Raw genomic sequence first — 385,600 nt, 5'->3', positions numbered from 1 at the left:
CAGGGCACGGGCGGGGTGTACGGGGTCGTGTTCCGGGGTCGCCGGTACGACACGGGCGACAAGCTGGACTACATCAAGGCCGTGATCCAGCTCGCCGTCGATCGTGACGACCTCGGCGCCGAGCTCCGGTCCTGGCTCGTCGACTACACCGCAGACCTCGACGCAGCCGGCTGAGCCGCCGCGAGGACCGTTGACGGGATGCCTCGGTCGAGGCATCCCGTCGTCGTCTCAGGCGTTCGCCGGCACCCGATCAGTCGTCGCCGCCGCCGGCCGCCATCGGGTCGGGGATCTCCTCGGGCCGGTACTTCGGCAGGCGCGACGCGGGCAGCGCGGCGGCCGCGCTGAGCCCGGCGAGCACGAGGAATCCGAGCCGCAGCGTGTTCAGCCGCTCCTCCTCGTTGATCTCGACGGCGGCGTCGACCTGCTCGGGCGTGGCGCTCGTCTCCTCGAACGCCGCGCGCAGCTCGTCGTTGCTGATGAAGTTCACCTGGGCGAGCCCGACCTCGGCCTTCAGCTCCTCGGGCAGCTCGGGGTGCTCGATCGCCGCCTGCGTGAAGTTGAGCGTCAGCATCGTGACGAGCAGCGCACCCATGAGCGCGGTGCCGACGGCGCTCGCGAGATTCTGCGTCGTGCCGCGGATGGAGCCCACGTCGCCCGCGAGCTCCTTCGGCGCCGCCGTCACGAGCACGTTGAACACGAGCGTGACGAGCGCGCCCTGGCCGATGCCGAACACGACGAGCCCCACGATCGTGGGCACCGTCTCCCAGTTGTTCGTGACGACGAACGCGAGCCAGACGAGCGCCGCGGTCGTGAGGCCGAAGGCGAACAGTGCGATCGCACGCGGGCTGTGGCGCCGGTAGAAGCGCACGATGAGCGTCGCCGTGACGAAGACCGTGAGGTTGAACGGCATCATCGCGAGCGACGTGTCGAACGGGGTGCGCCCCTGCACGACCTGGATGTACGTCGGCACGGTGAAGTTCACCGCGGCCTCCATCGCGACGATGATGAACATCGCGTAGACGGCGGCCCGCTCGGTCGGCTCCGAGAGCACGCCGAGGTCGACGAGCGGCACCCGGCCGAGTCGCATCCTGCGCTTGGTCCACATGAAGAACCCCTGGCCGAGGATGAGGCCGACGACGACGAAGACGGGTGCGGGGGAGAGCCCGAGCACCGAGAACGGCGCACCGGGCTCGGCGAGCAGGATGCCCCACGCGTTGAGGTTGTTGAAGCCGAGCGTGAGCAGCACGATCGCGGCGCCGATGAGCGCCGACGCGACGAGGTCGATGCGGATGCTCTTGTCGCCCCGGTCGCCGCGCAGCCGGAAGCTCAGCGCGAACACGGCGACCGCGAGTCCGAGGGTGATGAAGAACACCGGGCGCCACCCGACGAGGGTGCCGAGCGTGCCGCCGATGAGGAAGGCGCTGATGCCCGAGAACGCCCGCGCCGAGCCGAGCGACCCGACCGCGGTCGCCTGCTGGTCGCCCCGGTAGTTCTCGGCGATCAGCGCGACGAGCGCGGGCACGATGATCGCGGCGGATGCACCGGCGAGCACCTGTCCGGCGATCGCCCAGCCGATCGACGTCGAGAGGATCATCATGAGCGACGAGACAGCGAAGACGGCGACCACGACACGGAAGATGAGCACCCAGCCGATGCGCTGGCCGAGCTTCGCGCCCGTCATGACGAGCGCCGCGACGGCGAGGCCGTAGACCACGATCGTCGAGCTCGCGACCGTCGGCGGCACGCCGAAGTCCTCGACCATGCCGCCGAGCGAGATCGGCAGTGCGGCGACGTTGAACGACATGAGCACCTGGGCGAGGAAGAGCCCTACCATGGGGGCCCACGAGCGGCGCTCCTCGGTGGTGACGGCAGTGGCGACGTGATCGGTCATCGTCTCGCTCCTTCGTCCGCGATCGCACTCCGAGCCTCACTCTGCTCCTCCACGAGGTACGGAACGGTGTTCGACGCGCAGGCATCGCCGAATTCGGGCCTCCCGATGCACCACGACCGCCCGATCCCCGGGTCGGTCGGGGCGTCACGTGACGCCGCCGAGTTGCGCCCGCCCCGCGCCTTTGTCACGCTGAGAGACGTGCCGTCACACTCGCGCTCCGCGTTCGCGGGCCTCTCCGTGAAGCGCCTCGCCCTCCTCGCCGGCGGCGCGCTCGTGCTGCTCGCCGTGGCGGTGCTCGTCGCCCGCGGACTGCGCACCCTCCCGGGCGTGCAGGACTTTCTCGCGGAGTACCCGGGTCACAGCCCGCTGCCCGAGGGCGCGCCCGTCGGCATCCCGGCCTGGCTCGGCTGGCAGCACTTCTTCAACGCGTTCTTCCTCGTGATGCTCGTGCGCACCGGCCTCATCGTGCGCTCGAAGGCGCGCCCGCCCGCCTTCTGGACGCGTGACAACACCCGCTGGCCGCGCACGAAGGGCGCCCCGCGACGCCTCGGCATCTCGGTCTGGCTGCACCTCGTCGTCGACGCCTTCTGGGTGTTCAACGGCCTCGTCTACGTGGTGCTGCTCTTCGCGACCGGCCAATGGGTGCGCATCGTGCCGACGAGCTGGGAGGTCGTGCCGGGCTCGATCTCGGTCGTGCTGCAGTACCTCTCGCTCGACTGGCCCACCGAGAACTCATGGGTGGCGTACAACGACGCGCAGGTGCTCGCCTACTTCGCGGTCGTCTTCATCGCCTCGCCGCTCGCCATCCTCACCGGGCTGCGGCTCTCGCCCGGCTGGCCGCTCGAGGGTCGACTCGCGACGGCGGTGCCCGAGCGCTTCGCGCGGGCCCTGCACTACCCGGTGATGCTGTTCTTCCTGCTCTTCACGTTCGCGCACGTCGTGCTCGTGCTCGCGACGGGTGCACTGCGCAACCTCAACCACATGTACGCGGCCCGCGAGTCCGACGACTGGGTCGGGTTCGCGATCTTCGCCGTCTCGATCCTCGTCATGATCGGAGGGTGGGTGCTCGCGCGCCCGCTGCTGCTCGTGCCGGCGGCCGAGCGCTTCGGCCAGGTGCGCCGGATGCCCCAGGCGCCGCCCGCGCCGAAGCGCACCGCCGTCCGGGGCTGATCCGGCACCCGCTCAGCCGACGAGCCGGAGCCCGTCGGCGACCACCCGGCCGTCGTGGAGCACCGTGCGATCGGAACCGCGGTCCATGACGGCGCTCGTGGGCGTCTCGCCGTCGACCAGCACGAGATCGGCGCGATCGCCGACCGCGAGGCCCGGGCGGTCGGCGACCCCGGTGAGGCGGGGCGAGCCGTGGTCCATGATGCTCGCGCCGCCCATCGTCGCGATCGCGAGGCAGTGCTCGACGAGGTCATCGCGCCGGATTCCGCGCGTGAACGCGAGCTGCCAGGTGCGGTCGAGCAGGTCGCAGTTGCCGTACGGGCTCCAGTAGTCGCGCTGGCCGTCCTCGCCGAGGCCGACCCGCACGCCGGACTCGGCGAGGTCGACGAGCGAGAGCTGGCCAGAGGCCGCGGGCGCGACGGTGGCGAGGGCGATGTCGAGCTCGGCGAAGCCGTCGATGAGGCGTCGGCTCGTGGCATCCGACACCGAACCGAGGCTGTACGCGTGCGACATGGTGACCTTGCCCTGCATGCCGAGCGCGCGGGTGCGCTCCATCACGAGCTCGGTGCTGAACACCCCGAGCTCGCCCGGTTCGTGCAGGTGGATGTCGACTTCGACCTGGTACTTCTCGGCGAGGCCGAAGACGAGGTCGAGGTGGCGCGCCGGGTCGCGGTCGAGCTCGCACGGGTCGATGCCGCCGACGACGTCGGCCCCTGCCGCGAGGGCGGCCTCGAGCACCTCGACCGAGCCGGGTTCGCGGAGCAGGCCGGCCTGCGGGAAGGCGATGACCTGCACGTCGGCGAGGTCGGCGAAGCGCTCCTTCGCCGCCGTCACGGCCTCGAAGCGTTCGAGCCCGCAGTCGACGTCGACCTGCGCGTAGCTGCGGACGCGGGTGGTGCCGTGGGCGATCATGCGCTCGAGCGTGCCCGCGACGCGCTCGGGCAGCGGCACCTCGGCGTCGCGCCAGTTCGCGCGGTCGTTCATCACCATCGCCCAGACGCCGGGCGCGCCGGTGTGCGGTCGGAACGGCAGCCCGATGCGGGTCGAGTCGAGGTGCACGTGCACGTCGCTGAACGCGGGCAGCAGCAGGCGGCCGCGCCCGTCGAGGTGATCCGTACCCGGCGGGGTCGCGTCGGGGGCGGCATCGAGCTGCGCCTGCACCGCGGGGTCGTGGGGGAGGACCTCGGCGATGCGTCCGTCGAGGACGCGGACGTCGGCGGCGGCGCCGCCCCAGGGGCGGACGTTCCGGATGAGCATGCGACGACCTTTCGTGGGCGGTTCGGAGTGAGGGTGGCGGGAGGGGCGGTCTGCGTCGACGAAGGTCGACGCGGCCGGAGCCGGTTCAGGAGTGGTTCGGCCGTTCGAGGTGCTCGGGTTCGCGCGCCGGCGGAGGCGCCTGCGCGGCCGTCGGTCGGAGCGGCCGGCCGGCGAACACCCCGAAGACGAGCTGCGCGCCCGCGACGCCGAGGAGGGCCGCGAGCAGCGTCGACCAGCCGACGCCCGCGGTCGAGAACATGCCGAGCGCGAGCGGGCCGAGCGCGGCGACCGCGTAGCCGACCCCCTGCGCGACCGCCGAGAACGAGGCCGTGCGGGCGGCGCTCGGCGCCTTCTGCACGATGAGCCCGACGGCGAGGCCGAAGGCCGCGCTCTGGGCGATGCCGAGCACGGCGACGAAGACGACGGTCGATGACGCCGGAGCGAAGGCGAGTCCGGCGAGCCCCACCGCGGAGAGCATCGAGACGAGCGTGGTCATCGCCGACTGGCTGCGGAAGCGGGCGGCGATCGCGGGCGCGAGGAGCGCGGCGGGGATGCCGGCGACGCTGAGCCACGCGAGCAGCAGCCCGCCCGTCGCGGCGTCGGCCCCGCGGTCGATGACGATCGTCGGAAGCCAGGCGGTGAGTGCGAAGTAGATGAGCGCCTGGCATCCGAAGAAACCGGTGACCGACCACACCCTCGGCGCGCGCAGGATCGAGCCGTCGCCGGTGGCCGACCTCGGTTCGCGGTCGCTCGGCGCGACGGCGGCGAGGCGGGGCGCCGCGAGCAGGGCGAACGCCGCGACGAGGCAGATCGGGAGCGCCCAGATGACGAGGGCCATGGCGGTGTCGCCGCCGAGCGCGTCGAGGAGCGGCATCGCGAGCGCGGCGCCGAGCGCGGCGCTGACGCCGAACACGGAGGTGTACACCCCCGACCAGAGCCCCTGACGGTGCCCGAGGTGGGTGCGCACGAGCTGCGGGGTGAGGATGCCGAGCAGCGAGATGCTCGCTCCGACGACCACCGTTCCGGCGATGAGCGCAGTGGCCCCGAGCGGGCGCACCAGCATGGCGACGCCGAGCGCCGTGAGCAGGACGGCGGCGGCCCGATCGACCCCGAATCGTCGCGCGAAGACCGGCGCCAGGGGAGCCGCGAGCCCGAACAGCAGCACGGGAATGGCGCTCAGCGTCGCGAGCCCCGCCGCACTGAACTCGTACGCGGCATCGATCTCGGGCAGCAGCGCCGACACGCTCGTGATCGGCGAGCGCACCGAGAGGCCGATGCCGACCACGAGCACGCCGGCGAGGAGCGGGGCGCCGATGCCGACGCCCCGCTCAGTCATGCAGCGACTGCTCGGTCTGGTCGAGCACGCCGAGCGCGGCGGCGGTGGCCGCATCGACGTCGCGGGCGGCGATCGCGTGGAGGAGCGCCTCGTGCAGGTCGACGACGCTCGGGTCGGCGTTGTTCGAGAGGCACGAGTTGTGTGCGACCGACTGGCGGAGCGAGCCGTCGAAGCTCGCGTAGATGCCGACGAGGAGCCGGTTGTGGGAGGCCTCGGCGACGCCGACGTGGAAGGCGACGTCATGGTTCGCGAATGCCTCGACGTCGCTGCGGCTGATCGCCTGACGGCGCCGGGCGAGCTCGGATCTGAGGGAGGCGAGGTCGGCCTCGGTGCGGTGCAGCGCCGCCTCGCGGGCGGCGAGCACGTCGAGGGCGCGCCGCACGGTGAGGACCTCGCGCGAGTCGGCGCCGCCGAGGGTGCGCCGCAGCGCCACCTCGGTCGCATCGCTCGCGACGACGTACGTGCCGTCGCCCTGGCGGGTCTCGAGGAGGCCGAGCTGCACGACCGAGCGCACGGCCTCGCGCACGGAGGGTCGGCTGACGCCGAGGCGCTCGGTGAGTTCGGCCTCGGTCGGGATGCGCGTGCCGATCGGCCAGGCGCCGGAGGCGATCTCGGTGTTCAGGCGGTCGACCACGGTGTCGACGAGTGACTTGCGTCGGATGGGTTCCACGGGTCCATTCTCTTCCAGCTCGAAAGTATGGTTATCATAACATCTGACAAATACGCGGCAGTGCCCGCCACGCTCGAACGAAGGAGTTCGCCCCATGGCCGACGCGATCACGACGATCGATCCCGACCGCGCCGACCCCGCGGTCGATTCGACCTCGGACGGCCTCGTCGTCGTGCCGGCGCTCGTCGACGCGCACATCCACCCCGACAAGTCGAGCTGGGGCGGGCGGTGGATGTCGCGCCGCCCCGCGGCATCCCTGCCCGAGCTCATCGCCGGCGACCTCGCGACGCAGCTGGCCGAGACGCGCAGCGTCGAGGAGCGCGCGTTCGCCCTGCTCAGCGCGGCCCGCGCGAACGGCACGCTGGGCATTCGGGCGCACGTCGACGTCTCGAGCGAGCTCGGCCTCCGCAACGTCGAGGGCGTGCGCGCCGCGGCCGAGCGGCTCGCCCCCGAGCTCACCGTGCAGATCGTCGCCTTCCCGCAGTTCGGGCTGCTCACCAACCCGGGCACGCTCGACGTCATGGCCGCGGCCCTCGGCTCGGGCGCCGACCTCGTCGGCGGCATCGACCCCCTCGGCCTCGAGGGCGACGTCGATGCGCACCTCGACGCCGTGTTCGGACTCGCGCAGCGCGCCGGCCGCGACCTCGACATCCACCTGCACGACGGCGGCGAGCCCGGGCTCGCCCAGATCCGCGAGATCGCGGCGCGCACCGTCGCGGCCGGCATGCAGGGCCGCGTCACCGTGAGCCATGCCTTCGCGCTCGGGGACGCCTCGGCGCCGACGCTGCGCGACACGCTCGACCGCGTCGCCGAGGCCGGCCTCTGGATCACGACCTGCGCCCTCGGCGACGACCCCGTGCCCGACCTCGCGCTGCTCGAGGCGCACGGCGTGCAGCTCGCCGCCGGCTCCGACGGCGTCCGCGACTCGTGGAGCCCGTTCGGCACCGGCAGCATGGTCGACCGCGCGCACCTGCTCGCGTACCGCACCGGTGCGAGGACCGACGCCGAGCTCGAGCGCTGCTACCGCATCTCGTCCACCGAGGGAGCCCGCCTGATCGGCGCCGCCGACCTCGCCGACTGGTCGGGGCCCACCCACCCCGCCCGGCTCGAGTTCCGGGGCGAGTCGCTCGCCCAGATCGTGGTCGACCGGCCGGCGCCCGAGCGCGTCGTGCGCGACGACCGCACCCTGCACCGGCGCTGAACGCGCCCCCGCAACAGCTCCACCCCACCGCACCGCCCCACGAAGCACCACCCCGACACCACGACGAAGGAGTTCCCCGTGTCACGACGCCGCATCCTGACCGCGTCGGCCGCATTGGCCGTCATCGGTCTCACCCTCACCGGCTGCACCGCAGCCCAGAACGACGGCGAGGAGGGCGGGCTCTCGATCGACCTCGCCGATCTCGCGACGACCACCGAGCCGGGCACGCAGCCCGTCGACGAGGTCAAGTGGAACCTGCCGTACGAACCGATGTCGCTCGACCCGATCTTCGGCTTCAACTACGCCGAGAACACCGTCACCGCGAACCTCTGCGAGAGCCTCGTGCGGCTCACGCCCGAGCTGGCGACCGAGCCGGGCCTCGCCTCGGCGGTCGAGCAGCCCGACGACACGACGATCGTCTACACGATCCGCGACGGCGTCACCTTCTGGAACGGCAACCCGCTCACCGCCGAAGACGTCGCCTACTCGCTGCAGCGCCAGCTCGGCGAGACCGCGACGAGCTACTTCTCGAGCTACTTCCAGAACGTCGACTCCGTCGAGGTCACCGCACCCGACCAGGTCACCGTGAAGCTCACCCAGCCCGACGTCCTGTTCACGCAGGCGATGGGCACCGCCGCCGGCGCGATCGTCGAGAAGGCCGCCGCCGAGGCGGAAGGCGAGGCGTTCGGCACCCCGAGCGGCGGGCTCTCGTGCACCGGCCCGTTCTCGCTCGCGGCGTGGAACTCGGGCAAGAGCATCGAGCTCGCGGCGAACGAGGGCTACTGGGGCGAGGTGCCGCTCGCGGCGAAGCTCAGCTTCAGCTTCATCGCCGACGAGTCGACCGCGGTCAACGCGCTGCGCACCGGCGACGTCGACGGCCAGTACTTCTACCTGCCGCCCGCCGGGCTCACCCAGCTCGCGAACAGCGACGAGGTGACGACGAGCTACGGCAAGTCGCTCGTGTTCTGGACGATGGTCACGGCGAACTTCGACGGCGGCCTCGGCGACGAGCGCATCCGTCAGGCGCTCTCGCTCGCGATCGACCGTGCGGCGCTGACGAAGGTCGTCTTCCAGGGCGCCGGCATCCCCGCGACGACGCTGGCCGGCCCCGACTACTGGGGCTACGAGACCGAGGCCTTCGAGGAGGCCTCGAAGGAGTTCTCGGCCGACGCCGACCTCGACGAGGCCAAGCAGCTCGTCGCCGAGGCGGGGGCGCCCGACGCGCCCATCGTGCTCGCGGTGCAGGGCAGCTCGGCCGTGCACGAGCAGACCGCGAACGTGATCCAGGCCGCCGGCCAGGCGATCGGACTCGATATCGAGACGAAGGTCATCCCGGTCGAGCAGTTCGGCAACCTCTACTTCGACCCCGCCGCGCGCGAGGGCATCGACGGCTTCTTCACGACCAACTACGGCAGCTTCGCCGACGCGCTCGACGTGTACCAGTTCTTCGCGTCGACCGACAGCCACAACTACACCGGCTGGGACAGCGCCGACGAGCAGCTCTTCGCCGCCCGCGCTGAGACCGACCCGGCCGCCCGCGCCGAGCTCGTGATCGACGCGCAGCGCATCATCACCAGCGAGCTGCCGTGGATCCCGCTCGCGTACGAGCCCGTCACCCTCGTGCAGAACGACCGCATCTCGGGCGCCACCGCCTCGTTCGCCTACCTGTACGCGCCGTGGGCCGCGACGATCGGCGGGGTGGAGTAGTCCCGATGTCCCTCGCTCCATACCTGCTGCGGCGGCTCGGCGGGCTCCTGCTCGTGCTGCTCGTGACGTCGTTCATCGTGTTCGGGCTGCTCTACCTCGCCCCCGGAAGCCCGCTGGCGTTCATCCTCGGGCCCCGGGGCGGCACCCCCGAGCAGATCGCCGCCGTCACCGAGCAGTACCACCTCGACGACCCGTTCCTGCTGCGCTACGTCGCCTGGCTGGGCGACGTCCTGCGCGGCGACCTCGGCTACTCGATCGTGTACCGGCAGGATGTCTCGGCGCTGATCTCGGGCCGCGTGGGCACGACGCTCGCGCTGGTGTCGATGGCGGCGATCATCATCGCCGTCGTCGGCATCGCGGCGGGCACCTTCGCGGCGCTCCGCGGCGGGTGGAGCGACCAGCTCACGTCCACGCTTGCGGCCGTCGGCCTCTCGACGCCGTCGTTCGTCGTCGGCGTCGCGCTCATCAGCGTGTTCGCGGTGGGCCTCGGCTGGTTCCCGACCTTCGGGTCGGGAACCGGCGGGGTCGACACCCTGTACCACCTGGCGCTGCCCGCCGTGGCGCTCAGCGTCGCGAGCGCCGCGTACCTCGCCCGCATCACGCGCGCGGCGGTGCTCGAGGAGGGCGGGCGCGAGCACGTGCAGACCGCGACCGTCCGAGGACTCGCCGCCGGGCACATCGTGCGACACCACGTCCTGCGCAACTCGCTCATCCCGATCGTCACCGTGCTCGGCCTCACGATCGCGACGCTCATCGCGGGCGCCGTCGTCGTCGAGAACGTGTTCGCCCTCGACGGGCTCGGCTCGCTGCTCGTACGGGCGATCCTCCAGCGCGACTTCGCGGTCGTGCAGGCCGTGATCCTCGTGCTGGTCGTCGCGTTCGTCGTGGTGAACGCGATCGTCGACGTGCTCTACACCTTCATCGACCCGCGCATCACCCTCGGGAGCCGGCAATGACCACCCCATCCACCATGAGCCTCGCCGTCGCGAGCGTGCGCGAGCGACGTGCGACGGGAATCACCCGCCGCACCGCCGACCGACTCGGCGTCGTCGGCTGCATCGCCGCGTCGATCCTGCTCGTCATCGCGCTCGCGGCGATCTTCGCGCCCGTCGTGGCGCCGTACGACCCCGACTACCCCGACCTGCTCGCCTCGCTCAGCGGGCCCTCGCCGGCGCACCTCCTCGGCACCGACGCGCTCGGCCGCGACATCCTCTCGCGGCTCATCTGGGGCTCCAGGATCACGCTTGCCGGACCCGGTCTCGTGATCCTCATCGCGACCGTGGTCGGCACGCTCCTCGCCCTCCTCGCCGCCTGGCGCGGCGGACGCACCGACACCGCGGTCGCGTGGGTGCTCGACATCCTCTTCGCGGTGCCCGGCATCGTGTTCGCGCTCATCTCGGTCGCGATCTGGGGGCCGAGCCTCGCGACCGTCGTCGGCGGGCTCGCGATCGCGTACGTGCCCTACGTCGCCCGGGTCGTGCGGGGCGCCTCGCTTCGCGAGCGGCGGATGCCGTACGTCTCGGCCGCCTGGCTGCAGGGCCAGTCGGGCACGGGCATCACCTTCACCCAGATCCTGCCGAACGTGCAGCCGATCGTCGTCGCCCAGGCGGTGTCGTCGCTCGGCTTCGCGGTCATCGAACTCGCCGCGGTGTCGTTCCTCGGGCTCGGCGTGCAGCCGCCCACGGCCGACCTCGGCCTGATGGTCAAGAGCGGCTTCGACTCGGTGCTGCGCGGCCACCCCGGCGAGGCGATCGCCGCGGGAACCCTGATCGTGCTGATCGTCTGGTGCGTCACCGTCATCGGCGACCGGCTCACCTCGAGTGCAAGGAGCATGCGATGACCGACCCCCTGCTGCGGCTCGACGACGTCCGGGCGACCCTCCGCCTGCGCGGCGGCGAGCAGACCCTGCTCGACGGGGTGAGCCTCACGATCGGCGAGGGCGAGTCGCTCGGTCTCGTCGGCGAGTCGGGCTCGGGCAAGTCGCTGACGACCCGCGCGATCACGCGGATGCTCGACCCCGCCTTCCGGGTGACCGGCGAGATCGCGTTCGACGGGGCATCCGTGCTCTCGATGAACCCGGCCGCGCTGCGCCGCTACCGTTCGCGCGACGTGGGCATGATCTTCCAGGATCCGCGGGCGCACGTGAACCCGGTGCACCGGGTCGGCGACTTCCTCACCGAGTCGCTCGTGCGCGATCGCGGGGTCGACCGGCGCGACGCCGAGCGTCGCGCGGTCGTGCTCCTCGACGAGGTGGGCGTGCGCAACCCCGAGCAGCGGCTCAGGCAGTACCCGCACGAACTCTCGGGCGGCCTGCTGCAGCGCGTCATGATCGCGAGCGTGCTGCTCGCCGAGCCCCGGCTGATCCTCGCCGACGAGCCCACCACGGCGCTCGACGTGACGGCCCAGTCCGACGTCATGGCCATCCTCGAGGAGCAGCGCCGCGCGCGGGGGCTCGCGCTGCTCTTCATCACCCACGACCTCGAACTGGCCGCCGCGTGCTGCGACCGCCTCGCCGTCATGTACGCGGGGCAGATCGTCGAGCAGGGCGAGCACGTCTACGAGGCGCCCACCCATCCGTACACGATCGAACTGCTCGGTGCCCGCCCGAGCATCGACGAGCGCGTCGACCGCCTGCCGGTGCTGCGCTACGACCGAGCGACCCACGAACTGCTGAAGGCGGAGGCATCATGAACCGCACCCACCCCACCGACCCAACCGAGCCAGCCGGCGCCGCCGGCCCCGCCCCGATCGTCGTCGCCCGAGGACTGCGCAAGGTGTTCCCCGGGCCGGTGAAGGACGACCCCGTGATCGCCGTCGACGACGTCTCGTTCGAGCTGTACCCGAACGAGTGCCTCGCGATCGTGGGGGAGTCGGGCTCGGGCAAGACGACGGTGGCCCGCATGCTCGTCGGGCTCGAGACCGTGACCGAGGGCGAGCTGTCCGTGCGCGGCGAGTCGCGCGCGAAGGGCGTCAAGCACCTCGCCGACCGGCGGCGCTGGGCCCGAGAGGTGCAGTACGTCTTCCAGGACCCGTACTCCTCGCTCAACGGCCGTCAGCGCGTCGGCGAGATCGTCGCGACGAGCGTCGCGCTGCACGCGGGCAGGGGCGCGACCCGCACGCAGGCCCGCGCGCGAGCCGGCGAGATCCTCGACTCCGTCGGCCTCGGCGAGCGGTTCGCCGACAAGTTCCCGCACCAGCTCTCGGGCGGGCAGCGCCAGCGCGTCGCGATCGCCCGGGCGCTCGCGGCGGACCCGGCCGTGATCGTGCTCGACGAGGCCGTGGCGGCGCTCGACGTCTCGATCCAGGCGCAGATCCTCAACCTCCTCGCCGACATCCGCGCCGAACGCGAGGTGAGCTACCTGTTCATCTCGCACGACCTCGCCGTGGTCAACCAGATCTCGGACCGTATGATCGTGATGGAGCAGGGCCGCGTCGTCGACGGCGGGCGGACCGCCGAGCTCCTCGCCGACCCGGTGCACCCGTACACGCGCTCGCTGCGCGCCGCCGTGCCCCGCCCCGGGTGGAAGCCCGTGCGGCGCGAACGTCTCGCCGCGCAGGCCACCGCATGACGACGCTCATCACCGCCGACTTCGTGATCGCCCACGACGGGCGCGGCCACACCGAGCTCCGAGACGGCGCCGTGCTCGTCGACGGCGACCGCATCTCGTGGGTCGGCCGCGCCGACGCCGCCCCCGACGCGGACCTCGACGAACGCATCGCGCTCGGGCGGAGCATCCTCATGCCCGGACTCATCGACCTCGACGCGCTCGCCGACGTCGATCACCTCGCGCTCGACGCGTGGAGCGACGGGGCCGCTGCGCGGCGCCTCGACTGGTCGGCCGAGTACTTCGCGCGGCGGCACGAGGTGCTCACCGCCGAGGAGCGAAGCACCATGCGGCGCTTCGCCCTCACGCAGCTGGCGCTGCACGGCATCACGACCTTCATGCCGATCGCCTCCGAGGTGCATTCGGCGTGGGCCGAGACGCACGACGACCTCCTCGACGTCGCCCGCATCGCCGGCGAGCTCGGGCTGCGCACCTTCCTCGGGCCGTCCTACCGCTCGGGCGTGCACGTCACGGACGAGGACGGCGACGCGACGATCGCCTGGGACGACGAGGCGGGACGGCATGCCTTCGACGAGGCGGTGCGCTTCCTCGACACCGTCGAGGAACTCGGCGACCCGCTCGTCACCGGCGTCCTCGCGCCCTGCCGGATCGAGACCGTCCGCGCCGAACTGCTCGAGGCGACGGCGCGCGTCTCGGCCGAGCGCGGCGCGCTCGTGCGCGCCCACGCGCTGCAGGGACTCGACGAGCGCGAGCTGCTCGGAGCCGAGGACGGTACGACCCCGCTCGGCCTGCTCGAACGCGTCGGACTGCTGAACGAACGTCTCGTGCTCGCCCACGGCGTCTACCTCGACGTGCACCCCGAGGTGCACGGCGAGGACCGCGGCGACCTCGCGAAGCTCGCGGCGGCCGGCGTCTCGATCATCCACTGCCCGCTCACGAACCAGCGCTACGCCTTCCTCCTCGAGAAGCTCTCGCAGTACCTCGAGGCCGGCGTCAACGTCGCGCTCGGCACCGACTCGTTCCCGCCCGACCTGATCCGGGGCATCGACGCGGGCGTCCATCTCGCGAAGGCGCAGCACGCCGACCTCGGGCGCGGCCTCCTCGCCGAGTACCTCGACGCGGCGACGAGTGGGGGAGCGCGGGCATTGCACCGCCCCGACCTCGGCCGGATCGCGGTCGGGGCGACCGCCGACCTCAGCGCGTTCGCGCTCGACGACGTGCGCACCGGCGCCGTCGACGACCCGCTCCGCACGCTCATGCTCGCGGGGTCCGCGCGGGACGCCCGCTTCAGCATGGTGGCCGGCCGGGCGGTGCTCCGCGACGGAACGATCCCGGGCGTCGACCTCGATCGCCTCCGTGCCGACGGTCAGCGCATCTTCGACCGGCTGAAGGCCGCCTACCACGAGCGCGACCACCTGGCTGCGACCGGGGAGCCGCTGTTCCCGCCGGTGTTTCCGCCGTTCGCCGAGTCGCGCTGAGGATCGAACCGTGTCGATGCTGGACAACTCGGGCGGGCTGCGGTGTCATTGAGTGACAGCGCAGGACGGACCCTGCTCTTCCGGGGCTCTCGAACGCACTGCTGAGCGCGGTTGGGGGTGCGGTCGGATGGGCGAAGCGAATGCGACGCGGAACAAGCGGAATCGTGACTTCGCTGAGACGCGCACACTCGGCGGCGTCATCGGCGGATTCGTCGGGCTGATCGTCGCGAGCGCCGCGGCCGCCGCGCTCGTCGTCGTGTCGGTCACCCCTTCGATCGCGATGGTCGGGCTCGCCGCCTCCGGCACGATCAGCATGTTCGACAACCTCCCGGGCTACCTCGCGATCGGCGAGCTCTCGGAGAAGAGCAACATCTACGCCACGGGCGCCGGCGGCAAGCCCGTGCTGCTCGCGTCGTTCTACGACCAGAACCGCGTCGAGGTCGGGTGGGAGGCGATCGACCAGGACGTGAAGGACGCGACCGTCGCGAGCGAGGACCCCCGCTTCTACGACCATGGCGGCATCGACATGCAGGGCACGATCCGCGCGGCGGCCACGACGGCGAGCGGCCGCGACACGCAGGGCGGGTCCTCGATCGCCCAGCAGTACGTGAAGAACGTGCGGGTGCAGCAGTGCGAACTGGAGTCCGGGGCGGCGGAGGTCGATGCGGCCGCGGCTGAGGCTGAGGCCGCCGGCACCGAACTGAGCAGCGAGCAGCGCGACCAGGTCGTCGCCGACGTGAAGTCGGACTGCTACGACGCGGCCACCGAGACGACGATCGATCGCAAGGTGAAGGAGATGCGGCTCGCGATCGGCGTCGAGAAGCGCTACACGAAGGACGAGATCCTGCTCGGGTATCTCAACATCGCCGGCTTCGGGGGCACCGTGTACGGCATCGAGGCGGCGGCGAACTACTACTTCGGCGCCTCGTCGTCGAACCTCACCCTCGCCCAGGCGGCCTCGCTCGTCGCGATCGTGAACAACCCCGAGAAGTTCAGGATCGACAAGCCGGATCGCGAACGCAACGGTGCGGCCGACGGCTACGCCGAGAACCACGGGCGCCGCGACTACATCCTCGGCCGGATGCTCGCCTTCGGGAAGATCACGCAGGCGCGCTACGACGAGGCCGTCGCGACGCCCGTCGAGCCGAAGATCACCGAGCCGAGCACCGGGTGCCAGACCGCGGGGGCGAGCGCCTACTTCTGCGACTACGTGAAGAACATCCTCCAGACCGATCCGACGTTCGGCGAGGACGCCGAGACGCGCATGCTGAACTTCCGGCGGGGCGGCTACAACGTCTACACCACGCTCGATCTCGACCTGCAGGCCGCGGCGGTGAAGGCGCTCGCCGACAACGTGCCGCAGACCTTCCCCGGCTGGGACCTCGGCGGCGTCATCTCGAGCGTGCAGGTGGGCACCGGACGCGTGCTCGCGATGGCGCAGAACAAGGTGTACAGCCAGGACCCAGCGGTGCTCGCCTCGGGTTCCCAGTACGAGAGCATCAACTACAACACCGACTTCGCGTACGGCGGTTCGCGTGGGTTCCAGCCCGGATCGACGTACAAGGTGTTCACGCTGGCGCAATGGCTCAAGGAGGGGCACGGGCTGAGCGAACGCGTCGATTCGAAGCCGCGATCGAACTGGGGGGTCTTCCACGACAGCTGCCTCGGCGACATCGACGTCTCGGGGGAGGGATGGAACCCGAAGAACGATGCGGGCGAGTCGGGCGGCGCGTACACCGCGCTCCAGTCGACGACCCAGTCGATCAACACCGGGTTCCTCGGTATGGCCAAGGAGCTCGACCTCTGCGGCATCCGCCAGACGGCCGAGGCATTCGGGATGCACCGGGCCGACGGGAATCCGCTCGGGCAGAGCCCTGCGACGGTGATCGGGACGAACGAGATCGCTCCGCTCAGCCTTGCGATCGCGTTCGCGGGGATCGCCAACGACGGCGTCACCTGCACGCCGATCGCGATCGCCCGCATCGTCGGACGCGACGGCGCCGAGGTGCCCGTGCCCAAATCGACGTGTGCGGCGGCCGTCTCGCCCGATGTGGCCGCGGGCATGCACTACGGGATGAGCCGAGTCATGACCGACGGCACCGCCCGCGAGTCGAACAACAACACCGTGCCGCACGTGCCGCTCATCGGCAAGACGGGCACGACCGACGGGGCGAAGGACACCTGGATGGCGGGCGCGAGCAGCGAGGTCGCGACGGTCGCGGCGGTCGTGAGCGTGAACGGCGATGCCAACCAGCGCGGGATCTCATTCGCGAGCGGGGAGGCGGCGACGGCGCGGCACCGGATGTGGCCGATGGTGATGTCGGTCGCGGCGGCGAAGTACGGTGGCCACGCGTTCCGCGAGCTCGGGCCGGGGCCGGTGGTGGACCGACCGCCGTCGTTCGACGATGATGACGACGAGGAGTCGGACGAGACGTCGGAGCCCGCAGCGACGGGCGCCGGCGGCGGAGAGCCCGCAGACGTCGGTGGCGGGTCGGACGGCGACGTGAGCGGCCAGGGCGGCGGGGGAGACAGCACGAACGACGACCGCGCAGGGGGCGGCGGTGGCGGCCGCGGTGGCGGAGACGGCGGCGGGCACGGCGACCGCGGTGGAGGCGGCGGACGCGGCGGGTGATCCGAATGCGCCGTCGGCTGCGTCGGCTGCGTCGGCTGCGTCGGCTGCGTCGGCTGCGTCGGCTACGTCGGTGCGGGCTTCCGACGACGATGGGGCGGTCGAGCATCGCTCGACCGCCCCATCGGGGAGTGGGTGCCTAGGCCGCGGCGGCCTCGGCGCTCGTCTCCGCCTTCCGGAACCGCACGCGGTGCACGATCCAGGCCGCGATCGCCGCGGCGCCGAGGCCCAGCAGCACGAGCAGCCACGGGGCGAGCGACCCGGGGGCGACCTTCGCGGTGCCGTCGGCGAGCTCAGCGGTGCCGTCGGCGAGCTTGCCGTTGCCGGCGCTGAGCTCGCTCGCACCGGCCGCCACCTTGTCGGCACCGGAGGCGAGCTCAGTGCTGCCCGCCGCGAGCTCCTCGGTGCCACCGGCGAGGTCGCCGGCGCCGTTCGCGAGGGTCGCCGCGCCCGCGGCGAGGTTGCCGGCGCCGGCGCTCAGCGTGCTGGCGCCTGCCGAGAGCTCGCCTGCGCCGTTCGCGAGCGTCTGCGCGCCCTCGGTGAGGCGGCCGGTGCCCGCTGCGAGCTCGCCCGACTTGGTGACGAGGCGGCTGGTGCCCGCCGCGAGATTGTCAGCGCCCGCGGCGAGCAGGCCCGAGCTCGCGAGGAGCCGCTCGGTGCCGCTCAAGAGGCGACCGTTGCCGGCGGCGAGTTCGCCCGACTTGGCGAAGAGGGTGCCGGCGCCCGCGGCGATCGACGCGGCGCCGCTCGCGACGCTCCCGGTGCCGGCGGCGAGGGCGCCGCTCTTGTCCGCCAGGGTGCCGGTACCGGCTGCGATCAGCGCCGAGCCTTCGGCGAGCTCGCCGGCCTTGCCGGCGAGGTACGACGACGATCCGGCGAGGTTCGCCCCACCGGCGGCCAGGGTGCCGAGCGCGCTCGCGAGACCGGTGGAACCGGCGTGCACCGCGTCGGCGCCCCCCTTCGCGTTCGCGAGGCCGGCGCTGAGCGCGGCTGACCCGGAGGCGATCGAGCCCGTCGCCGCCTCGACCTGGGCTGCGCCGTCGCGCGCGGCCGCCGAGCCGTCGCGAAGCTGGGCGACGGTGCCCAGCAGGGCGGCATCGGCACCGGATGCCTCGAGCTGGTCGTAGAGGCCCGAGAGCCCCGCAGCCAGGTTCGCATTCGCCGTGGCGACCGACTTGGCGCCGGAATGCGCAGTGGCAGCGCCCGCGGCGAGGCCCTCGCCGCTCGTCTTCAGCGTGGCGACCCCGGTGCTCAGCGTTGCGGCACCGGCGAGGAGCTGGTCGGCACCCGTCTTCGCCTGCCCGATTCCGCCGGAGACCTGTGCGGCGCCCGCGGCGATCGATGCCGCGCCGTCGGCGAGCGCGGTGCTGCCGGCGGAGAGGGCGGTCGTCTTCTCGGCGAGCGTGCCGGCACCGGCCTTGAGCTGCGCGGCGCCGCCGGCAGCCTGCCCCGCGCCTGCGGCGAGCGCGTCGGCTCCCGTGCTCAGCACGCCCGCGCCGGCGCTCAGCAGTTTCGCGCCGCCGGCCGCAGCGGCCGACCCGTTCTTGAGCTCGCCGGCTCCGGCGACGAGGAGATCGGTGCCGTTCTCGAGGCGCACGGCGCCGGCGTCGAGCTCGCCCGCGCCGGTCACGAGACGTCCGGCGCCGGCGTCGAGCTCGGCGGCGCCGCCCGCCGTGCGCGCGGCGCCGTCGGAGACCTTGAGCGCACCGGCGGCGCTCTTCTCGGCGCCGGCCTTGAGACGCTCCGCCCCCGCGGAGGCCGAGGTGGCGCCCGCAGAGAGCTTCTCGGCGCCGGCTGCGGCCTTCGCGGCACCGTCTTCGAGGTCGCCGGCCCCGCCGGCGAGCGTCTCGGTGCCGTCGGCGAGCGTTACCGAGCCGTCGCCGGCCTGGCCGGCGCCATCGGCGAGCCGGTTCGCCCCGTCGTGGAGCTTGCTCGTCGTGAGCAGGAAGAACGCCGCGAGGGCGATGAGCGCGATCGCGAGGATCACGGCCGTGACCTTCATGCCGTTGCCGTGGCGATGCGCGGTCGGGTCGATTCTCGTCATTGAGACTCCTGGGGTCGCCCGGGCGCGACGGAACGTCGTACGACGCGCGCGGGTGCCCGGAAGTGGAGGGTGCAGGACGATGACGGTGCGGGTCATCGGTTGCGGGCGCTGTCTTGGTCGGGTCGCGCCCGCGGACTCAGGGGTGCCGACGCCGCGCCGGTGCGGTGCCGCCGTGGCGCCGCGATGGCGCGGTGCGCCTGAGGTGCCCTGAACGTAGCAGCGCGCGAGAATCCCTCAACGGATGCCGTGGAATCTCTGTGCCGATCGACAACGGTTCGCCGGTGGGAGTCGGGGCGTTTGTCGACGCCCTACAGTGCGTCGGGTGCCCGGGGTCCGGCTCAGAAGTCGAGGGTGTCGCCGGGCTCGAGGGCGAGGTACTCGCCGCCGTGCTGCTCGGTCGCCCAGGCCAGGCGCAGGTTCGAGAGCGCCTTGCCCGCGGTCGAGAGCAGCATCTCGTGCGTCGGGAACGCGCGCCGGGGAGCGACGGCCTCGACGAAGTCCATCGCCTCGCTGATCTTCATCCACGGGGCGCCCGCCGGTGCGGCGAGCACGTCGACGGCGACGCCCTCGGGCACCGTGAACGAGTCGCCTGCATAGTAGAAGCCGTCGTTGACGAGCACGCCGAGGTTGTCGATCACCGGGATGGACCGGTGGATGACGGCGTGCCGGCCGCCGAAGAACCGCAGGCGGAACGGCCCGACCTCCACCTCGTCCCCGGCGGCGACGACCTCGACGGGCAGGCCGGCGGCCGCGGCGGCGACCCCGGCGGGGCCGAAGATGCGCACCTCGGGGTTCTGCTCGACGATGCGCTCGAGCTGATCGGGCGTCCAGTGGTCGTCGTGCTCGTGGGTGATGACGACGGCGACGGTGCCGGCCGATTCGGTGATCGGCGTCGTGAACTTGCCGGGGTCGACGTAGAGCTTGTCGCCCGAGTGCTCGACGACGAGGGCGGCGTGTTCGAGTTTGGTGAGGCGCATGCTTCGAGCCAACACCGCGCCGATCCGGCGCGCAAGCCGCATCGTCACCCGATTCGCTGCCAGAATCGCCCCATGGATCGAGCTCCCGAGCGCCTGCTCGTCGCGGTGAACCCCGCGGCGTCGTTCGGTCGCAACCGTGCCGTGGGCCCGGCCGTCGCCGAGGCGCTCGCGCGCGAGGGCTACGAGGTGGCGATGCTCAGGGAGCCCAACTTCGAGCTGCTGCGCCGCGAGGCCGAACGGGCATTCGCCCGCGGCACCGACGGCGTCGTCGTGGTCGGCGGCGACGGCATGGCCTCGCTCGGCGTGAACCTGGTGGCCGGCACGGCGGTGCCGCTCGGCGTCGTCGCGGCGGGCACGGGCAACGACTTCGCGCGCGGCCTCGGCCTGCCGATCGACGATCCGGTGGCGGGAGCCGAGCGCCTCCTCGCGCAGCTGCGGGCGCCGGTGCGCACCATCGACGCGGGCGTCGTGCGGCAGGGGAGCGTCGACACCTGGTTCGCGGGGGTCGTGTCGGCGGGGTTCGATGCCGTCGTGAACGAACGGGCGAACCGGATGACCCGGCCTCGCGGCCCCAGCCGGTACACGCTCGCGATCGTCCGCGAGCTCGCGACGTTCCGGCCGCGCAGCTACGTGCTCACGATCGACGGCGTGCGCCGCGAGCAGCGGGCGATGCTCGTCTCGGTCGCGAACAACTCCTCGCTCGGCGGCGGGATGCGCATCGTGCCGCACGCCGATCTCACCGACGGGCTGCTCGACGTGTTCATCGTCCATCCGCTCTCGCGGGCGGCGTTCGTGGGGGTGTTCCCGAAGGTCTTCGCGGGCGAGCACGTCGATCATCCGGCCGTCGAGTTCCTCACCGCGCGCGAGGTGACCATCGAGGCCGACGACGTCGTGGCCTACGCCGACGGAGAGCGAATCGGTGCTCCGCCGGTCTCGATCAGGGTCGTCCCGGGGGCCCTCCGGGTGTTCGCCTGAGCCGCCGGAACCGGGGCCGTCGCTCGATTTGGAATGTGCCGGAACCGTGTGTCATACTTTTCGAGTTGTCAAAACAGAACGAGAGTTCTGAAACACGGCCCCATCGTTTAGCGGCCTAGGACACCGCCCTCTCACGGCGGCAGCGCGGGTTCAAATCCCGCTGGGGTCACGACTGTGTATCACGACGACAGACGTATGCCCTCGCTTCGGCGGGGGCATTCGTCGCGGAACGAACAGTTCCGCACAGCACGGCCCCATCGTTTAGCGGCCTAGGACACCGCCCTCTCACGGCGGCAGCGCGGGTTCAAATCCCGCTGGGGTCACGACCGTGCTTCGCAGCAGACGAATGCCCTCGCCCAGGCGGGGGCATTCGTCGTCTCCGGCGGGATGCCTCGTGCGTCGCCCGCCACGCGGCATCCGATCGCGCTCGAGCCCATCGCGGGTGCCGCGCGAGGCGGCACCCGCGATCGTTCAGTGCCGTGCGGTCGCGGACGCGAGTTCGTCGTCGCGCTCGTCGAGGCCGGGACGGGCGTCGGGATACGGCACCGGGATGCCGTCGTGCACCTCGTGCGGGGTGACCTTGTGGTACGACATGCGGTCGATCCAGGCGAGGGCGAGCGCCGACAGGATGAACACCGAGTGGATGATCACCTGCCACATGACCCCCTCCGAGCTGTAGTCCTGGCCGGTCTCCGTTCCCGTCGCGACGCCGTCGGTCATGTCGCCGACCTCGATGAAGGTCTTCAGCAGGTGGATCGACGAGATGCCGATGATCGCCATCGCGAGCTTGACCTTCAGCACGTTCGCGTTCACGTGGCTGAGCCACTCGGGCTGGTCGGGGTGGCCCTCGACGTTGATGCGGGAGACGAAGGTCTCGTAGCCGCCGATGATGACCATGATGAGCAGGTTCGCGATCATCACGACGTCGATGAGGCCGAGGACGGCGAGCATGATGTCGGCCTCCTCGATCTTCTCGGGGTGTGCGACGACGCCCTCGGCGAGATGCCAGAGCTCGATCATGAAGACGACGACGTAGATCGCCTGGGCGACGATGAGCCCGAGGTAGAGCGGGGCCTGCAGCCAACGGCTCGCGAAGATCGAGTAGCCGATGAGCGCGGAGCTCTTCGTCGGTCGGTAGGGGTGGGGCGGCGGCGTCTTCGTGGCGCTCAAATTCTCTCCTCGGATCGGGGGTACGAGTCTACGTGGCGACGATTTCGACTAGACTCGCCGGAGCGAAGGGGAGTATCCCGCGAGGCCGTGCCTCGGCCCACGATCGTCAATACGAGCGCCATCGCAGCCGCTCCGGTCGTGGAAGCTGTGCGAACAGCCTGGGAGAGACTTTCGGATTCCGTCGTCCCCGAACTCCGAAAGGTTCAACGTGCTCGAACTCCCCGTCTGGTTCGAAGTCGGATCGCTCATCGTCCTGACGCTCATCCTCATCGGCGACCTGCTGCTCGTGCTCAAGCGCCCGCACGTGCCCTCGATGAAGGAGTCGACGCTCTGGGTCGCCTTCTACGTGGCGCTGGCGCTCGTCTTCGCCGGCATGATGTTCTGGCTCGGCGACGCCGAGCACGGCGGGCAGTTCCTCGCGGGCTGGCTGACCGAGTACAGCCTCTCGATCGACAACCTCTTCGTCTTCGTCATCATCATGGCGAGGTTCTCCGTGCCGCGGAAGCTGCAGCAGGAGGTGCTCATGGTGGGCATCATCATCGCGCTCGTGCTGCGCGGCATCTTCATCCTGCTCGGCGCCTCGCTCATCGAGAACTTCAGCTGGATCTTCTACATCTTCGGCGCGTGGCTCGTGTGGACCGCGATCCAGCAGGTGCGCGGCGACCACGAGGACGAGGACAGCGAGACCTTCGTCGTGCGCCTCCTCCGCAAGCGCGTACGCATCACCGACGAGTACGACGGCGTGAAGCTCCGCACCACGATCGACGGCAAGCGCTTCTTCACCCCGATGCTCATCGTGTTCGTGGCGATCGGCACCACCGACCTGCTGTTCGCCCTCGACTCGATCCCCGCGATCTTCGGCATCACCCAGTCGGCGTTCATCGTGTTCACCGCGAACGTGTTCGCGCTGATGGGCCTGCGCCAGCTCTACTTCCTCCTCGGCGGCCTCCTCGAGCGCCTCGAGTACCTGAAGTACGGCATCGCCTTCATCCTCGCCTTCATCGGCGTGAAGCTCGTGCTGCACGCGATGCACGTGAACGAGCTGCCGTTCATCAACGGCGGCGAGCACATCGAATGGGCTCCCGAGATCTCGACGTGGATGTCCCTCGGCATCATCCTCGCGGCGATGGCGGTCGCGACCGTGGCGAGCCTCGTCAAGGCCGGCGTCGACGCGCGGCGCCGCGGGCACAAGCTCATGGACGAGGTGCCCCACTTCACCGAGGACTCCGAGCGCACCGGCCGCTGAGGCCGGCCGCGTTCTCCACAGGTGACGGCGCTCGGGCGCCGGAGTTGCTACCGTGGACGGGCGGCGCCCGGCGGCGTCGCTCGGGCTGCCGTCCCGACCACACCCCGCCCTATCGAGGAGTCCCGTGCCAGGTGATGTCGAGGGCGTGGTCGCCCTGACCCGCGGTTCGGCGCTCATCGCGCACTCCGCCCGCACCGACCTCGGCCGTGTGCGCAGCGTGAACGAGGACGCCGTGTTCGCCGAGTCGCCCGTCTATCTGGTGGCCGACGGCATGGGCGGGCACGCCAGGGGCGACGCCGCGAGCCAGGCCGTCGTCGAGACGTTCCGGCGCCACGTCGAGCCGGGCACGCCGCCCTCGCCCGAACAGGTGCTCGACGCGATCCACAGCTCGAACGAGGCCGTGCGCGCGCTGAGCGAGCACGGCGAGGAGGGCACGGCCGTCGCCGGCACCACGCTCGCGGGCGTCGCGCTCGTCGACGCCGGCGATGCCGGTGGCTACCACTGGATGGTGTTCAACATCGGCGACTCCCGCATCTACTCGTGGAACGGCCGCACCCTCGAGCAGCTGAGCGTCGATCACTCCGCCGTCCAGGAGTTGGTCGACGCGGGGCTGATCAGCGCCGAGGACGCCGAGCGCCACCCCGAACGCAACGTCATCACCAGGGCGCTCGGTGCCGACGAGGTCGTCGACCCCGATGTCTGGCTCATTCCGGCCGCGGGCCGCCAGGTGTTCCTCGTCTGCTCGGACGGGCTGACGAAGGAGCTCGACGACGAGCGGATCGCCGCGATCCTCGCCGGCGACGCGGCGCACCCCGCGGGCATGGCGGGCGAGCTCGTCGAGGAGGCGCTCGCGCACGGCGGACGCGACAACGTGAGCGTGGTGGTCGTCGAGTCGAAGATCGGCGGCGACGACGACGATCCCGACGCGACGCGCGACCGCGGCGACGAGGGGATCGAGGTCACGAGACCGAGGGACGAGGGGGCACGCGATGGCTGAGTATCGCGCAGCGGCGAACGGCGCCGTCGCGGCCGTGCGACCGGGAGCTCTGCTCCTGGTCTCCGGCGAATCGGCGGCGGCCGTGGCCGCGGAGCTGTGGGCGGTGCTCTCGCCGGAGGCGACGACCGCGGTGCTCGAGCGGCTCACGGCCGACGGGCTCGGACGCACCCCCGACTTCGCCCTCCTGACCTGGCAGTCGGCCGGCGAGCGCCTCGGCGGCGTCCGCATCATCGTGCGCGGTGCGTTCGAGGTCGTCGCGGGCGAGGTCGTCGTCTCGGGCACGGCGGTCTCGACGTGGGCCGAGCGGGTCGTCGACGACGCCGAGCGCGTCGAGATCACGCATGCGGATGCTGCGGGGGCCGCCTCGTGGCTGCCGTTCGTCGACGGCGTGGTCGCTGCGGCGGCCGTCGCGGTGCCGGGCGCGTCGGCGGCGGGCGGCGCCGAAGGGGCTCCGTCGGCACGAGCGGCTCGCATCGCCGAACCCGCGCCTCCGGCGCCTCCCGCGCCCCCGGCGACTCCGCAGGCGAGCGTCGTCGACGCCGAACCGCCCCGTGCCCCCGAGCACACGATCGCGCCGATCGAGGAGACGATCGTCGGCGTGACCGACTTCATCCGCCCGCCCGAGGCGACCGGGGTTCCGCCGATCGCGCCGCCGACGGCACCGAGCGCCCTGGCCGGCCCGGGCGTCGGCGCCGATCTCGACGCGACCGTCGCGAGGCCGGTCGGCGAGGGCGCGGCGGTCGGCTTCGCCGCCGGGGACCACGACGGCATGACCGTCGCGAGCGCCGACATCCGGCGCCTGCGGGCCGAGCGCGAGGCATCCCGCCCTGCGCCGACGGCCGCCGACCCGGCGCCGGCGGCAGCGCCAGGGGTCCGGGTCCGCATGCCCGACGGCAGCTTCGAGCCCCTCGGCCACGAGATCGTGCTCGGCCGCTCGCCGAGCGTCAGCAAGGTCTCGGGCGGGCGCCTGCCGAGACTCGTCACGATCGGCCACGGCGATCCCGACATCTCGCGCAGCCACGTGCGACTCGCGCTCGAGGGCGGCACGGTCGTCGTCACCGACCTGCACTCGCGCAACGGCACGCTCGTGGTGGCCCCCGGTCGTGCGCCCGTGAAGCTCCGCGCCGGGGAGCCGACGCCCGTGCTCATCGGCACCGTCGTCGACCTCGGCGGCGGCTGGACGATCCAGGTGGTCGGCGACTGATGCGACGCGCCACTTCGACACCGCCCGAGCTGCCGGGCTACACCTCGCTCGGCCTGCTCGGCTCGGGCGGCTTCGCCGACGTCTTCCTCTACGAGCAGCGGCTGCCCCGCCGCAAGGTCGCCGTCAAGGTGCTGCTCACCGAGGAGCTCGGCCGCGACACCCGCGCCCAGTTCGTCGCCGAGGCGAACCTCATGGCGCAGCTCTCCGCGCATCCGTTCATCGTCACGATCTTCCACGCCGACGTCTCGGCCGACGGCCGCCCGTACTTCGTCATGGAGTACTGCTCCGGCCCGAGCCTCGCCGAGCGCTACAAGCGCGAGCCGTTCTCCGTCGAGGACGCGCTGCGCACTGGCGTGCGGCTCGCCGGGGCGATCGCCACCGCGCACGCCGCCGGCATCCTGCACCGCGACATCAAGCCCGCGAACGTGCTCACGAACGACTACGGATGGCCCGCGCTCACCGACTTCGGCATCTCGTCGAACCTCGAGGGCGAACTGCCGGTGCACACCGTCACGGCGTCCGAACTGAGCGCGACCGGCTCGGCGTCGGGCACTGGGCAGTCGGCCGTCGGACTCAGCGTGCCGTGGTCGCCGCCCGAGATGTTCGACGACGACCCGAAGCCCGACCCGCGCAGCGACGTCTTCTCGCTCGCCGCGACGGTGCACACCCTGCTCGCCGGACGTACCCCGTTCGAGATCCCCGGGCGCTCCAACGGGTCGCTCGACCTCATGGGCCGGATCGAGCGCGGTGCGATCACGCCGATCGGCCGCGCCGAGGTGCCCGCGAGCCTCGCCGCCGTGCTCGCGAAGGGAATGGCGACCCGTCGCGACGACCGCTATCCGAGCGCGGTCGAGTTCGCGCGCGCCCTCCAGCGGGTCGAGCTCGAGCTCGGCTACGCCGCGACGAACATCGAGGTGCCGAACCTCGCCGCCGAGCGCGAGGCGGAGCCCGACGACGACGGCGTCGACGCGACCCGTGCACGCTCGGTCCAGACGGTCCGGGCGCAGGCACCGATGGCCGCGCCCGCACCGGCACGCGTGTCGCCGCCGCCCGTCGACGAGGACCGCACCCAGGTCCGCTCGCCGCAGCAGATCGCCGCACAGCCCCCTGCTCCGGCCCAGCCGGCGCCCCGGCCGGTCGACGACTCGACGGTGCTGCGGCCCCGCGGGCCGTCCGCGGCGGTCTCGGCGCCCGCTCCCGATCAGACCGTCGTGCGCCCGGCCGCGCCGAACGGGCCGGTGTCGTACGAGCCCGCCTCGGCGCCGACCGAGACGCGAGCGCCGCGCCGCTCCCGCGTCGGTGTCGTCGTCGCGGGCGTCGCAGCCGGCGTCGTCGCGGCGGTCGTCGCGATCGCGATCACGCTCTCGGGGGCGCCGACCCCCGAGCCCACCGCGGAACCGAACCCCGGCGGCACCGGCGAGGACGCGCTGCTCGGCGAGCAGGTGCCGGCGCCGACCGTCGAGCTCGCGAGCGTCGACGGGGCATCCGTCACCTTCGCGCTGGCGCACGACGACGCCGAGGAGGGGGACCGCTACCGCTGGGAGCGGGCCGACGGCTCGGGAGGCATCCAGGTCGCCGAGGGGCCGACCGTCACGGTCGAGAACGGCGCGGGCGGCATCGTGTGCATCGACGTCCAGGTCCAGCGCGGGAGCAAGACGTCCGAGCCGGTGCGGGGGTGCTCGGAATGAGGCCGCTGCGCGTCGAGTACTGCGGCGAGTGGTACACGGTCGAGGAGGGGGCGCCGTTCACGATCGGGCGCGACTCCGACCTCACCATCGACGAGAACCCGTACCTGCATCGCACCTTCCTCACCCTGTCGTCGGAGTTCGGCCTCTGGTGGCTGTCGAACGTGGGGCAGCTGCTGTCGGCGACCGTGTCCGACGCCACGGGCAGCGTCCAGGCCTGGGTGGCTCCCGGGGCGAAGCTGCCGCTCGTCTTCCAGACCGTGCACGTCATGTTCAGCGCCGGTGCGACGACGTACGACTTCACCGTGCACGCGGAGGAGGACTTCTACAACACCTCGCTCACGGCGACGCCCGCCGACGGGGGCACCACGGTGATGCCGGTCACGCTGACGACGAGCCAGCGGCTCCTCGTGGTCGCGCTCGCCGAGAACGTGCTCGCCCAGCCGGCCGCGGGCCGCGCCGCGGTCCCGAGCTCCGTCGAGGCGGCCGCACGACTCGGGTGGAGCATGACGACGTTCAACCGCAAGCTCGACAACGTCTGCGAGAAGCTCGACCGCATCGGCGTCGACGGCCTGCGCGGCGGGCGGGGCAAGCTCGCCACGAACCGCCGTGCCCGGCTCGTCGAGTACGCCGTCGCCACCCGCCTCGTGAGCGCCGACGACCTGCCGATGCTCGACCGCACCGACGAGGGCGACGAGTCGAAGGCCTGAGCCCCGCCCGCGGTTTCCCCTCTCCGCGACGACCGCGTGCGTCATGGGGACGACTCCCCATGTGGAGGCGTCGCACGACCGTGTTACCGTGTACCCCGTTGTGGGCCTTGCCGCCCTGATCGATGACGGTCTCTAATCGGGGAGCAGTGGTGGGAAGCTTCAGCACGTGGGTGCGCACGCGCAAAGCCACCGCGACGACATTGGCACTGAGCCTCATCGCCGGGGTGCCGCTGACCTTCGCGGTGCTGCACCAGGGTTTTCCGGTGACCGACCCCGACCTTCGTGCTCGCGACGTCTGGGTCACGAACGGGCAGGACCTGCTCGCGGGCCGGCTCAACCGCCCGATCGGTGAACTCGACGCGGCCGTGAGCACCGCCACCAACGAGTTCGACGTCTTCCAGAACGGTGACGACGCGTTCCTCTACGATCGCAGCCTCGGCACGATCGATCGCATCGACCCGTCGTTCACGACGCTCACCGAACGCATCGACGTGCCGCCCGGTTCGACGGTCGCCTATGGCGGCGAAGTGCTCGCGGTGCTCTCCCCGAAGGGAGAGCTCTGGACGGTGCCGGCAGGTTCGGCGCTGTCATTCGACCCCGCGGGCACCGACCCGCTGCTGAAGCTCGGCAAAGGTGCTCGCATCGCCGTCTCGAGCGAGGGCACCGTGTTCGCGACGAAGCCGTCGAAGCGCACCCTCTACACGGTCGCGATCGACGCGGAGCCCGAGAAGCGCGAGCTGCCGAAGCTCGACGGGCACCAGATCGCGGCGGTGGGCGAGCGCGCCGTCATCCTCGACGAGGAGCGCGACGAGCTCGTCGTCGACGGGCGGGCGATCGAGCTGCCCGAGCCGGGGCTGCGACTGCAGCAGTCCGGCGGCGAGCACGACTCGGCCTTCGTCGCCACCGCCGACGCGCTGCTCGAGGTGCCGCTCGGCGGCGGCGAGGTGCGCACCATCCCGAACGGCGGCGACGCCCCGGCCGCGAAGGCGAGCGAGGTCGCTGCGCCCGTCTGGCTCGAGGGCTGCGCGCACGGCGCCTGGGCGAGCGCGTCGCGGTACGTGCTCGCGTGCGACGGCGAGGAGCCGCGATCGCAGCAGATCGAGCAGCCGACGGCCGGCTCGCGACTCGAGTTCCGCGTCAACCGCGACGTGATCGTGCTCAACAACCTCTCCAACGGCAACGCCTGGCTCGTCGACTCCGACCTGCGGCTCGTCGACAACTGGGAGGAGGTGACGCCGCCCGAGGAGTCGGAGGACGAGGAGGGCGACGAGAAGAGCTCCCAGCAGAACTTCGAGGACACGCTCGCCGAACGCGGACCCGTCAACCGCCCGCCGCTCGCCCGCGACGACGAGTACGGGGTGCGCCCCGAGCGCACCACCATCCTCGAGGTGCTCGAGAACGACACCGACCCCGACGGCGACGTGCTGACGGTCGCCGAGCTCCCGAGCGCGAGCGGGGCGCCGGGCCGCCTCGAGCTCATCGACGGCGGGCGGGCGCTGCAGTTCACGCCCGACGCCGGCGCCGCCGGTACGACGTCGTTCCGTTACACGGTCGACGACGGGCGCGGGGGCCGCGCCGAAGCCCAGGTGAACGTCCGCATCCGACCCGCGAGCGAGAACGAGCCGCCCGTGTCGCTGCGCAACGCGGCCACGAGCGTCGAGCAGAGCCGGCAGATCTCCTACAACGTGCTCGGCGACTGGAACGATCCCGACGGCGACGACGTCTATCTGGTGAACGCGTCGCCGACGAGCGGCGACTCGGTGCGGTTCAGCCCCGACGGTCTCGTCACCTTCGCGCACCAGTCCGGCGAGATCGGCACCAAGGAGGTGCAGTACGTCGTCTCCGACGGGCAGACCGAGGCCGCAGGCACCCTCACGGTCGAGGTCAAGCCGAGCGGCACGCTGAACCCGGTCGGCACGCCCGACTTCGCCCAGGTCTTCGTGGGCGAGACGGTGGCGATCGAGCCGCTCGCGAACGACCTGTCGCCCTCCGGTGCGCCGCTCACGCTCGTGGGCGTCGACGAGGTGCCCGAGGGCCCGACCGTCACTCCGAACCTCGAGCGCGGAACGGTCGCCTTCTCGGCCGATGAAGCGGGCGAGTACGTCTTCCTCTACAACCTCGGCGCCGACACGGCGGTGAGCGTCGGCCTCATCCGGGTCCAGGTCACCGAGCCCCCCGCCGAGGCGCCGGCGCCGATCGCGGTGAAGGACACCGCCTACCTCCGCCCGGGCGAACCCGCCATCGTGCCGCTCCTCGTGAACGACGTCTCGCCGTCCGGCAAGGTGCTCGCGGTGCAGTCGGTCGACGACACCGGCACCGAGGGCCTCGTCTCGGTCGAGATCCTCACCAACACGGTCGCGCGCGTCACCGCATCGGAGGCGATCGATCGACAGCTGCAGTTCAGCTACACCGTCTCCGACGGGCTCAACACGGCGACAGCATCCGTCGCGGTCGTGCCGGTGCCGCCGCTCGTGAAGCACCAGCCGCCGGTCGCCGCCGACGACAACGTGAACGTGCGTGCCGGCGACATCGTCACCGTGCCGGTGACCGAGAACGACTACCACCCCGACGCCGCCGCGTTCCGCGTGCTCCCCGAACTGATCGACCCGGTCACCGAGGGCGGGCTCGCCTTCGTCAGCGACGACACGGTGCGCTTCCAGGCGCCGAAGACGCCCGGAACGTACAGCGTCGTCTACACGATCGGCGACGACTTCGAGCAGACGGCGCGGGCGACCGTGCGCTTCACGGTCATCGGGCCCGACGACGAGAACAACCGCGCCCCGTTGCCGACTCCGCTGACCTCGCGCACCTTCGAGGGGTCGCAGGTGAAGATCGACGTGCCGCTCGACGGGCTCGACCCCGACGGCGACTCGGTCGTGCTCACCGGCATCTCGGCGCCGCCCGCGCTGGGGCGCATCGTCGAGCGCACCAGCACCTCGATCACCTACGAGGCGCTCACCGGCTCGGCCGGCACCGATACGTTCACCTATGAGGTGCAGGACACGTCGGGTGCGAGCGCGAAGGGCACCGTGCGCGTCGGGGTCGTCCCGCGCCCGGCGGTGCAGCTGCCGCCGAAGGCGGTCGACGACACGATCGAGATGAAGCCGGGCCGCACCGTCGGCGTCGAGGTGCTCCTCAACGACTCCGACCCGTCCGGCTACCAGCTGCACGTCTCCAAGCTGCCCGACGTCGACGAGGGCATCGAGGCCGAGATCCGCGATCGACGCCGCGTGGTCGTCACCGCCCCCGAGACCGAGGGCGCGTACACCCTCCGCTACGAGGCCTCCAACGGTCGCGGCGGCGCCGACACGGCGTTCATCCAGGTCAAGGTGTCGAAGAACGCGAAGATCCAGCCGCCGACGGCGGAAGACCAGGTCATCGAGCCCGAAGAGGTCGTCGACGTCGACCGCGTCAACGTGCGCCCGCTGAACGATGCGACGAACCCCGGCGGCCTCGTCGAGGACCTGAAGGTCTCGCTCGAGGGCCCCAACGCCGATCGCGCCGAGGTGCTCCCCGACGGGAGCATCGACGTGAAGCCCCGGAGCGAGCGCTTCGCGGTGGCGTTCCGCCTGACGAACGAGCTCGACGAGCTCGACGCGAAGGCGTTCGTCATCGTGCCGCCCATCCCCGGCGGCGACGACGAGCCGACCGCCGAGACCCAGCGGCCGAAGACGCCCGAGGAGCTCGCCGCGGAGGAGAAGGCGAAGTTCCCGGCGCCGCACCTCGCCGACCTCGGCGAGATCGTGGTGCCGATGAACGGCAGCATCACCTGGGACGTGAACGACATCGTCGTGGTGCCGTCCGGCAAGCCGCCGCTGCTGCTCTCGGCATCGGCGACAAACGCGAAGGAGTCGCCCCTCGTCGACGGGCAGACCCTCCAGTACGTTCCCGAGCAGGACTACCGCGGTTCGGCGGCGGTCACCTTCCAGGTGACCGACGGCGAGAGCGCCGCCGACCCCATCGGCCGCGTCGCACTCCTCACGATTCCCATCACGGTCGGCGACCCGAACTTCAACGACACCCCGCCGACGTTCACGCCGCGCACCGAGACCCTCGAGGCCGGCGAGGCCCCGCTTCAGATCGACCTCCGGTCGTCGACGTACCAGCCGAACCCCGACAACATCGAGCGCGTCGAGTACACGAATCTCCAGGGCACGTCGAGCGACTTCACGGCGTCGATCGACGGCGGCAACCTCACCGTCTCGTCGCCGCGCGGCGTGCAGGCCGGCACTGCGACGAGGCTGAGCTTCGACCTGAAGTTCGAGTCGTTCACGGTGCCCGGCTACGTCGACGTCAAGGTCGTCTCGTCGACGCGGGCGGCACCGCAGGCGGTCGATGACGGCCCCTACGAGATGGTCCGCAGCGATGCGCGCACGATCGACGTGCTCGCCAACGACTTCAACCCGTTCAACGCCGAGGGCGAGCCGCTGCGCATCGTCGCCGCCGAGATCGACTCGCAGAACGTCGGCGCGAACGCCTCGGTGACGCACACGGCCTCCGATCTCACCGTGCGCACCGGCCCGTCGTTCACCGGACAGCTCAGCGTCATCTACCGCATCGGCGATGCGACGCTCGACCCGCTCCGCGAGGTGCAGGGCCGGGTCACGATCGAGGTTCGAGACAAGCCCGACGCGCCGACCTTCACGAACATCGCGAGCGGCGATCGCAACATCCGGCTGACGTGGCGCGCCAACGCGACGAACAACTCGCCCATCACCGGATACGTGGTCGAGGCGACCTCGGGCGGCGGGGGCCCGTGGAACTTCGGCCCCGAGGCGGCCGGTTCGGCCCAGACGATCGGCAGCCTGACGAACGGCAGGGCGTACACCTTCACGGTGCGCGCGGTGAACGAGAAAGGCACTTCTGCCGGGTCGAACTCGATGAGCGCGACGCCGTACGGCACACCGACCGCCCCGACGAACGTTCGCCACGGGTCCGTCGGCTACGCGAACGCGACGGTGGACGTCGCCTGGGACGCCCCGAACGACACCGGCGGCGGCGGTGTGCAGTACCGCACGAGAGTCAACAGCGGAGGATGGTCGGGCTGGCAGACGGGTCAGTCGCGCCAGTTCGGGGGACTCGGTGCGGGCACCTACACCGTGGAGGTCCAGGCGAGCAACAACGGCAGCGGTCAGACCGGCCCCGTGGGTTCGACCCGCTTCACCGTCGAGAATGCGCCGCCCCCGCAGCCGTCCGGCTCGATCGGCAAGGGCCCGAGCCGTTCCTGCGACAGCGGCGGCAGCGGGTGCGGCAACGTCCGGATCACGTGGAGCAACATGGACGCCGGAACGTACAACGTCTACACGACGATCAACGGCGGAACCGGCTTCTACCAGCAGCGGATGACGATCGCCGCGGACGGACGGGTCGAACTGCAGAACCACCTCGGCCGTCGTGCGGCGGGCGAGACGATCGCGGTGCGCTTCGAGAACGTCAGCGGCGGCACGTCGAGGACCCTCGGCGCGATCAGCGGTGCCCAATGGAACAGCCTCGGATTCAACTCGTGGTGACGCCACGAGCGAAACGACTCGCAATCAGCAGAAGAGAGCAGCAGACATGTCAGTGACCCAAGAACAGGCCCTGTGGTTCCAGGACGCCTTCTCGAAGCTCGTCGACAACGTCGACCGCGCGATCCTCGGCAAGCGCGACGTCATCGAGCTCGTCGTGACCGCGCTGCTCTCCGACGGCCACGTGCTGCTCGAGGACTTCCCGGGCACCGGCAAGACCGTGCTCGCGAAGGCGCTCGCGAACACCCTCGACGGCACGAACTCGCGCATCCAGTTCACGCCCGACCTGCTGCCGTCCGACGTCACCGGCGTGACGATCTACGACCAGGGCAAGGGGCAGTTCGAGTTCCACCGCGGCCCGATCTTCGCATCGATCGTCCTCGCCGACGAGATCAACCGCGCCTCGCCGAAGACCCAGTCCTCCCTGCTCGAGGTCATGGAGGAGGGGCGGGTCACGGTCGACGGCGTCGGCTACGAGGTCGGCAGCCCGTTCATGGTGATCGCGACGCAGAACCCCGTCGAGCAGGCGGGCACCTACTCGCTGCCCGAGGCGCAGCTCGACCGCTTCCTCATCAAGACCTCGCTCGGCTACCCCGACCACGACACGGCGGTGACCCTGCTGCTCGACTCGGCGAACCGTGCGCGGGCGTCGAAGGTGTCGCCGATCATCGCGCCGAGCTCGATCACGACGATGTCGCAGCTCGCGAGCGAGGTGTACGTCGACGCGGCGGTGCTGTCGTACCTCAACGAGCTCGTCTCGGCGACGCGCGAGCACAAGGACGCCGCGCTCGGCGTCAGCATGCGCGGTGCGCTCGCCCTGGCGCGTGCGGTGAAGACCTGGGCGATCGCGCACGGGCGCACGTTCGCGACGCCCGACGACGTGCGCGAGCTCGCGGTGCCGGTGCTGGCGCACCGCATCATCGTCGATCCCGAGTCGGAGTTCGCGGGGGTCACGGCCGAGGACATCGTGGGTCGGGTCCTCGTCGAGGTCGCGCCCCCGGCCTACCGGGCGGCATGACCGCCGAGTCCCGCGCGCCGCAGACTCCCTCGCAGGCGCGCATCGCGGTGCGCGCCGTCGCACGTTCGCTCGCGGCATCCGCCCGCTCGCTCGGCGCCGCCCTCGCGCGCGCCTGGCGCGCGGTCGCCGCGTTCTGCGAACCGGTCACCGGGCTCGTCTCCACGACCGGATGGCTCGTGCTCGCCGCCGCGGTCGTCTCGCTCGTCGTGGCGTGGGCGTTCGGCTGGATCGAGTTCGCCTTCCTCGGCTTCACCCTGCTCGCCGCGGTGCTCCTGTCGATCGCGTTCGTGTTCGGGCGCATGCACTTCGCCGTGGGCATCGAGCTGCAGCCGGCGCGCGTGGTCGCGGGGGAGCGGGCGCTCGGCCGCCTGCTCGTGCGCAACGCCGGCACCGCGCCGTCGGCGCCCGCTCGCATCGAGCTGCCGGTCGGCGCAGGCCTCGCCGAGTTCGTCGTGCCGCAGCTGGCGGCGGGCGACGAGCACGAGGAGCTCTTCGCCGTGCCGACGAACCGTCGCGCCGTGATCATCGCGGGGCCCGCCGTCTCCGTCCGCGGCGATCAGCTCGGCATCCTGCGTCGCTCCGTGCGGTGGACCGATCCCGTCGAGCTGTTCGTGCACCCCGTGACGGCGCGCCTGCGGCCGTCGGCGGCGGGGCTCGTGCGCGACCTCGAGGGCGAGATCACGAAGGTGATCACCGACAACGACATCTCCTTCCACGCGCTCCGCGCCTACGAGCCGGGCGACCCCCTGCGCAACGTGCACTGGCGGACCTCGGCGCGCACCGGCCAGCTCATGGTGCGGCAGTACGAGGAGACGCGGCGTTCGCAGCTCATCCTCGTGCAGTCGACCGAGCGCGCCCACTACGCCTCCGACGACGAGTTCGAGCTCGGGGTCTCGGTGCTCGCGTCGGTCGGAGTGCAGGTCATCCGCGACGCGACGCGGCTCGCGGTCGTCACCGAGGGCCTCGGGCTCCGCACGGCGACGCCGACCGTGCTCCTCGACGACTCCTCCCGCATCGAGCCCGTCGAGCGCGCGTACCCGACGATGCGCGACTTCGTGCGCGACTCGACCAAGCGCCTGCCCGCACCGAGCGTCGTCATCACGATCGGCGGCTCGCTCCTGCCGCTCGCCGAGTTCCGCTCGGTCGAGACCGTGTTCGGCAACGACACCCAGACCATCGCGATCCGCGTCGAGGAGGGGGCGTCGAGCTCGCTGACGAAGGTCGCCGGCACCACCGTCGCGACCGTCGGCGCGCTCGGCGACCTGCCCCGGATCATGAGGAGGCTGCGCCCGTGACCAGGCTCCCACGCACCGCGACGACCGACCTGCTCGTCCTCAGCCTCCTCTCGCTGCTCGGCATCCTCGGCTACGAGACCTCGTTCGGCGACCTGAACTTCCTCGTCGCCGCGATCGCCGGCCTCGTCGTCGGAACGCTCGCGGCACTCGCCGGCACGCTCCTGCGGCTCGGCGTCGTCACGACGGTGCTCATCGCGATCGTCGCGTACTTCCTGCTCGGCACGCCGTTCACGATGCCCGAGACCGGCATCGTCGGCGTGCTGCCCTCGCTCGGCTCGCTCGCCGGGCTCGCCTACGGCGCCGTCTTCGGCTGGGCTGACATCGTGACGATCGGCACCCCGGTCGAGGCGCCGTACTACATCGCCGCGCTGCCGTACTTCGCGGCATGGCTCGTCTCGCTCGTCGGCGGCCTGCTCGTGCTCCGCTGGCTGCCGAAGCGTCGCACCGCCCTGCGCGCGAGCGTGCTCGTCATCGGCCCGGCGCTGCTCTACCTGTCGGGCATCCTCCTCGGCACCGACGAGGCGTACTTCGCCGGCGTGCGCGGGGTCGCGTTCGCGGTGATCGCCCTCGTCTGGATCGCCTGGCGCCGCGGCACGACCGTCGAGGCCTCCGGAGACGGCGCGAAGCGCCTGCAGCGGCAGAAGGTCACCGGCACCGCGGTCGTCGTGGCCGGCGCCGTCGCGATCGGCGCGGTCGCGGGCCTCGTCGTCGCGCCCGTGAGCCCCGATCGCTTCGTGCTGCGCGACGAGATCGTGCCGCCCTTCGACCCGCTCGAGTTCCCGAGCCCGCTGTCGGGCTTCCGCAAGTACACGAAGGACCTCGCCGAGGAGACCCTCTTCACCGTGCGCGGGCTCGAACCGGGCGACACCCTGCGGCTCGCGACCATGGACGCGTACACCGGCCGGCTCTGGAACGTCGCCGGTCCCGAGGACGTCGGCGCCGACGGCGGCGGCTACGGCATCGTGGGCGAGTCGCTGCCCGAGCCCGAGCTCGCCGACCTCGGCTCGGCCCGCGAGATCGAGGTCGAGGTCGGCGCGTACGCCGACGTCTGGCTGCCGACGGTCGGCTACGGCCGCAGCCTGCAGCTGCTCGACGGCGACAGCGCCGCCCGCGCCGGCGACCTCCGCTACAACCCCGCCGCCGGAACCGCCGTGCTCACGAGCGGGGTCGGCGAGGGGGCGCACTACTCGCTGACGGCGAACGTGCAGCGCGAGCCCGACACCGAGGACCTCCTCGACGTGCCCGTCGCCGACCTCACCCTGCCGATCGTCGAGAACTCGCCCGACGTGACCGAGGCGAAGGCCGGTGAGTTCGCGGGCGAGGCGGTGAGCCCGATCGAGCAGCTCCGTGCGATCGAGCGCGCCCTGAAGACCGGCGGGTTCCTGAGCCACGGCCTCGCCTCGGATGCCGTGCCGTCGCGCGCCGGGCACGGCGCCGACCGCATCGACGAGCTGTTCACGCGGCAGCAGATGGTCGGCGACGCCGAGCAGTACGCAGCCGCGATGGCCCTCATGGCGCGCGATCTCGGCTACCCGTCGCGCGTCGTGATGGGGTTCGCGCCCGAGGTCTCGGACGGTCAGGACGAGGTCGAGGTCGTCGGCGACGACGTGACCGCCTGGGTCGAGGTCGCCTTCGACGGCGTCGGCTGGGTGAGCTTCCACCCGACGCCCGACCAGGTCGACGTGCCCCAGGAGGAGACGCCGAAGCCGAAGTCCGAGCCGCAGCCCCAGGTGCGTCAGCCTCCGCGGGCGGAGCACACCGACGACGAGTTGCTCGCGACCGTCGAGATCGACGAGACCGACGAGGACGACAAGGACCGACCGTTCCAGATCCCCGGCTGGGTGTGGGTGACGCTGGGGGCGATCGGCATCCCCGCCGCGATCGTGTTCCTGCCGATGCTCGCCGTCATGCTCGTGAAGGCCGCGCGTCGCCGGAGGCGACGGTCCGGCCCGAACGAGCGTCAGGCCGCCGCGGCCTGGGAGGAGCTGATGGACCGGTACGCCGAGCTCGGCTTCGAACCGCCGTCTCAGGGCACGCGGCTGCAGTCGGCCCGGGTGCTCGAGGGGCAGCTCGGCGAGCAGGGCCTCGCCGGCGTGCTCCACGGCAACGGGGCGGATGCCTCGGCGCCGGTGCCGCTCTCGACGCTCGCGACGACGATCGACCGCGACGTCTTCGACGGCGGTGCCGTCTCCGACGAGGTCGTGGCGCGCCGCTGGACGGAGGCGGAGGCCGCGACGGCCGCCGTGACGGCCGCGGTCGGGCGGGCTCGCCGACTCATCAGCCGGTATCGGATCCGGTCGCGTCGTTAGGCTGGAGTCGTGGCCGAGTCCGATTTCATCGTCCCGCCGCCGGGCCTCGTCCCGGCGGCGCCCGAGACACGGGCGCCCGAGACGGCCGCGCCAGACCGTACGGTGCGCGCAGCCCCCTCGCGCGCGCTGCCGTCGCGCGGGCTGCCGAGCTTCGCCCCCGGCCGCGTCGCCCCCGACGCGCCGCTGCCGGCCTCGCCTCGCCCCGAGCCGCCGGCGGCTCCGTCGCCCGCCGGGTCGGCGACCTGGCGACTCGTCGGGGCATCCGGACTCGAGATCGTGGTCGACGGCGTGCTCGTGCTCGGGCGCGATCCGGTCGCCGCGGCGGGCTCGAACGCGCGGGCGGTCGCGATCGACGACCCCACCCGCACGGTGTCGAAGACACATGCCGTCATCGAACCGGCCGACGGCGGCGTGCGCGTCACCGACCTGCGTTCGACCAACGGGAGCCGCGTCGAGCCGCCCGGCGAGCCGCTGCGCGAGCTCGCGGCCGGCGACGCGAGCCACGTGCCGGCGGGCTCGGCGCTCTACCTCGGCGAGCTCGGGCTGCGGGTGGATCGGGTCGTCCGCGCGACGGTGTAGCCTGATTCCATGCGCGCGCCACGACTTCTCCTTCGTCGCCGCGGCGGGGCTTCGTACTGAGGCCTTCCCCGCCGCGGAGTCCGTCGTCGGCCGATTTCTCCGGATCGAAGTCGATCCTCCCGGAACGAAGAGAGACGAACGCATGAGTACTGCGCAGACGAGCGCCGATCGCCCCCGCACCCTCGCCGAGAAGGTCTGGGAGGCCCATCTCGTGAAGCAGGGCGAGGACGGCACCCCCGACCTGATCTACATCGACCTGCACCTCGTGCACGAGGTCACGAGCCCGCAGGCCTTCGACGGCCTGCGCATGGCCGGGCGTCCGGTGCGCCGACCCGACCTCACGATCGCCACCGAGGACCACAACACGCCGACGCTCGAGATCGACAAGCCGATCGCCGACCTCACGAGCCGCACCCAGATCGAGACCCTGCGCAGGAACGCGGCCGAGTTCGGCATCCGCCTGCACTCGCTCGGCGACAAGGAGCAGGGCATCGTGCACGTCGTCGGGCCGCAGCTCGGCCTCACGCAGCCCGGCATCACCGTCGTCTGCGGCGACTCGCACACCTCGACCCACGGCGCCTTCGGCGCGATGGCGTTCGGCATCGGCACGAGCGAGGTCGAGCACGTGCTCGCGACGCAGACGCTGCCGCTGAAGCCGTTCAAGACCATGGCGATCAACGTCGAGGGCACGCTGCGCCCCGGTGTGACCGCGAAGGACATCATCCTCGCGGTGATCGCGAAGATCGGCACGGGCGGCGGCCAGGGCTACGTGCTCGAGTACCGCGGCTCGGCGATCCGCGCGCTGTCGATGGACGGCCGCATGACGATCTGCAACATGTCGATCGAGGCCGGCGCACGGGCGGGCATGGTCGCGCCCGACGAGACGACCTACGCGTACCTGAAGGGCCGCGCGCACGCGCCCGAGGGCGATGACTGGGACGCCGCCGTCGAGTACTGGAACACGCTCGCGACCGACGAGGGCGCGAGCTTCGACGCCGAGGTGTCGATCGACGCCGACACGCTCGAGCCGTTCGTGACCTGGGGCACGAACCCGGGCCAGGGCGTCTCGCTCTCGGAGTCCGTCCCCGACCCGGCGATGATCGACGACCAGCACGAGCGCGCCGCGGCGGAGCGGGCGCTCGAGTACATGGACCTCGCCGCGGGCACCCCCCTCAAGGACATCAAGGTCGACGCGGTCTTCATGGGCTCGTGCACGAACAGCCGCATCGAGGACCTGCGCGCGTTCGCCTCGATCATCAAGGGCAAGCAGAAGGCCGAGGGCGTCCGCGTCATGGTCGTGCCCGGCTCCGCGCGCGTGCGCCTCGAGGCCGAGGCCGAAGGGCTCGACAAGGTCATTACCGACTTCGGCGCCGAGTGGCGCTTCGCGGGCTGCTCGATGTGCCTCGGCATGAACCCCGACCAGCTCGCCCCGGGCGAGCGCTGCGCGTCGACCTCGAACCGCAACTTCGAGGGCCGGCAGGGCAAGGGCGGCCGCACGCACCTCGTCTCGCCGCTCGTGGCGGCCGCGACGGCCATCCGCGGCACGCTGTCGAGCCCCTGGGATCTGCAGAACGAAGGAGAGGCGCGCTGATGCAGAAGATCACGACCGTCACCGGCGTCGCCGTGCCGCTGCGCCGCTCGAACGTCGACACCGACCAGATCATCCCGGCCGTGTTCCTGAAGCGGGTCACGAAGACCGGTTTCGACGACGCGCTGTTCCACGGGTGGCGCCAGGACCCCGAGTTCGTGCTCAATCGTCCCGAATTCCAGGGCGCGAAGGTGCTCATCGCCGGCCCCGACTTCGGCACCGGCTCGAGTCGGGAGCACGCCGTCTGGGCGCTCCGCGACTACGGGTTCGACGTCGTCGTGAGCTCGCGGTTCGGCGACATCTTCCGCGGCAACGCGGGCAAGCAGGGCCTCGTCGCCGCGCAGGTCGCCTACGAGGACATCGAGCGCCTCTGGGCGGTCGTCGAGGCCGACCCGGGAATAGACGTGACCGTCGACCTCGTTGCACGAACGGTGAGCGCAGGCGCGCTCACAGTCTCCTTCGATATCGACGACTACACTCGGTGGAGGCTTCTGGAGGGTCTGGACGACATCGCCCTCACTCTCCGGGACGAAGCAGCCATCGCCGAGTTCGAGTCGCATCGAGCGGCATGGCGGCCGAAGACGCTCCCCATCCGGGAGCCGGCGGAATCAGGGAGTCTGTGAACACACTCGGGCAGGATGCCAAGAACCACGGGACGGCAGTCGGGTTGAACGTCGACAAGATCACGATCAACGGCGGCAAACCGCTCCGCGGCCGGATCGAACTGAAGGGGGCCAAGAACCTCGTCACCAAGGCGATGGTCGCGGCGCTCCTCGGCGACACTCCGAGCGTCCTGAAGGACGTGCCGAACATCAGCGATGTCCGCATCGTGCGCGGCCTCCTCGAGGTGCACGGCGTCACCGTGACCCAGGGCGATGCGGGCGAGCTCATCCTCGACCCCTCGGCCGTCGAGACGGCGCACATGGCCGACATCGACGCGCACGCGGGCTCCAGCCGCATCCCGATCCTCTTCTGCGGACCGCTGCTGCACCGACTCGGCGAGGCGTTCATCCCCGACCTCGGCGGGTGCCGCATCGGCGACCGGCCGATCGACTACCACCTCGAGGTGCTGCGCAACTTCGGCGCCATCGTCGAGAAGCTGCCGAGCGGCATCCGCATGTCGGCCCCGAGCGGCCTGCACGGCGCGAAGGTCGCCCTGCCCTACCCGAGCGTCGGCGCGACCGAGCAGGTGCTGCTCACCGCCGTGCTCGCCGACGGCATCACCGAGCTCTCGGGCGCGGCGATCGAGCCCGAGATCATGGATCTCATCAACATCCTGCAGAAGATGGGCGCCATCATCACGGTCGACACCGACCGGGTGATCCGCATCGAGGGCGTCGAGAAGCTCGACGGCTACACGCACCGCGCGCTCTTCGACCGCAACGAGGCCGCCAGCTGGGCGGCCGCGGCCCTCGCGACCGACGGCGACATCTTCGTCGGCGGTGCCCGCCAGGCCGAGATGCTCACCTTCCTCAACGTCTTCCGCAAGGTCGGCGGCGCGTTCGAGATCGCCGAGGACGGCATCCGCTTCTACCACCCCGGCGGCGAGCTGAAGCCGGTCATCATCGAGACCGACGTGCACCCCGGATTCATGACGGACTGGCAGCAGCCCCTCGTCGTCGCCCTGACGAAGGCGAAGGGCGTCTCGATCGTGCACGAGACGGTGTACGAGCAGCGGTTCGGCTTCGTCGACGCGCTCGTCGAGATGGGCGCATCGATCGAGGTGCACAAGGAGTGCCTCGGCGGGCGGCCCTGCCGCTTCGGCCAGCGCAACTTCCAGCACTCGGCCGTCATCTCGGGCCCGACGCGCCTCACGGGCGCGGACGTCGAGGTGCCCGACCTCCGGGGCGGGTTCAGTCACCTCATCGCCGCGCTCACCGCGGAGGGTCGCTCGACCGTCTCGAACGTCGGAATCATCGCGCGCGGGTACGAGGACTTCATCACGAAGCTCGAACTGCTCGGGGCGGATTTCGAACTCGAAGGATAATAGGGGAGTGCAACACGACGACTCGTCTGCGAAGGCCCCTGCGAAGCCGCGTTCGGAGACTCGACGCCCCTCGTTCTTCTGGGTTCTCGCCGCGCTCATCCTGCCCGTCCTGAACCTCGCCGTCCGATTCCGGTTCCACCACCGCGAGCGGATGCCCCAGTCGGGGGCGTTCGTGCTCGCGCCGAACCATTACAGCGAGATCGACCCGGTCGTGATGGGCGCTGCGAGCTGGAAGCTCGGGCGCGCCCCGCGCTTCCTCGCGAAGGCCTCCCTCTTCAAGAACCCCGTGCTCGGCTGGTTCCTGCGCACCTCGGGCCAGATCCCGGTCGAGCGCGCCGGCAGCAACGGCCACGCGGCCCTCCGCGCGGCAGAGGAGCTCGTCGAGAAGGGGCGCATGGTCGTCGTCTACCCCGAGGGCTCGCTCACCCGCGATCCCGACCTCTGGCCGATGCGCGGCAAGACGGGGGCGGTGCGCATCGCGCTGGAGCGCGACATCCCCATCGTGCCCGCGGCCCACTGGGGCACGCAGGCGCTGATGCCGCGCTACGGCAAGAAGCTCAGCCTCTTCCCGCGCAAGACGATCGACGTCATCGTCGGCGAGCCGCTCGACCTGAGCGCGTACCGCGGCAAGCCGATCGACCAGGCCTCCCTGCTCGCGGCGACCGCGCAGCTGATGGACGCGATCGCCGAGCTCCTCGCCGAGATCCGGCACGAGCCGGCCCCGGCCGAGCGCTGGGATCCCGTGGCCCACGGCCAGAAGGAGACCGGACGCCTTGAAGACTAAGCACAACCCGCGCAAGCCGGCGGGCAAGCGCGTCGCCGTCCTCGGCGCCGGCAGCTGGGGCACGACGTTCGCGAAGATCCTCGCCGACGGCGGCGCCGATGTCGTGCTCTGGGCCCGCCGCCCCGAGATGGCCCGAGAGATCCAGGAGGCCAAGCGCAACAGCGACTACCTCCCGGGCGTGAACCTGCCGCTCGGCCTGCGCGCCACCAACCGGCTCGACCTCGCGCTGGCGGGCGCCGAACAGGTGTACGTCTCGGTGCCGAGCCAGTCGCTGCGCGACAACCTCAAGCTCATCGCGCCGCACCTGCACGCCCAAGCCACGGTCATCTCGCTCATGAAGGGCGTCGAGAAGTCGACGGGCAAGCGCATGAGCGAGGTCATCGCCGAGGTGCTGCCGATCGACGAGTCGCAGATCGCGGTCATCTCGGGCCCGAACCTCGCCCTCGAGATCGCGAAGGAGCAGCCGACGGCCGCCGTCGTCTCCTCGACGAGCCTCGAGACGGCCCAGGCCGTCGCCTCGGTCGCCCGCAACCGCTACTTCCACTCCTTCGTGAACACCGACGTCATCGGCACGGAGTTCGGCGGCGTGCTGAAGAACCTCATCGCGGTGGCGATCGGCATCGTCGACGGCGCCGGCTACGGCGACAACACGAAGGCCTCGATCATCACGCGCGGACTCGTCGAGATGAGCGACTTCGCGGTGGCGTTCGGCGCGCATCCCGAGACCCTGTCGGGCCTCGCCGGCCTCGGCGACCTCATCGCGACCAGCCAGTCGCCGCTCTCGCGCAACAACACCGCCGGGCGCCTGCTCGGCCAGGGGTACCACCTCAACGACGTGGTGAACCAGATGCAGCAGACCACGGAGGGGCTCGCCTCGGTCGGGCCGATCCTCGAACTCGCGCGTGCGAAGGGCGTCGACATGCCCATCGTCGAACAGGTGCGTCAGGTGCTCGCGGGCACCCTCGACCCGAAGGACATCGCGCCTCACCTCACGACCGACGACGAGCCCCAGGGCGAAAGGACGAACGATGGACAAGCTCAGGGTGGTTCTGCTGTTCGGCGGGCGTTCAAGCGAGCACTCGATCAGCTGCGCAACGGCGGGCGGAGTGCTGGGGGCGATCGACCGTAGCCGCTTCGAGGTGATCCCCGTCGGGATCACCCGCGAGGGCGCGTACATCCTCGAGTCCGACGAGCCGACCCGCTTCGCGCTCGACCCGGCGCACCTGCCCGAGGTCGTCGACAACGGCACCCGGGTGCACTGGCCCGAGTCCACGGCGTCCCGCGAGCTGACGGTGACGGACGGCTCGGGCACGCGTTCGCTCGGCGAGGTCGACGTCGTGTTCCCGATCCTGCACGGGCGCTTCGGCGAGGACGGCACGATCCAGGGCCTGCTCGAGCTCGTCGGCCTGCCGTACGTCGGCAACGGTGTGCTCGCCTCGTCGCTCGGCATGGACAAGCACTTCACCAAGACGGTGCTCGAAGGCGCGGGCATCCCGGTCGCACCGTGGGTGACCGTGACCCGCGCCGCGCTCGCCGCCGATCCCGAGCTCTGGCAGCGGCGCACCCGCAGCCTCGGCCTTCCCGTCTTCGTGAAGCCGGCTCGCGCCGGCTCCTCGGTCGGCGTCACCAAGGTGAACGACTGGGACTCGCTCGACGCGGCGCTCGACGTCGCCTTCGCCGAGGACGGCAGCGTGCTCATCGAGTCGGGCGTCGTCGGCCGCGAGATCGAGTGCGCGGTGCTCGAGGGCCGCGACGGCACGGCCCCGCGGGTGAGCGTCGCCGGCGAGGTCGTCGTCACGGGTCGCGAGTTCTACGACTTCGAGGCCAAGTACCTGGGTGCCCCGGGCGTCGAACTCGTGTGCCCCGCCGACCTCGGCGACGGCGAGCTCTTCGAACTGCAGCGCATCGCACGCCGGGCGTTCGAGGCGATCGGCGGCCAGGGGCTCGCGCGTGTCGACGTGTTCCTCACCGACGAGGGCTTCGTCGTGAACGAGCTCAACACGATGCCGGGCTTCACCCCGATCTCGATGTTCCCGACGTGCTGGTTGAACTCGGGCCTCAGCTACCCCGAGCTCATCACCGAGCTCATCGAGGTCGGGTACGCCACCGGTCCGCGCTGAGGGCCGGCATGAAGTCCGCCGAGCTCGATCTCGCACCCCTGACCGAGCCTGCTGGCGCTGCGGCGGTGCAGCGCGCCCGCGAACTTGCGCGCGAGCAGGGGCTCGCGCGGTACGAGGCGCTCGGCGGGTGCGTCGTCATCGGGCTGGTCTTCGTGGTCTGCGGGCTCGTCGCGATGATCGTCGTCACGCTCTGGGGCCCGCTCGGGGCAGCGCTTCCTGCGTTCGTCGGAATCGTGGTCGCGGCGATCGTCGTCGTCGTGACCCGGAACCGAGCCGATGCGGGGAGGATCCGGCGATTCCGCATGCAGCGCTTCGCCGAGCGCAACGGGGCGCGGTACCTGCCGCGCGTCACCGACCCCGAGCGGCCCGGGCGCATCTTCGGCATCGGCTCGGTCGCCGTGTCGAACGACGTCGTCGCCTTCGACGGGGCGCGCGAGATCGAAGTCGGCAACCACGCCTATTCGACCGGCTACCGCGACAGTGTGCGGATGTCGTGGGGCTACGCCTCGGCGAGGCTGCAGCATGAGGCACCTCGATGCACGGTCGACCTGCGGCGACGCGGAGCGGCCTCCCGGCAGTCGCCTCCCGGGCCCGTCGACGTCGCGCTCGGCGATGTCGACCTCGCCGGGCTCGAGCACGGCGACGAGCTCGCGGCGCGGTTCGCGGTCTCGTCGCAGATCGGCCGGAGCGAGACCGTGCGGGCACTGCTCGGGCGCACCGTGTTCGGGCCCGAACTCGTCGAGCGGTACACCGCCCGCGGACTCGATCTCGAGATCGTCGATGATCGGCTCATCCTCACCTCGCCCGAGCAGCTCGCGGGTGACGATCCCGAGACGTGGCGGTGGCTGCTGCCGTTGCTCGTCGATCTCGCCGACGCGATCGACGCGGTCCGCCGGCCTGCGGACTGAGCCGGCTCGCGGCCCTCAGCCCTCGGTCGTGGTGCAACCGCCCGTGGACGGGATGACGGAGACGGCCGAGGAGAGCTCGGTGATCGCCGTGGTGCCCGAGACGACGTCGTTGTCGACGAGCACCTCGACGGCAGGGGAGCGGCCGTAGGTCGTGAATCGGAAGTTCGGGGCATCGGACTCGTCGATCACCCAGTCGACCCCGTTCACGCTCACGCAGCGGTCGGTCGTGGGGCCGGGGGCCGGCACGCCGCAGCGGAGCAGCACGGAGGCGGGGGAGCCCCACGCGCCGGTGCCTTGGGCATTGGTCTCGCGCTCGGCCTGCTCCTGGCCCGTGTCCTTCGCGATCGAGTCGGGCAGGCGCACGACGACCGCGGCGCAGTCGGGATCGCTCGCATCGGCGGCGGGGTCGATCGGCACGGCCTGGCTGCACCCGCTGAGGGCGAGGGCGGCGGCGCCGGCGACGAGCAGCGCGGCGAAGCGGAGTCGGCGGGGGCGCGGGGAGCGGAGTGTGCGGCCGGTCGGGTGTTCCATCCCTTTCAGGGTAGTGGCCGATCCCGAGTGCCCGCTGCGACGGCGGTCAGCAGTTGGGACGACAGGCCCGCTGCGAGAGGGCGTCGGTGAGCACGACGCTCAGGTCCTGCGGCTTGGCCGCGGAGTACGCCGCCCCGCCGGTGGCCTTCGCGATCGCTCGCATCGCCTTCACATCGGTGTCGGGTCCGATGCCGACCATGATGACCGGGACAGGCTTCGCCGGGTCGTCCATCTCGGTGAGCTGGGCGAGCAGCTGGTCGAGCGAGATCCCGTTCTCGTCCTCGTTGCGGCCGTCGGTGAGCAAGAGCACCGAGTTCACCTTGCCGGTGTCGTACGTCGACCGCACGTGCGCGACGGCGGCGAGGGTGGTGTCGTAGAGCCCCGTGGCGCCGCCGAGCCGCCCGGGCAGGGAGGCGATGGCGGTGCCCAGCCTCGCCTTCTGCGCCTCGTCGCCGAGTCGCTCGATGGGAGCGAGCGCCTCCCAGTCGCGGTCGCCCGCGCGCTCGGTCGAGAAGATCCAGAGTCCGAGATCGACGTCGCCCGAGAACTGGGCGAGCGTCGAGCTCGTCGCCTGGGTGAGCAGGTCGATCCGCCGGAGGCCGGTCACCGTCGGCTCCTCCATCGAGCCCGAGACGTCGATGACCGAGAGGATGCGCGAGCGCAGGCTCAGGACGCCCCAGGTGCGGAGGATCGCGACCTGGGCGCCCGCGGCGGCGGTGTCGACGGCGACGGCCTCGGCGAGGACGCCCTCCTGCTCGAGCTCGCCCGATCCGACGCCGTCGCGGAAGCCGTCGGCGGCGAAGGCGTCCTTCGCGCCCCAGAGCGCGAGCTTCAGCCCGTCGAGCTCTCGCGCCCGGAGTGCGAGGGCTCGTGACTCGGCGGTCTCGGGCGCGCCCTCGGCATCGGGGGCGGGGAGGTTCTTCGCGAGCTCGGTCTCGTCGAGGGAGCGGAGGAACGGGTAGTTGAGGGCGAGCGTGCCGTCGGAGGGGTAGAGGGCGACGAGCGGGGAGGATCCGGCTTCCCGGTTGTGCAGGGCGATCTGCTGCTCGCTGGCGATCGCGAAGGTTCCCGCAGCGCGGGAGCCGAGCTCGGCGAACGCGTCGGCGGCCGTCGGCAGCACGGTGTCGTTGAGCTGGATCATCGCGGACTGGAACTGCCGCGGCGCACCGATGTCGGCCCGCCGCTCCATCGCCTGCAGGGCGCTGAGGCTCGCCGAGGAGGCCTCGGGGTCGGCGAGCAACGCCGTGAATCCGCCCTTCATGAGCGCGTTCCAGCCGGGTGCGGCACCGCCGAGCTCGCTCGCCCGCTCGGCCGGGGCTGCGAAGACGACGGGACTCGAGGCGATCGATCGCTCGAGCGCGAAATTCGGAACCGGCCGGCCGAGCGACCTCGCGGTGCTCGACATGCGGACGAGCCAGACGGGGGAGTCGGGGATCCAGGCGTCGAGCTCGGCGGCGTTGCCCGACGCGAGCATCGCGGCGGTGTCGACGGACGCCTGCGAGACGACCTCGGTCCGCGAGCACGACTTCTCGCTCGCGTCGTAGTCGGCGGCGATCGCCTTCACCGTCGCGGCGATCGCCGGGTCGGCGACGACGCTGAGCTCGGCCGGGGACGTGCAGGGGATCTCGGGGTTCTGCCAGCGCTCCAGCTCGCTGCTCGCCCAGGCGACGCCGGCGACGCCCGCGACGCCGACGATCGCGACGGTCGCACAGACCGCCGCGATCGCGATGGTCGTCCGACGCCGTCGCCGACGATCCGCTGCTCGTTCGCTCCGTCGACTCACGCTCGCTCCATCGCAGGGCGGTGGCAGGGTCGTCCACCGCGGGTCGGGTTCTCCGCGAACCCAGCGTAGGCATCGACGCCGAATTCGTAAAGAACCATTACACACTATCGGCGCCCGGCGGGTCACCTACGCTGAAGGGATGTCCGACGACCGTCCCCGCACCGCTGCCGACCCCGTGACGACCGAGACGGTCGAGACGATCGGGGTGCTCGGCGAGCAGGCCGTGCTCGCCCGGGTCCTGCCGCGCCTGCACCCGGGCGATTCGGCGCTGCTCGGTGCCGGCGACGACGCCGCGGTGGTCGCGGCACCCGACGGCCGCTTCGTGGTGACCTGCGACATGATGGTCCACGGCCCCGACTTCCGCCTCGCCTGGTCGACGCCCTTCGAGCTCGGCTGGAAGGCGGCCGCGACGAACCTCACCGACGTCGCCGCGATGGGCGCTCGGCCGACGGCGCTCGTCGTCGCGATCGCTGCGCCGCCGACCCTCGGCGTCGGGGTGCTCGAGGGCATCGCCGACGGGCTGCGCGAAGGACTCGCCGCGCTGGCGCCGGGGGCCGGGGTCGTCGGCGGCGACCTCTCGGCGTCGTCCGTGCTGACGATCACCGTGACCGCCTTCGGCGACCTCGAGGGTCGGACGGCGGTCACCCGGTCGGGCGCGCAGGTCGGCGACGTCCTCGCGCACGCCGGCGCCCGCGGCGACGCGGCGCAGGGACTCCGCCTCCTCTTCGCGGAGGGGGTGGATGCCTCGGGCGAACCCGATCCCGAGCGCGCCGCCGCGCTGCGCGCGAGGCATCCGCGCCTCATCGCCGCCCAGCTCGCACCCGAACCCCCCGTCTCAGCCGGAGTCGCCGCGGCCGAGGCGGGCGCGACCGCCATGCTCGACGTCTCCGACGGGCTGGCGCGCGACGCGCGGCGGCTGGCCGAGGCGAGCGGGGTGGGCCTCGACTTCGACGGCGCCGCGCTCGGCGCCGAGGTGCGTCTCGCCCTCGCCGGCGCCGAGGACCACGGCCTGCTCGCGACGTTCCCCGCGGGAACGTCGCTTCCCGCCCCGTTCGAGGCGATCGGCCGCGTCATCGACGCCCCCGGCGAGCTGCGGGTCGACGGCCGGTCGATCACCGCCGACGGGTGGGACCCCTACTCGGGCTGGGACGGCCGCGCCGGCTGATCGGCCGCGGCCCACCAGAGCGTCGTCTCGCCGTAGTCGCGTCGCCGCTCGGGTGCGAGGCCCGCGGGCCACACGGGCTCGGGCGATCGACTGCTGCGCTCGACCATGACGACGGCATCGTCGGACAGGAGCGGGGCGAGCAGCTCGAGATCGTGCGCGAGCGCGGTCTCGGCGAGATCGTAGGGCGGGTCGATGAACACGAGGTCGAACGGCCCCGCCGCCCCCTCGAGGTAGGCGGCGACCGCGCGCGGCACGACGCGCACGCGCACCGGGTGCCGCCCGCCGTCGGCGCGGCTCACGGCGTCGGCGTTGCGCCGGCAGATCTCGGAGGCGGGCTTCGCGCGTTCGACGAGCACGACCTCGGCGGCGCCCCGGCTCGCGGCCTCGAGGCCGAGCGCGCCGGAGCCGGCGTAGAGGTCGAGCACGCGTGCGCCGTGGATGGCGTCCCGGGCCTCGAGCGCGGAGAAGATCGCTTCGCGCACGCGGTCGCTCGTGGGGCGGGTGCCGGAGCGCGGAACCTGGAGGCTGAGTGAGCCGGCGAATCCGGCGATGATGCGGGTCATGCTCCCGGCAGCATATCGACGCCCGCTCGGCGCTGCCATGATGGAGGGGTGCCTGCCCCAATTGATGAAGAGACCGGCTCGACCGACCGCGCGCCCGCCGAACCGTCGCGACACCGAGTGGGAGAGCAGCAGCTGCTCGATCGCCTCTGGGACTTCGCCGATCCCGAGGCCAGCGCCGAGCGGTTCAGCGGGCTCGCGAACGACGAGTCGGAGACCGCGCACACCCGTGCCGTCATGCAGACCCAGCTCGCCCGCGCCCTCGGCCTCCTCGGGCGGGGCGACGAGGCGCTCGCCGTGCTCGACCGGGTCGCGGCCCTGCCCGCCGCCGACGACGAGCCCGCCGCCTTCGCCGCCGAACTGCGCGCCCGAGTCGCGATCGAGCGCGGCCGGCTCGCCGCGACCGACGGCCGGCCCGCCGACGCGGTCCCCGAGCTGACGCGCGGCGTGCGCGAGGCCGCCATCGCCGGCTCGACCTTCCTCGTGCTCGACGCCCTGCACATGCTCGCGCTCAACGACGTCGGCCACGAGGAGGTATGGGCGACCGAGGGCTTCGACGTGCTCGACGGCACCCGCGATCCGCGGTTGCGCCGCTGGGGTGTCGCCCTCCACAACAACCTCGGCTGGACCCTGCACGACTCGGGCCGGCTCACCGGTGCGCTGATGCAGTTCGAGGAGGCGTCGCGGGCGGCCGAGGCGTACGGCACCGCCCAGCAGCGGCACGTGGCGAAGTGGTCGGTCGCGCGGTGCCTGCGCAGCCTCGGCCGCACCGACGAGGCCCTCGAGCTCCAGCGCGCCCTCGCGTTCGAGCGCCCCGACGACCCGTACGTGCAGGCCGAGCTCGCGGCGCTGACGGAGGCGCCGCCTACGATCGAGGCATGACCGCACGACCAGCGGACGCCCCGGAGGAGGCGACCCCCGGCAGCTACACGCTCGACTCCAAGCTGGCCGGAGCGCTCGGCGGGCGCACCGCCCAGGCGATCGAGCGGGCGTTCGGCTACGTCACGGTCGGCGAGCTCCTCGCGCACTACCCCCGGCGCTACGCGCTGCGGGGCGAGCTCACGGCGCTCGCGTCGCTTCCGCTCGACGAGAACGTCACCATCGTCGCCGAGGTGATCGAGGTGCGCGTCCGAGAGATGCGCCAGCGCCGGGGGTCGATCGTCGAGGCGAAGATCACCGACGGCACGGGCGTGCTGACCCTCACCTTCTTCAACCAGCGGTGGCGCGAGAACGACCTGCGTCCGGGCCGCCGGGGCATCTTCGCCGGCAAGGTCGGCGACTACCGGGGCAATCGCCAGCTCGCGCATCCCGACTACGAGCTCTTCGACGACGAGGTCCCCGCCGAGGTCGGCGACGCCGCCGCGAAGCGCTGGGCCGAGGCGCCGATCGCGATCTACCCCGCCACCTCGACGCTCGCGAGCTGGCAGCTGGCGAAGTCGATCGCGCTGCTGCTCGACGGTCTCGGCCGGGTCGACGATCCGCTGCCCGGCTCCGTGCGCGAGGGGCGAGGGCTCCTCCCGCACCGCCAGGCGCTCGAGCGCGTGCACCGCCCCGAGCGCGAGTCCGACTGGAAGGGGGCCCGGCGCACCCTCCGCTTCACCGAGGCGTTCGTGCTGCAGTCGGCGCTGCTCGAACGCCGTGCCGCCCTGCGGGCGCGCCACGCCCTCGCCCGCCGCCCGGCGCCTGGCGGGCTCCTCGAGCGATTCGACGCCGCACTGCCGTTCGCGCTCACCGGGGACCAGGAGCAGGTCGGCGCCGAGATCGCCCACGACCTCGGCGAGCCCGTGCCGATGAATCGCCTCGTCCAGGGCGAGGTCGGCTCCGGCAAGACGGTCGTCGCGCTGCGTGCGATGCTCGCGGTCGCCGACTCGGGCGGCCAGTCGGCGCTGCTCGCCCCGACCGAGGTGCTCGCGGCCCAGCACCTCCGCTCGATCGTGAAGATGCTCGGCCCCGAGCTCTCGGCCGAGCTGATCCCCACGCTCCTCACCGGCCAGCTGCCGGCCGCCGAACGCAAGAAGGCGCTGCTGCGCGCCGCGGCCGGGCAGTCGCGGCTCGTCGTCGGCACCCATGCGCTCCTCGGCGACACGGTCACCTTCGCCGACCTCGGCCTCGTCGTCGTCGACGAGCAGCACCGCTTCGGCGTCGAGCAGCGCGAGGCGCTGCGGCTGAAGGGCGCCGAGCCCCCGCATGTACTCGTGCTCACGGCCACCCCGATCCCGCGCACCGTCGCGATGACCGTGTTCGGCGACCTCGACGTCTCGACGATCGCCGAGCTCCCCGCCGGCCGCGCCGGCATCGAGTCGCAGGTGGTGCCGCTCGCGATCCGACCGGCCTGGCGGCCGCGCGTCTGGGAGCGCCTCGCCGAGGAGATCGCCCTCGGCCGTCAGGGCTTCGTCGTGTGCCCGGCGATCGAGACGCGGGTCGCCGAGGACGACGGCGCCGAGCCGGGGCCCGGCGAGACGGAGGGCGCCGGGCCCGTGGCATCCGTCGCCTCGGTGCTCGCCGAGCTCGGCGAGCACCCCCGCTTCGCCGAGCTCCGCGTCGCGCCGCTGCACGGGCGCATGAGCGCCGATGAGAAGGACCGCACGATGCGCGCCTTCGCCGCCGGCGAACTCGACGTGCTCGTCTCGACGACGGTCATCGAGGTGGGCGTCGACGTGCCGAACGCGAGCGTCATGGTCGTCGTCGACGCCGACCGCTTCGGCGTCTCCCAGTTGCACCAGCTCCGCGGGCGGGTCGGCCGGGGCGCCGTGCCCGGGCTGTGCCTCCTGGTCACGGGCGCACCGCCGAACTCGCTCGCCCTGCAGCGGGTCGAGGCCGTCGCCGCCACGCTCGACGGCTTCGAGCTGGCCCGCGTCGACCTCGAGCTCCGCCAGGAGGGCGACGTGCTGGGGGCGGTGCAGTCGGGCGGGCGATCCTCGTTGAAGCTGCTGCGCGTGGTGCGCGACGGCGAGGTGATCGCCGACGCGCGCGCCGAGGCCGAGGCGATCCTCGACGACGACCCGACGCTCGCCGGCCACCCCGCGCTCGCCGCCGCCGTCCGCCGTCGACTCGACGACGAGGCGAGCGGATACCTGAGCAAGGGCTGAGACTCTCCACCGGGCGCCGCCGAGGCCGCTGCTGGCGCTACGCTGGTGCGTATGCAGCGGATCGCCGTCGTCCCAGGATCGTTCGACCCCGTCACGCGCGGCCACCTCGACGTGATCTCGCGGGCCGCGGGGCTCTACGACGAGCTGCACGTCGTCGTCGTGCACAACCCCGACAAGTCGGCCCTGCTGCCCATCGCCCAGCGCGTCTCGCTCATCGAGCAGTCGATCGCCGACGCCGGCATCGAGGGTCGCATCGTCGTCGCCGCCTGGAGCATGGGGCTGCTCGTCGACTACTGCACCGACGTCGGGGCGAGCGTGCTCGTCAAGGGCGTCCGCTCGCAGCTCGACGTCGCGTACGAGACGCCGATGGCGATCGTGAACCGGCATCTCGCCGGCGTCGAGACGGTCTTCCTCCTTCCCGATCCGGCGAACGCCCACGTGTCGAGCTCCCTCGTCCGGCAGGTCGCCTCGCTCGGCGGCGACGTCGCGCCCTACGTGCCCGCCGTGGTCGCCGACTACCTCGCGGTGGCGATGACGCCATGAGCAGCGAGGTCGCGGTGACGGGCGGGTCGGGTACGGCGGCGCGCGCCGCGACCATGGGCATCGACGAGGTCGGGTCGCTCGCGGCGGCCATCGTCGCGAACGTCGAAACGGTGATCGCCGGCAAGCGAGACGCGGTCACCGCGGCGCTCACCGTGCTCCTCGCCGAGGGCCACCTCCTCATCGAGGACGTGCCGGGCGTCGGCAAGACGATGCTCGCGAAGGCGCTCGCGCGCTCGGTCGACGCGAGCGTCAGCCGAATCCAGTTCACCCCCGACCTGCTGCCGAGCGACGTGACCGGCGTGTCGGTCTTCGACCAGGCGAGCCGGCGCTTCGAGTTCAAGCGCGGCCCGGTCTTCGCGAACCTCGTCATCGGCGACGAGATCAACCGGGCGAGCCCGAAGACCCAGTCGGCCCTGCTCGAGTGCATGGAGGAGCGCCAGGTCACGGCCGACGGCACCACCTACCGCCTCGATCCGCCGTTCACGGTCGTCGCGACCCAGAACCCCGTCGAGATGGAGGGCACCTACCCGCTGCCCGAGGCCCAGCGCGACCGCTTCATGGCGCGCATCTCGATGGGCTACCCCGCGCCGGCCGACGAGCTCGCGATGCTCACGACGCGCGAGACCTCGAGCCCGTTCGACGCCCTCGACGCGGTCGTCTCGCTCGGCGAGCTCCGCGCGATGATCGCCGCCGTGCACCAGGTGTTCACCTCGCAGCCCGTGCAGGAGTACGCGGTCGAGCTCGCCCGCGCCACCCGCGAGGACCGCCAGCTCCGGCTCGGCGCGAGCCCGCGCGCGACGCTCCAGCTCGTGCGCGCTGCGAAGGCGCACGCGGCGATGCACGGCCGCGACTTCGTGCTGCCCGACGACATCGACGCGCTCGCCGTGTCGGTGCTCGCGCACCGGCTCGTGCCGACGAGCCGTGCGCTCGGGGCGCACGACCGCGACGCCGGGCCGCTCATCGACGCCATCGTCCGACGCATCGTGGGGGAGACGCCGGTTCCGGTCGGCAGCGCACGAAGGAACTGAGATGAGGCGCCCCCGTCCACTTCGCGTCGCGGCCTGGCCGCGACTCACCCGGCGCGGCGGCGCACTGCTGGTGGTCGGAGCGGTGCTCCTCGCCGTCTCGCTCTGGTTCGACCTCCGCGACATCATGCTGCTCGCCTTCGTCGGCATCGCGATGCCCGGGGTCGCCGCGCTCTTCGTCACGCTGCGGGTGCCCCGGCTCGGCGTGACCCGCAGGTTCTCGCCGCCGGTCGTCGCCGCGGGCACCTCGACGGCCGTCGCGATCGCGGTGCGCAACCGCTCGCGTCGCACGCTCGACGGTGCGCACTGGCGCGACCGGGTGCCGGAGGGGCTCGACGCGCCGGCCGAGGCGGTGCTGCCGGCCCTCGGCCCGTACGAGGGCGTGCTGCCCTCGGGCGACGACACCGTGCACCTCGAGTACCGCCTGCGGCTGCCCCGCCGCGGCGTCTACGGCATCGGCCCCATGCGGATCGGCGTCGCCGACCCGTTCGGGCTCGCCCGCATCGACCGCGACGCAGGACCCCGCCACGAAGTGGTGGTGACGCCCCGGGTGACCCCCCTCGAGCGGGCGCTCGGCTCCGCTGCGAGCGTCGACGGCGTGCTGCACGGGCTGCAACGGCGCTCGCACCCGAACTCCGACGAGCTCATCGCCCGCGAGTACCGCTACGGCGACCCGCTGCGCCGGGTGAACTGGCCGGCGACGGCCCGGCGCGGCGAGCTCATGGTGCGCGAGGAGGAGCAGCGCGGCGACCCCGAGGTGCGGATCCTGCTCGACACCACGCTCTCGGGGCAGTTCGCCGCAGGCGGTCAGCGGCCAGAGTGGGCCGACCGCGTCCACCTCGGATTCGAGCTGGGCGTCGAGGTGGCTGCGTCGATCGGCATGCACCTGCTCGAGCGCGGGTTCCGCGTCCGCTGCGACCCGCTCGGAGATCCGGGGCGCGGCGGCGTCGGCGAGGGCGTGCCGGGTGCCTACCGGATGCCCGGCGGCGATCACCTGCTGCTCGAGGACCTCGCCCGTCTCGACACCCCCGGGCGCGGCGAGCGGGCCGAGGGTTCGGCCGCGCGCGGCAGCCGGATCGCCGAGGGCATCGGTCGCGGCGAAGTGCGTGCACGCGAGGCGAGGATGCCGGGCTTCGCGGTGCTCGTCGACCCCGACGAGCAGGATGCCGCGACGCTCGTCTCGCTCCGGACCGGATTCGAGCCCGCCGTCGCCTTCGTCGGCGAGGGCGTCTCGACGCGTGTCGTCGACGCGCTGGAGCAGGCCGACTGGCGCGTCGTGCGCGTGCGACGTGCCGCCACGATCGGCGACGCCTGGGCGGGCGCCGCCCACCACGACCGGTCGAGCGGGGCCGGAGCTGCGACTTCCGCACGCGCGAACGCGGCGGGCGCCGCGGGCCGCGGCCCGACCCGTCCGGGGGCAGGGGAGCGCGATGCGTCCTGACGCCCTGCCGCTCACCCGCGGTCAGCGACTCGCCCTCACCGCGGCGAGCTTCCTGCTGCTCGCGGTCTCGACGATGGCGCTCGGGCCGCTCATCTCGGGCAGCGGGTGGTGGTGGCTCTGCGCCTTCGTCGCGGCGGGCACCATGTTCGGCGGCGCCGGTCTCCGTGCGGTCAGGGTTCCCGCCTCGCTGGTGCCCGTGCTCGAGATCGTGGTGCTCCTGCTGCTCCTCACGCTGCTGTTCGGCGGGTCGACGAGCTTCGCCCTCGTCGTGCCCACGCAAGACACCTTCGTCCACTTCGGCGAGCTCTTCGACGGTGCCCAGCGCACGATCCAGCAGCAGTCCGTGCCGGCGATCCCGGTGCCGGCGCTCAACTTCGTCCTCGCGCTCGGCGTCGGGGTGCTCGCGATCTGCATGGACGTGCTCGTCCAGACCGTCCGCATGCCCGCGCTCGCCGCGGCCCCGGCGCTCGTGCCGATCCTCATCCCCGGGTTCATCATCGAGGCGGGCGCCGAGGTGCCGACGCTCGTCTTCTCGGCGGCCTCGTACCTGCTGCTCCTGCGCATCGACGTGCGCGCGCGGCGGCGCGCACTGCTCGCCGCGGCGGAGCGGGACGACGAGACGGGCGGCACCACGGTCATCCCGCCCGCCCGGGTGCCGATCGTCTCGAGCCTCGGCGCGACGCTCGGCCTCACCGCGGTGGGCATCCTCACGGCCGCGGTGCTCACCGCGTCGACCCCGAGCATCTCCTCGAGCCTGCTGCTCGGCTCGGGCGCGCCGTCGACGAGCTTCGCCCGCGGCGTCAGCCCGTTCATCGACCTCGGACGGGATCTGCGCCGGCCCGAGCCTCGGCCGGCGTTCCACTACTTCGCGCGGGACAACGACCGCCCGTACTTCACGGTGCTGACGCTCGACCAGTTCGAGGGCCAGGCCTGGGGCGTCACCGAGCGGCCGGTCGACGCCGACAACACGGTCGACGCCATGCCCCTGCCCGACGGTCTCGACGACGACGTCGCCGCCACGGAGCATCCGATCGACGTCGTCGTCGACGAGGTGCGCACCACCTGGCTGCCGCTGCCGTATCCGACCAGGCAGGTCGAGGGGCTCAGCGGCTCGTGGTTCTGGGACGACGGCCCGCTGACGGTGCGCAGCGTCGACGCCGACACCGGCGGGCAGCGCTATCGAGCCACGTGGCTCGAGGTCGACCCGAGCCCGTCCCAGCTGCGGGCGGCGGGCGGGCAGGCCGGCGAGGAGTTCGACGAGTTCCTCGCACTGCCCGAGGATGCGCCGCCGATCATCGCCGAGACCGCGGCGACCGTCGCGCGCGGTTCGGCGTCGCAGTACGACGCCGCGGTCGCGATCCAGTCGTTCCTGCGCTCCTCCGCCTTCGAGTACTCGACGGAGGCGCCGGTCGAGGCGGGCTACGACGGCGGCGGCTTCGACGTGATCGCCCAGTTCCTCGAGGAGCGCTCAGGGTACTGCGTGCACTTCGCCTCGACCATGGCGGTGCTCGCCCGCGAGATCGGGATCCCGTCGCGCATCTCGGTGGGCTACACGCAGGGCACGGCGACGCAGGAGCGGGTCGGCGGCGTGCAGCGCGTCGAGGTCGATTCGCACGACCTGCACGCGTGGCCCGAGCTCTACTTCGAGGGCGTCGGCTGGGTGCCCTTCGAGCCCACGCCGGGCCGGGGCACGGTGCCCGACTACTCCCGGCCGGGGGCGGGCGACGCCGAGGCGGCACCGCCGCTCGCCACGGGCACCGCGAGCGCGCCGCTGAGCGGGAGGCCCGAGCTCGACCCCGATCGCAACCTCACGGGCAGCAGCGGCACGGCGTCCGCCGCCGACTCGTGGTGGTTCCGCGGCGGCGTCGCCCTGTTCCTCGTCGCGGGCCTCCTCCTGGCCCCGGCCGCCCTGCGCGCCGGGCAGCGCGCCTCCCGTCGTCGGCGGATCGCACGCGGCGACCGGCCGGCGGATGCCGCCTGGGACGAGTTCGTCGCGACGGCGCGGGATCTCGGGCTCCGGCTCGAGCCGACCTCGACCCCGCGCGCGATCGCCGGGCGGCTCGCCGAACGGGAGGGCTTCGCCGGAGAGACGGGCGACGAGGCTCGGGCGGCGCTCACGACGCTCCGCGACGCGGTCGAACGCGAACGCTACGGGCCGGCGGCGGTGCGATCCGGCGCCGGCGCGCCGGGCCCTGAGGGACGGGGCGGGGGTGCTGCCGAGGCATCCGACCCGCTGACGCGGGCGCTCGGGATCGCCTGCGCCGCGCTCGCGGAGGGGGAGTCGCTGCCCGTCAGATGGCGTGCGACGCTCGTGCCGCGCTCGCTGATCGACCGGGCACGGCCGACGTTCGGCGAACGCCCACCTGTCGACGCGTAGAATCGTCGATCGTGGCCATCAAGCATTCCGTGTTCGACCTCAGCGTGCGCGATCTCGTGAACCGTCCGGGCGAGATGCGCGAGGAGCGCGTCAGCGCGCCCGCGCCCGAGCAACTCGGCGAAGGTCTCGTCGCCGTGAAGGAGGGTTCGGCGATCGATCTCGACGTCCGGCTCGAATCCGTGCACGAGGGCATCCTCGTCACCGCCGAGGTCGATGCGACCGCCGACGGCGAGTGCGGGCGCTGCCTCATCGAACTCGCCGTGCCCGTCCAAGTCGAGTTCCAAGAACTCTTCGGGTATCATGGCGGGGAAGCCATCGAGTATGAGGTTCAAGACGACCACGTGGATCTTGAACCACTCATCCGAGATGCGGTAGTGCTGGCACTGCCGTTCCAGCCGGTGTGCCGACCGGATTGCCCAGGTCTCGACCCCGAGACCGGTGTCCGACTGGCCGATCATCCGGAACTCGTCACCCCTGAGCACAGCGATCCTCGCTGGGCCGCGCTCGCGGGGTTCCAGGCTTCCGAAGACAACGGTCCGGATTCCATGTCCGGCGCCGACCAGCAGAGAGAAGAGAGATAGTCATGGCTGTTCCCAAGCGGAAGAAGTCACGCGCCAACACCCACGCGCGCCGTTCGCAGTGGAAGGCCGAGGTCCCCACGCTCGTCAAGACCGTCGAGAACGGCAAGGTCACCTACAGCCTTCCCCACCGCGCGAAGGTCGTCGAGGACTCGGCGGGCACCCCGCTCTTCCTCGAGTACAAGGGCCGCAAGGTCGCCGACGTCTAGTCGGCCCGAGACGCACCGACGACCGGTCGTGACGCGAACGGAACGCATGGGAGGCGAGCGCACCGCGCTCGAAGATCGCACGCTCGACGAGCTGCAGCGGACGCTGCAGGTCGACATCGATCCCGACCTGCTTCTGCTCGCGCTCACGCACCGGTCGTTCGCGTACGAGAACGGCGGCATCCCGACGAACGAGCGCCTCGAGTTCCTCGGCGACTCCATCCTCGGGCAGGCCGTCACGGTCAGGCTCTTCAGGGATCACCCCGACCTCGATGAGGGCGAGCTCGCGAAGCGGCGCGCCAGCCTCGTGTCGAGTGTCGCCCTCGCCGAGGTCGGCCGCACCATCGGGGTCGGCTCCTACATCCGGCTGGGCCGCGGCGAGACGATGACCGGCGGCGCCGACAAGCCGTCGATCCTCGCCGACACCGTCGAGGCGATCATCGGCGCGGTCTACCTCGACGCCGGCGGCGACGCCGCGACCGAGCTGGTGCTGCGCCTGATCACCCCGCTCATGCAGGACCCCGAGCGCTTCGGCGCCGCGATGGACCCGAAGACGAGCCTGCAGGAGATCGCCGCCCGCCGCGGTGCGCCCGCACCGTCGTACTCGGTCGCCGAATCCGGCCCCGACCACAACAAGCACTTCGTCGCGACCGTCACGGTCGGCGAACTCGTGCAGGCGTCGGGCGAGGGCTCGAGCAAGAAGCAGGCCGAGATGGCCGCCGCACTCGAGGCCTGGACCCGCATCAACGGCGCAGCCTGAGTTGCCCGAACTCCCCGAGGTCGAGGTCGTCCGCTCCGGGCTCGCGCCCGCGGTGACGGGCGCCGTCGTCGTCGCCGTCGACATGCTCGATCAGCGATCGCTGAAGCGGCACGACGCGGTCATGGGCGACTTCGAGCGTCTCGTCACGGGCGCGCGCATCGATGCGGCGGTGCGGCGCGGCAAGTTCCTCTGGCTGCCCATCGGCGACGATCGGGCGATCGTCGGCCATCTCGGCATGAGCGGGCAGATGCTCCTTCGCACCCCCGATCACCCGGGCGACGACCGGCACGCGCGGGTGCGCCTGCACCTCGACCATCCCGCGCACGGCGAGCTCCGCGTCGACTTCGTCGATCAGCGCATCTTCGGCTCGCTCGCCGTCGACCGGATGGTGCCGACCGCCGACGGCGGCGTCGGCGGCTTCTCGGCCGCGACGACGGGGGAGTGGGCGCGCCTCATCCCGAGTCAGGTCGCGCACATCGCCCGCGACCCGCTCGACCCCGAATTCTCCGACGACGCGTTCGCACGTCAGCTCGCTCGTCGCGGCACGGGCATCAAGCGGGTGCTGCTCGACCAGGGCGTGGTGAGCGGCATCGGCAACATCTACGCCGACGAGTCGTTGTGGGCGGTGCGCCTGCACCCCGAGCAGTCCGCCGCGTCGCTCAGCGCACGGCGTGTGCGCGAGATGCTCGGCGCGGTGCGCGACGTGCTCGGCCGGGCGCTCACCGAGGGCGGCACGAGCTTCGACGCCCAGTACGTCAATGTGAACGGCGCCTCGGGCTACTTCGAGCACTCGCTGAACGCCTACGGACGGGCGGGCGAGCCCTGCCCGCGGTGCGGTACGGCGATGGTGCGCGAGCCCTTCATGAACCGCTCCTCGCATCGCTGCCCGAAGTGCCAGCGCCGGCGCTGAGCTCGGCTCATCGGGTGCGGTAGCGAGCCGAGATCAGTCCTGACGGGAACGAGCGCTGTGCGACGAGTTCGAGGTCGAGGCGCACGCCGTCGGGGAAGAACCGCTTGCCGCCGCCGACCACGCTCGTGGTGATGAAGAGGTGGTACTCGTCGACGAGGCCGGCCCTGATGGCCTGGGCCGCGAGGTTCGGACCGTCGACCGAGAGGTCGTGGTCGGACTCGGCCTTGAGCCGCCGGACCGCTTCGGGGTCGAAGCTGCGCTCGATGCGGGTCCTCCCGCTCGAGACCGACTCCAGCGTCGTCGAGTAGACGATCTTCTCCGCGGCTCGCCAGTCGTTCGCGTACTGGAGGATGTACGGCGGCACCTCGGGTTCGTCGCGCACGGTCTCCCAGAAGACCATGGTCTCGTACATCCGCCGGCCGTAGAGGAACGTGCCGACGTCGCGGAACGCGTCGCCGATGAAGGTGTGCACCTCCTCGTCCTCCGCACCCCTGCCGAGGTCGCCCTCTGCGGCTTCGGCGTACCCGTCGAGCGAGGTGATCATCGAGTAGATGAGCTTGGCCATGTTCAGCTCCTTCGCGAGAGGTGAGTCGGTGGGCTCACCTCTTTAGACGGTAGTCCTCCTTGAGTGGTGAGTCAATGGGCTCACCTCTATACTTGCGGCATGTCACGCGAGCTCTCGAGCTATCATCGCCAGGTCGCCGCGACCAACCGGGCGACGATCCTCGACGCCGCCAACGAGCTGTTCCTCGAGCACGGCTACGACCGCACGTCACTGGCGCGCGTCGCCGAGCGCGCAGGCGTGTCCAAGGCGACGCTGTTCAAGCAGTTCCCGACCAAGGCCGAGCTCTTCGAGGCGATGGTGCTCGCCGCGGCCGGCTCGCCCGAGGGCGCCTTCGAGGATCCGCCGCCCGGCGACTTCCGCGCGAGCCTGACCGGGCTGGGCCTCGCCTACGTCGAGCTCCTGAATCGGCCCGGGATGACGGAGCTGATCCGCGCGGTGATCGCCGAGTCGTCGCGGTTCCCCGAACTCCGGGAACGGGTCTTCGACTTCGGCACCCTGCCGCTGTTCGCGGCGGTGCGGCGCTGCTTCGTGACCGCGAACGCCGAGGGGACCGCGGTCGTCGACGACCCCGACACGGCGGCCGCGCAGTTCCTCGGCATGATCTCGACCGTCGTCTTCTGGCCACGACTGATCCACGGCGGCTGGTCGCAGAGCGACGCCGAGATGCGCCGCGTGGTGCACGAGGCGGCGCTGACCGTCGTGGCGCGGTACGGCGCGCGCGCAAGCGGCTGATCGACCGGATCAGCCGCGCTGGAACTCGGCGCCGAAGCCGTGGATCTCGAACCCGAGCGCGATGTTGATCGCGAGCATGTGCTCGTTCTCGTCGGCGTTCCAGGTGTAGACCGCGGTGCGTTCGGGCGCGAACTCGGCGAGGCGCACGAGATTGGCGAGCTTCACGCGCATGCCGAGCCCGTGTCCGCGGTGGGCCGCGACGACGAGCGTGTCGGACTGGTAGGCGAGCGGCTTGCCCGGCGGCAGTTCCAGCTCGGTGTAGCCCGCGATCGACCCGTCGGATGCGACCGCGGCCGAGACGAGCAGCGTGCGCCCGCCGCGGGTCGCATGCGATTCGTGCGCCCGCACCCGACCGGCGTCCCAGACCTCCTCGTCGATGTCGAGGCCGCCCGCGGGCACGTCGATCGCCATCCGTGCGCGCGCCGCCGCGTAGCTGTCGACGAGCGCGTCGGGCACATGATCGATCCATCCGGTGATGCGGTAGTCGGATGCCCGGGCCTCGAGCCGGGCGGACTCCGTGCGGAACTCCTCGGTGCGCCCCGAGGTCTCGAGCACGCTCGCCCGTTCCAGCTGGCCGAGCACGTAGCCGTGATGGAGCGCGAAGCGCACGCTCGGCAGCTCGGCGGGCAACGAGGCCTCGCCGTCGGGCGCGTGCAGCCGCGGGCCCGGGAAGTCGAGGGCGGCGAGCGGGAAGTCGATCCACCCCGTGTTCCGGTGCCGGCCGAGCGCGGTGATCACGCCCTCGGCGTGCTCGAGCAGCCGGCTGCCGATGCCCTGCCGACGGAAGTCTGGGGCGACCTCGACGATGACGATCCCGCTCTCGGCGCCGGCATCGCGCTCGCCCCACGAGATCGTGCGCCCGACGCAGACCTCGCCGTGCCAGGCGGCGAACGCCCGCTTGATCTCGTAGTCGTCGTCGCGGTACATCGACAGCATCTCCGCGGGCGTGTAGGCGAAGCGGTCGTCGCCCCAGCGCTCGACCTCGATGTCGATCGCGAAGGCGGCGTAGCGCTCGAACTCGACGGCCTCGGGCGTGCCGAGTCGCTCAGGGAGCGTGATCGGTCGGATCTCGACGGACATGCGCGGCTCCTCTCGGATGGTGCGTCGGACGACGTGCCGCCCGGTGGGCAGCCGCCCAGACTACCGAGCGCAGCGGCCCGCGACAACCGTGGAATCCCGTGGGCGCGGCGCGCGTGCGCGGCGGGGGCGGAATCCTCGGATACGGTAGTCCGCAGCGTTCTCGCGCACAGGGGAGGGTAGGACGTGTACCTCAAGAGCCTGACGCTCAAGGGCTTCAAGTCCTTCGCGCAGCCGACGACCTTCGCCTTCGAGCCCGGCGTGACCTGCATCGTCGGCCCGAACGGCTCGGGCAAGTCGAACGTCGTCGACGCGCTCGCCTGGGTGATGGGCGAGCAGGGCGCCAAGACCCTCCGCGGCGGCAAGATGGAGGACGTCATCTTCGCGGGCACCTCGACGAGGGGCCCGCTCGGCCGCGCCGAGGTGAGCCTCACGATCGACAACTCCGACGGCGCCCTGCCGATCGAGTACAGCGAGGTCACGATCTCGCGCACCCTGTTCCGCAACGGCACGAGCGAATACGCCATCAACGGCGACCAGTGCCGACTGCTCGACGTGCAGGAACTCCTCAGCGACTCGGGTCTCGGCCGCGAGATGCACGTCATCGTCGGCCAGGGCCAGCTCGACCAGGTGCTGCGTGCGACCCCCGAGGACCGGCGCGGATTCATCGAGGAGGCCGCCGGCATCCTCAAGCACCGTCGCCGCAAGGAGAAGACGCTCCGCAAGCTCGACGCGATGCAGACGAACCTCACCCGCCTCTCCGACCTCGCCGGCGAGATCCGGCGGCAGCTGAAGCCGCTCGGGCGGCAGGCCGAGGTCGCCCGCGAGGCCGCGACCATCGCCGCGGTCGTGCGCGACGCGAAGGCGCGACTGCTCGCCGACGAGGTCGTCGGCCTGCGCCGTGCGCTCGAGGAGCACGGCAGGAGCGAGCACGAGCGGCACGCCGAGCGGCTCGTGCTGCAGGAGCGACTCGAACAGCACCAGATGAAGGTGACGGCGCTCGAGGAGGCCCAGGGCGGCGACGACGTCGACCGAGCCCGATCCACGAGCTTCGCGCTCGAACAGGCCCAGTCGCGCCTGCGTTCGCTCGATTCGCTCGCCCGGCAGCGCATCGCGCTGCTCGAGGGCGCCTCCGACGAATCGGATGCCGCGCCGAGCGTGACCCGCGAGATGATCGACGGCGCCGTCGCCGAACTCGACGGGCTGCGTGACGGCATCGGCGCCGAGGCATCCGCCCTCGATCTCGCCCACGAGCAGACGATGCGCACCCGCGCCGAGCTCGACTCGGTCGACGAGGGCATCGCGCGGCAGTCGGCCCTCGTCTCCGCGTACGACCTCGAGCTCTCGAAGCTCGCGGGGCAGGCCGACTCGGCCGCCTCGAAGCTCGCGGCCGTGCGCGGCGAGGTGCTGCGCCACGCGAACGCGCTCGACGCCTCGGCGGCTCGTCGCGAAGCGGCCGCCGCCGCGCTCGCCGAGGCCGAGGCCGCCGCGGGCCAGGAGCAGACCGCCGAGACCGATCTCGACGAGGCGTACGAGCTCGCCCAGGGCGCCGTGTTCGAAGCCGAGGCCGAGATCGAGCGCATCCGCGAGGAGCTGCACGGCCGCGAACGCGAGCACGGCGCCCTCAGCGCCCGCACGCAGGCGCTCTCGCTCGCGCTCGACCAGAAGGACGGCTCAGCCGCCCTCGTCGCTGCCGGCGTCCCCGGCGTCCGGGGCCTCCTCGCCGAGTCGATGCAGGTCGAGCCCGGGTACGAGGCCGCGATCGCCGCGGCGCTCGGCTCGCTCGCCGACGCCGTGCTCGTCGACGATCGCGACGCCGCCTACCGCGCACTCGACCGCGCCGAGTCGGGCGAGCTCGGCCGCGTCGCGCTCGCCGTCGCCGAAGCCGGCGGTGAGCCGGGTGCCGCGCCGACGCTCGACGGGCTCACCGCCGCCGCATCGGTGGTCGCCGCGCCCGCCGGAGTGCGGGGGCTGCTCGCCGAGATCTTCATCGCCGACGACCGCGCCGCCGCGCGCGCCGCCGAACCGGCGCTCGCCGAGGCATCCCGACCCGCGACCGTGATCACCCGCGACGGCACCGTCATCGGCCGCTACGTGGTGCGCGGCGGCTCGGGCCGGAAGCAGAGCCGCATCGAGCTCATCGCCGAGCGTGACCGCGCCGCCGCCCGCCTCGAGGAGGTGCGCGGCGAGATCGAGCGCAGCCGCGCCGAGCTCGCCGAGCAGCGGCAGCTCGTCGAGTCGGCGAAGGAGCAGTCCAAGCGCGCGCTCGCCGCGCTCCGCGAGTTCGACGCGCAGCTCGCGCAGCGCACCGAACGGCTGAACCGCGCCCGGGTGCAGGCCGAAGCCGCCGAGGCCGAGTCGGAGCGCCTCCGGCAGACCTCCGCGCACGCCGAGGAGCGCGTCGCCGAGGCCGAGCAGGCGGCGGGCGAGGCGAAGGCCGCGCTCGAGTCGGCACGCGCCGTGCCGCGACCGGTGCTCGACGTCTCCGTGCGCGACGCGGCCCTCGCGACCGTCGAGTCGGCGAGGGAGGCCGAGGTCGAGGCGAAGCTCCGGCTCGAGACCGCGAAGGAGCGGGTGCGCGCCGAGGAGGCCCGCATCCGCACGATGGAGGCCCAGTACGACGCCGAGCGGCAGGCGGCGGTCGAGGCCGCCCGTCGCGCGGTGATCCGCCGGGCGCAGCTCGAGGCCGCACGCCGCGTGGCCGACGCATTGCCGCCCGCGCTCGAGTCCGTCGACGCCTCGGTCGCTGAGGCCCGAGTCGCCCTGGGCCGGGCCGAGGCCGAGCGCTCCAGCCGCAACGAGGAGCTGCAGGCGGTGCGACGAGAGGAGACCGCCGTGCGCGAGCGCCTGCACTCGGTCACCGAGGAGGTGCACGGGCTCGAACTGCGCATCTACGAGAAGAAGCTGCACGTCGGCGGGCTCGTCGAGCGCGCCGAGTCGGAGCTCGGACTCGACGAGGAGGTGCTGATCGCCGAGTACGGCCCCGACGAGCTCATCCCCGCCGACGGAGCCGAGGGCGCGGACGGCGAAGCGGCCGAACCGCGGCTGTTCCGCCGCGAGGAGCAGCAGCGGCGCCTCGCCGGCGCCGAGCGCAAGCTCGCCCAGCTCGGCCGGGTCAACCCGCTCGCGCTCGAGGAGTTCGCGGCGCTCGAACAGCGCCACCAGTTCCTCAGCGAGCAGCTCACCGACCTCGCGAACACGCGCAAGGACCTGCTCACGATCATCGAGGAGATCGACGGCCGCATGGAGTCGATCTTCCGCAGCGCCTTCGACGACACGAAGGCGGCCTTCGCCGAGGTGTTCCCCGTGCTCTTCCCGGGCGGCACCGGCAGCATCTCGCTGACGAACCCCGACGACATGCTGACCACCGGCATCGAGGTGAGCGTGAAGCCCGCCGGCAAGAAGATCGAGCGGCTCTCGCTGCTCTCGGGCGGCGAGCGATCGCTCGCGGCGGTGGCGCTGCTCATGGCGATCTTCAAGGCGCGCCCCAGCCCGTTCTACATCATGGACGAGGTCGAGGCCGCCCTCGACGACGCCAACCTCGGGCGCCTGCTCACGACCTTCGAGAGCCTGCGCGATGCGAGCCAGCTCATCGTCATCACCCACCAGAAGCGCACGATGGAGATCGCCGACGCCCTCTACGGCGTCTCGATGCGCCAGGACGGCGTCTCGGCGGTCGTCGGCCAGCGCGTTCGCGAGGAGCGCGAGGCGAAGGCGAGCTGACGAGCTCCGGCGGTTCGGCGCGGTGCGGTCCGGGGCGCCTCGACCCGCGTCAGGTGAGTCGACGGTCGTCGGGCTCGACGATCCGGAACCAGCGGTACCCGTACGCATCGACGTGCACCCCGATGCGCCCGCGCTCGTCGATCGGGAAGGTGTCGGCCGCGAACAGGTCGGAGAGCACCGTGTCGGGGGCGACCTTCCCGAGCTCCAGGGGCACGAGCGTCGGCGTCGGTGCGAAGTTGTGCACCGCCACGAACCGTCCGACGTCGGCGGTGATGCGGTGGGCGAGCACCGCGTCCTGCCCGGTGGCCAGCACGTCGAGCTCGCCCCAGCCGATCTCGGGAGAACTGCGATACCGCGTCGCGAACTGCCTGATGACCGAGAGCAGCGAGTCGGGGTCGTGCATCTGCGCCTCGACGTTCACGTGCTCGGGGGAGTACCCGTCGCTCGGCGGCGAGGCGACGAGCCGGGACGGGGCCGCCCGGGAGAATCCGCCGTTGCGCTCGTCGGTCCACTGCATCGGCGTGCGCACCGCCTGCCGGCCCTGCTGCGCGCCGTTCTCGCCCATGCCGATCTCCTCGCCGTAGAACAGCACGGGCGTGCCGGGCAGCGAGAAGAGCAGGCTGTAGACGAGGCGGATGCGACGCGGGTCGCCGTCGAGCATCGTCGGCAGCCTGCGCACGATCCCGCGGTCGTAGACCCGCATCCACTCCTCGGGGGCGAACGCGTCGAAGACCTCCTCGCGCTCGGCCTCGGAGAGCTTGTCGAGCGTGAGCTCGTCGTGGTTGCGCACGAAGTTCGCCCACTGCGCCTCGGGCTCGAGCGCGGGGCGCTTCGCGAGCGACTCGGCGAGCGGCCGGGCGTCCTCGCGCGCGAGCGACAGGTAGAGCGCCTGCATGCCGAGGAAGTCGAACTGCATCGTGAGTTCGGCCGCGTCGCCGGTGCGGCCGAAGAAGTCGAGCTGCTGGTCGTACGGCAGGTTCACCTCGCCGAGCAGCACCGCGTCGCTCGAGCGACGCTGCAGGAACCGGCGGAGGTCGCGGAGGAACTCGTGCGGATCGCCGATGTCGACACCCTCCGGCGGCTCGATCAGGAACGGCACCGCGTCGACGCGGAACCCCGAGATCCCGAGCTCCAGCCAGAAGCCGAGCGTGCGCGCGATCTCGTCGCGCACCGCCGGGTTCGCGATGTTGAGGTCGGGCTGGTGCCGGTAGAAGCTGTGCAGGTAGTACTGCTCCGTGCGCTCGTCGAACTCCCAGATCGAGTCCTCCTCGCCGGGGAACACCGCGTTCGCCGCTTTCGGCGGGTCGTCCCGCCACACGTACCAGTCGCGGAACGGCGAGGTGCGGCTGCGCCGCGCGGCAGTGAACCACGGATGCCGCTCCGAGGTGTGGTTCATGACGAAGTCGATGATCACGCGCATGCCCCGATCGCGCGCGGTGCGGGTGAACTCCGCGACGTCGCCCAGCGAGCCGAGGCGCCGATCGACCCCGAGGAAGTCGGTGATGTCGTACCCGTCGTCGCGATCGGGGGTCGGCTGGAAGGGCATCAGCCAGATGCAGGTGACGCCGAGCTCCGCGAGGTGGTCGAGGCGATGGGCGAGTCCCTCGAAGTCGCCCGAACCGTCGTCGTTCCAGTCCATGTAGGTCTCGACGTCGAGGCAGTAGACGACCGCCGTCTTCCACCAGAGATCGCTCCGGTCGGTGATCCTCATGCGGCGACCGCCTCGAGCCCCGGCACGACGCGCTCGCCGAAGGCCGCGATGAACGCGGCCTGCTCGGTGCCGACGTGGTGCAGGTAGATGCGGTCGACCCCGAGCTCCGCGATGCGCAGGAGGTGGTCGAGGTGGCGCGAGGGATCGGCCGATGCGATCAGCGTGGCGCCGACGTCGGCGGGGGTCGCCTCGGCGGTGCGCGCGTCGAAGTCCTCGGGCCGGTCGAGCTCCCAGGCGAGGTGCGCCGGCACGAGGCTCTGCCGCCACTGCTCGTGGGCGATCGCGAGGGCCTCGTCGTCGGTGCTCGCCCAGCTCAGGTGGACCTGCACGGCGACCGGCCCACGGCCGCCCGAGCCACGGTAGGCGTCGATGAACTCGCGCAGCGCCTCGCGGGGCTGGTCGACGGTGATCACGCCGTCGGCCCAGCCCGCCGCGGCACGCGCGGTGTCGGGGCTCACCGCGGCGGCGAAGAGGGGTGCGGGCTCAGCGGGCAGGCTCCACACGCGTGCGCGATCGACGCGCACCAGCCCGTCGGCGCTCACCTCCTCGCCCGCGAGCAGCCGCTGCATCACGCCGACCGTCTCGACGAGCCGGGCGTCCCGCTCGTCCTTGGCCGGCCACCGGTCGCCGGTCACGTGCTCGTTGATCGCTTCGCCGCTGCCGAGCGCCGCCCAGAACCGGCCGGGATACATCTCGGCGAGGGTCGCGATCTTCTGCGCGGCGACGGCCGGGTGGTAGCGCTGCCCGGGGGCCGTGACGACGCCGAGCGAGAATCGCGTCGCCTCGAGCGCGGCGGCGAGCCAGCTCCAGGCGTACCCGGAATGCCCCTGCCTGAGGCTCCAGGGCGCGAGATGGTCGCTGCACATCGCGGCCGTGAAGCCGGCCTGCTCAGCCTGCACGACGGCCTCCAGCAGTCGACTGGGCGGCAGCTGCTCGTGCGAGGCGTGGAAACCCACGGAGGTCATCCGCTCTCCTTCCGTCGTCCCGAGACTCCTCCGGCGGCGCGACGGCGGGCAACCCCTTGCACAGCCCGGGGCCTCCGTGCAACGGCCGTGGGGGCGGGGGTCAGCCGCCCAGGAGGCGGCGCTGCACCGGGTCCCGCCGGGAATGCGCGCGATGGATGCGGAACACGCCGCCGAACACCCCGCACCCGACGAGGATGAGCACCACACCGATCGACGCGGTCGCGGCCGTGAGCGAGACCCCGATCGGGTCGGCGACGGACACCGGCATGAACGCGACCGACGCCGCCATCACCCCGAACAGCAGGCTGAGGGCGGCCGCGACCAGGCGAGCGAGGATGAAGGGTTCGAGGATGAAGGTGCGTGCGAGCACCGCGTCGGCGATCGAACCGCGGCCCTCGGCGTCGGCGCTCAGCCGCCGGGCGAGCGCGATGGAGAGCCGTCGCCCGCTGCGGTGCAGGCCGAGCAGCAGCCAGACGGCACCGGCGCCGAGCGCGACGAGGGGGAGCGCCGGCGCGACGAACGGGTTCGCGAACCCGAAGGCGCCGACGAGTCCGCACACGAGGAAGATCGCGACGACGAGGACGGCCGTGGCGACGAGGCCGATGAGCAGCCGCGACGCGCGGCCGTAGTCGGCGCGCAGCGTCGCGATCTGCCGTTCGATCGAGTCCACTCCGTCGGCCGATTCCTGTTCGAGGAGGGGCTGGGAGGCGGCGAGCACGAATCGGAATGGCACGCGCCGAGTCTACGGATCGCCGTGGCCCCGCCGACGCACGCCGCCGGGCATCCGCCCCCGTAGGCTGGTCGTATGGCAGAACGCGCATCCTGGTCGCTCGGCGCCGCCCTTCGCGGGGTCTTCGGGGCGAAGACGATCGACGACGACACCTGGGACGACCTCGAGTCGGCGCTCATCCGGGCCGACTTCGGCCCCGCGGTCACCGAGGAGATCGTCGAGCAGATCCGCGCACAGGTCGAGCGGTACAAGACGACCGACCCGAAGGACGTCCAGCGGATGCTCCGCGAGGTCGTCGAGGAGCGCCTCGCCAAGTACGACCCGACCCTGAAGCTCACCGAGCGGCCCGCCGTCGTGCTCGTCGTCGGCGTCAACGGCGTCGGCAAGACGACGACCATCGGCAAGTTCGCGCGCTTCCTCCGCAGCTACGACCGCTCGGTCGTCGTCGGTGCGGCCGACACCTTCCGCGCGGCCGCCGTCGACCAGCTCGCGACCTGGGCCGAGCGCGCCGGCGTCGGCATCGTCCGCCCCGAGCGCGAGGGCCAGGACCCGGCGTCGGTCGCGTTCCAGACGGTCGACAAGGCCAAGCAGGACGGCACCGAGATCGTGATCATCGACACCGCCGGCCGCCTGCACACCAAGGGCGGCCTCATGGACGAGCTCGGCAAGATCCGCCGAGTGGTCGAGAAGCAGGCCCCGATCAGCGAGGTGCTGCTCGTGCTCGACGCCACAACGGGCCAGAACGGGCTCGCCCAGGCCGAGGCGTTCATCGAGCACGGGGGAGTGACGGGCCTCGTGCTGACGAAGCTCGACGGCAGCGCGAAGGGCGGCTTCGTGCTCGCCGTGCAGGAGAAGACGGGCCTGCCGATCAAGCTCATCGGGCAGGGCGAGGGCATCGGCGACCTCACGGGCTTCACGCCGCACGTCTTCGCCCAGAAACTCGTCGGATAGGAGCATCCCATGTCGATCGAACACGACTACTTCGGCCTCGTCGGCGACTACTGGTCCGAGACGTTCGAGTACGCCGACCAGCGCGTCGAGGTCGTGCTCGACGCCGACGCCGACCTCGTCTCGCTCCCGTCGCTCGACATCGCCTCGTCGCTCGTCGGCGAGCTCGAGCTCGTCGACGACGAACTGCGCCAGGCGTTCGTCAGCCAGCTCGACACCAAGAGCTCGCCGATCGTGCGCTACCTCGACGTCGTGCTCGACCCCGAGCTCGAGCAGGCCGACGACATCGACGCCGCGATCGGCCGCGACTCGGGCGACCGTCAGGTCGACGCCCTGCGCTCGCTGAGCCTCGTGCGCGTCGACCTCCGCCCCGACGCCGATGAACCGGGCGACGCCTTCGCCGAGTTCGAGTACGCGCTCGCCCCCGACGACACCGACGAGCGACTCGTGGCGTCGATCGACCTCGAGCGCGAGATCGTCGACGTCCGATTCGAAGGCTGACCCCGCTTCCGTTTCTCAGGAACGAGGTCGGCCGTCCGTCCGCTTCTCAGGAGCGGATGCCGCGACGCGCCGCGCCCGAGTCGTCGCACTCCTGAGAAACCATGAGTTCGGGGACCCCGGTCCTGAGAAAAGTCGTTCGCCGGGGCACGTAGAATCGGAGGCACCATGGCTACCTTCGGAAACCTGTCTGACCGCCTCGCGGAGACCTTCAAGAACCTCCGCACCAAGGGCAAGCTCTCCGCTTCCGACGTCGACGGCACGGTGCGCGAGATCCGTCGCGCCCTCCTCGACGCCGACGTCTCGCTCGACGTGGTCAAGCAGTTCACCGGGCACGTGCGCGAGCGCGCCCTCGGCGACGAGGTCAACAAGGCCCTGAACCCGGCCCAGCAGGTCGTGCAGATCGTCAACGAGGAGCTCGTCGCGATCCTCGGCGGCCAGCAGCGCCGCCTGCAGTTCGCGAAGAACCCGCCGACGGTCATCATGCTCGCGGGCCTCCAGGGCGCCGGCAAGACGACCCTCGCGGGCAAGCTCGCGAAGCACCTCGCGAAGGAGGGCCACACGCCGCTCCTCGTCGCGAGCGACCTCCAGCGCCCGAATGCGGTCAACCAGCTCCAGGTCGTCGGCTCGCAGGCCGGCGTGCCGGTCTTCGCGCCCGAGCCGGGCAACGGCGTCGGCGACCCCGTGAAGGTCGCGAAGGCGGGCGTCGAGCAGGCGCGCCGCGCGCAGCACGACGTCGTCATCATCGACACCGCCGGCCGCCTCGGCGTCGACGCCGAGATGATGAAGCAGGCCTCGAACATCCGCAAGGCGACGAACCCCGACGAGGTGCTCTTCGTCATCGACGCGATGATCGGCCAGGACGCGGTCACGACCGCGAAGGCCTTCCAGGAGGGCGTCGACTTCACGGGCGTCGTGCTCTCCAAGCTCGACGGCGACGCGCGCGGCGGCGCAGCGCTCTCGGTCGCCTCGGTCACGGGTCGCCCCATCATCTTCGCGTCGACCGGCGAGGGCCTCGACGACTTCGAGCCGTTCCACCCCGACCGCATGGCGAGCCGCATCCTCGACCTCGGCGACATCCTCACCCTCATCGAGCAGGCCCAGCAGGCCTTCGACGAAGAAGAGGCGCTGAAGGTCGCCGAGAAGCTCGCGACCGAGCAGTTCACGCTCGACGACTTCCTCGCTCAGATGCAGCAGTTGCGCGGCGCCGGCTCGATCAAGAAGATGCTCGGCATGCTGCCGGGCGCGGGCGGCATGAAGCAGCAGCTCGAGAACTTCGACGAGCGCGAGATCGTGCGCACCGAGGCGATCATCCAGTCGATGACCCCGGCCGAGCGCAAGAACACGAAGCTCCTGAACGGCTCGCGGCGCCTGCGCATCGCGAAGGGTTCGGGCATGACGGTCACCGACGTGAACCAGCTCGTGCAGCGCTTCGAGCAGGCCGCGAAGATGATGAAGACCGTCGCCCGCGGCGGCGTGCCGCAGATCCCCGGCATGGGCCCGATCCCGGGCGCCGGCGGCTACGGCGGCGGCAAGCGCCAGGCCGCGAAGGCCAAGAAGAAGTCGGGCGGTTCACGTTCGGGCAACCCTGCGAAGCGGGCGGCCGAGAACCAGGCCATCGCGTCGGGCGCCACGCCGGCCGGCCAGGGGCAGGCGCCGACCGGTTCGGGCTTCGGCCTCGGCGGCGCCAAGAAGGGCGCGCCGAGCGAGGCCGACCTCGCGGCGATGCAGAAGATGCTCGGCGGCCGCTGAGCCGCTGAGCCGCCGGGTCGCCGGCGCACGGCGTCGCGCGACGCGGCGGTGCGTTTCAGTGGGCGGATGCCTCGCGGTCGCCCTGCGGCGCGACCCCCTCGCGCAGCTCGCGGGCGAGGTGCGCGACGACGGCCCGCAGGTCGCCGCCCGCCGCTCGCGCGACGTCGAGCTGTCGCTGCGCGCTCGCGCCGGCGTCGAGGGTCGCGCGCACCCCCTGGAGCTCGGCCGCGCAGCCGAGCCGCTCGGCGATGGGTGCGAGGGTCGTGAGGAGCTCGCGCAGGTCGTCGGCGACGGGCTTCTCGGTACCCGAGACATCCGTGATGACCTCGGCGGCGAGCCCGTACCGGGCCGCGCGCCACTTGTTCTCGCGCACGTACCAGGGCTGCAGCACCGTGAGCGTCCCGCCGTCGTCGAGCCGCGTGGACATCCATTCGACGAGGCACTGCACGAGTGCGCCGATCGCCGCGATCTCGGCCGCGGTGGAGACGCCGTCGCAGACGCGCACCTCGACGGTGCCCCAGCGGGGCGAGGGGCGGATGTCCCAGCGGACCTCGCTGTGGTCCTCGATGACGCCGGTGCGCACGAGGTCGCCGACGTAGCGCTCGTAGGCTGCCCAGTCGGCGAGCGGGTAGGGGAGTCCGGCGGTGGGCAGCTGCTGGAACATGAGGGCGCGATTCGACGCGTAGCCCGTGTCGACGCCCGCCCAGAACGGACTCGAGGCGCTGAGCGCCTGCAGGTGCGGCAGGTAGGCGAGCAGCCCGTCGAGGATCGGCAGCGCCTTGTCGCGATCCTCGAGGCCGACGTGCACGTGCACGCCCCAGATCATCATGTTGCGACCCCACCAGCGGGTGCGCTCGATGAGCTTGTGGTACCTCGGCTTGTCGGTGAGGTGCTGGTCGTACCACTGGCTGAAGGGGTGCGAGCCGCTGCAGATGAGCTCGTAGTCGCCGAGCCCGTCGATGACCGCGCGCACCTCGGCGAGTTGCTGCTCGAGGTCGCGCACGGCGCCCGCGACGGTCGTGTGCACCCCGCTCACGAGTTCGACGGTGTTCGTCAGCAACTCGGAGGTGATCGACGGGTGCTTGCCGCCCGGGCTGTCCGCATCGAGCAGCTCGAGCACCCGATCGCCGATCGAGGCGAGTTCGCCGGTCGCACGATCGACGATCGCGATCTCCCATTCGAGGCCGACGGTGGATCGTCGGGACTGCGCGAACTCGATCGGCATGGCGGCCCTTCCTCAGGGTCGCGCGGGGGGCGGGGCCCGTGCGCCAATCATCCCACGGTGCACCCCGCCGATCGCCGGCGCGACGCGGGATGACGCCGGGACCGAGATCATCGGCTCGACTCCCGGACTGGAGTACGATGTGCCGCATGACATCTCGCCAGGTGGGTACCCCGTGAGCCCCGAGCCGATGCGGCTGCTCGAGGTGCAGAGCCTGCGCGAACAGGTCGAGCGTACGCTCTCGTCGCGGATCGTGGCGGGCGAGTTCGCCCCGGGCACCGTGCTCACGGTGCCGACGCTCGCCGCGGAGTTCGGCGTGAGTGCCACGCCGGTGCGCGAGGCGATGCTGAACCTCGCCCGGCGCGGGTTCCTCAGCCCGATCCGCAACCGCGGCTTCCGGGTGACCGAGATCTCGCTCGACGAGCTCAAGGAGCTCGGCGAGGTGCGCGTGCTCCTCGAGGCCCCGCCGATGCGGCAGCTCGCGGGGAACCTGCCCGACGCGACCGTCGCCCGGCTCGAGGAGCTCGCGGCCGAGATCGTCGCCGCCGGTCGGGAGGGCCGGTTCGAGGACTACCTCGAGGCCGACACCGCCTTCCACCTCACCCTGCTCGAGCTCACCGGCAACCGGCACCTCGTGCGGCTCGTGAGCGAGCTGCGGCAGCAGACGCGACTCGTCGGGCTCGTGAACCTGGCCGAGAGCGACGCGCTCGTGGCCTCCTCGCTCGAGCACACCGAGCTCGTTCGGCTCCTCGTGGCGGGCGACGGGATCGCCGCCGAAGACCTGATGCGCCGCCACGTCGGCCACGTCGCCGGGCTCTGGAGCGGCCAGGACGAGGGCTGACCGCGGCCGCGTCGTTCACCCGTTTCGGCATCGGCCGAATCGAGCGTGTGGAGACCGCATCGTGTGAGTAATATGTCACGTACCGCGCGGTGATCTCCGTCGCCGGGCAGGAAAGGGGCGACGATGCGGATCGCAGTGATCGGGGCGGGCGTCGTCGGCGCCGCGTGTGCCCTCGAACTCGCCGAGCGGGGCGCCGAGGTGGTGCTCGTCGACCGGGTGGGCATCGCCGGCGAGACGTCGAGCCGCTGCGAGGGAAACCTGCTCGTGAGCGACAAGGAGCCGGGACCCGAGGCCGACCTCGCCATCCACTCGAACGCGCGCTGGCGGGCGCTCGCGGAACGGCTCGACGCCGAGCGTGCGGGCGGCCAGCCCGAGACCGAGTTCGAGGCGAAGGGCGGCGTCGTCGTCGCGTTCTCGGGCGGAGAGGAGGCGCTGCGCCGCTTCGCCGCGGCGCAGCGAGGAATCGGCATCCGGGCGGAGGAGCTCGACGCCGAGGCGCTGCTCGCGGCCGAGCCGCACCTCTCGCCCGAGGTCGCCCTCGCGATCCACTACCCCGACGACGCCCAGCTGCAGCCGTCGAACACGACCCAGGCCCTCGCCGCCGCGGCCATCCGGCGGGGTGCCCGCCTCCTCGTCGCCGAGGTGACCGGCGCGCGCACCGCGGGCGGACGCATCGCGGCCGTCGAGACGACCTCGGGCCCGATCGAGGTCGACGCCGTCGTCAACTGCGCGGGCCCCTGGGCGGGCGAGCTCGGCCGCCGCCTCGGCGCGCCGATCGACATCCGGCCGCGCCGCGGCGTCATCCTCGTCACTGCTCCGATGCCCCAGCGGGTCTTTCACAAGGTCTACGACGCCGACTACGTCGGGGCGGTCGGTTCGGGGGATGCCGCGCTGCAGACCTCGACCGTCGTCGAGTCGACCCCCGGCGGCACCGTGCTCATCGGGTCGAGCCGGGAGCGCGTGGGCTTCGACGAGCGCCCCGGGGTCGACCCGGTGCGTGCGATCGCGGCCAAGGCGACCCGGCTCTTCCCCTTCCTCGAGGAGACCATCCTGCTCCGCAGCTACTTCGGGTTCCGCCCGTACGCCCCCGACCATCTGCCCGTGATCGGGGAGGACCCTCGCATCGGCGGGCTCTTCCACGCCACCGGGCACGAGGGAGCCGGCATCGGCCTCGCCCCGGCGACGGCCGAGCTCGTCGCCCACGCCGTGCTCGGCGCACCGACCTCGCTCGACCCGGTGCCGTTCCTGCCGGGGCGCCCGGGGATCGGAGCGGCCGCGTGAGCGGGGGGAGGAACGGACGCGACGCGATCCGGGCGGTCGGCGCGAGCGGTGTGCCGGGCGTGAACGGCACCGTCGAGATCCTCGTCGAGGGCGAGGCGGTCTCCGGGCGCGCGGGCCAGACGATCGCCGGCGTGCTGCTCGGCTCGGGCCGGGTCGCGTGGCGCGGCGCGCAGCAGGGCGAACGCGGTGTCTTCTGCGGCATCGGGGTCTGCCACGACTGCCTCGTCACCGTCAACGGCGTCGAAGGCGTGCGCGCGTGCCAGCGCGAGGCCGTCGCCGGCGACCGCATCGAACGGGAGGTGCGCGGATGACCCGCGTCGCGATCCTCGGGGCCGGGCCGGCCGGACTCGCCGCCGCCGAGGCGGCGCTCGCCGCCGGCGCGCACGTGACCGTGCTCGACGAGGGCGCGCGTCCGGGCGGGCAGTTCTGGCGCCATCGCCCGGGGCTGACCGATCCGCGCATGCAGCACGGGACGCGGCGCTTCGAGCAGTTGCAGGCCGCGCTCGCCGGCGCCGACGTGCACTCGGGTGCCGCGGTGTGGTCGGTCGAGCTGTGCGAGCCTGCCGATGGGGCGGGCCGTGCCGTGGTGCTCCGCGCCGCCGTCGGCCCCGTCGACGGCGCCGGCCGTGATGCCGTGGTCGTCGAGGCCGATGCGCTCGTCATCGCGACGGGAGCCCACGACCTCGCCCTGCCGATCCCGGGGTGGACGCTGCCCGGGGTGACCACCGCGGGCGCCGCCCAGGCCCTCGCGAAGCGCGACGGCGTCTCTGTCGGGCGGCGCACGCTCGTCGCCGGGGCGGGGCCGTTCCTGCTGCCCGTCGCCCAGTCGCTGGCGCTCGTCGGCTCGGAGGTCGTCGGCGTCCACGAGGCATCCCGTGTCGGAGCCCTCGCCAAGGGCTGGCTGCCCAAGCCGTGGCAGCTCCTCGGCAAGTCGGGCGAGCTCGCGGAGTACGCGGGCGCGCTCGTGCGCCACCGCATCCCGTACCGGATCGGCAGCGGAGTCGTCCGCGTGCTCGGCGACGAGCGGGTCGAGGGCGCGGTCGTCGCACGGCTCGACGCCGACTGGCGGCCGCTGCCCGGCACCGAGCGCGTCATCGAGTGCGACGCCGTCGCGCTCGGGCACGGGTTCACCCCGCGGCTCGAGGCGGCGATCATGCTCGGCTGCGAGGTGGCCGGCGATCGCCGCGGGCGCTTCGTCGTGGTCGACGACGCGCAGCGCACGACGCACCCGCAGGTGTTCGCCGCCGGCGAGGTGACGGGCATCGGCGGCGCCGAGGCCGCGCTCGCGGAGGGCGCGATCGCGGGATTCCGCGCGGCGGGCGTCAAGCAGGACGATCCCCGGCTGCGCGACGCGCTCCGCGTCCGCGACCGGATGCGCCGCTTCGCGCGGCGGCTCGAGACGGCGCACGGCATCCGCCCCGGCTGGACGGCGTGGCTCGACGACGACACGATCGTCTGCCGCTGCGAGGCGGTCGCGAAGCGGGCCATCGTCGAACGCGCCGAGGTACCCCTGCGGGCGATGCGCCTCGCCACTCGGGCCGGGCTCGGGCCCTGCCAGGCGCGGACCTGCGGACGCGCGGTCGAGGCGATCGTCGCCGAGGCGCGGGCGTCGGCGGCCGGCGCCGACGAGGCGGGGGAGGCCGTCGACGGTGCGAACGCCGGTGCGGAGCGCGGCAGCGCGACCGGCTTCGATCGCCGCCCGTTGCTCGCGCCCGTGAGGCTCGGCGAACTCGGCGGGTCGGATCGGCCGACGTGCGGGGAGAATTGACGGGAAACCGCACATCTCCTCGTAGTGCGTGATATATTACACATTACTTGAGGTCGAGGATGTCCCGTCGACGCCCCGAGACCCACCAGACCCGCATCGAGACCGACAGGATGGAAACCCCGATGACCGAGAAGAACATGGACCTGGGCGGTGTCGTCGTCGCCACCACCCTCGCCTTCCGTGAGGACGCGAGTGCGCCCGCCGGGCTCGCCGTCGACTACGACAAGTTCGGCGAGCACGTCGACTTCCTCATGGCGAACGGCTGCCGCGGCGTCGGCCCGAACGGCTCGCTCGGCGAGTACTCGTCGCTCACCGACGAAGAGCGTCGCAAGGTGATCCAGGTCGCTGTCGAGGCCGTCGACGGCCGCGGCATCGTGATCGCCGGCGTGCACGGCGTCGGCAGCCACCAGGCGCGCAAGTGGGCCGAGATCTCGCAGGAGGACGGCGCCGACGGCGTGCTCCTGCTGCCGCCGACGCTCTACCGCGCCAACGAGGCCGAGGTCATCGCGCACTACCAGGAGGTCGCGAAGGTCGGGCTGCCGATCATGGCCTACAACAACCCCTTCGACACCAAGGTCGACCTCGTGCCCTCGCTCGTCGCGAAGCTCGCCGAGATCCCCGAGGTCGTCGCGATCAAGGAGTTCTCGGGCGACGTGCGCCGGGTCTACGAGATCAAGGAGCAGTGCGACATCGACGTCATCGCCGGTGCCGACGACGTGCTCTTCGAGCTCATGGTGAACGGCGCCGTCGGCTGGTTCGCGGGCTACCCGAACGCCTTCCCGAAGGAGGCCGTCGAGCTCTACAACCTCTGCGCCGACGGCAAGTGGCACGAGGCGAAGGCGCTCTACGAGCAGCTCGTCGCGGTCTTCCGCTGGGACTCGCGCACCGAGTTCGTGCAGGCCATCAAGCTCTCGATGGACATCTGCGGCAACTCCTACGGCGGCCCGACCCGCCCGCCGCGCGGCCCGCTCTCGGCCGAGCAGCACGCCCAGGTCACCGCCGACACCGAGCGCGCCCTCGCCGCGCTCGCGGCACGCCAGGCGGTGCTCGCCTGATGCGCGCTGCGCCTGTCTCGGTGGTGGAGGCCTGATGCGCGCGCGCCGGGTGATCCAAGCCGTCGACTCCCATACCGAGGGCATGCCGACCCGTGTCGTCACGGGCGGTGTCGGCCGGATCCCCGGCGCGACCATGAACGACCGACGGCTCTACGCGATGGAGCACCTCGACGGGCTGCGGGGCTTCCTCATGAACGAGCCCCGCGGCCACGCGTCGATGTCGGGCGCGCTCCTGCAGCCGCCGGCGCGCGATGACGCCGACTGGGGCGTCGTCTTCATCGAGGCGAGCGGGTTCCTGCCCATGTGCGGGCACGGCACGATCGGCGTGGCGACGGTGCTCGTCGAGACCGGCATGGTCGAGGTGACCGAGCCCGTCACCGAGATCCGGCTCGACGTGCCGGCCGGCCTCGTCATCGCGCGCGTCGCGGTCGAGAACGGTCGTGCGAAGCACGTCACCATCGAGAACGTGCCGAGCTTCACCGAGCGGCTGGATGCCTCGATCGAGGTGCCCGGGTACGGCGAGGTGCCGTACTCGATCGCCTTCGGCGGCAACTTCTACGCGCTCGTCGAGCTGGACGCCGTCGGCCTGCCGTTCGACCGCGCCCGGCAGGACGACATCCTCCGCGCAGGGCTCGCGATCATGGACGCGATCAACACGCAGGCGCCGCCGCAGCATCCCGTGATCGCCGGGGCGAACCACGTGCACCACGTCGAGTTCATCGCGCCCGGTTCCGACGCCGTCCGCTCCCGGCACGCCATGGCCATCCACCCCGGGTGGTTCGACCGGTCGCCGTGCGGCACCGGCACGAGCGCACGCATGGCCGAGCTCTTCGCCCGGGGCGAGCTCGCACTCGACACCGACTTCGTCAACGAGTCGTTCATCGGCACCGAGTTCACGGGGCGACTCATCCGCGAGACCGAGGTCGGCGGCATCCCGGCGGTCGTCCCGACGATCACGGGCCGCGCCTGGGTGACGGGCCTCGGCCAGTACCTGCTCGACGACGACGACCCGTTCCCGGAGGGATTCGTCTTCTGAGCGTCCCGCCGACGACGCCACCCGATTCCGACCAGTTGGAGACCCACGCATGACCACCGAGATCGACCTCGACGCCGTCGCCGGTCGGGCGGCGAACGCCGCCCGGCCCTTCGCCGAGACCGAGCCCAAGGCCCGGGCGGCCGCACTCGTCGCCGTCGCCGACGCGCTCGACGCGGCATCCGCCGAGCTCATCGCCATCGCGATGCGCGAGACCGGCCTCACCGAGGCGCGCCTCACCGGCGAGGTGCGCCGCACCACGAACCAGCTGCGGCTGTTCGCGGAGGTGATCGTCGACGGCGGCTACCTCGACGCGCGGATCGACGACGCGGACCCCGAGTACGTGATCGGGCCGCGCCCCGACGTGCGGCGCGTGCTCGAGCCCGTCGGCCCCGTGCTGAACTTCGCCGCCTCGAACTTCCCGTTCGCCTTCTCGGTCGCGGGCGGCGACTCGGCGGCGGCGCTCGCGGCGGGCTGCCCGCTCATCGTGAAGGCCCACTCCGGGCATCCCGAGCTCTCGCGCCGTACGGGCGAGGTCGTCGCCGCCGCGCTCGCCGGGGCGGGCATGCCCGAGGGCGTCTTCCAGGTGGTCGCGGGCCAGCAGGCCGGGGTCGACCTCCTGCAGGACGATCGCATCCGCGCGGGCGCCTTCACCGGGTCGACGCACGTGGGCCGGCTGCTCGCCGACCTCGCCGCGTCGCGTCCGCGTCCGATCCCGTTCTTCGGCGAGCTCGGCAGTGTGAACCCCGTCTACGCGACCGCGGGGGCCGTCGCGGGCGACCCCGCGCTGCTGCAGGGCTTCCTCACCTCGGTGTCGGGGTCGGCGGGCCAACTCTGCACGAAGCCGGGCTTCCTCTTCGTGCCGCAGGGCGCCGAGCTCGGCACCGTCGGCGAGGCGGCGGCATCGCTGGCCGAGCACCGCTTGCTGAACCCGGGCATCGGCCGCGCCTTCGAGGGGCGCCGCACCGCCGTGCTCGGCGCCCCCGGGGTCACCGTGCTCGCCGAGGGCGCGGTGCGCGTCGACGACGCCGAGCAGCGCTTCGCCACCCCGACCGTCGTCGAGGTCGACCTCGCCACCCTGCGCGAGCACCGCGACGAACTGCTCGAGGAGTCGTTCGGGCCGCTCTCGATCGTCGTCCGCTACGACGACGCGGCCGAACTCCCCGCCGTGCAGCGCGAGCTGTTCCCCGGCAACCTCACCTCGACGCTGCACGCGAGCGATGCCGAGCTCGCGGACGGCGGCCTCGCCGACCTCGTCGACGCCCTCGCCGAGACGAGCGGCCGGGTGCTGTTCGGCGGCTGGCCGACGGGCGTCTCGGTCACGAGCGCGATGCAGCACGGCGGGCCCTACCCGGCGACGACGAGCGACGCGACGAGCGTCGGCACCGCGGCGATCACCCGGTTCCTCCGCGGCGTCGCGTACCAGAACGCACCGCAGGCGCTGCTCCCGGCGCCGCTCCGCGACGACAACCCCTGGGGCGTGCCGCAGCGGCGCAGCGCCGCGGGTCGTTCGAGCGGGTGGGGGAGCCTCACCGGCGAGCACTGAGCACCGACCGCGAAGGCGACGGCGGATGCCCCGGGGTCGACCCCGGGGCATCCGCCGTCGTGGTTCGCACCCGCGCCACGCTCCGTTTCAGGAAGAAGTTCGCCGCTCAGGACGGAATCTCATGGATCGTCCTGAGCGGCGGTCGTGTTCCTGAAGCCGTGCGGTGCACGACGCGCCGGGCGCGGGCGGTCAGCGCAGGCTGAAGCCCTCGGCGAGCGGGTCGGCGGGGTCGAGCTCGAACTCGCAGCGGCCGACCCGGTACGCCTGACCGGTGACCTCGGGGATGACCCCGTCGGCGGTGCGCTCGGCGACGCGCGCGAGGAACCGGGTGCCGATGATCGAGTCGTGCGTGAGCGTCTCGCCGTCGGCGAGCTCGCCCGTGTGGGCGAGCAACGCGACGCGCGAGGCGGTGCCCGAGCCGCACGGGCTGCGGTCGACCTCGCCGTCGGCGAAGACCGTGACGTTGCGCTGCCACGGGCCGTCGTCGGTGCGGCCGAGCTCGTCGACGAGGATCGTGCCGTAGACCCCCGAGAGCCGGTCGTCGTCGAGCTGCGCGGCGGGGTGGTCGTTCAGCGCCCACTTGATCTCGCGGCCGAGCCTGATGAGCTCGGTCGTGTGCGCGGGCGTCACCTCGAGGCCGAGCGACGCGGCGGGCATGGTGGCGTAGACGGCGCCGCCGAAGACGAGGTCGACGAGCACCTCGCCGCGGCTCGTCGCGAGGGGGATGCCGCGGGCGAGCACGCGGGAGGTCACGTTCCGGAAGACGACGCCCGTGGTGACGCCCCCCGAGCGCTGCACGCGCGCCTCGACGCGTCCGCTCGGCACGTCGATCACGACCACGGCCTCGCCGTCGTCGGGGGCGTCGACGCGCCCGGTGGCGACGGCCCAGGCCCCGAGCGCCATGGTGCCGTGCCCGCAGGCGGTCGAGAAGCCGTCCTTGTGCCAGAACAGCACGCCGAAGTCGGCGCCGTCGTCGTCGGGCGGCGTGATGAACCCGCCGTACATGTCGTCGTGGCCGCGTGGCTCGAGGCAGAGGAAGCGGCGCACGGCATCGGGTTCGCCGGTCATCGCGTGCACCCGCCGCTCGGCGACGGTCGCCCCATCGGTCGCGACGCCCTCGACGATCCGGAACGGTTCGCCGGCCGTGTGCCAGTCCTCGGTGCTCCAGTGCATCACGCGCCCTCCACCTCGATCGCGGCCGCGGCGACCGCGAGATCCTGCCATCCCATGCCGCAGGTCTTCACGACCCGCGGACGGTCACGCGCCACGGCGACGTCTCCGGTCGCGATCCGGGCCATCGCCACGACGTCGCCGGCGGAGAGGTGCCCCTCCTCGACGGCCATGATCACATCCCCGGCCTCCGTGCGCGACACCCGCTCGGTCTCGACGATCACCTGCGCACGCCCGAGGAGCGCCCCCGGCAGTTCGCGGGCGTCGCGCTCGTGCGATCCGACGGCCACGACGGCGGTGCGGTCGCGCACGAGGGCGGCGTCGAAGAGCGGTTCGCGCGCGGTCGTCGCGCACACCACGAGGTCGGCGTCGGCGACATCGTCGGCGGTGCCGACGGCGACGTCGAGGCCGGAGGCCCCGACGGCCGCCGCCGCGCGTTCGGCCCGACCCCGATCGCGGCCGACGAAGCGCACCCGCTCGACCGGGCGGATGGCTCGCATCGCCTCGACGTGGCGGACGCCCTGCGGGCCGGTGCCGAACACCACGAGGCTCGCGGCGTCGGGCTCGGCGACGAGGTCGAGCATCGCGGCCGACATCGCGGGGGTGCGCAGGTTCGTGAGCTCGGTGCCGTCGAGCAGGGCGACGGGGGAGAGGGTCTCGGCGTCGATCACGATGTAGACGGCCTGGATGCGTTCGAGGCCGCGCCCGGGGTTGGCGGGGGCGACCGTCGCGAGCTTCTGCCCCGCGTAGCGCCCGAGGTCGGCCGGCATCAGCAGCAGCTGCCCGTGCCGGACGTCGACGATCGATCGCGGCGGATCGTCGTCAGGGTCGAATCCGGCGCGAAGCGCATCCTGCAGTGCGCGGACGGCGTGGGGGAGGTCGACGCGGGCGCGGAGCGCCGCGGCATCCAGTACCCGCATGGCGGCGATGACATCGGTCATGTCGACAATCCTACTGTGTGATGTGTAATATGCCACACATCGCGGATTGTTCGACGAAGCGCGTCCGAGGTTCGCCGGGCCCCATCGGAGGGGCCGGGCGGCCGCAGGCCCCCGTCGCAGCCGGCGATCCGCGGTGCTGTCCGGCATCGCGGCACGGATGAACCCGAAGGTGACCGATGTCCCGGAAGCTCCTCGTGCCTGCCACCGCCCTCACCGTCGCCACGGTGCTCGCGCTGGCCGCGTGCGCGCCATCGACCGACGAGTCCGCGGGCGGGGGTGAACCCAAGACCGGCGGCACGCTCAAGGTCCTCGCCAACGGCGACGTCGACCACCTCGACCCCCAGCTCGTCGCGTACGTGCCCACCTACAACGTCATGCGCTCGATCTCCCGCTCACTGCTGAGCTACTCGGCGAGCAACGACGCCGCCGAGCGGATCGTGCTGCAGCCCGACCTCGCCGAGGCTGTGCCCGAACCCAGTGCCGACGGCCTGAGCTACCGCATCACGCTGCGCGACGGCATCACCTGGGGCGCCCCCGACGGCGAGCGCGCGATCGTCGCAGCCGACGTGGAGCGCGGGATCAAGCGGCTCTGCAACCCGCTCATCTCCGGTGCGCTCGCCGGGTACTTCACCGGCCTGATCGAGGGCATGGAGGAGTTCTGCACCGGCTTCGCCGCCGTCGCCCCCGAGGTCGACCCCATGCGCGAGTACATCGAGAACACCGACATCACGGGCATCGAGACGCCCGACGACACCACCGTCGTGTTCACGCTCACGAAGCCCGCGAGCGACTTCCCCTTCATGCTCTCGCTCGACGCGGCCGACCCCGCCCCCATCGAGGCGCTCGACAACCTGCCCGACTCGCCCGAGTTCCGCCGCAGCTTCGTCTCCTCCGGCCCCTACAAGGTGGCCGACTACACGCCCGACGCCAAGCTCGTGCTCGAGCGCAACGAGGCATGGAACCCCGACAGCGACCCGCTGCGCAAGGCCTACGTCGACTCGATCGAGATGACGATGGGCGTCGAGGGCGACGCCGCGATGCAGCAGCTGCAGGCGGGCTCCGCCGACCTGCTGTTCGACCTGACTCCGAGCCCCGCGAACATCCAGCAGCTCAAGGCGCAGAACGACGACAAGTTCTCCACGATGGAGAACGGCGGCGTCGACCAGTTCATGTGGATCAACACCAAGTCGCCGAACAACGGCGGCGCGCTCGCCGATCTCAAGCTCCGCCAGGCGCTGCAGTACGCGATCGACAAGACCGCGGTCGTGCAGACCATGGGGGGCGAGGAGCTCGCCGGCGTCACCAACGGCATCTTCGGGCCCGGCATCCTCGGCTACGAGGCATACGACCCGTACCCCGCGAACGACGGCAAGGGCGACCCCGAGAAGGCCAAGCAGCTGCTCGCCGAAGCCGGCTTCCCCGACGGCATCACCCTCAAACTGCCGTACCGCAACGTGGGCACCCAGCCCGACATCGCGCAGACCGTGCAGGCCAGCCTCGAACGCGCCGGCATCACCGTCGAGCTCACGCCGGTGCCGCCGACCGACTACTACGCGAACTTCATGACCAACCCCGAGAACGCGACCTCGGGCGCCTGGGACATCGCGCTCGTCGGCTGGTCGCCCGACTGGCAGGGCGGTGCCGCGCGCAGCGTCTTCCAGCCGCAGTTCGTCTTCGACGGCACGCCGCAGACCTACAACTACGTCGACTACGACAGCGACGCGGCGAACGCGCTCGCCGAGCGGGCGCTCGCCGCCGCCACCCCCGAGGAGGCCGGCGACCTCTGGCACCAGGTCGACGAGGCCGTCATGGCGGACTCGCCGATGGTGAGCATCGCCTACCGGCTCAAGCCGAACTACCACTCGGCGCGCGTCGGCGGGTTCGTCGAGTACGCGCAGAGCCAGAACGGGGACTGGACCAACGTCTGGCTGAACGGCTGACGCAGGTCACGAGTCATCCATGAACCGTGGGGCGGCCGGCCGTGAGGCCGGTCGCCCGCTCGGAGGAAAGGACCACGCAATGGCGCTTCTCGAGGTCTCGAATCTCGTCGTCGACATCCCCACCGAGGACGGCACCGTGCATGCCGTGCAGGACGTCTCCTTCGCCGTGCACGAGGGCGAGTTCTTCGGCATCGTCGGCGAGTCGGGATCCGGCAAATCCGTGATGGTGCAGTCGATCATGGGGCTCGTCGCCGGTGCGCGCACGAGCGGCACGGTCGACTTCCGCGGCCGCGACCTGCTCGCCCTCGACGGCGAGGCGATGCGCTCGGTGCGCGGCCGGGAGATCGGCATGATCTTCCAGGATCCGCTCTCGAGCCTGCACCCCCAGTACACCGTCGGCTGGCAGATCGTCGAGCAGATCCGCGCCCACGAGAAGATCTCGCACCAGGCGGCGAAGGCGCGGGCGATCGAGCTGCTCGAACGCGTCCGCATCCCCGACGCCGCGGCGCGGTTCGACGCCTACCCGCACCAGTTCTCGGGCGGGATGCGGCAGCGCGTGATGATCGCGATGGCGCTCTCGCTGGGGCCGGCGCTCATCATCGCCGACGAACCGACCACGGCGCTCGACTCCACCGTGCAGGCGCAGATCCTCGACCTGCTCGACGAGATGCGCCGCGAGTTCGGGGCGACCGTCGTGATGATCAGCCACGACCTCGGCGTGCTCGCCCGGGTCGCCGACCGGGTGATGGTGATGTACGCCGGTCGTCGTATGGAGCTCGGGACGAGTGCGAGCGTGCTCGGCTCGCCCGCGCACCCGTACACCGCGGGCCTGCTCCGCTCCTCCTCGTTCAACCGCGAGCCGGGCACCCCGCTCGTGCCGATCGGCGGCCGGCCGCCGAGCCTGCTCGCCCCGCCCGCGGGCTGCGCGTTCGCCGCCCGATGCCCCGACGCGATGTCGATCTGCTCCGAGCGCCCGCCGCTCCGCCGCTACGACGACGGCACCGAGGTCGCGTGCTGGCTCGAGGGCGAACCCGGCGAACCGCCGGCGCCCGAACCGCCGCCCGCGGTCGAGGCCCGCTCCGACGACCCCGCCGCCGACGCCTCGATCGTCCGCGTCGAGTCGCTGCAGCTCGCGTTCCCCCAGCGCCGCGCCCCAGCTCGGGTCGTGCTCGACGACATCACGCTCGAGGTGCGTCGCGGCGAGACCCTCGGGCTGGTCGGCGAGTCGGGCTGCGGCAAGACGACGCTCGCCCGCGCGATCGCGGGGCTCGTCGCGCCGACCTCGGGCAGCGTGACCTTCGACGGCCACGAGCTCTCGACGCTCGGCCGACGCGAGTGGCGCTCGCTGCGTCGCCGGGTCCAGGTGGTGTTCCAGGATCCGTTCGGCTCGCTCAACCCGCGACGCCGGGTCGGCTCGATCATCGGCGATCCGTTCCGGATCCACGGGCTCGCCTCCGGCGTCGAGCGCCGCGCCGAGGTGCAGGAGCTCATGGAGCTCGTCGGCCTCAACCCCGAGCACTACAACCGCTTCCCGTCGCAGTTCTCGGGCGGCCAGCGCCAGCGCATCGGCATCGCCCGTGCGATCGCGCTGAAGCCCGAGCTCGTGATCCTCGACGAGCCCGTCTCGGCGCTCGACGTGTCGATCCAGGCGCAGGTGCTGAACCTCCTCGACGAGCTGCAGCGCACCCTCGGACTCACCTACCTGTTCATCTCGCACGACCTGTCGGTCGTGCGCCACGTCTGCGACCGCATCGCGGTGATGGAGGGCGGACGCATCATCGAACTCGACGACGCGGATCGGCTCTACCGCGACCCGCAGCAGCCGTTCACGAAGCGCCTGCTCGCGGCGGCCGCGCCCGAGATCCCGCACACGCCGGCCAGACGGAAGCTCGTGCGCGCCGCGCGGCCCAGGGAGGCCGGTCCCGCGCCGGTGCTCCTGCCGGAGCCCGCGATCGGAGGGACCCGCCGATGAGCACCTCGACCTCGAAGCCCCCCGCCCCCCGGCTCGCCACGCCGAAGACCGCCGCGATCGCGGCGCGCAACGCCGCCGACGTGCAGCTGCGCGGCTCGTGGTCGCTGACCTTCGCGCGGCTGCGCCGCGACCCGGCGAGCATCGCCTCGATCGCGGTCATCCTGCTCATCGTCGCCTTCGCACTCGGTGCACCGCTCGTCGCGGCGTGGACGGGCCACGGCCCGACCGAGCAGTTCCGCGAGACCGGGCTCAGCCCCTCCGGCATCCCGGTCGGCCCGTCCGCCGAGTTCCTGTTCGGCGCCGACCAGCTCGGGCGCGACGTCCTCGTCCGGCTCGCGTACGGAGCGCAGGTGTCGCTGCTCGTCGGCGTCGTCGCCTCGATCGCCGCCTCGCTCATCGGCGTCGTGGTCGGTGTCGTCGCGGGCTTCTTCGGCGGCACCGTCGACACGGTCCTCAGCCGCATCACCGATCTCGTGATGAGCGTGCCCTTCCTGCTCTGCGCGATCGCGCTCGTCGCAGTGCTCGGGCCGAGCCTGCCGCTGTCGATCGCCGTGATCGTGTTCTTCAGCTGGACGGGGCTCGCCCGGGTCATCCGCGGGCAGGTCATCGCGCTCCGCCACCGCGAGTTCGTCGAGGCGGCGCGCTCCCTCGGCGCGGGTCGCGTGTCGATCATGTTCCGCGACATCCTGCCGAACCTCGTCGTGCCGATCATCGTCTACACGACCCTCATGATCCCGTCGGCGATCGTGTTCGAGGCGACGCTCTCGTTCCTCGGCCTCGGCATCGTGCCGCCGACGCCGAGCTGGGGCAACATGCTCGCCGACGCGGCGAACGGGTCGCTCTACCTCATCGCGTGGTGGATGGTCGTGGTGCCCGGCGGCGCCCTGCTCGCCCTCACGCTCGCATTCAACCTGCTCGGCGACGGCCTGCGCGATGCGCTCGACCCCGCCGCATCGAAGGGGGGCAAGGGCAAATGACCCGCTTCATCCTCTCGCGCGTCGGCTTCGGCCTGCTCGTGCTGTTCCTGCTCAGCGTGTTCGTGTTCGTGCTCTTCTACGTCTCGCCGTCGGACCCCGCCCGGATCATCGCGGGCGACAAGGCGACCGAGGAGCTCATGGCGCAGATCCGCGTGAAGCTGGGGCTCGACCAGCCGATCTACGTCCAGTACCTGAACTTCATCGGCAACCTGCTCCGCGGCGACATCGGCTTCTCGTACCGCTCGGGCCTGCCGGTCTCCGACCTGCTGTACGCGCGCATCCCGGTGACGATGTCGCTCGTGTTCGGCGCCGTCGTGCTGTGGCTCGCGATCGGCATCCCGATCGGCATCGCTTCGGCGAAGCACCCGGGAAGCCTCCGCGACCGGCTCGGGCAGGGCTTCGCGATCGTCGGCATCAGCTTCCCGACGTTCGTGCTCGGCATGATGGCGCTGTTCCTGCTGTACTTCCTGCCGACGAAGGCCGGGGTCACGCTGTTCCCGCCCGGCGGGTACGTGCCGTTCGCGCAGGATCCGCTCGGCTGGGCGTGGCACCTGATCCTGCCGTGGACGACGCTCGCGCTCGTCGTCGCGGCGGTGTACGCACGGCTCACCCGCGGCCAGATGCTCGAGGTGCTCGGCCAGGACTACATCCGCACGGCGCGCGCGAAGGGCCTCACGGAGCGCCGGATCACGTACACGCACGCGTTCCGCAGTGCGATGCCGCCGCTCGTCACGCAGCTCGGCATCGACATCGGCCTCATGCTCGGCGGCGTGATCGTCATCGAGCAGGTCTTCGGCCTGCTCGGGGTCGGCAGCCTGGCCGTGACGAGCGTCGCGATGCAGGACCGCCCCGTGGTGATCGCGATCGTGCTCCTCGGCGGCGTCTTCGTCGTCGTCGCCAACCTCGTCGTCGACCTGCTCTACGCCGTGCTCGACTCGCGCGTGCGGACGGCCGCACGATGAGCGGCGCCGGCTACCTCGTCGGTCGGGACGTCCTCGCCCGCGAGCTGTGGACCGACGTCCCGCTCGACTGGGACGACCCCGACGGCGAGACGATCCGGGTGTTCTCGCGCGAGCTCGTCGACGCCCGCCGCGCGCACGAGCGCCTGCCGCTCCTCGTCTACCTGCAGGGCGGACCGGGCGGCAAGTCGCCCCGGCCGACCGGCCGCGACGGCTTCCTCGCGGCCGCACTCGAACGGTTCCGCGTGGTGCTGCCCGACCAGCGGGGGACGGGGCGCTCCACGCCGCTCGACGGCGACGCGTTCGCCGCCCTCGACGCGGCCGAGCAGGCCCGCCGGCTCTCGCTGCACCGCGCCGACTCGATCGTGCGCGACCTCGAGGCGGTGCGGAAGGCCCACTACGACGGCGAGCCCTGGTGGACGCTCGGCCAGAGCTACGGCGGGTTCCTCACGCTCCACTACCTCTCGGTCGCCCCCGACGCGATCGTCGCGGCGGCGATCGCCGGGGGACTGCCGTCGCTCGACCCCTCGGCCGAGCAGGTCTACGCCCGCACCTTCCCACGCGTGCGCGCGAAGAACGCGGCCTTCGACCGTCGCTTCCCGCACCTGGTCGAACGCATCGGCCGGGTCGCCGACCACCTCGACGCGCACGACGTGCGCCTCCCCGACGGCGACCGGCTCACCGTGCGGCGACTCCAGACGCTCGGCTTCGACTTCGGGATGGCGGTCGGGTTCGACCGCGTGCACTGGGTGTTCGACGAAGCCTGGGCGGATGCCTCGGAGACGCGCCTGTCGACGACCTTCCTCGCCGAGGTGCAGCGGCTCACCGGCTTCGAGCGCAACCCGCTGTTCATCGCGCTGCAGGAGAGCATCTACGGCGAGGGGCCGACCGCATGGGCGGCCGAGCGAGCCCGGGCGGCCCACCCCGACTTCGACCCCGCGGCTCGGCCGCTGCGCTTCACCGGTGAGATGGTGTTCCCGTGGATGTTCGAGGAGATCCGGGCGCTGCGCGGCTTCCGTGCCGGCGTCGAGCGGCTCGCCGGGTCGCGGGTGCCGATCGCGCTCTACGACCCGCCGCGCCTCGCCGCGAACGAGGTGCCCGTCCAGGCGGCCGTCTACCACGACGACATGTACGTGGATGCGGGTCTCTCGCTCGAGACGGCCGCACGCGTCGGCGCCCTCGAGGCGTGGATCACCAATGAGTTCGAGCACGACGGCCTGCACCAGGGCGACGTCGCCGAGCGACTGTTCACCGCCCTCGAGGTCCGCCTCGGCATGGCACCAGCACCGGATGGCCCGCGCACCGCGGGCCGGGAGGAGACCCGATGACCACCAATGACGCCCCCGACGCCGTCGCCGAACTCGTCGTGCCCGCGACGGCGGCGCCGGCCGCCCCTGCGCGATCGATGCCGCAGCCGGCCGAGCCCGACCCGCGCATGCCGCGGCTCGCCGAGGCGCCCGGCTTCAGCGAGTGGATGCTCCAGGGCTGGGGCGAGGCCGATCGCACGCCGGTCGTGCCGTCGGGCGCCGCCGAGGCCGGCGCTCGACACCGGGGCCGGCTGGGGGAGGCGCTGCCGGGCCGCGTGCTCGCCGTCGCCGCGGGCCGGGCGCCCATGCGGGTGAACGACAACGCGTACGAGTTCCGTGCCGACAGCGACTTCCTGTGGCTCGTCGGCGCCGCGATCGAGGATGCGGTGCTCGTGCTCGACCCGGTCGCGGGCGGCCACGAGGCGACGCTGTACCTGCCGGCACCCTTCCGCCCGGGCGACGCCGGATTCTTCGCGGACCCGCTCCGCGGCGAACTCTGGGTCGGCCCGATGCCCGGTCTCCGCGAGTACGGCGACGCGCTCGGCGTGCGCACCCGGCGCCTCGAGGAGCTCGAACTGCCCGCCGACGCCCTGTTGGCCGGCACGCCCGCCGCCTCGGGCCCGGCCGCCGCGCTCAGCACCCGCCCCCGTTCGTCCGAGCTCGACCGGGTGCTCGCCGAGCTCCGCATGATCAAGGACGAGTGGGAGCTCGAGGAGCTGCGCGCGGCCGTCGACACGACGATCGACGGGTTCGCCGCGACCGCGCTCGAGATCCCGCAGGCGGTGCGCCGCGGGGGAGAGCGCTGGCTGCAGGGCACCTTCGACCGGCACGCGCGCACCTTCGGCGCCGGGGTGGGCTACGCGTCGATCGTCGGCTCGGGCGCGCACGCGCCGGTCCTGCACTGGGTGCGCGCAGAGGGCGACGTCGACCCCGAGGCCCTGCTGCTGCTCGATCTCGGCGTCGAGCGCCGCTCGGGCTACACCGCCGACGTCACGCGGACGCTGCCCGCATCGGGGCGGTTCTCGACGGCGCAGCGGGAGGTCCACGACCTCGTCGAGCGGTCGCACCGTGCGGGCCTCGCGGCCGTCGGACCGGGTCGCGACTGGGCCGACTTCCACACCGCCTGCATGGAGGTGCTCGCGACGGGACTCGCCGACTGGGGGCTCCTGCCGGTCTCGGTCGACGAGGCCCTCTCGCCGGGGGGCCAGCAGCACCGCCGCTACATCGTGTGCGGGGTCGGGCACCACCTCGGCATCGACGTGCACGACTGCTCGACGGCGAGTCACGCCGCCTACCAGGGGGCGAAGATGCGCCCCGGAATGGTGCTGACCGTCGAACCCGGGCTCTACTTCCACGCCTTCGACGAGACCCTCCCGCCCGAGCTCCGCGGCCTCGGGGTGCGCCTCGAGGACGACCTCGTGGTCACCGGCGAGGGCAGCGAGGTGCTCTCGGCCGGGCTGCCCATCGACGCCGACGGCATCGAGGAGTGGATGGCGCGTCTGCGATGACGCGCCGACGCGGCGCCGGTTCGCGGGAGACCGCCGAATCTGGCAGAATAGGGGGTTGGATCGCCGCCCGACCCTCTATCAGGCCGTGGTCCGACCATTTTCGAGCTTCCGCCGGGTGTGCACCCCACGCTCCAGGCGATCGGTTCAACCTTTCTACACATTCAGGAGAATCGTGGCTGTCAAGATCCGTCTCAAGCGTCTCGGCAAGATCCGTGCGCCGTACTACCGCATCGTCGTCGCCGACTCGCGCACCAAGCGCGACGGTCGTGTGATCGAGGAGATCGGCAAGTACCACCCTACCGAGCAGCCCTCGTTCATCGAGGTCGACTCGGAGCGTGCCCAGTACTGGCTCTCCGTCGGCGCACAGCCGACCGAGCAGGTCGCCGCCATCCTCAAGCTCACGGGCGACTGGGGCAAGTTCAAGGGCGACGCGAACGCCGTCTCGACCGTGCAGACGAAGGCCGCCAAGGTCGAGTTCGTCGCCGACGAGAAGAAGAAGCCGGTGCTGAAGCCCAAGGCCGAGAAGCCGGCACCCAAGGCCGAAGAGGCCCCCGCCGAGGCAGAGGCCGAGGCTGCGGAGACCGCGACGGACGAGGCGTAAGCCTTGCTCCAGTCCGCGCTCGAACACCTCGTCAAGGGGATCGTCGATCACCCTGACGACGTGAGGGTCGTCTCCGCGTCGAGCGCACGTGGCGAGGTCCTCGAGGTTCACGTGAACCCCGAGGACCTCGGTCGCGTCATCGGACGCGCCGGCCGTACGGCCAAGGCGCTCCGCACGCTCGTGACCGCGCTGGCCGATGGCCGCCGTGTGCGTGTCGACGTCGTCGACACCGACGACTGACGTGGCCGACGCACCGGGTACGCAGCTCCGGGTCGGGCGCCTGACGAAGGCGCACGGCCTGAAGGGCGCCATCAAGCTCGAGCTCTACACCGACGACCCCGAGCGTCGCTTCGTCCCCGGCGCCGTGTTCTCGCTGCAGGTTCCGAAGGACTCGCCGTGGCACGGCAAGCACCTGACGCTCCGAGAGGTGCGCTGGTACAACGGGCAGCCCGTCGGGTTCTTCGAGGGCGTCGACGACCGCACGGCGGCCGAGACGCTGCTGAAGGCCATCCTCTGGGTCGACCAGGTCGACGACGAGGATCCTGAAGACGACGCCTGGTACGACCACCAGCTCATCGGGCTCGCCGTGCTCCGAGATGGCGTGCGCATCGGCGAGGTCGTGCACGTCGAGCACCTCCCCGCACAAGACCTGCTGATCGTCCGCGTCGACCATGAGCGTCCCGGCGGTCGCGACGTCATGGTGCCGTTCGTCTCGGCGATCGTGCCCGAGGTCGACCTCGCCGCAGGCACCCTCACGGTCACCCCGCCGGCCGGGCTCTTCGAAGAGCTCGCCGAGAGCGGGTCGGCCGATGACGAGGCCTCGCCCGCCGGCGACGGCGACGCAGCCGCCGAATAGGCCCCCGATGCGCGTCGACATCGTCACGATCTTCCCCGAGTTCTTCTCGGTGCTCGACCTGTCGCTCCTGGGCAAGGCGCGCGAGTCCGGCCTCCTCGAGGTGACCGCGCACGACCTGCGCGACTTCACGCACGACCGTCACCGCACCGTCGACGACACGCCGTACGGCGGCGGTGCGGGCATGGTCATGAAGCCCGAGCCGTGGGGCGAGGCCCTCGACTCGATCGTCGGCGACGAGGCATCCGAGGCACTGCTCATCGTGCCCTCGCCCGCGGGCGAGCCGTTCACGCAGGCGATCGCCCGCGAACTCGCCGAGGAGCAGCACCTCGTCTTCGCCTGCGGGCGCTACGAGGGCATCGACCAGCGCGTCGTCGACCACTACTCGACGCGCATGCGCGTGCGCCTCATCTCGCTCGGCGACTACGTGCTCAACGGCGGCGAGGTCGCCGTCATGGCGATGATCGAGGCGGCGGGGCGGCTCGTCCCCGGCGTCGTCGGCAACCCCGAGTCGCTCGTCGAGGAGTCCCACGAGAACGGCCTGCTCGAGTACCCGAGCTACACCAAGCCCGCCGAGTGGCGCGGCCTCGAGGTGCCGCCGGTGCTCCGCTCCGGCAACCACGGCGCGGTCGCCGCATGGCGGCACGAGCAGCAGCTCGAGCGCACGCGTCGCGTGCGACCCGAACTGCTCGGGGAGGGGTCGGGCGGCACGAACGCGTGAGCCGTTCTTCACGCGCCCGAAACATCGGGCTCGCCGCCCCGTAACACCCGCTTCATACCGTCGAATCGGCGGGCACCACCGATTCCCCGCCGGAGAGCGCGGGTCGGAGCATGGTCGTCACGAGTGCAGTGCCGGGCCCGCGCGATGACGACGCGGCGGTGGCAGCGCCGCTCCGTCTCGTCGCGGTGACGCACGGTGCGCCCTCCGGGGCCAATCGGGAGGCGATCATGCGCCTCGTCGACGGCGTCGCCTCGGCCAGGCCCGAGCTCGACGTCGCCATCAGCTTCGTCGACGCCCGCGACGGCGACCTCGCCGTCGACCTCGTGAGCGGCGACGGCCCTGCGCCGGTGATCGTGCCGCTCGTGCTGTCGGCGGGTTTCCACGTGCGCACCGGGCTCTCCCTCGGGCTCCAGCGGATCGGGGCGGATGCGGGGCTCGCCGAGGCGCTCGGCCCCGACGACCGCATCGTCGAGGTGCTCGCGGGCCGACTCGCGCGCGCGGGCCTCGAGCGCGACGACGCCGTCGTGCTCGCCGCCGCCGGGTCGAACGACCCCCGCGCGGTCCGGGAGTGCTTCGAGACCGCCCGCAGGCTCGGGCTCAAGCTGGGCCGATCGGTCACGGTCGGCTTCATCGCCGCGGCGATCCCGCGCCTGCCCGACGCGATCGAGATGATCCGCGAGGTCCACCCGGGCGAGCGCATCGCGGTCGCCCCGTACCTGCTCGCGCCGGGCGCCTTCTCCGATGCGGCTGCCGCGTCGGGCGCCGAACTCGTGGCCGATCCGCTGCTCCTGCCCGGCGAGCCCGCTCCGGCCGAGCTCGTCGCGCTCGTGCTCGACCGCTACCGCGAGGCCGAGGCCGAGCGCCGGGTCGCGGTGTAGGCCAACGCGGCCGGCGCGCGCCGACCGTCGCTGCCGCGATGATCAGCCGGCGAGACTCGGCGCGTCGTCGGGTTCGCCGGCGGGGGAGGTGACGCTCGCCGCCGCTGCGACCCGCGCGAGCACCTCGGCGATCCGCCCCTTGCAGCCGCCGCAGCCCGTGCCCGCACGGGTGTCGCGCCCCACGCACTCGACCGTCGTGCTGCCGCCCGCCGCCGAGGCCTCGATGCGTTCCACCGTGACGCCGTTGCACCAGCAGACCGTCGCGGCGGGGGCGAACGCGTCGCCCGAGGCTGCGGGGTCGTCGTCGGGTCCGTCGAAGCGGAGCAGCAGCGAGCGGTCGGCCGGGAGCTCGCCTCGGCGCTCGAAGAGCAGCGTCAGCTCGGCGGCGGTGCGCGGCATCCCGACGCTCGCGAACGCCGTGAGCACGCCGCCCTCGGTCACCATCTTCACGTAGCGGTGGTGCTCGGGGTCGGCCCACTGCGCCACCCGGCGCTGCGGGTGCGCGGGGTCCTCGTCCCACGGCTCGGCCCCGACGTCGCCGACGGCGACGACGTCGAGGTGCTCGGCCTTCAGCATGACGATCGGCTCGCGCTCGGCGGGCGGCGCAGCGCGTTCGGCCGGCGGCGCAACGCCTTCGTCGCGCGGCGAGCGGTCGGCGCCGTCCGTCGTCGAATCAGCGGATGCCTCGTCGCGGGCCTCGGCCGCGAACCTCGCCGCGAGCCAGTCGGCCTGCCGCCAGCCCGGTCCGATGAGACCCGACGGCGCGCCCGGCAGCGTGCGCTCGTGCGCGTTCTCCTCGGTGCGTTCGACGATCTGCGCGCAGTCGCCGATGGCGAAGACGGCGGGGTCGCTCCAGGAGGCGAGCCAGGGGTGCACGACGATGCCGGCCGCCGTGCGGAGCCCGGCGAGCGTGGCGAGCTCGGTGCGGGCGCTGACGCCGCACGAGAGCACGAGCAGGTCGCCGCGGAGCTGCTTGCCGTCGGCGGTGACGAGTTGGTCGAAACGTCGCGTGCCGTCGGCCTCGTCGCGGAAGCCGACCGCCTCGGCTCGCGAGTTCACGACGACGGTGACGCCCGTGCGCCGGAGCGCGGCACGGAGCACGAGCCCCGCGCCCCGATCGAGGTTGCGGGGCATCGGGTGCGGGCCGTGGTGCACGACGCAGACGTCGGCGCCCGCGTGCGCGGCCGCGAGCGCGAGTTCAAGTCCGAGCACCCCGGCGCCGAGCACGATGATCCGGCGGCGCGCTCGGACCGCGGCGAGCACCTGCTCCGCGTCGGCGAGGTCGCGCAGCGCGGTGACGCCGGCCGGCAGCGCGTCGTCGCGGCCGACGAGCGCGTCGGCGTACTTCTCGAGGGAGACGAGGTCGCGACGATGGCGCTCGACGCCGTCGAGGGTCGGCACGTTCGCGCGGGCGCCCGTCGCGAGGACGAGACGGTCGTAGTCGAGACGTTCACCCGTGTCGAGCTCGACGGTGCGGGCGTCGCGGTCGATCGCGCGGGCGGCGACGCCGAGCCGCATCCTGACCCCGGCGGCCTCCGCGGCCGCGCGATCGCCGACGAGCATCGACTCGAGCTCGGTGCCGCCGACGGCGTACTCGGCGACGAGCACGCGGTTGTACGCCTCGACCGGTTCGCCGCCGACGACGGTCAGGTCGAGCGAACCGTCGGCGACGGACGGCAGCAGCTCCTCGACGAAGCGGGCGCCGACGGGGCCGTACCCGAGGAGGACGATGCGCTGCGGCGTGGTCATGTCGAGGCTCCGGCTTCTGCGAGGCGCGCTGCGGGGCGCAGGCGCACGCGATTGGTCTTGAACTCGGGCATGGCCGACACGGGGTCGACGAGGTCGCTCGTGAGCAGGTTCGCCGCACGGTCGTCGCCGAAGTGGAACGGGAGGAACACCGTCTCGACCCGCACCTCGGTCGTGAGCCGGGCACGGCAGGCGACGCGCCCGCGGCTGTTCGCGAGCTCGATGAGCTCGCCGTCGGCGATGCCGAGGCGCTCGGCGGTCGCCGGGTGGATCGACGCCCGCAGCTCGGGCTCGGCGGCGAGCAGTTCGGGCACGAGCCTCGTCTGCGCCCCGCTCTGGTAGTGCTCGAGCAGGCGACCGGTCACGAGGGTGAGTTCGTCGGGCGCGGGGCCCTCGAGCACGCCCGGCCGCACCGTGACCGCGACGAGCCGGGCGAGCCCGTCGGCGTGCGCGAAGCGCTCGGTGAAGAGCCGCGGGGTGCCGGCACTGCCGCGCGGATACGGCCAGTACGCGGCCTCGCCCCGATCGAGCATCGCGTAGTCGATGCCCGAGTAGTCGGCCGGGCCGCCCTCCGAGGCGAGCCGGAGCTCCTCGAACACCCGCTCGGGGTCGGTGTCGAACGTCGCCGGGCAGCCGAGCCGCCGGGCGAGCTCGGCGAGCACCCACAGCTCGTCGCGCGTGCCCTCGGGGGCCTCGATCGCTCGCCGCCGCCGCAGCACGCGCCCCTCGAGCGAGGTCATCGTGCCCTCCTCCTCGGCCCACTGCCGCACCGGCAGCACGACGTCGGCGAGCGCCGCCGTCTCCGAGCGCACGAAGTCGCACACCACGAGGAGGTCGAGGGCGGCGATCCCCGCCCGCACGTCGGCGACGTTCGGCGAGGAGACGACGAGGTTCGAGCCGTGCACGAGGAGCGCCCGCACCCCGCCGTCGCGGCCGAGCGACTGCAGCAGCTCGACCGCGGGAAGCCCGGGGCCCGGGAGCGCCTCGGGCTCGACGCCCCACACCCGGGCGACGTGGGCGCGGGCGGCCGGGTCGGTGATCTTGCGGTATCCGGGCAGCTGGTCGCTCTTCTGTCCGTGCTCGCGCCCGCCCTGCCCGTTGCCCTGTCCCGTGAGCGTGCCGTAGCCGCTGCCGCGACGACCCGGCAGACCGAGCAGGAGGGCGAGGTTGATCGCGGCGGTCGCGGTGTCCGTGCCGTCGACGTGCTGCTCGACGCCCCGCCCGGTGAGGATGTAGGTGTTCCCGCCGGCCGCGAGGCGCCGGGCGAGCCGGCGGATCGAGGCGGCGGGCACGCCGGTCACCGACTGCACGCGTTCGGGCCACCAGCTCGACACCGACCGTCGCAGTGCGACGAACCCGAGCGTGCGCCGCTCGACGTAGTCGGCGTCGACGAGGCGCTCGGCGATGACCTGATGGATGAGGCCGAGGAGGAGCACGAGGTCGGTGCCGGGCGCAGGCGCCAGGTGAACTCCCTGCCCGTCGTCGGTCAGTCGTGCGGTCGCGGTGCGGCGCGGGTCGACGACCATGAGCCCGCCGGCCGACTGCGCGCCGGCGAGGTGCCCGATGAACGGGGGCATGGTCGCCGCCACGTTCGACCCGAGGAGGAGGATGGTGTCGGCCGCGTCCAGGTCCTCCACCGGGAACGGCAGCCCCCGATCGACGCCGAACGCCCGGTTGCCCGCCGCCGCAGCCGACGACATGCAGTAGCGCCCGTTGTAGTCGATGCGGCTCGTGCCGAGGGCGAGCCGCGCGAACTTGCCGAGCAGGTACGCCTTCTCGTTCGTGAGGCCGCCGCCGCCGAAGACGCCGACGGCGTCGGCGCCGTGCTGCTCGCGGATGCCTCGGAGTCGGCCCGCGACGAGATCGAGGGCCTCGTCCCAGCTCGCCTCCGCGAGCTCGCCGTCCGCACCCCGCACGAGCGGCACCCGGAGCCGCGCGGTGCTGCCGAGCAGTTCGGCCGAGGTCCACCCCTTCTTGCAGAGCCCCCCGCGATTCGTGGGGAAGTCGCGGGCGGCGACGCTCACCGGCGCCGTCGACGAGGGCGACGCCGTGGCATCCGGTTCGCCGAGCGTCATCGCGCACTGCAGCGCGCAGTACGGGCAGTGGGTGTCGGCTGAGGCTCGTGACATCCGTGCTCGATTCAGATCTGCTGTGCGCGCGCCCGACCGGGACGGACGTAGACGAGGGCGGTCAGTGCGAGGAGCACGGCGTAGCCGGCGACGAAGCCGAGGAAGGCGCCCGCGTAGCCGCCCGTCGCCTGGAACGAGAGGTTCAGCGCCTGGGGGATGAGGAAGCCGCCGTACGCACCGATCGCCGAGATGAGGCCGAGCGCCGCGGCCGCCTTGCGCTTGCGAGCCGTCTCGTCGCCCGAGGCGCGCAGGGCGAAGACGATGGGCACCATCCGGTAGGTCGAGCCGTTGCCGACGCCCGCGGCGGCGAAGAGCAGCAGGAACAGTCCGAGGAAGCCCCAGAACCCGGTGACGGGCAGCGCGAGGACGACCGCGAGGGTGATCGCGCCCATCGCCGCGAAGGCGCACATCGTGATGCGGGCGCCGCCGAAGCGGTCGGCGAGACGCCCGCCGTACGGGCGCGCCAGCGAGCCGACGAGTGCACCGAGGAAGGCGAGGCCGATCGACGTGCCGCCGACCTCGAAGGTCGAGAACTCGGGGAACTGGTCGACGATGAGCTTCGGGAACACGCTCGCGAAGCCGATGAACGAGCCGAAGGTGCCGATGTAGAGCAGCGACAGCACCCAGAGGTGCGGCTCCCGGAGGGCCGCCGCCGAACCCGCGAGGTCGGCCTTCGCGTTCGAGAGGTTGTCCATGCGGCGCCACGCGCCGATCATCGCGACGACGATGAACGGCACCCAGATCCAGCCGGCGAGCGGCACGTTGAGGGATGCCCCCGCACCGATCGTGATGACGATCGGGACGGCGAACTGGGCGACGGCGGCGCCGAGGTTGCCGCCCGCGGCGTTGAGCCCGAGCGCCCAGCCCTTCTCGCGCTGCGGGTAGAAGTAGGTGATGTTCGACATCGAGCTCGCGAAGTTGCCGCCGCCGAACCCGGCCAGCGCGGCGGCCGCGAGGAGGACGCCGAAGGGGGTCTCGGGGTTTCCGACGCAGACGGCGAGGGCGATCGCCGGCGCGAGCAGCAGTCCGGCAGAGATGATCGTCCAGTTGCGGCCGCCGAAGCGGGGCACGAGGAACGAATAGGGGATCCGCAGCGTCGCGCCCACGAGGCTCGGAATCGAGATCAGCCAGAAGACCTCGCCCGTCGAGAGCGCGAATCCGGCGTCGGGCAGCGTCACCGCGACGATCGACCAGAGCTGCCAGATCACGAAACCGAGGAACTCGGCGAAGATCGACCAGCGGAGGTTGCGGCGGGCGATCGCGCGCCCCTCGGCCTGCCACTGCTCGTGGTCCTCCGGATCCCAGTGGTCGATCCAACGGCCCGGGCGCATCACGAGCGCAGGCGCCGGTGCGGCGGCGGCGGTGGTCGGTCGGTGCTGCTCGGTGCTGACGGTGTCGGTCATCGGTGCCTCCGGTGCGGTCGTACGTGAGCGGAACTCGTGCGGCCGACGCTACGGAGCCGGTGTTTCCGCCGATCGTGCCGCCCGTGAACGACTGGTCTCGAGGTGCTCACCCGCTGCCCGGCGGCGTGTGAGGGGCGGCTCAGACATCGATCCGGTATCCGCGCTTGACCACGGTGGCGATGAGGCCCGGCACCCCGATCGTCTGCCGCAGTCGGCTGAGTGCGACCTCGAGGGCGTGCAGGTCGCCCGTGCCGGGCAGCCCCGACGCGAGCCGGTCACGGGCGACGACGGCGCCGTGCGCGAGCACGAGCGCGCGCAGCAGGGCGAGCGCGACGGGTGCGAGCGGCACCCGGCGGTCGTCGATCTCGAGCACCGACCCGCGCAGGGCGAGCTCGCCGTGGCGTGTGTCGAGCCGGAGCACGCGCGACTGCTCGAGGTGCTCGCAGAGCAGGCGGATGAGCGCCCCCATCCGGAACCGCTCGGGCTGGATGGGCACGATCCCGGCGTCGAGGAGCGGCGCCGCCGTGACCGGGCCGACGGCCGCAGCGACGACGGGCCCGCACATCGCGTCGACGAGCTCGTCGTATCGGCCGCGCGCCTCGGCGGCCCCGAACAGCGCGTGCACGGCCGGCGCGCTCGTGAAGGTGACGGCGTCGAGCCCGCCCGAGCAGGCGGCGTCGATCAGCCGATCGACCCGGTCGTCGTCGGCGTCGGTCTCGACCCATCGGTACGGCTCGACGGTGAGCACCCGGGCGTGGGCCTCGCGCAGGCGGTCGAGCTGGTGCGCCTGGAGGAATCCGTGCAGCTGCACCGCGATCGTGAGCCCCCGCGGGTAGCGGTCGAGCACCTCGTCGATGAGCGACTCGGTCGTCTCCTCGGCGCTCATGCCGACGTCGTTCAAGCCGGCGGCGCGGATCCCGCCGCGTGCCTTCGGCCCGCGGACGAGGATCGCGGTCGCCTGCAGCGCCTCGACGAGGTCTTCGCCGAGACCGGCCGAGTCGGCGACCTCGAACCAGCGGCGCACGCCGTAGGCGGTAGTCGCGAGCAGCACATCCGGGCGCGCGGCGATGATCGCGCGCGTGTCGGCGATGACGGGGTCGTCGCTCGCCGCGTTCGCCATCCGCAGGGTGGGGGCGTGCAGCACCTGGGCGCCGCGGCGGGCGAGGGCGTCGATGAGGTCGGCCGAGCGCCGATCGCTGGTGACCCCGATGCGGAACCCCGCCAACTGGTCGGGCCGGAAGCCCGGCGGGCACTCCGCGGCATCCGTCATGCGATCACCGCCCTCGCGGCCGCGCCGGCGATGAGTTCGGCGGCCGACGCCGAACCGTCGTGCGCGAGGCGCACGACCTCGCCGACGACGACCACCGCGGGGGAGGCGACGCGCGCTCGCGCGGCCGTCGCGACGATGTCGGCGAGGGTGCCGACGGTCGTGCGCTGCTCCGCGCTGAAGCCGCGTTCGACGATCGCGACCGGATGCTCCGCCGGGAGGCCGTGCCGGGCGAGCCCGGCCGCGAGCGACGGGAGCGTGCCGACGCCCATGAGCACCACGATCGTGCCGCCGAGCCCCGCGAGGTGGGCGAGTTCGTCGTCGGTGAACGGGGCGTGCCCCGAGACCACCGTGACCATGCGGCTCACCTCGCGATGCGTGACGGGGATGCCGGCTGCGGCCGGCACGGAGATCGCGCTCGTCACGCCCGGAACCACCTCGACGGGGATCCCCGCCGCGTGGCAGGCGAGCACCTCCTCGCCGCCGCGGCCGAACACGTACGGGTCGCCGCCCTTCAGGCGCACGACATGGGCGCCGGATGCCGCGTACCGCACGAGCATCGCCTCGATCTCGTGCTGCGCAACGGCATGGTGACCCGGGGTCTTGCCGACGTCGACGATCTCGGCGCCCGGCGCCAGCGCGGCGAGCTCCTCGTGCGGTGCGAGCCGGTCGACGAGGACGACATCGGCCTCGGCGAGGGCACGCACCGCACGGACCGTGAGCAGGTCGACGGCGCCCGGGCCGCCGCCCACGAGCGTGACGCGGCCGGTCATGCGAGCTCCTCCCGCGTCGGGATGGTGGCGCCCGCGATGAGCACCGCCCGCCCGTCCGCGCGCTCCTCGGCCGTGGCGGGCCGGAACTGCTCGCGCTCGGCGACCCGGGCGATCGAGGGGTCGGGCGTGTTCGGGGCGTTCACGAAGGAGCGGAACCGGCGCAGCCGCTCGGGGTCGGCGAGCGTGGCCGCCCACTCGTCCTCGTAGTGCTCGACGTGGGTCGCCACGGCCGCCTCGAGCTCCTCGGCGAGGCCGAGGCGATCGTCGACCACGACCTCGCGCACGTGCTCGAGGCCGCCCTCGAGGTCCTCCATCCAGCGCGCCGTGCGCTGCAGTCGGTCGGCGGTGCGGATGTAGTACATCAGGTAGCGGTCGATGTAGCGGATCAGGGTCTCGTCGTCGAGGTCGCTCGCCAGCAGCTGCGCGTGCGCCGGCTGGAATCCGCCGTTGCCGCCGACGTAGAGGTTCCAGCCCTGATCGGTCGCGATGACCCCGACGTCCTTGCCGCGCGCCTCGGCGCACTCGCGCGCGCACCCCGAGACGCCGAACTTGAGCTTGTGCGGCGAGCGCAGCCCGCGGTAGCGGAGCTCGAGGCGGATCGCCATCGCCACCGAGTCCTGCACGCCGTAGCGGCACCAGGTCGACCCGACGCAGCTCTTCACGTTGCGCAGCGCCTTGCCGTAGGCCTGGCCGGATTCGAAGCCGGCGTCGACGAGCTGCTTCCAGATGTCGGGCAGCTGGTCGAGCCGCGCGCCGAACAGGTCGATGCGCTGGCCGCCGGTGATCTTCGTGTAGAGCCCGAACTCCTGCGCGACCGCGGCGATCACCGCGAGCTTGTCGGGCGTGATCTCGCCGGCGGGGATGCGCGGCACGACCGAGTAGGTGCCGTCCTTCTGCATGTTCGCCATCGCGCGGTCGTTCGTGTCCTGCAACCCGCCGCGGCCGCCGTCGAGGATGTAGGAACCGTGCTGGGTGGCGAGGATCGAGGCGATCACCGGCTTGCAGATGTCGCAGCCGCGGCCCGTGCCGAGGCGCTCGATGATCGCCTCGAACGAGGTCAGCCCGATGACGCGCACCGACTCGAACAGGTCCTGGCGGGAGAGCTCGAAGTGCTCGCACAGCGCCTTCGACAGGGTGACGCCCGATTTCTTCAGCTCGCCCTCGAGGAGCTTCTTCACGAGCGGGACGCACGAGCCGCACTGCGTGCCGGCGCGGGTGCACGCCTTCAGCGCGCCGAGCTCGGTACAGCCCTCTGCGTGTTCGTCGCCCGCGATCGCGTCGCGGATGCTGCCGGCCGTGACGTTGTTGCACGCGCACACGAGCGCGGCAGCGGGGAGTTCGTCGCCCGCCGGCGGCTCGACGCCCGACGCCGAGAGGTACGCGGCCGGCTCGCTCGAGAGCTCGGTGCCGAGGAGCGGGCGCAGGCTCGAGTAGGGGGAGGCATCGCCGACGAAGATGCCGCCGAGGAGGGTCTTCGCGTCGCCCGTCATGACGAGCTTCTGGTAGAGCCCGCGTGCGGGATCCGCATAGACGATCTCGAGGGCGTGCGGGGTGCGGGCGAGCGCATCGCCGAAGCTCGCGACGTCGACGCCCGAGAGCTTCAGCTTCGTCGCGTCGTCGACCGTCGTGAACTCGGCCCCGCCGCCGAGCAGGCGGTCGGCGACGACCTCGGCCATCGCGTTGGCCGGCGCGACGAGCCCCGTGCAGCGCCCGTCGAAGCTCGCGACCTCGCCGATCGCCCGCACGTTCGGGAGGGACGTCGCGCAGGCCGAGTCGATCGCGACGCCGCCGCGGGGCCCGAGCTCGAGACCGAGTTCGCGGGCGAGCTCGTCGCGAGGGCTGATGCCGATCGCGAAGACGACGAGATCGCACTCGATGCGCCGCCCGTTCGCGAGCTCGACGCCGACGACGACCTCCTCGTCGACGAGCAGCGCCGTCGGCCGGACGCCGAGGTGCAGGCCGATGCCCTGGCCCGCGATGATGCGGCCGAGCGCGCGACCAGCACCCTCGTCGAGCTGCGCCGACATGAGCCAGCCGCCGGAGTGCACGATCGCGGCGTCGGCACCGAGCGCGGCGAGGCCGCCGGCGGCCTCGAGCCCGAGCAGGCCGCCGCCCGCGACGACCACGCGGGCGGGCCGGCCGTGATGCACGGCGATCGCCGCGGTCTCGGCGACGAGCGCGTCGACATCGTCGATCGTGCGGTAGACGCGGGCGTGCTCGGAGCCCGGCAGCTCGGGCACCGGCGCGCTCGAACCGGTGGCGAGCACGAGTTCGTCCCAGTGCAGCCGTCGTCCCGTCGAGGTCGTCGCCGTGTTCGCGTCGGCATCGATCGCCACCACGCGCTCGCCGACGACGAGCTCGACGTGCCCCGCGTCCCACATCGTGCTCGGCTGGAGTGCGAGGTCGATCGTGCCGTCGGCGAGACGGGTGCTGAGGGCGACCCGGTCGTAGGGGGCATGCGGCTCCTCGCCGACGACCGTGACGCGCAGGCTCCGCCCCGCATCGCGGGCGTGCAGGCTGTCGGCGAGCCGATGGGCGGCGGGTCCGCCGCCGACGACGAGGACGTCGCGCACCCCGGCGCTGGGGCGGTGCTCGGTGGTGCTGCCGGTCATGCTGCCTCCCCGGATCGGTTGAGGCGAGCGTAGGAGCGGGGCGTTTCGGGGCTGTTTCGTCGCGGTAACTGTGAAGCGCGTGCGCCGCACGCCTGCCCTCGGCCGATGTGAGGCGGTCTTCACCGTGCCGAAACACCGCGACCGGCCGGCGGAAACGAAGCGCGGCTAGCGTCGGCCGCAGGCACCGCCGGGCACGAGCGCCCGGCCCGACCCTGGAGGAGCCGCCATGACGCAGACCGCCGCCGCCACGAGGGCCACCTGGCTCATGGCCTGCGAGCTCGACGAGCTCGAACCCGGCTGGGGCGAGGTCGCGCTGCACGGCGGCGCGCAGATCGCGCTCGTGCGCTTCGGCGCGGACGAGGTCTACGCGGTCGACCACCTCGACCCGCACACCGGGGCGCCGGTCATGGCGCGCGGCATCGTCGGGTCGCGGGGCGAGCGCCCCACCATCGCCTCGCCGCTGCACAAGGAGGTCTACGACCTCGGCACCGGCGAGTGCTTCACCGATGCCGCGCTGGCGCTGCGCACCTATCGCACGCGGATCGTGGGCGGCATGATCGAGGTCGAGCTCGACGGCTGAGGCGCCCGGCGGAGCGGGCCGGCCGGTCGTGGCAGCGGGGCGCACCCGGCCCCGCGGCGGCAGCGCCGGTCAGCCGCGCTGCGTGAGCACGATCGGGTCGCCGTCGGTGATGGCGATCGTGTGCTCCGAGTGCGCTCCACGGGAGCCGTCGGCGCTCCGCAGCGTCCAGCCGTCGGGGTCGGTGAAGATCTCGTCGGTCGTCTGGAGGAACCACGGTTCGATCGCGACGACGAGGCCCGGCTTCAGCGGAAGGCCGCGACCGGGGCGCCCGTTGTTCGGGATGTGCGGGTCGCCGTGCATGGTGCGACCGACGCCGTGGCCGCCGAAGTCGGTGTTGATCGAGTAGCCGCCGGCCTTCGCGACGTCGGCGATCGCGCGCGAGATGTCGCCGATGCGGTTGCCCGGCCGCGCCGCGGCGATGCCCGCGTCGAGGGCGCGCTGCGTCGTGTCGATGAGGCGCAGGTCCTCGTCGCGCGGGGTGCCGACCACGATCGAGATCGCCGAGTCCGAGACCCAGCCGTTCAGCGAGGCCGCGAAGTCGAGGCTCAGCAGGTCGCCGTCGCGGAGCTTGTAGTCGCGGGGGAGGCCGTGCAGCACCGCGTCGTTCACCGAGGTGCAGATGACCTTGCCGAACGGGCTCGCGCCGAACGACGGGTGGTAGTCGATGTAGCAGCTCTCGGCGCCGGCCTTGCGGATCATCTCGTGCGCGAGAGCATCGAGCTCCAGCAGGTTGACGCCGACGGCGGCGGCCTTCGACGTCGCCTCGATCACGCTGGCGACGAAGCGGCCGGCGGGCCGCATCTCCTCGAGCTCGGCAGGGGTCCTCAGTTCGATCACGCTCATCCTCTCCGAGACCATTCTGTCGTCTCCGCCCTGAGTGAACACCCGGCGCGCTCGCAGCCGGGCCGGATTACGCTGGCCTCATGCTCATCCGGCGCCTCTTCTACCGCTGGCAGTTCATCGCGATCGTCGCACTGCCGGTCTGGCTGCTCGTGGGCTGGGCGATCTTCGGATCGGGCGGCTGGGGCACCCTCGGCCTCGTGATCGTCGTGCCCGTCGCCTTCATCACGCTCGGCGTCGTCGCGCTCCTGGTGAACGCGCGGCCGACGGTGCGGAGTGAACGCGCCGTCTCCTGGACCGACGTCGGCGTGATCGGTGCCTGGCACGCCGCCCTCATCGCCACCGGCTTCTACACCGACGGATCGACGCTCTTCGGCGTCCTCGCGATCGTCGCGGCGATCGCCGCGTTCTGGGTCTCGCTCTGGCAGCTCGTCAAGGACGGCGCGAAGCGGATGAACGCCTCGATGGCCGAGTTCGAACGGCTCGCCGCCGAGCAGCAGGGCGGCATGCCGCGTCAGGACGCCCCGGGCGCCCACCGTCCGCCGTTCGACGACGGCGGCGACGACGTCATCATCATCCACGAGGTGCGCGACTGAGGCGCGCAGCCGCGGCGCCGTGCCATCCGCGAGGCCCGGTCGCCCGCTTTGCCTGCCGGGCACCCGGCATGGCACAATAGAGGATTGTGCCGCTGCGGGAGTCATCCCGCCGACGTCTCTGCCTCCGGGGAGCATGCGACGCACGGTTTCCGTGCGAGGCGGCGCCAGACACTTTCCATTCAAGATCCGCGTTCGACCGGTGGCGGGCGCAGAGAGCGAACATCATGCACATTCTCGACCATGTCGACGCCGCGAGCCTGCGGTCGGACATCCCCGACTTCCGCCCCGGCGACACCGTCAAGGTGCACGTGAACATCATCGAAGGCACCCGCTCGCGCATCCAGGTCTTCCAGGGCGTCGTCATCGGCCGCTCGGGCGAAGGCGTGCGCGAGACCTTCACGGTCCGCAAGGTCAGCTTCCAGGTCGGCGTCGAGCGCAAGTTCCCGGTGCACTCGCCGGTCATCGACCACATCGAGGTCGTCACCCGCGGTGACGTGCGTCGCGCGAAGCTCTACTACCTGCGCAAGCTCCGTGGCAAGAAGGCCAAGATCAAGGAGAAGCGCGACGCCTGATCGTCAGCGCGAATCGCGGTCTCCCGCGAACTCCGACCGAGCTCCCCACCAATACAATGGTGGGGAGCTCGGGCGGTTAAATGACAGAAGACACCACCATGCGCGAAGATCGCGCTGGTTCGGCATCGGCACGCGGCAGGCAGCGCGGGGTACTCCTCTTCCTGAGGGACCTGCTCGTCATCTTCGTGGTGGCGGTGCTCGTTTCGTTCCTCATCAAGACGTTCCTCATCAGATCGTTCTTCATCCCGTCGCAGTCGATGGAGATGACGCTCGTGAAGGACGACCGCATCATCGTGAACCAGCTGGTTCCCGAGGTGACGCCGATCTCCCGCGGCGACGTCGTGGTCTTCAAGGATCCGGGGGGCTGGCTGCCCGCCCGCGTGGAAGAGCCGCAGCCGCCGCTCATCGCCGCGGTCGACTGGTTCATGGCCTTCGTCGGTCTCTCGGCCCCCGATTCGAACGATCACCTCGTCAAGCGCGTGATCGGACTGCCCGGCGACCACGTCGTCTGCTGCAACGCGCTCGGTCAGATGAGTGTCAACGGCGTGCCGCTCGACGAGTCGGCGTACGTCGCGCTGCCGCCCGGCGAGACGAAGGTGTCGGAGGTCGACTTCGACGAGACCGTGCCCGAGGGCGCACTCTGGGTGATGGGTGACAACCGGGGCAACTCGAAGGACTCCCGTTTCAACGGCGACACGCCGCTCAAGGGGTTCGTGCCGATCGACAACGTCGTCGGCCGCGCGTTCGTCGTCAGCTGGCCGATCTCGCACTGGGCGTGGCTCGACAACTACCCGACCATCTTCGAGGGCGTCGACGAAGGCACCGGCTGATGGCCGGTCAGGCGATCCCCAACCTCCGCGCCGAGCGCGAGCTCTTCGACGAGGGGGCGCCGTTCGTGCTCGCCTGCGACGAGGTCGGCCGTGGGGCGCTCGCCGGCCCGGTGACGGTCGGGCTCGTCGTCATCGATCCCGCCGTGCGTCGGATGCCGGCCGGCCTCCGCGACTCGAAGCTCATGACCGAGCCGCGCCGCGACGCGATGGCGCCGCGCGCCGGCGCGTGGGTGCGCGCGTGGGCGGTCGGCGAGGCCTCCGCCGCCGAGATCGACGAGCTCGGCATCATGGCGTGCCTCGGACTCGCAGGCGCCCGCGCCTTCGCCGCGCTCGCCCCGGGGTCCGAGCTCGCCGAGGAGGTGGCCGGCGCGCCGCTCATCCTCGACGGCAACCACGACTGGTTGAGCCCCGCGATCGCTCGTCGGGTGGCGGTGCGCACCCGCATCAAGGCCGACCGCGACTGCGCGTCGGTCGCCGCGGCCTCGGTGCTCGCGAAGGTGCATCGCGACGGCGGGATGCGTCGCGCCCACGCCGACACCCCGCTCTACTCGTGGGACGAGAACAAGGGCTACTCGAGCCGCGCGCACTTCGCCGCGATCGACGAGCACGGCCCGAGCGCCCTGCACCGGCACACCTGGCTGCACGAGCGCGCCCCCGAGGCGCCGGCGCTCTTCGACCTCGGCGTAGGATGAACGACGATGGATGAAGACGAGTTCGAAGACTACGACCGCGAGGTCGAGTTGGCCCTGTACCGCGAGTACCGAGACATCGTCTCGCAGTTCAAGTTCGTGGTCGAGACCGAGCGACGGTTCTACCTCGCCAACGAGGTCGAACTCGTGCGCCGGGACACCGAGCACGACTTCTACTTCGAGTTGACGATGAAGGACGTCTGGGTCTGGGACGTCTACCGTGCCGACCGCTTCGTGAAGGCCGTGCGCGTGTTGACCTTCAAGGACGTCAACGTCGAGGAGCTCGCGACCCGCGAGTTCGAGCTGCCGAAGGAGCTCGCGCTCGACGAGTAGTCGAGCCCTGCGCATTCTCCGCGCCACCTCATCGGCGCCGCACCCGGCGCCGCCAGTCGCCGTCGAGGTCACGGGCGACGAGGTCGTCGACTTCGAGTTCGGCGAGCGTGGACATCACGAGCCCCGGCGAGATTCCGCTGCGGCGAGCGAGGTCGTCGACCGACCGTGCGCTCCTCGAGCTGAGGGCGTCGAGCAGGCGGACGGCCTCGGGCGACGACTCCGCTGCCGCTGTGGTGTGAGCCGCCGGCCCCGTGTCGATCCCGACGCCCATGACTGAGGCGAGCTCCGCCATCTGCGACGCGTCCACGACGCACGTCGCGTCGCGTTCGCGCATCAGCCGGTGGCATCCGGCCGATGACGGACTGGTGACGGGGCCCGGGACGGCGCCGAGCGGGCGGCCGAGCTGCGCCGCGTGCGCGGCGGTGTTCAACGAGCCCGAGCGGAGCCCCGCCTCGATCACGACGGTCGCCGCGCCGGTCGCCGCGATGAGCCGGTTGCGTTGCAGGAATCGCCACTTCGAGGGCGCTGTGCCGCAGGCGACCTCCGAGAAGACGGCACCCGCCTGGACGATGCGGGTGAGCAGCGACTCGTGCCCCGACGGGTAGAAGCGATCGATGCCGCCGGCGAGGAAAGCGACGGTCGTGCCGTCGCTCGCGAGCGCCGCGCGGTGGGCGGTGCCGTCGATCCCGTAGGCGCCGCCCGAGATGATGAGGAACCCGCGATCGACGAGCCCCGCCGAAGCGTCCGCAGCCACGTGCTCGCCGTAGCCGCTCGCGGCGCGAGCTCCGACGAGCGCGATGGCCGGTTGCGCGCCGGCGAGTGCGTCGGCACGGCCGCGCACCCAGAGCGCGAGCGGGGCGTTGGCGCCGAGATCGTCGACGCCCACCGGCCATTCCGCATCGCCGGGCATGAGGAGACGTGCCCCGACGCGGGCGGCCTGCTCGAGGGAGCGCTCGAACGACGCCGCGTCGATGCGGGGGCGCCAGCGCGCCAGCCCCTGCTCGATCGACGAGCCGGCGAGCGGCTCGCCCGGTCCGCCGAGCGCGGCCGCGAACTCGGCGGGCCCGGCGCCCGCGACGACGAGGTCGAGCACGGCGGTCGCACCGGCGTCGGCGACGAGGCGTCCGAGCACGCCGTCGCCGGGTTCGGAGAGGAATCCGAGCGCGGCCCGCGCGACGGCCTCGGCCCGACGCTCCTCGCCGTCGGAGTCATGGCCGGCTCGCACGGAGGCGATCGACCCGGCGTACGCGGCGAGGGTGCGAAGGGTGGCGCTGCTCCTCGCGCTCATGCGGCGACTCCCGTCTTGAAGAACATGGCCCGGCCGACGTGCTCCGCGTTCGGCGCGGCGCTCCCGGCGAGGTCCGCGAGGGTCCAGGCGACCTTCAGGATCCGGTCGTACCCGCGCATCGTGATGCCTCCGCGTTCGAGCAGCCGATCGAGCGTCTTGGTCGCAAGGCTCCCGGGGTGCAGCCGGCCCGCTCCGCGGAGCCACGGGCCCGGCATCTCGGCGTTGGTCCGCCAGGGTGTTCCGCGGAGCCGCTCGGCCGCGGCGGCACGGGCCGCCGACACCATCGACCGCCCCTCCGCGGTGGAAACCCCGCTCCCATCGGCCATGCGCATCGCCGCGACGGTGACTCTCGGCACGCGCAACTGCAGGTCGACGCGATCGAGCAGCGGCCCCGAGAGGCGAGCGAGGTAGCGGCGCTGCACGATCGGCGCGCATGTGCACTCGTCGGTGCCCGAGTTGCCGCACGGGCAGGGGTTCGCCGCGAGCACCAGCTGGAATCGGGCGGGAAAGGTCGCGACGGCATTCGCCCGGTGGATGAAGATCGTGCCCGACTCGATCGGCTGGCGGAGCACGTCCAGCACCGCCCTCGGGAACTCGGGCGCCTCGTCGAGGAACAGCACGCCGTGCGTCGCCCGTGCCGCCGCACCCGGCCGGATCAGCCTGCTGCCTCCGCCGACGATGGCGGCCGCGGTGGCCGTGTGGTGCGGGGCCTCGAACGGCGGCCTGAACGAGAGCTGGGCGCCGGGTCGGCGACCCGCGAGCGAGTGGATCGAGGCGACCTCCAGCGCCTCGTCGGCGTCGAGGTCGGGAAGCAGCCCCGGGAGGCGCGACGCGAGCATCGTCTTGCCGGCGCCAGGAGGCCCGAGCATGGAGACATGGTGCCCGCCGGATGCGGCCACGAGCATCGCCTCGACCGCGTCGCTGTTGCCGGCGACCTCGGCGAGGTCGCCCGCGGGCTCGGGGGCGACCTCGGCGAGCGGCTGACCGGGGACCGGCTCGCCGGCCCGGGGCTCGAAGGCGCCGCCGTGCCAGATCGCAGCGTCGAGCAGCGACGCGACGCCGACGACCCGGGCGCCGGGGACGAGCGATGCCTCTTCGGCATTCGCCGACGGCACCATGACGAGGTCGTGCCCGGCGCGGACCGCCGCGAGCACGGCCGGCAGGATGCCGTCGATCGGGCGGAGGCGTCCGTCGAGCCCGAGCTCGCCGAGGTGGACCATGCGCGCGACGGACTCGGTTGAGAGCTCGCCCGATGCCGCGAGGCAGGCGATCGCGATCGCCAGGTCGAACCCCGAGCCGTGCTTGGGGAGGGCAGCGGGCGAGAGGTTCACGGTGAGCCGGCGGCTCGGCAGGGGACAGCCCGCGTTGCACGCCGCAGAGCGCACCCGATCGCGCGCCTCGCCGAGCGCGGCGTCGGGCAGGCCGATGATGACGACGCCCGGCAACTGCGCGGAGAGATCGGCTTCGACCTCGACGATCGAACCGGTGAGGCCGAGCAGGGCGACCGAGGCCGTGCGGGCGACGGGCATCAGCTCACCCCTTCGAGGTGCTCGATGATCGCGGGCGCGTCGCGCGGCACGGTGACCGCGATCGCGTCGATGCGGATCCGCGTCGGGTGCGCGCCGGACTGTTCGCACCAGGCGAGCGCGAGGCGTCGCATCCGAGCGAGCTTCAGGGGCGTGATCGCCTCGAACGGATGCCCGTAGCCAGGACCGGATCGAGCCTTGACCTCGACGAACACGACCGACTCGCCGTCGCGGGCGACGAGGTCGATCTCACCGAGGCGACATCGCCAGTTGCGCTCGATCACCGACATCCCGCGCGCCTCGAGATGGTCGGCCGCGAGTTGTTCGCCGTGCCGACCGAGCTCCGTGTTGTGGGCCAATGCGACCACCTCCGAGACGAGCGTCGCGCGCCGCCGGTGGCGGGACCGGTCGGGGCGTCCGCACAGTGGAGGGCCGGCGCATCCCGTCGGCTGTGAGGGAGAAGTCGACGGACCCGGCACGGTGCCCGGCGCCTGTCGGTGCCGGATCGTAGGCTGAGCCCGAAGGGTGGGGGAGATGGAACGACTCGGAAGGTATCCGGCGGCGACGACGGTCATCGCCCACGTCAGCGACACGCACCTGCTCTCGGGAGGCGCGCCGCTCGGCGGTGCGGCCGACACGGTCGCCGCGCTCGCGCAGACGGCGGCGCAGCTCGAGCGGCTGGGCGCCTCGCTCGACGCCGTCGTCGTCACGGGCGACGTGGCAGACCTCGGCGAGCCCGACGCCTACGTGCGCGCCCGCGCGGCGCTCGACCCCCTCTCGCAGGCCACCGGGGCCGAGCTCGTCTGGGTGATGGGCAACCACGACGAGCGCGCGGCGTTCCGGTTCGGCCTGCTCGACGAGCCGACCGGCGCCGCCGCGCCCGAGGAGCCGGTGCACCGCGTAGTCGAGCTCGGCGGACTTCGGATCATCGCGCTCGACACCACCGTTCCGGGCTATCACCACGGCGAACTCGACGCCCGGTCGCTCGACTGGCTGGCCGGCGTGCTCGCCGAGCCCGCCCCGCGCGGCACGATCGTCGCCATGCACCACGCGCCGATCGCGACGCCGCTCGCACTCATGGACGTGCTCGAGCTCCGCGGACAGGACGAACTGGCGGAGGTCGTGCGCGGCAGCGACGTCCGGCTCTTCCTCGGCGGGCACCTCCACTACGCGACGCACGGCGCGTTCGCCGGCATCCCCGTCTCCGTCGCCGGGGCGACCGCCTACACGATGGACCTCTCGGCGCCGCCGCGCGAGCTGGTCGGCATCGACGGCGGCCGTTCCTTCTCGCTCGTCCACGTCTACGAGGACGCGTTCGCGGCCTCGGTCGTGCCGGTCGGCCCGTACGAGGTCGTCACGAGCTTCGGCGAGGCGTACCTCGCGGAGCTCGAGGCGATGACTCCGGCCGAACGGCTCGAACGGTTCTCGCGCAAGCCGCCGCCATGACCGCGCCCCTCGACGTCGTCGTCGACGACTACCTGGCGCACGTGCGCACCGAGCGGGGCTACTCCGAGCACACGGTCGCGGCGTATCGCGCCGACCTCGCCGACCTCCTCCGCTTCGCGGAGGAGCAGGGGGTCGCCGAGGTGGGCGACATCGACCTCCCGATCCTGCGCGACTGGCTCTGGTCGGCGACCGAGCGGGGGCTCGCTCGGGCCACCATCGCGCGTCGTGCGGCCTCCGCCCGCGGGTTCACGGCATGGATGACCCGCCGCGGACTCGTGCCGGTCGACCACGGTGCGCGTCTGCGCGCACCGCGGGCCCAGCGCGCGCTGCCGCGCGTCGTCGCGGCGCCCGCCCTCGACGAGGCGCTCGCGCGGCTCGAAGCCCGGGCGGTCGAGACGAACGACCCGATCGACCTCCGAGACGTCGCGATCATCGAACTCCTCTACGCCTCGGCGCTGCGGGTCTCCGAGCTCGTCGGCGTCGATCTCGGCGACGTCGATCGGCGGCGTCGCACCGTGCGGGTCGTGGGCAAGGGGTCGAAGGAGCGAGTCGTGCCGTACGGCGCCCCGGCCGCGCGGGCGCTCGATCGGTATCTCGAGGCCGGCCGGCCGATGATCCTCGAGGCCTTGGCGGCGGCCGCCGCCAAGGCCGAATCGACCGCGGCGCCTCGACCGACGCGCAGCGCGCCGGAGCGCGACGCGTGCTTCCTCGGCGCGCGGGGGGCCCGGATGGGCCCCCGCAGCGTCTACGCGCTCGTCGCCCGCCTCCTCGCCGAGATCCCCGGGTCGGGGCCGAGCGGACCGCACACCTTCCGGCACACCGCGGCGACGCACCTGCTCGACGGCGGCGCCGACCTCCGCGCGGTGCAGGAGTTCCTCGGCCACGCGAGCCTCGGCACGACGCAGATCTACACCCACGTCTCGGCCGAGCGGCTGAAGGAGAGCTACCGCACCGCCCACCCGAGGGCGTGACGAGCCGCGTCACCCCGAGGGCAGCAGCACCGCGCGCGGCAGGCCGCCGAGGAACAGGAACGGCGAGACGTACTCGCCGTCGACCCTGACGCCGAAGTGCACGCAGTCGCCCTCGCAGTGTCCGCCCCGGGAAGCGGTGCCGATCGCCGCGCCCGCGGCGATCGGGTCGCCCTCATCGACCGAGGGGTCGATCGGCTCGATCGCGCTCACGACGCCGTCGCCGTGATCGACGGCGACCACGCCGCGGCCCGCGACCATGCCGGCGAAGCTCACGACGCCCGACTCCGCGGCGACGAGCGGGGCGCCTGGCTCGACCTCGAGGTCGATGCCCCGGTGTCCGGAGGTGTACGGCGTCGGCGGGGCCCGGAACGGCGACACGACCCGGATGGGCGCGGGCACCGGCCAGACCCACTGCGCCGTCTCGACCCCGCGCGCCTCGACGTGCGGCGCGGCCGGCGCGATGCCGAGCGCGATCGCCGCCGGGGGTGAGACCGCGACGAGCGCGGCGAGCACCGCCGCCACGAGCGTCGTCGTCGCGAGGGCGGAGGCGAGGGTGCGTCGTCGTTGCGGGACATCGGTGGGTCGGAGTCGGTTCATGCCTCGATCGTGGGGGACCGCGAGGCATCCGACCCCGCCGGGCTGCCCCGTGGGGACGGCGGCCGCCGCGGTGCGGTTGGGGAGGGGGAGTGCCGATGGTAGAGTGTCCAGAGCGCCTCGCCTGTCGAGGTGACTACGCGTGCCCATTCGGCGACCGACTCCATTCAGTCCGACCCCTGAGTATTCAGGGCGACGGCGGAGCCGTGCCGGGCACCAGGGCTCCCGGCCGCCGGCCGGTTGCGACAACTGAGAACAGAAGGAGAACGGCTCATGGCCGTCGTCACCATTCGCCAGCTGCTCGACAGCGGCGTGCACTTCGGGCACCAGACCCGCCGTTGGAACCCGAAGATGAAGCGCTTCATCTTCACCGAGCGTTCCGGCATCTACATCATCGACCTGCAGCAGTCGCTCGCCTTCATCGACAAGGCGTACGACTTCGTCCGCGAGACGGTCGCCCACGGCGGCACCATCCTCTTCGTCGGCACGAAGAAGCAGGCCCAGGAGTCCATCGCCGAGCAGGCGACCCGCGTCGGCCAGCCCTACGTCAACCAGCGTTGGCTCGGCGGCCTCCTCACCAACTTCCAGACGGTCTCCAAGCGCCTCGCGCGCATGAAGGAGCTCGAGGAGCTCGACTTCGAGGGCACCACGAGCGGCTTCACCAAGAAGGAGCTCCTCATCAAGAAGCGCGAGCTCGACAAGCTGCACAAGTCGCTCGGCGGCATCCGCAACCTGTCGAAGACCCCGTCGGCGCTCTGGGTGGTCGACACCAAGAAGGAGCACCTCGCGATCGACGAGGCCAAGAAGCTCGGCATCCCCGTCATCGGCATCCTCGACACCAACTGCGACCCCGACGAGGTCCAGTACCCGATCCCGGGCAACGACGACGCGATCCGCTCGGTGAGCCTGCTCACCCGCATCATCGCCGACGCCGCGGCCGAGGGCCTCATCGAGCGCCACCAGAAGCCCGAAGAGGCCGGCAACGTCTCGGCCGTCGAGCCGCTCGCCGAGTGGGAGCAGGAGCTCCTCCAGCAGAGCGCCGCGACCGAGAAGACCGCCGAGACCGAGGCCGAGGCCAAGGTCGAGGCCGCCGAGGTCGTCGACGAGGCCGCGACCGAGGTCGCCGCGACCGAGTCGGCCGCCGACGTCGAAGGCGCAGAGGCCGCCGAGGCCGACTCCGCCACTCCCGCCGAATAAGTCCCCGAAGGAGACAGCCAGACATGGCAATCAGCATCGCTGACATCAAGACCCTGCGCGAGCAGCTCGGCACGGGCATGGTCGACACCAAGAAGGCGCTCGAGGAGGCCGACGGCGACCTCGAGAAGGCCACCGAGATCCTGCGTCTCAAGGGTGCCAAGGGCAACGCGAAGCGCGCCGACCGCTCGACCACCGAGGGTCTCGTCGCCGCCAAGCAGTCGCCCGCCGGCTACACGATGATCCAGCTCGCCTGCGAGACTGACTTCGTCGCGAAGAACGACAAGTTCGTCGCGCTCGCCGAGAAGGTGCTCGACGCGGTCGCCGCGGCCGGTGCCACCGACGTCGCGTCGGCGCTCGCCGCGCCCGTCGACGGCAAGACCGTCGGCGAGGTCATCGACGAGCAGGCCGCGACCCTCGGCGAGAAGGTCGAGCTCGCGAAGGCCGTCACCCTCTCGGGCGACGAGTTCGCGGTCTACCTGCACAAGACCTCGAAGGACCTGCCGCCGCAGATCGGCGTGGTCGTCGCCTACTCGGGCGCCGACGCCGAGACCGCTCGCGCGGTCGCGCAGCACATCGCGATGTTCGACCCGCAGTACCTCACCCGTGAGGACGTGCCGGCCGAGCTCGTCGAGAAGGAGCGCGACATCGTCACCGAGATCAGCCGCAACGAGGGCAAGCCCGAGGCGATGCTCGAGAAGATCGTCGACGGCCGACTCACCGGCTTCTTCAAGCAGATCGTGCTGCTCGAGCAGGGCTACGCCCGCGACGACAAGCAGCAGGTCAAGAAGGTGCTGGAGGACGCCGGTCTCACCGTGACCGGGTTCGCCCGCTTCAAGGCCACGGCGTAACGCCTTGGTGAGGGAGTCCGGATCGTTCAGTCGATCCGGACTCCCTTTTCCATGCGCGGATGCTTCCGCGCGGGTGTCGTCCGATGCCCGCGGGCCGCGCGCCGCGACCCCGGCACTGTGCCGGGGTCGCGGTGAAGCACTAGTTTTGACACGGGTACCGGAAGGACGGGCGGGATGACGGAACGCAAGCGCAGAGTGATGCTGAAGCTCTCAGGAGAGGCATTCGGCGGGGGAGCGCTCGGGGTCAATCCCGATGTGGTCAGCGCCCTCGCACGCGAGATCGCCGACGCGGCGAAGACCGTCGAGGTCGCCATCGTCGTCGGCGGCGGCAACTTCTTCCGCGGCGCCGAACTCAGCCAGCGCGGCATGGACCGCGGCCGAGCCGACTACATGGGCATGCTCGGCACCGTGATGAACTCGCTGGCGCTCCAGGACTTCCTCGAGCAGGCCGGTGCCGAGACGCGCGTGCAGTCGGCGATCTCGATGACGCAGGTCGCCGAGCCGTACATCCCGCGCCGCGCCGAGCGCCACCTCGAGAAGGGTCGCGTCGTGATCTTCGGCGCGGGCGCCGGTCTCCCGTACTTCTCCACCGACACGGTCGCCGCGCAGCGTGCGCTCGAGATCGACGCGGAGGTCGTGCTCGTCGCGAAGAACGGCGTCGACGGCGTGTACTCCGACGACCCGCGCACGAACCCCGACGCGACGAAGATCGACCGGATCAGCTACCAGGAGGCGCTGCAGCGCGGCCTCAAGGTCGTCGACTCGACCGCCTTCAGCCTCTGCATGGACAACGGCATGCCGATGCAGGTGTTCGGCATGACCCCCGCCGGAAATGTGACCGCTGCGATCCTCGGCGCCGATCTCGGCACCGTGGTGAGCAACGGTGTGGAGCCGACCAGTCGATAGACTGGGCCGAGTAGCGAACCGTAAGGAGTTCCCGTGATCGCGGATGTACTTTCCGATGCCACCACTCGCATGCAGAAGGCGGTCGAGGTCGCCAAGGACGACTTCGCGACCGTCCGGACGGGTCGGGCGAACCCCCAGCTCTTCCAGAAGATCATGGTGAGCTACTACGGCACGCCCACGCCGCTCGCGCAGCTCGCCTCGCTCCAGAACCCCGAGGCGCGCACCCTCGTCGTCACCCCGTACGACAAGGGCGCGATGAAGGACATCGAGCAGGCCATCCGCGACATGCCGAACCTCGGGGCGAACCCCTCGAACGACGGCAACCTCATCCGCGTCACGCTGCCCGAGCTCACCGAGGAGCGCCGCAAGGAGTTCGTCAAGATCGTCCGCTCGAAGGGCGAGGACGCGAAGGTCTCCGTCCGCAACATCCGCCGCAAGGCGAAGGACGACCTCGACGCGCTGAAGGGCGAGGTCGGCGACGACGAGGTGGCGCGCGGCGAGAAGGAGCTCGAGCAGATCACCAAGTCGAACGTCGACGCGATCGACGAGGCGCTCAAGCGCAAGGAAGCCGAACTCCTCGAGGTCTGAGGGAGCGAGATGTCAGGCGTCCCAGAAGAGGGCCAGTCGGACGCCGGGGGGCATGAACGGACCACGCGTGGCGAGTTCCGCGCCCAGGTGAACGCACGCAAGGCCGACCTCGAGCGTCAGTTCGAGGCATCCAAGGCGCAGTTCGACGTGGCGCAGGAGAAGATCAACGCGCGCACCGGGCGCAACCTGCTCGTGGCCATCCTCATCGGGCTCGTGTTCGGCGGCGCCGTGCTGCTGAGCCTGCTCGTCGTCAAGGAGCTCTTCATGCTCCTCGCCGTCGTGATCGCAGGGTTCGCGAGCTACGAGCTCGCGCAGGCCCTGCGCAAGGCCGACTACCGCGTGCCCCGCATCCCGACCGTCGTCGTGGCGGTCGCGGCGGTGCCGCTCGCGTACTACGGCGGCGCCGGCGCGCAGCTGATCGCCGTGCTCGGCGGCATCGCGGTCGTCACGATCTGGCGCCTCGTCGAGCAGGGCCTGCCCGGCCGCTCCACCGGGCGCGCGCTCGTGCGCGACCTCTCGGCGGGCGCCTTCGTGCAGGGCTACGTGACGTTCCTCGCGACGTTCGCCGTGGTGCTCACCGCCGCCGACGGCGGCGAGTTGTGGACGCTCGCGTTCATCATGGCGGCGGTCGCCGCCGACACCGGGGCGTACGCCTTCGGGCTCATGTTCGGCAAGCACAAGATGGCGCCGGTGATCAGCCCGAAGAAGACCTGGGAGGGCTTCGCCGGGGGAGCGGCGACGAGTGTGGTCGCGGGGCTCCTGATCTCGCTGTTCCTGCTCGGCAACACGTGGTGGTTCGGGCTGCTGTTCGGCGCGGCGATCTTCCTCAGCGCGACGCTCGGCGATCTCGTCGAATCCCTCATCAAGCGCGACATCGGCATCAAGGACATGAGTTCGTGGCTGCCCGGCCACGGCGGCTTCCTCGACCGGCTCGACTCGATCCTGCCGTCCGCGGCGGTCGCGTTCGTGGCGTTCCGGATCTTCGGGTGAGCGTGCGCGATACTGGTGCGGTGGATCCGACGTTTCCGCTCGCCCGTAAGCCCCGCCTCGGCTACAACACCGCCCAGGTCGAGGAGTTCCTCCAGCGCGCGCGCCGCGCGTACGACGGCGCAGCGCTGCCCGACGACGAGCCGCTGACCAGCGAGCAGATCCGCCTCACGGCGTTCGCGATGCAGAAGCGCGGCTATTCGACCGACCACGTCGATGCCGCGCTCGCCCGCCTCGAGGACGCCTTCGCCGCGCAGGAGCGCCAGGTGGCCGCGCGGCTGCACGGCGACGAGGCGTGGCTGCGCGAGGCGCGCATGACGGCGCAGGTCGTCTCCAACCGGCTCGCGCGCCCCGAGGGCGAGCGGTTCGAGCGGATGAATCCGCTCGTGCTCGGGTACAGCGTGCGCGAGGTCGACCGCTTCACCGATCGGTTGACGCGCTACTTCCGCGACGGCTGGCCGATCTCCGTCGAGGACGTCCGTTCGGTGGTCTTCGCGACCCAGCGCGGCGGCTACCGCGAGTCCCAGGTCGACCTCGTGCTCGACGCCGTCGTCGACGTGATGCTCGCCGTCCGATGACGTGCCGAGTCGCGTTCGACGTGCTCGGCCGTGCTCCGATACACTCGACGAATCGTGGGTAGACACAATGGAGCAGACGCGGCCGCACAGCAGGCGCCGGTGACGAGGAGTCGACCCACCAGGGGTCCCGTCAAGCAGGCCGCCTCGGTGTTGTTCGCCTTCTTCGCCGCATCGGGTCTCGTGCTCGTCAACGTGGTCGACCCGTACTCGGGCGCGACCGCCTCGGCCGAGTTCGCGTTCGACGGCGACCGCTTCGACGGCGAGGCCGCGCAGTCGGTCGCCGCGGGCACCGGGTACGAGGTCACGCTCGGCGGCCACGAGAACTACGTCGTCGAGGAGAAGCCCGAGGTCGTGGTCGTCCCGGCCTCGTCGGGCGACGGCTGGGCGCCGCCCGCGGTGACACCCGACCCCGGTTCCGCGCAGGCGTACGCCGCCGGCGCGGTGGCCGCGCGCGGTTGGGGCACCGGCGAGTTCGACTGCCTCGTCGCGCTCTGGAACAAGGAATCGGGCTGGAACGTGAACGCCTACAACGCCGGCAGCGGTGCCTACGGCATCCCGCAGGCCCTCCCCGGCTCGAAGATGTCCTCCGCCGGCGCCGACTGGGAGACGAACGCGGGCACCCAGATCGAGTGGGGACTCGGGTACATCTCGGGCCGCTACGGCACCCCCTGCGGCGCGTGGGGCCACTCGGAGTCCGTCGGCTGGTACTGAGCGCATCGAGGGCGAGACGGCATCCCGGGTCGCCCTAGACTTGACGACATGGCGCGTTCGAACCGATCCCGGGGCCGCGCTGCGCGTGCACGCGAAGGGCACCCCGACCTCGACATCGACCGTCTCACCGCCGGCTGGCGGCGCACCGAGGTGCATGCCGGCCGCGAATGGAACGTCCAGCCCGTCTCCGAGGCGCAGGCCGTGAAGGCCTACCTCTGCCCCGGCTGCGGGCTCGAGGTCGCCCCGGGCGTCGCGCACCTCGTCGCCTGGCGCGCCGACGGCGTCCTCGGCGACGCCGCGGACCTCGCGGGCCGACGGCACTGGCACACGCACTGTTGGAGGTTGGGCGCACGGTGAGCGGAACAGACGAATCGATCGAGATCCGGGCCGGCGTCGAGCTGCCCGCCCGCCGGGAGGAGATCGAGCTGCGCACGAGCGACGGGCTGCGACTCGTCGGCGAGCTTGCCCTGCCGGCCGAACGCGAACCGGTCGCGACGCTCGTGACCCTCCACCCGCTGCCGACCGCCGGCGGATTCATGGACTCGCACATCCTCCGCAAGGCGGCGGCGAGGCTCCCGGCGCTCGCGGACCTCGCCGTGCTGCGCTTCAACACGCGCGGCACCGCATCGCCCCGCGGCACGAGCGAGGGAGCCTTCGGCGAAGGGCTCGCCGAACGGGCCGACGTCGCTGCGGCGATGGCGTTCGTCGCCGACCGCGGGCTGCCGCATCCCTGGCTCGTCGGCTGGTCGTTCGGCACCGAGCTCGCGCTGAAGTACGGGCTCGATCACGGCATCGACGGCGCGATCCTGCTCTCGCCCCCGCTCCACCGCACGAGCGACGGCGAGCTCGCCCGCTGGCGCGACGCGACGCCCGCGCTCGTCGCGCTCATTCCCGAGCACGACGACTACCTGAAGCCCGCCGAGGCCGCCGAACGATTCGCCGGGCTCCCGAGGTTGCAGCGCATCGACGTCGCCGGCGGGCGCCATCTCTGGGTGGGGGAGTCGCAGACCCGGCGGGTGCTCGATGAGATCGTGTCGGCCGTGAACCCGGCGGCGGCGCCGTTGCCGACCCACTGGCCGGTCGCGCACGGCGGTGCCGCGAGCGCCTAGCGTTCGTTCTGCCGGGGGATCACGACCTGCTTGATGATCAGCAGGAACGCTGCGGCGACCGGGATCGCGACGAGCGCGCCGAGGATGCCGCCGAGCGCGCCGCCCGCGAGCGCCGCGATCACGACGAGGGCGCCCGGGACCTTGACCGCACGGTTCATGATGCGCGGGCTCAGCACGTAGGCCTCGACCTGCATGTAGATCACGTAGTAGATCGCCGCGGCGAGGGCGGTGAGCGGGGAACCGATCGTGGGGATGAGGCACACGAGCACGATGATGATCGAGCCCGTGAGGGTGCCGACGAGCGGCACGAGCGAGAACATGAACGCGAGGAACGCGAGGACGGCGGTGAACGGGGCGCCGATGATCGACAGGTAGATGAAGCTCAGCGCGCCGTTGACGGCGGCGAGCGAGACCTGGCCGAGCACGAAGCGACCGACCGACTGGGTGATCTGCTCGGTGAGATCGGCGAAGCGGGCGCGCTTGGATGCGGGCACCAGCTGGTAGGTCGCGCGCTTCATCGTGTTGAGCGACGCCGTGAAGTAGAGCATCAGGATGAACACGATGATGACCGCGAACACCCCGGTCCCGATCGCCACGGCCACCTGCAGCACGCCGCCCGCGAGCTCGGAGAGCTTGTCGGGGTTCGTGAAGAAGTCGGTGAGCGCCGCGGTGACCTGCTCGGCGATCTCGTCGACCTTGAGCAGCGGGAACTGCTCCTGGAGGAACTCGAGCCAGTCCTGGGCCGTCACCTGCTCGACGATCCTCGGGATCTCGTCGATGAAGTCGCTCACCTGCTCGACGATCGTCGGCACGACCGCGAGGACGAGGGCGGCCGCGATGAGCCCGACGCCGCTCATGACGATGAGGATCGCGGACCAACGCGGAAGCCCTCGGCGCTCGAGCCAGCTGATCGCCGGGTCGAGGCCGAGGGCCAGGAAGAGCGCTGCTCCGATGTAGGTGATGATCGCCGAGAGGCTGACGATCGAGGCCAGGATGAAGAGCCCGACGCCGACACCGAGGGTGCCGACGAGTCCGACACGGAACGCGTTCTGGATCTTCACGGGAAACGCGCTCCTTCCAGCCGGACTACTTCGTGTCGGCCGCGACCTGTTCTGCCTGCGTCAGCACGCCGCGCAGGCTCTCGAAGTAGCCGGCGACCGCGTCGCGCTCGATCCTAATCTGCGAGAGCCGGTCCTCCGCGTCCGCCACGAGGGCGCGGGTGCGCTCTTCGGCATCGGCGATGAGCTTGCGCGCCTGGTCGTGCGCGGCGGCGATGCGCTCGCGCGCCTCCTCGTCGGCCTTGTCGCGGACTCCGGCGATCTCCGCGCGGACCTCGGTCTCGAGGCGCTCGGCCTCGGTGCGGCTCGACGCCGTGCGGGCGACGGCTTCGGCGAGCTCTGCGTTGGCGTCGTCGAGGAACTGCTGGGTCTGCGCGACGGCCTCCTGGTGCGCGGTCAGTCGCTCCTGCTCCGACTCGTCGCGCTTCGCGGTGAGCTCGGATTCGAGGTCGAGGTGCGCCTTCTCGATCTCGCGGCGCATCCGGTTGACCTCGTGCGTCGTCTTCTTGCGCATCGCGGTGAGCTGGTTGTCGAGGTCGATCCGCGCCTGCTCGGACTCGGCGTCGAAGTCCGCACGGGCCTGCTCCTGCTCGAGGGCGAGGTCGGCGCGCATCTGGTCGAGGTCGGCGGCGTGCTTCGCGCGGATGCGCTCGAGCTCGTGCTGGAGCTTCAGGCGAGCGGCCTCGGCTTCGCGCTCGAGGTCGACCTTGGCCTGCTCGCGCTGCTGCACGAGCTCGGCCCGGCTGCCCTCGAGTTCGCGGTCGAGGTCGGCACGTGCCTGGTCGAGCTCGTGGACGAGTGCGGCGCGGCGCTCGGTGATCTCGGCGTCGATGTCGGCGCGGGCCTCGGCCGACTCGCGGGCGAGGTCGAGCTTGGACTGCTCGGACTCGCGGGCGAGGTCGATGCGGGCCTGCTCGGTCTCCTTCGCGAGCTCTGCGCGGGCGCGGTCGAGCTCGATCGCGACCTCGGCGCGCGTCTGCTCGGTCTCCTGCGTGAGCCCGGCCGCGGTCGCGCGAGCCTCGCTCGCCTCGGTGTTCGCGGCGACGAGGATCTCGGAGGACTTCCGCTCGGCCGCCGACACGAGCGCGGCCGATTCGCGCTTCGCGGTGGAGCGCAGCTCTGCGGTCTCGGTCGCGACGGCGCCGCGGATCGCCGCGGCGTCGCGTGCGGCGTCCTGACGGAGCTGCTCGCTCGTCTCGTGGGCGCGGGCGACCATGTCGTCGGCCTCGACGCGGGCGTTCTCGAGCACGCGGTTCGCCTGAGCGCGCGCCTCGGTGAGCGTGCGCTCGGCGAGTTCGTGCGCGTCGGAGCGCATGAGGTGCGACTCGTCCTCGGCGGCGCGGCGGAGCTTCTCGGCGTCGATGTCGGCCTGGGCGATGAGGCGGGTCGACTGCTCCTCGGCGACACGCAGCGTGTTCTCGAGCTTGGTGCCGAGCCCCGAGAAGGTCGGGCTGCCGACCTCTTCGAGCTCGGCGGTGAGCTCTTCGATGCGCGCAAGGAGGCGCTTGTTCTCCTTCACCGAGTCGGACGACTGGTTGTTCGCGGTGATGATGTCACGACGAAGGCCGTTGATGGCCTTGTCGACCTCGTCCTTGTCGTATCCGCGGAACACCTGTGTGAACTCGGTCTCTTCGACGGCCATGCTTCCTCCGGGTCGTGTCCCGCGTTTGTGGGGGCTCATGCGGGAATCGTTCCGATTGTACGGGGGTTCTGGATGCCGCGTGGCGCGGCCGTTGCCAGCGTTCGGTGAGGGGACTCACAGACTCAGCCGGTAGTGTGGAATGTCTTTGTCGGATGCCGCGTCGTGCGGCTTTGGAGGTTGTTCGTGCGCTTCGCCCTCGCAATCGTGGCCTTCGTCGCCGCGGCCGTGATGATCGGGCTCGGCATCGCCCAACGCACCGTGTTCATGGAGGCCGATCGGGTCTCGATGTCGGCGGAGTCCGACGGCGAGACCGCATTCATGGTGATCGGTCCCGATGCGCTGGCCGCGAATCCCGGCAAGCAGGAGGTCTCCGTCTCGGGCGACGGCCCCATCTTCATCTCCTACGGCCGCACCACCGACATGGAGGCGTGGCTCGGTGAGATCCCGTACGAGTCGGTGCACTACGACGCCGAGGAGAAGACGCTCGTGACCGAGCTCGTGGAGGCCTCGCCGACCGACGAGCCCGCCGCGGAGACCCCGACCGAGCCCCCGGCGCCGACCGAGACCCCGGCGCCGACCGAGACGCCCGCCGAGACGCCCGCGGCGACCGAGGCCGCACCCGACCCCGAGGCGCTCGCCGCGGCGACCCCGATCGGTTCCGACCTCTGGCTCGACGAGTTCACGGGGGAGCGTTTCGTCACCACGACGCTCGACGTCCCCGAGGGGATCTCCGTGCTCGTGGCCTCCGACGGGCTCTCGCCGGCACCGGCGAAGGTCGAGCTCGACTGGCCGGTGGACACGGCGACGCCGTGGGTGGGGCCGTTGATCCTCGGCGGCGCGATCGTGTTCCTCGTCGGGCTCGGGCTGCTCGCGTCGGGGTTCATCCGGCACAAGCGATCGCGCGGCCCGCGCCGCAACCTGCCCAAGGGCCCGCGCGGGCGCCTTCCGAGTGCGCCGAAGCCCACACGCAACCAGGTCGGCGCCGGCGGCGGACGCCGCGCCATCGGACGGGCCAAGCGCATCGCGATCGTTCCGGCGCTGCTCGTCCCGGCCCTCGCGCTCTCGGCGTGCTCCGCCGACTACTGGCCGCGCTTCGACGGTGCGGCGGCACCCGCGACGACCGCGCCGTCGACCCCGCTCGCCTCGGCCGAGCCCGAGGAGACGGTCGACCCCGAGGCTCCGACCGTCGAGCCGGCGGTCACGGTGCCCCAGATGGAGCGCATCATGCGACGCCTCGCCGTCTTCACGAGCGAGGTCGACGAGTCCCGCGGGACCGAGGCCGCCGCCGCGCGGTTCGTCGGGCCGCCCCTCGAGGCGCGCGCAGCCAACTACACGATCCGGGGAACCCTCACGGATCACCCGCTTCCGCCCGCGATCCCGGCGGCGCCGGTGACGCTGACGTTGCCGCAGCAGTCGACGGGGTGGCCGCGCACGGTGCTCACCATCGCGAAGAACGCCGACGACGAGACGATCGCGCCGACGGCGCTCGTGCTCGTGCAGGAGACCCCCCGCGACAACTACCACGTGATCTCGCAGACCGCGCTCGTGCCCGACACCGACGTGCCCGAGGTGGCACCGGCCTCGATCGGCGCCCCGCCGATCTCGCCCGAGTACAAGGGTCTCGTGATGCCCACGGGCCAGGTCGCGGCGGCCTACGCGGACATCCTGCAGAACGGCGCCGAGAGCACCTTCGCCCCGATGTTCGCGCTCGACGACTCCGATCTCGACGAGGCGCTCAATGCGGCGAGCCGCAAGAAGGCGGCCGAGGCCGAGAACCCCACCGCGACGCTCACGGTGTCGACGTCGGCGGGCACGACGCCCCCGATCGCCTTCGGCACGATCGACGCCGGAGCGATCGTCGCGGTCGACGTGCGGCGCGGCGAGAAGAGCGTGCCCAACGACGGCGGCACCACGGGCTTCCAGGAGGGCGGCAGCGCCGCGGCGCTGTCGGGCTTCACGGAGCAGAGCGCCAAGGGCGTGTCGCGGGTGAGCGGCATCCAGCTGCTCTTCTACGTGCCCGGCGTCAGTGCCGGTGAGAACGCGCAGATCCAGCTCCTCGGCTGGTCCGAGAACCTCATCCAAGCAGCGGAGGTCAAGTGACGAACCCGATTCCTCCCTCAGGTGCGGCCCTTCGCGGCGCCGTCGACCTGTCGGCGCTCGTGCAGCGGCAGCAGGCGGCCGCTGCGCCCGGCGGTGCCCACGCCCCGTCCTCGGCCGACCGGATCGTCGTCGAGACCGACGACGCCGGCTTCGGTGCCGTCCTCGAACTCTCGCGCACGGTCCCCGTGGTCGTCGCCCTGTGGGCATCGTGGAGCGAGTCGTCGCAGGTGCTCCTCGGCGCACTCGAGCGCCTGGTTCGCGCCCGTGACGGACGACTGGTCCTCGCCGCGGCCGACGCCGATCGCAGCCCGCAGCTCGTGCAGGCCTTCCAGGCCCAGGCGATCCCGACCGTCGTGGCGCTCGTCGCCGGGCAACCGGTGCCGCTCTTCGCGGGCGAGCAGACCGACGACGTGATCTCGCAGCTCTTCGACCAGCTGCTCGAGCTCGGTGCCCAGCACGGCGCGTCGGGTCGGGTCGAGCCGGGTGAGGGCGAGGCGGGGTCCGCGGTTCCAGAACCGGTCGAGGCGCCGCTGCCGCCGCTCCACCAGGAGGCCTACGACGCGATCGAGCGGCGCGACTACGACGCCGCCGCGACGGCGTACCGAACGGCCATCGCCCAGGACCCCCGCGACGCGCTCGCGGTCGCCGGGCTCGCCCAGGTGAACCTCCTCGGCCGACTCGCGGGCAAGACGCTCGACGAGATCCGCCAGGCCGCCGCCGCGGCACCCGACGACCTCGCCGCGCAGCTCGACGTCGTCGACCTCGACATCTCGGGCGGCCACGTCGACGACGGGTTCGACCGGCTCCTCACGATGTTCCCCTCGCTCGACGCCGACGGGCAGAAGCTCGTGCGCGAGCGGCTCGTCGAACTGTTCGAGGTCGTCGGCACGGAGGACCCCCGGGTGGCGGCCGCCCGTCGCCGACTCGCGAGCCTGCTCTACTGAGCCGGCGCTCCACGACGTCGTGAAGGCGGTGCCGTACGGCACCGCCTTCTCGCATCACCCCTCGAGTTCGAACCAGACCGCGCCGAGCGGCGGCAGCACGAAGGTCGCCGAGACGGCCCGCCCGGCCCACGGCACCGGTTGGGTCTCCACGCCGCCGAGGTTGCCGACGCCCGAGCCCCCGAACTCCGCGGCATCCGAGTTCAGCACCTCGCGCCACCGGCCGCTGAACGGCAGGCCGAGCCGGAAGCCCTCGTGCGGTCGCCCGGCGAAGTTCACGATGCACAGCAGCGGCCGACGCTCGCGGTCGAAGCGGAGGAACGCGAGCACGTTCTCGGCCGCGGCGCCGCCCTCGACCCATTCGAAGCCCGCGGCGTCGTCGTCGAGCTGCCACAGCGCGGCCGTGTCGCGGTAGCGGCGGTTCAGGGCGCCGACGAACTCGGCGAGCTGCCGGTGGCTCGGCTGGTCGAGGATCCACCAGTCGAGCCCGCGCTCCTCGCTCCACTCGCTGAGCTGGCCGAACTCCTGCCCCATGAACAGCAGCTGCTTGCCGGGGTGCGCCCACATGAATGCGAGGTAGGCCCGCACGTTGGCCAGCTGCTGCCAGTGGTCGCCGGGCATCTTGCGCACGAGCGAGCCCTTGCCGTGCACGACCTCGTCGTGCGAGATCGGCAGGATGAAGTGCTCGCTGAACGCGTAGAGGAACGAGAAGGTGAGCTCGTGGTGGTGATGCGAACGGTGCATCGGGTCGCGCCGGATGTACTCGAGCGAATCGTGCATCCAGCCCATGTTCCACTTGTAGCCGAAGCCGAGCCCGCCCGAACTCGTCGGCGCGGTGACCCCGGGCCACGACGTCGACTCCTCGGCGATCATGACGATGCCGGGGTTGCGCTTGTACGCGGTCGCGGTCGCCTCCTGCAGGAACCCGATGGCCTCGAGGTGCTCGCGTCCGCCGTGCACGTTCGGCAGCCATTCCCCGTCCTCGCGCGAGTAGTCGAGGTAGAGCATGGATGCCACGGCGTCGACCCGGAGCCCGTCGACGTGCATCTCCTCCAGCCAGAACAGGGCGTTCGCGACGAGGAAGTTGCGCACCCGCGGATTGCCGTAGTCGAAGACGAGGGTGCCCCAGTCCTTCTGCTCGCCGCGTCGTGGGTCGGCGTGCTCGTACAGCGGCTCGCCGTCGAAGCGCGCGAGGGCCCACTCGTCCTTCGGGAAATGCCCGGGCACCCAGTCCATGATGACGCCGATGCCGGCCTGGTGCAGGCGGTCGATGAGGTGCTTGAGGTCGTCGGGGGAGCCGAACCTGCTGGTGACGGCGAAGTAGCCCGTCACCTGGTAGCCCCACGACCCGCCGAACGGATGCTCCGCCAGCGGCATGAATTCGACGTGCGTGTAGCCCAGCCAGTCGAGGTACTCGATGAGCTCGTCGGCGATCTCGCGGTACCCCTTGCCGGGCCGCCAGGAGCCGAGGTGCAGTTCGTAGACCGACATGGGGCGCTCGTGGGCGTTCGTCTCGGCGCGGGCCGACATCCAGTCGCCGTCGTGCCACTCATGGGTGCTCACGTCGACGATCGAGGCGGTCGCGGGCGCCTGCTCGGCGCGCCGGGCCATCGGGTCGGCCTTCATGATCCACTCGCCGCTGCCGGTGAGGATCTCGTACTTGTAGCGCGCGCCGGGCTCGAGCTCGGGCACGAAGAGCTCCCAGACGCCGCTCGCCCCCATGCTGCGCATCGCGTGCCCGGCGCCGTCCCAGCGGTTGAAGTCGCCCACGACGCGCACCGCCCGCGCACGCGGCGCCCAGACCGCGAACGCGGTGCCGCCGATCGCGCCCGAGACGCCCCAGTGCTCCCGGTGCCGCGCGCCGAGCGCATGCCAGAGCTCTTCGTGGCGTCCCTCCCTGATCAGGTGGAGGTCGAGCTCCCCGATCGTCGGGGCGAAGCGATAGGGGTCGTCCGCGATCCATTCCCCGCCGTCGGCGTAGCGGGCCCGCACCTGGTAGTCGCTCGGGCCGAACGCACCCGCGCCCGCCCAGATGCCGTGACCGACATGCTGGAGCGGCAGGGTCTCGCCGCCGGCGAGGAGCGCGTCGACGGAGTCGGCGAGGGGACGGCGGGTGCGGATCGCGGTGAACGGGCCGGGCTCGCCCACGCGCGCGAAGCCGTGCTGCCCGAGGACGGAGTGCGGGTCGGCGTGGCGCCCCTCGGCGACGGCGGCGAGTACCTCGTCGGCGACGGCGGGTGCGGCGATCGGTTCAGGCATCCTTGGCCCTTCTCACGTGGAGGATGTGCGCGGGCCGGGTGAACGCGTCGAGCCGCACGTAGTTCGAGGCCCCCCACTCCCACCTCGTGCCGGTGACGAGGTCCTCGACCTCGAAGCGCGCGTCGTCGTCGAGTCCGATGGTCGCGAGCTCGAGGTGCACCGTCGTCTCGCGGACCGAGTGCGGGTCGACGTTGGCGACGACGATGATCGTGTCGTCGACGCCGTCGGGCGTGAATCGGCCCTCGAGGTGCTTCGAGTACACGAGCACCGAGTCGTCGTCGCTCGCGTGGAATCGGAGGTTCCGGAGCTGCGCGAGCGCGGGATGCTCGGCACGCACCCGGTTGAGGATGCCGAGGTAGAGCGCGAGCGAGCGGCCGGCGGCCTCGGCCGCGGCGAAGTCGCGGGGCTTGTACTCGTACTTCTCGTTGTCGATCGCCTCCTCCGCGCCGGGGCGGGCGACCGACTCGAACAGCTCGAACCCCGAGTAGACGCCCCAGAGGGGTGCCGCCGTCGCGGCGATCGTGGCGCGCACGGTGAACGCGGCCGGCCCGCCGAACTGCAGGTACTCGGTGAGGATGTCGGGGGTGTTCACGAAGAGGTTCGGGCGCATGAAGTCGGCCGTCTCCTGCGAGACGGAGGTGAGGAACTCCTCGAGCTCGGCCTTCGTGTTCCGCCAGGTGAAGTACGAGTACGACTGCTGGAATCCGGCCATGGCGAGCGCCTGCATCATCGCCGGACGGGTGAATGCCTCCGCGAGGAACACGACGCCCGGGTCCTCAGCGTTCACTGCGGCGATGAGCCGTTCCCAGAACACGAGCGGCTTCGTGTGGGGGTTGTCGACGCGGAAGATGCGCACGCCCTGCTTGATCCAGTGCCGCACGATGCGCAGGACCTCGTCGAAGATGCCCTCGGGGTCGTCGTCGAAGTTCACCGGGTAGATGTCCTGGTACTTCTTCGGCGGGTTCTCCGCGTAGCGGATCGTGCCGTCGGGCAGCTGCGTGAACCAGTCGGGGTGCTCGGCGACCCACGGATGGTCGGGTGAGGCCTGGAGGGCGAGGTCGAGCGCGATCTCGAGCCCCAGCGCGTTCGCCCGGCGGACGAACGCGCGGAAGTCGGCGAGCGTGCCGAGGTCGGGGTGCACGGCGTCGTGCCCGCCCGCGCTGCCGTCCTTCATGGGGCCGCCGATCGCCCACGGCGAGCCGGGGTCGTGGGGCCCGGGCGTCAGCGTGTTGTTCGGGCCCTTGCGGTTCGTCACGCCGATGGGGTGGATCGGCGGCAGGTAGACGACGTCGAAGCCCATCGCGGCGACCGCGTCGAGACGCTTCTGCGCCGACCGGAACGTGCCCGACTTCCAGGAGCCGTCCTTCAGCTTCCGCGCGCCCTCCGAGCGGGGGAAGAACTCGTACCACGCGCCGACGCCGGCGCGTCGACGCTCGACGAGGATCGTGTGCTCGGGCGAGTCGCTCTCGAGCCGCGCGAGCGGGCGGGCGTCGAACTCGTCGAAGAGGGGGTCGTCGACGAGGGGCCGGCGGTCGGCGATGGATGCCACGGGGTCGCGCAGTCGGGCGGCGAGCCCCGCGAGCCGGCTGCGCACGGCCTTCGGCCGCGCGGGCTCGGCGGCCGCGCGATCGAGGAGGCGCGCGCCGAGCTCGAACATGAGGAGGGCGTCGACGCCCGCATCGACCTTCACGGCCGCGTCGTGGCGCCAGGTCGCGATCTCGTCGTCGAAGCCGGTGACGTGCCAGTGCCACTCGCCGAGCTCGTCGAGCCGCACGAGCGCCTCCCAGCGGTCGGTGCCGGGCTCCATGGCCGACATGCGCTCGCGGCGGACCTCGCCCGACGGCGCGGTGATGACGAGCATCGCGCCGACCCGGTCGTGGCCCTCGCGGAACACCGTCGCCCGGAACGGCACCACCTCGCCCTCGAAGGCCTTGGGGTGCCAGCGGGGGTCGGGCACGGCCGGCGTGATCCGCGTCACTGGGATGCGGCCGGCCAGGGGAGAAGCGATGCTCACGTTCCGACCGTAGCGCCTCGCCCGCCGATTGAACCGCGCAGCGCGCTGTTCACATGTTCGACACGCTCGCCTCGTACCCTGAGGGAGTGAAGTCGATCCGGAAGTTCACCGTCCGTGCCGTCGTCCCCGCCCGCCTCGGCGCCCTGGAAGAGCTCGCGGCGAATCTCCGCTGGGCCTGGCACGAGCCGACGAGGCGGCTCTTCGCGCATATCGACCCCGAGGCGTGGGCGCGCTCCGAGCGCGACCCCGTGACCTTCCTCGGCGAGGTCGACCCGGCCAGGCTCGCCGCCCTCGCGGGCGACGACGAGTACGTCGCCTGGGCCGATCGCGAGCGCGACGGCCTGCGCGCCTACCTCGCCGAGCCGCGCTGGTACCAGGAGCTCGACGGCGCGGCGCCGGGCCTCGTCGCCTACTTCTCGCCCGAGTACGGCATCGCCGCCGCACTGCCGCAGTACTCGGGCGGACTCGGCATCCTCGCCGGCGACCACCTGAAGGCGGCCTCCGACCTCGGCGTGCCGATCGTGGCGGTCGGGCTCTTCTACAAGGCGGGCTACTTCTCGCAGTCGATCTCGTCCGACGGATGGCAGCAGGAGCGGTACCCCGTGCAGGATCCCGACGGCCTGCCGCTCAGCGTGCTCCGGCGCCCCGACGGCAGCGCCGTGCAGATCTCGATCGCCCTGCCCGGCGGGGCGACGCTCGCCGCGCGGGTCTGGAAGGCCGCGGTCGGCCGGGTGACGCTGCTCCTCCTCGACACCGACGTGCCAGCGAACGCCGATGAGCTGCGCGGCGTCACCGACCGGCTCTACGGCGGCGGCAGCGAACACCGGCTGCTCCAGGAACTGCTGCTCGGCATCGGCGGCGTGCGGGCGATCCGCGCGTGGTCGGAGCTCACCGGCGCCCCGGCACCCGAGGTGTTCCACATGAACGAGGGGCACGCCGGGTTCCTCGGCCTGGAGCGCATCTCGAGCTACATCGGCGAGGGGCTCGGATTCGCCGAGGCGCTCCAGCTCGTGCGCTCGGGCACGGTGTTCACGACGCATACGCCGGTGCCCGCGGGCATCGACCGGTTCGATCGCGCGCTCGTCGAGCGCTACGTCACCGCAGAACTGCTGCCGGGCGTCGAACCCGCCGATGCGCTCGCGCTCGGTGCCGAGCCCGGCGCCGACCCCGCCACGAGCGCCTTCAACATGGCCATGATGGGGCTTCGTCTCGCCGGGCACGCCAACGGCGTCTCCGAGCTGCACGGGCGCGTGAGCCGGCGCATGTTCGGCGCACTGTGGCCGGGCTTCGACCCCGAGGACCTGCCGATCACGTCCATCACGAACGGCGTGCACGCGCCGACCTGGATCGACCCGGCGCTCACCGCGCTCGCCGAGCGCGCGCTCGGCACCGACGACAGCGAGCACGCCGACTGGCTGAGCCCGGCGGTCGGCGACGCCGAGCTGTGGGCGGTCAAGCACCGGATGCGCGCACGACTCGTCGACGACGCCCGTCGACGTCTCGCGTCGGCCTTCGTCGAACAGCACCCCGGGGCATCCGCGCCCGACTGGGTCACCCGTGCCCTCGACCCCGACGTGCTCACGGTCGGCTTCGCCCGGCGCGTGCCGACCTACAAGCGGCTGACGCTCATGCTGCAGGACCCCGAACGCCTGACCGCGATCCTCACCGACCCCGAGCGCCCGGTGCAGTTCGTGATCGCGGGCAAGTCGCATCCCGCCGACGACGAGGGCAAGCGGCTCATCCAGCGGCTCGTGCAGTTCGCGGCGCAGCCCGAGCTGCGGGAGCGCATCGTGTTCCTCCCCGACTACGACATGGCGATGGCCGAGACCCTCTACCCGGGCTGCGACGTCTGGCTCAACAACCCGCTGCGCCCGCTCGAGGCGTGCGGCACCTCGGGCATGAAGGCGGCGATGAACGCGGCGCTCAACCTGTCGATCCTCGACGGATGGTGGGCCGAGTACGCGGGCGACGACTACGGCTGGGTGATCCCGTCGGCCGATTCGGCCGGCGACGCCGCCGAACGCGACGCACGCGAGGCGGCGGCGCTCTACGACCTCCTCGAGCACCGCATCGTGCCCGCCTTCTACGACCGGCCGGCGGCCGCCGACCCGGCGCAGACCGGCTACTTCGAGCGCGACGCCGACCGGGTCCCGGCCGAGTGGGTGCGCATGCTGCGCACCACCCTCACCCGGCTGGCCCCCGAGCTCGGGGCCGATCGCATGGTGCGCGAGTACGTCGAACGCCTGTACCGGCCGGCGGCGTCGCGGTTCGGCGTCATGCGCGCCGACGACGCCCGGGCGGCGCGCGGCTTCGCGGCGTGGGCGGCGAAGGTGCGGGCGGCGTGGCCGCAGGTGGCGGTGCTGCACGTCGAGTCGGGCGGCCTCGACCAGCCCGCGGTCGGCGACGAGCTGCACGTGCGCGCGGAGGTCTCGCTCGGCGGGCTCGGCGCGGGCGACGTCGCCGTCGAGCTCGTCTCGGGCCGCAGCACGGCCGCCGACGACCTCACGGACGCGGAGCGCACGCCGCTCGCCGCCGCCGGCGGGGGCAGCTGGGAGGGCACCGTGACCCTCGACCGGGCCGGCTCGTTCGGCTACACGGTACGCGTGGTGCCCGCGCATCCGCTGCTCGCGAACCCGGCGGAGCTCGGCCTCATCGCCGTCGCGGAGTGAGCCGCACGTGCGGGCGTCGCCGCATGGGCAGGCGCGGGTTCAGCGGTCGCGGGCGATCGCGGCGTAGTTGCCCGCGGTGACCGCGATGAGGTCGTCGGGCGCGAGCTCGAGGTCGAGCCCGCGCCGGCCGCCCGAGACGTAGATCGTCTCGCAGAGGATCGCCGATTCGTCGAGCACGGTCGGCAGCGGCGTCTTCTGGCCGATGGGGCTGATGCCGCCGACGACGTAGCCGGTCTTGCGTTCGGCGACGCGCGGATCGGCCATCTCGGCGCGCTTGCCGCCGAGGGCGGCGGCCAGCGCCTTGAGGTCGAGCTGCGATGCGACCGGCACGATGCCGACCGCGAGCGAACCGTCGACCTCGGCGAGCAGGGTCTTGAACACGCGGGCCGGATCGAGCCCCAGCTTCTCGGCCGCCTCGAGGCCGTACGCCTGGGCCCGCGGGTCGTGCTCGTAGGCGAGGGCGGTGAACGCGATGCCGGCTCGTGCGAGGGCGAGCGTGGCCGGCGTGCCGGCCGCCGAGGCATCCGTGCGTCTGGCCATCATGCGTCGCCCTCGGCGCGGAACAGCCGCATCGACGGACCGGCGATCGTCATGCGCTCGCCGGGGGAGCGGGACGCCCGCCCGTCGTCGCCGGGAAGGGCCGACGGGGATTCCTCGGCCGAATCCCAGAGCAGCGTGTAGCCGGTGACGCCCGCCGCCGCAGGCAGCACGACCTCGGTCTCGGTCTCGCGCGCGTGCACGACGAGGAGGATGCGGTTGACCGCCTCGGTCTCGGGGGTCGACGCGGCGAGGTACTGGAGCGTCCGCTCGGCGGGCGAATTCCAGTCGTCGGCGTCCATGGTGTCGCCGTCCGCGTTGAACCAGTCCATCTGCGACGCGCTCGGGATGCGCTCGCCGCTGCGGCCGAACCTGATCGGGCGGAGTGCCGGGTTCTCGGCGCGCAGGCGCAGCAGGTGCCTCGTCGTGGCGAGCAGCTCGTCGCCGTAGCGGGGGCGCTCGTCGGCGGCCCACGCCAGCCAGCTGAGCGGCGAGTCGTGGCAGTACGCGTTGTTGTTGCCCCGCTGCGTGCGGCCGAACTCGTCGCCCGCGGTGAGCATCGGCACGCCGGCCGAGAGCAGCAGGGTGCCGAGGAGGTTCCGGATGCTGCGACGGCGCGCCGCACGGATCGCCGGATCCTGCGCCTCGCCCTCGACGCCGTGGTTGTACGAGTTGTTGTTGTCGGTGCCGTCGCGGTTCTGCTCCCCGTTGCCGAGGTTGTGCTTGACGTCGAAGGCCGTGAGGTCGGCGAGGGTGAATCCGTCGTGCGCGGTCACGAAGTTGAGGCTCGCGAGCGGCCCGCGCCCGGGTGAGAAGGTGTTCGACGAACCGGCGAGGCGGGTGGCGAACCGGCCGATGCCGCTGCCGGCCGAACCCGTCTCGCGTTCGCGGCGAAGGTCGCCGAGCCAGAAGTCGCGCATGCGGTCGCGGTAGCGGTCGTTCCACTCGCTGAACCCCGCCGGGAAGTTGCCCGTCTGCCAGCCGCCGGGGCCGACGTCCCACGGTTCGGCGATGAGCTTCGCCGCGCCGAGCACGGGGTCGGCGAGCATGCCCTGCAGGAGCGGGTGCTCGGGGGAGTAGCCGCCGTGGTCGTCGCGGCCGAGGGTCACGGCGAGGTCGAGGCGGAACCCGTCGACCTGCAGCTCCTCGGCGAAGTAGCGCATCGAGTCGAGCGCGAGCCGCACGGGCGCCTCACGCCCGAAGTCGAGGGTGTTGCCGCAGCCGGTCGTGTCGACGTATCGGCCGTGCGCGTCGTGCCGGTAGTAGCTCGCGTTGTCGATGCCGCGGAAGCTGTACGTCGGCCCCTGCCGCCCCTCTTCCGCGGTGTGGTTGTACACCACGTCGAGCACGACCTCGAGGCCCGCCTCGTGCAGGCGCCGCACCATGCCCGCGAACTCGCGTCGCACCGCGTGCGCCCCCTCGGCCTGTGCCGCGGCGCTCGCATAGGGCGCGTGCGCCGCGAAGAACGCGAGCGTGTTGTAGCCCCAGGAGTTCACGCGCCCCTGGCGCACGAGGCGCTGCTCGGAGACGAAGGCGTGCACCGGCAGCAGCTCGACGGTCGTCACCCCGAGTCCGGTCAGGTACTCGAGCGAGGCGTCGTGCGCGAGGCCCGCGTACGTGCCGCGCAGCGGCTCGGGCACGGCCTCGTTGAGCTTCGAGAAGCCGCGCACGTGGGCCTCGTAGATCACCGTCCGGTCGAGGGGCACGCGCGGCTTCGACACCCCGCCCCACTCGAAGCCCGACTCCTCGAGGCCGGCGACCACGACGCCGCGCCACGACCCGTCGTCGGCGCGGGCGAGCCCGCGCGCGTACGGGTCGAGCAGCGTGTGCACGGGGTTGAAGGCGTGGTCGAAGTCGGCAGGCCCATCGACCCGCAGGCCGTAGTGCGCGCCCGGGACGAGCCGCGCCGACTCGCCCGACCAGACGCCGTGCACGTCGCGCACGAGCGGGGTGCGCTCGACCGCCCAGTCGAGGTCGTCGGGGTCGAACACGACGAGGTCGATTGCGCTCGCATGCTCGGACCACACGCGGATCCGCCCGCCGTCGCCGTCGGCGCGGACGCCCAGGGCGTCGAGGGCATCGGGCGCTGGCATGCGTTCTACAGTAGTTCTTGCGGGCGATCGGCCTGCAAGCGCGTGCAGGCGGCGCGCCGGAGCATCCCCGCCTGTTCGTCGAGAGCTCTCGGGAGGGTGCATGGTCTACCTCGACCACGCGGCGACCACGCCGATGCTGCCCGAGGCGATCGAGGCGCTGACGTCCGCGCTCGCCGTGGTCGGCAACCCGGCCTCGATCCACAGCGCGGGCCAGCAGGCCAAGCGGCTGCTCGAGGAATCGCGCGAGCAGATCGCCGCCACGCTCGGTGCCGACGGCATCGAGATCGTCTTCACGGGCAACGGCACCGAAGCCGTGAACCTCGCGATCAAGGGCCTGTGGTGGCAGCGCCGCACGGATTCCGTCACCGGCGCCGTGCGCCCCCGCATCCTCGTGCCCGCCGGCGAGCACCACGCCACGATCGACGCGGTCGAGTGGCTCGCCGTGCACGAGGGGGCCGAGATCGTCGAGCTTCCGATCGACGAGGTGGGCCGGCTCCGGCTCGACGTGCTCGCCGAGGAGCTGGCGCGGGACGCGGCATCCGTCGCCCTCGTCACGATGCTCTGGGCGAACAACGAGGTCGGCACGATCCAGCCCGTCGAGGAGGTGGCACGACTGACCGCGCGGGCCGGGGTGCCGTTGCACGTCGACGCGATCGCCGCCTACGGGCAGGTGCCCGTCGACTTCCACGCCGTCCGCCGGGCGACCGACGCGCCGCGCGGCGCGGGGCTCGTGGCGCTCAGCGTCTCGGCGCACAAGATCGGCGGGCCGGCCGGCATCGGCGCCCTCGTCCTCGACCGCTCGGCGGCGGTCGAGCCGCTCATCCACGGGGGCGGCCAGCAGCGCAAGGTGCGCTCGGGCACGCAGGACGTCGCGGCCGCGGCCGCGTTCGCTGCGGCGGCCAGGGTGACCGCGTCGCGGCTCGACGACGATACGGCCAGGATGTCCGCGCTCCGCGACCGACTGGTCGCGGGCGTCGCGGCGGCCGTGCCGGAGGCGCGCCTGTCGGGCGACGTCGGCCCCGGGGCATCCGTCAGGCTGCCGGGCAACGCGCACTTCTCCTTCCCCGGCTGCGAGGGCGACTCGCTGCTCTTCCTCCTCGATGCCGCCGGCGTCGCCGTCTCGACCGGCTCGGCCTGCCAGGCGGGCGTGCCCGAACCCTCGCACGTGCTCATCGCGATGGGGCGCAGCGAGCCCGACGCCCGCGGAGCGCTCCGCATCACCATCGGGCACACCTCGGCCGACGCCGACGTCGACGCGTTCCTCGCGGCGCTGCCGGCGGCGCACGCGCAGGCCGCGAAGGCCGGGCTCGCGGCCCGGGCCACCTCGTTCGACCGCTGAACCGCCCTCGTGCCGGTCTGAACCGTCTCGCGGCCGCGTCGGCCCGCAGCGAATCACACTGATCGCGTGATGGACACGCCGTGGTGCCCGCCATAGGCTGCGGCCAACAGTCGCACGCAGTCCAGCCGGCACAAGGCCGCTGGCGAGAACGGGGGTTCGTGAAATGGCTGATCAGCAGGTTGCGGCGATCGCAGCGCAGTACGACGACGAGGCCACGGCGAAGACCGACTTCGCCGAGGTCGCGGCGCACTTCAAGGACTCCGACCACAAGCACGAGTCGTTCGACGCGGCGCTCATCCGACGTGGGCTGGGCGGCGAGCTCACCGTGGTCGAACGCGAGCTCAGCGGCCACCACAGCGCCCGGACGGGCCTCGGGGTCGGGCTCGCGACGGGACTCGCCGTGGCGCTCTTCCCCGCCGTCGCGCTCGGTGGCGCGCTCGTGGTCGCCGGCGGCTCCGGAGCAGGCATCGGCGCGATCGCCGGGCACCTCGCCCGCAAGTCGCCGTCGAAGGACCTCGAGGCGATTAGCGAGACCCTCGACGCCGGCAGCGCCGGCATCGTGGTGGTCGTCGATCCCGCCGATGCCGACGAGGTCGCGGCGCTGCTGGCGAAGGCGGCGAAGGTGACGCGGAAGGACCTCGCCGTCGACCGCGACGAGCTCGACGACGAGGTCGACGAAGCCTACGAGTGAGGCCGCGGGGCATTCGCTCAGCCGGGCTGCCTACACTGGTCGGGTGAAGGTTCTCGCAGCGATGAGCGGCGGCGTCGACAGCGCCGTCGCCGCTGCGCGCGCCGTCGAGGCGGGCCACGAGGTCGTCGGCGTGCATCTCGCGCTCAGCCGCATGCCCGGAACGCTCCGCACCGGCAGCCGCGGCTGCTGCACCATCGAGGACTCGATGGACGCGCAGCGCGCGGCGAACGTCCTCGGCATCCCGTACTACGTGTGGGACTTCTCCGAGCGGTTCAAGGCCGACGTCGTCGACGACTTCATCGCCGAGTACTCGGCGGGGCGCACCCCGAACCCCTGCATGCGCTGCAACGAGCGCATCAAGTTCGCCGCCCTCCTCGAGAAGGCGCTCGCGCTCGGCTTCGACGCCGTCGCCACCGGCCACTACGCGAAGGTCGTGACCGGCGACTCGGGCGCGCTCGAACTGCACCGCGCGAACGCGGAGTCGAAGGACCAGTCGTACGTGCTCGGGGTGCTCACGGCCGAGCAGCTCGCCCACGCCTACTTCCCGCTCGGAGACACCGCCTCGAAGCAGCTCGTGCGCGCCGAGGCGGCCGAGCGCGGGCTCAGCGTCGCGCAGAAGCCCGACTCCTACGACATCTGCTTCATCCCCGACGGCGACACGAAGGGCTGGCTCGCCGAGCGCGTCGGCACCGAGACGGGCGACATCGTCGACCGCTCGGGCGCCGTCGTCGGCTCGCACGAGGGCGCCCACGCGTTCACCGTGGGCCAGCGTCGCGGCATGCGTCTCGGCACGCCTGCGGCCGACGGCAAGCCCCGCTTCGTGCTCGAGGTGCGCCCGAAGGAGAACACGGTCGTCGTCGGCCCGAAGGAGGCGCTCGCGATCGGGCTCATCGCCGGATCGCGGTACTCGTGGGCGGGCCTCGGCCCCGTGGCATCCGGTCTCGTGGCCGCCGACGGCGACGCGTTCGACTGCGAGGTGCAGATCAGGGCGCACGCCGACCCGGTGCCGGCGTCGGCCGTGCTCGACGGCGGCGAGCTCGTCGTCACCCCGGTGCAGCCGCTCGACGGCGTCGCGCCGGGCCAGACCGCCGTGATCTACGTCGGCACTCGCGTGCTCGGCCAGTTCACGATCGACCGCACGGTCAGCGCGGTGCCGGTCGAGGCGTAGCCCCGTCGCCCGTCACTCGAACCGCTGTCGGGGGCGCCTCATATGATGGCGGGGTGAGCGAGACCCCCGCCGAGAACGACCTTCCGACCGATTTCGCCGCGGCCCGCGCCGAAGCCGACGCGCTCACGGCGCGCATCGAGGGCGCCCGCCTCGCCTACTACGGCGACGGCGACTCGCCCCTCTCCGACGCCGAGTACGACCTCGCGTTCCACCGGCTCGAGGCGCTCGAACGGGCGTTCCCCGAACTCGCGGGCCAAGACAGCCCCACCCAGCAGGTGGGTGCCGCGGTGGCGTCGGCCGGGTTCCCCGAGCACGAGCACGCCGAGCGCATGCTGAGCCTCGACAACGTCTTCTCGATCGACGAGTTCCGCGAGTGGGCGGCGAAGGCGCAGTCCGCGGCCGGTCGACCGGTGCACTGGCTCTCCGAGCTGAAGATCGACGGCCTCGCGATCAGCCTCGCCTACCGCGACGGCGTGCTCGAGACCGCGACGACCCGCGGCGACGGCCGGGTCGGTGAAGACATCACCGAGAACATCGACCTCATCCCCGTGATCCCGCGCCGGCTCGAGGGCTCGGGCTATCCGGCGTTCTTCGAGGTGCGCGGCGAGGTGTTCCTGCGCACCGTCGACTTCGAGGCGCTGAACGAGCGCCAGCACGCGCTGCAGGCCGCGTTCGAGGCCGACTGGCTCGCGAAGGGGCGTCCTGCCGACGCCGTGCCGACCCGATACCCCGAGTTCGCGAACGCCCGCAACACCGCGGCGGGCAGCCTCCGCCAGCGGCGCGAGAAGAAGAGCGAGTTCGAGCTCTCGCTCATGCGCGAACGCCTCGGCCGGCTCTCGCTCTACCTGCACGGCATCGGCGCCTGGGCCGACCCGTCGGTGCGGGCGCAATCCGAGATCTACGGGCTGCTCGCGTCGTGGGGTCTCCCCGTCTCGCCGCACTCACGGGTGTTCTCCTCCGTCGACGAGGTCGCCGACTACATCGTCGATCGGGGCGAGCACCGCCACGACGTCGAGCACGAGATCGACGGCATCGTCGTGAAGATCGACGAGCTCGAACTCCACGCCGAGCTCGGCGCGACCAGCCGGGCGCCGCGATGGGCGATCGCCTACAAGTACCCGCCCGAGGAGGTGCACACGAAGCTCCTCGACATCGTCGTCGGCGTCGGACGCACCGGCCGCGCAACGCCCTACGCGGTGATGGAGCCGGTGAAGGTCGCCGGCTCGACGGTCCGCCAGGCGACCCTGCACAACCAGCAGGTCGTGCGCGCCAAGGGGGTGCTCATCGGCGACACGGTCGTGCTCCGCAAGGCGGGCGACGTGATCCCCGAGATCCTCGGCGCGGTCGAGCAGCTGCGCGACGGCAGCGAGGTCGAGTGGCACATGCCCGAGCGCTGCCCCGAGTGCGGCACGCCGCTGCGGGCGATGAAAGAGGGCGACATCGACCTGCGCTGCCCGAACGCGAAGTCGTGCCCGGCGCAGGTGCGCGGCCGCGTCGAGCACATCGGCTCGCGCGGCGGGCTCGACATCGAGGCGCTCGGCGAGGTCACCGCCGCGGCCTTGACCCAGCCCTCGGTCCCGTCCGAGCCGCCGCTCGCGACCGAGGCGCGGCTGTTCGATCTCACCCTCGACGAACTCGTGCCCATCGAGGTCGTCGTGCGCGACGCCGAGACCGGTGAATCGAAGATCGACGAGACGACGGGCGAACCCGTCCGGCGTGCCCCCTTCCAGAAGGTGCGGGTCACCTACCCGCCGGGCACCGAGCAGCTGACCCCGGCCGAGCGCCGTGCGGCCGGAGTGAAGAAGGACTTCCGCGAGGTCCGGCCCTCGGAGGCGGCGACGAAGCTCCTCGCCGAACTCGAGAAGGCGAAGACGAAGCCGCTCTGGCGGCTGATCGTCTCGCTCAACATCCGTCACGTCGGTCCCGTCGCGGCCCGCGCGCTCGCCGACTGGTTCGGCTCGCTCGACGCCGTCCGTGCGGCCTCGCGCGACGAGCTGGCCGAGGTCGACGGGGTCGGCGGCATCATCGCCGACTCGCTCATCGACTGGTTCGGCGTCGACTGGCACGTCGAGATCGTCGACCGGTGGACGGCGGCGGGCGTGCAGTGGGCGACCCCGGGGCATCCCGGGCCGGGTGCCGCGGCCGCCGCCGGCGGAGTGCTCGCGGGCCTCACCGTCGTCGCGACGGGCAGCCTCGACGGCTTCACCCGCGACGGCGCGCAGGAGGCGATCATCGCCGCCGGCGGCAAGGCCGCCTCGAGCGTCTCGAAGAAGACCGATTTCGTCGCGGCGGGTCCGGGGGCGGGCTCGAAGCTCGCGAAGGCCGAGGAGCTCGGCATCCGCGTGCTCGATGCGGCGCAGTTCGCCGTGCTCGTGAGCGAGGGGCCCGCGGCACTCGACTGAACGCAGGCGGCCGGGGGCGGCGGAGAGCGGGGGGACATGACGAACGAACGGGGTGAGCCCGACGCGCGCGAGCGTGCAGGCGCGGGCGCCGAGGCCGCGGCGACGCGCCGCGACTTCCTGAAGCTCGGCGGCGCGGCCGCCGCCGGGGCGGTGGTCGGCGGTGCGGCCGGTGCCGCGATCACCGCCGCGGTCGCCGGCGCCGCGGGCCCGCCGCCGAGCGCGAGCCCCGTGGCATCCGGCGGCCCGATCGCCCACTGGGTCGTGCTGATGGGCGAGAACCGCTCGTTCGACAACCTGCTCGGTCGGCTCTACACACCCGACTCCGCGCCCGAGGGGGCGAGCTTCGACGGGCTCGCGTCGGGCGACTTCGCCAACGACGACCGCGACGGCACCCGTATCGCCGCGCACGTCTACGACGGGCCGACCGACGCGATCATGGGGCGTCCCGATCCCGATCCGGGCGAAGAGTACCCGCACGTGAACACGCAGCTCTTCGACGTGATCGATCCGGCGTCGAACGAGGGCAGCGGGGTCGGCGAGATGACGGCGCCATTCAACGCCCCGAACGACACCTCGTCACCCACGATGAGCGGATTCGTGCGCGACTACCGTTCGCACCTGCAGGCGCTCCGCCGCGGCGCCGAGCCGAGCGATCACGAGGTGCGGCAGATCATGGGCGGCTTCGCCCCCGAGATGCTGCCCGTGCTCTCGACCCTCGCACGCGAGTTCGCGGTGTTCGACCACTGGCACTGCGCGGTGCCGTCGCAGACGTTCTGCAACCGCTCGTTCTTCCACGCGTCGACCTCGCACGGATTCGTGACGAACGTCGAGAGCGGCGGCTACCGCAAGTGGCTCGACGCCCCCGCGGCACCCACGATCTTCAACCGGCTCGACGAGGCCGGGCTCACCTGGCGGGTCTACTTCGACGAGCTGCAGCTGATCTCCTTCACGGGGTTCCTGCATGCGCCGGCGCTCGAGAAGTACTGGCGCACCGAGCACTTCGCGACGATGGCCGACTTCGAGCGCGACGCGGCCGACGGCACCCTTCCCGTCTACGCCTTCATCGAGCCCCGCATGGTCTACGACCACAACGACTTCCACCCGCCGGTCGGGCGCCTGCGCGAGGGCGAGGCCGACGGCGAGCTCATCGTCGACAGCGCCGTCTCCGACGTGCGCGCGGGCGACGCCCTCGTGCACCGCGTCTACGAGGCCGTCAAGAACGCCGCCTCGACGACCGGGTCCAACGCGCTCAACACCCTGCTTCTCATCACCTTCGACGAGCACGGCGGCACCTACGACCACGTCGCGCCGCCGGGGGCGACCCCGCCCGACGCGAAGGGCGCCGGCGAGATGGGGTTCGCCTTCGACCGGCTCGGCGTGCGCGTGCCGGCGATCGCGGTCTCGGCGTACACCCGGGCCGGAACGGTCGTGAACGACGAATACCACCACGCGGCGCTCATCGCGACGCTCGCCCACGCGCACGGCCTTCACGAGCTCACCGATCGCGATCACGGCGCCCGGCGCCTCGACGCGGCGCTGAACCTCGATACGCCGCGACATCCCTCGACCTGGCCGTCGCCGACCCCGCAGTACGTGCCGCCGAATCCCGAGGCGACCGACCACCCCGGAACACGGCATCCCGACCGCCCGCTGAGTCCGCCGGCCCGTGGACTCCTGGGCCTGCTGCTGGCGAAGTTCGCGCCCGATGAACCGGTGCCCGAGACCTACGCCGACGCGCTCGATGCGCTCGAGCGGCACGGGCACGGCCTCTTCGGCGCACCCCGATAGAATCGTTGGATTCCCACCACGAGACGACGGAGCAGCATGTCCGAAATCAGTGCGGAGCAGGTCGCGCATCTCGCGAACCTCGCACGTATCGCGCTCACCGACGAAGAGATCGGGCACTTGACGACCGAACTCGCCCAGATCATGCACGCGGTCGAGAAGGTGAGCGAGGTGGCCACGCCCGACGTGCCGCCGACGAGCCACCCGATCCCGATGCAGAACGTGTACCGCGACGACGTCGTCGGCAACACGCTGACCGCGGAGGAGGCGCTCGCGGGCGCCCCCGAGTCCGACGGCTCGCGCTTCGTGGTCACCGCGATCCTGGGAGAAGAGCAGTGAGCGACGAACTGATCCGCCTGTCCGCCGCCGAGCTCGGCGAGAAGCTCGCCTCGGGCGACGTCTCCTCGGTCGAGGCCACGCGTGCGCACCTCGACCGCATCGCCGCCGTCGACGGCGCGGTGCACGCCTTCCTGCACGTCGAGGGCGAGCGCGCCGTCGAGACGGCCGCCGACATCGACCGCCGCCGCGCCGCGGGCGAGGCGCTCGGCCCGCTCGCCGGCGTGCCGATCGCCATCAAGGACGTGCTGGTCACGAAGGGCATGCCCTCGACCTCGGGCTCGCGCATCCTCGAGGGGTGGATCCCGCCCTACGACGCGACCCCGGTCACGAAGGTCCGCGAGGCGGGGCTCGTCCCGCTCGGCAAGACCAACATGGACGAGTTCGCGATGGGCTCCTCGACCGAGCACTCGGCCTACGGCCCGACCCACAACCCGTGGGACCTCGACCGCATCCCCGGCGGCTCCGGCGGCGGCTCGGCCGCCTCGGTCGCGGCCTTCGAGGCGCCGCTCGCCCTCGGCAGCGACACCGGCGGCTCGATCCGCCAGCCCGCGCACGTCACCGGCACCGTCGGCGTCAAGCCGACGTACGGCGCCGTCAGCCGCTACGGCTCGATCGCGCTGGCCTCGAGCCTCGACCAGATCGGCCCGGTCACCCGCACCGTGCTCGACGCGGCGCTGCTGCACGACGTCATCGCCGGGCACGACCCGCTCGACTCGACCTCGCTGCCGATGGCCTGGCCGTCGATGGCGGAGGCCGTCAAGCGGGCGGATGTCTCGGGCCTCCGCATCGGCGTCATCAAGGAACTCGACGGCGAGGGCTTCCAGCCCGGCGTCCGCCAGCGCTTCCACGAGGCGCTCGAGCTCCTCGAGCGCAACGGCGCCGAGATCGTCGAGGTCAGCGCCCCGCACTTCGAGTACTCGATCGCCGCGTACTACCTGATCCTCCCGGCCGAGGCCTCGTCGAACCTCGCGAAGTTCGACTCGGTGCGGTTCGGCCTGCGGGTCACGCCCGACGGCGCCGGCACTGTCGAGCAGGTCATGGCCGCGACGCGCGAGGCGGGCTTCGGCCCCGAGGTGAAGCGCCGCATCATCCTCGGCACCTACGCGCTCTCGGCCGGCTACTACGACGCGTACTACGGCAGCGCGCAGAAGGTGCGCACGCTCGTGCAGCGCGACTTCGACGCGGCGTTCGCGAAGGTCGACGTGCTCGCCTCGCCGACGGCGCCGACCACGGCGTTCAAGTTCGGCGAGAAGCTGGCCGACCCCGTCTCGATGTACCTCAACGACATCGCGACCATCCCCGCGAACCTCGCGGGCGTGCCCGGCATCTCGGTGCCGACCGGCCTCGCGCCCGAGGACGGCCTGCCCGTGGGCATCCAGTTCCTCGCGCCGGCGCGCGAGGACGCCCGCCTGTACAACGTCGGCGGCGCGCTCGAGCAGCTGCTCGTCGCCGAGTGGGGCGGCCCGCTGCTGGGCAAGGCTCCCGACCTGACCGCACATGAGCTCTTCGCGACCGAGGAAGGCGCACTCTGATGGCCCGCGCTGAACTGATGGACTTCGACAAGGCCCTCGAGCTCTTCGAGCCGGTGATCGGCCTCGAGGTGCACGTCGAGCTGAACACGACGACGAAGATGTTCTCGTCGGCGCCGAACCCGGCGAACTCCGCGTTCCACGGCGCCGAGCCGAACACGCTCGTCTCGCCGGTGTGCCTGGGCCTGCCGGGCTCGCTGCCGGTCGTGAACGGCGACGCCGTGCGCAAGTCGATCTCGCTGGGCCTCGCGCTCGGCTGCTCGATCGCCGAGTCGAGTCGCTTCGCGCGCAAGAACTACTTCTACCCCGACCTCGCGAAGAACTACCAGATCTCGCAGTACGACGAGCCGATCGCCTTCGACGGCGAGCTCGAGGTCGAGCTCGAGGGCGGCAAGACGTTCATGATCCCGATCGAGCGCGCCCACATGGAGGAGGACGCCGGCAAGCTGACGCACGTCGGCGGCTCGACGGGACGCATCCAGGGCGCCGAGTACTCGCTCGTCGACTACAACCGCGCGGGTGTGCCGCTCGTCGAGATCGTCACGCGTCCGATCTTCGGCGCCGAGGGGGATGCCCCGGCGCTCGCGAAGGCGTACGTCGCGACGATCCGCGACATCGCCCTCGCGCTCGGCATCTCCGAGGCGCGCATGGAGCGCGGCAACCTCCGCTGCGACGCGAACGTCTCGCTGCGTCCGCGCGGCCAGGAGAAGCTCGGCACCCGCACCGAGACGAAGAACGTGAACTCGTTCCGCTCGATCGAACGGGCGGTCCGCTACGAGATCCAGCGGCAGGCGGCGATCCTCGCCAAGGGCGGCACGATCACGCAGGAGACGCGGCACTGGCACGAGGACACGGGCGCGACGAGCGCCGGTCGTCCGAAATCCGACGCCGACGACTACCGCTACTTCCCCGAGCCCGACCTCGTGCCCGTGGTGCCCTCGGCCGAGCTCATCGACGAACTGCGCGCAGCGCTTCCCGAGCCGCCCGCCGCCCGCCGGCGTCGGCTGAAGGGCGAATGGGGCTTCACCGACCTCGAGTTCCAGGACGTCGCGAACAGCGGACTCCTCAACGAGGTCGCCGAGACGGTCGCCGCCGGCGCCTCGCCCGCCGCCGCCCGCAAGTGGTGGACCGGTGAGCTCACCCGCCTCGCGAACGCCTCGGAGCGCGACGCGGTCGAGCTGGCCACCCCGGCGCAGGTCGCCGAGCTCGCGGCGCTCGTCGAGGCGGGCACGCTCACCGACCGCCTGGCCCGCCAGGTGCTCGAGGGCGTCGTCGCCGGCGAGGGGTCGCCGCAGGAGATCGTCGACGCCCGCGGCCTCGCCGTCGTCTCCGACGACGGGGCGCTCATCGCCGCGATCGACCAGGCGCTCGCGTCGCAGCCCGACGTGCTCGCGAAGATCCGCGACGGCAAGGTGCAGGCCGCCGGTGCCGTCATCGGCGCCGTCATGAAGGCGATGCAGGGCAAGGCCGACGCCGCCCGCGTGCGCGAGCTCGTGCTCGAGCGTGCGGCCGCGGCCGAGTAGCGCGCCGAGCTCGTCGCGCCGAGAGCCGGGCCGGACGTCCGCGTCCGCCCGGCTCTCAGCCGTTTCCGGGGGAATGTCGAGAGAATCGAACTCCCTTCACGATCAGCGAGGACACCATGGGATTCTTCGATCGACTCTTCGGCGCACCCGAGCAGCCCGCACCGCGGCAGGCGCCGCCCGCCCGGCTGAGCGACGACGAGCTCGCGCTCGAGCGCTACCGCTACCTGCTGCGCACCGCCCCGCCCGAGTCGATCGAGCAGGTGCATGCCGAGGCCTTCGCGAAGCTCACACCCGAGCAGCGGGCCGCCGTGTACCGCTCGCTCGCCGATCAGGCGCCCGCGGGGGAGCGGCTCGTCTCCGACGAGCCGTCGGCCCTCGCACGGGCGGCCACCCGCGCCGAGCTCCGCGCGCCCGGCAGCATGGAGCGCGCGTTCCGCGGGGCCGACGCCGGCGGCGCCCGCGCCGGCCAGGCCGGCCCCTCGTTCGGCCAGATGTTCGGCAGCTCGCTGCTCGGCTCGATCGCGGGTGTGGTCGTCGGATCGGCGATCGCGCAGGCGCTGCTGCCCGACGCCTCGGCGTTCGACGCCGGTGGCGCCGACCAGGGCGCCGACGGCGCTGCCGACGCGGGCGCGAGCGACGCCTCGGCCGACGCCGGCTCCGACTCCGGTGGCGACTTCGGCGGGTTCGGCGACTTCGGCGGCGGCGACTTCGGCGGCGGCGGCGACTTCGGGTTCTAGTCCCGCGGCCGGTGTCGGGGCCGCACGCAGCGGCCGGCCGGTGTCGGCGGGCTCGGTTAGGGTCGGATCATGAGCAAGCAGGACGGCTCGTCGCGCCAGGTGACGACGGGTCCCGTCGACGATTCGGCGACCCCGATCCTGCATGTCGACATGGACGCCTTCTTCGTCTCGGTCGAACTGCTCAAGCGACCCGAACTGCGCGGCAGACCCGTGCTCGTCGGCGGCACCGCGGGCCGGGGCGTCGTGTCGGCCGCGAGCTACGAGGCCCGCCGCTACGGCGTGAACTCGGCGATGCCGATGTCGATCGCGCTGCAGCGCTGCCCGAATGCGGTCGTGCTCCGCGGCGACTACGCGAGCTACTCGCGGTACTCGAAAGAGGTCATGGGCATCTTCGAGTCGATCACCCCGCTCGTCGAACCGCTCTCGATCGACGAGGCGTTCCTCGACGTCTCGGGCGCGCGGCGCCTGCACGGCAGCCCCGCCGAGATCGCGTGGACGATCCGTCAGCGCGTGCAGCGCGAGACCGGCCTCACCTGTTCGATCGGGGTGGCCGCGTCGAAGTACGTCGCCAAGGTCGCCTCGAGCCGTGCCAAGCCCGACGGCATGCTCGTCGTTCCGGCCTCCGACACGGTGGCGTTCCTGCACCCGCTGCCCGTCTCCGCGCTGTGGGGCGTCGGGCGGGTGACCGAGGAGTCGCTCCTGCGACTCGGGCTGCGCACGGTCGGAGATGTCGCGGCGATGCCCGCCGACGCGCTCGAGCGGGCGGTCGGTCCGTCGCTCGCGGCACGGCTGACCCGGCTCGCCGACGGCATCGACCCGCGAGACGTCGAGACGACGCGATCCGAGAAGAGCATCGGCCACGAGGTGACCTTCGGGCACGACCTCACCGACCCCGAGCAGATCCGGCGCGAACTGCTCCGGCTGTCCGACGACGTCGCCGTGCGGTTGCGGCGCGCCGGCCTCGTGGGCCGCACGGTCGTCCTGAAGCTCCGCTACGGCGACTTCCGCACGGTCACGCGTTCGCGGACGCTCGGCGAACCCACCGACGTCGCGCGTCGCATCTACGACGAGGCGCAGGCGGCCCTGCCCGAACTGCTCGGCGACGGTGCGCGCATCCGGCTGATCGGCGTGCGCGCCGAGCACCTGCGCCCCTCGGGCGGCGGTGCCATGCTGTGGGATCCCGACGAGGAGTGGCGCGAGGCCGAGCGCGCGGTCGACGAGGTCACCGCGCGATTCGGCCGAGGAGCGGTGCGCCCGGCGGCGCTCGTACGGCCCGGCGGCGCCGACGGGGGCGCCGCCCGGGTGCCGTCGATGCGCCGGAAGCCGGTCGACGCCGAGGGGCGGGCACGCCTCGACGCCGAACGCGCCGAGGCAGCCGAGGCGGCCGAAGGGCGCGCAGGGGTGGATCGAACCCAGTTCGGCGGGTAGCGTGGCGGGCATGGCTGATCTCGTACTCGAACTGGCAGAGACCGTCGCCGGTGTCGGCGTGAAGACCTCGTACGGCGAGCCCGTCGACCTCGACGGCACCAAGGTCGTGCCCGTGGCCCTCGGCTACTACGGCTTCGGCGCCGGCAGCGGCAGCGACGAGAGCGGCGACCAGGCCGGCGGCGGCGGTGGCGGCGGCCTGTCCATTCCGCTCGGCGCATACGTCGGCCGCGCCGGGGGCGAGGTGCGCTTCGAGCCGAACCTGATCGGGCTCATCCTCGTCGTCACGCCGCTCGTGTGGGTGACCGGCAAGGCGCTGCGCTGGGTCATCCGCGCGCTCAAGCGCTGAGGGCCCCGCAGACCGTCGTCACGGTCTGCCGCGTCGGCGCGGGTCGACTCGTCGGGCGTATACTCGTCTGCGAACACGGGAGTCCGGTGAGCCGGGCTGAGAGGAAGGTTCTCAACCTTCGACCGTCGAACCTGATCTGGGTCATGCCAGCGCAGGGAGGGCAGATCATCTCAATATCCCGTGCCTCTTTCCACGAATCGAAAGGGCACGACAGTGCACACCACCGCACCCATCACTCCGTCCGCACGTGAGGCCGCGCCGAAGCGCGACTTCCGCTGGCGCGTCGTCGACATCGTCGTGGCCGCCGTCATCGCCGTCGCAACGGGCCTCCTGTTCCTGTTCTGGAACAACATCGGCTACGCCTGGTTCGTCGCCGCCGACGCGGTGACGCCGGGGCTCGGCGGTATCGCCGTCGGCATCTGGCTCATCGGCGGCGTCCTCGGCGGCCTCATCATCCGCAAGCCCGGTGCCGCGCTCTTCGTCGAACTCGTCGCCGCGATGGTCTCGGCGCTCGTCGGCAACCAGTGGGGCATCGAGACGATCTACTCGGGCCTCGCTCAGGGCCTCGGAGCCGAGCTCGTCTTCGCGCTGTTCCTCTACCGCCGGTTCGGCCTGACGCAGGCGATGCTCGCGGGTGCCGCGGCCGGCGCCGCCGCGTGGACGCTCGAGCTCTTCACCTCGGGCAACCTGCAGAAGTCGGCCGAGTTCCTCGCGCTCTACTTCGGCACCGTCGTCGTGTCGGGCGCGGTGCTCGCCGGCCTCGTCGGATGGTTGCTCGTGCGCGCCCTCGCGGCGACCGGGGCGCTCAGTCGCTTCGCCGCGGGCCAGGACGTCACGCAGCGGGTGTGAGCATGCCCGAATCGTCGGTGTCGTCGCCGGCCGCGGTCGAGGCGCGCGGCTGGGGATGGCGTCACGCCTCCCGGCTCCGCCCCGCCGTGGAGCAGCTCGACCTGCGCATCCACGCGGGGGAGCGGGTGCTCCTCCTCGGGCCTTCCGGGGCCGGCAAGTCGACGCTGCTCCACGCCCTCGCCGGCGTGCACGGCGGCGAGGACGAGGGCGAGCAGTACGGCGAACTCACCGTCGACGGTGTCGCGCCGTCGGCGGCGCGGGGCCGCGCCGGACTCGTCCTCCAGGATCCCGACTCGCAGGTGATCCTCGCCCGCGTCGGCGACGACGTCGCCTTCGGCTGCGAGAACCTCGGCGTGCCGCGCGACGAGATCTGGCCCCGCGTCCGCGCGTCGCTCGCCGACGTCGGCCTCGACCTGCCCCTCGACCACCCGAGCTCGGCGCTCTCGGGCGGGCAGAAGCAGCGGCTCGCCCTCGCGGGGGCGATCGCGATGCGTCCGGGGCTCCTGCTGCTCGACGAGCCCACCGCGAACCTCGACCCCGACGGCGTGCGCGAAGTGCGTGACGCGGTCGGGCGCGTGCTCGACCGCACCCGGGCGACGCTCGTCGTCGTCGAGCACCGCGTCGACGTCTGGCTCGACCTCGTCGATCGGGTCGTCGTGCTCGGACGCGACGGGCGCCTGCTCGCCGACGGCGCGCCGCGCGAGGTCCTCGTCACGCAGCGTCAGGTCCTCCTCGATGCGGGCGTCTGGGTGCCGGGCGTCCCGCTGCCCGGCACCGCCGCTGACGACGTCGGCGGGCGGGCGGGCGACGTGCCCGACGGTGCCGGGCCAGGCGGGCCCGGTGGACCCGCGGGCCGCATCGCGCTCGAACCGGCGCTCGGCGCACGCGGACTCGCCATCGGACGGCGGTCGAACGCCGTCGTGCAGCGCGGGCTCGACCTCGGCATCGCAGCGGGAGCCAGCACGGTGGTCACGGGGCCGAACGGCGTCGGCAAGTCGACGCTCGCACTCACCCTCGGCGGCCTCCTGCGTCCGCTCGAGGGGCGCGTCGAGGCATCCCGCATGCTCGCCGCCGGCCTCAAGCGCGAGCCGATCGCCTGGCGCTCGCGCGAGCTCCTCACCCGCATCGGCACGGTCTTCCAGGAGCCCGAGCACCAGTTCGTCGCGTCGACGGTGGCGGGAGAGCTCGCGGTCGGGCTCCGCGCGCTCCGGCTCGACGAGGCCGTGATCACCGCCCGGGTCGACGAGCTCCTCGGGCGGCTCCGCCTCGATCATCTCGCCCGCGCGAACCCCTTCACGCTGTCGGGCGGCGAGAAGCGCCGTCTCTCGGTCGCGGCGGTGCTCGCGGCCCGGCCGTCGGTGCTCATTCTCGACGAGCCGACCTTCGGTCAGGATCGCCTGACCTGGATCGAGCTCACCGCGCTCCTCCGCGGCCTCGTGGATGACGGGCTCGCGCTCGTCTCGGTCACGCACGACGCCGCGTTCATCGCCGAGCTCGGCGACGAACGCCTCGGTCTCTCGGCATCGACGGCGAGGGAGTTCGCATGAGCGCCGACGCGCTTCCCGTGCAGCAGGAGGCACCGCGCCTCCGCTTCGTCGACCGCGTGAATCCCGTGAGTCGCCTCGCCGCGGCGATGCTGCTCACCACCCCGCTGCTCCTCACCGTCGACTGGGTCAGCGCGGCGACCGCGCTCCTCATCCAGCTCGTGCTCTTCGCCGTCGCCGGGGTCACCCTGCCGACGCTGCTCCGTCGCGCCTGGCCGGTCCTCATCGCCGCTCCGATCGCCGGGGTGAGCATGCTGCTCTACGGGCAGCCGTCGGGCGAGGAGTACTGGAGCTTCTGGCTCGCCCGTATCACCGACGGATCGATCGAGCTCGCGATCGCGGTCACCGTGCGCGTGCTCGCGATCGGCCTGCCCGCCGTGCTGCTCTTCATGCACGTCGACCCGACCGAGCTCGCCGACGGGCTGGCGCAGGTCTGGCACCTGCCGAGCCGGTTCGTGCTGGGGGCGCTCGCCGGCGCCCGACTCGTCGGGCTGTTCATCGAGGACTGGCAGGCGATGTCGCTCAGCCGCCGAGCCCGGGGGATCGGCGACCACGGGGCGCTACGGCGATTCGCGACGATGGCGTTCGCGCTGCTCGTGCTCGCCATCCGCCGCGGGTCGAAGCTCGCCACGGCGATGGAGGCGCGCGGGTTCGGCAGCGGGGCGCCGCGAACGTGGGCGCGCACCTCCACGGTGGGTTGGCCCGATCTCGTGCTCATCGTGCTCGCCGTGACGATCGCCGCCGTCTCGATCGCCGCGGCGGTCTGGGCCGGCACCTTCCACGCGGTGTGGTCGTGACCGACGAGGCCCACCGCCGCGCCGCGGCGCTGCACCTCGCGCGAGCCGCCGTGCGGGGTTCGGTCCTCGCTCGGGCCGGCGCCGGCGGCGGCGCGGGTGTGATCGTCGCGATCGACGGGCCGAGCGGATCGGGCAAGAGCACCTTCGCCGACCAGCTCGCCGCCCGCTGGCCGGGGCGGCGCGCCCGGCTCGTCCGGCTCGACGAGGTCTACCCGGGTTGGCACGGACTCGCCGCCGCCTCGGGGTCGCTCGATCGCACGCTGCTCGCACGGCACGCCCGCGGGGTGCCGGGCGGCTGGCGTCGCTGGGACTGGGCGGAGGGGCGCCACGCCGACGCGGTCGTGCTGCCGCCCGTGTCCCCGCTCGTCCTCGAGGGATGCGGCGCGTTCGAGGCGGTCGCCCGGCGCCCCGACGTCGTGCGCGTCTGGCTGCGCGCCGCCGACGACACCCGCAGGCTGCGCGCGCTCGCCCGCGACGCGGGACGATTCGACCCGTACTGGGATCTCTGGGAGACCGAGTGGCGGCGCTACGTGCACCGGGTGCGGCCGCTGCGCTCGGCCGACCTCGTCATCACCCTTCCGGCGATCGACTGACGCGTTTCACGCGGGGCTACGGGCGCAGAAGGCCGGCTGAGGGCTACGGTGGACACATGAGTGCAGATTCGGTCGGCGCCCAGTACGTCGCAGAGTTCATCGACGGACCGCTCGAGGGCGAGTTCGACCACCGCGCCCTGGTCTCAGGCAAGGCCGAGCGGCGCATCGGCATGGTCGCGGCCGTCGACGGCCTCGAGTCGCTGTTCTGGTACGACGCCGTCGACGAGCGCCAGGTCAACGGGGAGCTGCGGGTCAGGTTCCGCTTCGACGCCGACGACTCCGACCCGGTCGAGTCCGACGACGAGAACGACTGAGGCGCTCGCTCAGCTCGACGGGCCGGCGAGGAACGCCGCGATGAGCGGTGCCGGATTGACGAGGCGCCACAGCGGCCCCGGGTCGTCGATGTCGGCCGACAGTTCGAGTTCGCTGCGGATGTCGCCGTTCGCGGTCGGCACCGTCACGCTGCCCACGGCGCGCCCGGCGGGGGCGGTCGTGAACGGCTCCACGACGACGGATGCCTCGCCGGGATCACTGCCCCACGCGGCATCCGTGCGACCGGTGCGCGCGATCAGCGCAGCCGAGTCGCCCCAGGCCGTCGTGACGGTGCCGTACTCGCCCCCTTCGGCGATGACCGTGACGGGCTGCGAGGCCGCGATCGCCGAGGCCACCGCGTCGGAGACCGCCGGGTCGAGCGTCTCGTAGTCGGGCATGGTCGTCATCGCCCCGATGGCGCGGGTGGGCTCGCCGCCGTCGGCTGCGGGCAGCACGGTGCTGAAGATGAAGCAGACGCCCGCCTGGTCGGTGTAGCTGCGCGAGAGGGCGCGCGCGCCCGACTCGCGGAGGTGGTCGATGACGTCGGGCACGTTGCGCGCCGTCGAATCGGATGCCTCCGGCGCGGTCACGATCGCCGTGAGCGCGGGGTCGGCGTAGAGGAGCGCGCCGAGGCGCGCGAGCTCTTCGGCGGTGCCCACGTTGTCGCCCGAGAGGCCGGTGGCGTCGGCGACCCTGGTCGCCTCGAATCCGTTCGCCTCGAGCCAGGCGTTCGCCTCGTCGACGTAGGCCTCGGTGCTGCCGAACGCCCAGCGCACGAGGGTGTCGGCGTGGTTGTTGCTCGACGCGAGCAGCGTCGCACGCACGACATCGCGCTCGGACCACGAGTCGCCGGGCGAGACCTGCAGCGTGCGGTTGCCGTTCTTCACGTGGTCGAGGTAGTTCGTGTAGTCGGCGGGGCCGATCGTGATCGAGGGGCCGGGCCCCGTCGCCGGGAGCGGCAGCGAGTCGAGGGTCGCGAGCACCGCGATGAGCTTCGCCGCGCCGCCGATCGGCACGGTTCCGGTGTCGCCGCCGACGGCGAGCGTCTCGGCCGCACCATCGGTGCCGACGATCGCGAGCGCGCTCGCACCGGTGTCGGGGAGCACGATGGGCGCGGCCGGCTCGCCGGCGGTCGCTGCGGCGGCGTCGACGCGGACGGTGGCTTCGGGCAGCGGGCCGAGCAGCATCGCCGGGCCGTAGACGCCGATGGCGAGGATCGCGACGGCGCCGAGGGCGATACCGACGATCCGACCGGGGGAGAGACTCATGGAATCAGCGTAACGGTGCGGGAATCACGCCCAGCCCAGCTCGTGGAGCCGGTCGTCGTCGATCCCGTAGAAATGGGCGATCTCGTGCACGAGGGTCACGTGGATCTCGTCGCGCAGTTCGTCTTCGGTCTCGCAGATCGCGAGCAGCGATTCGCGGTAGAGGATGATCCGGTCGGGCATCTCGCCGAAGCCGTAGCGGTCGCGCTCGGTGAGCGCGAAGCCGTCGTAGAGCCCGAGCAGGTCGAGCGACCCGTCCTCGGGGCGGTCCTCGACCACGAACACGACGTTCTCGAGCCCGTCGACCATGTCGTCGGGCAGCTGGTCGAGTTCATCGACGACGAGCGCCTCGAAGGCTTCGGCATCGAGTTCCACGAATCTCCTCCGTCGATGGTGCGTCGTTGCGATCGGTCGTGCGTCGGTCCGGTGAAAGCGCGAAGCGCGGGCCCGCAGGGGACCCGCGCTTCGCGGACTTGGGGTGAGTAACGGGGCTTGAACCCGCGACCTCCTGGACCACAACCAGGCGCTCTACCAACTGAGCTATACCCACCATGTGTCGGACCGCCGTGGCGATCAGGCAACTAGAAGAGCGTACTACACCTTCTGCCTCTGCTCGAACTCGGCGACCACCTCGGCGGCGAGTGCCTGGAGTTCGTGGCTCGCGGGCCCGGGGTCGGCGACGAACACGGCGCGCCGGTAGTAGTGCAGTTCGCGGATCGACTCGAGGATGTCTGCGAGGGCGCGGTGGCCGCCGTTCTTGGCCGGCGCATTGAAGTAGGCGCGCGGGAACCACCGCTTGGCCAGCTCTTTGATCGACGAGACGTCGACGTTGCGGTAGTGCAGGTGCGCGTCGAGCCGCGGCATGAACTTCGTGAGGAACGCCCGGTCGGTGCCGATCGAGTTGCCGGCGAGCGGCGCCTTCTGCTCGTCGGGAACATGCTGCAGCACGTACTCGAGCACCTGGTACTCGGCGTCGGCGAGACTGACCCCGTTCGGGATCTCCTCGATGAGGCCGGACTCGGTGTGCATGCGACGGACGAACTCGCCCATCGATTCGAGCGCGCTCGCATCGGGCTTGATGACGATGCTGATCCCGGCATCGACGGGATTGAGGTCGTAGTCGGTGATGACGACCGCGATCTCGACCAGCTCATCGACCTCGAGGTCGAGCCCGGTCATCTCGCAGTCGATCCAGACCAGTCGGTCGCTCGAAGAAGCCATGCGGCGAGTCTACCGGGGCGTGCCGACACGCCCGTTGCGCCAGTGGTGCCCCCGGCAGGAATTGAACCTGCGACCAAGAGATTAGAAGGCTCCTGCTCTATCCGCTGAGCTACGGGGGCGGTCCCGGCAAGCATACCGGGCGAAGGAGGTCATCCCTCGGTCGGCACCTGCACGTCGTCGGTGCGCGTACGCCGTCGTGAGCCTCCGCGCTTGCGGAGTGCGAGGGCGATGAGGGGGAACAGCAGCACCGAGATCATGCCCGCACCGACGAGCGCGGCGGCCGTGCCGCTCTCGAGGTCGCCGGCGTCGACGCCGATCGCCGTCACGGCGACGATGATCGGCAGCCCGGTCGCGCCGAACAGTGCGGTCGCGGCGAGGTCGCGGGGGCCCGACCCCGGCGGGGCGGCGAGGAGCGAGGGGAGGCCGCGGATCACGAGCAGGAGCATGACGAAGATCGGCAGCATCGCGAGCGTCCGGCCGTCGGCGAAGAGCGCCTCGAGATCGAAGGTGACGCCCGTGTTGATGAAGAAGATCGGCACGAGGAAGCCGTACCCGACGCCCTCGAGCTTGGACTCGATGGCCTCCGCGTCGTGCTTCGGGGCCCCGACGAGGAGCAGGCGGTAGAGCACGCCCGCGGTGAAGGCGCCGAGCAGCATGTCGAGGTCGAGCACGATGCTCAGCGCGACGAGCGCGAGGAGCACGAAGATCACGAGGCGCACGGCGAACTGACCGCTCGTGTGCAGCGTCGCCGTGATCACCTGGTGCATCCGCTTGCCGACGCCCTTGGCCGCAAGCCAGATGGCGATCCCCGCGACCACCGCGAAGCCGAGCAGCACGATCGCCGCGACGAGCGGCGATCGCCCGCTGAGGAACAGCGAGATCGCGAGCAGCGGCCCGAACTCGCCGACGGCGCCGAGCGCGAGCACGGAGATGCCGAACGGCGTCGTGAGGTCGCCGGAGTCGCGCAGTACCGGCATGATCGTGCCGAGCGCCGTCGAGGTGAGGGCGATGCCGATGAACGCCGCCGCCGGAAGGTCGGGTGCGAAGAGGGCGGCGATGCCGACGCCCGCGGCGAGCGAGATGATCCAGCCGATCGTGGCCCGGTTCAACGGCCGGCCGCGGATGGCCCGGAAATCGATCTCGTTGCCTGCGAGGAAGAAGAGCATGGCCAGGCCGAACTCGGCGATGAGGCCCATGAAGTCGTCGGGCACCACCCAGCCGAGCACCGCCGGCCCGAGCAGCAGGCCCAGCACGATCTCGAACACGACGAGCGGGATCGCGACCCACCGGCCGAGCCCGCGAACGAGCAACGGCGCGACGACCGCGATCGCCGGCACGAGCACCATCGTGCCGATCGAGACTTCCACGTGACCTCCTGAGCGGGGCGGATCCCTGTCGTGATGCTAGTGGAACGGCTGTTCGCCCACTCGCCGGCGCGGCCGCCCGAACGTGACGCGCGGGCCGTGTTTCCTCCGTGAAACACGACGGCGGTATCGTCGGGGCATGCGAGACCTGCAGGCGCGAATCATCGCCGAGCTCAACGTCAGCCCGACCGTCGATCCCGCCGCCGAGGTGCGCGCGCGCATCGACTTCCTGAAGGACTACCTGCGGGCCACCCGCGCGAAGGGACTGGTGCTCGGCATCAGCGGCGGGCAGGACTCCTCGCTCGCCGGGCGGCTCTGCCGGGTCGCGGTCGACGAGCTCGTCGCCGACGGCGTCGACGCGCGGTTCGTGGCCGTCCGACTGCCGTACGGGGTGCAGCACGACGAGGACGACGCGCAGCTCGCCCTCGAGTTCATCGAGCCGCAGGAGACGGTCGTCTTCAACATCAAGGGCGGTGTCGACGGCGTCGCGACCGACTTCGAGACGGCGCTCGGCGAACCGATGAGCGACTTCGGCAAGGGCAACGTGAAGGCCAGGATGCGGATGGTCGCCCAGTACGCCATCGCCGGCGAGGGCGCCCTGCTCGTGGTGGGCACCGACCACGCGGCCGAGGCGATCACCGGCTTCTTCACGAAGTTCGGCGACGGCGGCGCCGACGTCCTGCCCCTCAGCGGGCTCACCAAGCGGCAGGGGCGCGCCCTGCTCGAATCGCTCGGCGCCCCCGAGCGCCTGTACCTCAAGGTGCCCACCGCCGATCTCCTCGACGGGCAGCCCGGGCAGTCGGACGAGGCGAACCTCGGTCTGCGCTACGCCGACATCGACGCCTACCTCGAGGGCGAGGAGATCGCCCCCGACGTCGCCGAGAAGCTCGAGGCGCGGTTCCTGCAGACGCGGCACAAGCGCACCGTGCCGGTGTCGAAGTTCGACGAGTGGTGGCGCTGAGCCGCGATCAGCGCCATGAAGGGCTGATCGACGACCGTCGTCAGCGCCCGGCGTCGATCAGCGCTGCGCGTCCGAGACGGGCAGCGTCGCCGTCGGGCCGGTGCCGTCGGTCGCGACCGTCGGCGTCGGCGCGGTCGACGCCTCGGCCGTGTCGGCGATCGTCACGGCATCGCGGTAGCGGTCGTGGTGCTGCTGGGCGACCCACGCCTCCTGATCGTCGATCGTCGACTGCTCGGGCGTCTCGTCGCGCTGGGTGCGCCACCGCACGAGGTCGTTCTGGAACTGTCGCTTGGTGCGCGACGGGTGACGCTGCCATTCGAGCAGGCGGTCGCGGAACTCGACCACCGCGGGGTCGAGCTGATAGCCGAAGGTCGCCGACGCGCGCTTGAGCTCATGGAGCTGGTGCGAGGCCCAGTTGGCGGCGATGTCGGAGCCGCGGATCGGCAGGAGTCGGACGAGGATGTCGGCCTGACCGACGGTGCGGTCGGCGAGCACCTGCTCCTGCGGCGTGAGCGAATTCCACACGGATGCCTCGGTCGCCGCGTCGACGAGCGCGGCGATCGCGGCCGTCTTGGCCTCGCGATCGCGCTGCGCCACGACGCGTTTCACCGCGGCGCTCGAGATCCAGGCCGCGAGCAGCCCGGCCGCGAGGATGGAGACGAACAGCACGATGGCGGCGAACACCGCCGTCTGCGATTCGCTCGACGTGAGCCAGGAGATGAGGTCGTTCCACCACTGCATGGCCGCAGGCTACCCCCGACCAGGACGCGTGCGGCAGAGCCCCTGCGGCGCGCCCCGAATCGCGGCGCACCGACGTCTCAGCGGAAGAGCTCGGCGGCCTCGCGCGCCGACCAGAACTCGCCGAGCTCGGTCGAGCGCAGCGTGCCCGAGGCGAGTCGCCGCACCGCGAACCGGCCGTCGTCGCTTCGGTGTTCGACATGACCGAGCACCGAGCCGTCGGGTCGGGCGACCCGCCAGAGGCCGGGCGCCGCCGGCGTGAACGCGAGCCCGGGGACCTCGACGGGGAACGGCTCTCGAATGCGCGGCTGCGGCGCGATGGTCGTCATGATGCTCCTCTCGACGTCGCAGCCGGCCCTGCGGGGTGTCTTCAGAGGCTAGGAGCACCCACCGACATCCTCAGCCGAGCGCGGTGCCGTGCGCCGCGAAGGGCTCGATCCGCTCGATCTCGTCGTTCGTGAGCGGCGCGGCGTCGAGCGCCGCGACGTTCTGCTCGAGCTGCGCGACGCTCGACGCGCCGATGAGCGCGCTCGCGACGAGCGGCTGTCGCAGCACCCACGAGAGCGCGAGCTGCGCGAGCGACTGCCCGCGCTCGCGGGCGATCGCGTCGAGTGCCCGTGCACGCTCGAGGTACTCGGCGCTGATCCGCTCGGCGGGCAGGAACCGGCTCGTCGCCGCGCGCGAACCCGCGGGCACCTCGCCCGAGAGGTAGCGGTCGGTCAGCAGGCCCTGGGCGAGCGGCGAGAACACGATGCTCGCAGCGCCGACCTCCTCGAGCGCGGGGAACAGGCCGTCTTCGATGTGGCGGTCGAACATCGAGTACCGCGGCTGGTGGATGAGGAGCGGCACCCCCTCCGCGGCGAGCGCGGCGGCGGCGGCGCGCGTCTCGTCGGGCCCGTAGTTCGAGATGCCGACGTAGAGCGCCTTGCCCTGCCTGACGGCGGTCGCGAGGGCGCCCATCGTCTCCTCGATCGGCGTCTCGGGGTCGGGCCGGTGCGAGTAGAAGACGTCGACGTAGTCGAGTCCGAGCCGGCCGAGGCTCTGGTCGAGCGAGGCGAGCAGGTTCTTGCGCGACCCCCATTCGCCGTACGGGCCGGGCCACATCTCGTACCCGGCCTTCGACGAGACGATCAGCTCGTCGCGGTAGGGCGCGAGGTCGCCGGCGAGCAGCCGCCCGAAGTTCTCCTCGGCCGAGCCGGGCGGCGGGCCGTAGTTGTTCGCGAGGTCGAAGTGGGTGATGCCGAGGTCGAAGGCGCGTCGCACGATCGCCCGCTGCGTCTCGAACGGGCGGTCGTGGCCGAAGTTGTGCCAGAGCCCGAGCGAGAGCGCGGGCAGCTTCAGACCGCTCCGGCCCACTCGGTTGTAGCGCATGCGGTCGTAGCGGTCGGGGGCGGCGTAGTACGGCATCCCGCCACTCTAGGGCGGCGCGCGCCGGTGTGACGCCCGCGTCGTCACCTCTCCTCGACAGCACGGGCGGCGACGCCCGGGTGCACAGATCGACGGCGACGCCCGGATGCCTCGGTGCCCGCGCCGAGCATTGGGGCACGTGGTTCCGGGGCGGTGTCCGGCACGAGGCCGTCCCGGAGCCACGAGTCGCCGATCCGCGGCGACGCCAGACCGAGGAGTACACATGAGCGACACCATCACGGTGACCGGCGTCGTCGGCACCGACCCCCACCAGCACGTCACGGGCGACGGGCTCGTCATCACGTCCTTCCGCGTCGCGTCGACCCGGCGGTTCTTCGACCGGGCCAAGGGCGAGTGGGCCGACGGCGAGACCAACTGGTACGGGGTCTCGGCCTTCCGGCAGCTCGCCCGCAACGCGAGCCTGTCGATCCGCAAGGGCGAGCGCGTCATCGTCCAGGGCCGGCTCCGTCAGCGCGCCTGGGAGACGGCCACGAAGTCGGGCACCTCCGTCGAGATCGAAGCCGATGCGATCGGTCACGACCTCTCCTGGTGCGTGAGCACCTACGCCCGCGTGCAGGCGCCCAGGCCCGGCTCGGGCGAGGGCGACGGGCAGGTCGACGCCGGCTCGGCGCCGAGCGAATCGTCGGCGACCGAGGCCGGCGGGTTCGACGGAGCGGGCGACGGCGGCAGCGTCGAGTGGTCGCTGCTCGAGGCCTCGCCGACCGACGAGGGCGACGACGAGGCATCCGACCTCGACGCCTTCGCCGCCGCCGGGCGCGACTGAGCCGTGTGACGGTGACGGCCGTCCGGTGCTGCGCGGTTCCGACCGCCTAGACTCGGCTCGGGCGGTCGACACCGCGGTGAGAGGGGAAGCATGTCACGGCGGAACGGGACCACGACGGCGCTCGCGCTCGCCGCAGCGGCGCTCACGCTCGGGCTCGCCGGGTGCAGCCTGTTCGGCGGGGGAGACCCGTCGCCCTCCGCCTCGGAAGGGCCGTCGGCGACCGGGACGCCGACGCCGACGTCCACCGCTCCGCCCACCTTCCGCCCCGAGCTGTCCGCCTCCGAGAACCTGGCCTTCTTCGACTCCGTGAACGCGGCCGTCGTCGCGGCGAACGCCGAGGCCGGCGGGCGCGACTTCATCGACGCGCTCGTGGCCGCGGGCTTCGACAAGGCGGCGATGGAGGTCACCGCCGATCGCACGACCGTCGACCTCGACGCCGACTCGGTGCAGTTCGCGGTGCTCTTCCAGGACGAGTGCCTCGTCGGGCAGTACGGGCCGAAGTCCGGCGGGTACCACGGCGCGGTGCGTCCGGCGCTCGGCACCGGCGACTGTCTCGTCGGCGAGACTCGCCCCATAGACTGGTAGGCGACACGGCGGGCCGCGTTCGGCCGCTACCGCATGGGGTTTGAGGGAAGATCTTGGCTGATTACATTTACTCGATGGTTCGCGCGCGCAAGGCGGTGGGCGACAAGGTCATCCTCGACGACGTGACCATGGCGTTCCTCCCCGGGGCGAAGATCGGCGTCGTCGGCCCGAACGGCGCCGGCAAGTCGACGATCCTGAAGATCATGGCCGGCCTCGACCAGCCGTCGAACGGCGAGGCGAAGCTCACGCCCGGCTACTCGGTCGGCATCCTCATGCAGGAGCCCGAGCTCGACGAGTCGAAGACCGTGCTCGAGAACGTGCAGGAGGGCGTCGGCCCGATCAAGGCCAAGCTCGACCGCTTCAACGAGATCTCGCTGCTGATGGCCGAGCCCGACGCCGACTTCGACGCGCTGCTCGCCGAGATGGGCACCCTGCAGGAGGAGATCGACGCCGCCGACGCGTGGGACCTCGACTCCCAGCTCGAGCAAGCGATGGACGCACTGCGCTGCCCCCCGGGCGACGAGCAGGTCTCGGTGCTCTCGGGCGGTGAGAAGCGACGCGTCGCCCTCTGCAAGCTGCTGCTGCAGAAGCCCGACCTGCTGCTCCTCGACGAGCCCACCAACCACCTCGACGCCGAGAGCGTGCTCTGGCTCGAGCAGCACCTCGCCAAGTACCCCGGCGCCGTGCTCGCCGTCACCCACGACCGGTACTTCCTCGACCACGTCGCCGAGTGGATCTGCGAGGTCGACCGCGGCCGGCTCTACCCCTACGAGGGCAACTACTCGACCTACCTCGAGAAGAAGCAGGAGCGCCTCACCGTCCAGGGCAAGAAGGACGCGAAGCTCGCCAAGCGCCTGAAGGAGGAGCTCGAGTGGGTCCGCTCCAACGCCAAGGGCCGTCAGGCCAAGTCGAAGGCGCGCCTCGCCCGCTATGAAGAGATGGCGTCGGAGGCCGAGCGCACGCGGAAGCTCGACTTCGAGGAGATCCAGATCCCGGCCGGTCCCCGCCTCGGCGACATCGTGCTCGAGGTCAAGAACCTCAAGAAGGGCTTCGGCGACCGGGTCCTCATCGACGGGCTCAGCTTCTCGCTGCCCCGCAACGGCATCGTCGGCATCATCGGCCCGAACGGCGTCGGCAAGACCACGCTCTTCAAGACCATCGTCGGCCTCGAGCCGAGCGACGGCGGCTCGGTCAAGATCGGCGAGACCGTGCAGATCTCGTACGTCGACCAGACCCGTGGCGGCATCGACCCGAACAAGTCGCTCTGGGAGGTCGTGTCCGACGGCCTCGACTACATCCAGGTGGGCAAGGTCGAGGTGCCGAGCCGTGCGTACGTCTCGACCTTCGGCTTCAAGGGGCCCGACCAGCAGAAGCGCGCCGGCATCCTCTCGGGCGGTGAGCGCAACCGCCTGAACCTCGCGCTCACGCTCAAGCAGGGCGGCAACCTGCTGCTGCTCGACGAGCCGACCAACGACCTCGACGTCGAGACCCTGTCGAGCCTCGAGAACGCGCTCCTCGAGTTCCCCGGCTGCGCCGTGGTCATCACCCACGACCGGTGGTTCCTCGACCGCATCGCGACGCACATCCTCGCCTACGAGGGCACCGAGGAGAACCCGGCGAACTGGCACTGGTTCGAGGGCAACTTCGAGGCCTACGAGGCGAACAAGGTCGAGCGTCTCGGCGCCGACGCCGCGAAGCCCCACCGCTCGACCTACCGCAAGCTGACGCGGGACTGAGATGCGCCTGCACGTGCCCACCCCGTTGCGGTGGAGCGACCTCGACGCCTACGGGCACGTGAACAACGCCCGGATGCTGAGCCTCCTCGAGGAGGCTCGCATCCAGGCGTTCTGGGTCGACGAGCACGGCACCGCCGAGCATGCGGTCGGTGCATCGACGGCGGTCATCGACGCGACCCCCGGGTCGACGACGATCACGCTGATCGCGCGGCAGGAGATCGAGTACCTCTCGCCGATCCCGTACCAGCGGCTGCCCCTCGACATCGAACTCTGGATCGGGCACATGGGCGGTGCGAGCCTCGACGTCTGCTACGAGGTGTTCTCACCGGTCGGGGTCGAGCCGCGCGTGCGCTACACGCGTGCGGTCACGACCATCGTGCTCGTCGACGCTGCGAGCGATCGACCCCGACGCATGACCGACGAGGAGCGCGAGGCCTGGACTCCGTACCTCGAGGAGACGATCAGCTTCCGTCGACGCTGAGCGGACGACTCCCGATCCCGCCTTCCCGTCGCTGATCGGGACGGCGTGGGCGCGACCCCGGCAGCGTCGGCTCAGCGCTCGAGCGGATCCTCGCTGAACGAGCCCTCCCAGACGGCACGGCTGCCGGCCTCGCCGATGCGCACCAGCGTCACGGTCGCACCGATCGCGACGGTCAGCGACGCGAGGACGAGCACGACGGCGACCCCGATGCGGAGACCTCGTGACATCCCGCCGCTCGCGCGCCGCGAGTCCGCGCGCTCCACGAGCGCCCAGACCGCGATGAGCACGGCCACCACGAGCAGCGCGATGAGCCACGGCGTGAGGTCCTCGCCCATGCCGGTGTGCTGCTGGATGAGGGGCGCCTCGGGAACCCGGTCCTTGAGCCACTTGCCGGCCTCGACGGTGATGAGGCCGAGCGGCAGGATCAGCGCCGCGCCGAGCAGGGCGGGCAGCCAGAGCACCCGTCGTGCAGCGGGCCAGGCGGCGAGCACGACGAGGAGGAGCCCCACGAGCGGCGTGAGCACGATGACGGCGTGCACGAGCAGCACGTGGAGGGGGAGCCCGGCGAAGCTGTACTCCATCTCGATCGCCCCGGGCCTCAGGAGGCCGTGACGATCCGGTCGCCCGAGACGGCGACGGCGATGGGCGTCAGCGGGTCGATCGCGGGGCCCTGCACCACCTCGCCGGTGGCGGCCTCGTAGATCGAGCCGTGGCAGGGGCAGTGGAACTCCTCGCCGGCCGCGGCCACGACGCACTGCTGGTGCGTGCAGATCGCGCTGAACGCGACCACCTGCCCGGCCGTCGGCTGGGCGATGAGCGCGGGCTCGCCGTCGATCGTCGCGTCGATGCTGCCGCCCACCGGCACGTCGGCGAGGGCGCCGACATCGTCGCCGAGGGCCGGCGCATCGGGTTCGGGGCCGGTCGTCGCCGTGGGCTCGTCTTCGAGCGTCGGCTCGACGCTCGGGCTCGGGCTGCCGTCCGGGTCATCCGCCGCGCACCCCGCCATGGCGAGGGCGCTGCCGACCGCGCCGACTGAACCGATGGTGAGCACTGCACGTCGCGTCAGATCGCTGGGTTCCGTCATCGTCGAACTCCTTCGCCCGCTCCGGACGCCGTGGTGCGCCCACTGCCCCCATTGTGGAGCACCGACACGCCCGGCGCCGGGATTGCACAGCAACCGTTCAGTCGCGCGGCGCGGGCACCCGCACCATGCCCTCCTGGGCGACGCTCGCGACGAGCACTCCGTTGCGCGTGTACACGCGGCCGAGCGAGAGCCCGCGGCCGCCGCTCGCCGACGGCGACTCCTGCACGTAGAGCAGCCACTCGTCGACGCGGGCGTCGCGGTGCCACCACATGGCGTGGTCGAGGCTCGCGACCTTCAGCCCGGGAGTCGCCCAGGCGATGCCGTGCGCGCGCAGCACCGGCTCGAGGATCGAGTAGTCGCTCGCGTAGGCGAGCGCCGCCCGGTGCTGCTTCGGGTCGTCGGGGAGGCGCCCGAAGGCCTTCATCCACACGGCCTGGTGGGGCGAGCGGTCGCCGTCGACGCTGAGGTAGATCGGCGACGGCACGTGCCGCACGTCGAAGGCGCGCTCGTTCGACCAGTACCGGGCGACGTCGTGGTCGAACTTGCCCAGCACCTCGGCGGTCGACGGCAGCGTCTCGGGGTCGGGCAGGCCCTCGGGCATGTCGAGCTGGTGCTCGACGCCGTCGTCGTGGGTCTGGAAGGAGGCGATGAGCGAGAGGATCGGCTCGCCGTGCTGGTAGGCCTGGGTGCGGCGGGTCGAGAACGAGCGTCCGTCGTGGATGCGGTCGACCGAGAAGGTGATGGGGTGCGCGACATCGCCGGGGCGCAGGAAGTACCCGTGCATCGAGTGGATGTTCCGGTCTTCGGGCACGGTGTGCAGGGCGGCGACGATCGACTGCGCGAGCACCTGACCGCCGAAGACGCGGCCGAGCGGCATCCACTGCGACGGACCGGTGAAGATGTCCTCAGTCGTGCGCGCACCGGTGTCGGTGAGGTTCAGGGTGCTCAACAGGCCGTCGATGGGTCCGTTCATCGTTCCTCCGTGTCGGTGGGCGGCCGCCGCCGGCGCCGTGGAACGCGGGCCAGCCGGAACAGCCCCGCTCACTTGGTAGTTTAGACAGGAGATGGTTCAACGACTCACGCTCGCCGACAGCCTGTCGCTCGGCGACCTGCACACGTACCTGCAACGGGCCGCCCGCGTCGAAGACGGGTCGGTGCGTCTGATCGCCGGCTCCGGAATCCTCGCCGTCTACACCGCGATCCTCTATCCACGGGGCATCCTCGACGAGAGCCCGACGGTGCTCGGCCTCCGCACCTTCGCGCTCGCCGACACCGAGGAGTTCGACTCGGTCGTGCCGATGCGCTCGCTCGTCGAGCGGATCGTGCGCGCCCGCGGCGAGCTCGGCGAGGGCGACGAGTCGCGGCCGATCTCGATGTCGCGACCGCCCGAGGTGAACACCGTCACGTGGGCGGGCATCTCGCCGCCGCGAGGCGGCTGGCGTCCGCTCGGCGAGGCGGATGCCTCGGTGCTCGAAGCTGCGGCGCGTGCGGGAATCGACGAGGTCGCCGCGGCGATCCCCGCCGGCACGGGCGAGCAGCTGGTGCAACGCGTCCGCTCCGAGGTGTGGGGCCGCGGCGTCGAGGGCGTCGAGTTCCTGCCGACCGGGGCGGCGTTCGCCGCCTTCAGCCTCGGATTCCTCGGCGACGACCCCGTGCAGCTCTTCGAGACCGGTCCGTGGACGAGGCTCTCCTCGCGCCGCGGGCACGTGCTCGTCCGGCGCAAGCCCTGGACGCTCAAGGCGTAGGCGATCGGCCGCTGAGCTGTCTCGAGACCCGGGCGAACCCGGGTCTCGAGACGGTGCGTCGTCGCTACTCGCCCGCCGCGGCCGCGATCGCCCGTCCGGCCGCACGGCCGGTGAAGAGGCATCCGCCGAGGAAGGTGCCCTCGAGCGCCCGGTAGCCGTGCACGCCGCCGCCGCCGAAGCCCGAGGCCTCGCCGGCCGCGTAGAGGCCGGGAACGGGCGTGCCGTCGGCGCCGAGCGCCCGCGAGTCGAGGTCGGTCTGGATGCCGCCGAGGCTCTTGCGGGTGAGGATGTGCAGCTTCACGGCGATGAGCGGCCCGGCGTCGGCGTCGAGGAACCGGTGCGGCGTCGCCACCCGGATGAGCTTGTCGCCGCGGTACTTGCGGGCGCCGCGCAGCGCGGTGACCTGGAGGTCCTTCGTGAACTCGTTCTCGATCTCGCGGTCGTGGGCGTGCACCTCGCGCTCGATGTTCGCGGTGTCGAGCGGGGCCTCGGGGGAGAGTGCGCGCATCCGCTCGAGCAGCTCGTCGAGCGTGTCGGCGACGATGAAGTCGACCCCGTGCTCCTTGAAGGCCTCGACCGGCGCGGGGGCGCCCGGCCGGACGCGCTGGGCGAGTAGCTTCAGGTCCTTGCCGGTGAGGTCGGGGTTCTGCTCGCTGCCCGAGAGGGCGAACTCCTTCTCGATGATCTTCTGGGTGAGCACGAACCACGAATGCCCGTGCCCGGTCGCCATGAGGTGCTCGAGCGTGCCGAGCGTGTCGAAGCCGGGGAAGAGGGGCGGCGGCAGCCGGCGGCCCTCGGCGTCGAACCAGAGCGACGACGGCCCCGGCAGGATGCGGATGCCGTGCAGCGGCCACACCGGGTCCCAGTTGGTGATGCCCTCGGTGTAGTGCCACATGCGGTCGCCGTTGACGAGGCGCGCTCCGGATGCCTCGGCGATGCCGAGCATGCGTCCGTCGACGTGGGCGGGCACGCCCGAGAGCATCTCGGCCGGCGGCTCGCCGAGCCGCTCCGGCCAGGCCGCCCGCACCAGCTCGTGGTTGCCGCCGATGCCGCCCGACGAGACGACCACGGCGGGCGCGCGCAGCTCGAAGTCGCCGACGACGTCGCGGTTGGACGCCTCGCCGCGGGCCGCGTCGTCGGGAGCCAGCAGGGCTCCGCGGACGCCGACGACCGCGCCGCCCTCGACGATGAGCTCGTCGACCCGGTGGCGGTGGCGGAACTCGACGAGCCCCGCGGCCTCGCCGGCCTTCACCCGGGCGATGAACGGCGCGAGCACGCCCGGACCGGTGCCCCACGTGATGTGGAATCGCGGCACCGAGTTGCCGTGGCTGATCGACTGCCCGGCGCCGCGCTCGGCCCAGCCCACGACGGGGAAGAATCGCACGCCCTTCTCATGCAGCCACGCGCGCTTCTCACCCGCGGCGAACTCGAGGTACGCCTCCGCCCAACGACGGCCCCACTCGTCCTCCTCGCGGTCGAACGCCGCGGTGCCCTCCCAGTCCTGGCGGGCGAGGTCGAGCGAGTCCTTCACCCCCATGCGTCGCTGCTCGGGCGAGTCGATGAGGAACAGGCCGCCGAACGACCAGTGGGCCTGGCCGCCGAGGCTCGCCGCGGGCTCCTGGTCGACGACGACGACGCGGCGGCCGGCTTCGACGAGTTCGGATGCCGCGACGAGGCCGGCGAGACCGGCGCCGACGATGATCGCATCGGGGGTGGATGCTGCTGATGCCACAGGGACTCCTTCGTCGCTTCGGGTGGTGGCGGTGGGTCGTCAGTCGTCGAAGGTGTTCACCATCGCGAAAGCGGCTCGCTGGAGATAATCCCACAATGTCTCCTCGGCGAGCGGGGGGAGCTCGAGGGAGTCGACGGCGGTGCGCATGTGCGCGAGCCAGCGGTCGCGGGCATCGGGGTTCACCTTGAACGGCTGGTGGCGCAGCCTGAGGCGCGGGTGGCCGCGCTCCTCGCTGTAGGTGCCGGGGCCGCCCCAGTACTGCTCGAGGAAGAGCTGGAGGCGCAGCGCGGCGGGCCCGAGGTCCTCCTCGGGGTACATCGGCTTCAGCACCGGGTCGTCGGCGACGCCCCGGTAGAACTCGGCGACGAGCTTCTCGAAGGTCGGCCGGCCGCCGACCTGCTCGTAGAACGACTGGATCTCGGTCATGCCGTGCCCCCGTCGCTCGGCTTCGGCGGGGTCGAGGACGTTCCCGTCCCTCCGACAGTGCCGCGCGGCAGGCGCGGCGCCCGGTTCTTCGGCTTCTTCACGGTCTGGCCGGGGACGACGCTGTTCGGCGAGGTGCGCGGCGGCTTCGCGCCCTTCACCCGGGTGGCGCCGTCGAAGCCGGTGAGCACGACGCTCGCGAGGCTCGGCAGCTTCAGTTCCATCTCGTCGAGGGTGCGCTTCAGGCGCATCCGGAGCTCGCGGGCGACGTCGTCCTTCGAGGAGGAGCGCACCTTCATGACGACCCGGAGCACCATCGCGTCGGCCGAGATCGACTCGAGCCCCCACACCTCGGGCTTCTCGAGCACGCGCGAACGCCACTTGCTCGAATGCGCCAGCTCGGTCGCGGTGCGCAGCAGCTCGGTCTCGACGGCGTCGACGTCGGCGTCGTAGGGCACCGCGAGGTCGATGATGACCCGCGCCCAGCCCTGCGACATGTTGCCGACCCGCAGGATCTCGCCGTTGCGCACGAACCAGAGGGTGCCGTTCACGTCGCGGACGGTCGTGATGCGGATGCGGACCTCCTCGACGATGCCGGTCGCGGGCCCGAGGTCGACGACGTCGCCGACGCCGAGCTGGTCCTCGACGACCATGAAGATGCCGTTCAGGGCGTCCTTCACGATGTTCTGCGCGCCGAAACCGAGTCCGGCGCCGACCGCCGCCGTCAGCAGTGCGAACGAGCCGAGGATCTGCTCGTTGATCGTCGTGACGATGAGCAGCACCACCACGATGAACAGCGTCACGTTGACGATGTTCGTGAGCACCGTGCCGAGCGTGCGGGTGCGCTGCACGACGCGCACGGCGGCGAGCGGCGAGGCCTGCAGCGCCTGGGTGTCGGTGACGTCCTGCTTCTTCTTGACGCCCGTGACGATCTGCTTGACGACCCGCTCGATGACGAAATGGAGCACCCAGCGGATCAGCAGGGCGATCACGATGATCATCGCGATCGAGATGAGCTTGCCGAGGATGACGTCCCAATTGTCAGCCCAGTACTGCGCGATTCCCGCCCAGAAATCACCGCTCACCGGGTTGTTCTCCGGTGCGTTGGGGTCGGGAACTTCAAAGCCGAACATGGTTGGCAAGTCTACTGAGCCCCACCCGAGAGCTCGCTGGCATCGCGGGTGCGCGCAGCGAGGGCCCGGTCGAGCTCGGCGAGGTGCTCCGAGACGATGCGGTGCATCGACGCGGGCTCGGGGTGCTCGGCGAGCCATGCGCGTGTGAGCTCGGCGAGCTCGGCGTCGACCAGCGGACTCGGGAAGAGCCGCGTCGAGAGGATGGCGGCCATGTTGTACGAGCGTCCCTCCCAGACGCCGGGCATCGCGTCGAGGTACTCGCGCGCGACGCCGGCGAGGAGCTCGGGCGCGTTCGTGCGGCGCCAGCCGTCGGCGATCGCCCGGGCGAGGTCGTTCGACAGCCCGGAGTCGGTCATCGCGCGCCGCCACGCGGCATCCTTCACCGCCTGGTCGGGGCGGGCGGCGCGCGCCGTCTCGGCGAGCTGCCGCCCCTTCGCGGTGTCGTCGGCGGCGAGCGCCGCCGCGAGCTCCTCGTCGTCGCCGGCGCCGAGCGCGGCGCGGGCGATCACGAGCTCCCAGCGGAGGTCGAGGTCGATCTCGAGGCCGTCGAGGGCGATCGTGCCCTCGAGGAGGCTGCCGAGCACGTCGCCGTGCGCGGCGGTCGTCGCGAGACGCGTGAAGGCCTTCACGAACTGCAGCTGCGCGTCGGAACCGGCGGGTGCGAGCTCGGCGAGCGCCCAGATCGCGTCGCCCGCCTCGTCGGAGAGCCGCTCGCGGTGCTCGTCGGCCAGGTAGCGGCCGAGTGCGAGCTCGAGACGCCCGAGCGCGAGGCCGCGCGCCGACGACTGGGTCTCGTGCCCGATCGAGGCGAGCACGAGCCGCACGAAGGCGGCGGCCGGCAGTTCGGCGTCGCGCACCGCGTCCCAGGCGGAGCCGAGCACGACCGCGCGCGCGACCGGGTCGGCGAGCTCGGCGAGGTGGTGCACGGCCGTCTCGAAGGAGTGCGCGTCGAGGCGGACCTTGGCGTAGGTGAGGTCGTCGTCGTTCACGAGGAGGAGGTCGGGCATGGTCTCGCCGACGAGCTCGGGCAGTTCGGTGCGCGCGCCGTCGACGTCGAGCTCGACGCGGAAGGCACGGGTCAGCCCGCCGTCGCCGAGCGAGTAGCCGCCGATCGCGAGACGGTGCGGGCGCAGGGTCGGATGCGACGGCGCCGCGGTCTGCTCGAGGTGCGCGGCCGTGATCGTGCCCGAGGCATCCTGTTCGACGACGGCGCGCAGCGTGTTGACACCGGCGGTCTCGAGCCAGAGCTGCGACCAGCGGGTGAGCTCGCGACCGCTCGCCCGCTCGAGCTCGTCGAGCAGGTCGCGGAGGGTCGCGTTGCCGCCGCCGTGTGCGGCGAGGTAGGCGCCGACGCCGCGCTGGAACGCCTCGAGCCCGACCCAGGCGACGAGCTGCTTCAGCACCGAGGCGCCCTTGTCGTAGGTGATGGCGTCGAAGTTCACCTCGACGTCTTCGAGGTCGCGGATCTCGGCGACGATCGGGTGGGTCGAGGGCAGCTGGTCCTGCTCGGCGGCGTGCGTCTTCTCGTCGCTCGCGAAGGTCGCCCAGACGCCCGTGAACTCGGTGATCTGCGAGGTCGCGAGCGTCGACGCCCACGTCGCGAACGACTCGTTGAGCCACAGGTCGTTCCACCACTTCATGGTCACCGAGTTGCCGAACCACATGTGGCTGAGCTCGTGCAGCACGACGATCGCGCGCTGCTCGCGACGAGCGTCGGACACGCGTGAGCGGAACAGGTACGACTCGTTGAAGGTGACCGCGCCGACGTTCTCCATCGCGCCCCAGTTGTACTCGGGCACGAAGATCTGGTCGTACTTGCCGTACGGGTAGGGCACGCCGAAGGCCTGCTCGTAGAACGCGAGCCCCGCCTGCACCGTCGAGAACATCATCTCGGGGTCGGCGTACTCGGCGAGCGAGGCGCGGGTGAAGAGCCCCAGCGGCACCTCACGGCCGTCGACGCTCGTCGCGGTGCCGCGCCAGCTCGCGTAGGGACCGGCGATGATCGCGACGATGTAGCTCGAGATGACCGGCCCGGTCTCGAACGCCCAGGTGGCGACGCCGGATGCCTCGGGGCCGGCCACCGGCTCGGGCGAGGGCGCGTTCGACAGCACGCTCCAGTGCGCGGGGGCGGTGATCGTGAAGCGCACGCCCGCCTTCAGGTCGGGCTGGTCGAAGACGGCGTACACGCGGTTCGCCTCGGCGACGGCGAACTCGGTGTACAGGTAGGTCTCGCCGTCGACGGGGTCGACGAAGCGGTGCAGCCCCTCGCCGCTGTTCGTGTAGCGGGCGTCGGCGACGACGCGCAGCTCGTTCGAGGCGTCGAGCCCGTCGAGCCGGATGCGGGTGCCGTCGCTCACCTCGGCCGGGTCGAGCGCTCGCCCGTTGAGCACGACCTCGTGCACCCGCTCGGTGCACGCCTCGATGAACGTCGAGGCGCCGGCGACGCCCGTGAACCGGGCGGTCGTCTCGCTGCGGAAGGTCTCGCCGTCGCCCGTGAGGTCGAGCACGACCTCGTAGCTCGGGGAGCCGACGGTCGCCGCCCGCTCCTCGGCTTCGACGCGGGTGAGGTTGGCAGCAGGCATGGACGATCCCTTTCGTAGCGAGTGCGCCCAGCAAGCCTAGCGATCCGTGCGGTGCCCGTTCTGCGGCCCGAGCACGCCGAGCTCGTACGCGATGATGACGAGCTGCACCCGGTCGCGGGCGCCGAGCTTCTGCAGCACCCGGCCGACGTGGGTCTTCACGGTCGACTCGGAGAGGAAGAAGCGCTCGGCGAGCTCCGTGTTGTTGAGCCCCTCGGCGATCGCCTGCAGGATCTCGCGCTCGCGGGCCGTGAGCGCATCGAGCGGGCCGGGCGCGGGGGCCGCAGGCGTGCGGGCGTCGGAGCCCGCCGGGAGGTCCTCGGCGAACAGCTCGAGCATGCGCCGCGTGACCCGCGGCGAGAGGGCGGCCTCGCCCGCGTGCACCGTGCGGATCGCGGTCACGAGCTCCTGCGGACGCACGTCCTTCAGCAGGAACCCGCTCGCGCCCGCGCGGATCGCCGAGAAGGCGTACTCGTCGAGGTCGAAGGTCGTGAGCACGATGATGCGGGTCTCGGGATGCCTCGCGCTCACCTCCGCGGTCGCGGCGATGCCGTCCATGCCGGGCATGCGCACGTCCATGAGCAGCACGTCGACCCGGGTCGCGTCGGCGAGCTCGAGTGCGGCGCGCCCGTCGGCGGCCTCGCCGACGACCTCGATGCCCGTCTCGGCGTCGAGCACGAGGCGGAATCCGGTGCGTACGAGCGCCTGATCGTCGACGAGGCCGACTCTGATCGGGGTCGAATGCGACTGGATCGGTTCGTGCGGGGCGTCGGTCATTCCGTGCCGTCCTTCGGGGTGTCGTGCGTCGCACGATCGGTCGTGCGGTCGGGTGCGTCGTGGGGCAGCTCTACGGCCTCGGGATGCCGGAGCGTCGCGTGCAGTCGCCATCCCCGCCCGGGGAGGGGCCCGGCGTCGAGCTCGCCGCCGTGGAGGGCCGCCCGCTCGCGGAGACCCGCGATCCCGCGCCCGGCGCCGCGGGTGGCGGTCGCGCCGGCCTTGCGGTCGTGCGGTGCGTCGTCGTCGACCGTGATCTCGACGCCGTCGGCGCGGTGCTCGACGCGGACGTCGACGCGGTGCGCGCGCTCGCCGTGGCGGAGCGCGTTCGTGAGTCCCTCCTGCACGATCCGGTAGACCGCGAGGCCCGTGGCGGCGTCGTCGGCGGGCGCGCCGACGGTGGTGAGGGTGACCGGCATCCCCGTGTCGCGGAACCCCTCGACGAGCTCGGGCAGTGCGCCGAGGCCCGGCTGCGGGGCGAGCTCGGCGGGTTCGGCGTCGGGCCCCGTGAGGACGCCCAGCATGCGACGCATCTCGCCGAGCGCGTCGCGGCCCGTCTCGGCGACGCTCCGCATCACCTCGGCGGCACGTTCGGGGTCGCGCGCGACGGTGGCCGCAGAGCCGTCGGCGAGGGTCACCATGACGGTGAGGCCGTGCGAGACGATGTCGTGCAGCTCCCGGGCGATCCGCGCGCGCTCAGCGGCGGCGGCGAGCTGCGCCTGCTGGTCGCGTTCGCGGGCGAGGTCGTGCGCGCGGGCGATGAGCGCGTCGAGGTAGCGGCGGCGGTTGCCGACCGTGACGCCGATGAGGGTCGCGATGAGCATCACCACGGCGTACTGCGTCGACGCGGCGACGGGACCGCCGACGAGCTCGGGGCCGGGAAGCAGCTCGATGGCGACGAACCAGGTCGAGAGGTACGCGGCGGCCGTCGAGACCGCGACGGAGACGGCGAAGCCGACCCACGCGGACTTCGTCGACCGGTAGACGCCGAGGCCGTAGAGCGCGAAGAGCATCGGGTAGACGTCGCTGCCGCTGAGCGGGTACACCATGAGGCACACGAGCCAGGCGACGGCCATCACGAGCCACGGCTGCGAGCGACGGAACAGCAGCAGGGCGGCGGTGCCGACGGCGATGCCCACGAGCTGCAGCACGGTCGTCCAGAGCGGCGGCCCGGGGTCGTCCGTCGCGAGCACGATCGTGGTGATGAACGTCGGCACCAGGTAGGCGGCCGCGATGAGCGCGTCGGCGAGACGCGGATGCCTCGCCCAGAACTGCCGGATCACGCCCGGAGGCTTCGGCAGACGCAATTCTCCCCCGACCGCCGAAGCCGGGCGGCCGGGGGAGAACGGTGCTTCCGTCATAGGCAGGACTCTACGCGTCCCGCCGCTTGAGGAGCACGGTTGCGCCGGCGAGGGAGACCCCCACCCAGGCCAGCACCACCAGGAGGCTCTGCCACGCGTTCGGGCCGACGATGGCGGCGGGATCCGCGCCGATCGTGCCGAACATCGTCATCCCCGCGTTGGAGAGCAGGTAGGGGACCATGTCGTGCGCCCAGTCGGCCGGGATCAGCTGCAGCACCGTCGGAAGGAGGAGCAGCAGGCCGAGGACCGCGGCGATGCCGCCGGCGCTCGAGCGGAGCATCGTGCCGACGCCGAGGGCGAAGATCGCGATGAGCGCGAGGTAGAGCGCACCGCCGGCCAGCGTCAGCAGCACGTCGCCGTCGAGAAGGTTCGCCGAGACGTCGACGCCCGCGAACACGATCGACGAGGTGAGGAACGCCGCCAGGTTCGCGACGAGCCCGACGACGAACGTCGAGACGAACAGCACGACGGCCTTGCCCGCGAGGGCCGGCAGCCGCTTCGGCACCGCGGTGAGCGTCGAGCGGATCATGCCCGTCGTGTACTCGCCGCTGATGACGAGCACGCCGAGCACGCCCACGACGAGCTGGCCGAAGTAGACGCCGAACACCGCGGACTGCAGCACGAGCTGCGTCTGCTCGGCGGCGGGCACGGCGGCCCCGTCCATGCCGCCGTCCATGCCGTACGCGAAGCTGAACGACATCAGGAAGGCCATGCCGAGCGAGATGGCGATGACGATGAGGTACGACCAGACGGTCGAGCGGAGGCTGCGGAGCTTGACCCACTCGGAGCGGAGCACGCCGCCGAAGGTGAGCCGCGTGGTGCGCGTGCCCTGCGCGGGGTGCGTTGCGGTGGGAGTGATGGTGGTCATCGGACGGCCTCCGTGCGGTACTCGACCGCGTCGGCGGTGAGGGCCATGTAGGCCTCCTCGAGCGACGCGTTCTGCGGGGTGAGTTCGTGGATCGCGAGCCCGTTCTGGGCCGCGAGGTCGCCGATGCCTGCGGCGTCGACGCCCGTGACCTCGAGCAGGCCGTGCTCCGAGCGCAGCACGGCGACCTCGGGCGCGGCGAGCAGCTCGGCGAGCTGCGAGGCGTGCGGCGAGCGCACGCGGACTCGCGGGCGGGTGCCGCCGTCGATGATGTCGGCGACGGGCGCGTCGGCGATGATCTCGCCGCGGCCGAGCACGATGAGGTGATCGGCGGTCTGCGCCATCTCGCTCATCAGGTGCGAGGAGAGGAACACCGTGCGGCCCTCGCTCGCGAGGTGGCGCACGAACTGGCGCACCCAGAGCACGCCCTCGGGGTCGAGGCCGTTGACCGGCTCGTCGAGGATGAGGGTCGAGGGGTCGCCGAGCATGGCCGCGGCGATGCCGAGGCGCTGGCCCATGCCGAGCGAGAAGCCGCCGACGCGCTTGCGGGCCACCGACTCGAGGCCGGTGAGCTCGATGACCTCGCGCACCCGGCGCTTGCCGATGCCGTGCGTGGCGGCCATCGCGAGCAGGTGGTTCTCCGCGGTGCGGCCGGTGTGCACGGCCTTCGCGTCGAGGAGCGCGCCGACCTCGTGCAGCGGGGCGCGGTGCTCGGCGTAGGCCTTGCCGCCGACGGTGACGGTGCCGGCGCTCGGACGGTCGAGCCCCACGATCATGCGCATCGTGGTCGACTTGCCGGCACCGTTCGGCCCGAGGAACCCGGTGACCTGACCGGGTCGCACGCTGAACGTGATGTCGTTGACGGCCGTCTTCTGGCCGTAGCGCTTGGTGAGCGCGGTTGCGGTGATCATGCCTTCGACGTTACGGATGCCACCGCCTCCGGCGCGTCCGTCGCAGGAATGGTTCGGGGCGACGGCGGGTGGTACCGGGGTACCACGCCGCCGCCGCCCCGGTGAGGCCGCGGTGCGACTACTGCGCGTCGCGCGCCTGCGCGGCGAGGGCGCGTTCGACGCCCGCGACGTTCTCGATCACGAGACGGCGGAGCGCCGGCGGGGCGTCCTGGTTCGCGTCGAGCCAGGCGTGGCTGGCGTCGACGAGGGTGCGGTTCGCGAGGGTGGCCGGGTAGAGCAGCTCGACGAGCTTCTCGGCGATGGCGTAGCTGCGGGTCTTCCAGATGTCGCCGAGCATGCCGAAGTAGCGCTCGACGAACGGCGCCAGCAGCGACTGCTCGTCGGCGCGCACGAAGCCCGCCGCCGTGGTGCGCACGACCGAGTTCGTCGCGGTGTCGGACTCGACGATCGAGGCCCAGGCGCGCTGCTTGCCCTCGGCGGTCGGCGTCGCGGCGCGGGCGTGCGCCGCCGACTCCTGGCCGGTGGCCGTCTTGTCGGTCGCGAGGCGGGCGTCGATCTCGGCGTCGCCGGCACGGCCGGCGGCGACGAGGGCGATGAGCAGCTCCCAGCCGAGGTCGGTGTCGATGTCGAGGCCGTCGAGCGCGATCGAGCCGTCGAAGAGGCCCGCGAGGGCGTCGACCTGCGTGCCGGCTTCGGCGATCGCGGCGAACGCCTTCACGAACTGGAACTGGGCGTCGCTGCCGGCCGCGGCCTGCTGGGCGAGCTGCCAGAAGCCGTCGGCGAGGGTGCGGCGCGCGTCGGCACGACGCTCGGGGGCGACGTACGAGCTCGCGGCGAGCTGCGCGTTCGCGAGGATGATGCGCAGCGTCGTCGACTCGGTCTCGCTCGCGACGTTGCCGAGCACGAGGTCGAGGTAGTCGCTCGCGCTCGTCTCGGCGTCGCGCGTGGCATCCCAGACGCTCGACCAGACGAGGGCGCGCGCCAGCGGGTCCTCGATCTTCGAGAGGTTCGCGATCGCGACGGCCTGCGACTGCTCGTCGAGGCGGATCTTCGCGTAGGCGAGGTCGTCGTCGTTGAGGAGCACGAGGTCGGGGCGGGCGAGGCCCACGAGCTCGGCGACGTCGGTGCGCTCGCCGTCGACGTCGAGCTCGACGCGGTGCTCGCGGACGAGCTTGCCGTCCTTGAGGTTGTAGAAGCCGATGGCGAGGCGGTGGGGCCGGATGGTGGGGTAGTCGGGGTGGGCCGACTGGAGCACCGCGAACGAGGTGATCGCGCCCGAGGCATCCGTCTCGATCTCGGGACGGAGGGTGTTGACGCCCGCGGTCTCGAGCCACAGCTTCGACCAGCCCGACAGGTCGCGGCCCGAGGCCGTCTCGAGCTCGCCGAGGAGATCCGCGAGGGTCGTGTTGCCCCACGCGTGCTTCTTGAAGTAGGCCGAGACGCCGGTGAAGAACGCCTCGATGCCGACCCAGGCGGCGAGCTGCTTCAGCACCGAGCCGCCCTTGGCGTAGGTGATGCCGTCGAAGTTGACGAGCACGTCCTCGAGGTCGCGGATCTCGGCGACGATCGGGTGCGTCGAGGGGAGCTGGTCCTGGCGGTACGCCCAGCTCTTCTCCATCGAGTTGAACGTGGTCCACGCGTGGTGCCACTCGGTCGCCTCTGCGGTCGCGATGGTCGACGCCCACTCGGCGAACGACTCGTTCAGCCACAGGTCGTTCCACCACTTCATGGTGACGAGGTCGCCGAACCACATGTGCGCGAGCTCGTGCAGGATCGTGACGACGCGGCGCTCCTTGATGGCGTCAGTCACCTTCGAGCGGAAGACGTAGACCTCGGTGAAGGTCACGGCGCCCGCGTTCTCCATCGCACCTGCGTTGTACTCGGGCACGAAGAGCTGGTCGTACTTCGCGAACGGGTAGGGCACGTCGAACTTGCCCTCGAAGTACTCGAAGCCCTGCTTCGTCTTCTCGAAGATGTAGTCGGCATCGAGGTACTGCGAGAGGCTCTTGCGGCTGAAGACGCCGAGCGGGATCGTGCGGCCGTCGGAGCTCGTGAGCTCGTCGCGGACGACGTCGTACGGGCCGGCGATGAGCGCCGTGATGTAGCTCGACATGCGCGGCGTCGGCTCGAACGCCCACGTCGCGGTCGAGACGTCGTCGGCGCGGCGGCCCGACGGGTGCAGCTGCGGCTCGGGCGTCGGCTGGTTCGAGACGACCTGCCAGTGCGACGGGGCCGTGACGGTGAACGTGAAGGCGGCCTTCAGGTCGGGCTGCTCGAACACCGCGAACATGCGGCGCGAGTCGGGCACCTCGAACTGGGTGTACAGGTACACCTCGCCGTCGGCGGGGTCGACGAAGCGGTGCAGGCCCTCGCCGGTGTTCATGTACCGGCCGTCGGCCTCGACGACGAGCACGTTCTCCGCGGCGAGGTTCGGCAGCTGGATGCGGACGCCGTCGCTGACCTCGGCCGGGTCGAGTGCGACGCCGTTCAGGGTGACCGAGTGCACCTTCGCGGTGATCGCGTCGATGAACGTCGATGCGCCGGGCGTGGCGGCGTCGAAGCGCACGGTCGTGGTGGTCGTGAACACCTCGGGGCCGACGGTGACGTCGAGCACGACGTCGTAGTCGTGCACCGTCACGAGCGCAGCGCGCTCCTCGGCTTCGATTCGGGTGAGGTTCTCTCCGGGCACGTGCGCTCCTTCGCAAGTATCGACGCGGCTCGTGGCCGCAGGCAACGCGTTCCAGCCTAGCCCTGCAGGGAGGACGCGGGTGGGATCGTGCCCGGTGGGGTCGAGGCGCGGGTTCGCGTGCGTGAGAATGCAGTGAGCATCGACCACGCACCTCAGGGGAATCATGGCCTTGGAGTATCTCGGCGTCACCGCCGACGAGGAAGCCGTCTACCGCGCCCTCATGTCGCGGCCAGGCGCCCACCTGCTCGAGCTCGCCGACGCGATCGCGCTGCCGCCCGGCCGGGTGCGGGTCGCGGTCGACGGGCTCGTCGAGCGCGGGCTCGCCGTGCCGGGGGAGGGACATCGCTTCGCGGTGACCCCGCCCGACCTCGCGCTCGCCGCGCAGCTCGCCGAGCAGCGCGACCGGCTCAACGAGGCCGAGCTCGCGCTCGCCGAACTCGTCGGCACCTACCGCTCGAGCGCGCTCGGCAGCAGCGAGCGCGAGCTCATCGAGGTCGTCGAGGGTCCGGATGCCGTGGGGCGCCGGTTCCTGCAGCTCCAGCACTCGGCGCGGGAGCGCATCGACATCTTCGTCACCGGGCGGCCGCAGGTCGTCAGCGACGACAACACCGAGGAGGCAGCGGCGCTCGCACGCGGCATCCGGGCCCGCGCGGTCATCGACCGCGACTTCCTCGTCGAGCCCGACGCGGTGCGCAACGTCGAGCAGTCGCTCGGCGCCGGCGTCGACGTGCGCACGACGGGCCAGATCCCGCTGAAGCTCATCGTCGTCGACAGCCGCTTCGCCATGCTGCCGGTCGCCGGCCGCGGCACCGGCGTCGACCCGAGCCTCGTGCTGCGGGGCGGCCCGGCGCAGCTCGCGCAGGGCCTGTTCGACGCCGTGTGGGCGAACTCGCGCCCCTACGGCACGACGAACCAGGAGCTCGACGCCGACGACAGCCGCATCCTGCAGCTCCTGCTCGCGGGGTTCACCGACGCGGCGATCGCGACCCAGCTCGACACCTCGGCGCGCACCGTGCAGCGTCGCATCAGCGGGCTGATGGCGCGCGCGCAGGTGACGAGCCGGGTGCAGCTCGGCTGGCACGCCCGCGAGCACGGCTGGGGTTAGCGGTGCGAGGATGCCGGGCGCTCGGGCCGGCGGCGTAGCCTGACCCCATGCGCAGCTCCGTCGACAACGACGCCCCGACCGCCGAGCGCTACCGCGCGTTCGCCGAGGTCGAGGCCCGTGGCATGTCCGAGTGCTACGACGCCTGGGCGCTCGGCGTCGCGGGCGATCCGGCGACGATCGCGCTCATCGACGAGCTGCCGCCGGCCAAGCGGCAGCCGAACCTCGTGTTCTCGGCAGCGCGGTTCCACGATGCGCCCGTCGGGTCGTACGCCAGGTTCCGCGACTGGCTGCACGAGCACTGGCGGGAGGTGCGCGAGACCGCCGAGACGCACGCGACGCAGACGAACGAGGCCGGCCGCTGCGCCCTGCACGTGCCCGCGCTCGCCGCGATCCCGGGTCCGCTCGCGCTGCTCGAGGTCGGCGCCTCGGCCGGGCTCTGCCTCTACCCCGACCGGTACAGCTACCGCTACTCGGGCCACGCGCCGCTCGACCCCCTCGACGGGCCGAGCCGAGTCGTCCTCGACTGCGAGACCCGGGACGCGGGTTCCGCTGCGGCGCCGGTGCCGGTGCCGGATCGCCTGCCCGAGGTCGTGTGGCGCGCCGGCATCGACCTCAATCCGCTCGACGTGACGAACCCCGACGACCTCGATTGGCTCGACGCCCTCATCTGGCCCGAGCACGACGACCGGCGGGCACGCCTGCGTGCGGCGGCGGCCATCGTGGCATCCGACCCGCCGCGGCTCGTGGCGGGCGACCTCAACGAACGTCTCGCCGCGCTCGCCGCGGAGGCGCCCGCGGGAGCGACGCTCGTGGTGCTGCACACGGCCGTCATCGCCTACCTCGACGAGGCGGGGCGCGCCCGCTTCGCCGATGCCGTGCGAGGGCTGCCCGGGCACTGGCTCTCGGTCGAGGGGCGCAGGGTCGTTCCGGGCATCGTCGCCCGCGACGACGTGCCGAACGATTCGACCGACTTCGTGCTCGCGCTCGACGGCGTGCAGCTGGCGTGGGCGCAACCGCACGGGCGCGCCGTCACGTGGGTGCCGAATCCCTAGAATCGCTGTATGCGCATCCACATCGCGACCGACCACGCCGGCCTCGAATTCAGCCGAACCCTGCAGGCCCACCTGTCGAACGGCGGCCATGAGGTGATCGACCACGGTCCGGTCGAGTACGACGCGCTCGACGACTACCCGGCGTTCTGCATCAACGCGGCGCTCGGCGTCGCCCGCGACCAGGCCGCGGGCGTGAGGGCCCTCGGCGTCGTCTTCGGCGGTTCGGGCAACGGCGAGCAGATCGCGGCCAACAAGGTGCCCGGCATCCGCGCCGCGCTTGTCTGGAGCATGGACACCGCGATCCTCGCCCGCGAGCACAACGACGCCAACGTCATCTCGATCGGCGCGCGCCAGCACACCGTCGAAGAGGCGATCCGCTACATCGACGCCTTCATCGCCGAGCCGTTCTCGGGCGACGAGCGCCACGTGCGCCGCATCGCGCAGCTCGCCGAGTACGAGACGACGGGCGACATCGCGGGCAAGGGCGTCGACGTCGCGCCGCGCACCGAGGCCCCGGCGGAGTAGCAGGGTGCCCGAAGGCCACTCCGTCCACCGCATCACCCGGCAGTTCGAGCGCAACTTCGTCGGTCACGTCGTGCACGCGTCGAGCCCGCAGGGCCGCTTCGCCGTCGGTGCGGCCGAGCTCGACGGGCGCCGCATGACCGACGCCCGAGCCGTGGGCAAGCAGATGTTCCTCGGCTTCGAGGGCGACGTCTGGCTGCGCGTGCACCTCGGCATGTACGGGGCGTGGGACTTCTCGGGCGAGATCCTGATGGATGCCACGATCGCCTCGGCGAACGGACGGATGGGCCAGACCAACCAGCGCGGCACCTTCCTCGACGCACCGAACCCCGACGCGGTCGTCTTCGACGAGGCGGGCGAGAACTCGCTGCGCTCGATCGGCGCCCCCCGCAAGACCCGGTTGCGCATGGCCGAGTCCGAGAAGGAGGGGAACGGCCTCGACACCTTCCCGCCCGAGCCGATCGGCCAGGTGCGGGTGCGCCTGCTCACCGACACGATCTGCGCCGACCTCCGCGGGCCGACCGCCTGCGAGGTGCTCGACCCCGTGCAGGTCGAGCAGACCGTCGCGAAGCTCGGACCCGACCCGCTGCTCGACCCCGGGCCGGGCGCCGAAGAGCGGTTCACGAGCGTCGTCCGCAGGAAGCCGACGCCCATCGGGCTGCTCCTCATGGACCAGAACGTCGTGGCCGGCATCGGCAACGTGTACCGGGCCGAACTCCTGTTCCGCGCCCGGCTGAACCCGCACACCCCAGGCAAGCTCGTGCCCGAGGAACTCGTGCGCGAGCTCTGGCGCGACTGGGCGAAGCTCCTGCGCATCGGCGTCGAGACCGGTCAGATGATGACGATGGACGACCTCGACCCCGAGGCGTACCGCGCCGCGATGGCGAGCCGCGACGACCGCCACTGGGTCTACAAGCGCGAGGGCCTGCCGTGCCGGGTGTGCGGCACGAACATCGTGCTCGAGGAGATGGGCGCCCGCAAGCTCTACTGGTGTCCGTCGTGCCAGGCGTGAGCCGCGATCTCGACGAGCGCCCCGAGGCGCCGGAGCCGGTGCTGCTCGCCGGGGCCCGGCTCCCAGGCGCGGCCGACCCAGTCGACCTCCACCTCGAGGGGGGCCGGATCGCCGCGATCGCTCCGGCCGGCGGTGCGGACGCACCTGGGGCCCGGCGCATCGAACTCGACGGGCGATACGTCGTCCCCGGGCTCCACGATCGCCACGTGCACCTCTCGCAGTGGGCGATGGTGTCGCGCCGGCTCGAACTGTCGGGCGCGACGAGCGCCGCCGAGGTCGCGGAGCTCGTCGCGGCATCCGTCGCGGAAGGCGCGACCGAGGTCGCCGGATTCGGCTACCGCGACGGGCTCTGGGCCGACGCCCCCTCGACGGCGCTGCTCGACGCGGTGGCGGGCGAGGCGCCCGTCGTGCTCGTCGCGGCCGACCTGCACGCCTGCTGGCTCAACTCGGCGGCGGCACGGCGGCACGGCGTGACGCTGCCCGACGACGGCGTCCTCCGCGAGGACGCCTGCTTCGCCCTCGTCCGCGAACTCGACGACGTCGCCGACGAACTCCTCGACGGTTGGGTCGCCGATGCCGCCGACCGTGCGGCCGCACGCGGCGTCGTCGGCGTCGTCGACTACGAGATGCGCTGGAACCGCGACGACTGGGCTCGTCGCGCGGCCGGCGGGTTCCCGTTGCGCGTCGCCTTCGGCATCTACCCGCAGCACCTCGAGCGAGCGATCGAGCTGGGCCTCCGCACCGGCGACGAGGTCGCCGGCACCGGCGGCCTCGTCACAGTCGGCGGCGCCAAGGTCATCACCGACGGCTCGCTGAACACCCGCACGGCGTGGTGCTTCGACCCGTATCCGGGGCTCGCCGGGCACGAGCACCCGTACGGCCTCGCGACCGTGCCGTACGACGAGCTCGTGCCGCACCTGCGCCGCGCGCACGAGCACGGCATCACGCCCGCGGTGCACGCGATCGGCGACCGCGCGAACGCGCGGGTGCTCGACGCCTTCGAGGCGGTCGGCTGCACCGGGTCGATCGAGCACGCCCAGCTGCTGCGGCACGACGACGTCGCCCGGTTCGCCCGGCTCGGCATCATTGCGAGCGTGCAGCCCGAGCACGCGATGGACGACCGCGACGTCGCCGACCGCTACTGGGCCGGTCGCACCGAACGCGCCTTCATGCTCGCCGAGCTCGCGGCGGCCGGGGTCGAGCTCGCGCTCGGGTCCGATGCGCCGGTCGCTCCGCTCGACCCGTGGATCGCGATCTCCGCCGCCGTCGGGCGGACGCGCGACGGGCGCGCCCCGTGGCATCCCGAGCAGGCGATCGAGGCGCGCGCGGCCCTCGCCGCGTCGACGAACGGCGCCGGTGCCGAGGTGCGCGTCGGCGGCGCAGCCGACCTCGCGGTCGTCGAGCTCGACCCGTTCGCGGCGACGTCCGACGAACTGCGGACGATGCCGGTGGCCGCGACGCTCGTCGCCGGCGCGTTCACGCACCGGGCGCTGTAGCTCCGACGGGGGAAAACCCCCGCCGTGATCCGGGCGCCCGCCGGGTGGGCCGCGCGGGCGCCGCTCGCGAGGCTGGAGTCATGCTTCAGACACGCCTCCGCCGCCCCGGCGCCACGATCGGCACCGCGATCGCGGCACTCGCCGCCGGCGGCCTCGTCGCCGCAGCCTTCGCAGGGTGCGGCATCGTCACCCCGGGCCCCGTCTCGACCGTCGGCGAGGTCGACTTCGACCGGCCCCTCGCGATCCCGCCGCTCGCCGAATCGACCGTCGACGCCGACGGCACGCGGGTGTTCGCCCTCGATGCGCAGGCCGGCACCACGGAGTTCGAACCGGGAGAACCGAGCGAGACGTGGGGGTTCAACGGCGCGTACCTCGGCCCCACGCTCGTCGCCGAGCGCGGCGAGCGCGTGCGCGTCGACATGACGAACTCGCTCGACGAGCCGACGACCGTGCACTGGCACGGCATGCACCTGCCGCCCGAGATGGACGGGGGACCGCACCAGATGGTCGAGCCGGACGCCTCGTGGTCGCCCGAATGGGACATCGACCAGCAGGCGGCGACGCTCTGGTACCACCCGCATCCGCACGGCGAGACGGAGGACCACGTCGCCCGCGGCCTCGCGGGCATGTTCCTCCTGCACGACGAGCACGAGCGCTCGCTGGGCCTGCCCGCCGAGTACGGCGTCGACGACCTCCCCGTGATCGTGCAGGACACCGGTTTCTCGGCGGAGGGCGAGCTGGAGGCGAAGCAGCGGGGCTACGCCGGCGGTCTCGGCGACGAACTCCTCGTCAACGGCACCCGCAGTCCCTACGTCGAGGTGCGCGACGAGCTCGTACGCCTCCGGCTGCTCAACGCCTCCACCGCACGCAGCTACGCCTTCGCCTGGGGCGACGGCCGCCCGGTCGAGCTCATCGCGACCGACGGGGGCCTCCTCGAGGCATCCGTCGAACTCGAGCACATTCGGCTCTCGCCGGGCGAGCGCGCCGAGGTGCTGCTGCGCGTCGAACCCGGTGAGACGCTCGTGCTGCAGTCGAGGATGACGCCCGAGATCGCCGGCCTCGTCGGCCCCGTCGCCGACACGAACGGCGGAAGCGACGCGTTCGACGTGCTCGAGATCCGGGCGGCCGACGCCCTCGACCCCGCGGCCGAGGTGCCGCCGCAGCTCAACACGATCCCCGTCGACGACGAGGCCGAGATCGCGACGACCCGGCGCTTCGAGCTCGGCGACGGCTTCGAGATCAACGGCGAGCCGATGGACATGGGTCGCATCGACGAGACCGTCACGGTCGACACCCTCGAGCGCTGGGTCGTCGTCAACACGCAGCAGCTGCCGCACAGCTTCCACGTGCACGACGTGCAGTTCCGCGTCGCCTCGATCGACGGGGCCGCACCGCCGCCCGAGCTGTCGGGCTGGAAGGACACGATCTTCGTCGAGCCCGAGACCGAGGTCGAGCTGCTGATGCGGTTCGAGGACTACACCGACACCGACACGCCGTACATGTACCACTGCCACCTGCTGTGGCACGAAGACCAGGGGATGATGGGGCAATTCGCCGTCGTCGAGCCGGGTCAGTCTGCGACGATGACTGGAGGAACCCACCATGAGCACTGAATCGACGTACCCCGCACCGATCGCCGCCGCGCCGGCGGACGCGCCGCCGCGCCGGCGCGGCTACTGGGCGCTGTGGGCCGGCGTGCCGCGCGAGTTCGGCTTCCTCATCCTCACGATGCCGATCGCGATCATGGCGCTCGTACTGCTCGCGACCACCTTCTTCACCGGCCTCGGCCTGATCTTCCTCGTGTTCGGCATCTTCATCGTCGTCGCGTCGATGTTCATGGCGCGCGGATTCGGGACGCTCGAGCTGCTGCGCCTCCGCTGGGCCGGCCGGCCCGAGACGGTGCAGCCCGCGTGGGGACGCGGCGATCGCGAACAGGGCTTCTGGCGTGCGACGTTCGCGCCCTTCGTCGACGGCCACTACTGGCTGTACCTGCTGCACGGCATGATCGTGAACCCGATCGTGAGCATCATCAGCTGGAGTCTCACGATCACGTGGAGCTCGGTCGCGCTCGCCGGCACGACCGGGTGGATCTGGCAGCGCTACATCCCCGACTCGGGGCGGGACGTCTGGCCGGTCGAGTGGGTGCTCGAGTCCATGTTCCCGGGCAACACCTGGGACATCGACCCCGTGGTCGCCGAGACGATCTTCGAGTTCGTCGTCGGGCTCGTCTTCCTCGCCACGCTGCCGCTCGTGTTCCGCGGCCTCACGCTGCTGCACGACGTCGTCGCGCGCGGCATGCTCGGCGCCTGGCGCTCCGAGGCGCTCGAGCGCGAGGTCGCCCAGCTCGCCGCCTCTCGCGGTGCGGCGGTGCAGGCCGAGGATGCCTCGCTCCGACGCCTCGAACGCGACATCCACGACGGCCCGCAGCAGCGTCTCGTGCGCCTGCAGATGGACCTCGCCGCGATCGAGCGCAAGCTCGACCGCGACCCCGATTCAGCCCGCGAACTGCTCGGCGAGGCGCGCGACCAGGCCCGCGAGACCCTCGACGAACTGCGGGCGCTCTCGCGGGGCTTCGCCCCGCCGATCCTCCAGGACCGCGGGCTCGCGGTGGGACTGCAGTCGCTCGCGACGCGCAGCCCGATCCCCGTCGAGGTCGAGATCGAACTTCCGGATGCCTCGCTGCCCGCGCCGATCGAGCGCAACGCGTACTTCGTGGTCGCCGAGCTGCTCACGAACGCGGCCAAGCACGCCGAGGCGACCGGCATCCGCCTCGTCGTCTCGACGCGCGACACCGGCGAGACGGGCCACTGGCTCGACCTCTGGGTGACCGACAACGGCCGCGGCGGCGCCTCGACGCTGCCGGGTCACGGGCTCGCGGGCCTCGCCGATCGCGTGCAGGGCCTGCAGGGGCTCTTCGTCGTCGACAGCCCCGTCGGGGGCCCGACGACGATCGGGGCGCACATCCCGTACCTCCCGGTCGCCCCGGCAGACGTCGAGCGCCCGCCCGCCCCGGTCGAATAGCGACCCGGCGTCTTCGCACGCGGAGGCGGGCGCGGCCGGCCCCTCGATAGTGTGGGGCCATGACCGACCAGGCCCGCCCCCTCCGCATCGTGCTCGCCGAGGACTCGGTGCTGCTGCGCGAAGGCCTCGTGCGACTCTTCGACGAGGCGGGCTTCGAGACGGTGGCCGCCTACGGCGAGGCCGACTCGCTGCTCGCCGCGATCGACGAGACCGAGCCCGACCTCGCGGTGCTCGACGTGCGGATGCCGCCGACGTTCCGCGACGAGGGGGTGCGTGCGGCGATCGAGCTGCGCCGCCGGCGTCCGAAGCTCGGGGTGCTGCTGCTCAGCCAGTACGTCGAAGGCACCTACGCGCATGAACTGCTCTCCTCGGGCGAGGGCGGCATGGGGTACCTCCTGAAAGACCGGGTGGCCTCGCTCGACGAACTCGAGGACGCGGTCGAACGCGTGAGCGAGGGCGGCACGGTGCTCGACCCGCAGGTCGTGCGCGAGCTGCTCTCGCGGCGCAGCGATCCGCTGGAATCGCTCACGCCGCGCGAACGCGAGGTCATGGAGCTCATGGCCGAGGGGCGCACCAACGCCGGCATCGCGAAGCAGCTCTTCATCGGCGTCGGCGCCGTCGAGAAGAACGTGACCTCGATCTTCCAGAAGCTCGCCCTCGAGGACTCGGGCACCGATCACCGGCGCGTGCTCGCGGTGCTCACCTGGCTGCAGCGCTGACCACGGCCTTGCGCCGGGACCGCGCGGTCCGTCAGCCAGCGGCCCGCCGGAGGGGCACGTGCACGCCGACGACCTGCCGGTAGCTGCGATACCCCTTGAGCATCCACAGCGCGAACTGCACGAGCGCGACGACCGCGCCGACCGCGATCGACCACCCGATCGACCCGCCGAGCGCGAAGACGATCGCACCGACGAAGAGGCCGATGAGCGCCGTGTTCACCACGAGCATGACCATCGCCGAACTCGCGAACACCTGCGATCGGTCGCGCATCGCGAAGGGGTAGTAGGTGATGCCGATGCCCGTCTCGTCGTCGCTCGTGCCCATCAGGAAGTACCGCTCGAGTCCCGGATCGAGGTCGAGGTAGGCGCCGCGCAGCCGGTTCATCGCGAGCACGTAGGCGAGATCCTCGGTCGCCGTGTTGAACACCCGCAGCTGCGTGATCACGCCGAGCAGCACGAGCAACGCCAGGATGCCGAGCGCGGCGGCCCCGAACCATCCGCGGAACCCGGTCGCGTTGCCGAGCACACCGAGGGTGACGAGCCCCGCCGAGACGAGCGTGAGGAAGATCGCGATGCGCGTGAGCACCTCGCTCTGCGTCGTGGAGCGGGAGGCGAGCAGGCTCCAGTGCTCGGTCGCGAGCATCTGCGCCCGCAACGACTTCTGCGCATCGCTGAGCGATGCGGCGTCGTCGCCGTCGGACTGCGCGTGCCGCGGAGCATCCGCCGTCATACCCGCATTCTGCACCCGGGGCGGGCGGCCCGCCACGGTCAGCCGTCGGACGACCGGCGCCGCGGCCCGCGATGGAGCTCGACGACCCTCGTCCCGCCGGGGGAGTCGGGGTCGTCGGTGATCGCCTCGTCGGCCATGTACTGCCGGATGATGTGCGCGAGCTCACCGGGGTGACTGAAGTTGATGGCGTGCGCCGCGCCCTCCATCACGACGACCGTGACGTCGGCGTCGACGTGGGCGACGACCTCGTGCACGCGCTTCGGATCGGGCATGAGCGGGTCGCGATCGCCGATCACGGCGAGGATCGGGACGGGCAGCGCGAGGAGCCGTTCGAGCGTCGGGTACCGGGTGAGCGCGCCGAACATCTTGACGGTGCTCGCGACGCCGAACTTCAGGTAGTCGGGTGCGGCGACGCGCACCATGCGGGTCGGTTCGCGGCCGCCGTCGCGCGCGAGCTGCGCCATCGCCCGCACGAGCGGCTGATTGTGCAGGCCGCCCGCGGGGGAGACGAGTATCGCGCGCTCGAGGCGGTCGGGGAAGTGGTGGCCGAACTCGCAGATGACGGGGCAACCCATCGAATTGCCGAGGAGGGTGGCCTTCTCGATTCCGCGAGCGTCGAGGAAACGGGCGGCCGCCTCCGCGAGCGAGGTCAGCGTCAGCTCGGACCGCGACCGCCTGGCGCTGCGGCCGAACCCCGGGAGATCGGGCACGAGCGTGTGGAAGTCGTCGGCGAGGAGCTCGGCCGTCGGCAGCAGGTAGTGACCGGAGAGCCCGAACCCGTGGACGTGCATGACCACGGGCGCGCCCGGCGGCGGCGAGGGCGACTCGCGGTAGAACACGTCGAGCCCGTCGACGGTCGTCCAGTGCTCGGCGAGCGTCGACTGCGGGCGCTTGGGCGTCTTGCGCTCACGATGCCGGCTCGAGGCCGTCTCGGCGTGTGCGTCACGCTGAGACGGCGCGGGCCCGGATGCATCCGCCGTCATACCGGCATTCTGCACCCGGGCCCGTCAACGCGCCACGTTTCGCCTACTTGACGGCGATGTGGGAGAAGAGGAACCAGCGGTCCTTGTCGAGGCCGCGGCGGATCTCGATCACGACGTCCTGGCTGGCGGGGTCGAGCTCGCCGAGCCCCTCGATCGCGGCGTTGACCTTCTCGGTCGCCAGATCGATCTGCGTGACGACGTCGGCGATGGCCTCGTCGTAGGGCAGGAAGCCGAGCTTCGGATCCTTCGCGCCGCTCTTGGACGCGACGGTGCCGAGGCGGCCGTCGATCGGCAGGCCCAGGGCGACGACGCGCTCGGCCGCGAGGTCCGACCAGTCCTGCGCGTGGGCGACGACCTCGTCGAGGAGTTCGTGCACGGCGATGAAGTTCGCCCCGCGAACGTGCCAGTGGGCCTGCTTGCCGTTGACGGCGAGGGCCACGAGCTCGTGGACGACGGGGGTGAGGTACTGGGCGACGCCTGCGGCGACGTCGGCGTTCGATCCGGTCTTCGGTGCGGTCTGGATGTCGGTCATCGTGTCCACCTTCCCTGGAGTGATGTCTTCTTCAACGCTACGCAGATGCCCGGGTATTTCAAGGAAGGAGAGGCAAGGCTGACCGGGCTTGACTTCGCGCGTCGTTCTTCCCCGGCGCCGTGGCGACCCGATAGTTTGTGCTCATTCCGATCGAGAGGGGTCTGCGCACATGTTCTTCCTCAACAGTCTCTGGGACTGGTTCTGGTTCCTGTTCTGGGCATTCGCCTACGTCGCGTACCTGTTCGCGTTGATCTACATCATCATCGACGTCTTCCGCGACCACTCGCTCAACGGCTGGCTGAAGGCCGTCTGGCTGATCTTCCTCGTGTTCGTGCCGTTCGTCACCGCGCTCGTCTACCTGATCGCGCGAGGCAGCGGCATGGCCGAGCGGTCGGCGCGCAAGCAGGACGAGTACGAGGAGTACAGCGAGGAGTACATCCGCTCGGTCTCGTTCGCGAGCCCGACCGACGAGATCGCGAAGGCGAAGGCGCTGCTCGACGCCGGCACGATCACGCAGGGCGAGTTCGAGGCGATCAAGAACAAGGCGCTCGGCAACAAGTTCTGACGCTGACGCTTCGCTGGAGAAGCGAAACGGCCCGCGACGTCGTCGCGGGCCGTTTCGGCTGTTTCGGAGGGGATGACGGGAATCGAACCCGCGTAATCAGTTTGGAAGACTGAGGCTCTACCATTGAGCTACATCCCCGTGACCCGCTCGCGGGCACTGGATCATCGTAGTACACGCCGTCGCCCCCTTCGTGCACGTCGGCCGTCGGGGCGGGCCTGAACGATGCCGGCGCCACCCCGACGATTCCCCTATCGCAACGCGCCGATCGAGCTGATCGTGGTGCGCGCGAGGCGCAGCTGACGCTCGTACGTCGCCGCGAGCACGACGAGCAGCACGCCGGCGATGCCGAGCCAGAGCCACCACCACACGGCCTCGTAGAGCCAGGTGATCGCGGGCCACAACTGCACGAGCGCGTGCACGAGCAGCACCCCGCCGCCGAGGATGAACGGCGCCTGCAGCCGGCGGGTCGCGCCGGCGAGCAGGGTCGCGAGCGCGACGGCCGCGAGTGCGACGATGCGCCACAGCTCGGGGTCGACGAAGTCGGCGAGGAGCGACGGCACCAGCAGGATCGCGAGGCCCGGACCGAGGGCGGGCCAGCTGCCGAGCTCGGGGGAGCGACGTATCGCGACGGCTCCCGCGGAGACCAAGGCGAGTCCGACCGGTGCGGTGACGAGGTCGAACGGGTCGACGGTCGTGCTCACGAGCGCGATGAGGCCGCCGAGCACGAGGATGCCACGGGTCGTCCACGCGAAGATCGGGCCGGCGATCGGACGTGCCCGCATCGTGGCACCGGTGACGTGAGCGGCGCCCACGACGGTGAAGAGCACGGCCGCCCGCAACGACGACGCGTCGTCGGAGACGATCGCGAGGAGCGTCGGCAGCGAGGCTGCGACGAGCGAAGCAGCGAGGCCGACCTCCGCGACGAGCTCGGGCCGGGAGTCCGTCCGAGCCCAGACCGCCGTGACGACGATGCCCGTCGCGAGCGCCACGACGGGCCAGAACTCCGGCGGCAGGCCGCCGTCGCCGGTCTGCGCGACGGTGATGCCGCGAACGAGCGCCGCACCGGTGACGGCCGTCCAACCGGTCGCCGCGCCGAGCAGTCGAACGGGCACGCCGCGCAGGTGCTGCGGGAGGAACCCGGCCGCGATGGCGACCACGGCGCCCCCGGCGACGAGCACGAGGGTGCGCAGCTCGGACGCGCCGGCCGAGGCGATGCTCGGCAGCACCGCGACGCCGGCGGCGACGGCGAACAGTGCGGTGCGGCCGCGCGAGTTCGTGCCGTCGGGTGCGCGCCGCCACGTGATGAGCGCACCGCACACGATGAGCGCCGCCGCGAGCGGCAGCGTGTACGCCTCGACCTCCTCGACGCCGTCGCCGAGGAGGCGGCTCCAGACCGCGAGGACCGCGAGGACCGCGCTCAGCCAGGAGAAGTGACGCAGGGGGCGCTCGCCGCCGATCGGATCGCCGGCGAGCGCGGCGAGCACGATCGGAACCGGCGCCAGGATGGCGAAGGCCAGCCAGGGTTCGCCCGCGCCCGCGAGCGCCGACGTGATCGCGAGGAGCCCGAGCAGGCCGACCGCAGCGGACCAGCCGATCATGGCGACGTCGCCGCGGCCGCGCGCCACGAGGTGCGCGAATCCGGCGCAGGCGAGGGCGGCGCCCGCCACGGCGTAGGTGAGCGCGTCAGGGCCGGCCAGGTCGAGCGCGAGCAGCCCACTGCCCGCGCCGAGTGCGAGCGGGCCGATCGCGGCGGCGGCGATGCGCAGGCCGAGCGGCGCCGAGCGCCGCAGCAGCCAGGGCGCGGATGCCGCGGCGAGCAGTACTGCCGGCAGCCACGACCACGTGGCATCCGGATGATCGACGACGAACTCGCCGGCGGCGACGACGGCGCTCGCGAGCAGGGGGACGGTGAACGCGATGCGGTCGCCCGAGGTGCCGAGACGCACGACGCCGGCGACGCCGACGAGCAGCGAGGCGCCGATGCCGATGACCAGCCACGGCGCGGCCTGCGGCTCGTCGAACCGCACCCCACGCGACTCGAGCCACCACACGAGCGAGGCGAGGGCGATGACGGCGAGCACGGCCGCGATGACGACGTGCACGATGCCGATCGCGGTCGACTGCGCCCCCCAGATGCGGCCCGCGAGGGCGCGCCCGACGACGGCGGCCGCGAGCGCGGCCGCGCACGTCGCGGGCCAGACCTCTGGAGCGGTGAAGCCGAACAGCTCGGCGAGGATCGCGGCCGACACGCCCGCGACTGCGGCGACCCCGAGCAGGCCGCCCGTGGTGCGGCGGGTGAAGCCCGCCCAGGCGAGCGCGCCGAGCGCCACGGCGAGCCAGATCGACGCGGTCGCCCACGGTGCATCGACGACCGCCCCGACGACGATGAGCGCGGCGAGCACCGCGCCGACGGGGAGCGCGATGAAGCGGCGGAGGCGGCCGAGGATCGCGAGCGTCGCGGCTCCGCCGAGGGCGACGACGACGGGGAGCAGCACGGCACCGAGTTCGGTGGCGGCATCGAGACCGAGCCCACCGTCGCCCCTGAAGCCCGGGGCGGGGATCCCGTCCGCGAGAACGCGCGCACCGGTCGCGGCGATGCCGAGGAGGGCGCCGGGCACGGCCGAGCCCGCTGCGACGAGCGCGGCGCCGAGGAAGGCGCCGGCCTCTGGCCCCGGTCGTGCACCTGCCCGCCGGAGGGCGAGCGCGAAGAGGCAGAGCACGATGCCGGTCGCGGCCGGAGCGAGCCAGATCGCGATGCCGGGGTCGACGTCGACGGCGATCGCCACCGCGGGTGCCAGCGCCGTGCTGAGCCCGAACGCCGTGGCGGCGGCGGCGCGCCACACCGCGGGAACGTCGGCCCTCCGCGCGCCCAGCGCGATGACGAGGAGGAGCCAGACCGCGGCGGCGCCGAGGAAGCCCCAGAGCGGATGCCACGCCACCTCGGGCATCGTCCAGGCCGCGGTGAGCAGCGCCAGGCCGCCCCCGGCGAACCCCGCGGCGAGCAGGATCGTGCGTTCGACGAGCGGCGGCAGGGCGAGGGCTGCGGCGCCGAGCACCGCGGCCGCGAGCGAACCCGCCCAGACCCCGGTGACCGGGTCGCCCGCGGGCGCGAGCTGGGAGGCGAGGAGGTAGGCCGAGATCGGCAGGAGCGCCGCGGCGGTGTAGCCCGTCGTCCGGATGCCCGTGACGCGGCGCGCGAGGGCGAGCACCGCCGCGACCACGAGCAGGGCACCGCCCGTGTACCCGACGGCGTCGAGCGCGTCGGTGCCGAACAGCCCGTTCGCCCGCACGATCCAGACGTCGAGCAGCAGCAGGACGACGGCCACGGACGCGACGCCCTCGGCCGTTCCGGGAAGCCGTCGGGCGCGGAGGAGCCAGGCGATGCCGAGCACCGCGATGCTCAGGGCGGCGGTGATGACCGAACGGACCTCGAGGCTCGCCACGAGGTACGCGTAGAACAGGAACACGATCGCGGTGATCGAGAGCAGCACGACGCCGAGCCCGAGCAGGAAGACCTGGACGCCCGAGCGGCGCGCGGGTCGGGCGGCGGCCGCACCGACGGGCGATGGGGATGTCTCGGGCGCGACGCCCCGTCCGGGCGTCGGCACTGATGTCGGCGGTGCCGGCGCTGAGGTCGCCGGTGCAGGAGCCGGCGCCGCCACGACCGGCGGCGGCGGTGTGACGGATGCGGCAGTGGCATCCGCGAACTGTGCCGTCGTGCTCGCCTGCGGCACGTGCGCCGCAGCCGGCGGACGCACCTCGACCGGCTGCACGATCGCCGCCGCCTGCGCTGCGCGCATGCGCGCGATGAGCTCCGCCCGGGTGGCGCTCTCGGCGTGGAGACGGGTGCCGACCTGGAGCAGCTCGACCGATGCGGGCACGCCGAGGTCGAGCCCGCACGCGGTGCAGCGCGCGGAGGCGAGCGGCGTGAAGCAGGCGGGGCAGCGCGTCGTGTCGACGAAGAACGAGGGGTCGGCGGGCCAGCGCAGCGCGCCGTCGGGGGCGGCGGTGGGTCGGTCGGTCATGGCGACACTCTGCCAGCCGAGCGACCCGGATCGCGTGATCGCTCCACAGGCGCGCCGTGTCGGCCGGTCGGTGCGATCAGCAACGCCCACCGCGTGTGCAGTAGACTTTCCGGGGTCCACCCGCCTGACGTGTGTTTCGGCATGCCCGTGCGGGTGAATCGACGAGTTGAGTCGGCGACTCGGGGCGTAGCTCAGCTTGGTAGAGCGCCCGCTTTGGGAGCGGGAAGTCGCAGGTTCGAATCCTGTCGCCCCGACGAGTTTCTCGACTCGACACGAACTTCCACACAACAGGAGATCTTCCCCATGCCGACCACTTCGGTTGAGAAGCTGAGCCCCACTCGCGCCAAGCTCACCATCTCGGTGACGCCCGACGAGCTGAAGCCCAGCATCGCCCACGCGTACGAGCACATCGCCGAGCAGGTCAACGTGCCCGGCTTCCGCAAGGGCAAGGTGCCGCCGCCCATCATCGATCAGCGCGTCGGCAAGGCCGCCGTGCTCGAGCACGCGGTCAACGAGGGCCTCGACGGCTTCTACCGCGCCGCCGTCGCCGAGCACGAGCTGCGCCCGATGGGCCGCCCCGAGGCAGACATCGTCGAGTGGCCCAGCGAGAAGGACTTCTCGGGCGATCTGCTCCTCGCCATCGAGGTCGACGTCCGCCCCGAGATCGAGGTGCCCGCCTACGACGGCCTCGAGCTCGTGGTCGACTCGGTCGAGGTCGGCGACGACGAGGTCACCGAGGAGCTCGACCGCCTGCGCAGCCGCTTCGGCACGCTCATCACCGTCGACCGCCCCGCGAAGTCCGGCGACTTCGTGACCCTCGACCTCGTCGCCACGATCGACGGCACCGAGGTCGACACCGCGAGCGGCATCTCGTACGAGCTCGGCTCGGGCGAGCTGCTCGAGGGCATCGACGAGGCGCTCGACACGCTCTCGGCCGGCGAGACCACCACCTTCGCCTCGAAGCTGCTCGGCGGCGACCACGAGGGCGAGACCGCTGAGATCACCGTCACCGTCGGCGCCGTCAAGGAGCGCGAGCTCCCCGAGGCCGACGACGACTTCGCGCAGATCGCGAGCGAGTTCGACACCCTCGACGAGCTGACCGCCTCGCTCAAGGAGCAGGCCGGCCGCAACAAGGTCTTCGGCCAGGGCAACCAGGCTCGCGACCTCCTCGTCGAGAAGCTCCTCGAGCTCGCCGACGTGCCGGTCGCCCAGGGCGTCATCGACGACGAGGTGCACCGTCACCTCGAAGGCGAAGGCCGCCTCGAGGACGACGTGCACCGCGCCGAGGTCGCCGAGTCGAGCGAGAAGGCGTTCAAGACGCAGATCCTCCTCGACGCGATCGCCGAGGCCGAGAAGGTCCAGGTCAGCCAGGAGGAGCTCACCCAGTACCTCGTGCAGGGTGCGGCCCAGTACGGCATGGACCCGAACGAGTTCGTGCAGATCCTGAGCCAGCAGGGTCAGATCCCTGCAATGGTCGGCGAGGTCGCGCGCAACAAGGCGCTCGCGATCGCGCTCGGCAAGGCGAAGGTGACGGATGCCTCGGGCAACGCCGTCGACCTCTCCGAGTTCACGGCCGTGGGCGGCGACGACGAGGCTGCCGACGAGGCCGCCGAGGCTCCCGCGGAGGAGAAGAAGCCCGCCGCGAAGAAGCGCGCTCCGAAGAAGGCCGCCGCCGAGGCGCCGGCCGAGGAGGCCGCCGAGGCCCCCGCCGAGGAGAAGAAGCCGGCTCGCAAGCGTGCGCCGAAGAAGGCCGACGCGGAGTAATTCCCGCATCGCACTGCGAAGGGGTCGAGCGTTCTCGCTCGGCCCTTTCGTCGTCTCCATGAGGCGACGTCACGACGAAGAGGAGGCAGACCGGATGACCGAGGCGAACGAGTGGCAGCGACGGGTCGACGAGGTGTGGGCCGCGGCCGACGAGCTGGGCGACCTCGAGGTGATCGAGCGCATCGACGCGCTGGCCGCCGAACGGGGTGAGCACGACCCGGTCGCACTCTTCGAGCGGGCGGGCGCACGCGACTCGGCCGGACTCGAGACCGAGGCCGAACCGCTCTACCGCCGAGCGATCGACGGAGGCCTCACCGGCTCGGAGCGCGTGCAGGCCCACATCCAGCTCGCCTCGACAATCCGCAACCTCGGGCGGCCGCTCGAGTCGATCGCGCTGCTCGACGAGATCGAGCCCGATGCGGGCGAGCTCCGCGACGCGGTCGTCGCGTTCCGCGCGCTCGCGCGGGTCGATGCGGGCGACGCCCGCCGGGCGGCCTCCGACGCCCTCGCCGCCCTCGCACCCCACCTGCCGCGGTATCGCGTGTCGCTCGCCGCCTACGCGGTGGAACTCGCGGCATCCGCCTAGGGCGAACAGCCCGGTTCGCGCGCGTTGCACCGGATAGATTCGATTCAACGCGACAACCGAAACGGAGCGACACATGGCCGAACCGACACCAGGCACCGGTGTTTTCGATCGACTGCTGAAGGACCGCATCATCTGGCTTGGCTCCGAGGTGCGCGACGACAACGCCAACGAGATCGCGGCGAAGCTGCTGCTGCTCGCCGCAGAGGACCCTAAGAAGGACATCTACCTCTACATCAACTCGCCCGGTGGCTCGATCACGGCCGGCATGGCGATCTACGACACGATGCAGTTCGTGCCGAACGACATCGTCACCGTCGGCATCGGCATGGCCGCGTCGATGGGGCAGCTCCTCCTCACCGCGGGCACCAAGGGCAAGCGGTACATCACGCCGAACGCGCGCGTGCTCCTGCACCAGCCGCACGGCGGCTTCGGCGGCACCGCGAGCGACATCCAGACGCAGGCGCAGCTCATCCTCGACATGAAGAAGCGGCTCGCCGAGATCACCGCGGCGCAGACCGGCAAGTCCGTCGAGCAGATCAACGCCGACGGCGACCGCGACCGCTGGTTCAACGCGCAGGAGGCCCTCGAGTACGGCTTCGTCGACCACATCCGCGAGTCGGCGCTCGACGTCGCCGGCGGCGGCGGAACCCAGGCGTAGGCATCGAGAGAAGAGAGAACGAGCGAATGAACATCCCCGCCTTCGGTGGCACCGCCTTCAACGGCGTGCAGGCACCGGGCTCGCGCTACATCCTGCCGAGCTTCGAGGAGCGCACCGCCTACGGCTACAAGCGTCAGGACCCGTACGCGAAGCTCTTCGAGGATCGCATCATCTTCCTCGGGGTGCAGGTCGACGACGCCTCGGCCGATGACATCATGGCCCAGCTCCTGGTGCTCGAGTCGATGGACCCCGACCGCGACATCATCCTCTACATCAACTCGCCCGGTGGCTCGTTCACCGCGATGACGGCGATCTACGACACGATGCAGTACATCCGTCCGCAGATCCAGACCGTCGTGCTCGGCCAGGCGGCCTCCGCCGCCGCGGTCATCGCCGCCGCCGGCACGCCCGGCAAGCGACTCGCGCTGCCCAACGCCCGCGTGCTCATCCACCAGCCCGCCATGGGTGAGGCGGGGCACGGCCAGGCGAGCGACATCGAGATCCAGGCGGCCGAGATCCTGCGCATGCGCGGATGGCTCGAGGAGACGCTCTCGCGCCACTCGAACCGCACGCCCGAGCAGGTCAACACCGACATCGACCGCGACAAGATCCTCTCGGCGAACGAAGCGCTCGAGTACGGCCTCATCGACCAGGTGCTCACCTCGCGCAAGAGCCTGCCGGCGATCACCCGGTAGCCTCGCAGCGTGACGAACGCGGCGGAGGACCGGCTGGACGACAGCCGGGCCCTCCGCCGCGTTTCGCTGTATTCGGATGCCTCGATCGATCCCGCGGCGTGGCCGGCGACGATCCCGGCGATCGCGCAGCTCATCGACGACCGCGGACTCGACTTCATGCCGGGCCTCACCTTCCTCGTCGGTGAGAACGGCAGCGGCAAGTCCACGCTCCTCGAGGGCATCGCGACCGCGTACGGGCTCCCGCCCGAGGGCGGCAGCAGCAACGGCGGCCGGGCGACCCGCCCGAGCGAGTCGCCGCTCGGCGAGTGGTTGCGCGTCGAGCGCAGCCCGTTGGCGCCGCGATGGGGATTCTTCCTCCGGGCCGAGACGATGCACGGCTACTACAGCTACCTCGAGGAGCTGCCCGACAGTCCCGACCGGCACCTGCACTCGCTGAGCCACGGCGAATCGTTCAACGACCTCCTCGACAACAAGCTCGACCACCCGCAGTTCACCGCCGGGCTCGTCTGCCTCGACGAACCCGAGGCGGCGTTGTCGTTCGCATCGACGCTCAGCTGGATCGCCGGGCTCGACCGCATGGTCGCGCGCGGCACGCAGGTCATCTGCGCGACGCATTCGCCGATCCTCGCCTCGGTCCCCGGAGCGACCATCCTCGAGCTGGGGGAGTGGGGCATCCGCGAGTCGGCGTGGGAAGACCTCGAACTCGTCGCCCACTGGCGCTCGTACCTCGACGACCCTCGGCGGTACCTGCGTCACCTCATCGACTGATGCCGACGGTTCGCGGCGGGCGAACCCGGTGGCGTGTCGAATCGCGCCGGCTACGCCGCAACCGCCGGATCTCGGGCTAGGCTCGGAACAGACTCGTCGACAGGGAGGGTTTCGATGGCACGCATCGGAGAGAGCGCCGATCTGCTGAAGTGCTCCTTCTGCGGAAAGAGCCAGAAGCAGGTCCAGCAGCTCATCGCCGGACCCGGCGTCTACATCTGCGACGAGTGCGTCGAGCTCTGCAACGAGATCATCGAGGAACGTCTGGCCGAGGCCGGCGAGACCGAGACCGGCGAGTTCGAGCTGCCGAAGCCGAAGGAGATCTTCGCCTTCCTCGAGGAGTACGTCATCGGCCAGGAGGCCGCGAAGAAGGCGCTCGCCGTCGCGGTCTACAACCACTACAAGCGCGTTCGTGCGAAGGCGACGCTGACGTCCGCCGATCGCGCCCACGACGACGTCGAGATCGCGAAGTCGAACATCCTGCTGATCGGCCCGACGGGCTGCGGCAAGACCTACCTCGCCCAGACGCTCGCGAAGCAGCTCAACGTGCCCTTCGCCGTCGCCGATGCGACCGCCCTCACCGAGGCGGGCTACGTCGGCGAAGACGTCGAGAACATCCTCCTGAAGCTCATCCAGGCCGCCGACTACGACGTCAAGCGCGCCGAGACCGGCATCATCTACATCGACGAGGTCGACAAGATCGCCCGCAAGGCCGAGAACCCCTCGATCACGAGGGATGTCTCCGGCGAGGGCGTGCAGCAGGCGCTCCTGAAGATCCTCGAGGGCACGGTCGCCTCGGTCCCGCCGCAGGGCGGGCGCAAGCATCCCCATCAGGAGTTCATCCAGATCGACACGACGAACGTGCTGTTCATCGTGGCCGGCGCGTTCGCCGGCCTCGAAGACATCATCTCCTCGCGTGCCGGCAAGCGCGGCATCGGGTTCGGCGCCCCCCTCCACAACAAGGAGGACGAGGCCGACATCTTCAGCGAGGTCCTCCCCGAAGACCTCCACAAGTTCGGGCTCATTCCCGAGTTCATCGGCCGGCTCCCGGTCGTGGCGACGGTGACGCCGCTCGACCAGGAGGCCCTGATGGAGATCCTCACCGAGCCGAAGAACGCCCTCGTCAAGCAGTACCAGCGCATGTTCGAGCTCGACGGCGTCGAGCTCGACTTCGAACAGGCCGCGCTCGAGGCGATCGCCGACCTGGCGGTGCTCCGCCAGACGGGTGCCCGCGGTCTTCGCGCGATCATGGAGGAGGTGCTCGGACCGATCATGTTCGAGGTGCCGTCCTCGACCGGTGTCGCCCGGGTGGTCGTGACGAAGGCGGCCGTGCTCGACAACGCCGCGCCGACGATCGTTCCGCACAAGCCGCGTCGCGCCGAGAAGTCGGCGTAGGCGAGAGCGCCGCCCATCTTCCACACCGTCGTCGCGGGCGTCATCGCCGCCATCACGGGGTTCGCCAGCTCGTTCGCGCTCGTCATCGCCGGGCTCGTCGCCGTCGGCGCGAGCGACTCGCAGGCCGCCTCCGGGCTCTTCGCGCTGTGTCTCGCGACCGGCATCACCTGCATCGTGCTGCCGATCCTCATGCGCGTTCCGGTGTCGTTCGCCTGGTCGACCCCGGGCGCAGCACTGCTCGTCGCGGCGGCGAGCACCACCCAGGACTTCGCCGCCGCGACCGGCGCCTTCCTCGTGTGCGGGGCGCTCATCGTGCTCTCGGGGTTGTGGCCGGCGCTCGGCCGGGCGATCACGAGCATCCCGAAGCCCATCGCCAGCGCGATGCTCGCCGGCATCCTGTTCCCGATCTGCATCGCCCCGGTGACCGCCGCGATCGAGCAACCCGCGATCGCGATCCCGATGGTGCTCGTCTGGCTGCTGCTCGCCCGGCTGGCGCCGCGCTGGGCGGTGCCGGCCGCCATGCTCGTGGCGGTCGTCGGCATCGCCGTCATCGCGGGCCCCGCCGTGCTCGGCAGCGACGCCGTGGTGCCGCGACTCGAGTTCGTCGCCCCCGTGTTCGACCCGTTCGTCATCGTGAGCCTCGGCCTGCCGCTGTTCATCGTGACGATGGCGGGTCAGAACGTCCCCGGCTTCGCCATCATGTCGACGTTCGGCTATCGGCTGCGGCCTCGGCCGGTCCTCGTGACGTCGGGGGCCGCCTCGATGGCGGCGGCGCTGACCGGCGGCCACGCGATCAACCTCGCCGCGATCACCGCGGCGATCATGGCGAGCCCCGAGGCGGCGCCCGACCCGCGTCGCCGCTGGATCGCGACGGTCTCATCGGGCGTCGTCTACCTGCTGCTCGGCGTCGGCGCCGGCCTTGCGGCCGCGATCGTGCAGGCTTCGCCGCCGATCATCATCACCGCCGTCGCCGGGCTCGCCCTCCTCGGCGCGCTGGTCACGTCGATCAGCACGGCGCTCGAGGCGCCCGCGCACCGGATCACGGCGATCGGCACCTTCCTCGTGACGGCCTCGGGCGTCGCGGTCGCGGGGATCGGCTCGGCGTTCTGGGGGCTCGTCGTCGGCGGCGTGCTCATGCTGTGGCTGCGACCGGCCGCTGCGCCGACTGCACCCGAGCCGACCGTCGGCCGGCACGACCACGACGACTAGTCGAAGACGCGCACGACCCGCCACCGGGCGTCGGCACCCGGCTCGGGTTCGACGTCGAAGACGTGGGTCTCGCCGTCGGCGGTGCTCGCCTGGAACCGCCAGCCCGAGATCTCGAGCGGCGCCCGCCCGGGGGAGACGTCGTACTCGGCGAACGGACGCCACCACCCGCACCCGCCGACGAGCACGGTCGGGGTGTCGGTGACGCGGAACCGCCGTGATCGCCAGACGAGCCGCAGCGGGGTCCCGGCGTCGTCCGTCCACAACTCGACGGATTCCTCCACGTGGAGCACGGCACCTCCGACCCGAACGATCATTCGAACATGTGTTCGAATTCTAGCACCGCCGTCGCGAGACGATCGGGCGGGTGCCGAGCCGCGGCGGGCGAAACTCGCGTCGTCGTGGTCGGCGCCGATGCATGCCGATGAGAACCGACGACGGCCCGGGCAGCGGATGCTGCTCGGGCCGTCGGGAGCGGTACGGCTCAGGCCAGGTCGTCGTCGGTGCGTGCGCCGAACACGATCTCGTCCCAGCTGGGCATCGAGGCGCGGCCCTTCTTCTGGTTGCGGGCCGTGCTGTTGCTGCTCGACGGCGAGGAGACCTTGCCCCAGATGCTGCGCGCGCCGGCACCGGGCTGCTCGTCCGCAGGTTCGGGCGGCGTCTCGACGGCCGCCGCGGGGGCGATCGGCGCGGGCGCATCGGACGGAGCGGGAGCCTGGCGGGGCGCCTCATGATCGACGGTCGCCGATTCGCGCTCACCGCGGCGGCGGCGCAGCGCCTCGAGCAGGTCGGCCGTCTCGCCGAGCGACTGCTTCGGCTCGTCGGCGCGCTTGATCGCGGCGCGCGCGACCGCGGGACTCGACGTCTGCGAGGTGCGGGCGTACGGGAGCGGTTCGAGGTGGGGTGCCGTGTCGTTGTCGCCGTGGTCCATCTCGTCGAACGTGAAGGCGCCGCTGTCGAACCTCGACTCGTCGGAGTCGGGGCCGACCGCGCGCAGGCGGGGGATGAGCCCGCCCTTGAGCTCGCCCTGCTGCGACAGCGTGATCGCCTCGGAGTTCAGCGGCTGCAGCGACTGCTTGCGCGGCTCGAAGGTCCAGCGTGCGTCGTGGTCGATGGTGTCGGCGGTGAACTCGAGCTTGACGATCCAGCCGCGCTCCTCGTCCTTCCAGCTCGCCCACCGTTCGCCCTGTGCGCCGAGCTTCGCGAGTCGGTCGCGGATCACGCCGCCGAAGGTCGCGGGCTCGTCGGCGGGGTCGGCCTCGACGCCGAGGTTGACGGGCACGGCGAGGGCCGAGGTGACGACGTGGTCGCGCTCGGCGAGCACGGGGCCCTCGAATCGCCGGATGTAGTCGACGGACGCGCCGGTGACCTGGGCGACCTCCTCGGCAGACATGCCTGCACGAATGTGCGCCTGGACCTCGCGGGGCGAGGGTTTGGGGCCGGTGTGCTGTTCGGGTTGAGCCTGCCGGATCCGCGACTGGAGCACCTCGTCGATCTCGATCCGGAAGCGCGCGCCATCGTCGGAGGCAGCGAGCAACGCGCCGTTCTCGACTCCGATTACCTTGAGTTCCTGCATCGCGACAAGCCCTTCCGTGCTTTCGTCTCCGCCCAAGGATGCCACGTCGCCGGTGCTGCCCGCGGGAATAGCGCGGGCGCGGCGGAAGTTGAGCACGTTGCATCGGGGAACGGGTGTGCAGAGGGTTTGCTTACGTACTCGTTTTGATGCAGACTATGGCCGCCGAATCTTCGGCGCATGAGGAAATGGATGGGAATGGCAACGGATTACGACGCCCCGCGGAAGACCGAAGACGACTCGGAGTCGATCGAGGCCCTCAAGGAACGCGTCCCCGACAAGATGTCGGGAGTGGTGGATGTCGACGATGCCGACAACCCCGGAGGATTCGACCTCTCCGGTGCAGACCTCTCCGACGTCGAGCTCGATGTCGTCGTGCTTCCGCCCCAGGCCGACGAGTTCACCTGCGTGAACTGCTTCCTGGTGAAGCACCGTTCGCAGATCGACCACGAGACGAAGCTCGGGCCGATCTGCCTGGAGTGCGCGTCCTAGGCGCTGCGCTCCTCACTTTCAGGCCGTCGTGATCCGTTGATCGCGGCGGCCAGTTCTTTGGGTCGACGGCTCGAGACGAGCCAGTAGGGCGTCGGGTCGGCCGGGTCGAGGATCGGCACGCGCACGACCGGACGCACCCAGCCGCGGATGACGAGGAACGCTCGTGCATCGAGTCCTGTGCCGCGTTCGATGCGCGCGGCGGTCTCGTCGGCCGCGACCGCCTCACCGAGTTGCCCGACCGCGATCTCGGCGCGCCCGGCGCGGAATCGGCCGGCGCGGACCTCGATGGTGGGAGCCGTGAGCGTGAGCGCGCCCACTGCCGCGAGATAGAGGATCACTCCCGTGGCGATGCCCGCGGGCAGTGAGACGGGGGCGAGCACGAGGATGCTCGCGGGGATGAGGAGCAGGCTGGCGATGTAGATCCACGGTGTGGGCCAGAGTCTCTCGTGGTATTCGGGCATGTGTCTATCAGACCAGACTTCTGCACTGCCCGGTGATCGGGCGGGGTCGGCGACCGGGGCGTTCGGAGTGAATCGTCGCGTTCCGACTCCAGAGTTCTGCACTACCCTCGAACGGTGACCGATTCCGTCGACGTCCTGATCACTGCCGAACGCATCCCGAGCTACGCCCACGATGGCGACGCCGGGGCCGACCTCCATGCCGCGGAGTCCGTCATCCTCGCCCCGGGGGAGCGTGCGACCGTCAGCACCGGCGTGTCGATCGCGCTGCCCGAGGGCTACGTGGCGTTCGTGGTCCCGCGCTCGGGGCTGGCGTTCAAGCACGGCATCACGATCGTGAACGCGCCGGGAACGGTGGACGCCGGGTATCGCGGCGAGATCAAGGTCGCCCTGCTCAACACCGACGCACGCGAGGCGTACACGATCGAGGCCGGCGACCGCATCGCCCAGGTCGTCGTCATGCCCGTCAGCCGCGCGCGCTTCGTCGAGGTCGAGCAACTCCCGAGCAGTCTGCGCGGCGAGGGTGGATTCGGCTCCACGGGATTCGGGGAGCACAAGTCAGGAGTGAACGCGTGAGCGACATCGAGAACACCGACGGCCCGGTCGTCGACCAGCCCAAGTCCGCACCCGACGATCGGGCGAGCGCGGGTCCCTTCGACGAGTCGGAGGCCAATCCGGTCCGTCCGTACGTCGACCTCGGCGGCGTGAAGGTGCTGCCGCGCGAGGGACTGCACCTCCGCCTCGAGGTCGAGGAGGGCACGAAGCGCGTCGTGGCGATCGGGCTCGACTTCGCGAATTCGACCCTGCAGGTGCAGCCGTTCGCCGCGCCGCGTTCGAGCGGTCTCTGGCACGAGATCCGCGCACAGATCGCCGAGCAGATCGCCCGCCAGGGCGGCACGACCACGGTGCGCGAGGGCACCTTCGGTCCCGAGCTCCTCGCGCAGATCCCGGTTGCGGCCGGTGAGGGTCAGCAGGGCCAGATGCGGCTCGCGCGCTTCATCGGCGTCGACGGCCCCCGGTGGTTCCTCCGTGGCGTCATCGCCGGCCAGGCCGCGGTCGACCCCGCTGCGGCGGCGCAGGTCGAGGACCTCTTCCGTTCGATCGTGGTGGTGCGCGGCGCGACGCCGATGCCTCCCCGCGACCTCATCCCGCTGCGGATGCCCGCGTCCTCCGCGGGCGCTCCGACGGCATAGCCGTGTCGGAGGTGCCGGGCGCAGCGCGCCCCGACGACGACGGGCGGGATGCTCCGGAGGACTCGGGCGCGGACGCGGCCGAGTTCGGTCGCCAGCTCGCGGCCGCCGCCGAGAAGAGCGGCCTCGGCGCGCTCGCGCGGGACGAGCAGCTGAGCGGGCGCGACCTGCTCGGCGCGGTCGGCGGTGTGCGGGGCATCCTCGAGGCGCTGCTGCCCGGCCTCGTCTTCCTCGTGGTCTACAGCTCGCTGACGAGCTTCGCGGGCTACGACGCGCAGGCGGCGCTCGTGCCGGCGCTCGGGGCGTCGGTCGGTCTCGCGGTCGTGTTCACGATCGCCCGGCTCGTGGCGAAGGGCCAGCCGACCCAGGCGATCGCGGGGCTCGTGGGCGTGCTCGCGTCGGCGGCGCTGGCCCTCTGGTCGGGCGACGCGCGCGACAACTACGTCCTCGGCTTCTTCACGAACGCGGCGTACGCGCTGGCGCTCCTCATCTCCCTGCTCGTGCGGTGGCCCGCGATCGGGCTCATCGTCGGCTTCCTCATGGGCGACGGCCTCGCCTGGAAGCAGGATCGTCGCAAGTACCGCGCAGCGCAGTTCCTCACCCTCGTCTGGATCGGGCTCTTCGTGGCGCGTCTGGCGGTGCAGGTCCCCTTCTATCTCGCGAACAACGTCGAGGCGCTCGGCGCCATGCGTCTGCTCATGGGGGTGCCGCTGTATGCGCTCGTGCTCGTCTTCTCCTGGCTCGTCGTGCGTGCCGTCTACCCGTCCTCGTCGCGCTCCGGCGAGTGATAGAGTTATCTCGACGTCAAGATAAATTCGCACGAGGTGCGAGGCCTGTCGGCTGGCGATCGGCTTAGGTTACCCTTGCTGGTACCGCCCCATGTCTGACGGAGAAGATGGAATGTCGTGCGCGTCGTCGCCGGCATCCGCGAAGGAGAGGACATCGTGTCTGCAGTGAACAGTTTCGGGGCGAAGGACACGCTCCGCGTCGGTGATGAGTCCTATGAGATCTTCCGACTCGACACCGTGCCGGGTCACGAGAAGCTTCCGTTCAGCCTGAAGGTGCTGCTCGAGAACCTGCTCCGCACCGAGGACGGCGCGAACGTCACCAAGGAGCAGATCGAGGCGCTCGGCTCGTGGGACCCGCACGCCGAGCCCGACACCGAGATCCAGTTCTCGCCGGCGCGCGTCGTCATGCAGGACTTCACCGGCGTGCCCTGCATCGTCGACCTCGCGACCATGCGCGAGGCGGTCACCGCGCTCGGCGGCGACCCGAACAAGATCAACCCGCTCTCGCCGGCCGAGATGGTCATCGACCACTCCGTCATCGCCGACCTCTTCGGCACCGAGAACGCGCTCGAGCGCAACGTCGAGATCGAGTACGAGCGCAACGGCGAGCGGTACCAGTTCCTCCGCTGGGGCCAGACCGCGTTCAACGACTTCAAGGTGGTGCCCCCGGGCACCGGCATCGTGCACCAGGTCAACATCGAGCACCTGGCCAAGGTCGTCTACGACCGCACCGTGTCCACCCCCGACGGCGGCAGCGTCCTCCGCGCCTACCCCGACACCTGCGTCGGCACCGACTCGCACACGACCATGGTCAACGGCCTCGGCGTGCTCGGCTGGGGCGTCGGCGGCATCGAGGCCGAGGCGGCCATGCTCGGCCAGCCCGTGTCGATGCTCATCCCGCGCGTCGTCGGCTTCAAGCTCACCGGCGAGATCCCCGCCGGCGTGACCGCGACCGACGTCGTGCTCACGATCACCGACATGCTGCGCAAGCACGGCGTGGTCGGCAAGTTCGTCGAGTTCTACGGCGCCGGCGTCGCGTCGGTGCCGCTCGCCAACCGCGCCACCATCGGCAACATGAGCCCCGAGTTCGGCTCGACCGCGGCGATGTTCCCGATCGACGACGTCACCCTCGACTACCTGCGCCTCACCGGTCGCGACGAGGCCGCGGTCGCGCTCGTCGAGCAGTACGCCAAGGTGCAGAAGCTCTGGCACGACGCCGACAACGAGCCCGAGTTCAGCGAGTACATGGAGCTCGACCTCTCGACCGTCGTCCCGTCGATCGCCGGCCCGAAGCGTCCGCAGGACCGCATCCTGCTCTCGCGCTCGAAGGAGCAGTTCGAGCTCGACCTCACGAACTACGCCGACGTCGACCACGACCTCGTCGACCTGACGATCTCCGAGTCGTTCCCGGCCTCCGACCCGCCCGGGTTCACCCCCGAAGACGAGTCGAGCCACCACGAGCACCACCACCACTCGCACGCGCCGAAGACGGTCTCGAAGCCGACGCCGGTGACGGTTGCCGGCGGCCCGTCGTTCACGCTGAACCACGGCTCGGTGGCGCTCGCGGCGATCACCTCGTGCACCAACACCTCGAACCCGTCGGTCATGATCGCGGCGGGCGTGCTCGCTCGCAAGGCGCTCGAGAAGGGCCTCAAGACCAAGCCGTGGGTGAAGACCACCCTCGGCCCGGGCTCGAAGGTCGTCACCGACTACTACGAGAAGTCCGGACTCGACAAGTCGCTCGAGGGCCTCGGCTTCTACACCGTCGGCTACGGCTGCACGATCTGCATCGGCAACTCCGGTCCGCTGATCGAAGAGGTCTCCGCGGCCATCAACGACAACGACCTCGCGGTCACGGCGGTGCTCTCGGGCAACCGCAACTTCGAGGGCCGCATCAGCCCCGACGTCAAGATGAACTACCTCGCGTCGCCGCCGCTCGTCGTGGCCTACGCGCTGGCCGGTTCGATGAACTTCGACTTCGAGGTCGACCCGCTCGGCAAGGACGGCGACGGCAACGACGTCTTCCTGAAGGACATCTGGCCCGCGCCCGAAGAGGTGCAGGAGATCATCGACTCGTCGATCTCGCGCGAGCAGTTCATCAAGCAGTACGCGACCGTGTTCGAGGGCGACGAGCGGTGGAAGACGCTGCCGACGCCCACCGGCCCGGTCTTCGAGTGGGACGCCGACTCGACCTACGTGCGCAAGGCGCCGTACTTCGACGGCATGTCGATGGAGCTCACGCCGGTCACCGACATCTCGGGTGCACGCGTGCTCGCGACGCTCGGCGACTCGGTGACGACCGACCACATCAGCCCGGCCGGCAACATCAAGGTCGGCACCCCTGCGGCGCAGTACCTCACCGAGCACGGCGTCGACCGCAAGGACTTCAACTCCTACGGCTCGCGTCGCGGCAACCACGAGATCATGATCCGCGGCACCTTCGCCAACATCCGCCTGAAGAACCTCCTCGTCTCGGCCGTCAACGACGGCCAGGTCGTCGAGGGCGGGTTCACCCGCGACTTCACGCAGGAGGGCGGCCCGCAGTCGTACATCTACGACGCGAGCCAGAACTACCAGGCGCAGGGCACTCCGCTCGTCATCTTCGGCGGCAAGGAGTACGGTTCGGGTTCGTCGCGCGACTGGGCGGCGAAGGGCACGAGCCTCCTCGGCGTCAAGGCGGTCATCACCGAGAGCTTCGAGCGCATCCACCGCTCGAACCTCATCGGCATGGGCGTCGTGCCGCTGCAGTTCCCGGCCGGCCAGAGCTGGGAGTCGCTCGGCCTCGACGGCACCGAGATCGTCTCGATCGCGGGCCTCGAGCAGCTGAACGAGGGCGTCACCCCGAAGACGGTGCGCGTGACCGCGGCGCCGAGCGAGTTCTCGGCCGAGGGCAAGCAGCCCGTCGAGTTCGACGCGGTGGTCCGCATCGACACGCCGGGTGAGGCCGACTACTACCGCAACGGCGGCATCCTGCAGTACGTGCTGCGCAGCCTGGTCTGACGCGACACGCTTTCGACGAGGGGGCGATCGGCGATTCCGCCGATCGCCCCCTCGTCTGCCCGGGCTCACAGCCTGCCCGGCGTAGACTCGTTCCGTTCGGCGGCACCGCCGCGTCACCCCGGAGGCACCACGCATGACCCTGCTCTCGACGATCTCTGGCCCGCGCGACCTCGATGCGCTGAGCCAGGAACAGCTCGAGCAGCTCGCCCGTGAGATCCGCGAGTACCTCGTCGAGTCGGTCTCCAAGACGGGCGGCCACCTCGGCCCGAATCTCGGCGTCGTCGAGATGACGATCGCCATCCACCGGGTGTTCGAGTCGCCGCGCGACGCGATCGTGTTCGACACCGGTCACCAGTCGTACGTGCACAAGCTTCTCACCGGTCGCACCGACCTGTCGTCGCTGCGGCGCACCGGGGGGCTCGCCGGCTACCCGCAGCGCTCCGAGTCCGAGCACGACATCGTCGAGAGCTCGCACGCGTCGAGCTCGCTCTCCTGGGCCGACGGCATCTCGAAGGCGTTCGAGATGACCGGACAGGACGACCGCCACGTCGTGGCCGTCGTCGGCGACGGCGCGCTCACGGGCGGCATGACGTGGGAGGCGCTCAACAACATCTCCGACGACAACACCCGCAAGCTCATCGTGGTCGTCAACGACAACGGTCGCTCGTACGCGCCGACGATCGGCGGAATGGCGCGCTTCCTCAACACGGTGCGCACGAAGCAGGGGTACCGCAACCTCCACCTCTCGAGCCGGCGCGCCTTCGACCGGCTCGGCGGACCGGCGCAGGCCTTCTACCGCGGCGTGCGGGGCGGCCTCCACGGCTTCCTCAGCCGGTTCACCGACAACGAGGCGCTCTACTCGAACCTCGACATCAAGTACATCGGCCCGGTCGACGGGCACGACGAGCACGCGATGGAGGAGGCGCTGCGGCAGGCGAAGGCCTACGGCGCGCCCGTCATCGTGCACACGATCACCGAGAAGGGCCGCGGGTACGAGCCCGCGCGCCGTGACGTGGCCGACCAGTTCCACGCCGTCGGTCAGATCGATCCCGAGACGGGGGAGTCGCTCGAGTCATCCGCCGGCCCGTCGTGGACGGGTGCCTTCGCCGAGGAGCTCGTGCACCTCGCCGAGCAGAACGAGCGCCTCGTCGGCATCACCGCGGCGATGCTCCGTCCGACCGGGCTCCATCGCATGGCCGAGCGGTTCCCGAACCGGGTGTTCGACGTCGGCATCGCCGAGCAGCACGCCGCGACGGCGGCCGCGGGCCTCGCGTTCGGCGGCCTGCACCCCGTCGTCGCCGTGTACGCCACGTTCATCAACCGCGCCTTCGACCAGGTGCTCATGGATGTCGCGCTGCACAAGGCGGGCGTGACCTTCGTGCTCGACCGGGCCGGCGTCACCGGGCCCGACGGCCCCAGCCATCACGGCGTCTGGGACCTCTCGATCCTCCAGGTCGTTCCCGGCATCCGCATCGCCGCCCCGCGCGACGCGATCCGCCTGGCCGAGGAGCTCGGCGAGGCCGTGGCCGTCGACGACGCGCCCACGGTGCTGCGCTTCCCGAAGGGCACGGTCGGGGTCGACTACGACGCCGTCCGCCGGACAGACGACGGCGTCGACGTGCTCGCCGAGTCGGAGCGCAAGGACGTGCTGCTCGTCACCGTCGGCCCGATGGCCGGCGTCGGCCTGGCCGTCGCCGAGCGACTCGAGGCGCAAGGCATCGGCGCGACCGTCGTCGACCCGCGCTGGGTCGTGCCCGTGCCGCGCAGCGTGATCGACCTCTCGGCCGAGTACCGCATCGTCGTGAGTCTCGAAGACGGCATCCGCGTCGGCGGCATCGGCACGCGCATCCGCCAGGACCTCCGCGAGGCCGGCGTCGACACGGCCGTCACCGAGCTCGGCCTGCCCGACGAGTTCCTCGAGCACGGATCTCGCTCCGACATCCTCGAGCGCGTCGGGCTCACGCCCCAGCACATCGCCCGTGACGTGACGGCGATGGTGCTCGGCTCGAAGCTGCCGCACGCCCGGGCGGTCGGCGCCGAGCCGGCCGTGCCCACCGACACGAGCCCGCAGCCGCGCATCTAGGCGATCGGCACGGGGCCTCGCAGCGTCTCGGGTCGCCGTCGCGGCGGCCGCGGGATGCCACGGCGCGTACGTCGCGCGGCGCCCGCGCGAGGCATCCGGCTGAACGCGAACGCGGCCCCCGGCCGAAGCCGGGGGCCGCGTTCGCGTGTCGTCGCGTGTCGGACTAGGCGCCGACGCCCTTCACCTGCGGGTGGTGGAAGGTGTCGCCGAAGACGCGCTCGGAGGCCCCGACCCGATCGAGGTAGGGCGTGACGCCGCCCATCTGGAACGGGAAGCCCGCGCCGAGCACCAGGCAGAGGTCGATGTCCTCGGGTGCGGCGACGACCTCGCCGTCGAGCATGAGCTTGACCTCACGGGCCAGCCCGTCCTGCAGCGACACGAGGATCTCGTCGGCCGTGCGCGGGTTCTTGCCGCCCGCGACGAGCTTCAGGGCGCCCTTGTCGAAGCCCTTGACCTTGCCCTTGTCGTCCTTCTCCAGGAGCTTGCCGTACTCGGCGAGCTTGTGCAGGTTCTCGCTGCGGTAGAACCGATCGGGGAACGCCGCGTGGTGCGTGTCGAGCACGTGCGCGCCGACCTTGAGCCCGACGAGGTCGAGCAGCGCCGACGGCGCCATCGGCAGGCCGAGCGGGGCGATCGCCTGGTCGACCGTCTCGAAGGAGGTGCCCTCGTCGACGGCGCGCATCGCCTCGCCGAGCAGCACCGCGAGCAGGCGGTTGACGACGAAGCCCGGGGTGTCGGCGGTGATGACGGCGTTCTTCTTCAGGTTCTTCGCCGTGACCATCGCGGTCGACAGCGTCGCCTCGTCGGTGAACGGCGTCTTCACGACCTCGATGAGCGGCATGACCGCGACCGGGGTGAAGAAGTGGAAGCCGACGAGACGTTCGGGGTGGGCGAGCTTCGCACCGATCTGCTCGACCGAGAGCGACGAGGTGTTCGTCGCGAGCACGGCCTCGGGGGAGATGTGCTGCTCGATCTCGGCGAACACGTTCTGCTTGATCTCGAGCTCCTCGAAGACCGCCTCGATGACCCAGTCGCAGTCGGCGAAGTCGGCCTTGTCGGTGGTGCCCGTGACGAGGGCCTTGAGGCGGTTCGCCTCGTCGGGCGAGATGCGGCCCTTGCCGAGCAGGGTGTCGATCTCGCCGGCGATGTAGGCCACGCCCTTGTCGACGCGCTCCTGGTCGATGTCGGTGATCACGACGGGCACGCGGAGGCGGCGCACGAAGAGCAGCGCGAGCTGGCTCGCCATGTACCCGGCGCCGAGCACGCCGACCTTCGTGACCTTCTTCGCGACGGCCTTGTCGGGCGCACCGGCCGGGCGCTTGGTGCGCTTCTGCACGAGGTTGAAGGCGTAGATCGACGCCTGGAGCTGGTCGCCGGCGATGAGATCGGCGAGCACCTCGTCCTCGCGCTGGAAGCCCTCGGCACGGGTGCCGCTCTTCGCCGCCTTCATGAGGTCGAGCGCCGCGTACGGCGACTGCGGCACCGAGCCGATGCGGCTCTTCAGCATCTTCGTCGCGATGCCGATCGCGGCATCCCACTTGACGAGGCGCTCCATCTTGCCGGGCTCGTTGGGGCGCTTCACCTTGATGCGGCCCGAGATGACGTCGTCGGCCCAGCGGATCGAGTCCTCGAGGTAGTTCACCGAGGGGAAGATCGCGTCGGCGATGCCGAGGTCGAGGGCGTCCTGGCCCTTGAGCGTGCGGTTCTGCTTGAGCGGGTTCTCGATGACGACCTTGAGTGCGTTCTCGATGCCGATGAGGTTCGGCAGGATCGTCGCACCGCCCCAACCGGGGATCAGGCCGAGGAAGACCTCGGGGAGGGCGAGCGCCGGCGCCGAGGCGTCCACCGTGCGGTAGTCGGCGTGCAGGCCGATCTCGAGGCCGCCGCCGAGCGCGAGCCCGTTGTAGAACGTGAACGACGGCACGCCGACCTCGCCGAGCTTCGCGAGTGCGTAGTGCCCGAGCTGCACGAACTTCTTCGCCGTCTCCTTGTCGGGGATCTCCGCGACCTTGGACAGGTCGGCGCCCGCGGCCAGGATGAACGGCTTGCCGGTGACGGCGACGGCGTGGATCTCGCCGGCGGCCGCGCGCGCCTTCAGCTCGTCGAGCTTCGTCGCGTACTCGAGCAGCGTCGCCGCGCCGAGCGTGTTCGGGCGGGTGTGGTCGCGGCCGTTGTCGAGCGTCAGGAGCGCGAGGGTCTTACCGCCCGACAGCGGCACGTCGCGGACGTACGAGCGGGTCACGACCTCGTCGTCGCCCGCGAGGGCGACGAGCGAGCCGAAGTCGATGGTCGAGTAGTCGGTCATGCGCGCTTCTTCGCCTTCTTGTCGAAGTTCGGGTTCTCCCAGATCATCGTGCCGCCCTGGCCGAGGCCGACGCACATGCTGGTGATGCCGTACTGCAGTTCGGGGCGCTCGGCGAACTGGCTCGCGAGCTGGTTCATGAGGCGTACGCCCGAGGAGGCGAGCGGGTGCCCGACGGCGATCGCGCCGCCCCACGGGTTCACGCGGGGGTCGTCGTCGTCGATGCCGTAGTGGTCCATGAACGAGAGCACCTGCACGGCGAACGCCTCGTTCATCTCGAAGAGGTCGATGTCGTCGATCGAGAGACCGGCCTTGCGCAGTGCCTTCTCGGTCGCGGGGATCGGCCCGATGCCCATGATCTCGGGGTCGACGCCGGCGAAGGCGTAGCTCACGAGCTTCATCTTCGGGGTGAGGCCGAGCTCCTTCGCGGTCGCGCCCGAGGCGAGCAGCGCCGCGGTCGCGCCGTCGTTCAGGCCCGACGCGTTGCCGGCGGTGATGCGACCGTGGGGGCGGAACGGCGTCTTCAGGCCGGCGAGTCCCTCGAGCGTCGTCTCGGGACGCATGACCTCGTCGCGGGTCGCGAGGCCCCAGCCCTCTTCGGTGCGGATCGCGACGGGCACGAGGTCCTGCTGGATCTTGCCGGCTGCGTAGGCCGCGGCGGTCTTCTGCTGGCTCGCGAGGGCGAAGCGGTCGCTCCGCTCCTTCGTGAGCTGCGGGAAGCGGTCGTGGATGCGCTCCGCCGTCGCGCCCATGACGAGCGCGTCTTCACCGACGAGTCGCTCGCTGAGGAAGCGCGGGTTCGGGTCGACGCCCGAGCCCATGGGGTGGTGGCCCATGTGCTCGACGCCGCCCGCGATCGCGAGGTCGTACATGCCGTAGCCGATGGATCCGGCGAGCATCGCGGTCGCGGTCATCGCGCCGGCGCACATGCGATCGATCGAGAATCCGGGCACCGTCTTCGGCAGCCCTGCGAGGATCGCGGCGGTGCGACCGAGGGTGAGGCCCTGGTCGCCGGTCTGGGTGGTCGCGGCGATGGCGACCTCGTCGATGCGGTCCTTCGGCACGTTCGGGTTGCGTTCGAGGAGTCCGACGATCGCCTTCACGACCAGGTCGTCGGCTCGGGTGTTCCAGTACATGCCCTTGTCGCCGGCCTTGCCGAACGGGGTGCGGACCCCGTCGACGAACACGACTTCAGCTTGATCAGCCACGCTGCAGCTCACTTTCGATCAGGATTGCTTCGATCCTACGAAGGGCCTTGCAGGCGTGCTGAATCGCTTGACGGATCCTACGAATCGTCGGAGGTGGCGTCGAGCAGGGCTTGTGACGCCCCCACAAACGCGGCGGCGATAATCTGTGCGGTTGCGGCAATCTGCCAGGGCCGGGCGCCGAGCGCGGCGAGCGCCGAGCCGATCGACTCGGCGTCGGCCGGGGCCGGCGGCGACCACGCCACACGCCGCAGGAAGTCGGGGGTGAGGAGGTTCTCGACCGGCATCTCGAGCGACTCCGCGAGCTCGGCCACGGCCGTCTTCGCGAGCTTCAGCCGGGCGTCGGCCTCGGGGTTGCGTGCCGCCCACGCGCGCGGCGGGGGCGGGGCATCGTTCGGCACCCGCACCGCGGGGAGCTCCGTCGTCGTGAGTCCGCGCTCGACCGCGGTCCACCAGCGGTCGAGTTCGCTGCGGCTCTGGCGCCCCGTGAACTCGCGCAGGTCGGCGAGGGCGCGGCGGGTCGACGGCAGCGATTTCGCGACGGCGACGATCGAGGCGTCGGGCACGAGCCGGCCGGGGGCGACGTCGGTCGAGGACGCGAGCTCGTCGCGGGAGAGCCAGAGCTCACGGGCGACGGCGAGGTTCCGTCCGTTGCGCATGGCGTGGATGCCGGAGAGGCGTCGCCACGGCTCGGCCGAGGCCGGCTTCGCCGCGCGATGCAGCACGGCGTCGAACTCCTGCCCGCCGATGTCGGTCTTCCCGGCGTCGGCGAGGCGGTCGACCAGGCGGTCGCGCACGTCGACGAGCAGCTCGACGTCGAGGGCCGCGTACTTCAGCCAGGACTGGGGCAGCGGCCGGGTCGACCAGTCGGCCGCGGAGTGCTCCTTGGCGAGCTTGATGTCGAGCAGCTCCTCGACGACCGAGGCGAGCCCGACCCGCGGCATGCCGAGCAGCCGGGCCGCGAGCTCGGTGTCGAAGATGCGGTCGGGGTCGAGCCCGACCTCGCGAAGGCACGCGAGGTCCTGGCTGGCGGCGTGCAGCACCCACTCCTCCGCGTGGATGCCGTCCTGCAGGGCGGAGAAGTCGGGGATCTGCGGCGGGTCGAAGAGGAACACGCCCGCGCCGCGGCGGTACATCTGGATGAGATAGGCCCGCTGGGAGTAGCGGAAGCCGCTCGCGCGCTCGGCATCGACCGCGATCGGCCCCTCGCCGCCGAGGAGGCTCGCGACGGCGCCGTCGAACTCCGCGGGCGTCTCGATCACCCGGTAGTCATCCACGATTCGACCTCCGACGGGGCAGTGCGGTCACCCCTTCCGATCGGGGCGGAAGCCCTGCGAGCATGCACAGCAACTCGCTCCAGCCTTCCACATGCGCCTTGATCTCGGCGTCGAGGGGGGTCCACGATGCGCGCAGCTCGATCTGAGCACCGTCGCCCTGGGCGGCGAGCTCGCCGAACCCGGTCGAGAGGATCTTGGTCGCGGTGCCCGACGCGGCGATGTAATGGGCTCCACGGGCGTCGAGCGCATCGATCAGCCACGACCACGCGACCTCGGCGAGGAAGGGGTCCAGTCCGATGTCGGTCTCGAGCGGGGCCTGCGCGAAGCACACCACGCGGAAGCGTCCGCCCCAGGCCTCGGGTTCGCTGGGGTCGTAGAGCAGGATGAACCGGCCGGTGCCGAGTTCGGAGTCGTCGCCGTGGCGCGTGGGCGACACATCGGCCGACAGGGCGGCCGCATGCGGTGCGAGGCCGCCGGGCGCCGGGATCTCCGACACCGCGAGCTCGGCGCGCGGAACGGCTGCTCGGATCGAGGCGAGTGCTGCCTCGAACTCGGCGGGAAGCGAGGACGGGTGGTCGGGCACGAGTGCAGACTAGAGTCTCGACCGGAGCCGGTGACGGCGGCACGCCGCATCGCGACGCACACGGGACGGTTGACGGGGAGGATGCCGATGGCGCAGCGCGGAGAACGAATCGGAGCGGTCCGGGCGATGGTCGGAGCGGCGGCGCTCCTCGCCGCGGTGATCGCGCTCGTGACGGGGGCGACGGCCGCCGTGCTCACCATCGTCTTCGCGCGCAAGGTCGTGACGCCGCCCGCTCGTCGGGAGCAGGACCTCCGGATCCTCGGCGTCGACTCGGCCGCCGGCGAGATCACGCTCGCCGCCGGCGACGAGGCGCGGATGCGCGGCCGATACGGACTCTGGTTCGAGCACGATTCGGGGCACGCCCGACTCGGCGACGTGATCGAGGAACGCGGCGGGCGGGTGCGCCGAGCGCTCACCTCGACCGACTTCGGGCGGCCGGAGCGAGCCACGAAGGGGCGGATCGACGCCTGGTACCACCTCGGACCCTGGGAGCTCGACGCCCCCTACGAGGACGTCGTCGTCGAGACCCCGCTCGGCCCGGCTCCGGCCTGGTGGATCCCCGCCGACGGCCCGAGCGATCGGTGGGTCGTCCAGGTGCACGGGCGCGGTGCGAAGCGGCACGAGGCGCTGCGAGCGGTGGATGCCACGCGCACCGCCGGCTGGAACAGCCTCCTCATCTCGTACCGCAACGACGGCGAGGCGCCTGAGAGCAGCGATCGCCGCTACGGGCTCGGCGGCACGGAGTGGGCCGACGTCGTCGCCGCGGTGCAGTACGCGAGCGAGCACGGCGCGCGCGAGATCGTGCTGATGGGGTGGTCGATGGGCGGCATGATCTCGCTGCAGGCGGTGCTGCGCTCCGACGAGGTCCGCGAGCACCTCGTCGGCGTCATCCTCGAGTCGCCGGCGATCGACTGGGTCGACATCCTCCGGTTCCAGGGCGGCGCGCTCGGACTGCCCCGGCAGCTCGGCGACGTCGTGGCGCGGCTCCTCGGTGCCCCGTACGGCGGCGGCCTCACCGGGCTCGCCGCCCCGATCTCGCTCGAGGAGCTCGACCCCGTCGCACGGGCGAGCGAGCTCTCGGTGCCGATCCTGCTGATGCACAGCGACGACGACGGATTCGTGCCCATCGACGGATCGCGCCGGCTCGCGGCATCCCGCCCTGATCTCATCCAGTTCGAGGAGTTCACGGGGGCACGCCACACGAAGCTCTGGAACCACGATCCCGAGCGGTGGAACGGACTCATCACCGCCTGGCTCGCTGCGCGGACGGCCGCCGACCACGACGGCGCAGCGGTCGAGATCGTCGGCTGAGGCGCGGCGACCGGGCCTACCGGCGCGTCGTCAGAGCGCGGCGACCCGCTCGCGCAGCTGGCGCTTGGTGCGGGCGAGCATGCCGGTCATGCCGCGGACCCGCAGGGGCGAGACGGCCTCGCCCAGTCCGAGCGACTGGGGGTAGTCGGCCGGGATGTCGAGCACCTGCTGCACGGTGAGGCCTGCGAGGCCCTGCACGAGGATGGACGCGAAGCCCCGCGTCGTCGGCGACTCGGCGGGCGCCGTCGCATACAGGTGCACGATGCCGCCGTCGACCTCGACGAAGATGAACACGGGCGACTGGCACTCCTCGACGCGTTCGAGCAGATCGGGGTGCTCGGCGTAGCGCTCGGGCAGCTCGGGGAGTTCGTTCGAGAACTCGAGCAGCAGTTGGAGCCGGTCGCGCACGCCGAGGGCGAGGAAGTCGTCGCGGGTCTCGGCGAGGCGTTCGGGCAGCGTGGTCTGATCCATCGCTTCGATTCTCCCACGGCCGAAGGCGCGCGCGGCCGTCGGGGCCGCTGCGCGTCAGCGCGCGGGCACCTCGCCGCGCTCGGTGCCCGTCACGATCGGCACGCGCACCGCGCTGCCCCACTCGGTCCACGAGCCGTCGTAGTTGCGGACCTTGTCGAATCCGAGCAGGTGCGTCAGCACGAACCACGTGTGGCTCGAACGCTCGCCGATGCGGCAGTACGCGACGATGTCGTCGCCGTCGGCGAGCCCGACCTCGTCGCGGTAGATCGCGTCGAGCTCGGCGCGGCCCTTGAAGGTGCCGTCGCCCGCGGCGGCGCGGGCCCACGGCACGGACGCCGCGGTCGGGATGTGGCCGGCGCGCAGTGCGCCCTCCTCGGGGTAGGCGGGCGCGGTCGTGCGCTCGCCGCTGTACTCCTCGGGGGAGCGGACGTCGATGAGCGCCCTTCTGCCGACCGACGACTGCCCGAGGTGGGCGAGCACGTCCTCCTTGAAGGCGCGCACCGCGCGGTCGTCGCGTGCGACGACCGGGTAGTCGACCGGGGTCGGCTCCGTGGCATCCGTGGTGATCTCGCGGCCCTCCGCGATCCAGAGGTCGCGACCGCCGTCGAGGAGCCGGACGTCCTCGTGGCCGAAGAGCGTGAAGACCCACAGCGCGTACGCCGCCCACCAGTTGCTCTTGTCGCCGTAGACGACGATCGTCGTGTCGCGCGAGATGCCCTTCGAGCCGAGGAGGGCCGCGAACCGCTCGTCGCTGACGTAGTCGCGCACGATCGGGTCGTTGAGGTCGAGGTGCCAGTCGATCTTCACGGCGCCCGGGATGTGGCCGGTCTCGTAGAGCAGGACGTCCTCGTCGGACTCGACCACCACGAGGCCGGGGTCGCCGAGGTGCTCGGCGAGCCAGGACGTGGAGACGAGTCGCTCGGGGTGGGCGTACTCGGCGAACTTCGCGGCGGAGTCGAACTCGGCGGGCATGGGGACCTCCTGGGATCGCCTGGTCGGCGGGCTGTGCGGGGGAGCGGACTAGGCTGATCACCTGTCCACACTCGAATCTACGCGGCCTGCGGGGCGCAGTCACGGCACCCGTCATCCGGTGCAATACGGGAGCTCACCAGCATGACCTCGGCCTCCAGCCACGTCCCCATCCGGCTCGTCGACCGCAACCCGGCCATCTCGGGCGCTGAGATCGCCTCCGAGCTCGTGCCGCCGCCGCAGTTCGAGCACGCCTCCTTCGAGTCGTACCGGCCCGATCCCGACTTCCCGTCGCAGCAGGCCGCCCTCGAACGGCTGAACCAGTTCGCGGGCGCCTGGCGCGCGGCCCAGCGTCCGGGCGGCTTCTTCTCCCGGAAGCGCCCCGCGCGCATCGAACTGCCGGGCGTCTACCTCGACGGCGGCTTCGGCGTCGGCAAGACCCACCTGCTCGCCGCGCTCTGGCACGTCGCCCACGGCCCGAAGTACTTCGGCACCTTCATCGAGTACACCGCGCTCGTCGGCGCGCTCGGCTACCAGCCAGCGATCGAGCTGCTGCGCGGCGCGAAGCTCATCTGCATCGACGAGTTCGAACTCGACGACCCGGGCGACACCATGCTCATGACGCGGTTCCTCGGCGAGCTCATGGCGAGCGGCACGCGAGTCGCCGCGACGTCGAACACGCCGCCCAACGCGCTCGGCGAGGGACGGTTCGCCGCCGCCGACTTCCTGCGCGAGATCCACGCGCTCTCCTCGAACTTCGAGACCCTGCGCATCGACGGCCTCGACTACCGTCGCCGCGACACCGAGGGGCACGCGATCGCGCTCGCGACCGACGACGAGGTCGCGCGCACCGCGCAGGCCCTCGCCGCACGCGACCACAGCGTCTCGCTCGACACCTTCGACGAACTGATCGCGCATCTCGCGACCGTGCATCCCTCGAAGTACGTGAAGCTCGTGCAGGGGCTCGACGCGATCGCCCTGCAGGGCGTGCACGAGCTCACCGACCAGAACGCGGCGCTCCGGCTCGTCGCCTTCATCGACCGCGCCTACGACGCCGAGGTGCCCATCATCACGAGCGGCCTGGCGCTCGACCAGGTCTTCGGCGGCGACATGATGTCGGGCGGCTACCGCAAGAAGTACCTGCGGGCGATCTCGCGCATGATCGCGCTGACCTCGGGCGAGCTGCCGCCGCACGACTGAGCGGTCGCACGGCGAGTTCCTCGCCGATCCGCAGCATCCCGAAACGCGCTGTTCACATGGCGCGGCGACCCGTAACGGGCCGGAAACATCGCACGATCCCTCTCGAAACGTCCCCTCGTGAAACTGGGGCGCACAGGGTCCCCCGCCCTGCATTCCGAGAGAGGTTCGAGAGATGGATCAAGGCAACACCGCGTTCCTGTTGATCGCCGCAGCCCTGGTGCTGCTGATGACCCCAGGGCTCGCGTTCTTCTACGGCGGGCTCGTCAAGGCCAAGAGCGTCATCAGCATGATGATGCTGAGCTTCGGTGCGCTGGGCCTCATCGGCGTCCTGTGGGTGCTCTACGGCTACGCCATCGCGTTCCCCGGCGCCGAGGGCCTCGTCGCCCCATGGTCGATCGACTGGTCGGCGATCGGCCTCACGAGCCTCCTCGAGACCCCTGAGGACGCCGCATTCCCGCCGCTCGCCTTCGTGGCGTTCCAGGCGACCTTCGCGATCCTCACGGTCGCCCTCATCTCGGGTGCGATCGCCGACCGTGCGAAGTTCGGCGCGTGGATGATCTTCGCCGGCATCTGGGCGACGATCGTCTACTTCCCGGTCGCGAGCTGGGTCTTCAACTTCGGCCTCGCCGACGACGGCAGCTTCGCCTACGGCGGGTGGATCACGTACGGCATGCAGGAGTTCTTCGGCGTCGGCGCGATCGACTTCGCGGGCGGCACGGCCGTGCACATCAACGCGGGTGCCGCGGCCCTCGCCCTCGCACTGGTGCTCGGCAAGCGCGTCGGCTTCTCGAAGGGCGCCCACGTGCCCCACAACCCGCCGTTCGTGCTCCTCGGCGCCGGTCTCCTGTGGTTCGGCTGGTTCGGCTTCAACGCGGGCTCCGAGCTCGCCGCCGACGGCACCGCGGCCCTCGCCTTCGTCAACACGATCGCGGCGCCGGCGGCGGCCCTGCTCGCCTGGCTCCTCGTCGAGAAGCTCAGGGACGGCAAGCCGACCTCGGTGGGCGCCGCCTCGGGCGCCGTCGCGGGTCTCGTCGCCATCACCCCCGCCTGCGCCTCGCTGACGCCGGTCTGGGCGATCGTGCTCGGCCTCGTCGCCGGTGCGGTCTGCGCGCTCGCGATCGACCTGAAGTTCAAGTTCGGCTTCGACGACTCGCTCGACGTCGTGGGCATCCACCTCGTCGGCGGCCTCATCGGCACGCTCTACCTCGGCATCTTCGCCAACGGCACCGGCCTGATCTACAGCGGCGACTTCACGCAGCTCGCGGTGCAGGCGATCGCCGCCGTCTCGGTGCTCGCGTACTCGTTCGTGCTGACCTTCGCGATCGGCACGATCATCCAGAAGACGATGGGCTTCCGTGTGAAGAACGAGGACGAGATCGCCGGCATCGACACCGTCGTGCACGGCGAGGACGCCTACAAGCTCGAGACCGTCTGATCGACGCTCCGGCCGCCCGAGGGCGGTGGGGTAGTGTGCCCGGTGTGTCAGACACCAGCCGCTTCCTCACCGCCCTCGGGCGTGTTCTGCGGGCGATCATCACGCCCGCATCCACCCGGTCGTCGGCGGGGTCGCCGACCACCGCCCCGGCTTCGTCGTCGAAGGCGGATGCCTCGCGGCCGGCGCCGTTCGCCGGCGAGTCCTCGCCCGGGCGGTTCGGCGACGACGCGACGATCGAGATCGACCCCGACCGGCTGCGCGGCGTCGAGCTGAGCTACGCGCCGACGCCCGACGGCGATCCCGATCCCGGCGAGGTCGTGTGGACCTGGGTGCCCTACGAGGAGCGCGACGGACGCGGCAAGGACCGCCCCGTCGTCATCGTCGCCGCGTCGCAAGCGGGGGACTACCTGGCCGTGCAGCTCACGAGCAAGGCGCACGACGGCGACCGCGACTACGTCTCGCTCGGCGATGGGCCCTGGGATGCCTCTGGGCGACCCAGCTGGGCCAAGACCGACCGGGTGTTCCGGGTGCGCGCCGGCGGCATGCGGCGCGAGGCGGCCTCGCTCGACGAGCGCCGCTTCGAGCTCGTCGCCGGGGCGCTCACGCAGCGCTACGGGTGGCGCTGACGGTCCGACCAGGCGGCAGCCGACCCGCGTCGTGCGGAAATGCAGAACGCCCCCGACCGAGGTCGGGGGCGTTCTGTGCTCAGTGGGCGATGCCGGGCTCGAACCGACGACCTCTTCCGTGTGAAGGAAGCGCGCTACCAGCTGCGCCAATCGCCCTGAGGGATTCGCGGCAACCTCTCGGTGACCGCGGACTCGATACTAGCCGACGATCGGGGGCGATTGCACATCGAGCGACAGGTGAGGGGTGCTCGCCTCGTCGCTTGGGCTCGACACGCCCGGGATTCGGTCGCGGAATGGCGGCTTGACCGGCCGGAACGGCCCTCGGGGGGCGCTCGGTTTGTGAATCGCCCGAAGTGTGTATAAAGTCTTCTCTGCACGCAGAAATGCGAAAGCAACGCGGATGTGGCGCAGTGGTAGCGCATCACCTTGCCAAGGTGAGGGTCGCGAGTTCGAATCTCGTCATCCGCTCTGATCAGGATCAAGCACATGCTTGACTCCTGTTCTTTTGGTGGAGAACCCATACACGGTGGATTGGCCGAGAGGCGAGGCAGCGGCCTGCAAAGCCGTATACACGGGTTCGAATCCCGTATCCACCTCCAGATCGAGAGCCTCGCACTCGATTCTGGGCGATTGGCGCAGCGGTAGCGCGCTTCCCTGACACGGAAGAGGTCACTGGTTCGATCCCAGTATCGCCCACCAATGAAAACCCCCGGTTCGCCGGGGGTTTTCGCGTTAACGGGCGCCGCGCCGCGGGCCGCGCGCCACACCAGATACGACGTGCAGTTCGAGCGCCACGACGCTGAGCATCACTGGCACTTCAGGCGTCTGAGATCATCGGCGGATGAGCAGGGACTTTCGCGACTCCTACAGACTCCAAATCGCGAGCCATGTCGGCACCCGCGACGGCATCGCCCTGGAACTTCTCGAGGCAGGAGGTCTGGACGTCCTCGCCGAGGTGTTTCACGACGACAAGAGCGGGGAGTTGTCGTTCGGCTGGTTCTACGATCACGCCATTCCGCTCGACGTCGCGGAGTGGTTTCTGTCGGAGGCGCGCAGAGCAGACCTTGGCGGATCTCGAAAGGGCGAGCCCCGCCAGTCGTGACGTTCGAGCAGTGCACAAACGCGGGTGCGTCGATGTGGCTCCCCGCCTGTGTCGTGGCGCACGCAGGCCCCATCGACGCGGATGGGACCTTCTGTCGTTCAGCGGACGTCACCGGCCCGGACGGGTTCCGATTGCAACCAGTTGGGCGGTGCCCCCCGCGGGCCTCGGTACGGTGTCCGGTTCGTCGATATCCTCTCGGGAGATCTGAGAGGGAGGAGCCTCGTGCGAACAGCGACGATCGCACCGGAGCAGTTGCAGCGCCGGGGGACTCCTTTCCCGGTTCGGCGGTACCGCTCGGCGAGCGCGGTCGGCCTCGTCGCGTTCACGGTCTCCCTCGCCGGATCGTGGGTTCCCTCGTACTGGTTCGACGAGGTCGCCACGGTGATGGCCGCCCGGCTCAGTTGGAGGGAGCTGTTCACCTTCACCGAGTACATCGACGTCGTCCACCTCAGCTACTACTCGCTGATGAAGGTGTGGATCGGGCTCTTCGGCGAGTCGGAGCCGGCCACCCGCTCACTTTCGGCGCTGGCCGTCGGCGCGGCGGCCGCCGGCCTGGTCGTGCTGGTCTCGATGTTCACGAAGCTGCACGTCGCGGTCGTCTCCGGTGCGGTCTTCGCGGTGCTGCCGCACGTGACCTTCATCGGGGCCGAGGCGCGGTCGTATGCCTTGAGCGCAGCGGTCGCCGTGTGGACCACGATCGTCCTGCTGGTTGCGCTCCGCAGCGGGCGCCGTCGCTGGTGGTGGGCCTACTCGGCCATGCTCATCCTCGGGGCCGCGATCTTCCTGTACTCCCTGCTCCTGATCCCGGTCCACGTGTTCTATCTCTGGCGTCATCATCGCCGGCGCCGAGTCCTCCTGGCCTGGCTGGCGGCTGCCGTGCTCGCCGGTCTCGTCACGTTCCCGCTGATCCAGGCGGGGCTCCGTCAGAAGAAGCAGATCTCCTGGATCGCTTACCAGCCCGGCCGAGATCTGTGGGGAATCCTCTCGGAGCCGGCCTTCCAGCTGTCCCGGGACGTTGCAACGGGCGCGAGCGTGGTCGCCCTCGTGCTGGCACTGTGCTTCGCTCGTCGCCTCTCGGCTGCCCGACGCCGCCTACTCGGTCTCGCACTGGCCTGGTTCTTCATCCCCTTGCTCGTGCTGTTGATGGCGGATGCCGCGATCGGCTCGGTGTTCACCCCCCGCTACCTGTCCTTCGCGGTGCCGGCGGTCGCCGTGCTCCTCGCGCTCGCCTTCACGATCACGCCCCTGAAGCCGGTGGCCTGGCTGCTGGTGGCTGCGCTCGCACTTGCGTGTGCACCCGGCTACCTCGCCCAGCGCACGCCCCTGGCCAAGAACGACGGCAGCGATCTCGCCCAGATCGCCGACTACATCCAGCGGCACGCCGAGCCGGGCGACGGGGTGTTCCTGGAGGACTCGAACTTCGGCAATACGCAGCCGCGCCTGGCGCTCTCCGGGTATCCGGCAGCGTTCGCGAACACGACGGACGTCGCGTTCGTGCGCTCGTTCACGACGACGGGGGGCTTCTCCGACATCACGATCGGTTTCGACCAGCTCGGGTCGCGGCTCGACGGGATCGACCGGCTGTGGCTCGTCACCGCGGGATCGCCCGGGACGGGCGAGCTCCACGGGGCGCCATACCTTCTCGGGGCGCACGGGTTCGCCGCCGTGAGCCAACACGAGACGAACCGGTCGACGATCGTGAAGTACGAGCGCTGAAGGGAGAGGGCCGGATCCCGGTGACCGGCTTTCGCTTTCACCGGAACCCGGTGGTCCGGCCAGCGACCGGTCCACAGGGATTGTCCCCCGAATCAGGACTCATGGGGTACACCCCCGTTCGGGGTGGACGCTCGCGCTCGACGGGCGAACAGTGCCGACCTCCCTCGGCGCGGGAGGGTGCGCGCGCACGACTACAGTTGAAGGGTTCGTTTCGAGAGAATTCCAAGGAGTGGATCCAGGTGGCTGACGGCTTCGAGCTCTTCACCGACCGTTCCGTTGTCGCGATGCGCGTCAACGGCGAGCTCAAGGACCTCGCGACGACGGTGACCGACGCCGACGTCGTCGAGCCGGTCACGATCGACTCGCCCGACGGCCTGAACATCCTGCGGCACTCGGCGGCGCACGTGCTGGCGCAGGCGGTGCAGTCGATCAACCCCGAGGCGAAGCTGGGCATCGGCCCGCCCGTGACCGACGGCTTCTACTACGACTTCGACGTCGCATCGCCCTTCACCCCCGACGACCTCAAGGCGCTCGACAAGGAGATGGCGCGGATCATCCGTGCCGGCCAGCGCTTCATGCGCCGCGTCGTCACCGACGACGAGGCCCGCGAGGAGCTCGCGAGCGAGCCGTACAAGCTCGAGCTCATCGGGCTCAAGGGCTCGGCCTCGTCGGGCGACGACAACGAGAGCGTCGAGGTCGGCGCCGGCGAGCTCACGATCTACGACAACGTCGACCCGAAGACCGGCGAGACGGTCTGGAAGGACCTCTGCCGGGGCCCGCACCTGCCGAACACGCGCATGATCGGCAACGGCTGGTCGCTCACCCGCATCGCCGCCGCCTACTGGCGCGGCTCCGAGAAGAACCCGCAGCTGCAGCGCATCTACGGCACCGCGTGGCCCACGAAGGACGAGCTGCGCGCGTACCAGCACCGCCTCGAGGAGGCCGCGAAGCGCGACCACCGCAAGCTCGGCCGCGACCTCGACCTGTTCAGCTTCCCCGAGGAGATCGGCTCGGGCCTCTCGGTCTGGCACCCCCGCGGCGGCGTCGTCCGCATGGAGATGGAGCAGCACGCCCGTCGCCGGCACATCGAGGGCGGCTACACCTACGTGTACACGCCGCACATCTCGAAGGAAGACCTCTTCCTCACCTCGAACCACCTCGTCACCTACAAGGACGGCATGTTCCCGCCCATCGTGATGGACGAGGAGCGCGACGCCGAGGGCAACATCACCAAGCAGGGCCAGGACTACTACCTGAAGCCCATGAACTGCCCGATGCACATCCTGATCTACAAGGAGCGCGGGCGCAGCTACCGCGACCTGCCGATGCGGCTCGCCGAGAACGGCACCGTGTACCGCAACGAGCTCTCGGGCGCGTTGCACGGCCTCACCCGCGTGCGCGGCTTCACGCAGGACGACTCGCACCTCTTCGTCACCCCCGAGCAGCTCGAGGAGGAGGCGACCAAGGTCATCGACTTCGTCATCTCGATGCTGCGCGACTTCGGCCTCGACGACTTCGAGCTCGAGCTCTCGATGCGCGACGATGAGAAGGACAAGTGGATCGGCTCGGACGAGTTCTGGGACTACTCGACCAACGCGCTGCGCAACGTCGCCCGTGCGAGCGGGCTGAAGCTCACCGAGATGCCCGGCGAGGCGGCGTTCTACGGCCCGAAGATCGACCTGAAGACGCGCGACGCGATCGGGCGTACCTGGCAGCTGTCGACCGTGCAGGTCGACCCCAACCTGCCCGAGCGTTTCGACCTCGAGTTCACCGACCGCGACGGCCAGAAGAAGCGCCCGATCATGATCCACCGGGCGCTCTTCGGGTCGATCGAACGGTTCTTCGCGATCCTCCTCGAGCACTACGCGGGCGCCTTCCCGGTGTGGCTCGCGCCGGTGCAGGTGGTGGGCATCCCCGTCGCCGACGAGTACGCGCCGTACCTCGGGGCGATCATCGAGCAGCTGAAGGGCTTCGGCGTGCGCGCCGACCTCGACGTGAGCGACGACCGCATGCAGAAGAAGATCCGCACCCACACCACGCAGAAGGTGCCGTTCCAGCTCATCGCGGGCGAGAACGACCGTTCGGCCGAGACGGTGAGCTTCCGCTTCCGCGACGGCACCCAGGAGAACGGTGTGCCGATCAACGCGGCGATCGAGAAGGTGCGCGGCGCGATCGCCGAGCGCCTGCAGGTGAACACGCGGGACGACCTGTTCGCATGACCGGCGACGGGGTGAGCTACGGCGCCGGCGAGTTCGACGGGGTCCCGACGGATGCCTCGACCGATCTCGCGGGCGTGCCTGACGCGTTCCAACGACTCTGGACCCCCCATCGGCTCGTCTACATCCAGCACGGGCAGCAGCCCGACGAGCATTCGTGCCCGTTCTGCCGCGCACCCGAGATGAGCGACGAGCAGTCGCTCATCGTGGCTCGCGGCGAGCACGCCTACGTGCTGCTCAACCTGTACCCGTACAACAGCGGGCACCTGCTCGTGTGCCCCTACCGCCACATCGCGACGTACGACGAGGCGAGCCCCGCCGAGGTCGCCGAGATCGGGCTGCTCACGCAGATCGCGATGCGGGTCGTGAAGGAGGTCTCGCACTGCGACGGCTTCAACATCGGTATGAACCAGGGTCGCATCGCGGGCGCCGGCATCGCCGAGCACCTGCACCAGCACATCGTGCCGCGGTGGGCGCTCGACTCGAACTTCTTTCCGATCATCGCCGGCACGAAGGCGCTGCCGCGCCTCCTCGGCGAGGTGCGCCAGGAGATCGCCGACGCCTGGCCGGCGGCGGGCGAGTAGCGACACGAAGGGGCGCCGCGAGATCGGATCTCGCGGCGCCCCTGGTCGTTCGCTTCGGGCCGGCGCTCAGCGCACCCGGCGCACCTCGAACTGCATGCGCGGGTGGGCGTAGAACTCCTGCGACTCGACGAGCTGCAGCTCGCGCTCGCCCGACTCGTGGGTGCGGGTGAGCAGGTCGTACACGCTCGAGATCGTGCGCGCGAGCGCGTCGGCCGCGTCGCCCGTGCGGCGGTAGTGGGCCGTGAAGAGGGCGGCCGTGACATCCCCCGAGCCGTTGGCCTTCATGGGCAGGCGCGGGGTCTGCGCGATCCAGGCGCCGTGCTCGTCGACGGCGAGCATCTCGATCGTGTCGTCCTCGCGGTCGGGGCGCTCGACGCTCGTGACGAGCACCGTGCTCGGGCCGCCCGCACGGGCGAGGTCGACCGAGGCGAGCGTCGACTCGAGCGTGTCGGGTTCGGTGCCGGTCAGGTAGCCGAGTTCGAACTGGTTCGGCGTGATGAGGTCGGCGGCGGGCACCACGCGCTCGCGGAGCAGCACGGGGATGGCGGGGGCCACGAAGCATCCGGACTTCGCGTTGCCCATGACCGGGTCGCACGCGTAGATCGCGGTGGGGTTGGCGGCCTTCACCTTCGCGACGGTCTCGAGGATGACGTCGGCGATGCCCTCGCCGCCTTGGTAGCCCGAGAGCACGACGTCGATCTGTCCGAGCACCCCGCGGTCCTCGATGCCCGCGATGACCTCGCGGACGTCGTCGGGCGAGATGAGCGGGCCGCGCCACGCGCCGTAGCCGGTGTGGTTCGAGAAGTTGACCGTGTAGACGGGCAGCACCTCGACGCCGATGCGCTGCAGGGGGAAGACGGCGGCGGAGTTGCCGACGTGGCCGTACGCGACCGCCGACTGGATGGAGAGAATCTTCACCGATCGATCATCGCACTTCGCTCGCGCACGGCGCGCACCGAGGCGCCGAGGTCGGCGGCGAGGCGCTGCTGCTCGGCGTCGTCGAGTTCGTGCACGGTGAGGCGCAGGCGCTCGGATGCCCCGTGGTCGCCGAGTGCGAACTCGTCACCGGGCCGCACGAGCCATCCGCGGCGCATGAGCTGCTCGGAGACCGCGCGCGCGGGCGCGCCGAGCGGGACCCAGACGTTGAGCCCGTCGCCCGGGGAGGTGGGCAGGCCCTCCGCGGTGAGCAGTTCGGCGAACGCGGCGTTGCGGGCGGCGTAGTGCTCGCCTGCGGCGCGGATGCCGGCGGCGACCTCGGGATCGGTCGCGAGGGCGTGCACGAGCCGTTGCAAGAGGTGGCTCACCCAGGTGGTGCCGGGCGTGAGGCGCATCGCGAGGCGGTCGGCGGTCTCGGGGTCGGAGGCGGTCACCGCCAGGCACATGTCGGGCCCGAGGAACTTCGACACCGAGCGCACGAGGGCCCAGCGCCGGTGCTCGGCGCTGATGAGCGTGTGGTGCGGCTGCTGCGAGAGGAGGGAGTAGTGGTCGTCCTCGATCACGAGCACGTAGGGATGCTCCGCCAGCACCTCCCGCAGGGCGGCCGCCCGGTCGGCCGTGAGACTCGCGCCCGTCGGATTCTGCGCGCGCGGGGTGCAGATGACGGCGCGCACGCCCTGGTCGAGTGCGGCGCGGAGGCCCTCGACCGTCATGCCCTCGTCGTCGACGGGCACGGGCACCGGGCGGTAGCCGGCGACGCGGACGGTGTGGATGCTCGTGAGGAAGCAGGGGTCTTCGAGGGCGACGGCGTCGTCGCGGGTGAGCGCCTGGGCGAGCAGGCGTTCGACGGCGTCGGCGGCGCCGCTCGTGACCGTGAGGCGAAGGGGAGTGCCGTCGGGGAGGTCGGCGCCCATCCACGCGAGTGCGGAGCGTTCGAGGTCGGGGTCGATGACGGGTTCGCCGTAGAGCACGGGGCGCCGGGCGATGCTCGGCAGGACGTTCGTCGGGTCGGGGATGAACGAGGCGTCGGGGTTGCCGGTGCCGAGGTCGCGGAGCGCCGTGTCGGCGGCGAAGCCCTCCTGCGCGACGGGCGCGCCGCCGGCGACGCGGGTGCCCCCGCGGCCGAGCGTGACGACCACGCCGGCGTTGGTGAGCTGCCGATACGCCGAGACGGCGGTGTTGCGGTTGACGCCGAGCTGCTCCGCGAGCGCGCGGACGGGAGGGAGCGCGTCACCCGGTCGCAGCGCACCGCGTTCGATGAGCGTGCGCAGGCTGTCGGCGATCTCGGCCGCGGAACGGCCCTCGATGTCGATGATCTCGGCACCGTCCTTCCTCGTGTCATCGACCATGCTATCTTTTGGCCTAGGACAAACAATCGTTTTGTCTGAATCGTTGCGCGACGTCCAAGCGCACCCCCGAGAGGATTCCTTGTGACCGTACCCGAGACGGGCTCGAGCCGCGTGAAGCGCGGCCTTGCCGAGATGCTGAAGGGCGGCGTCATCATGGACGTCGTCACGCCCGAGCAGGCCCGCATCGCCGAGGACGCCGGCGCCGTCGCCGTCATGGCCCTCGAGCGCGTCCCCGCCGACATCCGTTCGCAGGGCGGCGTCGCCCGCATGAGCGACCCCGACCTCATCGACGCGATCATCGCCGAGGTGTCGATCCCCGTCATGGCGAAGGCCCGCATCGGCCACTTCGTCGAGGCGCAGGTGCTGCAGGCCCTCGACGTCGACTACATCGACGAGTCCGAGGTGCTCTCGCCGGCCGACTACGTCAACCACATCGACAAGTGGTCGTTCAACACCCCCTTCGTCTGCGGTGCGACGAACCTGGGCGAGGCGCTCCGCCGCATCAACGAGGGTGCGGCGATGATCCGCTCGAAGGGCGAGGCCGGCACCGGCGACGTCTCCGAGGCGACGAAGCACATCCGCAAGATCTCGTCCGAGATCAACCAGCTGAAGTCGATGACGCGCGACGAGCTCTACGTCGCCGCGAAGGAGCTGCAGGCCCCCTACGAGCTCGTGCTCGAGGTCGCCGAGACCGGCAAGCTCCCCGTCGTGCTCTTCGTCGCGGGCGGCGTGGCGACCCCGGCGGATGCCGCGATGATGATGCAGCTCGGCGCCGACGGCGTCTTCGTGGGCTCGGGCATCTTCAAGTCGGGCAACCCCGAGGCCCGCGCGGCGGCCGTCGTCAAGGCGACGACGTTCTACGACGACCCCTCGGTCATCGCGGACGTGTCGCGGGGCCTCGGCGAGGCCATGGTCGGCATCAACGTCGCCGACCTCGCAGCGCCGCACCGCCTCGCCGAGCGCGGCTGGTGACGACGACCCTCCGCGAGGAGTCCGTCGGCGCGGGGGAGCAGGCTCCGGCCGGCCCCCGCGTCGGCGTCCTCGCCCTGCAGGGCGACTTCCGCGAGCACGCCCTGGTGCTGGCCTCCCTCGGCGCCGAGGTCTCGCTCGTGCGCCGGCCCGAGGAGCTCGCCGCCGTCGACGGCCTCGTCATCCCCGGCGGCGAGTCGAGCGTGATCGACAAGCTCTCGCGCACCTTCGGCCTCGCCGAGCCGCTGCGCGCGGCGATCTCGGACGGCCTCCCCGTCTACGGCACCTGCGCCGGGCTCATCATGCTCGCCGACACGGTGCTCGACGCGATCACGGGGCAGCAGTCGCTCGGCGGCCTCGACGTCGTCGTGCGGCGCAACGCCTTCGGCTCGCAGAACCAGTCGTTCGAGACCGAGCTCGAGGTGCCCGCACTCGGGGTGATCCCGGTGCGCGCGGTGTTCATCCGCGGCCCGGTCGTCGAGTCGGTCGGGCCCGCGGCGACGCCGCTCGCGCAGCTCGAGGACCGCCGCGTCGTCGCGGTCGAGCAGGGCAACCTCCTCGGCACGAGCTTCCACCCCGAGATCACGGGCGAGCACCGCTTCCACGAGTACTTCCTGTCGAAGGTGCGCGCCCGCGTCTGAGGCCGCGACGCGCGCGGCCCCGCCCCGCGAAATGGGGGCGCCCGTTCAGTGGGAGCACCGATTCCGCCGGATCCCGACGGTTCTACGGTCGCGGGATGACCAGGAAACTGCCGAGCACCGGCGGCGACGACCGCGTCGTCGACGAGTCCGGATGCGACACGAGCGACATCCTCCTCGTGCACCGCATCTTCCGCTGGGGCTATCGCGAGATGCCCGCACTCGTCCGGGCCGTCCCCGCCGGCGATCTCGAGCGGGCCGAGACCGTCGGCGCCGCCGTGGAGCTCGTCGACAAGGCCCTGCACGTGCACCACGAGGGCGAGGACCGGTTCATCTGGGACCGGCTCGAGCGGCGCGAGCCGGGCTGCTCGCTGCACGTCGACGTCATGAAGGCGCAGCACGCCAGGGTCGCCGAGCTGCTCGACGTCGCCGACGCGCTGCTCGCAGAATGGCGCACGGCGCCCGACCTTGAGACGGGGGAGCGGCTCGCCGCGGCGCTCGACTCGGTCGGCGAGACACTCGGCGTGCATCTCGGGCGGGAGGAGGCCGACATCGTGCCGATCGTCTCCCGTGTGTTCACGCAGGCCGAGTGGGACGAGATCGGCGAGCACGCCCGCGGCGAGTTCCCGAAGGAGACGATGCCGGTGCAGATGGGGCTCATGATCGACGCGGTGCCTGCGGGCGAGCGCGACGAGTGGCTGCACGAGAACCTGCCGCTGCCGGTCCGCGCGCTCTGGTCGCTGGTCATGCGGCGCAAGTACACCGCCTGGCAGCGCTCGCTCTTCCCGGATGGAATGCCGGCGCTCGCGTGAGGGGCGCTCGCCTGTGGGGCGGGCGCCGAGGCATCCTGCTCGCCGCTGCGCGTGTCGGCGGCGAGCGCTACGCTCGCGCACGTGACCGAATGGATCGCCCTGCTGCGCGGGGTCAACGTGGGCGGCGTCACCGTGCGCTCTGCCGAGCTCGCCGCGCTCTTCCGCGAGCTCGGCTTCGACGGCGTGCGCACCGTGCTCGCCTCGGGCAACGTCGTGTTCTCGAGCGACGACCGGGCCGTCGGGGCCCCGGCGTCGAAGTCGCGGATCGAGCACGCGCTCTCCGAGCGCTTCGGGTACGAGGCGTGGATCGTGCTCGTCACCCGCGGTGAGCTCCAGCACGCCGTCGAGGCGTTCCCGTTCGACGCCGACGACGATTCCCGTCAGCCCTGGGTGATCTTCGGGTCGTCCGGGGCGGTGCTCGACGAGCTCCTCGCCGCGGCCGACGGGATCGGCCTCGACGGGGCCGTCGATCCGATCGCCCGGGGCGAGGGCGTCGTGTACTGGAACCCCGTCAAGGGCACGACGGTCGACACGCCGTTCGCCAAGCTGCTCGCGAAGGCGCGGTACAAGCCCACCACCACCAACCGCAACCTCCGCACGCTGATCAAGGTGCTCGGGTAGCGCGTCCGGCACGAGGCATCCGACCGGCACCCGAGCGCGCGCGCCGCGCTCGTCTAGAATGGGCTTTCGGCGGGCGGACCCGCCGAGAAGCGGATACAGGAGAGTCATGTCCGGGCATTCCAAGTGGGCGACGACCAAGCACAAGAAGGCCGTCATCGACGCGCGCCGCGCGAAGTCGTTCGCGAAGCTCATCAAGAACATCGAGGTCGCGGCCAAGCTCGGCGGCGCCGACCTGAACGGCAACCCGACGCTGTACGACGCGGTGCAGAAGGCCAAGAAGACCTCGGTGCCGAACGACAACATCGACCGCGCGATCAAGCGCGGCGCCGGCATCGGCGGCGAAGCCGTCGAGTACCTGAGCATCACCTACGAGGCGTACGGCCCGTCGGGCGTCGCCCTCATGGTCGAGGTGCTGACCGACAACAAGAACCGCGCCGCAGCCGAGGTCCGCACCGGGCTGAACCGCAACGGCGGCACGCTCGCCGACCCCGGTTCGGTCGCCTACAACTTCACCCGCAAGGGCGTCATCGTGGTGTCGGGCGAGGGCACGACCGAAGACGACGTGATGATGGCCGCCCTCGAGGCCGGCGCCGAGGAGATCGAGCCGCACGCCCAGGGCTTCGAGGTCATCACCGACCCGTCCGACATGGTCGAGGTCCGCAAGGCGCTCCAGGAGGCCGGGCTCGACTACGAGTCGGCCGACATCGAGTTCGTGCCGAACCTGAAGGTCGAGATCGACGCCGAGACCGCCCGCAAGGTGTTCCGCCTCATCGACGCCCTCGAAGACTCCGACGACGTGCAGAACGTCTACAGCAACTTCGACCTCACCCCCGAGGTGCAGGCCGAGCTCGAGGCGGAGTAGGCCGATCGCCGTGCGGGTGCTCGGCATCGACCCCGGGCTCACCCGCTGCGGCGTGGGCGTGGTCGACGTCTCGCCGAACCGCACCGCGAAGCTCGTCGACGTCGTCGTGCTGCGTTCGCCGACCGACGCGCCGATCGAGCGACGACTCGCGAGGATCGCCGACGGACTCGAGGCGATCTTCGAGGAGCACCGCCCGCAGGCGGTCGCGCTCGAGCGGGTCTTCGCCCGGTCCGACGTGTCGACGATCATGGGCACGGCGCAGATCTCGGGCGTCGCGATGCTCATCGCCGCACGCCGCGAGCTTCCGGTCGCGTTGCACACGCCCTCCGAGGTGAAGGCGGCGATCACCGGGTACGGGCGCGCCGACAAGAAGCAGGTCGGGGCGATGGTCGCGCGCATCCTCGGGCTCGAGTCGGTGCCGAAGCCCGCCGACGCGGCCGACGCGCTGGCGCTCGCGATCTGCCACGCCTGGCGCACCGGCGGGGTCGCCGGGGCGGCGATCCGCGAAGCCTCGGCCGGTGGCGCGCCGGGCGCGGCGGCGGCGACGGATGCCTCGGGGCTCACGCCGGCGCAGCGGGCATGGCTCGCCGCCGAGCGCTCCGCAGCGGTGTCGGGGGCGGCCCGTAGGCTGAAGGAGTGATCTCCTCCCTCCGCGGGCGCGTCCTCGCCGCAGCCGGCAGCTCGCTCGTCATCGACGTCGGCGGCGTCGGCTTCCAGGTCAACACGACCCCTGCCCTCGTGCTCGCGAGCCGTGAGGGTCACGAGCTCGCGGTGCACACCTCGCTCATCGTGCGCGAGGACTCGCTCACGATCTTCGGCTTCGCCACGCGCGACGAGCTCGAGGTGTTCGAGCTGCTGATCGGCGTCACCGGCGTCGGGCCCAAGTCGGCGCTCGGCGTGCTCTCCTCGCTCTCTCCCGAGCAGGTCGCCGAGGCCGTGCATCGCGACGACGACGCGGTGTTCCGCAAGGTGAGCGGCATCGGCCCGAAGACCGCGAAGCTCATCACCCTGTCGCTCGCCGGCAAGCTCGCGCCGCCGACGGTGCGCAGTGCCGCCGCGCCGATCGCCTCGGGCGGTGTCGCCGAGAGCGTGCTCGCGGCGCTCACCGGCCTCGGGTGGACGGAGCGGGTCGCCGCCGAGGCGCTCGACGAGACGCTCGCCGACGCGAGCGAGGTGGAGTCGGCCTCGGTGCCGACGATGCTGCGCCTGACGCTCGCCCGGCTCGGGCCCGCGCAGCAGGGCGGGAGGGGCCGGTGAACGACGCCGACGACCTGACCGACCCCGAGCTCGCATCTGAGGCCGAGCTCGCGTTCGAAGGGGCGCTCCGCCCTCGCAGCCTCGAGGAGTTCGTGGGGCAGACGCGCGTGCGGGGCCAGTTGCAGCTCCTCCTGACCGCGGCGACCATCCAGCAGCGCACGCCCGACCACATCCTGCTCGCCGGCCCTCCCGGCCTCGGCAAGACGACGCTCGCGATGATCGTCGCCCACGAGGGCGGGCGCCCCTTGCGCATGTCGAGCGGCCCGGCGATCCAGCACGCGGGCGATCTCGCGGCCATCCTGTCGTCGCTCGTGCCCGGCGAAGTGCTGTTCATCGACGAGATCCACCGCATGGCGCGCTCGGCCGAGGAGATGCTCTACCTCGCGATGGAGGACTTCCGCATCGACATCATGGTCGGCAAGGGTGCGGGGGCCACCTCGGTGCCGCTCGACCTCGCCCCGTTCACGCTCGTGGGCGCGACGACGCGGGCCGGCCTCCTGCCCAACCCGCTCCGCGATCGCTTCGGCTTCACGGCGCACCTCGAGTTCTACGCCGAGTCCGAGCTCGAGCAGGTGCTCGCGCGGGCGGCCGTCATGCTCGGGCTCGACACCGACAAGGCCGCGCTGGCCGAGATCGCCGGCCGTTGCCGCGGCACCCCGCGCATCGCCAACCGGCTGCTGCGCCGCGTACGCGACTACGCGCTCGTGCACTCGGGTCGCGCCGACCTCTCGGCCGTGCGCGCCGCACTCGAGCTCTACGACGTCGATCCGCTCGGCCTCGACCGGCTCGACCGTGCCGTCATGGAGACGATCCTGACGCGGTTCGGCGGCGGCCCGGTCGGCCTGAACACCCTCGCCGTCTCCGTCGGCGAGGAGGCCGAGACGATCGAGGCGGTGGTCGAGCCGTTCCTCGTGCGCATCGGGCTCATCACGCGCACCCCGCGAGGTCGCGTCGCGACCCCCGCCGCATGGCGGCACTTCGGGCTCGCCGAGGCCGCTCCCGACGCGGCAGCGGTGCTTCCGATCGATGACCTATAATCCATTGAGGCTCGTCCCTCAACGCCACTGACTTCGTGCGCCCCGCGCACACCGGAAGGTATCTCACCCTCATGACGTTCGACCCGTTCACACTCATCATGCTCGCCGTGCTCGCGGTGCTGATCTTCTTCATGTTCCGCAACTCGCGCAAGCGCCAGGCCGAGGCTCGCGAGCTGCAGTCGAAGGTCCAGGTGGGTGCGAAGGTGATGACCAACTTCGGCGTCTTCGGCACGATCCTCACGATGGACGAAGAAGAGAACCAGGTGCTCCTGGAGACCTCGCCCGGCACGATCCTGACCGTGCACCGCCAGACCATCGCGCGCGTCGTGGAGCCCGTCGAGGGCGCCGACGAGGCGCCGGCGGCGGTCGAGGGCGAGCCCGAGTTCGGTGAGCGCGTCTCCGACGCCGCCGACGAGGCTCCGACCACCGACGAGACGCCCGACACCAAGAAGTCGGACGACTAAGACTCACCCCCGAGGCTCGGCCCGCGCACTGCTGCGCGGGCTCCTGCAGAGAAAGCAGAACACGTGGCTGCACCATCGAAGCGGTCATCCCGGCCGACGCCCGTCCGCAAGGCCTGGCGGTCCCTCACCTGGCTGGGCGTCATCATCGCGCTCCTGTTCGGCATCAACGCGGCCGGGGTGATCTGGGGCGAAGGCTCCTGGACCCCGAAGCTCGCGCTCGACCTCGAGGGCGGCACGCAGATCATCCTCGCCCCGCAGGTCGAAACGGGCGCCGACGTCTCGCAGGAGCAGCTCGACCAGGCGGTGTCGATCATCCGCCAGCGCGTCGACGCGTCGGGCGTGGCCGAAGCCGAGATCAACACCGAGGGTGAGAACGTCGTCGTCCGCATCCCGGGTGAGCTCGACGACCAGACCCGCGCCCGCATCGAGCAGTCCGCGAAGCTCGAGCTCCGCGCCGTCCTGCTCGCCGACGCGGCCACGAACCAGACGATCGAGCCGAGCGCGAGCCCGTCGCCGAGCGACGCGCCCGAGGAGGAGCTCGAGTCGACGCCGACCGCGGTGCCCACCGACGGCAGCGACCCGGCGTGGGTCACCCCGGCGCTCCAGGCGGAGTTCGACTCCTACAACTGCGCGCAGGTCGATGAGAACACCGAGGTCGCGCCGGCCGACGAACCGCTCGTCACCTGCGACCGGAACCGCCAGGTGAAGTACCTGCTCGGGCCGGTCGAGGCGAGCGGCGAGAACATCGTCGACGCGACGAACGGCATGGTGCAGACCCAGACCGGTGCCTCCACCGGCCAGTGGGCGGTCAACATCGTCTTCGACGACGAGGGCACCGAGGACTTCGCGAAGGTCTCCACGCGCCTGTTCGGCCTCCAGGGCCAGACGCCCCGCGACCAGTTCGCGTTCGTGCTCGACGGCGAGGTGCTCACCGCGCCCGCGATGAACGGCGCGATCACCGACGGCCGCCCGCAGATCACGGGCAGCTTCACCCAGGAGAGCTCGAAGGCCCTCGCCGACCAGCTGAAGTTCGGCGCGCTCCCGATCAGCTTCACCGTGCAGTCGACCGAGACGATCTCGCCGACGCTCGGCACCTCGCAGCTGCAGTCGGGCCTGCTCGCGGGCCTCATCGGCCTCATCCTCGTCGTGATCTACACGCTGTTCCAGTACCGTGCGCTCGGCTCGGTGACGATCGCCTCGCTCGTCATCGCGGCGATCATCACCTACCTCACGATCACGATCCTGTCGTGGCGCGAGGGCTACCGCCTCTCGCTCGCGGGCATCGCCGGCCTCATCGTCGCGATCGGTTTCACCGCCGACTCGTTCATCGTGTACTTCGAGCGAGTCCGAGACGAACTCCGTGACGGCCGTCCGCTCGTCGGCGCCGTCGAGGCCGGATGGAAGCGGGCGTTCCGCACGATCCTCGCCTCGAAGGGCGTGAACCTCCTCGCCGCGGTCGTGCTGTTCATCCTCGCGGTCGGCAGCGTGAAGGGCTTCGCCTACACGCTCGGTATCACCACGATCATCGACGTCATCGTCGTGATCCTCTTCACCCACCCGATGCTGCAGCTGCTCGCGCAGACGCGGTTCTTCTCCAGCGGCAACCCGTGGTCGGGTCTCGACCCGAACGCGCTCGGCGCCGTGTACCGGGGCAGGGCGGAGTTCCGCAAGCCCACCGCCGCAGTGGCCGGCAAGAAGGCGGCCTCGAGCGCCAAGGAGGCGCAGCGCCGGCAGACCATCGCGGAGCGCAAGGCCGCCTCGGTCGGAGCAGGCTCGAGCGCCGGCGATACCTCGAACGAAGGGAAGGAGTCCTGATGGCGAACCGTCTGACCACCTTCGGCAATGACCTCTACACCGGCAAGCGCTCGTTCAACTTCGTGGGCGGCCGCAAGAAGTGGTACGCGATCATCGGCGTGTTCGTGCTGCTCTCCGTGGTCGTTCCGCTCCTCACCGGGGTCAACTTCAGCATCGAGTTCCGCGGCGGATCGCAGTTCCAGATCTCCGACGTCGAGAACGCGACCGCCGAGCCCGCGATCGAGGCCGTCGAGTCCGTCGTGCCCGAGGCGACCACCAAGGTCACCATCGTCGGCGGCACCGGCGTGCGCGTGCAGACCGACCAGCTCTCCCAGGACGAGTCGCACGAGGTGAGCTCGGCCCTCGCCGAGGCCTACGACGTGCCCGAGTCCGAGGTGACGAGTTCGTTCATCGGCCCGAGCTGGGGCGCCGACGTGACCCGCCAGGCCGTGCTCGGCCTGATCGCCTTCGTGCTGCTCGCCGCGGTCGTCATGGCGCTGTACTTCCGCACGTGGAAGATGTCGGCGGCGGCGATCATCGCGCTCATGGTCGACCTCGTCGTCACGACCGGCATCTACGCCGCGGTCGGATTCGAGATCAGCCCTGCGGCGATGATCGGTATCCTCACGATTCTCAGCTACTCGCTCTACGACACCGTGGTGGTCTTCGACAAGATCCGCGAGAACACCGCCGAAGACGGGCAGGAGTCGCGGCGCACCTTCGCCGAGTCGGTGAACCTCGCGGTCAACCAGACCCTGGTGCGCTCGATCAACACGAGCGTCGTGGCGGCGCTGCCGGTCGCGGCGATCCTCTTCATCGGTGCCGGTGTGCTCGGCGCCGACACGCTGCGCGACATCTCGCTGGCGCTGCTCATCGGCATCCTCGTCGGAACCTGGTCGACCGTGTTCCTCGCCGCGCCGCTCTACTCGCAGCTGCGCGAGGGCGAGCCGGCGATCCGCCGGCACGACCAGAAGGTCCTGAAGGAGCGCGAGCGCGCCGGTGCCTCGACCTCGGCTGAGGCCCTGCCGACGGCATGACGTTCGCCCCCGGCGTTCCTCCCCGTGCACGCCTCACCCTCCGGAGCGGTGATAATTGAGTTCTGGAGGTGAGGCGTGACGGAGACCGGGGTCAACTCAACCGCTTCGCTGCGCCGCCTGGTGCCGCGGATCTTCTCGAAGGCGCAGCCCTCGGGCGCCGTCGACACGCTGCTGCGCACGGTTCGGATGCATCATCCGAAAGCCGACCTCGCGCTGATCGAGCGGGCGTACACCGTCGCCGATCGTGCGCACGAGGGGCAGAAGCGCAAGAGCGGCGAGCCGTACATCACGCACCCGATCGCCGTCGCCCAGATCCTCGCGGACCTCGGCATCGGATCGAAGACCGTCGCGGCGGCGCTCCTGCACGACACGGTCGAGGACACGGCCTACACGCTCGACGAGGTGCGAGCCGACTTCGGTGACGAGATCGCCATGCTCGTCGACGGCGTCACGAAGCTCGACAAGGTCAAGTACGGCGACTCCACGCAGGCCGAGACCGTCCGCAAGATGATCGTCGCGATGTCGAAGGACATCCGGGTGCTGATCATCAAGCTCGCCGACCGCCTCCACAACGCGCGCACTTGGGGCTTCGTGCCCGCCGCCTCCGCGAGCCGGAAGGCGACCGAGACGCTGGAGATCTACGCTCCGCTCGCGCACCGCCTCGGCATCCAGGCGATCAAGTGGGAGCTCGAGGACCTCTCGTTCGCCGTGCTCTACCCGAAGCTCTACGCCGAGATCGAGAGCCTCGTCAAGCAGCGAACGCCGCAGCGCGAGGAGTTCGTCCAGAACGTCATCGACCTCGTCAACGACGACCTCAAGGCCGCGAAGATCCGCGGCAAGGTCGTCGGTCGGCCGAAGCAGTACTACTCGATCTACCAGAAGATGATCGTGCGGGGCCGCGACTTCGACGAGATCTACGACCTCGTCGGCATCCGGGTGCTCGTGAACTCCGTCCGCGACTGCTACGCCGTGCTCGGCGCGATCCACGCCAGATGGACGCCCCTGCCCGGTCGCTTCAAGGACTACATCGCCACGCCGAAGTTCAACCTCTACCAGTCGCTGCACACGACCGTCCTGGGCCCGAAGGGCCGCGCGGTCGAGCTCCAGATCCGCACGCACGACATGCATCAGCGCGCCGAGTACGGTGTCGCCGCGCACTGGAAGTACAAGGAGCAGACGACCGGCAAGTCCTCGGGCGGCCCGGCGATGCAGAGCGAGACCGACATGGCCTGGCTCGCCCACATCTCCGACTGGCAGGCCGAGACGGCCGACCCGGGGGAGTTCCTCGATTCGCTCCGCTTCGAGATCGGCGCGAAGGAGGTCTACGTCTTCACCCCGAAGGGGCGTGTCATCGGCCTGCCTGCGGGCGCGACCCCCGTCGACTTCGCCTACGCCGTGCACACCGAGGTCGGGCACCGCACGATGGGCGCCAAGGTGAACGGGCGGCTCGTGCCGCTCGAGAGCGAGCTGACGAGCGGCGACGTGGTCGAGGTCTTCACCTCGAAGAACCCCGACTCGGGCCCGAGCAAAGACTGGCTCAACTTCGTCAAGAGCCCCCGTGCGCGCAACAAGATCCGCCAGTGGTTCACGAAGGAACGCCGGGACGAGGCGATCGAGCAGGGGCGCGATTCGATCGCCCGGGCGATGCGCAAGCAGAACCTGCCCCTGCAGAAGCTCATGAGCCAGGAGTCGTTCGCCGAGGTCGCCGCCCAGCTGCGCTACGACGACGTCTCCTCGCTGTACGCCGCAGTCGGCGAGGGGCACGTCTCGACGCAGTCGGTGCTCGAGAAGGTCGTCGCACTGGTGCGCGATGTCGACGACGTCGACGAGCCCGATCTTCCGCTCCCGGTCCGCACGCGGCCGCTGCCGCGCCACGCCGAATCGGGTGTGCTGGTTCGCGGTGCGCCCGACATCCTCGTGAAGCTCGCGCGCTGCTGCACGCCCGTGCCCGGAGACGAGATCGTCGGATTCGTCACCCGCGGCGCCGGGGTCTCGGTGCACCAGGCGAACTGCCACAACGTGCAGTCGCTGCTGCGCGAGCCCGAGCGGATGATCGACGTCGAGTGGGCCCCGAGCTCCAAGAGCGTCTTCCTCGTACAGATTCAGATCGAGGCGCTCGACCGTGCGGGGTTGCTCTCCGACGTGACGCGAGTGCTCTCCGAGCATCACGTGAACATCCTCTCGGCCAACGTCTCGACCTCGACCGATCGCCTCGCGCTCAGCCGGTTCGTGTTCGAGATGGGCGACACGACGCATCTCGACCGCGTGCTCAACGCGGTGCGCCGGATCGACGCCGTCTACGACGTCTACCGGGTCAGCGACGGCTGATCCGAGGCCGGAGTCGGGGGAGCAGTCTCGCGAGGGTGCGTCCGTGCGAATCGCGCGCGAGCCAGCGCGAGGTGCGGCAGCCGGTGCGCCGCTGCGAAACGCTCCCGCACCGCGTCGCCCGAGCCGGCGTGCGCGTCGAGGAGGCGTGCCACCACGAGCTCGGCGAACGAGTCGTCGAGGGTCGTGTCACGGAGGAGGTCGAACGCGGTGCGCGACGGTGTGGTGCACCGGGCGCCGCCGAGTTCGACGACGTCGACCTGGTCGATGACGACTTCGCGCACGCTGGTGCGCGGACCTGTGACGACCGCCACGCGTTCGTGCAGCGGCACGCAGAACTGCGCGATGCGCGGCGGTACGTCGAGGGCGCCGTGGACCCAGGCGGCCGAGAGTCGCTCGATGATCAGCCGTCTCGGCACGCGCAGCGCGGCCGCGGCGGCGCGGACGCTCGGCAGGTCGGGTTCGTCGACCGGTGCCCAGCCCTCGTCGATCATGAAGAGCTCGCCGTCGATGCGTGCGGCGCAGAGCTCGGCGAGCGGGAGGTCGTCGGTGCCGAGCACCGGAGGGAGGCGTGCCATCAGCCCATGGTCGGGCATTCCCGCGGCACCGAGGGAGGGAGGCGGGATTCTGTGGAGAATCCCGCCTCCCTCGAAGCGGTGCGGAGGAGTCGGCCGATCAGCCGCCGACGGCCTTGAGCCAGGCGCGACGGGCCTCGAGAGCCTCGCGCGCGGCGGCGGCGGCCTTCGTGTCGCCGGCGGCCTCGGCGGCCGCGACCTCGGACTCGAGCTTCTCGATCGCGTCGTTGAGCTGGCCGAGCATGCCCTCGGAACGCGCCTTCTTCTCCGGGTCCTCGCGCTGCCAGCGCTCGTCCTCGAGCGAGCGGACGTGGTTCTCGACCTTGCGGAGTCGATCCTCCACCGAGCGCACCTGGTCGCGGGGGACCTTGCCGATCTCATCCCACTTGCGCTGGACGCGGTTCAGCTCGGCGCGGGCCTTCTTGGCGTCGCGCTCGGTGAGCAGCGCCTCGGCCTCGGTGAGGAGCACGAGCTTCTCATCGAGGTTGGCGCGGTACTCCTCGTCGTCCTTCGCGTCGATCTCGGCCTTCGCGGAGAAGAGCACGTCGCCGGCGGCCTTGAACTTCGCCCAGAGCTGGTCGTCGAGCTTCTTGCCGGCGCGACCCGCCTGCTTCCACTCGTCGAGGAGGCTGCGGTAGTCGCCGACCGCGTCGGCGCCGCGCGGCGCGAGCGCCTCGGCACGCTCGATGAGGCGCTGCTTGCGCGTGCGCACGTCGCGGTGCGCGGCGTCGAGCTCGGCGAAGAACGCCTTGCGGTGCTGCTCGATCGTGGACCGCGCGGCGCGGAACCGCTTCCACAGTTCGTTGGCGTCGTTCTTCGGCAGGCGGGGGCCGTCCTGCTGGTGGCGCTGCCAGCTCGCGAAGAGGGCGTCGAGCTCGGCGGTCGCCTGCTTCCACTGCGTCTTCGCGGGATCCTGTGCCGCGAGGGCCTCGGCCTGCTCGACGATCGCGGTGCGCTCGGTGATGGCGCCCGCGAGTGCCGCCTTGGCCTCGGCCTGCTGCTGCTCGGTGAGCTCCTTCGTCGTGCCCGACAGCGCCTCGAGGCGGCGCGAGAGCGACTCGAGGTCACCGACCGCGTGCGCCCCGGCGACGGAGTCGGTGAGGGTCGCGACGGCCTTGGCGACATCCGCGGCGGGGGCGCCGCGGCGCACGCGCTGCTCGAGGAGGCCCACCTGGCCGGCGAGGTCGGCGTACTTGCGCTCGAAGTAGGCGAGGGCCTCTTCCGGCGTCGCGTCGGGGTACTGACCGACCTCCCGCTCGCCGTCGCTCGTGCGAACGAAGACGGTGCCCGTCTCATCGACGCGGCCCCACGGTTGCTGATCTGATTCGGTCACGGCCTCACCCTGTCGTAGGTCGGACGCCGCGAACGGGCGGCGATGTTGCGGTCAAGCCTATTGGCAGCGGTCGCGGGCAGCGCCGCCGCGTCGTAGGTCGGACGCCGCCATCGGCGGCGTGTGCTGTCAAGCCTATTGCACCGCTCGACGGCGGTGCCGTGCTCACTCGATCGTGAAGGAGGTGATCGTCGTGGGCACCACGGGAGCACCGTCGGTCGCGCCCTCGGCGACGCCCTGGTCGATGACGCCCGCACGAAGCGCGTCGAGGCCGCTCGTGACCTGTCCGACCACGGTGTAGCCGCCCGCCGAGTCGGCGGGCAGGGTCGTGTCCTCGTAGACGATGAAGAACTGGCTGCCGTGGCTGTAGCCGTTGTTCGACTGCCGGGCCATGGCGATCGTGCCGGCGGGGTAGACGCCGTCCTCGGGGGCGTTCTCGACGGGACCGTAGCTGTAGCCGGGGCCGCCGCCGCCGGTGCCGTCGGGGTCGCCGCACTGCAGCACGTAGAGCCCCTCGGTGGTGAGCCGGTGGCAGGAGACGCCGTCGTAGAAGCCCGACTGGATCAGGCTGATCTCGCTCGAGACGGCCTGCGGCGCCGCGGCGCCGTCGAGCTCGACGCCGAGCGGGATGTCGTTGAGCGTCAGCGTCCCGGTCCAGGTGCGCCCTTCGGCGAGGTCGGGGCTCGGCACCTCGCCCTGGTTCTCGCCGGCGGCCTCGCTGGGGGCCGGCGTCTCGCTCGCGACCGGCTCGGGTGTGCCGGGGCCGCCGTTGAAGAAGAAGAGCTGCGCGCCCACCGCGAGGGCGAGCACGACGACCAGCGCGAGGACCGCGATCAGGTTGTCGCGGCTGCGCCGCCGCTGCTTGCCGGCGTGGACCTCTTGCCGTGCCTGGTAGGTGCGCAGGCGCGCGCGTTCCTCGCGCGCCTGTCGGTCGTTCGATGCCACGCCTGCTCCTTCTCCGGAATCCTGCGAGCCGACTCTACTTAAGCCCGCGTGACCGCACCAATCGCCGCACCGCGGGCGGGCACCCGAGATTCGGTGTCGGATGCCACGACTACGCTTGAATCCATGGTCGAATCCGGTCCGGGGCTGCGCTCAGGCGCGACGCCGCTCGCGGTGCGCATGCGCCCGACGAGCCTCGACGAGGTCGCCGGGCAGCGTCATCTGCTGACACCGGGCTCGCCGCTCGTCGCGCTCGCGGGCGACCGATCGGGCGAGTCGGGGTCCGTCTCGGTGATCCTCTGGGGGCCGCCCGGCACGGGCAAGACGACGCTGGCGCAGGCGATCGCCCGTTCCTCGGGGCGCAAGTTCGTCGAGCTCTCCGCGGTGACCGCCGGCGTCCGCGATGTGCGTCAGGTGATGGAGGAGGCACGGGCCAGCCGCGACCTGTACGGGCTGTCGACGGTGCTGTTCCTCGACGAGATCCACCGGTTCACGAAGGCCCAGCAGGACGCGCTGCTGCCCGGGGTCGAGAACGGCTGGGTCATCCTCGTCGCCGCGACGACCGAGAACCCGTCGTTCTCGGTGATCTCGCCGCTGCTGTCGCGTTCCCTGCTGCTCACGCTCGAGCTGCTGAGCGACGACGACCTCGGCCTCCTCGTCGACCGCGCCGTGACCGACGCCCGCGGGCTCGCCGGCAAGGTGGCGCTCGAACCCGAGGCCCGCGCGGCGATCGTGCGCCTCGCTTCGGGCGACGCGCGGCGCGCGCTGACGGCGCTCGAGGCCGCGGCGGTCTCGGCTGCGGCGATGCCCGCCGCGGGCGCCGATCCGGCGGAACCGGCAGCGGCGACCGATCGCGACGCCGACGGCGAATCCGACGAGGCAGAGCCGGGGGAGCCGGAGGCCGGCGACGATGCCGAGGCATCCGCACCGCCCCGCATCACCGCCGACATCGTGGCGCGCGCCGTCGACCGCGCACTGCTGCGCTACGACCGCAACGGCGACGAGCACTACGACGTCATCAGCGCCTTCATCAAGTCGGTGCGCGGCAGCGACGTCGACGCCGCGCTGCACTACCTCGCCCGCATGATCGAGGCGGGGGAGGACGCACGGTTCATCGCCCGCCGCATCATCGTGCTCGCCTCGGAGGACATCGGCCTCGCCGACCCGCAGGCGCTCGGCGTCGCGGTCGCCGCCGCCGACGCGGTGCAGTTCATCGGCATGCCCGAGGGGCGCATCCCGCTCGCGCAGGCGGTCGTGCACCTCGCCACCGCGCCGAAGTCGAACGCGGCGTACGTCGGCATCGACAAGGCCATCGCCGACGTGCGCGCCGGCAAGGCGGGGCGCGTGCCGAAGCACCTCCGCGACGCGCACTACCCCGGTGCGAAGCGGCTCGGGCACGGCAAGGGCTACCGCTACCCGCACGACGACGCGATCGGCGTCGTCGCCCAGGAGTACCTGCCCGACACGCTGCGCGGCGCCGTCTACTACGAGCCGACCGAGCACGGCAACGAGCGAGAGGTCTCGGCGAGGCTCGCGAAGCTGCGCCGGATCGTCCGGGGCGGGCGCTGAGCGGTAACCCGCGCCGTGATACCATGGTCGCTGGCCTGAAGCCAGATCCTCGAGCGCGGCTGCGAGAGGGTCACCGGCGAACGGGTGCGATCTGTAGCCGATCCACCCTTGGCGAATCCCTCTGACACAGATTTCCGGCGCACGAACGCGCCGGCGATTCACTTGAGATTCTTCCGAAAGGACATTCGTGTCGAACCAGTCACGCAGCAAGACCCGCCTCTCCCGCGCGCTCGGCGTCGCCCTCACCCCGAAGGCCGCCCGCTACATGGAGAAGCGCCCCTACGCTCCCGGTGAGCACGGCCGCACCAAGCGCAAGCAGGACAGCGACTACGCCGTGCGTCTGCGCGAGAAGCAGCGTCTCCGCGCCCAGTACGGCATCCGCGAGAAGCAGCTGAAGATCGCCTACGTCGAGGCCAAGCGCACCGCCGGCCAGACCGGTGAGAACCTCGTCGAGCTGCTCGAGATGCGTCTCGACGCCCTCGTGCTCCGTGCCGGCTTCGCCCGCACCATCACGCAGGCCCGCCAGTTCGTCGTGCACCGTCACATCCTCGTCGACGGCCAGCTCGTCGACCGCCCCTCGTTCCGCGTGAAGCCGGGCCAGCTCGTGCACGTCAAGTCGCGCAGCGAGGGCACCGAGCCCTTCCAGGTCGCCGCCGCCGGTGGTCACGTCGACGTGCTCCCCAAGGTTCCGGGCTACCTCGAGGTCGAGCTCGACAAGCTCCAGGCGCGTCTCGTGCGTCGCCCGAAGCGCGCCGAGGTCCCCGTGACCTGCGACGTGCAGCTCGTCGTCGAGTACTACGCCGCTCGCTGACGCGAGTCGTCTCGAACAGGGGTCGCGGGGTTTCCCGCGGCCCCTGTTGCGTCTCCGGGCGAGGGTCGCCCGCACGCCACTAGACTGATTCGAGGCGTGCCGAGCGCCACCGCGCCGGCGAGAGATCGAAGAGGGAGCACCCGTGAAGAGCATTCTGTGGTTCACCGTCGGCGTCGCGGCCGGATTCGTGGTCGCGCACCAGGTCAACCAGACCAAGCAGGGTCGCGACTTCTTCTCGTCGATCGACGCGAAGGCCCGCGAGTTCGGCAACGCCATCGCCGAGGGCTACCACGCCCGCGACGCCGAGCTCCGTGCCGACGGCGACGCCGCGGCCCATCGCTGAGCCCCACCTTTCCCTCCGGCCCGATACCCGGGCTCGATCCCAGAACGGAACCATGCAGACTGCCGACATCCGCCAGCGTTGGCTCGACTTCTTCGCCGCGCGCGGTCACACCGTCGTCCCATCGGCCTCGCTCGTCTCCGACGACCCGACGCTGCTCTTCACCGTGGCCGGCATGGTGCCGTTCGTGCCGTACCTCACGGGCATCGTCCCTGCGCCGTACCCCCGCGCGACCAGCGTGCAGAAGTGCATCCGCACCAACGACATCGAAGAGGTCGGCAAGACGCCGCGCCACGGCACGTTCTTCCAGATGAACGGCAACTTCTCCTTCGGCGACTACTTCAAGGAGGGCGCCATCTCGATGGCGTGGGAGCTGCTCACCTCGGCCGAGTCGGCCGGTGGCTACGGGTTCTCGCCCGACGACCTCTGGGTCACCGTCTACGAGGACGACGACGAGGCGATCGAGATCTGGAAGCGCGTCGCGGGCCTGCCCGACGAGCGCATCCAGCGGCTCGGCAAGGAGACGAACTACTGGCACACCGGGCAGCCCGGCCCCGCGGGCCCCTGCTCCGAGATCTTCTTCGACCGCGGCCCGGCGTACGGCATCGACGGCGGCCCAGCGACCGATGACGACCGCTACGTCGAGATCTGGAACCTCGTGTTCATGCAGTACCTCATCACGGACGTGAAGTCGAAGACCGACTTCACCGTCGTGAAGGAGCTGCCGAAGAAGAACATCGACACCGGCATGGGGCTCGAGCGCGTCGCATTCCTCAAGCAGGGCGTCGACAACATGTACGAGATCGACCAGGTGCGCCCGGTCCTCGACCGCGCGTCCGAGATCTCGGGTCGTCGCTACGGGGCCGACCACGAGGATGACGTGCGCATGCGCGTCATCGCCGACCACGTGCGCTCCGCGCTCATGCTCATGAGCGACGGCGTGAGCCCGTCGAACGAGGGCCGCGGGTACATCCTGCGCCGCCTGCTCCGCCGCAGCATCCGTGCGATGCGCCTGCTCGGCGTCGAGGGCCCGACCTTCCGCGAGCTCTTCGCGGCGTCGCGCGACGCGATGAAGGCGGCCTATCCCGAGGTCGCGCGCGACTACGCGCACATCGAGCAGCTCGCCCTCGGTGAGGAGGAGACCTTCCTCCGCACGCTCTCGTCCGGAACCTCGATCCTCGACCTCGCGGTCGCGAAGACGAAGGACGCGGGGCACGCGGAGCTCGCCGGCGACACGGCGTTCCTGCTGCACGACACCTACGGCTTCCCGATCGAGCTGACGCTCGAGATGGCCGAGGAGGCCGGCCTGGCGGTCGACCGAGTCGCCTTCGACGAGCTCATGACCGCGCAGCGCAGTCGCGCGAAGGCCGACGCGAAGTCGAAGAAGAAGGTGCTCGCAGACCTCTCGGTCTACGCCGACTTCCGCGCCAAGGGTGAGACCGTCTTCACGGGCTACTCCGAGCTCGCCACAGAGTCGAGCGTGCTCGGCCTCCTCGTCGACGGGCGACCCGCGCAGCGGGCCGTCGCCGGGCAGACCGCCGAGGTCATCCTCGCCGAGACCGCGCTCTACGCCGAGTCCGGCGGGCAGGCGCCCGATCAGGGTCGTATCGTCGGCGACGGCTTCGAGCTCGAGGTGCTCGACGTGCAGAAGCCCGTGAAGGGGCTCATCAGCCACACCGTCAAGGTCGTCTCGGGCGAGGTCGGCGTCGGCGAACGCGCGACCAGCCTCGTCGACGAGGACTACCGTCGCGGCGCGACCCAGGCGCACTCGGGCACGCACATCGTGCACGCCGCGCTCCGCCAGGTGCTCGGCCCGAACGCCCACCAGTCGGGCTCGTTCAACAAGGCCGGCTACCTGCGCCTCGACTACGGGTGGAACTCCGCGCTCTCGCCCGAGACCCGCAGCGAGCTCGAGGAGATCTCGAACGCGGCCGTCCGCGACAACCTCCAGGTCGTCACGCGCGAGATGCCGCTCGACGAGGCCAAGTCGCTCGGCGCCATGGCGCTGTTCGGCGAGAAGTACGGCGACGTCGTGCGCGTCGTCGACATCGGCGGACCCTGGTCGCGCGAGCTCTGCGCCGGCACCCACGTGTCGACGAGCGCCGAGATCGGCATGATCAACATCGTCGGCGAGTCGTCGGTGGGTGCCTCGAACCGCCGTGTCGAGTCGCTCGTCGGCCTCGAGGCGTTCCGGCGCTTCGCAGCCGAGCGAGCGCTCGTGAACGAGCTCACCTCGTCGCTGAAGACCCGCCCCGAGCAGCTCGTCGACCGCGTCGGCGAGCTCGTCGCGAACCTCAAGTCCGCCGAGAAGAAGATCCAGGCGTTCGAGGCGAAGGCCCTGAACGACCGGGTGCCGGCGCTGGCGGCGAAGGCCGGACGGGTCGGCGAGGTGCTGCTCGTGGCCGAGTCGGTCGGAAGTCTCGGCTCCGGCGACGAGCTCCGCTCGCTCGCCCTCGCGGTCCGCGGCCAGCTGGGCGACGCGGCGAGCGTCGTGGCGCTCGCGGCCGAGGTCGGCGGCAAGCCGCTCGCGATCGTCGCGACCTCTCCGGCCGCTCGCGACCACGGCGCGAACGCGGGAGCGCTTGCGAAGGCCGCGGCCGGCGTGCTCGGCGGCGGTGGCGGCGGCAAGCCCGACCTCGCCCAGGGCGGCGGCACCGATGCGGCGGCGATCCCCGCCGCGCTCGAGGCCGTACGTCGCGGCCTCGGCGGGTAGTCGCACCATGCGCTCCGGAGCGAGACTCGGCATCGATGTCGGCCGCGCGCGCATCGGGGTCTCGCGGTGCGATGCGGGCGGCCTGCTCGCCGTGCCGATCGAGACCGTCGCGCGTGCGAACGACGGCGACGCGGATCTGCGCCGGATCGTGGAGCTGGCGGCCGAGTACGAGGCGATCGAGTTCGTGGTCGGGCTGCCGCTCTCGCTCTCGGGCGGGTCGACGCCCTCGACCGACGACGCGCTCGCATTCGCCGAGCGGCTCGGGCGCGCCGGCGGGGGACTGCCGGTGCGCCTCGTCGACGAACGGCTCTCGACGGTGAGCGCCCAGCAGGCGCTGCGGGCGAGCGGGAAGTCGTCGAAGAAGCAGCGTCCCATCGTCGACCAAGTCGCAGCCGTTATCATTCTGCAACACGCGATCGACGCCGAGCGGGCCGCAGGCCACGCTCCCGGCCGCGTCCTCGACCTCGACGAAGGGCTCCCACCCCTGTGACCCAGCTCCCCCCAGAGCACCCCGACGCCGACGCCCTCGCCGCCGATTGGCGAGCGATGCTCGGCGGCGACGCGCCGACGACGGGCGCCGTGAACACCCCGGCGACCGGGCCGACCCCGCCACCGGCCCAGCCGATGACGCGGCGCGAGATCCGCGAGGCCGAACAGCGCGCGGCCGCGCTGGCCGAGGCCGAGAGCGCGGCAGCCGCGGCCACGGCCGGCACGGCACCGGCCCCGCAGCCGGCCGTCCCGGCCCAGCCGACGACCGCACCGACACCGGCGCCGGAGCTGCAGCTGCGCCGGCCGCAGACGGCGCCGCCCTCGCTCGCCGAGCCGTCCGGAGCGGCACAGCCCGCTGTGCCCGCTCAACCGCGTTCCGCCTTCGACGCCCACCTCGCGGGCGAGGCGCCGCCCGTCGTGCCGCGCCCTGACGTCGCCCCGTCGGCACCCGCGCCGGCCACCTCGGCGTCGCCGTTCGCCGACCTCCTCGGCGATCCGCACCAGTCGGTCGACCCGATGGCCGACGACCCCGAGCCCGTGCGGCGCAAGCCCTCCCGTGCCGAACGCCGGGCCGCGGCATCCGACCCCTACGACCACCACCCCGACGAGAAGCCGCGCCGCCGCGGCGCCTGGGGCTGCCTCGTCGGGCTGCTGATCGTCGCGGCGCTCGGCGTCGGCGCGTTCTTCTTCCTGCAGGGGCCGATCAACGCCGTGATCGAGCGCTTCCAGCCGGCGGCCGACTACGAGGGCACGGGCACCGGCGAGCTCGTGTTCATGATCCACGAGGGCGACACCGGCGAGTCGATCGCGTCGAATCTCGTCGACGAGGACGTCGTGGCCTCCACCGATGCCTTCCTCGAGGCCGTCGCCGAGGCCGACCCCTCGCCCGTGTTCTTCCCGGGCGCCTATCAGCTGGCCGAGCAGATGAGCGCGCAGGCCGCGCTCGACGCGCTCCTCGATCCGGCGAAGAAGCTCGAGAACACCTTCGTCCTCCCCGAGGGCACCGCGACCGTCGACGCCCTGCCGCGCATCTCCGAGGGCACGGGCATCCCGCTCGAGGAGCTGCAGGCCGCGGCGGCCGAGCCGCCCGCGAACTACGGGCTTCCCGCCGAGGCGACGAGCCTCGAGGGCTTCCTGTTCCCGGCGACGTACACGCTCGACCCGAACCTCGACGCGCATGCGGTGCTGCAGACGCTCGTCGACCGCCAGTTCCAGGCGCTCGACGAGGCGGGCGTCGCGCCGGCGGATCGCTGGAAGACCATCGTGCTCGCCGCGCTCGTGCAGCGCGAGGCGGGCCTCAAGGACGACTTCTACAAGGTGTCCCGCGTGTTCCTCAACCGGCTCGACCCGGCGAAGTGGGAGAGCGGCCTGCTGCAGTCCGACGCGACCGTTGCGTACGGCACCGGCAACACGCACCTCGTGACGACGACCGATGAGGAACGCGCCGACCCGGCGAACAAGTACAACACCTACGTGCACCCGGGGCTGCCGGTCGGGCCGATCTCGAACCCGGGCGACCTCGCGATCGACGCGGCGGTGCACCCGGCCGACGGTCCGTGGCTGTTCTTCGTGACGTGGAACCTCGACACGGGCGAGACGATCTTCTCGTCGACGGTCGAGGAGCACGACGCCGCGGTCGAGAAGTGGCTCGCCTGGATGGAGGAGCACCCCGAGTATGGCTGATCGGCCGGCCGCGACGACCGGGGAGGGCCTGAGCACCCGCCTCGCGGTGCTCGGCTCGCCGATCTCGCACTCGAAGAGTCCGTCGCTGCACCGCGCCGCCTACGCGCAGCTCGGCCTCGACTGGACGTATTCGGCGATCGAGATGACCGGCGAGCGCCTCCCGGCGTTCCTCGACGGGCTGGATGCCGCGTGGCGGGGCCTCTCGCTCACGATGCCGCTCAAGCAGGACGTCCTTCCCCTGCTCGACGAGGTCGACGAGCTCGCCGCGCTCACCGGCGCCGCGAACACGGTGCTCCTCGACGGCGGGCGCCGACTCGGCTTCAACACCGACGTCGGCGGCATCGTGCGCACGCTGCACGAGTCCGGCGTCACCGCGATCCGCCGGGGGATGCTCATCGGCGGCGGTGCGACGGCCTCGTCGGCGCTCGTCGCGATGGCCGAACTCGGCGCCGAGGAGGTGCGGGTGCTCGTGCGCCGGCCGGGTGCCGCAGCCGAGCTCGAAACGCTCGGGCGCCGCGCCGGGCTCGTGGTCGCGGAGCATCCGATCGCCTCGCTCGCCGACGAGACCGCGGGTCGGGGCGGCGCGGCCGACACCGACCTCGTCATCAGCACCGTGCCCGGCGGCACCGACCTCGGCATCGCCCCCGCGGCGGCGCTCGTCGAGGGCGCCGCCCTCCTCGACGTCGCCTACGACCCGTGGCCGAGTGCGCTCGCCCGTGCCTGGCTCGAGGCCGACGCCATCGTGGTGCACGGACTCGGCATGCTGCTGCACCAGGCGCTCCTGCAGATCCGCATCTTCGTGAACGGCGACCCGTTCGCCGAGCTGCCCGACGAGCATGACGTGCTCGCCGTCATGCGCGAGTCGGTCGCCTGACGCTGTGGAAGGATAGGAGTCATGCTCCGTTGGCTCACTGCCGGAGAGTCGCACGGGCCTGAGCTCGTCGCGATCCTCGAGGGTCTTCCCGCCGGTATCCCCGTCTCGCTCGATTCGATCCGCGCCGATCTGGCGCGCCGCAAGCTCGGCTACGGCCGTGGCGCGCGCATGAAGTTCGAACAGGACGAGCTGGCCATCTCGGGCGGCGTGCGCCACGGCCTCAGCCTCGGCAGTCCGGTCGCACTGCGCGTCGGCAACACCGAATGGCCGAAGTGGCAGGAGGTCATGAGCCCCGAGCCGATCGACGCCGAGCGCCTCGGTCGCGGTCGCGGTGCGCCGCTCACCCGGCCCCGTCCCGGTCACGCCGACCTCGTGGGCATGCAGAAGTACGGCTTCGACGAGGCGCGTCCCGTGCTCGAGCGGGCGAGCGCCCGCGAGACGGCCGCCCGGGTCGCGCTCGGCGCGATCGCGAAGTCGTTCCTCGCCGAGCTCGGCATCCAGACCATCGCGCACACCCTGTCGATCGGCCCGGTGCGGGTGCCCGAGGGCGCCGCGCTGCCGCTGCCCTCCGACGTCGATGCGGTCGACGCCGATCCGCTGCGCTGCTTCGACGCCGAGACCTCCGCCCGCATGGTGGCCGAGGTCGACGACGCCCACAAGTCGGGCGACACCCTCGGCGGCGTCGTCGAGGTGCTCGCCTACGGGCTGCCGCCCGGGCTCGGCTCGCACGTGCACTGGGATCGCCGGCTCGACGCGCAGCTCGCCGCCGCGCTCATGGGCATCCAAGCCATCAAGGGCGTCGAGGTCGGCGACGGCTTCGAGACGACCCGTCGACGCGGCTCCGAAGCGCACGACGAGCTCCACCCGGTCGACGGCCGCATCGCGCGCGGCAGCGATCGCGCCGGCGGCACCGAGGGCGGCATGTCGACCGGCACCGTGCTGCGCGTGCGGGCCGGAATGAAGCCCATCGCGACCGTGCCGCACGCCCTGCCCACGATCGACGTCGCGACGGGCGAGCCCGCGCCCGCCCACCACCAGCGCTCGGACGTGTGCGCGGTGCCGGCGGCCGGGGTCGTCGCCGAGGCGATGGTCGCGCTCACCCTCGCGAACGCCGTGCTCGAGAAGTTCGGCGGCGACTCGGTCGACGAGACCCGCCGCAACCTCGAGTCGTACCTCGCCGCGATCCCGGAGACCCTGCGCACCGCCGGGGCTCCGGGCACGGCTGACGCACGTGTCTGACGAGCCCCGTATCGGGCTTCCCCTCGTGCTCGTCGGCCCGATGGGGGCCGGCAAGTCGCGGGTCGGGCAGCGGCTCGCGGCCGCGGCCGGCGCACCGTTCATCGACACCGACGCCCGTATCGCCGAGCGCTACGGCGCCATCGACGAGATCTTCGCCCGCGAGGGCGAGGAGTACTTCCGCGTGATCGAGCGCGAGGTGGTCGCCGAGGCCCTCCGCGAGGAGGCGGTCGTCTCCCTCGGCGGCGGCGCCGTGCTGCACGACGACACCCGCGACGATCTCGCCCGACTCCCCGTCGTGTGGCTGCAGGTCTCGCGAGAGGCCGTCGCGCCGCGCCTCGCGGGCGGCAACCGGCCGCTCATCGCCGACGGCGGGCTCGACCGCTGGTCGGCCATCCTCGAGGCTCGGCGCCCGCTGTACGCGGCGGTCGCCGACCTCACCATCGACACCTCCCGGCGCTCGGTCGGGCGGATCGTCGACGACATCACCGAGCGCTTCGGAGGAGAACGATGACGGCAGACGACGAGCGCACGGCGATCCGGGTCGGCGGCGAGTCGGGCTACGACGTGGTCGTGGGGCGCGGCGTCCTCGCCGAGCTCGGCGACGCGCTGGGCAGCGGCGTGAAGAAGGTGCTGGTCGTGCACCCGGCGACGCTCGGCGCCCGTGCGGCCGACCTCCGCGAGGCCCTCTCCGACCGCTTCGAGGTGCTGCTCGCCGAGGTGCCCGACGCCGAGGCCGGCAAGCGCATCGAGGTCGCCGCGTTCTGCTGGCAGGTGCTCGGCCAGGCCGACTTCACGCGGAGCGATGCCATCGTCGGCTTCGGCGGGGGAGCGATCACCGACCTCGCCGGCTTCGTGGCCGCGACGTGGCTGCGGGGCGTTCGCGTCGTGCAGGTGCCGACGACGGTGCTCGGCATGGTCGACGCCGCGGTCGGCGGCAAGACCGGCATCAACACGAACGAGGGCAAGAACCTCGTCGGCGTCTTCCACCCGCCGGCCGCCGTGCTCTGCGACCTCGACCTGCTCGACACGCTGCCGAAGAACGAGATCCTCGCCGGGTTCGCCGAGATCGTGAAGGCCGGGTTCATCCGCTACCCCGAGATCCTCGACGTCATCGAGGCCGACCCCGAGGTCGCGACCGACCCCACGACGCCCGAGTTCCGTCGCGTCGTCGAGCTCGCGATCCAGATGAAGGCCGATGTGGTCTCCGAGGACCTCACCGAGCAGGGGCTCCGCGAGATCCTCAACTACGGGCACACCCTCGGCCACGCGGTCGAGCACGCCGAGCGCTACCAGTGGCGGCACGGCGCGGCCGTCGCCGTCGGCATGATGTTCGCGGCCGAGCTCGGCCGCCTCTCGGGCCGGCTCTCCGACGAGGTCGCCGACCGTCATCGGCGGGTGCTCGACCTGCTCAGCCTGCCGACGAGCTACCCCGCCGGCCGTTGGAACACCCTCCTCGCGACCATGCAGCGCGACAAGAAGTCGCGTGCGGGCCAGCTGCGGTTCATCGTGCTCGACGACCTCGCGAAGCCGACGGTCATGCAGGCGCCCGACCAGTCGCTGCTCTTCGCCGCCTACCAGGAGATCGGCTCGTGACCGAGCGCCGGCTGCTGCTCGTCAACGGCCCGAACCTCAACCTGCTCGGCACCCGCGAGCCCGAGATCTACGGCTCCCAGACGCTCGCCGACGTCGAGCGCCTCGTCGCGGATGCCTCGTCCGCTCGTGGCTTCGACGTGCGCGCCGTGCAGTCGAACCACGAGGGCGTGCTCCTCGACGCGATTCACGCGGCGCGGCTCGATTGCGCGGGCATCGTCATCAACCCGGGCGGGCTGACGCACACCTCGGTCGTGCTGCGCGACGCCCTGGCAGGCGTCGATCTCCCGGTCGCCGAGGTCCACATCTCGGATGTCTCGCAGCGGGAGTCGTTCCGGCACCACTCCTACGTCGCGGACGTCGCGGTGGTGCACGTCGTGGGCGAGGGCGTCGCGGGCTACGAGACCGCGGTCCGGCTCCTCCTCGACGTCATCACGGGCCGCGCCGAGGGCTGAACCCGAGCGCGTGCCCCGGCTCAGTCGCCGCGGGCGTAGGCGAGGCTCTCCTCGACGATCGACACGACGACCTCGAGCTCGGCCCCGTCGCGCGGGCCGTAGACCAGGAACTCGGTGCCGAAGTCCTCGTACTGGTGCGGCTCGGCCCAGCCGAGCTCGGTCAGCCGCGCACCGCGTGCGGCCGGCAGCACGAGGTGCACGCTGGTGTCGTCGACGCCGTGCAGGTGCACGGGCTCGAGCCGGCCGTCGGGGAACAGCGAGGTCTCGGGCGCGCGCGCCACGTCGAGACCCTCGAGGAACACCGCGCGGGAGGACTTCGGCGAGACCTGGCTGTGCCCCTCGACGACCCCGTCGAGGTCGAACACGCTCGCCACGAGGCGACCCCACAGCTCGGGCGTCGCCCGCTGGTCGAGCTGGCGCTGCGGGCCCTGGGTCGAGACGGTCGGGCGGGGTCCGGGGCGCGGGGCGTCGATCACCACGACAGGCTAGGGCATCGCGTGCGGCGCGCGCAGGAGGCATCCGGGGTGCATTGGCGCGCCCGCAGCGCAGCGACTACACTCGATCGACTGAACTTTCTCGGGCCGATTCCGGCCGAGCCTCTTCGCAACTGAATGGATCGTATTCGCATGGCAAGCACCGCTGACATCAAGAACGGCGTCGTCCTCTCGATCGACGGCCAGCTCTGGAGCGTCATCGAGTTCCAGCACGTCAAGCCCGGCAAGGGCGGTGCGTTCGTGCGCACCAAGCTGAAGAACGTCGTCAGCGGCAAGACCGTCGACCGCACGTACAACGCGGGCGCGAAGATCGAGATCGAGAACGTCGATCGCCGCGACTTCACGTACCTGTACAACGACGGCGAGGGCTTCGTCTTCATGGACGCGACCGACTACGACCAGATCACCGTCTCGTCGACCGTCGTCGGCGACGCCGCGAACTTCATGCTCGAGAACCAGGCCGTCACCATCGCCCTGAACAACGGCAACCCGCTGTACATCGACCTCCCGGCCTCGGTCGTGCTCGAGATCACCTACACCGAGCCGGGCCTCCAGGGCGACCGCTCGACCGGCGGCACCAAGCCCGCCACCGTCGAGACCGGCTACGAGATCCAGGTTCCGCTCTTCCTCGAGACGGGCACCAAGGTCAAGGTCGACACCCGCACGGGCGACTACCTCGGCCGCGTGAACGACTAGTGAGCGCCCGTACCAAGGCGCGCAAGCGCGCGCTCGACATGCTGTACTCGGCCGACATGCGCCAGGTGCCGGTCGAGCAGATGCTCGTCGTCGAGGCGCAGAAGGCCGCGAACGAGCCCGAGCGGGCCGCGTCATGGCTGTACGCGCGCGAGATCGTCGACGGCATCGTCGACCACCGCGCCGAGATCGATGAGCTCATCGAGACGAACTCCCGCGGGTGGACGCTCGAGCGGATGCCCGCGGTCGACCGCGCGCTGCTGCGCATCGGCGTCTGGGAGATCGTCTACAACGACGAGGTGCCCGACCCGGTCGCGATCTCCGAGGCCGTCGAGGCGGCGACCGTGCTGTCGACCGACGACTCGGCCGGCTTCGTGAACGGCCTGCTCGCCGCGATCTCGCACGCGAAGGCCTGATCGGCCCCGAATCCCGACCGAACGCGGTCGATCCCGCTCACCCGGGGTCGGCCGCGTTCGTCATGTGCGCAGTGGTGAGCTCGACGACTTCACGGGGTCCGTCGTGGGCGCGCAGGCGTCGGGCGAGGCGTTCGGCGTTCGCCCGGTAGGCGGGGTCGCCCGCGACCCTGCGGTACGCGCGCAGCACCGCCCGAGGTGACGGACGGCCGGTGCGCAGGTCGATCCCGGCGCCCGAACGGGCGACGCGCGCCGCGGCCTCGGGCTTGTCGGCGTCACCGCCGGCGACGACGAGCGGCACGCCGGCGGAGAGCGCGGCGAGGACTCCGCCCCAGCCGCCGTTCGTGATCATGACGTCGACGTGCGGCAGCAGCACGGTGTGCGGCACGAAGCCGGCGATCCGGGCGTTCGGCGGCGCCGGGAACGGGAACCGCGCCACGCCGGCCCGGCCCGTCGTCGCGACGAGGAGCAGTTCCTGCCTGCCGAGCGCGGCGAAGCTCGGGGCGACGAGGTCGCGCGGCTCGAGGTGCTGGGTGCCCTGGGTGACGTGCACCACCGGCCGGTCGTGATCGAGCAGCTCGGGCCACCACTCGGGGAGCGATTGTGCGCGGCCCGCCGTCGAGGCATCCGGCGATGCTGCCAGCGCGCCCACGTACCGCACCCGCCCGGTGTCAGGCCGTGGCACGTCGAGCTCCGCGACGCCGCTCGCGCAGACGAGCCCGGGGGAGTAGCACGCCTCGTCGAAGGTGCGCCCGTCCGGCGGGAGGCCGGCGAGCGCGCGCTCCTCCTCGTGCGCGCGCTGGAGCCGGCGCGTGATCGCCCGCAGCGCGCCGATCAGCACCCGGTCGCGCATCCGCCCGAGCGGCCCCTGCGCCGGCGGGATGCCGAATCCGGGCGGGGGCGTGCCGGGGTCGAGGAGCGTGAGCGGGGTGAGGCACACCGTCACCCACGGCGTCGCGGTGCGATCGGCCGCGAACGCGGCGCCGAGACTCGTCGACTCGGCGACGAGCACGTCCCAGGGTCGGGTGCCGTACGCCTCGACGAGGTCGCGGCACTGGGCGGCGCCGGTGCGGATGAACAGCTGCTCGATGTTGCGCATGAGCTGGCCGAGGCCGGTGCCTGAGCCGAGCTCGGGGAAGGTCGCCGCGAGGTCGTGCTCGTCGAAGTCGGGAGCCTCGCGCCAGCGCACGACCTCGGCGCCCTCGGCCTCGAACGCCGCGGCGTGCGCCGCGCCCGTGTAGACGCGCACCCGGTGCCCGGCGGCGACGAACGCCCCCGCCACGACCGCCATCGGCGCGACGTGCCCGTGGAACGGCGTCACCGCGATCATCACGTCGGCCATGCCGCCATTGCACCACGCGGTGCGGCGGCGGCGCACCCCGCACTCGGGGGGTTCGGCCTCCATTGCCCTGAGGGCGGGTTCGGGGGAGACCACGAGCGGGAATCAGCGGATGCCATGGCGACCAGGGGGCGTCGCGCCGATGAGATGGATGTGCTGCCGCATCCGGCTGCCACTCCCACATCACACCGTCAGAAAGGCATCACCATGTCCACCACCGCTCTCGGCACCGGACGCGTCTCGACCGCGACGGGTCTCGACTCCGTCCTCGATCGCGCGAACTCCGCGCAGGCCGTCGTCCAGCGCTTCCTCGCCCGCATCGGCGTCCCGGCACTCCGCGTCTCGCTCGGCCTCGTGTTCCTCGTGTTCGGCGCGCTGAAGTTCCTCCCGGGCGTCAGCCCCGTCGAGGACCTCGTCATGCGCACATGGAACGCGCTCTCGTTCGGCCTCGTCGACGGCTACGCCGCGATGGCGATCACCGCCTCGCTCGAGGTCTTCGTCGGCCTCGCGTTCATCACGGGCTTCCTGCTGCGCATCGGGCTCCTCGCCCTCGCCGGCACGTTCGTCGGCATCTTCTCGCCGCTGGTGTTCTTCACCGGCGAGCTCTTCACCAGCGCGGGCCCGACGCTGACCGCGCAGTACATCCTCAAGGACGTCGTGCTGGTCGCCGCCGCCGCGGTCATCGCGGCCAAGGCGCTCACGCGCCCGATCGGCCGTCGTTGAGATCTGCGGATGCCCCGGGGCCGACGTCGCTCGCACGTCGGCCCCGGGGCATCCGTCGTGTCAGCCTCGCTCGTCGGTTCGACGACCCCACGCCGCGAAGGCGACGGCCACGAGACCGAGCCCGACGAGGCTGCCGTGCGGCCAGTACGTGAGCAGCACGGTCGATCCGACGATCACGGGCAGGGTGACGACGAGCAGCAGGCGCTCCCACACCGGCACGCTCCCGTCGCGCGGCGCAAGGACGGCGACGACCAGTGCCCACACGCCGATCAGGAGCAGGGCGACGCCCTCGGCGCCCCAGAGCCGGTGCAGCGGGGCATCGACCGGATGGTTCGTGTACGAGAGCACGGTGATCGGTGCGCCGGCGAGGATGATCCAGCCGAGGACGCGTCCGCTCCACCCGAAGCGGGCGAATGCCGGGCCGGTGGCGAACCAGATGAGCGCGAACGACACCGAGGCCGCGGCGCCGAACACGAGGTAGAAGTCGCTCGCGCCTGCGGAGACGAGCCAGGCGCGGAGGCCCTCGTACACGGGGGAGTGGTCGAGCGCGGCCAGCCAGGCGGGGGCGCCGGCACCCGACCAGACGGCCTGCTGCGGAGGCAGCAGGAAGAACGCCCACGCGACGGCGGCGAACGCCGAGACGACGGCCCAGGGCCGGGACGGGATCGTGCGCATGCCCGAACCGTACCGGCGGCACCCCGCCGCGCGCCAGCGTCGCGACGCGACGACGCATGACCCTCCCCGACGGGGAGGTCCGGGTGCGCTGATAGACTCGTCGGAGTTGGCAACCTTTAAGGCCGTCCTGTGAGGCGGAGAAGGGAGTCGGTTGATGGCACGTGCTGTGCTCAGTCAGGCTGACATCCAGCGGGCGTTGACCCGCATCTCGCACGAGATCCTCGAATCCAATCGCGGTTCGGACGATCTCGTCCTCCTCGGAATCCCGACGCGCGGCGTGGTCCTCGCCCGTCGGATCGCCGAGACCATCGCCCGCATCGAACCCGATGCCCCCGCAGTGCTCGCCGGATCGCTCGACGTCACGATGTACCGAGACGACCTCGCGCACACCCGCCTGCGGACGCCCTCGCCGACCGAGGTCCCGCCGGGCGGCATCGACGGCAAGACCGTCGTGCTCGTCGACGACGTGCTGTACTCGGGGCGCACCATCCGCGCCGCGTTCGACGCGCTCGCCGACCTCGGACGCGCCCGAGCCGTTCGCCTCGCCGTGCTCGTCGACCGTGGGCACCGCGAGTTCCCGATCCGGGCCGACTTCGTCGGCAAGAACCTCCCGAGCTCGACGCGGGAACGCATCAACGTGCGCCTCGAGGAGGTCGACGGCGACGACGCCGTCTCGATCGAGGACGTCCCGACCGAGGGGGGAGCCCGATGAAGCACCTCCTCGGCACCCGCGAGCTCGGCCGCGACGAGGCCATCGCGCTGCTCGACATCGCGGAGGACATGGCCGCGGTGCAGGAACGCGAGGTCAAGAAGCTCCCGACGCTCCGCGGCAAGACCGTCGTGAACCTCTTCTTCGAGGACTCGACGCGCACCCGCATCTCGTTCGAGGCCGCAGCGAAGCGGCTCTCCGCCGACGTCATCAACTTCAGTGCGAAGGGCTCGAGCGTCTCGAAGGGCGAGAGCCTGAAGGACACGGCCCAGACGCTGCAGGCGATGGGCGCCGACGGGGTGGTCATCCGCCACCACGCCTCCGGCGCTCCGCTGACGCTCGCGACGAGCGGCTGGATCGACGCCGGCGTGGTGAACGCGGGCGACGGCACCCACGAGCACCCCACCCAGGCGCTCCTCGACGCATTCACCATCCGACGGCGCCTGCACGGGGGATCCTCCCGCGGACGCGGGCTCGACGGCGTGCATGTCGTCATCGTCGGGGACATCCTGCATTCGCGGGTCGCCCGCTCGAACGTGTGGCTGCTCACGACCCTCGGCGCCGAGGTCGAGCTCGTCGCGCCTCCGACCCTCGTGCCCGTCGAGACCGGCGCCTGGCCCGCCGCGGTGGGCTACGACCTCGACGCCGCGCTCGCCGGCGCGCCCGACGTCGTCATGATGCTCCGCATCCAGGCGGAGCGCATGCACGCGGCGTTCTTCCCGAACAGCCGCGAGTACGCACGCACCTGGGGCCTCGACGACGCCAGGTTCGACCGCCTGCCCCCGACTACGATGGTCATGCACCCCGGGCCCATGAACCGCGGGCTCGAGATCTCGGCTCGCGCGGCGGATTCGCCGCGGTCCACGGTGCGAGAACAGGTCGCGAACGGAGTATCAGTGAGAATGGCCGCCCTCTACATGCTGCTGTCGGGCGAACGGGGTGAGAGCTGATGCCGGGGCGTCACCTCATCACCGGTGCGACGCTCCCGAGCGGCGAGCGCGCCGACATCCTGATCGACGGCGGCGTCATCGCCGAGGTCGGCAGCATCTCCGGCGTCGCCGGGGCGACCGTGCACGACGCCGACGGGCTCATCGCCCTGCCCGGCCTCGTCGACCTGCACACCCACCTCCGCGAGCCCGGATACGAGCAGAGCGAGACGGTGCTCACCGGCACGCAGGCGGCCGCCGCCGGCGGGTTCACCGCGGTCTTCGCGATGGCGAACACCTTCCCCGTCGCCGACACCGCGGGCGTCGTCGAGCAGGAGGCGAGCCTCGGCCGCTCGGCCGGGTACGCCACGGTGCAGCCGATCGGCGCCGTCACGGTGGGCCTCAAGGGCTCCGAGCTCGCCGAACTCGGCGCGATGGCCCGCTCGCGGGCGAACGTGCGCGTGTTCAGCGACGACGGGTTCTGCGTCTCCGACCCGCTGCTCATGCGCCGTGCGCTCGAGTACGTGAAGGCCTTCGACGGCGTCATCGCCCAGCACGCGCAGGAGCCGCGCCTCACCGAGGGCGCCCAGATGAACGAGGGCGCGCTCTCTGGCGAACTGGGCCTCGCCGGATGGCCCGCGGTCGCCGAGGAGTCGATCATCGCGCGCGACGTGCTGCTCGCCGAGCACGTCGGCAGCCGCCTGCACGTGTGCCACGTCTCGACCGCCGGCTCGGTCGAGGTCATCCGCTGGGCGAAGGCCCGCGGCATCGACGTCACGGCCGAGGTCACCCCGCACCACCTGCTGCTGACCGAAGACCTCATCAGGGGCTACGACCCGCGGTTCAAGGTCAACCCGCCGCTGCGCCGCACCGAGGACACGCTGGCGCTGCGCGCCGCGCTCGCCGACGGCACGATCGACATCGTCGCGACCGACCACGCACCGCACCCGGTCGAGGCGAAGGAGAGCGAGTGGGATGCCGCGGCGAACGGCATGGTGGGGCTCGAGTCCGCCCTCTCCGTGGTGCACGGCGCCGTGGTCGAGAACGGACTGCTCGACTGGAGCGACGTCGCCCGCGTGCTCTCGCAGGCGCCCGCGAGGATCGGCCGCCTGCGCGGCCAGGGCGAGGCGATCGCCGCCGGCGCGGCCGCCGAGCTGACGCTCTACGACCCGAACGCCTCCGCGGTGTTCGACCTCGATCGACTCGCCGGCCGCAGCACCAACTCGCCCTACCTCGGCCGCACCCTGCCGGGGCGGGTCGTCGCGACCTTCCACGCCGGCTATGCGACCGCCCTCGAGGGGCGGGTGCGTCCCGCCGAGGAGATCGCCGAGTTCGCGGCCGCCGCCAACGGGGGCACGCATGGATAAGTGGATCGGCGCGCTCGTCGCCGTCGCCGTCCTCGCGGTGATCGCCTGGCTCATGGTGCGCTCGTGGCGCCGACGCGCGGCGCGCGACTCGGTGCTCTCGGCCTACCCCGTGCCCGCCGTCCGTGGCGAGGCGGTGCTCGAGGCCGAGGTGCTCTACGTCGCCACGACGCCCGTGGGCGAGCCGCTCGAACGGCTCGCCGTGCAGGGCCTCGCCTTCCGAGGCGCCGGCCGCATCGAGGTGATGCCCGAGGGCGTCGCCCTCCGCATCGCGGGCGAACCGGTGAGCTTCATCCCCGCCGACCGCGTCGCCGGAGCCGAGACCGCGAGCTACGCGATCGACCGCGGCGTCGAGCCCGAGGGCCTCATCGCCCTCAGCTGGGTCCCCGCCACGAGCGACGAGTCCGAGGGCGCGGCGCCCCGGGTCGACAGCTACCTCCGAGCCCGGTATCCGGGCGACCAGGCCCGCATCATCCGGGCCATCCACGACATCGCCGCGGCGCCAGCCGCACCGCGGCCGGAACAACACGAGAGCGAGGCCTCGGATGACTGAGACCCCCAACCCCGCGAGCGAGCCGCTGGGCACGCCCGAGACCACCGCGAGCGAGCCCCAGGGCACGCCCGAGACCACCGCGAGCGAGCCGGTCGGTGCGCCCGCGGCCGCCGTCGAGACCGCGAGCGAGCCGCCCGCCGCGCCCGAGAGCGCCGCGCCCACCGCCTTCGGCCGCGCGGGCGACCCCGCCGTGCTCGTCCTCGAGGACGGGACGCGATACGAGGGGCGCGCCTACGGCGCCCGCGGGCGCACCGTCGGCGAGGCCGTCTTCGCGACCGGCATGACCGGCTACCAGGAGACCCTCACCGACCCGTCGTACGCCGGGCAGATCGTCATGATGACGGCGCCGCACATCGGCAACACGGGCATGAACGACGCCGACGAGGAGTCGAACCGCATCTGGGTCGCCGGCTTCATCGTGCGCGACCCCTCGCGCGTCGTCTCGAACTTCCGCTCGCAGCGCAGCCTCGACGACGACCTCGTCGCCTCGGGCGTCGTCGGCATCTCGGGCATCGACACCCGGGCGCTCACCCGGCACCTCCGCTCGGCCGGCTCCATGCGCGCGGGCATCTTCTCGGGCGACGACGCCGCACTGAGCTCGGGCGAGCAGCTCGCGGTCGTGCAGTCGGGCGCGCAGATGGCCGGGCAGAACCTCTCGGGCGCCGTCTCGACGGCCGAGCCCTACTCGTTGCCCGCGACCGGCGAGCGCGTCGGCTCGGTGGCCGTGCTCGACCTCGGGGTCAAGACCTCGACGCTGAACTACCTCGCCGAACGCGGCTTCGACGTGCACGTGCTCCCGCAGACCACGACCGCCGACGACGTGCTCGCGCTCCGCCCCGACGCGCTGTTCTTCTCGAACGGACCGGGCGACCCCGCGGCATCCGACCAGCACGTCGAGATCCTCCGCACCGCGCTCCGCGCCGGGGTGCCCTACTTCGGCATCTGCTTCGGCAACCAGCTGCTCGGTCGCGCCCTCGGCTTCGGCACCTACAAGCTGACGTTCGGGCACCGCGGCATCAACCAGCCCGTGCTCGACCGCGCGACCGGTCGGGTCGAGATCACCGCGCACAACCACGGCTTCGCCGTCGACGCGCCGACCGATCGCATCAGCGAGTCGAGCGAGGGCTTCGGCCGGGTCGAGGTGAGCCACGTCGGCCTCAACGACAACGTCGTCGAGGGACTCAACTGCCTCGACATCCCCGCGTTCAGCGTGCAGTACCACCCCGAGTCGGCTGCCGGCCCGCACGACGCCAACTACCTCTTCGACCGGTTCCGCGACATGGTCATCGCGAGCAAGGAGAACGGCAACTAATGCCCAAGCGCGACGACATCAATTCCGTCCTGGTCATCGGCTCCGGGCCGATCGTCATCGGCCAGGCGGCCGAGTTCGACTACTCGGGCACGCAGGCCTGCCGCGTGCTGCGGGCCGAGGGCGTCCGGGTCATCCTCGTGAACCCGAACCCGGCCACGATCATGACCGACCCCGACTTCGCGGACGCGACGTACATCGAGCCGATCACCCCCGAGATCATCGAGAAGATCATCATCAAGGAGCGCCCCGACGCGGTGCTGCCGACGCTCGGCGGGCAGACCGCCCTCAACGCGGCGATCGCGCTGCACGACGCGGGCATCCTCGAGAAGCACGGCGTCGAGCTCATCGGCGCGAAGGTCGACGCGATCCGCAAGGGCGAGGACCGGCAGCTCTTCAAGGAGCTCGTCGTCGAGTGCGGCGCCGACGTCGCGCGCTCGCACATCGCGCACACGATGGACGAGGTGCTGGCCGCGGCCGAGGACCTCGGCTACCCGCTCGTGGTGCGCCCCTCGTTCACGATGGGCGGCCTCGGCTCGGGCTTCGCGTACGACGAGACCGACCTGCGCCGCATCGCCGGTGCGGGCCTGCACGACTCGCCGACCACCGAGGTGCTCCTGGAGGAGTCCATCCTCGGCTGGAAGGAGTACGAGCTCGAGCTCATGCGCGACACGCACGACAACACCGTCGTGGTGTGCTCGATCGAGAACGTCGACCCCGTCGGCGTGCACACGGGCGACTCGATCACCGTCGCGCCCGCGCTCACGCTGACCGACCGGGAGTTCCAGAACCTCCGCGACATCGGCATCGACATCATCCGCGCCGTCGGCGTCGACACCGGCGGCTGCAACATCCAGTTCGCGATCGACCCGGTCGACGGCCGCGTCATCGTCATCGAGATGAACCCGCGCGTGTCCCGCTCGAGCGCGCTCGCCTCGAAGGCGACCGGCTTCCCGATCGCGAAGATCGCCGCGAAGCTCGCCATCGGCTACCGCCTCGACGAGATCCCGAACGACATCACCCGGGTGACGCCCGCGAGCTTCGAGCCGACGCTCGACTACGTCGTCGTCAAGGTGCCCCGCTTCGCGTTCGAGAAGTTCCCGGCCGCCGACCCGACCCTCACGACGACCATGAAGTCGGTCGGCGAGGCGATGGCCATCGGCCGCAACTACGCGACCGCACTGCAGAAGGCGCTGCGCTCGCTCGAGAAGCGCGGCTCGTCGTTCCACTGGGGCGAGGAGGCGCGCACCGTCGAGGAGCTCCTCGAGCAGGCGAAGGTGCCGACCGACGGTCGCATCGTGCTCGTCCAGCAGGCGCTCCGCAAGGGTGCCACGATCGAGCAGGCCTTCGAGTCGACGAAGATCGATCCCTGGTTCCTCGACCAGATCGTGCTCATCAACGAGGTCGCCGCGCACGTCGCCGCGGCCGAGGCGCTCGACCACGACACGCTGCTGCTCGCGAAGGACCACGGGTTCTCCGACGCGCAGATCGCCGAGCTCCGCGGCTTCGGCAGCGAGGCCGACGCCCGCGAGGTGCGTCACATCCTCGGCATCCGCCCGGTGTACAAGACCGTCGACACCTGCGCGGGGGAGTTCCCGGCGCTCACGCCGTACCACTACTCGAGCTACGACCAGGAGACCGAGGTCGCCCCGAGCGACCGCCGCAAGGTCGTCATCCTCGGGTCGGGCCCGAACCGCATCGGCCAGGGCGTCGAGTTCGACTACTCGTGCGTGCACGCGTCGTTCGCGCTCTCGGCCGCGGGCTTCGAGACCATCATGATCAACTGCAACCCCGAGACGGTCTCGACCGACTACGACACGAGCGACCGGCTGTACTTCGAGCCGCTCACGCTCGAGGACGTGCTCGAGGTCATCCACGCCGAGTCGCAGTCGGGTGAGCTCGTCGGCGTCGTCGTGCAGCTCGGCGGCCAGACCGCGCTCGGCCTGGCCAAGGGCCTCGAGGCGGCGGGCATCCCGATCCTCGGCACGACGCCCGAGGCGATCGACCTCGCCGAGGAACGCGGCCTCTTCTCGGGCATCCTCGACGCCGCGGGCCTCCTCGCGCCGAAGAACGGCACCGCCGTCGACCTCGCCGGTGCGGTGCACGTGGCCGAGGGCATCGGCTACCCGGTGCTCGTGCGCCCGAGCTACGTGCTCGGCGGCCGCGGCATGGAGATCGTCTACGACACCGCCTCGCTCGCCGACTACTTCGCGCGCATCGAGGGCCAGGGCATCGTGGGTCCGAGCCACCCGCTGCTCGTCGACCGCTTCCTCGACGACGCGATCGAGATCGACGTCGACGCCCTCTACGACGGCACCGACCTCTACATCGGCGGCGTCATGGAGCACATCGAGGAGGCCGGCGTGCACTCGGGCGACTCGAGCTGCACCCTCCCGCCCGTGACCCTCGGCCGCGCCGAGGTCGACCGGGTCCGCGAGGCGACGCGCGCGATCGCCGAAGGCATCGGCGTGCGCGGCCTGCTCAACGTGCAGTTCGCGATCGGGGCGGGCGTGCTCTACGTGCTCGAGGCGAACCCGCGGGCCAGCCGCACGGTGCCGTTCGTCTCCAAGGCGCTCGGCATCCCGCTCGCGAAGGCCGCGAGCCGCATCATGGTGGGCGCGACCGTCGCCGAGCTCGTCGCCGAGGGCATGCTGCCCGCGTCCGACGGCTCGCGCGTGCCGCTCGACGCTCCGGTCGCGGTCAAGGAGGCCGTGCTGCCCTTCCACCGCTTCCGCACCCGCGAGGGCATCATGGTCGACTCCGTGCTCGGCCCCGAGATGCGCTCGACCGGCGAGGTCATGGGCATCGACCGCGACTTCCCGCGCGCGTTCGCGAAGAGCCAGCTCGCCGCGTACGGCGGCATGCCCGAGACCGGCACGGTCTTCGTCTCGGTCTCCGACCGCGACAAGCGTGCGATCATCCTGCCGGTGCTGCGTCTGCAGCAGCTCGGCTACGAGATCACCGCGACCGAGGGCACCGCCGAGGTGCTGCGCCGCAACGGCATCGGCGCCCGCGAGGTGACGAAGTTCAGCGAGAAGCCGAGCGAGGACGCGGACTCGGTGGTCGAGCTCATCAACCGCGGCGAGGTCGACATCGTCGTGAACACCCCAAGCGGCCGCTCGGCCCGCGCCGACGGCTACGAGATCCGTGCTGCCGCCGTCGCCGCCGACATCCCGCTGTTCACGACGATCGCCGAGCTCTCGGCCGCCGTCGCGTCGCTCGACGTCAACGGCGACGGCTTCGAGGTCACGAGCCTGCAGGACTACCAGGCGAAGCGGGAGGCGTCGGCGTGAGCGTCGAACCATTGCCGTTCGGCGAGCGGCTCGCGGCCGTCTTCGCCGCGTACGGGCGTCTGTGCGTCGGGATCGACCCCCACGCGTCGTTGCTCGCGTCGTGGGGCTACGACGACTCCGCCGCCGGCGTGCGCGAGTTCGGTCTGCGCACGATCGACGCGGCGGCCGGCCGCGCGGGCATCGTGAAGCCGCAGGTCGCGTTCTTCGAGCGGCACGGTGCGGCCGGCTACGCCGCGCTCGAGCGCGTGCTCGCCGAGGCCCGTGACGCGGGGCTCCTCGTCATCGCCGACGCGAAGCGCGGCGACATCGGCTCGAGCGTCGACGCGTACGGCAAGGCCTGGCTGCGGCCCGGATCCTCGCTCGAGGCGGACGCCATGACGATCAGCGCCTACCAGGGCCTCGGCTCGATCGAGCAGGTCATGGTCGCGGCCGAACGCGCCGGCAAGGGCCTCTTCGTGCTCGCGGCGACCTCGAACCCCGAGGCCGCCGCCGTGCAGCGCGCCGTGCTGCAGCAGTCGAGCCGCGCCGGCTCCACGGTCGCCGGTGCGATCACCGCGGGCGTCGTCGCCTGGAACCAGGGTCGCGCGGATGCCTCGGAGCGCTCGCTCGGCTCCGTCGGCGTCGTCATCGGGGCGACCGTCGACCTGCGTGCGGCGGGCCTCGACCGCGACGGCGAGCCGCCCCGTCCGGGGCTGCCGGTGCTCGCACCGGGCTTCGGCCACCAGGGCGGTGAGCTCCGCGAGCTCCGCTCGATCTACGGGGCGTACAGCTCCGGCGTCATCGTGAGCGAGTCGCGTTCGCTGCTCGCCGCCGGCCCCGACGGCCTCGCCGATGCCGTCGCCCGTCGGGTCGACGAGGTCGGGAGCGTCGATGTCTGACGCCCGCGCCACCGCGACCACCCCGCCCGACGTCGACCGCGTCGCCGCGTCCCGTGCGGCGGTCGCCGCCCGGCGCGCCCGTGCGGCCGTGAAGGCCGAGGTGGCCTCCGGCCGCCGCAGCCCGCTCGACGTGCTCCGGGTCGCCTTCGAGGAGCCCGAGGGCGTGGAGGGCCGCCTGCGGGTCACCGAGTTCCTCACCTCCATCCCCGCGATCGGCGCCACGAAGTCGACGCGCATCATGCAGGAGCTCGAGATCTCGACCTCGAAGCGCCTCGGCGGCCTCGGCCGCCTGCAGCGCCGTCGCCTGCGCGAGTTCATCGCCGAGTGGGTCGCCGCGCACGGCGGCACGGGCGACCGGCTCGTCGTGCTCGCAGGTCCGACCGCGGTCGGCAAGGGCACGGTCGCCGGCTACATCCGCCAGCACCATCCCGAGGTCAAGCTCTCGGTGTCGGCGACGACGCGCGCGCCCCGCCCCGGCGAGGTCGAGGGCGAGAGCTACTTCTTCGTCGACGACGCCGAGTTCGATCGCATGGTCGAGGCCGGCGAGCTGCTCGAGTGGGCGACGGTGCACAACGCCTCGCGCTACGGCACGCCGCGCGGTCCCGTCGAGGACGCGATCGCCGCCGGCCAGAGCGTGCTGCTCGAGATCGACATCCAGGGCGCCCGCTCGGTGCGCCGTGCGATGCCCGACGCGACGCTCGTGTTCCTCCTCCCGCCGACGTGGGACGAACTCGTCCGACGCCTCGTCGGACGGGGCACCGAGACGGCCGCCGAACAGCAGCGCCGCCTCGAGACCGCGAAGGTCGAACTGGCCGCCGTCGACGAGTTCGACCACCAGGTCGTGAACCACGAAGTCGGCGAGGCGGCTCAGAAGGTCGTAGACTTGATGAGACCGCGCAAGGGTCGCCGTTGAGCCGTCGCGGTTCGGGCACCCTCGCCACGAGCTTTCGCGCGCTCGGCGCGCACCCACGAAACAAGGAGTCACTCCATGGCTGAGAAGCTTTCCGGCATCATCGACCCGCCCATCGACGACCTGCTCTCGAAGGTCGACTCGAAGTACCAGCTGGTCATCTTCGCCTCCAAGCGCGCCCGCCAGATCAACGACTACTACGCCGACCTGCACGAGGGCAGCCTGTTCGACAACGTCGGCCCGCTCGTCGACTCGTCGATCGACGACAAGCCCCTCTCGGTGGCCATGCACGAGATCAACGAGGACAAGCTCCGGCTCCGCCCGCTGGGCGAGTGACACCGGGGGCCGCGTGACCCTCAACATCGTCGTCGGCATCACCGGCGGCATCGCGGCGTACAAGGCCGTCGGCGTCGTCCGTGCCCTCGTGCTCGCCGGGCACGATGTGCACGTCATCCCGACCGAGGGCGCGCTGCGCTTCGTCGGCCGGCCCACCCTCGAGGCGATCTCGCGCAACCCGGTGCACACCGAGCTGTACGAGGGCGTCGCCGAGGTCCGGCACGTCGCGATGGGCCAGGCCGCCGACCTCATCGTCATCGCCCCGGCCACGGCGAACTCGATCGCGAAGCTCGCCGCCGGGCTCGCCGACGACCTGCTCGGCAACAGCGTCCTCGCGAGCGAGGCGCCCGTGGTGATCGCCCCGGCGATGCACACCGAGATGTGGCGGCATCCCGCGACGCAGGCGAACATCGCGACGCTCGAGGCCCGCGGCGTCACCGTCGTCGGCCCCGCGGTCGGCCAGCTCACGGGCGCCGACAGCGGCCCCGGCCGCATGGAGGAGCCCGACGTCATCGTCGCGGCGGCACTCGCGGTCGTGGCATCCGGTGCGCCCGCGAACCGCGACCTCGCGGGTCGCCGCATCGTCGTGACCGCCGGCGGCACGCGCGAACCGCTCGACCCCGTGCGCTTCCTCGGCAACCGTTCGAGCGGCAAGCAGGGCGTCGCGATCGCCGAGGCCGCCCGTGCACGGGGCGCCGAGGTGACCCTCGTCGCCGCGAACCTCGAGGTCGCCGACCCCGCCGGGTGCGATCTCCGCCGCGTCTCGAGCGCGCTCGAGCTCCAGGCGGCCGTCACCGAGGCCGCCCGCGGCGCCGACGCGGTGATCATGGCCGCGGCCGTCGCCGACTACCGCCCCGCGAGCATCAGCGAGCAGAAGATCAAGAAGGACGCCTCGAACGACGGGCTGACGATCGAGCTCGTCCGCAATCCCGACATCCTCGCCGGCCTCGGGCACGCCCCGCACGACGGCACCCTCCTCGTCGGCTTCGCCGCCGAGACCGAGCCCGACGACGAGCGGCTGCTCGAGCTCGGCCGCGCCAAGCGCCGTGCGAAGGGCGCCGACGTCCTCGTCGTGAACCGCGTCGGCTGGACCGAGGGCTTCGCGAGCGACGACAACTCCGTCGTCATCCTCGGCGGCGACGACGAGATCGTCACACGACTTCACGGAACGAAACCGTCGGTGGCCGGTGCCATCCTCGACGTGGTTGTCTCGAAGTTCGCGAACACCACCGAAGACCGCACCACGAAAGAAGCCGACCCCGTATGAGCGCCCTCCGCCTCTTCACCTCCGAGTCCGTGACCGAAGGCCACCCCGACAAGATCTGCGACCAGATCTCGGACTCGATCCTCGACGCGCTGCTCGCCGTCGACCCGCACAGCCGGGTCGCCGTCGAGACGCTCGTGACCACGGGGCTCGTGCACGTCGCCGGCGAGGTCACCACCTCGGGCTACGTCGAGATCCCGGCGATCGTGCGCGAGCGGGTCACCTCGATCGGCTACGACTCCTCCGACGTGTGGTTCGACGGCCGTTCGTGCGGCGTCTCGGTCTCGATCGGCGGCCAGTCGCCCGACATCGCCCAGGGCGTCGACCACGCCTTCGAGGCGCGCGAGCGCGCCAGCGAGGACGCGCTCGACCGCCAGGGTGCGGGCGACCAGGGCATCATGTTCGGCTACGCCACGCGCGAGACCCCCGAGCTCATGCCGGTGCCGATCTGGCTCGCGCACCGACTCGCCGAGCGCCTTGCGAACGTGCGCAAGGCGGGCGAGCTCGACTACCTGCGCCCCGACGGCAAGACCCAGGTGACCATCGGGTACGACGGGCCGACGCCGAAGACGATCGAGACGGTCGTGCTCTCGACCCAGCACTCGCCGGCCGTCTCGAACGAGCAGCTGCGGGCCGAGGTCGAAGAGCTCGTCATCCGTCCGGTGCTCGACCAGGTCGAGCTCGCGCGGCCCGAGCTCGCGGTGCTCATCAACCCGACCGGCCGGTTCGAGATCGGCGGCCCGCAGGGCGACGCGGGCCTCACGGGCCGCAAGATCATCATCGACACCTACGGCGGCGCGAGCCGTCACGGGGGCGGCGCGTTCAGCGGCAAGGACCCCTCGAAGGTCGACCGTTCGGCTGCCTATGCGATGCGCTGGGTCGCGAAGAACGCGGTGGCCGCAGGGCTCGCCGACCGGCTCGAGCTGCAGGTCGCGTACGCGATCGGCAAGGCGGCGCCCGTCGGGCTCTACGTCGAGACCTTCGGCACCGGCGTGCTGCCCGACGACGAGATCATCGGCGCCATCCGCGAGGTGTTCGACCTCCGCCCGGCCGCCATCATCCGCGACCTCGACCTGCTGCGCCCGATCTACGCGCAGACGGCGAGCTACGGCCACTTCGGGCGCGAGCTGCCCGACTTCACGTGGGAGCGTCTCGACCGCGTCGCCGACCTCCGCTCCGCCGCCGGGCTCTGAGGTGACGGCCGGCCCGGTCGCCAGGGTGCTCGTCGATTCGCCGCTGCCGCAGCTCGACCAGCTGTTCGACTACCGCGTGCCCGAGCGGCTCGTCGATGAGGCGAAGCCCGGCGTCCGGGTGCGGGTGCCGTTGCGATCGGGCGGTCGGATCGCCGACGGCTGGCTCGTCGAGCTCGCCGAGTCGAGCGAGTACGAGGGGCGCCTCGCCGAGCTCGACCTCGTCGTCTCCGAGGTGCCCCTGCTCGCCGCCGAGGTGTGGGCGCTCGCACGGGCGGTCGCCGATCGCGCGGCCGGCAACGCGAGCGACGTCCTTCGACTGGCGATCCCGAGCCGATACGTGCGCGTCGAGCGCGCCTGGCGGGCGGCCGAGCCCGACCCGGGCGAGCTCCCGGCGGCCACGGCCGTCACCGGCTACGAGGCCGGCGTCGTCGAGGCGGGCATCGCGGGCGGTGAGCGGATGGCCCTCGCCGCCGACCCCCGGCCGATCAGGCTGCCGTCGGGGGAGTGGGTCGGAGCGTGGGCGGTCACGCTCGCGGAGGCGGCTGCGGCGACCCTGGCGGCCGACCGGTCGAGCCTCCTCGTCGTGCCCGACTATCGCGACCAGGAGCAACTGCAGGCCGCCCTCGCCGAGGTCGTCGACCCTCGGCGGGTGCTCCGCACCGACGCCCGGCAGACGGGCGGCGCTCGCTTCCGGGCCTTCCTCGACGCGAGCGGCGAAGCTGCACGCATCATCGTCGGCAACCGTTCGACGGTCTACGCGCCGGCGGCGAGGCTCGGCCTCATCGCCCTCTGGGACGACGGCGACGCCCTCATGAACGAGCCGTTGAGTCCGGGAGCGCATCCGCGCGATGTCGCACTGATCCGTCAGGAGCAGTCCGGCGCGGCCCTGCTCCTCCTCGGTCACACCCGCAGCGTCGAGGTCGAGCGGCTCGTCGAGATCGGGTGGGTGCGGGCGGTGGGAGCCCATCGCCACGTGCGCCCGCGGGTCATCCCGACCGAGCAGCAGGCGACGCCCGAGCCGGGGTCGGCGCGCATCCCGTCGGCCGCGTGGCGCCAGGCGCAGGAGGCCGTGCAGGCGGGGCCGGTGCTCGTGCAGGTCGCCAGACCGGGCCACACCCCGATGCTCTCCTGCGACCGCTGCCGCGAGCCGGCGCGCTGCGCGGCCTGCGGCGGCGTCCTGGCCGTGCCGCGCGCGGGCGGCGCGCCCCGCTGCACCCTGTGCGGCACGAGCGCCGCGAACTGGCAGTGTCCGGTGTGCGAGTCGACGAAGCTGCGCGCCGTGACGGTCGGCGCGAGCCGCACGGCCGAGGAGCTCGGCCGGGCGTTCCCGAGGGCGCGGGTGATCCTCTCCGACGGCGAGCGTCCGGTGCTGCGGGTCGGCGCCGAACCGGCGCTCGTCGTCGCGACGCGCGGTGCTGAGCCCGTCGCGGAGGGCGGCTACCGGGCGGTGCTGCTCCTCGACGGCGAGCGGATGCTCCTGCGCGAGTCCCTGCGGGTCGCAGAGGACTGCCTCCGCTGGTGGTCGAACGCGGCGGCACTGGCCGCACCGGGTGCCCCGGTCTTCCTCGTCGGGGTCGCGGGTGCGCTCGCGCAGGCGCTCGCGGGCTGGCGACAGCTCGAGTGGGCCGGCACCGAGCTCGCCGCCCGGCGAGCGCTGCGGTTCCCGCCCGCGGTGCGGGTGGCGAGCGTCACCGCCCCGCACGCCGGGGTGGAACGGGCGATCTCCGCCGCGACCGCGGCGGCACCCGGGGTCGACGTGCTCGGGCCCACCCCGGTCGACGACGAGCTCGAACGGGCGATCGTGCGGTTCGACTACGGTGCCGGTGCGGCGGTGGCGCGGGCGCTCCGTGCGGAGATGATCCGTGTCGCGACCGAGCGGCGGCGTCCGGTCGCGGGCCGTCGGCCGCAGCGCCCGCGCGTGCTTCGCGTGCGCGCCGACGATCCCGAGGTGCCATGACGCGAACGTCGGGTGAATCGCGGGCAGGCTCTCGCACGAGACTCGCGCCCGGCGATCCGGAAGAATGATCCGGTGACCTCTTTGCGCCTCGTCTTCGCCGGTACCCCCGCTCCTGCCGTCCCGAGCCTCGAACGACTCGTCGGCCGCGGCGACCACGAGGTGGTCGGCGTCGTGACGCGCCCCGATGCGCCGCTCGGGCGGAAGCGCGTGCTCACGCCGTCGCCGGTCGCGGCTGCGGCGGAGGCGCACGGCCTGCCGGTCGTGAAGGCGGCGCGGCTCGACGAGGAGGCGACGGCCCGGATCGAGGCGCTCCGCCCCGATCTCGGCGTGATCGTCGCCTACGGCGGGCTCGTGCGCGAGCCGCTGCTCTCCACGCCCCGACTCGGCTGGATCAATCTGCACTTCTCGGTGCTGCCGGCCTGGCGCGGCGCGGCACCCGTGCAGCACGCGATCATCGCCGACGACGCCGAGCTCGGGGCCTCCGTCTTCCAGCTCGTGCCCGAACTCGACGCCGGCGACGTCTTCGCGGCGCGCAGCTGGCCGAACGACGCCGGGCTGACGGCGGGGGCCGCCCTCGAGATGCTCGCGGATCGCGGCGCGGACCTGCTCGCGGAGGTCGTCGACGGTCTCGTCGCGGGCACGGCGCGCGCCGTGCCCCAGACGGGCGAGCCGAGTCTCGCGCCGAAGCTCGCGATCGACGACGGCCGGCTCGACTGGCGCCTCGACGCCCGTGCGGTGCTCGCCCGTTTCCGCGGCACGACCCCCGAGCCGGGCGCATGGACGACGCTCGGCGGCGAGCGGCTCAAGGTGCTCGAGGCGCGCCCGCTCGACCCCTCCGAGGCCGTCGAGCCCCTCGCCGCGGGCGAATTGCGCCCCGAGCGCCGGCGGGTGCTCGTCGGCACCGCCGACGCGCCGGTCGAGCTCGTCCGGGTGCAGCCCGCGGGCAAGGGCGCGATGGCCGCCGCCGACTGGGGCCGCGGGCTCGCCGAATCGCTCCGCACGCTCGAGTAGCCGCCGCATCGTGTGCCGCCGCCTGGCGGCCGCCGCGCCGGTCGGCCGACCGACGGCGGCGGGCGGCGGCGGGCGTGCCCACGGCCCCGCCGCGTACAGTTGACGGGTGCAGCAGCAACGCCCCGCCCGACGGCCCGCCCGTGACCGCGACGCCCAGCGACCCCGCCAGGTGCGCGTGTCGCCGCCCCGCATCGTCGCCTACGAGGTGCTCGAGGCGGTGCGCGCCGACGAGGCGTACGCGAACCTCCTGCTGCCCAAGCGCATCGAGCGCTCCAAGCTCAGCGAGGCCGACGCGGCGCTCGCGACCGAGCTGACCTACGGCACCCTCCGCATGCAGGGCTTCTACGACGCGGTCATCGAACTCGCGGCGGGCCGGCCCGCCGACCGCATCGACCCGCCCGTGCTCGACATCCTCCGGCTCGGGGTGCACCAGCTGCTCTCGACCCGGGTGCCGACGCACGCCGCGGTCAACGAGCAGGTCGTGCTCGCGAAGCGCATCGCGCCGGCTGCGAGCGGCTTCGTGAACGGGGTGCTGCGCACGGTGTCACGGTCGAGCCTCGAATCGTGGCGCGACGAGCTCGCCGCCGAGCTGCCGAACGACGACGCCCGGCTCGCGGTGCTCGCGTCCCATCCCGAGTGGGTCGTGCGCGCGCTCCGCTCGGCGCTCGTGAAGGAGGGCCGCGGCGACGAGCTCGAGGCGCTGCTCGAGGCCGACAACGCGGCGCCCCGCGTGAACCTCGCCGTGCTGCCGGGGCTCGGCGACGAGTCGCCCGACGGGCTCGGCGAACCCAACCGCTTCTCGCCCATCGGCGCCACCGCGCTGAACCCGATCGCGCTCGTCGCCGCGCACGAGGGCCGCGTCCGCGTGCAGGACGAGGGCTCGCAGCTCGCCGCCCTCGCCCTGTCGCGCGCCGGCGAGGTCGCCCCGGGCGAGCGCTGGCTCGACCTCTGCGCGGGCCCGGGCGGCAAGACGGCGGTGCTCGCGGCCGAGGCGCTCGCGAACGATGCGACCCTCGTGGCGAACGAGCTCGTGCCCGCGCGCGCCGAACTCGTGCGCCGGGCGATCGAGGGCGTGCCCCTCGAGGTGCACGTCGCCGTCGGCGACGGTCGCGAGACGGATGCCTCGGCCCTCGGCTCGGCCGGAGGCTTCGACCGCATCCTGCTCGACGCGCCGTGCACCGGGCTCGGTGCGTTGCGGCGTCGCCCCGAGGCGCGCTGGCGCAAGCAGCCCGCGGACGTGCCCGAGCTCACGCAGCTCCAGGGCGAGCTCTTCGACCACGCGGTGCGGCTGCTCGCGCCGGGCGGGGTGCTGGCCTACGTGACGTGCTCGCCGCACACGGCCGAGACGCACGGCACCCTCGCGGCGGCGCTCCGCCGCTGGGAGGGGCAGCTCGAGCAGCTCGACACGCGGGCCGTCGTGCAGTCGGTCGCGCGCGAGCCGCTCGACCTCGCGGGGGCGCCCGAAGCGGTGCAGCTCTGGCCCCACCGGCACGGCACCGACGCGATGTTCATCGCCCTCGTGCGACGCACGGCCTGATCCGTCGCGCGGCGAGCGCCCGCGGCATCCCCGCTCGATAGGCTTCGAGCCATGACGACGCGCATCAACCCGAGCATCCTCGCCGCCGATTTCGCGAACATCGAGCACGAGCTCGCCCGCATCGCGACGGCCGACCTCGTGCACGTCGACGTCATGGACAACCACTTCGTGCCGAACCTCACGTTCGGACCGCAGATGGTCGAGCGCATCCGGGCGACGAGCCCGATCCCGCTCGACGTGCACCTCATGATCGACGACCCCGACCGCTGGGCGCCCGGCTACGCCGAGCTCGGCGCCGAGAGTGTGACGTTCCATGTCGAAGCCGCCGCCGACCCGATCGCGCTCGCACGGCGCCTGCGCGAGATCGGCGCCCGCGCGGGCATCGCGCTGAAGCCCGGCACCGACGCCGAGCCGTTCCTCGACGTGCTGCACGAGTTCGACCAGGTGCTCGTGATGACCGTCGAGCCGGGCTTCGGCGGGCAGTCGTTCATGCCCGAGACGATGCCGAAGCTGCGGCGCGTCGCCGATGCCGTGCGCTCCGCCGGGCTCGACGTGTGGCTGCAGGTCGACGGCGGCGTCACCGTCGACACGATCGGCATCGCGGCCGAGGCCGGCGCCGACACCTTCGTCGCCGGATCGGCCGTGTTCCGCGGCGTCCCCGAGGAGCAGATCACGGCGCTGCGGGCGGCCGCGTCGGCACACCCCCACGCGCACGGGTAGCCTAGAGAGCGTGAAGACCTTCGACGAACTCTTCGTCGAGCTGAGCGACAAGGCCCGCACCCGTCCTGAGGGTTCCGGCACCGTGCGCGAGCTCGACGCGGGCGTGCACGCCATCGGCAAGAAGATCGTCGAGGAGGCCGCCGAGGTGTGGATGGCCGCCGAGTACCAGAGCGACGCCGAGACCGCTGAGGAGATCTCGCAGCTGCTCTACCACCTGCAGGTGCTCATGCTCGCGAAGGGGCTCTCGCCGGCCGACGTGTACCGACATCTCTGATCCCGCCCATGGCCGATCAGACCCGTCGACACGAAAGTACCGAAATGCTCCGAATCGCCGTGCCCAACAAGGGCTCGCTGTCCGAGACCGCCGCGCAGATGCTGTGGGAGGCCGGGTACACCGGTCGCCGCGACCCGCGCGACCTGCACACCGCCGACCCGCGCAACGGGGTCGAGTTCTTCTACCTCCGCCCCCGCGACATCGCCACCTACGTCGGCTCGGGCGCGCTCGACGTCGGCATCACGGGCCGCGACCTGCTGCTCGACTCCGGTTCGGAGGCGAAGGAGATCGCCCCGCTCGGATTCGGCGACTCGACCTTCCGCTTCGCCGGGCCGGCCGAGACGTTCTCCGAGCTCTCCGACCTCGAGGGCGTGCGCGTCGCGACGAGCTACCCGGGGCTCGTGGGCGCCTTCCTCGAACGGCAGGGCGTCACCCCGGCGAAGCTCGTGAAGCTCGACGGCGCCGTGGAGTCGGCGGTGCGGCTCGGCGTCGCCGACGCCGTCGCCGACGTCGTGTCGACGGGTGCGACGCTGCGTGCGGCGGGGCTCGACATCTTCGGCCCGGTCATCCTCGATTCGACGGCCGTGCTGATCGGGTCGGGGGTCGACAAGCCCGGCGCCGCGACCCTCCTGCGTCGCCTCCAGGGCGTGCTCGTCGCCCGGCAGTACGTGCTGCTCGACTACGACGTGCCCGTCGAGCACCTCGAGCGCGCCACGGCCGCGGCCCCCGGGTTCGAGTCGCCGACCGTCTCGCCGCTGCACGACCCAGAGTGGGTGGCCGTGCGGGTCATGATCCCGCGCGCCGAGATGAACCACGTGATGGACGAGCTCTACGCCCTCGGCGCCAGAGCGATCCTCGTGTCCGCCATCCACGCCGCCCGTCTGTGAGGCCCCGCGCATGAGCGTCGCCGTCCGAGTCATCCCGTGCCTCGACGTGGCCGCGGGCCGCGTCGTCAAGGGCGTCAACTTCCAGAACCTCCGCGACGCGGGCGACCCGGTCGAGCTCGCGGCCCGCTACGCGGCGCAGGGCGCCGACGAGCTCACCTTCCTCGACGTGACCGCGACCGTCGACGACCGCTCGACCACCTACGAGATGGTGCAGCGGGTCGCCGAGCAGGTGTTCATCCCGCTGACGGTCGGCGGGGGAGTGCGCTCCACCGACGACGTCGCGCGCCTGCTCGGCCACGGCGCCGACAAGATCGGCGTCAACAGCGCCGCGATCGCGCGCCCCGAGCTCATCGCCGAGATCGCCGACCGCTTCGGCGCGCAGGTCTGCGTGCTCTCGCTCGACGTGAAGCGCTCCGAGCGCACCCGCTCCGGCTTCGTCGTGACGACCCACGGCGGCCGCACCGAGACCGAGCTCGACGCCCTCGACTGGGCTCGGCGTGCGATCGAGCTCGGCGCCGGCGAGCTGCTCGTGAACTCGATCGACGCCGACGGCACGAAGGCCGGGTTCGACCTCGAGCTCACCGGCCTCATGCACGAGCTCTCGACCGTGCCGGTCATCGCCTCCGGCGGGGCAGGGCGGGTGGCCGACTTCGCGCCCGCGATCGCCGCCGGCGCCGATGCGGTGCTCGCGGCGAGCGTCTTCCACAACGGCGAGATCACGATCGGCGAGGTCAAGCAGGCCCTCGCCGCCGACGGGAGGACCGTCCGATGACCACGAACGTCTCGACCGTCGAGCAGGCGCTCGACCGCGCCGTCTTCAACGAGCAGGGCCTGCTGCCCGCCGTCATCCAGCAGTGGGACACGGGCGAGATGCTCATGCTCGGCTGGATGGACCGGGAGGCGCTGCGCCGCACCCTCACCGAGGGCCGCGTCACGTTCTGGTCGCGTTCGCGCCAGGAGTACTGGCGCAAGGGCGACACCTCGGGGCACGCCCAGTACGTGCGCGAGGCCGCCCTCGACTGCGACGCCGATACCCTGCTGGTGAAGGTCGAGCAGATCGGCGCCGCCTGCCACACGGGCACCCGCACCTGCTTCGACGGCGACCCGATCGCGGTCGTCGCAGGCAGCCCGCCGGTCGACTGACGCGGCGGAACGCCGACCAGCATGCACGAACCGCACGCCCGACACCGACGACGCGACGAGGAGACACGATGACCGCCGCCACGACGACGTTCGAGGAGTTCAGCGCGCTCCTGGCCGGTCGACGGGTCGTCCCCGTCGTGCGCGAGCTCTTCGCCGACGGCGAGACGCCCGTCGGCATCTACCGCAAGCTCGCGCAGGGCCGCCCCGGCACCTTCCTGCTCGAGTCGGCCGAACAGGGCGGCATCTGGTCGCGCTACTCCTTCGTGGGGGTCTCCTCGTACGGCGTGCTCACCGAGCACGACGACGCGGTCGTCTGGCAGGACTACGGGCTGTCGTCCGAGCGGGCGCTCGGCGAGGCATCCGCCCTGCCGCCGCTCGCGGCGCTCGAGGCGCTCTTCGAACGCTGGCAGACCGAGGATGTCCCGGGCGCGCCGCCGCTCACCGGCGGCCTGGTGGGCTTCATCGGCTGGGAGGCCGTGCGCCAGATCGAGCACCTGCCGAACCGGCCGCCGGCCGAGTCGTCGATGCCGGGGCAGGCCTTCTCGTTCGTCGCCGAGCTCGTCGTGATCGATCACCGCACCGGCACGGTGCAGCTCATCGCCTCCGCGCTGAACGACGCCGGCGCCTCCGCCGACGATCTCTGGCGCGAGGCGCAGGAACGCCTCGATCGGATGCAGCGCGGGCTCGCGGAGCCCGCCGAGGCGTGGCTGGCCGAGATCGACCTCGACCGTCGTGCCTCGCCGACGCACCGCACCGAGGAGGCCGACTTCCTCGCGGCGGTCGATCGTTCGAAGGACTTCATCCGCGACGGCGACGTGTTCCAGGTCGTCATCTCGCAGCGATTCGAGCACGAGGCGACGGCCCCGGCGATCGACGTGTACCGGGTACTGCGCAGCCTCAACCCGAGCCCGTACATGTACTTCGTGCACCTCGACGACGCCGAGGGCGAGCCGTACTGGATCGTCGGCTCGTCGCCCGAGGCGCTCGTCAAGGTGCAGGACGGCCGCGTGTTCACCCACCCCATCGCCGGGTCGAAGCCGCGCGGCGCGACCCCCGAGGAGGACGCCGACCTCGAGTCGGAGCTCATCGCCGACCCCAAGGAGCAGGCCGAGCACCTCATGCTCGTCGACCTCGCCCGCAACGACCTCGCGAAGGTGTGCGCCGCCGGCTCGGTCGAGGTGACCGAGTTCATGCGGGTCGAGCGGTTCAGCCACATCATGCACCTCGTCTCCTCGGTCGAGGGCGACCTCGTGCCGGGCACCAACGCCATCGAGGTGTTCCGGGCCACGTTCCCCGCCGGAACACTCTCCGGTGCGCCGAAGCCGCGCGCGCTCGAGATCATCGACGAGCTCGAACCCGCCCAGCGCGGGCTCTACGGGGGAGTGGTCGGCTACTTCGGCTTCGGCGGCGACGCCGATCTCGCGATCGCGATCCGCACGGCGACGATCTCGGGCGGCGTCGCCCGGGTGCAGGCAGGCGCCGGCCTCGTGGCCGACTCGGATCCGGCCAGCGAGTTCGAGGAGTCGCGCAACAAGGCCGCGGCGCCGCTGCGCGCGGTCGCGGTCGCGAACGCGATGCGGAGGGCCCGCTCGTGAGCCGCGCACGCATGAAGCTGCCCGCGATCGTCCTCACGATCCTCGGGGCCGGGCTCGGCCTGCTCGCGTGGAGCCAGACCTGGTTCGACCTCGTGCTCGCGAGCGGCGCCGGCGCGCACGTCAGCGCCGACGTCATCGCCGTGCCCGGCAGCGTCGCCTCGCCTGCGATCGCGGCCCTCTCGCTCGCCGGGCTCGCCCTCGCCGCGGCGCTCGCGCTGGCCGGGCCCGGAATCCGGATCGTCCTCGGCGTGCTCGAGGTGCTGCTCGGCGGATGCCTCGTGCTCGCCGCCTCGCTCTCGCTCGGCGACCCCGTCGGCGCCGTCTCCGCCTCCGTGACCGAGGCGACCGGCGTCGCCGGCGCCGCGCCGACCGCCGACCTCGTCGGCACCGCCGTCGCGACCGTCTGGCCGACCGTCGCGATCGTCGCCGGCGTCCTCGTCGTCCTCGCCGGCCTCGTCGTGCTCGTGACGGGAACCCGCTGGCCGGCATCGACCCGCCGCTACCGCAGCGGCCTCGAGTCCGCCGACGGCGCCGGCGCCGCGGCGGGCGCCGCTTCCGACGCGCCCGGGCGCGCGGCATCCGATCGCGCGATCGACGACTGGGACGAGCTCAGCCGCGGCGACGACCCGACCGATGACACGAACGACCCCGAACCGAACCGCTAGACTGGCGGGCGAAACCCCCGCACGAAGGAGCAACATGAGCACTGAGACCGCAGACCCCGGCCACGGACACTCGCCCGCGGCATGGACCGCCGTCACCATCATGCTCATCGCGTTCGTGGTCGGCACGGTCGCCTTCTTCTTCGACGCGCAGTGGCTCGTCTGGGCGTCGGCCGGTCTCCTCGTCGTCGGTCTCCTCGTCGGCTGGGTGCTCGCCCGTGCCGGCTACGGCGTCGGCGGCTCGAAGGTCGCTGAAAAGGCGCACTAAGTGCTGGCCGAACTGACGGCGAACGCGGTCGCCGATGCGGTCGCACGCCGTGAGAGCCGGCCGCTCGCCGAGGTCGAGGCCGCGGCGCTCGCCCGCCCGGCCGCGCTCGATGCCCTCGAGGCGCTGCGCCCGACGTCGCACGTCAAGGTGATCGCCGAGATCAAGCGCTCGAGCCCCTCACGGGGTGCGCTCGCGACGATCGCCGATCCGGCGGCGCTCGCCCGCAGCTACGAACTCGGCGGCGCGAGCGCGATCAGCGTGCTCACCGAAGGGCGCAAGTTCGGCGGCTCGCTCGCCGACCTCGAGTCCGTGCGCGCCGCGGTGGCACTGCCGGTGCTCCGCAAGGACTTCATCGCGACGCCGTACCAGGTGTTCGAAGCCCGCGCAGCCGGCGCCGACCTCGTGCTCCTCATCGTCGCAGCCCTCGACGACGCGACGCTCCGCGAGCTCTTCGACCTCATCGTCTCGCTCGGCATGACGCCGCTCGTCGAGACGCACTCGGCCGACGAGCTCGACCGGGCCGCTGCGCTCGGCGCACGCCTGATCGGCGTGAACGCCCGCGACCTCTCGAGCTTCGAGCTCGATCGCGACCTCTTCGGCCGCCTCGCCGACCGCTTCCCCGAGGGTGCGATCCGCGTGGCCGAGTCGGCGGTGCTCTCGCCCGCCGACGTCGCGCACTACCGGGCGTCGGGTGCCGACGTCGTGCTCGTCGGCGAGGCGCTCGTCACGGGCGACCCGATTGCCAACCTCTCAGCTTTCCTGGCGGTGTGACATGGCGCTTCGCGCGCAGACCGGTCCGTACTTCGGCGACTTCGGCGGGCGATTCGTGCCCGAATCCCTGGTCGCCGCCCTCGACGAGCTCGGCGAGGCCTACGACCTCGCGAAGCTCGACCCGGCGTTCGGCGCCGAGCTCGCCGAGCTCGGTCGCAGCTACACCGGGCGTCCGTCGATCATCACCGAGGTGCCCCGCTTCGCGAAGCACGCCGGCGGCGCGCGCATCATCCTGAAGCGCGAAGACCTGAACCACACGGGTTCGCACAAAATCAACAACGTGCTCGGCCAGGCGCTCCTCACGAAGCGCATCGGCAAGCAGCGCGTCATCGCCGAGACCGGCGCGGGCCAGCACGGCGTCGCGACCGCGACGGCGGCCGCGCTCTTCGGGCTCGACTGCACCATCTACATGGGCGAGGTCGACACCGAGCGCCAGGCGCTGAACGTGGCGCGCATGCGCCTGCTCGGCGCCGAGGTCATCGCCGTGAAGGCCGGGTCGCGCACCCTGAAGGACGCGATCAACGAGGCGATGCGCGACTGGGTCACGAACGTCGCGACGACCAACTACATCTTCGGCACGGTCGCCGGCCCGCACCCGTTCCCCGAGATGGTGCGCGACTTCCAGAAGATCATCGGCGAGGAGGCGCGCCAGCAGGTGCTCGACCTCACCGGTGCACTGCCGACCGCCGTGACGGCGTGCGTCGGCGGCGGATCGAACGCGATCGGCATCTTCCACGCCTTCCTCGACGACGAGGGCGTCGGCCTCTACGGCTTCGAGGCCGGCGGCGAGGGCGTCGACACCCCGCGGCACGCGGCGACCATCACGAAGGGCCGCCCCGGGGTGCTCCACGGCGCGCGCAGCTACATGCTCCAGGACGAGGACGGCCAGACGATCGAGTCGCACTCGATCTCGGCGGGCCTCGACTACCCCGGCGTCGGGCCCGAGCACTCGTGGCTCTCCGCGATCGGGCGCGCGCAGTACCGGCCCGTCACCGACGACGCCGCGATGCAGGCGCTGCGCCTGCTCACCCGCACCGAGGGCATCATCCCGGCCATCGAGTCGTCGCACGCGCTGGCCGGCACGCTCGAGCTCGGCCGCGAGCTCGGCCCCGACGCCACGATCCTCGTGAACCTCTCGGGTCGCGGCGACAAGGACATGGACACCGCAGCCCGGTACTTCGAGCTGTACGACGAGGAGGCCGGCGCATGACCGCTCGCAACACGGTCGGCCCGGTCATCGCGCGGCGCAACGCCGAGGCATCCGGCGCCCTCATCGGCTACCTGCCGGTCGGCTTCCCGACGCTCGACGAGAGCGTCGACGCGGCCGTCGCGCTCGTCGAGAACGGCGTCGACGTGCTCGAGCTCGGGCTCCCGTACTCCGACCCCGTCATGGACGGCCCCGTCATCCAGGCGGCCACCCAGCAGGCGCTCGCGAGCGGGTTCCGCCTCGCCGACGGCTTCGAGGCCGTGCGTCGCGTCACCGAGCGGGTGGATGCCCCGGTGCTGATCATGACCTACTGGAACCCGGTCGTGCAGTACGGCGTCGAGCGCTTCGCCGACGACCTGGCCGCCGCCGGGGGAGCGGGGCTCATCACCCCCGACCTCATCCCCGACGAGGGCGCCGACTGGATCGCCGCCTCCGAGCGCACCGGGCTCGACCGCGTGTTCCTCGCCGCACCGACCTCGAGCGACGTGCGCATCGCGCAGGCCGTCGAGGCGAGCCGAGGGTTCGTCTACGCCGTGTCGACCATGGGCATCACCGGCGCCCGCAGCGACGTCGACGACGCCGCGCGCACCCTCGTGGCCCGGCTGCAGGAGGCCGGCGCGCCGGCCAGCTGCGTGGGCCTCGGCATCTCGACGGCCGCGCAGGTGCGCGAGGTGCTCGAGTACGCCGAGGGCGCGATCGTGGGCTCCGCGCTCGTGAAGGCCCTCGCCGACGGCGGGGTGCAGGCGGCGGGCGAGCTCGCCGCCGAGCTGGCGCGCGGCACGCGCGCCGAGTGAAGTACGCTGACTGAGGCCCACGCGGCCGACGTTTCTCCCGAGGAAAGGCAGCACCCCGAGTGATTGCACCGCTCAGCATTCCGAGTCCCGACTACGAGTGGCAGGCCTGGGAGATCAACCTGTTCGGGTTGCAGCTCAGCATCAACACCTATGCGCTGTGCATCCTCATCGGCATCATCCTCGCCGTGGTGATCACCTCGCGCCGCCTCACGAAGCGCGGTGCCGAGCCCGGCATCGTGCTCGACATCGCCCTGTGGGCGGTGCCGCTCGGCATCATCGGCGCCCGGCTCTACCACGTGCTGACGCACCCCGACGACTACTTCTACGAGGGCGCCAACGTCTGGAACCCCTTCGAGCCCGGAGCGATCTGGAATATCTGGGAGGGCGGCAACGCGATCTACGGCGCCCTCATCGGCGGCGCGATCGGTGTCGTCATCGGCTGCCGCTTCACCGGCATCCGCTTCCTCACGTTCGCCGACGCGCTCGCCCCCGGCCTCCTCGTCGCGCAGGCGATCGGCCGCCTCGGCAACTGGTTCAACCACGAGCTGTACGGCGCCCCCACCGACCTGCCCTGGGGCCTCGAGATCGAGTCGACCAACCCGGCCTGGCCGCAGGGCCTCGCCGAGGGCACGCTCTTCCACCCGACCTTCCTCTACGAGCTGGTCTGGAACCTCGCGGGTGCGGCGCTCATCGTGCTCCTCGAGCGCCGGGTCAACCTGCGCTGGGGCAAGGCCTTCGCCGTCTACCTGATCTGGTACGGCCTCGGCCGCTCCTTCTTCGAGTCGATCCGCGTCGACCCGAGCGAGATGTTCCTCGGCATCCGCGTGAACGTCTGGGCGTCGCTCGCGGCGGTCGTGCTCGGCATCGTCATCCTCTTCGTGCAGTCGCGCCGGCACACCGGGATCGAACCGAGCCCGTACGTGCCCGGACGTGAATGGAAGGGCCCCGACGCTGAGGTAGACTCAGACGAAATCGAGTCCGACTCAGACTCTCTCGACGACGGTGTCGAGGGTGAGAACGAATCCCTGGGCGAGACGGCGGCCACAAGCCCGAGCCGTTCCACCTCGTAGGCAGGCCGCCCCACACCACGTTCTCCGAAGCGACGCCGCACCATGCGTCGTGACATCCCCGTGTAGGGCCGATGGCGTCCCCGCTTCCAGTTCAAGATGAGGACGGTCCCTGTGTCGCTCACCCCACCCTTCTCGCGGTTCGGAACGACTCCGCCTGCCCAGGGCATGTACGACCCCGCCGCCGAGAAAGACGCGTGCGGCCTCGCGATGGTCGCCACGCTCCGCGGCACCGCGGGGCACGACATCATCACCGCTGCGCTCGACGCCCTGCGCCACCTCGAGCACCGCGGTGCCGTCGGCTCCGACGCGGGCACGGGCGACGGCGCGGGCATCGTGACGCAGATCCCCGACGAGTTCCTGCGCGCCGTCGCGGCGTTCCCGCTGCCGGCGGCGGGCTCCTACGTCGTCGGCAACGCGTTCCTGCCGGTCGACCCGACCACGCGCAGCTCCGTCAAGCGCCAGCTCGCCGAGCTCGCGGCATCCGAGGGCCTCGAAGTGCTCGGCTGGCGCGAGGTGCCCGTGCGGCCCGAAGAGCTCGGCACGCTGGCACGCGCGGCGATGCCTGCGGTGCAGCAGCTGTTCCTGCAGTCGAGTGCGACGACGTCGACCGGCGCGCGGCACGAGGGCATCGCGCTCGACCGGCTCGCGTTCCGGTTCCGCAAGCGCGCCGAGCGCGAGCTCGAGCTGTACTTCGCTTCGCTGTCGTCCCGCACGATGGTCTACAAGGGCATGGTCACGACGCTCCAGCTCGAGCCGTTCTACCCCGACCTCTCCGACGAGCGCTTCGCCTCGAAGCTCGCGCTCGTGCACTCCCGGTACTCGACGAACACCTTCCCGTCGTGGCCGCTCGCGCAGCCCTTCCGCATGATCGCGCACAACGGCGAGATCAACACGATCCAGGGCAACCGCAACTGGATGCGGGCCCGCCAGTCCCAGCTCGAGTCCGAGCTGCTCGGCGACCTCGGACCGATCCTCCCGATCGTGACGCCGGGCGCGAGCGACTCGGCCTCCTTCGACGAGGTCGTCGAGCTGCTCACGCTCGCCGGCCGCAGCCTCCCGCACGCGATCATGATGATGGTGCCCGAGGCCTGGGAGAATCAGACCGAGCTGACCCCCGAGCGGCGGGCGTTCTACGAGTACCATTCGATGCTCATGGAGCCGTGGGACGGACCCGCGGCGATCGTCTTCACCGACGGCACGCTCGTCGGCGCGACGCTCGACCGCAACGGGCTCCGCCCCGGCCGCTACGTCGTCACCGACGACGGCCTCGTCGTGCTCGCGAGCGAGATCGGGGTGCTCGACCTCGAGCAGTCGCGCATCGTGCGCAAGGGCCGGCTCCAGCCGGGCCGCATGTTCCTCGTCGACACCGAGGCGGGCCGCCTCATCGAGGACGACGAGATCAAGTCGCAGCTCGAGTCGTCCGCCCCGTGGGCGGAGTGGCTCGACGAGGGCCGCATCCGCCTCGCCGACCTGCCCGAGCGCGAGCACATCGTGCACCCGCCGGCGTCGGTGAACCGCCGCCAGCGCACCTTCGGCTACACCGAGGAAGAGGTGAAGATCCTGCTCGCGCCGATGGCGCGCACCGGGCAGGAGCCGCTCGGGGCCATGGGCTCGGACACGCCGATCGCGGTGCTGTCGAAGCGCCCGCGCCTCCTGTTCGACTACTTCACGCAGCAGTTCGCACAGGTCACGAACCCGCCGCTCGACTCGATCCGCGAGGCGGTCGTCACCTCGCTCGGCACCTCGCTCGGGCCCGAGCGCAACCTGCTCGACGCGGGCCCCGAGCATGCCCGCCAGGTCTCGCTGACCTTCCCGGTGATCGACAACGACGAGCTCGCGAAGATCGTGCACATCGACCCGATGCCGGGCCGCCGCACGACGGTGACCGTCCGGGGCCTCTATCGCTTCGACGAGGGCCCCGACGCCATGCGCGACCGACTCGCTGCCATGTGCGACGAGGTCGACGAGGCGATCGAGCAGGGTGCGAAGTTCATCGTGCTCTCCGACCGAGACTCCAACAAGGACCTGGCGCCGATCCCGTCGCTCCTCATGCTCTCGGCCGTGCACCACCACCTCATCCGCGCCGAGAACCGCATGAAGGTCGGGCTCGTGGTCGAGGCCGGCGACGTGCGCGAGGTGCACCACATCGCACTGCTCGTCGGCTACGGCGCCTCCGCGGTGAACCCGTACCTCGCCATGGAGAGCTGCGAGGACCTCGTCCGCGCCGGCGTCATCAGCGGCATCACGCCCGAAGACGCGGTGCACAACGTGATCAAGGCGCTCGGCAAGGGCGTCCTGAAGATCATGTCGAAGATGGGCGTCTCGACGATCTCGTCGTACGCGGGCGCCCAGGCCTTCGAGGCGGTCGGCCTCTCGCAGGACTTCATCGAGGAGTACTTCACCGGCACGACCTCGAAGCTCGGCGGCGTCGGACTCGACGTCATCGCGGCCGAGAACCTCGACCGCCACTCGAAGGCCTACCCCCAGGACGCCGCGGTGCGCGCGCACGAGCGCCTGGCGACGGGCGGCGAGTACCAGTGGCGCCGAGACGGCTCGCCGCACCTGTTCAACCCCGAGACGGTGTTCCGGCTCCAGCACTCGACGCGCAACCGCCGCTACGACGTCTTCCGCGAGTACACCTCCCTCGTCGACTCGCAGGCCGAGGAGCTCGCGACCCTCCGCGGCATGTTCGCGCTGCGCACGGGAACGCGCCCAGCGGTGCCGATCGACGAGGTCGAGTCGGTGGCGTCCATCGTGAAGCGCTTCTCGACCGGCGCGATGAGCTACGGCTCGATCTCGAAGGAGGCGCACGAGACGCTCGCGATCGCGATGAACCGGCTCGGCGCGAAGTCGAACACCGGCGAGGGCGGCGAGGACCTCGACCGCCTGCTCGACCCCGAGCGCCGCAGCGCCATCAAGCAGGTCGCCTCGGGCCGCTTCGGCGTGACGAGCATGTACCTGACCCACGCCGACGACATCCAGATCAAGCTCGCGCAGGGCGCGAAGCCCGGCGAGGGCGGTCAGCTGCCGCCGACGAAGGTCTACCCCTGGGTCGCGCGGACGCGGCATGCGACCGCCGGCGTCGGCCTGATCTCGCCGCCGCCGCACCACGACATCTACTCGATCGAAGACCTCAAGCAGCTCATCTTCGACCTCAAGCGGGCGAACCCGAAGGCGCGCATCCACGTGAAGCTCGTCAGCCAGTCCGGCATCGGCGCGGTCGCCGCGGGCGTCGCGAAGGCGCTCTCCGACGTGATCCTCGTCTCCGGCCACGACGGCGGCACGGGTGCCAGCCCGTTGAACTCGCTGAAGCACGCGGGCACCCCGTGGGAGCTCGGCCTCGCCGAGACGCAGCAGACGCTCATGCTGAACGGCATGCGCGACCGCGTCGTCGTGCAGGTCGACGGCCAGCTGAAGACCGGGCGCGACGTCGTCATCGGCGCCCTGCTCGGGGCCGAGGAGTTCGGCTTCGCCACCGCCCCGCTCGTCGTCGAGGGCTGCGTCATGATGCGCGTCTGCCACCTCGACACGTGCCCCGTGGGCGTCGCGACGCAGAATCCCGAGCTGCGCAAGCGGTTCACGGGCAAGCCCGAGTTCGTCGTGAACTTCTTCGAGTTCATCGCCCAGGAGGTGCGCGAGTACCTCGCGGAGCTCGGCTACCGCTCGCTCGACGAGATCATCGGCCGCCGTGAACTGCTCGACGTCGACCGTGCGCTCGACCACTGGAAGGCCTCGGGCCTCGACCTGACCCCGGTGCTCGTCGGCCCCGACTTCTCGGAGTCCGAGCCGCGCCGCAACGCCCGCGCCCAGGACCACGAGCTCGACGAGCACTTCGACAACGAGCTCATCCGCCGCAGCGGCATCGTGCTCGACGAGGGCGGGGCGATCGAGATCGCGCTGCCGATCAAGAACACCGAGCGGGCCGTCGGCACCATGCTCGGCCACGAGGTCACCGTGCGTCACGGCGAGCAGGGGCTGCCGGCCGGGTCGATCGACGTGACCCTCACCGGCTCGGCGGGGCAGTCGCTCGGCGCCTTCATGCCGAGCGGCATCACGCTGCGACTCGAGGGCGACTCGAACGACTACGTCGGCAAGGGGCTCTCCGGCGGACGCATCGTCGTGCGCCCGTCGCGCGACAGCGGCTTCGTCGCCGAGCGCAACGTCATCGCCGGCAACGTCATCGGCTACGGCGCGACGCGCGGCAGCATGTTCATCCGCGGCATCGTCGGAGAACGCTTCCTCGTGCGCAACTCCGGGGCGACCGCGGTCGTCGAGGGCGTCGGCGACCACGCCCTCGAGTACATGACCGGCGGCCTGGCCGTCATCCTCGGCGAGACCGGGCGCAACCTCGGCGCCGGCATGTCGGGCGGCACGGCGTACGTCCTCGGCCTCCGCGAGGAGCGGGTCAACCGCGAGTCGCTGACGAGCGGCGAACTCGAGCTCCTCCCGCTCGGCAGCGCCGACCGCGAGATCGTCCGCGACCTGCTCGAGCAGCATGTCGCCGAGACCGACTCCGCCGTCGCCGCCGCCCTCCTCGCCGAGGGCGACGCCGGGTTCGACCGCTTCACCAAGGTGCTGCCGCGCGACTACGCGGCCGTGCTCCGCACCCGCCAGAGCGCGGTCGACGAGGGCCTCGACCCCGACGGCGACGTCGTCTGGTCTCGCATCCTGGAGGTCACCAATGGCTGACCTCGCAATCTTGCGGCCGAGCGTCGCGTCGACGACCACCCTGGAGGTGAAGAATGGCTGACCCCAAGGGCTTTCTGAAGGTCACCGAGCGCGAGCTGCCCAAGCGGCGGCCAGTCCCGGTCCGCATCATGGACTTCAAGGAGGTCTACGAGCAGGGCGACCCGGCGCAGCTCCGCCGGCAGGCCGGCCGCTGCATGGACTGCGGCATCCCGTTCTGCCACCAGGGATGCCCCCTCGGCAACCTCATCCCCGAGTGGAACGACCTCATGTACCGGGGCGAGGGCCGCGCCGCCGTCGAGCGGCTGCACGCGACCAACAACTTCCCCGAGTTCACCGGGCGTCTCTGCCCGGCGCCGTGCGAGTCGGCGTGTGTGCTCGGCATCAACCAGCCGGCCGTCACGATCAAGCAGGTCGAGGTCTCGATCATCGACCAGGCCTTCGGCAGCGGCTGGGTGCAGCCGCAGCCCCCTGGCCGCCTGACCGGCAAGACGGTCGCCGTCGTCGGCTCGGGGCCCGCGGGGCTCGCCGCGGCGCAGCAGCTCACCCGCGCCGGCCACACGGTCGCGGTGTTCGAGCGCGACGACCGCATCGGCGGTCTCCTGCGCTACGGCATCCCCGACTTCAAGATGGAGAAGAAGCACCTCGAGGCGCGTCTCGCGCAGATGACGGCCGAGGGCACGCGCTTCCGCGCCGGCATGAACATCGGCGTGGACATCACATGGGACCAGCTGCGCGAGCGCTACGACGCCGTCGTGATCGCCACCGGCGCCATGGTGCCGCGCGACCTGCCGATCCCCGGGCGCGACCTGCCCGGCGTGCACTTCGCGATGGAGTACCTCGTGCAGTCGAACCGCCATGTCGCGGGCGACGAGGTCTTCGACCAGATCTCGGCCGAGGGCAAGCACGTCGTCGTCCTCGGCGGCGGCGACACCGGTGCCGACTGCATCGGCACCGCGCACCGCCAGGGCGCGCTGTCGGTGACGAACCTCGCGATCGGCAAGCAGCCGGGGCAGGCCCGCCCCGACCACCAGCCGTGGCCGATGCACCCGACCGTCTTCGAGGTGCAGAGCGCCCACGAGGAGGGCGGCCGCCGCGAGTACCTGGTCTCGACGGTCGAGTTCGTCGCCAACGACTCGGGCGAGCTCCGGGCCATCCGGGTCGCCGAGACCGAGTACCTCGACGGCCGGCGCGTGCCCAAGGCGGGCACCGAGCGCGAGATCCCCGCCGACCTCGTGCTGCTGGCGCTCGGCTTCACCGGCCCCGAGAGCCAGGACCTCGACGAGCAGCTCGAGCTGACGGTCACCGACCGCGGCAACCTCGACCGCGATGCGGCGTACGCGACGGCGCAGCCGGGCGTGTTCGTCGCGGGCGACGCCGGGCGCGGGCAGTCCCTCATCGTCTGGGCGATCGCCGAGGGCCGGGCTGCGGCCGCGGCCGTCGACCGGTACCTTGAAGGCGAGACCTCGCTGCCGAGCCCGATCCCGGCGAACGCGCGCGCGTTCGCCGTCTGACCCGGCGCGCCGTCGGCGCGTCTCCGTACCAACACCAGCGCTTCGGCGCGGAACACCGGGAGCACAATCACATGAGACGAGCGAAGATCGTCGCCACCCTCGGGCCGGCGACATCGAGCTACGAGCAGATCCGGGCGATCATCGATGCGGGCGTCGACGTCGCGCGGATGAACCTCAGCCACGGCACCTACGACGTCCACGAGGGCGTCTACCAGAACGTGCGGAAGGCGGCGAGCGACTCGGGTCGCGCGGTCGCCGTCCTCGTCGACCTGCAGGGGCCGAAGATCCGTCTCGGCAAGTTCGCCGACGGCCCGCACGAGCTCGCCGAGGGCGACATCTTCAAGATCACCACCGAGGACATCCTCGGCACGAAGGAGATCGTCGGCACGACCTTCAAGGGCCTCCCGCAGGACGTGAAGCCGGGCGACTTCCTCCTGATCGACGACGGCAAGGTCCGCGTCGAGGTCGTCGAGACCGACGGCACGGTCGTCACGACCAAGGTCGTCGTCGCCGGCCCGGTGTCGAACAACAAGGGCATCAACCTGCCCGGCGTCGCGGTCAACGTGCCCGCGCTCTCCGAGAAGGACGAGGCCGACCTCCGTTGGGGTCTCGAGCTCGGTGCCGACCTGATCGCGCTGTCGTTCGTGCGCAACGCCGCCGACATCACGCGGGTGCACGAGATCATGGACGAGGTCGGCCGTCGCGTGCCGGTCGTCGCCAAGGTCGAGAAGCCGCAGGCCGTCGACGCGCTCGAGGAGATCACCGAGGCGTTCGACGCGGTGATGGTCGCACGCGGCGACCTCGGCGTCGAGCTCCCGCTCGAGGCGGTGCCGATCGTGCAGAAGCGCGCCGTCGAGATCGCGCGCCGGCTCGCGAAGCCCGTCATCGTCGCGACGCAGATGCTCGAGTCGATGATCCACAGCCCGGTCCCGACGCGCGCAGAGACCTCCGACGTCGCGAACGCCGTGCTCGACGGCGCCGACGCGGTCATGCTCTCGGGTGAGACGAGCGTGGGCGAGTACCCGGTCATCACCGTGCAGACCATGGCCCGCATCGTCGAGTCGACCGAGCAGCACGGCCTCGACCGCATCGCGCCGCTCGGCACGAAGCCGCGCACCCAGTCGGGCGCGATCACCGCGGCCGCCGTCGAGGTCGCCGACTTCGTCGAGGCGAAGTACCTCTGCGTCTTCACCGAGTCGGGCGAGACGGTGCGTCGCATGACGCGCCTCCGCTCGAAGATCCCCATCCTCGCCTTCACGCCCGACCCCGCGATCCGTCGCCGCATGGCGCTCAACTGGGGCGTCGAGTCGTTCGTCGTCTCGCGCGTCACCCACACCGACCAGATGGTCGGCCAGGTCGACGAGGCGCTCGCCAAGACCGGCAAGGCCGTGAAGGGCGAGAAGGTCGTCATCATCTCGGGTTCCCCTCCCGGAATCCCCGGCACCACGAACGACGTGCGCGTGCACGTCGTCGGCGAGGTGCTGTAGACCCCGCCATGAGAAGGAGCCGGCCCGCAAGGGCCGGCTCCTTCGGCATTCGGGGGCGGATGCCGCCGGGTACCGCCGTGGCACGCTGCAGGGGTGAGTGTGCGATTCGAGTGCCGGACGATGCTGGCGATGTCCCCGGCGGAAGCGTTCGACCGTTCGCTCGACATCGACGAGCACCTCGCCTCGATGTCGCACACAGGCGAGCGCGCGGTCGGGGGAGTGGCCGCCGGGATGATCGGCCCTGGGCGAGGAGGTGACGTGGCGTGCGCGCCACCTCGGGCTCGTCTGGCGCATGACGAGCCGGATCACCGAGCTCGAGCGTCCTCGGCGCTTCGTCGACGAGCAGGTGCGCGGACCGTTCCACGCGTTCCGGCACGTGCACCGCTTCGAACCGGCCGGCGACCGGGCGACGTTGATGATCGACGAGGTCGCCTTCTCGGCGCCGTTCGGCCCGATCGGGCGCCTCGCCGAGCTCGTGCTCGGTCCGTATCTGCGAGGACTCATCGAGCGGCGCAACCGGCATCTCGGGGCGCTGCCCGAGGTGTGATCCCGGCCGGGGATCGGTACGGTGCCGGTGGTGGGGGTCGAACCCACACGCCCTTTCGGGCAAAGCATTTTGAGTGCTCCGCGTCTGCCATTCCGCCACACCGGCCAGAGGCCTCGCCCAGAATACCGTAGGCTTTCCTCCGTGACAGACACCGAATCAACTCAGCCGGCAGCTCCGCGCCGCGTGGTCGTGGCGGAGGATGAGTCGCTCATCCGCCTCGACATCGTCGAGATCCTGCGCGACAACGGCTTCGAGGTCGTCGGCGAGGCGGGTGACGGCGAGACCGCCGTGGCGCTCGCGACCGAGCTCCGACCCGATCTCGTCATCATGGACGTCAAGATGCCCCAGCTCGACGGCATCTCCGCCGCCGAGCGCCTCTCGAAGGGGCACATCGCCCCGGTCGTGCTCCTCACGGCCTTCAGCCAGAAGGAGCTCGTCGAGCGTGCGAGCGAGGCAGGCGCCCTCGCCTACGTCGTGAAGCCGTTCACGCCGAACGACCTCCTCCCCGCGATCGAGATCGCCCTGGCCCGCCACGCGCAGATCATCGCGCTCGAGGCGGAGGTCGGCGACCTCGTCGAGCGTTTCGAGACCCGCAAGCTCGTCGACCGGGCCAAGGGCCTGCTCAACGAGAAGATGGGCCTCTCCGAGCCCGAGGCGTTCCGCTGGATCCAGAAGGCGTCGATGGATCGACGCCTCACCATGAAGGACGTCTCCCAGGCGATCATCGAGCAGCTCGCCGCCAAGAAGTAGGGCGCCCCGCCCCGAACGACGGATGCCTCGACGACACGTGTCGTCGAGGCATCCGTCGTTCGCATTCGCGGGCACCGCGCGCGTCGGGGAGTGTCGGCGGCCGCTTGTAGTCTTGTCTGGTGTCGGACGCAGATAAGCCCACCCTCCTCGTCGTCGATGGTCACTCGCTGGCCTTCCGAGCCTTCTACGCCCTCCCGGTCGACAGCTTCACCACGCGCGACGGGCAGCACACGAACGCCATCCACGGCTTCCTGTCGATGCTGCTCCTCCTGCTGCAGAACGAGAAGCCGACGCACCTCGCGGTGGCGTTCGACATCTCGCGGCACTCGTTCCGCACGCGCGAGTACCCCGAGTACAAGGGCACCCGCGGCGAGACCCCGGTCGAGTTCAAGGGGCAGGTGCCGCTGCTGCAGGACGCACTGAAGGCGATGGGCGTGCGCACCCTCGAGAAGGAGGACTACGAGGCCGACGACATCCTCGCGACGCTCGCCGCACGCGGCCGCGCCGAGGGCTACCGGGTCCTCCTCGTGTCGGGCGACCGCGACACCATCCAGCTCGTGAACGACGACGTCACGCTCCTCTACCCGAACACGCAGGGCGTCTCCCAGCTGAAGCGCTACGACACCGAGGCCGTGCTCGAACGCTACGGCGTGCGCCCCGAGCAGTACCCCGACATCGCCGCGCTCGTCGGCGAGACGAGCGACAACCTCATCGGCATCACGAAGGTCGGCGAGAAGACCGCGGTGAAGTGGCTCGGCCTCTACGGCGACCTCGACGGCATCCTCGAGCACGCCGATGAGATCAAGGGGGTCGTCGGGCAGAACCTGCGCGACCAGAAGGAGAACGCGATCCGCAACCGCCGGCTCAACCGGCTGGTCCCCGACGTCGAGCTCGACGTCGTGATCGACGAGCTCGAGGCGAAGCCGATCGACATCGAGGCGGTGCGCCCCGTGTTCGAACGGCTCGAGTTCCGTACCCTGTTCGAGCGGCTCCGCAAGCTCGCCGCGGGCGAGACGAACGGCAACGGCAACGGCAACGGCGGTGCGAGCGCTCCGGCGGCCGCGCCCGTTCCCGAGCAGGCGGCTCCGCCGATCCCGACGCCGAGGCTCCTCCTCGACGAGGAGCTCGAAGCGTGGCTCGCCAAGGCCGTCGCGGCCGAGCCGGCGGGCCTGGGCCTCAGCCTCGAGGTGGTCGACGGGCAGGTGATCGGCGCTGGCATCGCGACCGCCGCCGAGACCGTGCGCCTGCCGTGGCAGGCCGGCCGCTCCGACTACGCGCCCTTCGAGGCCTGGCTCGCGAGCGATGCGCCGAAGATCATGACCGACGCGAAGCCGCAGCTCGAAGCGCTCCAGCGGTCTGGCCTGGCCATCGACGGGCTCGTGCTCGACACCCTGGTCGCGGGCTGGCTCGCGCGCCCGATCCTCGCCGAGAAGACCCTCGCCGACCTCGTCGAGCGCTACCTCGGCGAGACCGTGCCCCAGGCGGATCCCTCGCAGCTCGTGCCCGAAGAGGGCACCGACGCGGGCGCGCCCGAGTACGCGTGGTTCACCCTGCGGGTCGCCCCGGTGGTGCTCCGTGCGCTGCCCGAGCCCTCGCGAACGCTCCTCGCCGAGGTCGAGATGCCCCTCGTGCCGGTGCTCGCCGCCATGCAGCTGCGCGGCGTCTCGGTCGATCACGGCGAGCTCGCCGCCCTCTCGAGCGAGCTCGGTGATCGCGCGGCCGGCCTCGCCCAGCTCGCCTTCGCCGAGATCGGCCGAGAGGTGAACCTCGGCTCGCCCAAGCAGCTCCAGGAGGTGCTCTTCGACCAGCTCGCGATGCCGAAGACGCGGGCGACGAAGACCGGCTACACGACCGACGCGAACGCGCTGGCCGACCTGCAGGAGTCGAACCCGCATCCGTTCCTCGGCTACCTGCTCGAGCACCGCGACGCGACGAAGCTGCGTCAGATCGTCGAATCGCTCGACAAGTCGATCGCCGCCGACGGCCGCATCCACACGACGTACGGCCAGATCGGCGCCGCCACCGGCCGCATGTCGTCCAACGACCCGAACCTGCAGAACATCCCGATCCGCACCGAGGACGGCCGTCGCATCCGCAAGGCGTTCCGCCATGGAGCCGAGTACACCGAACTGCTGACCGCCGACTACTCGCAGATCGAGATGCGCATCATGGCGCACCTCTCGGGCGACCCCGGGCTCATCGAGGCCTTCAACGCCGGAGAAGACCTGCACCGGTTCGTCGGCGCGCGCGTGTTCTCGGTCGACCCGGCCGACGTCACCCCGCTCATGCGCACCAAGGTCAAGGCGATGTCGTACGGCCTCGCCTACGGCCTCAGCGCGTTCGGCCTCTCGAAGCAGCTGCGCATCGACCGCGCGGAGGCGAGCCAGCTCATGAAGGAGTACTTCGAGCGCTTCGGCGCCGTGCGCGACTACCTGCGCGGCGTCGTCGAGCAGGCGAAGATCGACGGCTACACCGAGACGATCTTCGGCCGCCGCCGTCCGTTCCCCGACCTCAACAGCCCCAACCGGGTGCACCGCGAGAACGCTGAACGCGCTGCGCTCAACTCGCCGATCCAGGGCTCCGCGGCCGACATCATGAAGATCGCGATGGTGAGCGTCGAACGCGAGATCGCCGCGCAGGGGCTCGAGAGCCGCATGCTCATGACCGTGCACGACGAGCTCATCTTCGAGGTCGCGGCCGGCGAGAGCGAGCCGCTCGAGGCGCTCGTGCGCGAGAAGATGGCGAACGCCGCCGAGCTCCTGGTGCCGCTCGACGTGCAGGTCGGGCGCGGGGCGAACTGGGAGGACGCGGGGCACTGACCGAGGGATCCTCGACGTCGACAGATCGACATCGGCTGTCCTAGGTTCGAGGGATGGCATCGAGTGAGCGCACCCCGACCGACGTCGACCGCATCGCGGAAGGCTGGGTCGACACCCTCGTCGACCTCGACCCGAGCATCGGCACCTACATCGGCCGGACGAGCCACGACGACCGGCTCGCCGACTACTCGCCGGCCGGGAACGAGCGGCGTGTGGCCGCCATCCGCGAGACCGCCGCGGCCCTGCGCGCCGCGACGCCGGTCGACGAGGTCGACCGGATCACGGTCGCCGACCTGGGCTCCGACCTCGAGCTCGACCTCGAGCGGTACGACGCCGGCCTCCACCTGCGCGACCTGAACGTGATCGCGAGCCCGGCGCAGGAGATCCGCGACGTGTTCGACCTCATGCCCACCGCCGACGTCGACGACTGGTCGCGCATCTCGGGCCGGCTCGGCGCCGTCCCGGGCGCGCTCGACGGCTACATCGAGACCCTCCGCGCCGGCGTCGCCGCGGGCACGGTTCCCGCTGTGCGGCAGGTGCGCGAGGTCGCGGCCCAGGCTCGGCGCATCGCGAAGCCCGACGGGTTCTTCGCGACCTTCGCGGCGAACGCGACGGCGGGGGAGTCGGGGCTGCCCGAGGCGCTCCGGCGCGACCTCGAGTCGGGCGCCGCGACGGCGAGCGAGGCTTACGGCCGGCTCGCCGAGTTCCTCGAGTCCGAGCTCGCGCCCGTCGCGGGCGACGCCGACGCGGTCGGCCGCGAGATCTACGCACTCGAATCGCGCCGCTTCCTCGGCGCCGTCATCGACCTCGACGAGACCTACGAGTGGGGCATCGAAGAGCTCGCCCGCATGGTCGCCGAGCAGGAGGCGATCGCGAACGAGATCAAGCCCGGGGCATCCGTGCTCGAGGCGATCGCGTTCCTCGACGGCGACGCCTCCCGCAAGCTCCACGGCACCGAGGCGCTCCAGCGGTGGATGCAGGAGACGAGCGACCGTGCGGTCGCGGAGCTCGCCGGCACCCAGTTCGACATCCCGGAGGAGATCCGGAGGCTCGAATGCATGATCGCGCCCACCCAGGAGGGCGGCATCTACTACACCGGCCCGAGCGACGACTTCTCGCGGCCCGGTCGCATGTGGTGGTCGGTGCCCGAGGGCGTGACCGAGTTCGACACCTGGCGCGAGCTCACGACCGTCTACCACGAGGGCGTCCCCGGACACCACCTGCAGATCGGCCAGGCCGTCGTGAACCGCGGGCAGCTGAACACGTGGCGCCGGCAGCTCGCCGGGACCTCCGGCCACGCCGAGGGCTGGGCGCTCTACGCCGAGCGGCTCATGGAGGGGCTCGGCTACCTCGACGACCCGGCCGACCGGCTCGGCATGCTCGACGGGCAGCGCATGCGCGCCGCCCGCGTCGTGCTCGACATCGGCGTGCACCTCGGCAAGCCGCGCCCCGACGGGCAGGGCACGTGGACGGGGGAGTTCGCCCACGAGTTCCTCTCGCAGAACGTGAACATGAACGAGGGCTTCGTGCGCTTCGAGGTGAACCGCTATCTCGGCTGGCCCGGGCAGGCGCCCTCGTACAAGGTCGGGCAGCGCATCTGGGAGCAGCTCCGCGACGAGGTCGCACGTCGTGAGGGCGCGTCCTTCGACATCCGGGAGTTCCACCGGAACGCGCTCGCGCTCGGCGGCGTCGGGCTCGACACGCTGCGGTCCGCCCTCCTCGGCTGAGCGCCGGCGAACGGCGACCCGCCCCGCTTGCCGCGGACCGAGTGAATCCGTTAGGATCGAACGTCACTCTTGTGACATCCCTGTCCGCATGCCCATCGCGGCACCAACATCACGCTCTCCCGCGCGATGGGCTCGATATTGTCCTTTACGGAGCATTCACTACATGACAACCGCAACGACCAAGGCACCCAAGCAGGTCGCCATCAACGACATCGGATCTGCTGAAGACTTCCTCGCCGCGGTCGAAAAGACTCTGAAGTTCTTCAACGACGGCGACCTCATCGAGGGCACCGTCGTGAAGATCGACCGCGACGAGGTCCTCCTCGACGTCGGCTACAAGACCGAGGGCGTCATCCCCTCGCGCGAGCTTTCGATCAAGCACGACGTCGACCCCAGCGAGGTCGTCGGCGTCGGCGACACCGTCGAGGCCCTCGTTCTCCAGAAGGAGGACAAGGAAGGCCGCCTCATCCTGTCGAAGAAGCGTGCTCAGTACGAGCGCGCCTGGGGCGACGTGGAGAAGATCAAGGAAGCCGATGGCGTCGTGACCGGTTCGGTCATCGAGGTCGTCAAGGGCGGCCTGATCGTCGACATCGGCCTCCGCGGCTTCCTCCCGGCGTCGCTCATCGAGCTCCGCCGCGTGCGCGACCTCACGCCGTACCTCGGCCAGGAGATCGAGGCGAAGATCCTCGAGCTCGACAAGAACCGCAACAACGTCGTGCTCTCGCGCCGCGCGCTCCTCGAGCAGACGCAGTCCGAGTCGCGTTCGACGTTCCTCGCGAACCTCCACCCGGGCCAGATCCGCAAGGGCGTCATCTCGTCGATCGTCAACTTCGGTGCGTTCGTCGACCTCGGCGGCGTCGACGGTCTCGTCCACGTCTCCGAGCTCTCGTGGAAGCACATCGAGCACGCCAGCGAGGTCGTCGAGGTCGGCCAGGAGGTCACCGTCGAGGTGCTCTCCGTCGAGCTCGACCGCGAGCGCGTCTCGCTGTCGCTCAAGGCGACGCAGGAGGATCCGTGGCAGGTCTTCGCCCGCACCCACGCGATCGGCCAGGTCGCCCCGGGTAAGGTCACGAAGCTCGTTCCGTTCGGTGCGTTCGTCCGCGTCGCCGACGGCATCGAGGGCCTCGTCCACATCTCCGAGCTGTCGGGCAAGCACGTCGAGCTCGCCGAGCAGGTCGTGTCGGTCGGCGAAGAGGTCTTCGTCAAGGTCATCGACATCGACCTCGAGCGTCGCCGCATCTCGCTCTCGCTGAAGCAGGCGAACGAGGGCGTCGACCCCGAGGGCACCGAGTTCGACCCGGCGCTCTACGGCATGCTCACGGAGTACGACGAGCAGGGCAACTACAAGTACCCTGAGGGCTTCGACCCCGAGACCAACGAGTGGCGCGAGGGCTTCGAGGCCCAGCGCGAGAAGTGGGAGCAGGACTACGCTGCCGCTCAGGCTCGCTGGGAGGCGCACAAGAAGCAGGTTGCTGCTTCGCTCGCCGCCCAGGCTGCCGACGACTCGTTCTCGGCCGGCGGTGCCTCGTACTCGAGCGAGTCGGCCGGTGCCGGCACCCTCGCCGACGACGCGTCGCTCGCGGCGCTGCGCGAGAAGCTCTCGAGCAACAACTGATCGCATTTCGCGAGACGGAAGGCCGGTCCCCTCGGGGGCCGGCCTTCCGGCGTTTCACGGTGCGGTCGACGGATGCTCCGCGCTGCGCTCGCGCTGCGTTCGGCGTCGACGGATGACGAGGACGACGGCGATCGCGAGCAGCACTGCGCCGAGCAGCACGAGGACCGGAGCGAGGATCGCCGCGAAGGCGAGGGCGAAGCTCCCCGCATCCTCGACGGCGCTCGCGACGGGCGCGCCGACGCCGGCGGTCGCGGTGTTGATCACCGGGCGCGCCAGGGCCTTGCCGAGATGGACGAGGAGTGCGAGTCCCACGCCGACGGCGATGGGCACCCACTGCGAGGAGCTGAAGAAGGCCTCGGGGTCGGTGACCGCGACGGTCTCGGCGCCGATGCCCGAGGTGAAGGCGAGCCCGCCCGCGGTCGGGCGCACCACGGTCTGGACGACGTCGTTCACCGAGTCGAGGCCGGGGATCTTGTCGGCGACGAACTCGACGACGAGCAGCACCACGAGGATCAGCAGCACCCACTCGTTCGCGAGCCAGGCCCAGGCCGCCGGCAGTTCGACGAGTCCGGTGAACCGGTCGAGCGCCCCCAGGATCACGAGGGGGATCCACGCGTTCAGGCCGGCGGCGAGTGCGAGTCCCGTGCCGGTCAGCAGTTCGAGCATGCGGCCTCCTCATCGAACGAGTCGAGTGTCGCACGATTAGAGTGGTCACGTGTATCTGATCGGCCTCACGGGCGGCATCGCCTCAGGAAAGTCCACCGTCGCGCGGCGCCTCTACGAGCACGGCGCCGTGCACCTCGACGCCGACGAGCTCGCGCGTCGCGTCGTCGAGCCCGGCACCCCCGGGTTGGCCGCGATCGTCGCCGAGTTCGGCGAGGGCGTGCTGCGCGCCGACGGCTCGCTCGACCGGGCGAAGCTCGGCGAACTCGTCTTCAACGACGACGAGGCCCGCGCCCGTCTGAACGCCATCGTGCACCCCGCGGTCCGTGAGCTCTCGAGCCGGCTCATCGCGAAGGCCGAGGCCGAGAACCCCGATGCGGTGGTCGTGTACGACGTGCCGCTCCTCGTCGAGGCATCCGTCGACCACCCCTTCGACCTCGTCGTCGTGACCAACGCGCCGCGCAAGACGCAGGTGAAGCGCCTCGTCGAGGAGCGGGGGTTCGACCTCAATCAGGCGGTCGCTCGCGTCGACGCGCAGGTCGACAACACCCGTCGACTTGCGATCGCCGATGTCGTGATCGACACCGACGGCACCCTTGCGCACACGATGAGCCAGACCGACGCGCTCTGGGCCGACATCGTGGCGCGACGCGCCGCGCGCGCGTAGTCGCCGCGGAGCGCCCTCCTCGCGTTCATCGAGCGCACGGAGCGCACGGGGCGAGCGCTGCCGGCCCCGATGTCGGCGGTCGAACCTAGACTTGAGGGATGCAGGCCACGCGTTCAGTTCGTCCGTTCGAGGTCGTCAGCGAGTACCGTCCGAGCGGTGATCAGCCGCAGGCGATCGCCGAGCTCGCGGGTCGCATCAACGCCGGCGAGACCGACGTGGTGCTGCTCGGCGCGACCGGCACCGGCAAGTCGGCGACGACCGCGTGGCTCATCGAGCAGGTGCAGCGGCCCACGCTCGTGCTCGCGCACAACAAGACCCTCGCGGCCCAGCTCGCCACGGAGTTCCGGGAACTGCTGCCGAACAACGCGGTCGAGTACTTCGTGTCGTACTACGACTACTACCAGCCCGAGGCCTACGTGCCCCAGACCGACACCTTCATCGAGAAGGACTCGTCGATCAACGCCGAGGTCGAGCGACTGCGGCACTCGACGACGAACTCGCTGCTCAGCCGCCGCGACGTCGTCGTGGTGTCCACGGTGTCGTGCATCTACGGCCTCGGTACGCCCGAGGAGTACCTCGGCGCCATGATGCCGTTGCAGGTGGGGCAGCGTGTCGACCGCGACTGGCTCATCCGCAAGTTCGTCTCGATGCAGTACCAGCGCAACGACGTCGACTTCTCGCGGGGCAACTTCCGCGTGCGCGGCGACACGATCGAGATCATCCCGATCTACGAAGAGCTGGCGATCCGCATCGAGATGTTCGGCGACGAGATCGAGGCGCTCTACAGCCTGCACCCGCTCACGGGGCAGGTCGTCGCGAAGCTCGACGCGGTGCCCGTGTTCCCCGGTTCGCACTACGTGGCATCCACCGAGGTCATGCAGCGGGCGATCGGCACGATCCGCACCGAACTCGACGAGCGGCTGGCCGAGCTCGAGCGCGAGGGCAAGCTGCTCGAGGCCCAGCGCCTGCGTATGCGCACGACCTTCGACCTCGAGATGATGGAGCAGATCGGCTTCTGCTCGGGCATCGAGAACTACTCGCGGCACATCGACGGGCGCGAGCCGGGCGAGGCGCCGCACTGCCTGCTCGACTACTTCGCCGACGACTTCCTCGTCGTGATCGACGAGTCGCACGTGACGGTTCCGCAGATCGGCGCCATGTACGAGGGCGACTCGTCGCGCAAGCGCACCCTCGTCGAACACGGCTTCCGGCTGCCGAGCGCGCTCGACAACCGCCCGCTGAAGTGGAACGAGTTCAAGAACCGAGTCGGGCAGACCGTCTATCTCTCGGCGACGCCCGGCCGGTACGAGATGGGCGTCGCCGACGGCGTCGTCGAGCAGATCATCCGACCGACCGGCCTCGTCGACCCGCAGATCGTGGTGAAGCCGTCGAAGGGGCAGATCGACGACCTCCTCGAGGAGATCCGGAAGCGGGCCGAGCGCGACGAGCGTGTGCTCGTCACCACGCTCACGAAGAAGATGGCCGAGGAGCTCACCGACTTCCTCACCGAGGCGGGGGTGCGGGTGCGCTACCTGCACTCCGACGTCGACACCCTGCGCCGCGTCGAGCTCCTCACCGAGCTGCGCGCGGGCGTCTACGACGTGCTCGTCGGCATCAACCTGTTGCGCGAGGGTCTCGACCTGCCCGAGGTGTCGCTCGTCGCGATCCTCGACGCCGACAAAGAGGGGTTCCTCCGGTCGTCGACCTCGCTCATCCAGACCATCGGCCGTGCTGCCCGCAACGTCTCGGGCGAGGTGCACATGTACGCCGACGTGCTCACCGACTCGATGAACCAGGCCATCGACGAGACGACCCGCCGGCGCGAGATGCAGCTCGAGTACAACCGGGTGAACGGCATCGACCCGCAGCCGCTGCGCAAGCGCATCGCCGACATCACCGAGGTGCTCGCGCGCGAGGAGGCCGACACCGCGGCGCTGCTCGCGGGCCGCGACGGCCGCAAGAAGTCGCCGGTGCCGAACCTGAAGCGCGAAGGCATCGCGGCGGAGGGGGCGAACGATCTCGAGGACCTCATCCGCGACCTCAACGAGCAGATGCTCGAGGCCGCCGGCGAGCTCAAGTTCGAGCTCGCCGCGAGGCTCCGCGACGAGGTGTCCGAACTCAAGCGCGAGCTGCGACAGATGGAGAAGGCGGGACACCTCGGCTGAGCGTCCGGGGCGGTCGGCGAAGCGCCGTCCATCGCGGTGCTCGACGCCGATCGAACATATGTTCGCTCAGAGCGCGTGCGCCCCGGCCGTGCGTGTCGGTGGTGCTCCTTAGACTCGAAGGGTGCCAGTTTCACGTCTCGATGCCCATTCGCGCCTGAGTGTCCGCGGAGCCCGCGTACACAACCTGCACAACGTCGACGTCGAGATTCCGCGCGACGCGATGGTGGTGTTCACCGGGCTCTCGGGGTCGGGCAAGTCGTCGCTCGCCTTCGACACGATCTTCGCCGAAGGTCAGCGGCGCTACGTCGAGTCGCTCTCGGCGTACGCGCGGCAGTTCCTCGGGCAGGTCGACCGTCCCGACGTCGACTTCATCGAGGGGCTGAGCCCCGCCGTCTCGATCGACCAGAAGTCGACGAACCGCAACCCGCGCTCGACGGTCGGCACGATCACCGAGATCTACGACTACATGCGACTGCTCTGGGCCCGCATCGGCGTGCCGCACTGCCCGGTCTGCGGCGAGAAGATCCAGCGCCAGACCGTGCAGCAGATCGCCGACCAGCTGATGGAGCTCGAGGCGGGCACCCGGTTCCAGGTGCTGAGCCCCGTCGTCTCGAAGAAGAAGGGCGAGTTCGTCGACCTGTTCCGCGAGCTCGCGGCGCAGGGCTACTCGCGCGCGGTCGTCGACGGCGAGGTCGTGCGACTCGACGAGCCGCCGAAGCTGAAGAAGCAGGTCAAGCACGACATCTCGGTCGTCGTCGACCGGCTCGTCGCCGGGCCCGACGTGCTCGGGCGACTGACCGACTCCCTCGAGACGGCGCTCCGGCTGACCGACGGTCTCGTGCAGGTCAACTTCGTCGACGAGGAGGGGCCCGCGGCGTGGGCCACCTTCTCCGAGAAGCTCTCGTGCCCGAACCAGCACCCCATCCAGCTCACCGAGATCGAACCGCGCACCTTCTCGTTCAACGCCCCGTTCGGCGCCTGCCCCGAGTGCTCCGGCCTCGGCACCCGAATGTCGGTCGACGAGGCGCTGCTGCTCGGCGATCCCGAGCTCAGCATCGCCGAAGGCGTGATCCTCCCGTGGACCTCGCAGGGCAAGAGCCTCTACAACTACTACGAGAAGCTGCTCGACGGCCTCGCGAGGGATCTCGGGTTCTCGCTCGACACCCCCTGGGAACAGCTCGGCGAGGACGCCCGCAACGCGGTGCTCCGCGGCGACAACTTCGAGGTCAAGGTGCGGTGGCGCAACCGCTACGGCCGCGAGATGAGCTACAGCTCCGGCTTCGAGGGCGTCGTGCCGTACATCGAGCGGCAGTACCTGCAGGCCGAGACCGACGTGCAGCGCGCGCGGTGGTCCGAGTACCTGCGCGAGGTGCCGTGCCCCGTGTGCGACGGCAAGCGTCTGAAGCCCGAGGTGCTCTCGGTCCTCATCCACGACCACAGCATCGCCGATGTGGGTCTCCTGAGCCTCACCGACGCGCGCTCCTTCATGGACCGGCTCGAACTCACCGAGCGCGAGCAGACCATCGCGGCCCAGGTGCTCCGCGAGATCAAGCTGCGGCTCGACTTCCTCATCAGGGTCGGCCTCAGCTACCTCGACCTCGCCCGCGCGGCGGGCACGCTGTCGGGCGGCGAGGCGCAGCGCATCCGACTCGCGACCCAGATCGGCTCGGGGCTCACCGGCGTGCTCTACGTGCTCGACGAGCCGAGCATCGGCCTGCACCAGCGCGACAACCGCCGGCTCATCGACACGCTCGTCGCGCTCCGCGACCTCGGCAACACGCTCATCGTCGTCGAGCACGACGAAGACACCATCCGCACCGCCGACTGGATCGTCGACATCGGTCCCGGTGCCGGGGTGAACGGCGGCACCGTCGTGCACTCGGGCAGCTACGCCGACCTCGTGAAGAACACCCGGTCGCTCACCGGCGACTATCTCTCGGGCCGCCGCGAGATCGCGATCCCGGCGCATCGCCGGGCGATCGACCGCGAGCGGATGATCTCGGTGCAGGGTGCCGAGGCGAACAACCTCCGCGGCGTCGACGTCGAGTTCCCGCTGGGCGTGCTGACCGCCGTCACCGGGGTCAGCGGCTCCGGCAAGTCCTCGCTCGTCAACGACATCCTGTACCGGGTGCTCGCGAACCGCCTGAACGGCGCCCGCAAGGTGCCAGGCAAGCACCGGCGCGTGACGGGCCTCGAGCACCTCGACAAGGTCGTCCACGTCGACCAGGCTCCGATCGGGCGCACTCCGCGATCGAACCCGGCGACCTACACGGGGGTGTTCGATCGCATCCGAACGCTCTTCTCCGAGACCAACGAGGCGAAGGCACGCGGCTATCTGCCCGGCCGCTTCAGCTTCAACGTCAAGGGCGGCCGCTGCGAGGCGTGCTCGGGCGACGGCACCATCAAGATCGAGATGAACTTCCTCCCCGACGTCTACGTCGCCTGCGAGGTCTGCGGAGGCCAGCGGTACAACCGCGAGACTCTGCAGGTGCACTACAAGGGCAAGAACATCGCCGAGGTGCTCGAGATGCCGATCAGCGAGGCGGCCGAGTTCTTCGAGCCGATCTCCGCGATCCACCGCTATCTCAAGACCCTCGTCGACGTCGGGCTCGGGTACGTGCAGCTCGGCCAGAGCGCCACGACCCTCTCGGGCGGCGAGGCGCAGCGAGTGAAGCTCGCGACCGAGCTGCAGCGCCGCTCCAACGGTCGCAACGTCTACGTGCTCGACGAACCGACGACGGGCCTGCACTTCGAAGACGTGCAGAAGCTCCTGAAGGTGCTCGGCAAGCTCGTCGACAAGGGCAACTCGGTGATCGTGATCGAGCACTCGCTCGATGTCATCAAGTCGGCCGACTGGATCATCGACCTCGGGCCCGAGGGCGGTTCGGGCGGAGGCCAGGTCGTCGCGACCGGCACGCCCGAGCAGGTGGCGTCCGTGTCCGAGAGCCACACCGGGTACTTCCTCCGCGAGATCTTCGACGCCGCGGCCGACCGCGCCGACGTCGCCAGCTGAGGCGATGAGCAGACCGTCCGACGACCAGAGCGTCCCGTACCGGCCCAAGGCGGGGGAGATCCCGACCGAGCCCGGCGTCTACCGCTTCCGCGACGCCGAACGGCGCGTGCTCTACGTCGGCAAGGCGAAGAACCTGCGGGCGCGGCTCTCGAACTACTTCGCGCCCCTCCGCAGCCTGCACGAGCGAACGCGGCGCATGGTGACGAGCGCCGCCTCGGTCGAGTGGACGGTCGTCGGCAGCGAGGTCGAGGCGCTGCAGCTCGAGATCACCTGGATCAACGAGTTCCACCCGCCGTTCAACGTGCGGTTCAAGGACGACAAGTCCTACCCGTACCTCGCGGTCACGATGGCCGACGAAGCCCCCCGCGCGTTCGTCACCCGCAACCGGAAGCTGCGCGGTGCGCGCTACTTCGGCCCCTACCCGAAGGTCTGGGCGATCAACGAGACGCTCGAGATCCTGCTCAAGCTGTTCCCCATCCGCACCTGCAAAGACAGCGACTACCGACGGGCGATGGCGAGCGGCAAGCCGTGCTTCGCCGGGCAGATCGGCCGCTGCTTCGGGCCGTGCTCGGGCCGGGTCACGATCGCCGAGCATCGTGAGAACGTCGAGCGCTTCGTCGCGTTCATGCAGAACCAGGACCGTCGTATCCTCGGTGAGCTCGAGCAGCGGATGCGGGCCGCCGCCGGAGCCCAGGAGTACGAGGCCGCCGCCCGGTACCGCGACCGCCTCGTGGCCGCGACCGCCTTCTTCGAGAAGAGCGCGATGGTGCTCGGCGACACCGTCGACCTCGACGTCTTCGGCATCGACCACGACGAGTTGTCGGCGGCCGTCCAGCTCTTCATCGTGCGCGGAGGCCGCGTGCGCGGCATCCATTCGTGGACGGTCGACAAGGAGCTCGACGTCCCGCTCGGCGAGCTCGTCGACTCGGTCGTGCAGAACGCGTACGGCGACGAGCTCGGCCCGCCCGGCGAGGTCGTCGTTCCCGAGCTTCCCGACGACGCGTCGGCCCTCGAAGCCTGGCTCGGCGAGCAGGCCGGTCGCAAGGTCCGGCTCCGCGTCGCGCAGCGCGGCGACAAGGCCTCCCTGCTGCAGACCGCGACGCAGAACGCGAAACAGACCCTCATGCTCTACAAGACCCGGCGCAGCGCCGACTTCACGACGCGGTCGCGTGCGCTCGAGGACATCCAGGAAGCGCTCGGCATGGCGGATGCCCCGCTCCGCATCGAGTGCTACGACGTCTCGCACCTCAGCGGAACGAACATCGTCGCGTCGATGGTCGTCTTCGAGGACGGCCTGCCGAGGAAGGACGAGTACCGCAGGTTCACGATCCCGAGCTCGACCGACGACACCGACTCCATCCACCAGGTGCTGACGCGCCGACTCGCGTATCTCGCCAGCGCCGGCGCGGGCGCAGACAACACCGGGTCGGAACAGGCCGACGCGCCCGGGGCCCCTGGCGGGAGCGAAGCCACAGAGCCCGCCGACGCGCCCGAGGTGTCGGAGCGTCGGAAGAAGTTCGCCTACCGCCCCAACCTCCTCGTCGTCGACGGCGGGCAGCCCCAGGTCGCCGCAGCCGCACGGGCGCTCCGGGAGTCGGGCGTCGAGGGCATCTACCTGTGCGGCATCGCGAAGCGCCTCGAGGAGATCTGGACGCCGGAGGCCGACTTCCCGGTGATCCTGCCGCGCAACAGCGATGCGCTCTTCCTCTTCCAGCGGGTGCGCGACGAGGCGCACCGGTTCGCGATCACGCATCAGCGGCAGCGACGCAAGCGCGACATCGGCTCGGTGCTCTCCGAGATCCCGGGCCTCGGCCCCTCCCGGGTGAAGGAGCTGCTGCGGCATTTCGGCTCCGTCGCACGCCTGCGCGCCGCCGACGAGACCGCGATCGCCGAGGTCAAGGGCGTCGGACCGACCCTCGCCGCGACGGTGCACGCCCGACTCCACGCCGATGAGGCCCCTGTGCCCCGATAGGCTTGGATGTCGGTACGCAGAAGGGGGTCGGGATGGCGGCGGAGGAGCCCGAAGAGCAGGAGATGCTCATCGTCACGGGGATGAGCGGGGCCGGTCGATCGACCGTCGGCAACGCGCTCGAGGACCTGGGCTGGTACGTCGTCGACAACCTGCCGCCGCAGATGCTGCGGCCGCTCGTCGAGCTGGTCGAGCGCGCCGGCACCTCGCTTCCGCGCATCGCCGCGGTCGTCGACATCCGCGGCCGAGACTTCTTCTCCGAGCTCCAGGACATCATCCAGGCGCTCCGCGCCGGAGTGAACGTCCGGGTGGTGTTCCTCGACGCGAACGACGCGGTGCTCGTGCGCCGATTCGAATCCGTCAGACGTCCGCACCCGCTGCAGGGCAACGGCACGCTCCTCGACGGCATCGGTGCCGAGCGGGCGCGCCTCGCCACGCTCCGTGAAGCGAGCGATTTCGTCGTCGACACCTCCGACCTCAACATCCACCAACTCGCGAACCTCGTGACCGAGACGTTCGCCGGCGTCGATCACGCCGGCCTCCGGGTGACCATGCAGAGCTTCGGCTTCAAGTACGGCGCGCCGACCGACGCCGACCTCATCGCCGACGCCAGGTTCCTGCCGAACCCGTTCTGGAACCCCGAACTCCGACACCTCACCGGCGAAGACGCCGAGGTGAGCGAGTTCGTGCTGAGCCAGCCCGGGGCGATGGAGTTCCTCGACGCCTACGCGCGCGCACTCGAGCCCGTGCTGGCCGGCTACCAGCGAGAGAACAAGCGACACGCGACGATCGCGATCGGCTGCACGGGCGGCAAGCACCGCTCGGTGGCGATGGTCCGCGAGCTCGCGGAGCGGGTCGCGAAGATGCCCGGCGTCGTCGTGAGCGTCAAGCATCGCGACCTCGGTCGCGAATGACGCCGGGTCCCCGCAACACAGATTGGATGACGAGGTGGCATTGACCGCTGATGTGAAAGAAGAGCTCGCCCGGGTCGAGGTCTCGAAGACGAGCGTGCGCATCGCCGAGCTCGCCTCGGTGCTGCGGTTCGCAGGTGGGCTCCACATCATCTCGAATCGGATCGCGATCGAGGCGGAGCTCGACTCCAAGAACGTCGCACGCCGCGTGACGCGCGACCTCGGCGAGATCTACGGGGTTCGGCCCGACGTCTCCGTGGTGTCGCCGACGGGGGTGCGCCGCACCAACAACTACCTCGTGCGTATCCTCGAGGGCGGCGAGACCCTTGCCCGGCAGACCGGGCTGCTCGACGCCCGGCGTCGCCCGGTGCGCGGCCTTCCGAACAAGCTGACGACGGGGTCCCGCGACGAGGTCGCGGCGATCTGGCGCGGCGCGTTCCTCGCGCAGGGGAGCCTCACCGACCCGGGCCGCTCGGCGGCCCTCGAGGTGACCTGCCCGGGCAACGAGACCGCGATGGCCCTCGTCGGCGCCGCGGGCCGACTGGGCATCGCCGCGAAGGCCCGCGAGGTGCGCGGCATCCATCGCGTGGTCATCCGCGACGGCGAGGCGATCAGCGCCATGCTCGCGGCGATGGGGGCGAGCACGACCGTGCGCAACTGGGAGGAGCTGCGCCAGCGCCGCGAGGTGCGCGCGACTGCGAACCGTCTCGTCAACTTCGACGACGCGAACCTCCGCCGTTCGGCGCAGGCCGCGGTCGCCGCGTGCGCTCGCGTGGAGCGTGCGATGGAGCTCCTCGGCGACGACATCCCCGACCACCTGAAGTACGCGGGCGAACTGCGCCTCGCACACCGTGAGGCGAGCCTCGACGAGCTCGGCCACCACGCCGACCCGCCGATGACGAAGGACGCGGTGGCCGGACGGATCCGGCGCCTGCTCGCGATGGCCGACAAGCGCGCCGCCGATCTCGGGGTGCCGGGCACCGAGGCGAGCCTCCCGGCCGATCTCGACGAGGTCTGACCCGGCGTTCGGCTGCGTCGTGTCGACCCCGGGGCGGGAGTCTCCTCCGGCCCCGGGGTGTTCGGCGCGCCGTCACACGGCGACGCGGTCCCGGCACCATCCCGGCAGCGCCCGCCTGCGCGGGCATAGACTCGGGAATGCCGCCGCGGAGATCCGGGGAGACGCCCGGGTGCCCCGGCGCACCTGACAAGGAGAAGCAATGGCTGACTACACCCTCCCCGATCTCGCCTACGATTACGCGGCGCTCGAGCCGGCGATCAGCGGCACGATCATGGAGCTGCACCACTCGAAGCACCACCAGGCCTATGTGACCGGCGCGAACACCGCGCTCGCTCAGCTCGCCGAGGCGCGCGACTCGGGCAACCTCGCGAACGTGAACAAGCTCGAGAAGGACCTCGCCTTCAACCTCGGCGGTCACGTCAACCACTCGATCTTCTGGACGAATCTCTCGCCCGAGGGCGGCGACAAGCCGACCGGCGAGCTCGCCGCGGCGATCGACGACCACTTCGGCTCGTTCGAGAAGTTCCAGGCGCACTTCACCGCGACGGCCCTCGGCGTGCAGGGCTCGGGCTGGGCGGTGCTTGCGTGGGATTCGCTCGGCGGACGCCCGATCATCGCGCAGTTCTTCGACCAGCAGGGCAACCTGCCTGCGGGCCTCATCCCGCTGCTCATGCTCGACGTCTGGGAGCACGCGTACTACCTCGACTACAAGAACGTCCGTGCCGATTACGTCAAGGCGTTCTGGTCGATCGTGAACTGGGAGAACGTCCAGCAGCGCTTCACCGCAGCTGGTGAGAAGACCTCAGGGCTGCTGCTACTGTCATAAACGGATGGTGTCCCCGGACTCCTCCGGGGACACCGCCGTCCGATCAGTCCACCCGTGCAACGGCGCTGTCGGCGCCACGTCATACAGGAGACATCTGTGTCTGTAAAGATCGGCATCAACGGCTTCGGCCGCATCGGCCGCAACTACTTCCGCGCGGCACTCGCTCAGGGCGCGGATCTCGAGATCGTCGCGGTGAACGACCTCACCGACAACAAGACCCTCGCGCACCTCCTGAAGTACGACTCGATCACGGGCCGACTGGACGCGACCGTCGACTACGACGACGACAACATCATCGTGAACGGCACCGCGATCAAGGCCTTCTCGGAGCGCGACCCCGCGAACCTGCCCTGGGGCGAGCTCGGCGTCGACATCGTGATCGAGTCGACCGGGTTCTTCACGAAGGCCGCCGACGCGCGCAAGCACCTCGAGGCCGGCGCGAAGAAGGTGCTGATCTCGGCGCCCGCCACCGACGAGGACGCGACCTTCGTGATCGGCGTCAACGAGCAGGACTACGACCCCGAGCGCCACCACATCATCTCGAACGCGTCGTGCACGACGAACTGCCTCGCGCCGCTCGCCAAGGTCTTCAACGACGCCTTCGGCATCGAGCGCGGCCTCATGACGACGGTGCACGCCTACACGGCCGACCAGAACCTCCAGGACGGCCCCCACCGCGATCTCCGACGCGCCCGTGCCGCCGCCCTCAACATCGTGCCGACCTCGACCGGTGCAGCCAAGGCCATCGGCCTCGTGCTGCCCGAGCTCGTCGGCAAGCTCGACGGATTCGCGCTGCGCGTGCCCGTGCCCACCGGGTCGATCACCGACCTGACCGTGACTTCCTCGCGACCGGTGACGGTCGACGAGGTCAAGGCCGCCTACAAGGCGGCCGCCGAGGGCCCGCTGAAGGGCATCCTCAAGTACACCGAGGACGAGATCGTCTCCAGCGACATCGTCTCCGACCCGCACTCGTCGATCTTCGACGCCGGACTCGTCCGCGTCATCGGCGATCAGGTGAAGCTCTCGAGCTGGTACGACAACGAGTGGGGCTACTCCAACCGTCTCGTCGACCTGACCGAGTACGTCGCCGACCGTCTCTGAAAGAACACTGAATGACCCTGCGAACGATCGATTCCCTCGGTCCGCTCGCCGGCAAGCGCGTCGTCGTCCGTTGCGACCTCAATGTCCCCCTGCGGGACGGGGTCATCACGGACGACGGCCGCGTGCGGGCGTCGGTCCCCACCATCCAGGCCCTCCTCGGGCAGGGCGCCCGCGTGATCGTGGTCTCCCACCTCGGCCGCCCCGAGGGCGCCCCCGACGAGCGCTACAGCCTCGCCCCGGTCGCGGCGCGACTCGGCGAGCTGCTCGACGCCCCGGTCGCCTTCGCGACCGACACCGTCGGTGAGGATGCCACGGCCAAGGCCGCCGCCCTCGCCGACGGCGAGGTGCTCGTGCTCGAGAACCTGCGGTTCAACCCTGGCGAGACCTCGAAGAACGAGGCCGAGCGCACCGCGTTCGCGGGCGAACTCGCGGCATTCGCCGACGCGGTCGTCTCCGACGGCTTCGGCGTCGTGCACCGCAAGCAGGCGAGCGTCTACGAGCTCGCCGAGCTGCGACCGAGCGCCGCCGGCCTGCTCATCGCGGCCGAGCTCGACGTGCTCGACCGCCTCACCGAGAACCCCGAGCGCCCCTACACGGTCGTGCTCGGCGGGTCGAAGGTCTCCGACAAGCTCGGCGTCATCGCACACCTGCTGCCGCGCGTCGACCGCCTCCTGATCGGCGGCGGCATGCTGTTCACCTTCCTCGCCGCCCAGGGCCACAAGGTCGCCGCGAGCCTGCTCGAGGCCGACCAGATCGACACCGTGAAGGGCTACCTCGCGGAGGCAGCTGAGCGCGGCGTCGAGCTGGTGCTGCCGAGCGACGTCGTCGTCGCGGCCGCCTTCTCGGCGGACGCCGAGCACGTGGTCGCCCCGGCGGACGCGATCGAGGACACGCCGTTCGGGTCATCCGGCCTCGGACTCGACATCGGGCCCGACACGGCGGCGGCCTTCGCCGCGCAGGTGCGCGACTCGAAGACGGTGTTCTGGAACGGCCCGATGGGCGTCTTCGAACTCGCCCCCTACGCCGCGGGCACTCGCGCGGTCGCGGAGGCCCTCACCGAGGTCGACGGCCTCAGCGTGGTCGGCGGCGGCGACTCGGCTGCGGCCGTGCGCCAGCTCGGATTCGCCGACGATCGATTCGGACACATCTCGACGGGCGGGGGCGCGAGCCTCGAGTTCCTCGAGGGTAAGAAGCTCCCCGGACTGGAGGTCCTCGGATGGCAGTGAAGCGCACCCCGTTCATCGCAGGAAACTGGAAGATGAACCTCGACCACCTGCAGTCGATCGCGTTCGTGCAGAAGCTCGCCTGGGCGCTGTCGGACGCGAAGCACGACTTCGCCGACGCCGAGGTCGCGGTGTTCCCGCCGTTCACCGACCTCCGCAGCGTGCAGACGCTCGTGGCCGCCGACTCGCTGCCCATCGGCTACGGGGCGCAGGACATCTCGAAGCACGACTCGGGCGCCTACACGGGCGAGATCTCGGGCGCCTTCCTGAAGCAGCTCGACTGCGCCTACGTGATCATCGGCCACTCCGAGCGCCGCACGCTGCACGCCGAGACCGATGCCGACGTGAACGCGAAGGTCGTCGCCGCGCACCGCCACGGCCTCGTCCCGGTGCTCTGCGTCGGCGAGACGGCCGAAGACCTCGAGCAGCACGGTGCGAGCGCCGTGCCGGTCGCGCAGCTGCGTGCCGCACTCGAGGGCGTCGACGTCTCGAAGGGGCTCGTCGTCGCCTACGAGCCGGTCTGGGCGATCGGTTCCGGCCAGGCGGCGACGCCGGCCCAGGCCGAGCAGGTCGCGGCCGCGCTGCGCGCCGTCCTCGTCGAGATCGCGGGGGAGGAGCTCGCCTCGGCGACGCGCGTCCTCTACGGCGGCTCGGTGAAGGCGGCGAACATCGCCTCCTTCCTCCGCGAGCCCAACGTCGACGGCGCGCTCGTCGGCGGTGCGAGCCTCGACATCGACGAGTTCTCGAGCATCGTCCGTTTCAAGAAGCACGTCGGCGCGTGACCCGATCGGGTCGGGGCGATCCGCCCCGACCCGAGGTTTCGCCCGGCTAAACTCGGCTGTGCTGATAGTCTGATTGGCGGCATCGACCCCCTGCGTCGTGCCCGGAAAGGTTCACCGTGGAGATTCTCCAGGTCGTCCTGCAGGTGCTGCTCGGTCTCACGAGCCTCCTGCTGACGCTGCTCATCCTGCTGCACAAGGGCCGTGGTGGCGGTCTGTCCGACATGTTCGGCGGCGGCGTCACCTCGAGCCTCGGCGCCTCCGGCGTCGCCGAGCGCAACCTGAACCGCATCACGGTGATCCTCGGACTGATCTGGGTCACCTGCATCGTGGTGCTCGGGCTGATCACCAAGTTCGACGCCGGAATCTGACGAGGAGTCGAGATGGCATCAGGCAACAGCGCCATTCGCGGGTCCCGCGTCGGGGCCGGTCCCATGGGCGAGCAGGATCGCGGCTTCCACGCCGATCGTGTCGCCGTCAGCTACTGGGACGCCCAGGGCAATGAGACCGTGCGCTACTTCGCGGCGAGCCTCCCCGACGAGGAGATCCCCGAGGTCATCGACAGCCCGTCCACCGGGCTTCCGGCCGGCCGCGACCGCGAGAACCCGCCGTCGGTCTCGAAGCTCGAGCCCTACAAGACGCACCTCGCCTACGTGAAGGAGCGCCGCACCGAAGACGAGGCCGCTCAGCTGCTCGACGACGCGCTCACCCAGCTCCGCGCCCGCCGCGGGCAGGCGCCGAAAGACTGACCACCGGTCGCACGACGAACGACGAGAGCGGGGCGGGCCGAATGGCCCGCCCCGCTCTCGTCATGTCGTCCGGCTGCGACGTTCAGTAGTCGCGGGCGATGAGCGCCTCGGGCACCTCGGCCGCGGCGTCGCGATCGACGAAGAACACCGTGCGGCGACGCCCCTTGATCCCGGCGACGGGCACCTCGTCGCGGCTCGCACCCGCGAGGGCGAGACCCAGCGCCGAGGCCTTGTCGGCGCCGGCGAGCACCATCCACACCCGCTGCGAGCTGTTGAGCACCGGGCGGGTGAGGCTGAGCCGCTCGGGCGGCGGCTTCGGCGACTCGCGTACCGCGATGACGGTCTGGTCGGTGACGGCGATGCCCGAGCGATGCGGGAACAGCGAGGCGATGTGCCCGTCGGGGCCGACCCCGAGGAAGGTGATGTCGAAGGCGGGGTGCGCGAGACCGTCGGCGGCGTGCTCGGCGAGCTCGGCCGCATACGCCGTGGCGGCCTCGTCGAGGGTCAGCCCCGAGTCGGAGGCCGGGAACGGGTGCAGGTTCGCTGCGGGGAGATCGAGGTCGTCGAGCAGGGCGTCGCGCGACTGCCGGTCGTTGCGTTCGGCGTCGCCCGCGGGCACCCAGCGCTCGTCACCCCACCAGAAGTGCACGCGCGACCAGTCGATCGACATGCGCGCGGGGGAGGAGGCGACCGCCTCGAGCACCGCCGAGCCCATCGACCCGCCGGTCAGCACGATGTGCACGACCGGTTGCGCGTCGAGGAGGTCGAGCGTCTTCGTGATGAAGCGGGCCGCGACCGCGCCGGCCAGCGTGGCCTTGTCGGGGTGCACGAGCACCCGCCGTTCGTTCGTCACGCAGTGACCTCCTGGGCTCCGTCGAGGAGCGCCAGCCCCTTCGCGATCACTTCACCGTACAGCTCGTCGGGGTCGAGGCGGCGCAGCTCGTCGGCGAGGCAGTCGCGAAGACTGCGCCGGGGCAGCGCGACGTCGTGCAGCGGCTGGTCGGGCTGGCGGAGCGTCGCGATGCCGGGGACGTCGCGGACGAGCTCGACCAGGCCGCTCGCGCGTTCGAGCTGCACGCCGTGGATGCCGTGCGAGCCGTCTTCGACGGAGGTGAGCTCGACGCCGGTCGCGCAGCGCAACTGGAGTCGCAGCCATGCGCCGAGCAGCGTGGTCGACGGCGAATCGATCGCGCCGCTCACGTGCACCTTCGTGATCGGCTCGTACGGCGGCTGATCGAGCACGGCGGCCAGCTGGGCGCGCCACAGCGTCAGCCTCGTCCACGCGAAGTCGGCGTCGCCGGGGGTGTAGCTGCCGGCGAGGGCATGCAGTGCGGCCTGCGGGTCGGGCTGCGCCGAGGCATCCGTGATGCGTCGCTGCGCGATGCGACCGAGCGGTGAACGACCGGGCACGGCCGGCGCCTCGCCTGGCCACCAGGTGACGACCGGGGCATCCGGAAGCAGCAGCCCCATCACGAGGCTCTCCTCGTCGCGGGCGGCGTCGCCGCTCGCGCGGAGCACGATGACCTCGCTCGCGCCGGCGTCGCCGCCGACCCGGATCTCCGCGTCGAGGCGCGGCGCCACGTCCGAGGTGGCGGTGCCCGGTTCGATCGAGACGACGATGACGCGCATCGGATGCTCGCGCGACGCGTCGTTCGCTGCTTCGATCGCCTCCTCCTCCTGGCCGGGGGAGGTGGCGATGACGAGAGTGAGTACCCGTCCGAGGGCGACGACGCCGCCGTCCTCGCGGATCTTCACGAGGGCCTTCGAGACCTGGCTCGTGGTGGTGTCGGGAAGTTCGACGATCATGGGCGCCTCCAGCTCCGTCCGTCTCGTGCGAGCAGCTCATCGGCCGAGCTCGGGCCCCAGGTGCCGGGCCGGTACTGCTCGGGCTGCCCCTGTGTCGCCCAGAACTCCTCGATCGGGTCGAGGATCTTCCAGCTGAGCTCGACCTCCTCCTGACGCGGGAAGAGCGGCGGGTCGCCGAGCAGCACGTCGAGGATGAGGCGCTCGTAGGCCTCGGGGCTCGCCTCGGTGAAGGCGTGTCCGTAGCCGAAGTCCATGGTCACGTCGCGCACCTGCATGCCGGCGCCCGGGACCTTCGACCCGAACCGGATGGTGACGCCCTCGTCGGGCTGCACCCGGATCACGAGCGCGTTCTGGCCGAGCTCGGAGGTCTGGCTGTCGGCGAACACCTGCTGAGGCGCGCGCTTGAAGACGACCGCGATCTCGGTGACGCGACGGCCGAGCCGCTTGCCGGCACGGAGGTAGAACGGCACGCCCGCCCACCGGCGCGTGCCGATGAGGAGCTTCATCGCCGCGTAGGTCTCGGTCGTCGACTCGGGGTTCATGCCGTCCTCGTCGAGGAAGCCGATGACCTTCTCGCCGCCCTGCCAGCCGCCCGCGTACTGCCCGCGGGCGGTGCCGGTCGCGAGGTCGTCGGGCAGTCGCACAGCCGCGAGGATCTTCTCCTTCTCGGCGCGCAGGTCGGCCGCGTCGAACGAGATCGGCTCCTCCATCGCGGTGAGCGCGAGCAGCTGCAGCAGGTGGTTCTGGATGACGTCGCGTGCTGCGCCGATGCCGTCGTAGTAGCCCGCGCGACCGCCGACGCCGATGTCCTCGGCCATGGTGATCTGCACGTGGTCGACGTAGTTCGCGTTCCAGATGGGCTCGTAGAGCTGGTTCGCGAAGCGCAGCGCGAGGATGTTCTGGACCGTCTCCTTGCCGAGGTAGTGGTCGATGCGGAACACCGAGTCGGGCGGGAACACGCTCGCCACCACGTCGTTGAGCTCACGGGCCGTCTGCAGGTCGGAGCCGAACGGCTTCTCGATGACGACGCGACGCCACTGGCCGTCGCGCTGCTCCGTGAGCCCCGAGCGCTTGAGCTGCTCGGTGACGAGCGGGAACGACTTCGGCGGGATCGAGAGGTAGAACGCATGGTTGCCCATCGTCCCGCGCTTCGCGTCGAGCTCCTCGACGACGGAACGCAGACGGTCGAAGGCGTCGTCGTCGTCGAAGGTGCCGGTGACGAAGCGGATGCCCCGCGCGAGCTGCTGCCAGACGTCCTCGCGGAACTCGGTGCGGGCGTACTTCTTCACCGAGTCGTGCACGACCTGGGCGAAGTCCTGGTCGACCCAATCACGGCGCGCGAAGCCCACGAGCGCGAAGCCCGGGGGCAGGAGCCCCCGGTTCGCGAGGTCGTAGACCGCGGGCATCAGCTTCTTGCGCGACAGGTCGCCCGTGACGCCGAAGATGATGAGGCCCGAGGGCCCCGCGATGCGGTTGAGGCGATAGTCCTTCGGTGATCGGAGCGGGTTGTGCTGCGCCGAGATCTCTGCCGAAGCCAATTCGGGTCCTTTCGTCGGTCAGCCGACGGCGTCGACGAGCGCCGGGATGTTCGCGGCCGGGTCGGTGAGCGTCAGCGTGAGCACGGGGCGGCCGTGCTCGGCGAGGACGCTCGCGTCACCGGACGCCTGTGCGGCGATGAGCTCGCCGAAGCTGAACGGGCGCTCGGGGATGGCGAGGTCGGTGACGGGCGCCTGCGTGATCTGGAGGAACACGCCGACGGCGGGGCCGCCCTTGTGGAACTGGCCGGTCGAGTGAAGGAACCGCGGGCCCCAGCCGAAGGTGACCGGTCGTCCTGCGCGCGCCGCGAGGAGGTCGCGCAGCTGCGCGAGCTCGGGGTGCGCGACCCGGTCGACGTACGCCTGGATCGAGAGGTACCCGTTCGCCGGCAGCTCCTCGAGGAGCACCTCGATCGCCGAGGCCAGGTCGCTCGAGGCGCCGATGACCTCGGGCGTGCCGCGCACCTCGATGCCGTCGGCGACGAAGGCCGCGGGCTCGGGCGCGGGGCGTGCGTCGAGGAGGCCGCGTGCGGCGATCTTCGCCGACTCGACGTCGGGCTGGTCGAAGGGGTTGATGCCGAGCAGGCGGCCGGCGACCGCGGTCGCGTACTCCCAGACGAGCAGCTGCGCGCCGAGCGTGCCCGAGACGAGGATGTCGTCCGAGTCGTCGCGACGGAAGAGCTCCTCGCCCGCGTCGTCGACCAGGCGCACGATCTGCACGTCGGGCAGCGAGCCGTCGAGCTCGGGGGCGGTCGTCTCGAGCACGACGGGCAGGATGCCGGTGCCCTCCTTGCCCGTGGACTCGGCGATGAGCTGCTCGGCCCAGTCGGGGAGGCCGACGATGTGCGTGCCGTCCGCGACGATGCCGAGCTTGTCGCGGAGCGGCGACGTGGCGGCGATCGCCGCGCCGAGCACGAGCCCGGGGTTCTCCTCGGTGTCGATGGCGAGCGAGAGCTCGATGGTCTCGGCCTCGTCGAGGATCTCCGAGATGTCGACGCCCGCGAGGCCCGAGGGCACGAGGCCGAACGCCGTGAGCGCGGAGTAGCGGCCGCCGACGTTCGGGTCGGCGTTGAACACCCGGTAGCCCGCGGCGCGGGCCGACTCGTCGAGCGGTGAACCGGGGTCGGTGACGATGACGATGCGCTCGACGGGGTCGATGCCCGCGTCGCGGAAGGCCTGCTCGTAGGCGCGGCGCTGGCTGTCGGTCTCGACCGTCGAGCCCGACTTCGACGAGATCACGAGCGCGGTCGTCGCGAGGCGGTCGGCGAGGGCGGCGAGCACCTGTCCGGGCTCGGTCGAGTCGAGCACGGTGAGGTCGACGCGGGCGGTCCGGGTGATGACCTCGGGGGCGAGCGAGGAGCCGCCCATGCCGCCGAGCACGATGTGGTCGACGCCCGCGTCCTCGAGCTCGACGCGGAGGGCCTCGATCTCGGCCACGAGCGGGCGCGAGATCGCGACCGCCTCCGTCCACCCGAGACGCTTCGAGGCCTCGTCTTCGGCTGCGGCGCCCCAGAGCGCCGCGTCCTGCGCGGTGATGCCGCTCGCGACGAGGTCGGCGACCAGCGCGGGCACCGTGCGGCGCACGGCGTCGGCGGCGGCGCCGCCGACCGAGATGCGGAAGCTCATCGTGCAGCCTCCAGCGCGGTGCGGACGCTGTCGAGCAGTTCGCCCCACGACACGATGAACTTGTCGACGCCCTCGTTCTCGAGGAGGAGGGTGACGTCGTCGTAGTCGACGCCGACGGAGGCGAGCGCGTCGAGCACCTCGCCCGCCCCGGCGTAGGCGCCGGTCACCGTGTCACCGGTGATGACGCCGTGGTCGAACGTCGCCTCGAGGGTCTTCTCGGGCATCGTGTTCACGACGCCCGGTGCGACGAGCTCGGTCACGTAGAGCGTGTCGGGCAGGGCCGGGTCCTTCACGCCGGTCGAGGCCCACAGGGGGCGCTGCTTGTTCGCGCCGGCGGCGAGGAGGGCGGCTGCGCGCTCGCCCGCGAACTGCTGCTCGAAGAGCTCGTAGGCCAGACGGGCGTTCGCGACGCCGGCCTTGCTCTTCAGCGCGAGCGCCGCGTCGGTGCCGATCGCGGTCAGGCGCTTGTCGATCTCGGTGTCGACGCGCGACACGAAGAAGGAGGCGACCGAGTGGATCGTCGAGAGGTCGTGGCCGGCGGCCTTCGCCTGCTCGAGACCCGAGAGGTAGGCGTCGATGACCTCGCGGTAGCGATCGAGGCTGAAGATGAGGGTGACGTTCACGCTGATGCCGGCGCCGATCGCGGCGGTGATCGCCTCGAGGCCCTCGACCGTGGCGGGGATCTTGATCATCGCGTTCGGACGGTCGACCTTGGCCCAGAGCGCCTTCGCCTCGGCGACGGTGCCAGCGGTGTCGCGGGCGAGGCCGGGCGCGACCTCGATCGAGACTCGGCCGTCGAACCCGTTCGAGCGATCGTAGACGGGGCGGAACACGTCGGCGGCGGCGCGCACGTCGTCGGTCGTGATCTCGAAGACCGCGGTGTCGACGTCGGCGCCGGCGGCGGCGAGCGTGTGCAGCTGCTCGGCGTAGCCGTCGCCCTTCGCGAGGGCGCCGGCGAAGATCGTCGGGTTCGTGGTGACGCCGACGACATCGCGTTCGGCGATGAGGCGGGCGAGGTCGCCCGAGGCGATGCGCTCGCGCGAGAGGTCGTCGAGCCAGATGCTGACGCCGGCCTCGGAGAGGGTGGCGGTGCGGGAGGTGGTCATGGGGATGTCTCCTTCGTGCTCGCGTCAGGCCGACGCGAGCGATTCCTTCGCGGCGGCGACGACGGCCTCGGCCGTGATCCCGAACTCGCGGAACAGGGTCTTGTAGTCGGCGGAGGCGCCGAAGTGCTCGATCGAGACCGCGCGGCCGCGGGTGCCCAGGTAGCGCTGCCACGACAGCGCGAGGCCGGCCTCGACCGAGACGCGCGCGGTGACGCCCGAGGGCAGCACCTGCTCGCGGTACTCGGCCGGCTGCGCCTCGAACCACTCGAGGCTCGGCGCCGACACGACGCGCGCGCCGATGCCCTCGGCGGCGAGCGTCTCGCGGGCGGCGAGGGCGAGCTGCACCTCGGAACCGGTCGCGATGAGGATCACGTCGGGCGTGCCCGAGGCGGCCTCGGCGAGCACGTAGGCGCCCTTCGCGACGTGCGACGCGCTCGCGAGCGTGTCGCCGGATGCCTCGCCGTCGCCCCGCTCGAACACCGGGATGTTCTGGCGGGTCAGCGCGATGCCCGCGGGGGCATCCTGCTGCTTCAGCACCTCGAGCCAGGCGTAGGCGACCTCGTTGGCGTCGGCGGGGCGCACGACCGTGAGGCCCGGGATCGCGCGGAGGGTCGCGAGCTGCTCGATCGGCTGGTGCGTCGGGCCGTCCTCGCCGAGGGCGACGGAGTCGTGCGTCCAGACGAAGATCGAGGGCACCTTCATGAGCGCCGCGAGGCGGACCGAGGGGCGCATGTAGTCGCTGAAGATGAGGAAGGTGCCGCCGAACGCGCGGGTCGGGCCGTGCAGGACGATGCCGTTGACGATCGCGCCCATCGCGTGCTCGCGGATGCCGAAGTGGAGCACCCGGCCGTAGGGGTCGCCCGAGAACTCGTGCGTCGACCACTCGGCGGGGATGAACGACGGCGCGCCGTTGATCGTCGTGAGGTTCGACTCGGCGAGGTCGGCCGAGCCGCCCCACAGCTCGGGGAGGACGCCGGCGAGGGCGTTGATGACCTTGCCGGACGCCGCACGGGTCGACAGCTCGGTGCCGCCCTCGAAGACCGGCAGCACCTGCTCGACGTCGGCCGGCAGCTCGCCGGCCTCGAGGCGGTCGAGGAGGGCCTTGCGCTCGGGGTTGGCCGCGGCCCAGGCGTCGAAGGCGAGCTGCCACTCGGCGTGCGCCGCCGCGCCGCGCTCACCGGCGGCACGGGTGTGGGCGATGACGTCGTCGGCGACCACGAAGGTCTCCTCGGGGTCGAAGCCGAGCACCTCCTTCGTGGCGGCGAGCTCGGCCGCGCCGAGGGCGGAGCCGTGGATCTTGCCGGTGTTCTGCTTGCCGGGGCTCGGCCAGCCGATGATCGTCTTCAGGATGATGATCGAGGGCTTGGACTGCTCGCCCTTCGCCGCCTCGACGGCGCGGTGGAGCTCGGCGACGTCCTCGACGTACTCGCCCGTCTTCTTCCAGTCGACGGTCTGCACGTGCCAGCCGTACGACTCGTAGCGCTTCGCCACATCCTCGGTGAAGGCGATGTTCGTGTCGTCCTCGATGGAGATCTGGTTCGAGTCGTAGATGACGACCAGGTTGCCGAGCTGCTGGTGGCCGGCGAGCGAGGACGCCTCGCTGGTGACGCCCTCCTGGAGGTCGCCGTCGCCCGCGATGACGTACACGAAGTGGTCGAAGGGGCTCTCGCCGGCCGGGGTCTCGGGGTCGAAGAGCCCGCGCTCGTAGCGGGCGGCGTAGGCGAATCCGACGGCGGAGGCGAGCCCCTGGCCGAGCGGGCCCGTCGTGATCTCGACGCCGTCGGTGTGGCCGTACTCGGGGTGGCCCGGGGTCTTGGAGCCCCAGGTGCGCAGCGCCTCGAGGTCGGCCAGCTCGAGGCCGTCGCCGGCGAGATAGAGCTGCACGTACTGGGTGAGCGACGAGTGTCCGGCCGAGAGGATGAAGCGGTCGCGCCCGAGCCACGCATGGTCGGCGGGGTCGCGGCGCATCACCTTCTGGAAGAGGAGATAGGCGGCCGGGGCGAGGCTCATCGCCGTTCCGGGGTGGCCGTTGCCGACCTTCTCGACGGCGTCAGCCGCGAGCACCCGTGCGGTGTCCACCGCTCGATCGTCGATGGGATCCCAGTGCAGAGTTGCCACGAGGTGCAGTTCCTTCCGTTCGTGACGGCGACGGGAACCGATCGGCCCCCGACCCGCCGAGGACGTTGCGGCGCGGTACCGCCGGGCGTGCGACCTTGAGGATTGCCGTGTGGGGGAATCGTGGATCGCGCAGCCAAGCGCGCTTTCCTCAGTATATGGAGTTCGTGACCCGCGATGACGGGGTATGACTCACACTCGAGCATGCCCTTTGTGAGGCCTGGTATGCCCACGTCGGCGTACCGCGCCGGATGGCCTAGAATCGACGAGAGGCGGCGCGGGGCCCGGCGATGGTTCGCGCGCGCGCTTCGGAAGAGGAACGATGCAGGCAGCCGTAGACACCCGTGACGCCCGACCGGCGATGACCGTTCGGCGCAAGCTCGCCGCCTACCTCGCGCTCACCAAGCCGCGGGTCATCGAGCTCCTGCTCGTCGTCACCGCCCCCACGATGATCCTCGCCCAGCAGGGCCTGCCCGACCTGTGGCTGCTCATCGCGACCCTCATCGGCGGCGCGATGAGCGCCGGCTCGGCCGGGGCGTTCAACTGCTACATCGACCGCGACATCGACCGGGTCATGAAGCGCACGCAGGGGCGCCCGCTCGTGACCGGCGAGCTCACCGACCGCGAGGCCCTCGTCTTCGCCTACGGGCTCGGCGTGGCATCCATCGTCTGGCTCGGGGTGTTCACCAACTGGCTCGCCGCCGCGCTCTCGCTCGGCGCGATCCTGCTCTACGTCGTCTTCTACAGCCTGATCCTCAAGCGCCGCACCGCGCAGAACATCGTGTGGGGCGGCGTCGCGGGCTGCATGCCCGTGCTCATCGGCTGGGCCGCGGTCACCGGCGACCTCAGCTGGCCGCCGTTCATCCTGTTCCTCATCATCTTCCTCTGGACGCCGCCGCACTACTGGCCGCTCTCGATGAAGTACAAGGACGACTACGCGGCCGCCGGCGTGCCGATGCTCGCCGTCGTGCGAGGCCGTGCGCAGGTCGGGCTGCAGGTCATCCTGTACGCATGGGCGACCGTCGCGTGCTCCCTGCTGCTCATCCCGATCGCCGACATGGGACTCGTGTACTCGACGGTCGCGGTCGTCACCGGCGTGTGGTTCATCTACGAGACGCACCGCCTCTACAACCTCGCGATCCGGCACGAGCAGGTCTCGCCCATGCGGGTCTTCCACGGCTCGATCGCGTACCTGTCGCTGCTGTTCCTCGCGGTCGGCATCGACCCGCTGCTGCCCTTCTAGGATCATCGGCGGCTCGCGTTCACGCGCCCTGACATCCAGGCGGCCCTCGGTGCCAGACTGGGACGGTGGCCAGGCCATTCGAGCCGCCATCGCCGGTGTTCGTCGGGCGAGCGCGTGAACTCGAACTCATCAGGGGTCTCCTCGATCGCTCCGCCGCCGAGGAGGCGCAGACGCTCATCGTCTCCGGCGATGCAGGCGTCGGCAAGACTGCGCTGATCGCGCGGGCCTGCGGGCTGGACGGCCGGCCGACCACGACCCTGATCGGCGCCTGCCTGCCGCTCGCCTCGATGTCGATTCCGCTCCTGCCGATCCGCTCCGCCCTGCGCGATATCGGCGAGCCGATCGACTCCGCCGACGCCGGCCACCCCGACGTCGACGGGCGCGACGCGACCATTCGATTCGACGGATGGCTCGATCGTCGCTGCGCGACGCAGCCCGTCGTGCTCGTGGTCGACGACGTGCAGTGGGCCGACCGGAGCACGCTCGACGCACTGATGTACCTCGTCGCGGGACCCGCGCGGCGGAGGCTGAGCGTGATCGCCACGCTCAGATCGGGCGAGGTCGGGCTCGGACATCCGCTGCAACGCTGGCTCGCCGACATCCGACGGCTGCCGCGCACCTCGGAACTCGAGCTCGAACCGCTCGATCGGGCCGGCACCGCGGCGCAGATCGAAGGCCTGATGGGCGTGCCGCCGCATCAGACGCTCATCGACGACGTCCATCGGCACGGGCGCGGCAATCCCTACTTCACCCGGCTGCTGGTCGGCGGCCTGCCGCCGGACGCCCGGAGCGCGCCGACCGAGTTCCCGGCGACCCTGAGCTCGGCCGTGCTGCAGTCGTGGTCCCTCCTGTCCGCGCCGACCCGGCGGCTCGCGACGGTCCTCGCCGTCGGCGGTCGCCCGATGCGCGCCGACGAACTCGCCGAGGTGATGGGCGACGAAGCGCTCGCCCCGATTCGAGGACGACTGGACGAGGCCGTGGCGGGCGGAGCGATCGAGGTCGTCGAGGGCGGCGCCTACTGGTTCCATCACCCGCTGAATGCCGAGGTGCTCGAGGCGCAGCTCCTTGCGGACGAGCGTCGCGAGCTGCACCGGCGCTTCGCGGACGCCATCGAAGCGCGACTGAACGACGGGGCGGCCGCGGCGACGATCGTGGCAGTCGCCGACCATCGGGAGGAATCGGGCGACGCGTCGTCCGCGCTCGACTGGGCGATGCGGGCCGCCGATGCGCTCGACGCCACCGACGGGTGGGCCGAGCAGCTGCGGCTCCTGCGGCGCGCCCGGGCTCTGCTCCCCGACGGCCCCGGTGCGGAGGCGCGGCGCGGGGCGCTCCTGCGACGGCAGCGCTCCATCGCGGCGGCCGCGGGCGCCACGCTCGATGAGCTCGAGGCCGTGGAGGCCCTGCTCGTGCGGGCCGATTCCGACGGGGAGCCGCTCGTCGCGGCGGAGCTGATGGTGCGACGGATGCACCTCCGCTTCATGGCCGGGCGGGGCTTCATCGAGGTCGGGGCGATGCGCGAGGCCGTGCGTCGCGCGAACGCCGATCCGTCGAGCGCCGAGTACGCCCTGGCGTTGGCCGAGCTCGCCCACGCCGAACTGTGGGCAGAACTGCCGGACGCCGCGGCGCACGCACGCGCGGCGATCGTCGTGGCCCGCGGTGCGAACGATCCGCGTGCGCTGTCGCACGCACTCGCCGCGGCCTCCATGGCGGCGACGTTCGCCGAGGACCTGCCGCTCGCGAGCTCGTACGGACGTGAGGCGGTCGAGGCCGCGCTCTCGGCGCACGATTGGATGGCATTCGTCCATGCCCTCCTGTGGGAGGCCAACGCCGTCGAGACCTGGGCGTCGGAGTGGTTCGCGGAGCGGATGGCCGAGCGCCGGCTCGAGCTCGTCGCGCGCGGAGGCCCGCAGGCGTACGTCGCCTGGCTCTCCGCGAGCGAAGCGAGCTCCCTGCTCGTCATCGGGCGCGGAGCCGAATGCGAGGAGCGCCTTCGCGTCGCACTCGGATCGAACGCCGGTCCGCTGGGCGATGTCGCGGCGCGCCTGACGGCGGCGCGATTCGCATCGTTGCAGGGTCGCCGCGCCGAGGCGCAGGGGCACCTGCTGCGAGCGGATGAGCTGTTCGCCGACGGCTCGGCGTTCCTCGCATTCGAGTTCGACGCCGTCCGGGCCGAGGTGCGCCTCGGCGGAGGCGATCCGCGTGGTGCGTTCGAAGCGGCGATGGCAGGGGCGACGGGGGAGGGCACTCGACCGACCATGTGCGAATGGCTGCTCCCGCTCGCAGCCCGCGCGCTCGCCGACCTCGCCCGCGCTGCCCGGGACGACGGCGGCGACGCGGGCGAGGTCCTCGCGGAGCTCGACGCGCTCGCCGAGCGATTCCCGGGCGCCTTGCGGGACATCGGCGTGGTCACGCCGCTCGTGGCGCGGCAGATGACCGCCTTCGACGCGCTCTACGCGGCCGAGCAGGCGCGGGCGCGCATCCGCGAGGACGAACCGGCCGCCTGGACCGCGGCTGTGGAGGCCTGTGCAGCTGCCGGCCTGCCCTGGGAGGAGGCCTACGCACGGTGGCGCGCCGCGGACGCGCTGCTCGGCCGTGGTCGGGACCGTCTCCGAGGTGCCGAGATGCTGCGTGATGGGCTCGTGCTCGCACGCCGGCTGGGTGCGGGCCCGGTGGAGGACGAGATGCTCGGCCTCGCCGAACGGGCCCGCATCCCCGTCGGCGAGCCGCCGGACGCGGCATCCGATGCGCCGGCCGCCCTGCCAGGTCTGACCGATCGCGAGCGCGAGGTGCTCGAGCTGATCGCCGTCGGCCGGACCTACGGGGAGATCGCGCGCACCCTGATGATCAGCGAGAAGACCGTGAGCACCCACGTCTCGCACCTGCTCGCGAAGACCGGCACGGCGAATCGCGTCGAACTCGCGGGGCTCGCGCACCGGGTGGCCCGCGAGCGCCCGGACGATCGCTGACGCGCTGCGCGCGACCGTGTCCGGGCCTCGGGCCTCGGGCCTCGGGCCTCGGGCGTCACGGCGTCACGGGGCGCGGAGGTGCGCCCGGATGCCGCCGAGGGGCGAGAGGTCGTCGTGGACCGTCGCTCCGGCCGGGGGCTCGCAGAGACCCTCGGGCGCCTGCTCGCTGATGTAGTCGGGCATGCCGCACACCTCGGCAGGCAGGTCGAGGCGGATGGGAGCGGAGTCGTCAGCGGAGTCGGACTGCCCCCCGCCGCACCCGGTCAGCATCGCCACGGCGACGGCGGCCGGGATGATGACGAGAATTCGGACCTTCATGATCGTGCTCCTTCCTGTCCATCGGACGGAAGCCACGATCCGCTGCGGGGGTCGCCGCGACATCGGGCGGACCCCCTGAGGTTCGCGGACGAACCCCTGAGATGCCGAAGCGCGCGGCGCGGGGTCAGCGCGCGGAGGTCGCCGCGGCGCTCGACTCCGAGGCCGCGGCGTCGGCGGCCACCGGTCGCTTCAGGCGCAGGATGACGAGGGTCATCGCCGCCGCCGTGAGGGCGGCGAGCACCATGTGCACACCGACCGCGAGCACGGGCAGGCCGTTGCGCGCCTGGTAGAGGCCGACCGCGACCTGCACGAGCTCGATGCCGAGGAGCGCGATCGCCCAGCCGCGGGTCGGCAGCGACTCCCGCCAGGCTGCGATCACGAGGACGAGCGTGAGCACGAGGAGGAGGTAGCCGGGCCAGGCGTGGACGTGCTCGAGGATCTCGGCGTCGAACCCGGTCCGTCCGGCCTCGAGGTCGCCCGAGTGCGGCCCCGAGCCCGTGGTGAGCACGCCGAAGACGATCGAGATCGCGAGCACCGCGCTCGTCGCGTGCGCGAGCCCCGCGTACCAGCCGGGCACGGCGCGCTCGCGCGCACCCGCCGGCTCGTCCATGCGGGCCAGGAACGCCGCGGTCACGCAGACGAGCACGAGCGAGGAGATGTAGTGGAAGCCGACGATGAACGGGTTGAGCCCCGTCCAGACGGTGATGCCGCCGACGATCGCCTGGGCGACGATTCCGAGGCCGACGATGAACGAGAGCGCGAACAGGTCGCGCCGTTCGCGGCGGATGCGCCAGACGAGGAGGAAGACGATGAGCGCGATGATGCCCACGACGCCGGTCATGAGGCGGTTCCCGAACTCGATGAGCGAGTGGTAGGTGAGCTCCTCGGTCGGGACGAGCGACTCGGGCGTGCAGGTGGGCCAGGTGGGGCATCCGAGGCCCGAACCGGTGAGGCGCACCGCGCCGCCGGTCGCGATGATCGTCACCTGCGCGACGAAGGAGGCCCAGGCGAAGAAGCGGAGAGAGCGGGGCACGCGGGTCGTTCCTGATCCGGGTCGCTCTGAGACAGGGCTGGGAGTCCGGCCCGATGCCACTGCGACCCTATAGACTTGAGTGGTTGGCGCACCTGCTGCGACGCGCGTTCGCGCGGCAAGCGGGCACCAGCCATCTTAGGTTCGCACTGGAGCCACCCGCACATCACACCCCCTCACCGAGATCCTCGACAGGCGCGGGGAATGAGCCGGACTGATAGCCGGTTGCACGGGAGGAGAAGAGGAAGAGTATGACGGACGTACTGATCGACCGCCCAGAGCTCGAAGGGCTCGGAAACTACGAGTTCGGTTGGGCCGACTCCGATGCTGCGGGAGCCTCGGCTCGCCGCGGCCTGTCCGCCGAGGTCGTCGCCGACATCTCGGGGCTGAAGGACGAGCCCGAATGGATGCTCCAGCGCCGCCAGCGCGGCCTGCAGCTCTTCGAGCGCAAGCCCATGCCGACCTGGGGCGCCGATCTGTCGGAGATCGACTTCGACAACATCAAGTACTTCGTCCGCTCGACCGAGAAGCAGGCCCAGACCTGGGAGGACCTGCCCGACGACATCAAGAACACCTACGAGCGACTCGGCATCCCCGAGGCCGAGCGCCAGCGCCTCGTCGCCGGCGTCGCGGCCCAGTACGAGTCCGAGGTGGTCTACCACCAGATCAACGAAGAGCTCGAGCGCCAGGGCGTCATCTTCATGGACACCGACACCGCGCTGAAGGAGCACCCCGAGTTCTTCGAGGAGTACTTCGGCACCGTGATCCCCGCCGGCGACAACAAGTTCGCCGCGCTGAACACGGCGGTCTGGTCGGGCGGCTCGTTCGTCTACGTCCCGAAGGGCGTGCACGTCGAGATCCCGCTGCAGGCCTACTTCCGCATCAACACCGAGAACATGGGCCAGTTCGAGCGCACGCTCATCATCGCCGACGAGGGCTCGTACGTGCACTACATCGAGGGCTGCACGGCGCCGATCTACAAGAGCGACTCGCTGCACTCGGCCGTCGTCGAGATCATCGTGAAGAAGAACGCCCGCGTTCGGTACACGACGATCCAGAACTGGTCGAACAACGTCTACAACCTCGTCACGAAGCGCGCCACGGCCGCCGAGGGCGCCACCATGGAATGGGTCGACGGCAACATCGGCTCGAAGGTCACGATGAAGTACCCGTCGATCTTCCTCATGGGCGAGCACGCCAAGGGCGAGACCCTCTCGGTCGCCTTCGCCGGCCCCGGCCAGCACCAGGACGCGGGCGCGAAGATGATCCACATGGCGCCGTACACGCAGTCGTCGATCGTCTCCAAGTCGATCGCCCGCGGCGGCGGCCGCGCCGGCTACCGCGGCGAGGTCCGCGTCGATGCGAACGCCCACCACTCGGCGAACAGCGTCGTCTGCGACGCGCTGCTGGTCGACACGATCTCCCGCTCCGACACGTACCCCGCGATCGACATCCGGGTCGACGACGTCAAGCTCGGGCACGAGGCCACGGTCTCGAAGGTCAGCGAGGAGCAGCTCTTCTACCTGATGAGCCGCGGCATCGACGAGACCGAGGCCATGTCGATGATCGTGCGCGGCTTCATCGAGCCGATCGCGCGCGAACTCCCGATGGAATACGCGATGGAACTCAACAAGCTCATCGAAATGGGCATGGAAGGATCGGTGGGCTAGTAGTGACCGCCCAGATGACCAGCACAGCCATGCCCACGGCCGAGCAGCACGGCCTCGTCGCGCACTCCGACGGCGCCTTCGTTCCCGTCCAGACGCGCTCCGAGCGGTTCCGCTCGACGAACGTCGACGACTTCGAGCCCGTCAACGGCCGCGAGCACGAGTGGAAGCTCTCGCCCGTCGCCGCCTTCGCCGACCTCACGAGCGGCGAGCTCGACGGCTCGCGCCTCGCGATCGAGACGACGGACGTCCCCGGCGTCGCCTACTCGTACCTCGCACGCGACGACGCCCGCATCGGTTCGGCCGGGATCCCCGAGGAGCGCGCGAGCGCCAACGCGTGGTCGAGCTTCGGCGAGGCCCTCCTCGTCTCCGTCACCGGCGAAGACGAGAAGACCGCCGTCGTGACCCGCTCGGGCCTCGGCGCCGCGCCTCGCGCCGCGCACACGGTCATCGAGGCCGCGCCGAACAGCCGCGCGATGGTCGTGCTCGAGGGCACGGGCTCGGCCCGGCTCAGCGAGAACGTCGAGATCATCGTGGGCGACGGGGCATCCCTCACCGTCGTCTCGCTGCAGGAGTGGGACGACGAGGCGGTGCACCTCTCCAGCCAGTTCGCGCGCCTCGGCCGTGACTCCTTCCTGAAGCACATCGTCGTCTCGCTCGGCGGCCAGGTCGTGCGGGTGAACCCCTCGACGCACCTCGCCGAGCAGGGCGCCGACATCGAGGCCCTCGGCCTCTACTTCGCCGACGCCGGCCAGCACCTCGAGCAGCAGGTCTACGTGCACCACGACGCACCGCACACCAAGAGCCGCGTGACCTACAAGGGCGCGCTGCAGGGCGCCGGCGCGCGCACGGTCTGGGTGGGCGACGTGCTCATCGGCCAGAAGGCCACGGGCACCGACAGCTACGAGCAGAACCGCAACCTCGTGCTCACCGACGGCACCCGTGCCGACTCGGTGCCGAACCTCGAGATCGAGACCGGCGACATCGAAGGCGCCGGGCACGCGAGTGCGACCGGTCGCTTCGACGACGAGCAGCTCTTCTACCTGATGGCCCGCGGCATCCGCGAAGACGAGGCGCGCCGCCTCGTCGTGCGCGGCTTCCTCACCGAGATCGTGCAGAAGATCGGCTCGCCCGAGCTCGAGGCGCGTCTCACCGCGGCACTCGAAGCCGAACTGCAGGGGAGCTGACGTGGCATCCGTTCGTGTCTGCGCACTCGACGACCTCGTCGAGAACCAGGCGTCGCGCTTCGTCCTCGAGGGCGTGCCCATCGCCGTCGTGAAGGACGCGGCGGGCGACGTCTTCGCGATCGGCGACACGTGCACCCACGGCGACATCTCGCTCTCCGAGGGGTTCGTCGAGGACGACACGCTCGAGTGCTGGGCGCACGGCTCGCAGTTCTCGCTGAAGACCGGCAAGCCCCTCACCCTCCCGGCCTACGAGCCGGTCCCCGTCTACCGGGTCGACATCCAGGGCGGCGACGTCCACATCGACCCCGCGGTCACGCTGACCGTCTGACCCACACTTCTCCGGCCGCGAGCGGTCGGCAACCGAAAGAGATATCCCAGAACATGTCAGTGCTCGAGATCAAGAACCTGCACGTCAACGTCGAGACCGAACAGGGCACCCGCGAGATCCTCCGCGGCGTCGACCTCACGATCAACGAGGGCGAGATCCACGCGATCATGGGCCCGAACGGCTCGGGCAAGTCGACCCTCGCGTACACGATCGCCGGCCACCCGAAGTACACCGTCGTCGAGGGCGAGATCCTGCTCGACGGCGAGGACGTGCTGGAGATGTCGGTCGACGAGCGCGCCCGCGCCGGCCTCTTCCTCGCGATGCAGTACCCGGTCGAGATCCCCGGCGTCACCGTCACCAACTTCCTCCGCACCGCGAAGACCGCGATCGACGGCGAGGCGCCGTCGGTGCGCACGTGGGTGAAGGACGTCCGCGAGTCGATGGCCAACCTCAAGATGGACAAGGCGTTCGCCGAGCGCAACGTCAACGAGGGCTTCTCGGGCGGCGAGAAGAAGCGCAACGAGATCCTCCAGCTCGAGCTGCTGAAGCCGAAGTTCGCCGTGCTCGACGAGACCGACTCGGGCCTCGACGTCGACGCGCTGAAGATCGTCTCCGAGGGCGTCAACCGTGCCAAGGCGAACACCGGCCTCGGCGTCCTGCTGATCACGCACTACACGCGCATCCTCCGCTACATCAAGCCCGACTTCGTGCACGTGTTCGTCGCGGGCCGGATCGCCGAGCAGGGCGGCCCCGAGCTGGCCGACCGTCTCGAGGAGGAGGGCTACGACCGCTACCAGGTCGCCGAGCCCGCCGTCGTCGAATCGGTTCCGGCCGAGTAGGGCGCGGGTAGACTCCCACCATGGTCTCCTCCCTCGCACCCGAGCGCTACGAGCAGGTCGAAGAAGCGCTGAAAGACGTGATGGACCCCGAGCTCGGGGTCAACATCGTCGACCTCGGCCTCATCTACGACCTCGGCTGGGACGACGAGAACGACGCGCTCGTCATCCACATGACGCTCACGAGCGCCGGCTGCCCGCTGACCGACGTCATCGAGGAGCAGACGGCCGAGGCGCTCGACGGCACCGTCGAGGCGTTCCGCATCAACTGGGTGTGGATGCCGCCGTGGGGCCCCGAGCGCATCACCGACGACGGCCGCGACATGATGCGGGCGCTCGGCTTCGCGATCTGATCGCGCGTCGAACCACGACGAACGGATGCCCCGTGCAGCACGCCTGCACGGGGCATCCGCCGTCTGAGCCGAGCGCGCTGCTCAGGAGAGCCCGCGACGGGCGAGGAGCGCGTCGATCGCAGGCTCCCGTCCGAGCAGGCGGCGGATCGACTCCCGGGGGTCGCGTGAGCCGCCCGGCGCGAGGACCTCGGCGCGGAACCGCTCGCCGAGCTCGCGGCGCGCGCCGCCGTGCTGCTCGAACCAGGCCATGATGTCGGCCCCGGGCACCTCGCTCCAGACGTACGAGTAGTACCCCGCGTCGTACCCGCCCGCGAAGACGTGCGCGAAGTAGCCGCTCGAGTAGCGCGGCGGGATCCGCGGGTCGGCGAGTCCGGCGGCTTCGAGTGCGCCCTGCTCGAAGCCGGCGACCGCGTCGACCCCGTCGAGCGCGTCGGACGCGTCGACATCGAGCCGGTGCCAGGCCTGGTCGAGCGCCGCCGCGGCGAGGTACTCGGTGGTCGCGAACCCCTCGCCGAAGGCGCGGGAGGCGATGAGCCGGTCGACGAGCTCGCCGGGGATGGGGGCGCCGCTCTCGTGGTGCACCGCGTATCGGCCGAGGATCTCGGGACGGAGCGCCCACAGCTCGTTCACCTGGCTCGGCAGCTCGACGAAGTCTCGGAAGACGTTCGTGCCGGCGAAGCTCGGGAACTCGACGCGGGCGAGCAACCCGTGGAGCGCGTGGCCGAACTCGTGGAACAGGGTCTCGGTCTCGTCGAAGCTGAGCAGCGTCGGCTCGCCGGGCGGCGGCTTCTGCACGTTCAGGTGGTTCACGACGACCGGGAGCGCACCGGTGAGCTCGGACTGTTCGACGAGCGAGCTCATCCAGGCCCCGCCGCGCTTCGAGTCGCGCGCGTAGAGGTCGAGCAGGTAGAGCCCGACCGGCGCGCCGTCGGCCTCGAAGACCTCGAAGACGCGGGCGTCGGGGTGGTGCGCGACGAGGTCGGGTCGTTCCTCGAAGCGCAGGCCGAAGAGCAGCGTGGCGGCGTGGAAGACGCCGTCGCGGAGCACCCGACCGGCCTCGAGGTAGGGACGCATCGCGCCGAGGTCGACCGCGTGGCGCTCGGCGCGCTCGCGCTCGGCGAGGTGCAGCCAATCGGATGCCTCGAGCGGGCGTCGTCCGTCGCGTGCGGCCAGCGCGGCGAGATCAGCCGCTTCGCGGTGCGCGTTCGCCATGGCGCGCGGCGCGAGCTCGGCGATGAGTTCGGCGACGGCGTCGGGGGAGCCGGCGGTCTCGTCGGCGGTGACCGCACTGGCGTGGTCGGCGAAGCCGAGGAGCGCGGCGCGCGCGGCCCGCACCCGGACGAGTTCGAGCAGGGTCTCGCGGGTGTCGTGCGGGCCGCCCGATGTGCCGCGTCCTCGAGAGGCGGCGAGCAGTCGGTCGCGCACCTCAGGGGTGTCGAGCTCGGCCAGCGCGGGCTGCTGCGTCGGCAGCACCAGGGGGATCACCCACCCGTCGACGCCGCGGTCCGCGGCCGCCGCGCCGGCCGTGGAGCGGCGCGCCTCGTCGAGCCCCGCGAGATCGACCGCACGATCGAGGTGCAGCCCGCGGGAGTTGCCGTCGGCGAGCAGGTGCCGCTGGAACTCGGTCGTGAGCCGGGCGATCCGCTCGTTCAGCTGCGAGAGCCGTGCGCGTCCGTCGGGCGAGAGGCGCGCCCCGGCGAGCACCGCGATGCGGTGGCGTCGTCGGAGCAGGTACGCGCGGGCGGCGGCGCGATCGGGATCGGCGTCGGTGCCGGTGGCCAGGTCGAGCTCGCCGGCCTCGAGCGCGGCCACGAGCGACTCGAGGCGTGCGAAGAGGCGCTGATCGAGCAGCACCGCATCGCGGAGCGCCGCGAGCTTGGGGGCGAACTCGGCCTCGAGCGCGTCGATCGCCGCGTCCGCGTCGGCCGCACTGCGGTTCTCGAAGACCGGCAGCACGCGGCGCAGGAGCGCACCCGACCGTTCGAGCGCGACGACCGTGTTCGCGAAGCTCGGCGGCTCGGGGTCCGCGGCGATCACGGCGAGCTCGGCCTCCTGCTCGGCGATGCCGAGCGACAGCGCTTCGCGGAAGTGCTCGGCGGCGATGAGCTCGAACAGGGGGAGTCGGTAGGGCAGCGGGCTCGGTTCGAGCAGTGGATTGTGCGTCGAGGCGCTCATGCGATCACCCTATGACGAGCCGCGAGCGCCGTGAGGCGCTGCGCGCGTAGGCTCAGGACATGGCCAGCCAATCCTCCGCCCGCGACGCGTACACCCACGGCCACCATGCGAGCGTTCTGCGCATCCACGCCTGGCGAACGGTCGAGAACTCCGCCGCGTACCTCGCACCCCACCTCCAGGCCGGGGCCGACGTCCTCGACGTCGGCAGCGGCCCCGGCACCATCACGCTCGACCTCGCCCGGCGGGTGCGGCCCGGGCGCGTGCACGGCATCGACGCCTCCGCCGAGGTGGTCGCCCACGCGACGGGCCTCGCCGAGAGCGAGGGCGTGCGCAACGTCGAGTTCACCGTGGGCGACGCGTACGCGCTCGACGAGCCCGACGACCGCTACGACGTCGTGCACGCGCACCAGGTGCTGCAGCACCTGGCGCGGCCGGTCGATGCGCTTTGCGAGTTCCGGCGCGTCCTGAAGCCCGGCGGCCTCCTCGCCGTGCGCGACGTCGACTACGGCGGCGTGATCTGGAGCCCCGACTCGGCCGGGCTCACCCGGTGGCTCGAGCTCTACCACGACGTGCACGAGTGGAACGGCGGCGACCCTCGCGCCGGACGTCACCTGAAGCGCTGGGTGCGCGAGGCCGGGTTCGGCGACATCACCGCGAGCGGCACGACGTGGGTGTTCGCCTCGGCGCTGGAGCGCGAGTGGTGGGGCGGATCATGGGCCGAGCGGGCCACCGAGTCGCAGTTCGCGGCGCACGCGATCGAGTCGGGCCACTCGAACCCCGAGGAGCTGCGCGCGATCGCGCAGGCGTGGCGCGACTGGGCCGCCGACGCCGACGGGTGGCTGCTGATGCCGCACGGCGAGATCCTCGCCCGGGCCTGACCGCGGCGTCCGGTCGGCGTCGTGCCGACCGGACGCGGGGCGTCACCAGTCCTCGTCGTCGTCCCGGACGTCGACGATGACTTCGCTCACCACGGTGCCGTCGTCGAGCTCGGCGATCGGGCGCCCTTCGAGCCAGGTGAGGGTCCAGTGGCGGCCGGTGCCGTCGCCGGTGAACGACGACTCCGCCGCCGCGATGCGCGGGCGGAGCTCGTTCGGCACCGACACGGGCGGCTCGGTGCCGAACGCCCAGCGGGTGCCGAGTCGCATCAGGCGTCCATCTCGTAGGTGACCCAGCTCGTGCGGGTCGCGAGCGTGTCGTAGAGCCGCTGGGCCGGCTCGTTGTCGGCCGCGGTGATCCAGCTGACGCCGCCGTGGCCGATCTCGGCCGCACGCGCGTGGACGAACTCGATGAGCGCACGGCCGGTGCCCGTCCCGCGCTGCGACTCGGCGACGTAGAGGTCGTCGAGGAAGAGCCCGTTCGTCGCCGTCAGGGTCGACGGCACCTGGCGGAAGTGGGCGAGCCCCACGGGCGTGCCCTCCTCGTCGACGGCGAGCGCCGCCTGCAGCGGGTTCTGCTCGTCGCGGAGCCAGTTCCAGACGATGAGCGCCTTGGCGTCGTCGAGCTCGGTCTCGTAGAACGTGCAGTACGACTCGAACAGCGGCAACCAGCCGAAGAAGTCGTCGTCGCCGGCGAGCCGGATCTCGTTGGTCATGGTTCCCCCTATTCCGACGGCGCCTCGAAGACGACGTCGCTGACTGCGAACTCCTCCGCCTCGGCGAAGACGAGTTCGGTGATGCGCCCCACCGCGCGCAGGTCGGATGCCACGGACTCGAGCAGGGCGATCGTCGCCGCGGGGGCGTGGATCGTCGCCTGGACGACCGGGGTCTTCTGCGAGGCCTTCGCATCGGTCTTGGCCCGGCGGATGCCGGTGAGCGCGAGGCTCGCGACCTCGAGCAGCTCGCCGCCGGCGTCGCCGCGCGCGGCGAGCTCGTCGGCGGTCGGCCAGTCGGCGCGGTGGACCGAGCCCTCGTGCGACCAGCGCCACGCCTCCTCGGTCGCGAACGGGATGACCGGTGCGAACAGCCGCAGCATGACGCCGAGCGCCGTCTTCAGCGCGGCGACCGCGGAGGCCTGCTCGGGGCTCGGCTCGCCGTAGGCGCGCTCCTTCACGAGCTCGAGGTAGTCGTCGCAGAACGTCCAGAAGAAGGTCTCGGAGAGCTCGAGCGCCCGCGCGTGGTCGTAGCCCTCGAGCGCCCGCGTCGCCCGGTCGACGACCGTGGCGAGCTCGGCGAGCATGCTGCGGTCGACCGGCATGGTGACGGGAGCGTCGGCGGATCCGTCGAAGCCGAGGATGAACTTCGCGGCGTTGAGGACCTTGATCGCGAGACGACGGCCGATCTTCACCTGCGTCGGGTTCTGCGGGTCGAAGGCGGCGTCGGTGCCGAGGCGCGAGGAGGCTGCCCAGTAGCGCACGGCGTCGGAGCCATGCTGCTCGAGCAGGCCCGACGGCGTCACCACATTGCCCTTCGACTTCGACATCTTCTTGCGGTCGGGGTCGACGATGAAGCCCGAGATCGCGGCGTTCGACCACGGCGCGACGCCGTGCTCGAGCTCGGCGCGCAGCGTCGTCGAGAAGAGCCAGGTGCGAATGATGTCCTGGCCCTGCGGACGCAGCGAGTAGGGGAACACGAGGTTCCAGAGCTCGGGGTCGCGCTCCCAGCCGCCGGCGAGCTGCGGGGTCAGCGACGAGGTCGCCCAGGTGTCCATGACGTCGTGCTCGCCGATGAAGCCGCCGGCCTGGCCGCGCTGCGACTCGTCGAAGCCGGGTGCGGGCGCCGACGACGGGTCGACGGGCAGCAGGTCCTGCGTGGCGACGATCGGCTCGTCGAACACGGGGTCGCCCTGCGCGTCGAGCGGGTACCACACGGGGATGGGCACGCCGAAGAACCGCTGGCGCGAGACGAGCCAGTCGCCCGAGAGGCCGCCGACCCAGTTCTCGTAGCGCACCCGCATGAAGTCGGGGTGCCAGTCCATCTCGCGACCGTGGGCGAGCAGGCGCTCGCGCAGCGACTCGTCGCGGGCGCCGTTCGTGATGTACCACTGACGGGTCGAGACGATCTCGAGGGGCTTGTCGCCCTTCTCGAAGAACTTCACCGGGTGCGTGATCGACTTCGGGTCGGCGAGCAGCTCGCCCGAGTCGCGCAGCAGCTGCACCACGGCCTGCTTGGCCGAGAAGGTCGTCTTGCCCGCGAGCTCGGCGTAGGCCGCGCGGCCCGCCTCCGAGGTGATCGCCTCGGGCGCCTCGGCGATGACGCGGCCGTCGAAGCCGATGATCGCGCGGTTCGGCAGGTCGAGCTCGCGCCACCAGACGACGTCGGTCACGTCGCCGAAGGTGCAGATCATCGCGATGCCGGTGCCCTTGTCCTTCTGGGCGAGGTGGTGCGCGACCACGGGGACCTCGACGTCGAAGACGGGCGTCGTCACCGTCGTGCCGAAGAGCGGCTGGTAGCGCTCGTCGTCGGGGTGGGCGACGAGGGCGACGCACGCGGGCAGGAGCTCGGGCCGGCTCGTCTCGATCTCGATCGTGCCGCCGTCGGCCTTGTGGAAGGCGACGCGGTGGTAGTGGCCCGGCTGGTCGCGGTCTTCGAGCTCGGCCTGCGCGACCGCGGTGCGGAAGGTGACGTCCCACAGGGTCGGCGCGAGCGCCTGGTAGGCCTCGCCGCGCTCGACGTTGCGGATGAAGGCGAGCTGCGAGGTGAAGAGCGCCTCGTCGGCGATGGTGCGGTAGCTCTGGGTCCAGTCGACCGAGAGGCCGAGCATGCGCCAGAGCGCCTCGAACTGCTGCTCGTCCTCGACGGTGAGGCGCTCGCAGAGCTCGATGAAGTTGCGGCGCGAGATCGGCACCTGGTCGGCGGCCTTCGTCGACTTGCCGTCGCCGCCCTCGAACGGCGGCACGAAGCCCTCGACGTAGGGGAGGGTCGGGTCGCAGCGCACGCCGTAGTAGTTCTGCACGCGCCGCTCGGTGGGCAGGCCGTTGTCGTCCCAGCCCATCGGGTAGAAGACGTGCTTGCCGCGCATGCGCTGGAAGCGGGCGACGACGTCAGTGTGCGTGTACGAGAACACGTGGCCGATGTGGAGCGAGCCCGACGCCGTGGGCGGCGGGGTGTCGATCGAGTAGAGGCACTCGCGCGTCGCCGACTCGCGATCGAACCGGTAGGTGCCCTCACGCTCCCATGCGCCTCCCCAGACCGATTCGAGGCCTTCGAGAGCGGGCTTGTCGGGGATGCGCGCGGTGTCGGTCATGATGCTCCGGTTCGATATCTGCGGCACCGAGTCCATGATGAGGTGCCTGAATGTGACGCTCAAGCCTAGCGGAGCGCGGCCGTGAATCGCCCGCGCGGACGGGTGCGCGTCGCGGCGAGGGGGCGGGTCGGGGTCGCCCGGTCGGCGCGGCGCACCGGGTCAGCGCACCAGTCGCGGCGCATCCGCGACGAGTCTCGCGGTGTACGGATGCCCGGGCGCGGCGAACACCTGCTCGGCGCTCCCGGCCTCGACGAGTCGGCCCGCCTGCATCACGGCGACCCGGTCGGCCATGTGCCGGACGACGCCGAGGTCGTGCGAGATGAACAGCATGGCGAGGCCCCGTTCGCGCTGGAGCTCGTCGAGAAGGTCGAGGATCTGCGCCTGGATCGTGACGTCGAGCGCCGAGACGGGTTCGTCGCAGACGAGGATCTCGGGGGCGGCGGCGAGGGCGCGCGCGATCGCCACGCGCTGCCGCTGCCCGCCCGAGAGGGTGAGCGGCTCGCGGCCGGCGACGGTGCCGGCGAGGCCGACCCGGTCGAGCAGCTCGGCGACGCGGCGAGAGACGGTCGCGCGGCTCGGATGCCCCGGCCCGGCCTCGGCCGTCGGACCGCCGCCGGCCGCATCGGCCAGGATCCGTCCTACGGTCCAGCGGGGGTCGAAGGAGCTCAGGGCGTCCTGGTAGATCGCGCCGATGCGCGCGCGCCGCGGCCGGCGGGCGCGCTCGTCGAGGGCCGACCAGGGTTCGCCGTCGAGGGTGACGACCCCGCGGTCGGGCGGGGTCAGGGCGAGCGCGAGGCGGGCGACCGTCGTCTTGCCCGACCCCGACTCGCCGACGAGGCCGACCGTCTCGCCGCGACGCACGTCGAGCGAGACGTCGTCGACGGCGGTGAAGCGACCGCCGCCGCGCACGGGGAAGGTCTTCGCGACGCCGTGAAGCGCGAGGAGCGGCGCCGTTCCGGGCGATCCCGCACTCGACTCCGTCGGTGGGGCGCTTTCGGCCACCCGCGCAAGGCCCGGGGTGGTCGCCACGGCCTCGGGCCGGCTCAGCGCGACGCCGCGCGGCACCTCGGCGGGCACCGCGGCGATGAGGGCACGCGTGTACGGCTCGCGGGGCGCCCCGAGCACCTCGTCGACCGTGCCCTGCTCGATGACGCGCCCGTCGCGCATGACGAGCACGCGATCGGCGAGACGTGCGACCACGGCCAGGTCGTGGCTGATGAGCAGCAGCGCGGTGCCGCGACCGCGGACCTCGCCGAGGAGGTCGAGCACCCGGGCCTGCACCGTCGCGTCGAGCGCGGTGGTGGGTTCGTCGGCGATGACCAGGGGCGGGTCGAGGGCGAGCGCCGAGGCGATGAGCGCGCGCTGCCTGAGGCCTCCCGAGAGCTCGCCCGAGCGGCGGCGCACGGCGGCGGCCGGATCGGGCATGCCGACGTCGGCGAGGACCTCGAGGGTGCGCGTGCGGCGATCGGCACGCGGCATCCGTTCGTGGATGCGCAGCGCATCGCCGATCTCGCGCCCGATGGGGCGCAGCGGATCGAGTGCGACGAGCGCGTCCTGCAGGACGAGCCCGGCCTGCCGGCCGCGCACGCCGCGCCACTCGCGTTCGGTCGCGTCGCGGAGGTCGCGCCCGGCGAGCCGCAGGGTCTGCGCCTCCACGCGCGCACCCTCGCCGGCCATGCCGAGCAGGCTCCGCGCGGTGACCGACTTGCCCGAGCCCGACTCGCCGACGATCGCCACGCACTCGCCCGGCGCGATCGCGAGGGAGACCCCGCGCACGACCTCCTCGCGGCCGAAGGCGACCCGCAGCTCCTCGAGCTCGAGCACGGGGCCCGTGCCGATCGCCGTCATCGTGCGCCCCGTTCCCGTCGGGCGAGTGCGCGGCCGAGCACCGTCGTCGCGATGGTCGTGCCGACGATCGCGAGGCCGGGGAACACGGTCATCCACCACGCCGTCTGGAGGTAGGTGCGACCGGCCGAGAGCATCGCGCCCCACTCGGCGGCCGGCGGCTGGGCGCCGAGGCCCAGGTAGCTGAGCGCCGCCGCCCAGACGATCGCCTGGCCGATGCCGAGCGTCGCCAGCACGACGAGCGGCAGCAGCGCGTTCGGCAGCAGGTGGGCGGTGAGGATGCGACGTGGCGGGCGCCCGAGGACGCGCGCCGCCTCGACGTACTGGGAGGAGCGGATCGAGACGAGCTGCCCGCGGATGATGCGCGCATAGCCGGGCGCCGTCGAGAGGCCGACGGCGATGGTCGCGGTGACCGGGCCCGGGCCGGCGACCACGATGACGAGGAGCGCGAGCAGGAGGCCGGGGAAGGCGAACAGCACCTCGACGAGCCGGCCGACGCCGAAGTCGACGACGCGTCCGCCGAAGCTCGCGAGCACGCCGAGCAGCAGGCCGAGCGCCAGGCCGATGGCGGTGGCCGTCACGCCGATGAGGAGCGAGGTGCCGGTGCCGGCGACGACGCGACTGTAGACGTCGCGGCCCGACTCGTCGGTGCCGAACCAGTGCGCGGTCGACGGCGGCTGGAAGGCGTCGGCCGCCGAGATCGCGTTCGGGTCCTGCGTGGCGACGAGGGTCGGGAACGCCGTGGCCGCGAGCAGCAGCACGACGAATGCGCCGGCGAGGACAGTGCCGACCCGGGGGCGAGCGCGGCGGGGTGCCTCGCGATCGTGGACCGCCTCGGCGTCGACCGCCGTCTGGCGGAGTTCGAGCTCGCTCATCGGGCGCCCTCCTGCGCGAGGCGCGGATCGGCGACGCGGGCGACGAGGTCGGTGAGCACCGTCATGACGACGTAGACGAATGCGACGAGCAGCACGACGCCGGTGACGACGGGGATGTCGCGGAGTGTGACGGCTTGCAGCAGCGTGCGCCCGAGCCCGGGCATCGCGAAGATCGTCTCGACGACGACCGCGCCCGAGAGGAGCCACCCCAGCGCCCACCCCGAGAGGCTGATGCCGGGCAGTGCCGCGTGCCGGATCGTGTGGCGGAACCGGATACCGAGGGCGCTCTCGCCGCGGGCGCGCGCCGAGACGACGAAGGGCTGGCGCATCGCGTCGATGAGGCTCTCGCGCATGACCTGGGCCAGGAAGCCCGCGAGCGGGATCGCGAGCGTCGTCACGGGAAGCACGAGGCCCGCGGGTGTGCCGGTCGCGACGGGCGGGAACCAGCCGAGCCCGGTGCTGAACACGGCGATGAGCACCGCGGCGAGCCAGAAGTGGGGGAGCGCGGCGGCCACGAGCTCGATGCCCTGCCCGAGCGCGGAGGCGATCCGGCCGCGACCGGTCGACCAGAGCGACAGGCCGAGGGCGAGCACCCAGGCCGCCGCGAGCGAGCACACCGCCAGGAGCAGCGTGCCGCCGATCTGTGCGCCGAGGAGCTCGGCGACGGGGACCTTGAGCGTGTAGGAGGTGCCGAGGTCGCCCGTGAGCAGTCGACCGAGCATCGCGAAGTACTGCACGATGAGCGGCTCGTCGAGCCCGTAGTCGCTGCGCACCTGGTCGAGCGCCTCCTGGGAGGCCTGCGAGCCCGGTCCGCCGAGGATCGCCTGCGCGGGGTCGCCCGGGATGAGGCGGATCGCGAAGAAGGTGAGCGTCGCCACCGCCCAGAGCACGAAGACGGCGCCGCCGAGGAGCAGCGCGAGGTGCCGCGCGGTGCGACCGCGTCGCGCGCCCCGGGGCGCCGGAACGCCCGTGCCGGCCGAGCGGCCGGTCACGGGCGCGGCCTCACTCTGCGAGCCAAGCGTCGGAGAAGCTCGGCGTCGAGACGGTGGGCAGTGCACGGGCGCCCTGCACCTTCGGGCTCAGCAGGAAGCTGTTCTGCTGGTCGTAGAGCGGCAGCAGGTAGTGCCCGCCGAGGATGAGGCGCTGGGCCTCCTCGTACTGCGCCGCGCGCTCCGCCGGGTCGCTCGTCGACGCGGCACCGCTGAGCAGCGCGTCGATCTCGGGGTCGTCGACCTGGGCCAGGTTCGCGAAGTAGCCGCTCGGCGCCGGCGTGATGCTGTCCGAGTGGTAGAGGATCCGCAGCACGTCCGGTCCGACCTTCGTGTAGGGGGCGCTCACGATCTCGTACTCGTGGGCGAACAGCGCGCCGTACCAGCTCGAGAGGTCGAGCAGCGAGATCTGCACGTCGAAGCCCGCCTCCTTGGCGGTCGCCTGCACCTGCTCGAAGAGCGACTGCTCGGCCGGCACCGACTGGTTCGTGCTCACGGGGAACCGCAGCACGAGGCGCGCGCCGTCCTTCATGCGCGTGCCGTCGTCGTCGCGCTCGGCCCAGCCGGCCTCGTCGAGCAGCGCGTTCGCGCGGTCGAGGTCGGTCGTGAAGAGCTCGGGCTCGGAGTAGGCGAGTGCCTCGACCGAGGAGAGCGCCGAGTAGGAGCGCCCTGCGGTGCCGAAGTAGAGCGCTTCGATGCCGTCGTTGACGTCGACCGCGGCGATGAACGCCTCGCGCACGCGCTCGTCGTCGAAGGGCGCCTGGGACGAGTTCAGCTCGATGCGGTTCGACGCGCCGGGGCGCGGGGCGTCGATCCAGCTGAAGGCGCCGCTCTCATCGGCGGCGGCGATCGTGTCGGGCTGCGGGTTGTCGATGACGTCGACCTGGCCGCCCTGCAGCGCGGCGTATCGCGAGGCGGCGTCGGGCACGAAGCGCCAGTCGATCGCCTCGAGGTACGCGGGGCCCTCGTGCGCGGCGTCGGCGGGCGGCGAGACGTAGTCGTCGTTGCGCACGAGCGAGACGCGCTCCTGCTTGACCCAGCCGTCGACGACGAAGGCGCCAGTGCCGATCGGCGCCTCGCAGTTCGCCTCCATGCCGCGGGCGAGCCCCGCGGGCGACTCGATCGCGAGCCAGGGCTGCGAGAGCGACTCGAGCAGCGCGCTGTCGGGTGCGGTGAGCACGAAGCGCGCGACGTCGGGCGCGACGACCTCGACGCGGTCGACCTTGCCGAGGGCGAGGTAGCCGGTCGACGACTGCGTCGCCGGGTCCTTCAGGTGCTCCATGTTCACCTTGACCGCCTCGGCGTCGAACGGCGTGCCGTCGGTGAACTCGACGTCGTCGCGCAGGGTGAAGTCCCAGCTGAGCCCGTCGGCCGCGGGCTCCCACGACTCGGCGAGCCACGGGACGATCTCGCCCGACTCGTCGCGGGAGACGAGCGACTCGAGGAACTGGCTCGCGAGCAGCGCCTGCGGGTAGTTGCCGCCGACGTGGGGGTCGAGGCAGGTCGGCTCGGCGTCGCCGCTCGCGTAGCGCAGTGTGCCGCCCGCGACGGGCTCCTCCGAGACGGGCGCCTCGCCGGCCTGGCAGCCGGAGAGCAGGACGCCGCCCGCGAGCGCGACGGCGAGGAGGCCGACGGGGCGTGATCGGCGGGCGGGGGTCGGGGCAGTGCGCATCGGAATCCTTGCAGGAGAGCTGGGGGAGCGGGCGGAATGACCTCGACCCGGATTCATCCTGACACCGGCGCGGGGCCGCGACAAGCAAGTTGTTCTATTACCGCTAGAACAATAGAGTTTCAGCATGTTGATCCGGCTCGACCCGACCCTCCCGAGCCCGCTCGCCGAGCAGCTCGCGGGCGGACTCCGCGCGTCGATCATCGACGGGCGCCTCTCGGGCGGCGAGCGGTTGCCCGCCGCCCGTGAGCTCGCTGCCGACCTCGGGGTGAACGTCCACACGGTGCTCCGCGCCTACCACCGGCTGCGCGACGAGCAGCTCATCGAGCTGCATCGCGGGCGCGGTGCCGTCGTCGCCGTGCGGATCGGCGGCCATGCCGCGCTCGCCGGAGCGATCCACGACCTCGTCGACGAGGCGAAGGGGCACGGCCTGCCCGAGGCCGCGCTGCTCGAGCTGATCCGCGAGGCGTACCGCTCCGCGCCGAGCCCCGCCGGCGTCGTCCGTCCGGCGCCGACACGGTACTCTTGACGGCAACGACATCGATCCGGCCATCACCGGGGAGTCTTCGGCAGAACGCGTTCGGCGGCCACGTGGCATCCGATCGTCACTAGAACCGAACGGGGCGGCCCGTCACAGCCGGCAATGAGGGGCCCTCCCGAGCGGAGGGCAAGCGAGGTGGTACCGCGGCGGAGGCTCGATCGAGCGGCCGGCGTCCTCGTGAGAGCATCCGTCCCACAAGGAGCGAGCGTGTACCCCCGTACCCCAGACGACCACGGTGTCGCCCCCTCACCCGACTTCCCCGCCGTCGAGCGCGAGGTCCTCGAGTTCTGGCTGAACGACGAGACCTTCCAGGCCTCGATCGACCAGCGCGAGGGCGCCCCCGAGTGGGTCTTCTACGACGGCCCGCCGTTCGCCAACGGCCTGCCCCACTACGGGCACCTCCTCACCGGCTACGCGAAGGACCTGTTCCCGCGCTACCAGACCATGCGCGGCCACCAGGTGCACCGCCGGTTCGGCTGGGACACGCACGGCCTGCCCGCCGAGCTCGAGGCCGAGCGCCAGCTCGGCATCACCGACAAGAGCCAGATCGAGGAGATGGGCATCGCGGCCTTCAACCAGGCCGCCCGCGACGCGGTGCTCCGCTACACGAAGGAGTGGGAGGAGTACGTCACCCGCCAGGCGCGCTGGGTCGACTTCGAGAACGACTACAAGACGCTCGACGTCACCTTCATGGAGAGCGTGATCTGGGCGTTCAAGACGCTCTACGACAAGGGCCTCGCGTACGAGGGCCACCGGGTGCTGCCCTACTGCTGGCGCGACCAGACGCCGCTCTCGAACCACGAGCTGCGCATGGACGACGACGTGTACAAGATGCGTCAGGACCAGACCGTCACGGTGACCTTCCCGCTCACGGGCGCGAAGGCCGAGTCGCTCGGGCTCACCGCCGTGCGCGCGCTCGCGTGGACGACGACGCCGTGGACCCTGCCAACGAACTTCGCGCTCGCCGTGGGTCCCGGGATCGAGTACGCGGTCGTGCCCGGCGGCCCGAACGGCACCCCCGACGCGACGGTGCTCCGCGAGGGCGCCGAGGGCGTCGCGAGCGACACCGAGGTGCTCGGCGCCGAGTACCTGCTCGCGGTCGACCTCGTCGGCAACTACGCGAAGGAGCTCGGTTACGACTCCGCCGACGAGGCGCGCGCCGCCGTGTCGCGCACCGTTCGCGGCGCCGAGCTCGACGGCGTCACCTACGACCGCCTCTTCGACTACTACGCCGACGTCGAGGCGTACGGGCTCGAGAACGCCTGGCGCATCCTCGTCGCCGACTACGTCACCACCGAGGACGGCACCGGCATCGTGCACCAGGCGCCCGCCTACGGCGAGGAGGACCAGAAGATCGGCGAGGCCGCCGGAATCCCGGTCGTCATCTCGCTCGACGAGGGCGGCCGGTTCCTCCCGGCGGTCACGGATGTCGCGGGGCTGCTCTGGAGCGACGCGAACAAGCCGCTCACCCAGCTGCTGAAGGCCGAGGGCCGGTTGCTGCGCCAGGCGAGCTACGAGCACTCGTACCCGCACTGCTGGCGCTGCCGCAACCCGCTCATCTACCGCGCGGTGTCGAGCTGGTTCATCAAGGTGCCCGAGTTCAAGGGCCGCATGGGCGAGCTGAACCAGGACATCAACTGGGTGCCCGACAACGTGAAGGACGGCCAGTTCGGCAAGTGGGTCGCGGGCGCCCGCGACTGGTCGATCAGCCGCAACCGGTACTGGGGCTCGCCGATCCCGGTGTGGAAGAGCGACGACCCCGAGCACCCCCGCATCGACGTCTACGGCTCGCTCGAGGAGCTCGAGCGCGACTTCGGCCGGCTGCCGGTGGGGCCGAACGGCGAGCCCGACCTGCACCGCCCGTACATCGACGACCTCACGCGGCCGAACCCCGATGACCCGACGGGTCGCTCGACGATGCGCCGCATCCCCGACATCTTCGACGTCTGGTTCGACTCGGGCTCGATGCCGTTCGCCCAGGTGCACTACCCGTTCGAGAACCGCGAGTGGTTCGACTCGCACAACCCGGCCGACTTCATCGTCGAGTACATCGGGCAGACGCGCGGCTGGTTCTACGTCATGCACGTGCTCTCGACGGCGCTCTTCGACCGCCGCGCCTTCTCGAACGTCGTGAGCCACGGCATCGTGCTCGGCAGCGACGGGCAGAAGATGTCGAAGTCGCTGCGCAACTACCCCGACGTGTCGGAGGTGTTCGACCGCGACGGCTCCGACGCGATGCGCTGGTTCCTCATGTCGAGCTCGGTGCTGCGCGGCGGCAACCTCGTCGTCACCGAGGAGGGCATCCGCGAGGGCGTGCGCCAGCTCATGCTGCCGCTCTGGAGCACCTGGTACTTCTTCTCGCTCTACGCCAACACGGCGAAGGAGGGCGGCTACGAGGCATCCCGTTCGACGTCGTCGGCCGACGTGCTCGACCGCTACCTGCTCGCGAAGCTGCGCGACCTGGTCGAGGCCGTCACCGTCGACCTCGACGACTTCGACTCGCCGCTCGCGGCGCAGAAGCTGCGCGACTTCGGCGACGTGCTCACGAACTGGTACGTGCGCCGCTCGCGCGACCGCTTCTGGGGCGGCGTCGCCGCCGACGGCTCCGGCGCCGAGGCCTTCGACACGCTCTACACCGTGCTCGAGACGCTCACGCGTCTCGCGGCGCCGCTGCTGCCGCTCGTCAGCGAGAAGGTCTGGCGCGGGCTCACCGGCGGGCGCAGCGTGCACCTGACCGACTGGCCCGATGCGGCCGAGTTCCCGGCCGACCCGGCGCTCGTCGCCGCGATGGACGCCGTCCGCGAGATCAGCTCCTCGGCGCTGTCGCTCCGCAAGCAGTCGGGTCGCCGGGTGCGCCTGCCCCTCGCGAAGCTCACGATCGTCAGTGCGGATGCCTCGGCGCTCGCCCCGTTCGAGGCGATCCTCCGCGACGAGCTCAACGTCAAGTCGGTCGAACTCGTCGAGCTCGACGAGCACAGCGCCGAGCGCTACGGCGTGACCAAGCGACTCACCGTCAACGCGCGGGCCGCCGGTCCGCGCCTCGGCAAGCAGGTGCAGCAGGCGATCCAGGCGGCGCGCAGCGGCGACTGGTCGGTTGCGGGCGACGCGGTCGTCGCGGGCGGCATCGCGCTCGAGGCGGGCGAGTACGAGCTCGTGCTCGAGGCCGGCGGATCGGGCGACGGCGAGAACGCACTCGCCCTGCTCGCCGACGGCGGCTTCGTGCTGCTCGACACCGCGACGACCCCCGAGCTCGAGGCCGAGGGCCTGGCGCGCGACGTCGTGCGGGCCGTGCAGGAGGCGCGCAAGGCCGCCGGCCTCGAGGTCGGCGACCGCATCTCGCTCAGCCTCGCGCTCGACGCAGCCGGCGCGGCCGCGGCCGAGACGCACCGGGCACTCATCGCGGGCGAGACGCTCGCGACCTCGCTCGAGGTCGTCTCCTCGACGGCGGCCGCAGAGTCCGACGAGGCGAAGCCCGTCGGCGACGATTCACGACTCCTCATCGGATTGGAGCGCGCATGAGCGACGCCCACGACCACGACGCCACCGAGGCCGCCGATGCGGCCGACGCCGTCTACGCCGCGCTCGTCGCACGTGTCGGCGAGGGCGCCCCGCGCCCGCGTCTCGAGCCGACCCGGCGTGCCGTCGAGCTTCTCGGCGACCCGCACCGCGCCGCCCCAGTGATCCACCTGACGGGCACGAACGGCAAGACCTCGACGAGCCGCATGATCGAGAGCCTGCTGCGTGCCTCCGGCCTCCGCACCGGCCTCCTCACGAGCCCGCACCTCGTGCGGTTCACCGAGCGCATCCGGATCGACGGCGAGTCGGTCTCCGACGAGGCGGTCGCCCGCAATTGGGAGGAGATCCTCCCGTTCGTCCAGATCGTCGACGCCGAACTCGAACAGGCCGGCGAATCGCCGCTCACCTTCTTCGAGGTGCTCACGGTGCTCGCGTTCGCGTGCTTCGCCGACGCCCCCGTCGACGTCGTCGTGCTCGAGGTGGGCATGGGCGGCGAGTGGGACTCGACCAACGTCGCCGACGGGCAGGTCGCCGTGTTCACGCCGATCGCGCTCGACCACCAGGCCCGGCTCGGCTCGACCGTCGAGGCGATCGCCCGCACCAAGTCCGGCATCATCAAGCCGGCCGCGGCGGTCGTCACCGCGCGCCAGCCCGACGCCGCACTCGCGGTGCTCGAGGAGGCCACGCTGCTCACCGAGTCGACCCTCGCCGTCGAGGACGACGCCTTCGCGGTCATCAGCCGCACCGTCGCCGTCGGCGGGCAGCTCGTGTCGATCCGGGGCCTCGCGGGGGAGTACCGCGAGCTGTTCCTCCCGTTGTTCGGGGCGCATCAGGCCGAGAACGCGGCCGTCGCGATCGCTGCCGTCGAGGCCTTCATCGGCGGCGGCTCCGTGCGCCTGGCCGACGAGGTCGTCGAGCGGGGACTCGCCGAGGCGACGTCGCCCGGGCGGCTGCAGCTCGTCGGCATCGAGCCGACGATCCTCGTCGACGCGGCGCACAACCCGCACGGTGCACGCGCGCTCGTGACGGCGCTCGGCGAGTTCTTCGACTTCGACGAGTTCGCGATCGTCGTGGGCGTCGTCGACGACAAGGACGCCGCGGGCATCGTCGACACGCTGGCCGAGCTCGACGGCCCGATGCTCGTCACCGTCCCCGACACGGAGCGCGCCCTGCCCGCCGCCGCACTCGAGGCGATCGTCACCGAACGCGTCGGCATGAAGCGCACCCTCGTCGTCGAGCGGCTCGACGACGCGCTCGAGGAGGCCCGCACGTGGGCCGCCGAGGCGCCGAAGCGCGCCGTGCTCGTGACGGGGTCGATCGTGCTCGTCGGCGAGGCCATGGCGATCGCCGACGACCGCGAGTGGGGCAAGCCGTGAGCGACGCGAAGCACGACGGCGATCCGGTGGACGACTCCGGCGAGGCGATCACCGACGCGAACGCCGTGACCACGCCGGCCGCGCCGCCGCGCTCGATCCGGCGGAGTCTCGCCTCGATCGTGCTCGCCTTCGAGACGATCGTCGTCTTCCTCGCCGCGCTCGTGATCTGGGGGCTCGCGCAGGGCGGTGCCGACCAGGCGCTGCCGTCGTGGGTCGCCCTCGCCGCGGGCGGCGTCATCATCCTCGGCCTGATCGCGACGATGGGCCTCCTGCGGTTCGAGTGGGCCTACGTGCTCGGGTGGACGCTGCAGGTGCTGATCGTCGCATCCGGATTCCTCAACCCGGCGATGTTCGTCGTCGGGGCCCTCTTCGGCGGCATGTGGTGGTACTGCATGGTCGTCGGCAGCCGAATCGACCGAGAGCGCGCGGCGGTCGTCGCGCCAGGAAAGGAACAGCAATGACCACTGCGATCGAAGAGACCCTCGTGATCGTGAAGCCCGACGGGGTCGCTCGCAACCTCACCGGCGAGATCCTCCGCCGTATCGAGGCGAAGGGCTACTCGCTCGTCGACATCCGCCTCGTGCAGGCCGATCGCGAGCTGCTCGCGAAGCACTACGCCGAGCACGAGGGCAAGCCGTTCTACGAGCCGCTCGTCGAGTTCATGCAGTCGGGCCCCGTCGTCGCCATGCGCGTCGCCGGCAACCGCGTGATCGAGGGGTTCCGCGTGCTCGCGGGCACGACCGACCCGACGACCGCCGCCCCCGGCACCATCCGCGGCGACTTCGGCCGCGACTGGGGCCTCAAGGTGCAGCAGAACCTGGTGCACGGCTCCGACTCGGTCGAGTCGGCCGAGCGCGAGCTCGCGCTCTGGTTCGCCTGAGCCGTTCGGCAAGAACGACGCCCCGGTCCGAGATCTCGGACCGGGGCGTCGTCGTTCGGGCGTCAGCCGAAGAGGCCCTGCAGGTCGAGCATCACGCGGGGGATGGCGTTCATCTGCAGCTGCGCCAGGAGGATGACGATCGCGTAGCAGACGATCGTGATGAGCGGGATCCACGTGAACCAGCCGGCCGCCAGGCGACGGACTCGTGCCGATGCCGGGATGTTGCCAGACCGGAGGTTGTGGAGCGTCACGACCCAGAACGTCGGGATCGTGACCGCCCACGTCAGCATGCACCAGGGGCAGAGCACGTCGAGCACGTAGATGCTCTGGTAGATGAGCCAGCCGACGAACACGAGCGCACCGGCGACGCCGACGTTGAAGGCCGCCCAGAACCACCGCGAGAACGTCGCGCCGGCGAGGATCGCCACGCCGATCGTGATGACGACGGGCCACGCCATGAGGCCGATGAACGGGTTCGGGAACCCGAACACGGCGCCCTGCCACGATGCCAGGTTCGTGCTGCAGCCGACGAGCACGCCCACGTTGCAGTTCGGCACATGGGTCGGGTCCATCAGCGTGAGGACCTTCTCGACCGAGAGTTCGAACGCGGCGAGGAGGCCGAGCGCCCCCGCGATGATGAGGAAGATCGCCGACGCGACAGGTCGGGATCCGCGAGGGGAGTCGGGCATGCTCGGATTATGGCATGCCGGTTCCCCACGGCGCTGTGAGACCATGCGATAATCGAGGGAGTCGTCCGGGCCGCGCCCGGCACGGCGCCAACGAAGGCTTTGAGGATGCGATGCATCCGAGTGGGCGGGAGACACCCGCAAGACGTGGCGATCCAGGCACCCGCCGATCGCAGTAGTGAAGGTTCGGCGGTTCCGCACACGGTGGAACCGCTCCAGATGAGTAACGGAACGACGGCGCGGCCGTCGGGACCGGCGTAGGAGTGCACCAGAGATGGTGGAAGGCAACGAGAAGAACACGAACGAACCCGATTCGAGGGGTGGCGCGAAGCGACGCGGTGGCCTGTTCGGCTCCCGGAGGGGCCGCGGCAAGGCCGCTCAGCCCGCGGCCGACGCGGTGACGCTGGTCGTCGAGCCCGAGCTCGCCGAGCCCGCGGCCGATGCGGCCCCGGCCGACGTCGCGGCTGCGCCGGTCCAGCCGGCGGCATCCGCCGACGAGGTCGCAGAGCCGGCGATCGCTCCCGAGGCTTCGGAGGACGCGATCGCGGAGGAGGCGGCGGAGACGCCGAGCGAGCCCGCGGTGTCGCCGATCCCGGCAGCGCTGACCACGACCTCGCTCATCTTCCACGCGCCGCCGGTGTTCGCAGTGCCCGAGCGCGACGACCGCCCCGAGCGCGACGAGCGCCCGGCCGACGAGACGTCGAGCGTGCGCCGCCGCACCCGCCGCCGTTCCGGCGAGGAGGGGCGCTCGTCGGGCGACGAGCCCGCCAACAACGTCGTGAAGGTGCGCAAGCCCCGCGAGGTCGAGCTCATCACCGAGCCGCAGAAGGTCAAGGGCTCGACCCGTCTCGAGGCGAAGAAGCAGCGCCGTCGCGACGGCCGCGACGCCGGCCGGCGCCGCGCGGTCATCACCGAGGCCGAGTTCCTCGCCCGCCGCGAGTCGGTCGACCGCTCGATGGTCGTCCGCGAGAAGGGCGGCCGGATCCAGATCGGCGTGCTCGAGGACGGCGTGCTCGTCGAGCACTACGTGGCGCGCAATCAGGACGCCTCGCTCATCGGCAACGTCTACCTCGGTCGCGTGCAGAACGTGCTGCCCTCGATGGAGGCCGCGTTCGTCGACATCGGTCGCGGCCGCAACGCCGTGCTCTACTCAGGCGAGGTCGACTGGGACGCCGCCGCCGAGAACGGCGAGAAGAACCAGCCGCGCCGCATCGAGCTGGCGCTGAAGCCCGGCGACCGCGTGCTCGTGCAGGTCACGAAGGACCCGGTGGGGCACAAGGGCGCCCGCCTGACGAGCCAGATCTCGCTGCCCGGCCGCTACCTCGTGTACGTGCCGAACGGCTCGATGAACGGCATCAGCCGCAAGCTGCCCGACACCGAGCGCGCGCGCCTCAAGAAGATCCTGAAAGAGGTGCTGCCCGAGAACCAGGGCGTCATCGTGCGTACGGCTGCCGAGGGCGCGACCGAGGAGCAGCTGACCCTCGACGTCAACCGCCTCATCGCGCAGTGGGCCGACATCTCGAAGACGCTCGAGAAGGTCCAGGCGCCGGCCCTCCTGCACTCCGAGCCCGACCTGCTCATCAAGATCGTCCGCGACGTCTTCAACGAGGACTTCCAGAAGATGGTCATCGAAGGCGACGAGGCGCGCCAGACCATCGAGCGCTACCTCCGCGCCGTCGCACCCGACCTGCTCGAGCGCGTCGAGGCGTACGCGGGTGAGCGCGACTCCTTCGATGAGTTCCGCATCTCGGAGCAGATCGAGAAGGCGCTCGACCGCAAGGTGTGGCTGCCCTCGGGCGGTTCGCTCGTCATCGACCGCACCGAGGCGATGACGGTCGTCGACGTCAACACCGGCAAGTTCGTCGGCTCGGGCGGCAACCTCGAAGAGACGGTCACGAAGAACAACCTCGAGGCAGCCGAAGAGATCGTGCGCCAGCTGCGGCTGCGCGACATCGGCGGCATCATCGTCGTCGACTTCATCGACATGGTGCTCGAGTCGAACCGCGATCTTGTGCTGCGCCGACTCGTCGAGTGCCTGTCGCGCGACCGCACCAAGCACCAGGTCGCCGAGGTCACGTCGCTCGGCCTCGTGCAGATGACCCGCAAGAAGCTCGGCCTCGGCCTCCTCGAGTCGTTCAGCGAGCCCTGCGAGGTGTGCGCCGGTCGCGGCATCATCGTGCACCACGAGCCCGTCATGAAGCACCGCGCCCCGCAGCAGCAGCCCGAGCGTCGTCGCAACCGCGGCGGCGGCAACGGCGGCGGCCAGCAGCAGCCCGCGCAGCAGCCTCAGGCCGCGAGCGCCCCGCACACGGGCACCCACGCGATCACCGAGGACGTGAAGCACGCCCTGGCGCAGATCGCCGCGTCGACGATCCCGCACACGGAGACGAAGGCCGACGAGGGTCGCCCCGAAACCGCTCCCGTCGAGGCCGCTCCCGCGGCCGAGGGGCCGACGGGCGGTCGCCGCCGCGGCCGGCACCGTCGCGTCTCGCAGGAGCAGGGCACGCCCGAGGCGAGCCCCGCCCCCGACGAGCGTCGGGCGGCCCCCGTCGCGACGCCCGAGCCCGAGCCCGTCGTCGCGGCGAAGGCCGTGCCTGCGGCCGATTCCACGCCGATCCTCGAGCTGCCGGCACCGGCGGTCGAGCGCAAGCGCCCAGTGCAGGCCGCCGAGGCCGAAGTGCTGCTCGACTCGGTGCTCGATGCGCTTCCGGCCCCCAAGAAGGCCGGTGAGGGCCGGGCCCGCAGCCGTCGGGTCTCGACCGCCTCGCTGAGCGCCGGCGGCGCCATGCCGATCATCACCCGTGCCGACGGCGCGGCGGGCGACGAGGCATCCGACCGCTCAGAGTGAGTCGTCGCGCCTGCGGGCGCGCCGCTCTCGCGGCGTGACCCGCAGGCCGCTCCTCGCGAGCCGCACGACCAGTTCGCGCGGCTCGACCGGGTGCGCGCCGGCCGCGACCAGGTCGTCGTACCGCTCGACGGGCACGTCGTAGTGGTCGAGGTCGAACGATCGCGGCGGCAGCTCTGCTCGGCGCGCGAAGGCGTGCAGCTCCTCGAGCGAGGCGTCGCTCACGAGATGGGCCCACACCGTGCCGTGCTTCGGCCAGAGCGGGGTGTCGATGAGGATCACGGGTGCCTCCGCTCGGGGCTCAACGGCCGCACCATCGCGGTGAGTCGATGAGTGCGGCCATACCGGGATCGTACGCGGGGGAGCGCAGCGACGCGCCGGTCGCGTGCGTTTGACCGCTTTCCGCTCATCCGGTAAACTCGTTCGTTGGTGCCGCCGCTTATCACGGTGAGCGCCAACTTGCAGTTCGTTCTGCACATCGTTTTCTGGCAGTCACCACCCTTCTTCCCGCTGGGGCGACCGCGCAGTGACAATCCCATCAGACAGTCGGAACCCCAGGGTTCCCCAGAGATAGGTACGAGTAGTGGTTTACGCAGTAGTGCGCGCCGGCGGTCGGCAGGAGAAGGTCGAAGTCGGCACCATCGTGACGATGGACCGGATCCAGGCTGACAAGGACGGCAACGTCCAGCTCATCCCGGTGCTCCTCGTCGACGGTGAGAAGATCACCTCCGACGCCAAGTCGCTCGCAAAGGTCACGGTCACGGCCGAGGTTCTCAACGACCTCCGCGGCCCCAAGATCGTGATCCAGAAGTTCAAGAACAAGACCGGCTACAAGAAGCGCCAGGGCCACCGTCAGGAGCTCACGCGCGTCAAGATCACCGGCATCAAGTAGCCCGCGGCGCCTCGAAGGAGAATCAGACATGGCACACAAAAAGGGAGCGAGCTCCACTCGCAACGGTCGTGACTCGAACGCGCAGCGCCTCGGCGTGAAGCGCTTCGGCGGCCAGGTCGTCAGCGCCGGCGAGATCCTCGTCCGCCAGCGCGGCACCCACTTCCACCCGGGTGCGGGCGTCGGTCGCGGTGGCGACGACACCCTCTTCGCGCTCGAGGCCGGTGCGGTGCAGTTCGGCAACAAGGGCGGCCGCAAGGTCGTCAACATCGTGGCGGTCGGCGAATAATCGACCGACGGTCATCGTGAGGGCGGGCTTCGGCTCGCCCTCACGTGTTTCATCGCTTGGGAGGGGTACGGAATGGTCAGCTTCGTCGACGAGGTGACGCTGTTCCTGCGCGCCGGGCACGGCGGGAACGGTTGCGTCTCGGTGCGCCGTGAGAAGTTCAAGCCCCTCGCGGGCCCCGACGGCGGCAACGGCGGCCACGGCGGCGACATCGTGCTCGTCGCCGACCCGCAGGTCACCACCCTCCTCGCGTACCACGGCCGGCCGCACCGCTCCTCGGCGAACGGGCAGCCCGGCCAGGGCGACAACCGCTCGGGCGCCGTGGGCGAGTCGCTCGAACTCCCGGTGCCGGTCGGCACCGTCGTGAAGGACGAGGACGGCAACGAACTCGCCGACCTCGCCGAGCCGGGCCTCCGCTACGTCGCGGCCTCCGGCGGCCTCGGCGGCCTCGGCAACGCGTCCCTCGCGACGACGAAGCGCAAGGCACCCGGGTTCGCGCTGCTCGGCACCGACGGCGACGAGCGAGAGATCAGGCTCGAGCTGAAGAGCATCGCCGACGTCGCACTCGTCGGCTACCCGAGCGCGGGCAAGTCGAGCCTCATCGCCGCGCTCTCGGCAGCGCGTCCCAAGATCGCCGACTACCCGTTCACGACGCTCCACCCGAACCTCGGTGTCGTGCAGGCGGGCGACCACCGCTACACCGTCGCCGACGTCCCCGGTCTCATCGAGGGTGCGAGCGAGGGCAAGGGGCTCGGCCTCGAGTTCCTCCGCCACGTCGAGCGGTGCTCGGCGCTGCTGCACGTCCTCGACTGCGCGACCCTCGAGCCTGGCCGCGACCCGCTCAGCGACCTCGACGTCATCCTCGCCGAGCTCGGCGCCTATCCGGTGCCCGAGGGCCAGACGCCGCTGCTCGAGCGCCCGCAGATCGTCGCGCTGAACAAGGTCGACGTGCCCGAGGCGCGCGAGCTCGCCGAGTTCGTGCGGCCCGACCTCGAGGCGCGCGGCTACCGCGTGTTCGAGATCTCGACGGTGAGCCACGAAGGCCTGCGCCAGCTCGGCTTCGCCCTCGGCGAGCTCGTCGACGACGCCCGCACAGCGGCCGCGGCGGAGCCCGCGCCCGAGCGCATCGTCATCCGGCCCAAGGCCGTCGACGAGGTCGAGTTCGTCGTGCGCGCCGAGGGCGGCAGCTACGGCACGCTCTACCGGGTGCTCGGCAAGAAGCCCGAGCGCTGGGTGCAGCAGACCGACTTCGCGAACGACGAGGCCGTCGGCTTCCTCGCCGACCGGCTGGCGAAGCTCGGCGTCGAGGACGAGCTCGTGCGTGCCGGCGCCGTTGCCGGTTCGACCGTGGTCATCGGCAAGGGCCAGGGCGTCGTCTTCGACTGGGAGCCGACGCTCACCTCCACGGCCGAGCTCATCACCGCGCCGCGCGGCGCCGATGCGCGCCTCGACGACAACCGTCGTGCGACGCGCGCCGAGCGCAAGAGCGGCTACCACGAGCGCATGGACGCGAAGGCCGAGGCGCGCGCCGAGCTCGAGCGCGAGCGCGAGGCCGGGCTCTGGGCCGACGGCGTCGTGACCGACTCGGAGGCGGGCTCGGGCGACGAGGGCGAGCGGTGACCGTCCGGTCACGCGCCGACATCGCCACGGCTCGGCGCATCGTCGTGAAGGTCGGCTCATCGTCGATCAGCGGTGAGAACGCCGGCCAGATCGCGCCGCTCGTCGAGGCGCTGGCCGCGGCGCACGGCCGCGGCACCGAGGTCGTGCTCGTGTCATCCGGAGCGATCGCGACCGGCATGCCCTACCTCCGCCTCGACTCGCGACCCACCGACCTCGCCACCCAGCAGGCGGCCGCCTCGGTCGGGCAGAACCTGCTCGTCGTGCGCTACCAGGACGCGCTCGACCGGTTCGACATCATCGCCGGGCAGGTGCTGCTCACGGCGAGCGACCTCGAGAACGAGACCCCGCGCCTCAACGCGCAGCGCGCGATGGACCGCCTGCTCGCACTGCGCATCCTGCCGATCGTGAACGAGAACGACACCGTCGCGACCCACGAGATCCGCTTCGGCGACAACGACCGCCTCGCGGCGCTCGTCGCCGAGCTCATCGGGGCCGAGCTGCTCGTCCTCCTTTCCGACGTCGACGCGCTCTACACGAAGCCGCCGCACCTCGAGGGTGCCGAGCGGATCGCCCACGTGCCGTACGGCGACGAGCTCGCGGGCGTCGAGATCGGCTCGGTCGGTCGCGCAGGTGTCGGCACCGGGGGAGCGGAGACCAAGGTCTCGGCCGCCCGAATCGCTGCCGACTCGGGTGCCGCCGTGCTCATCACGGCGACGCCGCTCGTCGCCGACGCCCTCGCCGGAGCCGAGATCGGCACCTGGTTCGACCCGGCGCCTTGACGTCATACGGCGAGGGGCGTGCGGTCGCTCGCCTAGGCTGGTGCCATGGAGCATCCCGACCTCGACCTCGCCGTGCTCGACGAGCGCTTCGCCGCCGCCAAGGCGGCCTCGCACCTGCTCGCACGCGCCTCCACCGCCGAGAAGGATGCCGCGCTCGAACAGGTCTCGACGCTCCTGCGTGCGCGCGCCGACCGGGTCGTCGCGGCGAACGCGCTCGACCTCGAGTCGGGTCGCGCCAACGGACTCTCGGACGGGCTGCTCGATCGACTGACGCTCGACGTACGGCGCGTCGAGTCGCTCGCCGACGCCGTGCTCGAGGTGATCGCCCTCACCGACCCGATCGGCGAGACCGTGAGCGGACGCTCGCTGCCGAGCGGCGTGCGCATCGACCAGGTGCGGGTGCCCCTCGGCGTCGTCGGCGCGATCTACGAGGCGCGCCCGAACGTCACGATCGACATCGCGGTGCTCGCGCTGAAGAGCGGCAACGCCGTCGTGCTCCGCGGCGGCAGCGCCGCCGAGCAGACCAACCGGGTGCTCGTCGAGGTGCTGCGCGACGCGCTCGACGTCGCCGGCCTGCCCGGTGATGCGGTGCAGACCGTCGACGACTTCGGCCGTGCCGGCGCCCGCCACCTCATGCAGGCCCGCGAGTACGTCGACGTGCTGATCCCTCGCGGCAGTGCCGGTCTCATCCGCGCCGTCGTCGACGAGGCACGCGTGCCCGTCATCGAGACGGGAGCGGGGGTCGTGCACATGTTCCTCGACGAAAGCGCCCCCGAGGAGTGGGCGGTCGAGCTCGTGCACAACGCGAAGGTGCAGCGGCCGAGCGTCTGCAACGCGCTCGAGACGCTGCTCGTGCACCGCGCCGCGGCCGAGCGGCTGCTGCCCGCGGTGCTCGACCGGCTCGAGGCATCCGGGGTGACCGTGCACGCCGACGAACGGGTGCGTGCGCTTCGACCCGACGCCGTGCCGGTGACCGAGGAGGACTGGGCGACCGAGCACATGAGCCTCGACCTCTCGGTCGGCGTCGTCGACTCGCTCGACGACGCACTCGACCACATCCGTCGCTACTCGACCAAGCACACCGAGGCGATCGTCACGAACGACCTCGCCAACGCCGAGCGGTTCCTCAACGAGGTCGACGCCGCCGCCGTCATGGTGAACGCCTCGACGCGCTTCACCGACGGCTCGGAGTTCGGCTTCGGCGCCGAGGTCGGGATCTCGACGCAGAAGCTGCACGCCCGTGGGCCCATGGGCCTGCCGCAGCTCACGAGCACCAAGTGGATCGTGCGCGGCGCGGGCCACGTGCGCGCCTGAGCCCGGCCCGACCGCCGTTCTCGCTAGACTGTCGGGAGCGTTACCAGCAGGATTCGAAAGGAACGGCCGAATGAGCCTCACCACCGCAGCGTTGACCGGCACGCTGTACACCGAGACGGTGCACGCACGGGAGCTGCCGATGGAAGCCTGGATGTACGGGCTCATCGCGTTGATCATCTTCGCCGTCCTCGGCATCGTCACCGCGTCGTACCGCGACGTCGCCAACCGCCACCGTGCGAAGGCCGAGGCCTACGCCGCCCGCCACTCCGGAGACGGGCACGGCCACTGAGGCGAGCGGTCGTCGCGTGACCGACTCGGGCCACCGGCCCCGCATCGGGGTCATGGGCGGCACGTTCGATCCCATCCATCACGGCCACCTCGTGGCCGCGAGCGAGGTCGCGCAGTCGCTCGACCTCGATGAGGTCGTCTTCGTGCCGACCGGGCAGCCGAGCTACAAGACGGTCGTCACTCCCGCCGAGCACCGCTACCTGATGACGGTCATCGCGACCGCGTCGAACCCGCGGTTCACGGTGAGCCGGGTCGACATCGACCGGCCGAAGGCGACCTTCACGATCGACACGCTTCGCGACATACGGCGCGATCGCCCCGATGCCGACCTGTTCTTCATCACCGGGGCCGACGCGATCGCGCAGATCCTCTCGTGGAAGGACGTCGACGAGCTCTGGGAGCTCGCACACTTCGTTGCTGTGAGTCGTCCGGGACATGTGCTGAGCGTTACTGGTTTGCCCGAGCAGGACGTAAGCTTGCTTGAAGTTCCGGCACTTGCGATCTCGTCGACCGATTGTCGGAGCAGGGTGCGCCGGGGTTTCCCGGTTTGGTACTTGGTGCCCGATGGGGTCGTCCAGTACATCTCCAAGCACCATCTCTACCGGAGTGTCGAATGACGTCGTCCAACGAACCGCAGCTCACGCGCCGCGAGCTGCGTGAACTCGAACGCCTGCGAGAGCAGCAGGCCGGTGCGGCGACCCCGGAACATGCCGCTCCTCCTGCGGCTGCGCCCACCTACGCGGCGCCTCCAGCCCAGGCTCCCGCCGCTCCGCAGCAGTACGCGCCCCAGCCCCCGGCTCCGCAGCCCGTCGCCGCCCCGGCGATTCCGGCGCCGGCGCCCGCACCTCACCAGCAGTCCGCGCCCGCGGCCTACCAGGCGCCCGGTCAGGGCTACGCCCCGCCCCGCCCCGCCGGCGGGTTCGAGCAGGCGGCGCCGGTGACGGCGGTCCCGCCGCAGGGGCCGCAGAACCCCTTCGCTCCGCGCCCAACCGCGCCGCCGACGTCGGCGGTCCCGCCGCAGCCCGCGGTCTTGCCGTCGGCTCCCGCCGCCGCGCCGGCGCCGTCGGCTCCCGCCGCCGCGCCGGCCATGCCCTCCGCACCCGAGCGCACGCTGACGCGGCGTGAACTCCGGGCGATGCTCGACGGGGTCGCCCTCGACGACTTCGACGACGAGTTCGACGACGAGCCGGTCGCCCCGGCCGCAGCCGCGCCGTCGCTCCCCGTCGCTCCCGCGATGCCCGGGGCCCAGGCCCCCGTGCAGCCGCAGCGACCCCCACAGCCGATGCCGGCCTCGCTGGCGACGCCGCAGCCCGTGAACCCGGGCTTCGATGCGAGCGTGCCGAATCTTCCCGGCGTCAGCGCGGGTTCGCCCGGCCACTGGACGTCGCAGCTCAACGTCCCCGAAGCCGAGGACCGCGCCGAGCCGTTCGACCAGATGCTCTCGCGCGGTGCGCTGAGCCACGGCGTGCCGACGACCACGAACGCCCTGATTCTTCCGTCGCTGCCCGATCAGGGTGCGTTCGCCAACCAGCTCGCCCAGCCGGGCGAGGTGCTCGCGACCGGCTCGATCGACCTGCCCCGCAGCTTCGGCGCGACCGGCGTGCACCCGAGCCAGGTCGACTCGTCCGACGTCGACCGCCTGTTCGAACACCAGGTCGAAGACGTCGGCACCGGCGTCGCGCCCGTCGCGGCGACCCGCGCGATCAGCACCCAGGGCGCCGCGCGCACCATGATCTCCCCGCCGAAGAAGGAGGGCATGAACGTGCCCCTCGTTCTCGCCGTGACCGCGGGCGTGCTCGCGCTCGGCGTCGTCGGCACCCTCGTCATCGGGGCGATGACCGGACTGTTCTGACCGGCTCGCACCACCACTCGCACACCGGAAATGAGCGTATGACCGCATCCACCCAGGCCCTCGACTCCCTCGCACGCGCGGTTCGCGCGGCCGACGCGAAGGGCGGCGAAGATCTGGTCGCGCTGGATGTCTCGCGGCCGCTCCCGTTCGCCGACGTGTTCCTGCTCGTCACGGGCACCTCCGAGCGCAACGTCGTCGCCATCGCCGACGGCATCGAGGAAGTGCTCGGCCGCGCCGGACGGCGAGAGGGTCACGCGGGTGGCCGTTGGGTGCTGCTCGACTTCGGCGACCTCGTCGTGCACGTCTTCCACCAGGAGGAGCGCATGTACTACGGCCTCGAGCGCCTCTGGAACGACTGCCCGGCGCTGCCGGTCGAGCCGATCCTGGCGGCAAATCCCTGATCAGGAGGGTTCGCATCGGCTGAGGCTCGCTCGATTTCGTTTCGGGCAAGAGGCTGGTGTAAGCTCGAATCGTTGGGCCGCGAGAGCGAGAAACCAACGAAATGGGTCTGTGGCGCAGCTGGTAGCGCACCTGCATGGCATGCAGGGGGTCAGGGGTTCGAGTCCCCTCAGATCCACCAAGAACCCCTGATGAATCGCAAGATTTGTCAGGGGTTTCTTCGTTTCCTGAGCCTCTTCCCGAGGCGGTTGCGGCCACATCGAGACGCTTCTCGTTTCGACCGCGCCGGGTCATGTCGATCCGAAAGCGGTTCCTGCAGATGGTGGACATCGCGTGCGATGCGTACTCCATCGCATCCCGACGTCACGCGCGATCATGGCGCGTCGCTCGGAGCAGTGGCAGGCTGGCCCTGTGCGCGACCGCCCGCATCGGCGGCCGCTCCCGAGAAGGGGGTCGAGATGTCGTTCATCACCAGGGGCTTCACCGGTCGCGGTCGTGAGCGCGACGATCGACTTCCGCCGGGGCAGACGCTCGTGCACGACTTCCCGGTGCTGTCGGCCGGGCCGACCCCCGAGGTCGACACCGCCGACTGGGAGTTCGCGATCCGCTCGGAGCAGGGCGAGCGGAGCTGGAACTGGCGCGAGTTCATGCAGCTCGAGATCGAGGAGATCACGACCGACATCCATTGCGTGACGCACTGGTCGAAGCTCGGCACCCGCTGGCGCGGCGTCTCGCTCGACACCCTGTTCGCGGAGGTCGATACCGGGTACGACTACGTGATGGCGCACAGCTACGGGGGATACACGACGAACGTGCCGCTCGACGAATTGCTCGACGGCAAGGCCTGGGTCGCATTCGAGTTCGAGGGCGAGCCGCTCGACCCCGAGCACGGCGGTCCGGCGCGACTGCTCGTGCCGCACCTGTACTTCTGGAAGAGCGCGAAGTGGGTGCGCGGGCTCGAGCTCATGCCGAGCGACGATCCGGGGTTCTGGGAGCAGAACGGCTACCACCTCCACGGTGATCCGTGGAAGGAGGAACGCTACTGGTGACCGGGATGCCTCGCCTCGCCACCGCGTCGAGGACCGGGTGGCACATCGCCGAGGTGGTCGACACGCGCCGCGAGACGCCGTCGGCCGCGCGTATCTCGCTCGACGTCGACGGCTGGCCGGGCAACCTCGCCGGCCAGCACCTCGACGTGCGCCTGACCGCGCCCGACGGGTACACGTCGACGCGCTCGTACTCGATCGCCTCCTCCGGCGAGGGGGAGCGCGTCGTGCTCGCGGTCGACCGCCTGCCCGACGGCGAGGTGTCGCCGTTCCTCGTCGACGAACTGCGCCCGGGCGACCGGCTCGAAGTGCACGGGCCGCTCGGCGCCTACTTCGTCTGGCAACCACCCGCTGCCGGCTCGATCGGCAGGCCGGTGCAGCTCATCGCCGGCGGGTCGGGCGTCGTGCCGCTCGCCGCCATCGCCCGAGCGCACGCCGAGGCGGGAGACGCGACGCCGTTCCGACTGCTCTACTCGGTCCGCACGCCGGCCGACGTGTTCTTCGCCGCCGAGCTCGAGGCGGCGCAGCGCGGACCGGCCCCGCTCGATATCGAGTTCGTGTACACGCGGAGCGTACCTGCGGGGAGTGATGCTCCCGTGGGCCGGATCACCCGCGAGCGCCTCGCCGCGGCGACCATCGACGCGGCGGCGCACCCGATCGTCTACGTGTGCGGTTCGACGGGGTTCGTCGAGCACGTCGCCGCCTGGCTCATCGACCTCGGTCACGACCAGGATGCGATCCGCACCGAACGCTACGGAGGAACGTGATGCAGCACTTCGACGGCAACCTGCTCGCGGGACCGCTCGCGGGCGTCTTCGCATTCGACCCGACCGCGGTCCGGGCGCGATGCAACGGGTGCGGCGCGGTTGCGGAGTTGGCGACCGCGCTGGTCTACCGCAGCGCAGCGGGCAGCATTGCACGGTGCCGCGGTTGCGGTGCCGTGCTGCTCACGCTCGTCGAGGGCGACGGCCGGATGTTCGTGAACTTCACCGGCACGGGTGCGATCGAGATCCCGGCGACCTGAACGGTCCCGCTCTCCGGTCGAGCTCGGTCCGGTCGGCCTGCGCGGCCCGCATCAAGGGCCGGCCGCGGTACCGACTCGAGGGCGGGGACGCTCTCCGCATCGGCTCTCGCGTGATAGACCTGCGTGGAGGCCAGCGAGAGGTATCCGACTTGGATGTGTACGAAGCCGTGAGCAGCCGCCGATCGGTGCGCGCGTTCAGCGATGCACCGGTCCCCAGGGAGACGCTCGAGCGTGTGTTGCGCGCTGCGGCGCGAGCGCCGTCGAGTGGGAACCTGCAGCCGTGGCATGTGTTCGTCGTGGCCGGCGAGCCGTTGGCCGAGCTGAAGCGGCACGCGACCACCAGAGCGTTGGCGGGAGACCCGGGTGACGAGCGCGAGTATCCGATGTATCCCGCGGATCTCGCCTCACCGTATCTCGACCGCTTCGCGATCGCGGCTTCGCAGCGGTACGAGGCACTGGGGGTCGAGCGCGGAGACCCCGAGCGGCCGACGAAGATCGCTGCATTGAACTCGGCGGCGTTCGGCGCACCGGTCGTGCTGTTCTGCTACGTCGATCGGGCGATGGGGCCGGGGCAGTGGGCCGACGTCGGCATGTTCTTGCAGACCGTGATGCTGCTGCTGAGGGCGGAGGGATTGCACAGCTGTCCGCAGGTGATGTGGACCATGTACCGGAACACCGTTCGGGATGCTGTGGGAGCCGCCGATGGGCTCGTGCTGGTCTGCGGCGTCTCGGTGGGGTACGAGCTCGCAGGCGCGCCCTCGGTACGCACCGGGAGGGCCGATCTCACCGAGACGGTGAGTTTCGTGGGGAGATGATCGCGCGATCTCCGGATCGCCGGAGGCATCCGAGCTGATGCGGCCCGCGCCGGGGCCGTGCGCTCGGCGGCGCACCGGGCGTAGGTTGAGTGCATGAGCACCCAGAAGACGCTGCCGACGGATGCGAGCGTGGATGAGTTCCTCGCTGCGGCGACGCCCAGTCGCCGGGTCGAGGAGGGTCGCCGGCTCGCCGAGATCTTCCGCGAGGTCACCGGCACCGACCCCGTGATGTGGGGGCCGTCGATGGTCGGCTACGGCAGCTACCGGTACATCTCGCCGGCGAACCCGCGCACGCGCGGTGACTGGCCCAAGGCCGGGTTCTCGCCCCGGAAGGCGCAGCTGACCTTGTACGGGCTCAAGGACCTGCCCGAGAGCGCCGAGCTCCTGCCGGAGCTCGGCACGTACACGGAGGGCGCAGGCTGCCTCTACGCCAAGAAGCTCGACGACCTCGACCTCGACGTGCTCCGCCGGCTCATCGAGATCGCCTGGAATCGAGCCGACGATCCCGACCCGCTTCGCCACGACTGAGACCGCGATCGCCGGTCATGGGTTCAGCTGCGACAGCAGCTGATCGGCCCCGACGAGGCGCAGCAGCTCGTACCCGAGGCCCAGCGTGCAGTACAGGGTGAGCAGCCCTCCGAAGGCCTTCTCGCGCCACGAACCGGTGTCACCGAGCAACGGCAGCGCGAGGTAGCCGTTCGGCAGCCACAGGCGGTTCAGCACGGGGATGTCGCCCACGATCTCGGGCGGACGCGGGACCCACGGCCACAGGAGGCCGGGCAGGCCGCCCGTGGTGAGCGCGTCGCCGGCGAGATGGGCGACGAAGCCGAGCGTCACCGCGAGCGGGAACCAGGCGACCTGCTCGGGCGCGATGACCACGATGAAGAGCCCGAGTGCGATGCCGGCGAGCCAGGCGGTGAGCCACGACTCGACGAGGTCTCGCGCCTTCACGGCGAAGGCGGTGAGTGCCGCGGTGCCGATGCCGGCACCGATCGCGACCGTGCCGGGGTCGAAGCGACCGATCGGGTCGACGGGCACGGCCAGCGCGGCCAATGCCCAGGCGGCCGCCGCCACGAGCAGCACCGCGACGGGGGAGTGCGCGCCGTGGCGGTGCCCGCCCGAAATGGCGCCGATCGTGCGCGCCGTGAGCGGGCCGAGGATCGGCACCGAGCGCGAGATCGTCGCGCTGTGATGGTCGGCGTCGGGCAGCAGTGCTGCGCCCGCGCAGACGGTCGCGCCGGCGACCACGCCGACCGGGTCGAGCGGATACACCCCGGTGGCGAGCAGGGGAACGGCGCCGGTGACCGCGACCCAGGCGGCGGCGCCGCTGATCGCGTGATTCATGCCCATCATCGATCGACGATCGTATCGGCGGCCGCCCACATCGCCGTTCGGCGTCGTAGGCTCTGAGGGTGGAACTCCGAGACATCCCCCTGACGACCATCGACGGCGACGCCGTCACCCTCGCCGACTACGCCGACGAGGTGGTGATGGTCGTGAACGTCGCGTCGAAGTGCGGGCTCACCCCGCAGTACACGAAGCTCGAGGAGTTGCAGCGCGAGTACGGCGACCGCGGCTTCACGGTGCTCGGCTTCCCGTGCAACCAGTTCGCCGGCCAGGAGCCGGGCGAGGCCTCCGACATCAAGGAGTTCTGCTCGATGACGTACGGCGTGAGCTTCCCGCTGATGGAGAAGACCAAGGTCAACGGGCGCAATCGTCACCCGCTCTACGAGGTGCTCACGAAGGTCGAGGATGCCCGCGGCAAGGCCGGCCGGGTGAAGTGGAACTTCGAGAAGTTCGTGATCCAGCCCGACGGCGAAGTGGTCCGCTTCCGGCCGACGACCGAGCCCGACGCCCCCGAGATCATCGCGACGATCGAGCGCGGCATCTCGGAGCGGCGCGCCGCCTGAGGCATCCGCACCGGCCCGGCGCGGTTCCTTGACCGCTCGTCCGGGGCGGCCCACAATTGGGGGGTCTATCCGATTGCAGGGGAGCGGAGACCCGATGTCCGACGCGTACGCCCGTCCGAGCCACGACGACCAGCCCACGGTGCCCGACTTCGCGCCGCCGCCGCTGTCGGCCGATGACGCGACCGCAGCACCCCCCGCGACCGCGGGCGAGGGGCGCCCGTGGAGCCGCGACCTGCGGTTCATGCTCGTCGTCCTCGCGGCGATCGTGGCGCTCTTCCTCGCCTTCGCGCTGCTCATCGCGTTCAGCCCGACCGGCGCCGCGATCAGCGCGCTCGCGATCATCGCCGCACCGATCGCCACGATGGTCGCCGCGTACTACGGCATCTCGCTCGCGCTGCGCCAGGTGCGCGACGCCCGCGATTCCGCCGAGTCGTCGGAGGCGCGGGCGCGTGCGGCCGAGACGAGCGCGCGCGAGTCCGACGCCTGGGCGGCGCAGATGGAGTCGGGGCTCCGGGTCTCGGTGGCCAAGCTCCGCGCGGCCGGGGTCGACACCCGCGACGTCGAACGGGCCGCCGGCACGCCCGACGAGTTCTTCTGATCGCGGCACCGCGCGGGGCGTGCACTGAACGGCACGGCCGAGCGCGGTGAGCGCGAACACGCGAACGGCCTCGCCCCGGATGGGGTGAGGCCGTTCGCGGTTCGGGATCAGAGCTCGGCGAGCAGTGACAGCGGCTGTTCGATGCATCCCGCGACGAAGGTGAGGAACGCCGCGGCCTCGGCGCCGTCGCACACGCGGTGGTCGAACGACAGCGTGAGCTCGGTGACCGTGCGCACCGCGAGGGCGCCGTCGACGACCCAGGGGCGCTCGACGAGGCGCCCGATGCCGAGCATCGCCGCCTCGGGGTGGTTGATGATCGCGGCGGAGCCGTCGACGCCCAGCGTGCCGTAGTTGTTCAGCGTGAAGGTGCCGCCCGAGAGCGCCGCGGGTGCGAACACCCCGGTCGCGGCGGCCTCGGTCTGGGTTCCGATCGCGTCGCGCAGCCCGCGCAGGCTCATCTGCTCGGCGCCGTGCACGACGGGCACCATGAGGCCGCGCGGCGTCTGCGCTGCGAGTCCGAGGTTGACCGCGCCGTGCAGCACGACCTCGTCGCGCTCGGCGTCGAAGCTCGAGTTGAGGCGCGGGTGCTTACGCAGTCCCGCGACGACGAACCGGGCGACGAGGGCGGTCGTGCCGAAGCGTTCGCCGGTCGCCGCGTGCAGCTGCTTGCGGGCGGCGACGAGGGCCGTTGCGTCGACGTCCATCCAGACGGTCGCCTCGGGGATCTCGCGGCGCGAGCGCGAGAAGTGCGCCGCGGCGGCGCGACCGATGCGGTCGAGTGGGATCCGTTCGTCACCGGAGGCGGGCGCGGCGACGGCCGCGGGCACCGGCGTCGACGGCGCGGATGCCTCGACGACGGCCTGCGGCGTCGCCTCCGACACCGCCTGCTGCTCGCCGATGAACGCCTCGACGTCGCGACGCATGACGAGGTGGTCGGGGCCCGAGCCGTCGAGCTGCGAGGCGTCGAAGCCGTGCTGCCGTGCGAGCCGCCGCACGATCGGCGAGACCACCGGGGAGCGGCGTGCGCTGTCGAGGCGCGAGGGCGCGGCGACGCCGCCACTGCTCGTGCCGGCGCCCGGGCCGGAGCCCGTCGCAGCACCCGTGCGGCGGCGACCGAATCTCGCCGGCGCGGTGGCCGCGCGCTTCGTCACCGTCGTGGCACGGGTGCCGTAGCCGATGAGGACTGCGCCCGACTCCTCGGTCGCGACCTCCGTCGGCGCGGCGACACCCGGCTCGGCGGCTACGGGCGAAGCCGCCGGCGCGGCCCCGGCAGGAGCCGGAGCTGCGGCCGGCTCAGGCGCCGAGGCATCCGTGTTCGAGGACGCTGCCGCTGCGACGTCGGAACCGAGCGTCATGAGCACGGTGCCCGCGTGCAGCGTCTCGCCGACCTCCCCGCCGAGCGACTCGACGACGCCCGCGAACGGGGTCGGGAGCTGCACGACCGACTTCGCCGACTCGAGTTCGACGACCGGCTGGTCGATGGCGACCTCGTCGCCCGGCGCGACGAGCCACGCGACGATCTCGGCCTCGGTGAGGCCTTCGCCGAGGTCGGGCAGGATGAACTCGCGACTCATGCGTCCCACTCCCAGGTGTCGAGCGCCGCGAGGATGCGGTCGGGCGTGGGCAGCTGGTGCTCCTCGAGCTTCGGCGAGGGGTAGGGGATGTCGAAGCCGGCGATGCGCAGCACCGGCGCCGCGAGGTGGTGGAAGTTGCGCTCGGTCACGCGCGCGGCGACCTCGGCGCCGTAGCCGCCGAACTGCGCGGCCTCGTGGATGACGGCGGCGCGCGAGGTCTTGCGCACCGAGGCGCCGACCGTCTCGTCGTCGAAGGGCGACAGCGTGCGCAGGTCGACGACTTCGATCGAGAGGCCCTCGTGCTCGGCCGCCTCGGCGGCCTCGAGCGCGGTGCGCACCGTCGGTCCGTAGGCGAGCAGCGTGACGTCGGTGCCGGTGCGCACGACCTCTGCGCGGTCCATCGGCGCGGTCGTCACCGGCAGCGCGATCGGGGCCTTCGACCAATACCGGCTCTTCGGCTCCATGAAGACGACGGGGTCGTCGCTCTCGATCGCCTCGCGCAGCATCGAGTACGCGTCGGCCGGGTTCGAGGGCATCACGACCGTGAGCCCGGGCGTCGACGCCCAGTACGACTCGGAGGAGTCGGAGTGGTGCTCGACGCCGCCGATCGCACCCGCGCAGGGGATGCGCACGACCATCGGCAGCGTGACGCGACCCTTGGTGCGGTTGCGCATCTTCGCGACGTGCGACACCATCTGCTCGAACGCGGGGTAGCTGAACGCGTCGAACTGCATCTCGACGACGGGGCGCATGCCGTACATCGCCATGCCGATGGCCGTGCCGATGATGCCCGACTCGGCGAGGGGGGAGTCCCAGATGCGCTCGTCGCCGAACTCGGCCTGGAGGCCGTCGGTGATGCGGAACACGCCGCCGAGCGGCCCGACGTCCTCGCCGTAGACGATCACGCGGTCGTCGGCGGCCATCGCGTCGCGCAGTGCGGCGTTCAGCGCGCCCGCCATCGTGAGCTGCGTCGGTGCGGATGCCTCGGGGCGGGTGTCCTTCGTCGCGGTGGCGGTCATCGGGGGTCCTCCTGGTGGGCGCCGGCGGCGAGCTCGGCGGCGAGCGCGGCGCGCTGCTCGGCGAGCGCGGCACGGGGGCGGGCGTAGACGTGGTCGAACAGCTCGAGCGGATCGAGCTCGGCCTCGGCGGTCATGACCTCGCGGGTCGCCGCGGCGAGCTCTTCGGCCTCGTCGGTGATCTCGGCGCGGAGGGTCTCGGTGAGCGCCCCCTCGGAGACGAGGTACTTCTCGAGTCGCTCGATCGGGTCGCGCCGCTTCCAGTGCTCGACGTCGCGCGCCGCCCGGTAGCGGCTCGGGTCGTCGGAGTTCGTGTGCGGCTCGATGCGATAGGTCACGCCTTCGATGAGCGTCGGCCCGCCGCCCGCACGCGCGCGCTCGACGGCGGCGTGCGTGATCGCGTACATCGCCGCGACGTCGTTGCCGTCGACGTGGAAGCCCGGCATGCCGTAGCCGACGGCCTTGTCGGCGAGGGTCGCGGCGCGGGTCTGCTTCTCGAGCGGCACGCTGATCGCGAACTGGTTGTTCTGCACGATGAAGACGGTGGGCGTCTGCCAGACGGCGGCGAAGTTGAACGCCTCGTGGGCGTCGCCCTCGCTCGTGGCGCCGTCGCCGAGGAAGGTCATGGCGACGATCGGGTCGTGACGCAGCCGGGCGGCGTGGGCGAGGCCGACGGCGTGCAGCGCCTGCGTGGCGAGCGGGGTCGCCTGAGCGGCCGTGCGGAACTCGTGCTGGTCGTAGCCGTTGTGCCAGTCGCCGCGGAAGGACTGCAGGATGTCGGCGGGGGCGATGCCGCGCGTGAGCAGGGCGATGCTGTCGCGGTAGGTCGGGAAGAGCCAGTCACTGCGATCGAGCGAGGCGACGGCGCCGATCTCGCATGCCTCCTGGCCGTAGGCCGAGGGGTAGGTCGCGAGGCGGCCCTGCTTGGTGAGCGCGGTGACCTGCACGTCGAAACGGCGGGCGACGACCATCTTGCGATAGAGCCCGAGGAGCGTGTCGGTGTCGGGCAGCGAGAAGCCGCCGGTCGCGTGACCGGTGACGGCGTGACCCGCGTTGTCGAGGAGCCGGAGGGGCTTCTCCGATGGAAGGGTGCGGGTCAGGGCGTGCTCGACATTGAGGCTCATGCAGCCATGGTGCGACATACTCGACCCTTGCGGTCGGGCGTGTCATCCAAGCGTGAACGAACGGCTCACGAAGCGTGAAACCGTTGCCATTCGTCCACCTTCAGGGTGGTCAGGTGCGCCAGATGTCCAGGGTCTGCGCGGGCGGGTGGCCCTCGATCTCTTCGAGGATGAGGTGCGACCTGGTCGACACGACGCCGGGCATGTCGTGGATGTCGCGGAGGATCGCCTGGCTCAGCTGCTCGTGATCGGGCGCGCTCACGGTGAGGATGATGTCGATGTCGCCCGAGACCGCCTGCACCTTCTCGACGAAGGGGAGCGTGGCGAGCTTCGCCGCGATCTCCTCCCAGGAGACCTCGCCGATGCGCACCACGACGAGCGCGGAGATGTGGAGCCCGATCGAGCGCCGGTCGATCTGGGCGCCGAACCCGGTGATGACGCCGCGCTGCTGCAGCTGCTGCAGCCGGTTGTGGGCCGCCGTGCGCGAGATGTGGACTCGGTCGGCGAGGGTGCGCACCGACAGCCGGCCGTCGCGGCTCAGCTCGGCCACGATTCGGCGGTCGATGCTGTCGAGTGGTTCGTTGCGTTGCGCTGCTTGCGGGGTCATCGTCGTCCTTGTGCTTCACGCTCAGCGTACCGGTTCGCACGTGCCATGCGTCGGAGCGATGCGCGCATCGGGGCGTGGCGGACCGCGGCCGGGAGCAGCGGCCAAACGAGGGCGATGCCCCGCAGCCAGGCTGCGCTCACGCGCTGCGCCCGGGTGGTCCACCGGAAACCGTAGGCTGCGCGGATCGGCGCGGGCAGGAGCGCCGCGGTGACCAGGCGGACGAGCGGAAGGACGAGTCGGCTGCCCGGCGGCAGCGCCGCCGACCCGCCGAGCAGCGTGCGTGCGATCCGGCGGGCGTCATCACCGACGGATGCCTCGGAGAGACGCGCGTGCCACCATGCGTCGAAGTCGGCGCGACTCTCGGGCCATCCCTCGCGGCCGGCCTGGAGGCTCGTGCCGAGCGGGGCGTATCCGCGCACGATCGCGTCGGCGTCGCGTACGTCGAGCTGGCCCCAGAGGCGCTCCTCGAGCGTGATCGCGGTCGCGAGGATGGTCGAGGCGACCCATCGCTGCGCGTCGGCGTCGAACGCCGAGTATCCGGGCGTGCGCGGCTCGCCGGACCCGCCCGGGTCGGCTGCCTCACCGCGGACGGGTGCGTGGCGGGCATTCACCCGCCGGATGGCGGAGCGCCGGACCGACTCGTCGCCGAAGCCGACCGCGTAGACGTAGTCGAGCGTGCCGAAGAGCCGTTCGAGCGGCCGGCCGGCGAAGTCGCTGTGGCGGGCGACGCCGCGCGCGACCCGCGGGTCGGCGAGCTGCAGCAGGATTGCGGCACCTCCGCCGAGGAGGAGGATGCCATCGGCCGCGTGGCGGCGGAAGCGATCGGGGTCGGTGTCTGCGCCGGTCATCAATACCAGTTGTACTGCTCGGAGTGCGCCCACGCACCGCACGGCGCCCCGTAGCGGTCGCTGATGTACGAGAGCCCCCAGTCGATCTGGGTGGCGGCGTTCGTGCGCCAATCGGCACCGGCCGAGGCCATCTTGCTGCCCGGCAGCGACTGCGGGATTCCGTAGGCGCCGCTCGAGGCGTTGTAGGCGTCGGCGCGCCAGCTCGACTCGCGCGTCCAGAGCAGCACGAGGCACTCGTACTGGCTCGAGCCCCAGCCGTAGCGGCCCACCGCACGGGCGGCGTACGCCTTCGCCGCGGCGGGGTCGACGACGACGCCCGGCGGGGGAGCGCTCGAGTCGCCGCCGGAACCGCCCGACCCTCCCGAATCGTTCTCCGCGGCTTCGGCGGCCGCCCGTTCGCGGGCCTCGGCTTCGAGCCGGGCCTGCTCGCCCACCCGGTAGCGCCGTTCGAGCTCCACTGTGCGATCGCGCAGGCTCGCGAGCTGTGCGTAGAGCGTGTCGAGCGCCGTGCGCTGTTCGGTGAGCCGCGCCTCCGCGGCGAGGTGCGCGTCCTCCGCGGCGGCCGAGGCGCGGTCGGCCTCCTCGGCGAGCCGGGACCGCTCCTGTTCGGCGACGTCGGCCTGGGCGCTGATCGACCGGTATTCGGAGCGGGCCGCCTCCGCACCCGCCGCGACCCCCGCGTAGACGTCCGCGAGTCGCGCGCTGCGCGAGAGTGCGTCGAGGAGGTCGGCCGCGTCCTGCTCTCCGCCCGTGAGAAGCAGGCGGAGCGTGACATCCGCACCGCCCGTGCGCGCGAGCACGCCGGTGAGCCGACCGAACTCGGCCTGCGTCCGGCGTGCCGTCTGCGCGGCCGACTCGGCCGATCCCCGGAGCGTGCTCGCGCGATCGGCCGCTTCGCGGCGTGCGTCCTCGGCGGCGGCCGCGACCGCGGCGGCTTCGACCGCGGCGTCGCCGAGGACGGCAGCCTCGCCCTCGAGTCGGTCGACCAGCGCGGTGATGCGCGACGACTCGGCCTCGCGCGCGGCGACGCTCTGCTTCGCGGCCTCGACCTCGCTCCAGCTCGGGTACTCCTCGTCTCCTGCCGGAGCGGCGATCGCGGTGACCGCCATGACGAGGGCGAGCAGGATCGAGGCGCTCACGATCGGGCGTTCTCGGCGCATCGGCTCACCCCCTCGAGGCCGCGAGTCTACCCACGGTTCCTCTCGGCGGTCGCTCGGACACGCAGCGTACACTCGGCGCGTGCGTTCGTCCCGGCTGCTGGCCCCCCTCCTCGTCGCGGTCTCCGTGATGACGCTCGCGGGGTGCGCGGGCGCGGGGCCGACGGCTGCTCCGGCGGCCCCGGCGACACCTTCGGCGACGCGGACTCCGACCCCGACGCCGACGCCGATCGATCCGCTGGCCGCCTGGGTCGATGAGCGGATGGCGGGCCTCAGCACGCAGCAGAAGGCCGCGACCATGCTGATGCTGCATGCCCCGGGTACCGATCCCGCCCCCTCCCGCGCGCTCATCGACGCGGGAGCCTCGGGTGTGATCCTCATGGGCGACAACGTCTCGGGCGACGCGCCGTCGCTCGCCGCGCTGACCGCCGCGCTCGTCGCCGACCCCGAGCTGCCGCCGCTCATCGGCGTCGATCAGGAGGGCGGCGAGGTCTCGCGACTCGACTGGGATGCCGCCGCGAGCGCGGCGACCCTGCGGGACGCACCGCCCGCTGCGACCCGGGAGGCGTTCGCCGCCCGCGCCGCGAGCGTGGCCGCCGGCGGCGCGAACGTGAACTTCGGCGTCATCGCGGATGTCACGAGCGACCCCGGCTCGTTCATCTCGGGCCGGGTGCTCGGGATCGATCCGGCGGGGGCCGCCGAGCGGGTCGCCGCCGCCGTCGCGGGGGAGCGGGGCACGGTGGCGAGCACGCTCAAGCACTTCCCCGGTCATGGTGGGGCGCCGGGCGACTCGCACACGAGCATTCCGACCGCGCCCTCGAGCCTCGCCGAGTGGCGGGCCGGTCCGGCACTGCCGTTCGCGGCGGGCATCGACGCCGGCGCCGAGCTCGTGATGACCGGCCACCTCGCCTACCCCGCCGTCGATGCCGCACCGGCCTCGCTCTCGCCCGAATGGCACCGGATCCTCCGCGAGGAGCTCGGCTTCGACGGGGTCGTCATCACCGACGACATGCTCATGCTCCAGCACAACGGGCTCGCCGAGTACGCCGATCCGGGCGAGAACGCCGTGCGCGCGGTGGCCGCGGGCGCCGACCTGCTGCTGTACGTCCTTCCCGCCGACCCCTCGCAGTTCGGCATCTCCGTCGACGGACTCGTGGCGTCGATCACGGCCGCCGTCGACTCGGGACGCATCTCGGAGGAGCGGCTCGACGAGGCGGTGCGGCACGTGCTCACGCTTCGTCGTTCGCTCGCGTGAGCGGAGCCCACCAAGAAATTTCCATGCGTGGGAATATAACTTGGCGGGGTGCGCGTTGACCCCCGTATGAGCCGACCGGCTCAGTACCGAACACTTGGGAGCAACCGCAGCATGACGACCACCGCCTCGACGATCGAGATCCCCGGCTACCGTGCAGGCACCTGGACGATCGACCCCGCCCACAGCGAGGTCGCCTTCTCCGTGCGCCACCTCATGATCAGCAAGGTCAAGGGCAAGTTCGAGCGCTTCAACGCCACCTTCGTCACCGCAGAGAACCCGCTCGACTCGACCGTCACCGCGTCGGCCGAGGTCGCCTCGGTGACCACGAACGAGCCCACCCGCGACGCGCACCTGCGCACCGGCGACTTCTTCGAGGCCGAGACGTACCCGACGATCGACTTCGTCTCGACCGGCGTCCGCGTCGAGAAGGGCGACTTCAAGGTCGACGGCGAGCTGACCATGCACGGCGTCACGAAGCCCGTGACCTTCGACTTCGACTTCGGCGGCTTCGGCGGCGACCCCTACGGCAACTACAAGGGCGGCGCGACGGCCAAGACCGTCATCAACCGCGAGGACTTCGGCCTGCACTACAACGCGGCCCTCGAGACCGGCGGCGTGCTGCTCGGCGAGCAGGTCACCATCACCCTCGAACTGCAGGCGCAGCTCGAGCAGTAATCGCTCGCGCGATCACGACGACGGGCCGGATGCCATGTGCATCCGGCCCGTTCGTCGTATCCGCTGCGGTCCGGGGCGATCCCCGGCGGCGCCGCGAGCGCTCAGTCCTGGCGCACCGTGACGTCGCCGAGGGTCGTCGACCAGAACCGTGCCCACCGTTCGAATGCGGGAGCGAACTCGTCGGCGTCGACCGACCCGCTGAACGGGGCGAGCTCGATCGCCGTCGCGCCGCGCCGCTCGGGCGCGCGGCGCCAGGTGCCGACGACCTCGCCGTCGGCGACGAGGATCGGCAGGAAGAGCCCGTTCTTGCCCGGCACGACGCGCACGGCGTCGGCGGGGGAGCAGAAGGCCGTGCGATCGCCGTAGCCGAGGAAGTACTCGTCGAACGGCGCGAGCACGTGCCGACCCGGCGAGACCGAGGTCGACTCCCGGTCGGCGTCGGCCGCGACGAATCGCTCGTCGCCCACCGCGACCACGGCATCGCCCGCGGCCGAGACCGCGAGCCGGGCCTGGGTGAGGGTCAGCCCCGTCCACCAGGCGAAGTCGCGCGCAGAGACCGGCCCGTGGCCGCGCGCGTAGCCGGTGAAGAGCAGGGCGAGGGTCTCGTCGGCGTCGCCCGGCTCGCTCGAACCGGCGGGCGACCATTCGTCGAGCAGCACGAAGCGCTGCCGGGCCCGCGTGTCGACCGGGCCGCAGCAGAGCAGGCCCTCGATCGCGAGGCGCCAGATCAGGTGGTACCCGCGCTGGCCCTCGATCGGGATGCCGGCGGCCGCCCACGCCGCCTGGAGTTCGTCGCGGGACGCCGAGCGCCCGCCCTCGAGCTCGTGGATCGCGACCGCACGCGCGGCCGCGTGCACCGCGTCGTCGATGCCCTCGTCGAGATGGATCTTCGACGCGCGCTGCATGAGCCGCGCGGCGGTCAGGCGGAGGATCGGCCGCAGCATCGACGGCTCGACGAAGTGCAGGGTGCCGCGCATCGGCCAGGATCGCAGCAGCGAGCGGTCGTCGATGGCCGACTCGATGCCGGCCTCGCTCGACCCGGGGACTCGCGCGCCGATCACCCACTTCGCGGCGGCCAGGTCTTGCGCCTGCACGCACACGAGCCGCTCGAGCGCCGCGGCGGGCGAGGCGAAGCCGCCTGCGAGCCCCTGCGCGCGGAGCCGTGCGGCCCGCAGCGTGCCGATGGAGGGGGCGCTCGAGGCATCCGTCGTCATGCTGCGATTCTGCCGGGCACCGGCGACATCGACTTGACGCCGCCCCGCGAACGATAGACTGGGCGGCTGTGCCGTTCGGCACCGATTCCCCATCAACGCCCAGGAGGCCCTGCCGTGCTCGCCGTCCACGATCTCGAGATCCGCGTCGGTGCGCGCCTCCTCATGGAGCACGTGAACTTCCGCGTCTCCGACGGCGACAAGATCGGCCTCGTCGGCCGCAACGGCGCGGGCAAGACCACGCTCACGAAGACCCTCGCCGGCGAGACCCTGCCCACCGACGGCAAGATCGATCGCACCGGCGAGATCGGGTACCTCCCGCAGGACCCGCGCTCCGGCGACCCCGAGATGCTCGCGCGTACGCGCATCCTCGACGCGCGCGGCCTCGGCTCGCTCGTGCTCGGCATGCACGAGGCGTCCATGAGCATGGGCAGCGACGACCCGGTCGTCGCCGAGAAGGCCATGAAGAAGTACGGCAACCTCACCGACCGCTTCAACGCACTCGGCGGCTACGCCGCCGAGGCCGAGGCCGCCTCGATCGCCTCGAACCTGAACCTGCCCGATCGCATCCTCGACCAGCCGCTGAAGACGCTCTCGGGCGGTCAGCGCCGGCGCATCGAGCTCGCGCGCATCCTGTTCTCCGACGCCGACACGATGATCCTCGACGAGCCGACGAACCACCTCGACGCCGACTCGGTCGTCTGGCTCCGCGAGTTCCTGAAGAATTACAAGGGCGGCGTCATCGTGATCTCGCACGACGTCGTGCTCGTCGAGGAGGTCGTCAACCGCGTCTTCTACCTCGACGCGAATCGCTCGATCATCGACATCTACAACATGGGCTGGAAGCACTACCAGCGCCAGCGCGCCGCCGACGAGGAGCGCCGCAAGAAGGAGCGCGCCAACGCCGAGAAGAAGGCGGGCGTGCTGCAGTTGCAGGCCGCGAAGTTCGGCGCGAAGGCGTCGAAGGCCGCCGCCGCCCACCAGATGGTCGCGCGCGCCGAGAAGCTGCTCGCGGGCCTCGAGGAGGTGCGCGCCGTCGACCGCGTCGCGAAGCTCCGCTTCCCGACCCCGGCGCCGTGCGGTCGCACGCCCATCACGGCGAGCGACCTGTCGAAGAGCTACGGCTCGCTCGAGATCTTCACCGCGGTCGACCTCGCGATCGACCGCGGTTCGAAGGTCGTCATCATCGGCCTGAACGGTGCGGGCAAGACGACGTTGCTGCGCATCCTCGCGGGCGTCGACGCGCCCGACACCGGCATCGTCGAGGCCGGCCACGGCCTCCGCGTCGGCTACTACGCGCAGGAGCACGAGACGATCGACGTCAAGCGCTCGGTGCTCGAGAACATGGTGAGCTCGTCGCCGAACCTCACCGAGACCGAGGCGCGCAAGGTGCTCGGCTCGTTCCTCTTCACCGGCGACGACGTGCACAAGCCCGCGGGCGTGCTCTCGGGCGGCGAGAAGACCCGTCTCGCGCTCGCGATGATCGTCGTGTCGGGCGCGAACGTGCTGCTCCTCGACGAGCCGACGAACAACCTCGACCCCGCGAGCCGCGCCGAGATCCTCGACGCGCTCGCGCACTACGAGGGCTCGGTCGTGCTCGTCTCGCACGACCCGGGCGCGGTCGAGGCCCTGAACCCCGAGCGGGTGCTCATCATGCCCGACGGCACTGAAGACCACTGGAGCCGCGAGTACCAGGAGCTCATCGAGCTGGCGTAGGGAATCCGTGCCTCGAGCGGTGGGCGGAGCCTGCCCTGGCTTGACTCATTATCCATTGATTTTCGATGGTGAACTATCGAAAATCGATAGATGGAGTCAGGATTCCCGCGCCTGTCGCTGGCCGTCGTCGTGGTCACGCAGTCGCTCATCGCGGTGGGGTTCCTCGGCGGGGCGGGGTTCGTCATCGTCGCACCGGGCCTCTCCGCTGCGGTCGCGGCGAGCCTCCCCGAATTCGCCGCGCTGCGCGAGCCCTTGCTCGCGACGACGATCGCGTTCACGGTGCTCGGGCTCATCGTGCTGACGATGGTCGCGCTGCTCGTGCAACGTGTGCACCGGGGAACGGTGATGGCCCGTACCTCGCTGCGCTGCATCGAAGTGATCGTCGCTGCGAGCGTCGGCGCCATCGTCGTCGTGGTCGTCGGTTCCGTCGTGATCGGCAACGCCCAGGCGGGCAGCCCGATCCTCGCGCTGCTGCAGGCTGCCGCGGTACTCGCGCTCGTCGTTCTCGCGCGTCTCGCCCTCATCTTCAGATCGCGCCTTCGCCGCGCGTTGTCGACGCCGCTCGAGTCGGCCGAGACCGACTGGCGGACATCAGCCGGCGAGAAGGACGAGACGCCTCACCGCCGGTCGAGCACCTGGTCCTCGTAGTCGGCGTCCTCGCCGCCCTTGCTCTGCGGCTTCGGTCG

At 71.6% G+C, this 385,600-nt stretch carries 342 protein-coding genes, 12 tRNA genes and 1 riboswitch (1 of these 355 running past the window's edge); of the genes, 246 read left to right on the top strand and 108 right to left on the bottom strand.

Annotated features, from left to right (window positions below):
• Positions 1–250 precede the first annotated feature (250 nt).
• Positions 251–1,891: an MFS transporter gene (locus ACFVAJ_RS16280; protein ID WP_376945826.1), complete on the bottom strand. Its 1,641-nt coding sequence runs from the start codon at positions 1,889–1,891 to the stop codon at positions 251–253.
• A 198-nt stretch (positions 1,892–2,089) separates the two neighbouring features.
• Between ACFVAJ_RS16280 and ACFVAJ_RS16275 the strand changes: the two genes are divergently transcribed.
• Complete coding sequence (locus ACFVAJ_RS16275) at positions 2,090–3,061, top strand: cytochrome b/b6 domain-containing protein (RefSeq protein ID WP_376945825.1); 972 nt, start codon at positions 2,090–2,092, stop codon at positions 3,059–3,061.
• A gap of 12 nt (positions 3,062–3,073) precedes the next feature.
• On the opposite strand, the gene ACFVAJ_RS16270 is transcribed toward ACFVAJ_RS16275, so the two are convergent.
• From ACFVAJ_RS16270 to ACFVAJ_RS16260, 3 genes are all read right to left on the bottom strand, one after another.
• Positions 3,074–4,315 carry an amidohydrolase family protein gene (locus ACFVAJ_RS16270; RefSeq protein WP_376945824.1) on the bottom strand — a complete coding sequence of 414 codons (1,242 nt, stop codon included), beginning with the start codon at positions 4,313–4,315 and terminating at the stop codon, positions 3,074–3,076.
• Positions 4,316–4,400: 85 nt separating this feature from the next.
• Positions 4,401–5,651, bottom strand: a complete 1,251-nt coding sequence (locus ACFVAJ_RS16265; protein ID WP_376945823.1) for an MFS transporter — start codon at positions 5,649–5,651, stop codon at positions 4,401–4,403.
• Entirely contained in the window at positions 5,644–6,321 is a 678-nt protein-coding gene (locus ACFVAJ_RS16260) for a FadR/GntR family transcriptional regulator (RefSeq protein ID WP_376945822.1), read from the bottom strand. The genes ACFVAJ_RS16265 and ACFVAJ_RS16260 overlap by 8 nt, the downstream gene beginning before the upstream one ends.
• 94 nt (positions 6,322–6,415) lie before the next feature.
• On the opposite strand from ACFVAJ_RS16260, the gene ACFVAJ_RS16255 reads away from it, so the two are divergent.
• The 8 genes from ACFVAJ_RS16255 (at position 6,416) to ACFVAJ_RS16220 (ending at position 16,905) form a co-directional block, all read left to right on the top strand.
• Positions 6,416–7,522 carry an amidohydrolase family protein gene (locus ACFVAJ_RS16255; RefSeq protein ID WP_376945821.1) on the top strand — a complete coding sequence of 369 codons (1,107 nt, stop codon included), beginning with the start codon at positions 6,416–6,418 and terminating at the stop codon, positions 7,520–7,522.
• Between the two features lie 78 nt (positions 7,523–7,600).
• Positions 7,601–9,229, top strand: coding sequence for an ABC transporter substrate-binding protein (locus tag ACFVAJ_RS16250; protein WP_376945820.1), 1,629 nt, complete (start codon positions 7,601–7,603; stop codon positions 9,227–9,229).
• A 5-nt stretch (positions 9,230–9,234) separates the two neighbouring features.
• Entirely contained in the window at positions 9,235–10,185 is a 951-nt protein-coding gene (locus tag ACFVAJ_RS16245; RefSeq protein ID WP_376945819.1) for an ABC transporter permease, read from the top strand.
• A complete protein-coding gene (locus tag ACFVAJ_RS16240; protein WP_376945818.1) occupies positions 10,182–11,069 on the top strand; it encodes an ABC transporter permease in 888 nt (295 codons plus the stop codon). Before ACFVAJ_RS16245 ends, ACFVAJ_RS16240 begins: the two co-directional genes overlap by 4 nt.
• Positions 11,066–11,920, top strand: a complete 855-nt coding sequence (locus ACFVAJ_RS16235) for an ABC transporter ATP-binding protein (RefSeq protein ID WP_376945817.1) — start codon at positions 11,066–11,068, stop codon at positions 11,918–11,920. The genes ACFVAJ_RS16240 and ACFVAJ_RS16235 overlap by 4 nt, the downstream gene beginning before the upstream one ends.
• The gene (locus ACFVAJ_RS16230) at positions 11,917–12,798 is read left to right on the top strand and encodes an ABC transporter ATP-binding protein (RefSeq protein WP_376945816.1); all 882 of its coding nucleotides are present in this window, start codon (positions 11,917–11,919) and stop codon (positions 12,796–12,798) included. The genes ACFVAJ_RS16235 and ACFVAJ_RS16230 overlap by 4 nt, the downstream gene beginning before the upstream one ends.
• Positions 12,795–14,273: a chlorohydrolase family protein gene (locus ACFVAJ_RS16225; RefSeq protein WP_376945815.1), complete on the top strand. Its 1,479-nt coding sequence runs from the start codon at positions 12,795–12,797 to the stop codon at positions 14,271–14,273. Before ACFVAJ_RS16230 ends, ACFVAJ_RS16225 begins: the two co-directional genes overlap by 4 nt.
• 127 nt (positions 14,274–14,400) lie before the next feature.
• The gene (locus ACFVAJ_RS16220; protein ID WP_376945814.1) at positions 14,401–16,905 is read left to right on the top strand and encodes a transglycosylase domain-containing protein; all 2,505 of its coding nucleotides are present in this window, start codon (positions 14,401–14,403) and stop codon (positions 16,903–16,905) included.
• Positions 16,906–17,041: 136 nt separating this feature from the next.
• Here ACFVAJ_RS16220 and ACFVAJ_RS16215 read toward each other — a convergent pair whose 3' ends face one another.
• Positions 17,042–18,946: a hypothetical protein gene (locus ACFVAJ_RS16215; protein WP_376945813.1), complete on the bottom strand. Its 1,905-nt coding sequence runs from the start codon at positions 18,944–18,946 to the stop codon at positions 17,042–17,044.
• A gap of 338 nt (positions 18,947–19,284) precedes the next feature.
• Positions 19,285–19,923 (bottom strand): MBL fold metallo-hydrolase, encoded by a 639-nt coding sequence (locus tag ACFVAJ_RS16210; protein ID WP_376945812.1) that lies wholly within the window; start codon positions 19,921–19,923, stop codon positions 19,285–19,287.
• A 72-nt stretch (positions 19,924–19,995) separates the two neighbouring features.
• Here ACFVAJ_RS16210 and ACFVAJ_RS16205 point away from each other — a divergent pair, with 72 nt between their 5' ends.
• From ACFVAJ_RS16205 to ACFVAJ_RS16195, 3 genes are all read left to right on the top strand, one after another.
• Complete coding sequence (locus ACFVAJ_RS16205) at positions 19,996–20,898, top strand: diacylglycerol/lipid kinase family protein (RefSeq protein ID WP_376945811.1); 903 nt, start codon at positions 19,996–19,998, stop codon at positions 20,896–20,898.
• Between the two features lie 96 nt (positions 20,899–20,994).
• A tRNA-Glu gene (locus tag ACFVAJ_RS16200) sits at positions 20,995–21,067 on the top strand.
• 81 nt (positions 21,068–21,148) lie between these two features.
• Positions 21,149–21,221: transfer RNA gene (locus ACFVAJ_RS16195), tRNA-Glu, on the top strand.
• A gap of 148 nt (positions 21,222–21,369) precedes the next feature.
• On the opposite strand, the gene ACFVAJ_RS16190 is transcribed toward ACFVAJ_RS16195, so the two are convergent.
• On the bottom strand, positions 21,370–22,068 hold the full coding sequence (locus ACFVAJ_RS16190; protein ID WP_376945810.1) for a TIGR00645 family protein: 699 nt from the start codon (positions 22,066–22,068) through the stop codon (positions 21,370–21,372).
• 208 nt (positions 22,069–22,276) lie between these two features.
• Between ACFVAJ_RS16190 and ACFVAJ_RS16185 the strand changes: the two genes are divergently transcribed.
• The 17 genes from ACFVAJ_RS16185 to ACFVAJ_RS16105 all read left to right on the top strand — a co-directional run bounded on the left by ACFVAJ_RS16185 (position 22,277) and on the right by ACFVAJ_RS16105 (position 46,005).
• A complete protein-coding gene (locus ACFVAJ_RS16185; RefSeq protein ID WP_376945809.1) occupies positions 22,277–23,314 on the top strand; it encodes a TerC family protein in 1,038 nt (345 codons plus the stop codon).
• Positions 23,315–23,438: 124 nt separating this feature from the next.
• Entirely contained in the window at positions 23,439–24,311 is an 873-nt protein-coding gene (locus ACFVAJ_RS16180) for a PP2C family protein-serine/threonine phosphatase (protein WP_376945808.1), read from the top strand.
• Entirely contained in the window at positions 24,304–25,515 is a 1,212-nt protein-coding gene (locus tag ACFVAJ_RS16175; RefSeq protein WP_376945807.1) for an FHA domain-containing protein, read from the top strand. Before ACFVAJ_RS16180 ends, ACFVAJ_RS16175 begins: the two co-directional genes overlap by 8 nt.
• Positions 25,515–27,203, top strand: a complete 1,689-nt coding sequence (locus ACFVAJ_RS16170) for a serine/threonine-protein kinase (RefSeq protein ID WP_376945806.1) — start codon at positions 25,515–25,517, stop codon at positions 27,201–27,203. Before ACFVAJ_RS16175 ends, ACFVAJ_RS16170 begins: the two co-directional genes overlap by 1 nt.
• Positions 27,200–27,910: a hypothetical protein gene (locus ACFVAJ_RS16165; protein WP_376945805.1), complete on the top strand. Its 711-nt coding sequence runs from the start codon at positions 27,200–27,202 to the stop codon at positions 27,908–27,910. Before ACFVAJ_RS16170 ends, ACFVAJ_RS16165 begins: the two co-directional genes overlap by 4 nt.
• Positions 27,911–28,059: 149 nt before the next feature.
• Positions 28,060–33,420 carry an Ig-like domain-containing protein gene (locus tag ACFVAJ_RS16160; protein ID WP_376945804.1) on the top strand — a complete coding sequence of 1,787 codons (5,361 nt, stop codon included), beginning with the start codon at positions 28,060–28,062 and terminating at the stop codon, positions 33,418–33,420.
• Positions 33,421–33,466: 46 nt separating this feature from the next.
• On the top strand, positions 33,467–34,435 hold the full coding sequence (locus ACFVAJ_RS16155; protein ID WP_376945803.1) for an AAA family ATPase: 969 nt from the start codon (positions 33,467–33,469) through the stop codon (positions 34,433–34,435).
• Positions 34,432–35,730 (top strand): DUF58 domain-containing protein, encoded by a 1,299-nt coding sequence (locus ACFVAJ_RS16150; RefSeq protein WP_376945802.1) that lies wholly within the window; start codon positions 34,432–34,434, stop codon positions 35,728–35,730. Before ACFVAJ_RS16155 ends, ACFVAJ_RS16150 begins: the two co-directional genes overlap by 4 nt.
• The gene (locus tag ACFVAJ_RS16145) at positions 35,727–38,039 is read left to right on the top strand and encodes a transglutaminase domain-containing protein (RefSeq protein WP_376945801.1); all 2,313 of its coding nucleotides are present in this window, start codon (positions 35,727–35,729) and stop codon (positions 38,037–38,039) included. The genes ACFVAJ_RS16150 and ACFVAJ_RS16145 overlap by 4 nt, the downstream gene beginning before the upstream one ends.
• Before the next feature lie 9 nt (positions 38,040–38,048).
• Entirely contained in the window at positions 38,049–38,618 is a 570-nt protein-coding gene (locus ACFVAJ_RS16140) for an FHA domain-containing protein (protein WP_376945800.1), read from the top strand.
• Between the two features lie 142 nt (positions 38,619–38,760).
• Positions 38,761–40,209: a 3-isopropylmalate dehydratase large subunit gene (leuC, locus tag ACFVAJ_RS16135; protein ID WP_376945799.1), complete on the top strand. Its 1,449-nt coding sequence runs from the start codon at positions 38,761–38,763 to the stop codon at positions 40,207–40,209.
• Entirely contained in the window at positions 40,209–40,829 is a 621-nt protein-coding gene (gene leuD / locus ACFVAJ_RS16130; protein ID WP_376945798.1) for a 3-isopropylmalate dehydratase small subunit, read from the top strand. The genes leuC and leuD overlap by 1 nt, the downstream gene beginning before the upstream one ends.
• Entirely contained in the window at positions 40,826–42,193 is a 1,368-nt protein-coding gene (murA, locus tag ACFVAJ_RS16125) for a UDP-N-acetylglucosamine 1-carboxyvinyltransferase (RefSeq protein ID WP_376945797.1), read from the top strand. Before leuD ends, murA begins: the two co-directional genes overlap by 4 nt.
• Before the next feature lie 7 nt (positions 42,194–42,200).
• Positions 42,201–42,977: a lysophospholipid acyltransferase family protein gene (locus ACFVAJ_RS16120; RefSeq protein ID WP_376945796.1), complete on the top strand. Its 777-nt coding sequence runs from the start codon at positions 42,201–42,203 to the stop codon at positions 42,975–42,977.
• Entirely contained in the window at positions 42,967–44,106 is a 1,140-nt protein-coding gene (locus ACFVAJ_RS16115) for an NAD(P)H-dependent glycerol-3-phosphate dehydrogenase (RefSeq protein WP_376945795.1), read from the top strand. Before ACFVAJ_RS16120 ends, ACFVAJ_RS16115 begins: the two co-directional genes overlap by 11 nt.
• Entirely contained in the window at positions 44,006–45,097 is a 1,092-nt protein-coding gene (locus ACFVAJ_RS16110) for a D-alanine--D-alanine ligase family protein (RefSeq protein WP_376945794.1), read from the top strand. The genes ACFVAJ_RS16115 and ACFVAJ_RS16110 overlap by 101 nt, the downstream gene beginning before the upstream one ends.
• An 8-nt stretch (positions 45,098–45,105) precedes the next feature.
• Positions 45,106–46,005: a hypothetical protein gene (locus ACFVAJ_RS16105; protein ID WP_376945793.1), complete on the top strand. Its 900-nt coding sequence runs from the start codon at positions 45,106–45,108 to the stop codon at positions 46,003–46,005.
• A 15-nt stretch (positions 46,006–46,020) separates the two neighbouring features.
• On the opposite strand, the gene ACFVAJ_RS16100 is transcribed toward ACFVAJ_RS16105, so the two are convergent.
• A complete protein-coding gene (locus tag ACFVAJ_RS16100) occupies positions 46,021–46,536 on the bottom strand; it encodes a DUF3515 domain-containing protein (protein WP_376945792.1) in 516 nt (171 codons plus the stop codon).
• Between the two features lie 46 nt (positions 46,537–46,582).
• On the bottom strand, positions 46,583–48,319 hold the full coding sequence (locus tag ACFVAJ_RS16095; protein WP_376945791.1) for a substrate-binding domain-containing protein: 1,737 nt from the start codon (positions 48,317–48,319) through the stop codon (positions 46,583–46,585).
• Positions 48,320–48,458: 139 nt separating this feature from the next.
• Between ACFVAJ_RS16095 and thiL the strand changes: the two genes are divergently transcribed.
• Positions 48,459–49,484, top strand: a complete 1,026-nt coding sequence (gene thiL / locus ACFVAJ_RS16090; RefSeq protein WP_376945790.1) for a thiamine-phosphate kinase — start codon at positions 48,459–48,461, stop codon at positions 49,482–49,484.
• Here thiL and rsmD read toward each other — a convergent pair.
• Entirely contained in the window at positions 49,454–50,047 is a 594-nt protein-coding gene (gene rsmD, locus ACFVAJ_RS16085) for a 16S rRNA (guanine(966)-N(2))-methyltransferase RsmD (protein ID WP_376945789.1), read from the bottom strand. The genes thiL and rsmD overlap by 31 nt on opposite strands.
• Before the next feature lie 117 nt (positions 50,048–50,164).
• On the opposite strand from rsmD, the gene ACFVAJ_RS16080 reads away from it, so the two are divergent.
• From ACFVAJ_RS16080 to mutM, 10 genes are read left to right on the top strand one after another with little or no spacing between them, the layout of a single operon-like run.
• Complete coding sequence (locus ACFVAJ_RS16080; RefSeq protein ID WP_376945788.1) at positions 50,165–50,926, top strand: hypothetical protein; 762 nt, start codon at positions 50,165–50,167, stop codon at positions 50,924–50,926.
• Positions 50,923–53,133 (top strand): ATP-dependent DNA helicase RecG, encoded by a 2,211-nt coding sequence (locus ACFVAJ_RS16075; RefSeq protein WP_376945787.1) that lies wholly within the window; start codon positions 50,923–50,925, stop codon positions 53,131–53,133. Before ACFVAJ_RS16080 ends, ACFVAJ_RS16075 begins: the two co-directional genes overlap by 4 nt.
• A gap of 51 nt (positions 53,134–53,184) precedes the next feature.
• Positions 53,185–53,676 (top strand): pantetheine-phosphate adenylyltransferase, encoded by a 492-nt coding sequence (coaD, locus tag ACFVAJ_RS16070; protein ID WP_157423978.1) that lies wholly within the window; start codon positions 53,185–53,187, stop codon positions 53,674–53,676.
• Positions 53,673–54,704 (top strand): AAA family ATPase, encoded by a 1,032-nt coding sequence (locus ACFVAJ_RS16065; RefSeq protein ID WP_376945786.1) that lies wholly within the window; start codon positions 53,673–53,675, stop codon positions 54,702–54,704. Before coaD ends, ACFVAJ_RS16065 begins: the two co-directional genes overlap by 4 nt.
• A gap of 1 nt (position 54,705) precedes the next feature.
• The gene (locus ACFVAJ_RS16060; protein WP_376945785.1) at positions 54,706–56,142 is read left to right on the top strand and encodes a DUF58 domain-containing protein; all 1,437 of its coding nucleotides are present in this window, start codon (positions 54,706–54,708) and stop codon (positions 56,140–56,142) included.
• On the top strand, positions 56,132–58,519 hold the full coding sequence (locus tag ACFVAJ_RS16055) for a DUF3488 and DUF4129 domain-containing transglutaminase family protein (protein ID WP_376945784.1): 2,388 nt from the start codon (positions 56,132–56,134) through the stop codon (positions 58,517–58,519). Before ACFVAJ_RS16060 ends, ACFVAJ_RS16055 begins: the two co-directional genes overlap by 11 nt.
• Before the next feature lie 11 nt (positions 58,520–58,530).
• A complete protein-coding gene (locus ACFVAJ_RS16050) occupies positions 58,531–59,100 on the top strand; it encodes a YceD family protein (RefSeq protein WP_376945783.1) in 570 nt (189 codons plus the stop codon).
• A 2-nt stretch (positions 59,101–59,102) separates the two neighbouring features.
• Positions 59,103–59,306, top strand: coding sequence for a 50S ribosomal protein L32 (gene rpmF / locus ACFVAJ_RS16045; RefSeq protein WP_022887809.1), 204 nt, complete (start codon positions 59,103–59,105; stop codon positions 59,304–59,306).
• Positions 59,307–59,352: 46 nt separating this feature from the next.
• The gene (gene rnc, locus ACFVAJ_RS16040) at positions 59,353–60,063 is read left to right on the top strand and encodes a ribonuclease III (RefSeq protein ID WP_376945850.1); all 711 of its coding nucleotides are present in this window, start codon (positions 59,353–59,355) and stop codon (positions 60,061–60,063) included.
• Position 60,064: 1 nt separating this feature from the next.
• Positions 60,065–60,973, top strand: a complete 909-nt coding sequence (mutM, locus tag ACFVAJ_RS16035) for a bifunctional DNA-formamidopyrimidine glycosylase/DNA-(apurinic or apyrimidinic site) lyase (RefSeq protein ID WP_376945782.1) — start codon at positions 60,065–60,067, stop codon at positions 60,971–60,973.
• A 7-nt stretch (positions 60,974–60,980) separates the two neighbouring features.
• Here the strand turns inward: mutM and ACFVAJ_RS16030 are convergent, their stop codons facing one another.
• A complete protein-coding gene (locus tag ACFVAJ_RS16030; protein ID WP_376945781.1) occupies positions 60,981–61,538 on the bottom strand; it encodes a dihydrofolate reductase family protein in 558 nt (185 codons plus the stop codon).
• 99 nt (positions 61,539–61,637) lie between these two features.
• Here ACFVAJ_RS16030 and ACFVAJ_RS16025 point away from each other — a divergent pair, with 99 nt between their 5' ends.
• Positions 61,638–62,270: a TetR/AcrR family transcriptional regulator gene (locus ACFVAJ_RS16025; protein ID WP_376945780.1), complete on the top strand. Its 633-nt coding sequence runs from the start codon at positions 61,638–61,640 to the stop codon at positions 62,268–62,270.
• A 9-nt stretch (positions 62,271–62,279) separates the two neighbouring features.
• Here ACFVAJ_RS16025 and ACFVAJ_RS16020 read toward each other — a convergent pair whose 3' ends face one another.
• Complete coding sequence (locus ACFVAJ_RS16020; RefSeq protein ID WP_376945779.1) at positions 62,280–63,350, bottom strand: GNAT family N-acetyltransferase; 1,071 nt, start codon at positions 63,348–63,350, stop codon at positions 62,280–62,282.
• Between the two features lie 183 nt (positions 63,351–63,533).
• On the opposite strand from ACFVAJ_RS16020, the gene smc reads away from it, so the two are divergent.
• Entirely contained in the window at positions 63,534–67,070 is a 3,537-nt protein-coding gene (gene smc, locus ACFVAJ_RS16015; RefSeq protein ID WP_376945778.1) for a chromosome segregation protein SMC, read from the top strand.
• 49 nt (positions 67,071–67,119) lie between these two features.
• On the opposite strand, the gene ACFVAJ_RS16010 is transcribed toward smc, so the two are convergent.
• The 3 genes from ACFVAJ_RS16010 to ACFVAJ_RS16000 form a co-directional block, all read right to left on the bottom strand.
• A complete protein-coding gene (locus ACFVAJ_RS16010; RefSeq protein ID WP_376945777.1) occupies positions 67,120–68,781 on the bottom strand; it encodes an alpha-amylase family protein in 1,662 nt (553 codons plus the stop codon).
• Positions 68,778–69,746 carry a TIGR03885 family FMN-dependent LLM class oxidoreductase gene (locus ACFVAJ_RS16005; protein ID WP_376945776.1) on the bottom strand — a complete coding sequence of 323 codons (969 nt, stop codon included), beginning with the start codon at positions 69,744–69,746 and terminating at the stop codon, positions 68,778–68,780. The genes ACFVAJ_RS16010 and ACFVAJ_RS16005 overlap by 4 nt, the downstream gene beginning before the upstream one ends.
• Before the next feature lie 100 nt (positions 69,747–69,846).
• A complete protein-coding gene (locus ACFVAJ_RS16000) occupies positions 69,847–70,479 on the bottom strand; it encodes a hypothetical protein (RefSeq protein WP_376945775.1) in 633 nt (210 codons plus the stop codon).
• A gap of 72 nt (positions 70,480–70,551) precedes the next feature.
• Between ACFVAJ_RS16000 and ftsY the strand changes: the two genes are divergently transcribed.
• The 3 genes from ftsY (at position 70,552) to ffh (ending at position 73,674) form a co-directional block, all read left to right on the top strand.
• A complete protein-coding gene (ftsY, locus tag ACFVAJ_RS15995; protein ID WP_376945774.1) occupies positions 70,552–71,427 on the top strand; it encodes a signal recognition particle-docking protein FtsY in 876 nt (291 codons plus the stop codon).
• A 9-nt stretch (positions 71,428–71,436) separates the two neighbouring features.
• Positions 71,437–71,925, top strand: coding sequence for a hypothetical protein (locus ACFVAJ_RS15990; RefSeq protein ID WP_376945773.1), 489 nt, complete (start codon positions 71,437–71,439; stop codon positions 71,923–71,925).
• A gap of 165 nt (positions 71,926–72,090) precedes the next feature.
• Positions 72,091–73,674: a signal recognition particle protein gene (gene ffh, locus ACFVAJ_RS15985; RefSeq protein WP_376945772.1), complete on the top strand. Its 1,584-nt coding sequence runs from the start codon at positions 72,091–72,093 to the stop codon at positions 73,672–73,674.
• A 55-nt stretch (positions 73,675–73,729) separates the two neighbouring features.
• Here ffh and ACFVAJ_RS15980 read toward each other — a convergent pair whose 3' ends face one another.
• The gene (locus ACFVAJ_RS15980; RefSeq protein ID WP_376945771.1) at positions 73,730–74,899 is read right to left on the bottom strand and encodes a glutamate--cysteine ligase; all 1,170 of its coding nucleotides are present in this window, start codon (positions 74,897–74,899) and stop codon (positions 73,730–73,732) included.
• 172 nt (positions 74,900–75,071) lie between these two features.
• Here ACFVAJ_RS15980 and ACFVAJ_RS15975 point away from each other — a divergent pair, with 172 nt between their 5' ends.
• The 7 genes from ACFVAJ_RS15975 to ACFVAJ_RS15945 all read left to right on the top strand — a co-directional run bounded on the left by ACFVAJ_RS15975 (position 75,072) and on the right by ACFVAJ_RS15945 (position 82,420).
• On the top strand, positions 75,072–75,737 hold the full coding sequence (locus ACFVAJ_RS15975) for a GntR family transcriptional regulator (protein WP_376945770.1): 666 nt from the start codon (positions 75,072–75,074) through the stop codon (positions 75,735–75,737).
• Positions 75,738–75,860: 123 nt separating this feature from the next.
• On the top strand, positions 75,861–77,018 hold the full coding sequence (locus ACFVAJ_RS15970) for an NAD(P)/FAD-dependent oxidoreductase (protein ID WP_376945769.1): 1,158 nt from the start codon (positions 75,861–75,863) through the stop codon (positions 77,016–77,018).
• Positions 77,015–77,329 carry a (2Fe-2S)-binding protein gene (locus ACFVAJ_RS15965; RefSeq protein WP_376945768.1) on the top strand — a complete coding sequence of 105 codons (315 nt, stop codon included), beginning with the start codon at positions 77,015–77,017 and terminating at the stop codon, positions 77,327–77,329. The genes ACFVAJ_RS15970 and ACFVAJ_RS15965 overlap by 4 nt, the downstream gene beginning before the upstream one ends.
• Positions 77,326–78,786, top strand: coding sequence for an FAD-dependent oxidoreductase (locus ACFVAJ_RS15960; protein WP_376945767.1), 1,461 nt, complete (start codon positions 77,326–77,328; stop codon positions 78,784–78,786). Before ACFVAJ_RS15965 ends, ACFVAJ_RS15960 begins: the two co-directional genes overlap by 4 nt.
• Before the next feature lie 122 nt (positions 78,787–78,908).
• Complete coding sequence (locus ACFVAJ_RS15955; RefSeq protein WP_376945766.1) at positions 78,909–79,841, top strand: dihydrodipicolinate synthase family protein; 933 nt, start codon at positions 78,909–78,911, stop codon at positions 79,839–79,841.
• Between the two features lie 34 nt (positions 79,842–79,875).
• On the top strand, positions 79,876–80,877 hold the full coding sequence (locus ACFVAJ_RS15950) for a proline racemase family protein (protein ID WP_376945765.1): 1,002 nt from the start codon (positions 79,876–79,878) through the stop codon (positions 80,875–80,877).
• A 49-nt stretch (positions 80,878–80,926) separates the two neighbouring features.
• Complete coding sequence (locus ACFVAJ_RS15945) at positions 80,927–82,420, top strand: aldehyde dehydrogenase (NADP(+)) (RefSeq protein ID WP_376945764.1); 1,494 nt, start codon at positions 80,927–80,929, stop codon at positions 82,418–82,420.
• A 189-nt stretch (positions 82,421–82,609) separates the two neighbouring features.
• On the opposite strand, the gene ACFVAJ_RS15940 is transcribed toward ACFVAJ_RS15945, so the two are convergent.
• Both ACFVAJ_RS15940 and ACFVAJ_RS15935 read right to left on the bottom strand, forming a co-directional pair.
• Positions 82,610–83,593 (bottom strand): proline racemase family protein, encoded by a 984-nt coding sequence (locus tag ACFVAJ_RS15940; protein ID WP_376945763.1) that lies wholly within the window; start codon positions 83,591–83,593, stop codon positions 82,610–82,612.
• The gene (locus tag ACFVAJ_RS15935; protein ID WP_376945762.1) at positions 83,593–84,531 is read right to left on the bottom strand and encodes an ornithine cyclodeaminase family protein; all 939 of its coding nucleotides are present in this window, start codon (positions 84,529–84,531) and stop codon (positions 83,593–83,595) included. The genes ACFVAJ_RS15940 and ACFVAJ_RS15935 overlap by 1 nt, the downstream gene beginning before the upstream one ends.
• A 176-nt stretch (positions 84,532–84,707) precedes the next feature.
• On the opposite strand from ACFVAJ_RS15935, the gene ACFVAJ_RS15930 reads away from it, so the two are divergent.
• The 11 genes from ACFVAJ_RS15930 to ACFVAJ_RS15880 all read left to right on the top strand — a co-directional run bounded on the left by ACFVAJ_RS15930 (position 84,708) and on the right by ACFVAJ_RS15880 (position 96,247).
• Positions 84,708–86,471, top strand: coding sequence for an ABC transporter substrate-binding protein (locus tag ACFVAJ_RS15930; protein WP_376945760.1), 1,764 nt, complete (start codon positions 84,708–84,710; stop codon positions 86,469–86,471).
• A 19-nt stretch (positions 86,472–86,490) separates the two neighbouring features.
• Complete coding sequence (locus ACFVAJ_RS15925; RefSeq protein WP_376945758.1) at positions 86,491–88,443, top strand: dipeptide ABC transporter ATP-binding protein; 1,953 nt, start codon at positions 86,491–86,493, stop codon at positions 88,441–88,443.
• Positions 88,440–89,420 carry an ABC transporter permease gene (locus ACFVAJ_RS15920; protein ID WP_376945756.1) on the top strand — a complete coding sequence of 327 codons (981 nt, stop codon included), beginning with the start codon at positions 88,440–88,442 and terminating at the stop codon, positions 89,418–89,420. Before ACFVAJ_RS15925 ends, ACFVAJ_RS15920 begins: the two co-directional genes overlap by 4 nt.
• Positions 89,417–90,382 (top strand): ABC transporter permease, encoded by a 966-nt coding sequence (locus ACFVAJ_RS15915; RefSeq protein WP_376945754.1) that lies wholly within the window; start codon positions 89,417–89,419, stop codon positions 90,380–90,382. The genes ACFVAJ_RS15920 and ACFVAJ_RS15915 overlap by 4 nt, the downstream gene beginning before the upstream one ends.
• Positions 90,379–91,707: an alpha/beta fold hydrolase gene (locus tag ACFVAJ_RS15910; protein ID WP_376945752.1), complete on the top strand. Its 1,329-nt coding sequence runs from the start codon at positions 90,379–90,381 to the stop codon at positions 91,705–91,707. The genes ACFVAJ_RS15915 and ACFVAJ_RS15910 overlap by 4 nt, the downstream gene beginning before the upstream one ends.
• Complete coding sequence (locus tag ACFVAJ_RS15905) at positions 91,704–93,194, top strand: aminopeptidase P family protein (protein WP_376945750.1); 1,491 nt, start codon at positions 91,704–91,706, stop codon at positions 93,192–93,194. Before ACFVAJ_RS15910 ends, ACFVAJ_RS15905 begins: the two co-directional genes overlap by 4 nt.
• 172 nt (positions 93,195–93,366) lie before the next feature.
• Positions 93,367–93,795 carry a 30S ribosomal protein S16 gene (rpsP, locus tag ACFVAJ_RS15900; protein WP_376945748.1) on the top strand — a complete coding sequence of 143 codons (429 nt, stop codon included), beginning with the start codon at positions 93,367–93,369 and terminating at the stop codon, positions 93,793–93,795.
• A gap of 3 nt (positions 93,796–93,798) precedes the next feature.
• Positions 93,799–94,035, top strand: coding sequence for an RNA-binding protein (locus tag ACFVAJ_RS15895; protein WP_121475435.1), 237 nt, complete (start codon positions 93,799–93,801; stop codon positions 94,033–94,035).
• The gene (gene rimM / locus ACFVAJ_RS15890) at positions 93,992–94,651 is read left to right on the top strand and encodes a ribosome maturation factor RimM (protein ID WP_376945746.1); all 660 of its coding nucleotides are present in this window, start codon (positions 93,992–93,994) and stop codon (positions 94,649–94,651) included. The genes ACFVAJ_RS15895 and rimM overlap by 44 nt, the downstream gene beginning before the upstream one ends.
• A 7-nt stretch (positions 94,652–94,658) precedes the next feature.
• Complete coding sequence (gene trmD / locus ACFVAJ_RS15885) at positions 94,659–95,369, top strand: tRNA (guanosine(37)-N1)-methyltransferase TrmD (protein ID WP_376945744.1); 711 nt, start codon at positions 94,659–94,661, stop codon at positions 95,367–95,369.
• Between the two features lie 110 nt (positions 95,370–95,479).
• Positions 95,480–96,247: a sirohydrochlorin chelatase gene (locus tag ACFVAJ_RS15880; protein WP_376945742.1), complete on the top strand. Its 768-nt coding sequence runs from the start codon at positions 95,480–95,482 to the stop codon at positions 96,245–96,247.
• Positions 96,248–96,289: 42 nt separating this feature from the next.
• Here ACFVAJ_RS15880 and ACFVAJ_RS15875 read toward each other — a convergent pair whose 3' ends face one another.
• The 6 genes from ACFVAJ_RS15875 to nirB form a co-directional block, all read right to left on the bottom strand.
• Positions 96,290–97,996 carry an FAD-dependent oxidoreductase gene (locus ACFVAJ_RS15875; RefSeq protein ID WP_376945740.1) on the bottom strand — a complete coding sequence of 569 codons (1,707 nt, stop codon included), beginning with the start codon at positions 97,994–97,996 and terminating at the stop codon, positions 96,290–96,292.
• Positions 97,993–100,122: a molybdopterin oxidoreductase family protein gene (locus tag ACFVAJ_RS15870; RefSeq protein WP_376945738.1), complete on the bottom strand. Its 2,130-nt coding sequence runs from the start codon at positions 100,120–100,122 to the stop codon at positions 97,993–97,995. The genes ACFVAJ_RS15875 and ACFVAJ_RS15870 overlap by 4 nt, the downstream gene beginning before the upstream one ends.
• Before the next feature lie 11 nt (positions 100,123–100,133).
• Positions 100,134–101,525, bottom strand: coding sequence for an MFS transporter (locus ACFVAJ_RS15865; protein WP_376945736.1), 1,392 nt, complete (start codon positions 101,523–101,525; stop codon positions 100,134–100,136).
• Positions 101,526–101,664: 139 nt separating this feature from the next.
• The gene (locus tag ACFVAJ_RS15860) at positions 101,665–102,795 is read right to left on the bottom strand and encodes a uroporphyrinogen-III synthase (protein WP_376945734.1); all 1,131 of its coding nucleotides are present in this window, start codon (positions 102,793–102,795) and stop codon (positions 101,665–101,667) included.
• Positions 102,792–103,565, bottom strand: a complete 774-nt coding sequence (gene cobA, locus ACFVAJ_RS15855; RefSeq protein WP_376945732.1) for a uroporphyrinogen-III C-methyltransferase — start codon at positions 103,563–103,565, stop codon at positions 102,792–102,794. The genes ACFVAJ_RS15860 and cobA overlap by 4 nt, the downstream gene beginning before the upstream one ends.
• Entirely contained in the window at positions 103,562–106,177 is a 2,616-nt protein-coding gene (nirB, locus tag ACFVAJ_RS15850; protein WP_376945730.1) for a nitrite reductase large subunit NirB, read from the bottom strand. Before nirB ends, cobA begins: the two co-directional genes overlap by 4 nt.
• Before the next feature lie 226 nt (positions 106,178–106,403).
• Here nirB and nirD point away from each other — a divergent pair, with 226 nt between their 5' ends.
• On the top strand, positions 106,404–106,757 hold the full coding sequence (gene nirD / locus ACFVAJ_RS15845) for a nitrite reductase small subunit NirD (RefSeq protein ID WP_376945728.1): 354 nt from the start codon (positions 106,404–106,406) through the stop codon (positions 106,755–106,757).
• A 69-nt stretch (positions 106,758–106,826) separates the two neighbouring features.
• Here nirD and map read toward each other — a convergent pair whose 3' ends face one another.
• The gene (map, locus tag ACFVAJ_RS15840; protein WP_376945726.1) at positions 106,827–107,594 is read right to left on the bottom strand and encodes a type I methionyl aminopeptidase; all 768 of its coding nucleotides are present in this window, start codon (positions 107,592–107,594) and stop codon (positions 106,827–106,829) included.
• Positions 107,595–107,680: 86 nt separating this feature from the next.
• Here map and ACFVAJ_RS15835 point away from each other — a divergent pair, with 86 nt between their 5' ends.
• The 5 genes from ACFVAJ_RS15835 to ACFVAJ_RS15815 all read left to right on the top strand — a co-directional run bounded on the left by ACFVAJ_RS15835 (position 107,681) and on the right by ACFVAJ_RS15815 (position 110,617).
• The gene (locus ACFVAJ_RS15835; protein WP_376945724.1) at positions 107,681–108,193 is read left to right on the top strand and encodes a hypothetical protein; all 513 of its coding nucleotides are present in this window, start codon (positions 107,681–107,683) and stop codon (positions 108,191–108,193) included.
• A 224-nt stretch (positions 108,194–108,417) separates the two neighbouring features.
• Positions 108,418–108,765 (top strand): 50S ribosomal protein L19, encoded by a 348-nt coding sequence (rplS, locus tag ACFVAJ_RS15830; protein ID WP_022887850.1) that lies wholly within the window; start codon positions 108,418–108,420, stop codon positions 108,763–108,765.
• A gap of 80 nt (positions 108,766–108,845) precedes the next feature.
• The gene (lepB, locus tag ACFVAJ_RS15825; RefSeq protein WP_376945722.1) at positions 108,846–109,595 is read left to right on the top strand and encodes a signal peptidase I; all 750 of its coding nucleotides are present in this window, start codon (positions 108,846–108,848) and stop codon (positions 109,593–109,595) included.
• A complete protein-coding gene (locus tag ACFVAJ_RS15820; protein WP_376945720.1) occupies positions 109,595–110,287 on the top strand; it encodes a ribonuclease HII in 693 nt (230 codons plus the stop codon). Before lepB ends, ACFVAJ_RS15820 begins: the two co-directional genes overlap by 1 nt.
• A gap of 6 nt (positions 110,288–110,293) precedes the next feature.
• Positions 110,294–110,617 carry a DUF2469 family protein gene (locus ACFVAJ_RS15815; protein ID WP_157424026.1) on the top strand — a complete coding sequence of 108 codons (324 nt, stop codon included), beginning with the start codon at positions 110,294–110,296 and terminating at the stop codon, positions 110,615–110,617.
• Positions 110,618–110,645: 28 nt separating this feature from the next.
• Here ACFVAJ_RS15815 and dprA read toward each other — a convergent pair whose 3' ends face one another.
• From dprA to ACFVAJ_RS15800, 3 genes are read right to left on the bottom strand one after another with little or no spacing between them, the layout of a single operon-like run.
• The gene (gene dprA / locus ACFVAJ_RS15810; protein ID WP_376945718.1) at positions 110,646–111,905 is read right to left on the bottom strand and encodes a DNA-processing protein DprA; all 1,260 of its coding nucleotides are present in this window, start codon (positions 111,903–111,905) and stop codon (positions 110,646–110,648) included.
• Positions 111,902–113,434: a YifB family Mg chelatase-like AAA ATPase gene (locus tag ACFVAJ_RS15805; RefSeq protein WP_376945716.1), complete on the bottom strand. Its 1,533-nt coding sequence runs from the start codon at positions 113,432–113,434 to the stop codon at positions 111,902–111,904. Before ACFVAJ_RS15805 ends, dprA begins: the two co-directional genes overlap by 4 nt.
• On the bottom strand, positions 113,434–113,790 hold the full coding sequence (locus ACFVAJ_RS15800) for a YraN family protein (protein ID WP_376945714.1): 357 nt from the start codon (positions 113,788–113,790) through the stop codon (positions 113,434–113,436). The genes ACFVAJ_RS15805 and ACFVAJ_RS15800 overlap by 1 nt, the downstream gene beginning before the upstream one ends.
• A 175-nt stretch (positions 113,791–113,965) precedes the next feature.
• Here ACFVAJ_RS15800 and ACFVAJ_RS15795 point away from each other — a divergent pair, with 175 nt between their 5' ends.
• Both ACFVAJ_RS15795 and ACFVAJ_RS15790 read left to right on the top strand, forming a co-directional pair.
• Positions 113,966–114,877, top strand: a complete 912-nt coding sequence (locus tag ACFVAJ_RS15795) for a metallophosphoesterase (protein WP_376945712.1) — start codon at positions 113,966–113,968, stop codon at positions 114,875–114,877.
• Positions 114,874–115,848, top strand: a complete 975-nt coding sequence (locus ACFVAJ_RS15790) for a tyrosine-type recombinase/integrase (RefSeq protein WP_376945710.1) — start codon at positions 114,874–114,876, stop codon at positions 115,846–115,848. The genes ACFVAJ_RS15795 and ACFVAJ_RS15790 overlap by 4 nt, the downstream gene beginning before the upstream one ends.
• Positions 115,849–115,857: 9 nt before the next feature.
• Here ACFVAJ_RS15790 and ACFVAJ_RS15785 read toward each other — a convergent pair whose 3' ends face one another.
• Complete coding sequence (locus ACFVAJ_RS15785; RefSeq protein WP_376945708.1) at positions 115,858–116,445, bottom strand: M23 family metallopeptidase; 588 nt, start codon at positions 116,443–116,445, stop codon at positions 115,858–115,860.
• A 270-nt stretch (positions 116,446–116,715) separates the two neighbouring features.
• Between ACFVAJ_RS15785 and rpsB the strand changes: the two genes are divergently transcribed.
• The 9 genes from rpsB to ACFVAJ_RS15740 all read left to right on the top strand — a co-directional run bounded on the left by rpsB (position 116,716) and on the right by ACFVAJ_RS15740 (position 123,366).
• Positions 116,716–117,639, top strand: coding sequence for a 30S ribosomal protein S2 (gene rpsB / locus ACFVAJ_RS15780; protein WP_376945706.1), 924 nt, complete (start codon positions 116,716–116,718; stop codon positions 117,637–117,639).
• Positions 117,640–117,662: 23 nt separating this feature from the next.
• On the top strand, positions 117,663–118,487 hold the full coding sequence (gene tsf / locus ACFVAJ_RS15775) for a translation elongation factor Ts (protein WP_376945704.1): 825 nt from the start codon (positions 117,663–117,665) through the stop codon (positions 118,485–118,487).
• A 174-nt stretch (positions 118,488–118,661) separates the two neighbouring features.
• Positions 118,662–119,393, top strand: coding sequence for a UMP kinase (gene pyrH / locus ACFVAJ_RS15770; RefSeq protein ID WP_376945702.1), 732 nt, complete (start codon positions 118,662–118,664; stop codon positions 119,391–119,393).
• 33 nt (positions 119,394–119,426) lie between these two features.
• Entirely contained in the window at positions 119,427–119,981 is a 555-nt protein-coding gene (gene frr, locus ACFVAJ_RS15765; protein WP_157424035.1) for a ribosome recycling factor, read from the top strand.
• A gap of 9 nt (positions 119,982–119,990) precedes the next feature.
• Positions 119,991–120,971: a phosphatidate cytidylyltransferase gene (locus ACFVAJ_RS15760; protein ID WP_376945700.1), complete on the top strand. Its 981-nt coding sequence runs from the start codon at positions 119,991–119,993 to the stop codon at positions 120,969–120,971.
• Positions 120,972–120,991: 20 nt separating this feature from the next.
• Complete coding sequence (locus ACFVAJ_RS15755) at positions 120,992–121,546, top strand: DivIVA domain-containing protein (protein WP_376945698.1); 555 nt, start codon at positions 120,992–120,994, stop codon at positions 121,544–121,546.
• A gap of 54 nt (positions 121,547–121,600) precedes the next feature.
• Positions 121,601–122,257 (top strand): lytic transglycosylase domain-containing protein, encoded by a 657-nt coding sequence (locus ACFVAJ_RS15750; RefSeq protein ID WP_376945696.1) that lies wholly within the window; start codon positions 121,601–121,603, stop codon positions 122,255–122,257.
• 48 nt (positions 122,258–122,305) lie between these two features.
• Complete coding sequence (locus ACFVAJ_RS15745) at positions 122,306–122,614, top strand: hypothetical protein (RefSeq protein ID WP_212277303.1); 309 nt, start codon at positions 122,306–122,308, stop codon at positions 122,612–122,614.
• A gap of 17 nt (positions 122,615–122,631) precedes the next feature.
• A complete protein-coding gene (locus ACFVAJ_RS15740) occupies positions 122,632–123,366 on the top strand; it encodes an alpha/beta hydrolase (RefSeq protein WP_376945848.1) in 735 nt (244 codons plus the stop codon).
• On the opposite strand, the gene ACFVAJ_RS15735 is transcribed toward ACFVAJ_RS15740, so the two are convergent.
• Entirely contained in the window at positions 123,363–124,427 is a 1,065-nt protein-coding gene (locus ACFVAJ_RS15735) for an AI-2E family transporter (RefSeq protein WP_376945694.1), read from the bottom strand. The genes ACFVAJ_RS15740 and ACFVAJ_RS15735 overlap by 4 nt on opposite strands.
• A gap of 25 nt (positions 124,428–124,452) precedes the next feature.
• Positions 124,453–126,066, bottom strand: a complete 1,614-nt coding sequence (locus ACFVAJ_RS15730; RefSeq protein ID WP_376945692.1) for a DivIVA domain-containing protein — start codon at positions 126,064–126,066, stop codon at positions 124,453–124,455.
• 183 nt (positions 126,067–126,249) lie between these two features.
• Between ACFVAJ_RS15730 and ACFVAJ_RS15725 the strand changes: the two genes are divergently transcribed.
• Both ACFVAJ_RS15725 and ACFVAJ_RS15720 read left to right on the top strand, forming a co-directional pair.
• On the top strand, positions 126,250–128,166 hold the full coding sequence (locus ACFVAJ_RS15725) for a hypothetical protein (protein ID WP_376945690.1): 1,917 nt from the start codon (positions 126,250–126,252) through the stop codon (positions 128,164–128,166).
• Positions 128,163–129,110, top strand: a complete 948-nt coding sequence (locus ACFVAJ_RS15720; protein WP_376945688.1) for a tetratricopeptide repeat protein — start codon at positions 128,163–128,165, stop codon at positions 129,108–129,110. Before ACFVAJ_RS15725 ends, ACFVAJ_RS15720 begins: the two co-directional genes overlap by 4 nt.
• A 54-nt stretch (positions 129,111–129,164) precedes the next feature.
• Here the strand turns inward: ACFVAJ_RS15720 and glgB are convergent, their stop codons facing one another.
• Positions 129,165–131,366: a 1,4-alpha-glucan branching protein GlgB gene (glgB, locus tag ACFVAJ_RS15715; RefSeq protein ID WP_376945686.1), complete on the bottom strand. Its 2,202-nt coding sequence runs from the start codon at positions 131,364–131,366 to the stop codon at positions 129,165–129,167.
• Positions 131,359–133,380, bottom strand: coding sequence for an alpha-1,4-glucan--maltose-1-phosphate maltosyltransferase (locus ACFVAJ_RS15710; protein WP_376945684.1), 2,022 nt, complete (start codon positions 133,378–133,380; stop codon positions 131,359–131,361). The genes glgB and ACFVAJ_RS15710 overlap by 8 nt, the downstream gene beginning before the upstream one ends.
• 86 nt (positions 133,381–133,466) lie before the next feature.
• On the opposite strand from ACFVAJ_RS15710, the gene glgP reads away from it, so the two are divergent.
• Positions 133,467–136,049 (top strand): alpha-glucan family phosphorylase, encoded by a 2,583-nt coding sequence (glgP, locus tag ACFVAJ_RS15705; RefSeq protein WP_376945682.1) that lies wholly within the window; start codon positions 133,467–133,469, stop codon positions 136,047–136,049.
• Positions 136,050–136,088: 39 nt separating this feature from the next.
• On the opposite strand, the gene ybaK is transcribed toward glgP, so the two are convergent.
• Positions 136,089–136,589: a Cys-tRNA(Pro) deacylase gene (ybaK, locus tag ACFVAJ_RS15700; protein WP_376945846.1), complete on the bottom strand. Its 501-nt coding sequence runs from the start codon at positions 136,587–136,589 to the stop codon at positions 136,089–136,091.
• A complete protein-coding gene (gene glgX / locus ACFVAJ_RS15695; protein ID WP_376945680.1) occupies positions 136,589–138,679 on the bottom strand; it encodes a glycogen debranching protein GlgX in 2,091 nt (696 codons plus the stop codon). Before glgX ends, ybaK begins: the two co-directional genes overlap by 1 nt.
• A gap of 100 nt (positions 138,680–138,779) precedes the next feature.
• Here glgX and ACFVAJ_RS15690 point away from each other — a divergent pair, with 100 nt between their 5' ends.
• The 16 genes from ACFVAJ_RS15690 to ACFVAJ_RS15615 all read left to right on the top strand — a co-directional run bounded on the left by ACFVAJ_RS15690 (position 138,780) and on the right by ACFVAJ_RS15615 (position 156,063).
• Positions 138,780–140,018, top strand: a complete 1,239-nt coding sequence (locus ACFVAJ_RS15690) for a cysteine desulfurase family protein (protein WP_376945678.1) — start codon at positions 138,780–138,782, stop codon at positions 140,016–140,018.
• 163 nt (positions 140,019–140,181) lie between these two features.
• Positions 140,182–140,709 (top strand): DUF1269 domain-containing protein, encoded by a 528-nt coding sequence (locus ACFVAJ_RS15685; protein WP_376945676.1) that lies wholly within the window; start codon positions 140,182–140,184, stop codon positions 140,707–140,709.
• Positions 140,710–140,752: 43 nt separating this feature from the next.
• Complete coding sequence (mnmA, locus tag ACFVAJ_RS15680; RefSeq protein ID WP_376945674.1) at positions 140,753–141,877, top strand: tRNA 2-thiouridine(34) synthase MnmA; 1,125 nt, start codon at positions 140,753–140,755, stop codon at positions 141,875–141,877.
• Positions 141,878–141,930: 53 nt separating this feature from the next.
• On the top strand, positions 141,931–144,279 hold the full coding sequence (gene ligA / locus ACFVAJ_RS15675; RefSeq protein WP_376945672.1) for an NAD-dependent DNA ligase LigA: 2,349 nt from the start codon (positions 141,931–141,933) through the stop codon (positions 144,277–144,279).
• 36 nt (positions 144,280–144,315) lie between these two features.
• Positions 144,316–146,067 carry an alkaline phosphatase family protein gene (locus ACFVAJ_RS15670; protein ID WP_376945670.1) on the top strand — a complete coding sequence of 584 codons (1,752 nt, stop codon included), beginning with the start codon at positions 144,316–144,318 and terminating at the stop codon, positions 146,065–146,067.
• 36 nt (positions 146,068–146,103) lie between these two features.
• Complete coding sequence (gene gatC / locus ACFVAJ_RS15665) at positions 146,104–146,403, top strand: Asp-tRNA(Asn)/Glu-tRNA(Gln) amidotransferase subunit GatC (RefSeq protein WP_376945668.1); 300 nt, start codon at positions 146,104–146,106, stop codon at positions 146,401–146,403.
• Entirely contained in the window at positions 146,400–147,935 is a 1,536-nt protein-coding gene (gatA, locus tag ACFVAJ_RS15660; protein WP_376945666.1) for an Asp-tRNA(Asn)/Glu-tRNA(Gln) amidotransferase subunit GatA, read from the top strand. The genes gatC and gatA overlap by 4 nt, the downstream gene beginning before the upstream one ends.
• On the top strand, positions 147,935–149,455 hold the full coding sequence (gatB, locus tag ACFVAJ_RS15655; RefSeq protein ID WP_376945664.1) for an Asp-tRNA(Asn)/Glu-tRNA(Gln) amidotransferase subunit GatB: 1,521 nt from the start codon (positions 147,935–147,937) through the stop codon (positions 149,453–149,455). Before gatA ends, gatB begins: the two co-directional genes overlap by 1 nt.
• Before the next feature lie 116 nt (positions 149,456–149,571).
• Positions 149,572–150,192: a hypothetical protein gene (locus tag ACFVAJ_RS15650; RefSeq protein ID WP_376945662.1), complete on the top strand. Its 621-nt coding sequence runs from the start codon at positions 149,572–149,574 to the stop codon at positions 150,190–150,192.
• Positions 150,193–150,261: 69 nt separating this feature from the next.
• Entirely contained in the window at positions 150,262–151,620 is a 1,359-nt protein-coding gene (locus ACFVAJ_RS15645; RefSeq protein ID WP_376945660.1) for a DNA polymerase IV, read from the top strand.
• Positions 151,621–151,630: 10 nt separating this feature from the next.
• Positions 151,631–151,966, top strand: coding sequence for a hypothetical protein (locus ACFVAJ_RS15640; protein WP_376945658.1), 336 nt, complete (start codon positions 151,631–151,633; stop codon positions 151,964–151,966).
• Positions 151,967–152,031: 65 nt separating this feature from the next.
• Positions 152,032–152,141, top strand: a riboswitch (TPP riboswitch).
• Positions 152,142–152,179: 38 nt separating this feature from the next.
• Positions 152,180–152,815, top strand: coding sequence for an ECF transporter S component (locus ACFVAJ_RS15635; protein ID WP_376945656.1), 636 nt, complete (start codon positions 152,180–152,182; stop codon positions 152,813–152,815).
• A gap of 2 nt (positions 152,816–152,817) precedes the next feature.
• Positions 152,818–154,362, top strand: coding sequence for an ABC transporter ATP-binding protein (locus ACFVAJ_RS15630; protein ID WP_376945654.1), 1,545 nt, complete (start codon positions 152,818–152,820; stop codon positions 154,360–154,362).
• Complete coding sequence (locus ACFVAJ_RS15625; protein ID WP_376945652.1) at positions 154,359–155,156, top strand: energy-coupling factor transporter transmembrane component T family protein; 798 nt, start codon at positions 154,359–154,361, stop codon at positions 155,154–155,156. Before ACFVAJ_RS15630 ends, ACFVAJ_RS15625 begins: the two co-directional genes overlap by 4 nt.
• A complete protein-coding gene (locus tag ACFVAJ_RS15620; RefSeq protein WP_376945650.1) occupies positions 155,153–155,749 on the top strand; it encodes an AAA family ATPase in 597 nt (198 codons plus the stop codon). Before ACFVAJ_RS15625 ends, ACFVAJ_RS15620 begins: the two co-directional genes overlap by 4 nt.
• Positions 155,750–155,805: 56 nt before the next feature.
• Positions 155,806–156,063 (top strand): hypothetical protein, encoded by a 258-nt coding sequence (locus ACFVAJ_RS15615; protein WP_376945648.1) that lies wholly within the window; start codon positions 155,806–155,808, stop codon positions 156,061–156,063.
• Positions 156,064–156,072: 9 nt separating this feature from the next.
• Here ACFVAJ_RS15615 and ACFVAJ_RS15610 read toward each other — a convergent pair whose 3' ends face one another.
• From ACFVAJ_RS15610 to ACFVAJ_RS15585, 6 genes are all read right to left on the bottom strand, one after another.
• A complete protein-coding gene (locus ACFVAJ_RS15610) occupies positions 156,073–157,329 on the bottom strand; it encodes a hypothetical protein (protein ID WP_376945646.1) in 1,257 nt (418 codons plus the stop codon).
• A 24-nt stretch (positions 157,330–157,353) separates the two neighbouring features.
• Positions 157,354–157,701 (bottom strand): metallopeptidase family protein, encoded by a 348-nt coding sequence (locus tag ACFVAJ_RS15605; RefSeq protein ID WP_376945642.1) that lies wholly within the window; start codon positions 157,699–157,701, stop codon positions 157,354–157,356.
• Between the two features lie 99 nt (positions 157,702–157,800).
• A tRNA-His gene (locus ACFVAJ_RS15600) sits at positions 157,801–157,876 on the bottom strand.
• 44 nt (positions 157,877–157,920) lie between these two features.
• Positions 157,921–158,547 (bottom strand): oligoribonuclease, encoded by a 627-nt coding sequence (gene orn, locus ACFVAJ_RS15595; protein WP_376945640.1) that lies wholly within the window; start codon positions 158,545–158,547, stop codon positions 157,921–157,923.
• Between the two features lie 43 nt (positions 158,548–158,590).
• A tRNA-Arg gene (locus tag ACFVAJ_RS15590) sits at positions 158,591–158,666 on the bottom strand.
• Positions 158,667–158,696: 30 nt separating this feature from the next.
• Positions 158,697–159,914, bottom strand: coding sequence for a cation:proton antiporter (locus ACFVAJ_RS15585; RefSeq protein WP_376945638.1), 1,218 nt, complete (start codon positions 159,912–159,914; stop codon positions 158,697–158,699).
• Positions 159,915–160,050: 136 nt separating this feature from the next.
• Between ACFVAJ_RS15585 and nadE the strand changes: the two genes are divergently transcribed.
• Entirely contained in the window at positions 160,051–160,872 is an 822-nt protein-coding gene (gene nadE / locus ACFVAJ_RS15580; RefSeq protein WP_376945636.1) for an ammonia-dependent NAD(+) synthetase, read from the top strand.
• Between the two features lie 57 nt (positions 160,873–160,929).
• On the opposite strand, the gene ACFVAJ_RS15575 is transcribed toward nadE, so the two are convergent.
• The 3 genes from ACFVAJ_RS15575 to ACFVAJ_RS15565 form a co-directional block, all read right to left on the bottom strand.
• Positions 160,930–161,613: a hypothetical protein gene (locus ACFVAJ_RS15575; protein ID WP_376945634.1), complete on the bottom strand. Its 684-nt coding sequence runs from the start codon at positions 161,611–161,613 to the stop codon at positions 160,930–160,932.
• A 77-nt stretch (positions 161,614–161,690) separates the two neighbouring features.
• Positions 161,691–161,939, bottom strand: a complete 249-nt coding sequence (locus ACFVAJ_RS15570) for a hypothetical protein (protein ID WP_376945632.1) — start codon at positions 161,937–161,939, stop codon at positions 161,691–161,693.
• A gap of 70 nt (positions 161,940–162,009) precedes the next feature.
• Entirely contained in the window at positions 162,010–163,017 is a 1,008-nt protein-coding gene (locus ACFVAJ_RS15565) for an aldo/keto reductase (RefSeq protein WP_376945630.1), read from the bottom strand.
• A gap of 223 nt (positions 163,018–163,240) precedes the next feature.
• Between ACFVAJ_RS15565 and ssb the strand changes: the two genes are divergently transcribed.
• From ssb to ACFVAJ_RS15545, 4 genes are all read left to right on the top strand, one after another.
• Complete coding sequence (ssb, locus tag ACFVAJ_RS15560; RefSeq protein ID WP_376945628.1) at positions 163,241–163,801, top strand: single-stranded DNA-binding protein; 561 nt, start codon at positions 163,241–163,243, stop codon at positions 163,799–163,801.
• Between the two features lie 90 nt (positions 163,802–163,891).
• Complete coding sequence (locus ACFVAJ_RS15555) at positions 163,892–164,386, top strand: DUF6993 domain-containing protein (RefSeq protein WP_376945627.1); 495 nt, start codon at positions 163,892–163,894, stop codon at positions 164,384–164,386.
• A 53-nt stretch (positions 164,387–164,439) separates the two neighbouring features.
• Positions 164,440–166,122 (top strand): energy-dependent translational throttle protein EttA, encoded by a 1,683-nt coding sequence (gene ettA / locus ACFVAJ_RS15550; protein WP_376945625.1) that lies wholly within the window; start codon positions 164,440–164,442, stop codon positions 166,120–166,122.
• A gap of 1 nt (position 166,123) precedes the next feature.
• Entirely contained in the window at positions 166,124–166,603 is a 480-nt protein-coding gene (locus tag ACFVAJ_RS15545) for an acyl-CoA thioesterase (protein ID WP_376945623.1), read from the top strand.
• A 71-nt stretch (positions 166,604–166,674) separates the two neighbouring features.
• Here the strand turns inward: ACFVAJ_RS15545 and ACFVAJ_RS15540 are convergent, their stop codons facing one another.
• From ACFVAJ_RS15540 to ACFVAJ_RS15530, 3 genes are all read right to left on the bottom strand, one after another.
• The gene (locus ACFVAJ_RS15540) at positions 166,675–167,184 is read right to left on the bottom strand and encodes a hypothetical protein (protein ID WP_376945621.1); all 510 of its coding nucleotides are present in this window, start codon (positions 167,182–167,184) and stop codon (positions 166,675–166,677) included.
• A 17-nt stretch (positions 167,185–167,201) separates the two neighbouring features.
• Positions 167,202–167,687 carry a Rieske (2Fe-2S) protein gene (locus ACFVAJ_RS15535; RefSeq protein WP_376945619.1) on the bottom strand — a complete coding sequence of 162 codons (486 nt, stop codon included), beginning with the start codon at positions 167,685–167,687 and terminating at the stop codon, positions 167,202–167,204.
• A gap of 97 nt (positions 167,688–167,784) precedes the next feature.
• Complete coding sequence (locus ACFVAJ_RS15530; RefSeq protein ID WP_376945617.1) at positions 167,785–168,660, bottom strand: acyl-CoA thioesterase; 876 nt, start codon at positions 168,658–168,660, stop codon at positions 167,785–167,787.
• A 91-nt stretch (positions 168,661–168,751) separates the two neighbouring features.
• Between ACFVAJ_RS15530 and ACFVAJ_RS15525 the strand changes: the two genes are divergently transcribed.
• Complete coding sequence (locus ACFVAJ_RS15525) at positions 168,752–169,432, top strand: hypothetical protein (protein ID WP_376945615.1); 681 nt, start codon at positions 168,752–168,754, stop codon at positions 169,430–169,432.
• Between the two features lie 64 nt (positions 169,433–169,496).
• Here the strand turns inward: ACFVAJ_RS15525 and ACFVAJ_RS15520 are convergent, their stop codons facing one another.
• The 9 genes from ACFVAJ_RS15520 to pepN (ACFVAJ_RS15480) form a co-directional block, all read right to left on the bottom strand.
• Positions 169,497–171,164 (bottom strand): FAD-binding dehydrogenase, encoded by a 1,668-nt coding sequence (locus tag ACFVAJ_RS15520; protein WP_376945613.1) that lies wholly within the window; start codon positions 171,162–171,164, stop codon positions 169,497–169,499.
• Positions 171,165–171,203: 39 nt separating this feature from the next.
• Entirely contained in the window at positions 171,204–171,590 is a 387-nt protein-coding gene (locus ACFVAJ_RS15515) for a globin (RefSeq protein WP_376945611.1), read from the bottom strand.
• A complete protein-coding gene (locus ACFVAJ_RS15510) occupies positions 171,587–172,720 on the bottom strand; it encodes a mechanosensitive ion channel family protein (RefSeq protein WP_376945609.1) in 1,134 nt (377 codons plus the stop codon). Before ACFVAJ_RS15510 ends, ACFVAJ_RS15515 begins: the two co-directional genes overlap by 4 nt.
• An 11-nt stretch (positions 172,721–172,731) precedes the next feature.
• The gene (gene pepN, locus ACFVAJ_RS15505; protein WP_376945607.1) at positions 172,732–175,302 is read right to left on the bottom strand and encodes an aminopeptidase N; all 2,571 of its coding nucleotides are present in this window, start codon (positions 175,300–175,302) and stop codon (positions 172,732–172,734) included.
• A gap of 36 nt (positions 175,303–175,338) precedes the next feature.
• Positions 175,339–176,076 (bottom strand): response regulator, encoded by a 738-nt coding sequence (locus ACFVAJ_RS15500; protein WP_376945605.1) that lies wholly within the window; start codon positions 176,074–176,076, stop codon positions 175,339–175,341.
• Entirely contained in the window at positions 176,073–177,434 is a 1,362-nt protein-coding gene (locus ACFVAJ_RS15495; RefSeq protein ID WP_376945603.1) for a sensor histidine kinase, read from the bottom strand. Before ACFVAJ_RS15495 ends, ACFVAJ_RS15500 begins: the two co-directional genes overlap by 4 nt.
• A 10-nt stretch (positions 177,435–177,444) precedes the next feature.
• A complete protein-coding gene (locus ACFVAJ_RS15490) occupies positions 177,445–178,302 on the bottom strand; it encodes an ABC transporter permease (RefSeq protein WP_376945601.1) in 858 nt (285 codons plus the stop codon).
• On the bottom strand, positions 178,299–179,210 hold the full coding sequence (locus tag ACFVAJ_RS15485) for an ABC transporter ATP-binding protein (protein ID WP_376945599.1): 912 nt from the start codon (positions 179,208–179,210) through the stop codon (positions 178,299–178,301). Before ACFVAJ_RS15485 ends, ACFVAJ_RS15490 begins: the two co-directional genes overlap by 4 nt.
• A 118-nt stretch (positions 179,211–179,328) precedes the next feature.
• Positions 179,329–181,899 (bottom strand): aminopeptidase N, encoded by a 2,571-nt coding sequence (gene pepN, locus ACFVAJ_RS15480; RefSeq protein ID WP_376945597.1) that lies wholly within the window; start codon positions 181,897–181,899, stop codon positions 179,329–179,331.
• A gap of 163 nt (positions 181,900–182,062) precedes the next feature.
• Here pepN (ACFVAJ_RS15480) and ACFVAJ_RS15475 point away from each other — a divergent pair, with 163 nt between their 5' ends.
• The 8 genes from ACFVAJ_RS15475 to ACFVAJ_RS15440 all read left to right on the top strand — a co-directional run bounded on the left by ACFVAJ_RS15475 (position 182,063) and on the right by ACFVAJ_RS15440 (position 190,826).
• The gene (locus ACFVAJ_RS15475; protein ID WP_376945595.1) at positions 182,063–183,004 is read left to right on the top strand and encodes a LuxR C-terminal-related transcriptional regulator; all 942 of its coding nucleotides are present in this window, start codon (positions 182,063–182,065) and stop codon (positions 183,002–183,004) included.
• A 47-nt stretch (positions 183,005–183,051) separates the two neighbouring features.
• Positions 183,052–184,056: a DUF2332 domain-containing protein gene (locus ACFVAJ_RS15470; protein WP_376945593.1), complete on the top strand. Its 1,005-nt coding sequence runs from the start codon at positions 183,052–183,054 to the stop codon at positions 184,054–184,056.
• Positions 184,057–184,065: 9 nt separating this feature from the next.
• A complete protein-coding gene (locus ACFVAJ_RS15465; RefSeq protein ID WP_376945591.1) occupies positions 184,066–184,581 on the top strand; it encodes a ribose-5-phosphate isomerase in 516 nt (171 codons plus the stop codon).
• A gap of 4 nt (positions 184,582–184,585) precedes the next feature.
• Positions 184,586–185,590, top strand: coding sequence for an Fpg/Nei family DNA glycosylase (locus ACFVAJ_RS15460; RefSeq protein ID WP_376945589.1), 1,005 nt, complete (start codon positions 184,586–184,588; stop codon positions 185,588–185,590).
• Positions 185,569–187,086, top strand: a complete 1,518-nt coding sequence (locus tag ACFVAJ_RS15455) for an amidohydrolase family protein (RefSeq protein WP_376945587.1) — start codon at positions 185,569–185,571, stop codon at positions 187,084–187,086. The genes ACFVAJ_RS15460 and ACFVAJ_RS15455 overlap by 22 nt, the downstream gene beginning before the upstream one ends.
• 80 nt (positions 187,087–187,166) lie before the next feature.
• Entirely contained in the window at positions 187,167–188,699 is a 1,533-nt protein-coding gene (locus ACFVAJ_RS15450) for a multicopper oxidase family protein (protein WP_376945585.1), read from the top strand.
• Entirely contained in the window at positions 188,689–190,107 is a 1,419-nt protein-coding gene (locus ACFVAJ_RS15445; RefSeq protein WP_376945583.1) for a sensor histidine kinase, read from the top strand. Before ACFVAJ_RS15450 ends, ACFVAJ_RS15445 begins: the two co-directional genes overlap by 11 nt.
• A 59-nt stretch (positions 190,108–190,166) precedes the next feature.
• A complete protein-coding gene (locus tag ACFVAJ_RS15440) occupies positions 190,167–190,826 on the top strand; it encodes a response regulator (protein ID WP_376945581.1) in 660 nt (219 codons plus the stop codon).
• A gap of 31 nt (positions 190,827–190,857) precedes the next feature.
• On the opposite strand, the gene ACFVAJ_RS15435 is transcribed toward ACFVAJ_RS15440, so the two are convergent.
• From ACFVAJ_RS15435 to ACFVAJ_RS15425, 3 genes are read right to left on the bottom strand one after another with little or no spacing between them, the layout of a single operon-like run.
• Entirely contained in the window at positions 190,858–191,556 is a 699-nt protein-coding gene (locus tag ACFVAJ_RS15435) for a hypothetical protein (RefSeq protein ID WP_376945579.1), read from the bottom strand.
• Between the two features lie 38 nt (positions 191,557–191,594).
• The gene (locus tag ACFVAJ_RS15430) at positions 191,595–192,539 is read right to left on the bottom strand and encodes an alpha/beta fold hydrolase (protein ID WP_376945577.1); all 945 of its coding nucleotides are present in this window, start codon (positions 192,537–192,539) and stop codon (positions 191,595–191,597) included.
• Between the two features lie 43 nt (positions 192,540–192,582).
• Entirely contained in the window at positions 192,583–193,071 is a 489-nt protein-coding gene (locus ACFVAJ_RS15425; RefSeq protein ID WP_376945575.1) for a Dps family protein, read from the bottom strand.
• A 169-nt stretch (positions 193,072–193,240) separates the two neighbouring features.
• Here ACFVAJ_RS15425 and ACFVAJ_RS15420 point away from each other — a divergent pair, with 169 nt between their 5' ends.
• A complete protein-coding gene (locus ACFVAJ_RS15420) occupies positions 193,241–193,636 on the top strand; it encodes an SHOCT domain-containing protein (protein ID WP_376945573.1) in 396 nt (131 codons plus the stop codon).
• Between the two features lie 67 nt (positions 193,637–193,703).
• On the opposite strand, the gene ACFVAJ_RS15415 is transcribed toward ACFVAJ_RS15420, so the two are convergent.
• A tRNA-Gly gene (locus ACFVAJ_RS15415) sits at positions 193,704–193,774 on the bottom strand.
• A 110-nt stretch (positions 193,775–193,884) separates the two neighbouring features.
• Entirely contained in the window at positions 193,885–197,661 is a 3,777-nt protein-coding gene (locus tag ACFVAJ_RS15410) for an SCO7613 C-terminal domain-containing membrane protein (protein WP_376945571.1), read from the bottom strand.
• A 180-nt stretch (positions 197,662–197,841) separates the two neighbouring features.
• On the opposite strand from ACFVAJ_RS15410, the gene ACFVAJ_RS15405 reads away from it, so the two are divergent.
• The 8 genes from ACFVAJ_RS15405 (at position 197,842) to ACFVAJ_RS15370 (ending at position 204,733) form a co-directional block, all read left to right on the top strand.
• Positions 197,842–197,915 (top strand) — tRNA-Pro (locus ACFVAJ_RS15405).
• 49 nt (positions 197,916–197,964) lie between these two features.
• On the top strand, positions 197,965–199,425 hold the full coding sequence (gene tig, locus ACFVAJ_RS15400) for a trigger factor (RefSeq protein ID WP_376945569.1): 1,461 nt from the start codon (positions 197,965–197,967) through the stop codon (positions 199,423–199,425).
• A gap of 94 nt (positions 199,426–199,519) precedes the next feature.
• Entirely contained in the window at positions 199,520–200,011 is a 492-nt protein-coding gene (locus ACFVAJ_RS15395; RefSeq protein WP_376945567.1) for a tetratricopeptide repeat protein, read from the top strand.
• 73 nt (positions 200,012–200,084) lie between these two features.
• A complete protein-coding gene (locus ACFVAJ_RS15390) occupies positions 200,085–200,669 on the top strand; it encodes an ATP-dependent Clp protease proteolytic subunit (RefSeq protein WP_376945565.1) in 585 nt (194 codons plus the stop codon).
• Positions 200,670–200,695: 26 nt separating this feature from the next.
• Positions 200,696–201,364, top strand: coding sequence for an ATP-dependent Clp protease proteolytic subunit (locus ACFVAJ_RS15385; RefSeq protein WP_376945563.1), 669 nt, complete (start codon positions 200,696–200,698; stop codon positions 201,362–201,364).
• Between the two features lie 9 nt (positions 201,365–201,373).
• A complete protein-coding gene (locus ACFVAJ_RS15380) occupies positions 201,374–202,132 on the top strand; it encodes an AAA family ATPase (RefSeq protein ID WP_376945561.1) in 759 nt (252 codons plus the stop codon).
• Between the two features lie 114 nt (positions 202,133–202,246).
• Positions 202,247–203,524, top strand: a complete 1,278-nt coding sequence (gene clpX / locus ACFVAJ_RS15375; protein ID WP_376945559.1) for an ATP-dependent Clp protease ATP-binding subunit ClpX — start codon at positions 202,247–202,249, stop codon at positions 203,522–203,524.
• A 15-nt stretch (positions 203,525–203,539) separates the two neighbouring features.
• Complete coding sequence (locus tag ACFVAJ_RS15370) at positions 203,540–204,733, top strand: benzoate/H(+) symporter BenE family transporter (protein ID WP_376945845.1); 1,194 nt, start codon at positions 203,540–203,542, stop codon at positions 204,731–204,733.
• Here ACFVAJ_RS15370 and ACFVAJ_RS15365 read toward each other — a convergent pair.
• Positions 204,730–205,023: a hypothetical protein gene (locus tag ACFVAJ_RS15365; RefSeq protein WP_376945557.1), complete on the bottom strand. Its 294-nt coding sequence runs from the start codon at positions 205,021–205,023 to the stop codon at positions 204,730–204,732. The two genes, ACFVAJ_RS15370 and ACFVAJ_RS15365, sit on opposite strands and share 4 nt — an antisense overlap.
• 191 nt (positions 205,024–205,214) lie before the next feature.
• Complete coding sequence (sepH, locus tag ACFVAJ_RS15360; protein WP_376945555.1) at positions 205,215–206,306, bottom strand: septation protein SepH; 1,092 nt, start codon at positions 206,304–206,306, stop codon at positions 205,215–205,217.
• Between the two features lie 195 nt (positions 206,307–206,501).
• Between sepH and ACFVAJ_RS15355 the strand changes: the two genes are divergently transcribed.
• Complete coding sequence (locus tag ACFVAJ_RS15355; protein ID WP_026378289.1) at positions 206,502–206,795, top strand: DUF4193 domain-containing protein; 294 nt, start codon at positions 206,502–206,504, stop codon at positions 206,793–206,795.
• On the opposite strand, the gene ACFVAJ_RS15350 is transcribed toward ACFVAJ_RS15355, so the two are convergent.
• Positions 206,792–207,256, bottom strand: a complete 465-nt coding sequence (locus ACFVAJ_RS15350; protein ID WP_376945553.1) for a DUF3093 domain-containing protein — start codon at positions 207,254–207,256, stop codon at positions 206,792–206,794. The genes ACFVAJ_RS15355 and ACFVAJ_RS15350 overlap by 4 nt on opposite strands.
• 114 nt (positions 207,257–207,370) lie before the next feature.
• Here ACFVAJ_RS15350 and dut point away from each other — a divergent pair, with 114 nt between their 5' ends.
• The 5 genes from dut (at position 207,371) to dxs (ending at position 214,314) form a co-directional block, all read left to right on the top strand.
• On the top strand, positions 207,371–207,829 hold the full coding sequence (dut, locus tag ACFVAJ_RS15345; protein WP_376945551.1) for a dUTP diphosphatase: 459 nt from the start codon (positions 207,371–207,373) through the stop codon (positions 207,827–207,829).
• Positions 207,826–208,446: a DUF3710 domain-containing protein gene (locus ACFVAJ_RS15340; RefSeq protein WP_376945549.1), complete on the top strand. Its 621-nt coding sequence runs from the start codon at positions 207,826–207,828 to the stop codon at positions 208,444–208,446. The genes dut and ACFVAJ_RS15340 overlap by 4 nt, the downstream gene beginning before the upstream one ends.
• Before the next feature lie 2 nt (positions 208,447–208,448).
• Entirely contained in the window at positions 208,449–209,231 is a 783-nt protein-coding gene (locus ACFVAJ_RS15335; protein WP_376945547.1) for a DUF3159 domain-containing protein, read from the top strand.
• Positions 209,232–209,384: 153 nt separating this feature from the next.
• Complete coding sequence (locus ACFVAJ_RS15330; RefSeq protein ID WP_376945844.1) at positions 209,385–212,231, top strand: aconitate hydratase; 2,847 nt, start codon at positions 209,385–209,387, stop codon at positions 212,229–212,231.
• A 133-nt stretch (positions 212,232–212,364) separates the two neighbouring features.
• Positions 212,365–214,314: a 1-deoxy-D-xylulose-5-phosphate synthase gene (gene dxs / locus ACFVAJ_RS15325; RefSeq protein ID WP_376945545.1), complete on the top strand. Its 1,950-nt coding sequence runs from the start codon at positions 212,365–212,367 to the stop codon at positions 214,312–214,314.
• Between the two features lie 163 nt (positions 214,315–214,477).
• On the opposite strand, the gene ACFVAJ_RS15320 is transcribed toward dxs, so the two are convergent.
• From ACFVAJ_RS15320 to ACFVAJ_RS15305, 4 genes are all read right to left on the bottom strand, one after another.
• Positions 214,478–216,619: a 3-hydroxyacyl-CoA dehydrogenase NAD-binding domain-containing protein gene (locus ACFVAJ_RS15320; RefSeq protein ID WP_376945543.1), complete on the bottom strand. Its 2,142-nt coding sequence runs from the start codon at positions 216,617–216,619 to the stop codon at positions 214,478–214,480.
• A complete protein-coding gene (locus ACFVAJ_RS15315) occupies positions 216,616–217,824 on the bottom strand; it encodes a thiolase family protein (RefSeq protein ID WP_376945541.1) in 1,209 nt (402 codons plus the stop codon). Before ACFVAJ_RS15315 ends, ACFVAJ_RS15320 begins: the two co-directional genes overlap by 4 nt.
• Before the next feature lie 77 nt (positions 217,825–217,901).
• Entirely contained in the window at positions 217,902–219,098 is a 1,197-nt protein-coding gene (locus tag ACFVAJ_RS15310; RefSeq protein ID WP_376945539.1) for an HRDC domain-containing protein, read from the bottom strand.
• Entirely contained in the window at positions 219,091–219,681 is a 591-nt protein-coding gene (locus tag ACFVAJ_RS15305) for a DUF3000 domain-containing protein (protein WP_376945537.1), read from the bottom strand. Before ACFVAJ_RS15305 ends, ACFVAJ_RS15310 begins: the two co-directional genes overlap by 8 nt.
• 87 nt (positions 219,682–219,768) lie before the next feature.
• On the opposite strand from ACFVAJ_RS15305, the gene ACFVAJ_RS15300 reads away from it, so the two are divergent.
• Positions 219,769–220,992 (top strand): alpha/beta hydrolase family protein, encoded by a 1,224-nt coding sequence (locus ACFVAJ_RS15300; protein ID WP_376945535.1) that lies wholly within the window; start codon positions 219,769–219,771, stop codon positions 220,990–220,992.
• Positions 220,993–221,022: 30 nt separating this feature from the next.
• Here the strand turns inward: ACFVAJ_RS15300 and ACFVAJ_RS15295 are convergent, their stop codons facing one another.
• Together ACFVAJ_RS15295 and ACFVAJ_RS15290 are read right to left on the bottom strand one after the other, a co-directional pair.
• Complete coding sequence (locus ACFVAJ_RS15295; RefSeq protein WP_157424118.1) at positions 221,023–221,463, bottom strand: SufE family protein; 441 nt, start codon at positions 221,461–221,463, stop codon at positions 221,023–221,025.
• A gap of 54 nt (positions 221,464–221,517) precedes the next feature.
• Complete coding sequence (locus ACFVAJ_RS15290; RefSeq protein ID WP_376945533.1) at positions 221,518–222,435, bottom strand: sulfurtransferase; 918 nt, start codon at positions 222,433–222,435, stop codon at positions 221,518–221,520.
• 141 nt (positions 222,436–222,576) lie between these two features.
• On the opposite strand from ACFVAJ_RS15290, the gene zapE reads away from it, so the two are divergent.
• The 3 genes from zapE to ACFVAJ_RS15275 all read left to right on the top strand — a co-directional run bounded on the left by zapE (position 222,577) and on the right by ACFVAJ_RS15275 (position 225,693).
• Positions 222,577–223,632, top strand: a complete 1,056-nt coding sequence (zapE, locus tag ACFVAJ_RS15285; RefSeq protein WP_376945531.1) for a cell division protein ZapE — start codon at positions 222,577–222,579, stop codon at positions 223,630–223,632.
• 172 nt (positions 223,633–223,804) lie between these two features.
• The gene (locus tag ACFVAJ_RS15280; RefSeq protein WP_376945529.1) at positions 223,805–225,067 is read left to right on the top strand and encodes an ammonium transporter; all 1,263 of its coding nucleotides are present in this window, start codon (positions 223,805–223,807) and stop codon (positions 225,065–225,067) included.
• Positions 225,068–225,111: 44 nt separating this feature from the next.
• Positions 225,112–225,693 carry a type II toxin-antitoxin system PemK/MazF family toxin gene (locus tag ACFVAJ_RS15275; protein ID WP_376945527.1) on the top strand — a complete coding sequence of 194 codons (582 nt, stop codon included), beginning with the start codon at positions 225,112–225,114 and terminating at the stop codon, positions 225,691–225,693.
• Between the two features lie 83 nt (positions 225,694–225,776).
• Here ACFVAJ_RS15275 and ACFVAJ_RS15270 read toward each other — a convergent pair.
• Positions 225,777–225,849 (bottom strand) — tRNA-Val (locus ACFVAJ_RS15270).
• 240 nt (positions 225,850–226,089) lie between these two features.
• Between ACFVAJ_RS15270 and ACFVAJ_RS15265 the strand changes: the two genes are divergently transcribed.
• The 7 genes from ACFVAJ_RS15265 to ACFVAJ_RS15235 all read left to right on the top strand — a co-directional run bounded on the left by ACFVAJ_RS15265 (position 226,090) and on the right by ACFVAJ_RS15235 (position 231,311).
• Positions 226,090–226,161, top strand: a tRNA-Gly gene (locus ACFVAJ_RS15265).
• 57 nt (positions 226,162–226,218) lie between these two features.
• Positions 226,219–226,292, top strand: a tRNA-Cys gene (locus ACFVAJ_RS15260).
• A 25-nt stretch (positions 226,293–226,317) separates the two neighbouring features.
• Positions 226,318–226,392 (top strand) — tRNA-Val (locus ACFVAJ_RS15255).
• A 142-nt stretch (positions 226,393–226,534) separates the two neighbouring features.
• Positions 226,535–226,795, top strand: a complete 261-nt coding sequence (locus ACFVAJ_RS15250) for a hypothetical protein (RefSeq protein ID WP_376945525.1) — start codon at positions 226,535–226,537, stop codon at positions 226,793–226,795.
• 222 nt (positions 226,796–227,017) lie between these two features.
• On the top strand, positions 227,018–228,511 hold the full coding sequence (locus ACFVAJ_RS15245; RefSeq protein ID WP_376945523.1) for a glycosyltransferase family 39 protein: 1,494 nt from the start codon (positions 227,018–227,020) through the stop codon (positions 228,509–228,511).
• Between the two features lie 284 nt (positions 228,512–228,795).
• Entirely contained in the window at positions 228,796–230,730 is a 1,935-nt protein-coding gene (gene thrS, locus ACFVAJ_RS15240; RefSeq protein WP_376945843.1) for a threonine--tRNA ligase, read from the top strand.
• Positions 230,727–231,311 carry an HIT family protein gene (locus ACFVAJ_RS15235; protein WP_376945521.1) on the top strand — a complete coding sequence of 195 codons (585 nt, stop codon included), beginning with the start codon at positions 230,727–230,729 and terminating at the stop codon, positions 231,309–231,311. Before thrS ends, ACFVAJ_RS15235 begins: the two co-directional genes overlap by 4 nt.
• Positions 231,312–231,377: 66 nt before the next feature.
• Here the strand turns inward: ACFVAJ_RS15235 and pdxY are convergent, their stop codons facing one another.
• Both pdxY and ACFVAJ_RS15225 read right to left on the bottom strand, forming a co-directional pair.
• Positions 231,378–232,229, bottom strand: coding sequence for a pyridoxal kinase PdxY (gene pdxY, locus ACFVAJ_RS15230; RefSeq protein ID WP_376945519.1), 852 nt, complete (start codon positions 232,227–232,229; stop codon positions 231,378–231,380).
• Entirely contained in the window at positions 232,226–233,596 is a 1,371-nt protein-coding gene (locus ACFVAJ_RS15225; protein ID WP_376945517.1) for an aminotransferase class I/II-fold pyridoxal phosphate-dependent enzyme, read from the bottom strand. Before ACFVAJ_RS15225 ends, pdxY begins: the two co-directional genes overlap by 4 nt.
• A gap of 81 nt (positions 233,597–233,677) precedes the next feature.
• Between ACFVAJ_RS15225 and pdxS the strand changes: the two genes are divergently transcribed.
• The 12 genes from pdxS (at position 233,678) to ACFVAJ_RS15165 (ending at position 245,415) form a co-directional block, all read left to right on the top strand.
• A complete protein-coding gene (gene pdxS, locus ACFVAJ_RS15220) occupies positions 233,678–234,568 on the top strand; it encodes a pyridoxal 5'-phosphate synthase lyase subunit PdxS (RefSeq protein ID WP_212277305.1) in 891 nt (296 codons plus the stop codon).
• A complete protein-coding gene (gene pdxT / locus ACFVAJ_RS15215; protein ID WP_376945515.1) occupies positions 234,565–235,206 on the top strand; it encodes a pyridoxal 5'-phosphate synthase glutaminase subunit PdxT in 642 nt (213 codons plus the stop codon). Before pdxS ends, pdxT begins: the two co-directional genes overlap by 4 nt.
• 95 nt (positions 235,207–235,301) lie before the next feature.
• Entirely contained in the window at positions 235,302–236,015 is a 714-nt protein-coding gene (locus ACFVAJ_RS15210) for a hemerythrin domain-containing protein (protein WP_376945513.1), read from the top strand.
• Positions 236,016–236,096: 81 nt separating this feature from the next.
• Positions 236,097–236,636, top strand: coding sequence for a DUF1697 domain-containing protein (locus ACFVAJ_RS15205; protein ID WP_376945510.1), 540 nt, complete (start codon positions 236,097–236,099; stop codon positions 236,634–236,636).
• Positions 236,637–236,742: 106 nt separating this feature from the next.
• Positions 236,743–237,498, top strand: coding sequence for a YebC/PmpR family DNA-binding transcriptional regulator (locus ACFVAJ_RS15200; RefSeq protein ID WP_376945508.1), 756 nt, complete (start codon positions 236,743–236,745; stop codon positions 237,496–237,498).
• Between the two features lie 10 nt (positions 237,499–237,508).
• A complete protein-coding gene (ruvC, locus tag ACFVAJ_RS15195; protein ID WP_376945506.1) occupies positions 237,509–238,138 on the top strand; it encodes a crossover junction endodeoxyribonuclease RuvC in 630 nt (209 codons plus the stop codon).
• On the top strand, positions 238,135–238,755 hold the full coding sequence (gene ruvA / locus ACFVAJ_RS15190; protein ID WP_376945504.1) for a Holliday junction branch migration protein RuvA: 621 nt from the start codon (positions 238,135–238,137) through the stop codon (positions 238,753–238,755). Before ruvC ends, ruvA begins: the two co-directional genes overlap by 4 nt.
• The gene (gene ruvB / locus ACFVAJ_RS15185; protein WP_376945502.1) at positions 238,752–239,792 is read left to right on the top strand and encodes a Holliday junction branch migration DNA helicase RuvB; all 1,041 of its coding nucleotides are present in this window, start codon (positions 238,752–238,754) and stop codon (positions 239,790–239,792) included. The genes ruvA and ruvB overlap by 4 nt, the downstream gene beginning before the upstream one ends.
• Before the next feature lie 71 nt (positions 239,793–239,863).
• Entirely contained in the window at positions 239,864–240,256 is a 393-nt protein-coding gene (gene yajC, locus ACFVAJ_RS15180) for a preprotein translocase subunit YajC (RefSeq protein ID WP_376945500.1), read from the top strand.
• Positions 240,257–240,319: 63 nt separating this feature from the next.
• The gene (gene secD / locus ACFVAJ_RS15175; RefSeq protein WP_376945498.1) at positions 240,320–242,071 is read left to right on the top strand and encodes a protein translocase subunit SecD; all 1,752 of its coding nucleotides are present in this window, start codon (positions 240,320–240,322) and stop codon (positions 242,069–242,071) included.
• Positions 242,071–243,087 (top strand): protein translocase subunit SecF, encoded by a 1,017-nt coding sequence (secF, locus tag ACFVAJ_RS15170; RefSeq protein ID WP_376945496.1) that lies wholly within the window; start codon positions 242,071–242,073, stop codon positions 243,085–243,087. Before secD ends, secF begins: the two co-directional genes overlap by 1 nt.
• Positions 243,088–243,162: 75 nt before the next feature.
• The gene (locus ACFVAJ_RS15165; protein WP_376945494.1) at positions 243,163–245,415 is read left to right on the top strand and encodes a RelA/SpoT family protein; all 2,253 of its coding nucleotides are present in this window, start codon (positions 243,163–243,165) and stop codon (positions 245,413–245,415) included.
• Here the strand turns inward: ACFVAJ_RS15165 and ACFVAJ_RS15160 are convergent.
• From ACFVAJ_RS15160 to ACFVAJ_RS15150, 3 genes are all read right to left on the bottom strand, one after another.
• Complete coding sequence (locus ACFVAJ_RS15160) at positions 245,394–245,990, bottom strand: hypothetical protein (RefSeq protein ID WP_376945492.1); 597 nt, start codon at positions 245,988–245,990, stop codon at positions 245,394–245,396. The genes ACFVAJ_RS15165 and ACFVAJ_RS15160 overlap by 22 nt on opposite strands.
• Positions 245,991–246,087: 97 nt before the next feature.
• Positions 246,088–247,320, bottom strand: a complete 1,233-nt coding sequence (locus ACFVAJ_RS15155) for a DUF349 domain-containing protein (protein WP_376945490.1) — start codon at positions 247,318–247,320, stop codon at positions 246,088–246,090.
• A 162-nt stretch (positions 247,321–247,482) separates the two neighbouring features.
• A complete protein-coding gene (locus ACFVAJ_RS15150; RefSeq protein ID WP_376945488.1) occupies positions 247,483–248,262 on the bottom strand; it encodes a peptidylprolyl isomerase in 780 nt (259 codons plus the stop codon).
• Between the two features lie 123 nt (positions 248,263–248,385).
• Here ACFVAJ_RS15150 and ACFVAJ_RS15145 point away from each other — a divergent pair, with 123 nt between their 5' ends.
• The 11 genes from ACFVAJ_RS15145 (at position 248,386) to aroQ (ending at position 260,022) form a co-directional block, all read left to right on the top strand.
• Entirely contained in the window at positions 248,386–249,828 is a 1,443-nt protein-coding gene (locus tag ACFVAJ_RS15145; RefSeq protein ID WP_376945486.1) for a replication-associated recombination protein A, read from the top strand.
• A gap of 187 nt (positions 249,829–250,015) precedes the next feature.
• The gene (gene rpsD, locus ACFVAJ_RS15140) at positions 250,016–250,639 is read left to right on the top strand and encodes a 30S ribosomal protein S4 (protein ID WP_022887983.1); all 624 of its coding nucleotides are present in this window, start codon (positions 250,016–250,018) and stop codon (positions 250,637–250,639) included.
• A 142-nt stretch (positions 250,640–250,781) separates the two neighbouring features.
• Positions 250,782–250,982, top strand: a complete 201-nt coding sequence (locus tag ACFVAJ_RS15135; protein ID WP_376945484.1) for a hypothetical protein — start codon at positions 250,782–250,784, stop codon at positions 250,980–250,982.
• Positions 250,983–251,034: 52 nt separating this feature from the next.
• On the top strand, positions 251,035–253,692 hold the full coding sequence (gene alaS / locus ACFVAJ_RS15130) for an alanine--tRNA ligase (RefSeq protein ID WP_376945482.1): 2,658 nt from the start codon (positions 251,035–251,037) through the stop codon (positions 253,690–253,692).
• Between the two features lie 7 nt (positions 253,693–253,699).
• Positions 253,700–254,182: a Holliday junction resolvase RuvX gene (ruvX, locus tag ACFVAJ_RS15125; RefSeq protein ID WP_376945480.1), complete on the top strand. Its 483-nt coding sequence runs from the start codon at positions 253,700–253,702 to the stop codon at positions 254,180–254,182.
• A complete protein-coding gene (gene mltG, locus ACFVAJ_RS15120; protein ID WP_376945478.1) occupies positions 254,179–255,864 on the top strand; it encodes an endolytic transglycosylase MltG in 1,686 nt (561 codons plus the stop codon). Before ruvX ends, mltG begins: the two co-directional genes overlap by 4 nt.
• Positions 255,857–256,738: a shikimate dehydrogenase gene (locus ACFVAJ_RS15115; RefSeq protein WP_376945476.1), complete on the top strand. Its 882-nt coding sequence runs from the start codon at positions 255,857–255,859 to the stop codon at positions 256,736–256,738. Before mltG ends, ACFVAJ_RS15115 begins: the two co-directional genes overlap by 8 nt.
• Positions 256,739–256,759: 21 nt before the next feature.
• Entirely contained in the window at positions 256,760–257,977 is a 1,218-nt protein-coding gene (gene aroC / locus ACFVAJ_RS15110; protein ID WP_376945474.1) for a chorismate synthase, read from the top strand.
• Positions 257,970–258,488, top strand: coding sequence for a shikimate kinase (locus tag ACFVAJ_RS15105; RefSeq protein WP_376945472.1), 519 nt, complete (start codon positions 257,970–257,972; stop codon positions 258,486–258,488). Before aroC ends, ACFVAJ_RS15105 begins: the two co-directional genes overlap by 8 nt.
• Positions 258,485–259,570 (top strand): 3-dehydroquinate synthase, encoded by a 1,086-nt coding sequence (aroB, locus tag ACFVAJ_RS15100; RefSeq protein WP_376945470.1) that lies wholly within the window; start codon positions 258,485–258,487, stop codon positions 259,568–259,570. Before ACFVAJ_RS15105 ends, aroB begins: the two co-directional genes overlap by 4 nt.
• Entirely contained in the window at positions 259,567–260,022 is a 456-nt protein-coding gene (gene aroQ / locus ACFVAJ_RS15095; protein WP_376945468.1) for a type II 3-dehydroquinate dehydratase, read from the top strand. The genes aroB and aroQ overlap by 4 nt, the downstream gene beginning before the upstream one ends.
• 20 nt (positions 260,023–260,042) lie before the next feature.
• On the opposite strand, the gene ACFVAJ_RS15090 is transcribed toward aroQ, so the two are convergent.
• On the bottom strand, positions 260,043–260,498 hold the full coding sequence (locus ACFVAJ_RS15090) for a hypothetical protein (protein ID WP_376945466.1): 456 nt from the start codon (positions 260,496–260,498) through the stop codon (positions 260,043–260,045).
• A 150-nt stretch (positions 260,499–260,648) separates the two neighbouring features.
• Here ACFVAJ_RS15090 and efp point away from each other — a divergent pair, with 150 nt between their 5' ends.
• On the top strand, positions 260,649–261,212 hold the full coding sequence (efp, locus tag ACFVAJ_RS15085; protein ID WP_376945464.1) for an elongation factor P: 564 nt from the start codon (positions 260,649–260,651) through the stop codon (positions 261,210–261,212).
• Positions 261,212–261,625, top strand: a complete 414-nt coding sequence (gene nusB, locus ACFVAJ_RS15080) for a transcription antitermination factor NusB (RefSeq protein ID WP_022887995.1) — start codon at positions 261,212–261,214, stop codon at positions 261,623–261,625. The genes efp and nusB overlap by 1 nt, the downstream gene beginning before the upstream one ends.
• A gap of 37 nt (positions 261,626–261,662) precedes the next feature.
• Here the strand turns inward: nusB and ACFVAJ_RS15075 are convergent, their stop codons facing one another.
• Complete coding sequence (locus ACFVAJ_RS15075; RefSeq protein WP_376945462.1) at positions 261,663–262,964, bottom strand: nucleotide disphospho-sugar-binding domain-containing protein; 1,302 nt, start codon at positions 262,962–262,964, stop codon at positions 261,663–261,665.
• A gap of 204 nt (positions 262,965–263,168) precedes the next feature.
• Between ACFVAJ_RS15075 and ACFVAJ_RS15070 the strand changes: the two genes are divergently transcribed.
• Positions 263,169–263,684 carry a DoxX family membrane protein gene (locus ACFVAJ_RS15070; protein ID WP_376945460.1) on the top strand — a complete coding sequence of 172 codons (516 nt, stop codon included), beginning with the start codon at positions 263,169–263,171 and terminating at the stop codon, positions 263,682–263,684.
• Between the two features lie 60 nt (positions 263,685–263,744).
• Here the strand turns inward: ACFVAJ_RS15070 and ACFVAJ_RS15065 are convergent, their stop codons facing one another.
• The gene (locus tag ACFVAJ_RS15065; RefSeq protein WP_376945458.1) at positions 263,745–264,359 is read right to left on the bottom strand and encodes a hypothetical protein; all 615 of its coding nucleotides are present in this window, start codon (positions 264,357–264,359) and stop codon (positions 263,745–263,747) included.
• A gap of 151 nt (positions 264,360–264,510) precedes the next feature.
• Here ACFVAJ_RS15065 and pyrR point away from each other — a divergent pair, with 151 nt between their 5' ends.
• From pyrR to ACFVAJ_RS14915, 30 genes are all read left to right on the top strand, one after another.
• A complete protein-coding gene (pyrR, locus tag ACFVAJ_RS15060; RefSeq protein ID WP_376945456.1) occupies positions 264,511–265,071 on the top strand; it encodes a bifunctional pyr operon transcriptional regulator/uracil phosphoribosyltransferase PyrR in 561 nt (186 codons plus the stop codon).
• Positions 265,068–266,018 (top strand): aspartate carbamoyltransferase catalytic subunit, encoded by a 951-nt coding sequence (locus ACFVAJ_RS15055; protein ID WP_376945454.1) that lies wholly within the window; start codon positions 265,068–265,070, stop codon positions 266,016–266,018. The genes pyrR and ACFVAJ_RS15055 overlap by 4 nt, the downstream gene beginning before the upstream one ends.
• Positions 266,018–267,361 (top strand): dihydroorotase, encoded by a 1,344-nt coding sequence (locus ACFVAJ_RS15050; protein WP_376945452.1) that lies wholly within the window; start codon positions 266,018–266,020, stop codon positions 267,359–267,361. Before ACFVAJ_RS15055 ends, ACFVAJ_RS15050 begins: the two co-directional genes overlap by 1 nt.
• Positions 267,354–267,911, top strand: coding sequence for a hypothetical protein (locus ACFVAJ_RS15045; protein WP_376945450.1), 558 nt, complete (start codon positions 267,354–267,356; stop codon positions 267,909–267,911). Before ACFVAJ_RS15050 ends, ACFVAJ_RS15045 begins: the two co-directional genes overlap by 8 nt.
• 190 nt (positions 267,912–268,101) lie before the next feature.
• Entirely contained in the window at positions 268,102–269,223 is a 1,122-nt protein-coding gene (carA, locus tag ACFVAJ_RS15040) for a glutamine-hydrolyzing carbamoyl-phosphate synthase small subunit (protein WP_376945842.1), read from the top strand.
• The gene (gene carB, locus ACFVAJ_RS15035) at positions 269,223–272,513 is read left to right on the top strand and encodes a carbamoyl-phosphate synthase large subunit (RefSeq protein ID WP_376945447.1); all 3,291 of its coding nucleotides are present in this window, start codon (positions 269,223–269,225) and stop codon (positions 272,511–272,513) included. The genes carA and carB overlap by 1 nt, the downstream gene beginning before the upstream one ends.
• Positions 272,510–273,391 carry an orotidine-5'-phosphate decarboxylase gene (pyrF, locus tag ACFVAJ_RS15030; protein ID WP_376945445.1) on the top strand — a complete coding sequence of 294 codons (882 nt, stop codon included), beginning with the start codon at positions 272,510–272,512 and terminating at the stop codon, positions 273,389–273,391. The genes carB and pyrF overlap by 4 nt, the downstream gene beginning before the upstream one ends.
• Positions 273,384–274,304, top strand: coding sequence for a guanylate kinase (gmk, locus tag ACFVAJ_RS15025; protein WP_376945443.1), 921 nt, complete (start codon positions 273,384–273,386; stop codon positions 274,302–274,304). The genes pyrF and gmk overlap by 8 nt, the downstream gene beginning before the upstream one ends.
• A 75-nt stretch (positions 274,305–274,379) precedes the next feature.
• Positions 274,380–274,637, top strand: coding sequence for a DNA-directed RNA polymerase subunit omega (gene rpoZ / locus ACFVAJ_RS15020; protein ID WP_376945441.1), 258 nt, complete (start codon positions 274,380–274,382; stop codon positions 274,635–274,637).
• Positions 274,638–274,650: 13 nt separating this feature from the next.
• Positions 274,651–275,904, top strand: coding sequence for a bifunctional phosphopantothenoylcysteine decarboxylase/phosphopantothenate--cysteine ligase CoaBC (gene coaBC, locus ACFVAJ_RS15015; RefSeq protein WP_376945439.1), 1,254 nt, complete (start codon positions 274,651–274,653; stop codon positions 275,902–275,904).
• Positions 275,901–277,094 carry a methionine adenosyltransferase gene (metK, locus tag ACFVAJ_RS15010; protein WP_376945437.1) on the top strand — a complete coding sequence of 398 codons (1,194 nt, stop codon included), beginning with the start codon at positions 275,901–275,903 and terminating at the stop codon, positions 277,092–277,094. Before coaBC ends, metK begins: the two co-directional genes overlap by 4 nt.
• Before the next feature lies 1 nt (position 277,095).
• The gene (locus ACFVAJ_RS15005) at positions 277,096–279,051 is read left to right on the top strand and encodes a primosomal protein N' (RefSeq protein WP_376945435.1); all 1,956 of its coding nucleotides are present in this window, start codon (positions 277,096–277,098) and stop codon (positions 279,049–279,051) included.
• Between the two features lie 81 nt (positions 279,052–279,132).
• Positions 279,133–280,062, top strand: a complete 930-nt coding sequence (gene fmt / locus ACFVAJ_RS15000; RefSeq protein ID WP_376945841.1) for a methionyl-tRNA formyltransferase — start codon at positions 279,133–279,135, stop codon at positions 280,060–280,062.
• Positions 280,063–280,237: 175 nt separating this feature from the next.
• Positions 280,238–281,599: an RsmB/NOP family class I SAM-dependent RNA methyltransferase gene (locus ACFVAJ_RS14995; protein ID WP_376945840.1), complete on the top strand. Its 1,362-nt coding sequence runs from the start codon at positions 280,238–280,240 to the stop codon at positions 281,597–281,599.
• Between the two features lie 51 nt (positions 281,600–281,650).
• Entirely contained in the window at positions 281,651–282,319 is a 669-nt protein-coding gene (gene rpe, locus ACFVAJ_RS14990) for a ribulose-phosphate 3-epimerase (RefSeq protein ID WP_376945433.1), read from the top strand.
• Positions 282,320–282,329: 10 nt separating this feature from the next.
• A complete protein-coding gene (locus ACFVAJ_RS14985) occupies positions 282,330–282,593 on the top strand; it encodes a phosphoribosyl-ATP diphosphatase (protein WP_157424159.1) in 264 nt (87 codons plus the stop codon).
• Between the two features lie 44 nt (positions 282,594–282,637).
• Positions 282,638–283,480 (top strand): ATP phosphoribosyltransferase, encoded by an 843-nt coding sequence (hisG, locus tag ACFVAJ_RS14980; RefSeq protein WP_376945431.1) that lies wholly within the window; start codon positions 282,638–282,640, stop codon positions 283,478–283,480.
• Between the two features lie 10 nt (positions 283,481–283,490).
• Positions 283,491–284,252: an imidazole glycerol phosphate synthase subunit HisF gene (gene hisF / locus ACFVAJ_RS14975; RefSeq protein ID WP_376945429.1), complete on the top strand. Its 762-nt coding sequence runs from the start codon at positions 283,491–283,493 to the stop codon at positions 284,250–284,252.
• Positions 284,249–284,623 carry a phosphoribosyl-AMP cyclohydrolase gene (gene hisI / locus ACFVAJ_RS14970; protein ID WP_376945427.1) on the top strand — a complete coding sequence of 125 codons (375 nt, stop codon included), beginning with the start codon at positions 284,249–284,251 and terminating at the stop codon, positions 284,621–284,623. Before hisF ends, hisI begins: the two co-directional genes overlap by 4 nt.
• Positions 284,624–284,691: 68 nt before the next feature.
• Entirely contained in the window at positions 284,692–286,218 is a 1,527-nt protein-coding gene (locus ACFVAJ_RS14965) for an anthranilate synthase component I (RefSeq protein ID WP_376945425.1), read from the top strand.
• A complete protein-coding gene (locus ACFVAJ_RS14960) occupies positions 286,215–286,883 on the top strand; it encodes a Trp biosynthesis-associated membrane protein (RefSeq protein WP_376945423.1) in 669 nt (222 codons plus the stop codon). Before ACFVAJ_RS14965 ends, ACFVAJ_RS14960 begins: the two co-directional genes overlap by 4 nt.
• A gap of 34 nt (positions 286,884–286,917) precedes the next feature.
• Positions 286,918–287,148: a DUF6704 family protein gene (locus ACFVAJ_RS14955; RefSeq protein ID WP_376945421.1), complete on the top strand. Its 231-nt coding sequence runs from the start codon at positions 286,918–286,920 to the stop codon at positions 287,146–287,148.
• Positions 287,149–287,919, top strand: coding sequence for an indole-3-glycerol phosphate synthase TrpC (trpC, locus tag ACFVAJ_RS14950; protein WP_376945419.1), 771 nt, complete (start codon positions 287,149–287,151; stop codon positions 287,917–287,919). It abuts the gene before it with no gap.
• Between the two features lies 1 nt (position 287,920).
• Positions 287,921–289,129, top strand: coding sequence for a tryptophan synthase subunit beta (gene trpB / locus ACFVAJ_RS14945; RefSeq protein WP_376945417.1), 1,209 nt, complete (start codon positions 287,921–287,923; stop codon positions 289,127–289,129).
• Positions 289,126–289,920 (top strand): tryptophan synthase subunit alpha, encoded by a 795-nt coding sequence (gene trpA / locus ACFVAJ_RS14940; protein ID WP_376945415.1) that lies wholly within the window; start codon positions 289,126–289,128, stop codon positions 289,918–289,920. The genes trpB and trpA overlap by 4 nt, the downstream gene beginning before the upstream one ends.
• Before the next feature lie 59 nt (positions 289,921–289,979).
• Positions 289,980–290,990 carry a prolipoprotein diacylglyceryl transferase gene (gene lgt / locus ACFVAJ_RS14935; RefSeq protein ID WP_376945412.1) on the top strand — a complete coding sequence of 337 codons (1,011 nt, stop codon included), beginning with the start codon at positions 289,980–289,982 and terminating at the stop codon, positions 290,988–290,990.
• 165 nt (positions 290,991–291,155) lie between these two features.
• Entirely contained in the window at positions 291,156–295,679 is a 4,524-nt protein-coding gene (gene gltB, locus ACFVAJ_RS14930; protein WP_376945839.1) for a glutamate synthase large subunit, read from the top strand.
• A 53-nt stretch (positions 295,680–295,732) separates the two neighbouring features.
• On the top strand, positions 295,733–297,190 hold the full coding sequence (locus ACFVAJ_RS14925) for a glutamate synthase subunit beta (RefSeq protein ID WP_376945410.1): 1,458 nt from the start codon (positions 295,733–295,735) through the stop codon (positions 297,188–297,190).
• Positions 297,191–297,261: 71 nt separating this feature from the next.
• Entirely contained in the window at positions 297,262–298,677 is a 1,416-nt protein-coding gene (gene pyk, locus ACFVAJ_RS14920; protein WP_376945408.1) for a pyruvate kinase, read from the top strand.
• A gap of 253 nt (positions 298,678–298,930) precedes the next feature.
• The gene (locus tag ACFVAJ_RS14915) at positions 298,931–299,224 is read left to right on the top strand and encodes an SRPBCC family protein (RefSeq protein ID WP_376945406.1); all 294 of its coding nucleotides are present in this window, start codon (positions 298,931–298,933) and stop codon (positions 299,222–299,224) included.
• Positions 299,225–299,246: 22 nt separating this feature from the next.
• Here ACFVAJ_RS14915 and ACFVAJ_RS14910 read toward each other — a convergent pair.
• Positions 299,247–299,329: transfer RNA gene (locus tag ACFVAJ_RS14910), tRNA-Leu, on the bottom strand.
• Between the two features lie 36 nt (positions 299,330–299,365).
• On the opposite strand from ACFVAJ_RS14910, the gene ACFVAJ_RS14905 reads away from it, so the two are divergent.
• From ACFVAJ_RS14905 to rpsA, 4 genes are all read left to right on the top strand, one after another.
• Positions 299,366–299,974: an ANTAR domain-containing response regulator gene (locus ACFVAJ_RS14905; RefSeq protein ID WP_022888030.1), complete on the top strand. Its 609-nt coding sequence runs from the start codon at positions 299,366–299,368 to the stop codon at positions 299,972–299,974.
• A gap of 119 nt (positions 299,975–300,093) precedes the next feature.
• Entirely contained in the window at positions 300,094–302,793 is a 2,700-nt protein-coding gene (polA, locus tag ACFVAJ_RS14900) for a DNA polymerase I (RefSeq protein WP_376945404.1), read from the top strand.
• A 53-nt stretch (positions 302,794–302,846) separates the two neighbouring features.
• On the top strand, positions 302,847–304,520 hold the full coding sequence (locus ACFVAJ_RS14895) for a DUF885 domain-containing protein (RefSeq protein ID WP_376945402.1): 1,674 nt from the start codon (positions 302,847–302,849) through the stop codon (positions 304,518–304,520).
• A 163-nt stretch (positions 304,521–304,683) separates the two neighbouring features.
• Positions 304,684–306,135, top strand: a complete 1,452-nt coding sequence (gene rpsA, locus ACFVAJ_RS14890; protein ID WP_376945400.1) for a 30S ribosomal protein S1 — start codon at positions 304,684–304,686, stop codon at positions 306,133–306,135.
• Positions 306,136–306,189: 54 nt separating this feature from the next.
• Here the strand turns inward: rpsA and ACFVAJ_RS14885 are convergent, their stop codons facing one another.
• Entirely contained in the window at positions 306,190–306,801 is a 612-nt protein-coding gene (locus tag ACFVAJ_RS14885) for a DUF4126 domain-containing protein (RefSeq protein ID WP_376945398.1), read from the bottom strand.
• A 49-nt stretch (positions 306,802–306,850) separates the two neighbouring features.
• Here ACFVAJ_RS14885 and coaE point away from each other — a divergent pair, with 49 nt between their 5' ends.
• From coaE to ACFVAJ_RS14825, 12 genes are all read left to right on the top strand, one after another.
• On the top strand, positions 306,851–307,465 hold the full coding sequence (gene coaE / locus ACFVAJ_RS14880) for a dephospho-CoA kinase (protein WP_376945396.1): 615 nt from the start codon (positions 306,851–306,853) through the stop codon (positions 307,463–307,465).
• Positions 307,466–307,563: 98 nt separating this feature from the next.
• Entirely contained in the window at positions 307,564–309,630 is a 2,067-nt protein-coding gene (gene uvrB / locus ACFVAJ_RS14875; RefSeq protein WP_376945394.1) for an excinuclease ABC subunit UvrB, read from the top strand.
• A gap of 121 nt (positions 309,631–309,751) precedes the next feature.
• Positions 309,752–312,643 (top strand): excinuclease ABC subunit UvrA, encoded by a 2,892-nt coding sequence (gene uvrA / locus ACFVAJ_RS14870; protein WP_376945392.1) that lies wholly within the window; start codon positions 309,752–309,754, stop codon positions 312,641–312,643.
• Positions 312,644–312,647: 4 nt separating this feature from the next.
• Complete coding sequence (gene uvrC / locus ACFVAJ_RS14865; RefSeq protein ID WP_376945390.1) at positions 312,648–314,615, top strand: excinuclease ABC subunit UvrC; 1,968 nt, start codon at positions 312,648–312,650, stop codon at positions 314,613–314,615.
• 32 nt (positions 314,616–314,647) lie between these two features.
• Positions 314,648–315,526 carry an RNase adapter RapZ gene (gene rapZ, locus ACFVAJ_RS14860; RefSeq protein ID WP_376945388.1) on the top strand — a complete coding sequence of 293 codons (879 nt, stop codon included), beginning with the start codon at positions 314,648–314,650 and terminating at the stop codon, positions 315,524–315,526.
• Between the two features lie 34 nt (positions 315,527–315,560).
• Complete coding sequence (gene whiA / locus ACFVAJ_RS14855) at positions 315,561–316,541, top strand: DNA-binding protein WhiA (protein ID WP_376945386.1); 981 nt, start codon at positions 315,561–315,563, stop codon at positions 316,539–316,541.
• Positions 316,542–316,740: 199 nt separating this feature from the next.
• Complete coding sequence (locus ACFVAJ_RS14850) at positions 316,741–317,367, top strand: superoxide dismutase (protein WP_376945384.1); 627 nt, start codon at positions 316,741–316,743, stop codon at positions 317,365–317,367.
• 96 nt (positions 317,368–317,463) lie between these two features.
• A complete protein-coding gene (gap, locus tag ACFVAJ_RS14845; RefSeq protein ID WP_376945382.1) occupies positions 317,464–318,468 on the top strand; it encodes a type I glyceraldehyde-3-phosphate dehydrogenase in 1,005 nt (334 codons plus the stop codon).
• Between the two features lie 11 nt (positions 318,469–318,479).
• Entirely contained in the window at positions 318,480–319,694 is a 1,215-nt protein-coding gene (locus ACFVAJ_RS14840; RefSeq protein ID WP_376945379.1) for a phosphoglycerate kinase, read from the top strand.
• Positions 319,685–320,473 (top strand): triose-phosphate isomerase, encoded by a 789-nt coding sequence (gene tpiA, locus ACFVAJ_RS14835; RefSeq protein WP_376945377.1) that lies wholly within the window; start codon positions 319,685–319,687, stop codon positions 320,471–320,473. Before ACFVAJ_RS14840 ends, tpiA begins: the two co-directional genes overlap by 10 nt.
• Before the next feature lie 116 nt (positions 320,474–320,589).
• Complete coding sequence (gene secG / locus ACFVAJ_RS14830; protein WP_022888045.1) at positions 320,590–320,841, top strand: preprotein translocase subunit SecG; 252 nt, start codon at positions 320,590–320,592, stop codon at positions 320,839–320,841.
• 12 nt (positions 320,842–320,853) lie between these two features.
• Positions 320,854–321,219, top strand: a complete 366-nt coding sequence (locus ACFVAJ_RS14825; protein WP_376945375.1) for an RNA polymerase-binding protein RbpA — start codon at positions 320,854–320,856, stop codon at positions 321,217–321,219.
• 82 nt (positions 321,220–321,301) lie between these two features.
• Here ACFVAJ_RS14825 and pgl read toward each other — a convergent pair whose 3' ends face one another.
• Genes pgl through tkt form a run of 6 tightly spaced genes read right to left on the bottom strand, consistent with a single transcriptional unit; the run spans position 321,302 to position 329,410 of the window.
• Complete coding sequence (gene pgl, locus ACFVAJ_RS14820; RefSeq protein WP_376945372.1) at positions 321,302–322,072, bottom strand: 6-phosphogluconolactonase; 771 nt, start codon at positions 322,070–322,072, stop codon at positions 321,302–321,304.
• Positions 322,069–323,025, bottom strand: coding sequence for a glucose-6-phosphate dehydrogenase assembly protein OpcA (locus ACFVAJ_RS14815; RefSeq protein WP_376945370.1), 957 nt, complete (start codon positions 323,023–323,025; stop codon positions 322,069–322,071). Before ACFVAJ_RS14815 ends, pgl begins: the two co-directional genes overlap by 4 nt.
• On the bottom strand, positions 323,022–324,563 hold the full coding sequence (gene zwf / locus ACFVAJ_RS14810; RefSeq protein WP_376945368.1) for a glucose-6-phosphate dehydrogenase: 1,542 nt from the start codon (positions 324,561–324,563) through the stop codon (positions 323,022–323,024). Before zwf ends, ACFVAJ_RS14815 begins: the two co-directional genes overlap by 4 nt.
• Positions 324,564–324,581: 18 nt before the next feature.
• Positions 324,582–326,186 carry a glucose-6-phosphate isomerase gene (locus ACFVAJ_RS14805; RefSeq protein ID WP_376945366.1) on the bottom strand — a complete coding sequence of 535 codons (1,605 nt, stop codon included), beginning with the start codon at positions 326,184–326,186 and terminating at the stop codon, positions 324,582–324,584.
• The gene (gene tal / locus ACFVAJ_RS14800) at positions 326,183–327,292 is read right to left on the bottom strand and encodes a transaldolase (RefSeq protein ID WP_376945364.1); all 1,110 of its coding nucleotides are present in this window, start codon (positions 327,290–327,292) and stop codon (positions 326,183–326,185) included. The genes ACFVAJ_RS14805 and tal overlap by 4 nt, the downstream gene beginning before the upstream one ends.
• 24 nt (positions 327,293–327,316) lie before the next feature.
• Positions 327,317–329,410, bottom strand: coding sequence for a transketolase (gene tkt, locus ACFVAJ_RS14795; RefSeq protein ID WP_376945362.1), 2,094 nt, complete (start codon positions 329,408–329,410; stop codon positions 327,317–327,319).
• A 319-nt stretch (positions 329,411–329,729) separates the two neighbouring features.
• Between tkt and ACFVAJ_RS14790 the strand changes: the two genes are divergently transcribed.
• Positions 329,730–330,650: a heme o synthase gene (locus tag ACFVAJ_RS14790; RefSeq protein ID WP_376945360.1), complete on the top strand. Its 921-nt coding sequence runs from the start codon at positions 329,730–329,732 to the stop codon at positions 330,648–330,650.
• 65 nt (positions 330,651–330,715) lie between these two features.
• Positions 330,716–333,616, top strand: a complete 2,901-nt coding sequence (locus ACFVAJ_RS14785) for an AAA family ATPase (RefSeq protein WP_376945358.1) — start codon at positions 330,716–330,718, stop codon at positions 333,614–333,616.
• Between the two features lie 63 nt (positions 333,617–333,679).
• Here ACFVAJ_RS14785 and ACFVAJ_RS14780 read toward each other — a convergent pair whose 3' ends face one another.
• Positions 333,680–333,934, bottom strand: coding sequence for a hypothetical protein (locus ACFVAJ_RS14780; protein WP_376945356.1), 255 nt, complete (start codon positions 333,932–333,934; stop codon positions 333,680–333,682).
• A gap of 124 nt (positions 333,935–334,058) precedes the next feature.
• On the bottom strand, positions 334,059–334,967 hold the full coding sequence (locus ACFVAJ_RS14775) for a heme A synthase (protein WP_376945354.1): 909 nt from the start codon (positions 334,965–334,967) through the stop codon (positions 334,059–334,061).
• Between the two features lie 248 nt (positions 334,968–335,215).
• Between ACFVAJ_RS14775 and sufB the strand changes: the two genes are divergently transcribed.
• From sufB to ACFVAJ_RS14750, 5 genes are read left to right on the top strand one after another with little or no spacing between them, the layout of a single operon-like run.
• Positions 335,216–336,634, top strand: a complete 1,419-nt coding sequence (sufB, locus tag ACFVAJ_RS14770) for a Fe-S cluster assembly protein SufB (protein WP_376945352.1) — start codon at positions 335,216–335,218, stop codon at positions 336,632–336,634.
• Between the two features lie 14 nt (positions 336,635–336,648).
• On the top strand, positions 336,649–337,818 hold the full coding sequence (gene sufD, locus ACFVAJ_RS14765) for a Fe-S cluster assembly protein SufD (protein ID WP_376945350.1): 1,170 nt from the start codon (positions 336,649–336,651) through the stop codon (positions 337,816–337,818).
• A 1-nt stretch (position 337,819) separates the two neighbouring features.
• Complete coding sequence (locus ACFVAJ_RS14760; protein ID WP_376945348.1) at positions 337,820–338,146, top strand: non-heme iron oxygenase ferredoxin subunit; 327 nt, start codon at positions 337,820–337,822, stop codon at positions 338,144–338,146.
• Positions 338,147–338,199: 53 nt separating this feature from the next.
• On the top strand, positions 338,200–338,985 hold the full coding sequence (gene sufC / locus ACFVAJ_RS14755; protein WP_376945346.1) for a Fe-S cluster assembly ATPase SufC: 786 nt from the start codon (positions 338,200–338,202) through the stop codon (positions 338,983–338,985).
• A 20-nt stretch (positions 338,986–339,005) separates the two neighbouring features.
• Positions 339,006–339,335, top strand: a complete 330-nt coding sequence (locus ACFVAJ_RS14750; protein WP_157424200.1) for a metal-sulfur cluster assembly factor — start codon at positions 339,006–339,008, stop codon at positions 339,333–339,335.
• A gap of 81 nt (positions 339,336–339,416) precedes the next feature.
• Here ACFVAJ_RS14750 and ACFVAJ_RS14745 read toward each other — a convergent pair whose 3' ends face one another.
• Positions 339,417–341,510 (bottom strand): M3 family metallopeptidase, encoded by a 2,094-nt coding sequence (locus tag ACFVAJ_RS14745; protein ID WP_376945344.1) that lies wholly within the window; start codon positions 341,508–341,510, stop codon positions 339,417–339,419.
• A gap of 59 nt (positions 341,511–341,569) precedes the next feature.
• Here ACFVAJ_RS14745 and ACFVAJ_RS14740 point away from each other — a divergent pair, with 59 nt between their 5' ends.
• Positions 341,570–342,388: a methyltransferase domain-containing protein gene (locus ACFVAJ_RS14740; protein ID WP_376945342.1), complete on the top strand. Its 819-nt coding sequence runs from the start codon at positions 341,570–341,572 to the stop codon at positions 342,386–342,388.
• A 42-nt stretch (positions 342,389–342,430) separates the two neighbouring features.
• On the opposite strand, the gene ACFVAJ_RS14735 is transcribed toward ACFVAJ_RS14740, so the two are convergent.
• The 7 genes from ACFVAJ_RS14735 to ACFVAJ_RS14705 all read right to left on the bottom strand — a co-directional run bounded on the left by ACFVAJ_RS14735 (position 342,431) and on the right by ACFVAJ_RS14705 (position 351,073).
• Entirely contained in the window at positions 342,431–342,655 is a 225-nt protein-coding gene (locus ACFVAJ_RS14735; protein ID WP_376945340.1) for a hypothetical protein, read from the bottom strand.
• Positions 342,655–343,101: a GNAT family N-acetyltransferase gene (locus ACFVAJ_RS14730; protein ID WP_376945338.1), complete on the bottom strand. Its 447-nt coding sequence runs from the start codon at positions 343,099–343,101 to the stop codon at positions 342,655–342,657. Before ACFVAJ_RS14730 ends, ACFVAJ_RS14735 begins: the two co-directional genes overlap by 1 nt.
• Before the next feature lie 8 nt (positions 343,102–343,109).
• Entirely contained in the window at positions 343,110–345,692 is a 2,583-nt protein-coding gene (gene valS, locus ACFVAJ_RS14725) for a valine--tRNA ligase (RefSeq protein ID WP_376945336.1), read from the bottom strand.
• A gap of 159 nt (positions 345,693–345,851) precedes the next feature.
• Positions 345,852–347,540: a dipeptide ABC transporter ATP-binding protein gene (locus ACFVAJ_RS14720; protein ID WP_376945334.1), complete on the bottom strand. Its 1,689-nt coding sequence runs from the start codon at positions 347,538–347,540 to the stop codon at positions 345,852–345,854.
• Positions 347,537–348,412: an ABC transporter permease gene (locus ACFVAJ_RS14715; RefSeq protein ID WP_376945332.1), complete on the bottom strand. Its 876-nt coding sequence runs from the start codon at positions 348,410–348,412 to the stop codon at positions 347,537–347,539. The genes ACFVAJ_RS14720 and ACFVAJ_RS14715 overlap by 4 nt, the downstream gene beginning before the upstream one ends.
• Positions 348,409–349,404 carry an ABC transporter permease gene (locus ACFVAJ_RS14710; protein ID WP_376945330.1) on the bottom strand — a complete coding sequence of 332 codons (996 nt, stop codon included), beginning with the start codon at positions 349,402–349,404 and terminating at the stop codon, positions 348,409–348,411. The genes ACFVAJ_RS14715 and ACFVAJ_RS14710 overlap by 4 nt, the downstream gene beginning before the upstream one ends.
• Before the next feature lie 10 nt (positions 349,405–349,414).
• Positions 349,415–351,073 carry an ABC transporter substrate-binding protein gene (locus ACFVAJ_RS14705; protein ID WP_376945328.1) on the bottom strand — a complete coding sequence of 553 codons (1,659 nt, stop codon included), beginning with the start codon at positions 351,071–351,073 and terminating at the stop codon, positions 349,415–349,417.
• A 124-nt stretch (positions 351,074–351,197) separates the two neighbouring features.
• Between ACFVAJ_RS14705 and ACFVAJ_RS14700 the strand changes: the two genes are divergently transcribed.
• The 5 genes from ACFVAJ_RS14700 (at position 351,198) to ndk (ending at position 357,383) form a co-directional block, all read left to right on the top strand.
• Positions 351,198–351,599, top strand: a complete 402-nt coding sequence (locus ACFVAJ_RS14700; RefSeq protein WP_376945326.1) for a GntR family transcriptional regulator — start codon at positions 351,198–351,200, stop codon at positions 351,597–351,599.
• A 219-nt stretch (positions 351,600–351,818) separates the two neighbouring features.
• Positions 351,819–355,130 (top strand): isoleucine--tRNA ligase, encoded by a 3,312-nt coding sequence (gene ileS, locus ACFVAJ_RS14695; RefSeq protein WP_376945324.1) that lies wholly within the window; start codon positions 351,819–351,821, stop codon positions 355,128–355,130.
• Entirely contained in the window at positions 355,127–356,503 is a 1,377-nt protein-coding gene (locus ACFVAJ_RS14690; RefSeq protein ID WP_376945322.1) for a bifunctional folylpolyglutamate synthase/dihydrofolate synthase, read from the top strand. Before ileS ends, ACFVAJ_RS14690 begins: the two co-directional genes overlap by 4 nt.
• A complete protein-coding gene (locus tag ACFVAJ_RS14685; protein ID WP_376945320.1) occupies positions 356,500–356,964 on the top strand; it encodes a DUF4233 domain-containing protein in 465 nt (154 codons plus the stop codon). The genes ACFVAJ_RS14690 and ACFVAJ_RS14685 overlap by 4 nt, the downstream gene beginning before the upstream one ends.
• Positions 356,961–357,383 (top strand): nucleoside-diphosphate kinase, encoded by a 423-nt coding sequence (ndk, locus tag ACFVAJ_RS14680; RefSeq protein ID WP_376945318.1) that lies wholly within the window; start codon positions 356,961–356,963, stop codon positions 357,381–357,383. The genes ACFVAJ_RS14685 and ndk overlap by 4 nt, the downstream gene beginning before the upstream one ends.
• A 62-nt stretch (positions 357,384–357,445) precedes the next feature.
• Here ndk and ACFVAJ_RS14675 read toward each other — a convergent pair whose 3' ends face one another.
• Positions 357,446–358,072: a vitamin K epoxide reductase family protein gene (locus ACFVAJ_RS14675; RefSeq protein WP_376945316.1), complete on the bottom strand. Its 627-nt coding sequence runs from the start codon at positions 358,070–358,072 to the stop codon at positions 357,446–357,448.
• 271 nt (positions 358,073–358,343) lie between these two features.
• Here ACFVAJ_RS14675 and ACFVAJ_RS14670 point away from each other — a divergent pair, with 271 nt between their 5' ends.
• Entirely contained in the window at positions 358,344–360,917 is a 2,574-nt protein-coding gene (locus ACFVAJ_RS14670) for an Rne/Rng family ribonuclease (protein ID WP_376945314.1), read from the top strand.
• Here the strand turns inward: ACFVAJ_RS14670 and ACFVAJ_RS14665 are convergent.
• On the bottom strand, positions 360,909–361,196 hold the full coding sequence (locus ACFVAJ_RS14665) for a DUF4031 domain-containing protein (RefSeq protein WP_376945312.1): 288 nt from the start codon (positions 361,194–361,196) through the stop codon (positions 360,909–360,911). The two genes, ACFVAJ_RS14670 and ACFVAJ_RS14665, sit on opposite strands and share 9 nt — an antisense overlap.
• A gap of 301 nt (positions 361,197–361,497) precedes the next feature.
• On the opposite strand from ACFVAJ_RS14665, the gene rplU reads away from it, so the two are divergent.
• From rplU to ACFVAJ_RS14590, 15 genes are all read left to right on the top strand, one after another.
• Positions 361,498–361,806: a 50S ribosomal protein L21 gene (rplU, locus tag ACFVAJ_RS14660; protein WP_157424218.1), complete on the top strand. Its 309-nt coding sequence runs from the start codon at positions 361,498–361,500 to the stop codon at positions 361,804–361,806.
• Positions 361,807–361,834: 28 nt separating this feature from the next.
• The gene (rpmA, locus tag ACFVAJ_RS14655; RefSeq protein WP_022888079.1) at positions 361,835–362,092 is read left to right on the top strand and encodes a 50S ribosomal protein L27; all 258 of its coding nucleotides are present in this window, start codon (positions 361,835–361,837) and stop codon (positions 362,090–362,092) included.
• A gap of 72 nt (positions 362,093–362,164) precedes the next feature.
• Complete coding sequence (obgE, locus tag ACFVAJ_RS14650) at positions 362,165–363,709, top strand: GTPase ObgE (protein ID WP_376945310.1); 1,545 nt, start codon at positions 362,165–362,167, stop codon at positions 363,707–363,709.
• Positions 363,706–364,488, top strand: a complete 783-nt coding sequence (gene proB / locus ACFVAJ_RS14645) for a glutamate 5-kinase (RefSeq protein WP_376945308.1) — start codon at positions 363,706–363,708, stop codon at positions 364,486–364,488. Before obgE ends, proB begins: the two co-directional genes overlap by 4 nt.
• A gap of 45 nt (positions 364,489–364,533) precedes the next feature.
• Positions 364,534–365,802 (top strand): glutamate-5-semialdehyde dehydrogenase, encoded by a 1,269-nt coding sequence (locus tag ACFVAJ_RS14640; protein ID WP_376945306.1) that lies wholly within the window; start codon positions 364,534–364,536, stop codon positions 365,800–365,802.
• Positions 365,803–365,872: 70 nt separating this feature from the next.
• Entirely contained in the window at positions 365,873–366,091 is a 219-nt protein-coding gene (locus ACFVAJ_RS14635; RefSeq protein WP_376945304.1) for a hypothetical protein, read from the top strand.
• Between the two features lie 16 nt (positions 366,092–366,107).
• Complete coding sequence (nadD, locus tag ACFVAJ_RS14630) at positions 366,108–366,707, top strand: nicotinate-nucleotide adenylyltransferase (protein WP_376945302.1); 600 nt, start codon at positions 366,108–366,110, stop codon at positions 366,705–366,707.
• Positions 366,704–367,942 carry a hypothetical protein gene (locus ACFVAJ_RS14625; RefSeq protein ID WP_376945300.1) on the top strand — a complete coding sequence of 413 codons (1,239 nt, stop codon included), beginning with the start codon at positions 366,704–366,706 and terminating at the stop codon, positions 367,940–367,942. The genes nadD and ACFVAJ_RS14625 overlap by 4 nt, the downstream gene beginning before the upstream one ends.
• 38 nt (positions 367,943–367,980) lie before the next feature.
• Entirely contained in the window at positions 367,981–368,343 is a 363-nt protein-coding gene (gene rsfS / locus ACFVAJ_RS14620; protein ID WP_157424224.1) for a ribosome silencing factor, read from the top strand.
• A gap of 103 nt (positions 368,344–368,446) precedes the next feature.
• Positions 368,447–368,522: transfer RNA gene (locus ACFVAJ_RS14615), tRNA-Ala, on the top strand.
• A 277-nt stretch (positions 368,523–368,799) separates the two neighbouring features.
• On the top strand, positions 368,800–369,390 hold the full coding sequence (locus tag ACFVAJ_RS14610) for a sulfite oxidase-like oxidoreductase (protein ID WP_376945298.1): 591 nt from the start codon (positions 368,800–368,802) through the stop codon (positions 369,388–369,390).
• Between the two features lie 5 nt (positions 369,391–369,395).
• Positions 369,396–370,154, top strand: a complete 759-nt coding sequence (locus ACFVAJ_RS14605) for an FAD-binding oxidoreductase (RefSeq protein WP_376945838.1) — start codon at positions 369,396–369,398, stop codon at positions 370,152–370,154.
• On the top strand, positions 370,154–370,411 hold the full coding sequence (locus ACFVAJ_RS14600) for a DUF6510 family protein (protein WP_376945296.1): 258 nt from the start codon (positions 370,154–370,156) through the stop codon (positions 370,409–370,411). The genes ACFVAJ_RS14605 and ACFVAJ_RS14600 overlap by 1 nt, the downstream gene beginning before the upstream one ends.
• A 155-nt stretch (positions 370,412–370,566) precedes the next feature.
• Positions 370,567–371,226 carry a nitroreductase gene (locus ACFVAJ_RS14595; RefSeq protein ID WP_376945837.1) on the top strand — a complete coding sequence of 220 codons (660 nt, stop codon included), beginning with the start codon at positions 370,567–370,569 and terminating at the stop codon, positions 371,224–371,226.
• Positions 371,227–371,319: 93 nt separating this feature from the next.
• Positions 371,320–371,754: a DUF1801 domain-containing protein gene (locus ACFVAJ_RS14590; protein ID WP_376945294.1), complete on the top strand. Its 435-nt coding sequence runs from the start codon at positions 371,320–371,322 to the stop codon at positions 371,752–371,754.
• Between the two features lie 15 nt (positions 371,755–371,769).
• On the opposite strand, the gene ACFVAJ_RS14585 is transcribed toward ACFVAJ_RS14590, so the two are convergent.
• The gene (locus ACFVAJ_RS14585; RefSeq protein WP_376945292.1) at positions 371,770–372,570 is read right to left on the bottom strand and encodes a metal-dependent hydrolase; all 801 of its coding nucleotides are present in this window, start codon (positions 372,568–372,570) and stop codon (positions 371,770–371,772) included.
• A 68-nt stretch (positions 372,571–372,638) separates the two neighbouring features.
• On the opposite strand from ACFVAJ_RS14585, the gene ACFVAJ_RS14580 reads away from it, so the two are divergent.
• Complete coding sequence (locus ACFVAJ_RS14580) at positions 372,639–373,136, top strand: glutathione peroxidase (RefSeq protein ID WP_376945290.1); 498 nt, start codon at positions 372,639–372,641, stop codon at positions 373,134–373,136.
• 94 nt (positions 373,137–373,230) lie between these two features.
• Positions 373,231–373,734: a hypothetical protein gene (locus tag ACFVAJ_RS14575; protein ID WP_376945288.1), complete on the top strand. Its 504-nt coding sequence runs from the start codon at positions 373,231–373,233 to the stop codon at positions 373,732–373,734.
• Positions 373,735–373,841: 107 nt separating this feature from the next.
• Here the strand turns inward: ACFVAJ_RS14575 and ACFVAJ_RS14570 are convergent, their stop codons facing one another.
• The 6 genes from ACFVAJ_RS14570 to ACFVAJ_RS14545 form a co-directional block, all read right to left on the bottom strand.
• Entirely contained in the window at positions 373,842–375,308 is a 1,467-nt protein-coding gene (locus ACFVAJ_RS14570) for a dihydrolipoamide acetyltransferase family protein (protein WP_376945286.1), read from the bottom strand.
• Positions 375,305–376,327 carry an alpha-ketoacid dehydrogenase subunit beta gene (locus ACFVAJ_RS14565; protein ID WP_376945284.1) on the bottom strand — a complete coding sequence of 341 codons (1,023 nt, stop codon included), beginning with the start codon at positions 376,325–376,327 and terminating at the stop codon, positions 375,305–375,307. The genes ACFVAJ_RS14570 and ACFVAJ_RS14565 overlap by 4 nt, the downstream gene beginning before the upstream one ends.
• A complete protein-coding gene (gene pdhA / locus ACFVAJ_RS14560) occupies positions 376,324–377,448 on the bottom strand; it encodes a pyruvate dehydrogenase (acetyl-transferring) E1 component subunit alpha (protein WP_376945282.1) in 1,125 nt (374 codons plus the stop codon). The genes ACFVAJ_RS14565 and pdhA overlap by 4 nt, the downstream gene beginning before the upstream one ends.
• A gap of 109 nt (positions 377,449–377,557) precedes the next feature.
• Positions 377,558–378,052 (bottom strand): Lrp/AsnC family transcriptional regulator, encoded by a 495-nt coding sequence (locus tag ACFVAJ_RS14555; RefSeq protein WP_376945280.1) that lies wholly within the window; start codon positions 378,050–378,052, stop codon positions 377,558–377,560.
• A complete protein-coding gene (locus tag ACFVAJ_RS14550) occupies positions 378,049–378,900 on the bottom strand; it encodes an oxygenase MpaB family protein (protein WP_376945278.1) in 852 nt (283 codons plus the stop codon). Before ACFVAJ_RS14550 ends, ACFVAJ_RS14555 begins: the two co-directional genes overlap by 4 nt.
• Positions 378,900–380,060, bottom strand: coding sequence for a hypothetical protein (locus tag ACFVAJ_RS14545; protein ID WP_376945276.1), 1,161 nt, complete (start codon positions 380,058–380,060; stop codon positions 378,900–378,902). Before ACFVAJ_RS14545 ends, ACFVAJ_RS14550 begins: the two co-directional genes overlap by 1 nt.
• A gap of 79 nt (positions 380,061–380,139) precedes the next feature.
• Between ACFVAJ_RS14545 and ACFVAJ_RS14540 the strand changes: the two genes are divergently transcribed.
• Positions 380,140–381,312: a glycoside hydrolase family 3 N-terminal domain-containing protein gene (locus ACFVAJ_RS14540; protein ID WP_376945274.1), complete on the top strand. Its 1,173-nt coding sequence runs from the start codon at positions 380,140–380,142 to the stop codon at positions 381,310–381,312.
• Between the two features lie 111 nt (positions 381,313–381,423).
• Positions 381,424–381,987: a YceI family protein gene (locus ACFVAJ_RS14535; RefSeq protein ID WP_376945272.1), complete on the top strand. Its 564-nt coding sequence runs from the start codon at positions 381,424–381,426 to the stop codon at positions 381,985–381,987.
• A 101-nt stretch (positions 381,988–382,088) separates the two neighbouring features.
• Here ACFVAJ_RS14535 and ACFVAJ_RS14530 read toward each other — a convergent pair whose 3' ends face one another.
• On the bottom strand, positions 382,089–383,201 hold the full coding sequence (locus ACFVAJ_RS14530) for a winged helix DNA-binding domain-containing protein (RefSeq protein WP_376945270.1): 1,113 nt from the start codon (positions 383,199–383,201) through the stop codon (positions 382,089–382,091).
• A gap of 114 nt (positions 383,202–383,315) precedes the next feature.
• Between ACFVAJ_RS14530 and ACFVAJ_RS14525 the strand changes: the two genes are divergently transcribed.
• Complete coding sequence (locus ACFVAJ_RS14525; protein WP_376945268.1) at positions 383,316–384,914, top strand: ABC-F family ATP-binding cassette domain-containing protein; 1,599 nt, start codon at positions 383,316–383,318, stop codon at positions 384,912–384,914.
• A 90-nt stretch (positions 384,915–385,004) separates the two neighbouring features.
• Positions 385,005–385,562 carry a DUF2975 domain-containing protein gene (locus ACFVAJ_RS14520; RefSeq protein WP_376945266.1) on the top strand — a complete coding sequence of 186 codons (558 nt, stop codon included), beginning with the start codon at positions 385,005–385,007 and terminating at the stop codon, positions 385,560–385,562.
• Here ACFVAJ_RS14520 and ACFVAJ_RS14515 read toward each other — a convergent pair.
• A protein-coding gene (locus ACFVAJ_RS14515; protein WP_376945264.1) for an SURF1 family protein crosses the window boundary here: on the bottom strand, positions 385,532–385,600 show its final stretch. The gene runs 771 nt beyond the window's last position; the window shows 69 of its 840 coding nt (coding positions 772–840); its start codon lies beyond the right edge, outside the window; it ends in the stop codon at positions 385,532–385,534. The genes ACFVAJ_RS14520 and ACFVAJ_RS14515 overlap by 31 nt on opposite strands.

Origin of the sequence: Agromyces sp. NPDC057679 (assembly GCF_042799635.1) — a bacterium.
Classification (GTDB): domain Bacteria; phylum Actinomycetota; class Actinomycetes; order Actinomycetales; family Microbacteriaceae; genus Agromyces.
Note: the sequence above shows the minus strand (reverse complement) of the source record. Positions and strands in the feature narration are given on the sequence as shown.

Coding starts and splice junctions, on each gene's coding strand:
- ACFVAJ_RS16280 (WP_376945826.1), bottom strand. CDS start 1,891: ATGACCGATCACGTCGCCACTGCCGTCACCACCGAGGAGCGCCGCTCG.
- ACFVAJ_RS16270 (WP_376945824.1), bottom strand. CDS start 4,315: ATGCTCATCCGGAACGTCCGCCCCTGGGGCGGCGCCGCCGCCGACGTC.
- ACFVAJ_RS16265 (WP_376945823.1), bottom strand. CDS start 5,651: ATGACTGAGCGGGGCGTCGGCATCGGCGCCCCGCTCCTCGCCGGCGTG.
- ACFVAJ_RS16255 (WP_376945821.1), top strand. CDS start 6,416: ATGGCCGACGCGATCACGACGATCGATCCCGACCGCGCCGACCCCGCG.
- ACFVAJ_RS16245 (WP_376945819.1), top strand. CDS start 9,235: ATGTCCCTCGCTCCATACCTGCTGCGGCGGCTCGGCGGGCTCCTGCTC.
- ACFVAJ_RS16240 (WP_376945818.1), top strand. CDS start 10,182: ATGACCACCCCATCCACCATGAGCCTCGCCGTCGCGAGCGTGCGCGAG.
- ACFVAJ_RS16235 (WP_376945817.1), top strand. CDS start 11,066: ATGACCGACCCCCTGCTGCGGCTCGACGACGTCCGGGCGACCCTCCGC.
- ACFVAJ_RS16230 (WP_376945816.1), top strand. CDS start 11,917: ATGAACCGCACCCACCCCACCGACCCAACCGAGCCAGCCGGCGCCGCC.
- ACFVAJ_RS16225 (WP_376945815.1), top strand. CDS start 12,795: ATGACGACGCTCATCACCGCCGACTTCGTGATCGCCCACGACGGGCGC.
- ACFVAJ_RS16220 (WP_376945814.1), top strand. CDS start 14,401: ATGGGCGAAGCGAATGCGACGCGGAACAAGCGGAATCGTGACTTCGCT.
- ACFVAJ_RS16215 (WP_376945813.1), bottom strand. CDS start 18,946: ATGACGAGAATCGACCCGACCGCGCATCGCCACGGCAACGGCATGAAG.
- ACFVAJ_RS16210 (WP_376945812.1), bottom strand. CDS start 19,923: ATGCGCCTCACCAAACTCGAACACGCCGCCCTCGTCGTCGAGCACTCG.
- ACFVAJ_RS16205 (WP_376945811.1), top strand. CDS start 19,996: ATGGATCGAGCTCCCGAGCGCCTGCTCGTCGCGGTGAACCCCGCGGCG.
- ACFVAJ_RS16175 (WP_376945807.1), top strand. CDS start 24,304: ATGGCTGAGTATCGCGCAGCGGCGAACGGCGCCGTCGCGGCCGTGCGA.
- ACFVAJ_RS16170 (WP_376945806.1), top strand. CDS start 25,515: ATGCGACGCGCCACTTCGACACCGCCCGAGCTGCCGGGCTACACCTCG.
- ACFVAJ_RS16165 (WP_376945805.1), top strand. CDS start 27,200: ATGAGGCCGCTGCGCGTCGAGTACTGCGGCGAGTGGTACACGGTCGAG.
- ACFVAJ_RS16155 (WP_376945803.1), top strand. CDS start 33,467: ATGTCAGTGACCCAAGAACAGGCCCTGTGGTTCCAGGACGCCTTCTCG.
- ACFVAJ_RS16150 (WP_376945802.1), top strand. CDS start 34,432: ATGACCGCCGAGTCCCGCGCGCCGCAGACTCCCTCGCAGGCGCGCATC.
- leuC (WP_376945799.1), top strand. CDS start 38,761: ATGAGTACTGCGCAGACGAGCGCCGATCGCCCCCGCACCCTCGCCGAG.
- leuD (WP_376945798.1), top strand. CDS start 40,209: ATGCAGAAGATCACGACCGTCACCGGCGTCGCCGTGCCGCTGCGCCGC.
- ACFVAJ_RS16110 (WP_376945794.1), top strand. CDS start 44,006: ATGGACAAGCTCAGGGTGGTTCTGCTGTTCGGCGGGCGTTCAAGCGAG.
- ACFVAJ_RS16105 (WP_376945793.1), top strand. CDS start 45,106: ATGAAGTCCGCCGAGCTCGATCTCGCACCCCTGACCGAGCCTGCTGGC.
- ACFVAJ_RS16100 (WP_376945792.1), bottom strand. CDS start 46,536: ATGGAACACCCGACCGGCCGCACACTCCGCTCCCCGCGCCCCCGCCGA.
- thiL (WP_376945790.1), top strand. CDS start 48,459: ATGTCCGACGACCGTCCCCGCACCGCTGCCGACCCCGTGACGACCGAG.
- rsmD (WP_376945789.1), bottom strand. CDS start 50,047: ATGACCCGCATCATCGCCGGATTCGCCGGCTCACTCAGCCTCCAGGTT.
- ACFVAJ_RS16075 (WP_376945787.1), top strand. CDS start 50,923: ATGACCGCACGACCAGCGGACGCCCCGGAGGAGGCGACCCCCGGCAGC.
- coaD (WP_157423978.1), top strand. CDS start 53,185: ATGCAGCGGATCGCCGTCGTCCCAGGATCGTTCGACCCCGTCACGCGC.
- ACFVAJ_RS16065 (WP_376945786.1), top strand. CDS start 53,673: ATGAGCAGCGAGGTCGCGGTGACGGGCGGGTCGGGTACGGCGGCGCGC.
- ACFVAJ_RS16060 (WP_376945785.1), top strand. CDS start 54,706: ATGAGGCGCCCCCGTCCACTTCGCGTCGCGGCCTGGCCGCGACTCACC.
- ACFVAJ_RS16055 (WP_376945784.1), top strand. CDS start 56,132: ATGCGTCCTGACGCCCTGCCGCTCACCCGCGGTCAGCGACTCGCCCTC.
- rpmF (WP_022887809.1), top strand. CDS start 59,103: ATGGCTGTTCCCAAGCGGAAGAAGTCACGCGCCAACACCCACGCGCGC.
- rnc (WP_376945850.1), top strand. CDS start 59,353: ATGGGAGGCGAGCGCACCGCGCTCGAAGATCGCACGCTCGACGAGCTG.
- ACFVAJ_RS16030 (WP_376945781.1), bottom strand. CDS start 61,538: ATGGCCAAGCTCATCTACTCGATGATCACCTCGCTCGACGGGTACGCC.
- ACFVAJ_RS16025 (WP_376945780.1), top strand. CDS start 61,638: ATGTCACGCGAGCTCTCGAGCTATCATCGCCAGGTCGCCGCGACCAAC.
- ACFVAJ_RS16020 (WP_376945779.1), bottom strand. CDS start 63,350: ATGTCCGTCGAGATCCGACCGATCACGCTCCCTGAGCGACTCGGCACG.
- ACFVAJ_RS16010 (WP_376945777.1), bottom strand. CDS start 68,781: ATGAGGATCACCGACCGGAGCGATCTCTGGTGGAAGACGGCGGTCGTC.
- ACFVAJ_RS16005 (WP_376945776.1), bottom strand. CDS start 69,746: ATGACCTCCGTGGGTTTCCACGCCTCGCACGAGCAGCTGCCGCCCAGT.
- ftsY (WP_376945774.1), top strand. CDS start 70,552: ATGGCAGAACGCGCATCCTGGTCGCTCGGCGCCGCCCTTCGCGGGGTC.
- ACFVAJ_RS15990 (WP_376945773.1), top strand. CDS start 71,437: ATGTCGATCGAACACGACTACTTCGGCCTCGTCGGCGACTACTGGTCC.
- ffh (WP_376945772.1), top strand. CDS start 72,091: ATGGCTACCTTCGGAAACCTGTCTGACCGCCTCGCGGAGACCTTCAAG.
- ACFVAJ_RS15980 (WP_376945771.1), bottom strand. CDS start 74,899: ATGCCGATCGAGTTCGCGCAGTCCCGACGATCCACCGTCGGCCTCGAA.
- ACFVAJ_RS15970 (WP_376945769.1), top strand. CDS start 75,861: ATGCGGATCGCAGTGATCGGGGCGGGCGTCGTCGGCGCCGCGTGTGCC.
- ACFVAJ_RS15960 (WP_376945767.1), top strand. CDS start 77,326: ATGACCCGCGTCGCGATCCTCGGGGCCGGGCCGGCCGGACTCGCCGCC.
- ACFVAJ_RS15955 (WP_376945766.1), top strand. CDS start 78,909: ATGACCGAGAAGAACATGGACCTGGGCGGTGTCGTCGTCGCCACCACC.
- ACFVAJ_RS15950 (WP_376945765.1), top strand. CDS start 79,876: ATGCGCGCGCGCCGGGTGATCCAAGCCGTCGACTCCCATACCGAGGGC.
- ACFVAJ_RS15945 (WP_376945764.1), top strand. CDS start 80,927: ATGACCACCGAGATCGACCTCGACGCCGTCGCCGGTCGGGCGGCGAAC.
- ACFVAJ_RS15940 (WP_376945763.1), bottom strand. CDS start 83,593: ATGCACTGGAGCACCGAGGACTGGCACACGGCCGGCGAACCGTTCCGG.
- ACFVAJ_RS15935 (WP_376945762.1), bottom strand. CDS start 84,531: ATGACCGATGTCATCGCCGCCATGCGGGTACTGGATGCCGCGGCGCTC.
- ACFVAJ_RS15930 (WP_376945760.1), top strand. CDS start 84,708: ATGTCCCGGAAGCTCCTCGTGCCTGCCACCGCCCTCACCGTCGCCACG.
- ACFVAJ_RS15925 (WP_376945758.1), top strand. CDS start 86,491: ATGAACCGTGGGGCGGCCGGCCGTGAGGCCGGTCGCCCGCTCGGAGGA.
- ACFVAJ_RS15920 (WP_376945756.1), top strand. CDS start 88,440: ATGAGCACCTCGACCTCGAAGCCCCCCGCCCCCCGGCTCGCCACGCCG.
- ACFVAJ_RS15915 (WP_376945754.1), top strand. CDS start 89,417: ATGACCCGCTTCATCCTCTCGCGCGTCGGCTTCGGCCTGCTCGTGCTG.
- ACFVAJ_RS15910 (WP_376945752.1), top strand. CDS start 90,379: ATGAGCGGCGCCGGCTACCTCGTCGGTCGGGACGTCCTCGCCCGCGAG.
- ACFVAJ_RS15905 (WP_376945750.1), top strand. CDS start 91,704: ATGACCACCAATGACGCCCCCGACGCCGTCGCCGAACTCGTCGTGCCC.
- rimM (WP_376945746.1), top strand. CDS start 93,992: ATGGCCGCCGTGTGCGTGTCGACGTCGTCGACACCGACGACTGACGTG.
- trmD (WP_376945744.1), top strand. CDS start 94,659: ATGCGCGTCGACATCGTCACGATCTTCCCCGAGTTCTTCTCGGTGCTC.
- ACFVAJ_RS15880 (WP_376945742.1), top strand. CDS start 95,480: ATGGTCGTCACGAGTGCAGTGCCGGGCCCGCGCGATGACGACGCGGCG.
- ACFVAJ_RS15875 (WP_376945740.1), bottom strand. CDS start 97,996: ATGACCACGCCGCAGCGCATCGTCCTCCTCGGGTACGGCCCCGTCGGC.
- ACFVAJ_RS15870 (WP_376945738.1), bottom strand. CDS start 100,122: ATGTCACGAGCCTCAGCCGACACCCACTGCCCGTACTGCGCGCTGCAG.
- ACFVAJ_RS15865 (WP_376945736.1), bottom strand. CDS start 101,525: ATGACCGACACCGTCAGCACCGAGCAGCACCGACCGACCACCGCCGCC.
- ACFVAJ_RS15860 (WP_376945734.1), bottom strand. CDS start 102,795: ATGACGGATGCCGCGGAGTGCCCGCCGGGCTTCCGGCCCGACCAGTTG.
- cobA (WP_376945732.1), bottom strand. CDS start 103,565: ATGACCGGCCGCGTCACGCTCGTGGGCGGCGGCCCGGGCGCCGTCGAC.
- nirB (WP_376945730.1), bottom strand. CDS start 106,177: ATGACCGGCAGCACCACCGAGCACCGCCCCAGCGCCGGGGTGCGCGAC.
- nirD (WP_376945728.1), top strand. CDS start 106,404: ATGACGCAGACCGCCGCCGCCACGAGGGCCACCTGGCTCATGGCCTGC.
- ACFVAJ_RS15835 (WP_376945724.1), top strand. CDS start 107,681: ATGCTCATCCGGCGCCTCTTCTACCGCTGGCAGTTCATCGCGATCGTC.
- rplS (WP_022887850.1), top strand. CDS start 108,418: ATGCACATTCTCGACCATGTCGACGCCGCGAGCCTGCGGTCGGACATC.
- lepB (WP_376945722.1), top strand. CDS start 108,846: ATGACAGAAGACACCACCATGCGCGAAGATCGCGCTGGTTCGGCATCG.
- ACFVAJ_RS15820 (WP_376945720.1), top strand. CDS start 109,595: ATGGCCGGTCAGGCGATCCCCAACCTCCGCGCCGAGCGCGAGCTCTTC.
- ACFVAJ_RS15815 (WP_157424026.1), top strand. CDS start 110,294: ATGGATGAAGACGAGTTCGAAGACTACGACCGCGAGGTCGAGTTGGCC.
- dprA (WP_376945718.1), bottom strand. CDS start 111,905: ATGAGCGCGAGGAGCAGCGCCACCCTTCGCACCCTCGCCGCGTACGCC.
- ACFVAJ_RS15805 (WP_376945716.1), bottom strand. CDS start 113,434: ATGCCCGTCGCCCGCACGGCCTCGGTCGCCCTGCTCGGCCTCACCGGT.
- ACFVAJ_RS15795 (WP_376945712.1), top strand. CDS start 113,966: ATGGAACGACTCGGAAGGTATCCGGCGGCGACGACGGTCATCGCCCAC.
- ACFVAJ_RS15790 (WP_376945710.1), top strand. CDS start 114,874: ATGACCGCGCCCCTCGACGTCGTCGTCGACGACTACCTGGCGCACGTG.
- ACFVAJ_RS15785 (WP_376945708.1), bottom strand. CDS start 116,445: ATGAACCGACTCCGACCCACCGATGTCCCGCAACGACGACGCACCCTC.
- rpsB (WP_376945706.1), top strand. CDS start 116,716: ATGGCCGTCGTCACCATTCGCCAGCTGCTCGACAGCGGCGTGCACTTC.
- tsf (WP_376945704.1), top strand. CDS start 117,663: ATGGCAATCAGCATCGCTGACATCAAGACCCTGCGCGAGCAGCTCGGC.
- pyrH (WP_376945702.1), top strand. CDS start 118,662: ATGACGGAACGCAAGCGCAGAGTGATGCTGAAGCTCTCAGGAGAGGCA.
- ACFVAJ_RS15760 (WP_376945700.1), top strand. CDS start 119,991: ATGTCAGGCGTCCCAGAAGAGGGCCAGTCGGACGCCGGGGGGCATGAA.
- ACFVAJ_RS15745 (WP_212277303.1), top strand. CDS start 122,306: ATGGCGCGTTCGAACCGATCCCGGGGCCGCGCTGCGCGTGCACGCGAA.
- ACFVAJ_RS15730 (WP_376945692.1), bottom strand. CDS start 126,066: ATGGCCGTCGAAGAGACCGAGTTCACACAGGTGTTCCGCGGATACGAC.
- glgB (WP_376945686.1), bottom strand. CDS start 131,366: ATGCCTGAACCGATCGCCGCACCCGCCGTCGCCGACGAGGTACTCGCC.
- ybaK (WP_376945846.1), bottom strand. CDS start 136,589: ATGGCCAGACGCACGGATGCCTCGGCGGCCGGCACGCCGGCCACGCTC.
- glgX (WP_376945680.1), bottom strand. CDS start 138,679: ATGCCAGCGCCCGATGCCCTCGACGCCCTGGGCGTCCGCGCCGACGGC.
- ACFVAJ_RS15690 (WP_376945678.1), top strand. CDS start 138,780: ATGGTCTACCTCGACCACGCGGCGACCACGCCGATGCTGCCCGAGGCG.
- ACFVAJ_RS15685 (WP_376945676.1), top strand. CDS start 140,182: ATGGCTGATCAGCAGGTTGCGGCGATCGCAGCGCAGTACGACGACGAG.
- ACFVAJ_RS15670 (WP_376945670.1), top strand. CDS start 144,316: ATGACGAACGAACGGGGTGAGCCCGACGCGCGCGAGCGTGCAGGCGCG.
- gatC (WP_376945668.1), top strand. CDS start 146,104: ATGTCCGAAATCAGTGCGGAGCAGGTCGCGCATCTCGCGAACCTCGCA.
- gatB (WP_376945664.1), top strand. CDS start 147,935: ATGGCCCGCGCTGAACTGATGGACTTCGACAAGGCCCTCGAGCTCTTC.
- ACFVAJ_RS15650 (WP_376945662.1), top strand. CDS start 149,572: ATGGGATTCTTCGATCGACTCTTCGGCGCACCCGAGCAGCCCGCACCG.
- ACFVAJ_RS15645 (WP_376945660.1), top strand. CDS start 150,262: ATGAGCAAGCAGGACGGCTCGTCGCGCCAGGTGACGACGGGTCCCGTC.
- ACFVAJ_RS15640 (WP_376945658.1), top strand. CDS start 151,631: ATGGCTGATCTCGTACTCGAACTGGCAGAGACCGTCGCCGGTGTCGGC.
- ACFVAJ_RS15630 (WP_376945654.1), top strand. CDS start 152,818: ATGCCCGAATCGTCGGTGTCGTCGCCGGCCGCGGTCGAGGCGCGCGGC.
- ACFVAJ_RS15625 (WP_376945652.1), top strand. CDS start 154,359: ATGAGCGCCGACGCGCTTCCCGTGCAGCAGGAGGCACCGCGCCTCCGC.
- ACFVAJ_RS15615 (WP_376945648.1), top strand. CDS start 155,806: ATGAGTGCAGATTCGGTCGGCGCCCAGTACGTCGCAGAGTTCATCGAC.
- ACFVAJ_RS15610 (WP_376945646.1), bottom strand. CDS start 157,329: ATGAGTCTCTCCCCCGGTCGGATCGTCGGTATCGCCCTCGGCGCCGTC.
- orn (WP_376945640.1), bottom strand. CDS start 158,547: ATGGCTTCTTCGAGCGACCGACTGGTCTGGATCGACTGCGAGATGACC.
- nadE (WP_376945636.1), top strand. CDS start 160,051: ATGCGAGACCTGCAGGCGCGAATCATCGCCGAGCTCAACGTCAGCCCG.
- ACFVAJ_RS15575 (WP_376945634.1), bottom strand. CDS start 161,613: ATGCAGTGGTGGAACGACCTCATCTCCTGGCTCACGTCGAGCGAATCG.
- ACFVAJ_RS15570 (WP_376945632.1), bottom strand. CDS start 161,939: ATGACGACCATCGCGCCGCAGCCGCGCATTCGAGAGCCGTTCCCCGTC.
- ACFVAJ_RS15565 (WP_376945630.1), bottom strand. CDS start 163,017: ATGCCGTACTACGCCGCCCCCGACCGCTACGACCGCATGCGCTACAAC.
- ssb (WP_376945628.1), top strand. CDS start 163,241: ATGAGCGACACCATCACGGTGACCGGCGTCGTCGGCACCGACCCCCAC.
- ACFVAJ_RS15555 (WP_376945627.1), top strand. CDS start 163,892: ATGTCACGGCGGAACGGGACCACGACGGCGCTCGCGCTCGCCGCAGCG.
- ACFVAJ_RS15545 (WP_376945623.1), top strand. CDS start 166,124: ATGCGCCTGCACGTGCCCACCCCGTTGCGGTGGAGCGACCTCGACGCC.
- ACFVAJ_RS15540 (WP_376945621.1), bottom strand. CDS start 167,184: ATGGAGTACAGCTTCGCCGGGCTCCCCCTCCACGTGCTGCTCGTGCAC.
- ACFVAJ_RS15535 (WP_376945619.1), bottom strand. CDS start 167,687: ATGACGGAACCCAGCGATCTGACGCGACGTGCAGTGCTCACCATCGGT.
- ACFVAJ_RS15530 (WP_376945617.1), bottom strand. CDS start 168,660: ATGAACGGACCCATCGACGGCCTGTTGAGCACCCTGAACCTCACCGAC.
- ACFVAJ_RS15525 (WP_376945615.1), top strand. CDS start 168,752: ATGGTTCAACGACTCACGCTCGCCGACAGCCTGTCGCTCGGCGACCTG.
- ACFVAJ_RS15515 (WP_376945611.1), bottom strand. CDS start 171,590: ATGACCGAGATCCAGTCGTTCTACGAGCAGGTCGGCGGCCGGCCGACC.
- ACFVAJ_RS15510 (WP_376945609.1), bottom strand. CDS start 172,720: ATGTTCGGCTTTGAAGTTCCCGACCCCAACGCACCGGAGAACAACCCG.
- pepN (WP_376945607.1), bottom strand. CDS start 175,302: ATGCCTGCTGCCAACCTCACCCGCGTCGAAGCCGAGGAGCGGGCGGCG.
- ACFVAJ_RS15500 (WP_376945605.1), bottom strand. CDS start 176,076: ATGACCGACGCCCCGCACGAACCGATCCAGTCGCATTCGACCCCGATC.
- ACFVAJ_RS15495 (WP_376945603.1), bottom strand. CDS start 177,434: ATGACGGAAGCACCGTTCTCCCCCGGCCGCCCGGCTTCGGCGGTCGGG.
- ACFVAJ_RS15490 (WP_376945601.1), bottom strand. CDS start 178,302: ATGACCACCATCACTCCCACCGCAACGCACCCCGCGCAGGGCACGCGC.
- ACFVAJ_RS15485 (WP_376945599.1), bottom strand. CDS start 179,210: ATGATCACCGCAACCGCGCTCACCAAGCGCTACGGCCAGAAGACGGCC.
- ACFVAJ_RS15475 (WP_376945595.1), top strand. CDS start 182,063: ATGGCCTTGGAGTATCTCGGCGTCACCGCCGACGAGGAAGCCGTCTAC.
- ACFVAJ_RS15470 (WP_376945593.1), top strand. CDS start 183,052: ATGCGCAGCTCCGTCGACAACGACGCCCCGACCGCCGAGCGCTACCGC.
- ACFVAJ_RS15465 (WP_376945591.1), top strand. CDS start 184,066: ATGCGCATCCACATCGCGACCGACCACGCCGGCCTCGAATTCAGCCGA.
- ACFVAJ_RS15450 (WP_376945585.1), top strand. CDS start 187,167: ATGCTTCAGACACGCCTCCGCCGCCCCGGCGCCACGATCGGCACCGCG.
- ACFVAJ_RS15445 (WP_376945583.1), top strand. CDS start 188,689: ATGAGCACTGAATCGACGTACCCCGCACCGATCGCCGCCGCGCCGGCG.
- ACFVAJ_RS15440 (WP_376945581.1), top strand. CDS start 190,167: ATGACCGACCAGGCCCGCCCCCTCCGCATCGTGCTCGCCGAGGACTCG.
- ACFVAJ_RS15435 (WP_376945579.1), bottom strand. CDS start 191,556: ATGACGGCGGATGCTCCGCGGCACGCGCAGTCCGACGGCGACGACGCC.
- ACFVAJ_RS15430 (WP_376945577.1), bottom strand. CDS start 192,539: ATGACGGCGGATGCATCCGGGCCCGCGCCGTCTCAGCGTGACGCACAC.
- ACFVAJ_RS15425 (WP_376945575.1), bottom strand. CDS start 193,071: ATGACCGACATCCAGACCGCACCGAAGACCGGATCGAACGCCGACGTC.
- ACFVAJ_RS15420 (WP_376945573.1), top strand. CDS start 193,241: ATGTTCTTCCTCAACAGTCTCTGGGACTGGTTCTGGTTCCTGTTCTGG.
- ACFVAJ_RS15410 (WP_376945571.1), bottom strand. CDS start 197,661: ATGACCGACCGACCCACCGCCGCCCCCGACGGCGCGCTGCGCTGGCCC.
- tig (WP_376945569.1), top strand. CDS start 197,965: ATGCCGACCACTTCGGTTGAGAAGCTGAGCCCCACTCGCGCCAAGCTC.
- ACFVAJ_RS15395 (WP_376945567.1), top strand. CDS start 199,520: ATGACCGAGGCGAACGAGTGGCAGCGACGGGTCGACGAGGTGTGGGCC.
- ACFVAJ_RS15390 (WP_376945565.1), top strand. CDS start 200,085: ATGGCCGAACCGACACCAGGCACCGGTGTTTTCGATCGACTGCTGAAG.
- ACFVAJ_RS15385 (WP_376945563.1), top strand. CDS start 200,696: ATGAACATCCCCGCCTTCGGTGGCACCGCCTTCAACGGCGTGCAGGCA.
- clpX (WP_376945559.1), top strand. CDS start 202,247: ATGGCACGCATCGGAGAGAGCGCCGATCTGCTGAAGTGCTCCTTCTGC.
- sepH (WP_376945555.1), bottom strand. CDS start 206,306: ATGCAGGAACTCAAGGTAATCGGAGTCGAGAACGGCGCGTTGCTCGCT.
- ACFVAJ_RS15355 (WP_026378289.1), top strand. CDS start 206,502: ATGGCAACGGATTACGACGCCCCGCGGAAGACCGAAGACGACTCGGAG.
- ACFVAJ_RS15350 (WP_376945553.1), bottom strand. CDS start 207,256: ATGCCCGAATACCACGAGAGACTCTGGCCCACACCGTGGATCTACATC.
- dxs (WP_376945545.1), top strand. CDS start 212,365: ATGACCCTGCTCTCGACGATCTCTGGCCCGCGCGACCTCGATGCGCTG.
- ACFVAJ_RS15320 (WP_376945543.1), bottom strand. CDS start 216,619: ATGACCGACTACTCGACCATCGACTTCGGCTCGCTCGTCGCCCTCGCG.
- ACFVAJ_RS15300 (WP_376945535.1), top strand. CDS start 219,769: ATGGCGCAGCGCGGAGAACGAATCGGAGCGGTCCGGGCGATGGTCGGA.
- ACFVAJ_RS15295 (WP_157424118.1), bottom strand. CDS start 221,463: ATGGATCAGACCACGCTGCCCGAACGCCTCGCCGAGACCCGCGACGAC.
- ACFVAJ_RS15290 (WP_376945533.1), bottom strand. CDS start 222,435: ATGCCCGCCGAGTTCGACTCCGCCGCGAAGTTCGCCGAGTACGCCCAC.
- zapE (WP_376945531.1), top strand. CDS start 222,577: ATGACCTCGGCCTCCAGCCACGTCCCCATCCGGCTCGTCGACCGCAAC.
- ACFVAJ_RS15280 (WP_376945529.1), top strand. CDS start 223,805: ATGGATCAAGGCAACACCGCGTTCCTGTTGATCGCCGCAGCCCTGGTG.
- ACFVAJ_RS15250 (WP_376945525.1), top strand. CDS start 226,535: ATGAGCAGGGACTTTCGCGACTCCTACAGACTCCAAATCGCGAGCCAT.
- thrS (WP_376945843.1), top strand. CDS start 228,796: ATGCGCGTCAACGGCGAGCTCAAGGACCTCGCGACGACGGTGACCGAC.
- ACFVAJ_RS15235 (WP_376945521.1), top strand. CDS start 230,727: ATGACCGGCGACGGGGTGAGCTACGGCGCCGGCGAGTTCGACGGGGTC.
- ACFVAJ_RS15225 (WP_376945517.1), bottom strand. CDS start 233,596: ATGGTCGATGACACGAGGAAGGACGGTGCCGAGATCATCGACATCGAG.
- ACFVAJ_RS15210 (WP_376945513.1), top strand. CDS start 235,302: ATGACCAGGAAACTGCCGAGCACCGGCGGCGACGACCGCGTCGTCGAC.
- ACFVAJ_RS15200 (WP_376945508.1), top strand. CDS start 236,743: ATGTCCGGGCATTCCAAGTGGGCGACGACCAAGCACAAGAAGGCCGTC.
- yajC (WP_376945500.1), top strand. CDS start 239,864: ATGACGTTCGACCCGTTCACACTCATCATGCTCGCCGTGCTCGCGGTG.
- secF (WP_376945496.1), top strand. CDS start 242,071: ATGGCGAACCGTCTGACCACCTTCGGCAATGACCTCTACACCGGCAAG.
- ACFVAJ_RS15160 (WP_376945492.1), bottom strand. CDS start 245,990: ATGGCACGCCTCCCTCCGGTGCTCGGCACCGACGACCTCCCGCTCGCC.
- ACFVAJ_RS15145 (WP_376945486.1), top strand. CDS start 248,386: ATGGTCGAATCCGGTCCGGGGCTGCGCTCAGGCGCGACGCCGCTCGCG.
- alaS (WP_376945482.1), top strand. CDS start 251,035: ATGCAGACTGCCGACATCCGCCAGCGTTGGCTCGACTTCTTCGCCGCG.
- ruvX (WP_376945480.1), top strand. CDS start 253,700: ATGCGCTCCGGAGCGAGACTCGGCATCGATGTCGGCCGCGCGCGCATC.
- ACFVAJ_RS15115 (WP_376945476.1), top strand. CDS start 255,857: ATGGCTGATCGGCCGGCCGCGACGACCGGGGAGGGCCTGAGCACCCGC.
- aroC (WP_376945474.1), top strand. CDS start 256,760: ATGCTCCGTTGGCTCACTGCCGGAGAGTCGCACGGGCCTGAGCTCGTC.
- aroB (WP_376945470.1), top strand. CDS start 258,485: ATGACGGCAGACGACGAGCGCACGGCGATCCGGGTCGGCGGCGAGTCG.
- efp (WP_376945464.1), top strand. CDS start 260,649: ATGGCAAGCACCGCTGACATCAAGAACGGCGTCGTCCTCTCGATCGAC.
- ACFVAJ_RS15075 (WP_376945462.1), bottom strand. CDS start 262,964: ATGGCCGACGTGATGATCGCGGTGACGCCGTTCCACGGGCACGTCGCG.
- ACFVAJ_RS15070 (WP_376945460.1), top strand. CDS start 263,169: ATGTCCACCACCGCTCTCGGCACCGGACGCGTCTCGACCGCGACGGGT.
- ACFVAJ_RS15065 (WP_376945458.1), bottom strand. CDS start 264,359: ATGCGCACGATCCCGTCCCGGCCCTGGGCCGTCGTCTCGGCGTTCGCC.
- ACFVAJ_RS15055 (WP_376945454.1), top strand. CDS start 265,068: ATGAAGCACCTCCTCGGCACCCGCGAGCTCGGCCGCGACGAGGCCATC.
- ACFVAJ_RS15050 (WP_376945452.1), top strand. CDS start 266,018: ATGCCGGGGCGTCACCTCATCACCGGTGCGACGCTCCCGAGCGGCGAG.
- ACFVAJ_RS15045 (WP_376945450.1), top strand. CDS start 267,354: ATGGATAAGTGGATCGGCGCGCTCGTCGCCGTCGCCGTCCTCGCGGTG.
- carB (WP_376945447.1), top strand. CDS start 269,223: ATGCCCAAGCGCGACGACATCAATTCCGTCCTGGTCATCGGCTCCGGG.
- gmk (WP_376945443.1), top strand. CDS start 273,384: ATGTCTGACGCCCGCGCCACCGCGACCACCCCGCCCGACGTCGACCGC.
- rpoZ (WP_376945441.1), top strand. CDS start 274,380: ATGGCTGAGAAGCTTTCCGGCATCATCGACCCGCCCATCGACGACCTG.
- metK (WP_376945437.1), top strand. CDS start 275,901: ATGAGCGCCCTCCGCCTCTTCACCTCCGAGTCCGTGACCGAAGGCCAC.
- rpe (WP_376945433.1), top strand. CDS start 281,651: ATGACGACGCGCATCAACCCGAGCATCCTCGCCGCCGATTTCGCGAAC.
- hisG (WP_376945431.1), top strand. CDS start 282,638: ATGCTCCGAATCGCCGTGCCCAACAAGGGCTCGCTGTCCGAGACCGCC.
- hisF (WP_376945429.1), top strand. CDS start 283,491: ATGAGCGTCGCCGTCCGAGTCATCCCGTGCCTCGACGTGGCCGCGGGC.
- hisI (WP_376945427.1), top strand. CDS start 284,249: ATGACCACGAACGTCTCGACCGTCGAGCAGGCGCTCGACCGCGCCGTC.
- ACFVAJ_RS14965 (WP_376945425.1), top strand. CDS start 284,692: ATGACCGCCGCCACGACGACGTTCGAGGAGTTCAGCGCGCTCCTGGCC.
- ACFVAJ_RS14955 (WP_376945421.1), top strand. CDS start 286,918: ATGAGCACTGAGACCGCAGACCCCGGCCACGGACACTCGCCCGCGGCA.
- trpB (WP_376945417.1), top strand. CDS start 287,921: ATGGCGCTTCGCGCGCAGACCGGTCCGTACTTCGGCGACTTCGGCGGG.
- trpA (WP_376945415.1), top strand. CDS start 289,126: ATGACCGCTCGCAACACGGTCGGCCCGGTCATCGCGCGGCGCAACGCC.
- gltB (WP_376945839.1), top strand. CDS start 291,156: ATGTACGACCCCGCCGCCGAGAAAGACGCGTGCGGCCTCGCGATGGTC.
- ACFVAJ_RS14925 (WP_376945410.1), top strand. CDS start 295,733: ATGGCTGACCCCAAGGGCTTTCTGAAGGTCACCGAGCGCGAGCTGCCC.
- pyk (WP_376945408.1), top strand. CDS start 297,262: ATGAGACGAGCGAAGATCGTCGCCACCCTCGGGCCGGCGACATCGAGC.
- ACFVAJ_RS14895 (WP_376945402.1), top strand. CDS start 302,847: ATGGCATCGAGTGAGCGCACCCCGACCGACGTCGACCGCATCGCGGAA.
- rpsA (WP_376945400.1), top strand. CDS start 304,684: ATGACAACCGCAACGACCAAGGCACCCAAGCAGGTCGCCATCAACGAC.
- ACFVAJ_RS14885 (WP_376945398.1), bottom strand. CDS start 306,801: ATGCTCGAACTGCTGACCGGCACGGGACTCGCACTCGCCGCCGGCCTG.
- uvrB (WP_376945394.1), top strand. CDS start 307,564: ATGCAGGCCACGCGTTCAGTTCGTCCGTTCGAGGTCGTCAGCGAGTAC.
- uvrC (WP_376945390.1), top strand. CDS start 312,648: ATGAGCAGACCGTCCGACGACCAGAGCGTCCCGTACCGGCCCAAGGCG.
- rapZ (WP_376945388.1), top strand. CDS start 314,648: ATGGCGGCGGAGGAGCCCGAAGAGCAGGAGATGCTCATCGTCACGGGG.
- ACFVAJ_RS14850 (WP_376945384.1), top strand. CDS start 316,741: ATGGCTGACTACACCCTCCCCGATCTCGCCTACGATTACGCGGCGCTC.
- ACFVAJ_RS14840 (WP_376945379.1), top strand. CDS start 318,480: ATGACCCTGCGAACGATCGATTCCCTCGGTCCGCTCGCCGGCAAGCGC.
- tpiA (WP_376945377.1), top strand. CDS start 319,685: ATGGCAGTGAAGCGCACCCCGTTCATCGCAGGAAACTGGAAGATGAAC.
- ACFVAJ_RS14825 (WP_376945375.1), top strand. CDS start 320,854: ATGGCATCAGGCAACAGCGCCATTCGCGGGTCCCGCGTCGGGGCCGGT.
- ACFVAJ_RS14815 (WP_376945370.1), bottom strand. CDS start 323,025: ATGATCGTCGAACTTCCCGACACCACCACGAGCCAGGTCTCGAAGGCC.
- ACFVAJ_RS14805 (WP_376945366.1), bottom strand. CDS start 326,186: ATGAGCTTCCGCATCTCGGTCGGCGGCGCCGCCGCCGACGCCGTGCGC.
- tal (WP_376945364.1), bottom strand. CDS start 327,292: ATGACCACCTCCCGCACCGCCACCCTCTCCGAGGCCGGCGTCAGCATC.
- ACFVAJ_RS14790 (WP_376945360.1), top strand. CDS start 329,730: ATGCAGGCAGCCGTAGACACCCGTGACGCCCGACCGGCGATGACCGTT.
- ACFVAJ_RS14780 (WP_376945356.1), bottom strand. CDS start 333,934: ATGAAGGTCCGAATTCTCGTCATCATCCCGGCCGCCGTCGCCGTGGCG.
- sufB (WP_376945352.1), top strand. CDS start 335,216: ATGACGGACGTACTGATCGACCGCCCAGAGCTCGAAGGGCTCGGAAAC.
- sufD (WP_376945350.1), top strand. CDS start 336,649: ATGACCAGCACAGCCATGCCCACGGCCGAGCAGCACGGCCTCGTCGCG.
- sufC (WP_376945346.1), top strand. CDS start 338,200: ATGTCAGTGCTCGAGATCAAGAACCTGCACGTCAACGTCGAGACCGAA.
- ACFVAJ_RS14750 (WP_157424200.1), top strand. CDS start 339,006: ATGGTCTCCTCCCTCGCACCCGAGCGCTACGAGCAGGTCGAAGAAGCG.
- ACFVAJ_RS14745 (WP_376945344.1), bottom strand. CDS start 341,510: ATGAGCGCCTCGACGCACAATCCACTGCTCGAACCGAGCCCGCTGCCC.
- ACFVAJ_RS14740 (WP_376945342.1), top strand. CDS start 341,570: ATGGCCAGCCAATCCTCCGCCCGCGACGCGTACACCCACGGCCACCAT.
- ACFVAJ_RS14735 (WP_376945340.1), bottom strand. CDS start 342,655: ATGCGACTCGGCACCCGCTGGGCGTTCGGCACCGAGCCGCCCGTGTCG.
- ACFVAJ_RS14730 (WP_376945338.1), bottom strand. CDS start 343,101: ATGACCAACGAGATCCGGCTCGCCGGCGACGACGACTTCTTCGGCTGG.
- valS (WP_376945336.1), bottom strand. CDS start 345,692: ATGACCGACACCGCGCGCATCCCCGACAAGCCCGCTCTCGAAGGCCTC.
- ACFVAJ_RS14720 (WP_376945334.1), bottom strand. CDS start 347,540: ATGACGGCGATCGGCACGGGCCCCGTGCTCGAGCTCGAGGAGCTGCGG.
- ACFVAJ_RS14715 (WP_376945332.1), bottom strand. CDS start 348,412: ATGAGCGAGCTCGAACTCCGCCAGACGGCGGTCGACGCCGAGGCGGTC.
- ACFVAJ_RS14705 (WP_376945328.1), bottom strand. CDS start 351,073: ATGCGCACTGCCCCGACCCCCGCCCGCCGATCACGCCCCGTCGGCCTC.
- ACFVAJ_RS14700 (WP_376945326.1), top strand. CDS start 351,198: ATGTTGATCCGGCTCGACCCGACCCTCCCGAGCCCGCTCGCCGAGCAG.
- ACFVAJ_RS14690 (WP_376945322.1), top strand. CDS start 355,127: ATGAGCGACGCCCACGACCACGACGCCACCGAGGCCGCCGATGCGGCC.
- ndk (WP_376945318.1), top strand. CDS start 356,961: ATGACCACTGCGATCGAAGAGACCCTCGTGATCGTGAAGCCCGACGGG.
- ACFVAJ_RS14675 (WP_376945316.1), bottom strand. CDS start 358,072: ATGCCCGACTCCCCTCGCGGATCCCGACCTGTCGCGTCGGCGATCTTC.
- ACFVAJ_RS14670 (WP_376945314.1), top strand. CDS start 358,344: ATGGTGGAAGGCAACGAGAAGAACACGAACGAACCCGATTCGAGGGGT.
- rpmA (WP_022888079.1), top strand. CDS start 361,835: ATGGCACACAAAAAGGGAGCGAGCTCCACTCGCAACGGTCGTGACTCG.
- obgE (WP_376945310.1), top strand. CDS start 362,165: ATGGTCAGCTTCGTCGACGAGGTGACGCTGTTCCTGCGCGCCGGGCAC.
- ACFVAJ_RS14640 (WP_376945306.1), top strand. CDS start 364,534: ATGGAGCATCCCGACCTCGACCTCGCCGTGCTCGACGAGCGCTTCGCC.
- ACFVAJ_RS14635 (WP_376945304.1), top strand. CDS start 365,873: ATGAGCCTCACCACCGCAGCGTTGACCGGCACGCTGTACACCGAGACG.
- ACFVAJ_RS14625 (WP_376945300.1), top strand. CDS start 366,704: ATGACGTCGTCCAACGAACCGCAGCTCACGCGCCGCGAGCTGCGTGAA.
- rsfS (WP_157424224.1), top strand. CDS start 367,981: ATGACCGCATCCACCCAGGCCCTCGACTCCCTCGCACGCGCGGTTCGC.
- ACFVAJ_RS14610 (WP_376945298.1), top strand. CDS start 368,800: ATGTCGTTCATCACCAGGGGCTTCACCGGTCGCGGTCGTGAGCGCGAC.
- ACFVAJ_RS14605 (WP_376945838.1), top strand. CDS start 369,396: ATGCCTCGCCTCGCCACCGCGTCGAGGACCGGGTGGCACATCGCCGAG.
- ACFVAJ_RS14600 (WP_376945296.1), top strand. CDS start 370,154: ATGCAGCACTTCGACGGCAACCTGCTCGCGGGACCGCTCGCGGGCGTC.
- ACFVAJ_RS14590 (WP_376945294.1), top strand. CDS start 371,320: ATGAGCACCCAGAAGACGCTGCCGACGGATGCGAGCGTGGATGAGTTC.
- ACFVAJ_RS14585 (WP_376945292.1), bottom strand. CDS start 372,570: ATGAATCACGCGATCAGCGGCGCCGCCGCCTGGGTCGCGGTCACCGGC.
- ACFVAJ_RS14575 (WP_376945288.1), top strand. CDS start 373,231: ATGTCCGACGCGTACGCCCGTCCGAGCCACGACGACCAGCCCACGGTG.
- ACFVAJ_RS14570 (WP_376945286.1), bottom strand. CDS start 375,308: ATGAGTCGCGAGTTCATCCTGCCCGACCTCGGCGAAGGCCTCACCGAG.
- ACFVAJ_RS14565 (WP_376945284.1), bottom strand. CDS start 376,327: ATGACCGCCACCGCGACGAAGGACACCCGCCCCGAGGCATCCGCACCG.
- pdhA (WP_376945282.1), bottom strand. CDS start 377,448: ATGAGCCTCAATGTCGAGCACGCCCTGACCCGCACCCTTCCATCGGAG.
- ACFVAJ_RS14555 (WP_376945280.1), bottom strand. CDS start 378,052: ATGACCCCGCAAGCAGCGCAACGCAACGAACCACTCGACAGCATCGAC.
- ACFVAJ_RS14550 (WP_376945278.1), bottom strand. CDS start 378,900: ATGACCGGCGCAGACACCGACCCCGATCGCTTCCGCCGCCACGCGGCC.
- ACFVAJ_RS14545 (WP_376945276.1), bottom strand. CDS start 380,060: ATGCGCCGAGAACGCCCGATCGTGAGCGCCTCGATCCTGCTCGCCCTC.
- ACFVAJ_RS14535 (WP_376945272.1), top strand. CDS start 381,424: ATGACGACCACCGCCTCGACGATCGAGATCCCCGGCTACCGTGCAGGC.
- ACFVAJ_RS14530 (WP_376945270.1), bottom strand. CDS start 383,201: ATGACGACGGATGCCTCGAGCGCCCCCTCCATCGGCACGCTGCGGGCC.
- ACFVAJ_RS14520 (WP_376945266.1), top strand. CDS start 385,005: ATGGAGTCAGGATTCCCGCGCCTGTCGCTGGCCGTCGTCGTGGTCACG.